This window comes from Dictyobacter sp. Z7_2 (assembly GCF_057551105.1).
On record NZ_BAAJPE010000002.1, the window covers coordinates 1903158 to 2364530 of the forward strand.

The following is a 461373-nucleotide window of genomic DNA, read 5'->3' on the forward strand; positions in this document are numbered from 1 at the left end:
TAATACCAGTTAAAACTGAGTGGTCTGGTCAAAGTGATGGTTGGAGTTGGAGCGGGATTACTACTCCTGACATATGGATCATACACACTCGTATCGGGCTCATCAGCGGGCGGGATATAGCGTGCAAAGGTTGAAATAAGAGTTTGATTAGCTACCAACAACTTATATTCCCATGGGCCGCTAGCGGCTCCCTGCGGATTCAGGTTGATTGGAGTCAGGTTATTGCTATGCCAGAAAGGATCACTATCCTCAAGGTAAGGATGCACCTGATTTTGCACAATCCCTACCACCTTTAAAGGGATGGATATATATTGAGACGTTGTCAGGCTATGAGTGGTGAGAGCGATCTGCGTATAGAGGACTGAACCAAGCTCCACCTTCAGTCCAGCAGCGCTATCCTGTGTCAAAGCAACCTCGATCGGGCTCACTGGATCATTATGCTGCTTCACCCGCACCTGTGGTAAACGTCCTCGCAGCAAAGATACATGCTTTCCTTGCGCTATCTGCGCAATATCATTTCCTTGAAGATCAATCTGATTAAAGGACGCTCGCGCTTTCGCTGGAGGCGGAGTCTGATAATAAGATAGTACGCCAGTCTCAACCGTCATATGTTCTTTGCTACTATCCAGATAGGGCTGGAGTGCCTGCATTGAGTAGTTATCAAAGGCTCTAGTCAACTGAGATATACTCTCAAGAGAGGGGGTTGAGTCCTGTCCAATGATAACAAGACTGGAGGTATCTGTCGTAGAGTTGACAGCCTCCTGCAAACCAGCAGTCATAGCAATACTGGTGTAGAGAGGAATCATACAAACAAATAGCACAGCCACCAACACAGCCAGAGTAATCAGCCCTAGCAGTCCAGTTGAGCGTCTTGCTTGCCAGACGGCCAGCGAAAACAAAGATGCAAACGAGAAATCCTTAGACACGAACGCTCCTCTTTGAGTAGAGCGAGGCATACAGGTATCCTTTCCTGCAAAATAGTCACAGTCCTTGCGATAATGACATGAGTAGACATTCATCAGACATGAGCTTGATCCTACGTCCAAAAAAATATAATTCGTGTGAAACCAAGACATGCTCGATAAAATCCTATATAATATATACCGCATAAGTGGGTCAATATGCACGCCTTCATAGGGAATTAGCTTCAGCAGGCAGAAAGTTGTGTCAACTTAGACTTGACGGAACAATCGTAATTCCATACAATCAGGGTGATTATGCCAGGTGGATCACACCTATGACAAAATTTTTTGAAGAGCAATGTTTGAAGCACCTATTTGTCGTCATTCTCATCCTTACATGCTTTAGGAGGTACCGTGGTGACATCACAAACAGGCGAGGAGTGGCTAAGCTTGCGCGAAGCGGCCGAAATGCTCGGTATGCATCCAGCGACAGTGCGTCTATGGGCGGACCGCAATGAGATACCATCACGTCGAACCAGTGGTGGACATCGCCGCTTCCGACGCGCTGATATTGAGACGCGCCTGCGCCAGGATGCTGAACCACGACCAGATCCAGCATCCGTCTTGCTCGTCCAGAGCGTGCTGGGACGCGTTCGCTTCGCTTTTACCGATGGGACGCTCGATGCTTTCCCCTGGTATCAACATTTTGATACGACAGCACGGGATGCCTATCGCCGTTTAGGTCGACGCTTGCTTGATCTGATGCTGCGAGCGTTAAATGGTGGCGCACAGCTCGATGAGTTGAAAAATGAAGCTGTCGAGCTGGGACAGGAATACGGCTCGATTACCTGGACATCGCATGTTCCGCTGGCAGATGCGGTACGCGCATTTCTCTACTTCCGTACATTGATCGATGAAGGGGTGCTGCAACTGGCAGAGGTACGTGGTGGTCGGGATCATGATCTTCTCTGGATTGAAAGTTTTCATCAAATCCAGGCCATCACCAACGAAATCCTACCCGCCATGATAGAGGCTGCACAGGTCAAATAAGCAGCATACGTTGGTTCAACATATCCCCGGATGTTCATGGCTAAGTTCAAGGCTAAGGATATTCACTCATCTCGTCGAAAAGCATAACATGACCGCTTTTTTACGAGTGTGAGCTGTTTTATTATGGCTAGATAAGAGCAAAAGCTGAGGGCCAAGTGGATGGAATATCAACAACCGGACGATCCTACCGATCATCATGAGGAGCAGCCCCTTTCCGAGCACCCGACGTCCATCGTGCCCGACACAGAACCTGATGAAGAGACACAACTCACTTCATTAACCGACACATTAGCCATGTTAGATACATCGGTACTCTCGCGGACAGCGAGCGCTCAGCCAGGTACAGATAAAAAACACCGTTATCAACATAAACTTTTTTTACGTCATATCGCTCGCAGGCATATGCGTACCCATCGTGCTCGAACTCATCGTGCATCTAAAGCTGTCTGGCTCACAGGTTTTAAACTCTTCCTGGTATTAGCAGTTATCCTCCTCTCCGTCGCAAGCGCAGGCGCATATGGGGTCTATCACTTTTACCAGGAAAGCACGACGACGTATCATAAAAAGATTATCTCATTACGCGAGCTCACGATCCATGACAATCTCAAAATCTATGATGCTCATGGCGTGATGCTCTCCCAGCTCACGGATCAAGGTTTTCATACGACGGTCGCGCTAAAGTCTATCGCCCCCCAACTCGTCAACGCCACGGTCGCAACAGAGGACAAGAATTTCTGGAAGAACAGCGGCATCGACATTTTTCGCATCTTGCAAGCGGCCATCGAAGATCTCGAACGTGGGCGAGTAATCGAAGGTGGAAGTACCATCACGCAACAGCTGATCAAAAACCTTGTCGTAGGCAACGAGACCAGCCTGATACGCAAGCTGCAAGAGGTAGTCCTCACACCTGAAATCAACGCGTTGTACGACAAAAAAGATATCATGGAAATGTATCTCAACACAATTTATTATGGACGACAAGCCTATGGCATCAACGCCGCAGCCATGCTGTACTTTAATCTGACAGATCATCCCAATAAGCCAGCGGCGGCCCAACTAGATCTGGCTCAAGCAGCTATGCTCGCCGGTATTCCTAGCTCGCCAGCTATGTATAATCCAACCCTGCACCCGCAGGCAAACTTTGCGCGCTTTGCGACGGTCCTTGGCCTAATGAGTCAGGAGGGATACATCACACAGGCACAGGCACAACAAGCCATGAAAGAAGCACAACAACCCCACTTCTTCAAAAACGCGTCCGATGCGGGCTCCGTGAGCATAAATCGAGCTCCACACTTCTCACAGTATGTACTCAATCAATTGGAGCAACAACTGCATTTGACCCGCTCACAGCTTTCACTATCGGGTCTCAAAGTATATACGACACTCGATATCAGCCTCCAGGACAAGATCCAAAAAATCATGCAGCAACACGTGGCAGAACTTCAGGGCCACCATGTCAGTAACGCCGCCGAGGTGCTCATGGATAATCGCACCGGAGCGATTCGCTCACTCCTCGGCAGTATCGACTATCATAATGAGGCGATCGACGGTCAATTTGATGTCGCGACGATGGGCTATCGACAGCCTGGCTCCTCATTTAAACCGTACGTGTATGCCACCGCGCTGAAGCAGGGATACTCGCCAGCTCAGGCAATCGATGACTCTCCACTAACCATTATGATGCCCAAAGGATATCATCCCGCAACCTACGCGCCGCTCAACTACGACCGCAAGTTTCATGGACAATTGACATTACGCTGTGCCTTACAGAATTCGCTGAATATACCCGCCGTGAAAGCGCTTCAGCACGTCGGCATCAATAATTCTTTACAGACGGCAAAAGCGATGGGGGTCGTACACACAAAAGGCGAGGCCGGCTTTTCAATGGTCCTGGGAGGCCTGGATGTGACGCTGCTAGAACATACAACTGGCTTTGGTACCTTTGCCAACGGCGGTAAAAGGATTGAGCCCTATGTGATCGAAAAGATTGTGTCAACGATTACGCATAAAGTATCCACGCACAAAAGCGTCGCTGGCCCACAAATCATCAGCCCCCAGGTGGATTATATGATGACCGATATTCTGAGCGATAATGATTCGCGCCTCCCTGAATTCTATGATTGTAATCCATTGCAGCTCTATTCAAATTCACAGGCATCTTGCTATGCAGGCGATCGTGGCAGTGTCCGTCCAGCGGCGGCAAAAACTGGCACGACCGATGACTTCCGCGATAATTGGACGATGGGCTATACGACCGATTTCGTAATGGGCGTCTGGGTTGGCAATGACGATAATTCCCCTATGACTAACGTAAATGGAGTTCAGGGGGCCGCTCCGATCTGGCATGACTCAATGCTTGAGGCCGAAATGAAGCATCCCATTCGCAATTTCACCAATCCCGGCGGCCTCCAACGTGGAGAGATCACCTATCCGAACGGTCTACGCACCACCGACTGGTATCTAGCCAATCATCATCCCACGTTCAAAACACTTTCTCCGGCACAGCTCACTTCCTCATCACAGGTCTATAACAGCCATCCTTATTGCAACAATTTCAGCTTCGCCTTTCCCACTCCGCATAGCAATGATCCACATCGTGGCTGGTGGTAGTAGTTTTCACCAGCTTGAAGCATGATTGAGATCCTTTTAAACCCATCAACTCCGTCTACACTCATACGAAGAAGACGCCTGAGCACTATAGCTTCGGCGTCTTCTTCGCATCAACCAAACATCCCGGCATAACCACCACCAGACAGGCAACTTGACATAACTATTTATAGAGCATGATTACCTCAAGCAGCTCTGCCAAATTTCTTTCTTGCTCACATCTTCGAGTTACCATCCCTTCATATACAGCGTTACTATGTACAGATAACTCTTTAGCAAAAGCTCATCTTGTAAGTCTCATCTCTAGTAAAGTGGATATATATCTCACCAGCTCATATTGCACATGGGCTTTGAGATACTATGTGATAGCTGATGCTCAAATAAATACTATATATTTAGCTTGAAAGCAGTTACCTTTCTATTTATAGAAAATATAGATAGTGCTTCATTGCTTTATATATACATAGCGATCAAAGAGTCGCAGATTTATTTACAAGAGTTTTCTCTATTACAGATGTATCTGATTGCATCACAACCATTGCCAGGATACGTAGCGGCTGCTCTGTCAAAGGTCATCGCGCCGATGTGGCATCGGAAATGTATCTCCCAATGGGGTGAGAGGCTCACCGACGTAGCGGCGCGGCTCCGCCGTGCTGTCACTGCACGCACGACACGGTCCCATGTGCTGATGGAAGCAACGCCGACGAGGCAATCCAACGTGGGAAGATATCGCAATGGAACCTCATGTGGAGCGTGGCCGTACGAGTCACAGACAGCACGGCGGAGCCGCGCCGCTACGTCGGCTGGCCTGTCACTCTACGGCTTCACGGATCTGTTTGGGAGACACATCTCCTCTGCGACAGAGGCGTGATGACCTTTGGCGGTGTACTCCTCTGGTCATGAGGGAGGTTGCATTGAGAAGTAGCTTCTTTTTGAGATAGACAGACGCTATGGAGAAGATAAGATTTTCAGAGAGTATATGCTGGTAGAATAGTATATACAGGAATATTCGTACGCAGATGACTAACGTAGCAGGTAAGAGACAAGAAGCATTAAGAAGGTAGAAAGAGGTCCAGGCCATGCAAACCGATCAGAATATCGAGGAGCCCCCTCCATTCTCCGAAGAGACTCCAGCATCCGAGAGCGCGGAAGAAAAAATGCCAGTAAGTACAGCCTCCAGAACGCCGGCCAGATTACCATCACACAGTCCAGCCAACGCGTCTCAAAGGCTCAACGATATTCCTGAACGATCATTTACAGGAGTTAATTACGCTATCCCGCATCAGCTCACACGTGAACCTGGTTGGCGCATCAAGCGTCATATCAAACGTAAAAATTTTCGCCAGACCCTGGGCAGAATCGCAGAGGTTGAGCGTATCGGGACCCATACACTGATTCCCCTTTCAATGACGATACTCTCCATTTTTCTGATCGTTGCAATTATCTTTACCACCATCGCAGGCTTTGTCTCAGCCACCAATCAAAAATTTGGTACCAAAGTCGTCACGCTGGCAGACGTGCTGCCTCAGGACAATACAAAAGTATACGACATGCATGGAGGGCTCATCTATCAAGCCCTGAGCCAGGGCATGCAGACCAGTGTGCCCCTCAGTGACATCTCGCCGCATCTCATCCACGCCGAGATCGCCATCGAAGATCAGAACTTTTACGCCAATCCCGGCTATGACATCACAGGCATCGTGCGGGCAGCTCTCTCCAACCTGAGCAATAAAAAAGTCGTCTCGGGTGGCAGCACCATTACGCAGCAGTTGATTAAGAACGCCATCGTTGGCAATCAAGAAACCATTATCAGAAAACTACAAGAAATCATTCTCGCCCCTGAAATATCGCGTCATTACAGCAAAGATCAGATACTCCAGATGTATCTTAACACCACCTATTATGGTGAACAAGCTTACGGCGCTGAAGCCGCAGCCTTCATCTACTATGGCTTAAAAGCCACGCCCCACCACACCGCAGCCTCGCAATTAGATCTCGCGCAGGCAGCCATGCTGGCAGGAATCCCAAGCTCTCCAATCGCGCGTGATCCCTTATTGCATCCCAAAGCCGCCTCGATACGCATGCAAGAGGTACTTCAACAGATGTACACTCAGGGATATATCACGGCCCAGCAGCGGGCTGTAGCGATCGATGAAGCACAAAGAATAGACTTTTTCAATCCTGGCGTTGTCAATAATCGGCTCGCGCCACATTTTGTCAGCTACACATTGCGCGAGGTCGCCAGAGATCTGCACGTCAAAGTCGCCGACCTCCCTCGCGCCGGACTGCTAATCAATACCACCTTGGATCTTGGACTCCAAAACAGAGTCCTGAAAGCGGCTCAGAAGCACATCGCCGAAATGGCAAAGAGCCATCACATGTCAAACGCCGCCGTCGTGGTACTCGATCACCAAAGCGGAGCGATTCGTACTCTGGTCGGCAATATTGACCCCAACAACCCCAGTAGCGGCGACTTTGACGTCGCCACGCAGGGCTATCGCCAGCCTGGTTCATCGTTTAAACCATACATCTATGCCACCGCCTTCCAGAAAGGGATGAGCCCCGGCCAGACGGTTATGGATGGACCATTGACTATTCATATGTGTTGTGGCTTGCCCAGTTATTCACCCAGCAACTATGATTTGAAATATCATGGTCTAATCACCTATCGCTATGCACTCCAGAATTCATTTAACATTCCAGCGGTGAAGCTGTTGCTGAATACAGGTGTCGATAAAGCATTGAAGACCGCTCAGAATATGGGGATTACTGACTTCCAGGGCGTCCCAAACTATACGATGGTATTGGGATCGCTTAGCATCCACCTGATCGATAACACTGCTGGCTACTCAACCTTTGCCAATGGTGGTATCTATATCGCTCCCCATGCAGTCGATACGATCAAAAATCAAAACGGGGCGCTGATTGTTAAGACCGAGACACACGGCATACGCGCACTGAGTAAGGAGGCAGCATTTATGATCACTGACGTTTTAAGTGATAATAATTCGCGTATCTTCGAATTTGGGAAATGCAGTTCGCTCGTGCTTTACACCAATACCATGAACCAATGTTACGCCGGCAATCCCGGCCCAACGCGTGTCTCGGCAGCCAAGACAGGAACGTCAAACGATTTCCGCGATAACTGGACGATGGGCTATACGACCGATTATACGGTCGGCGTCTGGGCTGGCAATAACGACAATTCTCCGATGATAAATGTGACCGGTGTCGATGGCGCTGGACCTATCTGGCATGACACGATGATGATGGCAGAACAAGGCCATCCCCTCCAAATTTTTCCAGCCGCCCCGGATACGCTGATTAAGAAAACAATCGCTGATACGGGTAAAGTGAGTAACGATTGGACCTACAAAAAATAGCCTCTTCAAAGAGTATAGCTAGCATGAGCGCCACACGATAATTCTATTGTGCGGCGCTTTTTTTACACGCTTGCGGAAGAGCTTGTCACAATTTCGCATACAGATGTCGCCTGGTAAGATTGTAGAAAGATAGCAGAGCAGAGTAAAATGATGATAGACGTTTCAATCGTAGTCGCAATTTCAGAGAAGCTTCGCATAAATTTGTGCTCGACGCAGCTCATATAAGAGGCTTTTTCAAAGGAGAAAATGATGATTCGTATTGCGATATTGAGCTTCTGGCATGTTCACACCCGTGACTACATTCGCCAGACCCTTGAGCATCCAGAGACAGAGCTGGTGGCCGCCTGGGATGATGAACCCGAGCGTGGCCGCGGGCAAGCAGATACTCTCGGGGTACCTTTTTATGAAAATCTAGATGAATTACTGGCCCGGACCGATATTGATGCGGTGATTGTTGAAACTCCCACAAACCTACATCATCAGGTCTTAATTGCCGCTGCCAGAGCCGGAAAACATATCTTTACAGAAAAGGTCATCGCACCCACGTTACACGAGTGCAATGAAATCATGACGGCCGTCGAGCAGGCTGGTGTCAAGCTTATCGTCTCATTACCTCGGCTCTACGCGGGCTACACACTCGCCATCAAAGACATTCTAGCACAGAAACAATTGGGTAAGACAACACAGGTACGTGTCCGCCTTTCGCATAACGGGGCGATCCCGACAGCCGAGAATCCTCATGGCTGGCTACCAGAACGCTTCTTCAATCGGGAACAGTGTGGTGGTGGTGCCATGATCGACCTTGGTTGCCATCCCATGTATCTGACCAAACTCTTTCTGGGTTGGCCGGAAAGCGTCAACGCGAGCTATGGCTATGTCACGGGACATGAAGTCGAAGATAATGCCGTTGTCACGCTCAACTATCCTGATGGAGCCATCGGCATCGTCGAAGCTGGTTTTGTCAATCGCTTCTCGCCTTTCACAATTGAAGCTCATGGCACCGAAGGCAGCCTGCTCTTCGGTACACCCGATAATAAATTACTCCTCTGCAGTGCGCAGACAGGAACACCCGGCGGTGATACGTGGCATGAGATCGCTGAACTCCCCGCCGATCAGCCAATTGCCTTCAAGCAATGGGTAGACCACATCAATCATGGCACCACGGCAACTGAAAATATTCAGATTGCACGGGACCTTACCTCATTAATGGAGGCGGCAAACATTTCTGCCCGCACGCACCAGGTGGTCCGTCTGGATTCGTTACAGAGCTAAAAATTGCGATGCGTACACCGCCAGAGGAGGCACGGTGATGACGGTACCAACCAGTCTGAGCCAATTACATCATCAGACAACGCGCAGGTTTACGGGGCCTTCGCAATTCCAATTGATGCAGGCAGATCCACAGGCGCTTGATCGCCTGGATATTCGTTTCCGCTGGGGAAAGTATGGGATTCAAGTGCTACGTTGTCATCTCACAACATTAGAAGCAGGGAATGTCATCCAATCGCACAAGCACCGCGATTATGAATTTCATTTTATACCCAGTGGAACCGGCTCAGTGATGCTGGAAGATGGCACATATCCGGTGCAAGCTGGAATGTTTTATCTGACGGGTCCCTACGTGCTCCATCAGCAGGAGGCAAGCGCCTGGGAAGCACTCGACGAACTTTGTTTGCACATTGATATCGTGAAGCTTCAGCCGACTGCGGATGATATCTCCTGGGGAGAAACCTGGGAGGTGGCCGAAGCCGATGAGTGTATCCGCCAACTCAACGCCATGCCAGCCTATCCCGCGCTGGACCAGTACGATGCCATGAACTGGTTTCTCACTGCGTACCGGGCCTGGCATGATCGTGAACTTGGTGCCTTTACCACGATCAGGCAAGCTATCATCCAAATTCTCCTGCGGGCTTCACGTGCTCATCATGTCACAGAGATCCAGACAGCGTTGCCATCACGCGACATGAACACCTATCGCTATGGGCTTGCAACTCAATATATTCGCGACAACTACGCTCGCCCCTTAACTCTGGAGGAGGTAGCCACCGAGATTCATATCAGTGGACGCCAACTCCAAAGGATCTTCGACGAGCAGACGACCGAAACGTTTAGTAGCTATCTGGAACATTATCGCTTAGCGCAGGTTTGTATGGCGTTGACATACACCGATCAGACTATCGAGCAGCTTGCCGTGCTGCATGGTTTCTCCAGTGGTAGTTATCTCCACTACGTCTTTAAAAAACGCATCGAGATGACACCACAGCAGTATCGAGAGCAACAGCGCGTCAACCAGTTCGCCACCAACGATCACACAAGTGGACAAAGTACCTCTATCAACGAACGATAGAGCTCTTATCCCAGAGAACCAACATCCAGGAAGGAAAGACAATTATGACTATTTCGATTGGACTCATCGGCTGTGGGGGTATTACTTCTACCCATATTAAAGGCTATTTGAACATTCCAGATCAGGTCAAAGTGACCGCAGTGAGCGATGTCGTGGCAGAAAACGCCCAAAAGCGAGCCGGTGAGGTTGGTGGCGCTGAGATCTATAGCGATTATCACGAGATGATTGCCAATGCCAATATCGATGCCGTCGATATCTGTTTACCCCATCACCTGCATAAGGATGCGATTGTGGCGGCAGCCAGAGCCGGAAAGCATATCCTTTGTGAGAAGCCACTCTGCCTGACAGTCGCAGAAGCCAACGAGGTACAGCAAGCCATCACAGATAGCGGCGTAACATTGATGTGCGCGCATAATCAGCTTACGTTACCACCCGTGGCTAAAGTCAAGCAGATGATCAACGAGGGCATGTTTGGCAAAGTCTACGAAATACGCACCACTGATAGTTTCTATCACACCTTTGATCCCAACAGCATCGGCTGGCGCGGCCATCGGGCCATGATCGGGGGAGGAGAGCTGATCGACACAGGATATCATCCTACCTACCTGCTTCTCTATCTGGCAAGTAGTGAGCCGACTGAGGTCACTGCAATGCTGAGTAAACATCGTCTGGAATTCATGGATGGTGAGGATTCAGCTCAGGTACTGGTACGCTTCAAGGATGGTGCAGTAGGCAATATCGTGACCAGTTGGGCCTATGAACCAGCGGCCATCACAGAAAAGTTCTCCATCGTGGCCGAGAAAGGCTCCGCGTATAGCGATGGCAAAGATCTGCACTATAAGCTACGTGGCAATGAGCCCCAGACGATTGAGCTGCCCGGTGTGGATACTTTTGTTGAGGAGATCAAAGACTTTGTCACCTGCTTGCGGGAAAAAACCCGTCCTGTAAACACAGAGGCAGAGGGCATCAACGTGTTGAAAGTTATCCTTGGTGCTTATACGTCTGTTGATGAAAAGCGGACCGTAACACTGGCAGACCTCTAAGAATCACAGTGTCATCTAGTCTGGATGCGTAGTGATAGGACCACTTATGCTACGCATTCAGTGATGGATATGATGAACAGCTTGCCATTCGTTCTCCAGCATGGCATAAAAACGTGTACTCCACCAGCGTCCCTTCATCCATTCGCTCTCCATCTGAGAACCCTCAAAGCGCATTCCAATCTTTTCGAGCACATGCGCCGAGGCCGTATTTTCTGAGATACAATAGGCCCAGATACGATGAAGATGGAGCTGTTCAAAGCCAAAGGCTAAAAGCGCATGAGAGGCTTCGGTAGCATATCCCTGTCCCCAATAGCGCTGATCTAATTCATAACCAAGATCAGCAATCCCCGACTCCGCATGCGACATACGCAAGCCACAGTTACCAATCAGGCGATTATCCTCTCGCAACACGATTGCTAACTGAAAGCGCTTACGTGGACGCTCATGACTCCAGTTGATAAACATACGAATTAAAGAGCGAGCATCCAACTCAGTACGCCGCGTCCAGGGATTAAAGCGCAAGAACTCAGGATCAGATTGATAGGCTAAAGTAGGCTTCCAATCTTTCTCCTCAAAATCACGCAGCACCAAACGTCGAGTTGTTAATATCATAGACGCATTTCAATTCTACTTATTCGACACCTAAGTCCCAGGCTTGTTGCAAATCCGCACGTGAAAAACATTTGAAGCCCATCAAGGTATGCGTTTGGGTAATCGATGTGAGCTTCAACATATGATCGGTGACAACGGCGGCCAGATCATCATACTGCTGAAAACGGAGCATCGCCACGAGATCGTACTCGCCTGTCACAGAATAGACTTCGGAGACGCCATCTAACTCCAGCAACCGTTCAGCAGTCTCATTGACGGTTCCACGCTGCACATTAATTAAAACAAGTGCGGTCACCATAAGATTTTCCCTTTCATCAAAGCAATCGACACCAAAACCAGGCTTCCTTATTATATCCCATCTAGCTTAGCAACAGGACGCGTCAGGAGACAGGAGAAATCGCTTGAGGATGAGCAAGGAAGGTCTGTATAGTCTGTGTCGCTTGCTCCAGGAGTTCAGCCTCCCCTCTATCGCCAGGGAGCCAGATGATGCGCTGGTCTCGTCGAAACCAGCTTAGCTGGCGGCGTGCAAAGTCGTGAGAGGCATATTTGAGACGTTGTACCATCTCGGCTTCCGAAGGAAACTCTCCACGTAACCAGCGGCTCACAAAGCGATATTCTAATCCCAGAGCGTCCAGACGTTCATGACTGAGTCCATGAGCCAATTGAGTCTGTACTTCCGGGATCAAGCCTTGATGCAACCGTTCATCGATACGGCTATCGATGCGCTGATACAGGATCTCACGCGGCCAGTGAATGCCTAAGAGTAAGTTATGATAAAGTGGCTGGGAAATTCTACGCTGCTGCGAAAACGGCTTTCCGGTCACCAAACAGACCTCCAGAGCACGAATGACGCGACGCGGATTCTTACGGTCGATAGTCTCAATACACTGAGGATCTAAGGCCGCCAATTGCTCCAGGAGCGCACTGAGAGGTTGTGCTTCTAAGCGGGCACGCAGTTCCAGCTGCGGCGGAACGGTAGGGATATCAAAGTGATCAACGACAGTCTGGATGTAGTGAGGCGATCCACCAACCAATAATGGGAGATGGTCACGCTGAAGAATATCACTAATCGCAATTGACGCCGCCTGTTGGAATTGTGAAACACTATAGATCTCAGTTGGCTCCACAATATCCAACAAATGATGTCGCACAAGCGCCTGCTCGGCAGGAGTAACCTTCGCGGTGCCGATATCCAGTCCTCGATAGACCTGACGTGAATCGGCTGAAACTATCTCGCCCTGAAAGCGCTGTGCCAATGCAATTCCTAAGGCGCTTTTCCCCGATGCGGTTGGACCAAGGATCACTAACAGATCCGGTAACATGCGTACAGCATTCACCACAGCAAACCTTTATACATTCTACAGGCGTTTGTACTTCACCAAATAATCCACACGTTCCACCAGGCCCACCATAATGCCTATCGCTAACAGCATACCAGACACTGTAAAGAGGCCAAAGCTGAAACCAAAAGTCAGAAAAACGCCCACGAGACCACCCAACAGGATAGCCAGCACGACCATCATCCAGCGTGACTGCCTGGTTGTCGCCTGGATACTTTTGATGCAGTTTAAAATAGCTTGACTGGGCTGACGATACACTCCTAGCATAGCGCCCACTGCCGCAGCCGCAAGCATGACCACTAATTGAATCCAGGATGGACGAACGTGCTGAGCAGTAAGTTGCCAGATAAACTCCGACAGTCCTAATACCATCACCGAGCTTGTCATACCTGTCAGGGTACGATTCATCATATTAACGCGTCTCAGACCATTACCACGTTGCACGACGAGAGCGCCAAGGGTAGCTGCAGGCACAGCGATAAAGAGCACTAACAAGAATAAAGGATATGGCGTCAAAGGCGGTGGCTGCACATGCTCCAGCCAGATATATCCGAGGCTGGCCGCCATGAATGAACCAAACAGTGTCAGACCCAGCTGTTGCCATCTGCGCAATAGGAGGCTCATCGGATTGAGTTGCCAATCATTCATATAAGGAGTGCCGAACTTGTCGAGATCGTTCCCATGCTTCTGAACCAGAAGTGGTGGTGTCATGGTTAGAGAGCGGCCAAGCATACTCGAATCCACAGCAGGCATCTCTCCCTGACTATCCAGGTCATCATCATCATAATAATCCAGATCCGCGCCGTTTGTACGACCCGGATGGCGCTTGTTACGTACAATGTAGCCCTGGACTTCCGCCTCTACTTTCACAACGATCTCACCACGTGTATTGTCCTCGAGATCGATAATGATCGTTCCACTATAGTGACTATTGCGCGAGAGTTGCAGGCTATTGACACGAACACTGATCTCCGTCTGAGCAGCATCAAACGACGTCTGGCTCAACTGAATCCAGGTATCCGGCGTATGCAGCATGCCGGAGATAGGATAGCCAGAGACATCTCCAATGGTAATCTTCAATGGTGCTGAGATACCAGGATAGACGGTCCCAAAATCGAGGATACGCGGACTGACTGGCACGGGTCCACCACGCTTCGGCGTGAGGCGCAAACGGCTACTAATGCTTGTCAAAGGAGGTGGCGTCTGATGGCGCGTGGTTGGATTACGTACCTGGACATTGCTTACATTGGCGGTACTTGTAGCATTGATGGTGGAGGTATTATTGATATAGCGCGAGACGCTACTCTTATTGGTCAAGATCGCTTCCACAAATTGTTCAACCGCATCAACGGGATCAGCCACCGTCTGCGCCAGATGGCTGGCGATCTCGGAGAACTCATCCTCACCAAGATCAAGCAGCCAGGACTCGATCTCGCCATCCACCAGATACTCGCCCGCCTCCTCTGGATAATGCGCACACAGAGCCGCCAGCTCTTCAGGAGTCGAAGCCACTTCACCAGTCGCAAAGCCAAAGGTTCCCACGCCTAACAACGCGTGACGGAACATCTCCACGCTCTCATAGCGATCGCTGGGCTTAATGCTGGTCGCCTTTTCTAGCGCCCGCGCCACCATAGGAGAGATGCGAGGATTAATCTTGCGCACATTCTCCAGCCCAAAGCCCTCATCGGACAACGTATTCGTCAACAAATGAAAGAGCGTCATAGCCAACGCGTAGATATCGGAGCGCTCATCCGTCTGAGCTTTTCCATACTGTTCGGGAGGCGCATAGCCCGGAGTACCTAATACCTGCGTATCCTGCGCATTTGAGGGTCGGAAGAAACGCGCAATGCCAAAATCGATCAGCTTAATGAGTCCATTGTTGCGCGTCAACATAATATTGCCTGGCTTCATATCACGGAAAATGATGGGAGGGCTATGGCTATGGAGGTATGCCAGGACATCACAAAGTTGCCGCGCCCAATCGAGAACACGCCTCTCAGGGAACGGACCACCATTACGCTCAAGTAACTCTTCGAGCGTAAACCCATCAATATATTCCATCACCAGGAAGTAGCGCTCATCTTGCGCAAAGACGCCTCGCATAGATGGTAAATTGGGATGATGCAACGACCATAACATCTTCGCCTCGGACTTAAAGTTATTGATCGTCTTCTGCTGCTCATGCTGCGGGATCAGGGACACGCTGATTTCTTTAATCGCGTACAGTTGTCCCTGCTCTTTCATATCCTTTGCCAGATATACCGCACCCATACCACCTTGTCCAATAACCCTTTGGACCTGATAGCGCTTATGAAGAAAGGTGCCTCGGTCCAGGTGACCGCTTTGATTTTTCGATCGGCCGCTGATTGTGAGCCCCCCATCTTTTCTCTATTTTTGTTCGGGATACGATATGTGCCCTTCAGTATAACATACCCCTGTCTGGACCTACTACTCACCAGCAAATTCGATTATGCCTCAATGACTCATAGCATGATACAGATCTAACAAGTACACGACTGAGACCCCTCAGAATCGTACACCTATTCTAACGTAATTTATTGTCTACTATATAAAACGCACATACGAGTGTATATAGGTAGTACAAGAGGGGTCCAATGGTACAAATGTTATATGCATCATCGCTCGCCCCAGAAAACCAGTCAAAGGAAAACGATCATTAGCATAAAGGTCCATACCACCTGGAGATTTTTTGTCCCTACCTTAATAGACTGTTTTGACGAGGAAAATTCACTATGTTTGACAAAAAAAGTATCTTTGTGAAAATATTTCCATAGCTCTGATACTATCATCACGAGCAAACGTTTCGTACAAGTTTCAGACGAATAACTCCGGGAGAAAATCAAAAATCACATCATTCATAGCTCCACTACGCGATTTGCAGCGGGGACAGAAATTCATCAAAAAACTAGTTGACAAGATGGGCCTCAGCGGTGTATGATACGTCGCGTAGTCCAAGAGGATATGCCCTCGTGGCGGAATGGTATACGCAGCAGCTTGAGGGGCTGTGCCGAGAGGCGTGGTGGTTCGAGTCCACTCGAGGGCACCTTTATCAGGCATCCGCAAAGAGCAATCGGATCGGGTGCCTTTTCACTGGCTTATAACTTCTGGATATACATCATTTGAGGGCGATTAGCTCAGCTGGTTAGAGCGGTTGCTTTACACGCAATAGGTCTGGGGTTCGAATCCCTAATCGCCCACCTCAATTGACTTCTCAAGACCGTTTATAGCAAGCGTACGTAAAGCTATGAACGGTTTTTTTGTGTCGAAAAATAGGTGCAAGCCTACTGTTTTCTTTAAAGTGGTGCGTCGCTTGTGTGTGATTCATTTTTTGCAACAAGATTAGCTCGTCCGTCTACCCACGACATGAAATACAGGCACATCGGGAGAGCGCCTCACTGCCATCTGAAACGTCTTCTGACTGAAGCATTCACTTCTTATTTAAGTGAACGCACAGACTTACGTTTAATGAGTTCAACCGTCAAATAACTTGTCACGCCAATTGGATTGGGATCAGTAATTCTACTGATCAAGCTTTTCACAGCGATAGCCCCCATGGCTTCTTTGCTTACATTGACCGTTGTCAGTGGAGGAGTGAGATGTTCTGCAATATCAGCGTTATCGAAGCCAATCACGGAGACATCCTCGGGGACGCGAAGACCAAGTTCACGCAGAGCATTGATGGCCTTATCGGCAGTAGGATCGTTGACGCAGAAAAGAGCACTAAAAGGCAATTTGGAATCCACAAGTCGTTGACAGGCAGCGTTGACCTCCTCGGTGCTTAGAATGTAACAATCCTCAATCATGAGTTCCTTATGCAGTGGCAACCCGGCCTCATACAATGCCGCAAGATAGCCGTCCCTACGGCGTTCAAAAGTATAGATCATCTTCTTAGCAGCACGCAGGCTAGAGGTAGTTGATCCACCCAGAAAGGCAATATTTTGATGACCTTCACTAATGAGATAATTGATGGCTTCCTTGGCTCCCACGTAGTTATCAGAAAGTACAGCATCGATAGTCTGGCCTGGAATGTGTACAAAATTATCTACCAATACGAGCGGAAAGTTGGCCCCCTGTATGGCCTGGACAAGTTCCAGACTGGCTGATCCTACTAATAGAAGTCCATCCACATGCATCTCATGAAGTTTACTCAGCAACATATACGGTGGCTGGTTCAGGCCCATCCCATAATAAGTAACGTAAATATTGGACTTCCGAGCTTCAAGTTCTGCTCCATAGAGAATGTGAGACCAAAATGTATCGAGTGGCGCATCCTCAAGATCACTGGATGCCAGAATAAATCCAATAACTTTGATGGCTCGTTTATCATTACGCATGGCAGGCGATTGTTCGGCAGTCTTAAAATATCCTAGCGTGGCCGCTACTTGCAAAACATGCTGGCGCACTTCTTCTTTAATGCTATTTTGATTGTTTAAAGCCCGCGAAACGGTAGCAATAGAAACGTTCGCCTGTTGAGCAATCTCCTTGATGGTGACTGAGTTACCCATTCGTGATTACCTCATAACTGCCTCTTTGAATATATTTAGTGTTGACCTAATTCTATCATGTTTATTGAATCTTTCTGCAATCCTCTAGCAACTTTGGCTACCAAGAAAACGTTCTTTAGGCAAATGAAAATGTCTGATTCTGACAATTTGTTCGGCATACTATGCACATAGATAATTCATCACATCCGCGATAACTATCTACCAGCTTAAGCGCCTCCCACAGACGAGTTAGCATGTCACGTGATGAATACTACTTGCTCCATTGACGACCATTTCATTACTTATTTTAGACAATATTTGTAAATAAGTCAAATATTTTCCGTAAAATTTGTTTGACTTTTACGAAAACATTGGTTATTATTTTCTCAGAGATCAAGAGATCTCATGTTGTTCTGAATTGAGTAGTGGGAAAGGAACACCAAATGAAGTCCAAGGTGGACATGGGCAATGTAGCATTTAGCGGCACAAATATACTGCATTCTCGCACGACGCGACGCGAAGCTTTACGTATGATTACGGCCGCAGCCGGAGTATTGACTGCTGGATCAGTTCTAGACGCTTGTGGAAGCATCGGTACTTCTTCTTCTGGAGGCCCCGTTACTTTACAGTTCTGGGATACATTCACTACGGCGGAAATCAACTTGTTACATCAGATGGGTGCAGAATACACAAAACTCCATCCCAATGTAAAGATTAACTTCTACGAAATTCCATATGATCAACGTCCCACAAAGATCCCTTCGGCAGTCCAAACGAACTCGCTTCCAGACATCATCAGAGCCGACTATCCTTATCAGTGGTATTTGAGCACACAAAATAAACTTGCTTTTCTTGAAGACCATATTAAAACCTGGGATATGCGCACAAACATTTACGATGCTGTTTGGAAACAGGCCACGTATCAGAATCATATCGTGGGTATCCCGCAGGATAAATTCACAGATGTCTTCTGTTATAATGCCGATAAGTTTGCCCGCGATGGCATAAAACAATTTCCAACAACCTGGGAAGAACTACTCGCAGTCAGTCAGCAAATGACTCATGGCGATGAGTATGGCATAGGATTCTATCCCGATACTGGACAGCTATTTAGCGATTATCTCTTAAGTGCTGGCGGAAAACTTGTTGATGAAAAGATGAACCCCACATTTAATCAGGAGCCCGGAGTAGAGGCACTCCAGTATCTGGTGGATCTGGTAAACAAATACAAGGTTACCCCTCCCGGAGTAACTGGTTGGCAATATGCCAACGCGGATGATGCCTTGAGAAGTGGGAAGCTCGGCATGGTTGAATTTGGGTCCTGGATTATTGGAAATTACCAGCAAGCCAAAGTGCCATGGAAATTGGGAATTGGCGCTATGCCAAAGGGTTCTGCGGGCCAGGGACTGGTTTCATCGACGACCTTATATATGGTCCCGAATACATCACCCAACCAGCAAGAAGTAATTAATCTTCTCACATGGCTGGTGAGTCAGGAGAACGCTTTGCGCTGGGCCAAGGCATTGGATCATGAGCCTATCGATAAGAAAACCGCAGCGAATTCCTACTTTACTACTCCACTCTTTCAACCATTTACAGAGTCATTGCCGTTTGCATCTGCCCTTCCAGAGACACCTGCATACAACGCGCTTAATCAGACGATCACGCAAGCTATCCAAAAAGCACTGCTGAAGCAGAAGACGCCAAAGCAGGCCTTAGACGATGCCGCAGCGACCGCGAAGAGCGCGTTACAAGATTAAGGGTAGACTTAGCATGAAAGCTTTAAAAATGAGTTCCCGAGGAGGAGTTTCAAAGCTTAACCGTTCTGGCAGGAACATGACACCATACGTGTTCCTGCTTCCGGCCACCATAGCAATGCTACTCATCTTTTTCTATCCAATGCTCAATGGGCTATACACCAGTCTGACACATTACAATCAGTACACAAACATCACAAGTTTCGTAGGACTACGCAACTATGTCTCAGTATTGCAGAGTAGCGATTTCTGGAACAGCATGCTGCGCTCTTTCTACTGGGTATTTTTTAGCGTTTTGGGTCAATTCGTGCTTGGATTTGGTTTCGCCCTATTACTCAATCAAAAATGGCCAGGCAATCGTATCGTGCGCGGCCTCATCATGATCCCCTGGGTGATGCCAGGAGTCTCGGTAGCACTAACATGGAGCTTGATCTTCAACGGGCAATTGGGATTAATCAATGATGTCTTGCAAAGAATAGGCTTACCACCCCAGCAATGGCTAGCCAGTCCCAATCTGGCCCTGGTAGCCGTTATCCTGGCAAATACCTGGAAGGCGTTTCCTTTTGTGGCAGTAACAATGCTGGCGGCCCTGGCAGTTGTTCCAGACGAACTCTATGAGGCAGCAAAGGTAGATGGTGCCTCTATACTGAGGCGCTTCATCCATGTCACGTTGCCTCACCTGCGTAGTGTGATGTTGATCGTTATCCTTTTACAGGTGGTGTGGACCTTCAACTATTTCGATCTGGTGTATGTCATGACTCAGGGTGGACCAGCGCAAGGGACAGAGATTGCTCCTGTATTGGTAGCACGTTTTGCTTTCCAGCAACTTGATTATGGGTTAGCCGCCTCGGTAGCCATTGTGATGACCATTTTCAACATTCTCTTTGCTGTGCTTTACCTCAGTGTGTTGCGCCGATCGAATGTGTAAAGGATAAAAAGAGATGAAAACAAGCAAATACAGAATATGGAGATGGATCGGCCTATATACATTGGTGGTCATTGGCGTAGCTATCATCCTGATTCCGCTGTTATGGATGCTTACCATTGCACTGCGCCCGGCAAACGAGCTGTATATCACGCCGTTTCCACTCCTGCCACCGACACCTACGCTCAATAACTTTATTAATGTACTGACAAATCGTACGACGATCCCTGCTCATTTAGAACAAGGTGTCGTACGTAGCCTGATCGTTTCTGTGAGCACCACCATTCTTTCAGTCGCGATTGCATCGATTGCCGCTTACGCTCTGGCACGTTTTAATTTTCGCGGCCGGGAAAGTTATAGCGTTTTTATGCTGGTCACCCAGATGATGCCTGCAATTCTTTTTCTAGTCCCGCTTTTTGTGATCTTGCGCAATCTTGGACTGGTTAATACGCTCCCCGGGCTTATTCTGAGCTATCTGACATTTTCATTGCCTTTTTGTATCTGGCTCCTGCGTGGCTATTTCGAAGGAATCTCACCAGATCTTGAAGAAGCAGCCATGACAGATGGATGTACACGACTGCAAGCATTTATTCGCATTACACTACCACTGGCTGCACCCGCGCTCGTAGCTACCGGGTCATTCGCGTTTATCAATGCCTGGAATGAGTTCCTGTTCGCATTCATCCTGGATGGGCAGCAGCCGCTCCTGACTGTGCAGTTGTATGCATTTATAGGTCAATACGGTCCTGACTATGGAGATTTAATGTCCGCCGCGATCTTGATCGCCTTACCACCAGTACTCCTGTTTGTGTTCATGCAACGGTACCTTGTGCGCGGGCTGACAGCGGGGGCCATTAAAGGATAAGGTAGTAAGTACAAGAGCATATCGTCGTGATTCAATGTTTAGTCCGTAGTAAGGAGTTACAGTGAAGCAAGCTGCAATTATTGGAAAAAGAGAAGCTGTCCTCATCGAGCAAGATGAGCCAGCACTACAAGATGGCTGGGCGCTGGTCAAGGCAATGGCCGCCCCGATGTGTGCCGAATATAAGGGTTTTGTGCAAGGAGATGTAAGTTTTTCTCTGGGACACGAGGCAGCGGGGATCGTGGTCAAAACGACCCCTGGAAGTCGCGTTCAAGTAGGCGATCGAGTCGTGGTCATGCCACTTTATTCTTGTGGTGAATGCGAGTTTTGCCGTACGGGTAATTATATCCACTGCGAATGGAGCCTGAAAGTAACCTTACCATCGATGGCTCAGTATATAGCCAAACCATCCTGGTTATTAGCAAAAATTCCTGACAATATCCCTTATGAAAAAGCAGCTCTGGCCTGCTGCGGTTTAGGTCCTTCATTCAGTGCATTGGAGAAAATGAATGTCAATGCATTTAGCACATTGCTGGTGACAGGGCTTGGTCCAGTAGGAATTGGGGCGGTAATCAACGCCAGATTCAGAGGTGCTCGCGTGATTGCTGTGGAGATGAATGAGTACCGACAAAAACTGGCGCGTGAACTGGGCGTTGAGCAGATCATCGATCCGCGAGACGAACAGGCGGTGCAAAAAATCAAAGAGCTTACAACAAATGGACAAGGCCCCGATTATGGTATCGATTGTTCCGGTGTCGTCGCAGCCCATCGGCTGCAGATTGATGCGGTCAAACGTTTAGGAAAGATTGCCTTTGTCGGAGAATGTAATGATGCCACACCGATCTATGTGAGTCCAGATCTTATTCGGAAAGGCATTTCTCTGATTGGTGCCTGGCATTACAATCTCAATGATTTTTCCAAGGTCATACAGGTGGTGGCAGAATCACCACTGGTTGATAAATTGATTACACATACATTCCCATTTAGCCAGATCCAACAAGCTTTTGAAGTCTCAGCAGGCCAGAATTGTGCCAAAGTCATCTTGAATCCATGGGAGGATGATAAAGAGGCGGAATAGCATACCTCGGAAAAGCATACTATATACTTATAACAATGTTAGAGTAATACCCATCTGGAAGGAGATTGCCTGCTCATGTTCACAAGTTTGAATCCTGGAGCAATTGGTTTTTCGGTACCGTTCGCTGAAGCTCTGACGCTAGCCAGTTCCAACGGTTTCGAGGGATTAGATCTGCCGGTACAAGAGCTACATGAATTGACTCAACAGAGCTCGCTACAAGCGATCAAGGATCGCTTTGAGGCTACAAATTTACGTCCCGGAGGCTGGAATCTCCCTGTCGACTTTCATCAAGATGAAGAGACCTATCAGGACGGCCTTGCCAGACTGGTCCCTTACGCCAAAATAGCGCAGGAATTGGGGAGTCCGTGGTGCGCAACCTGGATACTTCCTTTTTCAGATCAATTGGACTATCAGGCTAATATGCGTCTGCATGTCAGTCGATTACGTCCAGTGGCACAAATTCTTGCCGATCATGGATGTCAATTGGGGCTTGAATTTGTAGGACCGCGTACAATGCGTCAGGGCCACCGCTACGAGTTCATCTCTACTATGGCTGAAGCATTAGAACTGGGCAACCAGCTTGGGAGTGGTAATACCGGTCTGCTTCTGGATTGCTGGCACTGGTATACGGCACATGGAACACTGGACGATCTGAAACGCTTAACAGCCGAACAGGTCACCTACGTCCATGTGAATGATGCTCCCCCAGAGCGCTCGATTGATGAACAGATCGATAATCAACGTCTGCTGCCCGGCACGAGTGGGGTAATTGATATAGCGGCATTCTTACAGGCACTTGAGCAAATCAAATATACAGGTCCTGTCGTCGTCGAACCTTTTAACGCCGAGCTGAATACTTTACCATATTCACAACGTGTAAAAGAGACGCGGGCCAGTCTCTCTCACATCTGGTCACTGGCTGGACTATCTAAGTAAATAATTAATCAGGTAACTACTCCACCGCAATGCAATACATTGCGAAAGCATTGTAATGGAGTAGTTATCAAAGGAAACATCATGAAATCAGCATTGCTTGTATGGGGAGGTTGGGACGGACACGAACCAGAAAAAGGGGCGAAGCTCTTTGCACAGTATTTAGAAAGCCAGGGATATCAGACCACTGTTTCTAATACCCTGGATAGCTATCTCGATGAAGCTATGATGAGGCGTATGGATCTCATTGTGCCGATCTGGACGATGAGCACGATCACAGATGAGCAAGAAAAAGGACTGCTGGACGCGGTGCAGGCAGGCACCGGGCTGGCCGGATGGCATGGTTGTATGGCTGATTCATTCCGGCAGAATGTCAATTATCAATTCATGGTTGGCGGTCAATGGGTGGCTCATCCAGGCAATGTTATCGACTATACCGTGAATATTAATAAAACAGATGATCCAATCACAGCTGGACTGTCCGATTTTCACATGCACTCTGAACAGTACTATATGCATGTTGATCCATCAAATGAAGTCCTGGCCACAACCACGTTCTCTGGCGAACATGCCCCATGGACCGCTGGATGCGTCATGCCAGTGGCCTGGAAGAAACGCTGGGGGCAGGGACGTGTCTTCTATTCGTCCCTTGGTCATGTCAGAAGCGACTTTGACGTCCCCGAGGCACTGACAATTATGCAACGTGGCATGCTCTGGGCCAGTCGCTAACCTCAATATTACCAATGTAAGCACTAAATGTTTCAAAAAGCGCTCTCGTACGATTTATTCTAATGTACGAGAGCGCTTTTACAATGCCAAAAATCCCCCGCTCAGGGGATGATGAGCCTCCAATATTTTGCTACACTCCATTCAATAAGATGCCATTGATTTTAGAGCATCATGCCAGATACTCTGCGGGCTGGATACGCCAGTATCTTGTTCAATGTATCAAGCACAAGAGGGGTTTCTTACCAGAGATAAAGGTTGAAATCAGGAGATATCTTTGGAATATATATCGAAAGATGCAAATAAAAGGGATGCCATTGCCTCACTGGATGGCGTGCGCGCTTTTGCCTGCCTGAGTGTTGTCGCTTATCAGATTAATAATTTGACACAACATAATCATGTCTGGAGCACGCAAAGCGTGGGACCATTGATCGCAGCGTTCGCGCTAGCAGGTTCATCTGGTGTGACGCTTTTTTTTGTGCTGTCGGGATTTCTCTTATTTATGCCTTACGCAAAGTCACTGCTTTTCGATATGCCGTGGCCGGAGGCTAAAAGATATTATTTGCGGCGTATTTTTCGTATCTGGCCTGGATACTATATTTCTTTGCTGATACTCATCCTTGTGGAACACCAGGAATATTTGAACCCAGATCACAGGCATCAACTTCTGCTGTTTCTTACTTTCTTGATGGATGCCAGCCCAAAGACATATCAGGCAATTAACGGTCCCCTCTGGACACTGGCCATCGAATGGCAGTTCTATATGCTTCTCCCGATCCTGGCAATTGGATTACGTAGGATTGTCCAGCGTGGCTCATTACAGAGGCGTCTTGGGGCACTGTCGCTTAGTTTATTGGGATTGATTATCTGGGGATTGGCAACGCGCTACTGGGGTCGTTCCTGGCAAATGTATCCGGCACAACCGGGCATCCTTCCCGCACAGCTCCATCACATTGCGATTTTCTTCCTCTATGGTCAAGATGGTAAGTTTTTGGAAGACTTCGCCATCGGGATGCTCACCTGCATGGTCTATATGCTAGCGCAACAACAACCTCAGCATCTTCTCAGCCAGCTATGTGAGAGATATAGTCGATGGATCTGGGCAAGCGGAGTGCTCTGGCTCTTTTTTGCCATCATCTGGCCCTATACATCCTTACAACATCCACTCGCACCCTATCTTGGCGCACATAACTTTCTCTCGGAGATTAGCTATGCGCTTGGTTTTGGATTGTGTATCCTGGCGTTGTTGCTGGCCCCAGCAAATCTCAGAAGAGGGTTTGAATGGGGACCAGTGCGCTGGGTCGGTCAACATTCATATGAAATGTATATCTGGCATCTTCCATTCATCCTCTTTTTTAGCTCATATGTGAGGCCACTATTCTATCCCTGGAATCCTTATCTTCTCTACGGAACATTCTGGCTCTGGGTTCTCTGTACTGCGCTTCCCTTCTGCTATAACTTCTACAACTTAATCGAGAAACCCGGTATCAATCTCGGCAACAAGATCATCAGTTATAGAAGACAAGAGGTCCTTTACACAAATAAGTCTGGCAGGTCAGCCACACTTTGAATGATACGCGTGTGGCGAGATTTCCCCAGCGCCACAGCTGTATGGGCGCCGCTCAAGACGCCAACGACCTCACCACAGCCAGCATTGGAGCCTTCATCCATATCAGATGGAGAATCACCGACCTTCATGACCTGATGCACATCCTGGATATCCAAGCGCTCCATAGCGCGAAAAATCATGTAGGGTGCGGGACGACCTCGCAGCACATCGCTGGAAAAGATAGCCGCGTCGACCAGGTATCCGAGCCAGTTAAGGCGCTCCAGGATAATGCCTCCAACTTCAGCCTCAAAACCTGTATCGAGAGCTACTCTAATACCACGCTCTTTTAAAAAGATAAATGTCTCCTCCGTGCCGGGGATCGAGCTCACATTTTGTGCATACGCAGCTTTCATCAGACGAATAAATGTAGCCAGAGCCTTCTGGGCCAAAGGCTGCGTCTCAGATGAGGTATGAGCAAAACGTCGCGCAACTAACAGTTCAAAGACTTCACGTTTATTCATACCCATCAAAGCGTTGAGCTCCTCAGGTGTTCCTGGCAAATCATGCACGCGGGCAGCCTCGATCAAACAAGCCAACACACGATTGCCAGTATCATCGATCGTCGTCCCAGCCATATCAAAAACAACCAGCTTGATTGGTCCCATCGATACACCTTCCTTATTTCACACTTATATAAGTCATCGGTCAGCCAACCATGCCCGCCAATGCACCGATGAGAATAAACAATTACCTATCAGCTAGACAGCTTCTTGAGCTATTTGTTGCACGAAGGCTGCTTCTTCGGTATCGAGGAGCAGAACCTTGCCAGCTTGTGGATCAAAAGAGACACCAACTGTCTGCCCAACACTGTAGAGTTGAGCATCCTGATGCGTCAGATCGGCAGTCAGCAGCAATTGATCATTAATGCGTATGTGCAGACGAATATAAGCTCCCAGAAAAGTGCGCAACTCAACTGTGCCCGTAAGAGTATTCTGTTGTTGCTCACCTGAGCTGACGCTCTGCACGCGCAGGTTCTCCGGACGAATGATAAGTAAGATGTTATCTCCATCACGACGCTGTGGCTGTGGAGCGACATGAAAGGTATCACTGCCTATCTGACAAATCCCCTGTTTTGCTGAGACGAGTTGTCCACGAAATTGATTGCTGATACCTACAAAAGTAGCCGCAAAGGCGGTCTGTGGAGCTCCATAAATATTTTCTGGCTGATCAAGTTGCTCGATCTTCCCTCTGGCCATCACAGCAATACGATCCGAGATCGAAAGCGCCTCTTCCTGATCATGGGTAACATAGACAGCTGTAATCTGGAGTTGCTGCTGAATACGGCGCAGTTCGGTACGCAATGAGAGTCGAACTTTCGCGTCCAGAGCGGAGAGAGGCTCGTCAAGGAGTAGGACTTTGGGCTGGACCGCTAACGCTCGCGCAATGGCGATACGTTGTTGCTGGCCTCCAGATAATTGATGCGGATAACGATTACCCATCTCGCTCAAACCGACCAGATCCAGAAGTTCAGCACAGCGCTTCTGAATGGCGGACTTAGATTGGCGTCGAATATTCATCCCAAAAGCAATATTTTGCTGCGCAGTCAGATGAGGAAAGAGCGCATACGATTGAAACACCATCCCCATCGAACGTTTACTGGCTGCACGATAAGTAATATCCTCGCCCTCCAACCAGATAGTGCCGGTCGATGGCGTCTCAAATCCAGCAATCATGCGCAGGATAGTTGTCTTGCCACAACCGCTTGGCCCCAACAGAGTCAGAAACTCGCCCGCCTGAATCTTGAGATTCAATGGATTCACAGCATTAAAGCGTCCAAACGACTTCGATATATCGGTCAACTCTAGAAAAGACATCTCGTTCTCCTTAGCACAAAACACGAGGATACTACACGGCACCAGCATCAATCGTGGTCGAAATGTTTGTACGCTTGCCGCTTTTATCACGTACCAGCACAATAATTGCCAGAGTACAGACTATGATGATAAAGAAGCTTACAATAGTCAGCCAGGCAGCTTTGTGTGGATCATTCTGTCCAGTCTGGTTCAAATAAACCGGAAAAGTATAGATACCAGAAAGAGATGCAATGGTAAACTCGCCCATCGCTGTCGTAAAAGTCAGCAGTGCGGCATTGGTAATGCCGGGCAGAATGTTAGGAAGAATGACAGTAAAAAACGTTCTCCACCAATTTGAGCCCAGGCTCGACGCTGCCTCTGAGAGCACGTTGGTATTGATGGCACGCAAGCTATTGTCGATCGGACGATAGGTAAAGGGTAAAGCAATAATGACATAGGCACAGATCAATAGTCCCTCAGTATTCGCAATGGTAAAAGGTGGATTGCTCAGCAGCGGTACCAATCCCAGCGACAGGATATTGATCCAGTTGGGAGCGCTGCCAAATAATTCCAGATAGCCGAGCGAAAGGACAATCGGTGGGACAGCGAACGGCAGAAGCGAGAGGATGTCGAGCAGTGGACGCGCTTGAGGGAGTCGCAATTGGACCCAGTAGGCCGTCGGAGCCACCAGTACCAACGCCAGCAGCGTCGAAGCCACAGCCAGACCCAAAGAAAGCAAAAGCGTGCTCAGAAAATCGCTATCGCTAAAGACATCGGTAATCACACTCAGGCTGATAGAGTTACCAGTAAAAAAAGCAAATACGAAGGTCGCAACTAAGGGAACAAAAAGATAAATCACAACAAGGATCAGGATGAATGTATCCACTCCCCACGATGTCCGCTTAGCTACAGTATTATGTTGTTTCATAGCCATACACCCCTTCTATCTCTTTTGCCAGATGCTGGCACGACGCAACATGAATAAATAGAGGGAGATCGCGATGCAGAGGACCAGTATCATACCAACGGCCAGAGCGTTGCCCAATCCGACATCGATCGTCACATTGCCAGCCACCACAAAGCTGATCAGGATAGTAATCAGATTGATATTTCCCTGTGCTAAAGCATAGGCAGTCGCGTAAGCTCCGAAGGCATTTGCAAAGAGCAGCATGATCGCCGCAATTAAGGATGGTAAGAGAATCGGAAACGCCACCTTGCGCCAATACTGAAATTGCGATGCTCCCAGGCTCGTTGCAGCCTCTTGCCACTCCGGTCGGAGAGCAACCAGGGCCGGAACCGTGATGAGAATCATCAGAGGAAGCTCAAAGTAGACATAAATCAGCACCAGCCCCCAGAAGCTGTAGAGGTTAAAACCCAGATCATAGATCGACAGATGAAAGACATTGTGTAGTAGCACCGTGACAAATCCGGTCACACCAAGTGTCGAGATAAAGGCGTAGGCGAGCGGTACACCGGTGAAGTTGGCCACGACGCTGGAAAAACTGGTCAGAAAATTGCGTATCCAGGGAACGCGCAATCGACTCAGGCCGTATGCAGCAAAGGGACCGATCAAACCGCTGATCACGGCCGTGATCAGCGACAACTCAATACTTGTCTCAAAGGCGTGGATAGTGCTGGATTGTGTCAGTAGGCGTTGGTAATTGTTCAGAGTGAGGGCTTGCTGATCATCAACCAGGCTTCCTTGCAAAATAATTAAGGTTGGCAGAATCTCAAAGAGAAAACAGAAAAGCAAAAACGGGACTAAGCCCAACCAACTGATAGCGGTATATCCCCGTCGCACTCTGCTTTTACGTGGCTCGGCTCGTGTTGGCACCAGATCTGAAGATGATGACTCTAGCGGCTGCGGAACTTGAATATCCATTATCTCTCTTTCTAAAAGATACAAGTGCGTGGATACGAGATCTACCGACAATAGCTCTCGCTCCACACATATAGCCTGTACACAGAAAAATCTAGAGCAATAACGGTAACATCTACTGTCCCAGCACCTGTGATTGCCAGTTATTGGTCAAGGCAGTAGAGGCACTATCCAATTTTTTCAGATCGGTCACAAACTTGACATTGTCATACTCGGTAGCCGCTGGCAACTTGGCAGCCAGATCTGCAGGGACTTTGCCTGTGCTAACCAATTTCTTGTAACGCGCCGGATGAGCATAGCCTTTAAGGAAATTGAGCTGCCCTTCATCAGAGAAGAGATATTCCATCCAGAGGCGAGCAGCGTAAGGATCAGGAGCCGTCTTGTTAATAAGAGAGACATAGGGACCAGCAATCGAGCCATCTGAAGGGATAAGAATCTTCAGGTTCGGCTTACTTCCCAGCTGATCGCGGAAGCCCAGTCCCAGATAATCCCACATAACCGCAATAGCCACTTCGCCCTTTGCAATATTAGCCACATTCGCACGAGCGGCCGTGAAATTGCCCTTTTTCTTCAATTGAGCAAAGAATTCAATTCCCGGCTGGATGCTATCCAGGCTACCAGAGGTAGCCAGAGCAGCTGAATAGACGGCCATAAAAGCATCATTCGCTTCGCGTGGATCGCCATCAATGCCAACCATATTTTTGTAATTGTTACTCAGCAGATCCTTGAAGGAGGTGGGCACCTGCTTTACCAGATCTGTATTGACGACAATGGCTTGAGCTCCCCAATATTCAGTGCACCAATTGCCATCGGGATCTTTTAAATCATCCTCAATATCAGCCCAATTCGCATGCTTGTAGGGCGTAACCAATTTCTGCGCGACAGCCTGAGGACCAAATTTGAAACCGACATCACCAATATCGCCGTGGGCATGGATCTTTGATTTGGTGAATACCTCCAGCTCTTGTGCCGACGAATATTCAGCTTCAGCTTTGTACTGTACTGTTACATACTTGGAGGAGTAATCTGCCAGGATATCTTTATAGTCGGCCCACTCGGGAGGAATACCGATCGCCTCAAGCTTTCCTTCCTTTTTAGCATTGCTAATCAGGGTTTTCATGTCAATAGGCCCGGTCATATTGGTAGCAGGCGTGGTCGAGGCAGCGGTGTTCGATCCACAGGCGGCCAGAAAGGCGGAAAAAGATGCAGCGGTGAGGCCAAGCGCACCTGCGTTTTTCAGAAAGGCGCGACGTCCCAAAGATTCACTAAACTGTGATAAAAATTCCAGATCGCTCATGATGATAAATACCCTCCGATTGCTTTCAAACGAAAACAGATAGCGGACATCATCAGATACGGTAGAACGAAGCGTGGATAAAGATCCATGCGACGCACAACGTGCATCCTTAATGCCTGTTAAAGGAGGAAAAAAAGAGCGCTCGTAGTTAAAGCAGAAGGTACAGAGAAGAGGTCTATTTATGGATATCTAATCGTATCCAAGCCAAGTATAGGGTAGCTGTGAGGAACTCAACAATATATATTTTAACTATACTAGAGATATTTCCTATGGTCGTTTAGGCCACTTTTTAAGCGTACAATGCTACTTTATCATGTTAAGCCAGGAATCATCTAAATTTAACATAGGAGCACAAATCACTTAAAGTGAGCTTAATCTTAATCCTCTATAGTTCTGAGAGCAGAGAGAAAAAGAGAAATATGTAAAGCAGAAGTTAACGCTCAGAAGCAGATCTATTTTAAACGACCATCTATACCTCGTCATGATAACAGTGCCGTTGTCATACGAATGGTTCTCACTTACACCAGGGTGAATCGAACAAATAAAAAGGCAAGGCTGTGAGCGCCTTGCCATGAGAGTTCTTCATTATTTATTTGAGTGATCTATCTGGTTCTATATGCAATTACTTTGCGATCGCCAGGATATCAAGATTTGTCCAGGATGATGTTGGCTCGCCATAGGATATTGGAAGTTGCGCAACTGTATTCATAATGCGAGCAACCATATCAGCAGGTGGCGTAAATTGTTCTAATTGTTCAAACATGGCATCAACATCACTGTCATCAGTAAAATCAATATCGATCAAATCTAAAGCTATGTTATTCATAAGAACTCCCTCTACGTTATTCATCTTCGTTATCTGTTTTTAACACGAATAACCTTAGAAAGAAGTTTCATTTTTTCCAAGCTTTCTCAGAATTCATTAAGAAAGCATCAGATATGCTAAGCATGGGATTCGTTGAGCTCGGGTTTCCAGTGACTTGCCATGGCGGTACGCAGCAACGGACGCGCTCGCTGAAAGTAGGTCTTGGCTGTGGCTTCAGGCATACTCAATGTTTTGCCAATTTCGGAGAAGCTGAGTTGACCGGCATAACGTAACAAGACCACAGAACGAAATTTGGGTGGTAAAGCATCAATCGCGCCACGCAGCGCCTGTTGGAGATCGCTACGCTCAGCCATCTCATCGGGCAAGGGCTGATTATCCGGCATGATGTCGAGTGGGGAGAGATCATCGTCATCGTGATTAGCGTCTAGCTCAGAAAAATGAATCGAGCGTTTGCGGCGCAGCTCATCCAGACAGCGATTGCGTGCAACCTGAAATAACCAGGCTTTCAATGGCTCACCTGTACGTAACGTGGGCATAGAAATGTAGAGCTGTAAGAAAACTTGCTGCGAAACGTCGCAAGCTTGATCATAGTCGCCCAATAGATGACAAATAAAATTAAATAGTGGCGTATTATAGCGTTGCACTAATAATTCAAACGCGCTCTGATCTCCTGACAACGTTCGTGTGACTAACATGCCATCAGTGATTTCACCAGGCTGGGTCTTCTGAACCCGTGTGCGCTCTTTAGTTTGCATAATGAACAACCTCACTTTCTTTTGACTTCTGTAGTATAGATTTTCCTATGCGAAACTGCAAGCATTTTTGAGCTTATAAATCCTATAATTGAACACTCTAAGCATAATTTTAGGAGATTAAAGCTACCTTGGTATTACCTTAAAAATTTCTAAGCTTCGACAATTAGTCTTTTTCTTATCGATTTCTTATCTAATTCTAAGGTTATTGAGGATGTTAGTTGAGGTTTGATAAGAACAAACTTGCTCTTTCTTAGAATACGTATCAAGTCTATGAATCTGATACACCCGACTGATCCACTCCTGCTGCGCTTTAGCCACATGTGGATAACTATGTGGACAAACGTTCTAGAATGTGGATAACTTCCAAAAAGTGAGAGAGGGCAGTTCGCTCATAGGATCAGACAAGCTAACCCCTCTCACCTTCCACGGCAAGGCTTTAATCCATTGGCGTATCCGCATAGAACTGCTGCTGGCCAGTTTTATCTGGCTTATCAGCTCCCGATGGCGGCGTAGCTTTTTTCTTGGCTGGGTCATCTGGATGAAGGTTCTTATTTTGAGCCTGTGGACCATGAGGATCGGGCTTCCCTTCACTATCATATTGCCCCTGTCCATATTGACCTTCGTTTCCCTGTGCGCCATAGATCTCCTCTGGCGAGGGCTGGCGAGGCTTCTCTTGCTGCGTATCTGTCATCTCCAATGACCTCCTTCATAGCTAAACGCATCTATGCTTAACAAGAAGAAATATATCTTCTCTCCATATAAGGCACGCAGCAGTGGACATAAAAGATACAGTGAGAAACGCAATCAGTCTTCGTCAAGGACAAATGAGTGGGGATTTAAGATATTTTGAGGGTCCCATCGTTGTTTCAAACGTCTCATGATATCCAGGCTGGCGGGTCGATAATCCCAACGCTTGAACTGATTCCGGCTCGCCTCAGGTTGCGCCGCGATCACCGCATATCCTCCCAAAGAGCATGCTCCCTGACGCAGTGTCTCTAGCCACATACGCGCTTCTCCGGGACTTACAGATTGACGCATCGCATAAATCAGACCGCTAGCACAATCAATCACATATGAACCAGCACACAGCCATGCCGCATACTGTTCCAGATAAAGAGCAACATCTTTAGCCGGCAGCCCAATACGGACGATAAAAGCATCGGAGTCAATGCTCTCACGGATAGTTTTCAACCATAGCTCAGTACCCGTAAGCTCATCGTTTACCAAAGGAACAGGAGCAGAATAACCTTGCAGCGCCTTCTGAACTTGAGATAGCTCAGCCTCAACATCCTCGCGTATCCCCTCCGCCGTATACGCCAAGAGATAAGGACTGGCATCTAACTCCTCAATCCCGGCAGGTCGGTTAGCCAGTACCACAGCCGATGCGTTCAAAGCCAGGCCCATCATCTCCTGAGCCCAACGCAAGCCGCTATGTAGATCGGTCACGGGAAAGAGTAAGCTCCTCCGTAGGCGAGGTTGAGTAAATACCTTCAGCGAAAGATCGACCATCACTCCCAGTGTCCCATGCGAACCAACAAAGACTTTAGTGAGATCGAAGCCAGCCACATTTTTGACAAGAGGTCTGCCAGTCCGAATGACGCGCCCATCGGCCAGAGCGACGGTGGCACAAAGCACAATATCTCGTACCGATCCATAATGCATCCGCAAAGGAGCATTGATATTTGTAGCGACCAGGCCTCCAATCGAAGTCCCGGGCCACGGCGTGGCTAACGGAAGATACTGGCCGTGCTCGGATAAGAATTGCTGGATCTCTACCAGAGGAGTACCTGCACCAACTGTGATATAAAGATCCTCAGGAGCATACACCTTGATGCCACGCAGTGCGGATGTACTCAGTTGAGAGGAGACCAGCGTAGTTTGTCCAGTTAACGCAGAGCTGGTAATCGTGAGCGACTGACGCGCTTGGGAGAGAGCCTGAAGCTGTTGGGCCGTTTGCTCAGCCGATACTGGTGTATAACCCTCGCTTGTAATCTCGGGCCGGGGAGCAACAAGTTGATTAAGGGGAACATAGCCGCGATACGGAAGTGCTTGATCCTGGTCAGAGGGTGGAAAAATCTTACCGGGATTTAAGATGCCTTGAGGATCAAAGACCTGCTTGATATCCCACATGGCCAGCATTTCGGCTGGATTATGCATCAAGAGCATGAAATCGCGCTTCTCGATACCAACTCCATGCTCACCAGTGATACTGCCTCCCATGGCCACACAACATTTAGCCATCTCGCGAGCACTCGTATGTATGCGTCCCATTAACTCTTGATCATCGGGATCGGGCACCATCAGGTTCGGATGCAAATTTCCATCTCCCGCATGGAAGACATGTCCCATACGGAGGTGATACTCCTGGCCGATACGATTGGCCTCTCCAAGCATCTCAGCAAGACGGCTACGAGGCACGGTGATATCTATCGTATATTGAGCGGGAAATTCACGTGCGATTGCTCCGGCTGCGCTCTTACGTGCGAACCAGATACGAGCCCGCTCATCATCATCACGAGCCACGCGCATCTGCTTGCCACCAAACGCCTGTAAGATATCAATGATCTCATTGACCTGTCCATCCAGGCTCTCCATATAGCCATCGAATTCGACGATCAGGATAGCACCTGCATCCAGAGGCAGGCCAACCTGCGCAAATGGTTCGATCACACGTACGATCTGCTGATCCATCATCTCCATCGTAGCAGGAGTCAATCCGGCCGCAATAGTAGCAGAGACAGCGATCCCAGCTTGCTCAACCGAATCAAATACGGCTAAGAGAGTTCTCAGGGCTGGTGGTCGGCGCAATAAGCGCAAGGAGATAGAGGTGATCAGGCCCAACATCCCCTCGCTGCCGGTCATCAGGCCACAGAAATCGTATTCGGGATAATCAAAGGCCCGACCACCAAGCTTGATACTCTGACCGTTGGCAAACACGACGTCCATCCCGGTCACATAATTCGTAGTGACACCGTATTTGAAGCAGTGCGGGCCACCGGAATTCTCGGCGACATTGCCCCCCATCGTCGACGCACGCTGACTTGAGGGATCAGGAGGAAAATAAAGATTCATCGTCTGTGCACGCTCGTCCAGGCGCAGATTGATCAAAGCGGGTTCGACAACCGCGCTTCGTCCCAGAGCATCGAACTCGCACAGACGATTCATATGCACAAATTCAACGATGATGCCACCACGATCCGCAACTGCACCGCCTGAAAGTCCAGTACCAGAGCCGCGAGCAATCAAGGGCACATCATAGGTTGAAGCCCACTGTATGATGCGCATCACCTCTGCTGCTGTCCGAGGAAAAACCACGCCGACAGGGACACCTCTATCCAGACCAGCATCGACCTCATAAGCGATCAAAGCAGCCCTGTTCGTCAGCACTTGTCCGGGAGACAGAACATTCCTGAGAGCATGTAAAACGTTCTCTTTCAACATGACAGCACCTGAGCCTTTCTATTCTTATGGCTTGAGCAGTTAAAAATACGCGTTGTCTCCGCGAGCCAGAGCCATGAGCATGCGTGGAAAATAAGCGGTAGTTCTGTGGATTGTCTGTTGGCTACGCTCAAAGTATAGCATGGAAAGATTCTCTTCAGCAAAAGAGAGCAGGAGAGGAAAAAGAGAGGAGATACTCTTATTCAATAAATAGGGGAGAACTAAACTTAATGAAATCATTATGAGTCGTACGAATTTGCACATAAGGGTGGATGACACATGGAACAGTGAAACAAAAACAACTGCCTTCTCCTGGAATTCCTTCACTCTCTACCCATATCCGACCACCCATCGCCTCTACAAATTGTTTACTCAGAAAGAGACCCAGACCCGAACCTGGAACCCGACTAGCTTGTTCACGGGGCAGGCGCACAAACTGCTTGAACAGCAATGGAATCTCATCAGCGGAGATACCAGCGCCAAAGTCCTTCACTTTGACGCAGATTTCTGGCGAGGCGTGGAGAGGATGTACGACCATACCAAACAAGGCTGCACTGATAATAATGGGTGTGCTCACAGGGACATATTTAAAAGCGTTGGATAACAGGTTGCGCAAGATCTGACGTAAATATTGAGCATTGGCCTTGACGACCACATAATCCGGGATATCGACATGGATAGGATGCTCTTGCAATGTCTTGGGATCGAAGCGCTCAAGGACTTCAAAGAGGATATCACGTATGGGTATCTGCTCAACAAACAAAGACTCGCGTTCTTTCTCTTTGCTCATCGTATCCAGGACATTATTGACCAGAAGTTGAAGTTCGTCACAACCTTGCATCGCATGCTGCAAAAAAGCGGTACGCATCTCACTCTCCAGCTGGTTGCCATATTCAAGTAACAGTTCAAGATAGCCATAAATAGCAGTCAGGGGAGTACGCAATTCATGATTCACTTTTTGCAGAAACTGATCTTTGATATTACCCGCATTCACCTGCTCCTCATGCGCTTCGGCCAGCTCAACATAGAGCCGATCAGAGAGCACAATGTCAGCCCGCAGCGAATTGACAAACCAACCAACAAATAAGAGCAAACAACCGTTGACACCGACACTGACAAGGGATGGTACTGAGGGTAAAACGCTCTGAAAGAGCGCATAGTAGTTGATCCACGCCACCAGCAGAAAAACACAGATACAGATAAAGAAGCCAAACCAGGAGAACATCCAGGCCGCCAATACGACTGGCACTACTAATAGGATTGGATTATGATTGAACCAGGGTACGTAGAAGACCAAGCACAAGGATATAAGCACCGACACTACTGTCAGGCTTATTTGAACTAAGTACGATGTATTCAGTAGAAAGCGGAATACAGCATTTGGATAGCGCACGCTCTCCTCCACTTCGTTGCGGTAGAGCCAGCCAAAAGCCCACTATATTAAATATATCTATAAATGTTTATGCACGAGATTAAAAAAGTATGTTTTGTTTTACCATCCATAGACTATATTACCATGCCCATATTTAAATTGATACGAATCAATCTTTTTAGGCTATAGATAAATGATCCATAAAGAAAGCCACGATGAATAGGCTTATCCTGGCTTTCTTTATCAATGATCACCCAGGGGCTCCACAATCGATCTGATTAAAAAACCTACTTCTACGCCGCTCTCCCTGATAAGTTACTCGGCACGACGATACGGCACGGTAGCAGTAAAAGTTCCAGCGACTTTAACATCATCACTTTGATCTTTGGCTTGCACTTTTCCTTTAATGTAGCCCTGTCCATCAGCTTCATATTTCTCAGTGATGGTACCAGTACATGTAATAACATCGTCGAGATGAGTCATCCCCTTGAAGCGCACGCCAAATTTGCGTAGCGCTTGTGGGCCAACATAGTCGCTCAACATCTGTCCCACAAAGCCCATGATCAGCATACCATGCGCGATAATGCCGCCAGTGCCAATCTCCTCCCCCACCTTGGGATCTGTATGCAGCGGATTAAAATCACCTGAAGCTCCCGAATAACGCACGAGTTGCTGATGTGTCACGGGGGCTTTCACCAATTGAGGAATCTCTTCACCTACCTGAATATCCTCGAAATAACGCCTGGCTGGGATATGCGCTGATGTTGTCATTTCTTTTCTCCTTTTCTAAGCGTACACTGTTTTCAAATAGAGCGCCAAAGAACAATAGACAGACAACTATTCACGTACCACAAACATCGTCTTCACCCGCAGCACCAGTTGATCATGCTGATTCGTATAACGCGTTTCGGTTGTCACGATATCCATTGAGGGACGGCTCTTGCCATCGATGATAGTCGTCACCCCGGTCAAACGATCATTGGCCGCGATCGGTGCCAGATATTCGTATTCCTCTTCGCCATGCAGAAGACGCTTGACATTAATACCGACACTCACCAGCTCTTCCCACAACTGCGTATTGCCCCAAAATGTAAACATCGTCGGTGCGGTTGGAGGCAGAGGAACATCATCATAACCGGCCTCCCGAGCGGCTGCAAGATCATAATAGATTGGATTCTCATCGCCGATTGCCCGAGCCAACTCGGCGATCTTACAACGCTCAACAGTGATCGCAAAGGCTGGAAAACTGTGTCCCAACTTACTTTTATCAAACATACAACAACTCCTTCATCGGTCTCAAGCAAGACACCAGAAAGGCGACTCGCGCATTTAGTATCAAACCTATCGTCCTGGTTGTCAAGCTAAAAATGTCAGGATCTGATCGCTTACTGCTTGCTTCGAGGAAATTGGGTGTTCCTCAATGTTAAGCGCTTGTGATATAATTTGCATACTGTCCCCCTGACAAGGGCTATAAGTGGGAGGAGCAAGATAAGGCACTCACAAACAGTCGCTTTATCTATACGTATATGTTTCGTAAGATTTTAATTGCTAATCGTGGTGAAATTGCATTACGTATCATTCGCGCATGTCGCGAAATGGGTATACGTAGTGTCATTGCCCACTCTGAAGCTGATCGCGATTCGCTCCCTGTACAAATGGCAGATGAGCGGATCTGTATCGGACCAGGTGCGAGTGGGAAAAGTTATCTTAATATTCCAAACATTATTAGCGCGGCCATTATTTCGAATGCAGAAGCCATTCATCCGGGCTATGGTTTTCTATCAGAGAACACCAGCTTTGCTCAGATCTGCAACGATGTAAATATCACCTTTATCGGTCCATCGGCGGAAGTGATGTCGATCATGGGCGATAAGGTATCAGCACGTCAAGCGATGGTTGAGGCAGGGTTGCCAACCCTTCCCGGCACACCTGTCTTGCGTACACTGGCTGAGGCAAAAGATGCAACCCATGACATTGGGTATCCTCTGATGCTCAAAGCGGTGGCAGGCGGCGGTGGACGAGGCATTCGCTTGATCAATCACCCGGACGAGTTCGATCACACCTTTACGGTAGCTCAGAACGAGGTCCGTGAAGCTTTTCGTGATGACGGCATTTATCTTGAACGTTATCTGCCTAAGGCTCGTCACGTAGAGATTCAAGTCCTCGTGGACAACTTCGGCAACGGGGTCCATCTCGGAGAACGTAACTGTTCTTGTCAGCGCCGTAACCAGAAAGTCATTGAAGAATCACCGACCCCTATTCTGCCACGCTCTTTGTGCGACGAAATGGGTATGCGAGCGATTAAGGCGGTTCAAGCAGTTGGCTATCGCAACGCGGGTACGCTTGAGTTCCTGGTCGATGAGCAAAATCGCTATTATTTCATGGAAATGAATACTCGTTTGCAGGTCGAACATCCTGTGACCGAGATGGTGACAAGCCTGGACCTGGTCAAAGAGCAGCTGCATATCGCTTCGGGCGAACCGATGCGCCTACGCCAGAAGGATATTCAACTTCGAGGACATTCTATCGAGTGTCGCATTACCGCTGAGGATGCCGACAAGGATTTCCGACCTCAGACTGGCGTGGTGGAACGATATCTGCCACCTGGTGGACCGGGTGTGCGCGTCGATAGTCATCTGTACACGGGTTATGAAATACCACCGCACTATGATTCTTTGCTCGCCAAGCTCGTCGTGTGGGCTGAGGATCGTGATCAGGCGATCGCACGTATGCAGCGTGCGCTTGAAGAGTTTGTGATCGAGGGGATTACTACCACGATACCATTCCATCAACGCCTGCTCGCCCACAAACGTTTCATCAGCGGTGATACCTATACGCGCTTTATTCAGGAAGAAGCAGAGTCGCTAGGCATCAAGTAGCAGACATGTCGCACGCCAAGCATAATTACATCGGGCATTTGCGTTAGATGCCTTGTTAGTCAAACGGGAGGTGACTTTATGTCTCGCGTAGTAGTAACCGGATTGGGACTGGTTACCTCGTTGGGCAATGATCTGGTCTCTACATGGGAGGCACTTGTTCAAGGAAAATCGGGGATTGCAGAAATTACGACTTACGACACCAGTAAGCATCGTGTGCACTTTGGCGCTGAGGTCAAGAACTTTGATCCCACTCTCTACATGGATCGTAAAGAAGCGCGTCGCAACGATCCCTACGAACAACTGGCTATTGCAACAACCAGGCAGGCTCTGGCACACGCCAAATTAGACATCACGGACGATATTGCCGACGAGGTCGGTGTCTATATCGGTAGTGGTATCGGCGGATTGACCACGATGCATGAGCAGTTCAAAATCCTGCTTGAAAAGGGACCCGATCGCATCAGCCCGTTCTTTATTAACATGATGATTATCGATGGCGCACCAGGCATTGTCTCGATCTTAACGGGAGCCAAGGGACCTAATTGGGCCGCCGTCTCAGCATGCGCCACCAGCGGCAACACGGTTGGTGAGGCCTGGGAGACCATTCGGCGCGGCGATGCCAAAGTAATGATCGCCGGTGGATCGGAAAAAGGTATCACACCTATCGCGATGGCCGCATTTGACAACATGCATGCACTCGCACGCTATGATGGAGATTGCCGCGAGGCCAGTCGTCCCTTTGACGCTGAGCGCTCAGGTTTCGTCATGGGCGAAGGTTCAGCCATGCTTATCCTGGAAGATCTCGAATTTGCGCAAGCGCGTGGAGCGACGATCCTGGCAGAAATGGTTGGCTACGCCAGCACAGGTGACGCCAGTCATGTCACAGCACCAGCTCCCGGTGGTGAAGGTCTGGTACGTGCGATGCGTCGCGCCTTACAAAAAGCCGGATTACGTCCCGATCAAGTTGATTATATCAACGCTCATGGTACAGGCACTCCATTCAACGACAGCACAGAGACGCAAGCGATCAAAACAACCTTTGGGGAGCATGCCTACCACATGCCTGTCAGCTCCACAAAATCCATGACGGGTCATACATTAGGAGCAGCGGGAGCCGTCGAGGCAGTCATTTCCATTCAGACCATTCTTAACGGGATTATCCCCCCGACGATTAACTTGCGTCATCCAGATCCCGAGTGCGATCTGGACTATGTACCGAATGAAGCTCGTCACGCGACTGTGAATGTGGTGATGTCGAACTCAATGGGCTTTGGTGGTCATAATACAAGCTTGATCTTCAAACGATACGAAAAGTAAGATGAACAATGGATAGAGAAAAACAATTATCGTGGTTGGAACGCATCGAAGAACTCGCCGCCGCACTCGAGGGGAGTACGGTCGGTGAGTTGACTCTGACCGAGGGTGCTACCGAAATCACAATTCGCCGCAGTCCAGGGATGGTAATGACCAGCGTCCCAACACAGGTCACATTTACCGCCGGTCAGCCACCGGTCGCGGGAAGTCGAGCGCCCAAAGCAGCTGATAAATCGCTGGCGATCGTCGCGCCTCTGACAGGTCTCTATTACTCGACGGCATCGCCCAGCACACCAGCCTTTGTGAATATCGGTGACGTTATCCATGTGGGACAGGTAGTGGCGCTGATCGAAGCGATGAAGGTTTTTAACGAGATCACTGCGGAGGTTTCAGGACGCGTGGTCTCTATCGCTCCCACCAATGGAGCCGTCGTCCAAAAAGGCGATGTGCTACTCCGCGTCGAACCCCTCTAGTAGCGTCGTGCCCTTGGGCACGATGTCCCACTCGACGTACGAAACAACTCGATCCCGGCGAGCAACACTGGCGCGCTTGATCGTACGTCGAGTGGGACATCGCTTGATCTCGGCGAGCAACGCTGGCGTGCTTGATCGTACGTCGGGTGGGACATCGTACCCAAGGGTACGACGCTACGTTACTCGAAAGCCTGGGCCTCTTCGACCATATATCCCTCGGCACGCAAGCGACTCAATACGCTCTCGCACTGAGCTCGATTACTGGTTTCCAACGTAATCGTCTCTTCACGTTGCATGATTGGCAAGCGACTGGAGATACGCTGGTGACGCACGTCGATAATGTTGATGCGCATCTCGGAGATGATTGCCAGCATGCGCATCAGCTCACCGGGACGGTCAGTCAGGCGTGTATGAATCACAAAGTAGCGGCCAGCCGTAGCCAGACCATGCTCGATAAAGCGTCCAACCAGGTTGATATCAATATTGCCGCCAGTCAGAGGGACAAGCACTTTTTTGCCGCGCAGATCAACTTTTTCGCTCAGAAGCGCGGCCAGGCCAATCGCGCCAGCGCCTTCAACCATCATTTTGCAGCGCTCCATGAGGAGAAGCACAGCGTTGATAGTAGACTCATCATCCACCAGAACAATGTCATCAACAAGCTTTTGAATGATAGAAAAAGTCAGATCACCTGGGCGCTTGACAGCGATACCATCAGCAATCGTGGTGGCGGCTGGTAAGGTAACAGGCGTGCCCGCATCCAGAGAGGCTCGGCAGCTACCAGCACCCGAGGCCTGGACGCCAATGATAGTAATGTCCGGCTTCAAAGCGCGAGCGGCGATAGCGATCCCGGAGATCAGGCCACCTCCACCAATCGGAACCACAATCGCATCCGCATCAGGCAGATCGGTCAGCATCTCCAGTCCGAGAGTGCCCTGGCCCGCCACAATATAGGGATCATTGAAAGCATGAATAAAGGTGGCTCCGCTCTGCGCTTGCAGCTCCAGGCAGTGCTGATAGGCATCATCGTAGGTAGTCCCATACAACACAACTTTTGCACCGTAGCCCTCGGTTGCAGTTACCTTCGCCAGAGGAGCACTTTCAGGCATCACAATCGTACAGGCCGTGCCATAGAAAGCGGCCGCAATCGCAACTCCCTGAGCGTGATTACCAGCCGAGGCCGCAATCACGCCCGACTGATGCTGCTCAGGCGTCAGGGTTGAGAGCTTATAACTGGCTCCACGGACTTTAAAGGCGCCCGACTTTTGCATATGTTCGCATTTTAAATAGACCTCAGCGCCAGTCATCTCGCTCATCGTGCGCGAGTACGACAGCGGCGTATGATGAATCGTCGGCTTGAGGAATTTATATGCACGCCAGACATCAGCGATCGTGACAGAGTTTACACCCTCAGGGGTAGAATCAGCAGATACATCACTATCTAAAAGATGCATTATGGTAACGACTCCTTCTTGTCCCACAGAGGACACTCCAGCCATCGTGGTTAAGAAATATAAGGCCGCAGCGCCTAAATGTTATGGGAAGGATTATAGCTCAAATCATACCTCGATGACAACCTGCCTTCCGCAAAAAGCATTCCAGGTAAAAAAACAGAACACCAGAATGCTTTAGTACTATATTGTTGTACTATAATATCATCTTTGCTACTATGCTATACAATTGATCAAATCCAAAGGATTTAATAGAGAACTGTATAAGTGTAATGACTATTCCCTAAAGGGATTTATATTTAGGGATTTACCCAAAAAGGAGAGAAAAATGGGTAATAAAGAGAGTAGAGAGAGTGGAGAGAGTAGGAACCCGTTCAGTCGTCGAAATCGAAATCGAAATCGGGATCGAGGCCGAGAAGACAGAGAAGACAGAGGGGGAAGACCAAGAGAACAACGCTCGTTGAATGTACTGCAGGAAGAAAGCTTAGTTATCCGACCAGAGAGCCCATTGACAAGAGCCCAAAGGCGATTAGGAGAATTACATACAAGCGAATTAACAAGCATGAGCGAGCGTCACGCACTGGAACTTGAAAGGGTACAAGATACAACAGCAAGTGAAGTGTTAGCGCGTAACAACTATGAAACGTTAAGGGCTGAACATAGACGCGAAAGAGCGTTCCTAACTAATATACATCGAGAAGAGCGTAGAGATCCACTAACCTATGAGAATCGACAACCAATAATCGCTGAGGAGCGACGAGGATCTAATGCGCCAACCTATGTCACAGGACCTTATCGACGCAGTGAAGATGATCGACCAACTGAACGGCCTTATGATGGAGTAAATCGACAACGAGACTCTAATGCAACAATTGCTCATTCAGATGGTAGACTTTCTATTCTACCGCCCTATGAACAATATCCACGACGACCATCTCTTGCACCAACCTATGCGTCAGATGGTTATCAATTCAGTCAAGACAATCCACGACCAACAACTTCTACTTCAGATGGTTCACACCCGAGTACAGACAATCCACGACGACCATCTCTTGCACCAAGCTCTCCTCTCGTAGAGCGACCATCCAGTCAAGACTACCCACCCCAACGACGACCATCTCTTGCGGTGCCTTATGACACACCACGACGACCATCTCTTGCGACGACTTATGAGGCACCACGATCACCATCTGAAAGATCAGCCCCTTCAGAAAGTACTCAGCCCCGTCGAGGTAGTAGATATAGTGATAATCGGAATAGTGCCCATGAAAGGGGATTTAATGGTGATCGGGGGGGATACTCTTAATTAATTTTTTAGGGTAGACATCCGGCGAGATATATTACTAATCCCTTTCCAAATTGTCACTAGCAAGGCTGCTTACTCTGATTACGTTCGTCAGAAGCAGAGACTATCCTACATGAAAAACGCGCTTCCGAAGCAAATCAAACTTCATCCTGCCATATTCCTGCCTTTTCATCAGCTTAAGGCATGTAATCTGGTCCTCGGTCTGCCACTGATACCAAGGAAGGTCCAAACCGACATGCACAGTAGCATGCCTAAATCCTCTGATAAAACTTCAAAGCTCCAACTTTTAGCAGTCTGTGTCCCCTCTATCCATGACGAAAGCAGAGAGGGACAGTGTTCATTGATCATGTGGTAAAGAAGCTACGATAAAAAGCGGGATGCAGAAATACTGCATCCCCTTTTATAATCAGGCAAGTAGTGGTTGGCTACTTATTAGTCGCGAGCACGAAAGATCTTGACACGGCGTTGCGGCTCCTTACCACGGCTACGGGAGATAAGGTTGTAGCGCGTGGCCATTTGATGCTGCATGCGACGAATGTAGGCATTCGCCGGAGCCAGTTCGGCGGTAGTAAGACCTTTGTTGAGCACTTGATGAATTGCATCTTCCGTCTCAAGCATGGCCTGCTTGGTTGGATCATCAAACTCGCTCTCGCTCTCATTTATTTGACTATGCGGATTTTCTTCTGAATTTTCACTCTCCTCAGATGTCGTCTCAGGAATGTCGAAGATGCGTGCCAGCGCATGCTGCATCTGCGCGATAGTGTTGTTCTTCAGAATGATGATTAATTTGCGTTCTTGCTCGGCCTGCTGTAAACGCTCGGGTTGACGGCGGTAGTAGTTCTTCAGCGTAATCACGGCATCGGCTTCGCGCTCGTTATTGGTGATCAGCACTGGCACACGCAGCTGCCGGGCGGACTCGGAGAGTCGATCCCGGTTGACGCCAAACGGATATACCTTCAACGTTTTCGGCAGTTGAAACTCGTTGGCAGGTTCACGCTCGCTGGCATTGTAGATCCCTTCAGTGATTTCGGACACTGGTCGGGTCTGTGTCAGGACAGCGGCATGCGACTCTCCGTCGTGTGGCGAAGTTCCTGTCGGTGCTAATGCTTGCACGGGCGAGGCGATACGTGCGGTCGTCTGGTTGCGACTGCGCAGGCGCTCTCCTCCTCCGCGTGGATCGATGGCGGGCACGGATGGATTGGTGTTTCCGCGCAACGGGCTCAGGTGATTACGATCTTGCGTATGATTGCGATCGGAGCGCTCAAACATACTGGTCGTGAAACCTGGACCCTGGCGTGGACCAGGACCTCCATAGCTATTGCCCCAACCGGGAACATCAAGTCCACCCGTCGTCACGCGACGAACGGTGACATCACCAGTCTCTTCATCACGCGTGCGCTCTTCTGCTGCAATCGGCTGACCGCGCAGCATACTATCGACCGTTTCGGCTACATCGCGATGAACGACCGCTTCTTCCCAGCTCTGTTGCTCGACGACTACCTCAAAAGTGGGTAGGGATTTACGCTCCTGGATACTTTTCTGCGTGTGACGCCGACGCGCCTCTTCGTCTCCCAGCGTGACAGTCTGGATACCGCCAACAAGATCTGAGAGGGTTGGGTTTACCAGCAAGTTCCCCAGCGAATTACCATGAGCCGTTGCGACCAGCTGCACACCACGTTCCGCAATCGTCCGTGCCGCAGCCGCTTCCAACTCGGTACCAATTTCATCAATCACGATGACCTGTGGCATATGATTTTCCACAGCTTCGATCATCACGGCGTGTTGCTCCGCAGTGCGTGCGACTTGCATACGTCGAGCGCGACCGATGCCAGGATGAGGAATATCCCCATCGCCCGCAATCTCGTTCGACGTATCAACAACCACCACGCGCTTATTGGCCTCATCGGCCAGCACGCGGGCAATCTCGCGCAACAGCGTCGTTTTTCCCACACCGGGACGACCCAGGATCAGGATGGATTGGCCCTGTTCGACAATATCACGGATCAGGGCAATACTGCCAAGCACAGCTCGACCGATACGGCAGGTTAAGCCGACAATTCTCCCTTTACGATTACGCAATGCGCTGATTCGATGGAGTGTCCGCTCAATACCAGCCCGGTTATCGTCGCCGAATTCCCCGATACGTTCAACCACAAACTCCAGATCGGCATGGGTTACCGGTGTCGTACTAAGGATCACTTCCCCCTCTGGGAACCGGCCCTCGGCAACTCGTCCGAGGTCCATTACGATCTCCAGCAGTTCGCTTCGGTTCTCTAGCCGATTGACCGCGTCGTGGATGCCTGGCGGAAGAGTCGCCAGCAGAGCCTCCAGATCGTCAGTGATCACATGTTGCATAGGCAGGTTATCACCTCGTTATTTTTTGGTTTGAATTGACCGTCCCCAGACCCTTCAAACCATAAGCCGCTCGTTGCTCCAGCAGGGGGACTGTGCTCTGCCTCGTGGCGAGTAACGCCACGTGTCGCACAAGCAGTGCCTTTGTCAGGACCTGCTCAAATCCACTATTACGTAGAGCGGTATGAACAAAAGAATCGTACTCACGCACCAGGCAATAGATGCGACGTACGTCAGTCTCCAGAAGACGCTGCATGCCGAACTGAATTAACGGCTCGGCCAGGTCAGTGTGCTCTGGATGCACCATCAAAGAGATGCTGTGCGGTGTCGAGCCGTGACCTCGACTAATCCGCATCCAAGCCCCAATACGCACACCCACGTCACATACATAATTCTCTTTACCCCTGGCAAAAAGGGAAGGAACAGGTTGTAGTGACCCGGCATGGAGTCTGGCATATTCCTCGCTATCCTCGTAGAGCTCGGCCGTCAGCACGCGTTGCGGCGTCGTCGAGCGATACAACTGGTAGAGTCCCCACACATGGTGGCGACGCCAGCGTCGGAGCGAGGGAATGGCAGATACATCTGAAACGTATGTTGACCTGGATTTTTGCTGAGATGGGTCATAGACATACGTCAGTTCACGCGCATAACGCTGAAATCCTGAGCGCTGGAACATATCCACTTCAGGAACATCGTCTTCAATTTTCGCAAAAACACGGAGGATGCCATGAGTTGCAGCCATCTCCACCGCGTATTCAAGGAGCGCAGACAGAATATCGTTGTCCGCGAGATTGATAGCATCGCTGTTGGCCATCGATGCGAGATAAGAGAGATCCCAGGCCATGTGGGATGGTCGTTCACGTACCTGGGCAAAGCCAAGTAAGCGCCAGTGATCTTCACAGATCCAGGTGCGAATCACTGGAGATAAAGGAAGAAGATTCCGCAAAGCTGGAGGCGTAGGATTGACATTCTCTACGGCCTCTAGCCAGCAGACAAAGTTAGCAAAATCGCGCTGATTGCCACGAGCACGGTGGTCAATGGCGTAGATGATTCCCGGTAAATCCACATATAACACCGGCCTTATCATCCACAACTCCCGCGTTGGATAGAAGGCTCATCTCACGACCGCTTCTACCGCTGCACGCTCTGCACTATGCGAAGAAAGTATTGATGAAAACGTGTGTCTCCTGATATCTCAGGATGAAATGCAGTGCCTAATAGGGTTCCTTCTCGGACAGCAACGATGCTTCCATCGTCGAGCGTCGCCAGCACTTCCACCTCCGGACCAACCTGTTCTACCAGAGGTCCACGAATGAAAAATGTATGGAACGGCGCTTCACCTAAAGCGGGCACAGACAGATCAGTCTCAAAGCTTTCCCGCTGACTACCAAACGCATTACGGCGGACGCGAATGTCCATGCTCGCCAGCAGAGGCTGGCCCGCGAGGGCATTGTCCGTCTCCTTCGCTAATAAAATCAGACCTGCGCACGTCCCCCAGGTAGGGACGCCGGCACGAATCTTCTCTTGCAGGATCTCGTGGAGTTCATAGACAACCATAAGCTTACCGATTGTCGTACTCTCGCCACCTGGTATTATTATACCATCTAAATTCTCAAGATGCTTGGGTAGGCGGACAGCAATTGCATCCACACCAAGCTCATGAAGCATCCTGATATGGGCCTCAAAATCACCCTGTAATGCTAATACGCCGATACGTGGGGTAAAGTTGTATTTTTCCATGTTTCATTTTTAACCATTGTGACTACCAACCACGGCGGGCCATTAACTCTTGCTCAGGGATTTTATCCACATTCAGGCCAACCATGGGCTCGCCCAGATTACGTGAGATCTCGGCCAGCATCTCAGCATCCTGGAAATGCGTGGTCGCCTTCACGATCGCCTTGGCGCGAGCCATTGGATCTCCAGATTTGAAGATACCAGAACCAACGAAGACACCTTCCGCACCTAAACGCATCATCAATGCTGCATCGGCAGGAGTCGCTATACCGCCAGCGGAGAAATTCACCACAGGCAACTTGCCAGTGCGCGCAATTTCAACCACGAGATCGTAAGGAGCTCCTAAATTTTTTGCCTCAGCCATCAACTCTTCTTCAGGCAGACTCTGTAGATGACGAATACCATCCATCACAGTACGCATGTGACGTACCGCTTCAATAATATTGCCCGTACCAGCCTCACCTTTGGTACGCAGCATCGCTGCACCTTCGCCGATACGACGCAACGCCTCACCCAGATCGCGTGCTCCACAGACAAAAGGCACCGAGAATTGATGCTTGTTGACATGGAAACGCTCATCGGCTGGCGTCAAAACCTCGGACTCATCAACGCAGTCAACGCCGAGCGCCTGGAGAATCTCAGCCTCGACAAAATGACCGATACGACACTTCGCCATCACCGGAATCGTCACAGCCTCTTTGATCTTGATGATCAGCTCGGGATCGCTCATACGAGAGACACCACCCTGTGCACGAATATCGGCGGGCACGCGCTCCAAAGCCATCACAGCTGACGCGCCAGCCTCCTCTGCGATCCTCGCCTGCTCGGCGTTTACCACATCGCAGATGACTCCGCCCTTCAACATCTCCGGAAAACTACGCTTGACCTGTATGGTCCCTACCTGTTTCTGCATACGTCTTTATCTCTCCTGCTATGTTTGTATCTGCCCAAGCTAAAAATAGCAGCCCAGCAGTGTATTTTAAATAAAGTTTAGCATACAGCGGAGAGCCACCGATACAGCCAATCAGCCAAAAAGAGACCAGCCATCTTGGCAGACACCCCAAATCAAGCTATCTTTTAGAAGAAATAAGTAGTGTATCTAATACCTGCTTGATAACGCATTCAATCTCGTATATCGGACCAAGAATATGTAGCGAGACCAAACTGTACACCAACGAGATTTGTGAATACTGGAGCATATTGGGCTAATATGATTAATAATTCTGACACTGTCTTAGAGGGATTACGAAGATCGCCAGCTTGCTCAATCAAATTCCTCGCCACGATTTCGCTATCAAAAGAGTGAAGACGCATCAGAAAATCGTCAGGCGACTGGGCTTCAATATCAAAGGGCTCAAGACTTTTGGTAGGGAAATCTTTCAGATTCTTAGTGACAATCACTTGAGCACCTACCTTTACAGCCGCAGCCAACACATGTCGATCCTTCTCATGGTTCGTCATAGAGGGAATCAAAGAGCCATAACCATCTACGCATGCTGATGGGAAAGCCCTTTTAATAGCATCTCTCAAAGAAGCGGCTTTAGGTTCATTCATCTTTCCCTTATTAACTAAATTTCTACATACCTCTTCTAAAATCTCATCTGTGAAATGAGCCCTATACAGATTGTTACTTGCTGTTCTCAGAAGAATATCACGCAATGAGCTTGGAAAAAGTACATTAGCGTCTAGGACCGCATTAAAAGAAGACATCACCCAATCCCCTCACATTCTCATCTACAAGAATTAATATTGCTAATCGTATATGCCTTCATCTTCAGCTAGATGAGTAATATTGACAAGCTCTTGACGTCTAATTTTATCTTGATGGTTTTGATACTTTAGAATATCGCTAAAACGAATACGCCTGTGTGAGCCAACTTTTATGTATGGAATTTGATTTTGATCCAGTAATTTAATTAAAAACGGCCGTGAAACATTCAAAAAATCCGCTGCTTCCTGCGAGGTTAACTCTCTATTTACCGGAATAATACTTACAGTTCGTCCTTTTGACAGATGATAAGTAATTTGGCATAATGCTCTAAAGACCGACTCTGGTAACTCTATTTCAAAGCCATCAGGTCCAATGAGTTTCGGAATCCCCTTTTCCTGAGCACTATTAATAACTCCATTTAAGATTTGCAATCTTGGTCTCTCATTATCTTGTGGTGTAACTGGATCAAGCACATCCATCATTTTTCCCTCACCTTATTACTAAGTTTCTATGGCATACACAATTCAGTATACTCCGTATTCAAAATAAACGCAATATCTGCAATATCTGCAATATCTATAATAGTATATCGTATTTTATATTTTTTATAAAATCAAGCAAAAATACAGATAAAATATAATTTTACCTGTATCAAAATAGATGATGTTAATAATAAACTAAAGGTTGAATTACTCAACTCTCATGCAGGTAACAACTGTGTAGGACTAATCTCCTCAATCTCTATAATGACATCGAAAAACTGTGAGAGCGAGAGATCATGATAGCCTCCCCCATCGACATGTTCGGACCCAAAGTTACGAAAGGGATGGTGTTCATTAAGCCACGTACGTGCCTTTCCGTCAGGAGCTGAGCGCAGATCCAAGAGATAAAGCTTTCCAGCCTGCTTTAACGTGTGGTGATAGCTTTCCTGACTGGCTGGCGCGAGTGTATATGCATGACGACCAGCAACAAGCACATTTCCTTCATGATCCCTCAGGATGGCAGTATGTGCACCTTCAAAAAAGCTAAAGCCGATCGTCAGGTAGCGCTCGCGATACCATTGACGCAAATCTAGCCCCATCCAGTTAAAAGGGATAATCTCACCGGATCGACTCGTGTCCCACTCTCCCACCGTTCCAATGTGCCAGTTATGAGCCCAGAGCACTATTTTTGTCCCTGGATCAGCATGTTCAAGAAGCCAGCGCGTATTTTCCGCCATAAAGGTATCGCGTTGCTGGGCCATGTTTTTAATATCTTCTGAGAACGTACCGGCGTCACCATGCCGAATCCGTATCATGGCTTGTTTGGCAACCAGGGCCTCTTGCAAGATATATGTGTAAGCGGATTGTGAGTTGCGGGCGACATACTCAATTTCATGCTCCTTCAAAAGCTCATAAACCTGTGTAGTGGCATCAAGAAAGTGCTGACGAACTGCTGGTTCGGGCAACGCCATAAACGATATTTCAGCCATACCTCGATAGAGATCAGCTACCTGGACACTACGTTGCGGATCGACAGTCTGAATATATTGCACAATCTTGTCCAGGCCAGCAGCGTTGGGTAGTACGCTATCAAAACCGGCAAACTGGACCTTTTGAACATGTTGGGGATCAGCATTGTAAGCACGTATCCACTCGATCAGATCAAGCACTTCCCGGGTATACCAGATTCCATAGGCGTTCTTCCGCAGGAGGTTTTTAGCATCACCCTCTCCTGTAAGAACGTAATCGTTGATCGCTTCGGCCTGCATCCAGCTCATTTCCATGGCAAACATGGTAAAGCTCATCTTTTCCACGAGAAATCTTAGCAAGCGATGTTTCATCACGAAGAACTCGTGCCCTCCGTGGCTGGCTTCTCCCAATCCAACTATAGAAGCATTACCTACAATCTGCTCCAAAGGGGCTAAATCATCTAGAGGGGCCTGAGGATCGAGGGTTGTAAGAGGAAGAGCTTTTTCTTTGATCCAGGATATGACTTCATCGTTCTCCTGCGGCATATCAATACATTCCTTTCCATTCATTTGCATAGTATATTGATAACACAAAATGAGCAAGAAAGGCAATGTATAATTTAAAGAGTAGGTAAAAAAAGAAAGGGTGTATTTAGTCGCGCAGTAGATGGAGGCTGATGCGGATGGCTTGGTCAACGCGCTGCATCTCTTCCGGAGTAATCACGCCGCGTCGCCTGATCAGACGTGACTTCTCAACAGTCATAATCTGTTCGCATTTGACGTCGGTGAAATCGGTTAATCCATTGAGTTGATTGGGGGTGATGCGTATATGGAGCGGCAATTCTCGTTCGGTGCGGCTCATGGAGGCAACGATAGTAAGGGGGTATGATGACGATGCATTCCCTCGATCATTTTGTATAATAAGTGCCGGTCGGGTACCCTGTTGTTCTGCGCCTCGACCCGGTGACCAATTCACGTCCCAAATCTCTCCACGGCGGGGATTCGGAGCATTTGTGCTCAGATCCGGTTGGTGTTTCAGGCTGGGCAAAGATTGCCTCGCCTCATTACTCATGCAAACATACCTTCACAGCACGCACTAAAACAAAATTGGATTTCTTCAAGTGTTTCTGGGAGGGAACCTAGATAGGAGTAGGCTTCGTCGAGAGAGTGGTTGAGAGTGGAGAGTTCGCGTTCACGTTTTTCAATAATGGCCGATTTGACTTGTTGATAATCATCCTGCCGCACTAGATCCATAATAGCTTCTAACACGTCGCCAAGAGAGGAATCAAGTTCCATAGCCAGAGCGTTAAGCTCGGTATGTTGCGTTGAAGGTATCTGAACCGATTTTCTAACGAGGTTCTCGTGACGGTACAGGTCTGTATGCATCACAGCCATAACGGTGCCTCCTGCTAATAATACAATCTCACCTCCTCTTATTGTACAGAGAGGTCTCTCAATTGTCAATGAAGGTATGACTGTTTTATTAGAAAGCTTAGAGATTAGCTCAGAAAAAGCTTAAAAATTCAAGCGAAAGCAAGGTTTCAGGCCACTATTTTTTCGCGTTGTAATACTGGCCTAGCCGCAAGGCAAACAGGATGCCAAATGAAACCGCCAGCAGGACAATTGAAAGCGCAATCGACTGGTCTAGATCCGCTTCAGAGGCCACATACACTGCAATCGGCATCGTCTCCGTCACGCCAGGAAAGTTACCTGCAAAGGTGATCGTGGCCCCAAATTCTCCCAGAGCACGCGCCCACGTCAGTCCAATCCCCGTCAGCAAAGCCGGTCGGATTAAGGGGAGGACAATCCGCCGAAAGGCATAGAGCGGCGAAGCGCGTAAGGTATAGGCCGCTGCTTCATAGCGTCGATCGAGCTGCTCAAGTCCCGCTTTGGTACTATTGATAAAAAAAGGTGCCGCTACAAATACCTGCGCCATCACCACCGCAGCGGTTGTAAAAGGAATTGTGACACCAATAAAATTTAGATATTGTCCCAGCAGACCCAGCCGTCCAAAAGTCAGTAAGAGAGCAACACCCGCGACCACTGGGGGCAGGACGGTAGGAAGAGTTACCAGTGTCTCTAATAATTTACTGCCTGGAAATGGTACACGTACCAGAACATAGGCTACCGGCAGACCAAACACGACGGCAATACCTGTGCTGATACATGTTGTCACCAGACTCAGTTGCAACGCTTGAAAAATACCAGGTTGCTGAAATTCGCTCCAGATCACGCCTGGCGGCTCGCGAAACAAGAGCGCTACCAATGGAACTCCCAAAAAAAGGAAAAAAAGACTGGTGAGGATCGCTACAACGACCCTCACTAACCATGCGGATATGACTACGTGCTCATGGCTTTGAGCTCTCATATTCATAATCTTCACATTAATCCTGTCAGTATCCACGAACGAGAGGCGACAAACCGGTCACCCATCTGATTTATTGGTTAGCACCGATAAATTGATATTTTTCCAGAATACTTTGTCCATCTGTGGAGAGAATGTAGCTCACGAATGCCTGAGCCGCTTGCTGCTGGGTACTCCCGGTCAGGACTGCGACAGGATACGTAGCAACAACGTTATATTGATCATCGATGGGAATAACCGTCACTTTTGAGGATTCGGCAGACGTTACATCGGTACGATACACAATGCCAGCATCAGCATCACCCAATTGTACTTTGGTCACGACAGCTTTGTCATTTTCTTCTTGAGAGACAATATTGGCTTTGACACTCTTTTCATAAGCCGATCCATATTGGGCGGATTTCCCAAGATTGTCGAGCACCTGCAAACCGTACTTTCCCACAGGCACCGCAGGAACTCCGACCACAAGCTTTGTTCCCGCTTTTGAAAGGTCCTTCAATGTCGTAATATGACCTGGATTACTGGCTGGAACGATAACAACCAATTTGTTTTTCGCAAAGATCTGGCTGGTCGTAACGAGCTTGGCAGTCTTAGCCAGTGTCATATGCGAGACGTCAGCGGAAGCAAAAATATCAGCGGGGGCACCATTCGCTAGCTGTTGCTCCAAAGCTTGTGAGCCATTGAAATTGTACGTGATGCTCACATTCGGATGGGCTGCATGATACGCTGTTTTAAGCGCATTGAATGATTCAGTCAAGGACGAGGCAGCATAAATTTTTAAGCTCACTGGAGCTGCCGCTGCGGTTGGGGAGGATGTGGTTGTGTTACTACCTGATGTTGTTCCTCCACAGGCCGCAATGATAACGAGAAGAACAGCCAGCGCGATAGGAAGCATAAAACGCGAAAGTTTCACAGACAAATCTCCTCTAAATGCTACATATTTATTTTAAATACGAGTACTCATAGATTGAGTATATCACACATTCGTAAAGACTTATCTGCATTTATCGTAAAGAATCCAAGGCATATGCAGGAGAATAAAATAAGGACTCATATCCAGGAACGTGAAAAGGGAGGAAACACATTGATGCCAATTTACCACTTTCCAGCGAGATCAAGCTACCATTTGGGCGCGGTCAGAAGCATAGTACGCCAGCAAACTTTATTGCATTCAGAAAAAAAAAAGGGTATACTTGCTTATAATTGAAAAGGCTAAATAAATAAGAGAATTCCTCTATGTAAGTTAGCATAAACTTGAATCATGAGCAAGGTGTGATGTTAAAACAGATCGTCAAAACAGGACAATCTCACCCAAGAAAAATCATGCATATCCTCCCCATCCTTCACGGAAGTATTCTCCGCAGAAAGTATTTCGAGATGAATTACCTCGAAACTACAGATAGTGTCACCACCCAGATTACCCCAAGAAGACTTAGGATCGCTATACCGCAGCAGAACCATTCTTGTTACAACCCATCGAGCAACCAACAAACAAGAGTCAGCAGAAATAAAATGCTACTAACCTTTAAGGTAGAAAGGAAATAATTTTCATGGCTACATCTGAAAAATTCTATCGATCAGACAACTCAAACCGAGGTTCTCAAGTAGAAAAGTATGGCAGCCAAACCGATCTACTAAAAGAGAGTAAAACAAGAGGCGATGCAACTAAAGAAAGTGATACAAGAGGCGATGCAACTAAAGAGAGCACATACCAAAAGATACTCACAAAGATAGAGAAGGGTTACAATAGGATAAAAAACGCCTTTGAAAAATCCATAAACTATCTTAAAGGTAATGGTTATGAAGATAGAGCTACATTGTTACAAAATCGTTTAGATGAAATAACTAAAAAATATCATAGGAGCAGAGATGCTCTGGCTGAGAAGTATGGGCAAACAATAATTCCACATGGAGAAGGCTACAACCCAAATAGGCAAGCTCCACAGCCAGAGATGCGTGGATTGGAAACAGTAGACAGAACGCCTCCTTCTCCAAGATCTTTCGATTCTAATGTACTAAATTGGGCGGATAGAAGAATAGACTACAACAAAACAAACAATAGCAACCCCCGAGATCTAGAGTCAGCAATAACGAGCAAACTTGCTGAGTTTGGTATGGCACGCAGAATAGACAAGGAAGCATATAGAGATGACAAGCATATTTCAGACAGATTAGCTGAAGATAAAGTATTAGTAAAAGATTTAAAAAGGTTAATTAATCAAGAGAAAAAGTGGAAATCAACATCTCTGGAAACAGAAATAATTAAAGCGCAAAGATCAGATCCTGAGATAAACGGATTGGAAAAAGCATACCAGGACTTCGAAGCCGTGGCCAGAGCACAGCAACTAAAGCATGAGGTTAATGGCGATAAAGATGGCGAGATTGGGAAGATAGAAGATCGTTTAAAGACTAGAGAGCAAGGCAAAAACGCAGCAGTGGCTGCTCGAAAGCAGGAGATAGAAACTAGCGTAACAAATAAACACGAAACAGAGGGGAAAATCATACAAAGTCAGCAGGAAGAAACAATAGGTAAGATCAAAGACAATAGAGATATAAACAACAGACCACCAAGTCACGAAGACGGGAAGGACGCAATGATGAACAGTATGTATAGGAGTGAGACTACCCCTAAAAGCGAAGTAAAGAATTGAAAAATTGGTGCATCTTAGCATGATGTGTGTATGTAAACAAGTACAAAAAAGCAAATGGGTATGTCACATTAATTTTGCCTCAATTTCATGTGTTCAGCCGTAAGACAAAGTAGGAAAAGGAACCTAATACATCTTACTATCATCAGCTAAAGTAAAATTTGAGGACATGAAGAGACAAGATGGGATATAATAGTAAGGAGTTCATCGTTAATGAAACCATTCCGTTAGAATGGTAGAATCGGAGAAATCATGAGCGACCAGTTTGAAAAAAAACCACCCATAACAACAACCGACGCTGGTATTCCCGCCACCAGTGATGAATATTCACTTTCGGCAGGTCCAAATGGTCCTTTGTTGCTTCAGGATCACTATGTGATTCAGAAGATGGCTCAATTCAACCGTGAGCGTGTCCCGGAGCGTGTGGTGCATGCAAAAGGTAGCGGAGCGTTTGGATATTTCGAGGTGACAGCGGATGTCTCACAATGGACCAGTGCTGCTTTCCTGAATACAATTGGAAAAAAGACCGAAGTACTGGCACGCTTTTCGACGGTGGCTGGTGAGCTAGGATCAGCAGATACCGCCCGCGACCCTCGTGGCTTTGCACTCAAGTTTTACACAGAGGAAGGGAACTACGACCTGGTTGGCAACAACACTCCCATCTTCTTCATCCGCGACCCTTCAAAATTCTCGGATTTCATCCATTCGCAGAAACGCATGCCAGATACCGATATGCGCAGCAATAATGCACAATGGGATTTCTGGACTCTGTCGCCTGAAGCTCTCCATCAGGTAGCCTTTCTGATGTCCGATCGTGGCACGCCAAAGACCTATCGGCATATGAATGGCTACGGTAGCCATACATTCATGTGGATCAACGCGGAAGGCAAGAAATCCTGGGTCAAATATCATTTCAAGACAGAGCAGGGCGTTGAGAACTTTACCGATGCTGAAGCGACAGCAATGGCCGCCACAGATCCTGATTACCATCGCCGCGATCTGCGAGCCGCGATCGATGAGAAGAACTTCCCCGCCTGGCGCCTTGAGATGCAGATTATGCCCTTCGAGGATGCAGCCAACTATCGCTTCAATCCATTTGATCTGACAAAGGTCTGGCCGCATAGCGATTATCCACCCATTACGGTTGGACGCCTGGTACTTGATCGCAATCCGGAGAACTTCTTCGCTCAGATTGAACAAGCATCCTTCGAGCCCGCCAACATGGTTCCTGGCATCGGACCCAGCCCGGATAAAATGCTGATTGGACGCATGTTCAGCTATCCCGATACCCATCGCTATCGCATTGGACCTAACTACTTGCAGTTGCCGGTCAACCAGCCGAAGAACGAGGTACATAGCTACAATAAAGACGGTGCTATGCGTTACAAGTACGATAGCGGCCATCCTGTCTATGCTCCCAACAGCTACGGCGGTCCAGCAGCGGATACGACCAGAGTCGATCCAAGCTGGGAAACGAGCGGGGAGATTCAGCGTAGCGCGTATGTGCCACATGCAGAAGATAACGACTTTGTGCAGCCTGGTAACTTCTATCGCCACACGCTCTCGCAGACCGATCGTGATCATCTGGTAGCGACGCTGACCGCACATCTTAGCAATCATGTCGAGCGCTTCATCCAGGAGCGGGCCGTCAATCTCTGGTATAAGGTTGATAGCGATCTCGGCACCCGTCTGGCAGAGGGGCTGGGAATACCTGCGACTCTTCTCACTCCTGAGCAAAAGTTAGAGGGTGCTCAAGCTGATTAAATAAAGCTTCAAGGTACTTGTTCTGCCTACAAACGGAACAAAAAAAGGAGTTGGGATTTGATCTCAATTCCTTTTTTTGCGTCTGGATTGTGCTTATTCTCAATGCTATGCTGGATCACGCGACAATAATTGGCGTAAACGATCGATGTCGTGCAACGTATGCTGAATATTGATAGACATATTCAGGCGCTGAAAGACCTCTAAAGCCTTTTCATAACACGCCAGGGCTTTGTGGATGTTCTGCTGGCGATCACCGAGCGTCAGATCTGCATACGCCTGTCCCAAATAGTGCTGATTGACCGCCCATTCAAGCGGTGTCGCCTCACTGTTTTGAATCTGCAACGCCTCCTCAAAACACGCAATCGCTCGTTCCAGATAATCTTGCTCCTGACTGGTAGCAATACTCCAATAAGCATGGCCCAGACTACCCTGAGTCTGAGCCCATTCATCTTGCATATGTTCACGCGCATAGACGAGCAGCGCAGCACGATAACAGGAGATTGCCTGGTGCATGTGAAAGTATCTGTCTCCAGCTTGCAGTTCCTGGTAAGCGTTGCCCAGATTACTCTGCGTTTTCGCCCATTCATAGGGAGTATCTCTGCGACTATAAATCTGTAGCGCCGACTCAAACGAGGCGATCGCTTTTTGAAGGTTATCCTGATGGATAGCTTCATATTCAGCGCGTATCATCATATATGCATGGCCCAGATTATAGTGTACGTTGGCCCAGGCAAGTGGATGTTGCACAAAGGTATAGATCTCTAAGACGGCCTCAAAACAGATAATCGCCTGACGCAATTGCTCTTGTTCATCTCCCGCAGGCATGTCCAGATAGGTCAAGCCAAGCATATTATTGGTCTTGGCCCAGTCAGATGGATAAACATCTCGCACATAGACTTGTAAGGCCATACGGAAGCAGTATACTGCTTGCTCCAGACGCGTTTGTTCATCGCCTATCGACATCAAATTGTAGGTGATACCGAGATTGTTATAGATAGTCGCCCAATCCAGGGGAGCATTTTCACGCGAATACACATGAAGAGCGGCCTGATAGCAATCTACAGCAGCCTGGAGACTGCTATCACTTTCGTCACCAGGCATGTTGCGATAGGCATTGCCCATACTCTGCATCGTACCCGCCCAGAGTTCCGGATGTTCCTCAAAGGTGTTCACCTGCAATGCCGCCCGATAGTGCACAATGGCTCTCTCTAGATTTGTCTGACGTTCTCCACCAGGCAAAAAAGCATAGATGTTCGCCAGACAGTAGTGCGCCTTCGCCCATTCCTCGGCATCATCTTCATAGGTATAGACGCGCAAAGTCGCCTCGTAACAATCAAGCGCTTTACGTAAAGTCGCATAGCGATCGTCGGTAGGCAATAAGCAATAAAGATTGCCCAAAGCATGCAAGGCACATGCCCATGGAAGCGGATAGAGCTCATAAGTGTAGATCTCCAGGCAGGATTGTAAACAGGAGAGCGCCTTGAATAAAGATGAACGCCGACTACTTCCTCCAACTTGAAAGTAGATCAAGGCAAGCTCATATTGGGTCAGAGCCCATTCAGCCTGCGACGTCTCGCGCGTAAATACTTCAAGTGAGATTTGCAGTGAAGTGATTGCTTTACTGATATAGTGTGCATCATTACTTACCAACATCAAACGACGATAGAGTATCCCTAGCTGCTGCTGCGTCCTGGCCCATTCGATTGGCGCTGTACTTAAAGAATAGACATCTAACGCCGCTTGAAAGCACGCCTCCGCCTGTTCCAGATGGGCTAGCTGATCTCCAACCGCAGAGGCTTCAGACTCACGATGAGCTAATCCTAGATTATATTGAGCATCAGCGACTACACGCCGCTCTTTATCTTCATTCATGCAGAAATAATACCCTGTATGTCACCAACCAAAGGAAGGTTTCTTCCCAAGCGCTTTCTATGCATAAAAACTAAAATCTTCTCACATGGATTGTAAGATGTGCTTTGCTGCTTGTCAACCGCATCAATAAGACGTTTCAGTCGCTCCTTTATTAGCAAAATGTGGATACATTCTTAATACTCATAGACAATCAGAAACATGACTCCCGCCGTGAGAAAAGTTCTGCCGTCTCTTTGCCATCAGAATAGTGAGAAATAGAAGAGCTTCATTTTTTAGATGAAAAAAACATGAATTCCCATCCCAAATTATGAACAGATATACATTAAAGAGTATAAAAATATCTATTGTTATGTTTCAATGCAACGCACGTTTTACTATATTGAGAGAGACAAACATGAAGGATGGTTTATCTCTTTCAATCACAGCCATTGCAAGTAATGCTAAGAGAAAAGCTCAAGAGAAAGAAGGCGCATGTGGCGCACGTTGCAAGGGAGGAGGAAGACAGAGATGCTATCAGGACCACATTCCACCGGCGATACTACACAATCCAAAATCACCAGCAGAAGGTCTTTTAGCCAGGAAGGACAGAGCGAATCCATGCCGAAAAATGCCATCTTACGCCATTACGCCTTGGTCATACGAGATCGTCGCATACTGATTCTATGTTTTTTCGTCATCTGTACCAGTGTTACTTATATGCTCAGCCTCTATCTACCTCCTGTTTACCAGGCAACAGCAATGATTAAAATCGGTACAGTCACAGGTAACGATGCTGATCAAACCCAGGCTCTGATAAATAACGGACCGATGCTGGTAACCAGTCCAGAAGTATTGCAAATTGCCGCTCAAAATCTGGCCCCCTTTACTTTCCAACAACTACAACAGGTTGTCAGTAGCTCGATCATTCCCCATACGCAACTCCTGCTAATTCAAAGTCGAGCGATCTCGGCACAACAGGCGATACAGATCGCCAACGCCGTAGCAAAAAGTTACATACAAACCCAACAAACCAGAGAGATAGCAGATTTTCAGACAATCCTGCAGGCGCTAACGGTGCAAATCAAAAGCACCAAGCAAAGTCTGGATAACGCACAACAGAACCTGAACGCGTCGCTGCCGGCATCCAGCCCACCACAGCAGATCTCACAGAAAAAAAGCCTGCTTGATACGTATCAGAAGAGTTACAATCAGCTCCTGACCCAATATAGTCAGGTACAGATCCAAAAAGTACAGGCAGCAGATCTGCTGCATATCGTCCAGCCAGCGACAGCCACAGAGCAACCAATCAGTCCGCAGATCTGGCTCAACACGCTACTCGCAGCCGGAGCCAGTCTGGTCACGATATGCCTGATGGCACTCCTTGTCGATTGGCTGAGTAGCTCTCTTAAAACTGCCGATGACGTAACGGCGCTGCGCGGATTACGATCATTGGGTCAGCTCCCCCTCCAACGTTCACTTCATGATAATAACCAGTTACTTGATTTCTCTGAGCAGAAGTTGGATGCTCTACACGACGCGATTGCAGTGATGGGTATAAACTTTCAAATACTCTATAAGGGTCAGCGTGCCTTGCTTTGTACCAGTCTTCACAGGCAGGCCGGAACAACATTAACGGCATCACAACTGGCGATCATCCTGGCTCGTTCAGGCATGCGTGTCTTGCTCATTGATGCACACCTCGCAGATCCAGCACTGCATGCAACCTTCAATCTACCCAATACCTATGGCCTCACCAACAGTATCAACGATTTTATGGATCAACCTGCCTCTTACACATCCAGCTGGCTAGCCCAATGGAAAACCTACGTGCCAAATTTATGGCTCCTACCAGCTGGACCCATGCACGATCATTATCAGATACAGATTGCCACACCCCACCTGATACAGTTAAAAGAACGGTTACTGGCTCAACCATCACTCAATGTGCACGCGACCTCACCTCAGCTGATCGATATCATCATTTTTGATGCGCCTCCTTTAGAAGAAGGAAGTCTGACACAAAGGCTTACAGCCGTCGCCGATGCAAGCATTCTGGTCATAAAATCCCGGCAAGAGCAGCCCGAAAACCTGATCAAAGCTCATCGCCTATTGCAGCATCTAGAAACTCCAATACTGGGAGTGGTAATAAATAAACACAAAGCTCACTATCGATCGTACTTTTATCGCGCTCAGCAACAATTCATAGAAACAAATAAAGAAAAAGAGCCTGCAATTGCCGCCGTCACGCTCCAGCAGAGCAGCAGCAAGGAGGTAGATACAGCACTCCTGGAGGTTGTAGCAACCACACAAACACCTCAATCGCCAGCACAGCGAGAATTACCTGAGACGCCCCAACCGTGGAGCAAAAATGATCTGTGGGCACAGACAGCTCAGCCCAAATTTTCATTGCCCGTGGCAGCCTCAGAGCAGACACAACGCTTCCGTGCGCTCCTACACCCATCAATCACGGCACCTCACCATACGAATCATGCAGGCCAGCCAGAAAAATTAACACGCCCACTACCGATCGTAAAAACGGAGCACCATGAGGGAGCAGAAGAAGCGTCTAACAATGATCCAATTACATCATTAGAAATACCAAATGTAGGAAATCCATCTACGCAGCAGGGATTGACGCTTCAGAGCAAAAAAGATACATATCAATTCAAGGGACGACACGAACAAGAAAGGTATCGCGAGATCCGTGAACAATTAACATAATATCGCAAAAAGTTATAGCGCCGATGTGGCATTGGCGATGTGTATCCCAATGGGGTGATATGCTCACCGACGTAGCGCCGTGGTCTTGTGCCCGGCGGCCAGTTCACGCACGGAAATGTCCCCATCGACGATGTTTCGTCTCATCTTGCCGCATTGGGTGGCAAAAACGAGCGGATCATACGTCACGTGGCCGCCGGGCGCAAGACCACAATACTTCTCAGTTAAACATGTTTCTTTTCTTCTGTTGTTCACCATTGTGATGGTCAGAAAACGGATCTCATGCGATGACCTCCTGGGGTGGGGAGGGCTTTTTGCTCTTCCACTCCTGTTCACGTGGATCCACCCCCTCTGGTCGCTCCCAGATCTTCACAAAATCGAGGAAGCTTTCTCCTGGAGCAAAGGTCGCATAGGGAGGGACGTCCCGCTTTTTTCGATGCCATTTCTGGTAATACAGCTTGAGCTCCCGTCGGTTCATGCGGACACGCTGTGCGGGCAAGAGCGTGAGCATGGACACGTGTCGGATGAGGCGGTCCAGCAGCCAGCTTTGACACGAGGGATCAGCCAGAAGACTCTCTCTGATTGCTTCTTTGAGTGCATGCTTGGTCTGCGTAAAGCTGATCTGATCCGCATCGACCTGTCGCTGAGCGGCTGCCTCCCATTTCACCGCGCTCACCGCATAGTGAGCCAGGAAAAGGGCGTACACCTCTTGCTTTACCCCCTCAGGCGTTCGTGAGCGCAGCACGTTGATCTGCTCTCGCAAGGACGATTTGATTTCTTTCAACATCGTCTCCACTTCCCAGCGTTCACGGTAGATCTCGATGAGTTCACTGGCAGGGTAAACCTGTTCATCCAGCAGCGTCGTTGCCAGTCGATAGCATCGTCCGGGCGTGCCAAATCTGGCATCTGTCATCACATACTCGATCACACGGATCGTAACGGGGCGTGTCCCCTGATGGTTGCTCGCACGACGATTGGGGGTGACGGTGGTCAGATAACTTCCATCGCTGAGACGTTTCTCGACGCGACGTCCCACGGTGCTGCTCAGTGCACATATCACCTGGGCGTTGAGCGTATCCTGCACGTGTTCAAAAAACCAACTGCTGAAAAAGCCACAATCCCCCAGAATGAGCATGTCGGATCTCACGTGGGGAAAGAGCTTGGGCAAGGCATGGATCTCGGCCTGCGCGTGCGTTCCCAGAACCACATCAAGCACGCAACGACTTCCACATTCTATGAGTGCCACCGCTTGAATTTGGGGATAGGGACCCTCACCATGCTGGTTGGAGGAACGCCCAAACGCTTCGACGTTGGCCGCCGTATCAGGCACATTGAACTTGGTCCCATCAAGAGCTACCAGACGATGCCCTCGATAAAAGGAGGCGGGGTGACGGCTGCAATGGGCTCGCGGGCGACAGCACGCGATCATGACGCGATGGAGGATGTCCGCATCAAAGCGTTCCCGTTGATAGCTGATCGTTCCCGTCGAGAGGGATGGGAAGATCTCTGATGGATGCAGCAAGGCAAAGGGATGGGCCAGTGCATGCCACACCCGGTGCTGAGACTCGTCGGGGCAGAGCCCGTTCATGAGCAGTTGAAGGAAGAACAGGGTTCGAGTAAAGACGCGTGTGCGGCGTTGCTTGGCTGGGAGCAAAGATGCAAAGCACGTATCGAGGATCTCTTGCGGGAAGAAGGACAGCAACAGATGTCCGTTGAGCTGGTCACTCAATTTGTCTTGAGCCTCAATATGGCGTAAACTATACATGAAGAAGTTCCTTTCTGGCGACTGGAATATCGGTATAAAAAGAGTGTGCCAGAAAAGAACTTCTTTTTCTATCTCTCTAGGATATTTTTCTTTGCCTAACTGAGAAGTATTGGGCGCAAGACCACGGCGCTACGTCGGCTGGCCTGTCACCTCACAGCTTCACGGACCTATTTCGGATGTACATCTCCGATACGATATTGGTGTGATGACCTTTGACATAATACTACTTTTGGCGACGATACTCCAACGTCTCAATTCTGAAAAAGCGTGGCCAGACCTTTCACTCTTGTTTCCTGGCCCCAGATGGCCAGCATATCTTCATACAGCGTATAGATCTCGCTACAAGCCAGCTCACTATTAATCGCCTGCGCAGCACGTGTCGCGGCTTCCAGATATACACAGCTCTGAGTCATATTTCCCAGCACCAGCGAGGTATAGGCACGATATCTCAAAAACTCCGCACGCATACGTTCAGGGGGAGCAGGACGCATCTCATCCACCTGGGAAAAAGCCTCCCAGGCGAGGCGAGGCTGTCCCAACCTTAGAAAGACTAATCCCTGATAGAGATAAAGCAATGAGCGATCGCATTGCGCATACGCGATACATGCATCTTCTTCTGGCTTCAGCGGAAAAACGGCCATCGCCAACTTCAACAGTTGCAAAGCCTCCGCCTCGCGTCCCATCGTAGCCTGAATCTCGGCCAGGCCGGCAAAGATCCAGCTATGGAGCGTGGGAGAGATCAGGTCCGTGTTCGTATTGATGCAGTATAATGCATCGTTATAGGCATTCAAGGCTGAGCCAATACGTTTACGTGCGGAAAAGATGCTCGCCATCCGAATCTGAGCTGCGACATACACATTCCAATCCTTAGATAGCTGGCTATAGACGAGCGCCTGCGTGCCATTCGTCTGTGCGGAGACAAAATCGCCTCGTTGCAGATCAAGCAAAGCAATCAGTTGATAAACCTGAGACATCAAGCTGGCGGCCATCTTCTGCTCAGGACCAGGAGTAAGTGTAGGACGAGTCAGGCTCGTAATATATGCAGGCACCAGACGCTCCAGCTCGCGCTGTCCTCCGGACATATACGCCTGCCAGCATGAAGCCAATTCCTTTGACCAAGTGGCAAATGAGGAGATTAGATCTTGTTCCTCAATCTCGGAGAGATCCTCCTCCTCTATCTGCGACTCAGCCTCTGCCGGTTGCGCCATATGGGCGGGATTATGCTGTCCGGCGGTAAAACGCCTCCCGGACACGGCAGCTTCGACCTGAAGCGCAAATCCTAATTCAGGAGCCGACATGCCAAAAGCTTTGCACAGCGCATCAAGAGAGGAGGGGCGCGGTACCTGAGTTCCAGCTTCCCAGCGCATATAGGTATGATAACTGACTCCTATAAGCTCACTCACAAATTGAGCAGTCCAGCTTTTCTCGATGCGAGCAGATTTTAGCATCTCATTTTGTTTTTCCATATTTCCTCGCCCAGCACATATTCCTGCCGTTGTTGCTAGACGTCAACCGATGAGAGAGCAAGCAGAAACTGAGCGCAACTTGCATCCCATCAGATAATTGACCATCTATTATTTACTATAAAAACACACGAAAATACTGCCTTATTTCTCAAGACATCGCGTGACAAGAGAGCTCCAAAAAAGCTCCTATGTATGTGACGGCAAAAACGTCTGATTACAAAATTTTATCCAAATTCTTTACTTTTCTGCATCTGATCTCCTATCGGGAATGGCACGTTTTAGCTCTACATAAAGAGAGTCAGGATTGAAGCATTATCCGCTAACGGGAAGGAGCGGCAAAGATAAGAAATAACGGTGAGTTAAAAGGATTAGAGAGTAAATTATCTTGACATCCAGTGAGCTACTGATGTATTATCCACAAGTGAGGACTAGTGCCTCCTATTTGTAAGGATTAAGGGCGGTTGCTGAAATTGGTAGACAGGGCAGACTTAGGATCTGTTGGTGATGAACCGTAAGAGTTCGAGTCTCTTACCGCCCACTTACCAGATGTATTATAATAAGGTACGAATAAGATACGCAGTTATGCGGGAGTGGCTCAGTGGTAGAGCACTTCCTTGCCAAGGAAGATGTCGCGGGTTCGAATCCCGTCTCCCGCTCCAACTTATCTAGACGCAGAGCACTCGTAAGAGGGTTCTCTAAGGTAAGCGCAATCAGCAACCTGCATCAGACGTAGCTCGCAACGCGTTTGTAATGTATACAGATATGTTGGTCATTGTGGTATATGCAAACTTCTGCTGTGGGGTGGTCTATGGATAGTGGTTGCCTCCCGCGCTTCCCGCAGTCTTATTTCTCAATCCTGCAATTTCTTTGGTTCAGATAGATGAGAGAATGCTTCCGACAACGAAGAGTTCTGGATAAAAGAGAAATGCAGCTTCGCAAAAGATGTCTGTAATGTCGTTAACGGTATTACACATACAATAAAAAAACAACCTGTTGGAGGAAACGTGAAGGTCTCTGTAGAAAAGTTGCCAACGAGTGAAGCCATCCTGAGTGTAGATGTCACCTGGGATGAAATGCAAAAAGCTTCCGATAAGGCATACCGTAAATTAGTCAAAGAAGTAGATATACAGGGCTTCCGCCGTGGGAAGGCACCTCGCGCTATCCTGGAACGCCGCGTGGGAAAAGAATATATCTATCAAGAGGGCCTGGATGAACTGATCTCAGAGGCTTATCGGAATGCTCTGCAAGAAAATGATCTCACCCCCATCTCACAGCCTAAATTGGATGCCCCTGTCTTTGAGATGAATCAAGATTATCATTTCAGTCTCACTGTCCCGGTGGTGACACCTGTGACGTTACCTGATTACAAGTCTCTCCATTTCGACCGTGAAGAGGCAACCGTCTCTTCGGAAGAGGTTGAAGAGGAGCTGGAGAAAGTCCAGAAACAGATCGCTGAATGGGTAACAGTTGAGCGCCCGATCGAGTACGGAGATCGCATTAAAGCCGATCTCAAATTGACTTCGGGTGAGCAGCAGATCTCTGATCTGAAGGACAATACGTTCGAGATTACAGACGATCGCAAGGGCTTGTTTACCGGTCTGGATGAGCAGGTTCTCGGCTTAACAGCTGGCGAAAGCAAATCATTCACCACCACTATTCCTGAAGATTATAGCAACGAGAAGCTCGCCGGTAAAGAAGCGAACTACGAGGTTAAAGTCCTATCAGTAGAAGCCAGACCACTTCCCGCTTTAGATGATGATTTCGCGAAAAAAGTGAGTGATGATCAGTTTGATACGATCGAAGAGGTACGCAAAGCCATCGGTGATAATATCCTGGCGGAGAAGAAGCGCAAGATCGTCGAAGAGCTACGCGATACAGCCCTCAAAGCGGTGATCGAGCAGACCGAGTTCACCATTCATCCGCTCCTGATTGAGGAAGAAGTTCATGAGATGGAACATCAAATGGGCCATATGCTTGAACAGCAGCACCTCAACTTAGAGCAGTATCTGAAGATGACCAATAAAACTCATGAGCAGTATCATGAGGAGCTTCATCCAGAGGCCGAAGAGCGTGTCAAACGCCAGCTGGTGCTAACGCAACTCGCACAGGCCGAGCAGATAGCTGTTGGACCTGAAGAGATTGAAGCGCTCTTTAACGCGTACGAGCAGATGGGACAGGCACTTCCTCAAACAGAAGAGCAGATTCGTGCTCTGATGGCCAGCTATCAACGCGAGAAAACCCTCGCCCGCCTGGTTGAGTTAACGACTGATCCCGATCCCGATGCAGAAGATGATACAATTGATGAGGTAGTCGACGAAGAAGTAGCCATCGCAAATGCCGAGGCTGCTGTCCTTGCCGCTGAAACCGAGTTAGTTGAAAATGAGGCCGAGGTATCTGCAACCGCAACACCTCTACCTGACGACCAAACAGCCGAGACAGTAGAGTAGAAGTGCAACCATTGGGTGCAGTGTTGTACATGCAGGAAAGGTGACCGACGTGGCAAACTCTAAGAATATGCGTACGACATACCGATGCTCTTTTTGTGGCAAAAGCCAGGATCAAGTCCAGCGTTTAATCGCTGGCCCTGGCGGCGTCTACATCTGCGATGAGTGTATCGACCTCTGTCGAGAAATCATCGAAGAAGAGCAGGCCACAGTTGCCAAACCACGCCTTCAGACCGGCAAGCTCCCCACTCCGAAAAAGATATACGAACAACTCAGTCAGTATGTCATCGGACAGGAACGCGCGAAGAAGTCATTAGCTGTAGCGGTCTACAACCACTATAAGCGCGTGGGCGTGGGAATGCAGGTCGATGATGTCGAGCTGGGTAAAAGCAATATTTTGATGATTGGCCCTACGGGTAGTGGTAAGACACTCCTGGCCCAGACACTGGCCAAGGTGCTGGATGTTCCCTTCTGTATCGCTGACGCCACAGCCCTGACTGAGGCTGGCTATGTCGGTGAAGATGTAGAAAACATTCTGCTCCGTTTGATCCAGATGGCCGATTTCGATGTGGCTCGGGCAGAACGTGGCATTGTCTATATCGACGAGATTGACAAAATCTCACGTAAGTCGGATAATCCTTCGATTACACGCGATGTATCCGGCGAAGGTGTACAGCAGGCGCTCTTGAAGATCATTGAGGGCACTGTGGCAAATGTTCCCCCACAAGGTGGACGTAAACATCCTCATCAGGACTTCATCCAGATCAACACCGCAAATATCCTCTTTATCTGTGGCGGCGCCTTTGAGGGTCTGGAAAAGATCGTCGAGCAACGTTTGGGCAGCAACAAATCGATGGGCTTCCGCACAGCAGCCAAAGACGAAAAAGAGAAGAAGGATAGCAAAGAGAAGAAAGAGAAAGTGGAGAAAGTTGATGAGAAGGCCAGCACTGAGACTGTCCTGACACAACTTATCCCTGATGATCTGCTCAAATATGGCCTGATTCCTGAATTCGTTGGACGCTTACCCGTTGAGGTCGCTCTGGATAGTCTGGATAAAGAAGCTCTGATTCGTATCTTGACGGAACCCAAAAACGCTATCGTCAAACAGTATCAGAAGTTCCTGCAACTCGATCGTGTCGAGCTGGTTTTTAGTACCGATGCTTTAGAGGCCGCCGCCGAGAGAGCACTCAAGCAGAAAACTGGAGCTCGCGGCCTGCGCACAATCATTGAAGAAGTCTTGCTGGATATTATGTATGAGATACCTTCTCGTGCCGATGTCAAAAAAGTTGTTATTAATGGAGATGTAATCAGCTCGCATCACAAGCCGCTTCTGGTAACCCGCGGCGAAAGAAATACGGCCTATTCTGAAGATGAGTCTGCTTAATGCAGACTCATCTGCGCTTGTAGAGTAAAATCATCTCTGTGGTTGATCAGTTAGAAGATAGGTGGAAACCAATGAGTGAGCAAGAACGCCCTGATGTGGTACAAGATTTAAACGACGAGTATCCTCTTGTGGCGTTAAAAAGCATCGTTGCGTTTCCTCACAACCGTCAAGCTCTTCCCATCGCTCGTGAGAAAACCATCCGTGCTATCGAAGAAGCCATGATGTCTCCCAAGCACATCCTGGTCGCTGTCACGCAACGCAGCATCGAAATCGATGATCCGCAGCCGAAAGATCTCTATGAGGCGGCCACACTGATCGAGATTGTGACCACGCATCGCCAGCAAGATGGCAGCATGCAGGTACTCATCCGAGGCATCCAGCGCGTCACAATTGATGAGTTCGTGGACTTTGATCCATTTATTCGTGTTCACGTGACTGGCCTGATAGAATCCCAAACCACCGGACCACAAGCCGACGCGCTCGTACGACATACAACAAGCTTGTTTGAGCGTTTCGCACAACTCAACCGACGCTTCTCGGTTGAAGATATCAACTCCATCATCGCCCTCAAAACGCCTCCACTGCTATCGGATACGCTGGCTGCCCATGTCGTTACGGATATGGCGCAACAGCAAGATCTATTAGAAACCCTCGACCCGATGGCGCGTCTGGAAAAGATCTGCGTGATTATGGGCAATGAGATTGAAATCCTGGAGCTAGAATCGACCATCCGCAGTCGTGTGCGCTCACAGGTTGATCGCTCGCAAAAAGAATTTTATCTGCGCGAACAGCTGCGTGCCATCCAGGAAGAACTGGGGATGGAGACTTCCTCAGAGGCGGATGATTTACGCTCCAAGTTAGCTGAAAAGCAGCTCCCTCCGGATATCGCGCTCAGGATACGCAAAGAGATCGATCGCCTGGAACGCACACCAGCACAATCAGCAGAACTAACAGTGATGCGCTCCTATATCGATTGGGTACTGGCTCTCCCCTGGAATGAGCACAGTGAGGATGCCTTTGATATTGAAAGGGCACGTCAGATCCTGGATGAGGATCACTATGGGCTTGAAGGTATCAAAGAGCGTATTCTGGAGTTCCTGGCAGTACGCCAGTTACGCATTCAGGCAGCCAAACGGACAGGAAATCATAAGAACATCAACCAGGGTCAGATTCTTTGCTTGATTGGACCTCCCGGCGTCGGAAAAACTTCTCTGGGGCAATCAATTGCCAAAGCGTTGAACCGCAAATTTGCACGCATCTCGCTGGGAGGCGTCCACGATGAGGCTGAAATCCGTGGTCATCGCCGTACTTACGTCGGTGCGCTGCCAGGACGCATTATCCAGAGCATGAAGACGGTCGGTGTGCGTAATCCGGTCTTCTTATTAGATGAGATCGACAAGCTCTCATCCGAATATCGTGGCGATCCTGCGGCAGCCCTGCTTGAAGTACTTGATCCTGAACAAAATAGTTCTTTTACCGATCACTATCTCGAAATGCCTTTTGATCTTTCAGAAGTGTTTTTCATCTGCACGGGCAACATTAAATATCAGATCCCGCGTCCGCTGGCCGATCGCATGGACATCATCGAGCTCCCAGGCTACATGCAGGAAGAAAAGGTCAATATCGGACTGAGACATTTGATGCCCAAGGTGTTACATGAACACGGGCTCACTCAGGAACAGTTACGTATCCCACCCGGCGTGATGCAGCATATTGTCACCGAGTACACACGCGAAGCCGGTGTACGTAATCTCGAACGCCAGATAGCTAACATTTGCCGCAAAGCAGCACGACGTGTGCTTGAAAAACCTAATACGCACATACGCATCACCGCCCATAATCTAGAGCAGTATTTGGGCGCACCACGCTACAGTAATTCACCTCCTTTGATGCGCACTCAGATCGGGGCTGCGATGGGATTGGCCTGGACCGAAATGGGCGGCATTCTCTTGCCCGTTGAGGTCGTGACAATGGTGGGAAAAGGTGAGTTGATGGTGACTGGTCAATTAGGTGATGTAATGCGCGAATCGGCAATGGCGGCTCTCTCCTACATTCGTACACGTGCTGATGAATTACAGATAGATTCCAGCTTTCAGGACAATGTAGATCTACACATCCACCTACCAGAAAATGCCATTCCTAAAGATGGTCCATCGGCGGGCATTACAATCGCGACCGCGATTGTCTCGGCTCTTACCCATCGACCTGTTCGCAACGATCTGGCCATGACAGGTGAAGTCACTCTCCTGGGTAGTGTGCTGGCTATCGGTGGACTTAAAGAGAAGGTATTAGCCGCGCAACAAGCCAATATTCGCACGATTATCATTCCAGCCGCCAATCAAAAAGATTTACAGGAGATTCCAGCCAAGATTCGTCAACAGATCAATTTTATTCAGGTCGATAATATGGATCAGGTAATTGAGACGGCTCTGCTCGAAACTCCCAACGAGAATGAAAACCCGCGCCAGAACACGCATGGCACCCGACAAGAGGAGCGTGCAGCGGCTCTACCAGACCATCTTTCAGGAACAAAACCGCCTGCCAGCGACGAAAAAAATCCAGAAGATTCAGATACAATAGAACCATCAACATTCATCGTACCGTCACAGGAAAAATCACTGCACAACTTCTATTCCTCCGCGCATAGCAAGCGCGACGATAAAAGCATTGGATAAATGGCTTTCTGCTTCGTTACTATTACTGAAAGCATTTATTTTGAAGAGGTTGGGAAATTATTCCCCCTCTTCATATGCGACAGAAATGATCTTTCAAGTAAAAACACTTGCGCAGTGGCTTGATATTATCCATATTCATCTATTGTTCAGAATGGAGCCTTCGAAAGAAGTAGCAACCAGGCACCTATAGATAAACGTGTATAGAGCAGAGCTATGCGCTTATCAGTGCCAGATTAATAAGCAAAAGATACTACTGGCAAGCGTTTAACAAGAGAGAAGATCAAACAAGTAGTATTCATAACGTAAGAATCATATCTCAATTGAGAGAGGGTGGTATTATGAGCAATCAAGATCCAAATCAATATCCAGGTTCGGGACAATATGGTGGATACAATCCAAACCAGCAGCCTCAGCCAACTGATCCTTATGCTGGTCAACAATATGGTCAAGGCCAGGAAGGCGGCTATCAGCCAACGGAACGCGCAAATCCTGGTGCCAATCCCGGGGGTTATCAGCAACCAGGTGGCTACCAACAGCCAGGAGGTTATCAGCAACCAGGTTACGGTCAGCCTCCGTACGGACAGCAGAATCCCTATAACAACCAATTCAATGTTGGTGGTGGAACTCCTGGTTCAACCATGAACCTCGATCCTAAACTTGCCAGCGGACTAAGCTACCTATTTGGATGGATCTCAGGGCTGATCATCTTCTTGATGGAGAAACAGAACCGCCTGGTACGCTTCAATGCGATGCAATCTATCCTTTATACAGGCGCTTACACAGTAGTAAACATCGTTTTCCAAGTAGCAGAAGCGACGGTTCCTAACGCGTATGGAGCGATCGCTTGCGTATCAGGATTGGTAGGATTGGCCTTTTTTGTTGGCTGGGTCATTTGCCTCGTTAACGGATTTCAGGGTAAATACTTTAAGTTGCCTTACATCGGAGACCTGGCAGAGAAATATGCCAATCAAGGCACAACGACCACAACCACTCCCTACTAGGCTTCAAAATACATCTCTATGGATGCAGCTTACAGCCCACATGATAAGCCTGCATCCATAGAGATAGCTTTATGCATGCAGCGTCCCCATGACCAGTGTCGAGCGAAGCGAGGACACCGTAGCGTTGCGCCCTTGGGCACAATGTTCCACTCGACGCACGAAACTGCAGAATTTAGCCACACCACACCACACTAGCTTGCCGGATCGTACGAGTCACTGGGACATCGCACGCGAGCGTGCGACGCTACACGGTCTTCGCTGCGCTCGACCTCTTATGGGTGATGCTCATGAGTGTGAGAAGGCAATCCATATGTTTCTCCCAGACAGGCACGCAGGCAGTTCGGCCAGATGAGCCGCTTCTGTCCAAAGCCATACCCCACACGTTCGATAGCAATGGCCGGCGTCTCAAAACGAGCCAGCGTGGCAAGAATAGCGGCTCCTGTCGGCGTGACCAGTTCTCCCTCAACGGGAGCTGGTACCCAGGGGGCTTTAACTGAGCTGAGAATCTCCAGAGTTGCAGGCGCTGGCACTGGCATCAATCCATGGGCCATACGCAGATGTCCACGCGTCAAGGGCAGGGGAGAGGCATATAGGTGGGTAATACCCAGAGCTTCAATAGCGATCACATTGCCAACAATGTCTACAATAGCATCGATAGCTCCCACTTCGTGGAAATGAATTTCATCCAGAGTTACGCCATGGACAGCGGCCTCAGCCTCGCCCAGTGTATGAAAAATAGCACTGGCTCTCTCCTTTACAGAGGAGGAGAGTTGGGAAGAGGCAATCAAGATAGTGATATCCGTCAAACTGCGTGCAGGCTGATCCTGCTCGGTCAAGATGACCTCGAAACGAGATCCGGTAATACCCTGATCCTGATAAGCCGAAAGTTTGAGCTCGTATCCTTCAACAGGCAAAGCTCGCAGATCTGCTTGTAGACGTTCAAAGGAGAATCCCGCGTCGAGAAAAGCTCCAAGCAACATATCACCACTTACGCCAGAATGACAATCCAGATACGCTATTTTGTCCGACATGCTACGCCCACTTTTCTCTTTTCTCCTGCGCCATCTACAGAGGCACAAACATGATAAAAGGCTATCTATGAATAAAAAAAGACCTGATACTCAGAACTGAGTAACAGGTCACCACGCTATTGGAATGGAATAATGTTGCTCCGCTTAAAGCTCGCCACCACTTTTTGCTCGTGTATAACGACCATTTAGTTCTGTTTTCGTGCGAGAATAGAGCTCTCGGCCCTGAACCAGAGCCTCTTGTGCACGAGCCCGAATATCATCATTGAAGGAGCCTGTCGGAAGCTGAATACCCTGCTCGCTCAGTTGAGCACGTGTCGCTTCACCCGACTGGGGAGCCAATAGTAAACCCGCTCCAATTCCCAGCGCGAAACCCAGGAATAAGCCTACAAAGAACTTCATAACGCGATACCTCTCTCTTTTTTATAGTATACCGAATAAAAAAACAACTAACAATAATTGCCCCTCTCAAGATACACGTATCAATGCTTTGATATGGCAGATAGTGCATTGAGAAGGATTAAAAATAGCTCTCTTAAAACATACGTATCATATAGAAGATCAGTTTTATGCATGACCCGAATGTGCCAACAATTCCTCTACTTTATCCAGCAGGGCTGTGAGCTCAAAAGGTTTACGTAATAAGTGGACATCGTTATAAAAATCTGGACGGCTCTCGATAGAGCGAGACACTTCTTCAGCCTCAAGAACCGCAGCAGTATATACAATCACAGGAATATCAGCAGTGGTAGAGTCATCTTTTATCAGCTTGAGCACATCTAGCCCCGACATATCCCCTAGTTTCAGATCAAGAATCAGCAAGTCAGGGACCATACTCTTCACGGTCATGAAAGCATCTTTTCCCTCTTGCAAAATCGAAACCTGATACTGCTCATCTTCCAGTACACGACGCATCAGATGAAGCAGCTCATTTCTATCATCGACAACAAGTATGCGTTTTGTCACATGCAATCGGTACCACATATCCGCGCAACTGCCCGGTGGCACCGCCTCCTGTTATTACTGCCACATTATGTTACGTAGCCCCGCCCATGTCGCCTGGATTACGCAACAGCATCTCATTATTAAACCTTACGAATAAGTGTATCACGCTACAGGTTGTCAAAACAAGAACAATAGCATATTTTACCTAGATCGCACAAAGACTGTAGCAGTAGAAAAACTAGCACCTAAATTCCACCGCGAACCCTACATAAAGAACGTCGACAGTGCCTATTCTGATGCAAATAATAGATGGGTACCCACCTGCAAAGATGCAGGATTTCCTCCTGAGGTATAAAAAAAGCTACATCTGAACTTCATAGCACTTGTGACGAAGGCACAAGTACCGACCTGCACTTGAAGTGACACGATAACAGGTCGAAAGCCAGTGTAGCAATCAAGGTGAGCGTGGTGGGGCTCGAACCCACGGCAACCCGATTAAAAGTCGGATACTCTACCACTGAGTTACACGCTCGTATGTGTTTAACGTTGCCTATTATACATGGTTCGTAGAGTGAACGCAAGGGGGTTAGGGCTGAATTTTGGCTTTCCTGGCCCGTTCCCACAAAATGTATCATAACGGACATCTCTTTTTACTTTTTTTATCGAATATTTTGTATCTAAATAAATTCCGCTAAAAATCATATTGACAAGTTTATTCGAGAGTGCTATGATAAGCCACGTTAAAGCAAAGCGCCTGTATGTGCAGGCGAACCGGTGATTCTAGCGTTGAGGCCACACCCGTTCCCATCCCGAACACGGTAGTTAAGCTCTTCAGCCCTGATGATACTACGTGGGCAACTGCGTGGGAAAATAAGACATCGCCGTTTCGCCTGCCCACATAGGCAACGCTTCTGCGGGAGTGGCTCAGTGGTAGAGCACTTCCTTGCCAAGGAAGATGTCGCGGGTTCGAATCCCGTCTCCCGCTCCAGACGCTGTCTATCAGAACAGCGTCTTTTTTTATGCGTTAACGCAGCATAGTAGATATACGTGCTCCTCAGTCTGGCCCACCTCTCAATAACAGGACTTGTGGGTATAGGTCCTGATTACCTGTTTCGCCATTCTGGCTTATACGTCAAGATGTGTCATACCTCCTTATAATTCACCTGGATAATTCATTCTGTGTGAGAAGGCAACTGATATTTCTATATATCAGCTTGTAATATACTTTTATCTATATTATACTTGATCCAGATTTATAGACTATCTACGGCCATAGTTCTTGTCCATTTCTCTGGAACCAAGAACGTGTATAGATCGTGCTACATATATCCAAACATGCAAGGAACCAGGCCGCTGTCCAGATCCACTTCCATAGATTCTGCGTCTACAGCACCACAGAAATCTACTCATGACGATGTGTAAATTATGAAAAAAGATTATAAATCCTATGACAATCTCAATGAGATAAAGGTGGATAGTACCATGAAGACTGGGAGCGAGCAGCTCTGGTATACCTGGTCGACCTGGGGCACCGGGAATCCGGGTTTTCAGGTTCGTGCTGCTTCCCCCGGCCTGCTAGAGGATCAGAATGCGGTCAACAGACAAAGTGATCGCATGCAAGAGCTCCTCCAACATGTCACATACATGCTTCCACAGAACATCAAAGACTCATCGACCCTTCCCTCCCAGAAGGCACCGGTCTCTCTCGCGTATGTGAAAGCCGGGCAGGAATATATTCTCGTCCATAAAAACTATGTCGAACCTGCTGGTGAGAGCAGGCCGGGCGCCTTCTTCACTCACCTCATCGCTGATCTACCAGCCATTTCCACCCTGGGAGGCTCACAACCATTTACGGCTCGTGAGGCGATTACTTTCTGGGAGGCTGGCTACTGGAAAACCTCAGATGAGCTTGAACCTCAGCAGCAACAGCTACCATATGTCCTCTTCCCCTCGCTGCAAGAACCTGACACGCTCAGCAATGATTGCGATAGGATGCGCAATGGATCTCTCAGCCGCGATGATCTCATGCAATTGCCACGAGAGCAGCTAGAGTTTATATTGCGGGCTTTCCTCATGCGCCAGCCTGAACAGCGTATCTATATTGCCGCCGATCCAGAGATTGTTGCCCGACTCATCTGGGGGCTGGCACATAGCCTGCCGCGGACGCTTGATATCTTCAAGGAGATGACGTTCAGTACGTACGAGCGCATTGCAGGAGAGCGTACCGTTCCTCTCTATGGTTATAAAAGGGACGGCAGATACTATCCAACCATCACCGGTACATGCTGGCCCGCCGATCAATCCAGCGAGCTCCCAATTTCTTATTATCAGGATCAAGGAGTGCATGGCTACGCGCTCAATTGTTATACAGGCCGCTCCACGCCACTGATGCCGGAAAACGTCATCTCTCGTTTTGTCCTCTTCGCCACCGATTGCCTGCTCGACGAGAACGATCATAGCTATAGAGAGCTCGCAGAGCTGCTCAGGCAGGCTGAGGCAGAGCAGTGTCGTGATCTGGATCACTTCATGCGCATCTACATATCGCATCAGGAGACGCTCTCGCAGAACGATGTCCAGGAGCTGATACAGATAGTTAAGCTGCGCCTGGATAATATCGTAGACGAAGAGAAGATGCTATTAGCTGATCTCAACAGGCTCAGACGTAATAATGTCCAGCGTTCCATCATGCATTGGATTGCGAAAAATCGGAGCTGGTGGGAATATACCTGTCGGCATGAACTGGCAGCCTTTTTTGCGTGCCTTGAAAAGTATGATAATTATCCACTGCCATTAAATATCCAGCAAGTGATCGATACGCTACAGGAAGTGGTGACAAACCTGGGAACACTGGTCGCTCTGCAAGTCAATGAAGCGATCAGCACCAACCATACAGACTCGATGTATTTCTGGATGGATATGCTCGACCTGACAGCGCCGCTGCGTCAATGTGCTCCTGTCTGGCTCGCTCTGATCAGAGGCTTCAGCGCCGAAGATCTGAACCAGCCTGTATTTCAGCGCTGGTGGCAGGTTAAGGGAGAAAACATCTTCTCCATTATCCATCAAACGCTGCAACTACAAACAAACCACAATCCCACCACGGCTCTTACCCCTTTTGGCAAAAATATCGCCGACAAAATCCACGAAGCCATCCAGAACAACGATCGTTGGGCCATCGACGATTGGCAGGATAAACTCACAAAAGTTGCCTCTCCCAGAGAAGAGCCCAATGCCTGGCTTTATCTATTTCAAAAAATGGTGACCACAACCTATAATCCTCTTTACTGGGAATGGTGGAATGCCTACGGGAAGCCAAAAGCAGAAGAACTCAACATGCTGGGGAAGCAAAACGAGATTATCGCGGAGAGTCTCTATCAAATAGGAGACTTGCTGGTTAAAAATATTGTCACGCTGATCCAGCAAGAAGATACACAAAGAGGCATGCAATCGTCTCCTAACTGGCCAGTCTGGTCGATCTGGAACGAGATGCTCTCGACATTGGTAGCGCTCACAGCAACGCAGATCGGAGCCTGCAAAGTCTGGCTCAATCTGTGGGGACACCTCTGGCCTTATATTTTTACTCTTACCTATGAACAGTGGTGGCAGCGTCAGGGATCAGAAAATTCGCTGATTATCCGCCAGTGTGCTGAGACCTATCCCGATAGCGAGGTAGCTCAGAACGTTGCAGACTTTATTTTTGAATCCATTCTGCCTCTCACATACAGCCAGATCAATGCAATGCTCGATCTGACCGAGGATCAGAATCCACAAGATGCCAGAAATAACCTCTTTCTTTTATTGCGTGTCCTTGTTCACACCGTTCCACAGCCCTATCAAGAGATCGTGTGGATCGATACAAACGGTGGCTTGCTTGAATACCTAACTCAGACGATCCATATCACCACGGTTGATGAGATTTATTCGTGGGAGATCCATCGGACATTGTTGGAAGCATGGGCACAAGTAGAAGCTATCCATACACATAGCTCCATCTATCCCTGGCTCGCCGTCTCCTGGGGCACCATTGGACGCTTGATCACGAACGAGAATCTCCCAGCATTCTGGCATACAATCGCAGTCGAGAATATCTTAATCACGCCAGTAACGATGGAAGCATCACAACTCAAGCAATTGCTGGCGAGTAGTCAGGCATGGAATATATTTGAGGCAGTCCTTCAGAGCTATGTCGAGAACGCTGATACAGCGCAGATCGCGGTACAATTCTTTCACTATTTGATAGAGATCGCCGATCCCCATAAATCTCAGCTCCTGGGTAGCCTATTGCTGGCAGGTCGCCAGCAACCCGAAATTGTACAGGAGCTCTTGCAGCTGGCGCAATTATCATCGGAAGAGATCGCAGCATTCCTTGAAAATGACTGCCTGGAGATGATCCAGCAGCCAGATTGGCCCGAAGCATTCACGCCGTTAATCGAGGTGTATCTCTCCGATTTTGATGCCAGACGCTTGAGCAAGCCAATTACGCAGACCTTCTTACGTCACCTACAAACAAGAAATCAGAATGTCGAGCTCGCGTTGACGGATAATCTGGCTCGCTATGTGGATGCCTGGCTATATGTCGGAGAGCTTGTCCTGGAGCCTCTCACAGGTAAACAGTGGACACGACAAGCCTATACCCATCTACAACATCTGATCGCACTTCAGAGTGAGACACGCATCCGCTTAACCGAACTCATCGTTCCCATACTGCTACCGCACGTCTCCAGCGAGATGGACCTGACACGCTTGCTTGATAATTTAGGTCAGATTTTAACGGGCATCACACAGGATAAGGCCGAAGAGGATATCAACACTGGCTTTTTGCTCAATATCGTCCCTTATATCAATAAATATTATCAGCAACAGCGCCAATTGACCTACCTGATGCCCTATATAAAAATCGCGCTCGAACAGGCTCAAGAGTTGCTACCACCTCATAATGAAGCCTTTTTGGATCGCTTTTTGCAGCAGTTGGTCGCAGATACAGATCAGGATGCGTATAATATAATCTCCAGGCAGACAGAGCTATGGTATCCCATGCTACGCGAACAGTGGGATAGCTTCGTACAGAGGCAACAGGCACTCAATACGACCACGATTTTGAAGCGGTTCAAGCAGGCGCTTAAATCCGGCGATGTCGTTATGATTACGCAAACGTATCAAAATGTGCTCAAAGAAGTGCAATATCCAGGCACACATATCAATCAGCAGGAAAGAGAGATTGCTCTGCTGGCAGGAGATGTCGTAAGTAGCCACGCTCTACAGGACCATGCCGCGTTAAGGCAAGCCCATCAAGAGATCCAGCAATCGGTTTATAAAAATCTGATCAAATATCCAACGGAGATTAAGCAAAGCCTGCTTAATCAACCAAGGATCACTAGACCTGAACAAAATGCGAAGGCCACCCGTCCACTACGTCCTTCACGGGACTCAATCATCCTCTCGAATCGAGCGACCCCTCTCAACGGAGAAGCCAGCAGAGGATTTGAGCAAGCAGTGACAGAAACTAATCCACGCACAAGTATCGGAACGGTACAGGCAAAATCCATCATGCTTGAGCAGCTGAACAAAGTCAACGCATTGAAGAAGCTCTATATTGACTTTCAACTGAGTACCATCGACACAAAAATCAAGAATGCTCCCTGGAACAGCAAAGATAAGATTTACTATAAGAAAAGCAAAAAAGATTGGCAGGATTGGCAGCACCAAACTGATCAATTCTTGCGCCAAAAATCACTTGACGACCTCGTCGATAACGTCTTCATTAATTCCGGCATCGAAGTAAGGATCAAGCAAGGCCAGTGCAGTATCGAGGAGTTTTCGCTGGAACCACGAATACTGGAACAATTTAGCCAGTATCAACCAGAGAAATATCAGGAGATCGTCGAAAAACACGGATTTTCAGAGACCGATATTAAGCAGGCCCTCAGGATCTTTCGACGCCGCGAACGCTTCGCTGAACGTCTGCTCAAGGAGCACCAGGATCTGGATAGCTGGTTAGAAGAGCGCAAAAAGCTGCATAAAGACCAGATAAAAATTGAATTTGGTTGGTAAGCAATGCTTGATTGCTTACCAACCGCTCTCCTCAGCCAGGAAGCGTATCGTGAGCAAGCTACCAGGTGCGCATGACATTACTGCTCAGGATTTCTTTTGGCCAGAGGCAGTTTAAGGACCACGGTCGTTGATTGTTGCGGAACACTGGTGACAGTAAGTGATCCCCCATGAGAGATAGCGATCCCACGCGCAATCGAGAGCCCTAATCCTGTTCCTCCCGCCTCGCGTGACCGAGCCTTATCCACACGATAGAAACGTTCTCCCAGATACGGCAGGTGCTCAGAAGCGATACCGATACCGGTGTCACGCACCTCCAGGATAGCTTGTCCTGCTTCTATCGCCGTACGCACCATGACAGAACCATCAGGCCGATTATATTTGATCGCGTTGTCGAGCAAGACTAAGACCGCCTGATCCAGTAGCTTGGGATCGCCAATGATCGATGCGTCATGCTCGATATTCATCTGTATAGAGACCGACGCCTCATCGGCCAGAGCCTGTACTCTGCGAACACCAGCACGAGCGACCTCTGCCAGGTTGATAACTTCGTGCTCCTGATGAGTATCCATTGTGCTATCCAGGCGAGCAAGCGTCAACAAGTTGCTCGCGATGGTCGTCATATGATTCGCTTCGGCAACGATGTCCTCCAGGAGAAAAGCATCTTCAACATCCATATGTGCACGACCACGCAACAGCACCTCCGCATCGGCACGCAGCAGCGTCAACGGAGTGCGAAGCTCATGAGAGGCATCACCAATAAAGCGCTGCTGGTTGACCCAGGCCAGACGCGCTGGCGCCAGAGCACGATTGGCCAGAAATAAGCCTCCCAAAGCAGAAATAAGCAAGGTGGCTCCGCCCACCGAGAGCAAAAGGGTCAATAACAGAGATATCTCATCCTGTTGGCTCTGAACATTCTCACCAACCAACACGACACCCTTAATCCCGTGTCCCTGGGGATTTTGTACGACTAAGGCGTAGAGATATAGCGTCCCCACAGTGCTTCCCTCGTTGACACAATCGGTAGCCATACCCTGTTGAAGAGCCTTCTGCACCAGATCAGATTTAAGAAAGACTTCTGGAATAGATGCATCCAATCCCTGACGCATGACAGCGCCATATGGATCAAAGCACGCCATCATCATATTATTTTTCATTGTGTAGCCACCACCATTAGCCTCCGGAGGACCCTGGGGATTGCCTTCATCCTGATAACAGCTGGTATACGAGGAGGATTGCCATTGTTTGGCCTGCTCATGCGCACGCATGGATACCTCGTTCTGTGCAGGTATAAGAATATAATGTTGCGCAAAAAAATAGAGAGTCACACCGAAAAACAGCAAAGCGGCTCCCAGGACTCCACAGTACCAGAGGGTTAAGCGGATACGCAATCCCTGGAACAATGCCGCCCCTGGCTCACGAGCGAGAAGGCTCTTCCGACGCTGAAAAGGCCACCAGATAGCTCGCATTTTGTTCATACAGCTCTTCCTCTGTGCCTAGATTTCATATAGTTATGCTTCAATCTTGTAGCCGACACTGCGTACCGTTTTGATCAAGCGCGGCGAGAAACCTTGATCGATCTTGTCGCGCAGATAGTGGATATAGATATCCACGACATTCGAAAGCGCATCAATGTCATAGCGCCAGACAGCATCCACAATCTGCGTACGCGTAAGCACGCGCCCCGGATGACGCATCAGATATTCGAGCAGGGCAAATTCTTTTGCGGTTAACTCGATAAGCTTTCCGGCACGAGAGGCCTCATGCCGATCCAGGTCAAGCGATAAATCGCCAACAATGAGTTGACGCCGTTCGTCAAAGCGGCGGTCACGACGACGGAGCAGAGCTTCAATACGTGCCAGCAGTTCCTCCATCGCAAAGGGCTTGATCAGATAATCATCCGCTCCAACTTTGAGACCTGTCACACGATCCTCGACGGCGCTGCGAGCGGTGAGCATCAGCACGGGCGACACCACACTCGCTTGACGCATCTGCCGACATACCTCAATGCCATCGAGCAACGGAAGCATCACATCAAGAATCACTGTATCGTAGGTATCACTGAGCGCAAGATCCAGACCGGCTTTGCCATCATACGCCAGGTCAACCATGTGACGCTCCTCCAGTAAAACTCGCCGCAACAAAAATGCCAGGCGTTGCTCATCCTCAACTACCAGGATATGCATACTCGCTTCCTTTTATCGTACTAACAAACATTCTGCTCCTACTATGATAGCTCAAATCAGCACAAAAATGATCATCCGCTATTTTGTATACGACTGACAAAGTTCCTATGGGAGAGATTTATCCTCTCCCTTGCTTCAAGACAGGTGCTGGCTGAAGCACACGATTACGCGCACGCACTGCTGTAATGATTCTTACCAGCAGTAAGATGGCTACAATCGCTGTGCCACCCACGTACAGTGCAACAACCCAGGCTGTATGAGCATCAGTTCCAGTGAGTATCACATGGATCAGAATAAAGGCATAGACGAGCAAGGTAAAGTAGTGAATACGACGCCATCCAAGATAGCCAATTTTGGGACGCAGCCAGACACTGGCACTAATAGCCAGCCCCAGATACAATCCAACAATGCCCAACGCCATACCCAGCGGACGATAGCTCGAGGCAAAGGGGATGAAGATCGCAGCCCAGCCAAAGCGCGTAAAAGGATCTATCCAGACGCTCAGGACGTGGATGACGACGAAGATGATCGAGAGCAGACTGAGGAAGTTATGCATTTCGTTATTGATCAAGCGTGGCCACCATCTGGGGGATTGCCACTTGAGGCTGAGCGTCAAACCCACAATTACCCCTAGCGTACCAAGCAGATAAGCTGTCAGACCGCTCGCTCGTGCAGTATCCCAGACAATCGAATACCATACATTCATTATTATCACACTCTCTCTATTAAGAACTTTGAGTGCTCGTGACAGGTGACTGCGAGGAGTTACCTGATCCAAAGCCATAGCCGCTCAACGGTGTACTGGTAGCCGTCGGTGTCGGAGTTGGAGTGCTTGTCGCCGCTGCGGTCGGTGTTGATCCGCTGGTCACTGTCGGAGTCGCAATACTCGTCGCTACCGGTATCGTTACTTTATTTGTAGATTGAGCCGTCGTTGTGGGAGCATGCCTCATGATGACAATACCCATGGTGCCAAAAGAGAGAAATGAAGCTGCCACAACACCTTTCTTCAGACGCGCAATCAGCGTTAACGCTTTTGCTTTAGGCATACGCGGCGGTGCCTTTTGGGCTGGCCGTTTGTCTGGGACATTTTGTGCGGGCAATCCCGGTATTCTAGAGGCCGAGGATGGCTGCCGTTGCACAGATGCAGATGGTACAGGACGCTGCTTATATGGTTCATTGGGCAAGACTATTGGTCTCAGTTTTTGTGGGGGGCGAGATTTTTTATATTGATCAGCTGGATCAGAGTAACTCATATAACATGCTCCTCTTATTTATGGATCATAAGGCTTTTTTTCTCATATATCGGTTTCGCGTAGAGGTTTACCCCCGACATCAATAAAGATAGCACCACTTCATTGCAGAAACATTGGAAGTTTATGAGAAATTCCAATGATCGGAGCAGCAAGAAAAAGGCCGATATGACCTTTCTTCAGTTTTTGTTCAGAGAGATGGATTCCATTGATCATTGGGAACGTTCCCATGTATGATGTAGGTGCAAATAGTGCTATGAAGCTCGAAACAAGTGAACATCCAGAGAAGAGTGTGTTGCTTGTCTGAGGCGTCCGTTTCATGCAAAGACTCAATGAAATCTATGTCTATAAAAGGAGAGCTTTCCTATGATAGAAAAGTTACCTCATCCCAATCGGCGACAAAGATGGTTACTCTTCGCGGTATCACTCGCGATTATAGTCATGACGACCGCACCTGTATTCATCCACCCATCCTACGTAGCAAACGCAGCGGCAGCCGCAACCCAGCCTTATAGCTGGCAGAACGTTGTCACTGGCGGAGGCGGAGGCTTTGTTGACGATATTATCTTCAACCAGAAGCAGAAGGATTTAATCTACGCCAAAACCGATATCGGTGGCGCCTATCGCTGGAATCCCACAACCAGCACCTGGACACAGCTACTCAACTGGGTCAGTCCCGATCAATGGAACATGACAGGCGTGGAGAGCATCGCCACCGACCCGGTTGATCCCAATCGCCTGTACATCGCAGCAGGAACCTACACAAACGCGTGGACAAGTATGAATGGCGTGATCCTACGCTCGACCGATCAAGGTAAAACCTTCCAACAGACGGCTCTTCCCTTTAAGCTTGGCGGCAATATGCCTGGACGTGGCATGGGCGAGCGTCTGGCCATTGATCCCAATAACGATGCCATCATCTATTTTGGCGCACGCAGCGGCAATGGTCTGTGGAAAAGCACCGACTATGGTGTCACCTGGAACAAGGTCACAAACTTCCCCGATACAGGTCCATTCGTCGAAAAAGCTGGTGATGCCTATCAAGGCGATCCGCTGGGAGTCGTCTGGGAGACCTTTGATCCCTCCACTGGCTCAGCCGGAAAAACAACACAGACTATTTATGTTGGCGTCGGCGATAACGCAAGCGGGGCAAACAATATTTATCGCAGCACGAATGGTGGGGCAACCTGGTCCGCAATCCCCGGCGAACCGACATGTAGCGTGAGCGGGACAACGGTGACATGCGCTGGTGGTGCTACCTGGGATACAGGGAGTAATGCCACAACTGGTTATCTGCCACATCAAGGGAAACTGGACTCCAATGGCACCTTATATGTGACCTACAGCGACTGGGATGGCCCATATAACGGCGGACATGGTGATGTCTGGAAATTTGTTCCGAGCACATCAACCTGGACAAAGATCAGTCCTGTGCCTGGTTCCGACGCTTCCAACGACTATTTTGGATATGGAGGGCTTGGAGTTGATACACTCCATCCAGGAACGCTCGTCGTCGCCACGGTGAACTCGTGGTGGCCCGATGCACAACTGTATCGCAGTACTGACGGCGGCGCAACCTGGAAAACGATCTGGGAATTTTCCAGCTATCCCAGCCGTACCCTGCACTACACCATTGACGTCTCAAATGCCCCGTGGCTCAACTTCGGCAACACAAATCCAGTTGATCCCGTCCCGGCCGTCAAGCTCGGCTGGATGATCGAGGGGATGAACATCGATCCGTTCAATTCGGATCGCATGATGTATGGAACAGGCGCGACACTCTATGGGACAAATAATCTGACGGCCTGGGATACAGGTGGGCAAGTCGCGATCAAGAGTACAGCCATGGGCATCGAAGAAGAAGCCGTGAGCGACCTGGTCAGTCCACCAGCCAATGCCCATCTGTACAGCACCGTCGGCGACGTGAGCGGTTGGCGTCACAACGACCTCACCAAGTCACCAGCCGCTATGTACTCGATCCCTTACGCAGGCTCGTACGCATCAATCGATTATGCTGAACTGAATCCAAACTTTATGGTTCGCGCCGGATATGGTGATCCCAGTGCCAGTCCTGCGACCACCAGCACCGCCTTCAGCTATGATGGAGGTGCAACCTGGTTCGCAGGAAATAAAGATATCTCTGGCGTATCCAGCAACGGAGGCACCATTGCAGCAGCAGCGGACGCCAGTAGTGTCCTATGGGCACCAAAAAACGCTCAAATATCCTACTCAACCGACAATGGCAATACCTGGACGACCTCAGCCAGCATCCCGCAAAATTCCGTCGTCGCCTCTGATAGAGTGAATCCAAAGAAGTTCTACGGCTATGGACAAGGTAAGTTCTGGTCCAGCGCCGACGGAGGCAAGACCTTTACCGCATCTACTGCCACAGGACTTCCTCAAGCCGGCGATCCAGTCGATGTGAAAGCGGTCCCCGGACACGAAGGCGATATCTGGATCGCTGGCGGTAGCACTGGCAACGCCTACGGCATCTGGCACTCAACCGATAGTGGCAAAACCTTCACAAAGCTGTCAAGCGTGACGTCCGCCGACTCGATCGGCTTCGGTATGGCTGCTCCCGGACAGAGCTATCATGCGCTCTATGTCATCGGCATCATCGGTGGAGTCCATGGCATATTCCGCTCCGACGACGCCGGTAGCACCTGGGTACAGATCAACGATAGCCAGCACCAGTACGGCAGTACCTGCTGTATCACAGGTGATCCGCGCATCTATGGACGTGTCTACTTTGGTACTAACGGCCTGGGCATCATCTATGGCGACATAGCAGGCACGCAAGCAACGCCGACCGTCACCACCACAGGCACGCCAACGGTAGGAGTCACAGCCACACCGACATCCAGGCCTGCCACGCCAACACCTACGCCTGTGACGACTCCTACGCCTACTCCCACACAAATATCGGCGACTCCCACAGCCACAAGCGGCAACGGAGTTACAAGCACAGGTGTAGTGGTAAGCTCAAGTCAATGGTTCAATGAGGAGCAGGTCAAGTTTAGTAATACATCCTCAATTACAGCCATGACCATCACGATTACCGTCCAAAAGACAGCTGGCATCACCTATAGCAGTATGTTTACCACGTTCGGTGGCATCACCTCAACCCATGTGGATAATGGCAGCACCATTGTCTACACCTTTACCTTAAATTCCGGTCAAACCCTACCACCAGGCTCAAACCTGATCGCCGACGCCCAGTTCGGCGGCAGCGGAACTGTACATGCGACTATCGGCGACTTGTGGTCGATCACTACTACCAGTGGAGGCAAGACTAACACGTCAAGCGGCCACTTTTAAACGTCATTCTCAATTGATACAAGCAATGCAGAGGAGCGGAGTCGCTGGCCAGCGACTCCGCTCCTCTGCATTGCTTGTTCATTAATTCATATCTTCTTTGACCGCAGGTTTTCAACGATCTCTCTGATATCAGAAACGGCTTCCGCTAATTGTTTTTCGCGCATGGGCTCGGAGTATTCAGAGAGGGCTTTTTCTGATCCAGTCAAAGGACTCAGTTTACCAAAATCAGTCTGTTTCCAGCCAGCAGTGGGACGTCCGATGATGGGAATCACCACAGTTCCCTGTGTTTCATGACGTTGCATAGCACGGACAGCTTCGTCATACGTACTTTCTAATGAGACAAAATAAGGGCTAATAAACAGAAGGATCATATCAGCATTATCTAAATGTTTGCGCGACTCAATCTCGGCATCTTCTCCAGGTTGGACCATGTCTCTATACCACACGCTAATCAGGCCATTACGTCTAAGTAGAGACAATTGTTTCTGAAACTGCGTCAGTAGTCCAAGATCTTCATTGGCATAGGCATAGTAGAGGGCCACGGTTTTACTATTCTCAACGGGAGGAGGTACAATTTTCTCAGAGGTAATTACTTTGACAGGTTCGGCTGCTGGTTGGGTTGTTCGGTGTACGTCGAGCTTCGCCAGAACTTCAAAGGCAAATGCGCAAGCGTGACAAGCTGCCAGCCTTCGCATCCCTGCCGTAGAAGAAGCCGGATCTTCTCCAATAATCTCAGAGATGCCCCGAATAACGAGTGCCTCGACTTGCTGGTTCGCATGTGCCGCCTGGAGAAATCCATAGCCTTCGGTATCCATAGCGCACGCATCACTATAGACTGTGTTGATCATGCTCCAAAGATCTGAGGCAGCCGAAATCGACTTCTTTTCGCCCGCCACCATCGGGGCAACAATCACATGAGGAGCCTGGCCATTACCTGATCCATCGATGCGACGCAACCAATCATGTTTGCGCGCCTCCGCTCGTGCGCGTTGCTCCATACGATAAGTCGAACTCCAGAGGATCGGAATGGGCTCAAATTGAGCACGCACCCGTCCAGACTCATAGTTGTAGACTTTGGTAGCGGCAACGACATCGCCAGGTTTTACATCATTGAAACCCTGCGCAATACCAATGAAGAGGATCAGCTCAGGCATAAAATGTCCAATGGCCCTCTCTACCTCAAAGGCAGCGCCAGGATTGCCGGCGGCAATCTCAACAATGACAATATCCCAGGGACCAGTAGGCGTGGCGAATACTCCTAACGTATAGATGGTTCCACGAGGATGAACCTCTTCCTGGATCTGCGTAATATAAGCCTGGACCGCTTCATGCTCTGTCTGAGTGGTCGTGAATATGACCGCCATAGGCGCTCTGCGCTGTGTTGCCAAGATCAACCTCTTTAAATCATAAAAAGTAATCTGCTATACTGTCAGAACCATATCAGCTTTTCTCTATCTCATAGCAAATAAGCCTCATGAAAAACGTTCGCTTCTTATTCTACATGAATTAATGCAAATTTGTAAATACAATAATACTCCTTGCCAAACAGTATCAGATATTTATGGAGAAGTAAAAAATAATCATTTTCGTCTAATTTTCCAGAATAAACCTTACAAAAAAGAATGCCTGAAGAAGGAATAACATTATTTTGCGGACTGACCTCTGGATTTTTACTTTTCATTTTTCCTAAAAGAGGATTTGTCTTAGAGAGAAAATACAGTTCACAAAGGAAACGAAGTACTACAGCCGATGGGATACATGACTGATTTTACTGGAAATTTGACCTTTGCAAGGCCACTTGCAACTCATCATCTCGCTTACCTGCAAGCATATGCCAGCATATCACGCGTTCGTTGGAATGCTGATATGATGAAAAATGAGCCCGATCCTCTCCGTGAGGCAGTAGGATTACCATTTGGAGAGAACGGTTGTTATTTTACTGGACACGGTTTCAAGGACTACTATAGCTATCCACCCTGGATCAATCTGGCAGGGACAGCGAGAGCAAATATCGATCCAGCTTATCTTGGCGGGATATGTCCTGGAGTACCAAATCGCATCTGCCCCTGGGTACCAAGCGATGATGGCACAGAGCTAACAATTTCTAATGATAAGCCATACTCATGGTACAAGTGGCTCCAGTATCTACTCGACCATTTTCTTGTCCCTTGGGACTATGTTCTCAACGGGAAGATGATCTGGCAAGGAGAAGATGAAAGAGATAGAGGAGTTCTCATGGTAGAAAAAAATAGAGCAACAGCTCATCCCTATGAGCCGTTAGGCGCATCACTGCCATGACCTTCAGGGGTAAGAGGCAACAAGACTCCTTACCCCTTCACTGTTGATTCTTCTGAGCTTGTCCACCATTTAATCAGACTGTTCCTCAAAGAAGCTACTTTTTCAGCCGTCTCCCAGCCAATCAAACGAGATTATCAATGGTAGCAGCTATGGGTATTTTTGCATGCTTCAAGTACGCTAGTTAAACTAATTTATTTAAAGCGTATAATTTGTAGTCAAAATACGGGTAGCAACAGATGATTAATACAGAGTGATCAATACAAGTAATTGTGTTATTTATCGCTGCTTCTTCAATTATATGAGTAAAGCTCACCACTTAATGTTGGTACACCTCTCAGCCAGCCACTATATCTCACTACGTCAGGGTAGATATCTGTCAATGTTACCTTTTTCTCTGTCTTGACGACCATATAACGAGATCTCAAAAACATGTGAGGATTGTAATGCAACTACACAGTGATACTACATTTGATGATCTGCGTATGGCAAATATGGCTACGCTATACCACCAATATGCACCGCCGCTCTTTGCCTATTTATATCAACATCTGCCAACAGGAGAAGATGCCGAAGATATTCTAGTTGAGGTTTTTTTGGCGGCTTTAGAGAGTGAATTGTTTCCCTCATTGTCTGAGAAAGCGCAACTGGCGTGGTTATGGCGTGTCGCACGAAACAAAACGGTTGATGCTTATCGGCGTTTGTCACGTCGTAGTAGCGTCACATTGGAATCCATCGCAGAGGGTTTTATTGATAACGACGACATTGGGCCGGAGACCTTCGTTTTGATGCAAGAAGAATATGACAACTTAATGGTCCACATCAAAAGCTTATCTCCCTTGCAGCAGGAAGTGTTACGGCTCCATTTTGGTTTGGATATGCGCTGTTCCGAAATTGCTGTTCATCTGGGCAAGCGTGAGGGCGCAGTAAAAGTTATGATGTCACGGGCTCTCAATCTTCTGAAAAAAATCTACAAGGCATGAAGGGAAGAATATATCGATGAAAGAAAATGATGATTTTTTCAAAGCAGAAGAAGTAGAAGAGCAGGTTAAATTCCTTTCACAGTGGTCGATCAATAGCGAAGAAGAAAACTTGCAAGCAGCACGTGTTATTTATCATTTACGGCAATTTTATGCAAAAAATTCGACGCAATATACCTCTCATTTAGAAAGAGCATGGCAACGTATCGTGGTGGAGCATCCAGTAGCGAAAGAAAATCTTAAAAAGAAAGAAGATGTTATTATGCAAAAAGCCAAAAAAGGACGAATAAATCAGCAATATGTGCCTCAACGTCCATCCATGCGATGGCTTGGTACGTTTATTGCCGTTGCGATAATTGGATTCGTCGCCGTTAGCACTTTTCTAATCCTATCTACTGCATATCACATGCAGAGTACTACGACTACACCAAAGATCTCTTCACACACGGGTAGTGGTAGTGTGCCTTTGCCAAAACCACCCAATCCGATCACAGGTGGAAAATGTACGATTGATACGACCGTCACGTACCCGCAGCAAAGTACACATAATCTGCCAGGGTTATATATCTCTACATCTAGTAGCCAGGGAGATAATATCTTCTATCGCTATGATCCATCAACGAAGAAAGTTGTGTGGAGCAAAAAGTTGTGTGGTACCTTTGAATCAGTTGGTACAGTGGAGCAGAATGGTATTATCTATCTGGCGGGCGTTGATACAACAAATGAGTCAACCAGTGGTATGGTATCTTACCTTTATGCACTGAACGAGACAGATGGTTCAGTGGTCTGGGGTGTAAAGTTTCCGGCAAAAGTGATACCGTTTACCCAAAGTTCTCCGAACAATGGATCTTCCCCACTGGATCTTGGTTGGATAGAATCTCCAACTGTTTCACATGGTATCGTTTATATTATGCAGCGCACCGGCATCGTCTATGCAATAAGTACGGCTAATGGCGGTCAGTTATGGACATTTGACGCCGGAAGAAATGCCTGGGCAACTACCCATGAGGGAAATGGTTCGATTGTTGATCCTTCCAATATCCAGGTTATCGATGGTGTTGCTTATGGTTCAATTGTGGATCGCTTCTTTGCGCTCAATGCAAGTAGTGGCAAACAACTCTGGATGCATAGTTTCAACAACACAGTAAATATTAATCAGTCTCTAACGTTTGCCAATGGCACAATCTATCTCACAGCTTTTGTTCCGGGCTATGGAAGCGTTTCAAATCCCGATACGTATATCTATGCATTTAATGCTCAAACGGGCTCACAGAAATGGATCACGGCAAAGTTACGCGGATATCTCAATGGACCAACCGTGTTAGACAATCAAGTACACGTGATGTCTTATGATGGAATATGGTATACCTTGAATGCGCTCAATGGTTCACTTGAGTCACAGGTAGCGCTGACAGGTTTCGGTCCAAACGCTCCATCTCTTATTCATGGTGTTTTGTATGCCATCACAGATACAAACCTATCAACACTTAATCCCGATGGTTCGATACGGTGGTCAGTAACCATCGCGGCTCAATATCCGTTCATTGACGATGTACAAAACGGAATCATTTATGTCACTGGACGTGGTTCTGGCATTTATGCCTATAGCGCGACGGATGGTTCGCTCCTATGGCATTATGCTGGCTATCTGCCTCAGCCTGATGGGATAGCGTCAGCATCCATTGTATCTTGATTGCGACATTGTAGTAGAAAATGAAGGTTTAAAAGTCAGCATTGAAGCTATGTTAAGTGATGTCTCTCTGTGAGAGGCTGTCTCAAATCGTTGGTTTCTTGCGACAACAAAGAGGTCTTCCAGCCACATCAGGACCTCTTTGTGCCCTTTACACCAAAGAGGAGAAGCGCCACAATCTGCTCAGGGAGGTGATCATCAAGCGGTTGAGCGGTAGCAATCGTTCGAACCAGAATTGGTCCAATCGCAGCTTCCATCAAAAAACGCGAATCAATCTCCTCGGGAAGTTCGCCGCGATCTTTTGCTCGCTGGATAAGCACTTCGGCACTGTTGAAGCTATCTCTCCAATAGACTCGGCGCACCTCTGCTAGCTCCGGTTGCGGATAATGGCCCACCACAATCTGGTCAACGACTTTTCCCATAGGAGTCTGGATGCGTGTGATAACCCCACGAAGCAACTCTAGCAGATCGGTTTGGAAGCTTCCGGTATCTGGAGTGGGCGTCTCGGTAGCGTTGTAGTCTAGCAGTGCCTCAGCCACAATCGCCGCTTTAGTTCCCCATCGGCGAAACAAGGTGGCTTCGTTGACCCCAGCCACCAGGGCGATCTCCTTCGTTGTCATCGCCTCATAGCTGCGCTGACTCAACAGATCAAGCGTGGCCGCAAGTACTGCCACTCGCACGCCATCACCTCGTTTCACGGGTGCCTCGGAACGAGGTGATGGGAGCTTTTCTCCGGCTGATGGTTCATCTCTTCTTTTTTTCATTCCCAGAGTATACCAGGGTTGCCTTAAGAGAGCAAGTGACACTTGCATTCTTAAGGCAACCCTGGTATACTCTGAATGCAAGTGTCACTTGCATTCATCAATGGCATCGCTACTTCGTCTTGCCTCTCTTTCCAAGAGAGCTGAGTTACTTACTACTGGCCTTGATGAGGGCCGCTATATTGAAAGGAAAGCGTCATGAAACAGCAGCAACATCCGATGGAAACGATCGACACTTCGCAGGTCGAGCGTGCTCTCGTTCTTAGCGGCGGTGGTCCGGTTGGATATGCCTGGATGGCAGGTCTGGTCGGGGGTCTGGTAGCTCAGGATATTGACCTTGGTCACGCGGAGCTCATCGTTGGAACTTCCGCAGGTTCCATTGTCGGAGCCCAACTTGCTCTCGGCATGGATGTCGCGGCACTCGTGGCCGAAACGAACCGGCACTCTGAGCTAAACATCTACTCGTCCGCTGGCCCTGGACTCGGAAACCAGCTCGTCGAATGGATCAACGCCGCCCACGCGGCAAACCCCAACGAGGCGCGAGCAGCAATCGGTCGCAAAGCGTTGATGGCAGCGACCATCGATGAAGACACCTTCGTGGCAATGTCAGGCTTCTCCGCACTCGCAGGACGGGAATGGCCGCCAACGTTTCGCGCCACAGCGGTCAGCACGACCACCGGTCAACTGGTCACGTTATCTAAGGACTCTCACGTTGACCTCGCAAGGGCGCTCGCAGCGAGTTCCTCTATCCCAAGACTCACTCCGCCAGTGACACTGAACGGAGACCGCTACATGGACGGAGGAGTGCGCAGTTCGCTAAATGCAGACCTGGCCGCCGGAGCTCGTTCCGTGCTTGTGGTGGCGTGCTTCTCCCTCACGCCACCCGATGGCGTCGACGCGAACCTACGGCAGCGGTATGAAGATTTCTCTCAAGAGCTTAATACCATTAGAGTTGCTGGTGGATCGCTGGAAATCATTGAGCCAGGACCGGAATTCTTACGTCTCAGCGGCAACAGTAGCCGTCTTCTGGACGTCGACTTGATGTCCGAGGCGGTTCAGGTCGGACGACGACAGGCGATAATTGAATCCGCTCGACTCGGATCCTGGACATAAATGGGAGAAGCTAGCAGAGAAAGCCTAGATGCGAGTTTTGATCTGTCAGGTCCATATCATATAGCTGGCAGATCAAGCTTTATAATTTTTCCTATTGCTGCATTTTCTGCTTCAATCGATAAAACAGGTAAATTATTCTACTACATTTTTCCACTGCTATGCGTTTTTTCATCCTGCGGTCCCTTACGTATTTTTTAGCCCTCCTCTTCTATCGCTCCAGACTTAACTCAAATGACCCGAGAGTTAATCCCTCTCGGTTCGCGATCTCTGTTCCCAATATACATAGTGGCTTGCAAGCCTCGGCGATGGCCATTCCACTTTCGGTGAGCGAGTAGACCACCTTCGGGGGGACTTCTTTGAAATCCTGCCGTATCGCGATGTTGTCCGCCACCATCTCTTTCAACTCCTGGATGAGCATCTTCTCGCTGACTCCCCCAACGAGCCTGCGCAACTCGCCGAACCGCTTGGGTCCGCTGGCGAGGTTCCACAGGACGAGAAACTTCCATTTGCCCTCGATCAGTTCGAGGACGACATCCAGACCACAGGTATAGTGCATCTTCTTCATACCAGGTAACTCCTTCTCCCCTCTCAAATAGTGAGAACCTCCACAGAGAACAGCCAGGGGCATCATTCCTTCCTTGGAAGCAACCGCAAAGAGCGGTCCTCACGTACACCTCTCCTTGTCCTCTTTCGAGCAACTCAAGCCTACATGATACTTACCAAAAGGTCAGTACTTGTCATAAGGTAATCCCTCTTCTATACTCTATCATAGTGGTTGAGGAAACACAAAACGCATACCTCTTCACCAAGAGAACACAAAGGACACACTCTAACGGGTGCGGATTTAATGAACGACGGTGGCATCGGCCAGGTTTATGGCACAGATTTCACTGTCAACTGCTTGTCGGAACAGCTACTTGTCGGTACATGGTAAGAGCTGGCATTCGCCCAAGTGATATCCCTGTTACCGACGACTATCAAAGGAGCATTCAATGAGTTATGCAATCATCGGGCTTGGTAATATCGGGACGGCCATCGCCCAGGCGTTCGCCCGCCAGGGGATCGAAGTCGCTGTTACAGGCAGACGGCCCGTGGACGCGCTCGCGGCGCAGATTGGCCCGTCAATCATCCCACAGCGGATAGAGGACGCAGTCAAGGCCGACGTCGTCATCCTGGCCATACCCTTCGCCGCCCACCGAGAGATCGCGCAGGCTGCCGAAAGCTGGCAAGGGAAGGTCGTCATCGATACCACCAATGCCTTTGGCGTTCCACTCGAGGAACTGGGCGGACTGCCCTCAGCCGCCGCCATTGCCAAAGTGCTTTCCGGCGCGAAGGTGGTGAAGGCCTTCAACCATTTGCCAGCAGGCGTCCTGGCCCAAGGATCGACGACCCCTCAGGGAGGCCGGCGAGTCGTGTTTCTCTCCAGCGACGACGACGCGGCAAGCGCCTCGGTGGCAACCCTCGTCAACAGGCTCGGCTTCGCGCCAATCGAGCTGGGGAAGCTCGGCGAGGGTGGGCTGCTCATCCAGGCACGAGGGAACACATGGGGCCAACTCATTTTCCAAGATCTGGCTAAGTTCGACTAATCGAAGTGTCAATCACAAGGAGATTCCTTATGCGTGTAGGATTACATGTACCTGACTTCACCTGGTCAGATGATCAGGGACAACTCGGCGATACGTTCGCGACTATCGCACGGCGTGCTGAGCGAGCTGGTTTCTATAGTCTCTGGGTGATGGATCACTTCTTCCAAATCTCACTCAACGGCCCCGCAGAGCATGAGATGCTGGAAAGTTGGAGCGCACTGGCTTTTGTCGCAGGGGTTACCAATCACATAAAGCTGGGTACGATGGTTACCGGCGTGTCCTATCGTCAACCAGCTGTGCTTGTGAAGACGGCGACTACGCTCGATGTGCTCTCGCATGGGCGGGTCTACTTTGGCATCGGTGCTGGCTGGACTGAAGAGGAGCATCGCGGTCTGGGCCTTCCATTCCCACCCACGGCTGAACGTTTCGAGCGTCTGGAAGAAACGCTACAAATTGCGCGCCAGATGTGGGCAGGTGACGAGAAACCCTATCAGGGGAAATACTATCAACTTGAGCGACCGCTTAACTCACCACAGCCTGTGCAAAAGCCACATCCACCTATCTTGATCGGTGGTACAGGTGAACGCAAGACGCTGCGTTTTGTGGCCCAGTACGGCGATGCCTGCAATATCGTTCGCCCAGGCAAAGACGAATTGCAGCATAAGCTCAATGTGCTGCGCGACCATTGCCAGTCAATCGGTCGCCCTTATACAGAGATTGAGAAAACCACAATGGATCCTCTCTATGTCACCAGAGACGGTCGCAACAACAGCTATACACCAGAGGCTGCCATCGAGTATTTCAGAGGGCTGGCTGCGCTGGGCATTGACCAGGCTATCGTGTATATGCCGAATGTTGCCGATCTGGAGCCGATGGATCTCATGGCAACCAGGATCATTCCAGAGGTGGAAAAAATGGAGGTTGCTGGCCGCTAAACGCGTTACATCATCGCTTTTTTGTCTACTCAAATTTTAACTTTGACTATTTATGTCTACGTATTGAATACTTCCCTCTATCCAGCCGTCAATGTATTTTTCTATCTCCCGCACAGTGTCGGTTTGCGTGAACCCATCGAGGTATGCGGTGAGATAGAAAAAGAAAAAATGATAGCAGTAATACGCCAGCCGTTCCAAACGCAGGGTGTGTCTAATGCCGTTCTGACACAGAGCATTATTAAAAGCGTCTCTTGCCCACTCCCGGCCGCACATGACCCATGCGTCACGTTCCGGAGGCGCGAGGATGGGATTGTCCCAATCCACAATGAAATACCTGTCACCGTTCACAATCAGATTTCCTCCGGCATCGCCGTGAGTGATGAAGAAGTCCGCCGTGTCACCTCGGCACAGCTCGGCAAAGTATTTCAACCTCCTGGCTCTATGCTCCAGCCTGGCACGATTTTTCTCAAGCAGTGAGTGAATCTGTCTGTTATCCAGCACATTCCATTGCTCGAAGAACGTATCGGCGCTTTGGCCCGAAAAATCTTCACGGAGAATGGGAACGCTACAAGACGGAACTGTGTATACCTTCGCCAGCATTTGATATTCCGGGATTTTTGTCGCATCTGTTTCTCTGTTTTCACCGTCAATCCAGTCGAAAACACCGAGTATTGCGCCGTCAAATCGTGTGGACAGGTCGTCGTCTTTTGTCTTTACAATGCGGCTGATGAAGTCAATACCGTGGTCACATAGGTGCTGGATTATAGAAAAGCTACGTTCATAGGCGGCTTTATGCGCGGCAGGGTAAACCAGTTTGAGAAAATAGCTGCTATTCGCAGCGTCCAGCCGCCACGTTTCACCGTAATAGCCACGTTTTGCGGGAGCCAGGACGGCGGCGCTTATTCCATATTCCTGCCTGATGAACTCAAGCAGACAATGTCGATATTCCTCGGAACGGGGGATGTCGCTGTACAATTATTCCTCACTCCTCTCATTTGACATAAAGCTTCCATCATGAAACATATTAAAAATATCCTTTTGCTCTTCAGTATCCATATCTCTCCATTCAAGACAACAAACTCAACACGGATGCATTTGAGCGTTGATGACAAATATAGTACATGTTCCTACATCATAGCTTGGAAGCTAGCCCAAAAGTATGATCTATTTAGGAAGAGTGCTATGCTAGTGTATGACAGATCAATGCTTAATCATAGACGTTCACAGACGGATACGAGGCGATGACGAAATGCTGTGACACTGGATATCTATTCAAACATGCTTCCATTCATGCAAGAGGAAACCATGAATCGTCTGGATACATTGTTGTCGAGGACTATCTAAGTACGTTGCAGTCACGGTTGCTGTCAAGGCAGCCAAATCACAGACATTATTCGCACAGACCAACAAAGAAACCCGCCTGAGCAGCGGGTCGACGATATGGGGCTGGGCGGACTCGAACCGCCGACGCACGGTTTAGGAATTCGAGCCTGCTTGCTTATTCCAGTCTACCAATGTCTATTTCGAGCGTAAAATCGAGTCGGTATATCTGCTGATGTGTATGAAAATCGATGAGTGTAGAGGGCTGTAGCTGTCACATTGCTGTCAAAACAAGGTGGTGGCAGCGACCTATTTCTGGCGCTGACCTTCACATGGAACTATGCCTTACCAACAAATTCATAATTATATAATGTACAGATATACACCTGCATTATTTTTGAATCTTACAAGATTTATCTGTAAATATATATGTATTCAATTTCAAATTTAATAAATTGCTTTCAGGCATATAGAGTATTTCGCTGCAATAAATCGCGTAAGTTACCTCAAACTGAAATGAGATCTCATTACTTTGCTCTGCAATAGCGAATAAGAAGACCAGATTCCTTCGCACATTAAAGCTCGTTGTTAGGTGATTGTTTTTGATCCTCATGTCACTCTACAAGAGGAGTAGATTTTAAATCAAATTCTTTTCCTAGGCTAGGTCTAAAATATGGAAACGAAGATTTTCATCCATCTCACAATTTGTAGTAGACTCCAGAAGTTGGAGAGTTTCCATTTCAATACATGAAATGGTAGACTATCTGGCAAAAGAGGTTTCATATGGGAAAACACAAGCAGTATGATGGGGAATTGAAGAAGAAAATCGTTTTGGAAGCCCTCAAAGATCGGCAGAGCCTGGAGCAGATTTGTCGAGAATACGAGGTAAGTACCGATCTAGTATGCCATTAGCTAGACGTGTCCTTAGAACGAGATCCTCAAATGTTCTCAGATCCGCATACGACAGGGAAGGACTAGGAACAAGTATCCACTCCCACAACCTAGGCTTTCCAGAAGCTATATTTTACAACTTAAAGGAATTTCCCAACAGCATCAAAAACTGGGAAGAGTAGATTTTCCGTGAGCGAAATACCTTATGAGAAATCCTACTCCTCCATGCAAAGAGAATCCGCCAAGAGGTCATTCCCAACCGAAGCCCGAAGTAGATGGAGACCTTCCTAACAAGCTAAAAGTTTTCAAGAAAAAAACGAGCAAGAACCTTTCTACCGGCTAAGATTTCCCATGGGGCATGTGGCCAAGAACAATTAATAAATAGGTAAACTTCCACTGTCTTGGATAGCTTGACTTAAGATACCATAAAAGTCTTCCACAAATTGCTTAATATCGTCAAAAACCTGTTTGACATAGTTGCTCAGACTCTCATTATCAAGTATATCTCGATTGAGCATAAACGTTGTGACAGATTTCCGCTCACCATCATGAAGTAGCTCAAAGACATCATTGCGCTGAACAGTTTGTGCATCACAAATATCTGTCACAGTTCTATGTGTGGTCCTATTTCGAATTTCCTTCATGGACTTTACCCATGTAATCACTCTACTCGCTTTCTCCTCGTATTTAGGATCTTTTTCAGGGTATGAGTTGTAACTATATAGCAATCGAATAGCATCATCAGAAGGATCGACTGCGCTGTCTGATCTGAAAACTTGTTTTAAAACATTCTCAAGACTTACATTTTTCTCCATCATTTCAAGTCCGTAAACCTTATTTAAAACACCAGCGCTGACATCAAAAAGCGAAAAGGTTGTTGCAGCAAACGTCTCAATGAATAAGGCTAATATTAATATATATTCTTCTATATTTGTCATTGTAAATCTACAAAGTTTGTAATATGCCTCAGTTGATTTAACATCTCGAGTTGAGATATCGCGATAGTTTAAAAACAAGGTAAAATGTTCAGCGTTTAACTGCTCAACAAGTCCGGATTGATACCTAGCAACGTTCAATTTGTGTTGGATAGAGTCAACACTTTTTTGTATCTCTACCACTAGTGATCGAGCCTGCCTAGGGTTTGCAACTGCTCTGACACTTTCGAGAAAAGCTTCTTGATTATAAGGAATAAGTATGTTCTCAGGAGGATCGATACCTCGTACTGTAGCCGACACCATTAGTTATCTGTCCTCCTTTTTATATTCTTTTGCAAGTAGCTTGATATCTTTACTAGAGGCAAAATAACCCTGAAGTCTTTGCGTTCCCTCATTGTTGAGAGAAGCAAGCATATCCCCTTGCCCAAATAGATGTTCTGCACCAGATGATTCCAAAATGGTCCGTGAATCGCTTGCCGAGGGCAGGCTAAAGGATATACGACCGGTAATATTTGCTTTAATATTGCCTGTAATAATATCTGTTGTTGGTCTCTGTGTTGCAATGATAAGATGAATACCTACAGAACGACCTTCGGAGGCGAGCTGATGGATTTGATGTTCAAAAACTTCCCGTTCATTTCTTTTTAGTGAGAGAATTATTTGCGCAAACTCATCAACAACGACAACGATTCTAGCCAGTTGTTTTTCTAAGTGATCACTGTTATAATCAATGATGTCCCGATAATCCGTCTCCCGCAAGAGTTGTGTTCTCCGTTCTTTTTCAGGGCCGATTAGCTTATTCAGTACATCAAGGGCTTCATCCAAACCGTAATACACTTTATCTCCCCACAAGTGTGGCAAGAAACGGAATATTCCGAAGTCAGTTTGTTTTGGATCTATAAGGACCAATTCTAAAGAGCTAGCAAGATGATGGAATGCCAAACTGACAATAAGGGTGGATAAAAACGTTGTTTTACCACTATTTGTCGAACCAGCAACTAGAAGATGAGGAATCTGTGCAAGATCGCGTGTGATATCTTCCCCTGCAGGATTCACTCCTAACGGAATTAGTAATTGATTACCTTGCTTGCTAGAAAGTTTTCTAAGTGCTGGTTCAAATGGTACGTTTTGGGGATGAGCACGAGCTAAATCAATGCCAATATAGGGCTCTCCAGGAATGTTATCTATTAATGGAACATGCCTGCTATGCAATTCTCTTGCTAAGTCTACTGCATATTTTTGCACCTCACTTAGGCGCCCTGCAGGTGGCTTGAGTCGAACCCAATAGCGAATGATTTTGGGTCCAATTTGGGTTTTCTCAATGTTAACCTCAGTAATGGCAATATTATAACTCATGAGCTTTTGTCGTAATTCAGCTGCTTGATGCTTGATATCTTCTTGCTCGAATGTACTATCCCCATCGTTGTCGATAGATGAATAAGGATTATTTTCTATAATTGTAGGAACTAATGTTGGTTGTGCTCGACCATGGGAGAGGGGTATTCCGTCAAATGATTCATCAGCGACTATCGAAGTATCCGATAGTGTTTCTGGGACAGACGCCAGCGCTGTTTGTAGAAGCGAACTAGGAAGAATGATAACATCACCTGGATAAGCATCTAGATTCAGCCGTTCTATACTTTGCACTTCAGAAGATCGAAGAGCAACTTTTATACTCCTAACTCGAATTTTTGGCCGATATTGTGAAAAAAGACTATTGATCACTTTTGTCCACTCCGCTTTGTTGTTCGTTCTTTGTATTCTTTGTTCAGAAGTAATGGAAAATGATGATGGCCCAAAGATGACCCTACTCAATACTTCTCGTATTTTTTCGCGTCGCATTGGTCCTGTCAACGACGTGTCTTCATTAGGATCGAATAATCTTTCAAATGTTTTAGCAAATTGTTCTAACCATGCAAGATGTGGCTCATCCTCATACAAGGAAGGGAGTACCGCAGATGCAGATGAGATTGCAAGCATATCAACGTGTATTATCTCTTGCTCAAAGTAACATGCTGCGAAATAATCAATGGTATTTGTCTGAGGCGATTTTTTATCACCAAACCAATCAGCAAAATGATTAAGATCAAGATTAAAAAACACAATTGCTGGATGTTGTTGACGATACCAGTGGAGAGTAGTAACAAGACTAAGTAACTTTTCAACGCTCTGTGGAAGGAGTGCTTGGTGACCTACCTCTCCTTCATCGTCAGGGGGACTGGCAACTGTTGAGAGAAGTCCGTTGGGAAAAATAGCTAGAATATCAATAAGATGTTGTTGTATCACATCAAAGTCTATGGAGACTGAAAGGGACGCAAGATGATCATTAAGATGAAGCTGCCAACGTGTTATATCGCGCGAATAGACAGAAAGAGTTCTTGAGCCTGCAGAAAACCATGCCAATCGTTGGCCAATATTTGATAATTGCAATGTTCCATGAGACCTATCAATGACGATGAGCCATTGACTATGTTCCACCAGTGCTTTGAGATCCTCATCTTTAATAATTTGTTTGCTACCTAAGCCGAATGTTCGCTGCATTAACTCCCCTGTCAACGCAGTTCGCACATTCATATACGCTTCAAATATCCCGCTTGTCGGTGTATGAACAAAACGTACAGCATCACTGATTGGATCATAGGACACTTGCATCGGGATGACGAAAGGGTTTGGTTTCTCCTGAGACATTCGCAATGCTGGCTGGGCAATAGCATTCGAAGGATCACAAAGTATTGTGAGGTGACAATGGTTCTTTTGGATATCTGCACTGATACTTGAGTAATTCGTGTGCAAGAGATCAATTTCAAAAGTCCATCGCGGATTTTGCCGGAACAAGGTCAATGCCTCGTTATCCTCCAGAGTCCAGAGATCATAAGCAATCGCTTGTTCATCTGTTCTATAAACATGAATACGCACACCATGGACTTTGGGTATTTGTTCGTTGAGATATAACGACGAGAGCGACTTAAAAATCGGAAGTAATACAGGAGGATCAATCAGTGTAACAACGAGTCCCAATCGAGAGGCTGGATAGAGTGCCAAAAATTGCTGGATGAGATCTGGTATATATTCCAACCCATCCGTACTGCTTCCTTGTTGCACGATGGGTTCGTAATAAGGAATGCCGATGGCAGATTCATTGCGACTGTTGCTTATTTCTCCAGCAAGCACAAGTCGACTCTGACTTTCTGTAAGATTCCGTTCGGGATAAAACATCTTAGAATTTAAAAGGAATGTATTGAGAATGGTAGGAAGCCGTGCTGATGCTTGAATAATCGCTGTTTGCTCAGTTTGACTCAGTTCTTCCCTGTCTCTTTGTAAAAGATGAGTAAGCTCAGCCCATTTCCAGAGGTGTAAGGGGTGAAGAGATGTTACAATGACAGCTTCTTTGCCAAGCCGATCAATGATAACCGTATCAAGAGCAAGAAAAAGTGCTGTAGCCCGCTCGATTGTATCATGGAAACTTTCTGAAGCCTTCGCATAAATGGCTTGTAATTTATGAGCAAGGTTATCATATGTTTGTAAGTAGCGTTCTACGGATGCAAACAGTTCATCACTTTTATTTGCTAGCATTGGTTCATACAGGAAGAGAATGCGATTACATGCAAGCTCAGAACGTATATGATGTAATTTTTGAAATAGATATTCCAGTTTTTCTTCAGGCGTCTCTGCTATATTAAGAAATGCATCAAGCTTACTGAAAAGACTTGACAGACTTTCGTGTTTATCGAGATTATCTTTATCTTCAAAGGGTGTATTCGGAGTAAATTGCAGCACTTGCGCTTTTGCATCATCGAATATTTGTTGGATACTTGCTTCTGACTCAATAAATGGATCCTTTCCAAGTATCCCTCCCCAATGATTAGTTTGTACCCATTGACGCATGAGATCTTCAAGAGGATGCTTCATTTCTTTTTGCAACGGAAGAGGAAAATCAAAATTTTGTTCCTGATATAAAAGTGGAGTTGATGAAATTTCAGAATCCAATCTATCAGAAAACGCTTCTGTGGAGGAAGGGTCCTCTCGAAATTGAACAATTCGCTGTTGCACAAAATCCTGCAACGCATCTATATCACCTGTATCAAGATCTTGCTCATCAGTAAGAAATTGTTCTACAAGAAATTCATTAATAGTCACCGATGATGTGACACTTGGCCCCGCTTTCCCCTTCTTGACTCCTGGTCTTGTTGGAACCTTGGGTGCTTGAAAGAGAGCTTTTACCTCATCAAGTGTGAGTTTTTCAAGGTTTTCTCTATTGGGATTCTGAGAAAATGCTTGAATGTGAATAAATGTCTGTTGATGCTGAGCTGCTTTATCACTTTCAAATGCGCGTGCGAGTGATCGATACTCTTTTTTCTCAAGCGAAAGAAGATCTTGCACTTGCTTGCGATTTTCTTTCAAGCGTTCTATCAAGCGCTCTGGTGCATCGCTAATATACTCGCTAATACTAGAGTCACGCAACAACCCAAGATGAGGAAGAGCATCCCCTATATTTGTGCTACTAGTTATTGCCTCGTAATACGCGATAACTTGACTAGCAACCAGTGGAATCTGTTTTGTTATTTGAGAGAGCGCGAGCACTTTCCATAGTATTTTTTGATGTACAGTGCCATATTGTTGTCCCAATGAGTAGACATAAAATTTTAAGTCAGCATCCTCAAATGTATGAAACAATTCAAGTGAATGGACCTTTTCTTGTTGATTCTGAGGATTTAAAATAACAATAATAGGAGAGGTAATGTCGGGATCATTTCTCCATGCAATCGCATCTTCAATTCGTGTAACAAGATGTGTGGTGTTCTCTATGGTAAAGTGTGGAAAACCAACCAGAGCTAATCGCAAGTTGTCTTGTATAAGAAATGGTTCAAATTCTCTATACAATATCTGTGGTTCAAATAAGGGAAGGTTGTGAGCAACCACTCCGAAATTTACTGCATGCTCTGTAATGTATATATGTAAAGCTGCTACGATGAGATGTGCTGTAATGTTTTCTCTTTGCATATTATTTATTACTCCCGTACAGAAACAAGTACTATTCCATCAGCATACCGACGTGCATATCCACTCATTTCTAACATATCTTCTAATGCATGTGTATTTGCAAAAAACTCTGAACCATCAACTGCACTAATGCCCCATTCACTCAATTGCTCATTCTCATCCCCAAGTGCTCCAAAAAGGATACCGTAGTTTTTTGCCCAATAGCGAGCAAGGTCGGTAATAGTCCATTGTGTCTGTTTTGGGATAGTTGCTCGTAGAAGCACATCCAGAAGATCAGGTATTGGTTTATAAAGGGTTCTTTGCTTGTACTTGGATAGTAAGCCAATTTTTCGGCCAAGCCCATAAGCGAAACCCCGTGGTGTTGATGATAGGATCTGATCGATCATATCAGCCGCCGCATTAGCAAAAGCTTCTAAGTGTGATTGGTGGGCTGTATCATTAAGATAGCTATGAAAGTATTGAAGACAGTTTGGCCCATAACGCATGCGTCGATCTTCATTTTGGCCGCCCTGACCCCCTTTCTTCCACTCCATCTTTTGAATCAGATATTCAATATCTTGCTGTGTGTCCCATGAACCGTAACGCTTTGTCTTAGCGAGATCATCCACTGTCTTATGAATATGATAGCGAAGAAAATTATCAATAGAACGACCCATCCATTGATGCGATTGGACACTTGCTTCTTGCAAAGTTGAAATGGACGACTCTAGCATGGAAAAAAGGATAGGTAAACGTTTAGTTCGTTCTGTATTTCCACTATTAGTTAGATGAAGATAGATTGCAAAACATCCCCAGATAGCCAAGCGCCGCAAAGTATCAAGTTTTCCTCCAAATTTTCCGTTTGTAGCGTCGTGCAGAGCTAACAAATCGAAACCTTTACGAATAGAATAGAGAAAAGGATCACGAAAATGACCATTTTCATCAACATCAAGACTATTAGGGGATGCCTCATCTATACGGGGTATAAATTCTTTATAAGTGATTTTTCCAGGTTTTGTTAATGGAAGGCTCAGCACAGAAATCTCATCACTGCACTGACGAGTATCTTGAAGTAAGAGTTCGCGTAGTAAATGCAGAGCTGGGCTTGGACCTTCGCCTTCATCATGTGAGAGCACAGCTAAAAGCCATTCACCAGTTTTTCTATCATGATTATCAGTTGTAATATGGCTAGCATGACTTAAAGTGTAGCTTGATGTGTTTGCTGTTTTATAGACAGAACTATCTACTGAGACAAGTGTGTGTAAGACCTCACGGATCTGCTCATCAACATCGTTGACCACTTGATCACCTTTTATATAGATAGTTTGATGCTGATAGGGGGCTTGTGCATACTTACCACATACGGCACGAAACAATCCGTTGGCTAGATGGACAGGCTTAATTTCAATTTTGGGGCTATAGAAAAGCGTTCGATCTATGATTTCATCGAAAAAAACCTTTTCAAAAATCATCGTTTCAGGATTGCTCATTACCGTTTCTCCTGTCCATAACTTAACTGTGCTCTATTCACTCGAACTGTAACCGTTGATCGTGATCGATGATCACTCCATTCAATATTTTCTACATGACGAGGTCCTCCTGCGTCAGGTCCAAGGCTACGGAGGAAAAGATCGAGGCGACGTAAAAAATGAAATGGTTGAACATCAATTGGCGTCCCATTACTGGCCGCAGCGAGTGCTTGATACATTGGCCAATCTATCTTTAATGCTGGGTCTCCTAATTTCCAATCGCGAACTCCTAACAAGACATGATCTTTTTGAATTGGGAGGGCCTTCGCAATAAGAGGATTAGCTTTAGGATAGTACAACATCAATTTATCTGAAGGGATGGACCGCATAGCAAAAAAACCCGGAGTACTTCCAGCTGAATACCGATGACTGTTCCATAAACGGAGCCGGTATGACTGATCGGTGTGCTGGCTCGGACGTACAGGGGCATACAGAAGATTGATCATCTCCACCAATTTTTCCACTTCGCCGGGATCGTCTATTTCACTTTCCAGCAAGGCATTAAAGCCTCGTTCCGTCGATGGAAGCATGCGCTTTAATAGCTCTGACGTAGAATGGTCATGTTCGAAAAAGTAGCGTCTTTTGAGTAGTCTCAGCGTTATCAAATTGTCAGGAGGTACAATAGGAGGATCGAAAATTCTCCAGCTATCTTGGATGGTGCCCATCCACAGAGCCTGATCACTTTCCGGGTCAGAATAATCAGCAGGATCAAAAGTAAGCCGAATAGCATCGAAAAGTCTATTCCTTCCTCGAAACAATAAATTATAATAGGTAAAATCATCAAAAGATGGGGGGATATTCTCAGGCGTCTGTTGCCAACGTACTGCGCAGGATTGATTTCCAGTCAAAATGTAGGAGAAAAGACCGAGGAGATCGCGCATGGTTGCATGAAAACCTCTCCTAGAAACTAAGGTAAAAATTTCTTTGAGATTTTTGAGAATCCCGGATGTGGAAAGCGCTTTAGCATTATATTCAACAGGACAATGTCCCGATGGACAGTCAGTACATGGATTTGCAAGAATCTGTTCACAGAAATTTTGTACAACAGCATCAACAATTGTTTCATTTAGAGTTTCGCGCTGATTCAGATCAACGACAATTGTTTTTTGCAATGCATTGGGTGGTTTTTCATTGTAGTATATAGTTCTATCTATTTCATTATGCATATCAGTCAGATACTCTATTTCAGGGTAATTATGTGCAAGAGTCGCTAAGCTTCTGAGAGGAGCATGGTTAATCGCAATAAGAAAAGGAGAACCTTCTTTTTTTGCCGATTGCCACTGTTCCAAGATTATCTCGACGCTTTTTTGACTTGCATCTTTCTGAATAACGATTTCTGACTGAATTGTCTCTTTTACCATCTGAATGAGATGCGTTTTTCCATCACCTGGATTTCCAGTCAAGATAATATCACGTTTGTCTTGAAGCCATTGTTCAATTTCGCCGTCAAGTGGTGTGGGTATATGCATTTCGCGAAGCGTGATGCTATCCATACGTTCAGCTACTGATTGATAACCATTATAAAAATTAGTGATTCTTGTCAATGAAGATGTACTCATGTCTTTTCCCTCTTATACATTGAAACTAGTTATTTCTTACCCGTAAGGTGCAAGCTATATTAACTGGTTTCGAATCTATACCATGTAGTTGTATGAGAAACCCAATAAATTGCTTCGTCTTAGTATTATGAAATACGGTCGCGCCACAAAAATGCTCTGTTCAACTTTACAATTTCGGTATACATAATTAATAATAAATGCCTATGAGTACTGTGCACATATGTGTAACATGATTCGAAAGAAAAGTAAAGTGCATATGGGAACATCTATTGAAAGATAATGAAAACGACAAATTATCCCCTCTCTCTGATTCACATATCCAATTATATAAGATAGTAGTATCTTCTTTCCAAGTTATTACTTACCCAAGATATTTTTTCTTCTTATCCGTTATACATATCTAAAATACTGATATACATGTCAACATACACGAGGAAAGTAATTTATTCTATAGATGAAAAACTATGGATCGCCATATGTATTCAACAGATTGTAATCCTTCATTAAGGGGATTAACTTACAAACTTTTAAGTTTTTCTCGGTATAGTGCCCTAGAAGATAAATCTATTTCTATAAATTGTCCATCGTGTAATTAAATAATAATGTTGAATTCGACAACATGATCAAGGAGGGTTTTTTATTTACATAATCCTATATAACAAACTTATTTCTCTTCTTTATATATTAACACATCTAAAATTTAAATGTTATAAAAAAGGTAAAATAGACATTTAGCTTCGTGTAACCATTGTTCTCAAGAATGTACTACTTTTTCTGCATTCTGAATAGCAATTTTTCTGCAAAACAGCGTTGCATTTCTTCCATAATTTGCTCTACTATATTCGTCGATATATGATTTGGATAAACAGAAGTAGATAATCTCAAGTATGATTGGCCCTACGGGCAGTAGTAGACTCCCTATAAAGGCCACAGTTTTTCCAAGTCAATCAACCATAGTACCACAACGTTATTATTCATGGCATCACCAGGTTGTTCAGAACCCAAAACGGACGATGTTCAAGATCAAATAATGTATGTACTGCACTGTATATACCACTTTGTGCAAAAATAGCTCGCTTTTCTTCTGGCGTTGGCCGAGATTGGAGAGGATGGATAACCCACAATCCAACGCGTATCCCTGTTTTTTTCTCTTCGAGCATGCAAGAAAAGTGAACTGAGCCGACAGTTTCCCCAGGTGCAATATTCCAGTGAGAGCGGGCAAATTCAGCAAACGACACAACACATTGCTCAACATGGAGGGCATTGAGTTGTGGAATGATACCATGTAGAATGTAGCGCAAGATAACAGCGCCGAGTTCGCGATCCAGTAAAGGATGCAGCATTTGATTGCGATAATCAAACATGCAATGATAACATGCTCCTCCACAGGAGAGGTTTTCGCAGGAATCTCCAAGGGCTAATGCTTTCTGCAAAATTTCCTGCAGATTATGTTCAATAGCATGAGCATATCCCGCACCTCCAGGTACATCGTCATATAAAAAGATCTCTGCATGGACAGTATGTATATCACGTCGTACGGCACGCACTCCAACCTTAAGTTCGCCAGGATCAATTTGGAGAACAAGTGCTGCAGCATTCGCAACCAACGTGCCAAAGGAGTACCAGATAGCTTTGCCTGATGGTTCACGAAAAGGAGCATCCATCATGTGAGGCAAATCAACGCCAAGGAGTATAACCTCTGAAAAAAATTTATAACCCAAGATGACCTGATTGTGAAAGGATGTCGTATTCGGGCAGCGATCGCCTGCACGTGGTCCTCTGCTTTTCCCAGCATGAGGAGGAATGTTTGCTGGATATGTATGTGGTCCTGGTTCTTCCATCTCATCGAGCCATCGTCCACATGTTGGACAAATAAGAAATCCAGGAAAATCAGTATGCGGTCCTTTGTTACAGCTAAATAATTCGCCTGAGCGTACATGCACAAACAACCTAGGGGCAAATGATTCCTGGGAGATACCGGTGCTGAAAGATGTTTGGCCAATGAGTAATTTAGCAGGAAGGGTTGTTCCTGCTCGTTCCCTTCCTCCGCCCTCATAAAGTACTCGGCCAAAATCGGGAAGAGACGCATCAACAGTAAATCCTGCAGGATGTAGGTATGGTAAAGGAGACACACTCCAACTTCCACATTCCTCGCATTGATCTGGAACCAGATCATTCGCATCTAGAAGAGAAACGGATTGACAATCCATACATTCTATGAGCAATCCTGTTGGTGCATAGCTAGGAGATCGATCAAACGGGCTATACACGCCAGCGCTACGGTAAATGTATGTGTTTGGGAACTCACCTCGAATGATCTCTGCTCCCGGCGCGTATTCAGAAAGCGCGATTTTTAAATCACGTTGCATCGCTTCGGAGTCAGAGGACTCCCCTACCCACGGATTTGATTGAAGAGAGGGAATTGAGAGTCCTACAACATCAACTGGAAATGCATACTTGGGAAGGTAGCCACCTTGAATAAGTTGCTCAAGCATATCATCCTTCGGATCTGACCGCTCCACAATAGCATCGATTTCACCAGCTAACGCATTTATCCATTCTGGTAACTTACCCGCAACCTCACTTTGCACAATGGTCGCGCTACGCACGAGCAAGGGAGATCGATGAGTAGCGAGATAGCGTCGAAATGCATCTTGGCCATGAAATCTAATAAAATCGGTAATAGTGCCCCAGGATCCAAAGAGTCCGGAAAGCTGTTTCCCTCTATAGAAATTATGAAAAAATTCTTGAAGCACAAGCGACCGAACATGTCGTCTTGCAATAACACTATTATTGAGATAAAGGGCAGGAACACGAGGTGCCTGACTTACGATTTCTGGTGGTCGATCGAAATAATATTGATCATGGCTACGAAATTGTGCAAAAGTCAATACGGTTGCAATGGCACTTCCTCGACGTCCAGCCCTACCTGCTCTCTGTTGGTAGTTAGCAACTGTCGGAGGCACATTACGTAACCCAACACTGAGTAAACTACCGATATCGATGCCCATTTCCATCGTTGTTGTGACTGATAAAACGTCGATACGAAAATCTGCAGCATTTTGGTTATTGTGAAACAAATCTTGAAACCAGCGTTCTTCATTACGGGCATCATCGCTGGAAATTTGTGCAGTATGCTCTATAGCACGAAGCGGATAAGGATCATCATTTGATGATCCTGGAAGCGCATACAACGCCGATCGCCGATAAAAATTTTTTAACGTGTGCGGAGACCGAGCTCTTGTAGATTGCCCACAACGTAAACAAACATGAAATAGATTATCGCTCATAATATAAGCACATGAAATACATTGTTGTACAATATCACCAACTGGATAAAGTGCAAATGCATCAATTCGAATGCCATACGGTACTTGTGCTCCGATTTTTGCTCCTGCCCATTCGAGAATTTTGAACTTGGTCAGAGCGGTCCATAAGGGCCAGTACAGATCATCCACCCATTTATCAGCTTCGGCTTGATATTTAAAACGCCCTTCTCTTAGAATAGCCCTAGACACAGATCGTACATATCTGCCCAACTTCCTTCTGTTTGTAAGATTATAAGGGATCGCACGACCTTGACGTCTGTGCCCAGGAATAATAACATTCCTCTCATAATCTTTCACAAGTTTCGCCGGCCATTCCCAGGGTTGGAAAGGCTTGGGAGGCAACAAAATCTGTTCAGTAGCCAGAATACGAGCAACACATTGGAGAAAGATCTGTGTTTCCTCCTCAGTAAGTAATGGGAAAGCACCAGTTGTTTCAGGCAATGTCACGCGCCAACTTGCCAATCCTAGTGGTTCTAGGGCAAACTCACTTTGCGATAGTTCGCGCCTGAGACCAAGGTGAAATGCATACTCAGCCTCATCATAGCAAGATTGAATTCCCATCTGCAGTTTATCAAAAAAATCAGTAATCCCTCCATTCGTTGGATTGATGTCTCGTTCAAGCTGTGTATCTATAACACGAGAACGAAGTTCTTGAAAGGTGTATGGTGTTAGCTGCGTACTTCTACCTGACGAATGGCAATCTGGGCATGATACAAGCTCACTACTTATTTCTTCTTGACCAATAACATACATAGCTTTCTGCTTGACTTTTCCAGTGCCATGACATTTTGAGCAAGAACACAGAACTCGATATAACAATTGCCGAAAAATATCATTATGGTGATCGTTACGCAAATCAGCGGCAAGTTGTGCCGCTTCCAATCGAGAGTCGGTGAAAAGAAGCGCTTTTCGACCGTGATTTGGTGGCTCACCATGCGTCATACGAGACTGAACACGAAAACCATCCTCCGCAATAATAGAAAACGCTTTTGTTCCTTTTGTACGTAATGGTTCAATGATTTCACGCCCATTATGCTCGGGAGCACGATAGTTCTGGCATCGTGGACATTGGGTAGGATAAGGACTAATTACCTTATCCTTTTCTTTTGCCGGTTCAATTTCATAAACGGGTCGAGCATATATGTCTTGCGGATGAATCGGCAATGTGGTACGTATAGATCTATGATCCACAGGATATTCTGGATGTGGATGCTCAACACCAAATATGCGGAATTGCGAAAGATCCTGTCGTTCTCCACGCAGGTCGTCACTCCAAGGCCAGAGGCTTCCTTGAATAGTATCTGGTATGCCTCCTAAAAATAAAAGACCACAGTGACGACATGTGAATACCTCTAAAACACATGCTCCACATTCGCACCAAGGACGTGGATCTGTATAGAGTTTGCCAATTGGGCGAGGAAGGATATCCTCACCTCGGAAACGAGGGTCAACTACGCTACATTCAGGATCCATGCATGCCCAAAAGCCTGGAATCCCCCGGAAAAAGCCATGTACCCGCATTGAAAGAAGAGGAGGAGTATCAGGTGATGCCGAAGGGCGTGCAAAGCTTCCCGCAGCAAGCAATCCAGCAGTCGCCCGCTCTCGTTGCCCCGGCGTACCTATCTCTCCCCAACACTCTTGCGATAAGGCGTCCAAAAGGGTTGCATGGCGAGCTGTTCTATGCCGTACCCATAAGATATTTGGGTTGTGTTTGAGCAAAGAATGTAATACGACTAGAGGTTCTTCTGTGTGGTCAACAGTGCCCAAGTCTAAATCCTGAGCGAGTTGGTCAATAGCAGGGAATGGCTGTTGAATGTTAAAGGTATTGTGAAAACATTCAAATGCTTGGAGGGCTGTACGTGTCGGTTGATAATTTGGTATTATGCGTGATTTTGCATCAACACCTATCAATGAAAAGCTGCGTACATCTTCTCCAAAGAGATCCGAAGTAAAGGTAAGAAGTTGGTCTTTTGCTTCAATCGGAACCGATGCAGTGGTGGCAATAGCACGAAATTTCGTTGAGCCGGGGGAGATCCCAAGGCGTTCTTTGAGTCGACGAACAAGGTGTGCAACTTCCGTTCCTTTTGCTCCAGTATAGGTATGCGCTTCATCGAGAACTAGCGTCAATCGTGCCCCTGGCGTAGTTTCAAGCCATTCTCGCGTCCGTTCAAAAATAGGGTGCTCTATCGGACGAATAAGCATATATTCGAGCATAGAATAATTGGTAACGACAATATCTGGAGGAGATGCTTGCATATCCCAGCGGCAGAGCATTTCGGGACTATCTGGCCTAGGCCAGTTTCCTGTATCTCGGAGATCTTCGCGCAATGTATGCCAATCATCCTCGATTTTCTGAAAATATTCACTATACTTTGTTCGTCTCCATTTATCAGTCCAATGTCCTGTTGGGGATGTAAGACCGGTGTACATACCAAAGTGGATAACATTTCCATTGAGATTGAGGCGTTGCCACCCAGGAGATGTTCCGCGTGCAAGAATTCGACGCAGGCGCGAGAGCTGATCATTAACAAGAGCATTCATCGGATATAAAATAATACCTCTGATAGCAGGGGGACGCGTTTCATGACGACGAGAATGCAGCCACATGTTATTTTGCGCATCGTAACGTCCTCGTTGTTGTGGTCCCTTTGTAGGTTGCCAAGTATATGCCTCATTCAATATATCTGCTAATATGGGGAGCAAAAAGCTCTCCGTCTTTCCTGAACCCGTCCCCGTAGCAACTAATAGATTGGGCTGATTACCAAAAGTAGCCAGCAGTGATTGTTCTTGATGAGTATAGAGAGCAAATCGATCAACCGGAACGCCGTGTTGTACCAATTCTGAAAGACCGGAGGGAATAATCTGAGAATAGTGCCGTTCTAGATCAATCAACTTATGGCCTGTCGGAAATGCAGGTGTAGCTTCAATAAAAGGAGCCTGAGCAATGGTTCCCCTTTGACGTAACATTTCCCCACGCTCTTCAAACACAGATTGGTGGGAGATCTTATAGGCCGTTTCGAAGTACTCAGTCACAGATTCTTTGATATGATCAAACGCCTGGCTGGGAGTCAATTGCATATGGTGCTCCAAAATTAGCGCCGATATGGTGCATCAATAGCCATTAGAATAATACAAGTTCTAAAAGTACAAAATGATATCGATGATATTAAATATTTTTTGACTTTCCATTTAAGCAATGAAATTCATTCCATTGTAAAGTATAAAAAAACGGATGTCAATAACAATGATATGAAGGTTCAGAAAAGCTTTTTTCAGGCTTATTAGCCTTGCATTCCTTTTTCACGCTGCATGATAGGATTTCTACAGAAAAGAGGGAAACCTTGCAGCCGACGGAGGCCAGGTTTTCCATTCCACCGGACAAATAGATCACCGTCGCCAAGGAGATGTTCCGCTCCTCTATAGCCGAGAAGTCTATATGACTCTGTAGTTGAAGACAGTTTCCCCACAAGTAGCGACGATAGAGGATGCTGTGCTAAGGCAAGAAAAAGAGGGGCAGTTGGAGTAAGGGTTGCACAAAATAAATGAATACCTACGGCTTGGCCATATGAGTGAATACTTTTAAGTTGTTGGGTTACCTTTAGGAAATGCTCGGAGGAAAGATGTAAGGAGAGGTCAGCCAAATCATAGATAATAAGTAATAAATGGGGCAAGATATTTGTTGGATATCGGCGATTCCACTCAATGTTGTTTGGGCACTGCGAATTACCTAATATATGCCTGCGGTGTTCAAGTTCTTGTTGAATAGTAGAGAAGAGACCCCGTATCTGTTCTTCTATAATTGATGGATCTGTAAGATAAGTAGTATTAGAAAATGAAGCAAAGGGGAATCCCATCATACCTCTTGTGTCTAGAATATAAGGTTTTAGTATACCTGATGTATATTCGCTGGCCGCGCTGCCCACTATATTGCTTAGAATAGTGTATATTTCTTCTTCGAATATGCTTGCGAAGCCAATATGAGGATGTTTGAAAAGATTGAGAGAGACAGGTATGCCTGTACTTTCTTGCCCAATGGGGATCAAAACTTGGTAAGGCTGTTGTACATTATCATGTTCGTTAGTTGGCGGATACAGAAAAGAATCCGATTGGCTTCTCGGAATATCTATACTAACATTTTGCTCTTCACTGTATTGTTGAACGATGGGGATTGCAGGAAGTTGTAATGAGCGTGCAATATCGTAAACGAGCGATTGGATGGTAGAGACCTGCGTTGGTGGAACGGTTGTGGTATGGAACCTTATAAAACGAGGCGTGATGTTGACTTGTGTGAGATCGATTTGTTGAATTTGTACTCCATAATCCAACAAAGTTTGATATAACTGATTAGCTTGTGTTTCTAGCATGAGTTTCGGCACATTACCATCATTTTGAGAAGTAGAGAGGGCGGATTGGTTTTGGATAGAAGAGTACGTTCTGCGAGGCGAATTAGTCTCTATTGCTTCGTTATCCTCCTGGCTTTGTCGGTACTGTATACGCTTACTCGATTGTAGAAAGCGCATTTCTTCATATGAGTAATATTTACCTCCCAAGGGATGTATAACAACTGATTTAAATGGCTCTTGACCCTCCACCCATGCACTTCGCAATCGAATCAGTGGTGTATATGATGAGAAGAGCTCATTAATAACTGTGACCCACTGCATTTTTCCTTCCCAATCTTTATGCACCTCTTGATCGTTTTGCAACCCATCTTGAAGATAAATGGTATTTGTAAGTGCCTTTTTGAAGATATCTTTTTTTATCGTCAGAAGAACCGATTCATTATCATCTGGTTGAAAGAGTTCACTTATTGCCGAGGCAAAAGTTTCTCCTTGGGTGAGGTCATACTGAATCTCTTCCCTGGATGGGCTTGATGTTGTTGAATACATGACGATAATGTCACAATGAAATGTCGTGTGTTGATGCCATAGAACCAACATGCACATAGTTGAAGGCGGGAAAATAGTATGAGAGAGTGGAAACCATTTTTCAAAGAGGGAATTATTCAAAGGTAAAAAAATTGCCTGTGAATGCTTTCGCCTATACCACCTGGCAATTTGTTGGAAACGATGAAAAAGCTGCATCATGTCTTTTTGCTGTATGTCATGGGTTGCATCACATTCTTTGGTAGGGAGATAATCAATGAGACTGAGAATGCCTTGAGGGAAGAACGAACATACATCACTCAGGACCTCTTGTAGGTGCTCTTTACTTTCTTCGAGGAAATGTATATATGATAAAAGGTTACGAGATGTATAGATGGATAATACATGGTGTGTTGTAAGTTGCCTCATAAGGCATACACTTTCAGGTACAATAGGAGGAGTGTACATAGGAGGATCAACAAACACAAGCCATTGTGTATATTGAGTTAGTATTTTTATAGCTTTATCTGGCTGATTTCTTTGATATTCTACCCCTTTTATATTTAGTTCCTGCTCTCGACATAGGGCATTACGCAATAATGTATAGTGACGATCATTTTCATCAAAAGAATAGAATATACATCTTTTAACGTTTTTCACAGGATCGTAAAGTAGACGAAAAGACATTCTCTTAATGGGAGACGCCCCCTCGTTCGGGGAAAGCGTAATCGTCTGTGGCTTTTGCTGAATCGATTGATAAAGTATAGTGAGATGTACGTGTCCTTGTTCCTGAATACATGCACAAATATTTGCATAGGTCATTACAGAATATTCTATATGAAGAGTCCACAAATGATTTGTGCGAAACAGATCTTGTAATTCTCCTTTTTCAAAAAACCACATCTCATTTTTTTCATGAGGCTCTTCTGTATAGTAAATATGAAGATGAAGCCCTTGAAGAGTCATCTGAACGTCACGATTAGGAAAACAGAGTATGGCAAGAGAACGCATAAGTATAGTAATAGACGGAGGATTAATAACAACAAGGATGAGCCCTAAACGGGCAGGTGGAAAGAACGCCAAAAACTTTTGGAAAATAAACACAAGCTGTTCGTTTCCCCCAACAGATCCTCGTTTTCGTGGAGATGAACTGTAGACTTGGATATAACCTCTTAATGAAAGATCGGTGTATTCTTCTGATGCATAGGTACAATCCAGCCATTCACTGTGACTAGAGTTCTGAAACATATATGAATGAAACAGTATAGGATTGACTAAACTAGTCATCAGCTCCAAGTATTCTCGTAATGCATACTGTTTCTTATCATCCATTGTTTCTTCCAAGGATAGTGCTTGTGTTATAGCAAGACGCTGCGTAAGCACACGTGGGTGAAGAGGAGTAAATACGACAGTCTTACATTCAGAATCATCTAGGATAATTGTATCTAAAGCCAGAAAGGAAGCAATCAAATGATCGATGATATCCTCTTGGTTTTGATTTCCAACAATAAAAAATGTGCGATAAAGGTACCGCGAAAATGCCTCGTACGCTTGTAAGTAGTGTTTTATGCGTAATTCAAGCGATAGTGTTAGCTGATGTGAATTCGAAGTAACACTAAATATATCTGGCTCTTGCAGTAGGGAAGCACGAATATTCCATAAAGAGAAAAACGCTTGTATTAATGAGTATTGTTTATATTCCACTGGATAGACAATTTGTTCGACCATTCCAATGAGCGCATCGAAAGAGGGATATTTGGCTGATGAAAAGTTTTGTGGGCATCCTTGCTGACCAAATGCGTAGAATGCAGAAAATTGGTCTGTATTAGGTTCATAACCAGCTATATTATGATGACATTCTTGTCCTTGTATATGTATTATTCCGCCCCATAGATATGGCTGTAACCAAGTCTTCATAATTGTTTCAAATATAACTATTTCTTGCGGTTCTTGATTGTAAATAAATTGTTCTCTGTCTTCTTTTAATACATCTCTAGGGAGGAGATCCGCAACCAAGTTCTGGTAAGCATCTTGAGACGTTTTAGGTACATTGTGAGAATATTGAAAATTTTGAGAGATTTTTAGGCGAGGGACTGGAGATTGGCTCCCAAGTTGAGGGTCTAGGTTTTCTTTATCAGAAGGAGATAACTGGTTAACCTTGCGCGAAGAAACGACAGCCTCGGAAGATAAAAGATACTCAAACAAGCGACAAATATCTTGAAAGGTGAGATTAAAAAAGGTATGTTGCTGAGAGTGATGCAGATATCTCTGTAAGAGATGTAGTGTTTGAATATCCTTATCATATTTTTGTGAGGCTCGAATAAGTGAGTGGCGCTCTTTTTTATCAAGTGAATGTATTTTTTGAACCACATCATAGTTCTCTTTAAGGCGTTTGAATAACATATTATGATCATAAAGTACTGATAACAAGTCGATATCTCTTAAAAGTCCTAGATGTGGTAGAGCTTCTCCATAGGAAGTCCCTTGCTTTATCTTTTCTTGAAAAGATAACAACTGCAGCGCAATAAGGGGGATTGTTTTATTTGTAACATATTTTTTAAGCGTTTCCCAAAATAATCTCGTTGGTAGGTCTGTGCTTTTCATTCCTTGTATACACAAAGCGACACAAAGATGAAAATCCTCAAAAACCTCGAAGAACTCCAAGGAATGCACTTTTTCTTGCGTATTGTATTCTTGTAAGAAGACTATCAACGGTTGCGTTCTAGTTATATCGTTCCGCCAAGATATTGCTTGCTCAATAGTCGTTGCGACTTCCTCATTTGAATCAAAATGAGGAAAACCGACAATAGCCACACTAATTCTTTTTTGAGCAATCATTTTGTGCAAGGCAATAGCAAGAGTGGAAGCGTCAAATGGAGGAACGTTACAAACAATGAGCCCAAATCTGATGCTGCCCTTTTCGATACGTTGGAGAAGCGCAGTCGCAATAGCTTGAGCAGTGAAGACTTCTAATGGCATTAGCAATTTCCTTTCGTAGAAACCATTATGACTCCATCTGAATAATGGCGAATATGGCCGCTCGCAGTGAGTATTTCAATGAGAGATTGGGTATTGTAATGTAAACTTACGCCATCGATCGGGCGAATTCCCCATTGATCTAGCATAGCATTATCTGTCTCAAGAACTCCAAATACCAGTCCATAATGTTCAGCCCAACATGTTGCTAATTGATCAAGCGTCCATTCTGTATCTGGTGGAATTGTGGCAAGAAGGAGAAGTTCTAAGAGTTCTGGCTCTGGTTCATAGGCTTTTTTCATATGTTGCCGTGAAGTTGTCAACAAGCCAATACGAACTCCTAATGCACGAGCAACATCTGCTGGACTCGAGCTAAAGACTAAATCAATCATATCTGTAATGGCTTGAGCAAACGCACTATGTGGGGATGAATAAGAGGGGTCCTTACGATAACACGAATAGAGATACATACACTGTGGCACATAGTAGGCAAGTCGTTCGATATCCTGCTGCATACTATTGTGCTGAGATTTCCAGATCATAGTGTTGATGAATTGTTCCACATTTTCGTCAGTTTCCCATTGATCAGGTTTTTCTCTCGCCAACAGGGTAACTTGTACAGAAAATCTTTTTCGAAAGAAATTATCGATAGAACGAGCAACCCACTGATATGACTGAATACTCGCTTCTTGCAATGGTGCTGAGGAATCTCGGCCAAAAGTACACAATAACGGAAGGCGTTGATCCCCATAAATTCTGCCGCTATTAGCAAGATGAAGATAGATAGAGAAACATCCCCATAAAACGAATCTTCTCAACGTTTCGAGTTTGTTGATATATGTTTGTTTCTTTGCATGCGCAGCAAGTGAATCAAAACCCTTACGCAGCGCCATAACTAAGGGATCATTAAAAGTTCCATACTCATCCATTCCCAAGCTCTCAGGGGAGGTATCAACAATGCGCGAATGAAATAGATGTTGAGAATAATACTTCGGTTGCATCAGAGGGAGTGACAATAAAGATAACTCATCATCCTCTTGTGATAAAAGTGTTCTTAACACATCTCTCGCTAAACCGGGAACACTTCGTTGGTCATGTGTAATAATGGCTGCAAGCCACTCGCCTGTCCTTCGATCATGATTATCGCTTGTGAGATGAGTGATATGACTCGAAGTATAACAAGAATATGATGGTGATCCATAGACTGTATGGTCTATGGCGAAGAGTGAATAAAGCAACCCTGCAATGTCATCGTTTTTCTTTGAAGGGTCATTGTATACCGATCGGAGTGTAGTATGAAAACGTGGTGCGTGAGTATATTGTCTACAGAGCGCTCGAAAAAAACCATTAGCAACATGAACAGGTTTTATTTCTATTTTGGGACTGTAAAAGAGTGTTCTATCGATGAGAGAATCAAAAAAATCACGTTCGAAATTCATCGCCACTTTCTTTTCTTTTCATATTGTTTAGTGACTCTATTTACACGTACAATAGTGGGCGTATGGCGTTGATAGTCATACCACTCAATCGTTTCGATGGGTTGTTGATGCTGTGTATATATTGTAAGATTCATCAGAAAAGTCGCAAGTTTATGCCGAATAGAAAATGGTTGTAGAGGAAAAGGAAGACCATGACATCCAGCTAATAATGCCTGATAGAGAGGCCAATCAACTCGAAGTTGAACCCGAGAGTGATTATCGTGGAATAGACCAAACAAAATATGATCTTGATGTATTTGGAACGCCCCATCAAGATAAGGTACAATATGAGGACGTATAATCTTAAACGCATTTGCAGGAAGTGAATGCATTGCCATTGTACCTAAATGATGTCCAATGGAATATCGATGTGTATGCCATAATCGTAGAGAAGTATGGAGATCCGGAACAAAGTCAAGATGTGGTGAAACATAAAAACAATTTATAAGAAAAATGAGTTCTTCAATAGTACTACCATCGTCTACGGTCCCTTGGATGAACGCATCAAAAAAAAGTGCGCTTGTTGGCAAAAGTTGTTTCAACATGCCTTCGGTAGGGTGGTCATGCTCAAAAAAGTAACGGCGCTTCAAGGCGCGAAATGATTGGAGGTCTGGAGGAGTTACCAATGGGTATGCGGAAATGAGCCAATGAGTTCTGATTTCACCTTCCCATAGGAGAGCATCACTACGCGGATCTGGATAGAGTGCCGGATCAAAAGTTGTGCGAATAGCGTCAAAGAGTTGACCTTCTCCAGTAAATATGAGGTTGTAATAAATATATTCATCAAACTTTGGTTGAGAATTACTTTCCTCTGTATTGTCTTGCCACCGGTGTGTACATGTTATTCCTCCTGTAAGGATATAGGCAACAAAACTCAAAAGATCTCTCATTGTCGCATGAAACCCACGATGAGTAACAAGACTTAACAGCGAGAGCAAATTGTTAACAACTTGCGGATGGGATAGTGCAAGAGCATTATATTCTACAGGACACAATCCTGCCGGGCAAACCGTGCAAGAATTTTTTGTAATAGTAATATTCATTTTTTTAAGCACTTCTGTGAGAAAGGCAGAAGTCAAAATATCACGTTGGCCAAGATCAATTACAACTATGGATGGCTGTAAACTCATTGGTTTATCATATGAGTAAAAAGTATGAACAATATCATCTGCGATATCTGTTAGATAGCACAGTGTTGAATACGCAGGAGCAAGCATGATGGCACGCTGAAGCGGCGCGTGATTGATGGCAATAACACTTACATGTTTTTTTTGTCTTTCCTCATGCCACTTCTGTAGTAGTTGTTCCGTAGAAACCTGACTTGCGTCCTTCTCAACATAGCATCCTTCAAGTTTTCCTTGCTGTTCTAATGTAGAAAGAAGGTGTGTTTTTCCGTCTCCAGAATTTCCCGTGAGAATAATATCAAGACCGTTTCTAATCCATTCACAGAGATATTCCTCAAGAGAAGTTGATATATGAAGAACACTATGTTCGACTATACCCCTTCTTTCCGAGATAGCCAGAGGCCCACGATAAAAGTCCACAATATGATCAAAAGAATTGGAAGGTTTCCTCAGTTTAGGCTTCGAATAAGGCATATTGCTGGATCTCCCTGTCAATGTCTCGGTGCTCACCATAATTTTGTTGTCCAGTAGCTAGTTCATCCATCTCATCAAGCGTAACAATTTCTTGCGATAAGAGGACTGACTCCTTTTTGAAAGAAGCAACTGCATCGAGCATCTGCTCATTATGTATCCTCATCATGAACCATCGTTGCTTCCAAAAGTTGATAATGTAGAAGGTCCCATTGATAACCTGTTCATTAGATGTTGGATCAAAAAAATAGGAAGGATCATTCGTCTCGCTGCGCAAAAACTCGTATGCAGTTGCCCCCAAGGGAATACCATAAATGATGCGTTTGGAGCGATTGTTTAAGAACTCAGAACCATTAGGAATACAGATATCTGAAAGTCCTGACCGAACACGTCTCATTTTTGGATTAACCCCTTCTCCGAAGCGATTATTAATAAATGTTGCTTGGTCCATCGTTGTTTGTAGGTTCGTCAGTGCTTTCATCGTCTGACTCGAAAAATGAATAGATCCATATCCCAGCGTTCTTCCATAATTAATATAGCGAAGATGAGTGGACTTTTGAGGAATGGGAATAGAAATACGGTTATATTGACTACTACCGCTATTATACAGGCTTGTAGTACCTAAAAATACAAGATTTTGATCTCTATAGACTTTACTTCCTTTCATAAGAGAAGCAATATGGCTTTCTTGTTCCGAATACTTATGCTTATAATCCCTGATCACTTGTGGACTTGCTATTAACATGGCAACAAGCTTCCCCCCTAAAAGATAAGTGTATGGAGGAACAGCTCCGCAAATAATAATATCCATCATGTTAATGCCAACTTTTCGCTTCTTATTTTCGCGAACTACATTTTGAATAACTTGTCGACCATCAGCTTTTTGAATGAAAGCGCGCAGACCTTCAACTGATCCCAGATGACTTTTTTCGCGTGCAAGAATTCGACGTGTGCTAAGCAGCGTATATAAAACAGCAGCTCGCTTGGAACGAAAAAGAGATCCTTCTGCATCCAAATCAAATTGCTCGCTACTTTTCTCTTCAATAGTTTCGTCCAATTGAGTAAAAGCCTGCTCATTGCCAAACAACCCTGGCTGGCCGTCTTGCGCATATGATTTCTTCTTCTGCGGCTGAGTCTGGGCTTTTTCTTGGGGTTGCGTGCCCATCTGCTTCTGCTTTTTTTGTAATATAGTTTGTCTTTCCTTGCGAGCATCCTGTATCATGTTTTTTAATTTTGCAAGGGTTTCCTCAGTCGGAAAACGGATTTCATTCTCATCAACTAAATCATCGATGAACACATCACCAATACCTTCTTGAATGGTCGTTTGAATCATATGAACAATAGCTTGAGCCTCTTCTTCCGTGAACGTCTTGGCTTCAATACGTTTGAACATCGCATTCGCCGTCCATCCAATCTCCTCATCTCGCTTCGTCAATTGAACCATGCTACTGCCAAGGCCTGCAATTCCTATTACTGGATGATACGGCCGTGCAGCATCACGCACCAGATAAAACATGTTGCGGCCAGGTGTAGAGTTATATGGAATCGACCACGTATATCGAAAATATCGCCATATCTCATTCAGAAGAAAACCAGTATGATCGCATCTATCGTTTGGGTTCACCAATTGTAGGTATGGTTTTATAACATCTTGGATTGCTTGCATCTGCGCTTGCTTTTCATCAATAGTGAGAATTCTTTTTAGATCCGTTGCAAGAGACTCGCCATCGGCGTAGAGACAACGTATAGATATAGGCTGTTTGTGAAACTCATGAGTTTTTTCCATATATGCAATAAATTGTCGTAATGAGTCTTTATTAAATTGAGCATTACGTTCAATACTTAAAGATTGACGTATAGTTTCTTTTTGTTCTTTGATTTTTGCATCACCATGAACTATTTCTTCCCAATCTGGCGGTGAAAGATATATTTTGTCGAATTCACAATAGCAAGCCCATCCTTGCCGCAAGAGATCCCGGAGGACATGTAAATATGCTTTGATACGCAACACAAATTGAAGATGCTCGGTTTTCTCGCGACCTTCTGGATATCTATGTTCAAAATCAACAATATGATTTTCAATCACTGATTGTGACTCTTTTACGTTAATAACTGTTTTAAGGTTATCATAGAGATTTTTAAGCTCGCTTACAAATGGACCAACTTCATTAGTCCAAAACTCATGTCGTTCAACTGATACCATGGAGAGTCGTATCCTCTTCGCAATTTTTATCGTTTTGCTAAGTAGTAATGTATTAGCGTTAGCTTCTTGACAATGAGTAGGTCATTACCTTCTATACATTGTTATAAAGGCAACTTTAGTAGGTACTATATTTCTTTTGCCATGATTAAATTCCTTAACTTGCCTCCCAATTTATTCACTCCAATAGAAGATGTGATACCTCTTATCTCAATCAAGGGTCTAGCTCTGTGCGTTTCTTATCAAGAACAAACAATATAACAAAGCGTGTTGAGAGTCAAGAGAAATACTAGACACAACGTGTACTGACCCACATGTCCTTGATTTTTAATAGCCAATTCTCTTTCTTGATGGATACACAGGTATCATCTAAAACAACTGTCGGTAAAACCAGAATCGCGACCGTAGAAAAACGAACAAGGAAAGTCAATAAACGTGCCAGCCTTGTTCATCAGAACAGTTACATATGGGTAACATTGTCCTAGCCTAGATAAAAAAGAATGTCTACTTGCACTTAATTAAATAGATTGACCAATAGCAGTTTCTGATCAGAAATAATCGCAGAGGCATTTATGGTGAGGTACCACAATAGAAGACGTCAATCGTTGCGTTCATTGAGTATACAAATGAGCAAGATAAGAAAGAATAAGCTGCTCATTTTTAGCACGCCAATAGATGGCCAGATACATCCACTCTCATTGAAGAATTAAACTAACGTGGCGTAGATACAACTTGTTTTAATATTATCAATTTCCCAAAATATGTCATTTCATCATAAAACCTGGATGTCAGGGTCGGCTAAATAAGAGGTTGAAAATAACGTAGCAAAACTATTTAGAGATATCCTTTGGTGTATCCTCAATCTCTTCAATTAATGAATGTACAGATACACCTAACGCTTTTGCAACTCGCTCAAGAGTTTCAGTACTAACTGGTTTAGTTGGATTTCGCCATAAAGATCGTACAGTATTAAATGCAAGGAAAGTCATATGCGTCAACTGAGTCATACTTACGCCTTTTTCTTCAGCGACTTCTTTTACTCTCAACCGGATCATATATATTCCTCTGTTTTCCTCCGATTGTACCAATAGTACTGAGTACTGAACACGGTTCATCTACAGAAGTTCAATAATCACAGTTACTCTATTGACTGCAACAAAAAGTAATGTTACTATCAATATGTCGGATTAAAAAAAAGATACCTGAGGATAGAAACTAAAAATAGTGAGTATAACATTAAAAAATGGTCCATTTTCCTCATCAAGTAGTTTATCTTGTCTAGATCAGAAATCTAATGTCCCATAGTTAAGAGGACCAATAAAAAAGGGGGTTAATATGATAAAAACATAAACTCTTTAAACTTTTTCATACAACTACCGCATTAATCAAGAATCAAAATGCAACAGAAATAACCCAAAGCCTTTAAGAATAACTACATGATTCATAAGGACAACATGTAGATAGAACGACATTATGTCTTTTACAGTATGTAAGGATGAAAACCATATCACACCAAGAGGGAAACATCATGAAACAACATACCAGTAATGTCGCCCGGTTACTTGATCTTATCAACACTGAATATGACGCAGCCAGACTTGGTCTCTCAGGGACAGCCAGCGGCGTCTCACAACATCAGTTTATTACAGCAAAAATGGAGCGTATGGAGCTACTTCATCAAGAGTTGCGCACTCATGTCGGCGATCAAGCCATGCCACTCATAGTCCAAGCCCTCGACGCTTCGCAAAACAAAGTCCCGAATAGCTCTGGCAATGACGATGACAAGATGCATAAGCAATTGTGATCAATACCATTTCACACAAGAATTTTCCATCATCATCAAACGAATAAGAGTCTTTTTAGAAAGTTGTTTATGAGTCATTTTGATTAACAAGTGAGGATAAGAATAATGCATATCTTTGCATTCTTAACCAGGAAGAAACAGAAATCACTATCCAACAATCATTCACCTCAACGTGAGATCTCATTTATCGAAGGCCGTCGTCACCGAGTCGATGTTCCTTATGCGTTGCCCAAGGATGCACTTGAGGAGGAACGCATCAATTTTCAACACTATGTTCTCTCCAAATTGCTGGGAGGACATTATCACGCTCCAATCGATCACTCAGTGAGTCGGATTCTTGATGTAGGAACGGGGACAGCACAATGGGCTTACGACGTTGCACGCCAATTTCCACATGCTCAGGTGTGCGGATTTGACCTGGAACAACCACAAGGAACCGGCTTTCTGCCACCAGAAAACTATCATTTCGTCGCAGGAAATATCATGGAACCACTGCCTTTTCCCAATGATCATTTTGATTTCGTGCATCAGCGACTGCTCGTTAGTGCCATCCCAGCTACCCAATGGCCTGTAGTGCTACAAGAACTCGTCCGTGTGACGCGGCCAAGAGGATATATCGAACTGGCAGAAGCGGGAAACTGCTATCGACATGTAGGAGCACATACCTATACGTTTCTGCAATGGGGACAGTCAGCCAGTAGAAAGAAAGGAATCGATCTCACATTGGTGAAACATATTGGAAACATGCTAAGCAGCGTCGGATTGGGAGAGATCCATGCTCAAACATTTCGGCTTCCAGTAGGTGCATGGGGCGGGAAAGAAGGAAATTTATACGCGACAGATATGTATGCAGCCTTCCAGGGACTCAAAAACTTTTTCTGTTCAATGGGCGGTGTTGCCCCAGACAACTTTGATACTACCCTTTCGGAACTACCCAATGAATGGGAATCCTACCATACCACGCATGAATTCTATGTTGCGTACGGGCAAAAATAGAAGAAGCCAAAATACGCAATTGTAACGCGACAACCCAGGATACACACCTACGGTGCAGGAGGAATACTGATGATGCAAGAGAATACGCACAAGCAAACACTGGTACAGATCCGACTTCGTAATCCATTTGATCTCCCTATCCTGGCACAACAGGCAGGCCTGGAGACGCAGATCATCTACTATGCCCTCCTGCAAAAGCCGATTTCTCTCTTGGATGCAAAAAAACTGCTAACTGCCCTCTCGCACCATACCAGCCTCCAGCTTTCTTTTGATTCCGTCGATCTGATAACCTAGGATGATCATCTGTGCTTATGGATTATCCGAACAAATAGCACGGATGAAGAGGGGCATGTCATGGATAGCTACCACTTAGTATATGCACGAAACCAGAAACATACAGCCGTCATAGCTTATCCCTGGTGCAGTCACTACCCCCAGGCCACACAATTTCATTTCACTCCCTATCTCGATAGGGTCACACATCGACGGTATTGAGCTTCCTGGCTACCCACTAAGCAAACAGGAAAAGAAGGATTCTGATGAGGAGAAACAGGAGCAGCAGCAGCACTAACCAATAGCCTCGTTACAGATTCGATGCGCCGAAGATCATGGCCAGATAAAAACCTTGAAGAATTTTATTAACAATAGCATATTCAAACGAAGATGAGACAAATCCATCACACATCATAAAGGAGGCTCGCCTTGAATGATAAATTGGCAAACATGCGACATAGGCATGGTCTTACGCAGAAGCACCTTAGTAAAAAGTTGGGTATCAGCCCATTATCCATTGTTCTCTGGGAATATGGTGACCGCAATCCTACAGCCCAACACATCAAACGCCTCTGCCAAGTGTACGGCTGTCAGCCCAAAGAGATTGGGTACAACCAATTGACCTCACCAGAATGCATCGATGATACTCCAATGAAGGAAACGCAACCATCATTCTCACATTCACCCAATTCCTCCCTCATTGAAACGAGACAACGAGCTGGCTATACCCAATGGGAAGTAGCTCAACAGGTTGACGTGCCAGTCATAATGGTCAGTAGCTGGGAAAGTGAAAACGTGAACCCATCCCTCACTCATCTCCGCCTGCTCTGCCAAGTATTCAGATGTCCACCAGAAGAAATTGGATATCCCATCTATTCGCGATATACTGTGCGTTTAGATGATGTGTATCTACAATATACAACCAGCACCAACACTCCACGCCAGATTATCGATCTATCGGATAAGGTGCTATAACGTTTTACCTTCATATATATCATGGCCGCTGTAACATACTGTGCTAGACAACGGCCATATATTATTCAACACCTTATATCTCCTTTGATCGATAAGCCACCCTATTGAAGGCATCTGGCCAGACATTATAAAGCGAGTCACTCACATCCCATGTTTTATCAATCGTGCGCCGATGATTCACATATTCGCGACAAATCTCACGAGCTATTCCCACATTTTTTAGTTGTCGACAAATCTTAAGGCACATTATGAGATCTTGTTGACCATACGGAGGCTGAGGAACAGCCCCAGTCTCAGCAAAGGCTCTTTGACCATGAAATCTTGCTAGAGTACGAGCCACCTCTTTTTTCTTTTTACCAGATTCTAGCCCATCTAGATACTCTCGTTCTCGTTCAATCGCATAAGTTAAAACACTCAACCAACGGTCACGATGAACACAATATTGTTGCTGCACCCAATAAGGCATAGAATCCGCCTGAAGATATTTTGAGAGGAAACCAGCTCCATATATGCGCAAATTCTGCTCACAAGCAATCTGAAGATCCTCAATACTTAAAAAAGAAACGCCCTCCTGTTGAATGTGTACATCACAGATACTTCGATATAATCGGTCAAGCTCTGCAAAAATAGCTATATCACAGGCTAAATTCAGACGCCAAAACGATTTATTTCCCCGGAGTTCAAACTCGATAAGCTCGATTTTCGCTGGAGAAAGATTTTCGTCATTATCCATTGTGTCGAACAAATTTGCGTTCTTTATATAATCACGTACTGACACGTTGATACGACTCCGAAGTACATTAATATTGGAATCATGCTCTACTCCATACAGTGAGGAAATAATCTCTTCTTTCGGCACCCAAACATCTTTTTCACGCGTTGCAAGAAAACTCACAAGAGAAGCTTGAGCTTTGGAAAATTGTAAAGGCTCCTTAACAGAACCAATAATTGAGAGGGTAACACGATCTGTTAACGAAATCAAAAATCTTTGTTCGGATGGACTCTCTCCCACGTCGGGTTCGAGCGTAGCAATTGTCTTAGCCACCCATTCATCATCCAATCCTTCTCTCTCTTTTAGCACATCTAAAAGGAGCTTGGGAGAGGGAGACTCAACTACATTGCTATGAAACCAGAGAGGATACGTGATATGCAGATACTTTCCAATCGCGAATTCACGAAGTTGCGAAGAATCTAATCGTGAAAATGTTCGCAACAATTTCAGCTCTTTAAAAAAGCGTATAGAATGAATTGCAAGCCAGATAGCTATAGAAAGAAACAGCACATAAAACCAAGTTAGTAGAACATAAAAACTCTGCGTTATATTAAGATGCTGGGGATCAAAAAGCGATGTTAATACACGCTCAGTGCTACCGCCCAAATCTTGCCAGAGCTTGATTGGAATATCCTCAAAATCAAAAGAGAAAAACATCAACAACGAAAAAAAAGCATAGCTACTAATAATAAGACACAAAAACACACTATGTAACAAAGGATTTCGTCCATGCTGAGGATTCATACGAACTAACACAGTAAGTGTCGTCGTCTCCTTTGAAATATTTAATGGAATACCTCGTTTTATACGCGTAAAAATTTTCCTTACCAAAGTGACATTCCATTTCCCAAGGTGCATATAACCAGTCTTACCCTCCTGTATTATTAGCATCACAATATTGAGGAATTCTCAGCGACCAAAAACGGAACAAACAACCTGTATATAGGACGAATGAGCTATAACAAAGGTTATAACAAACAGCAAACTTTAAAAAACTCGTGTTTGTCTATGGTCATGTTCACGCTTCATCTGGCAAAATTCCTACAGTGACGCTCACCTGATAGTGATCAACACTAATAACCAGCCAGCAAAAAGAAAAAAGGATTTAGCATTGCCTGATCTTTTCCATTGGAGCAAGATCAAACATTCATAAAAAAATCGCTAATGTATAAGGAGGAAACATATGGAAGATTTGCTCATGAGCAAACTCAACCAGGAAGTAGTCATGATTGACCGCAACTTGAAGGAGCTCGAAGCATACATAGGTCCCATTACGGGTTATGAGGACATTAAGAGTTGGAATATTGTGAAAATAAAAATTTCCCAACGATGGGCCAAACTTCATTCTTTTGCGTTGGAGATGGAAATATTCGAGAAGGTAGCTCCAACACTCTATGCGCTGCAACAACGTTTACTGCAACTGCCCTATGTCCCTAGCATTCGTGATGTGACTCGCGCACAAAGCTTGCTAGCACTTTCTCCACATATTGTTGTTACTGAGAATGTGCAATCTGATGGGAAGGGGTTACCTGAACTTAAACGACTAACTATCATGGAGAACGATGGAACAGTCCTCTTTGATCAAGATTTTCTACCACAATATGCCCAGCAAGGGTCGCTACCAGATTGGAGTACTCCGACAAAATACACGTCACAAGCAACAACGTTGATACCACTCACGAAGGTCTGGAATAATCTTACAAAAGCGCTTTCTGGACACTACATTCTTGCTTATGATCTTGCACAAGTGCAAATGCAGCTAGAGGTAACAGCTGCGCTTTTCCAACTTTCTATTCCAGTTCCGGCTCTGATTGGAGAGTCCATCTTAGATTTGTACCTTGCATACCTTGGGATTAACATCCCCACTTTTGAGAAGTTGGAAGAGGATCCTGAGATCTTGACGACCATCTATGATCAAATCGCAACTCAACTTTTATGGAAAGCTTCTTGCACGACAGTTGAACGTGCACAACGCATTACCCATATCCTTCAGGAAATTGCAAACTGTACGCTTACAGCATCGTCACAGTTCGACTAGTCATGAGGACAAAGGAGAAAAAGAAACCCATGCAAGAGCCATTAGACGCAGCATCCACATCGATGCTTTTAACCATCCCCCAGGTGGCGACATATCTCGGCATCTGCCGAGCTCATGTCTACAAACTCATACATAGCGGCTTGCCCACTATTAATTTGGGACGTTTAGTGCGTATCCACAAAGAAACATTAGATTCCTGGTTAAAAGATCAAGAGAAAGACATTCGCCTCTCATAATATGCATATGTTTGCATTAGGATAAACGCACATCCTGTCATACAGACATGCTACTGTAATACTATTCAAATCGAAAGGATTAATGCAGTGGAAACGAGCATAAATGAAAACTGTATCCCTCTTCTAAAAGAGATTCTTTCCAAACTGAAAAAAGTTCACAAATCATTGCACGGTTGGACTGCTTGCTGTCCTGCACACGATGATCATCATCCCAGTTTGAGTATCTCCATTGGCAAAGAGAATCAAGTGCTACTCTATTGTCATGCGGGCTGCTCAGTTCACGATATTGTCAATGCGCTTGGGATCACCATATCAGATCTAACTTCAAAGCCTTCATCGTCCACCTCTAGACGACAATCACGCCCAGGCATCACGCTACGAGACTTTGCTCAAGATAAAATGCTCTCCTGGCGCTTCCTTATTAACCAGGGAATTACCGAGGAGCCAAATGGAGGTTTGCGCATCCCTTACTACAAAGAAGATGGTACATTTGCCCCACGCCATCGTATCCGTAATGCATTAGTGGCCAAAGAAGGATCATGGTGGACAAAGGGCCCTGGGGAGATCATTCCATATGGATTGGAACAACTAGAGAAGGCGAGGGAAGATGGGTATCTCATTCTTGTCGAGGGCGAGACAGATCATCTCACCTTACTGTTTCAAGGTTACCACTCCTTGGGACTGCCTGGTGCAGAGATGGCCAAGACCACGCTCACATCTTCATACTTCAAAGGGATTACGCAACTCTACATTATCCAAGAACCAGATAAAGCCGGTCAACAGTTTGTTGATGCCATTGTCGAATTGTTACAGTTATGGAACTGGAATGGCTCTGCCGCTGTTGTCTCGCTACCAGATGCCAAAGATCCCAATGAGTTACATAAACATAATTGGAAAGCATTTAAAACGATTTTTCAACAGGCACTTGATCACTCACAAACCGTATACCAAAGACCGGTACCTGATACGATACCAGTCCCTTTATCAGAACAAGACCTCACAGTTCCATTTTCGCTTCAACGATTGCTGGAAATTCCATTTTATCCGATTCATTGGATCATCCCCAATTTGATCCCAGAGGGACTACTTTTACTGGTTGGCAAACCCAAACAAGGCAAAAGTTGGCTCTCCCTTCAGTTAGCGCTTGCAGTTGCCTCAGGAGGGCCTTTATTCCAGTCCTATACAGCAAATCAGAGCGATGTCTTGTACCTGGCTCTGGAAGATACGCCACAACGCTTGCAAGCACGCACCAAACTGTTGCTAGCAACGCTGACAGCAATGCCTACCAGTCTTGAATTTGCAGTACAGCATGCACGCTTAGATTCAGCAGGGCTAGCCGATCTTGAAGCCTACATACAGGCACATCCTAAACTAGGCCTCGTCATCATAGACACATGGTCCAAGTTATCCCCACTCACACCGCCACGTGCACGCACACAATATGAGATGGACTATGCGTCCCTGTCTCCACTTAAACAGCTCGCGGATACCCATCATCTCGCGATTCTGGTGATTCATCACTTACGGAAATCATCAGGGCAGGACATTCTCGACCAGATTACTGGATCAACAGGATTAGCTGGAGTGATGGATGAAATCCTCTTGCTCAAACGTGAGCGAGAACGAGACGAGGCAACTTTGTTCATCACAGGACGAGACATTCAGGAACAAACACTTTCGCTTACCTTTCATTCAACAACCGCACAATGGACAGTTGTAGAACCTAAAAGTGAAGAAGACGAAAGGAAAGAGGTATGACACAACACAACCATTCACGCCTCGATGCGTTTGTCTCATTAGTTTGGTATGACACATTTTTACGTTTTATTACCAATTTTATTGCTAAGACCTCAGAGCTCCTATTGGCGGCTGGACTAGTTGTCAGTAGCGCTAACTTTCTGACCGATGGAACCATTCTCGGAACCACAACACCAGCATCGCAAGCATGGGCATGGGCTCAGGCACTTGCGATAGATTCCAGTCTGGCAATCTCTTTTTATCATGTATTGTTCTGCATCAAGCAGAGAGATTGGATCAAATGTGTACTATATTGTCTGCTCACCAGTCTTCTAGCATTGGTTGCTGGCACGATCACCAATATTGACATCTTTAGCCACGCTATTCATGTACCGATCAATCATGCGATGTCATTAATGGGACTCAATGTCGAACTGCTGAGCAGTTTGCGCTCAATTGCCGTCGTTGGCTTTGTGCTCATGAGTCGTTTGCGCGATGTATCCTTGAAAAATCTCACAACTCCAGAATCGAATGAACACCTTCTACAAGAAGGGTCATCACAGACTAGCCAGCCAGAACAGAACGTACCACAAAAAGAGCAGATGCAGAACACTGGATCGCCTCACTTTACAATTGAAGATGTGACTTTGCTATTGCAGGTCCTAACACATCAGAATAGTACAGCACAGACGCATATCACGATGGAGCTAGATCCCACACAGGCTCATCATACATCTATTAGTGAAGAACCACCTCAACAACTGGATCTCGCACATACACGGAATGGAACAACAGAATTAGCGCCGATGGATCCACTCCAAAACCAGACAGGCTCATCAATACCAGATCCATCCCGCTTGGAGCCAGTGGTACCGCAGAAGCCACCACAGCGCTACGCAACAGTAGCACCAGATCCATTAGAACCACAAGGAGAGAGCCTAGATCCACAGCGCCATCATGCGATAGAGCCACATTCAATGGATCAAAATACAATACCTATGAGCCGAGAAGAACGCCTGGAACTTGCCTATCAGGAACTTGTAGCAGAAGGACAGAAGATTTCAGGGCGAACACTTGCCAGACGTGCACATATGCACCGTTCATACTGCAACAAATGGCTGAGCATACGCCCGCGAGCCCAACCTACTGGTGAAGCAAAAACGCCTACACCGAAAGAACCAGACTATACAAGTTCAAAGCAGGAAAATCAAGAAGAATAAAATTCAGATACGCGCAGTAGAACATCATCTATGCATAAAAAGGTCTGTATCCCCCCGTTTTCTTCCCGATATGCGAAACGGGAGGATACACCTTCCATCGAAGGGCAGCGCCAGCCCCATAACACCTGGAGAAAAGTGCGTCGAGAACCTAGACCAACAGGATAGTACCAGACCCATTCATTTTCTTATCATTAAATGATTTTTCAACTTTTTATGAGATACACATATTATTCACTCTCATTTCAACTGCGTAGGTAGCATACAGAGAAGGAAAGGAACCTAACCTATGAAAAAACAAACAAAACTCAACGATGCATCTGCACGTAAGATGCGTTCAGACAAAGGGCATCCACAGATCACTCAGCGTGATGAAGACACGCTTCGGCTAATAGGTGAGCAGACAGCCTACCGTTTTGATCAATTACAGGGTTTGCTTGCACATCATCCTGAGTCTCAGTCACAAAATCCAGATTGTCTCTCAGAGACACGCACTCGCGACGTCATCGAACGCTGGAAAAAACTAGGTTTAGCAGCATATCAGAAAATCTATTATGACACGCCTGGTTGGATCTATCTGACACGAAAAGGCCTTTATCATTGCAATCTTTCTTTACGTTTTATTGATCCATGCCACTCAGACCTGGATCATATTCTCTGGATCAATGAAACACGAAGCGTCATTGAGGAAATGTATGGATCTCGTCCTGGTTTTCAGTGGGAAAGTGAGCGCCAGTACCATGTTACTCGAGAGCGCTTCAAAGTCCAACAGAAACAAGATCCAAATCTGTGGATTCCACGTGAATATCGAGGGAACCATTTGCCTGATGCAGTACTCAGATACCGTCTGAAAGATGATTTAGAGGCACCAATCGTAACCAGTGCTATTGAAGTGGAGCTCTCTGAAAAATCCTATCACACCTGGGAAAAGATCTTTCTAGAGCTGATCAATTTCTTCACAAGTGCTCATTACTATGTGGATCCGAGCGTCAAATCAACGTTCACAAAGGCCTTGAAAAAATTCCAGAACGAAGATCTCGCCTTTAACGAACTCGAAAAAGAACGAAAACAACACATTTATATCCACGATCTTGAGCAACGCTTATAGCTTGCTCTCATTATCATCAAGACAACATGAGATCTTGTCAACAGATAAAGGAGAAAACACTATGCAACCACGTGTACCTCTGCTTACGAATTGCGCTGCTGCACTAGCATACATAGACCAGGATCATATCCTAAGCAAGCTCACTGATTGGCAAGGAGATTACGAATTCTCCTACCTTGAGCAGATTGAGTACCTCGGTGGCACCGAAGATGAACAAAAATATCGCATTCGTCTTGCTCCTGTACATATTCATATTGGAACCGTGATGCGCATACTGGACCTGACACCACAACAAAGTGAGTCTATGATCCATGTTAAATATGAGCTTTACGAAAATTTTCTTGCTTCACGCAGTATGCTTTTTCCTCATCCGCCTGCTTCGATGAAAAATATGGATGTTATGTATGTTGAACCACTTTGGCAACCTTCAGATAAAAACCTTGTAGCACGTGTTGCTCCAGTTACCTTACATATTGATGGAGCCTTCTCAGAGGCCATTATCCGAGAAGACCAGAGACAATGGGGATACCCAATTCCAGGATTACCCTTGCAGCATAAACCACAGGCAATGCATACCTGTCGGCAAAGAAACCTTCTTGGAGTACTCGAGCCCTTTGATAGAGATGGAAAAAAACGCCTATAAACAATTGTAAATAAGATGAGGAGGAGGAAGGAAGTCAACGAATAATCACCTCAATGATAGTTTTCCTCATCTCCTCCCCACCACGCTTACCAAGCGAGAGGGCAACGTGATACATATGAGTCGAAGAGCAAATGGCGAAGGGACCATCTACCAGCGCAAGGATGGGCGCTGGGTTGCATCTATCTTCTTGGACAACGGAAAACGCAAATCCATCTATTGCAAAACGCAGAAGGACGCCATTCAAGCGGCAAGAAAGGCAAACCAGAATAAAAATCAAGGCGTACTTTTATTAAACGAAAACCAAACGCTTCGTGATTTCCTGCTATCATGGCTACGCGATACTGTCAAGAATGGTGTGAGAGAACGCACTTATAGACGCTATCGAGAGATTGTCATCCTACATATCCTCCCGACACTAGGAAAAGTGAAACTACAGAAACTGAATCCTCAGCAACTACAAATGCTTTACAACCAAAAATTGGAGGAAGGCTATGCCCCACAAACCGTGACGCATATTCATCGCGTTCTCCACAAAGCACTTGGTGATGCTTTAAAATGGCAATTAGTGATGCGCAACATCTGCGATGCAGTCAGAACCCCACGCATTCCCAGAAAAGAGATGCGGATCCTTTCAGGAGAGCAAGCTCAACAATTTTTGGAAGCTGCCAGAGATGATCCATTAGAAGCTCTCTACGTGCTTGCTCTTACTACCGGGATGCGACAAGGTGAGCTCTTAGCACTCAAATGGGAAGATATCGATCTAACAACAGCAACACTCCAGGTGAAACGAACCATAGCACGCCTGGTTGGAAAAGGTTTTACCATATCAGAACCCAAAACAGCAAAGAGCCGCAGGCGCATTCACCTGACCAGGAGAGCCACCGAAGTCTTGAAACAACACCAAATACGCCAACAGGAAACACGACAAGCGGCCGGTCCAATATGGAATGAACAAGAGTGGATCTTTTGCAACACGATTGGAAATCCGATTGATGCCAGCAATATGATTCACCGGTCATTTCGACCAATCCTTATCAAAGCAAACCTACCCATGATTCGCTTTCACGATCTGCGACATAGTACAGCCAGTTTATTGTTGCTCTTGGGTGTTCACGTGAAAGTAGTACAAGAATTGCTTGGACATAGCCAGGTGAGTACAACGCTAGATATCTACTCACACGTGCTTCCATCGCTCCAAAAAGATGCGGTAAGCAGCCTGGATACGCTCCTGTCCGGGTCACGAGAAAGGAGCAGTGCAATTAAAGAGTAGCCATAGCCATTCTTAACATATTCATTGCGATGTAGAGGTGTGTAGTACACCTTCTTTTTCCTATAATACCAATATGGAGACCAGAAAGGCACTATTTCTGCCAGCCTCAAAGAATAAATTTTTATACAGACGCTTCCCGTGACATATTGTTAGGACCATTGTTCTCATATTCTTTGGAAAAGTCCTGTTCTTATCACATTCTAAGCACTGTCGTTTATACTATGGAAGAGGAATAGACAGGAGTTTCTACAATGTTTTATCGAAGAAAAATTTTACTTGCTCTTATCGAGATATTTGGTGGTTCGCTTGCACAAGAAGACTGTACGGCACTCTTACTCCTTTTTTGTCTCCGAAGAGAAAAGAATTTTTATGACTTTTTTCCTGTGAACCATGGAGTATATAGCGTCATCCTCCAATCAGATAAACACCGTTTAACGACGCTTGGATTCCTTGCAGATCTGCCTGGTTTTCACATTAATGAAAATCAAGTGTATATAAATCAGTTGCAAAAAAAAGATCAAATAATGTTGCGGGCATTTCAATCAGAAATCGGCGATGTGCGCAATGAAACATTTCTCCAGTTGATGAACAAAAACATTCCATCACTCGCATCAGGAAGTCTACATTCCTCTGACAACATTCTTTCTGAAGATATTCAGAGGACATGCTCATGGAATGAGAACAACAGTTCCTGCGTATTTACTCTTGGATATGAAGGATTGTCCATTGATGCGTATCTGGACATTCTCTTGAGCCATGACGTGAAGGCAATTATCGACGTCAGAAAAAATCCGATTTCTATGAAACCAGGGTACTCGAAAAAACAATTGGCAGCGGCGGCACAAACGGCTGGACTCACATATATTCATATTCCCGATCTCGGCGTTCCCTCGCGCTTACGAAAAGATTTGACAAATGATGAGGCGTATAACAATTTATTTACCTATTATGCTGCTGAAATTTTACCTGAACATCGTGATGCTCTTGAACATGTAAAGACCCTTTCTCATGATTTTGAGCGTGTAGCTTTGACCTGCTTTGAGGCCAATCCGGCATGTTGTCACCGTCATAAAATTGGAGAATATCTCCAGAATGATCCTCAGTTTAAGTTGCCAATAAAACATCTTGGCGCTCATAGCTCCTCACGACTCTCTTTTCAATCGTTGCCAAGTACACAGGTTTCTCATGGATTTTTTGCGAAAAATGCAGTATATTCATTAGTATAAGATACTGCGTTATGTTTTTCGAGATGATTCATGAGAAGGTGTCCATTGTCATCCTCATCCGAATACGTACCATTGTCTGACGATATGACACGCTTTTTTCTTGCTCAGCGCTGAAGCCATCGTGTCTTCACTCATTCAGACAACGTATCAATCAGGAAGCAGTGGTAACCATCCTCCGCATTACGAGAGGCAATATGCTTTTGACTGATCGTCTCATGATGCAAGTCGAGCATAATGTAACCGCTCATAAAATGACAGTGGTCACAAAAGAGGTCATCGAAGCAAATCGCAAGAATCTCACCATGGAGCTGTGTTAAGAGATGTCTTTCTGTGATAGGCTGTCTCAAAATCGTTCGTTTCTTGAGACTTCTCCGAAAAAAAAGACCAGTGGGTATTTCTTTCCTCTCCTTAATAGATAGATATCGTTCTCTGTATTGAAATGAAGCATCGTAGAAGGTTTATGATGACAACAGATAGCAATCAGGTCAGTGTTTTTCTTTCCTACGCCCATAAAGATGAGGTATGGTTGAAAAAGTTGGTGACCCACCTAAGCTTGCTCCGGCGGCAAGGGGTAATCTCGACATGGTTTGATCGGCAGATTGTTCCTGGCACCAACTGGGCCGGGGTCATTGACCAGCGTCTGGAGCAGGCATCCATCATCCTTCTGCTCGTGAGTGCTGACTTTCTCGCTTCGGATTATTGTTATGAAGTGGAAATGAAACGAGCACTGGAACGGCATGAGGCGGGGCAAGCACGGGTGATTCCGATTGCGGTCCGGCCCGTTGACTGGAAAGGTGCTCCCTTTGCTCATCTGCACGCATTGCCAACCGACGCGAGAGCGATTACGAGCTGGAATGACAGGGACGAGGCGTTGATGGATGTGGTGGCTGGTCTGCGTCGGGCGATTGAAGATCTGTCGTTCACGCCTGCCAGTGTGGTTCGTGCTGGATTGCCCGCCATCTGGAATATTCCGTACTCGCGCAATGTCTTCTTTCTAGGACGGGATGAACTTCTGGTGAAGCTGCATACCCAATTGCTCACGGGACAGACCACAGCACTTTCTCAATCTCCTTATGCCATCAGTGGGCTGGGCGGGATCGGCAAGACGCAGATGGCCACGGAATATGCCTATCGCTACTTCCAAGACTATGAGGCAGTCTTCTGGGCACGCGCGGAGAATCAAGATGAACTTCTTTCCTCCTACCTCACCATTGCCACGCTCCTCAAGTTGCCAGAACGGGAAGCCAAAGAGCAGGAGATCACGATTGAGGCGGTCAAAGTATGGCTGCAAACCCGGCACAAGTGGTTACTCATTCTTGATAATGCCGACGATCTGAATTTGTTGCCTCCGTTTCTGCCACCTGCTCCTGGTGGTCATGTACTGATCACCACCAGAGCCTGGGATATGCAACGGCTCGCAACACGACTGGAGGTGGAAAATCTTTCTGATGAGCAAGGGGCAACGTTGCTCTTACGGCGAGCCGGACTCCTGACTCCTGAAACGGAACGGTCCCCTCTCTCCCCAGAAGATCGCCATTGGGCAAGGCTGTTGACACACGAGTTGGGAGGTCTCCCCCTGGCGTTGGATCAAGCAGGAGCCTATCTGGAAGCGACAGGGATAAGCGTCGAAGAGTATCATAAACTCTATCAGACGCATCGACAGACATTGTTGGAAGAGCGCCGTTCGCTTATTCCCGATCATCCTGAGGCCGTCGCAACCACTTGGTCACTCTCTTTCGAGCGGGTTCAGGAGAAAGATCCTGTGGCGGCGGACCTGCTACGGCTGTGTGCCTATTTTGCCCCGGATGCTATTGCGGAAGAGATCTTGACAGCGGACCCATCGGTATTGGGATCAGTACTTGCTCCTCTGGCCTCAGATGTCTTTCGACGCAATCAAGCCATCGAAGTCTTACGGGCCTATTCGCTGATTCGACGTGATCCTAGAGAGAAGACACTCTTTGTTCATCGGCTCGTCCAAGCGGTGCTCCAGGATGCAATGGAGAAAAAGGAACAGCAGATCTGGGCCGAACGAGCCATGTTGGCGATCAATGCGGCGTTTCCAGATGCGGAACATAGCACCTGGTCACAATGTGAACGGCTCCTGATCCAGGCGCTCAGAGGAACACAGATGATCCAAGAGTACCAGATCACCACATCGGAAGCGGGACGTTTGCTCTCTGCGTCAGCATCCTACCTTCAGGATCGTGCGCGCTATGCCGAAGCCGAACCCTTGTACCGCCGCGCCCTCCACATCTATGAGTTGGCGCTGGGACCCGAGCATCCCTCCACTGGAAGCACCTTGCATCAGCTTGCTGTCCTGGCACAGGCTCAGGGCAAGTATGCCGAGGCCGAACCCTTGTACCGCCGCGCCCTCCACATCAAAGAGTTGGCGCTGGGACCCGAGCATCCCAACACCGGAACCACCTTGCATGCTCTTGCCACGCTGGCACAGGATCAGGGCAAGTATGCCGAGGCCGAACCCTTGTACCGCCGCGCCCTCCACATCAAAGAGTTGGCGCTGGGACCTGAGCATCCCAACACAAAGCAGGCACGAAAAAGCTATGCTCAGCTTTTACGAAGGATGAAGCGTGATGCGGAAGCATTGAAACTGGAAGATGCGTCTGACTCCGTTTAAGCATACACTGTTCCCTCGTTACGGCTCTGCTATATTATCTCAAAAATGGCCGTTTAATGAGACAACTTGGCCTGTTTTTTCAAGCGGCTGCGCACCACTTCCACATATGCAGAATGTTCCTTGACAAATCTCATAACTCATCTCATAATCAGCATCTCAAAAGGCCAGGCCGTTAACGGGAAACCTGAGACATATGGACGAGCTTATAAAGATTGGATGTGTACGCATTTCCAAACAGTAGCAACAAGAGACACTTCAGATAGATGTACGGAAAGAAGCAAGCGATAATAAATGGTTTATAGGCAAAATGACAGGATCAAAAGCTGTGCGAAAAGGACTGGATAAAGTGCTAGTGTATGTGCGGACAAGCGATATGCTCATCGTATGAAAACCAGGCCGCTCGTTGCCCCAGATGATTGATACTTAAAGAGCACAACATTGAGTTCGTGAGCTTGAGTGAGCAAATTGATATGTCAATACCAGACGGCAAACAAATATCTCCCATGATGGGAGCGCTGAGCAGGATCTCATTTGAGAGCGTACCAATGCAGGGTTAGCAGCACCACAAGTCCACGGGCATAGAGGCGAACAGCCAAGAAAACTCAGGACCAATGGAAAAATCGCATTGGCTCGGCAGATATTTGCAAATAGAAGACATTCCTTTCTAGACATGTGTGCAGTTCTTGATATCTACCCGGCGGCCTTGTATCGACAAGTAAAAGAGGTCGAACTGCTCACCTAATCGTCAAAATTCTCATCCAGAATTCCCAAATTTACACGTATCTCTATACTCTTCTCAATTATTGGTAAGCCCACAGGTTTCTCATGGATTTTTGACGAAAAATGTAGTATATTCATAAGTGCAAGATACCGTGTAATATATTTCTCCATGATTCATGAGGAGGTGTCTATTGTCATCCTCGTATGAATACTTGCCTTACGAAATCCCCAATGCTGAAGTATTAATCACTGTCAAAACCTATCCATTGCCATCAAATAAATATGGAGAACTCGTGTGTACAGCCGGCTTTCTCCATGATAGCAAATGGATCCGGATTTATCCCGTTCCTTTTCTGGATCTCCCATATGATAAACAATACAGTAAATATCAATGGATAACGCTCGATCTGGTAAAGAATACCGATGATTTTCGACCTGAGAGTTATCGTCCCCGCCATGGTGCTGAATATATTCAGATAGGGAAACAGATCAGCACTGATAACTATTGGGAGGAACGCAAAAAGTATGTCTTCAAAGAAACGTTCTCCTCAATGAAGGATTTAATCGTGCTCTCAAGAGATAAGCCTCATAAGTCACTTGCTACATTGAAACCACTAAATATTGTAGATTTTGTGATTGAAGAACAACCAGACCGCGAGTGGCCTCCACAATGGCGTAATCATATGCTCCAGGCAAAACTTTTCCAAATAGATGCCCATGATGGGAAGAGCCGTCAGCCTCCAAAGAAACTTCCGTACAAATACTATTATAAGTTTCGCACACAGGGCGACAAAGAGCCTCGACAGCTCATGATAGAAGACTGGGAGATCGGTCGGTTATATTGGAAAATGCTTGAGAAGTATCAGGGAGATGAGCGAGCAGCCAATCAAAAAGTGCAACAAAAGTATTTTTACGAGTTTTGTTCTCCCAAATATGATCTTTATTTTTTCCTGGGGACGACCCAGGAATATCAACGTCGTCGTGCCAACAATCCGTTTATTATTGTTGGTCTTTTTTATCCGCTCAATCCAGATGAACATCAAAAGAATAAAAATCAGAAAAAACGTAATGTCGATTCCGTACATGCATCGCAACTTAAGCTCTTTTAACGAGCAAGTAGTACCATCTAGAAAGGCCACAAAAGAAGGCGAAAACGAGGTATCTCCCTGATTAAAGGAATCAGTATCAATGCGAAACTCTTGGCTCGTGAGCTTGGGATCGTGCATAATGCTTGCGAGATATATCAAATTAAGAAATAGAAACAACCAAATCACTAATCTGATCCTGGCACAATCACAAACAATATCAGGCAAAAGATCAACGAGATTCTGAGGAAAAAAAGGTATAATTCTTGTAGTGCAATTGCGCTATATTTATAATGATCTAAGTACAAATACTACGTAGATTTGATTCACATTCCGGATGATTAATACAGCATGATCATATACCTTCAGCCTATCCAGCTTTACCTCCGCAAGCTACAACATGCACAACCATTTAGTGATATTAGCAATACGATTCGTCAGTTATACCAACCAATCATCATCAAAAGGAAGCTCCTAATTATTCGTTATCACGACCCGCAACACAGTACAGCAAGCATTTTATTACTATTAGGAACCCATGTAAAAATGCACAGAACTGCCCGGAACATCGTCAGATTAGTATCAACATTAGATACCTATTCCCATGTCCTCCCATCCCTAGATCAACTTCCAGGATACACGTCTGTATGGACCGTTCTAGCCAACAATCAGATGCAACCTCCTTCCTTGTATTGGATAAAATGTCCCATTCCATTTCGCACAAATAATTTCAAGCAAGCTACTGCATTTTTAATACATCAAAAAATTACCACAACGACAAACGCAAATATACTAGCGACGATAAACGTTAATGCAGTACCAATGGCCACCATATCAACCACCACTGTTTCCCATACCACACACTGATTGCGTACCGCCAACGATATGAAACCTTGTAGAAAGCCGCAATGATCATAAGAGCTGCGATGAAAAGAACATAACCGGTCGTGTCGAAAGTTGGTAGTGGAGATACAACGTTAGTGGCCTGTGATGGTGGTGATAGTTCAGGAAAATGAATACCCTGGCTAAGAGTCCTGATAAAGAACGTTTTATCGTGGTCGTAAATAGCCTTGGTACATCGATAGTGACCGTTTCCAGCTGGTTCGATAAACCACTTGAGCCACTTCATACGGAGATATCGTTCAACAACTGATGCTCTGTATCCTGTAGATTGAGAGATATCTGCTAGAGTGAATAGTGTATTCGACGCTTCCATGCGTGTAAAGAAATTGTAAGCATTCTCTGCTTTGCGAAGATAAAATGGAACGGGTTGTTGCATTGCTCATCCTCAATTCATTACATGATCTACGCTGCAATTGAAATAGAAGCTTTAGCTCATACAAATCTGAATCAAGAATGCAATGAATTCCAACCGGTGTCAAGGAACATGAGTTCAAATAACACTATTGAAAGCGCAGAAGTTGTAACCGATACTCTTGATCTATCACCATAACTAGCAAGGAATCTTGAGATGCGACAATAGCACCAGGTTTGTATTCTAGTTGCGTCTGAGCGCGTTGATTTGGCAATCGCACATGTTTGACGTGCTGCTGGCGTTTGCACTGCCAGTCAGGGCCAACCCACAATTCCACCTGGATACCGATCTCATTCTCAGCAATCAACCAAAAGGATGAAGTCACAGACTGATCATCGCTCGCGACAGGAATCAGTGTCACACGCTTTGCATGATATTTCAGATCCATCTGTACGCCGAAAGTGTTTGTCACAAGAGGCGACCAGGACCAGAGGCGCCACGTTTCGTCCATGAGATCTACACCGATCACACGCTCACCACATACACACATGCAGAGAGACTCACCAAGGATACATTCTTGCTGCGCCACGATCTGCCCCATGGGATCGAGACAAAAAAGTCCTCCCTGTACTTCTGGCAATGGTTCCTTCGCATACCGAATCTCTCCTCGGGGGTAGCCACGTTCTTTTTCAGGCTGATCACGCAGTTGCAGCGCTGCAATGCAGGTTTTTCCCTGTGTTGGTCCACAGGACGGACCACCAATTACTGACATGGTAGGCCAGAGCCAATCGCCAAGATCATCGGCGACCCAAAGCTTCTCCCAACGTGCTGGATAGGGAACAGGAATGATCTCCTTGAATGTTATCTGTTTGCCATGCACATCAAAGGCAGAGAGAGAAATAGTCCAGGTAGAGGTCTCTTCAGGGCATTCACAAAAAAATAAGACAATGGAGGCATCAAACACAAAGGAGATGCTACGATGTCCACGCCGCAACTCATATGTCGTAAAAGTTTCTGGTGTGCGGGCATGAACTAATTGCACATTGTGTTCCGCTAATCCATCATCATTTACATGACCTTTTACCAACGTGGTGAACATGGGTTTCTGTCCTATATATGTAGCAAACCAGGGTTCCCAATCAACAAAAATACCTTCTACACTGTCATCCTTATCAATACGTCTGTCCAACGTTTGCCTGATCCTTCTCACCAACTCCCATGTTTGGGAAGTGGATACATCGGCGGCGTAAAAATCGAGCAGTTTTTGAAGGATGGGGCCGTCTTTTCTGGCAGCATCGACAACCAGCAGCCAGGTAGATTGTTTTGCATCGTAAACCAAATTGATCGTGTAGAAAGCTTTATACGCGAGTGAGAAATGATGTTCTTCCACGTGAGCATGTTCCACATCGATGACGAGCATCACAAAGGAAAAGTTCGTCATCGATGCCGAAAAATCCCCATAATCTGGCGGCATATGACAGATCACAAAGCCAAGATGACCATCTGGCCCGGAACAAATTGAGCTCGAGGGAATATTTTCAACCCGTGGAAATTTGGGTAAGACAAAGGAAGAAGTATACATGGAGTCAATAGGCATGCAAAACGCTCCTGAGTTCCCGCACATCGACAGGTACTCGTTTAAAATAATGTATTGATGTTTGACGGTAGAGAAAAGGAAAACAACATGTACTTCTCTACACCAACGCTCCAATGGACGACTGTTCTAGAGAGACGCAGGCAATCCCGATCCATCAGTGGCAGTGTCTGACAGAAGGATTTCAATTGCATGGCGTGCTGCCTCGCGAACGCTGGCTGATTCTGGATCATCCAGAAGTCGTTGTAGCTTTTCAATTGTTGGATCAAGGACGTGCGGCGACATCTTGCTCAATCCATAAATAGCCCACAGACGCACTTCCCAATTGGAAGCGTCCAGGGCCTGGTCAAACCATGCAAGAAGAGCTGGATGAAAACCGCTCAGTGCGGCCAGGGCTTCAGCAACCAGGGTTTCTTGCAGTGGCTCCAGCGAGGCCCTACCTGCCCAGAGACAAGCGTTTCTACTAACTCTGTGACCAACGGTGGAAGGAGTTCTGGATGGGTCTCATAGAGGACTGCTGCGACGCTCTGACGTGCTGACCCATCACTCGTGTGCAATGCTGCAAGCAACGGCTTTGCTGGGGCGTGCTTGCCTAATTCGCCGAGGGCCGCCGCTGCAGCCCACACTCGATCGCTTATGCACAGGTTCGCAACGAGGACATCAACCCCTTCCTGGCGTCCTTGTTTGGCGATCAGGCATGCAATCTCGATGTTTTGATCTTCAACGAATGGCAAGAGTCTGTCTACTGGCACACTTGACCCAAAATAGCTCAATACTTCCGCGGCACCTCGGCGTGTCTCCACATCCTCAGCTTCTAGAACAGCCAACACCGGTTCGAGAGGAATGCACTGGCTCAAAGAAATAGACTCTCCAAGCACCGCAAATGCGTGCAACGCTGCCCGGCGCGCCTCAGGCAAGGGATCAGACAGGAAAGCTAGCAGTTCCGCAAATGGTGCCTGCTCACCTAACCGTGCAATCATCCGAGCTGCCATAATTCCTACCGGCCACCACTCATCTTTGAGGAGAGGCAGTAATTCATCAAGAGGAAGATGTCTGGCGAGTCCATCTTCCTCCACATCAATCGATGTCTGTAGCCAGACCAACGTATTCTCACGTGCCCACTCATGATCGGCATGCAGCAAATCCACAATGATAGCAAGAGCTGCAGGGTCACCGACGCTGGCCAGCGCTTTCGTCGCCTCCTGACGAATCGATTGATCAGCGTCATCAAGCAATGCACGTAGCTCGGCTCGTGGCATCCGTTCTCCCAAGCAGACAAGTGCTCTGATGGCGTTCAGACGGACCTTGGTCTCTGTATCATGGAGCGCTTCGATCAATGGCTCAATTGGGATACGCTCACCTCGATTCCCTAAAGAGCGTACTGCTGCGGCACGAATAGAAGTATCCCCCATCTTCAGCATGTTGAGGAGTGGCTCAACAGGAATGTGCTCCCCCATGAGACTGATCAGATACGTTGCGGCTTCGCGCAGATCTTCCTCTAGGGCACCGATCGCTTCCAGCACCAGGGGAATCGGTGCACGCGTTCCAAGCGCATAAAGGATACCTTCACGCATGGCTGGGTCCCGATCAGCAAGATGTGAGAGGATGCTCTCCTGCGAGGCGTATTCCCCAACAGCTGCCAATGTCCATCGGGCTGCAGATCGGACCTGTGCATGTGTATCCTGCATCGTTAGAAGCAATGGCTCGATGGGGACATATTCACGCCATTCACGCAAGATTTGTGCTGCGGCATGACGTAGCGGAAGGGTATCATTCAACATCATGTGGATGAGCACTTCTATCGAGAGTTGCCCTCCTGGTTCTCCAAGCTGGCGAAGCTCCTCTACCGCCTTTCGTCGCCCACTCCGAGAGGAGTAAAGTTGTTGGACAATCTGTTCAATGTGGTTATGTGGCAAAAAATCCTCCATTCAATCGTGTAGTATCAAATTCCACTCAATTGATCTGTAACGTAAGTACCTTTTTTGAAATTTTATGATAGAATTACACAAACTACATAAGTGTAGTTTGTAGATATTATCGCAAACTAATCCTTCAAAAAGATTGGAGATAGACAAACAAATGCCAATCAAAGGCGATTACACAAATTTGCTCACAGGTTTTCATTCTGAAAAGTTTCGGCAACTCTGGCCTGCCCAAGACTATATATTACATCAGTATGCAGACACATTCTTACCTGATCAACAAAACACAACAAATATTGCTACCGATGTTGCCATTGAGCTACCAACTGGAGCAGGGAAAACACTTATTGCATTATTGATAGCAGAGTCTTGGAGACAAGCAGGGAAAAAAGTTGCGATAGTATCGGCAAATAAAACTCTAGCGCGCCAGATGGAAGCAGAAGCTAAACAACTTAATATTCCAGTAGCCCTTATGGAAGGGAAAAGTATAGACATTCCTGCATCTGCCAAACGGGGATATCATCGAGCAACAAAAGTTGCTATTATGAACTACTGGGTTTATTTTAATCAGCATCCTGTTGTCGATCCTGCCGATCTTATTATTATGGATGATGCTCATTTAGCTGAGCTTTGTCTTCATTCACTTTATTCTGTCGAGATAAGTAAATATCAACACCCTATGCTATTCACCGAGATAATTACATTGCTTAACAACCGCTTCCCTGATTACCCCATTTTTGCAGACGCATTAGCCGAAGAAGTAAATATATCTAGCAGACCTTCTACACAGTTACTCTCCTTTATCGATCAGATTGATATAGCACAACGTCTCCAAGAGATAATAGATACATCTCCAACACTTTCTGTCGATACAGATTTATCATATCGCTGGGGTCGTATGAGAGAAAATTTACGTGAGGCGAATATTTATATAAGCACAACATCTATTTGGATACGCCCATATATTTATCCCCTTCTTACAAAGAATCATTATAAAGCAACTCAGCAGCGCCTATATTTTAGTGCCACAATTGGAGATCCACATGACCTAAGTCGTCGACTAGGAACTAAAAAAATACAAAAAATCCCGGTTCCAGCAGAATTTATGGAAAGAACATCAGGCCGCCGATTGGTTCTCATAAGCAAGGAGGGTAGAGAAGAATCCCAAGAACATTTGTTAAACACACTAAACAGTGCATTAGCAATTAAAAATAAAAGTGTCTGGTTATGTTCTTCAAGCGCTGAGGCAACTAAGTATAAAGATACCATTACACTAGAGATGAATAAGACAGACAAAGAATACTCAACGTGGCTTTTAACCCCCCAAGGAAACGAGATAGAGATATTCAAAAAAGCCTCTGAAGGAGGATTATTTGTGGCTGGGCGTTTTGATGGTATGGATTTTAATGGAGATGAGTGCAGAATTGTGGTTATTCCCACAATTCCTCGGGCAATCAATATCCAAGAAGAATTTATCAATCAGAATTTGAGAGATGCAAGTTTCATGCAGATGAGGTTAAATCAGCGCATTATCCAAGCACTTGGTCGATGCAACCGCTCTGCTGAAGACTTCGGTATGTATATACTACTTGATAATCGCTTTGCAAGCTATTTTGGTGTTGATTCAAACAGAGTTGGAATCTCTAGGAACATTATGGCCGAAATTGATATGGCGCAGGATTTAGCAGAAGAAAGAGACGAGATAGTAACCTCGGAAGTCAACTCCTTTTTGCATGGTGACTTTGAGAAATATGACGTACAGTTTGGTGCATATCTAGCAAACGTTCCTCAGAATTCCCTAACATCTGGTGAAGAAACAATAGACATATCAGAAGATGAAATCATTGGTTGGAGTGCACTTTTTGAAAATCATAATTATGAAGTAGCAGCGTCAAAATTTAAAATCTGTTGGGAGAAAGCTCTCTCTACTAATCTACTAGAGATCTGCGCATTTTATGGATATCAATGGGCAAAAGCGTTGTATCTCCAGTCCTTACAAGGTGAACCAGCAGCACGTGAAAAATCATTACAAGTATTAGAGGAGGCCATTAAACGTGGTGGCCAAAGTATGTGGTTCAATCGCCTACGAGCATCATTAAACCGAGCCAGACAATCCTCTATTAGCTTTAATACAAACTCCGATGATTATACTAGCACTGTTATTCACAGTTTTAATGAGCAGTTAGAAGATTTAGGGATCAAAGAACGCAGTTTTAATAAATTATGTGAAAGAATTACTAATAATCTTCAATCGAACAATCATAAACAATTCCAAACGGGACTTGAAGAGTTGGGGAAATTACTCGGTTATAGTGCCTCCGTTCCTAACTACCAAGGAGCAACAGATTGTAAATGGCGTGGTAATTTTGGAAATTCCAGAGAAATAATTACCTTTGAAGCTAAGATTGAACATGAATCATCTAACCTTATTTCACATCATAACATTGGCCAAGTACATAACCAAGTTACCCGAGCAGAACAAGAGTATCCAGGTTATACCATTCGTGGAGTAATTGTTACACATCTGCAAGAAATAGCACCAGAAGCGGAAGCTTCTGCCGGAAGCATAAAAATCATAGAACAAGCGGCTATAATAGAGTTATGGAATCGGGTAAAACAACTTTTAAGTCTCTATAGAGAAGGCTGGTCCCTTTATGATATACCAGCAAGGCACATATCTGCACAAAGAATACAATCACATTTACCAAAAGACAAATGGCTTATCCGCGTACTAGATGAAACCAATAGTCGTATTGTGACAGGAAAAGATCTCTGCAAAGAATGGTCCAGAGACTCTATGGCTTAGAACAGAAAATTTGACATTATCAATATAGTTATTAGCCAAAGTGAAAACACAAATTAAAGATTTTGGTAAATGGTCCTGCCAGCAAAAACGGTAGAACTCAGCGTTCCTTTCCTACTAACGAAACGGATTATACACATGCACGTTTCTCGGCTCATTTACAAGAAGATAATTATCATAATCCAGCATCCTGAAGAGATTTTTCGAGTACATTCTTTACACCAAGTACATCAGCCCAATGCATAAGGTAGAGAAGATTCAGTTTCGTGCCCTGCTGTCTTAATATTCCTACAATATCGTTCCATTGACGAGTAGAAGAACAATTTCCCATATGGAACCATTCTAACCTGGTAAGCACAGCATCTTCTGCGGAAGCAATTCTCAAGGTGCGTGCACCAGTCTCTAAAACTTGAGGTTGAGCATGCTTTTCTTCTTCCTGGTAAAGCACGCTTTTTCAAAGGTATGAGATCAATTTTCATCATTGTATTGAGAAAAATTACGTTATAGGGCAAACTACGTCGCACAGCATCTTGTAGCGCTTGTTACATCGACATAATACTTATGTTGCATCATATGTGTAAGTCGATGAACATGGTGAGACTGAATATCTGCAATCAGATCAATATCTTGAGTTCGCCGAGCAATACCATGGAAAGAGCTAGATACTGAACCACCAATATAATACACAATACCAAGCTGATCCAAAGCATTCACCAGTGGATTCAGCGCTTCAACAATATCATGATATATTGACATGAAGGTATGCTCCATTTTCTAAGAACGTCTCATTTGAACAAAAAAAACAAAGAACACTCAATCTGTTCACGATGAAGCCAATTTTCATCTTCATCCACCTCAAATCATTTTCCCCCAAATCCTTGCCAATAGTTTCGAAAAATTGTTCTCAGATCATCACTGCTCATTGCTTGATCTGCCTCATCAAAAAACTATGATAGCATCACAGACAACAAAAATCTCACCACCAAGAAGTCTCCCATAGCGATTATGAGAAAGCCTTCTATATCGATGGCAGTAAATAGAAACACCATTAGGATGGCTCGCAGCACTGGCTATTTCCAGCTCATCTACCAGTGCATTTATCCTATCTCTATCTTCGATGATCGCTTCATCATCCCAGAATGTCAGCGCGAGTCGTCGACAATTTTTGAGAATCCCTTTGAAACGATGATAAGTAGGATGAAGCATCTGTGCCAGATATTCAATCTCAACCTCAAAGTGAAGATCATTGTCTACTTGATGAAAAGGGGTAAAGCTTCCATCGTGAAACAGATTAAACATGTCTTTTTGCTCTTCAGTGTCCATATTTCTCCATTCGAATACCGATCCCAATACCATTCATTTGAGCATCGAGATCAAATAGCTCATATTCTTGCACAATAAGCCTGGCAACTAGCCTAAAAGGGGTATTCCATCCAATAGATGTGTTATTTATTGTATGCTGGAATCAGCGCTTAACAATAGACATTCGTAGGCGGATATGAGGCGATGAAGAAGTGATGTGAGCAGCTCAAACACGGCATTTCGCCTCATGAACAGGCCCCATAGTTTGTCACTTGTATATATGAAAGGAATACGTGACAATCTTGGGAAAACGAGCCAATCAAGAAGGATCAGTCTACAAACGGAAAGATGGACGATGGGTCGCCTCCATCATCCTAGAAAACAACAAACGCAAGTCTATCTATTGTAAAACACAACAGGAAGCAATCAAAGCCGCTCGTGAGGTGAACCAGCAGAAAGATCAAGGCATACTTCTGCCTGGCGAGGACCAGACATTAAATGACTTCCTGACAACATGGTTACACGATATCGCGAAAAATAACGTCCGGGAACGCACGTATGAACGATATCGAGAGATCATCACACTGCATATCTTGCCTGTGCTGGGAAAGACCAAATTGCAAAAACTGGTTCCACAACACCTGCAATCGCTCTACAACAAAAAACTGGAGGAAGGATATGCTCCACAAACGGTAAAACATATCCATCGTGTCCTGCATAAGGCACTCAACGATGCATTGAAATGGCAACTGGTTATTCGCAACGTGAGTAATGCGGTCAATCCGCCACGTGTCCCAAAGAAAGAGATGCGTATTCTCTCTGGTGAGCAAGCACAACAGTTTCTGGAAGCGTCACAGGGAGATCCCTTTGAAGCACTCTATGTACTTGCTCTCACAACGGGGATGAGACAGGGCGAATTACTTGGTCTCAAGTGGGAAGACATCGACCTGGCTATCGGAATTCTCCAGGTCAAGCGAACCATTACGCGTCTCGTCGGAAAAGGGTTCACCGTTTCCGAACCCAAAACGACAAAAAGCCGTCGCCGCATTCATCTAACGAAGCTGGCAATCGAAGCATTAAAACAGCATCGGATACGCCAGCGAGAAGCCAGATTGGCCGCCGGTCCAGAATGGCAGGATCAGGGATGGGTCTTTTGCAATACGATCGGAGGTCCCGTTGAGGTCGGAAATATGATTCGCCGATCTTTTCGGCCGATCCTGGTGAAGGCAGAGCTTCCGATCATTCGCTTCCACGATTTACGGCATAGCGCGGCAAGTTTACTCTTGATGCTGGGAGTTCACGCAAAAGTCGTGCAAGAATTGCTCGGCCATAGTCAGATCAGTGTGACACTGGATACCTATTCACACGTGCTTCCATCCATGCAAGAGGAAGCCATGAATCGTCTGGATACACTGCTATACAGGACTGTCTAAGGGCGTTGCTGTCACGGTTGCTGTCACGGCAGCCAAATCACAACTATTATCCGCACAGACCAACAAAGAAACCCGCCTGAGCAGCGGGTCGACGATATGGGGCTGGGCGGACTCGAACCGCCGACGCACGGTTTAGGAAACCGACGCTCTATCCACTGAGCTACAGCCCCGTCAGGGCACATGATACCACATCCACTACGCTTATTCAATCCTGTCCCGACACACTCGACGTCGCCGGCTTACTGGATCTGGACTGCTTCTACGTGGATTTCGATCCGCACTTCGTTTCCGATCAGGGCGATGCCTTGTTCGATGCGATTAAATTGCATGCCGAAGTCGCGGCGATCAATGATTGCGAGGGCAAATAATCCGACGCGCCAGGCGTCGGTGAGTGGATCTCGACATTGTCCGGCATAGGCGGATTTGAAGGTGATGGCTTTAGTTACGCCGCGAATTGAGAGTAATCCATCGAGGTCGCTACGCGTCTGGTCGAGGAGGTTGACGTGTGTGCTCTCAAAGGTCATGATGGGATATTGAGTGGCGTTAAAAAAGTCGGCGGAGCGCAGATGGGCATCGCGTCGGCTGGCACCGGTATAGATGCTCTCGGTTCGGACCTGTGCTTTGATCCAGGACTCCGTTGGATACTGTGTATCAAGCTTGATAGTGCCATGTACTTCAGAAAAGCGTCCTCTCACAATGCTTATCATTAAATGTCTGGCTGAAAATTCTATCAGGCTATGTAAAGGATCGAGTTCAAAAATCATGGAGGAGGACTCCTGTCATGGCAAGCATAGAGGTCATCGCTAAAGGATAGCATAATGATGACTTTTCTTCGTTAAGGCTCTTGTTCCTCTAACGAAATCAAATGTGGAAATGCTTCAATATACATGACAGAATCTGATGAATGGCACAAAAAAAGAGGAGCTATTTTTGTAGCTCCTCGCGATTACCTATAAACTATAACATTTTTTGGCTGAAAAATCAAGCCTTTTTCGATGCTATTTCCATTTTGCTGCCAGAATATGAGATTTTGATCAGTCTTTCCAGGCACGCTCTTTTAATGTCTCTTCGGTTACGACTCTCCAGCCATGGGCGACACCTCCACTTTTAAGATGAAGCTCATCGGCTATCTGCTGATCGGTGATACGAGAGTCCTTTTTGAGCAGAGCTATGATTTTCTCGGTGATTGGATGCAATGTATTTGGGGCTCTGGTCTCAGTTATTTCTACAGCGTCTTCGCTCGGTATGTTTAACATATGGCTTGTATTCTCCTATTGACTACGACTATTTCTTACCAGTATCCGCGAGAGATGGTCTGGTTCGCATACCGATTAGCATCGATACACTCATTTAAAGATTCTTTTTAATCACATACAATACAGCAATCTACAGGACTTGTTTACTCTTAGCATCCAGCCAATCCGCGGAGGAAGGACTGATCGCAAACGTTGGCTATGTCAGGCTATTGTTGTTATACAAAGATTTTATGAATAGTCATTCGTTAATTTACAAGATGCTTCAAAAAAAGTCAAGAGACAAAGAGATGCTTCAAGCATATATTATATGTGAATAATGAAGTTGCTCGTTGAAGTGGCCTCATCACCTACGAGGGCAGGCTCAGATAGGTGATAAGGTATCTCACTGAGATGGTTGAGGAATGTAAAAGCAAATGATAATCCAGCCAGACCGATCTCACCTCGCTATCCATTATAGGCTCGCGGAGATGGTGCTTCTGATGCGCTTGATTGGGAATTCTGTTCGTCGTCCATACGCTCAAGCACACTACTTATTTCAAGTACACGCTGCTCGATGACGCGCGTTTTGTGCTGCATAAGATGAAGTTGTCCAGCCAGCTCGTACAGTTGCCGCTTTAGCACTGTGACGTCTCTCTCCGAATACTGGGATGGCTCAAGGGTCCACCGTTCTGACAGGGATGATCCCGGGTGAGTGTCGATGTCAGATACAGTTGTGCCTCTATTGATGTTAATATAGGTAGGAGAAGCGTTGTCCGGGAAATCCAATTGCTCCAGAGACTCCTCCGGCTGGCTACGCTCTGTTGGTTGCTGGCGCTGGAATGATGAGATGGCTGGTCGTTTTTCAGTCTCTGCCAGAAGATGAGCGCTCGGCACCTCAACCTCTGACGCCGATGCAGATGTGCTCGTCTCGATTTTTAGCTGCTCTGGCTCTGGCTCTATCTGTACTTCGGGAGCAGGCTGCACCTTCTGACGACCTCCACGGGCCACAAAAAAAGCGGCCACCAGGGCAAGAATAGCAACTCCAATCAGTACTCCGATGATCAGCAGCATATTGTGCTCCTTCCACACCCTGACTAGATGGAGTCCTCTGAGCCCCTATGCGCAGTGGACGGGACTCCATCTGGTTGGTGATCAAACTAATGCAGGTGAACTTTGACCTCTGCACTCAAGCCCGGGACCAGAGTGGTTCCACTATTGCCTTCCAGGGTGATAACAATGGGGATGCGCTGCGTCACCTTGCTGAAGTTGCCGCTGGTAACATCGTTGGTAGGTAGGAGTGAGAAGGTGCCCGCCGTAGCCGATACAATTGTCTGGATGTGACCTTTGTAAGAAGTTCCTTTATAAGCATCGACAGTGATATCAACATCCTGGCCGACCTTCACATTACTGATCTCGCCCTCATCGATGTATGCAGTGACACTGACATTATCGAGATTCGTTACTTCAGCCAACGTACTACCAACCCCAACTGTCTGACCAGAGACAGTGGCATCCTGTACGATTGTCCCGGCGATCGGACTCGTCACTTTGATGGTCTCAGTCTTACCTGTAAGCGCCGATACGGAAGTTACCGTGCCAACTTGTTGTCCGGCAGTGACTTTGCTACCCAGAGCCACGCTCCAGGTATTCACCTGACCAGCTGCAGGACTGCTCACGTTCAAGACGGTTCCAGTCACTTGAGCATCATCGGTCGAATAATAGAGGTAATTATTGTAAAAGTACAAACCGCCACCAATGAGAATGGCAAACAGGGCCACTACTACCAGGACCGTTACTAAAATGATACGACGCATTGCCTATGATCTCCTTTTTATGCAAGAGAATGAATTTTCAGATAAAATGTTTCTTTTTTATGTGGAAAATCTATCTTATTTTCCTATGTCTCTGAAGCGATAATGTTATACGCTATCTATACAGCCATAGCGGCTTCATCACGTGCTTTCTTCTCTTCGTCGGTTAAACTTTCTTCGGGGATGGGCTGTTTTTTCTTAAAACCACCCACAAAGATAGTGGCAATGACCGCGACACCAGAGAGGATCAATGTAAGCCAGAAGACGTCACTAATGGCTTCCACCGCCGCCTGTCTCTGGACGAGCAGAGAGACTTCATGTACGGCTGCGCCCAATGCCGCCTGTACTGGATATCCTTTTGAGATGAAGGCAGCTTCCAGCAGCGTGACCAGATGTCCCAACGGCGATGTGGGGTTTGCAGTCTCAGCAATGTGGGAATAGTGTAGAGTCGTCTGAGCGCTTACATAGGTCGAAACAACGGAGATAGCGAGCGAGCTAACGACAAAACGTAGCGTTGTGTTCACAGATGATGCCTGCGATAGCAAGCGAGGTTTGATCTCCGAGAGCGCAGAAACGATTAATGGCTGCAAACAAAGACCAATTCCAAAACCGCGAATGCATAGACCTATCTGCATCTGGCCATATGGTTCGTAAGGACTGACGGCAGTCAGCAGGTAGAGCGCCAGGCCCAGAATAAACAGACCTGGAATAACCACAGCGCGTACGCCCAACTTATCAACCAGACGACCACCTAACACGACAGCGATCATCGAACACAGAGATCCAGGCAGGAGTAGCAAGCCTGACTGAAACGCAGACTCACCACGTAAGTTTTGGAGATAAACTGGCACCACAAACAGACCTCCATACAATGCAAAGGTCACGAGTGAAGTAGCAATCTGGCTGGTGGTGAATGTCAGATTCGAGAAGACACGTAAGTCGAGCAGGACAGATTTCTCCTGCTTCACACGCGTCATTTCCAGTATCACAAAAACGATCAATAAGAGCGTCCCGCCTGCGATACAGCCCACCACGGTAGAGGAGCCCCAGCCATCTCCCTCAGCAGACGAAATACCATAGAGCAAAGCCGCCAGGCCAATACTGACAAAGACAAATCCCCAGAAGTCGAACTTGACTGGCTGCGCAGGGCTGTCATGCAGATAGACCATCGCCAGAATCAATCCGACGATACCCACCGGTACATTGACATAAAAAATGAGCGGCCAACCAGTATAGGTGACAAGATATCCACCCAGGGTCGGACCAAGCGCAGGACCAAGTAGAAGCGGGACACCCAGGAAACCAATCGCTGTACCACGCTCTTCGGGAGGAAATTCATTGTAGAGGAGGGTAATAGCAAGTGGTGAGATGAAGGCTCCAAACACGGCTTGTAGGATACGGAAGAGAATCAGCGTTGGCAGACTCCAGGCGAGTCCACATAACGCAGATCCAAGCGTAAAGCCAATCAGCGAAAAAAGATATAAACGTTTGTTGCCGATACGACTGGCCAGGTAGGCAGTCAATGGAGTAGCAACACCTTGCGCCAACGTATATGCAGTAAGAACCCACTGTACGCTGGTAAGATTCACTCCAAAGCTGGTCTCCAATTTCGGAATAGCCGTATTCACGATAGTGCTATCCAGGATAGTCATGAATAGTCCGATAACAATAACAATGGCAACGATCCACTTATACGCAAGTCCCCCCGACTTTTCTTCTGGAGGTGCGACAGCAACTTGCATAATGTGTTACTCCTTAAACGGCATAGAATTTGATTACTTTTAGCGTGTGAAAAAGAAACATGTGGCATATACAATCAGAAACAGAACTTTCTGACTATGTTCCTTTTTTCTGACCATAAAATCTATTTTCTGACCAGTACAGATTCTTTATGACTCACTAGTCATCAATTTACCAAAAAGTCAGCCATGTGTCAAGGGTCGCTGAAGTTCATCGGAGGGGTAATGCGTCTCGATTACCATAAATTGAGGGAGATAGATACGGAAGAAAGCGCTTTTTGCTACTTGAAGCTTAAAAAATCAGCGCGCCGACAAGATCTCGGAGAATTTTTTCCTTATAATCTCGTCGGCGCGCTGACTTCTGTTTGATTTATTATCGCCACCAACTGAGCGTCTTTACCCACGGATACATAAACGCGATCTGCTGCCTGAAGGTCTCCCCATCACATCCATGCGCCATCTGTAGCCAGTCTGGAAGCTGAGTAGACTGCTCCCACAGCAAGTATTCCTCAAAGAGTTGCTTATTGAGAAATATCAATATGATGCTTTTAACCTGTTCATCGGTAAGACGGTTCTCGTAGAGTAGGGACACGTAGTCAACAACTGGATCGTTTTGGAAGGATTGAAAAATCTCTGGTAACAACATTTCTGGTAATAAAGGGACCGTGTTAGCTGCATGATTAGCCAGCCGGATACCTTCATTGATCATAGGTGCGTTGATCAGATCATCGAGAGTCGTTTGCTCTAGCTCATCAGTTGAGATCTTCTGATACACCCAATGGAGAAGATAAATACGTTTCACGTGACATACTTTCTTGAACCATTCTGCGCTGATATCAGGAAAGTTAAATACGCTGGGTGGGGCCGGCGCGGGCGTGGCAACGGCAACCAGCTGCTGTTGCGGCAACTGAAGCTGATATTGTGGTCCAGATTGATGGTGCTGATACGCATGCGATAAGCGTGCAAAATGCTTTTGCTGATACATTTGCTCGATATAACTCATTTCTTGCTCTGTAAAAAGTAAGAAATCACGATGAGGAGAGTTCAGGATGGTCTCAACAACATCTAAGAGCGCATTATTATCTTGAGCCTGCCAGGCATCCATGAAACCACAGGATAATTCAACAATCTCCTGCTCATCCTGCGTTAAACATACAATATCGCGTGCCACCAGATCAGCCGAGGTCACAATTTGTTCCACACGTCGACTAGCGAGAGCCTCACGCAAGAGATGACGTTCACTATCCCGCTGCAAAATCAGTTGGACGCTCTCCACATCGGGTAACGAATCCATGATCTCTACGGCATAAGGTGACATCAAAATCACATTATAGAGATCGATAACGGCCTCGTCATTATTGACACTTACCGCCTGGACCATAGCCTGTTCCAGGCGTATCTGTTCCTGACTCTTTATAACCAATTACATCTCCCGTTCATACGTCGTAACGACTGGATTGACTCATAACTATCCAAACGAACAGTGACCTACCACGCCTCAATCTACCTGATGGCCCTCTAGATGTCAAGTACCTTCCGGATAAAGTAGCGGCGCGGCAATTCGCTTGATCGCGACGTACCGCCGTGCTGTCTGTGACTCGTACGAAACAGCTCGAGCGCAGCTCTCAATGGAGCCCCATGAGGAGCGTTTTCGTGCGTCGAGTGACAGCACGGCGGTACGTCGCGATCAAGCGAATTGCCGCGCCGCTACTACTCTGTCAAAAGTCATCGCGCCGATGCGGTATCGGTGATGTGTGTCCAAAACAGCTCCAGAAGGCGATGGGGTGAGAGGCTCACCGACGTAGCGGCGCGGCTCCGCCGTGCTGTCTGTGACTCGTACGACCACGCTCCCCATAGGGTTCCATTGCGTGATCTTCCCACCGTGGATCGTCTCGTCTGCGTTGCTTTCAGATGCACATGGGACGTGTTCGTGCGGGAAGTGACAGCACGGCGGAGCCGCGCCGCTACGTCGGCGAGCCTGAGTGCCTGGTTCAAGGGGCCATCCTCCATTGCCACGCAACGTCCTTCTGTGTTTTGACAGAGCAGTAAGTACATTCAGAGATCAATCGCGGAATGTACTTACGTCGGTGGGCGTTGACGCCGTGGGCGAAAGGGGTTTTACCCCTCACTTCAGAGTATTGGACACTGAGCGCGTCCCGCGATGATCCTTGCAAAGTAATACAAGACGATGAAAATGCGGAAACCAGATACCGTTGCCGATATCTGGTTATAGATGTTATGCATGGGGTCTTTAAACGTAATTCACTAGCCAGGCCTGTCACTGCTCCTGGCACACTGCCTTCTAAGCAGTATAAGTAGCATTCACTACAGATCAATGAAAGAAACGCCATATCCCAGATGGAACAGCGAATTTGTGACTGAGTGGGGATGCTTTCCCCAATTCAGCGAACTGGCAATCACTGTACCATTGCTCAGGATTTGTTCAACGATCGCCACATGTCCTATTGAGCCCGCTCCTTGCACATTCTGACGCAAAACCAGAATTGAGCCCACCCTCGGAACACTGGATACATGCCACCCAAATTGCAGGGCACGACCGACCCATTCTCCAGCATTCGAATTCATGGTCCAGGGCACAAATACATTGTGCAGTTGATAGTAGCGCTGTGCAGCCCACCATGTACATTGTCCCAATGGATATTCATTGCGCCTGTTCGCTAATTGTCCTATCGGGGCCAGCATGGCCAGGCCCGATCGCCCTGTATACGGGGCTCCAACGAGCGGCGGAGACGCTTTAACAGCTTGAAACGCAGGCGCAGCCGGCCTGACACGTTTCGCTTTCTCCATGAGATCAGTGTGCTTTACGACGACCAGCGGGGCAGCCTCTTTTTCGGGTACCCGGAGCGCCAGCGTCGCGCTATTTATCGTCTCGGACGACATGCTCGGAATACAAATACTCTGATTGATATATGTAGGAGCTGAAACACTCAAACGATTATAAGCCATCAGACGCTGGGTAGTCAGGTCATGACGTGCAGCAATACTCGCAAGGGTTTCCTCTCCAACAACGATGTGGATACGATCAGTATGTGAACAAACAATCAAAGGTTGACCACGTGCGCCCTCCACTTTTGCGCGCGACACGACTCCAAATAAACCAAGTCCACAGGCAAGAATAAAACAAGTACTCACTACAAAACTCACTACGTTGTACCGCTGAATTTTTTTCCAGCTTCGTGGTTGTGTTTGCAATGTATCCTCTCTCGAATATACAACTTGCAGACCCCCGCACACGCCTCATCTCTATCTCTATAGGTCAGCGCTTAAAGCAGCGCATTTGCTCCTGCATTGAAGATCACAGACGTATAGTTTTACTATACATTATCCATAGCTATAACATATCAACATATATAGTATTATATCGTCTACGTTCATCAGTTTCTCTGAAGAAATCCAATGCTTCTTGTACGCACAATTAACTCATAAATGCTAGCGCTTTTTGTCGATGAGATCCTGTAAGAGAGCAGCATAGTTTGATCGGGAGAGCGGAATTTCGACCGGCTGATTGGTATAGCTGGCATAGATAAAAGCGTTGGCCAGTTCAAGCGACATACGCCCCTCTTCAGCGGCCGAGGTGAATGGAGTTCCATGAACAACCGCCATATTAAAAGCACGATAGACGGCACTATGGCTGCCGCTCACGCTGGTATCGATCTCGACGGGAACATCAGAGATAGCAGGAGAGGCCATCGCCTTAGGATGCGTCTCCACAAAATGAGTAATATCGGTATCCAGAACGCGATGGGTCAAGCTATCCCCATTCAACTCAAGCTGTCCACGCGTGCCCACAATTTTGAGATGCTCGGCCTGATCCGCCTCCGCGGTACTGATGTGGAGCGAACCAAGGGCACCATCGGACCATTCCAGAGCGGCCTGAACAGTATCTTCAGTCTCGATAGCATGTAGGATACGCCGCGTCCACGCGAAGACGCGTACCGGCTCACCCATTAAATGACATAATAAATCTAGATGATGGCAAGCCTGATTCATTAAGACGCCACCACCTTCGCCTTTCCAGGTGCCTCGCCAGCCAGCCGACTGATAATAACGTGCGGTACGCGTCCAGACAGCGGTCATCGACACATGTTGTACACGGCCTATCTGCCCGCTCTGAATGAGTTGATGAGCTGCCCTGATCTCTGGCCGAAAGCGATGCTGAAAAACCACGCCAATCATACGCCGGGCACGTTCGGCCGCCTCAATCATCGCATCAGCTTCGCTCACCTGTACAGCCATAGGCTTCTCCACCAGCACGTGGCTACCAGCCTGCAAACTATCGATAGCAATCTGAGCATGGTAAGGGTGAGGAGTCATGACCACGACAACGTCAGGCTTCATTTCGTCTAACAATTGCTTGTGATCGTCATAAAACGGACAGTGGAATTCGTCACCACGTTGGCGCGCTCCCTCTCGATTCACATCTGCGACGGCTACCACATCTATCTCAGATAACTGAAGGGCCGCTCGATGCATCCCGAATACGCCGGCACCGGCACCAATCACAGCATAACGTAGCTGATTTTTCTGCACAAAATCCATGATCAAAACTCCTCCGCGCTCTCTCACGGTCGGTAAGTACCCTGTCAAAGGTCATCGCACTGTGGTGGCATTGGAAATGTGTCTCCCAATGGGTGAGACGCTCACCGACGTAGCGGCGCGGCTCTGCCGTGCTGTCTGTGACTCGTACGACCACGCTCCTCATGAGGTTCCATTGCACGATCTTCCCACCGTGGATCGTCTCGTCTGCGTTGCTTTCAGATGCAGGTGGGACGTTTTCGTGCGGGAAGTGACAGCACGGCAGAGCCGCGCCGCTACGTCGGTGAACATTTCACCCCATTGGGATGTATGTTTCCAATGCTACATCGGCGCGATGACCGTTGACAGAGCGGTAAGAGCGACCTGGTAGAGGAAGCTGTCTCCTCTTTCAGTGTATGCCTCTTATAATTAAGGATACACTGAGACGGAAACCTGGATGCGGTCTGTCTGTGCTACAAACGTTTCTTACGTCTGGTCAAAGTGCTGCGATCAGATGTCATCTGATCAGCACTAACTTGATCTTTCATCGATGCATCGGGCATTGAGCGCAGCGCACTATCTGAACCGGGTTCGCCAGTCTCTTGATTGTAGCCAACTTCGCTCACCTGTTCCGGTCGGAAAGCATTAAATGGATGCATGGCAGGAGGCGGTGGTGTCGAGCGTGGACCAGGTTTGGAGGTCGGCCAGACAGGCCAGGTGGGGCCTGGCACAGCCAGTATACTATCCTGTTCCTGGGAAGCGGCTGGCACTTGCGGCTGGGGTGCCTCAATAGTTCCCTGGGCTGAAGTTTGAGCTGTCTTATTTTTGCTTTTTTGGTCGCGAACCATAATCACTCCTTTATATATTGACATATCGTTATTTACGCTCCTGGAACGAAGCAGAAAGAAATTATGGTCTATCGATGAGAAGATATGTAACTCTATTTATGAATGCTTTAGCATAAAATGCATACGTTGAAGTACATATTTTAGCTTATTTCTCTCAGCTCGGTCATAATTTCAATCGCTTCACCCTATTAATTATTGTACATCTTTACTGCCATATATGCGATGGATGAGCAATGTGGATATGCCATCCAGATAAAGTGATTAATGAAAAAAGGAGAGAGCATATTGCGTATAAAAATTTATATGATCCTGCTTCAGCCAATGTAGAGGAGATAATAAGATGGGAGGAATACGTAATGCAATCGCTCGCTCAAGATCCACAAGAGCCTCTTCATCGTGATCCATGCTGGCATGAATCATACCTTTCCAGAAATAGGCATCCCACTTCTCGGCATCTATGAGGAGCGCCGTATGCAATTCCTGCAATGCCTGCTGCGCTTGCCCGCGCAGGAAAAAAGTGAGAGCTCGACACATATAAGCAGCATAATCGGCGGGCGCTTGCGTAGCGATGTCATCTAAGCGGGCAAGCCAGAGAGCATCTGGCTCCTGCAAACAAGCCTCAATCCATTGCGTCATCCAGCCATGAGCGGCATGCGATGTATCCATCTGCCAGCTATGACGGCAATCATTGCTCGCTTGTTCGAGGTTTCGCAGGTATAAGTAGGCCTCACCGCGATTATGATAGGCACAGGCAAAATCTGGACGCTGCAAAATCACAGCATCGAAATCGTCGATGGCCTGCTGCGGTTGTCCCAGATATAAGTATATGGTGCCACGACAGTACAAAGCCATCGTATCAGAGGGATCATAATCAAGAATTTTATGATAATCAGCCAGCGCTTCTGGATAACGTTTAAGACGACTATAGAGACTGGCACGGTCGTGATAGACATCGATCAATGTAGGATCAAGGTCAAGCACATGGATATAATCTTGTAATGCCTGCTCGCTGAGATTGAGCGCTTCATAGGCCAGACCTCGATTATAGTAGACAATCGCTAATGTCTTATCAATCATCAGAGCACGATCAAAATCAACAATCGCCTCGGCATAGCGATCGAGCAATCTATAGGCCTCACCACGATTATTATAGGTAAAAGCGGCTTCTGGCTGCAAGATCAAAGCCGTATAATAATGCTCGAGTGCAGCCTCGGGCCGACCACTATCCGTATATGCTGCGCCCAAACGGTTCAGCAAGATCACATCATCAGGTTTAAAACATAGTGCTTGATAATAATCCGCAATGGCTTCATCAAAGCGCTGAAGAGCCGCATACGCCTGACCTCTGCTCCCATAAGCTCCCAGGCTACCAGCTAACGATGCATCGTGCGAGATGGCGCGATCCAGATTAATCAGAGCCTGCTCATATTCTTCCATCACAATGTAGACGACGGCCCGCCCAACAAACGATTGCACATCGTGAGGCTGAAGCAGCAGCGCAGTGCTGAAATCATGGATGGCTTGCCGATTGTCACGCAGGAGATAATATGTGATCCCGCGTTGATAATATGCCAGAGCATAGGCAGGTTGAAGCCTCAACACATGATGCAGGTCCATCAGCGCACTGCGATGGTCATGCAAGCTCCGATAGACCAGTGCTCGATTATAGTAGCAGGAGGCTTCTTGTGGTTGAATGAGGATCGCTTGACTGAATTCAGCCAGCGCCTGGTAAAAATCTCCTGACAGAGCGTAGTCAGTGCCACGCTGATTGTATTTAGAAATGTGATCAGAGTTCCTCAAAACTGTCTCCTTTAAAATGCAAAGAGATCTGATTTGCCACTTTTACTCTTTCATAAGCATCGAAGAAGCGCGATATATAGCTACTAATAATGACGTATCGCGAATGCATTTCTATCATTAGATACCCAGGAAATAGTACAGTAGGGTAAAGGTGTGGAGGAACCCTGTTTTCTTTGCTTTCTCCATCTGATCAAATGTACTTTAATACATAGGTACAAAATCAGCCTTTAATAAAGAAATACAATGTCATGGCAAAGCCAACGATAATGACAAACAGGCGCACCCATTTTTGATCGACCTTACGGGCGTAGTATGCTCCACCATAGCCACCAATCGTAGCACCAACAATCATCAAAATAGCTTCGGGCCAGTGGATGATACCCGCCAGAATAAAAGTGATTACGGCGATACCATTGATACAGGAGGCCAGGACCGATTTGAGGCCATTCATCACGTGAATGTTTTCTAAGCCCATGAGAGCCAAAGCTGCCAGCATCAGAATGCCGATCCCTCCACCAAAATAGCCTCCATAGATTGCAATGATAAACTGGGCAATGGAGATCGAGATGAGCTGCCTGGTTCCAATGACAGACTTCTCAATGCGGCGCATGCGCAATTTCTTTGTCACAGCAGGGCTAAATGTAAACAGTAATGTGGCAACCAACAAGAGATACGGGAGCAGCGTCTCAAAAATCGAGGGAGGAGTGATCAAGAGCAAGCGAGCACCAAGGTAGCCACCAATTAAGCTGGTGACGGCCATGACAATCAGAAGACGACGGTCCAACTCAACCAGTTCGCGGCGATAGGCTCCAATACCGGCAACTGAGCCCGGCCAGAGAGAGACTGTGCTGGTGGCGTTCGCCGGAATAGAGGGTATTCCGGTGAAGATCAGCGCAGGAAAAGTGAAAAAGCTTCCGCCACCAGCCACTGAATTTAGCGTCCCTCCCAGAAAAGCGACCAGGAAGAGAAGAACAATATTAAAAAATGACATGAATATACCTCGGAATCACAAAACGGTTAGAAGGTGCGACAATTCGCTTGATCGCGACGTACCAATTATCCTGCAACCAGGCCAAAGATACGCTAAAGACTACCATATACCACTTTACCACCCAGGATCGTGGCATGAACACCATTTTCAGGCATGTGTGCTTGCTCGATGCGCAGCATATCCTCGCGTAAGACGACAGCATCGCCCAGTTTGCCAACGGCCAGGGATCCTTTACGGCTCTCCTCGGCACCCGCATAAGCTGCTCCCAGCGTATAACCTAACAGGGCGCTGCTGATAGAAAGTGCCTGCTCAGGAAGCCACGATGGACGCCGGGTCGCTGGATCACTTCTCATGGTCGCAGCGTAGAGAATATTTAAAGGATCAAAGGTTTCAACAGGAGCATCAGAGCCCAGCGCCAATGGGATACCCAGATCATACATCGTACGATACGCATATGCTCGACGATGACGCTTCCCCCAGTAACGTTCAGCGATATCGCGATCGGCAACGGCATGAAAAGGTTGAATAGAGGCGATAACGCCCAGACGACGCATGCGTCCCAGATCCTCGGGAGTAATCAACTGCACATGCTCCAGACGATAGCGCACATGCTTTGATGGCTGGGACGAAGTAGTCTGGGCCGCCTTGAGAGCACGTTGCGCATATTCAATTGAGTTGAGTGCCACATGCGCTGCGCGATCGCCGATGGCATGGATAGCAATCATCAGATCCTGCTCAGCTGCGGCACGTACCGTCTCCATCATTTCTTGCTCAGGCAGGGCCAGGATACCGCGATTATGCGGATCCCCTTCAAAGCCATCCACCATGGCCGCAGTCTGTGAGCCAAGCGTGCCATCAGCGAAAATCTTAATGCCTCCAATACGCAATAGATCGTTCTCGGCATTATTCACACCCAACGCAGGCAATTGGGGAAGCATCTGCCGAGGCATAATCATCTGCACACGCACTCCAAGTTTCTGCTCATCACGTAGTTGTCGAAAAACATTCAAGGAAAGCTCGCCCTCAATGTCATGAATCGTCGTAATGCCGCTACTCTGCAATTTTGCCAGCTGCTGCTCAAGTAATGTTTTACTGACATGCGGATCAGGAGGGGTAATGACAGCAAAGATCAGACTGGTAGCAGCGGCTTCTTGCAATATCCCGGTTGGCTCTCCACTCCCATCGCGCAGAATAGCGCCGGTGGCAGGCTCAGGAGTGAGGGCGGAAATATGTGCCAGTTCTAAGGCACGCGAGTTGACCCATAAGAGATGTCCATCTTTACTTGACAGGGCAACGGGATGATCGGGAGCAACGGCGTCAAGCGAAGCTTTGGTCGGAAAACGACTGTCCGACCAGAGATTACGATCCCAATGGCTTCCCTGTATCCAGGAGCCGGCGGGAGTATGAGCCACGCGAGCACGCACAAGTTCGGCCACCTCATCCTCATTGGTACACGCAGCCGCATCAATACGCTGAGAGCGATAGGCCGTCTCCAGCAGGTGAATATGCGCATCAATGAAACCAGGCACAACCGTGCGTCCATGTAGATCGATCAGCTCTGCGTGGACTCCTCCGCTACGACGCACCTCGTCGTTGGAACCCAGCGTAAGAATACGTCCGCTCTGTGTATCGATGGCCATAGCTTGCGCGTGAGGCTGATAGGCATCCAGAGTATAGATATTCCCATTGAGATAAAGCACCGTACTCATTAAAGAGCTCACTTTCCATAACCGTTCAATAAAGTGGCTTACTCCTGTAAAAAATGCGTGATCGCTTCCGCCAGGACACGTGGACGCTGCAACTGGATATCATGAGTGGTATCAGGCATCCAGAGCACTTCGCAACGCTGAATCGCACGCGCAACCTGTGCTACAAGCTGACCTTTAGCCGCATAAAAATCATCAGCAACCTCCAGTTTCTCCGGCAGCTTTGTACCGGACAGAGGTTGATCAGCGGCAGGCATCAGCAGTACAGGGCAGCTTACTTTCCCATAATAAGATAATACACGATCTTCCCACAAAGATGCATAGATCTGCGATTGCTGCTCCGGCAGTAAACGCTCCTGGACGCGACCATCTGGCAGCGGCTCAACATAGGTCAGCACAATATTTTCGACTTCTGGCGACCAGAAAGAAAACATGTCGTGCCGCAAAAGCTGTAAATAACTCTCACATGAGTTGTATACACCAGGAGACATTCTTTCACGGATGAAACGATCACGCGTCATGCCAGGCCAGTGACGAGGCTCCAGATGTGGGCAATCCACCAGAATCAGATGGCTGACAAGGGCTGGATGCCGCGCAGCCAGAGCTAAGGCGACGCGAGCCCCCCAACCATGAGCCACAAGCGCCACCTGTCCCAGACCAAGCCTGGCCATAGCATGAATAATATCCTCGGACAGAGCCGCTATCTCATATCCATTCTCTGGCTGCTCGCTCAAGCCATGTCCAGGCATATCAAAGGCGAGCAAATAATGATGGCTAAAGAGATGCTCAGCAGTCAAACGCCAGGTATCAGCAGTCGCACCCAGGCCATGCAGCAAGACAATGGGAATATTATCGCTAGCCTCTCCATTCTCCACCAGAGGCGATTCTCCAGCCAACGGCTTCTGGAGATACTCTACATCCCATTCCAGGTAGTGAAGCCGTAAATCATCCAACTCCACAAAAGAGCTGCGCGGTTCAAGCATACATCATACCTCTCTCAATATATCTTCTCATGACTGTTCATACATCAAGTAGACGCTGGCGATAAGATTGATACCGCCAATACTGGTATAAGGAGAAAGCACTTCATGTTGACAATACCACCATTCAATGACAAGAAGGGCTGAGGTAAGAGCACAATGTAAACAAACATAGTGTAACGTATATAATTGTATCGCATAGAAAAGGCTGCGTGTGTGACAATGTAGAGACAATGCGCCACTATGTATTTTTGTTCGGATGATGGGCGCGTAACACTTTATAACGTGTGTCGCCCGCAATTTCCTGGACATCCCTGAAACACGCGTGCAGCGTCGGCTCATATTTCAGGAAACGATTGGCTACCAGATAGAAACGTCCGGCTGGCTGCAAGATCTGCGCAGATTCACGAATAAAGCGTTCCGCGATAGCCAGCGTCTGAATGCCTCCTTGATGAAAGGGCGGATTGGTGGCGATGACATCAAATTGCTGTGTAAGAACCGCCTGGGCAGCATCGCTGGCCAACACTTGAACGTTTGTCAGATGTTCTCTCTCTACCGCCATACGACTGGCATCGACGGCAGCCAGGCTGGCATCCAGCATTGTCACGTGTCCCTGGGACGCCTGACGTGCCATATATATGCCGATAAAACCAGCGCCACAGCCAATATCCAAGGCGGTATCAGTTTTCTGTATCTCCAGAGCATCCAGCAACATACTGGTACCCGCATCTAATTTATTGTCAGCGAATATACGCAACGACGAGACTGGCAGATCCTCAAGCGCGAAATCAGTGCGCCTGGTCGAGCAGAGGACACGCTGGCCTTTGCTGATAGCTATCGTCTCAACGTTGCCAAACAGCTCCCGCATACGCTTCGCAATGGTCAGGATACCCCTATCCTTGGCGCCCGCCACATAGAGTCGTCCGCCACGCTTTAAGGCAAAAGCCGCCACACTTAAAGCATAAAACATCCAGGCATTGCTTGGCTGATAAAGCAAATTCATAGCAGCAACATCCATAGTGCCAGCGGAATGATGTAATATATAAGTATGAAATGGCAGATAGTGCTGATGAGAAAAATGAGCAGGATCAGATCCAGTCATGGCTGCAACGTTATCTTCGGCAAGATATAAGTTACCATCGACCAGACGTTGTCTGGCAAGTGTCACCAAGGGGTCCATTGCCGAATTCAGTAGCAAAAGATTATCGGTAGCTTGAAACTGTACATACTCACAGAGCAGACGAGATTGGAACATCATAATGGTCCTCAAAAGTAGGCAGATGTATAGAACAATCAGATTGGAGCAGCTTCATGGCCTTCTATGTTGATAGCGCTTACCTTGATGACATTAGAACAGTCATCCATACGGTCCCGGTGGCAGGAGTCACAACGAATCCCACCTTACTTCTAGAGGCTCGCCAACGCGGTCAACGCCTGGAAACACTAGAATTACTCAAGCAAATCCTGCAACATGTCAATGGCACTATTTTTATGCAGCCATCGCTGGCTGACGAAGCGCAGGCCTACCGTGAAATGCTTGACTGTATTAACATAAATCCTGAACGCATCGTTCCTAAAATTCCCATGTCACAGGTGGGTATGCGCCTGGCCAGGCATCTGCACGCTGAAGGATATCATATTGCCTTCACTGCTGTCACCACTGTCGCACAGGCCTACGCTGCGAACGCAGCAGGCGCAACCTACATCATTCCCTACTATAATCGTCTCCGCCGCAACGGCATAGATCCCGGCGAACGTATCTCACAGATGGCTCAGGTACTTGCCAGGCAGACTCATCCAACCCGTATCCTGGCTGCCAGTATCAAATCATCCCTGGAAGCAACTGAAGCATTACTCAGTGGAGTACACGATCTGACACTTCCTCCTACATGCCTGCTTGATATGCTAAAAGATCCTCAAAGTGACGAAGCAATTGCACGTTTTGAACAAGATTTGCAAAAGATGAATAATTTGTAATATAATTGCCAACAATCTTTTCCTGTTTTATGAAATAATGTTCAGCATAAACGTTTATCAATTCATGGCATCGTCATGAGAGCATGGTATAGTACGTAATGTAAACAGAAGAGAAACGGACTCTGGTGGTAGATGGGGTGGCGCTGGTTGGATAGTTGGATAGGGCTACATCGCTCTTGCAATGGTAGATGGGGAACGTAGTGAGGGCAAGCTAGGGTTGGATGATGGGGAGGATACAATACAAAATGTCCTTGCAGTGCAGTTGATCGGAGGGGGAGGAGGGCAAGGACGGAAAGTATCAAAGGCGGATACGGCCAACATTCTTGCATGTTTACTGGTGGATGCAGTCGAGGGGAAAAGGATGATATGGTCATTGGGAGGATCTTTAACCGTTCTCAATGGCGGATAGGTGGATGAAGATGAGGAACGAGAACGCTTTATGGCACCAGAGTAGATTACCTTCTCATCTGGTTATTAAGCTTGACATTCATACACGAGAGTGGTTATGTGGCAAGGGTTTTTAGGTGTCTCGTGTGTATGTTTCTGCGGAGGGAGAACGTGGTGACACGTTGTGGGGGGTAAGCCTGAAGGTATGTATAATACCTATCAGGCTTTTGTGTTTCTCCCTTTTCGCACATTGGAGAGCAATTTTAACCACTACTTGCTCTCCAAAAGTTTTTTTAAATCTCAGCGCCAGCGCTATCTTCAATTTTGCGCGGCATGTACAATCAAAGGCTCAATCGTCTGTTGGGTAGTAGAAGTCCAGGCACCATTACACGTAATCAGATTGAGATAAACTCCACTCATATCCCTGAAAATACGCTCCAGCGGAACGCTATTGGGCAGATAGGTATGCAAGGAAACAACGTAAAAATGCTGTTCACTGCCATCCGGGTTGACTATCAGGATCAAGTCGCCACTATGAAGGTCTCCCAAACGGCTAAAGATAGCGGCCGAACTATCCGGACGGCTCACGTACCCATCAATGGCAGCGCTGCCTCTCTGCCCGGGCCAGGGACCATTTTGATACCAGCCCACACCATCCAATGCATGCAATAATGGCACGTCCATATCGCCATCCTCCTGCGTGCTGACCGTCTCGATCGGCGCATCTATACCAAGCACCGGAATCTGCAAGCGCGATCCTGTATCCAGATGAGTGGTGCGCAGAGCAGGATCAATCGTCGGTGTGGCCGTCAGGGTTAAGGCTTGTTCGGTCACATGTTTTGGGGCCGCCGACGATATAATGAAGCGACTCGATGATGGATCAAAATTCGTGGAGATCTGATCAGCGGTATTATGAACGCCTGGATGTATCACAGGATGCTCCGCAACCGGAGTAAAACTCACGTTTGCATGGAGGAGATAATTCCTGAAAAGAGCAGTACCAGTTATATTTTTCCCTGCCCAGCCAATCATTGTGCCGCCAATCATGAGCAATACAACCAGCGCAAATACCAAACGTTGTCCGGCGGATTGCATAGTAGGAAAGCGCAGTGACTTAAAACATCGCATGGGGTCGTCCTTCTTGTCAGGCGACTAATTTGGTATAGACGACCAGGCGTTGCGAGGTCTGATTTTCAGACGGCACCCAGACGCCAGCACAGGTCACCAGATTAAGAAAAGTGCCATTTTTTTGGCCAAATATTTCTGCGACAGGAGCAGTTTTCGGTGCGTAATTGGCGACTTTCAGCACCTTGAAGTGCAATGTATGCTTCGTCTTATCCTGAACTGACACAATATCACCGGGATGCAATTTACGTAAGTCCCAGAACACTGCTGGCGCGCCCCCCGTACGATCAAGATGACCATCAATGACAGCACTACCGATCTGGCCTGGCTTTGGTCCATTACGATACCAGGCCACCCCCGTCCATTGATTGTGGGTTGGAACATCCATTAAACCTTCAGATGTCTTTCCGACAGTTTCAATCGGAGCATTGACCTTAATCGCAGGAATAAGCAGGCGAGCGCCTGAAGACACATCGAGTCCTTTAGGGACGTTTGGCGTTATGTGTATCCTGGGAGCCTGTTGCACAGATCGCTGCGTTGAATGTTGCATGGAAAGGTTCTCGCTCCATACCCAACCACCAACACCAATACTCAGCAGTACAAACAGAATAGCAGCAATGATCCAATAGCGCTGTTTTATATGCATCGTATACACCCTTTCCATGAGTCTCAATGAAATAAATACTGTAGCCAGATTCTCAAAGAGTCTCGTATCAAACAAAGAAGAACTCGTCATCATCCTGGTCTACCAGAATGATGACGAATTAAAAACTTAATGGTAATCTTCCTTAGTAGACGTTTTAAACGTTACTTGATGGAAGCAAAAGGATCACCACCAGTCAAAGGCAGGCCAGGCATCGCGCCAGAGCCACTTCCATGGCTACTGCTGCTACTGCTGCTGCTACTACTATGGTTGTTGTCGTTGTTGTTGTCATTGTTGTTGTCGTTGTTGTTGTGCTGCTGATGATGATGTGCTTTCTTTACATAGACTGTATACGACGCCGTATTATTATCTGTGTAAATTTCGTTCGGCACACTCACCGTCGCTGTCGATGTCAATGATGGCACAGCATCATGGGTCAAGGTACCAGTGATCGTGATGACTGGCAGAGTTCCACCAGCTAAGAGAGGATCAAAGCCCTCATATTGAGCATCGATAACGGTTGGACTATCGTGATCGCTTGTAGAAACATGCCAGTTCTCACCATGGACATGAATATCATCCAAACCAACAGGGATAACATCCTCAAGTGAGATGGTCGTTGGATCATACACTGGATCAGCAGTTGAAAGGTTCGCCACTGCGACAAAGAAGGTAACCTTGTCACCTACATGATAAGTATCACCGTGGACAGCACTATTAATGACTTGCAGATCAGGCACACAGACGCCTGCAACGGCTGTTCCAACAGGTGTCAGCGCCGTCGCCGTTACCGTTGGAGTAACGCCATCATCCATACCTGGTGTACCAATAGGTGTAGCAACACTGGCCACACATGGGAGTCCAGAAGTTGCAGTTCCTGTACCACCATTATAATAAGTAGGCAGCACTGTGATTGTATCAAAGTTTGTATTCAACGCAGGCGTTGGATCATCCGCTGAATCAATCGTGGCTGTATTGGTAAACGATGGAACAGCATCAAGTGTGAGATTACCTGTGAGAGTGATAGGAGGCAAGCTTGTACCAGCCTCAACAGGATATGTTCCATTGTAGGTCAATGTCACTGTAACCGGGCTTGTAGTGCCAGTCTGAACCACACTCCAGTTCAAACCCGATGCTGTAACATTGGTCAACCCGATCGGAACAGTGTCTACAAGAGTAATCGGCTGACTCTCTGAAGCTGAACCTGGGACATTACTTGACGACAAGATGTAAGTAATTGGCTGACCAATCTGGTAAACGTTTGAGTTGCCTAAATGAGTTTTCGTCAGGTACAGTTGTGGCGCAGTACCAGGAGTAGAAGTCGCTGTTACTGTCGCTGTCGCTGTCGCTGTCGCTGTATCTGTGGCCGTCGCGGTTGCTGTATCCGTCACCGTGGCAGTACCCACTGCGTTTACAGTGAAAGTGAAGACAGAGGTGTCGTTATTGGCATTTGTATCGCCAGGAACAGCAATACTAGCAGTGCTGGTATACGATGTTCCCGCAGACACATCAACCACTCCGGTGACTGTTACTGCCGGCAAGGCAGTGCCAGCGGCAATAGGATATGCCCCAATGTACGAAGCGGTAATTAAGGATGGACTTGAGACTGCCGATGAGTTCACAGTCCAGGTTGTACCACCATCAACGGTCACACCTGTAAGGCCAAGTGGCAGTAAATCGGTGATATCGATTGATGTGCCAGTCGTAATCGGATCGGAGGCTCCCGTCGTCGATACAACAATACTGTATGTCACGGTATCACCAACCGAATACGTTGTATTTGGAGCAGTAATACTCACAGCAGCATCAATGTTCGCTACTGCCGGAGTGATCACAGCTTGCAGTGTCGCTGTATTATCAGCAGGGTTTGCATCAGCTACATCTGTAACTGTTGCGGTCACGGTCGACAAATTGACTGCTGTGTTATCAGGAGTCGTCGTCACAACGATATCAGGCAATGTCGTTGCTGGCGCAATCGGCAATGTGCCGACGTACGTAGCAGTCACGACCTGACCTGTCACAACAAACGTCCAACCACCAACAGGATTAGAAGCCGCTGAAATGGTCCCAAAGCCTGCGGGCAAAGTAACCGTGGCTGTTGGCGCATCAGCTTCACTGGTGGCTGTGGCAGCACTTACAATCGAGGCTGTAAATGTCCCAGGAGTACCAATGGTAAACGAGGCCGGAGCCTGAGCAAGACTGATGCTCAAATCGTCCGCAAAATTCTTTCTTACTCCCTGAGGCTTGGTTGCTCCAACATGCTGGTTGACTTTCCCAGCCTGCTGAGGTGCTTTCCCAATCTGAGGGTGCACTTTCCCGATCTTCAACTGCGCTTTTCCAGGCAGCGAATTCATTGTCGAGATTTTGCCGTGCGCGTCTCGAACCGATATTCCAGTTCCAACATGCGAATGTGTTACCGACCCACCGGCACTTGAATTCGCAGTTGAATGGATAATACCATTTCCATGAGAATAACCAGTGGCTTTAACGCTAGCCATAAAGCCAGCAAACACTGAAAGCTGACTACCGACGAGTAGAAAGCAAAGAAGGAATGCTCGAATATACGAGGATGGTTGTGCTAGAATACCCCTAACACGTTTAGTTTGATGCATCACTAAAAAACCCTTCTTCCACTATATTGATTTCCAAAGAAAGTGATGACTGGCACGATTTCTGCTTTATGCAATTACACTACCTATATATCTGTAAAGCAGATATGCATCATGCCAGGTTCAAATCAAGTATACAGACAACCACCAAAGATTCTTTTTTTAAGACGAATAACATGAAAACATGCATATAAATATGTCACTTTGATCAGGGTACTCTCGTTCGCCCATCTACACAGAGGCGATATTTCATTTGCCCACGCCCCTTGACATCAAGCAGGCCAGGTGCTATATTTGCAGAGGCAGAAAAATGAGAATGATTATCATTATTAGCATAACCTGGTGTGAGGAAAGTGAATATCATGCATGACAAGCTGAATAGAAATGCCAGGGCAGTACTCGATACGGTACGTGCAGCTCACAATCATCCGACAGCCTCGGAGATATATGACATGGTGAAGCAAGTACAGCCGCAGATTGGTCTGGCTAGTGTGTATCGCATTTTACATAGTCTGGTTGAACAGAATTATATTAAAGAGCTCAGGCATGGAGATGATTCGTGTCGTTACGATGGGCATGTGTCTCGCCATGATCACGCGATCTGCACAGAATGCGGGAAGCTGCTCGATATACCCATCAATATTCCACTCACACAGGAGATGCTGGAGACGGCAGCCAGAGCTACAGGTATCGAATTGAGTTCTCACGAACTGCGTTTATACGGACTCTGCCCTGAGTGTAAAGAACAACAAATCCAACCAAGCGTTGTCAATACTCAGGCCAGTATGCAACATTCACTGCGTTCCTCATAGAGAGATGATTACCAGGCGCGCCTGACTAGCGACACAAGGAGACTGTGGCATGGCCCAGGATACAAATAATGTGGATCGACCGGAAATTAAAATAGAGCAAGCAGAGAAAGTAACTGTGCGTGAAGAAGTGACAGCGATCATCAGTGCGCTACGCAATAATGATGATACGTCACATGACTTCTTGCTCCGCGTGGTACAACCAGGACTGGCTGGACTGATGGATGGCTCTGTCTCGACGCTGGCTCCCATTTTCGCGACGGCCTTTGTGACGCATGCGGCCTGGCCTGCTTTTCTGGTTGGGATGGCATCGGCCACGGGCGCAGGGATTAGCATGGCCTTCTCAGAAGGGCTGTCAGACGATGGGACACTGACCGGTCGTGGTAGTCCTATCGTACGTGGAACTATCACAGGTCTCATGACCTTTCTGGGCGGTTCGTTACATACACTGCCGTTCCTGGCACCAGACATCCATATCGCCCTCATATTGGCTTATGTGGTGGTGGCAGTAGAACTTGTTCTGATCGCCGCGATCCGCCATCGCTACTTCAAAACGCAATGGCTCAAATCCATGATCCAGGTAGTCGGCAGCGGCATTCTGGTATTCATTGCGGCCATGATCTTTGGTAATGCTTAAGCACTCACGATCGTAATTGCCTACTTCTGCTAACCTTTGGTAATATCTGATCGCCATCTGGAACACAAATATGATAGCATATGTATAGGGATGTATTTAGCATCCCTATTTTTATTATTCATTTCTCTTCCGCACACAGAACCATTTCGAAACCATTTATAGGGCAAGTTACGTGTTACACTTACATGAGCAGATTGTCATGCCAGCCTTATCGATCAAAGGAGAGCTCTATGGCACAAGGATTTATGAGAGCACGCGTCTCTCTCATCCCCTCCATAATTGGAGCAGTAGCCGGTGGGATTGCCACTATTCCCATGACGCTTTTTATGCTGATAGCTCATAAAGCACTTCCAGGTTGGCAACAAGATGCACTTCCACCAGAGAAAATTACGCACGAGATAGCCGAACGAGCAGATATACATCTGCAAAAGCAGCAGTTACTGGGCGCCAGTCTCGTATCTCATCTTGGCTATGGAGCCAGTATGGGATCACTCTACATGACCTTCGCCAGCAAACTGAAAATCCCATCTCTGCTCAAGGGAAGCCTGTTTGGCATGATTGTCTGGGGAGGCAGCTATCTGGGATGGCTTCCAGTGGCGCGCTTCACGGCTTCAGGTCCAAATGAAACGCCACAACGCAATACGTTGATGATTATCGCTCATCTCATCTGGGGAAGTGTCACTGCGATGATAGCGGCGCAGCTTAGTCATGCGTACTCAGCATCGGCATAAAACGTAGCACTTAACATGTATGTACTGGAAGATAACAATCCAGTCAACCTCTTTTGTCTCGATGGCCTGAGCATCAAAGGAGGAGCGTAGCATCTCGCAGCCTGAAAAGCCAGCAATAATCAAGAAAGAGTGCAAGCAGTTATGACTTTAGACGTGGCAAACAACGCGTTATATCTGACGATCCAATTGCCATACCTCATCGTCATCATCGTCATCATTGTGGTTTTATCGTTACTGAAACGCAAATAAGACGAGATGGGGAGGCAGATCGCTCATCCCGCGTAGCAAAACACAGGCGTCATAAGGACGCTCAGAGTAAAAGATATCCATGTCATCATCAGTGTTGAGGGACAATACATTTATGCTGATGATGAGGTGGTTTTTTTGTGGGTGTTTTCCAGGGCGATGAGCGATACAAGAATTATTTGCTCTGCCAAAACGATATACTATCAGAGGGAAACCAAAAATTGCGTCGCATGCTGGCGTGCGATGTTCCAGTTTCTCGTACGTGACAGCCACGCTGGGGTGCCTGATCGTACGTCGAGTGGGACATCGCACGCCAGCGTGCGACGCAACGGTGTCCTTGCTGCGCTCGACACAGGCTGTGTTGACCATAAGAGAGTGAACCACATACAATACACAGTGATAAGCAACGAATAACATCTGGCCCATCTCTGTGATGGTCCGTGTTTTATAAAAGGAGGATCGATGCGAATTCGGAAAGCAGTATTACCCGTAGCGGGCTTAGGTACACGTGTCCTACCCGCAACCAAAGTTGTCCCCAAAGAACTTTTACCAATTGTTGACAAACCAACCCTACAATATGTGGTAGAAGAAGCGGTGGCCGCAGGCATTGAAGAGATTATTTTTGTGACAAGCCGCAGTAAACGAGCCATCGAAGATCACTTTGATACATTTCCAGAGTTGGAGCTGACACTGGAACAGAAAGGAAAGCACAAGGAACTGGAAGCAGTCCGTGCGATCCAGAAGTTAGCTACTTTCGTCAGTGTACGTCAGGCAGAGCCATTAGGGCTGGGACATGCGATCCTGTGCGCCAGAGATGCTGTGGGCGATGAGCCATTCGTCGTACTGCTCGGCGATGAGATTTATGAGCCTGAGACGCCGTGCCTGACTAAATTAATCGAGATCTATGAAACCTATCAGACATCTGTTCTCTCCCTCTTCTCGACCCCTCAGGAACTCATTCCATCATATGGCATTGCCTCGGTCAAAGAGAAAGAGCCCTATATTTATCAGGTTCAGGATCTTGTCGAGAAGCCCTCGATCGAAGACGCTCCCTCAGATCTGGCAGTAGCCGGTCGCTATGTGATCACACCCGACATTTTCTCGATTCTTGAGCGTACCGCGCCCGGCCGTGGAGGCGAGATCCAGCTGACCGATGCCCTCCTCGAACAGGCGAAAAACGGTCGTTGCCATGGATTGCACTATACTGGTAATCGTTATGACATGGGCACACCGTTGGGACTCTTGACCACCTCAATTGCCTGGGCCTTACGTAATCCGAATATCGCGCCGGCTTTGCGTGACTATATGCAGCAGGTATTACAAAAATAATCAGCGCTGTATCGGATATCAAAGAGAGCCTGGGGGTCCTATACGTTTATCTATAGCAACTCCCAGGCTCTCTTTAGCATTTATTTACGAGAGTACTACACTGTCAATGATCATCGCGCCGATGCGGTATCGGTGATGTGCGTCCACCCCATCTCCGGAAGGCGATGGGGTGTGACGCCCACCGACGTAGCGGCGCGGCTCCGCCGTGCTGTCTGTGACTCGTACGACCACGCTCCCCATGAGGTTCCATTGCGTGATCTTCCCGCGGCAGGTGGGACGTGTTCATGCGTCCAGTGACAGCACGGCGGAGCCGCGCCGCTACGTCGGCTGGCCTGAGCGCCTGTGCAAGGGGCCATCCTTCTTTGCCTGGCAACGTCCTTCTGTATCTTGACAGAGCAGTACATTGGCTTATTGAAAAAATTCCAGTGTGGAACGTACAAGTACTTCAACGGCCACTGGCAAAGCATCCTCGTCCACGTTAAAGCGAGGATGATGGTGCGGATAGCGAGCATCCTTGTCGGGATTATTAGCTCCGACAATAAAGTAGCATCCAGGCACCGCATTGAGAAAATATGCCATATCGTCCGCGCCCGTGGTCAAGATCTGCTCCGCGCCAGTATCGACTCTCTCAAGACCCACCGAGGCCACAGCCGCACGCTGGACAACTTCAGTCATCGCGGGATCGTTGACACATGGTGGACAACTATCATAGATATTGACCTTGCATGAGCCTCCCAGAGCCACAGCGACGCCGTTAGCAACCTCTTCGATACGTCGCACCAGGTATGCGCGATGCTCAGCCGAAAAGGAGCGAATCGTCCCACTCAGTTCCGCCTGCTCAGGGATGATATTCATGGCGGTTCCGGCATGAATCATAGCGATCGTGACGACCGCAGGACTGAAGGGTGAGGTTTCACGGCTGATCAGAGCCTGTAAGGCGGTGATGACGTGTGCAGAGATAAGAATCGGATCGACCGTGGTCTGAGGCATGCCTCCATGGCCGCCCTTGCCATAGATAGTTATATCCAGCTTGTCGGCGGCGGCAAAGACGCCTCCAGCACGCACGCCGACACGTCCCACTGGATAATTGCTGATCAAATGCAAGCCAATGATATTATCAACATCCTGCATCACGCCTGCCGCCACCATCGGCTCAGCACCGCCAACCGTCTCTTCCGCCGGTTGGAATACAAACTTGACGTTCCCTTTGAGCTCTGACTTCTTCCGACTCAAAATATCCGCAACCGTGAGGGCGATCGACGTATGGCCATCGTGGCCGCAGGCATGCATCTTGCCATCCACCTGCGAACGATACTCAATATCATTTAGCTCATAAATGGGGAGAGCATCCATGTCGGCACGGATCGCCAACGTTTTCGCCGCTGGTCCAGCCGCCTCACCGCACAAAAGACCCGTCACGCCTGTCTTAGCAATACCAGTCTGGACCTCAAAGCCGAGCGCTTTTAAACGCTGCGCCACAATACCAGCAGTGCGAACCTCTTCAAATGCGGTCTCTGGATGCTCGTGCAGATCGCGGCGCATCGCAATGAGATCGGGAACACGCTCATCAATCTCTACTTTAAGGGCATCAAATTCAGACACAGACATACAAACCTTCTTTCTGCTGCACGTATTACTCTGTCAACGGTTATAGCACCGTAGTCCGACCGGCCAGGATAACCCGTTGCATCTGGCATCAAGGCCAGCCAACGTAGCGGCGCGGCTCCGCCGTGCTGTCTGTGACTCGTACGACCACGCTCCCCATGAGGTTCCATTGCGTGATCTTCCCGCGGCACGTGGGACGTTGTCGTGCGTCGAGTGACAGCACGGCGGAGCCGCGCCGCTACGTCGGTGGGCGTCTCACCCCATTGGGATGTGAGTCTCCAATGCCGCATCGGTAACGGTAACTGTTGGCGGAGCAGGATGAAAAGTATACTTGAACGAAACATAAGCTCGCTTGTATTTGTCACTATCATCGTACCATAAAGAAAAGATGAAGGGTGAAGCAAAAAGAAGTTGGAGCAAGCAAGAAGGTAACAAGTGAGGAAAGAATGAGAAGGTCATTCAAGGAAACGGGGCTGCGGATGGGTATCAAAGATATCCTGGCGCGAACACCGTCTCCTCTGACAGAAGATTTTCAATTCCGATCATTCCATATAATATAGACATATATGTATATAGGAACTAACGTGGGGTGAAGGTTTTCCCGTCATTGACAAAGAGGAAATCCTGGTTACCAACATGGACAATCAAATTGAGCTTACCCTGTTGGTTTACCACGCTCCCTGTAACGGGGGTGAGGTCCTGGCCTGGGGCAGTGAGGGTTGGGCCATTGAAGATACGCGTTTTCGAGGCATCACCACCGGGGAGTTCGAAAACTTCGATGCGTCCGTGCAGATTGATGAAAAGAAAATGTGTCGGATGAGCGGCGCTGTCGTTATGACCAACCACTGCGTCCATCTGATAAGTGCGCGGATTACCATATGTCATATCTTGCTGAAAGCCCTGCCACCATGAGACCAATGAAGTTAAACCTACTAAAAGCACAACTGCGACAATCACACCAATGATCACATTCGGAATAAACCGCTTGCGAGCATTTTTTCTCGGTCGATTGGCAGCATAGCGTACATCTACCGTTTTAGATGGTCTCACAGCACTGGTAGCAGCACCGCTGGTTTGTCGAGACGGGTAAACGCTCTGAGTTCTGGTGGTAGTTGTTCTACCAACAGTTCCCGTGGCAGTGGCGTTCCCACTCGAACGACGACGTTGTATAGAAGATGTGCTCTGATATGCATTCTGATACTGTAGTATCAGTGGATCATCTATTGTCTCGTATGGCTTATAACGACGGGCGCTACTGGGCATGCGAGTTTGATAGAAGTCATCACGATCCTCAACATCGTAATAGGCAGGCTGCTGGCGGGTATAAGTTGTTCCCATTACGATTCCTCCTTCTAGATAGATTTTTTAGAACATTTATTCTTGTTCTTAGTATAACAGAATAGATAAGCTCGTCAAGTGGTGGGATGTAACTCTGCTGAGAATTCAGTAGAGCAGATATATGTGGTAGATAAACATATATTGACCCAAATGAGGACTATCCTGCCTGCGTAAGCAGGTCTCTATAATAACGCATATTGATAAAATATGCAAATATATCTCCAGAAGTCAAAAACTAATAGTAATGGGTAGGTGCTCCGGAAACAGTCCGCAATGGATGAGGTCGCAGAATACAGGAAAGTGTTCTAAAAGAAGAGGAGAGAGATGTTCCTTAATGGATCCACTATCTTTATTATCCTCGCAAAGCCGTTTTCCCTACTAGAAGAGAAGCAAGAAACATCTCTGTATCCAGTGTAGCATGACATAAAATCGAATAAGCTAAATTCATACGTCATGGCAAAAAACGGGCCAGAGCCATAAAAATGGTCCATGCAGGTGGGCGCTGCACCGCATGGACCATGGATCAACCATTAAAACAATGGTTATCTCTCTCTATCGAACATTCTTAGGCCAGGATAAAGGATACTCCCGGACCTGGATAAAAGTGGAATGTTGTCACGTCCGCATAGTCAGGACCCCAATTCTGACTACTGGCGATCACGGAACCATCCCCCAACACGCTCTCAACCACGCCCACATGGCCTAATCCCCCGGCCCCCTGGACAAACGGTTGAAGATCCATAATCGCTCCCACCGTCGGCTGAGATGAAATGTTCCAATGAAATTCTGCTGCGCGTGCCCCCCATTCCCAGGCATCCGAATTGATCGTCCAGGGAACAAACACGCCGTGCAATTGAAAGTAGCGCTGACTCGCATACCAGGTACATTGCCCGTAAGGAAATGGATTACTCGCGCCACGAATAAAGGCGAGCGTGTTACTCACAGGATTTGATACAGGTTGTGTTTTACTCACGCTCCCATGTTGCAAGATACAAATATGCTGACCTATGAAGATCAGATTGGGATTAGCGAGATGATTGTAATCACTCAAGCCCTGCCACGTTGTCCCGTGATTAGCCGCAATCGAGCCTAAGGTGTCACCGGCGTTCACAACGTAAGTCAGATCACCACTCGCGCATGGAGTTTGAGCCATAGCCCCCAGAAGACTAGGTCCAAGCCAGATCAAGGCTAAGATTGTCATAACGACAACATGACCAGCAATGATGCTCGCAAAACGGTGTTGTTGAAAGTATTTCCAGATAGACTGGCGTTTCTGCGTTATAGTAGAAATCAAGTGAACTACTCCTCCAATACTCATAACACGACAGACACTTTTGCCTGCTACTTAATAAATGGATGTCACTGGAGATATTAGTGTATGAATAGCCAATTCATCAGAAATAACCTGACACATAGGACAAAAGGGATACAGGCGGTTAAGATTGTAAGAATGAGGTTAAAAAATGCCCAAAAAAAGAGGCCAGGCAAATTGCCTGACCTGCATTCTCTTCCTCACATCTCATAGAGGACTAGCTGATCGTGATAAAATAAACGCCCGGTGCGGCAGTAAATGTCGCGTACGAAACTACGCCAACACCACCACCCCAGTTCATCTGGCTCACCTGGACACGTCCATTGCCCAGCAGCTTCTCAACCACGGCCACATGACCAACACCAAAGGCGCCCTCGACACCCGGACTCAACATCATGATCGAGCCCGTCTGCGGCTGGCTGGAAACTTTCCAACGATACTGCAAGGCTCGTTCGCGCCATTGATTGGCGTTCGAATTAGTTATCCAGGGAACATAAACACCGGTCAACTGGTGATAACGTTGATCGGCCCACCATGTGCATTGACCATACGGAAAATTATTGTATGTCCCTTTGATCCCAGTAGAACGACTGGGGGCGACAGGCGTCTTCTTCCCACTTACAGGTTTTTTCTCGACAGTGGCGCCTTTACCAGGTATGCAGATATGCTGATCTACAAAAATAAGATTGGAATTTGCAATTTTGTTATAGGAGACAAGCGCCTGCGCAGTCGTCTGATGACTCGTCGCAATGCGAGAAAGGGTATCCCCGGCATGCACAACGTATGTCGTATCGCTTCCCATACAAGAAGCGGCGAAAACGTTACTCGCATTCGTGAAAAAACCGTTGCCAAGAAGCATTAGTGCAAGTGCAGTAAGCACAACTAATTGTCCCGCGACAATGCTAACAATTCGATGTTGACCCGCAAGCTGCCAGATGCTGTTTCTTTTCGGCATAAACAATGAACCTCCATTCAATTACACACAATCCACAACTCATAACCAATCCCACCACATCGCCTCATCTCCAACGGATCACAAAGCAACGTATTGATCGGCTCAACCCAATCTTAACTCGTACATTCATGAAACTCCATGAAACACAATGAAACATAGCAATAAAGGGCTATACAAATTGAATCAATAGTGTCCTTGACTGCAAAAATAGTTCAACAAATTACATAAAAATATCGATTTATGACAAATAATTATTTATCGAGCACATCAGGTAACACACAACTCATCCAGACGAGCAGGCTCACCCAAAGGCGATCCTGAGAAGTGATCCGGGCGGAACGCTCTCCACTCCCCAAAAAAGCCTCCGAAAAGGGTTGACGAGATATCCTTAACATGCTATATTATCTCCACACGCCAAGATAGCTCAGTCGGTAGAGCATAGCACTGAAAATGCTAGTGTCGTCGGTTCGATTCCGTCTCTTGGCACCTTCTCATTTTTGGAGTCTAAATGAGCCTATGTGACGCAAGGCAAGAAGCGCGTTCACATAGGCTCATTTATTTATATTGACCCTGGCACTGTAGCAACCATGTAGCAACGGGGAAAAATGTACCCAAAAGGCACTCCTCCATAAACCATGTATGCATCATTTCAAAGATGTATATAACGATCACAATTTTATTTCATGTTTGAAAGATTCAATGTAGCAACTAGCCACTGCTTGGGAAAACGCTTTTCTGCGAAATTCTCAGATCTGTCGAGAAGTCCAAACGCAGGCAAAGAGCATAGAAAAACGCCGAGGAGGAAGCGAGAATTGCGAAAACGCACCTCTTTATCGAGAGACGCGTATGTTGTAGGAGATAAGAAAAGGGGTCAGGTAACCTCCTTATAATAAAATATCGTAATATAAATTACGACATATATTAAATATACTATAATATGCTCAAGGTTAAATTTAGTGTTAATTGTTTTGTGTATAAGTTAAAAGAGAGAATGAGTAGCCTTATGAGCTTCCTAACCAATCCACAACATATTGGACCCGACGCTGAAACAACATTACCCGGTCCACTATCCTCCCAAGCCTGGAAGCAAGAGCAGGAAGTAATCGGTCCTGGTCTTCAGTCAGTAGTCCAATGGTCTCAACTAGCATTCCGCACTGGCAGCGGCTCATTTATCACGGATGTTGATAACAATGTTTATGTGGACCTTATGGGGGCAAGTGGAGTTAATAGCATTGGTCACTCTCATCCAAAATTTATTGAAGCATTATCAAAGCAGCTCTCGTCTCTAGTTACCAGCAGTTTCGTATCCCAAGCTCGCCTTGACATGCTGGAAACCTTAAAAAAAATTCTCCCTTTAAGTTTAGATCGAATACAATTGTATTCCAGTGGTACGGAAGCAGTCGAAGCGGCTCTTCGTTTAGCTAAGTCATACACCCAAAAATTCGAGTTCTTAGGATTTTGGAATGCATTCCATGGGAAGACAATGGGAAGTTTAGCTCTTACAGACGGAGCAAGGCAAGGGCTGGGTCCATCCGTACCAGGTTTTTATACCGTTCCTTTTGCATATTGTTACCGTTGCCCATTTCGACTAAAATTTCCCTCTTGTGGTTTTGCCTGTGTTGAGCACGTGCGTGAGACTATTCGGCATCAGACAGCAGGAGCATTGGCAGGGATCGTCGTAGAACCGATCCAAGGACGGGCTGGAAATATTCTTCCTCCACCCGGATATCTTCAAGCAATCTCTTCCGTCGCTCGAGAATTCGACGCACTACTGATTGCAGATGAGAGCATAACAGGCTTTGGGCGAACTGGAGAAATGTTTGCCTCTCAGCAAGATGGCATTATCCCAGATATAATGATCGTTGGTAAGGGAATGGGTTCAGGATTCCCTGTTACAGGAATTATTTCGAAGTCCAATATAATGAAAGCTGCTCCTTACTCTGATCCCAGCGCTAGCTCCTCTAGCTTTGGAGGTTTTCCCATGGCATGTTGTGCTGTTGCTACTACAACACAAGTAATTATCGAAGAGAACTTGGCACAACGGTCAAAGAAGCTCGGCATTGAACTCCTTAAAATGCTGAAGACTACAGAGCGAGAAGTGCAAATCGTAGGAGAAGTGAGAGGCAAAGGTTTAATGATCGGAATAGAGTTGGTCGAGAATAAAAAAAGCAAGCGTCCTATTTCCAAAGATGCGCTGCGGCAAGTGTACTTAGCCTTGTTAAAACGAGGCTTATTGGTGATGGTAGGTGGTAACAGTATTCGGCTCTATCCTCCTCTGTCTATTGAACCTGAAGTAGCCAAACACTCTATCGATATCATTGATAATGTTCTTCGCATGCAGAGCCAAAGTCTTGGTCAGAACTAACTTCTTCTAGTAGAATTGACCTTCAGGTTTATGAGTCCATTACGCTACGTATTGGTAGCCAGATTCCTTCCTGGGCATTCGATTGATATGCCTGTTTAATCACATCTGTAACCATACTTGCTTCACGTAATGGAAGAGGCCTAACTTTCGGCTCTTTTAAATGTCGCTCAAAATCATGAAATAAGTCATGAAACCATACTGAGTGAAAACTATCCTCGAACGCTGAAGGTAACTTGTAATATCTCGCCGGCTTATTAAATTCGGTCAATATTATCACGTCGTCTTCAACTTGAAGTTCCCCGTGGGTTCCGTGAAATAAAAGTGACGACCTTCTAGTAGAAGCAACCCAGGTCAAACTTGCGTGCACAATGGCTTCTCCGAAATCTAGAGAAAAGAAAGCAGTATCTTCCACAAGTTCCTTCTCATGCCGCAAGTTACTTATATGTGCCGATACCCGTTTAGGTGAGCCCCTGAAAAAATGTTGAGCCATATAAATCATGTGGTACCCATGATCAACTATTATACCTCCTCCTGCAATATTACGATTTTTGCGCCAATCAGGTTCCCACTCTGTTACGCCTGTAGCGCAACCCACTCGGAATATCTGAAAGGAACCAAGTAATGGTGTGCCGATACAACCTGTATGTATAAGTTGAGCAGCAAATCTTAGTGATGGTGCAAACGTATAATTATGGCAGGGGTACAAAATTAGTTGGCGCACTAAAGCCAACTGCACCAACGCATCCAGATCATCATTTTGTAATACCAGTGGCTTTTCACACAGAACATGCTTATCTGCAAGAAGTGCTTGCTTAATCTCAACAGCATGAAATACAGGGGGAGAACAAATATCTACAATGTCGATATCCTGTGAAGAATCTTGGAGCAAATCATCTAGCTGTTCATATACTTTAACATTTGGAATGAGGGCAAGAGCGGCATTTCTTCTAGAGGGATGTGGATCAACTACAGCAGCAACTTGAATGTCCGACCGATCACTATAAGTTGGCAAGTGACCATAAGTAGCAACGCCACCAAATCCAACCAGACATACCTTTAGCTCGTGTAATTTATTACTATTAATAATCTTCTTATGCATTTCTACCTTTCTGGAAATTCTTCAACCAACATCGTGAGACAAACTCATGGGGCACTCTGTTAACGGCGTAAGCTAATTGACAAGTGCCCCACGAGTAAAGTTTTTCATGCGTGATATTCAATTTTGCTCGAACTACGACCCTACATCGACCAGAACTAAATAATATGAATTTACGAGAGCAGGTCAACTCTTGTTGCCTACAATCATAGCGACAGGTTCAGAAGTTCGTGGTAATGCAAAGCTCTGCACATCAGAGAATCCTGCCTTAAGCAACCAATCTTTATAAGTAGAAAATGGATAGATTCCCCCTGCCCGAGTCCGCAAGAAAAGGTCTAAGGCATACAATGCTACTTCAAGCGCTTCTTGACCAGATTCGTGAGGTAAGACATCGATTATAGCTATCTGCCCTAAACTGCGCAATGCATTATAGGCTTTGCTTAATAGACGCTGATTATCTTGGGGACCCATAAGATGAGATACATTGCCAAGGATAACCAAATCGAAACATTCAGTTCCCCAATCCAGCTCAAGCATATTACCATAAAGATATGTAAAGCTCTTCTGTAGATTGTAGCGCTCAACTATTTCCTGTGTCGACGTCAACACATCAGCCCAATCAAGTGCCGTTACTGGGCTATTTGGAGCGTTTATTGCCATGGCAATGCTCCAAACAGCAGAACCTGTACCCACATCCAAGATATCAAACACTTGCTTTGTTTGTTCCAAGCATAACTTTTCTGCTACTGCCATGGCAGATTCCAAACTTACCTCAAAAAGAGCCGCCATCCCTTTGCGGTACTTCTCAGCACCTACAGATCTTGTGTCCATTGATAAAACTGGCTCTCCAGTGCGCATCACATTTAAAATTTGGCCCCAATACCACCACATTTGTTTAAAATTATTATAAGGTAATTGTATCTGTCCGCCGTACATCATATCTAAGAGCGAAGACATAATTACTTTATCACCCTGCTTATGAAGCAATCCCAAAGCGCTCAAAGCATCTAGTAATAATGAGGTTTTCTGTTCAGTAATATTACACTGCTCACTAATTTCCCCAACTGTAGATCGCCCACTGGTGATACATTCGTACAAATTCAGTTCCTCAAACGCCAATAACAAGCTAACACTGGCCATAGAAATTTGGATAGCCTTCTCGAACTTAGAGGTTTCGTTTGCAGTTGGTTGATTATAATCCATAGCTCATTTAACCAAATAAATGTTGCTTGAACCAATTCAATGTCAAAATGATAACCCTTTCTTGTTCATGATTTTTACGCAAGCCATGATCACCACCCTCTATGACTTCTAATTGCTTCGGGGCTTCTATCAGTTTTATAGCTCTAATTGATTGTTCAAATGGAACGTCCCTATCTTGATCACCATGAATTATGAGCACAGGGGTCTTAATATTTTTCAGCGAATCATCTAAGCTCATTTGCTGAATGTCATCAATAAAAGGTTTACCTATTCTCGCTGATCCCTCAGTGAGATAGCCTTTTTCAGCTAACTCAGCAAGCTTTTTCTCAGTCAAAAACTCACTAAAAGAGGTTTGCATAAGGTCTGTGGCTGGGAACCACAAAACTAAAGCTTTGTAAATGCTATCATATGCACGAATCGCAACGGCTCCACCGAGGCTCTCTCCGACCAAACCAATTTTCTGATATCCCTGGGCAAGTACAAATTTCAATGCTGCTTGCAAGTCATTTACTTCACCTTGAATTGTGGTATCAACGAAGTCTCCATCACTTTCCCCAGAACCCCTAAAGTCGAATCTAAAACTTGCAATACCTTCTTTAGCCAGCCTTTCTGCCAAAAGAACAAATATATCACTTGGACCTCTTTTGTTACCACCTGGTCCACCATGTGCAAATATAATCATCAATTGAGTAGGTTCAAAAGGTGTAGTGAGAACACCTGAAATTTTTTGAGTTTGATTATGAAAGGTAACGGGGGTTACGTTCATCTTGTGATCTCCTTTAAAATATGCAACTTGTCCAGTAATGACCGAAAAATTCAACTGATAACACTGTAGAGTTTTCTCATAAGAAACTCACTTATTCATTCTACAAAAGAGTTCCAAATATATGCAACCCTAAAAATGAAATATTTCATGCCAATCCTAAAATCTATCAAGAAGATCTAAAAATATCTTTTCTCAATAAGTAATTTCCTAGAACAAGGCAGTCTAGTCCTGTTGAGTAAAAACAGTTAATAGCTTCTTCTGGTGTGTTTACAATTGGTTCACCGCGCACGTTAAAAGAAGTATTGAGTATAAGAGGTGCACCGGTCATTTTTTCAAATTCTTTTAGTAAATGCCAAAATAATTCATTATTTTCTTTTTCAATGGTTTGGACACGAGCAGTACCATCAACATGTACAACTGCTGGAATATACTTATGCATTTCTAATTGTGCTAGAAATGCTAATGTCATAAATGGCGATGGTACGCTGCATTCGAAGTACTGATTTACTGCTTCAAGTAGAACTACAGGAGCATATGGTCTAAACATCTCCCGGAACTTAACCTCAGAATTTAACTTATCTTTCATATTTGGATCCCGTGGATCAGCTAAGATACTCCTATTCCCCAGGGCTCGAGGACCGAATTCTGCTCGTCCCTGGAACCATCCTACAAGATTCCCATCACTTAGCAATTTAGCACCAACCTGAGCTATATTGTCATAAAATTCATATTTCAGTTTTCGTACTTTCAATACTTGAGCAATGTACTCATTACTAAATTCGGGACCTAAATATGTATTTGTCATTACATAAGTTGATCGCTTTCGGCTTTGTGAACGATAATATAAGTAAGTGGCACAACCCAAGGCAGTCCCAGCATCACCAGCAGCTGGCTGAACGAATACTTTTTTGAAAGATGTTTGACTCATTATTTTTCCATTTAATAAGCAATTAAGTGCAACGCCACCAGCCATACATAAATTTTCAAGATTTGTTACTTTATGAAGATATTGAGCTAATCGAATACCTACTTCTTCAACTACCAATTGCAAGCTAGCAGCCAAGTCAGCATGTCTTTCCGATAGTTCTGCACCAGGGAGCCTGGATGGACCCATTATTTTCTTGAACTTTTCGGATACACGCTGAGCCGAGTGATCTAGTAATTGTAAATTCGATTCAAAACGCCATTCGTCGGTAGTCTTTAGCATTTCACGAAACAACTCTGCATAAAGTGGTTTTCCATAAGATGCTAGTCCCATCACCTTACCCTCATCACAATCTACTTTAAAACCGAGATAATCAGTGATGGCATTATAAACTAAGCCAATAGATGAAGGAAATTTAATCCGTCCGATCTCGTGTATTCGCGTCTGGTTACCTACGGCCAACAGAGTAGATGTATCTTCCCCATATCCATCAATAGTCAGAATTGCAGCTCTTTCAAATGGAGACACAAAGAAACAACTGGCCGCATGCGCGTCGTGATGAACAATAAAGTGGATCCTTGGTATTTTCGATGTGCTAAAACCACTTAATCTAGAACGTGCTTTTAGAACCTGGGAAAGTATTTGAAGTTCCCCCAAAAAGAACTTGAACCTAGCTTGAGGGCTATAATAAGGGAACTTGAGCGAGAATGTATGATGCAATGTACTTTTCAATAGTAATAATGGATGATAAGCAATACCTATGGCTTCAATATCTGAAAGTACTATTCCTGCTGTATTCAGGCAATATATGATAGCATTATGTGGAAAGGCGCCTGTATGTTTCTCTCGGTTGAATCTTTCTTCCTCAACAGCAGCAACAATAAAACCATCCTTCAGCAAACATGCTGCCGAATCATGTACGGTACAGCTTATCCCTAAAAAGTACTTTGACAAAGATCTATGACTCCTCTATACTATAAGAGCGACAAGCCTTGCGAAACGAATTTAAAAGGCATGAGTTGAAGACCAAGTGAAAGCAGCCTTCTTTGTACATTTTGCCTTCGGTTAGGATCACTGTAGAAGAGTAGGCACCCTCCCCCTCCGGCACCAATAATTTTCCCCCCGATGGCTCCAGATAATAGTGCTTGTTCGAGTATGTAATTAATTTTGTCGGGGCTAACCAACGGGTGTAAAGACTTCTGATAATGCCAGGCTTCCAAAAGGAGTTCTCCAAAATTATGTAGAGCCCCATTTACTAAAATATCCTCTAAAATAAATGATAATTGTCGCAATCTACGAAGAGCTCTAGTTGTCTTTTGATCTCCTTCTTCATATGAAGTCATGATATGTTTGATAATCTCCCCGGAGATTCTGGATTGTCCCGTGTAACACAAAATAAGTCGTTGCTCTAAAACCTGAAGAATTTCCTGAGAAGGTTCTAATTTTCTGCGAGTGACTTTATGTCCATTAAATGTCATCAAGTGAAATCCTCCGAACGCTGCAGCATATTGGTCCTGTCCTCCTTCATAAATTCCAAAATATTCCGTTTCGAGACAACGGGCTGCTTCTGCTACTCTTTCGGTATCAAGTTCTAGTCCCTGGAAGCTTTGCATTGCAGCCATTAATGATACTGTTATTGCTGCTGAAGATCCTAATCCACAGCCAAAAGGAACATTACAATTAGTGCAAACATTTATTCCTCCATCAGGAAACTCTTTTAGAACTGCATACTTAATCAAATCTAATTTGTCATCATTTCGTAGATGTGATATATTATTGAATTCAATGCCAAGCTCATTTGCTTTTAGTCCAATTTTACCATCTTCTCTTGCTTGTACCTGCGCTTCCGCAAAGTACGAAATAGTACAGTTAATTATGGCTCCCCCTTCCAATAAAGAAAAGGGTCGCACATCTGTAGGACCTCCAGTAAAATCTAAACGCACAGGAGCACGGCATATAACTGACATACTGGCCTCATCTTTTCCACAAAAAATTTAGTCACTCAGAATAACATACTATTAATGAGTTGTTGATCGTTTTCTCCGAACCCGATTCAAAACTAATTTTATGCGTGAAGGAATGCTCTCTCCTTTATTAATAATTTCTTGAGCCTTTCTCATATCATTATCCATTCCCAGCCGCTCGAAAATACTTAGAGCATCCTGAGCACAAATTTTCATGTCTGATACTCTGCCTAAATCCGCATTAAGTCTTGCTTTTGAAAGGCGAAGAGTGGCGACTTGCCTTCTATCACCAAAGTCTAATGCTATTATTAATCCTCGTTCATAATAATCTCTAGCCCTTGCATACTTACCCTCATAGTGAGCTATATTGCCCAGATAACCTAGACCATAGGCTATTGCACGTTGCCAATGAATCTCTTCAGAAGTTGATATTACCTTCTCAAACAACGCCCCTGCTTGCAGATAATCCTTATGTTCAAAAGCAACCATTCCACGCGTTAATAGAGTATCAACATAATTATGCATGTCAGCTGCATGCAGAGCAAGTTCCTCAACCCCTTCCAGTAAATGCATTGCACTTTCATTATCATTTTGACGATAGGCACTTAATGCCAACGTTCTTAGGGCTCGCGAAATTTGTGATTCATCTGAAATTTCACGAGCAACTTGTAAAGCTTCATTTAGTAACTTTTCACCATTACCATATTGTCCTTTTAATACAAGAGTTCCTCCAATAACAGTTAGAAAGTGCGCTTTTCTTTTCATATCACCTGTTTCATCACAAGCTAAAACAGCATCTCTCAAATAGCCAATTCTTTCTTCCCAAAAACCTCGAATCAGTAAATATTCCTCTATATTATATGAAAGCTCAATAAGCAAATGCATCTTCTTTTTATTAAAGCACCAATTCATCAAATATGTGATATTACTAATCTCGATGTCTAATTCTTTTAACTTATCTCCTGGAACATCAGTAGATTTTCTTTGTTTCACATAATCTATATAAAACTCTGCGGATCTAACATGCACTTCATCCAAAAAATTTGGTATTTTGTTGGCTTGTGCAGTTGCGAAAACAAGAGTAAGAGGATGAATACTGTAACGTACGTGTTGCTCCTCGATTTCGTTAACTATATCCACTAATGACATTTCTATCAATTGGCTAAATCCTTTCTCTAAATTAGTGGAGGAAAGGTTGCTAGCTTTTTGAATAGCCATATTTAATACAGAGGAGCGAAAGACGGTGAGAGCCATTAAAATTTGTTTCGCCTGTAGGCTAAGGACGTTCCAGGATCTTTCAAATAATTCTTGAAATATATCTCCTCCAGCAGATTGAATGCTAGTAATTACTTGATCCAATGCCAGACCTCGCTGCTTTATTTGACCTATAGCCCATTCCATTGCCAGCGGTACGCCACCAGTAACACTATAAAGTCTTAATAGGACTTCATCCGAAGCATGTTCCAAAAAGGGCAAATCTCGCCTTTGAGCTTCTAGACGGATAAAAGCTATGCCTTCATTTGGTTGCAAGCCCCTTAGCATTATAACTCTTCCTTTATGAATTTGTTGATAACGAGTGGTGATAATTACTCTACTAGGCGATGGTATGTCAAAAAGAAATCTTAGAAGGCTTTCTGCTTCTTGACCTACGGTTTCAAAATTGTCAATCAAAATGAGAGATTTATATTTCCGCAAAAGCCGTTTGATCTCATATTCCTTTTCATTCAACGCTTTTCTAACAATAAAGGGGAAATCAAGAACAACAGCCAAATTATTTAAAAGATCACTAAGACTAATTTTATTATATTTAGCACTTATCCATATAAAAACCTCAAAATTATCATCTGTGGGCGTATGTAATTGATTACGATCAATCGCTTGTTGGCTCATTCCAAAGTACTCATATGCGACATCTAACATGAGAGATGTTTTGCCCACACCAGCATTTCCAATTATAACAATAACCGAATGACCCGAGTTCAGTTCTCTTCTAAGTTGCAATTTCTCTGCTTCCCGACCGATAAAATCCACTTTAGGAGGCAGATTATTGGCGAGAGATAAAAATCTTCGCGCTTTACTTTTTTTTTCAAGTTTTACAACAGTTCTATTGTTTATATGCTCATTCCACCATTCAATAATTCCTTTCTGCCCGACAACAACTAGGTATATTGAAGCAATAATACCGATAATTGAAGCAATAAGAGGGAATATTTCCATATTTTTCCTCTCAAATCCAGCTTAAAAAATTGCCATGGACCATATAATGGGATAGGCAACTCTTTTAGTGCAAATGCTTCCAGAATTGTTCAGGATTTATTATCGTAAATGGTCTTACAATAAGAGCTTCAACTCAAAATGTAATTACGACTAGTTGCTTATGCTATAGAATAAGAGTAAAGATCCTTTGTTTCACGACAGCTAAGTATAGTATAAGTGAATTAACAAGCTAATTCAAGCCTATTAACTGATCAGAATATTATTCATTTTTTCCAGCACGCCAGAGGTGATAAAATACAAGATACGACGCGATCCTGGAGAGAAGCCACGCTCGGTCCATTGATTAATGTAGTTATCACAAAAAATAGCGCAGGAGAATGATTTTTCCTGCGCAAGTAACATTACGAATCGCTGTACGACAAATTTCACCCGAATACTGGAGCTACTTCGGAATAGGTGGATTTTTCAGAGAAAAGGTAGCGCCATGCGCTGCATACATAGCATCTCCAAAGTAGAAGATCTTGATACTGGCTCCGGTAAGAGAACGCGGAGCATTTCCGCGTACAGTCACTTTGCCGCCGTGGCCCAGAGTAATCAGGCCGGTATAAGAATTCCCTATAGTTATGTTAATCGTTCCGGTGGGAGCCGGCGAACCTGACACGCCTGATACTACCACATACCAGGTAGTCATCTTTCCAGCTTTCAGAGTCGTCGGATTGGTATAGAGCTTGATGCTTGATTGACGATTGCGGCTCACCAGCACACTCAGGCTGAATCCGGCTGAATTGAATGTGCTTGTTCCATTGAAGGTGCAGCGAAGTTGATAGCTACCCGTCACCGATGGCGCTAACGCGGTTACTTGATCGAATTTATTCGGCTTGAGATTTGCCCTGGTAACGCTATGCACTCCCACAAAGGTAATCGTATAGGTCGCATGCTGCCAGTCAACAGGAAAATTCGTGCCATTGAAAGACATAGCGATGGTAAGAGGAGTATTTGGAGCATAGGTATAAGCAAGATTATTGATGGAGCAGGTCAGATTGGGCGTCGTCTTGAGGACTGTGAGCGTTATAGGTGCGCTCTCAGTCGTCTTCATCTGATAGAGATCGTTATACACCGCAACCACAGAATGTCGTCCAACAGACAGAGGAGTCGTCACACCCACTCCTGCCACATAGAGTGAATAAGTAGGTGCGTTGCCGGAGACATATCCATCATAACGAGTGGAATCAATCAGGATGTAGAAGTTGGCATTGTTCGAGATGGGTTCATCGGCAGGTACGGTCAGCTGCGCTTTAATGGATAGAGCAGAGTCACCGTATGTCATAGTTGACATACTTTCCGTTACAGTGAGCTGTGAGTTACTCTCTGCCGCAACCGGAGCCGCCAGAACTGTACTGGGATTAACACTCCCTGCGACCACCCCAAAGAGAAATATGCAGAAGAGCATACATCCCAAACGAAACAAGCGTTTGTTTGTAATCATTACAAGAATCCTCAAAGATAATAGAATCCAATGTTAAATAGTAATATAATATTTTTGCTATAAAATAACCTTGGACAGTATAACAATTGGATTGCTTGTACACAAGTAGTCAGGACTTAAGATGTTACTTCTCTTTACCTGCAGGTGACAATTCGAGTTCATAGAAGCGTGTCTGACTTGCATCAAAGCCCACGCGAACGGTGCCAACGGGACCATTACGATGTTTTGCGATGACAATATCGGCGCTATGCTTCGCCTCAATATTTTCCTGATCGTACATGTCTTCGCGATAGATGAAGAGCACCACATCGGCGTCATTTTCGATAGCGCCAGACTCTCTCAGGTCGGAGAGTTGTGGTACTTTCGATTGACGATTTTCGACGGCACGCGAGAGTTGAGCAAGCGCTAAAACTGGCACATCCAGTTCCTTGGCCAGGCCTTTGAGACCGCGACTGATCTCAGCGATCTCTTGTTCTCGATTTGCGTAGCGTTTCCCTTGCACGGTGGCATGCATCAATTGGAGATAGTCAACGACGACCAGATCGATCTTCTGTTGTGCCTGAAGCCGTCGAGCTTTGCTGCGCAGGGTTGAGAGAGACAGACCACCGCTATCATCGATCCAGATGCATCCTTCGGAGAGAGTTCCCATGGCCGAGACAATCTGTTCCCACTCATGATCATGGACCCATCCCATGCGTAGACGTTGTTGATCGACATGAGATTGCATGGAGATGAGGCGCATTCCGAGCTGCTTTCGGCTCATCTCCAGAGAGAAAAAGGCGACGCGACTCTGATGCTTGTAGACGGCATTGGAGGCAATATTCAAGGCAAGGGCCGTTTTACCAGTGCCTGGCCGGGCTGCCAGTATAATCAGATCCGCCCGTTGCAATCCTCCCAATGCGACATCCAGATGACGAATCCCCGTGGGAACGCCAACAACTTCACCAGAGTGTCTTTGGACAGCACTTAAGTCATCCATGCACTCAGAGAGGATGGTTGACAGGGGAACGGCTTCTGATGACTCTCCACGTTGGGCAAGAGCAAAGATGGCTTGTTCGGCTTGCTCTAACGCATCAGTCTCTTCTGCATAGGCGGCGGCAGCCATCTGGCCAGCAGCCTGGATAAGATGTCGATAGAGCGCTTTTTGCGCCACGAGCCGTCCATAGGCAACGACATTGCCACTGGTAGGAACTCCATTGACCAGCGACATGATGGCAGACGTCCCACCGACATCATCGAGTATTCCTCGCTGCTCTAACTCATCGCAGAGCGTGATAAAATCGGCGGGAAGGTGTCGTTCCTGCAATGCAAGCATGACTTCATAAATTGTGCGATGTGCATCGCGATAAAAATCCTGAGGCGACAACACATCTGCCACCAGGGTCGCCGCATCGGGATCAATCAGCAAGCTACCCAAAACGCCTTCTTCCGCCTCGATGCTTTGGGGAAGTTGAGCAACTGATGTAACTTTTTCCATGCTGCTATCTACCTCCTTGTGCTCGCTGGAGCTGGTAGCGTGCTTCCAGATCCATCAAACTGTTACTCGATATGGGATGGGGGATAGGAGAGCCACGCGAGCCTTGATGATCTCCCGTGCCTGTCGCCTGGACATTCTGGAACTGACGGCGTTGCAGGACGCTCTCCTGTTCACGTTTCAGCCAGCGACGAAAAAAGGCAGGTGTCATACATTGCTTTTCCTTGTTCCGGCGGGGATCATCGATCCACTCTCTGGCGGCATCGGCTTCGCCAACAATTGAGAGCGTCGGATCTGGAAGATATTCAGCAATCAGCCGTGCCAGGGCAGCATTTTGAGGAATTTTGAGGATGTCTGCAACCTGCCGGATAGTATCCGTCATCTTTTGTTGTGAAACAACCGAGACGACGCCGTCGATGGCGGAGAGAAACGTTATTCCGGCCGGAATAATGTTTTCCGGTTCACCTTCGCCTTCTTCTTCTTCTTCTATTTCTATTTCTTCTTCTTCTTCTAGAATCGTTTCCCGAACTTCCCCCAAATTCCCCCAAATTCCCCCAGATTCCCCAGGATTTTCTGGGGGATTTTTTGGCAATGATTTCTGAGGGGGTGCCGGGTACTTTGAGTGAGCTGGTTTGCTTAACGTCTCCCACTCCAGCCAGCGCGTTAACGCATAATAGCGTTGCCGCTCGTCGTGATAGCACTGAAGGAGCTCGCACTGTTCTAAGAGCATTAAACACGCTTCTATCAGATCGACCGGCTTATTAAGCTTACGGGACAGCAAACCAGCATGGGCTAAACCACGTCCATGGTCGTCTGCATTGAGCACCAATCCCATCAGGACAACCTGAGTATCACTACTGAGATCAAAAAAATCAGGATCATCGAAAAGATTTGTGGGTAAACTACGACTTCGTGCCATCGGACACCGACCTCCATCTAATAATAACTAAAAATGTGTAGATATTTTTCTCATTGAGGGGATATATGAGAAGTAGCGGGGATTATCTCAATTTTGTGGAGTCTACAGTGGTTAGGGTTGAGGAGAATGTACTACGTTTTTAACGTAACGTAATTATGTTTATATTATACTCCATAATGTGTATTACGTCGAATTTTTATAACATATGCTTATCATCTCTATTTATTCGTACTAAATTGGAAACATGTATCCTGACGTAGAATGCCCACCTACCCGCTTGCCATTGACTCCAACGCATGCGGGGGATGAGAGATCTTCCGAAATGCCTGTCAGGCATCGGTGGGTTGAGTATGCGCTAAAAAACGTTCTTGTTACCACGGGTGCGCTTCATTTTTGTGCAGCCAAAGGTCAGACAGTGTAGCGTCCTCGCTTCGCTCGACACGGATTCTGGGAACCCTGTTGCTACATGCTCCCTTGACACCAACAAAATATCATGCTAATATAATATCAAATTAAAATTATATGGCGAGTAAGAAGCTCTTGACTGCATGCTTGCATCTACAGGTAAACGGAAAGAGAAGGAGACCCTGATGGAGAATGATCTTGAGTCATCTCAGGCGCGTGCTGTGCTTGACTTTATGCTCTTTTTGAATGATACCTTGAGTCGCATGTCACAGCATTTTGAGCAGGAAACCTTATGTTCTCCTGAAGAAGCAAACATCATTTCTCTTCTCTCAAAGCGTGGGCCACTTATGGTCAAGGAGATCGCTCAGGCGATGGTTGGCATCGACCCGAGTAAACTGACGCGCATCCTTGATAGCCTGGAAAAACAGGGCTATGCGACGCGTACTCTCAATCGTGAAGATCGTCGCAGCTTTCTTATCGCGCCAACGGAGCAAGGAATGAGGCTTCTCGAAGCGTTTACCGGGCAACTTCAGAACCTCGCGCAGGGTATGCTCAGCTCGCTTACTCCGACCGAACGGTTGATCCTTATCGAATTATTCACCAAGATTCAGACCAACGGCATCCAATCTCAGGACGCGTAGCATCCGTGTCGTGACGCTTCCGACAAAAGTGCACGACCACTATCGTTACTTACAAGGTGCTAACATTCTCTTTTTTTGCCTTAATTTATTATCATTTTGGTAATACATCAAAGTGAAATTTGTTTCGTGAAAGGAACATGAACATGAAGCTTGCTATCTTTGGCGCGACCGGTGGCACTGGTCAGCAACTCGTTACTCAGGCTTTAGATGAGGGTCATATCGTGACCGTACTTGTCCGCAACCCCGCCACATTTTCTTTACAGCATCAACATCTCTCTATCGTACAAGGGGATGTACTTGACCAGGCCAGTGTCGAGGCGGTTATAACCGGGCAAGAGGCGGTCTTGAGTGCTTTAGGAACCAATCAACCCGGGACGACGCTCTGCGCTGATGGCATAGAGCACATTCTCACAGCCATGACACACGCTCAGGTGCGTCGTCTCCTCGTCGTCAGTGCCTACGGTGCGGCGGAGAGTCATCATCGCAATCTTTATAATCTTATGCTCTGGGCCAGCCTATCCGAAAAAATGTGGGACAAGGAGCGGATGGAGGATCTCATCAAGCACAGCGATGTGGATTGGACGCTTGTCCGGCCATCTTTTCTGACCAATGGACCACGCACGCAAAAGTATCAGAGTCGTTCTGATCTTCATATGCATATCACTTCGCGCATCTCGCGAGCAGATGTTGCTGCTTTCATGCTACAACATCTGCTTGATACAAACACTTTCCACCAAGCTCTCGCTCTTACCGCCTGAACAAAAAAATTTATCTGCCATGCTTTAACAATAAAACAATAAAAAAGGAAAAAGACTATGATCCACGACAAAATCGCCCTCGTCACTGGTACAAACGCTGGCATCGGAAAAGTCATTGCCACTGAACTTGCCAGGCAGGGCGCTACCGTTGTGATGGTCTCACGGGACCGTCAGAGAGGTGAGGAAGCTATGCGCGAGATCGCGTCCACGACTGGCAGTGCTTCACTCGATCTGCTGGTAGCGGATCTCTCCTCTCAACAGGCCGTTCGTCGACTCGCTGAAGAGTTTCAGCAGCGCTATTCCCACCTGCATATCTTAGTGAACAATGCAGGCGCACATGTTCAACAGCGTCAGCTAAGCGTTGATGGGATAGAAATGAACCTGGCGATCAATCATCTCTCCGCTTTTTTACTCACCAATTTGCTCCTGGATACCATGCGTGCCAGCGCACCTGCACGCATCATCAACCTGGCATCTAACGCAATGACGCCTACTATCAATCTGGATGATCTACAGAGCGAGAAGACCTTTGTTCCCTTTGAAGTCTATGGTCAGGCCAAGCTTGCCATGGTGATGTGTGGTTACTCCTTAGCACGAAGACTCACTGGAACAGGTATTACTATCAATGCCTTGCATCCAGGCATTACAGCCACAAACATCATTGGCAACGTGACCCCGCCAATCATGCGTCCCTTCACCGGTATCATCAAGCTCTTCCTGCAATCGCCCGAACAGGGAGCGCAGACAGCACTTTATCTGGCAACTTCACCAGAGGTGGAAAGCGTCACGGGGAAGTATTTTTTGCGCGGCAAGCCAGGGCAGTCCGTCCCCATTTCCTATGATGAGGCACTGCAGGAGCGTGTCTGGGATGTCAGTACGAAACTGGTGGACCTGGAGCATTGAATGCTCCAACAATCCTGATTCTGATGCCTGCACAAACGTGATCAAAATAAGTCATACCGAGCGTATCAAAAAAGGTCAGGCAGTTTGCAGGTTAGATGCTTCCCGGTAGGAACATGCCAGGAAGCATCTCAAACACGTATCTACAGACATCTATCCGAAAAATAATCAACGTGTTCTCTTTTTGCCATAGATAAGTGTCATCGTGCCATGAGTAATACTCATCAAGCAAACAATAATAGTAACCACAATCATGAGTGCGGATACTTTTCCCTGCGGCATAAATACAAGCAGAACGACTAACATGGCAATCGCAGTTGAGAAAAATACTCCAGCGTATTCTTTCGGATACTTTACATAGTGCCGATTGATGTATGCATGTAACAAATTCTGAGGCGGTTCGTTATCCATTTTACGTCCTTTTTCTTTTTACGATTCGTATATTCTAACATACGATAGTTAGCAATAGAAGGGAAAATGGTTGCATATCATCGATATCTATCAGGCAGCTTTTGTTGAGGATGATAGGGAACAATCTCTGCCAGAGATGTTAGCAAAAGATCATCAGTCTGGTTATCCCGAAAGGTTATATAATTGAGCCACATTATACATCCTCTGGTAACCTTCTGGACCATCATATATAGCCAGAAAACAAGCTATCTGGTTACCGTTTTATGGCGTAAAAAACCTGGCATTGAGGACTATCTGGCAAGCGATAAAGGATACACATTTAGGTTGATGATAGCCACAGATAATGGCGCAAATCGTGCTTAAATCGTGCTCAAAATTGCCCTCAATTGACAACATTCAGACAAGGCGATGTTACCTGTTTCTTCAAGAATGTTGGCAGGATGATAACTCTATTTCCGCCACGATTCTGCCCCAGTGTATTACCACAAAACATGTTAGCTGTGACGAGTATAATAAATAGAAGATGAGCAATATCTGGACTGTTTTTTTGATCCATCATAGGATACTGCAAAATGCATAATTGCAACGAGATCAAGCTGATACATTCATGTAACTCATGCTGAGACGTTTGTTATGAGGAGTCCGTATAATGATGGAGGTAAGGATTTTTTGTAGCCAGGGATGACACCAATTAACTAACGATCTATGTACGACATATTTCGTAGAGAAAAGGTGACAATCATGAACATTAATGCCGAACAAGTGAATCAGGTCCTCAACATGCTTCCCTATCCTCTCAGCAAGGATACCCTTGTCGAACATGCTCGTAAGCATAACCTGCCTGATCAGGCAATCAGTATGCTGGATAAGCTACCAAATAAGACGTTTAATTCCGCAGATGATGTCAAGAGTGCTATGAGTGGTCTCAGCAATGCCGGCGGCATTGGCGGTAAGATCGGCGGACTTTTCAAATAACATTTGCTTTCCGCGTAAGCAAGATAACAATGCTCAGCCAGCCTCTTTCATCCTTTGAAACGGTTGACCGAGCATTGTTATATTACACAGTCAAAGGTCATCGCGCCGATATGACATTGGAGACATACATCCCAATGGGATGAGATGCTCACAGACGTAGTACTCTGTCAAAAGTTATCGCGCCGATGCGGTATTGGTGATGTGTGTCCAAAACAGCTCCAGAAGGCGATGGGGTGAGAGGCTCACCGACGTAGCGGCGCGGCAATTCGCTTGATCGCGACGTACCGCCGTGCTGCCTGTGACTCGTACGACCACGCTCCCCATGGGGTTCCATGCGTGATCTTCCCACCGTGGATCGTCTCGTCTGCGTTGCTTTCAGATGCACATGGGACGTGTTCGTGCGGGAAGTGACAGCACGGGGTACGTCGCGATCAAGCGAATTGCCGCGCCGCTACGTCGGCGAGCCTGAGCGCCTGGTTCAAGGGGCCATCCTCCTTTGCCACGCAACGTCCTTCTGTGTTTTGACAGAGCAGTAGCGTCGCACGCTACGATTCCGTGGCTAGGAGTTCAAAGATGGCAATCTCAGGACGACAATTCAGCCGCACCTGGGGATTGATCATGCCCAGTCCGCGATTGGTATAGTGCTGGAGATTCTGGATCTGATACATACCTGCCTGATATTTACGCGCTAGCTCGGGGAGGTAGACGGAGCCATAAAAGGGGATGCGAATCTGCCCGCCGTGCGAATGGCCGGAGAACTGTAGATCAACACGTCCGGAGGCGGCAGAGACATCAGCAAAATCGGGTTCGTGAACCATCAAAAGAGTTGCCCCTTCTTTTGGCATCCGATGGAGCAATCTATGCAAGCGATCTTCGTGCGCCCAGGCAGATTGAGTTGGCTCATCGGTCCAGAGATCGTCCATGCCAATCAGATGCAACGCAGCTTTTCCTCCCCCACGATCAAAGGTATGTAGCTCATCTTTGAGAACCTGTATCCCGCTCTCCTGTAGCATCGTTGTCACCTGTTGAGGGCCAGCCCAATGGTCATGATTCCCCAGGGTTGCAAAGACGCCATCAGGGGCATGTAGGTGGCGCAATTGGGATAAAGTGGCGGCAGAACTTGCAATCAAGTGTGTGACAAAATCTCCAGTAATCAGGACAAGTTGTGCCCGCACATTATTCACCATCTTCACAACCTGAGCCAGGCGTTCAGCAGTCATAAACGTATCATCGGTATGCAGATCGGTAATGTGCGCCACCCGATAATGATCGAACGCCGGATCTAACCGTGCAAGATGCACCGGAATCTCATGAATATCCAGCCAGGTCGGCTCTACATCGCGTACATAGAGGCTTGATCCTTCGGCAGCCACCAGCGTACCTGCTGTAGTTGCCAACGTCCCCCGCAGAAAATTTCTCCTTCGCACCTAATCCACCCCCAAATATATTCTTCTAGCAGTATGCGTATATTCCTCTTAAACTTATTATACACATCAGGCATAAATGCGTACCGCATTCAAGAATAGTAGGAGCCCAAAAAGCCTAAAAAAGGATCTAAAAAGTTGAGAAAAAATAACCGTTGCAGATTTGATGTAGAAGAGTCTGAGGCGGTCATGAGACACAAGTTGGCAAGGAGGCCGTGAAGTATGTATGAGGATATTGAGGGGGCCATGATCAACTGACGCTTGCTGCAACAAGGCAACGAAAACTATGCTCTTAAGGTCCCCTCTGCTTTGAAGGAGTATGGCTTTTTTCAAGCACATGAAAAGTAGGTAGGTAGTCCATGTGTCAGTACACCATTAAGATAGTGCTTCTTGCGCACCATCCAACGAGAGAATCTCATCAACTTGTTTGAGCAAGCTCTGAGCATTCGTAAAACCATAATTGACGGCATACGTTTTACCACGGGCATCCAGCAAGACGGTCGTGGGCACGGTCAGAACATGATAACGTTGAGTCAACTCAGGCGAGTTCGATGCATCGATATTAATCACCGAAACCACGTCCCCTTTGGCTTCAACCACACGGCGCAAGACAGGAGCTTGCAAGATACGACATTGACGATCATCCTCGTTGCCAAATGCCAGGATGCGTACGCGTGCAGCCGCATGTACACGTTCTGCATCTTCATTTGTAGATACATCAATCCGCATAAAAGGTTCAGCATCTACAATGGAATGCGGGACATGGACATGTGGTCGTCGATATTCACCATAAAAACGGCGAGCGGCGAGCAGAAAAACGAACACAAAGACGGCAATTAACACGAGAATAGCCAGATGCAACACGAGATCAGACATAATAATCACACTCCCCGCCAGAAGAATCCGCCCTCATAGGGTATAAGAAACAATCATCATAAGAGAGATATGTAAATATTGAGCTACAGCCAGCAAGTTGCAACTACCACTCAAGAACAGAAGACTTGAAGGAAACAACGTCAGGCAGACCCAAAACAACGTACAAACACGATCACAAGTCATGGAACAAGCATGCGTGGGGCCTACACCCACACAAACATGAAATCAACTCTCATTTATTCCATCTATTACCATAACGAACACCGCTAGCGCTGGCAACTTACACAGGCGGAAATAGCTGTGCCCGCCTTTCGCGGAGGAATTGGGCAATCTGCTCGGGATTCTCCTTATGAAGCGCAGATGACTTCAATTCGCTCAGGACAGCACTCCATTCTTCTTTATGGGATAGATAACGGCTATCCATGCCGACCAGCTCCTCAAAAATACGTCGTTCTAACTCGTGCCACAGAGAACGATCACGGCCATCGATATCGCCATCGTCCGGCGTATAATCCTGGTCGCTGGTATTATTATCGATACGTACATGCAACGGATCAAAGAAATGACGTACAATCTCATCCATACGCAGCTGATCGAGCGAGCCAGCATCGAAAGCCAGAGTCCCAATCAGATGAACCTGCACCACTGGCTGCATGCCTTGATAAGCAGGACCTTCACGACGACAATAATCTTCAAGGCGTTTATATAAAGCCTCAGGTTCAAGCAGATTATCTACTCGTAAATCATAACGTACAAACGAACGCCTTCGACTCACAAGATGTTGCGCGTGATGAAAACGTTCCTTGCGCTCAACATCAATAATCCGTTCAGGCTCATCGGTATCAATCTCAACATAATAGTAGCCTCGATCCTCCCATTGAGCCTCCTCCGCGCCGCAGGTCTCGGTTGAGCCAGGATTATACATCCAGCCCCCGAACTCGTATGGCTTATGTACATGGCCCAGAGCCAGATAATCTATGTACTGATGCAACGGCTCAAATTGAGCCATCGTGGGCAAGCCCTGGACACGTGGCACAATGCCATCCAGACCGGTATGCATCATCAGCAAGCGATAATCTACTCCCTGTTCGTTCTCCTGCGCGTGAGCAGCCTGGAGAGCCTGAGACATCCCTTCCAGAGTCCGTGCGGTCGCTGCACCTTGCCATGGCAATCCATAGACGCGTAAACGACCATCAAGCAGGTCAACGTAACTCCCCAACATCGTCTGCGCATTCCAGGGAGTCAGCTGCGGAACACCGTTTTGCATAATAGGAGCAAGCAGCCTGATATAATCCTGATAACACAAAAATTGTAACCAGGAGACACCATCCCGATAATAGCTGCGATCGTGATTTCCCTCAATCGCGATCACCGGAATATGCCGATCATGTAGCTTCTTTAATCCCTCAATAGCGTGGATGAGCGTCAAAGCATCGATGGCACGCTTATTAAACAGATCACCGGCGATCACCACAAAGTCAACCTCACGTGCGAGAGCGTCATCGACAATCTCCCAGAACGCCTTGCTGAAATCATTGAAACGCTCACGCACACCATATTGTTCGTAACCCAGATGAGTATCCGCCACGTGAATAAAAGAAGCTCGCATACCAACCCTTATGTTTTCTTACTATATATTGAAGGCAGAAGATGAAGCCGACCCTGCTCATCCCAGAGGATGAGCAGGACCTGTCATCCAGGCACGCACGGCAACGACAGCAATCACCAGAGCACCGATGCTATAAGCCAGCACATCCAGACGTTTATTTTTGCCATTCGTCGTAAAGCTCATCCAGATGAGCGGCAATCCGAGTGCCACGATACCGCCATAGACATAATGCAAATAGTAGTCACCAACGCCACCACCGGGCTTTAAGCCCACAGCAACCATTAAAATGCCTAACAGGCCCTGCAAGAGACCAAAGCCCAGAGAGACAAATAAAGAAATATGCCACGCTTTGCTTGCAGCTAGCTTTCTAAAATATAAGATAAAGCCCCAGATAGCTGCGACAAGTGCACTCAGAAAGACAAGATACACATTAAACGTGTGCAAGGTCAGGATAACATCAATCACAACGATGCCCTTTCAGGTCATTCGATCAGGCCGGACGCCTTATCAGAAACATTCTTTCGACAACCACTCGTATACATTCAAAGACGCTACTTTGTGGCCAGAAATATATAGGAATTTCCTTAGCCCTACTATAGCGTGTATCCAAAAGGATGACAAGGCAAAAGAGCGGCATACCCCGATGCCTGAACGCAGAGATGAGCGCGTCGTCAGTCACGTTTATGACATGTATGTCTGGATGATCTTCATTACATCATCCATCTGAAAGGGCTTGGGCATCGCCTGATCCGCATGCAAAGATTTAGCCTGGAGCAACTGGTCTAAGGCCGACATGATGACTATCACATGCCGGCCTCTAGCAACGGGATTCTCACTCAGCAGGCGGCAGAACTCGTGTCCATCCATCACAGGCATCATCAGATCGAGAAAGATCAGATAGCCAGTCTGCGTGGACGCGGCCTGGACCTTTTTCAGCGCTTCACGTCCATTGCGTGCAACCTCAACTGGATAGCCTTCTAAATCAAGGATATCTACCATCATATCGCGAATAACAGCCTCGTCATCCACAACCAGAATCTTCTTGGGCGATGAACGCTGTACAGGCGATATGTCATTGTCTCGTGCCGGCATAATTAGTCCTATCTCATTCAATGGGGTCAACGGGCGAATCTACATAGGGCAAATAGAAACTAAATGTTGATCCTTCGTTCGCAATACTCTGCTCTAACCAGATCTTACCTCCCATCGCCTCAACGAAGCGGCGACAGATATATAAGCCTAAGCCTGACCCTCGTACAGGAGTCGTCAACGAACGTGGAGCACGCACAAACTTATCAAAGATGCGTTGTTGATCCTGTGGCAAAATGCCTTCACCTTGATCAACCACACGTATCAGGACAACAGGAATGTCTCCCTTATCTATTACTAACGTTGGATCGGCCTGATCATTTGTCAAAAGCGCCACAACGTCTGAAAGTACTTTTTTTGTAGCCCGCACCTGTATCTGCGTCCCTGGAGAGGCGTATTTTGATGCATTCTCCAATAAGTTTGTCAATACCTGCCGCACACTTGGCGCATCACCAAGCATCCAGAGATCGGGTGGCACATCTAGCGCAATCGTATGTTCTGAATTGCGCGTTAACATATTGACTGCGAACTCGATCGCGGCTAACACCTGGATTGGCTCAATATGGAGATCCATCTTACTCTCAGCGGGACCAATCTGTGCCGCCTCCGTAATATTGGCCACCAGATCGCTCAACTGTTGCGCCGCCACGGAAATCTTCGTAGCAAAGCGCAGCACCGTCTGCGGCGTGGCGCGTGCGCTTTGACGCTTCAGCTGGCTTGAATAGCCACTGATCGCCGTCAATGGCGTACGTAGCTCATGAGACGCGGTCACCAGGAACTCATCTTTCAGCTTATCGACGCGTTCCAGCTCGGCATACGCCTCTCCCCGCTGTTCGAAGACGTGCGCGTTCCAGATAGCATTGGCGGCCTGAGCACAGATGGCCAGCACCGTACTGATATCCTTGGGTAAGCGACTCCCGCTGGGTAGATGACTACCGGCGGTCGGCACACGACTCCCAAGCGGAGTAGGCATCGCCAGAAAACCAATAAACTCCGTTTGATAGGTCATCGGCACCATCAACAGATGTTCAATGCCCATCTCGCGCAAGAAAATCATGCCACCCTCATTAGATTTACGCGCCAGATCCTCAATTTTGGGGGGATCAAGAAAGAAGAAACCTTCGTCAACCATATGCTCCAGAAAAGTTCCTTTGAAGGGCAGCTCAATCAGATTGATCAGTTCATCTGGTTCGCCGCGATTACGAGGCGTGATCATCGGCATGCCGCTTCCATCATCGACCATCTGGACACTCGACGGCGCGTAGAGCGCGTGGGCCTTAAGGACATCACGTGCTTCCGTGGGCTCAAAAAAGACGCAGAGGTCAACTTTGGTGATCAAGGCGACCGATTCGACAAGATTGTTCAGCAGCTCGGTGGTATTCAAAACCGAGCTGATCGCTTGCAAGGCGCTATTAATCGCTGCGAGTTGTCCCTCGCGTTGGCGAGCCTCGTGTAAGATCGCACGGTCCCGCTCGTAGAGCTTCGTATTTTCAATACTCACCGTCACGATCTGCGTCATAGCCTCTAAGACCTGGATCTCTTCTGGCTGATAAGCATGAGGCCGTAAGCTACTGATACAGATAGTCCCAATGACTCGATTAAACATTTTCATCGGTAACAAGAGGAACGATTCAGCCCGACGTTGATCTCCCCATACTCCAGTCAGAAGTTCCTGATACTTCTGTGCCTTATCGCTGTCCTGAGCCGGTGAGAAGAGCAGCGTCTGCTTCTCTTGCTGCGTCACTTTCCACCAGACAGGTCGCTCGGTCTTTGTACGTACAGTCGGCTTCTCGCCCAATCCATCAATCCGCATCCCATCGACGATGGCAAAGATATCATATAAGCGATCAAGGTCGCGATCGTAGATCGTCAAGAGCATGCCGGAGACGTCCACCACCCGGGACACAAAGCGATAAATCTGCTCGACGAGATCGGATAGCTTGACAGAGGTGGGAAAGACGGAGCTAATCGTCTGGAGAAGTTGGAGGTATTCACTTGTCCGCCGTTGCTTACGGCGCAAGGTATCGTTCTGAAGATAGATGGCGATCCGCTCGGTATATTGAAGCGAATCGACGCGTTGCTGCTGGAGGTGCTGCTGAAACAGGGGAGATGTAATGCCAACATAATAGAGGACAACCACACCCAGGACGGTCGCGGAGCGTTTATGCCCGCGCATCTCATCCACAAGCGTCGATTCGCGTACAGGTACAACAAGATAATGCGATGGAATGACATCGGCATGGATAGCCAGCGGCTGGGCAGCATGCACCAGCGTCGTATAATCCTCGTGACGCATAGCATACGGCTCATTTTTTTGCCAGGCATAGCCGATCAGATCCTGCCCAAGAGGATATGCCATCCCGACTGAAAAGAGCTCACTCTGATCAGCGGTCACATATTCAATATCATCCGTAGACGCAACAAGAGGACGTGTACGGTTCTTACCTACCAAAGCAGAGATACGCCGCGTTTCATCATCGAGATCCAGCTGCGCGGTGACACGCCGCGTGCTAGATCCACCAGTATCGGCAACCACTAAAGGATCGGGAGCGACAGGCAACGGATTCGCGTTTTTTAAGCGGATATGCACCTGAACTCTCATTTGACCAATGGTCTCATCGTGCAAGGCGATGCACGCTCCTTGAGCACCAAAGCGTAACATCATCTGTTTTAAAAGCGCGGTCAATAAAGTTACAGGATAGGTCTCTTCGGCGAATGAATCAGATTCCTCCCAGGTAGAGACAGGCATCCACAACTCCTCTTCTAGCCAAAGCGCTGCGAAGCGCCGGGAAAAGCTGTCTAGCGGCAGTGGGCATAGGCGTTACGATTTTTTCTAAAGCGTAGCATATCACACACTTCAGCCGTATTCAACATGACAGGTAGAACGGCTGTATGACTAGAAAGTTAATGAGCAATATCAGAACATACCAATACATGCCAGCACTATAATTTTTTCATAACACCACAAAGATGATGCACCCTGACGTAAGCTGAGCTTCCTTGTTCCGGAACAATAGCCTCTATGACACTATATCACGTAGCAGCATAGCAATTTTGTCAGGCACTAGTAATGAAGTACTCCAAAGACTAGACGTTGTGGAACGGGAAATTTTAATTTGACAAATTATCTGTAGTGGGGCTATGATGCTATTACGAAAAAAACGATGCCTGATACCCGCCCGACAGTTTTATGATGCCTGCCATTGAGCACGCATAGCAGGTTGATCACACCTTGCAACCGGAGGATCAAAGATGACAGAAACGACAGCGAACGGAACTGTGTTTCATACTCACACGCTCAGCAATGGCCTACAGATTGTGGGTCAGCCGATGCCTGATTTCGAGTCAGTAGCTGTTTCCTATTATGTACGTACAGGTTCTCGCGACGAATTTGATCCCAGCATTGCAGGTGTCTCGCATTTCCTGGAACACATGGTCTTTAAGGGCACCAAAACGCTGGATTGGCAAGAAATTACGCTGGCCTTTAATAAGATCGGCGCCGAACTAAACGCCTATACATCCCATGAAGCCACCGTCTTCTACGCACGTATCCTGGGAGAATACCTGGACCGCGCCTTTGAGCTGCTGAGCGATATGATGTATCCTCGTCTGGACGAAACAGATTTCACGATGGAAAAAGAGGTCATCATTAATGAGATCGCTCGCTCAGAGGATCAACCTTATAATCTGACCTATCGTCGCATGATGCAAGACTACTTCGTCGACCATCCGCTAGGTCATGATGTCCTGGGATCACGCGAGAGTATTCGCAATCTAAGTATTGATCAGATGCGCGATTACTGGAAGCGTCGCTATGCCGCTAACAATCTGGTCCTCTCCGTTGCCGGCAAGTTTGACTGGGATCATATCGTTGAGCTGGCCGAGCAGCATTGTACCAACTGGCGCGTGGGCGATAGTGGACGCGATGTCTCTCACTACGAACCCAAACAATCCAGCCATCACGTCATGGTGGACAAGAATCTCAAGCAGCAGATTATGATCATCGCCATGCCCGCCGTCGACGTCAAAGATCCCGACTTCTATGCCGCCAACCTCGCCGCCAGCATCCTGGGCGATAGCGATGGCTCGCGCCTGTACTGGAACATCTATCAGCGCGGACTGGCAGAATCGGCCAGCGCTGGCATCTGGGCCATGGAAGGCACGGGCATTTTCATGCTGGAGGCCAACTCGACACCCGAAAACGCACCGCGAGTCCTCAAGATGCTCAATGAGGAGTTGGATAGCTTCCTCAACGATGGTGTCTTCGAGGATGAGCTACAGCGAGCCAAGGATAAGTGGATTAGCAGCATCGTGCTGAGTAGCGAATCGACCTTCTCGCGCATGCGCTCTCTGGCCGCCGACTGGGTTACCGAAGGCCGTCTGATCAGCGTCGAGGAGGAGATCGAGCGCGTCGAGCAGCTGACATCTGAGGACGTGATGCGTGCTCTCAAACGCTTTCCCGTGCGCGAGAAGCAGATCATTACCACGCTTGGCCCTCTCAACGAAGATGAACTGTTCGCCCAGGCCAAGTAGCGTCGCACGCTCGCGTGCGATGTTCCACTCGACGTACGATCAGGCCCCCGGCGTTGTGTGGCAAGATCGGGTTGTCTCGTACGAGTTACTGGAACATCGCACGCGAGCGTGCGACGCTACTGTATAAAGTGGAGTTGAAATTAGATGACGTATCCTGCTGAGCCGATTGTGCTCTCGTATGTGCAAGCGAATCTGTTGCTACAGGCGAGAAAGCAAGCTCAGACAACGCTCGACGTTTCACCAGATCTGGGCCTCACCACAGTGCCAGTCATCCTGACGGAGACTGGCATCTCTTTTGCGCACGGCGATCAGCTCACCTGGGAGCAGGTTGAGAAGATTAAACGATCGGATGTGACATGTTTTCGCCTCGAGGGGGACACGATCTATCCGATTCAATACTTCTCGGAAGCCACAAACCGTATGTGCAGCCTATTGCCAACCCAACGCACTCCAAGTATGCTCATTGCGGGCTTCACCATGCATCGCATTGTCGCTATCGATCCAATGCAGGACACGCTTAAAAAGATCGCCGCGCTTAAACCCATCACCGGACGCGTCCTGGATACTGCAACGGGATTGGGCTATACCGCCATCGAGGCTGCCAGGACAGCAACCGAAGTGGTAACGATCGAACTGGACCCAGGAGCACAGGAGATCGCCCATCAGAATCCCTGGTCACGCGAACTCTTCAGCAATCCCAGGATCAAACAGCTCCTTGGCGACTCCTATGAACTGGTATCAACCTTCGAGGATGAAAGCTTTTCCAGTATCATCCACGATCCGCCGGTCTTCAAGCTGGCCGGCAACCTCTACTCGGGCATCTTCTACCAGGAACTCTACCGCATCCTCAGGCGCGGCGGACGCCTCTTTCACTACATCGGCGACCTCAACAGCAAATCATCTGGCACCGTCACACGAGGAGCCCTCAAACGCTTGCAAGAGGCTGGCTTTAAGCGCGTCGTCAAGCGACCAGAAGCTTTTGGGGTTGTCGCCTACAAATAATATATTTTCATACACCTGTGCTCGCAGCCCTCTGTTCAGATGCGCACATTTTCCTCATAAGCAATTTCTTTATTTGTGAACCAACTCACACACTATTTGCGAACTAGCTCACATACTATTTGTGAAATAGCTCACATACTTTAGCCTACTTACATGATATCTTTTGTTTAAGCCATAAACGCATTAAAGCTTATGTGCTCAATGAAATATTTATCAAAAACGTCTATGAATCTGGGAGAAAAAACACCATGCGTTTGAAAAACTTTGTTCGTGGCCTGAGCCTCACCCTCCTGATCGCTGGAATCCTGGCGGCCTTCGTTTCCACCTATTCGTCAGCGAGTGCTCACGCGCTCAATACATCGACAACTACCAATATAGCACAAAAAAGCTCATCTTCCCCTGTAGTGTCCTTAGGCACAGTTGCTTCCCATCAAGCCGTAGGGAGCACATTTACCGTTCTGACAACCACTGGAGGCTTCACGTTATATATCCATGAGTGGAAAGGGACAAGCGGCTTTACCTGTGATGGCGTATGTGCCCAGACCTGGAAACCCTTGATCTACACGGGAAAGGGCACGCCTACCTCTACCACTAAACTGCCCGGTAAGCTGAGCGTTGGAACCGATGCTCAGGGTAACAAAGTTGTCTTCTACCAGGGCTATCCTCTCTATACCTACGTTGGTGACGTGAATCCTGGCGATTACAATTCGTATGAAGCTGATAACTCTCCCTGGCAGCCGGCCACCCCTAATGTCCCCACTGGCCTGTAAACAGCCAGCCCTTTTCAACAAAAATCAACGAGGCTCCCGGTGGGATATCCCGCCGGGAGCCTCGTTGTTGGATGGCAAAGGACCTCTCATGCTTTGTAGGCCTATCAGGGGCATGGCAAGGATTCCTTCCTGAGACAACCCATCATTGGGAGTGGTCATATCTCTAGCAGGTTTTTTAAGTGCTTCGACCTGGGTTACAAGCGTATCGTATCGCGCCTTCTCGACCACAAGTTGCGTCTTTGCATTTTGAAATGCTGCAATTCCCTACATTTCTCCTCCTGGCTCCCATTGTTAGGAACATCATTATTCCATGTGTCCTGAAGAAAATCTATAGTCTGCTTCTTGCCCTGGACAGTTGCGGCGGCAGTTGCCGGATCGCTATCGGTGGGTAAGAGATTGAGCGTAGAAGCAAGGACCGCAATCTGCCAACATATTCTCTTTTATTTTCTCTTTTCCATTACAACCAACATGTATGAAACATCAATTGAGCATTCAATGATGCTATTTAGCTCTCGGGCAAACCAATTGTTCGGATAATCTCAGAAATCTGTCACATTTATAGGCAAATTCTCGATTACGAAAGTGTGCTCTCCAGACCGATAAAGGTAAGTACGCTCTACTAATCAACCCATATCTATCTAGAAAAGGATTTTTATGATGGGAAATCTAAAGATGGCCTTAAAAGAGGCTGGCTGGACAATCTTGATAAGCCGTATGGTCATCCTGATGTTGACTTATCTGACAGTATCAATCATACCTGTAAATGGATCTCTCTCGGTCTCCAATTGCTTCACAGATCGACGAACTTGTATCCTATCGTGGATGCATTTTGATGTCTTCTCGTATATAGATATTGCGATGAATGGATATGAGACAGAAAAAGCTACTGCCTTTTTCCCTCTCTGGCCTCTGTTTCTCCATCTAGTGGGCGCGCCACTCAATGCATCCGAGCATCTCTACTATCTCATCGGCATCCTGCTAGCAAATATATTATTCTATCTGGCGCTGGTACTACTTTATCTGATAAGTATTGATCTTTTTGATCACAAGGTAGCAAAAAAAGCGCTACTCTATCTAGCATTTGCGCCATTTGCGCTGTTTTTCTTTATTGGTTATACCGAAGCACTTTTCTTAGTACTTTGTCTGGCGACATTTTTCTGTTTGCAACGAGGATTGAAATACGAAGGTGCATTAAACTGGTGGCTCGCCGGCTTGAGCGGTTTTCTGGCAGCATTAACCCGTTCACAGGGATTTCTACTAACCTTACCATTCGCGATTGTGTTCATCCAACGCTATATATTGGCAAAAGAATTTTATCTAAGTGCCTGGCGTAAAAAGATTGCAGCGTTACTTCCCATCGTAATGATTCCCCTGGGAATCATTGTCTATATGGGGTATCTCTGGTACACAAAAGGCGATCCATTGCTCTTCAGCAAGGCCGAAGCTGTCAACTGGACACGCAGTTTTAAACTTCCCTGGATAGGAATAACTGATACACTGAAAGCTCTCTTCGTTCCGGGAACGCTTCAGATTTTAAATGCAATCAACTTGGCCAGTCTTATTGTCTCTTCAATTGTCCTTTGGAGCGGCTGGAAAAGGCTACCGATACACTATAGCCTCTTTGCGCTACTACTGCTCATCTTTCCACTCTGCTATCCACTCGGTACCCACGATCCGCTAACAGCCCTCCCTCGCTACATGTTAATTATCTTTCCGGTCACAATCATCAGCGCCAGCTGGAAACAGCAGAGACTAAGCACACTGTGTCTCGCCTTTACACTGACACTCTTTACGTTCAACTGCATGCTTTTTATGAATCATTACTGGGTAGCGTAATTGGAAGGACATAAACATCCAGCGCAACATTAGATAGCTTGTTGTTCCTCATGATGTTCCACATAGAGAGCGTGATCCTCGATGATCAATTGGAGGATCTGCTCAACTGGACCATAGCGGGCATCAATCGGCCATTGCTCTTTCGCCTCGGTATCACCTTTACGCACAATCTCCAGCCAGACTTGAGCGTGACTGGAATCATCGTTGGCACGCAGATGCAATGTCATAGTAACGATCTGCTCAAAATCGAGCACCTCGACGCGTTTGCTGCTCGGCGATTTATAGTGATGGCATTGAACGACTCCCTCGGGAGTCACAATCAGCAGCGCATGGCGGAAAGCCTGTCGACGTTTATAGGAGATAATCATACAAATAATTGCGCACACGACCGGGAGAATCCAGAAGTAAAGGCTCAGATTCTCTACCAGCGGGAGTAATTGATGATAATCAACTGCCTGAGGCGTGTAGTGAGACTGGTTGGCCACTGGTGAGTTGGCTGTAATTAACCAGCTCAGCACGCTCAGCGGCCCCAGGCAGAGCAATAAGGCGAGCAAAATAATGCAGACAGCCACAAAAGCGGCGATGCCAACAAAAAAAGTCATCCAGAGTGGTTTCCCCACTCCGCGGAAGATACGCCAATTTTCTGGTATAGCTCCATCCAAAGCTCGAGTGATAATTTCGTCAGGATTAATCATTCGGGGCATCCTTTCTTCAGCACGATATATCTACTATCTCTTTCTTCTTTATACTCATGAGATGGATACTCTGGATGCACTTTTTCCCTGTGGCGACTGATATTGCCGTTAACGATCCGCTAGCTGGCAGATTGCCTGCACTCCTCGCAGCAGATCTTCGTCTGAGGCCGCTAAAGAGATCCGCACATACTCGTCAGTGATCGATCCAAAGCCCTGTCCTGGCGTAACAGTGACGTTGTAAGCGCTAATCAGATCCAAAGCGAATTGACGTCCGCCACGCGGCTCTCCATGCCGACTCGCAACGTCGATCAAGAGGAAAAATGCGCCATGGGGCGTATAGGTGTAGCGATCAAACAGCTTGAGCTGCTCAATCACAAGGTCTCGCCTGTGGCGATAGCTCTCACGCATAATGGCAATGCATTCCTGCGGACCCGTGAGTGCCGCCGCCGCAGCTCGCTGAGTCAACAGGTTGATGTTCGTCATGTTTGCATTGATCACATTCACAATCGTTTTGATCATCGGGATACTCGATACCAGATAGCCAATCCGCCAGCCAGTCATCGCATACGATTTAGAGAAAGAATAGATGCCGATAAAGCGTCCCTCAGCCAGCTCCGCGCTGGAAAGCAGAGAGGCCGGGCTGACGTGTTCCCCTTCAAAAACGATCTGGTCGTAGCACTCGTCGGAGAGTAGATACAGGTCATGACGACGTGCAAAGTCCAGAAGATCGCTGATGACCTGACGTGGCATCACAGCGCCCGTCGGATTGCCTGGCGTGTTGATGAGCAACATACGTGTACGTGGAGTCACACGCGTTTCTAATTGAGCGATATCAGGCAACCAGTCGTGGCCTGGATCTAGTGGATAAGCGACTGCATGCGCTCCGGCAACCTGCAACTGAGGCATATAGATGGGCCAGCAAGGATCGGGTAGCAATATTTCATCCCCAGGGCTGATAGTTGCCAGTAAGGATGCTAAGAGGCCGCCCGTGCCACCCATGGTGATCGCGATGTTCTCAGGCTCTACCCTGTAGCCATTCACGCGCTCGATTTTCTCGACCAGGAGTTCACGTAGCCAGGGCCAGCCATGCGAGGGTCCATAAACCTGCTTTTCACGTGTGATGCTTTCAATCGCAGCCTGACGAATATGATCAGGGGTACGAAAATCAGGCTCACCAATCTGTAAACGGACAGGAGGAGGCAATTGTATCCCTTTGGCCTCAGCAGCTCGTTGTAGTTGATCGGCATACTCACCCAGAAATGTAATATCAGGGATAGGAAGCTCAGAAAGTTGTGTTTTACCTGATTTCATAATCGTCGCCCACTTTGATAATAATCACAGATACGCAGTATAACTTCACAGATAAGTGCTATACGGACAGGAATATGCTCTACTTCAATATACTCATCAGGATTATGTGCCAGGCCACCTGTAGCTCCCAGACCATCAACCGTAGGAACACCCATACCCGCAGTATTATTGCCATCAGAGGCTCCACCACTGGAAACATCCTCGATATCCAATCCCAGAGTTAGACCTGCCTCCTTTACGAGCTCAACCAGACGAGCATTCGCTTCTGTACGCTCAAATGGCAGGCTGCGCACTCCTCCCGACAGGATGATGCGCGTGCCTTCCAGCCTGTTTCTGGTAACAACCTGCTGTAAGGCTGTCTCAATCGCAGCTAGCCCCTCTCGATCGCTGACACGTACATCGATATCACAATACGCATAATCTGGCACGACATTTGTACGATCACCGCCGCGAATAACTCCCACGTTCAGCGTGACTCCTGGGATAGTGCCATTGAGTTTCTGTAACGCGATAACTTGATAGGCTAATTCTAAAATCGCGTTGCGTCCCTTCTCAGGTTCAACGCCCGCATGTGCGGAGAGTCCATGCACTTCCACGCGATAGTGAGCGATACCTCGACGCGATGAGACGATCCGATTGAGGACACGTCCAGGCTCAAAAACGAGCACCGCATCGACATCCCTGGCCAGACGCTCGATCGCAATACGACTCACGGGAGAGCCAACCTCCTCATCGCTATTGCACACAAAAGTTACACTTTGATAATGCGCACTTTGTGCCTCGATCAGAAGATGCAGCGCATACATACCCATCAAAACGCCGGATTTCATATCCAGAACGCCGGGACCTTTCATGATAGGTGCACCATCGCGCTCGGACAGCGTATAAGGACGCCGCACAGCCTCGTCAGCCGGGAAAACCGTATCCATATGCCCGATCAAGAGCAGGCGCGGTCCCTGAGGATTGTCTCCAGTATGTACAGCGATAAGATTGTTCCCATACTGCTCCTGGACATCAAAAGATGTTGTAAAGTGAAACTCCTCAAAACGGTGCTGCAAATAGAGTCCAACACTATCAACACCCTCTTTCAAGAACGTTCCTGAATCGATATTCACAATCGCGGCCAGGTCCGTCTCAAAGCGTTCCCTAATCCCCTGTACCCGCTCCACAAACGTATTTTCCGGCATGGAAATAATCCCCTTCGTCTCTCAAGCAACTTTTGTATTATCACCACTGCCAACTATGGCAGATAGATTCCAAGTTATAGCTGTAGAGTAGCAGCCTGATCAAAGCCTTGTCAATGGAGAAAGCGAACACTCCAAAGCCTTCCAATGAGACTAAAAGTAACTATCTTAAACAAAGGCGTAAGATGTAATCATGCTCTGCCAATGATGATTGCCCCTCGCCGAGAAGGAAACAAGTCGGAAACGTGCATCCAAAACAGGTCCGCTACGCCGTCGGGTGAGACGTCCACCGACGTAATGCTCTGTCAAAGGTCATCGCGTCGATGCTGCATAGGAAACATGTCTCCAAATGTGCCCAGGGGCGATGGGGTGTGATGCCGCGCCGCTACTGGTGCCATCATTATCCGTGATACAATCTCCATACGTACTTAAGCATAAACGACCGGCAACATCGAGATGGATGCAGGCATAATGGATGGTTCAACCCTACAAGTTGGTGCCATCGCTGGCCTCGAATTGATTAAAAACCCGATCTCGCTGGCTCGTCTTGTGCTGGAAAGCGAGCATGCCTTCTTGATTGGTAGCGGCGCACAATATTTTGCTCAGGAGGCTGGTATTCCACTATGTAGCCACGAAGATCTGCTGACCGAGCGCCAGTATAACGCCTGGAGAAACAATGAAAGCAGCTCTCTCACATTCTCCGCCAAAGCACTGAGGCAATCGCGCACTTATCGCCTCTTCAGCTAATGAATAAGGAGGGTAGACACGTAATAACCAATTCCAAAGAAGATGGCGAAAAAAACCAATCCGATGAGGATAAGCATTGGCAAGTTGACATGTTTGACCTCTGAACTATTACCGTATGCAGCCTGACGTGCAGATGCCAGATGTCCATTAAGCACCGAATCAAAGGTTGTCGCAGCGCTATTATTCTCGACTGCAACCATGGGGCTATTTACATCGGCCTGCTGCGCATAGTCAGCGTCAGAGCGAGCAAGTACCAAAGGCTGGCTGAGTAAGCCAGAGCGTACGGGCGCAAATTGAGAGAGGCGTGTCTGCGCTTGTGGCTGCGGCTCTGCCTGTGCTTGATAGGCTGGAGCAGGTGTCTGAGCAGGTGCGATAGCAACGGGATAAGGTTGTGCGGGCTCAAGCATATCCGCCAGAGTCTTTAACTCGGAGTGTAAAGCCTCGATAGTGCCAATATATTCAGGGTGCTGAGGAATAAGCGTGCGTGCCACCAACTCACAGACTTCCGGCGGCGTATTGCGGCTGAAGCGCAGGCGTCCATCGGTGGGAGGATCTACCTGACGTGCGTTGGGAGTACGGCCTGATGTCAATAATTGATACATCAACAAGCCAAGCGCACGTGTATCATCGGCGTAGCGTCCTTCGCTCCCCTGTCCCGCCGGTAGCTCTGGATTGGCTAATGATGTACTTTTTCCACCAATCACATTCCAGCTCGCAAAATAATGAGTATCGGAGGGTAGCGCGAAGTTATTGATGTGCACTAATCCTCGCTGGTCACGAATGATGGCCGCTGGCGTGAGATCACCGTGGCAGATCTTACGCGCAGGTGAACTTGCATACATAAGTGCCTGACAAATCTGGACACCGAAATCTACCACGTAGTAGGGCGCAAGCTGTGATTGCAATAAGGTGCCAAAATCATCACCATCTACAAATTCCTGGACAATATATAATGCTTCTGCATCGATAATCAGGTCGTAGATACCGATAATGTTGGGGTGTGTAAATTGCCCGGTCGCACGTATCGCAGCACGGTAGGCGGGCATATGCTCAGCCATCGCAGACTTAAGCGCGATGGTCCGTTGCAATACCTGGTCAAACCCCTGGTAGACAGCACAGGTTGCTCCCTGCTGTACCAAACGCTGTAACAGGTAGCGTCTTTGAATGACCTGGCCTGTTTCCACTGTAAGCCTCTCAAGATTATGCACTTAGACTTCCTTGCATCCAGATAGGTGCCCAAACACCAACCACGAAGATGGCATGCCCTCCCTTCAATTCCTCATCAAACATAGCACAATCATGTCTAAGTTTGTCATCATCCAACAGACGAGATTTATACCGCTCCAGCCCATTAAGCAAGCATCTTGCCATGAGTTAAAGTGGTAAGTCTATCAAGCCTGGATAAGCGGAATTTAGATGGTCCAATACTAAGGATTGAGCATTACTTGGACAACGGGTTTAGTATATCATACAGAATTAGTAACGCAAAGTTCGTTAGGATGCCTGTACCAGTCGGTCACCCGACAAACTTCTTCTAGCGAAATCAAGTATCTACGTTCTTTCATCTATACAATAGATTTGTCTTTAAGTAGCGCAAAAAATAGCCATAGCATTTATATTCTCCAATATAACCCAGAACTGCTATTGATCAGGCTCAATACTATGTCTAGACATGATACAGCCTCGATCAAGATATATCAATGCATTTCAGACATCCTTATCACGCCTGTATGAGCGCCTCAGAAAGGCTACAGCGATTTTGGGAGAGCAAAAACATGATGAGTAGAAACTGGCAAAAGTACTGATTTCCTAGTGCTTCTTCACTTCGAACAGCAGACAAACGAAATCAATGGTTGTAGCAAGAGTAGCTAAAGTAAGCATCTGGGCACGGGTCTCTTCTGAGAGATGCCAATAGTTTGGCGTCATCATCACCAGTTGTGTAATCTCTTCGCGTGACAACTGGAGATCGTAGGTCAAAGCACGCCTGGTCAGAAGCTCGAAATAGGGCATGGACTGCTCAATCACATGCTGCTCTTTATTTTCCTCAATGCCGAGTAGATGAAGTGTCTGACGCAGTTGCCAGATATGAGCGGGACCCGGGATAAGGATCAGGAACAAGCCCGCAGGAGCTAATAGGCGGGCATACTCGGCAAGGTTGCGTGGAGCAAATATATTGAGGATGACATCAAGCACACTGGCGCGTAGAGGCAGCGGGGATTTAAGATCTCCAACCAGAAAAAAGGAGTTTGGATAACGCTTAGAGGCCATTCGTACTGCGTCTTTAGAACTATCGATGCCCAGGCTGACAACGCTCTCACCTTGAGATTGTAGCCGCTCATGGAAGCGTCCACCATAATAACCTTCTCCACATCCAGCATCAAGTACGCATAGTGGTTGCGTGCGTGGCAAGCGAAGCCTCTCAATCAGCAGTTGGTTCAAAAGATCGGAAACAGGCTGATAATAACCTTTGTCAAAGAAGGCTCGTCGAGCCAGCACCATCTCTCTGGTATCACCCAAAACCTTTTTGCGCAGCACATTGACGTAGCCTTCTTTCGCCAGATCAAAGGAGTGAGCATGGCTACAACGCAACATTGAGTGATCCAATAAGAGAGGCTCGCCACACAGCGGACAAATTAACACTTCACCAACAGCAGTAGAATACATGAAACGCTCTCCACATCCATTTTACAATTATAGCGGTCTATCGGGGCTTCATTTTATCATATTGCTGATCCCCGCCACGTACAACACAACGGTGTGCGACAAAGTGAACCATACAAATAGTTATATCTCTATAGCGTGCTTTAGTGGATATGGTAAAATAAGTATAGAATACGATTGTTGAGGAAAATAATCATGGAATACGCGGTGCTCGGCGGTGGAGCTCTGGGATTGATGGCAGCATATCGGCTGACACAGGCTGGTCATTCAGTGATGGTCTTCGAGCGCGAGGGAATGGCTGGTGGCTTAGCATCAGGCTTCCAGATCGATGATGTTTGGCTCGAAAAGTTTTATCATCATATTTTTCGCTCCGACAAAACGGTGATCAACGTAATTGAGGAACTGGATCTCGGTGATCGCCTCGAATGGCAACATCCACGCACAGTCAGCCTGGTCGGCGGCAAGAATTATCAGCTAGATGATCCTATCTCGCTGCTCAAATTTACTCCTTTAAAGATGTATAATCGCTTACGCGTTGGAGCCGTGCTGGCTTTTCTAAAAATTGCCAATCCGAACTGGCTCGAAGGCAAAACCGCCGATCCCTGGCTGGAACGCTGGATGGGCTCATATGCCTATAAGATGATCTTTCAGCAGCTGTTTGTCGGCAAATTTGGCAAGCTCTATGATCAGATCGCACTCCCCTGGTTCTGGGCTCGTATCCACGATCGCACTTCACAGCTCGGCTACTTACGCGGAGGCTTTCAGCTGGTCTATGACCGTCTCCTTGAGCGGATCACACAAAAAGATGGTAAGGTGCTTCTGAATACCAGCGTCGAGAAAGTGTTCCAGAATGAGCAAGGTGGCTGGTCCGTACATACTGATCAGGGACAATGGGACTTTGATCGTGTGATTTCAACTTTACCTACGCGGCTCTCGATGAAGCTGATTCCAGAGCTACCGGAAGAGTATCGCCAGAAGTATGACTGGGGACAGGCGTACGGAGCACATTGTTTGATCCTCGCGCTTGACCGTCAGCTCACCGACAGCTATTGGATCAACCTCTGTGATCCTGGCTATCCTTTCACCGGCATCTTTGAACATACCAACTTCCGCACACCCGCCGAATATGGCGGCCGACATCTCGTCTATTTAGGGAACTATCGCCCCATGGATGATCCACTCTTCAAGAAGAGCAAAGAAGAATTGATTCAAGACTGCATACCCGCCCTGCAAAAGATCGCACCGCAGTTTGAAGCCAGCTGGATTACAGAGAGTTGGAGCTTTTCCGCTCCTTATGCTCAGCCAATCGTCACAACAGACTATCGGCAACACATCCCCTCTCTGCACCCACCGCTGCCCAATCTCTGGATTGCCAATATGTTTCAAATTTATCCACACGACCGCGGACAAACCTATTCTTTAGAGCTGGCGGAAACACTCGTCAAACAGATCAACTAGTAGCGTCGCACGCTCGCGTGCGATGTCCCACTCGACGTACGATCAGGCACGCCAGCGTTGCTCGCCAAAATCTCGCTGTCTCGTACGAGAAACTGGGACATCGCACGCGAGCGTGCGACGCTACGGTGTCTGCGCTTCTCAAAATGAAGAGCATCCACATACGCTGCAAGCCTTGTCAAACGCTTGCAGCATGTGTTATACTGGTCTTGAGCAGAGTAGAATACCTGTATCTATTATCGGGTAAAGATAATATATTCTGTTCATCGGTCAGTCAAGCGTAGACTCAGTCCATGGGTAAGTTCGGCGAGTTTATTGCAGGAATGTCATCGGGGTGTAGCGCAGTCGGTAGCGCGCGGCGTTCGGGACGCCGAGGTCGGAGGTTCGAGTCCTCTCACCCCGACCAGGATGGCACATACTTCCCCTCACAAAAGGGGTCAGGAGCATCACAATCCAATCAGGATCGTTAGTGCGTACAGACAAGAAGTATGTGCCATAATTTTTTTCTCAGGCGGCAAGGAGACTATAGAATGCAGGGATATCAGATCTATGCTACAGCTAGCATCAATAACTGTACGCTGATATCTTTTCATGCCAGCGCATACACCCGGGCGCTGGTCCATCAGAGTAGTCATCTCGTGCCTGTCAGTTCTCCTGGACATGCAATGCTCAGTCCTCAACCTTATCCGCAAAGTCGTCACAGGCGGCGCTAGATCCTGCCGGATGAGACGCAGCGTACACATCGTATGCACCGACTTTCATCCAATTGAGCAGCGATCATCCTTGCTGTCTGTGCGTGTTGTTCACCGGCTTAGACAGAGAGGAAGGAATGCTATTCATGCCTGTTCTTGTATTGAATTCCTCGTTACAGCCTCTCTCGGTCATTCCAGAACGCCGTCTCATCGTGTTACTGTCAAAAAACAAAGTGACATTTGTAGATGAGAATGTGCGTGAATTGATCGAAGAGAGCATTCAACTTCGCCGTCTGGAACTTGAGCGCCCTGTCATTGTACAGCTCCTGGCAAATGTACGGGTTCCTCGAGTTGCTCTACAGCCAACGCGGACAAATATTCTGTTGCGCGATGATGAAACTTGTCAGTATTGTGGCAAACGTAGCCGCGACCTGACGCTCGACCACATTATTCCTCGCTCGCGCGGCGGACAAAGCACGTGGGAAAATCTCGTTGCTTGCTGCAAACATTGCAATGGGAAAAAAGGGAATCGCCTCCTCAAAGAGGTGAATATGCATCTCTCGCGCCAGCCACGGGCGTTGACGCAGGAATATGCCGGCTTTTTCTTACTGCGTTATCCCAAGCTCCGCGAAGCTTATGAGCAATTCATTCTCAGCGCGATAGGTATGCCCAAGACAAGTACTCATCAGGGCATGAGCGCGTAAGATAACTTTTATCGGTTTGTATCTATAATTCTGTACTCATTTTTTCTTAGCTGACTCGATTCAGGGCGTGACCATTTATGGTCGCACAGCTATCATGTTTACGATGGCTCACATGATCAAAGTAGATCAGCACCATAGATACCCATCACGCCCATCCTCATAGCACCGACTCCGCTCCAGGTCACCACATTTTTTATCCAGGACAAAAAACGCTGACGAATGTGAAAAAAGCGTTTACAATAGTATATGTCCAATGCATTGGGCGCATACTATTGTGAACGCTAAGTTATACAAAAGGAGTTTGTGCTATGTTCATAGCCGTTAATAAATTGGCCGGTCCAGGTACACCACACGGAGAGGCAATATTAGAAGGGTTCAAGAAAGCTATTCCCGGGATGAAACAGTTCAAAGGCTTTCGCGGTATGGAGATCTGGACCGCTACCGATGGCTCGGTTAGCGCCATTTCACGCTGGGATTCAGAAGAGGCTCTGGAAGAGTATACATCGAGCCCTTTATTTGGTCAGCATCATGGTGCACCAAGCCAACATGGCCATTCAGGAAGCCAGCATGGTAGCGCAGAGGCAGAAAAGCCCCAGGAGCAGCGCGCACCTGGAGTGCTCTACTACAACGCTGAAGTGCTCGACTAAAAGTCCGGCCAAGTTTCTTATAAGCGAGGCGCTACTGTTCTGTAGCTCGTACGAGACAGCTAGATCTCGGCGGGCTACTCTGTCAAAGATCATCGCATCGATGTCGCATTGGAGACACGCACCCCAATGGGGTGAAACGCTCACCGACGTAGCGGCGCGGCTCCGCCGTGCTGTCTGTAACTCGTACGACCACGCTCCTGATGAGGTTCCATTGCGTGATCTTTCCACGGCGAATCATCTCATTTGCGTTGCTTTCAGATGCAGGTGGGAACGTTTTCGTGCGTCCAGTGACAGCACGGCGGAGCCGCGCCGCTACGTCTGCTGGCCTAGACGCCGTGAGCGAAAGGGGTTTAACCCTATCTTCACAGCATGTCCGTTGGCGTACAACGCTACTAGATATTATTTGTGCTTCCACTGGAGCTCCCACCGTTAGAGTTACCACTTCCAGCTGTGATGGTACCAGTTACATTGCCGTTATTGCTATCGATAGTCAGCTTCATCTGTACTTGAAGCGTGCTGGCATCGGTGCCCGTTAGCTGAGCAGTCACACTCCACTGCTTTGCAGTATCGAGTTGGCTGATGGCACCTTCATAGACTGGCTGTCCAGTGCTCGATAGGAGGGCTACTGTAGAGCTACTGATGGCAACTGTGTCTCCTTCACCTATGGATGTCCCCTGAAGTTCGACCTCCACATTGCCTGTGGGTCCATTGGAGATGTTCATATCTAACTGGATCGTCACAAGGCCGCTTCTACGCGACTCTCGTTGCGTCATCTGGCCCGCCAGGTTGCCCGTAAATGACTGAGGAAATGTCGTTTGCGGAGCTGTGGTCTGGGGCGTGGCCGATGTGCCCGGAGAGAATGGTGAAAAGGGGATCACGTTTCCTCCAGTTGAGCTTGATGAGGTGGAGGTTACACTCTGGCTGCTCGTTGTAGCCGCCCATCCGGCTTGCAATGGACCAAGCACAGCCCAGGCGGTCCCGCCCAGGACTACGCATACGGTGACAAGGGCCAGTAAAGGATGCGCACGACGTCGCTGTGTGCTCACGATCGTACTCCCCACGGCTACAACACCAACTCCTGGCGCTCTGACTACTTCTGAGGCGTCTGCTGGCCGCGAGATGACTTTATTGACGGGTTGTAGCAGTCTCATGACGAGCAAGGTACCGATCAAGAAGATGCTGATCAGATAAATTGCCGTCCCCCACCACGTGCGCGAGTCGCTACCCGAAGCGATGCCATGAACGGCGATCATGATATATATGAAGAGGGTAAGGATATGCAAACGTCTCCACCATTTATAACCAATCAAAGGTCGTACCCATGCGCTGAGTCCGATCGCCAATCCCAGGTAGAGAGAGATGATTCCAAAAGCGGTCCAGATAGGACGATAATGGCTCATAAAGGGGATGAACACCTCGCTCCAACTGAAGCTGGTGAAGGGATCAAGCCAGATCGCCAGAATATGGATGCTCGCAAAGATGAGAGCAAGCAGGGAGAGAAAATTGTGGAGCTCATTGTTAATGATACGTGGCCAACGCGACGATGATTGCCAGTGCGATGATAAGGCTAATCCCATAGCCACAGCGAAAGTTAGCAAGGCAAAAGCGGTAAAACCGCCCGCACGTGCAATATTCCAGGTGATTGTTTCTAATAAACTCATCACTCAACCTCTTTCTGATCCTCAACAGACATTGAGTCTTTAGGCCAGGAACCCACTGTGACATAGGATCCATCCTCTAAAATCAATAGACCCGCCAGGCCATGCAGACGCAAGAAAGCGCTACCCTCTTCAGCTCCCAGCAGAAAGGCTACCTTGGCCGCGATATCAGCCTGTCGACATTGAGCAGCCGCCACGGTCACAGACCAGAGATGAGTATCAGCCGATAATCCTGTACGCGGGTCCAGCAAATGATGTCGGATGTGCGTTCCCTGTTGCCAGTGGCGACGCGCAATACCCGATGTCGCCAGCGCTCCATGATGAAATGGGATCACCCAGGAGGTGGTTTTCCCTTGTATTTTAATCGGCCACTGCTGCTCAATCTGGGGCACCCCCTGCACAACCAGATCGCCACCGGCATTCACGAGCGAGGTCGTGATGCCTGCTTGACGTAGACTTTCCATCGCCGCATCAACGGCCATCCCCTTGGCAATACCGCCAAAATCCAGCTGCACGTCCTCTGGTAGGATCACCAGACGTGCACCAGCAGTCGTTTGGATATCACGCCACTGCCCGCCTGGAGTAATGGGCTGTGCGACCTCTGGTAAGGTCTCCGGAATAGCATCGAAGGTACGATCATAGCCCGCCTGGACAAGCTGCTTGAGTAAAGTAGGATCGTAGAGACCATCCGTCGAGTGAGCAGCCTCCAGTGCACTACTCAGCACCGAAAAAAGCAGACGACTTACCATCACAGGCTTGCCCGCCAGGCGATTGAGTTGTGAAAGTTCGCTTTCAGGTAAGAAACGACTCAACGTCTGCTCCCAATACTCAAAGAGTGCATGGATAATCTCTGCTCCCTGCTCAAACTGTTCCTCGGGGAGGAGAAAAGAGATGGTGGTTCCCATCGCGCGAAAATCTGAATATGTCAATCCTGCTGGAACATACATAACTTCACGACGCCTGTGAGCCAGATACGGATGACGATCCTCCAAAACCTGATCTGTTGTGCTGATTGTTTCCAAAACCATATCCTCCTCCCTGCTGTTGCTGAAAGTAATTGCCACCAGTGGGTGGAGTAGTCGAGTTTGAACCGGAATTCGTGCCCCCATCAGTGCCTGATGGGGATGCTGAAGTTGTCTGGCCGCTGGCAGAGACGCTATGACTCGCGACCAAAGCGCTCAGCAAGCCAAAGGCCACCAGAGATCCAGCAATGACCCATCCTTTTAGCTTCCGAACAACAGTTAAAGCCTCAGCTTTAGGCATTCTGCCCTGTGCAGGTGAGCCCAATTTTTCTGATAAAGACATTCTGAAACGAGAAGAACGCTTTTCGGCTAAAAAAGCCTCAGTTTCAGCATCATCGTCATACTCATACTCATACTCACTGTCTGGCGACTGAGCAAGCGTAGTATCAGCATGCTCCTCAGAGTATGATTGATAAGGCATAGGCCTGTATTCATGATTTTCATCAAAATGGGACATCTCTTCTCTCTCCAGACCATATAGAACATACATCTATAGTAGCAAACCCTAGTAGACATTCTTAAGTATAGTTTGATGCAATGAAATATCTGTCAGATTGTTGTAAATTTTTTTTAAAAAGCTTGTATCTTCGCAATTAGAGAAGTTATAGAGGTAAAATCAACGTGCTATCAGGCCTAAAAATAGAAGTTTTGATAATCGTACAAAATCAACTCAAAAAAGTGTTGACAAAACCGCAAGCATGATGTACTATGTCAATATCAAGAACGCCTGTATGTGCAGGTGAGCTGGTGACGTTAGCGAAGAGGGCACACCCGTTCCCATCCCGAACACGGTAGTTAAGCTCTTCCTCCCCGATGATACTATATGGGCAACTGTATGGGAAAATAGGAAGTCGCCGTCTCACCCGCCCACATGGGCGTTTTTTGATGCCCACTTTCAAGCACTGCACTGCTTCCTTACTTGCAAATAAACCACCTCTGAATTTTTCGCTCATAGAAGGATCAATTATACAAATCTGGCTTGACCCGCTCCCGAAAATCATGTAAGCTTTCTATGCGAGAGCCCTCTTTAGTGATCTATATGCAATCGTAATCAAAAGCAGCGACAGACCCAACAAGGGTTTCTCGCAGATCCATTTCTGCTCATATACTGAACCTATCAACAAGCGATCTGGCAACATCAGCTCTCGCTCTCCTGGAGACAGCGTTATACCAGAAAGGATGCTAAGATGACAGCTACCACAGATACATGGATCGTACAGATATTTGAGACAATCGATGCAATGCAGGCTGATAAGTTCGCTACCTATTTCGCTGAGGAAAGCATCTTCCGCTTTGGAAATTCTGAACCTGCTCATGGACGGCAGGCTATTAAGGATGCGAATACAGCTTTCTTCAACACAATCGCGAAGCTAGAACATCATAGAACAGGCGTATGGTATGGTGAGTGGGAGCATGGCCAGGTATTTTCTGTCGAAGCTGAGGTCATCTACACACGCAAAGACGGAACAAAAACAGAACCGCTTCCTGTGACCAGTACTATTCGAACACAAGCCGGCGAGATCAAAGACTATCGAATTTTCATGGATATCTCGCCCCTTTTTGCATAGAACATATAAATAAGCATAAAAAAAGACCTTACTCGTGCATGAGTAGGGTCTCTCTTCTTAGAAGAATACAACTCGCATAGGATCTGTCCTCAATTTTGCCGAGCCCCGCGTGCGATCAACCGTCGCTGAAGCAGAGAACCCGCATTCAAAGTCCATGATGAAGATACATTGTGAAACAAGCCGCTCGATCATTAGGGCGACTTCGCTGCGTCCGTTACCGGATGTCCACGTGTCGTCTATCTACCAAGTAGTCTGCTTGGGATCTTAAGCATCCGAAAATGCTGGGAGAACTCATCTTGGGTGCGGCTTCGCGCTTAGATGCCTTCAGCGCTTATCCCTTCTTGACATAGCTATCCAGCTGTGGCCTGGGCAGGCCAACTGGCACACCAGCGGTCAAGCCATCTCGGTCCTCTCGTACTGGAGATGACGCCCCTCAATTCTCCTACGCCCACGACGGATAGAGACCGAACTGTCTCGCGACGTTCTGAACCCAGCTCGCGTGCCGCTTTCATGGGCGAACAGCCCAACCCTTGGGACCTACTCCAGCCCCAGGATGCGACGAGCCGACATCGAGGTGCCAAACCTTGCCGTCGATGTGAACTCTTGGGCAAGATAAGCCTGTTATCCCCGGGGTAGCTTTTATCCGTTGAGCCACACTCCTTCCACTCGGGAATGTGGGATCACTAAGCCCGACTTTCGTCCCTGCTCGACCTGTCCGTCTTGCAGTCAAGCTCCCTTCTGCCTTTACACTCTTATGGGTGATGTCCATCCACCCTGAGGGAACCTTTGGGCGCCTCCGTTACCCTTTGGGAGGCGACCGCCCCAGTCAAACTACCCGCCTGACCTTGTCTGCGTCCCGGATCACGGTGACGCATGAGACACAAACTGTATCGAGAGTGGTATTTCACTGCTGTCTCCCCTACCCCCACAAGGATAGGTTCTCCGACTCCCACCTATGCTACGCACGATCCACCTCGTATCCAGATCAAGGTGTAGTAAAGCTCCACGGGGTCTTTTTGTCCTGTCGTGGGTAACCCGTATCTTCACGGGTACTTCAATTTCGCCGAGTCCTCTGTCGAGACAGTGCTCAACTCGTTACTCCTTTCGTGCGGGTCGGAACTTACCCGACAAGGAATTTCGCTACCTTAGGACCGTTATAGTTACGGCCGCCGTTCACCGGGGCTTAGATTCGCAGCTACGATCACCGCTCCTCGTAACCTTCCGGCACTGGGCAGGAGTCAGCCCCTATACTTCCGCTTTCGCGTTCGCAGAGACCTGTGTTTTTGGTAAACAGTCGGTTGAGCCAATTTCTTGCAACCCCCTCACGCCATCTCCGAAAAGACATCGCTACTAGGGCACCCCTTCTTCCGAAGGTACGGGGTCAATTTGCCGAGTTCCTTAACAGAGGGTCGCTCGATCACCTGGGGAGATTTCCCCCTGCCTACCAGTGTCGGTTTGCGGTACGGGCGGAGTAGGCTTCTGGCGAGAGGCTTTTCTTGGCGGCGTAGGGCGCAATGACTTCCGCAGTCTTGCGACCGCTCGCTGCACTGGTCACGCACAGGACTCCGGGATTTTCCTCGGCGTCGCGCTTCCATATACAGACCCATCCTGTCCATTCGATGGGCTCACCTTCCTTACCGCGTCCCCCCATTGCTCGTAACGAAGTACTCCGGTGCAGGAATGTCCAACCTGCTTTCCATCGCCTACGACTATGACGTCCTCGGCTTAGGACCCGACTCACCCTGGGACGATTGACGGTGCCCAGGAACCCTCAGGCATTCGGTGTGTCTGGTTTTCACAGACATGACGCTACTCATTCCGGCATTCTCACTTCTGGACGCTCCACCAGTTCTTTCGATCTGGCTTCTCTGCCTCCAGAACGCTCCCCTACCAACCCTCTTTGACGTAAACGTCAAAGAAAATTCCATAGCTTCGGTAACGCGCTTGAGCCTCGATACGTTGTCGGTGCCACTCCACTCGACCAGTGAGCTATTACGCACTCTTTCAATGATGGCTGCTTCTAAGCCAACATCCTGGCTGTTTGGGCGAAATGACTCCCTTTGACACTAAGCGCATATTTAGAGACCTTAGCTGATGGTCTGGGCTGTTTCCCTTTCGACAATGAAGCTTAGCCCCCACTGTCTCACTTGCATGCAATCTGTCCTGGCATTCGGAGTTTGGTTGGGTTTGGTAACCCGCAAAAGGCCCCTAGCCCATTCAGTGCTCTACCTCCAGGATAGTTCTCAATCATGCAGCTGTACCTCAATACATTTCGGGGAGAACCAGCTATCTCCGTGTTCGATTGGAATTTCTCCCCTATCCACAAGTCATCCCCCAGTTTTGCAACACTGGTGGGTTCGAGCCTCGACGGACTGTCACATCCGCTTCACTCTGCTCATGGATAGCTCACACGGTTTCGGGTCGCATCGCCGCAACGGTCGCCTTGTTCAGACTCGATTGCTCTGTGGCTCCCCAACTTTACCGTTGGTTAACCAGGCTACGACGATGCACTCGCCGGATCATTCTACAAAAGGCACGCCATTAGCCCTTGGTCTCGCAAGAGACAGTGGCCTCTGACTGCTGGTGAGTACGTGGTTTCAGGGTCTCTTTCATCCCCCTCTCGGGGTGCTTTTCACCTTTCCCTCACGGTACTTGTTCGCTATCGGTCGCTGAAGATGTTTAGCCTTGGAGGGTGGTCCCCCCAGCTTCCCACAAGGTTTCACGTGCCTCGTGGTACTCAGGATACCGATCCACGTTGACAAACCGTCCTCTACGGGACTCTCACCCGCTCTGGTGGCGCTTTCCAACGCCTTCGAGTAGTTCATCATTGCTTGATATCGGTCCTACAACCCCGGTTGTTCCGAAGAACCTCCGGTTTGGGCTGTTCCCGGTTCGCTCGCCACTACTACGGGAATCTCGGTTGATTTCTTTTCGTCGGGTTACTGAGATGTTTCAGTTCACCCACTGCCCCCCGTCACTGCCTATGTGTTCAGCAGGCGGTTTCCAGACATCACTCTGGAAGAGTTGCCTCATTCGGAATCTTGGGGCTCATCGCTTGCATGCAGCTCCCCCCAAACGTTTCGCCGGTCTCCGCGTCCTTCTTCGGTCTTCAGCGCCAAGGCATCCACCTCGTACTCTGTGTAGCTTGTTCTCTACATCTTTGTCATGTCTTGAATGCTTGACATTTTATCTGTTGGTGATAAAAACTTTCGATCCTCTGCTTCAGTTTCGGCTGACCACACATTGCGCTCAGCAAAATTGAAGAGATATCCTATGCAGTTGTAAACGTGCAAGATTGGCGCACACCACGAGCCGTAGCTCGTGGGGCGAAACCCCAACCTCTGGAGAGTGGAAACCAGCGCAGATATGCTGGACAGATGTACCATGTCCCTGTGTCGACCTGGAAGTGAGTAAAGGTTAGATCGTCTGTCCCTGTGGGACAAACCCTTTACTGTAGCTCCCTAGAAAGGAGGTGATCCAGCCGCACCTTCCGGTACGGCTACCTTGTTACGACTTCACCCCAATCACTGACCCCACCCTCGACGCTTGCCTCTCCGAAGAGTTAGCCCAGCGGCTTCAAGTGTTGCCAACTTTCGTGGTGTGACGGGCGGTGTGTACAAGACCCGGGAACGTATTCACCGTAGTGTGCTGACCTACGGTTACTAGCAACTCCACCTTCACGGAGGCGAGTTTCAGCCTCCGATCTGAACTGAGGCCAGGTTTGACGAGATTAGCTCCCCCTCGCGGGTTGGCAACTCTTTGTCCTGACCATTGTAGCGTGTGTGTCGCCCAAGGCGTAAGGGCCGTGCTGACTTGACGTCATCCCCGCCTTCCTCCATTTTGAAATGGCAGTTTCGTTAGATCGATTCAACTAACGACAGGGGTTGCGCTCGTTGCGGGACTTAACCCAACATCTCACGACACGAGCTGACGACAGCCATGCAGCACCTGTGGATCCGCTCCGAAGAGACAGCGCATTACCGCTGGTGCAAATCCATGTCAAGCCTTGGTAAGGTTCTTCGCGTTGCATCGAATTAAACCACACGCTCCGCTGCTTGTGCGGGTCCCCGTCAATTCCTTTGAGTTTTAATCTTGCGACCGTACTCCCCAGGCGGACCACTTATCGTGTTAACTGCGACACTGAAGGGGTCGATACCCCCAACGTCTAGTGGTCATCGTTTACGGCTAGGACTACCAGGGTATCTAATCCTGTTCGCTCCCCTAGCTTTCGCACCTGAGCGTCAGGTACTTCCCAGGACACTGCCTTCGCCATTGGTGTTCCTCCGGATATCTACGCATTTCACCACTCCACCCGGAATTCCGTGTCCCTCTGAAGCCCTCAAGTCAGACAGTTTCCAGAACACTTCGTCGGTTAAGCCGACGACTGTCACTCCAGACTGATCTGACCGCCTGCGTGCGCTTTACGCCCAGTAACTCCGGACAACGCTCGCCTCCTACGTATTACCGCGGCTGCTGGCACGTAGTTAGCCGAGGCTGATTCCTCTGGTACCGTCCGTTCTCGTCCCAGAGAAAAGCAGTTTACGATCCGAAAACCTTCTTCCTGCACGCGGCGTTGCTCGTTCAGGGTTGCCCCCATTGACGAAAATTCCTCACTGCTGCCCCCCGTAGGAGTCTGGGCCGTTCTCAATCCCAGTGTGGCTGATCGTCCTCTCAGACCAGCTATCGATCGACGTCTTGGTGAGCCATTACCCCACCAACAAACTAATCGAGCGCAGGCTCATCCCAGGGCGTCTTTGCAGACTTTGCTCTTTGCAGAGCGTATGCGGTATTGTCGGCGATTTCTCGCCGGTATTCCTCACCTCGGGGTAGATTGCCCACGTGTTACTCACCCGTCCGCCACTCTCTGATTACTCAGAGCGTTCGACTTGCATGTGTTAGGCACGCCGCCAGCGTTTATCCTGAGCCAGGATCAAACTCGCCATCAAATGTTTTTATAAAACACCTCATCACAGCGGACGAGATGCGAAAAAGCATATGCGTTAAGTTGCGATCATGACCAAGTTACATTAACATTGGCTATAAATTCGCAGAGATTATGGTCACCGCACATGACATGCGGGACCGAATTGACAGGAACGTGAAACACCTGTGTGTTCCAGTTACTGTTCTGCTTTCCACTCTTCAGTTGTCAAGGTACAATCTACGAAAACGTCTGTTTTCGTGTGGGTCGAGCGTTTCGTTGTTTTGTGTCTCGCTCGTTCCGTAGCTGTAGTATCGCATATCCCTTGTGCTTTGTCAAGCGTTTTCCGAGCAATTTTTGCGCGGTTCCGAAAACTCGTGATTCGTGTCGTTCGGCCTGTCAAGACAGGCCAGAGGACCAGAAAAAAGAGCCGACACACCCTACGGGAGAGTCTCAACCAATGTTGGGAAAGTCCAGCGAGATGAATCTCGGAGAGCCACTTTAGCGTGGCACAACTGATGCGTAAGGACAGGAGCACGTTCTCTTGCAGAAGATTCGGTGATTGTCGCTTTTTGACAGCTTTGTGATTATGCCACAGGTATCCCACTCCTGTCAAGCCCTATGACTATCAGTTTCAAAATCCGGGTAAGGAGATTTGAGGAGAAAAGAAAAAAAGAGATACCGTACCTATCTAAGTCTTGAAGCCCGAAGTAGGTACGGTATCTCTTTAAGAATGCTTAATTATTTCAGTAATTTTTGTACAAATGTTTTTGGTGTTAAACCAAAGACAGTCTCCAGGCTATTCGTAGGGGTAGCATTGCTTGGTACGACAATAGCGTGAGACAAAGGTTGGTTAAAACCACTGAAATTAACGATAGCTACACCCGTCGTCATGCCGGCCAGCGGAATAATGTTCGTAGCACCGGATGTGTTAGCAACAATATTTGCATTAAATTCAGTCTTACGGATATAGAAAGTACTCTCATCAATCCAAACATCAACAATCACAGTAGCCGATCGTGCACTGGTAACCATCTGACTCAGTGTCTGCTGACCAAAAGAATGCTGCAACTTCGAACTCTGCTGAAGCAACTGCGTCAAGGCACTCTTATTAAATGTAACCGTTAAGTGACGCACCGTCGCTCCACTCAGAGTCTCATCGTGATGATCGGTTAATTTCATATCCGCAATACCACTGCGCAAAAGAACTTTATCAATAGTAGCGCCTGTGAGCAGCTGAGAGTATTGGAGTACGGACTGATTTGAGCTCAAATCATACCATTTGCCGTGTTGATTCTGGATATAAAGTTTATTCCCCTGGACAACTTCAGCAACATTCATTCCATGTCCATTGACGTGACTGTTCAAATTGTAATGCTGATTCTGGCCTTCTTGATCGCCAGTACCGGTTGTCGTTACCCCCACAGTCACAGGATCAGAGCCGGATGCGGTTTTGCTCGCCTGGATACTCGCAGTAGAGGTAATAGTCATATGCTGGGTTCTCAAACCTTGCATGGCGCTCAAGCTTTTTGTCAAAACCTGTGATGGGGTAAGGCCATTAGCACCTGCATTTAATGTACATGCACTCATAAGTAGAGCGAGTACTCCCATCAAAAGCATCAAAGATGGGTAATGTTGACGCACTCTCAAAATCAAAGCTCCTTCTTTTGCATATGGATTTACATATTTCACAGCCGTTCCATAGCGCCTATATTTAGTACGCATTTCTATAGTAGCATGTATAAAATCACATTCAGTGGTATAATAGGGACAAAAATAGAGCATAGTAAAATTACTTTACTATAAATACTTCATCTGGTATATTTAAAAGGATTCAAGGTAGCTAAAAATGAAGCGACATTGCTGTGTTCCAGACAATGTCGCTTTAGAATAATGCTTATATCAAGCTGAAATGTATGCCGCTACTCCTATTGACTTACGCCAAAGATGGTGGCAGGATCTGTAGTAGGAGTTGCATTAGCAGGAGCTGTGATTGTCACAGGATCATTAAATTTGCTCAGATTAATTTTTGAGTCAACCGAGGTCATCGCTACTGAAGGCGCCGTCTTGGAGACCTTCGAAGGATCTGCCACAATTTTCAGTTTAAATTCACTCTGATGAACATAATAATCGCTCTCACCAATCCAGACGTCAACTACTGCGGAGAATTCTTTGGCGCTACTGATAATTGAGTCTATCGTTTGTTGGCCCAAAGAGCTCTTTAATTGAGGATCCTGCTGGAGCAATTGCGTTAGAGCGTTTTTATCCAGTGAAGCTGTCAGATGGCGTACAGTGATGCCATTCAGTTTCTCGTCATTATGATCAACCAGCTTGATATCCTGTAAGACACCCAGCAGTGATGTTTGATCAATAGAGACACCTGAGAACAAATTGGAATACTGACCACTTACCTGGCTGGCACTGAGAACATACCATTTGCCTTGCTGATTCTGAATATATACTTTGTCGCCCTTCACTATTTCAGCGAGCTGAACCGATTGCTGTCCGGACTTGGTCGTCAGTTTGAGGCTCTGATCCTTACCCTGCTGATCGCCCGAACCTGTTACTGTTGCAGTTGTGCTCACCGCTGTCGGCGTGGATGATGTATTGCTCGCCTGCGAACTTGTAGTTGCAGCGGCGGCGCTTGTCGTCGATGTAATCTCAAGATGTGATGATTTCAAGTTTTTCATAGCAGTGGCACTCTTCTGGATAATCTGTGCCGGAGTCAGCGTGCTCTTGGTTCCAGTAGTAGTCGTCGTCGATGTACATGCGCTTACAAACAACGCCAATACGATGAGCGAAAAGAACAAAAATGAATATTTTTGATGTGCTCTCACAGTAAGCTCCCTCATTTTATGTATATATACCATTAGATTGTTGCAATGATACTCCATTACTCCTATTTAGATACGTTGGAAGAGTAGCAAATAGTTTCGGCAAAACCAAGGTATCGGGATTTATCCAGCAGGCTTATAAAAAATTGTAGATACTGCGATGACACGTGATACCATATGGAAAGTCGTCTCCTTAAAGTCATATCCTTAGAGAGAGAATAGTATAGTTAGTGAAAGAAATACTTTATCAGAGGATTTTCAGTTATGGCAAAGCAACCTTTTTATCGCAGAATTGATGCTGACCTTGAATTGAAGTTGGTAACCGAACAAGATGCTCCAACTCTTTTTCATTTGATAGATACAAACCGTGTATATCTCAGCCAATGGCTACCCTGGATTGAAGCAACACAGACAGTACAGGACGAGCTCGCCTATATCCGTAGTGCTCAAGCACAATATCAAAGTAATGAAACGATCTCCTGCTCAATCTGGTATCAAGGCCAGATAGTGGGAACGATTGGCTACCATCCTTTTAATTGGATCAGTCGAAGCGTAGAAATCGGCTATTGGCTGGCCGCCCAGTTTCAAGGCAAGGGTATCATGACCAGAGCTTGCCAGACACTGATCTCCTATGCCTTTGATGATCTCCAATTTGATAAAGTAGAAATTCGCTGCGCTCTGGATAACATACGCAGCTGTGCTATCCCACAACGGCTGGGGTTTCACGAGGAAGGTATCATCCATGAAGGCGAATGGCATCATGACCACTACGTTGATTTGCGGCTCTACAGCTTGCAGGTAAGCGCGTGGAAACATCGCAACGCTTCTTAAATGTACGCCTTGCAACCATAGTACCTACAAAACGTATTTTTGCTGTAGAGAGATAGAGTTAATTTAACCATTTTCTATCTCTACAGATAGGAATGGAATAATACATATGCAGCAGATTTATAGCAAAATGATTCGCCACAAACTTTATTATTTATTAGTCGCCACCGGTATACTTTGTGCTTGCCTCGTAGGTAGCCCCACAGCACTGGCCGAAAGTATCCCTGGAGGCAACATCAGCAATGCGACGGTACGTCAGGTCGATATTGCTCAGCCAGCGGTTGTGCGCATTATTACTTCAATCAATGCTCAGCTGGCGGTACACTTCGCCGACAAAAATACCGATGTCACCTTTCCGCAAACGTCCAATGGTAGCTATCAAATCAACCTGTCTGGCACAGGAACATTTGTCACCTCCCAGGGCGATATACTTACCGCTGATCACGTCGTCAGTCCTCCCAAGAGCGATCTCGATAGTATTCTTTATACGCAGGCAGCACAAGATGTCGCCGATTATATGAACAAGAACTCATCCACACAAGTTACCAGCGATCAGGTTGTTCAGCAACTGACCAAAGGACAATTGAAAAACACGCCCACGTATCAGAAACCCAGCAGCACTATCTTCTTAAGCACCGCTTACACCAGCCAGACCAATGCCAGCAACTTCAATACCTTGCCGGCAGGTATTGGTACCAATGTCGATAAGATAAAGATGGAGAGTTCTCCTGATAAGGAGGATACAGCCATCATCCACGTGCCACTGACTGATACTTTAAGCGTCCCGCTGGGTAACTCAAGCCAGGTGAATCCTCAGGATCAGCTCACGATCATCGGCTTTCCGGGCAACGCCGATGTCAGCCAGGAACCTGATGGCCTGCTCACACCATCGTTAAATCAGATCTATGTCAGCTCATTGAAGACAAGTAGCAGTGGTGCTCCTCTGATTCAAGTCGGCGGTAATGTCGAGCACGGAGATAGCGGCGGACCAGCGCTAGATGATCAAGGAAATATCGTCGGCGTGGTCAGCTTTGGCACGACAAATAGTGCTGGTGGACTGAATGGGACCAGCTTTCTCCAGGCCAGCAGTAGCGCTCAGAGTATGTTGCAGAGTTTGAAATTGAACACGACACCCGGGAATCAACAGAAACTTTGGGCGCAAGCCTTCAATGACTATGCATCGACTACAACGGGACATTGGAGCAAAGCCCAGCAAGAATTTGGACAACTGATAAAAAGCTATCCTCTCTTTAAAGCGGCCCAACAATATCAAACATACGCACAGACACAAAGTGGCACTCCTGTAGCAGCCAGTACACCAACCTCTTCAGGAGAAAAGCAACCTACCTCGCCAAAGTCAGCCAGCGCCGTCACCTGGCAAGCGATCACGCTCACAATCGGAGCGATTGCAGTTCTGATCGTACTGGTTGGATTACTTTTTGGAGCAGCGCTACGACAAAAACCCAAGAACAAGGTCATCATCGCAAGGAAAGCAGCATCTATAGGCAAGCCAGCCGAGAGTAGAGCAACTTCAGCACCAGATCAGCAAGCCAGCTCAATATCACAAGCATCGACCCCACCATCCACGAGCCCGGCTCCTGACGCATCCTCGGTCGGACAAAGTACTCTGGCTCTTAAAGTATGGCCTTGTGGACATATGAATCGCTCAAATGCTCGCTTCTGTAGTATCTGTGGGGAACCCGCACCAACATCTGTCTAGCCATAGGCCACACAAACAAAGCGGACACATCAAGAGGAATTTTCTTGATGTATCCGCTCTGCTCTTCAGAAAGTTTTTTATAACAGCGAAATTCTAATGAAGCTTCACAAGTTGCTTGCTTACATTCTCGCCCTTCAGTTCATTATCTGCCTCTAAGAAAACCACGCCTTCATAAAGTCCATACCAGGATATTTATTTCATGCTAGCAAGCAAAGTGAAAAATAATGTTTCACGTGAAACATTATAGCTTGGCGTAAGGAAGAAAAAAAGTGGACACCCATAGTATGGGTGTCCACCAAAAATGTAAGCTTGCTATGCACCCATGATGTTGTAGCCAGCGTCAACAAACATGATCTCGCCCGTAATAGCGCGAGCCAGATTACTACTCAAGAAGAGAGCCGTATCGCCAACCTCGCTCTGCTCGATATTGCGGCGCAGAGGTGAAACGGTAGCAACTTGCTCGCGGAAACCAGTCAGACCAGAGACTCCGCGTGCGGCCAGAGTATTTAAGGGGCCGGCAGAGATAGCGTTCACACGAATATTATGCTCGCCCAACTCGAAGGCCAGATAGCGGACACTGCACTCCAATGCAGCTTTAGCAACAGCCATGACGTTATATTTTGGCATCACGCGCTCGCTGGCCATATAGGTCAGAGCCAGAATGCTACCGCCATGTTCCTTCATCAGAGGCTCAGCACGCTTTGACATAGCGACCAGTGAATAGGCGCTAATATCCAGAGCGGTATGAAATCCCTCACGCGTAGTTTGCAGGAAAGGATTTTCCAGTTCGCTAGCGGGTGCGAAGGCAACACAATGAATCAAAATATCCAGGCGGCCATTAAGCAATTCACCAGCCTTAGCGAAGGCCGCATCGAGTTGAGCGTCATCCTGGACATCACAGGGAATGAGTTCCGTACCTGGAATCTTTGCAGCCAGATCACGAACATATTTTTCCATGCGATCCTGGTATGCCAGAACGATCTGGGCTCCTTCTCGTGCCAACGCTTGAGCAATAGCCCAGGCAATCGAACGATGATTCGCAACACCAAAAATAAAGGCTTTTTTGCCTTCTAATAAGGGCATATTCTATCTCTCCTTAAAAAACAATATGCTAGCGCTCAATGGGATAACCACGATTGGTCCATCCGCTCATGCCGCGGGCAAGATTATACACCTTTGTAAAGCCCAGAAGCGAAGCGATTTCCGAAGCCATCGAGCTACGCTGGCCGGCAGCGCAGACAAAAATCACATCCTCATCGAGAGGAATATTCTCCTGCTGGAGTGCTTTGCCAAAGGTATAGATACCTTCAATAGTCACCAGGGTGGCTTCAGGAATATGTCCATAATTCCACTCGTCGGGTCTGCGCACATCCACAATGCGTGTACCGGCCTCGACCATACGTTTCGCTTCATCCGTCCCAATAGTCGTGTAAGGTAACACCTCATCATCAAAATTAGATGCCATTAGTAGCTTCTCCCGTTTCGTATTGCTCTAGCCAGAGACGGCCTAATAAGGTGGGAGTGATCATATACTCATCACCAACAAAAGCCATTGTAAGATATCCCTGATCTTCCATCTCACGGAAATCATCAGTTATGAGGAAATAGTCGTGCAGGATACGAGAGACATCGCTCTCCGGTAACTGTTTCCAGCTCAGCAAGACGCGTAACACAGCAGCATATTTGGGACTGCCATCGTCGACGGCTCGCATAGACACCTACCTCTTTTCGTCCTACTTATGCTGATCGATTTTAATTCTCACCACAGTGTAACAAATTCGAGGTGAGACAGCAAGGGGAAACAGAACATCCTCGGTACAGGTAAACCTCAGTGACTCGTCGATACTTTATCTTATTTTAGTGCCACGTAAAAAAATGTTTCACGTGAAACATTACGGCGTCTGACTTGATGCCACTGTTTTGATAACAATGTTTCACGTGAAACATCATTAATCTAAAGTGGCAGGTGGATCGTTTCATAAACAGAACATTTAAGGACATAAATCTGTTATGCTTTAGTAAATACAGTATATCCACACGATACTAGAAAAAGACAGTGGAACGTCTATTGTATTCAGTAACAATATCCAAAGGGGGAATATTGAATGACGCGAGTTGCGATTATCGGGAATGCGGGAGGAGGCAAATCAATGCTCTGCTCCCAGCTTGGAAAGTTCTTCAGTCTGCCCGTTTACCCCATCGACAAGATCCAATGGAAACCTGGCTGGATACCGGCCTCGGCGGAAGAGTTTCATCAAAAGCATGAAGAATTGCTGGCTCTGGATCGCTGGATTATCGATGGCTGGGGATCATGGCCAGATATTGAGGCTCGTTTCCAGGCGGCCGACACCATCATCATCATAGATCATCCTCTCATTATTCACTACTGGTGGGCGATCAAACGCCAGATAAAATGTATTTTTCGACCTCGTCCCGATGGTCCAGAAGGTTGTCCGATGCTACCCATGACAGGCAAGCTCATGCGCATGATCTGGGATATTCATCATGAAGGACGTCCACAACTCTTGCAACTTGTAGAAACATTCCGTGGTACCAGACAGATTATTCATATTACTTCACCTCGCCAGCTACAGAATTTTCTTCAAACCTACTCCCCTCAATCAGCAGTCTGAATTTCTGGTCACTGATACAAATATGATAGGAATGTTTCACGTGAAACATTCCTATCATATATTCTCGTCCTCTTCTGATCTCTCATTCAGGGCTTCGCTGCCTCCAGGACAATCTGTCTCTCTCGTCGTGTGTTCACAATAATGACTCCGACGAGAACAAGGATGCCTCCCAGGAGATCTAATAATAATGGCACTTCGCCCAGCCAGAGCCAGGCGATCCCCATAGCAATCAGTGGCACAAGATAAAGAAAGCTAGCGGCAGTTGATCCAGTCAGACGCGAAAGAGCATACGCCCAACTCACATATCCCAGCGCTCCTGGAAAAATGCCTAAATAGATAGCAGCACCGGTCGCGGCAAAGGATGTCTTATGAATTTCGGCCAGCACACCAGGAGAGAAAGGTAACAGAAAAATGGTCCCGATCCAGATAGCATACGCGGTACACTCAAAGGCAGAATAGCGATCCAAAAGAGACTTCTGTCCGATGGAATAGAGGCTTTGAGCCAGAGCTGCACTCAACACAAGTAGAGCCCATCCATCAGCTTGAAAGCCCGTTGTTCGGCTAAGCGTAATGACAGCAATCCCCGTGCAACTCACAGCGATGCCGATCCATCCCCAGAGACGTACACGCTCTCCAAGAAAGAGCATGGCCTCGATAATCATAAAGATAGGAGCAGATGCCACGAGAAAACTCGCCTCTGCCGAAGACACACGAATCTCTCCTCCATTGAGTGCCACATTATAGAAAGCAATCCCAACCAAACCCAATAGCGCAAAGCGCGGGATATCTCGTCGACGCGGAAGGCGCATATGCGTAAACAGCGCATAGATGCCCAGGATGATAGAGGCAATTCCATAACGAAGAAGTACCACGTGAAACATTCCTGATCAATTTCTTTTTAAATGGTAAGAAACGTTATCGGGAATAACTTCTCAGCTAGCCATCATAGCAGAAGTACACTCTATGCTATACTTCTAATCAGAACATTGCCATTAGCACATTGACCGGAGCGCTAGAAAGGTACATCTACCTATGATGAAATCATCCCCACCTACTAAGACAAAGAAGCGTGAAGTGCTCTCGCGCGATGCACGCATACAGGTTATTCTCGAAGCCAGTCAGCGTGTATTTTCGAGTCGTCCCTATGATGAAATTTCAATTGATGACATTGCAATTGAGGCTTCTATGTCAAAGGGCTTACTCTATCACTATTTCTCCAGTAAGCGCGATCTTTATCTGGAGACGTTACGCAGTGTGTTTACGACGCTGAGCCAGATCCCTGAAAATTCTCAGAACCTCCATGATTGCTTAAATGCATTCTTATCTCTCTTCGAGCAATCTCCTGCACTGGCAAGAATGGTTTTTCGTGGAGGCATCGGTTCAGATGCAGAAGCTGAAGCATTGCTGGCAGCCTATCGCCAACATCAATTCACCTTATTTTTCCAGCAAGTAAAAAATAGCGCCACTGATCCTCTGCTACGACTTGGCTTACGTGGTTGGATCAGTTTTTTTCAGGAGATCTGCCTCCAATGGCTGGAGCAACCAGACATCCCAAGAGAGCAAGTTCTTATACTTCTGGAACAAAGTTTACAAGCTATTCTCTCCAACACAGGACAGCACATATAACAGACAACAAAAAATCTGGATACAAATTAAGCGGGAAAAAAAAGTCAGCATCCAATCTTTTTCATCCCTATCGATAGCGCGGCACACAGAAACTATGTTTCACGTGAAACATTAAAAATTTCCTTTGTAAAAAAGAGCACAATAGAGTATTACAAATTGCCGCCCTTGATGCATGTCAGATGCCCCATGTGATTGTTCTCATCTTCATATACATTTACCCATAGGAAGTATGGAAATTTCCTGATAAAAAAGGGTAGAGTTATGAACAAAGAAAATCTGGTTAACACTAATAATGCGAACATAAATAAACCTCATCGTATCGCAGGCATCACACAGATCATCCCTCTGATAGGTCTGCTGCTATTGTCTTTTAACCTATTGCTTTCCGCTTGTGGTAACAGTACTCAGACATCGAGTCCTCCTCAATCCAGGCATACGTATATATACACAATTGCCCGGGATGAGAAGTTCAACAAAATAACCATCTCCAAGTTGGATCAACAGACAAAAAAACTTCTCTGGCAGACGCAGCCACATGTAACAGGTTCAGATAGTGTGATGTCGGATAACACTCTCTCTATCGTCGGAGATCATATCTACATCGAAGTATTCTCACTACCCACAACCGGGCATGGCAAGAACTTCGTCTACGCCTTCAGTACCCAGACGGGGAAAGAGCTCTGGCATACCGAATTTGAGACCTATAACCAACCACCATCAGAGACTGATAGTATAGGAGAAAGCTTTGGGAGGTTAACCGCACCAGTAGCAGATAGCAATAGCGTCTATGTCTCCTCGCAGCTGGGCAAAGTCTATGCTATCAATGCCAACACAGGCTCAATCCGTTGGAACTACGACACAAAAACAAGCGGGATCTTTTGTCCAACCAAAGATGGAAAAGGAAAACAAATCTGCTCTTCATGGTCTCAAACCTATCTACCTATCAATCTCACACTGAAGGATAATATCCTCTATGGTGGCATCAAAAATCGTATCTATGCCCTGGATGCTACAAAAGGCTTGCAGATCTGGTCACACAACCTGCCAAGTAATCAAAAACTTAGCCAATCCATCGCCCTTGCTAAACAGCAAGCTTACGCCGTCATCTGTGACCCACTTGACCAATGCTCTATCAGTGACTATACTGCCACCAAAGGCATTGAGCTCTGGCATGGAGCCAAAACATATCACAGCCTCGGAGACCTCACAATCCAAAACGACAAAATTTACGCCATCTCTCAATCGAGTATGAGTACATATATCGCCGGCGCAGGAGTCTATGCCTGGAACACAACAAATGGGAAACAGATATGGTACAACCAGCCGCCCAAAGATATGCTTAGCTATAGCAGCAAACCTTTGCCTGTCAAGGATAATCAAATTTATGTCGGGCTGGTAGGTGCAGATAGTAACGCACAACATTTTATGTACGAACGGCTGGCACTGAACGCCACTACCGGTAGCATACGCTGGCAGCAACCCAAATCCTATGAAATAGCCGAGGCAAATACCGTCATCGACCAGACTATCTATGCAAGTGCAAATGGAACCTTAATCGCCTACAAGACAACCGATGGGCACAAACTCTGGCAGTATACATTTGAACCTACTTCAAAAACCGATGCAACCTACCTTACAAATATCATCGTGATCACACAACCTTCGTAAATTTTTCTGAGATAGCTACAATGTTTCACGTGAAACATTGATCCTCAAATGACTGCCACCAAATTTTAGTCGCTGAAGATAAGATTGAGAGAATGTTTCACGTGAAACATTCTCTCAATCTTTATAACATCACACTATCTTTTCTCTTGACCTCATTATAGCAAAAAGCATACAATCTGTCTGTAATCTACCATCCTGCTTTTTCAGAACCCACAAACTATACTTACCACACGTCTTCCTTCCCCCAAATACTTCCCATTTTACAGAATCGCGAAAGGATACCACAATGCTAAATTTTTATCAACTGGAGCAAGACATTGATAAAATCATGCGTGATGCATGTATCCCTGGGCTAGCGCTGGCAATTGTCAAAGAGCACAATTTGATCTATGCTAAAGGTTTTGGAGTTACGAGCGTGGAGGATGGAGGCCTATCGGTAACGCCAGAAACGCTGTTTCGCATTGGCTCTGTGACAAAACCTTTGACAGGCACGGCTATCATGCGCCTGGTCGAAGCAGGAAAACTTGATCTGGATACACCAGTCAAAACATATGTTGAGTGGCTACGCTTGCATGATACGAAAGCAACAGAGCATGTCACGTTACGTATGCTTCTCAATCACACATCGGGCCTGCCAACCGATGGACAACATTTTGGGAAGCGCGACCCACAAGCCCTGGAAGCATTTATACGAGAAGAGATACCCGCGTATGGACTGATTGCTCCCTATAACAGCGTCATGTCTTACAGCAATCCAGGTATTATTCTAGCGGGATACATCGCCGAAGTTGTCAGTGGCAAACCATACAAGGAGCTTATGCAGGAGCTGGTCTTTGAGCCTTTACAGATGCGCCGCACCACATTCGATCCGACCGTAGCAATGACTTATCCACTGGCTCACTCGCATGATCTCGACGAAGATGGGACACTCCATGTACAGCACCAATACGCAGACAATGCGGCCCATTATCCCGCCGGCTTTGCTATATCCACAGTCACAGACCTGGCCAACTTTGCTATTATGCATATGCAGCAGGGCAACTTTCAAGACCAACACATTTTGACTCCCGCGTCGCTGCAAGAAATGCATACATCGCAGGCTCCCCTCTACACATTCGAAGAGACAGCCTATGGACTTACTTTCTTTTTAAAGACCTATAGAGGGATGGAATACCTCTGGCACGATGGAGGGATCAGCACCTTCGGCAGCCGCCTGACTCTCCTTCCAGAACACGGGATGGCTGTCATTCTGACTTTTAATCGCTGGTTTGATAAAGGCGAGATGATAACCAACAAGATCTTTGATCAATTACTTCATCTGCCAGAGCAAAAAGCGGAGCTAAAGATTATTGATCCTGATCGTTCACGCTGGCCAGGCTATTGTGGATCGTATCTGGGCTTCTGGCATGGTCTGGCTCAAATTGAGATCGTAGATGATCAGCTCATTTTAAAGAAGAACAATGAGATCATCCCTTTACAACCAATCCGTCAAGACCTCTACATTGGATATCCCGCAAATAAAGAAGTTCCTATCTCGATAGGATTTCCATCCTCCACAAAACCAGCACCGTATATCTATGTAAATTGCTTTATCCACAAACGTACAGAAATCATCACGACACCTGATCCGCAAAGATGGAAAAGCTTCGAAGGGATCTATACACGCAAGGACCATGACACATATACTGTTCGTATCGTTGAGGACGAACTTCGAATTCACTCGCAAGAGGACAAGCTTGAAATTGTCATGGAGCCGATAGATGCCACACGTTTTAGTTCTCGTTGGAGTATCTTCGAATTTGTGACAAATGATAATGATGAAGTATCTGCGGTCTTACAAGGTCCCGATTGGATCTATCAAAAAATCTAAGCTCATCCTGACACAATAAAATGTTTCACGTGAAACATTGATCTTCAGATAGCTGCCACAAATCTTTAATAGTAACTAACAAAAATGGAGAGAATGTTTCACGTGAAACATAAGTACAGAGAAACTCCCCAGTACTATAACGTGTCCTGGGGAGTCAGATCATTTGTTATAAAGCTAGAGCTTACTACATATCAGTGCATCCACCTTCAGGTGCACCCGAAACCATAGTAATTTGATTAGGAGCAGTTACTGTTACAAAACCGCTTGGTGGTTGAAATCCACTTTGATTTATAGTCCCAGACCACGTAAATGTGTAGGTAGCGGTTGTCTGTCCTGCCGCCACATTTACTGAGCCAGTTGTGCCCTCAGCATGAGAGCTGAGCGAGTATTGGAAGCTAATGGTGCCACCTGGACCTCCTGGTGCAACATTGAAAGTTACAGTGTAGGTAGTCTCTATATGGCTACCGCAGCGATGAGCGGTAACTTCTGGAGTCACTACTACCGAGGCACTAGTTACAGTAAAAGGAGCGGAAGGGGCCGGAGTAGGAGTAGGACTAGGTGGAGCGATACACGTACCTGTTGGTGCCAACAATTTGGATATATAAGCATTAGGTGCCGTCACCACAACACCACCAGGACCTGGAACGGTACTGGAGGGATTAAGTGAACCAGACCAGCTGAATTGATACGCCTTCGTCGTTTGTCCAGGATCAACGGTCAGGGTAGCATTTTTGCTAGCGCGGCCATTATTCATAGTATATTCGAATTTCACGGTTCCGCCAGCGTTATGAGTTGGAAAATGAAATGTTGCCGTATACGTCTCTGTTATATTTGTACCACAGGTATATGAACTTGCGGATGGAATACTAAGGCTCATATCTACACTTACTACTTTCAGCGGAACCGTCGATGTCTTGCTAGATGTCGTGCTAGATGTAATGCTAGATGTCGTACTGGTAGAAGCTGAAGCATTAGCCGCGTTTCCACAGCCAGCCAGAAAAAGCAACGATGCCAGTGCAATAAAAGCACTCAAAAATGTGAATGATTGATGTTTTCTCAAAGAGTTTCTCCTATACATATACATTTATGTTTTTGTATGCATATTGTAGAGTAGAAAATAATCTATTCCTATGGGATTTTGCACATTCTAAGAGTAAGTCATTTCACACTCTAAAAGTAATTCATTACACATTTACAACATCCATCAATGCTTTTTGACTATCACTATAAAAAAGCAGATAGCCCGGGACTAATCTTTAAAGAAAACTCTTTTCACGCCAGAAACGTTCTGCTGCCGGATGAAATGGAACGTCTAGAGGAGTCTCTTTCGTATCTTTGCACATCTGCTCCAGTGGTAAAGGTGGCTGATCTAAAGGGCCAATATTCCATTGAATACGTTGCTGGCGGGCTTCGAGCGCGGCACAGAAATTTTTAATGAGTAAGTCAGATGCCTCAATGTGGGTGAAGATAGGCCAGCCACTAAAGTCTACTGTGGGTATGTCCATAGGCAGAGTGGGATAGCGCGATGCCTCGATAGTAGCACGTCTGAATCCTTGTGCTTCTAGCTGTACAAGATGCTCTTCATTAATAGGTAAAAAACGCATCCCAGATTCACTGATAAGGTTGCCCCATACCATGATGCCTTCTTCAAAGATTGCATCCAGTTCGCCGCTACGCACTCGGCCCAGACGTGAAGATGCGTTTGGCATGGGTTGATCATAAGAGATACTTCCTCCCCACGCGATGATATCCTCGAAGCTAAATCCATGAGCCTTCAAAACGACGTTCACAAGCAAGCTGGTCGAGGCATCGAGTGATCCTCGTACCGAGAGGCGTAACGGATAACGTTGCTCACGAATCTGCTCAAGAGAAGTAATGCCAGACGCTTCAGTCACAGCAAAACCAAGTTGGTCATAATGTGGCAGGACCGCAATCGTCGCCACCGATACAGGCTTCTCGAATGCTCCGACGCCGCGGTATGCCATTGTCAATAACGCCGCTGGATTCAGAATAGCGATGTCAAGTTTCCGTTCAGCTATCTTCTGAATCGCATCTGGATGGTTGGCACCATACAAACGGAAAACTCCAGGCTCACCGCCCTGGCTACTCAACTCCACATGCGCCTCACGGTACGGCCAATCGTGAGCCCCCATCATCTCAGAGGCAATTTCGAATATCAACCTGGGTCGTATGGTATCAGGAGTTACTACGGGCATTTTATCAGGATTTGTAGTCATCGATCAAACCTCCAGTGCAACATAGTATCTGCACCATCTACTCAATACTAATTTTGCCTTATCTTTAGCGGGCAATTTCACCACCATTAATCAATAGCACCTATCCAGTTGTAAATGAAGCGATGGGAGAAGCTGGAAACAAGACCGTATTTAGAATATCGTCAGGAATGCCCCAAAGTTTGAGAGAAATATCCTCGACAGCTTGCCGTTTTGTTTTTTCAGATAAGGTCTGAGACCATTCATTATACTTTACCGGCGAGGATAATGTTTCACGTGAAACATTCTCTACTGCCATGATCATTTCCCCAACCTGATCATGGCGTCACGATCAACGAGGAACCAAATCCTGGCTGGACCATTAACTGACTCTGCGCTGGATCTAGAGCCGGATCGATATGCCAGAGGGTCGAACCATTTTCGGCGTCAAAAGCGTAGAGATCATCACGCTGCTCCACATATACATAGAAAACCCCATGTTTCACGTGAAACATTGTTGGACGCAAAGCGATATTTCGCCACCAACGCACCGATCCATCGACGATCGAAAGTGCCAGCAAAGCTCCCTGGTTCCGATCATGAGGCTCGCCATCTGCCAATATCTGTTGATAACTGCTCTGCAAACACAGATAGAGCGTTTCGCCTTCGACGCATGGTTTGAGATAGTTCGTAGTTCCGACAATATGAGTCCAGAGTCGTTTACCATTTACAGCATCCAGAGCATGTACGCCAGTCACACCAACGCAGAAGATACGCTTATCCACAAGTACGGGATGATCAAAGACAGGATCAGGTATCAGATCGGAGCACCAGAGCTGCACTCCAGTTGTAGCCAGAAATGCATAGAGATAGCAGCCTTCAGGGTCTGCGTCGGCGATAGCATACAGGATATTCTCGTAAAGGATATGAGTCAGAAAAAACTGCTGCTGTTGTAGTGCAATCGACCAGCGAGGTTCAGCAATCTGAAGATCCAGGGCTGAGAGCAGATTGGCTTGCGTATAATATACAATGCGCTGAGCGATGGTTAGAGAGAGATTGCCAAGTTGCAGTTCATCAACTAAAGATGTTTCCCAGCTTCTGAGCAACGTCCCTCGCGCCGCATCCAAGGCATAGATGGTTCCCTGGCGCGCAAGAACAAACACTACATCGTCTGAGATAGTAATTGCCATCAGTTCGTTCTTCTGAATATTATTATGGACAAGATAGGGCGCCACACGAGTCGACCAGATCCGAGCCCCTGTGTTTGTTTGAAACGCATAGACATAGCTTTCAAATTGCGACGAATATGCGTAGACAATCTTCCTCTCAACTATCAAAGACGCGCCCAGGCCAGCCACTTCTTTTTTCCACAGTATGCCTTTGCCATTAATATGGATCTTATAAATCAGCGAGCGCCTGGCGATATAGATACCGCTATTTGTCTGCCTGGCACGTTTCTCCAAAAGGCTCGTCATTGGACATCTCTCTGTGCTATAGATCCTCTATATCCCTGCTAGTAAAACGTACGCACATCTTTAAGATAGACAAGCAAACACCTAGGCAAAAAACAGGCATGTAAGCGATAGTCTTTTCACACTAGCGGATAACTTCACCACCGTTGACCAATAACACCTGTCCAGTCATGAACGAGGCAGATGGAGAAGCAAGGAACAGAGCAGTATTCAAGATATCCTCGGGGGTACCCCAACGTTTTAAAGGGATCTCCTGTGCAGCCTGTTGCTTTGTTTGCTCCGGCAGAGTCTGGGACCATTCATTCTCGATTCGTCCGGGCGCGATACAATTGACACGTACTCTAGGAGCAAACTCCATTGCCAGGCAACGCGTCAGTGACATAATTGCCCCCTTGCTCATGGCGTACATCTGATTTGGCAAACCGGGGGCACCATCGAGAGCGCGATCCCAGCCAGTCGTCAAGATACATCCGCCATCGCGCATATAACGCTCTACTTCACGACAGCAACGCCAGGTCCCCATAACATCGGTCCCCATGATGCGCTCAAAGACTTCAATCTCACTCATCCCCCGGGTCTCAGCCGAATTTGCACTGGCGCCAGCATTATTAATCCAGACATCAATTGGTCCAAGCTGCGTATGAGCTTCATGCACCAGACGAGCGACTTCGGACGGCTGACGCAGATCAGCTTGAGCCAGCAAGGCTTTGCCTCCCTGAGACTCGATCTGCTGGACCACCTCCTCGGCTCCTCGGCGCGAATGAGAGTAATGGACCAACACCGTAGCTCCCTGAGCTGCAAAACCCAGGGCTAACGTCTTCCCAATACTGCGACCAGCTCCAGTGACGACAACCGTTTTATTCTGAAATATCAATGTCATCTCCTTACCGACAAGACCAATAACGATAGCGAAAGTATATCCAATTGACACCATTATACTTTGCCGGTGAGAAGAATGTTTCACGTGAAACATTCTCTTTTCCCAGAGAAAGCAAGATCGCACGTTCATGGATTTCTACATTGGTGCAAAAAGCGTTTCATCAACAAGAATCAAGTTATGCCAGGATGTTTCCTAAAATTGTCTCATCATGGGCTTCGGCGAGGAAAAGCATTATATATTTGAAGTATAACATCTTCTTTTATTATTCTACAGGCAAAGCCTCAGAGCGCATTACACCCGTATAGATAGTTTATCCATAACAGCAGAATCACAACTATTTGTCTTGCCTACTAAACTCTCCACATAGACATATTGCTAGTTTCGCCAGCAAGTGTTAATCTTGTAGTACTGAAATAGAGGGTAAGGAAGTGTTTGGGCAGACCTTCTGGGGAAGAGCAATACGTACTGGCCTACTCTCACAAAGTATTTCAAGGTTGAAATGCATCAGTAACATGTCTCGACACACTCTCAAAGCACAAGCAATATACGAAATATAGACGCTAGAGCAGAATATGTGAAGAGGTTATGCGTGATAGAACACAACGGGGTGAGGTATGTATTATGAGACAGGGCAAATAACCTGATCTCTATGGGCACATTGTACACAGGGTTACGACAACATAATAAGGAGAAAAAGCATGGCAACCCGCGTAGGTATCAACGGCTTCGGACGTATCGGACGTCAATCCCTCAAAGCAATTCTCGAAAATCATGCTGGTGAAATCGAGGTTGTCGCCATCAACGACCTCACTGACACAAAAACCAATGCCCATCTATTGAAATACGACTCCACCTATGGACACTTCCCCGGCACAATTGAGACCACAGAAGATACATTGATTGTCAATGGTCACTCCATCAAAGTCATTGCTCAGCGTGACCCTGCCCAGATCCCCTGGAGTGATCTTGGTGTAGATATCGTCATCGAATCCACTGGCTTCTTCACTGACGCATCCAAAGCTGCCGCTCACTTGAAAGGCGGAGCCAAAAAAGTCATCATCTCCGCGCCTGCCAAAGGCGAAGATCTGACGATTGTCCTTGGTGTCAACGAGAATGTCTATGACCCCGCCAAGCATAACATTATTTCGAACGCATCCTGTACAACCAACTGTCTGGCCCCAACCGCCAAAGTCCTCAACGACACCTTTGGTATCGAGCGTGGCATGATGAATACCATTCACTCGTACACCAACGACCAGCGTATTCTCGACCAAGTCCACACCGACCTGCGCCGTGCTCGTGCCGCTGGCAACAGTATCATCCCAACCACGACCGGAGCGGCTCGTGCCCTCTCCCTCGTCATCCCTGAGTTGAAGGGTATCGTCGATGGCATGTCATTGCGCGTCCCGACAATCACCGTCTCAGTGGTAGACTTTGTTATCACAACTAAGAAAGAAGCTTCAGTTGAGGCCGTCAACGACGCTTTCAAAGAGGCGGTCGCAGGCTCTCTCAAAGGCATTATGGATTACACCGACGAGCCTCTGGTCTCCGTTGACTTCCGTGGAGATGCACACTCTTCAATCATTGATGGCCTCTCGACCATGCTCATCGGCAAGAACATGGTCAAAGTATTGGCCTGGTATGACAACGAATGGGGCTATTCCAACCGTGTTGCAGATCTGGCCGCCTTTGTTGGCTCAAAAGGCTTCTAAAATTTTACGGCAAGAAATGATGGCGTACGCTATACAGTAACTGTATAGCTACGCCATTTTATGTCTCAGGAGCTAATCTTGATTGGCTGCTGGGATAGCTACAGGACAAAGCGATGAATAAAAAAACGATACGTGATATCGATGTCGCCGGCAAGCGTGTTCTGGTGCGCGTCGATTTTAATGTTCCCCTGGATGCCAACCTACACATTACGGATGACACTCGCATTGTTGCCGCACTCCCAACCATTGAGTATCTGCTCAACAACGGAGCATCGGCCATTCTCATGTCGCACCTGGGACGCCCCAAGGGAAAAGTCGTCGAGGAGATGCGTCTGGCACCCATAGCGAAACGTTTAAGCGAGCTCTTAAAGCGTCCCGTTGAAACCACTGATGATGCCATTGGTCCGGACGCGACCGCCAAAGCGCAAGCCCTCCAGCCTGGACAAGTCTTACTTTTGGAAAACTTGCGCTTTCATGCCGAAGAAGAAAAGAACGATCCAGAATTCGCGCGACAGCTGGCCTCCTTAGGCGATCTCTATGTCAATGATGCCTTTGGTACAGCCCATCGAGCCCACGCCTCGACAGAGGGCGTCACCCACACTTTGCCAGGAGTCTCAGGCTTTCTGGTTGAGAAAGAACTTAACTTTTTAGGGAGCACCTTAGAGCATCCCGCCCGTGCCTTCGCGGCCGTAGTTGGAGGGGCAAAAGTCTCCGATAAGATAGCTGTCCTTGAGCGTCTGATCACTATCGCCGATATTATTCTGATCGGTGGCGGAATGGCAAATACTTTTTTCAAAGCCCAGGGATTAGAGATCGGCGACTCACTCTATGAGGAATCCAAAGTTGATGTGGCCAAAGTCCTGATTGATCTGGCTCAACGTAAAGGAAAAATGTTTGTTTTGCCCTCTGACGTAGTGATTGCGGACCGCTTTGCAGCTGATGCCAATCATCAGGTTGTAGACGTCCATAACGTGCCTCAGGGCTGGCGCATTCTGGATATTGGACCAGATACCATCAAGAAGTTCAAGCAGGTGCTAGGCAGCGCTCAGACCATTATCTGGAATGGCACCCTGGGCGTCGCTGAAATGCCTGCCTTTGCCAAAGGCACCAATGCAGTGATTGATATCTTGATTGAACGCACCCGCCAGGGAGCAACAACTATTATCGGTGGTGGTGACTCAGCGGCTGCCGTCGAACAAGCGGGAGCAGCGAAAAAGATGACTCACGTCTCTACCGGTGGTGGAGCTTCACTTGAGTTCCTGGAAGGTCGTACGCTTCCTGGCGTTGCCGCTCTACAAGACGCATAAAACGAAAATGATATAATGAGATGCCATTTTCATTTTTGAACAAAAATCAAAGGATGGCCAGGTTTGGCCATCCTTCGTAGTATAGCGCAGCTCAACTCATCAATATCTGTAAAGGAGCACCATATGACCAAATCGCGCACAGCCATTGTTGCGGGCAACTGGAAAATGAACCTAGGACCCAAACAGGCCTCCAGTTTCGCTGTCTCAATCCTGCCTCAGTTAGGACAAATCACACGCCATAACAGTAACATACTGAGCATCCTTTGTCCTCCAGCGATCTCCCTGGCCACAGTTCGTGAAGCATTAGACGCTATGCCTGCCCCAGGTATCGAGTTGGGAGCTCAGAATATGTATTTTGAGGAGCAGGGAGCCTTCACTGGCGAAATCTCGCCCAGCATGGTTAAAGAATTCTGTACGACTGTTATCCTGGGCCATTCTGAGCGCCGCGGATATTTCAACGAAAGTGACGAACTTATCAATAAGAAGACCCTGGCTGCTCTCAAGCACAAGTTACGTCCTATCGTCTGTGTCGGCGAAAATTTAGCGCAATATGAGGCAGGGGAAACCAACGCCTTTATCAAAGCTCAGATCCTGACAAGCCTGGCCTCCCTGAATGAACAACAGGCCAGAGAGATCGTCATTGCCTACGAGCCCATTTGGGCCATCGGGACCGGCAAAGCTGCGACTGCACAAAATGCGAATCAAGTCATCCAATTCATTCGCTCTACCTACGCTGATATCTACGGAGCAGATGCATCTCATAGCATTCGCATTCTTTATGGGGGCAGTGTCACATCAGATAATGTTGGTGAATTTTTTGCGTATCCAGATATTGATGGTGGTCTTATCGGTGGAGCAAGCATTAAATCTGATTTTATCAAGATAGTAGAAACAATCGCTAAAGTAGCCTGACATATTTTTTAAAGCGACATACAATAGAAAAATGGTACATCTCTTATCATCTTTCTATTGTATGACAGAAAAATTTCTAAATCATAGTATGAATAGAGAAAAATCATTATTAGCGGTGAAAAGTTATGGAAATTGTTGCTCGAGTAAAAAAATATCTTGTGTTATTTCAGCTACATTTAACTCAACATTACATCGCCCTGAGAATAGCGAGAAAAGGCTTCTCCATCTCTCCACCCCTTACGATACTCATAGAGAAGATAAAGCCCCCTCCTAACGCGCTCAGAGCTTTCTGAAGCCTTCACATTATTCCAGATCCTCCAAACGATGATGAGGGCACGTAGCAGTGATTTGGATATAGCTGTTCTATTTCAAAGCTGATAGGCGCTAAACAAGTTGCGCCTATCAGCTTTGCACTTACCCTGCCCCTGACCACTATCCTTTTGAGTGCTTTGGGAATGTGTACTTATTACGCAGGCTCTTGACGCACCAGCCCATTGACGTAGAGGATATAGCGGGCCAGATTCACTGTTTGCTTATAAGCCGCTTGTCCCAACTGGTTGGGATGAAAAGAGCCATTGATATCGTTGGGCGTGACTTCATTGATCCACTCGCTGCTCTGATTGCTGGTGCAAGCTTCGTGCCCCTCGAAGGATGGATAGGTAGCATCGTAGGTTAAACCGGCATTCTGTGCGGTCGTTTGCATCACCGTATTAAGCTGCGTTGCCAATGTACGGATCATAGTCATCTCAGCAGCACTGAAGTTAGCTTGTGTCGTTGCATCATGGCAGATAGCCTGAGATGGGTCGGCGAGCAGCAAAGGATAGCCAACAATGATAATATCGGCGGCGGGAGCATAGTTACGCAGCTCCTGATAGACCTGAGCCAGACGGCTCTGCAATGAGGTGATTTTTTGGCTCAGTGCAACCTGGTCCACCGTGCAGTCGGAAACAATGCACTTTGTGAGTTCAGGAGCAAAGCCGAGATCGTTGCCTCCAATGGTCAGGGTAATCAGTGCATTAGTCACACTTTTGCCGCTGGTCATCAACTGCCAGAATTGGTGGCCGGCTAATCCCTGAGAGACTTTGTCCATATTATCTAAGTTCGCTCCTGCGCAGGCGATCATGGTAGGTGATGGAGCTCCAACGCCAAGCTGATAGGCAAAACCGGACTTTGAGATGCCACAGGATGTATCAGAATAGGGAGGATTCCCCTCACCAGAGGAGTACGAGTCGCCCATGGCAAAATAAGAGTCATAGGAGCCGTTAAATCCTTTGGTACGTACATCAAGGTAGGTAGAAGCAGGACCAGCAGTACTTCCGTTCAATGGAATGACGCGGAAACGATACCAATGTCCGACGGCAAGCGATCCTGCGGTAAACGTGTGGGCTGTTTGCGGTGCTGACACGCTGACGGCGTTTGTCGCGAGATCAGTGATCTGAACCTCATAGGCTGTGGCGTCTGATGCGGCATTCCAGCTTAAACAGACCGACTGACTACTTGAAGATGCCGGCTCATTGCCAGGTGTTGCCTGAAAGCCTGTCGGTCGCGCTGGCGTGATGCCAGCGGCAAAGCTATGTAAAATAGGAGACGTTCCAAAACCAATGATGCTTGCGAGAATGGCCACCATGAAGAGGATGGCTTTCTGTAGTAGAGATCGATGAGCCTGCTTTTTTGTCCCACTCATATTCTTTTGAAGAGGTAATACAGGTTGTTCCTGATCTTTGATAGACAAAGTAATGTGCTCCTTTTATTATTGTTATTATTGTGGCTCTCTGTCATTTGACATTCTCGATGTCCAAAATTATTATCGTAACGGTCAATAGCAGTACCGGACAGGATTATGTGTTAACATGAACAACAAATTGCTTGTCAAATCACATGTTAAATATATATAGGCGTGTTTCTCTCTTCAAGCAGTAAAGGGGGACAAAATATTTAAGGCATCCTTGCCATACTCCGATTCCACTCCCCAAAGTTGTCCACAGTGTGGATAACTTCTCCACATTTTTTAAGCGCGTCTATTCATAGCCCTCCTATCCCACACATGCAAGATTTCATGCCTGAATCGGTTATATGCACGCTCTTTAAAGCGCGAAAAGGAGGCGCATAAAAAAAGTGAGCCGCATTTAAACGGCTCACTTAAGACCAATCATACGTGACTGCAATTGAAAGTTATCCACATTCAGCAGAAGTTATGCACATTGTGGAAAATGGATTAATCCAGGTAATCTTTTAACTTACGGCTTCGGCTGGGATGACGTAATTTACGTAACGCCTTCGCCTCAATCTGTCGAATACGCTCGCGTGTCACGTGAAACTCCTTGCCAACCTCTTCCAGTGTGCGACTACGACCATCATCAAGGCCAAAGCGCAACTGCAATACTTTGCGTTCGCGCTCGGTCAGGCTATCCAGGACATCCTCGACCTGCTCTTTGAGCAACTGATGGCTGGCAGCTTCGGCTGGAGCCAGAGCCGTCTGATCCTCGAGGAAGTCACCCAGATGGCTATCATCTTCTTCGCCGATCGGTGTTTCCAGGCTAACGGGCTCCTGGCTCACCTTAATGATCTCGCGTACTTTTTCGGCGCTGATCTCCATCTGCTCGGCAATCTCTTCCGACGTTGGTTCGCGTCCGAGATCCTGTAGCAAACGACGACTGATCCGAATCAGGCGATTAATCGTCTCGACCATATGCACGGGGATGCGGATGGTGCGAGCCTGATCAGCGATAGCACGTGTGATGGCCTGACGAATCCACCAGGTAGCATACGTACTAAACTTGTAGCCTTTGGTATAGTCGAACTTCTCGACGGCACGTATCAAGCCGATATTGCCTTCCTGAATGAGATCAAGCAGGTTCATACCACGGCCGATATATTTTTTTGCGACACTCACAACCAGTCGAAGATTTGCCTCAGTCAAACGACGCTGTGCCTCTTCACCATCTGCAATATACTTGCGCTGTGGTGCCACTTTCAAGTGCTCGGCGCGGATGCGTTCTTGCTTGCCACGCTCCATCAATTGGGCCAGACGTACTTCTTCTTCAGCATTCAGCAGAGGAACACGACCTATCTCGCGCAAGTACATGCGGACAGGATCATCCAGGCTGCTCTCAAGGTCAGCGACGACGATTCCCAGGCCTTCCCCAAGCTCATCCCATTTATGACCGGTCAGGATCTCAGTATCCACTTCTGCAACTTCTTCTGGACCAGGCTCCCAGTCTGCTGGGGGCTCTTTGGTTGGATCCAGGGCATCCATAGGCTCTTCGTCCTGCAACTTAAACGGGTCAAATATCTCGCTTTTATCAACAGGTAGGTCTAGATCCTCTGCTGGTATGTGAGTGTGATGACCGACGGCGTCAATATCAAAGACATCTACCGTGTCACTCAATATGTCATTATTTACATTAAATTGTTCAAGATTAAACGCAGTAGGCAATGGCCCTGTATTTATGGTACTTACATTACCACGGTCGTTCTGTACGCGATCCATCACTTCTTGATCCCGATTCACCATTCTGGCATCCCCCTTCAGAAAACAGGCCTAATATGATAAACGATAAAAGATGATGATAATTCCTGCTCTCTGGTCCGATTTGGTAAAAATGATTTGTTGATTGCCGGTATTGATCTATACGATCACGGCACTTTTTTGTTGTTTCTTAGTATTTCACTACAGTGCGCAGCTTGATTTACCCCTGTAAATGGCTGGCGGTATCCAGCGTACGCAACTGTCTTTGTATCTCCGCCGTCTGTTGCCAAAACTGCCTGCGGGCTATTTTATCACCAGTTGCTTCTGCTTCTTGTAAAAGAAATTTTAGTTCGGTATTTAGTTGTCGCAAGCGTGTTTTTTTGAGACGTGTGGCACATTGAACTGCTTCTTTTACCAATGCGTCTGCATCTCGTGGAGACATCGCTTTTACGCTCTCAAACACTCTTGCGACTGCGGACTTCAGAGCCGAAGGCACAGACTGTTCTAAGGATTGATATGAAGGGGAAGATTCACGTTGATACACAGAGTTGAGTATGTGGTACAACTCCCGCGTGTCTGTCCCAGCGAAGTCACCTTCGTTGATTATAACACAAACATGTGGGTATAAGGCCGGATTTTGTAAGAGTAGCCCAATAAGGTAGTCCTCCCATTTTAACGCACTCTGCTCTGTTCTGTCAAGCCCGACTCTGCGCGAGGCTTTTTTATCGTTATTCTCCTCTTCAACCGCTTTTGTCTGTTGATCCTTGTGCGCCTCTCTCCCTTCACTCGCTTGTTCCCGCTCTCGGGCGAGAATTCTTTCTGCTTCGACAGTCTTACCACTGAAATCTGCCGTTGCGGCCACTGTCCGATGGCCGCGCAGAACCTGTTGCAGTTCGCTATACAAACTGCGCTCATCGATACTGATCATACTTGCCAGCTTGCGTATGTAGGCATCGCGCTTAATACGGTCGCTGATCATTGCGATAACCGGCAATAGCCTCTTAGCAGCTTCGGCTTTGCCTACCGGCTCTCGCAAATTCAAATCTACGGTTTTGACAACAAAGTAGTAGTCGACCAGCGGAAGAGGATGATTGACGGCATAAAACCAGGTTGAAAAGTCGCGACGGATTACTTCATCCGGGTCCTCGCCTGGAGGCAATTGCAGGACGTTAATGTCTGCGTCTACTTGCTCTTCAAGGCGAATGATCCCACGTACCTGCGGCTCTTTCTTCTGGTCTGATTGACCTTTTTTTCCTGCCTGGCGAAAGCTATGCACATTTCCTCCGGCGAGAGGCACCGGAACCATTGTACGATCAAAACCTTTTAAGGCCTCTTTGATACCTTGCTCAGTCGCAGCGCTACCAGCTGCGTCGGGATCTAATGCCAACGTCACCTGACGTGTCAACTTCTTCAATTTCTGAATATGCTTCTCCGTGATGGCACTACCGATGCATGCCACGGTCTGTTTCGTTCCATACTGATGGGCAATCACAGCATCCACATATCCTTCCACGATGATAACCTGACCGGCTTGCTTTATCGCATCTCGTGCCATGTCGAGCGCATAGAGAACAGTATTTTTTTCGAATAGCATGGTTTGAGGTGAGTTTAGATATTTTGGCTTGGTATCTCCTAGAGCTCGTCCGCCAAAGCCAATCACACGTCCACGCTCATCTCGAATTGGGAAAATCAGACGATTGCGGAAATAGTCATAGATGCCGTTACGCTCTCCACCGAGAGTATCACTCTCGCGCCAGCGTGCCAGACCACCCGTCACTATTTCTTCTTCAGTATAGCCCCGACTCAACAAAAATTTTGATAAACCATCCCAACGTTCGCTTGCATAGCCCAGACTAAAAGCCAGGACCGTATCTGAAGACATACCACGGCTCTGAACATATTCCCTGGCACCTTCCGCTTCACGCGAGCGCAAGAGCATTTGATGAAACCAGAGCAATGCATCTTCATTCAGTTTACGCAGACCCTCTCTGGCAGCGCTGGCTTCACGTGCTTCCTCTGGATCCCCTCCCCCTGGCTCTTCTAACGCTACGCCAGCCTTTTCGGCCAGGTACAGTAAAGCTTCATGAAACTCAAAGCTCTGCTGCTTCTGTACAAAGCTAAAGACATCTCCACCTTCGTTGCAACCAAAGCAATGCCATGTTTGTGTTTCACCGAACACGTAAAACGATGGGCTACGCTCATTATGAAAGGGACATAGCCCTTTGAGCGACTTACCCGATTTTTGTAGAGTAACAACGTTGCTGATTTCATCAACGATATCCACTCTGGCCTTGATTGTTTCGATTACTGATGCCATATTTAAATCCTCAGACACAAAGACACGGAGATCCTACGCATTTTGTTATCTATTTAACATAGACGTGGAGAGAAGCTATATGTTAGATATCAAGTATAACCACAAATACCTGAACCAAATCAAAGGGTTATACCTATTGTACTACTTACAACGCTACAGCTAAGTTGACCCTATTGATGATAGGACATCTGGGCATGTCTATACTCTTCTTGCGTTTTTTTTTCGCTCCCCTGGATTGTGCTTTTGCCATCCTCAAAGAAAGTCTATCTCTATTATCCAGCTGTTTTCTCTCCACTTTCATTCCGAACACTATGGGATCTTTGTCTGCTTGTTTGATCAGTTGCGTCTTCCTTTTTTTGAGGCTCAGCAAAAAGTTATCCACAGCTACTACTACGATTACGTAATTACGTATATATAAATATTTTTAAAAAAATATATAAGATAGTAGTAGTAGGGGATGTGGATAAGTGGATAACTTTTTGCCGACCTCGTATATTGCCACACATAAATGTATATAAACTAGCCTCTGGAGCAGCCTGAAGGCCTCTGGACACTTTGGTCCCGACTACTATATACGCACATATCTATGTGGATAAGTGGCCTAAACGGTGGATAACTTGGGGATAACTTTTTCAAGTGATGAAGAATTGTTCATAACTTATCCACATAAAAGCTGTAGTTATCCACATAAAAATCAAAGTTATCCACCGTTTATCCACATCGAAAGTCTCCCTTTTTTGGGTTGTGGATAAGTTTTCCACAATGATTGTGGAAAACTTATCCCACTGTGGAAAAATCCTCACTTTCTGACCATCTATTAAGAAATCTCAGCCAGGATAGATGCTGATCAATGGGTTTTTTACTAAAATATCGCAATTTTCAAACTTTATACAGTTTGCTTGGTACCAAAATGTTCCGAAACACCGTCTACTTGGTACCAAAATGTTCCGAAACGCTGTCTGCTCGGTACCAAAATGTTCCAAAACGCCGTTTGCCTGGTACCAAAATGTTCCGAAACGCCGTCTGCTTGGTACCAAAATGTTCCGAAACGCCGTCTGCTCGGTACCAAAAATGTTCTTAGTAAGCGTACAGGTGGAACCAGTATGTCATGCAAATTTATCTATCCATAAAATGAGCTCATTATTACTGCCTGCTTGAAACATTTTCGGTACCGAGCAGATGGCGTTTCTGTGGAGGGCGTTTGTGTATAAGTGTGGATAATGTGGATAAGTTTTCCACATTATCTGTGGATAAGTCTCGTAATGTGGATAATGTGGATGAATTGATATAGCCAGTGATATAGCTAGCTATGAAAAATGTGGATAATGTGGATAAGTTTTCCACATTATCTGTGGATAAGTCCTAAAACAGAAGGATTTCTACACAGATAAATGCATTTCGCTCTGTTTTGCTATAGCCAGCGATATAGCCAGCTATAGCAATGTGGATAATGTGGAAAACTTATCCACAGATAATGTGGATAACATTTTATTATGTCTAGTTGATAGCAATGCGCTCATAGTTAGTTATATTTTAGTTATATTGAATGATACATTTACTATCAACTAGACATAACGCTTTTTGGGCAATGTGGATAATGTGGAAAACTTATCCACAGGTAAATGTGGAAAACTTGTCTTTTTGCGGAAATCATAGCTGGCTATATCACTGGCTATATTGCCGCAATATTGCTAGCTATATATTTTTTAGCTGGTTATCCACAGATTTTGTTGATAAGTCCGATTTATAGGAAATATCGGTAAAAAAGACCATGAAATCGCTGCAAAATGAATCATTTGTCATTAAATGTATAGTTATATGAGTTTTTATTCATCATATGGCGGTGAAATATGTTTTTATCAACTGCTCTATATTTATGTTGAATTTAACAAAAGTTATCCACAGTAATTGTGGATAACTTTTGAAAAGTGTGCAGAACTTTTTTTGTGCGTGTGTTGTTAGTGTGAGAGTAAACTTTCTGGCTGCTTGATACTCATGCGTCGTAATTGGTCATAGCTACGCAATAATTCCGCTGTGGCCAACAGCGATGAACATTGTGGTCCAACATGCTGAGGACTATCTCCATCAAAGATACCTTCACACATGTTGAGTAGATCGACGTAGAAACGTTTGCCTGGAGCTGCCAGTAACTGCATGCCCAGGCGCCAGAGATGTTCTCGATGCTGATCAGTGTTTTGTTCGATGATTGATCCTTGCTGTTGTGTGAGTAGAGCATCGATATAGGGTCCTATGAGCCAGATCCAGCAACTCCCCTGGTGCAGCGCCTGCTGATAAGCGTCAGGATGCTTGAGGTCAATTTCAATGTGACTATGATAGCCCGCTTCCTGCGCTGCCAGCGTCCTGAGACCATATGTCGTCACCAGTTGATCTGTGATGGTTTTTAAGACACGCTGCTGATACTTTGGCTCTAAGAGCGCGTGCGGCAATGAGAGGGCAAACAGTTGATTTACACGCAGGCTTGGATCATTGCCTGCCGATCCATCGATGACATCGTAGAGACAACCTCGGGTCGCATTCCAGAAGCGCCTCTGGAAGTTATGCTTGCATTGGCTGGCGTGCTGCTGATAGTAGTTACTGCTATATCCTATATAACTGTGCCCCATATAGCTCAGACGTTCTGACCAACCTTGCATCAGACAAAGAGCATGATACCAGAGGGCATTTACTTCTACAGCCTTGCCCGCACGTGGTGTGACTGGTTTGCCATTGTCGTAGATATTCATCCACGTCAGTGCCTTGTTATCTTTCTGAGCCGCAAGTAGACCATCGTTGGGATCACAGTAGATGCCGTTCTGTGTGCCGTGGATGTAATGGTTCATATTTTTGGCCAGCCGTGGAAAAAGCTCTTCCAAAAATTCGTAGTGCCGGGTTGCCTTGAGATAGCAATTGAGTGCGTAGAAGTACCACAGTGTGATGTCCACATTGCTATAGTCATGATCGGTAAGCCTGTTACCTTCTCCAGGTAGACGATCTGGTAATACTCCACCTATAAAATAGTCGGCCAATGTGCTGAGATAGAGTCGTGCATCGTCATACTTTCCTGTTACCAGCAGGAGACCAGGTAGAGCAATCAAGCCATCCCGTGTCCTGTTTTCCATCGTATAATAATCCGCTCGCAATACTAATGCTTGTTGGGATATATGCTCAATGCTATGGTTGAGTGTGTCAATATACGTTTGTGGTTTGACCTCTTTCCATTGCGATGGATTTTGGATGGGGTGTACTAAAAAGTGTTCGCTTGCGTAGAGCAGGTGCTGTAAATAATCGTCGCTATCGATATCTGAAACCATAGAAGGTATTGAAATGCTGACCTCGGTTTCTGAGGTCGTCTCCTCGTCTCCTTTTCCTTTTAGCACTGTCTCTGGATACGACCACTGGGAATGCCGGGGATAGTGTATCCTTTCAATCAAATTTCTCTGATGTTTTCTATTCTCCTCATAAAGTTGGGCGATGCTTTCGGGCTGATAGAGCTGTGGATGTAATCTCTCTGCACTGATAATAATACTCAAGCTTGCATGACTGTCGGAATTTAGCTGCGCACGTATCACTCCTGGTAGATAGAGATCATCGATATGTTCGCGTCCGGCGGCGGCATCACGACGTCTCAAAAAGTTCCAATACCACACACCTGTAGGAATAAAGATAGTTTTACTCTCGGCCTGTCCAACCGCCAGAATGTGATAGGGTCTTTTTGCCGCCGCGGGATAGATGCTCGCTCCCGAAGTCCCTTTGGGAAATTCGGGAAGGGAGTCCAGACTGGCTTTATCGGTATTCTTATCGGCCTCCTCAGTTCCGTAGACTCGTACATAGAAATGTTGGTCGGGATGATATCTTTGTGGGGTATTATATGAACGATAATTGGTCAACGGTAGAAGGGTGAGGGTGAGCGAACGTTTTTCTTGCATCGATGGGATTGGTGTTAAAAGCCCCTGGCTGGCCAGGGTTGGCGGTCTGGATGTGTCGCGCTGATTGCCAGGTTTTTCGCTGATGACTGGAGGTAAAACGCGATATTGAATGTACGTGGTGTTGAAGCCCTGTGCCATCCAGATACGCTTCTCTAATACCAGGCCGTCTATGCCGCCAAGACGATACGTGAAGACTGGAAATCCATCTTCTAGAGCAAAAGATTCTAAGTGTACAAAGCCGGCTGGATTGAATGTCCCATCCCGGTATTCATTGGTGCCTAAATAGTAGGTTCGTTGATCAAATGTGATTTCTTCGTCCATTTTCGCGATCAGAAGCTGCGGGGTATCTGTCTCTGGCAACGTTGCCACAAGTACTCCATGTTGTATCCTTGTAAGCACTCCTGCAACTGTCCCTGCTGCATATCCACCCTGACCATTGGTTATGAGCCATTCGCGAGAGATCGTTTCGTTCAGCTCGCAACAAAGCGTGCGATCAAATCTGATAGTCATAATTGAACCCTCCAAGCCTCTCAATAGGAGTTTGGCGCCTCTACGTGGACTATCGTCTGCTGGCTGATGCCGATGCTGCATCTATCCTGTCTGCTAGTGTATCATATCATATGTTAATCAGCCGCTACTGATACAGTCTCTTATGTATAATTTCTTTCATCAAGCTATGTGAAATACTCGCGCTTTCTCTTTTTGACGCTCTATTCGCTGTCTCTAATACGTTGCGCTGATCGTTTGAGTAAGATGAAAAATGTGCTGTTCGCATTTTGTAAAAGTCAGCGCTGTGATGCGACGCCTTCTTTTAACGTAATTACTGGTAGATATTAATAATGTACGGCGTGTAGAGCAGGTGGTGCACTCGAAATTTGCTACAAGGGAGAGGAGTTTTCGTTTTTGATGGTTTTTCCTTTTTGGAGGGGTAGGCGGCGCTGTGTGTGTCTAAAAGGCTTCCTCACTCTTGGCTTTATCTACTGTTTCCTGACGCTTTCGGCTTGTAATGGTGTTCCGCTTTCAACACAGACGTCAATTTCGGCGTCATCAACTTTCGAGGCCAAAAATTTACCTTTACTGCAGTCACATGTGCTCACAATTGGTAGCTATACCAATTATATGCCTCAAGAATATCTCGATGCTCAGGGAGAACCCGCTGGCTTTGATATTGATCTGATTGATGCTATCTCACACAATCTGTCTTTGCGTCCTGAGGTGGTCTCTGATGACTTCCAATCTTTGATTACCGATCTGGTGGCGAAGCGTTTTGATGTGGTGATTTCTGCTGTGAGTATCACTTCTGAGTTACAACAAGAGGTAGACTTTATTCCTTATTTTCGCGGTGGTGAGTCTCTGCTGGTGGCTTTTGGAAACCCTCTTCATATTCATGCGTTGAGCGATCTATGCGGGAAAGCTGTGGCTGTCAAACAGGATTCTTCAGAGCAGCGTGCTCTGGCGCATGCCAGTGATCTTTGTCGTCAACACAAGCAATCTGCTATTAAGGTAATGGTTATCACGCATTATCTGGACGCTGTTCAGCTGTTCCAGTCAAAGCAGATTGTGGCGGCCTATGAAGATTCTTCTGAAGTGGATTATTACATCCATCTCTATCCAGATCTTTTGGCGCTGGGGGGGGCTGTGATTGCGACAACAGTCGAGGGGATTGTGATACGTAAGAATGATTCTGCCCTGCTGGCTGCAATCAATCTTGCTTTACAGGCTCTGCAAGAGAATGGTACCTATCATACTCTGATTACCAGGTGGGGACTCTATCATGGTGATATTATGTTCCCTGCGAACTACGATACCAGTGCGAATGAGAATCGGCAGTCAGATATGAGGATGTTCTGGCGACAGAGGTAATCTGGGATTTCATACATCCAGCTGGTGATCATCGCTGTCTTGATGCATCAATCATCGGCGGTAAACATACTATAAAATGTTGCCGCATGGAGAGGTTTCGGGTTAAGTGTACATACGTGCTGCGATAAGGTGAAGTCTGGTGTCATATCCAGAATCTGTACAAACGCCTGCAAGATCGTGGGGTCAAAATTTGTTCCAGATCCGGCAAGGAGCCGTTCACGAGCTTCGTCAATGGTGAGTGGCTCTTTGTAGGGGCGTTGTGAAGTCAATACGTCGTACACATCTGCTATGGTGAGTATGCGTGCGCTGAGTGGTATATCTTCTCCCTTTGACTTGGCGGGATATCCCTGACCGTTCCAGGATTCATGATGATGTAACACCGTCTTTACGTAAAAAGGGTGCACTTCGTAACCGACCAGGATATGCGCTCCGATGACTGGATGGCGCTCCATTTTACGTCTCTCTTCGAGCGAGAGCGCGGCGGACTTATTTAAGATATCGTTGCCAATCCAGGTTTTTCCCAGGTCGTGTACCAGGGCCGCTAAGGCCAGATCATGGGCTTCATGCCGGGTCCATCCCAGATAGCGAGCCAATCTTTGGGCATAAAGTGCCACTCGACGCGAATGCTCGTAGGTGACGATATCACGTTCTTGGATGCTTTGAGCTAATGAGAGAAGAACTTTTCTCGTTTCTTTATCTCTCTCTATTTGTGTTAAGTATTTTACTACCACCACTCTGCTCTCCCACGTATTGGATAAAAACACGATAGCTTCTACTAGCTATCAACAATGTATACAAACAATTTATTCTCAGACAAAATTATACTTGCTAACATCTTATTCTTTCGCTTTTGCTAATGTCCATGACCACGAAAGAATAAGTACTTTTGTATTACTTTGGGCACCTCCTTTTATCCCCCAAATAGTCCCTCTTACCATCCTGATTCGTTTTTAATCGTGCACTTTTGTGATAGACTCACCTTTGAGGACGAGCGCCAGCGTCTATGCAATCCTCTGCAGTGATTTATTCTCAAGATTCGTTATAATAGGTACGATAGATGTTGTAATTCTGGCTTGCTCAATACGTATTTCTAGTTGACTACATTTTTTTCTGGCCTTGTCTGCACTCTTTTATTTGTGGTGAAGTAGCTGATTATGGCTGCTAGTTAGCAAGGATGTGGTCCCAATGGGAGATGATCTAGTGAAACATGATCTGGAATCAGATACAGCCCAGGATGAGAATTCGCCACGCGATGGCGTGATTACTGTGGTGCTAACCTCGGATAATCATCTTGGTTATACGGGCTTTGGTCAGCATCCTCGCAAGCGTGAGGAGCGCCAGGAGCGTCTGCGCCATGCTTTTCAGCAAGCTACTGATTTCGCGATTGTGCAGGGAGTTGATTTATTTATTCAGGCCGGCGACCTTTTTGATACGACAACACCAGATGAGCGCGATCGGAGTTTTATTGCTGAACGTCTGGCTCAGTTGAAGCAGGCTGGCGTCCAGACGTTCGCTCTCGGTGGCGTGCATGATACTCCTGCCGCTGGACAATCCCTGCTCGGGAATTCTGCTCCTGCGCCGCAAATGAGTTATGCCCGCCTGGGGGCTTTACAATATCTTTCTCCAACTCATCGTGATGAGGCGCATAAGCTAGAGCCGCGCTTTGCTACTGTGGATGGTACTACAGTCGGTATTTGCGGTCTTGGAGTTTTGCCTGGTCAGGTGGGTGATCCGTTGGCCGATCTGGAGGTCTCGCTAGATATTGAACGGGCAACCATTCCGATCTTGATCTTGCACGCACCTATCGAAGGCTTGACCGTTGGTTCCTCGCTCCTTGATACACGTGCCATGGTGAGCAGGAACAGCATTCGTAAGCAGACAGCCTTCCGCTATATCTTTGCTGGTTATCATCATAACTATAGCCAGACGCGCATTGGTCAGACCGACGTGGTTGTTGCGGGAGCGACTCAATATATTGATTTTAGTACTCCTGATCAGGCACCCGGCTTCGTCTTTTTAGGGCTGGCCGCTGATGGTATCCGCTGGTGCAATCATATCAGCGTTGATTCTCTGGCGATGCGTCGTTTGACGATCCAGACCGCTGATTTGTGGCCCGAGGACTCGGCTGCTTCGCCGACCGAGATAATGCTGGAACGTTTGCGTCCTCTGTGTGATGATAATGCCATGATTCTTTTGTCGTTACAGGGGGAGCTCGCACGTAGTGCGTATCATCTACTGGATTTAAATCAGATCCGTCGCTATGGGGAAGAGCACTGTTTTGCTCTCGCTATCGATGATAGTGCTCTCTCTCTCTTGCATGAATCCCAGGATGAGCAGGTCTCTCCCGAGTTGGATGAGCGGCTCTCTTTACGTGAGGAGCTCTCTCTCATGGCCGATGAGCGGATCGCCTCTGCAACCGATGAAAATGAAAAAACTGCATTGCATTTTACAAAGGAAGAGTTACTGTTAGCAATAGATGAGATAAAAAATAGCTAGTTTTTGTAATATTCTCTGCTAATACCCACTTGATCTCATCCATCTGGCGCTGGCGAACGGAGTAGTCCCATGATAATTTTAAAGCATCTCACAATTGAACGGTTCAGGCTCTTACGCTCAATGAACCTGCACTTCCCCCAGCGAGGTAGTATCTTAATTCAGGGTCCAAATGAAGCGGGGAAGTCTGCACTTATTGAAAGTATTTATTTTGTCTTATATGGTGAAACTCTGGCTGCTCGCCGTGGAAATCGCTCTCTCGACGATTTAATCCTCTATGGTGCCACCAGCGCAGTTGTTTCTCTCACCCTTTCCGCTGGCACGAGTGAATTAACTATCACCCGTACTATCGAGCGTGGTAATGGCCAGACAGCTTCTCTCCTGATTCAGCAGCTTGGCTCACCTGATGAACCTCTGATCACTGATCTGGCCGCTGTTAATCAGCGCATTATTCGTAGCCTGGGCAAGCTCGATGGCACCACTTTGCGCAATTCTGGCCTCATCGAGCAAAAGGGCTTGACTCGCCTGGAAACTATTCCTGAAACCGAGCGCGAGACGACGATTCGTAATCTTCAAGGATTGGATATTGTTAATGAGCTCCTGGAGCGTTTCCAGATCAGTTCTGAAGATGATCAGAAACTGAGCGTGAGCTCTGAACGTCTCATGCTGGCTGAGGTGCAGGCGCATATCCCTCAGGTGCGTACGCAATTGGCTCAGCTTGAGGAGGCTCTCGATGCCGTGCAGGTGCACGATTATCTGATCGGTATTGAGCAGCAAGAGAGTGAGATCAGCGAGTTAGAGCAGGCTCTTGAAGATATTCATTCGAAACGCCTTGAGCTGAAGAGCAGTCAGGGACGTGTCCAGCAATTGAAGAAGGCTGATGCAACGCTCTCCGAGATTATCTCTTCGTACGATGATATTGCTGAAGCTCATCGTGAGCTGCCGATCCTTGAGCAGCAGATTGCCGATCTGGAGCGTCGCGAACGTGAAGAGCTGCCGAAAATTGAAAAACGTGTTAGCGATCTGGCTGAGCTGACGCGCTCGTTTGGGACGCTGCAACGCATGTCCAATGATCTGCTCACAGCTGTTGACTCGATCAAGGAGCTAGAGCAGGATCTGCATGAGCACAACGAGATTAAACAAAACCTGCGCGCGTTAAACGAGCAGATCGCGCAATCTCATAGCCGCCTGCGTAGCACACAAAAATCCTGGCAAGATCTTGATGACCAACGTCGTATCCAACGTCCGCGCCTGGAAGATCGTTTGCAGCGTTTATTATACCTCTCCGAGCGACTGAGCCATCTGGCGCAACTTGAAAAGAATTATACGCACCGTGTCTCCAGTCAGCCGCTGGCCGAAGAAAACGAGCATCAACTGCGCAAGATCATGCGCGATCTGGATGATACTGAGAATGAGCGCGATCTGGTGGAGCTTGAGGCTAAACAGGTGCAGCAGCAAGCCGATGAACTGGAGAAGATCTGGCGGCAGCTGAGCATTCGCCGACAGGTTGAAGAGTGGTCCCGCTTGAAAGGCCTCTCGCAGGGCCTGGCTCAAGCGGAACAGCATTTGTCCCAGGCGCGCCAGCATCAAAGTGTTCTGACGGATCAGGCTGTCCAGGCGCGTCGTATTGCGACACGCTCGATGCTCATTCTCAGTGTCTGTGGTGTTGTGATCTTCTTTGCCTTAATTGGAGCCTGGATTTTTAGTACCGTTGCTATTGGCCTGACTATTGCTTGTTTTATCCTATGTCTTGTGCTTATTATCCCCATCGTTCTTTTATGGAGGGCTTATAGTAAAGCACGCACACAAGAGCTGGCTTTTAAGCAACAGGAGCAAGAGGCACTTAGCCGTGTTGGAATGATGGTTGCCGCCCGCGAAGCTGCAATGCGTATGGCTGGTAGCGAAGATGTGATCAAGCAGGTTGAAAATGAGATTCGCTCTCTGGGTGGAGCAATTCCGCGCTCGCTAGAAGATGCACAGGCTTTCCTCGATCGCACACGTAATCAGGGCGATCTCGGTGATGCCCAGCAGAATATGAAGAGCAAGCTGGACGAAGCGAATGCGGCTCACAACCAGGTCAACGTCACGATGGAAGCCGTGGCAGCTTTACGGAAAGAGCGTACGCGCCTGGAAGAACTGCGTAAGCAGGAGCAATGGGATAACCTTGAGGAGAACCTCCAGAACGATCAGGCTGCGGTAGAGCTGATGCACCAGGAGATTACCCTCCTCGCTGGTCAGGAGAATCTTCCTTTACCCAGTATTAATGCGCGTATTCAGGCCAGTCCTGTACCATCGACGCAAGCCTTTGGCTCTGGCGCGTTGCCTATGATTAATCTGGATGGCGAAGATATGGTCGGGATGCCTGAGCTAGAGGATCTGGTTGAAAGCACAATCAAAGCCACCGAGCATGAAATCTCTTCGCTTGACGGTAAAATGGATATGGCACGGTCTCTGGCAAATCAGGCGCAAGAGCAGCAGGCGCTTTTGGATACGTTGCTGGTACGTCAGAATGCGCTTGAAGACCGCGAGGCTCATTTCCAGATGAATAGCCCTGAGCAGCAAATAGAGCATGCTCGTGAGCAACAGATGGCTCTTCGTGGCGCTCTACAATCGTTGCAGGACTCTCTCCGCCAACGCGTGAAGCCTCTGGGTGTTGCTTTTGGACAGACTGCTGTGGGAACGGCTGAGAATGTCGCTCGTAAGCAGCTTGAGGAACTCCACATCACCCTCGGCAGGAAAGTGATGTTCCAGGAGAGCTACGCACATTATACTGAGCTCCTTAATAATCGACAGGAATCCTTGTCTGAGCATTACAAGCAGCTTGCAAAATTTAGCAATACTTTGGGTAGCTGGATCGTGCCATTGAATCCTTTTGCAGAGGCGTTGACCGCTCTACGCACGCGCTGCCAGAAAGAGTTGCTGGAAGCGAATGAAGAGGGGATTCTACACGAGTTGGAGTTGCTACAAAGTCATGAAGGAGCTTCTCTGGCGAAAATACAACTCTGTCAGCAAGAGATTGTAGGAAGTCAGGAATCGATTTCTGCCATCCTTACTTTACATGGCTGCCCTGAAGTTACCAGTTATGCTCCTGACAGTCTGGTGCAACTCTGGCCCTTGCTTGGAAACTATACGCTTGAAGATCGTGATCACCTGGAAGATGAGTATACAACCTGCCAGCAAAATCTGTATGAGCAAGAGCAGCGCGAGCAATCGCTGAGCCAGAAACTTGGGATTACTGATGAAGTGTTAGATCTTGAACAGACCCGGATGGAGAAAGAACAGGAAGAGCGCTCCTATCAGACCAAGAAACATGGCCGTCTGTTAGTCCAGGAGGCTGAGCAGCGCCTCTTAAGCAAGGTATTGCCACGGACAGAATACTACATGCAACAGATTTTGCCTTTGTTAACTGGAGGTCGTTACAACGATGTTCATTTGACAACTGAGAATGCGGATAATACGAGCAGTAATGGAGCATTTCAAATTCAGGTTTGGGATACGGCCGCCGGTGAATATATACCTACATCGGTCCTTTCGGGAGGAGCGTCAGATCTACTCTCGCTTGCTCTGCGTCTGGCCTTTGCCATTGCTACACTGCCGCGAGATTTACATACCGCCCCTGGCTTTGTGCTGCTTGATGAGCCTCTGAGCTCCTTCGATCGTGGTCGTGCACAGGCGCTGGTCGATGTGGTTACGGGCGATATACTCAGCCAGCATTTTGAGCAGATTATTCTTCTCTCGCACAGCGATGCCTTTGATCCAGCGATGTTCCCCTATCATCTCTATATGGATAACGGTTTGATGGTGGAGAGCAATTTGCCGATTGTCGCAGCGGCGCTCGCTCCGAGTGCTGGAGCTTCGTCTGGCACCGATCAAGCTGCTTTACTTCCTGATGATGATGATTTTGCTGATCTGGATGATTTTGCCGATTTTGATGATGCTCCGGCGGGTGATCACGATCATACTGTCGCCGTGGCTGCGCTTAAATTGCCGTCGAACAATAACTAGAGACAATCAATATTCTAGACGACTGAACGATCATACTAAAAATCCTTCCATGCAGGCGTGGAAGGATTTTTATGTGAGTCATAATATGTTGGTAGCATGCAAAATAGAAATTGATCATGGCTCTCAATCAACGATCGGTCCACTCAAGTGAATAATTTGAAGATAAAAATTTTTGTGCCATATTAGAAGAGTGAATGCATTGAGCGCCATGGTCCCGGTGTTCCTGCCTGGACAGCTGGTACCCAGCCTGGTTCGCCGAATAACAATGTATCTTTCCAATTTGCGTTTTTGCTGTAAAAGCAATAGCGTATCTGCCAGTGTTGCCCCACCCTCTTTCTTTCATAGCAGGCTGTCTCTATTCCCAGGTGAAATGTGATCAATTGGGCATAATAAGGTTGTAGATTATATTCCATTGTATCTGTATCGAGTTCATGTTCCCGGAACGACATTTCTGCATCAAAAGAATACGCATAATCCTTAACTTCAGGATCTCTATCCTCTTCAGGAACCTGACGTATGAGTACAAGCATGCCAAGCATATCGAACTGGCAGTAAGGCTCTTCAGCAAATGCGTCAAGTACGAATGGGGGCAGCGATAAGAGGTCGCGTATCTCCGTAGCGAGTTGCTGCAACGATTTGTCTGTCTTCATGCAGATCTGAAATGACATAGGAGCCTCTCCTTGCAGGTACGGGAGGTTTGTGTAAAAATCTAATCTTCATCTTACCCCTGTTAAGTAGAGGTGTCAAGCCATATAATTGCAATGGAAATGAAATTTCAAGTTTATTTATATAATCTCCTGACTTGCATTTACATTTTCTGCTGGATATACTGTTAGTACGACATCGCTCATCGTCTTTACTGATGCAAGTGAGCTTGAAATCTTATTTTTACTTTGCTCTTAAGCCATCAGAGAAATTTATGTCGATTGGATTTATTATGTCATATAGATTAGGAGTTGTGATGCTTCTTTCCCATCTCTGAGATCAGGGGTACTCGCATCATGAATTGAAAAGATGGCTACTACGGATAGACTCAGGCGTGTCAAATCGACCATGCCTATGCCTCCACCACTTCAAGGTGAGGCTATCATTCACGGAGATCGTCCGCTGCTTGAACGCTGGCTTGAACATTATGGACAGAAGCTCCAACTTCCAGGGCTTGAGCTTAGCCTGTTGGCATTGACTCAGGATCGTCAGGAATATATGCGTTGGACTGGCAAGCGCCTCAATCTAATGGCTTTAGGTTGTTACTGCTACCTCCCTGCTCCCACTGCCAAATCAACTGGAAGGACCTCAAAAGAAGAGGTTTCACGCCATCGTCATCTTATTTTTATTGAACCTGCTATGCAAGCCAGATCGATAGAGGTCACTGTAGCTCATGAACTGATCCATCTTGCGGACCGTGTTCAGGGCAACCCTCGTCGCCATCATCATCATGGTTATGACGCTATTGCGATCGATGAGGCTGCGATCACTGGTTATACCGTAGAGGACTTACGGGCTTTGTTGCATGAGGAGAGTGTTAAGCGGGAGCGCCTCCGACGGGAACGCCGTCCCATCCGTTACATGTATCAATGTGCGAATTGTGGCAAGCTCTATCCGCGTACGCGTAGATACTCCCTGCCCATCTCCTGTAGCAGTTGTGACAAACAGTATAATCCACAATTTCTCCTGCAATTGATGTCATCGTTGCCTGTCGAAGGAGAATCTTCCTCGTGAGGATTTCTTAATCTGCGTCTGTTTCTGGAAGGATCGCTTTGATTTTTTTATCTGAAGGAATGATCTCTGTTTTCAACTCGTGCAACCATTCCAGCAGAGCGCGTGTCTGATAGAGACGGCTGCTGAGCACGACTTGATCAAAAAAGGCGGCATCATCCGTTTGCAATGTCATTGGGCCTTTTTTTGTTTGGAGATGTGTGAGAAACTGTTGACAGGCCTGAATTTGCCCTTCAAGGAGCGATGACATTTGTTCCGCGCTTAGATGTTGAGCAAAATAAAGCTTGATCAGAAAGAGGATGCGGATATCACGTGGTTTTTCAACAGGCTGAGCGATCCATTCGATAAATACGTTGTGTCCTGTCGGCGTCAAATGAAAAATTTTGCGTGGAGGTCGTGGACCTCGAGTCGAAATTTCGGCTTCGATATACTGTAAGCGTTCAAGTTTCTTAAAAAAAGCATACATCTGACTCATTTCCAGATGAATAATTTGTCCTAATGTACCGTTTTCGACGAGTTGAAACATTTCGTAGCCATGCATTGGGTGTGTATCGAGTAATCCCAAAATCATATATTCGGCTGGTTCACTGATTTGCATATTTCTTTCCCCAATCTTCGATCTCTAACAGAACCCATTATAGTAGAATACCTATACTGAAGCAATCCTTGCCAGCGGTAGTGACGTCAAGGGGGAAATTATAGTAAGTAGCGAGGTTCCCATATGAGTACGTATTCGCATGAACGATTATTACCTATCTTGAGCGCATTATTAATCGAGCTTCATGCTCTGCAATCAGCGATCCAGCCAGCAGAGCAGCATCCAACGATCGATGCTGAGGTCATCAACGCGGGATTGTCAGATCTGCAAACGCTGGCCTGTGAGGCTCTTGCGCTTGTACGTTCCTCTATGGAGGATGCATTTATTCCAGCTCTGGAGGGAGTGCCTTTAGCTGAGGCTCTTTCGCGTCTGGTGGAGGATACTGCCGAGACATTGGGATTGGCCAGTCGTATCTCGCTTACCGGCGGCGATGAACACGACCAGTCTTTGAAAGGGACGCTTGCGCCGGAGGCAGAGCGTCTGCTCTATCTGGTGACGCGTGAGGCGCTCTATCAAGTGGCGCAGCATCGAGACGCCCACAGAGTGCGCTTTGCCTTTCATTACCGACAAGATGGCGTGCAGATAAATCTGGAGGATGATGGTAATCCTGGAGAGCCTGATCCCGATCCTTTTCCGGCCCAGGCGGATAGCCAACGCGATGCCTCACCTATTCAATCTGCCCTCAAGGATGCTTTATTGACGCCCGTGATGTACGATCTGCGCTATCGACTGGAGCAGTTCGGGGGCAACCTGGATATTGAAGTCGTAGAGCCACGTGGAGTCCGTCTACGTGCCAGCCTTCCCTATCGTCAGCAGACAGGTGAGCCAGAGCCTTCTATCGCCTCAGGTGCGCCTCCGGTTGTTACAGCCGTAGTGCCTCAGTCTGGCGGCGTACCGGTAGTTGACCATGTGACAATCTTGATTGTGGATAGTATGGCTGTCACGCGTGCTGGTCTGCATCGTTTATTGGAGACCTATCCAGCTCTTTCTGTGATTGGCGAGGCAGTTGATGGACTCCAGGCGGTCAGTGAGTCGCTTGAACTGGGTCCGCAGGTCGTCTTGATGGATGCGCAGCTGCCAAATGGTCAGAGTTTAGAGGCTTTAAAGCAGATCAAGCAACTGAACATGAATATCAAAGTCTTATTACTGGCCACCCATGATCGCGAGGAATATCTCTATGAAACCTTGCGGGCAGGAGCGGACGGCTATGTGCTCAAAGATATTGCTCCGGACGAGTTAGCGCAAGCCGTGCAGGCGGTGGCACGTGGAGAAATATTAGTCCAGCCGCAGCTAGCCAATCGCCTGCTCTCGCGCTTTGGACGCCAGGGACGTGGTAACGGTCGTTTTGACACGTTGACTGCTCGCGAACTGGAGGTTTTGCATCTGCTGGCGCGTGGCCTGCGCAATAAGGAGATTGCTGCCCGCCTCTATGTCAGCGAGCGCACCGTAAACTTTCACCTGGCGAACATCTATCAGAAGCTCAACGTATCCGGCCGCACAGAAGCCCTGAGTAAAGCCCTCGAACAGGGCTTGATCACCCCCTAAGCCCCTATGGAATGTGTCCCCCGAACCAGCCAACGTAGCGTCGGACGCTTGCGTACGATGTCCCACTCGACGTACGATCAGGCCGGCCAGCGTTGCTCGCCGAGATCTTCCTGTCTCGTACGAGTTACAGGGACATCGTACGCAAGCGTCCGACGCTACATTTATTAAACTTCGCCGGCGTGCCAACCATCGATCTCTTGTTTGAGTGACGCGATATAGGCGTTCTCGTCATTATGATCGGCAGTCGGGGCATAAACAGGGATGATTAGATCAACTGTTGTTAAACCTCGCACATTGACATAATAGTTACGAATCAGCGAATACCAGGCGGTGAAGCCATCTTCCCAGCTTGCGTACTTGGCGTAGCCGCCGCGATCCTGATCAACACAGGTGGCACCGTTATAGCAGCGCAAATTTCCCAATGATAGGGTTGTCGTTGCCTCACCTGCTGTACCAAAGCCGCTTTCATGTTGGAAGAAGGCCAATGCAAAGACGGGATCGATACCATACTGCTTGCCCAGATCATATAGGGCCTGACCTTTGCCAGCCGCTGGCGAGCCATGAGCCTGGAGTACTTGATTGATGAAGGCAGCACTGATGGTAGGATTTCCCAGCACTGCATAGGGACCTGTGGCTTTGGGGATAGTCTTTTTGATTGGTTCTGGCTTGGTCTCCTGCCAATCCTTGGATTGCGTCCCGCCTACCTGGATACTATATGACTGTCCGCCATTATAGAAGTTGATGGTGTCGTTACGCTGAAGTATACCGGCACTGATCAATACAAACATAGAGACGGTCGCAAAGATAAAACAGATCAGCCAGGGTCTTAACCAGGGCTTACGATGTTCTATCTGTTGCAATGGTGATGGGACGTCATGCGCGAGGGCTCGATCTATGTTGACTGCCCGAATGGTCTGCGTAACGGGGAGGACACGTGTGGGATTTCCTCCACCTCGGGTCTCGGGAAGTATCGTTGTCGCATAGGTTTGTGCGTCTTCATTCAGCGCTCGCGTTGCATTTTCGGTAAGTGCTCGCGTTGCGTTTTCGCTTAACACGCGGGTTGGCCTGGATATTTTTGTTTCAGGCAGCATCAGCGTATTATTTTCTGCTTGCCTCTGCTTCAGAATACGCGTAGCTGTCTCTGTGGTGTTACTGTTTTTCGTACTATTAGAACTCTTGGACGTTTTGGTGGTAGCAGAAGTTTTGGTGGTAGTGGTACTTTTTTGACGAGTGCCTGTAGTGGTCGTAGATGTTTTGGGAGTCCTTGGGGTCTTGGGACTGGCCGGTGCATTTTCTGTATCCTCAGGACTCGGCATCTGTGTCACATTATTTGTTTTAGGAGCGCGAGGTTTTCTTGTCGTCGTGGAAGTCGTCGTATTTCTGGTACGATTCCTCGGAACATCTACCTTCTCCGTCGTCAAGGGGCGTACAGAGGCGCTATCACGACTGAAGGTGATATTCTCTGCATCGGTGTCATCGGTGTCATCTGTCATATATAGCAGATGCCTGGTAGCACGGGCAGGAATCAATGTGCGATCATCTTTAGGCGTTGATGGCACTGGCTTTTTGGCGTAGTTTCCACTCGCCATGTAGACAACCTCCTTGAATAAAAACGAACCTTTGTTCTAAGTATAACACATTCTCCCCAAATCCCCAACCAATCCGCTCTAAATGTTCCTTGAAGCGTAGAAACACAGCTAGCTACAACCTATCATATCACTCTAAAAGCGGCTAAAGAATAAGAAATTAGTCCTGTATTGAAGAACTAGATTAGAATTTTCCTCGATTCTTCTCCTATTTTGGTTGCTGTTGATGATACAATGCGACGATATATTTTCTTATTAGGAGAGTTTATTCCAGGATGTTGTAAAATTGTGGTAGGACCATTGTTTGAGTAATCGGGTATACTAGGAAAAACATGACAAATATCCCTAAAGGGTTGCATGATTGTGTGCATGTATGGCAAACTTGCCTGGAATATGTTTGCATGTCTGTAACACATAGTCCTAGCCTGTCATCCAGCTACCCTGTGAATCGTTGTACATAACAGTGTAAGTAATTGAAATACAAATACGGGTGCAATACCTTGTGCTTAAAAAATGAGAAAGTAATTTCATCTTCTATTCTGAAAGGGGCATTTGTCCTGTGAACGGGAATTTTATCGTGTTTTCAGCAACCAACCTGAGTCTTACGGCCTCTGCGGACCCGCTGGCTACGCTCCAGAGCCTCTATGGCCCCATTGTTGGTTGTCTTGTGATGTTTTTGGTCATCTTTTCTCTCAGCTTGATTATCTGGACGTTTCGCGACATCCGTTCTCGGACGCAAGATTTTGTGTCACAGATTCTCGCTACGGTGTTGGTCACTCTTTTTAACGTGGGTGGTTTGTTTATCTACCTTATTTTGCGACCTCGCCAGACCTTAGCCGAAATTTATGAGCGTCAGTTAGAGGAAGAGTCTCTGCTGGCTGAGATGACCGAGCGTCAAACGTGTACTAACTGCCATGCCCGTGTGGAGTCTGATTTCCAGGTCTGCCCATCTTGTGGTCAAAAGTTAAAACGTTCCTGCCCCAAGTGCGAGCGCTTGCTTGAGCTGCGCTGGACCTACTGTCCCTATTGTGCCAGCAGTGTCGGCAATGCTCCTATGCCAGGGAACATGCCTGGTAATATGCCTGGGATTTCGATGCAGGGCATGCCCCCCAATGCATCCATGCCAGGTAATCCCAGTATGCCTGTTAGCGGCAATCGTTACTAAGTATGTGACTAAATATGTGACTGCATATGCTTATCATGTGGCTTCAGGATGGTTGAGGTTCTCTTTCTCCTCTTCTTGCATTTTTATGACATGAGTGAGAGCCGCCATCCTGAATTTTTCTTTTTTTCTACATATTTATCTCTTCCTTAAATCTTCTCAATCACATCCAGGCCTATATCAATATAAAACGGCCTGGATAGCTCTTTCAAGAGGCTTGTCCGTTCATCCTACCTGCTTTGTTTGTTGGCTGAAATGTGATATAATAAGGAAACAAAATAAGGCATCCAGTACCACATTTTTGGTATGCTGTGAGAATGTTTTCTATATGAAGGTAAGGATCCACAAAAGAGCTTCGTTGCATGTCTGTATATGTTGATGCATATCATGGATACTGTCGTGTCACCCCATCTGAAGCCAAATTTGTGCTTGATTGCCTGTGTCCCTGTAAAAAAACTTTTCCAGTGCCCGATGATCTGTCGACCCGCTGGTTCAGGCAGGTTGTCCTTTTTCCTAAAAATTCTTTATTGAATAAAAGGCAGACTATGCCATTTCTATTCCATGGCATGCAGATGAAAAGTGCTACCGTGCGCTTCTGAATCTTCATGCGTATGAGTCAGATGAGCTTCGCGCGTATGGGGCTTCTGTCTATCTGTGTATGGCAAGGATGTCTCTGTAATAGTCCCGTTTGTGAAATAGCTTGCGTATCCCGAGGATGCTTTCCTTGATGTCGTGTGGGTTCGGCGTTTCTGACTGACGGGTTTCCATATTGGAGTGTTTTTGATGGCTAAGACGAGAGAATCTATTATGTCAGAGCAACTCCCTGAAGATTATGATGATGCTCTACTCACTGAACAGATAAATTCGAGTGGGAATGGTGATGGCGATGGGAATGGGATCGTGAACGACAATGGCGGCAATGGTGATAATTATAGCGGACAGAATATTCAGATTCTCGAAGGCTTAGAAGCGGTCCGTGTACGTCCTGGGATGTACATTGGCTCGACCGATCAGCGTGGACTGCATCATCTTGTTTATGAGGCTGTCGATAATAGCGTTGACGAGGTGATGGCGGGTTACGCTGATCTTGTCACCGTTGTGATCCATGCGGATGAGTCTGTCACCATCGAAGATAATGGACGTGGTATCCCTGTCGACGAGCATCATCAACGTCCGGGGATGTCGACACTTGAGGTCGTGATGACTGTGCTGCACGCAGGCGGCAAATTTGGTGGTGGTGGTTATCAGATCAGTAGTGGCCTGCATGGCGTCGGTGTTTCTGTCGTCAACGCCCTCTCTGAATGGTGCCAGGTAGATGTCAAACATCATGGTAAAATCTATCGCCAGCGCTACGAGAAAGGCTTCCCGGTGACGCCCCTCGAGATCGTCGGCGAGGCTGAAGGCAGCGGCACGAAAACAACGTTCCTGGCCGACCTCTCGGTCATGGCGACTCGCGACTATAGCTTCGATACGCTGGCGCAGCGCTTCCGTGAAATGGCCTACTTGAACCGTGGCCTGACCATCAGCCTGTCTGACGAGCGCACCGATCGTGAAGCTACCTTCTACTTCGAAGGTGGTCTGATGTCCTTTGTCCGTTATCTCAACAAGAACCGCACCACCTTACAGGCGCGTCCAGTCAGCATCTCGCGTGATATTGATAACGTCAAAGTCGAAGTGGCCCTTCAATACAACGACAGCTGGACACCGACCGAGTACTCCTTTGCGAACGGTATCAATACAGTTGATGGTGGTATGCATATCACCGGCTTCCGTAGTGCTCTTACGCGTACCCTGAACGACTACGCCCGCAAAGCCAACATCCTCAAGGAGAAGGACGCCAACCTGACCGGCGACGATGTACGTCAAGGCTTGACGGCCGTCATCAGCGTCAAAGTGCAGAATCCGCAATTTGAAGCGCAGACGAAATCCAAGCTCAACAACGCCGAAGTGCGCCCAGCTGTAGAGACAGTCACCGCCGAGATCCTCAACCAGTATCTGGAGATGACACCCAGCGAAGCCAAAGCGATCATCGACAAATGTCTGATGTCCGCCAGAGCGCGTGAGGCGGCCCGTGCGGCCCGTGATCTCATCCAACGCAAGAATGCACTGGATAACTCTCTACCGGGCAAACTCGCTGATTGTAGTGAACGTGTGGCGGATCGTTGTGAACTCTATCTCGTCGAGGGTGACTCGGCTGGCGGATCGGCCAAACAGGGACGTGATCGACACTTCCAGGCGATCCTCCCTCTGCGAGGTAAGATCCTCAACGTTGAGCGTGTCGGCCTGGACACCGTCCTGAAGAACGAAGAAGTCAAGAACATCATCACCGCCATCGGAGTTGGCATCGACGAGCACTTCAACATGACGCGCCTGCGTTACGGCCGGGTGGTGATCATGTGCGACGCCGACGTTGACGGTGCTCACATCCGCACCCTGCTCCTGACCTTCTTCTACCGACACATGCAGCAACTGATCGCCGACGGACACCTTTATATTGCCCAGCCACCGCTCTTCCACGTCAAGATCGGCAAGCAGGTGCATTATGTCTACACCGACGAAGAGCGCGACGGCTTGATCAGCGAATACAAATTGTCGCACAACGGCAAAGAGCCCGAAGTTGGTCGCTACAAAGGTCTTGGAGAAATGAATCCCGAGACCCTCTGGGAGACCACCATGGACCCAGCTCGTCGCACGATCCTCAAGGTCAACATCGACGAAGCCGTAGAAGCCGACAACGTCTTTAGTATGCTCATGGGGAGCGAAGTCATGCCGCGCAAACGCTTCATCGAGAGCCACGCCAAGAGTGCCAATCTCGACGTCTAAGCGTTTAGTACCTATCAAACGTAATAAAGGGATGAGGTAGCCAGAGGCCGCCTCATCCCTTTAAATATAATGTTGTACAATTTACTGTTCAAATAAAGAATCATATTCCCTCTCGGACTATATTGTTAGGAGGAGAAACATGGCCAGGAAAGCAAAGCTATCCAAGCAAAAAAAACACCCAAATAACAATCCATCACCAGCTGATCGAATGTACAATGACATCGGCATACAATTACTGGCTGGTGACTATGCTGGTGTCGTTACCAGTTGCGAGCGTTTACTGGATTTTCTCCCATCGACCTCTTCGATGCGCGTCGATGTCCTGGCACACCTTGGAACTGCGTATGGACTGCAACGCAACTTCCCCATGGCCTATGACGCCTTGAGCAAAGCCCTGGAGTTGGCCCCCAATGATGCTGACCTCTGGTTCAATCGCAGCATGTCCAGTCGTTTCACCATGCGTCTGGGCCAATCGTTTCAGGACCTGACGCGTGCGGCCGAACTGAACAAAGATCCTCAGCTCACGCGGAAGATCAACAAAGAACTGAGATTCAGCCAGAGAGTAGCCAATCGAGAGCTGCGGTTACGTGGCCGTGCCTTTACCCTGGAGCAGTTGATCGAACAAGAGGAACACTTCCAGCGAGGTGTGGCACTGATGGGTGCACGCCAGTGGGAGGAAGCGGCACAAGCTTTTCAGGCTTCCATCGACATGGGAGACTGCTTGCCACAGCCCTGGGGTAATATGGGCATCTGCCTGCTGATGCAGGAACGCTACGACGAATCTGAGGCAGCCTTGAAGCACGCGCTCAAAATTAATCGCAGATATAGAATTGCCAGACACAACCTGAAACTACTTGCCGAATGTCGCAAAAATGGACCTCCGGCCATCCTTGGATCTGAAGATCCATTTGCCAAGAAAAAGATTAAGCAACATATTACCTATGTTAAAGAGTTGTGATTAGCTACCACAGATACTCAAGCCGACCAGCTTTAAATCCTCGCGCTTGATAGGAGCTGTCTTTGGTACTTCATTGCTATGCGTATCGGCCTGCTCGCTGATCTCGACGATGCTGGCCGGTAGCTCCTGGACCCCTGCCGCCAACTGTTTATCCAACTCATCCCGCCACTCCTCATCTTCCTGAGCCACTATATATACTAGAAAAGCTGGAACAGAAGAAGAATTCTTGTTATCCATAACCTGCAGCATCTCCATTTCAATCTGTATTACCTCTATTATAAATATTTTTAACCTATAATATAAATCGGAGCGATAAAATAAAATATGCTATTAAAGTAGTTATATGCATTTACAAAAGTACTATCTTATTTTGGATTGATTAGTTTATATGTATAAATATTATGGTGGCTTATTCCACGATGATATTTAGTATTGTCGTGGAAAATGTTTTTTTATCTCTGAAATATTGCAAGGTGTATGTTGAAAAGAAAAGACTCATGGAAAGTGGCGGCGCAAATTTTTGTGCTGAGCCGTATCGCGCTTATACTGATTACCTACATGAGTATCAGTGGCCTGATAAAAAATCCCCCTCATGACTGCTTCCATGAATTGAGATATTGCCTTAATTCATGGAATGTCTTTGACACCACTCATTTTATTGCCATTGCATCGCAAGGATACTCCCATTTAGCATCTTACGAAACGGCTTTCTTTCCCTTATATCCCTGGCTTATTCGCATCTTTGGTTTCGCATTGGGAGGTTCTACCACTGCTTATTATCTTTCCAGCCTATTGATCTCAAATTGCTGTTTTTATTTTGCATCGGTATTCTTCTATGCAATGATCTCAGAGGATTTTGGGGATGAGATTGCTAAAAATAGCCTGTTTCTGCTAGCACTTAATCCTTTTGGCTTTTTCTTTTTTGCGGGCTATACAGAATCGCTGTTTTTGTTGCTATGTCTTGCTGTGTTCTACTTTTTAAAGCGGGGTTCTATTTTAGATTGGTATGTGGCAGGCATCTGTGGTTTTTTGGCCGCTCTAACAAGAGGACCCGGACTGAGTACTGCTTTACTTTTTTTTGTATTTTTCCTTCGTCGTTTCTGGCCCTTGCACCGTATGTTGCGAGAGCATTGGAAGGAGATGATCCTCAGGCTTATTCCGATCTTTTTTATCGCTGGCGGAGTGCTCACCTATATGCTCTATTTGTGGATCTCCAAAGGTGATCCGATAGCCTTCAGCCATGCTGAGGAGCACTGGGGGCGGAGCATGATCTTTCCTGGCCAGGGGATTCTTGTGCTTGTGTACGAGTTCATCTTTGTGCCAAAGGATCGTATTCAACGCAATCTGATCGATTTGATTTTCACTGTGCTTCCCTTACTTGTCTTAATCTATAGTTGGAAGCGGCTTCCACTTGAATATCTCTGCTTTTGTGTTGCGATTATCCTGTTCTCTTTGACCTATAATTATCTGGGACCATCTCCCTTAACCTCCCAGCCACGTTTTCTGGCGCTGATGTTTCCTGTTTACGTAGCGATCGCCATTTCGTGTAAAAATACCTTTGTGCGACAGGTCTGGTCAACTCTTTTTATCGCTTTTTTTGTGATGGGAGCTGCTATGTTTGTGCGACACATCTGGATTGCTTAGCAGCGTGTGAGAAAAAACCTCCACATGCATGTAGATAGGGTTAAGCTACAAAGTTATCTAAGATAGTTTTAACCCTATCTTTATCTTTTTAGAATATCCACCCAATGTTTCACGTGAAACATTATCGACCCACCAATCACCTTCAACGTTATGGCGCTTTTCTATCGCCTTTACCTGGATTTGCTCTTTTTGTTGCTGGAGCTATACACGAAGGTATCGGTAGCATATGGATTATCCTCCTCATCCTCGAGATCATCCTCATCCCAGCCGCCGTCGTAGTAAGGATAGCTATGGCTGCCGCGCTCAGTCTTGCGTTCCAATTTGTGGGGACATGTATTTCTTATATCCACGCCGAGAATTTGTAGCATCTCTTCGATGGGATAGCTTTCGCTTTCTGCGACCGTGATGGGACGTCCATATGTGGAGGCATATTCGTGTCGTTCCTGACTGGTGTGTCCTCGCAGATACTGGAGCAGCTCTTCGGATAGAAATTGTTCGGCTGTGCGATATGGGAGATGGAAATGATAGCTGGCGTTGTCGCTGCTGTAGTGGAAGCCGATCAGGCTGAGCCCTTCTGGATCAAGTTTGCGCCGCTCGCCAGGATTCAATGTGTCCCAGTTGCCGACGTAGCGGCTCCAGGGGATCTCGATCAGATCGGTTGGATACACAAAGAGGTCCATCAAGTCCTGATACGGGATCGGCTGGCGTGATTGGAGTGCTTGATTAATCAATGTTAATAGGCTGTCATGGATGCTTGTCTCTATCAATTCTGTGAGCTGTTGCGTGGCATTTCCCTGCTCGGGCTGAAAGGATTTTCCTGTGATCTGTTGAAAGAGTGCTCGTGCGATGTCATGATCGTCGTTTTCAATCTGAGGGAGATGATTGAGTTCTTCGAAGAGCAACTCGGTTGCTGTGCTGGCGGCGAGATCTGTCGTGAAATTGTGCCTGAAGGCTGGACTCCCGTCCACATAGCTGATCGGTGTAATTGTGCCGTTACCGACTGCTTGCTCGATGATGGCGGCTTTGACGCTGTAGAGCCCCTGCCGATCGTCATAATAAAGCAGATCGGCGGCTTTGGCCCAATGATTAATATGACTGAGATGATGGAGCGTTTTTTCTATCTCCGTTGCCTGACAGAGCCATTTGAGGCGTCCTGGCATGATGCCTCCCGGATCGTTAGGCTGGACTTGATACCTGGGATAGCAACTCATATTCCAGTGCTGAATCGAGTCGTCTGTCGCTTTCCTGCCTGCCTGCTCATGTTGCGTGACAGCATAGAGTTGTTGGATCAGTTGTAATAGCTCGACGCGGAAGCGGATATTATCTCCGGTAGAGCGCAAAACCAGATTGGAGGTGAAGCAGCATGGGATGCGTTCCGTCGTGATGCTCGGAAAGGCGTGCAGCGAGGCGATAATACTGTCGTGGACGAAGTAGCTGAGGGTGTTGAACGTGATATAGGCATATTCTTTATGTGGCGTGTCTGGAAGCAAGACATATGGATGTATCTCCACTTTGCCATCGATGCCCTGACAGTAGTCTCGGCTGACAATGGCCGGCATGCGTTGAATCAGCTCTATAATGGGTCGCATCGCTGTTTCTTTATCGCGATGGTTAATCTGTCTGGCGCTGATTGGTTCGCTGAGGCATTGATATTCGGGATGCGCCAGTACTTCTTTGTAGTGTAGATCCAGCCAGCGGAAGAGCTCACGGGCCTGACGTATATAACTGTTGTCGCTTGCCAGTAGCGCTTTTTCTCCTACCACTGATAGTAGGTTGTCAGTGAAGAGCCTATTTCTCAGTATCCAGGGAGCCTTTTTGTCTGCAATCTCCTCGCGATAGGCTGGATTAGTCGCAAATTCATAACAAAAGGTGCGGATGGTCCCATAATTGACCTCCTCAAAGAAGAAGTCACGGAGATAGTGACTCTCTCCATAGACTTCGCACTCCTTTTCAATACTGGCCAGATCGAAGCAATAGCGTTCAAGTGGTAATATATGTTGTTGCATGAATGTCGTATCAATATTTTTGAGTGTGTTATGTAGCTGTGCACGTAGCTGTTTGATCTGCTTTTTTGTGCTAGCAGGCATCTTCCTATCCTGGAAGGGGCGTTGAAGTTCCAGAATATCCTGCTCGCTGCCTTCTCTTGCTGCCTTTTTAAGCTGCTCCAGAGCAGGCATAAGTTGAACTTTATACGGCTCTTTGAGGGCCTTGAGTAGTAAGTGCATATTGAGTTGCTTTAACGGAAGCGTGTCCAGAGCGACTTTTTCGCTACACCAGAGGATTATTTGATGCTCTCCCACTTCAGCCCCTGTATCCATTTCGGCCATAAATTTGTAGCTCTCGTAGACAATCTTGTACATTTCTATCCGCATGCTATCCTACCCCATTTCCACCTTTCTAACCTGAAGCGTCTCTCTGTGTCTGTGACTCAATCGATTATGAAAATTATGCTACTAAGATAATTACTGATGACAGAGTATTTTCTACTGTTCTGTACCCCACCTGTGATTCACGAATCACGAGCCCCTGATGCATACGCCTGGCTAAATCCTGGGTATAAAGTGCCAGTTCGCGGTCCATCTCATGGATGACGGAACCTTGTTGTATCCGTCGACCTAGATCCTGTGTGTACTCTGTTAGCTCGCGCTTGCAGCTGTGGATAATACTGGTTGAATACTGGCAGATGTTGAGCGCTTCCTGGCGTCTCCCCTGTCCTGCCAACAAGATCAGCAAGCGACAGAGTACATCTTCGTCTTCGGGCGAGACTTGCAGGAAGGCAAACAGTATCTCTTCCGCCTCGCGTAGTCTCTGGCCCTGGATATATAAATCAACGAGGTGATAGAGGACACGATGCCGGGCTCCATCGATCGTTTGTCGGCGACTATGGGTCCAGGGAAATTGTTGCTCATCCTCCAGAAAATCGCCCTTATCCAGCGCATGGGCCGCTTCGAGATAGGGCAGTGGACTGATGCCCTTTTTCTCCTGACGGATCGCCGTGTTTGCCAGTTTGAGCAAGGCATCGGCGTCCACCCAGAGCCACGACTGTGGTGGTAAGAGGAAGAGCGTCTCTTTGTTGATGCGTTGTGTTTGCAGTAAGCTCTGCTCGACATCGGTTTCCGTTGGCACAAACAAAATGTGACGTCGTAGCACCGAGGCGGTTGTATCGAGGGCGTGGCTGGCGTTGATCGCTTTCCGCGTTGGCCAGAGATTCTCGATCAACGTTGTTTTAGTCATCCGACGACGCGGACTGCACAATAAGAGCTTCAGCATCGTTACCGCTGTGCCCCGACTACCAATATCGTCGCAGGGGATCAGGCAGTAGCGTGGACGTCCAGACTGGACCGGGAGGGCACGCATCACTGTAAATTCGCCTAATGTTGTTATCCGGATTAAGGGATATGGTGGCTTTCTCTGTTGCTCAAATGGATCTATTGTCGGCATTGTTCATCCTCTCCTCAACACCACATTTCTATTTGATACTATGGTCGGTATATAGCCCTGGGCAAATAAGATTTTTATGTTTCAAGCATACCATACATGGGATTTTTCCCTGTGAGGATTTCGTGAGGTTTTTGAGCTTGCTATAATCATCCCTATGAATCTTAGGGCCTTAAATTTTTTATCGTTCTGTCAATCTTTTTCAAACCTGACGTTTTCATGACAGCTCTTAGTGTCGAGCGAAGCGAAGACTTGTAGCGTCGGACGCTTGCGTACGATGTCCCAGTAGCTCGTACGATCAGGCCGGCCAGCAGGATTTCGACGAACCCCGCTGACCGGCCTGATCGTACGTGGAGTGGGACATCTCGACCTCTTTCTACTTGCCTCTCTGTATGACGATCTTGATTGGCTTACATCAATTGCTCAGCGATAACGTGACACTTCCTACCTGTGGCATCCACATCTGGGTTTCGGTGCCCAGATTGACCCGCATGTATTGTGTTCCTGCTGGCAATGTACTCACAGCGGAATACGTCGTGGCATAGATATTTGCGATATCGGTTGTGCCAGTCGTATCGGTGCTCTGATCGAATACCTGTGGAACGGGATACGTGTATTGGAGTGCTAATGAGGTCCAATGTTTCCCATCGGAAGATACATCGACATAAAAGCAGTTCACGTCATCGGGATCATCCAGATAGACCCGTGCCTGGAAATTGATGAGATTTTGCTGCTTATAGACAAAATTTTGTGCTTGATTGCTGTAACGTTTGACGCGTGATGTATCGTTCTCAAACCAGGAGTCATGCTTGGTATCGAAAACTATATTTTGAGTGTGACTGATGGTCTTTGACCAATCATTGAGATTATCAACTATGGTGCTTTGTGGCACTGCACCTGTGGTGGATGGTGTTGGTGTCGGAGTGGGCGTATTCGTTGGCGTGAGCGTCACTGTTGGCGTTAATGTCGCTGTATCAGTATCGGTAGCCGTCGGAGTTGATGTCGTTGCCGGAGTTGGTGTAACCTGTGAATGTTGTGTATCTATCGACTCAGGCGTATTGGTAACTGTGGTATCGGCTGTTATCGACGAGTCTCTGGAGGTGATTGTGCTCAGTGATCCGCGAGCTGGAAGGGTTGTCAACAGCATCATGCTATCGGCTGGAATCGTCACATTTGTATCAGAACCCATGGTCATGGAAACTGTTGTTGTTGGTGTGGGAAAGCCATTACTATCTACCGAACGTTGCCCATCCACATAGTTATACTGATCAAATTGTGCGCTCCCGCTTCCAGGCAGATTTAGCGTCACTGTCTCAGAAGAACTATTCTGATTTACGATGGCTACAGTCCACTCAGGGGTAGTGGTAATATTCAATTGTGCTGCGACCATACGTACATTTGGAGTACTTACTGTTGGAGCATAGATCTGAGAGCCGACTCTAAAATAACGTGCGAGCAGGCTCCAGGAATAGAACCAGGGATGCAAGGTACCAGTGACAACATTTCCCAGTCCACACTGCTTGGTTCCAGAATCCACGACAAACAGATTATCGTCAAAGCACCATGCGCTGGCGCCACTTAAGCCTGCCCGAGCGAGCTGTATCCCATAATCTCCCATATCCAGGCCATATTGATAGCTACTTGCCGTCGAGCCACCATCTACGCCATTTTCGCCCATCTCGCCGAGGAAAACGGGCGTTGCTGTTGTCTGCTGCTGATTAATCTTTTTTAGCTGGCTGCTGAGATATTGTTCTACTTGCCCACTACTGATATCTGCATGTGATGCGTAGTGATGCCATTCGTATGCGCTGAGATGAGCCTGCTCAGCTGCCGGAGCGGAGTTATTCCAGTTATCACCACAGGCATCAGGTCCGGCTATATAGACTTCACCTAGCAGATTAGCGCTGATGAGTGCATCATATAAATTATTGGTTGCCGTTTCCCACTGGCCGAGCGTATAATCTGTCCAGGTTTGACCGGCATAATTGCAATCAGCTTCGTTAGGCGTATGATATAACTTGATATTAGTATAGCCTTTGACATTGATCATTTCGTTCAAAAAATCGGCTTCAATCTTAGCAAATTGCGTTGAAGCAAAGGCTACGCCATCCGGAGGGCGCCAGGCACCGATGGCCACTGCCGTGTTGGATGCTTTGAGGCTATCCAGCATGCGATACCATGATTGCATCGCAGGTGCATTCCAATCGTAACTGGGACAGCCGGATGACGTACACATGCCAAAGTTATCCGTTGTCCGTACGAGTCCAGGCTGCATATAATCCTCTTCAGCAGTCAGCTTATTCCACTGGCTATCCGTCAGAGACGTTTCGATATTTCCATATTGTGCTCCAAGCCCTATCCAGGGAGTGCTTAGTACGTTTTGATCGGAGAACGTTGGTTCTGCTGCATGTGCATTCATATTGGTCCGGACAACAAGTAGTACAGATAAGCAGAGGAGCACTACAAGTATCCAGATGACAGATAACTTGATAGGAATTCTTTTCAGCATCTATCGCCCTTCCAGATTGCGTAAATAATTGTATAGATACTGAAAGAATAGCAGGGAATGTTGTATGGTTTCTAGTCGCTGAGAGGGTCAATTCATGCTTGATACTACATGTATTGCTGGAACAGGGCATAATCGACTAATTGCTTGAGCCGTGCCGCATCAGAGATGGTCCAGATGGGCAGCGTGTACCACTGATGGGCAATCCCGATCTTTTTGATGATCACCTCACGCTCACCGACTCCAAAGCTGGCGATCTCTTCCCAGGGGAGATACGTGGTATCGTTATGGATGCTCACGCCGTCCAGGCTGATTGATAATGGTCCAAATGAGATTACCTGACCGGCATCGTAAGCTCTTAGTTGGGATGGCTTATCCTCGCCTGGTACTTGTAGAGCAGGTGCTATTGGTGCTATTGGTGCTACCTGCTGTACTGTGGAGAGCGGTCGAGGAGAGGGGATACGTGCATGCTTGGTGGCATATTCCAGTAGCCCCTTGAAAATCCATACATTTGGGAAATCAGATATATTCAGGGTTACCCATGCCCAGACATCGCCCAGACGATAGATGCTGATCGTTGTCTCGTCGATGCTGACGCGTTCAAATTCGTACCAGGATAGGCGCTGCTGCTCGCGCCGGGCTATGATACCTTGTGCGGTGACGATAAAATTGCCGAACGTGAGCGTTTCTCCGGCGTCGTACGCTGTGATCATTTGTGGGAGGAGATGCCGTGTGATCTCGCGTTCCATAAAGCCGCCCAGACGATCCAGATGTGGCAGATCATTTTCCAGCACAAATGTTTTGCCATCGTCGCGTAAAATAGTGTAGCGACAGAGCAAAGTTGCCCTGGTTCCCAGCGCGATCTCTTTGGATAGCTGAAGAATGCCATCCCAGCGAATCACCTCGTAGCTATGTTTAATGTAGATAAGTCCCTTTGGGCACAGAAAAATACGTATTTGAGATGAGACTACCGGCTCCATCAGCATCCACAGACCGATCCCGAACCAGGCCACCCCGATCCCAACCACCATCCAGCACTGCCAGAGTGGCCAGCTGCTGAAGATCTGCTCATACAGAAATGCGTAGGCTCCAATAATTGTGGCGCTGATGATAAATGCGAATGATGAGAGCACGAGGTACATATGGGAGATATGCTTTGGTTCATAGATGATTCGTGGTACGCCAAGCCGATGGGCATGTGCGCACGCATAGACTTTCTGTGGTATTTGTTTTTCAGATGTCACACGCATGGTTGAGCTCCATCAGCTTTATATTCTGGTATCTCTATAAGTATTATAGCTTAGAAAAGGATATTTCTCTTGTCTGACGTCAAAGAATATTGGGACTTGGACGGAAGTATGAAAAGTCGCTTAATTATGCCTTTATTGTTTATATCGTTCAACGGGTCATTCGTCAATAGGTATCCTGGTCAAAAATGTGTTTCTCATGTATATAGGAAAATTTTATGGCGGAGCCAGCTTGGCGCGGTCAGCTTGATATTATATTAATACACGACGACGCTGGTGTTCCATCCCGTGGCATTATAGAGCCACGCCGCCTGATCGGGCGGCAAATTGACACATCCGTGACTGCCGTTGCCAGAGTCTTGCTGATCTCCTGTCGCGTCATGGTGAGGAAATTCGGTCCCTGGTCCATAGCTTTTGCGCCACCAGCTATCGTGGATGAAATAGCCACCATCGTGAAAGAGCAGGGCATGCTGGATGACGGTATTTGGATACCAGTAGGGCGAGTTGGGGGCGTCGCTCGATTTGAATGTGGTGGGTGAGAGCCGATTGAGGATATTCCAGACTCCGGGTGGCGTTGGTCGTTCGGGGCGTCCGGTTGTGACTAAAAATGCGTGGACTAAATTTCCATCCTGATAGAGCCGTAGTTCCTGTTGACTTAGCGAGATCACAATCACCTGCCCTTGCTCTAAATGATAGTGCTGTAACGCCATGAGATCTGTCTGATGAACTTGATCATATGGTGTGGTATCCTCATAATCTTCCTCCATCAGTTGGTGATTAAATTGGAGCGTTTTGGCGTCGTCGATGGCGTTCTGAAGCCCACTGAGCGTCGTTGCCTGCTGAAGCTGCTTATCTGCATCCGCGCCGAAGTTGTTATCCAGATAGCTGGTATCGATGGCGTAACTATTGCCATCGAATTGATCATCGTAGACGTGGTCATTGCTCCACGCCTTTACATCCTGATGAAACTGATCGATGATTGGCTGTGCTTCGTTCCGTAGTACAATTGCTTGAGCGTCAAAGATATCTGTATCGACCTGCTGCAAAAAATGCTGATCATCGGCCATACTCATGGTCTGAGTTACCAGACTCTGATCGGCTGCCAGTCTGGACTGATAGGGGGTCGCATCAATATTATGGCTGGCAAGCTCCTTGATATGCTTATCCAGCTCATTGAGACGGGCGGAGGCAATGGATGGCATCGCCTGCGCGATATCATTGCTTGCCAGCTGATAATGATGCTTGATTTCTCTATCGAGCTTCTGTAGATCACTGCTACTTGAGAAACCTTGAAAAGCTTGCTGATCGCTCTGGTAGGAGGCCTGAAGCGTCTGCGCTGTTGCCTCTAAATGAGCCTCCCGGGCCAGTGTTAACATGGTTTTCAATCTACTGAGTGAGGCGGCCGTCGTTGCTGATTTGTGTAGCGTGGTTTGCACCTCTTTGAGGCTGGATTGATTCTGAGCATATTCCTCGAAACTTTGCGCTGTCTGAAGCTTGCTGTGTATCTGCTTGAGCAGTGCCGTGATTTGATGCGTGGGGATACCTTTGCTTGTCGCTTGCTTGAGCAACATTTGCGTCTGTTGAAATTGCTGTTCGGCCTGGCTCAAAGCAAGTTTTTTGTCTGTAAACATGACATTTTGTAATTGCGAAGTCAGGAGCACATATTTTTTATCCAGGGAATGATAATACTCATCGATCGGCTGATCGCTGAAGAGGCTGGTTGGTGGTTGCTGCTTGCTCAGTAGAGCCGCTTGCTGTAGGATTGTTTGCAAGGCATGCTCTGAAAATCCAAACTGCTGCGCACTCTGGAGTGTCTGCTGGAAATGTTGCTGACTGGTTACTGCGTGTTGTCGTACCTGTGAGGCACCCGCGCAAGCGCTCGTCGTGAGTGCCGCCGCCATTATCATCACCATCCCCATCGACTTCGCCAGACGTGCGTACCTGAGCACAGGATACGACAAACCCATTGAGCTTACCTTTTTCCGCCGCGTGATTTCTGCTTGCGCTTATCTTTACGAGCGGCCTTTCCAGTTTTCTTGCCGCCGATGGCTTTTGGTGCACTTGGCATCCCTGGGATACCAGTGCCTCCGCCATATTGACGAGCCATCTGCGCGAAGGGACCTTTGCCAGAGCTCATCTGACGGATCATCGTGCGCATCTCGCCAAATTGGTCCAGCAGCTGATTGACTTCCTGTACGGTCGTGCCACTACCGCGAGCGATACGCTTGCGCCGGCTGCCGTTCATGATATCTGGATTGCGTCGCTCTTCCTTGGTCATCGAGAGGATCATTGCCTCAACGTATTTGAGCTGATCGCCTTCCAGTGCCTCTTCCATCTCTGGAGTCGCGGCCAGCTTGTTGAAGCCTGGCAACATCTCCATCACATTGCGCAACGGACCCATACGCTTCAGCTGACGCATCGCGTTCAAGAAATCCTCGAGATCAAACTTGCCTTGCTGAAGTTTCTGCTGTGCTTTGAGTGCCTCTTCTTCATCGATGCTCTCTTGAGCTCGCTCGATCAAGGAGAGTACATCTCCCATTCCTAGTATACGCGAGGCCAGGCGATCTGGATAGAAAGGCTCTAATGCATCTGTCTTTTCGCCCGTACCCATGAATTTGACTGGCACCCCGGTCACTGTGCGGATCGAGAGCGCTGCGCCACCACGAGCATCGCCATCCATTTTTGTCAGGATCATACCCGTAAGCGAGACCGCCTTATTAAAGTCGGTTGCCACATGGACTGCTTCCTGACCGGTCATAGCGTCGGCGACCAGTAATACTTCGCGTGGATGGGTACGCTCACGAATATTGATAACCTCATTCATCATGAGCTCGTCGATATTCAAGCGACCAGCAGTGTCGAGGATCACGACCGTATTGGCCTGCTCGCGAGCAAAGTCCAGCGATCGTACGCAGATCTCGACCGGATTCGCTCCCGTCGGCTCCGAGTAGACTGGAATGGAGAGCTGGCGTCCCAGTGCCTTTAACTGGTTGACGGCGGCTGGACGATACATGTCAGCGGCGACCAGCAGGGGACGCTGTCCTTGCTTGCGCAGATAATTTGCCAGTTTCGCCGCCGATGTTGTTTTACCTGAGCCTTGCAGGCCGACCAGCATGATCACTTGTGGAGGGGTTCCACCCAGATCTAATTTATTATTGCCGTTTGCGCCACCGAGGACCTCTACCAGCTCTTCATTGACAATCGAGAGCACCTGCTGTGCTGGGGAGAGGCTGCCCAGGACATCAGCTCCAATGGCTTTCTCTTTTATCCGATCGGCGAACTGTCGCGCTACCTTTAGATTGACATCAGCTTCAATCAAGGCTAAGCGGACTTCACGTAACGCTGTATTTACATCATCCTCAGTCAGCTTGCCTTGCCCACCGAGATTATTGAATATTCCCTCAAGACGTTTTGATAAGTTCTCAAACATTGCCATAACAGTGCTTCTAATCCTCTCTCCGCCAGGCGAAAAACATGCCAATTTGGCGACTATTATACCACGTTCCGTGCCAGAAATAACGCCGCTTCGAGGTGTAGTATACCATCCTTATCCACATTAGGATAGTATGATAATAGCTTTGCGCATTTTACCCAACAAAGCGGGTGGACATCTCTAAAAGATGCCCACCCGCCTGGAGTTTTAGTCGCTTTGTTTGCTTCGCCCGTTACCTCAGCTTATACTCCTGATTGATCTGTTCAGTGCCTCAACTGGGATATTAGAAGCCAAAGCCACCGGCCCAACCTGTGCCGTTTGATACTGAGATACCCAGTCCAGCACCATAGGCGGAACCACTCTGCGAAGCGTTAAAGGCTCCGCCAGCACCTGCATGGCTACCATAACCACCACCGGTTGAGCTTACTCCACCCCAGCTACCGGTGCTGTAAGGATTAGCGTAAGAACCATTGCTGGATGAGACGGTTCCAAAGCCACCGCCATATCCACCTACAATTGTTTCCAGATCGCTGGCTGTGAGTTCGATAGCGTCTTCTGAGATGTTTGAGATTTGCATGTTCATATTAGTGTTTCCTTTCTAATGTGAGAGAAATCGTGCCTATAAAAATTTTCACGATTGTTATCGTGCACATGTAAGGTGGATACAAACAGAAACAGCAATATAAAAATCCTTTTACAGTGCCTCACCTGACCGTGTTATATTTTCATAACATATATCACATTTCCCCTTACGCTATGTGCATAATTACATTATACTGAAGCGTCAAAACGAGTAGATAGGCTATTTGACAATAAATTAGTGCGGGACATTCCCTGCATGCTTGAAGAGGTTTTTGGCGTTGCTGTCATCGGGATGGTTCTGTGAAATACTCCATGCATAAATGACTCTGTTGGGGAATTTTGTCTGGACAAGAGGACCTCTCTGGGATCATGTTCAACCTTCCAGGGAGCTTGGTCATGTGGCGAAGGAACTGGCGCCGAGAACGTGGCCCCTACCTGTCAAGGAGCCATAAATAACGCATGCTCCGCTGGAGCACCACCATCCATGAAAATTTATTTTCAGGAGAATGGCTTCTACCGTATCAGTGGACAGGTATAAAAGCTACCTTTTATCTTTGAAACGTCTCAAGAAGATTACGTCTCTTCGTCAGAAGAGGCCATTTATGGCCTGTACCCAGGTAGGGGCCACCGTTTACGACGCCCGTTCCCTCCCCATACGGCTCTACCGATTTCGCCAACAGAGTCATGAATGCAGGGTTTTTACGCCTCTCTTTGATAAGTTATAGATGACGTTTGTGGAGGGCTGTGAGGTGAGCTTGACTGGCTCTACCCTTCAGATAGAGCCAGTCAAATATTTGTGGTAATACACTAGGCCTCATTGGTTACAACGGGTACTTCATCTGAGAGCATGAGTTGCTCATGAGGGGGCATATTTGGTTCTGCGACCGGACGAAAAACGAATCTGTTGGTGACGAAAAATTGAAAGAGAAAGCCACAGGCAATTCCCAGGCTGTTCGCAATATATGGATCACTGAAGTGCAAGCCATATTTGATTCCTAACGTGAGCAGTTGGGATGAGAGGCTTGTGACCTGTGCTTTTGCTGCTCGCTTGATCCATTCGGAGCGGCTTGAGAGTTTTTGATCGTGATAGGTAAATGTTTGATTTAACACAAAGTTAATTGTTGTACTGACCTCAAATGCGAACACCACCGAGAGCCATCCCGCCAGTCCCTGGTCGCCAAAAATATGGATAAAGATAGCTAGCGCGATCAGATTGATAGGGATGCCAGCGCCTCCCACTATTCCATAGCGTATAATGCGCACTGAAAAAAACTTTTTAATATATTTCATGCTTCACCTCGGCTCGTTTTATATAATCATTGATTATTCATTATTTCTTTCTTTGGAGAATATGTCAACTCGCCGTGACTTTTTGTTAAGGCTTATGGTCAGCGTATCACAAAGATTGATACATTGGCACTAAAACTTGTTGATAATCATCGCCTCTATGTGGTATAGTGATCGAAAGAGCTAGAAATGCTTAGATAGAGAGTTTGGGAGGCGATGCTATGGATATCGAACGTTTTACTGATAAGGCCCGTGAAGCTATTCATGAGGCTTCAAAAAATGCGCAGGCCTACAACAATAGTCTGGTTGAGCCTGAACATGTGCTGGATGCTTTACTTTCTCAGGATGGTGGGGTGGTTCAGCAGATTATCCTCAAGGCGGGCGGCAACATTGTGCTGGCCAAAAGTGCGATTGAAAATGAAATTGCGCGCCTGCCGCGTGTCCATGTGAGCGCTGAGCCGGGAGTCTCGCCGCGTCTGGCCAAGCTTTTGGAGCAGGCCTGGCAGGAGATGAATAACTTTAAGGATGAGTATTTGAGCGTGGAGCATCTGCTGCTGGCGCTCTTGCAGACCGATGGAGCGGCTCAACGGACCCTGAAGGCTGCTGGTATCGATCGAGAACTTGCCCTGAAGGCCCTGACCGCTATTCGAGGGACGCAGCGCGTGACCGATGCGCATCCCGAAGGCAAGTATCAGGCGCTTGAGAAGTATGGACGCAATCTGACCGAGTTTGCCCGCCGGGGTACATTAGATCCAGTCATTGGACGTGATGAAGAGATCCGTCGTGTGATCCAGGTACTCAGTCGTCGCACCAAGAATAATCCTGTTCTGATCGGTGAGCCGGGCGTCGGCAAGACCGCTATCGTTGAGGGACTTGCTCAGCGTATTGTGCGCGGCGATGTTCCCAAATCCCTGGCGAACAAGCAAGTCATCACGCTCGACCTGGGTGCTCTGGTCGCGGGTGCCAAATTCCGTGGCGAATTTGAGGAGCGCCTCAAGGCTGTCCTCAAGGAGGTCACGGGCTCATCGGGAGGGATTGTTCTTTTCATCGACGAGTTGCATACCCTGGTGGGAGCAGGGGCTGGTGAGGGGGCGATGGATGCCTCCAATATGCTCAAGCCGATGCTGGCGCGTGGCGAATTGCATTGTATTGGAGCCACCACGCTCAACGAATATCGCAAATACATCGAGAAAGACGCGGCCCTGGAACGGCGTTTTCAGCCCGTGATTGTTGAACAACCGACCGTTGAAGATACCATCAGCATCTTGCGCGGCTTGAAATCTCGTTACGAAGTCCATCATGGTGTGCGCATCCAGGATAGTGCTCTGGTGGCGGCGGCTGTACTCTCCAATCGCTACATCACGGACCGCTTCCTGCCGGATAAGGCTATCGATCTGATCGATGAGGCCGCCAGCCTGCGTCGCGTCGAACTGGATAGCACTCCGAGCGAGATGGATGCCCTTGATCGTCGTATCCGTCAGTTGCAGGTGGAGCAGGAGGCGTTGAAGAAAGAAACGGATGTGGCGAGCAAAGAGCGTCGTGCGCGTGTTGAGCGCGAACTGGCTAATCTCAACGAGCAACTTCGTTCTATGCGTCTGACTCTGGAGAGCGAACGTGAGCCGGTTGAGGAGATGCGTAGTCTGAAGCAGCAGCTTGATGAGGCGCAGGTCCAGTACGAGCAGGCCGATCGCGAATATAATTATGGCGAGATGGCGCGTCTTCAGCACAGCGTGATTAAGGATTTAACGCAGCGCATCCAGGATCAAGAGATCAAACTTTCCAATCTTCAGAGTGGTCGGATGCTCAAGGAGGAGGTGGATGCTGAGGAGATCGCTGAGATCGTCTCCAAGTGGACGCACATTCCCGTCTCCAGGATGCTTGAGGCCGAAGTGCAGAAGTTGCTCCAGATGGAGGATCGCCTGCGCGAGCGCGTCGTTGGCCAGGATGCTGCTCTGGCGACCGTCGCGGATGCCATGCGTCGTTCGAGGGCAGGTCTACAAGATCCCAATCGGCCGCTTGCCAGCTTCCTCTTTTTAGGACCCACAGGCGTCGGCAAAACCGAGCTAGCTCGAGCTCTGGCGGAATTTCTCTTTGACAATGAGCAGGCAATGGTACGTATCGATATGTCAGAGTACATGGAGAAGCATAGCGTCTCGCGCCTGATCGGAGCGCCTCCCGGCTACATCGGCTACGACGAAGGTGGACAGCTGACTGAGGCGGTTCGCAGACATCCCTATAGCGTGATACTGCTTGATGAGATTGAAAAAGCCGCCCCCGAAGTATTCAATCTGCTGCTGCAACTGCTCGACGATGGCCGTCTAACCGATGGGCAGGGACGTACAGTCGATTTCCGCAACACCGTTATTATCATGACGAGTAATCTCGGCGATCTCTGGCTGCCCGAATATGCTGGCAGAGATGAGGATGAGGTTCAACGTGTGATCCGTGAGCGTTTACGCTCCGAGGGATTACGTCCAGAATTCATCAATCGCATCGACGAGATCATCATCTTCCACGCGATCGCTCGCGAACAGGTTAAAAATATCGTCGAGATTCAGTTAAATCGGATTCGTCCACGCCTTGAAGAGCGTCATATGCGCCTGACCTTGAGTGAAGCGGCGAAAGATTATCTGGCGGCAGAAGGCTACGATCCACAATTTGGAGCCCGACCATTGAAACGTGTCATTCAACATGAAGTAGAGAATCGCATTGCACGCGCTATCCTGGATGGGTCCATCCACGAAGGATCGGTCATCAATATTGATAGTAAAGATGGAAAATTGGTTTTGCAGGCTACTGCATCCGACGAACAAGATTATCCCGCTGCGTCTGCTCTGCAAGGGGCCTGAGAGGAATAGAGGAGGCTGGATTTTTATATCAATGCGGGATACAAATTTATACACCTATCTACATAATGGTGTATATTGATATAATAGAGAGCGACGGCACATATCCCGGCCTCAATTTTTGTGAAAGTGCTAGTTCACGGACCGCGATAGACTATGGCGTCGATTGGAGAACAGATAGTGAAACTCTACGTAGGAAAGCTGCCCTATCGGACATCTGACCAGGAACTTGGTGATCTTTTTGGTCAATTTGGTGAAGTGATCTCAGCCACAATCATCATTGACCGTGAGACCGGACGCAGTAAAGGGTTTGGCTTTGTGGAGATGAGTAACGATGAAGAGGCTCAAAATGCCATGAGCCAGCTCAACAACTCAACTCTTGATGGCCGCACAATTATCGTCAACGAAGCCCAGGAGAAGCGCGATAATCGTGGTGGTGGTGGCGGCTTTCAACGACGTGATTCACGTGGCGGCGGCGGATATGGCGGCAACAGCGGCGGTGGATATGGTGGCAATGGTGGTGGTGGCGGATATCGTGACCGTCGCTATTAATTAGGAATGTCATTCATTTTTGTCTTGGGAGGCAAGTCGAGCGAAGCAAGGACACCTTAGATACCGTCTACACGGTCTTCGCTTCGCTCGACGTAACCTTTATATGTAATTACGCCGGCTTTTATTGTACGAAACGGCCCCTTACGTCCTCTCTGGAGTATTGCCACCATGAAATCGTCCGAAGTGGCGTGCTGAGAAGAGCCCCATCAGAAGAACGCCCAATCCCAATGCAATAACGTCGCCCAGGGAACGTATATTAAAGTTTCCAACCTGACCGAGTAGAAGATAACCAATCACCAGATTGATAAATCCCCACACTATATTGATGGTCGAAGAAGAAAGTCCCTCACCGGGCGGTTTCGCAAATGGACTTTGAAAAGGGCGTCCCATCATGCCACTCACAAAATGCGGAATTGCATTGGCAAGAAATGCCCCGCCAAGAAAGTAGGATACATAGTAAAGCAAATCTATCATCAGCCATCCTTTTTGCTGTTATTGACCATTTCCCTTAGCGGGAGACCCTCAAATATCGTGACATATATCCATCTGTTGTGTATTTTCTCTATTCAATAGAATATTTCAATATATATATATTGTCAATATGTTGATATTGTCATCAATGTTTCTTCTGCTATGTGAGTCTTATCAATGGGGACATGCATGTCGAGCGAAGCGAGGACATCGTAGCGTCACACGCGAGCGTGTGACGCTACTAGCTGCGATCAAAGAATTCGTCGCGGCTGGAGGGATCGGGCATCTGCTCAAGCTGCATGGCAGATAGATACGGGTCTGAGGCTGCAAGCAGTTGATTGGCCTGATAGGCGAGTGCACGATAGTTGATATGCCCACCCGGGCGGACGCGTTGTGTGGTCAAATACAAAGCTTGCTTGGGATCTCCATGCATCCAGATATCGACCTGATGAGCCAGTGGCAAAAGATTGAGCATAAATGAGTAGTCGAATGTCTCTCCAAGCAGGGCGGATGCATGTTCAAAGAACGCCTGTAGCTGTTGATAATAGTCCAGCAGATCATGTTCGAAGGCTTCCTTATAGGCCGCGAATTCTGGGACTTCCGTGAGATACAATGGCAGACCAAAGCCTCGGGCGAGTATCTGCTTGATGGCATCCTGACCAACCTGACTGCCGAAGACGAGGGGAAGTGGGACAAAGCGTCCCCAGGCACGGTGTCGATTAAAGTCGCGCAACTCGCCCAGATTGCTCTCGATTGCCAGAGTCATCGTTGTTGTACGACTAAAGGCTGGCAGCTCGCTATAATTTGTATGCTGTGCGAATAAGATACTACTGATAGCTTTCTTGACCTCATCGCTCTGTTGATGGACCCAATCCAGGAGCGGCACACGAGCCATGCCTGGCCAGAGTAATAAGATATATTCGGCCACCAGACGCTCGCTGGGACTATATTTGGCGTCGAGCAGGTGTACCTGCTGTGTGACGCGTGCCGGAGCTCCTCGCTTGATTTCCACGGACCGCAGTAGATCAGACTGCTCCACCAGATAGTCTCGCAGGGCGTGCAGATTTGTATTGACGGTGGTGAGTGCTTTTGTATGGCTTATCAGACTGGGAGCCTCTGCCAGATAGCCAAGCATCTTCTCTTCTTCGGGTGTGGGAGCCAGCAACTTCTCAATCTGTGCCGCAACCCTGTGATAATAGCCGATGGGCGCTCCCTTCAGCTCTGAGATGATGCGGGACCAATCGCGGGCCGACGTCTCAAAGGACATCCCGCTCCACTGCCCAAAGAGCAAAAAGTAGCGAACGCAATCGAGCACGCGAGAAGTCAGAGCACTTTTCTGCGCTGTCTGAGTTGTATCCGCCTGGTAATACATCGTAAAAGCTCGCAGTAAACTTTCTCGATGCTGCGTAAATAGTCTCAACGACAGCGTCCCCAGAGCCTGATACTCGGTCTCCAGGGTCTCCAGCGTATTGTCATCGATTGTTGTCGGCAGATAGTTCTTGAGCTGATGCAGGATCGCTTTTCCAAAGCGTGGTTGATAGCGTGTGGATTTCTCCTGCCCCGAATTGAGCGATCCCTCATTGAAAAGGGCCAGACACAGATGCATCGGCACCTTCCCCATATCGACCGCCAGGCGAGCCATATCGCCGACCGAAGCGTGACCGTAGCCGCGAAACATCTCCTCAATCTTCTGATCCGGATCAACGCCCTTCTGACCCATCTCGCTCAGAATCTCCCACGGCATCCCCGCCGCCCGCGACTGACGTGCACCCGCCCACGCCTTATGTGCCGCCGTGCGCAGCTCAGGGTTTGCCACCGTCGTCGTCACCACCGTCCCCGTCTCAAGATCCTCCAGACAGATCAAGCGTAGCCCGGTCACATCGGCCGCGTAAGTAAACCAGCGATACGATCCCGAAACGAATTCCTTCTCTATCTTCAATGCCGATTGTGCATTTAAATCAGTCTGTACCATCGAACCGTCACCTCCCAATGCTCAAAAGAGATCACCATCCATCTCTTCATAAAATATTGTGTTATTGTGTTTCCCCTGGGTGAAGGGGTGAAATCTTCCACCTTATATAGCATTATCACACGTATGTGCAACTACTTACTACTATTCACGCATCTGTTATCACTCATGAAATGATGACAGATCACAAGGTCTTTGCTCTCTTGTCGGCCCCCGTGGGAGGCTGTTTTTATTTGACTTTGTCACCTCCTCTATGCTACGATACGAGATGAGGTAGTGTACATTGGACACCTCTTATCGTGTTCAGATACGTGTATTTTTTATTTGCAATGAAGGGGTTGCGACTATGGGAACAGCACTCCCCGTTTTTTTGTATGTGGCGATTGCTCTCGTTTTCGGCGTGCTTGTGATGGGAGTCACAGCGATTCTCGGGCCTAAAAAGCCTTCGCCGGAGAAGCTAGCGCCTTATGAATGTGGTATTCAAGAGATCACTGCGCCGAAGCGACGCTTCCCTGTCAAGTATCTGTTGACAGGCATGCTATTCATCGCCTTCGACATTGAGATCGTTTCGTTTTATCCTCTCGCCATCCTGATGCGCCAGCTGAAATTATTCGGATTAATCGAGCTTCTGGTCTTCCTGGCAGTTCTGATGGTGGGATACGTTTATGTTTGGCGGAAGGGGGCGTTTACATGGGAATAAAAAATCCATGGGAGCCTGTCCAGACCTATTCAAACACGCAGACTCCTCGTATGCGTCGCGATCTGCCTGTCCACGAGAAGGACGGCGGTTTCGGTGTTTTGACGACACAGGTCAGCAAGGTGCTTGAGTGGGGACGCAGCTCATCTCTCTGGCCTGTTACCTTTGGACTGGCCTGCTGTGCCATCGAGATGATGTCCGCACAGGGTAGCCGCTTTGATATGTCTCGGTTCGGTGCTGAGGTCTTTCGCGCTTCGCCGCGTCAGGCTGATCTGATGATTGTGGCTGGACGCTGCTCTACCAAGATGGCTCCCGTGCTGCGGCAGATCTATGATCAGATGCCGGAGCCCAAGTGGGTGATCTCGATGGGAGCCTGTGCTTCTTGCGGCGGTGTTTTTAATAACTACGCTATCGTACAGGGAGTCGATAAGATCGTTCCAGTCGATGTGTTTGTACCTGGCTGCCCTCCTACTCCTGATATGCTGCTCTTTGGCTTCAATGAGTTACAGCGCAAGATTCGCGATGGGATACCCAATCCACCCGATCCACTTAAGGATAGCGGCTTGAAGCTTTTCGGTCCTGTGCAAGACGAAGCATAGGTTTTTTTCTTTTCTCTCTAACCTACAACTTTGATGTTCGCTTATCCTGGACTCATTACGACTATGTTGTCGGCATACTGGTGTTTTATCACACATTGAAGGAATGCTTAATTAGTTATGGTCATCACAGCAACATCGACGGTCGAGGCGGTGCAACGAACGTTCCCGCAGGCTATCGTAGAAACCATAGAGGTCCGTCAAGAGCAGACGCTGATCCTGAAGCCAGAGCATCTGGTTGAGGTCTGCGCCTATCTCAAGAAGGAGCTCGATTATGCGTTTCTGGAAACAATTACCGCGATCGATTGGCCTGAGCGCGTTCCTCGTTTCGACGTCGTTTATCATCTTCTCTCCTTAACGCATCGATGTTTTATACGCCTCAAGATTCGGGTTGGACAGCGTCGTGAAGAGCATCCAGCGGTGCCATCGCTGACTGGACTCTGGCCGGCTGCCAACTGGTACGAGCGTGAGGTTTTTGATCTCTTCGGGTTGACGTTTACTGATCATCCCGACCTGCGTCGTATCATGATGCCTCCCGAATGGACAACTCATCCCTTGCGTAAAGATTATCCCCTCTCTGGTTTTGACCTGCCTGAACCCCATTGGGGTGGCCAGGTCCCTTATGATATCGATCCGGGAGTGGGCGCTTATTATCAGCAGACGCTGCGCACACCTGAAGGACGTGGCTTGAACGAGGGCCGTGTGCATATTAGCACCGCTCAGGAGCCCGGCACCTTTGCTCCTGAAGAGGACGCGCCCGACTCTGCTTCACGATCCCCACAGGATGGAACGCGTAAAGGATAACTTATGCAGCAGCAAGAGATTGAACATACGTATACCCTTGATGGTGGTCAGCCGCTCGGTGGTGGTCAACACTCCGACACGATGACAATCAATATGGGACCTCAGCATCCGAGCACTCATGGCGTGCTACGCTTGCTGCTCACTATTGAGGGTGAAATAGTCATCAAAGCCGTGCCAGACATCGGCTTCTTACATACTGGCATCGAAAAGACCGCAGAATCCAAGAGCTATCATCAGGCTCTGGTTCTGACCGATCGCATGGATTATGTTGCGCCATTGAGCAACAATCTTGCCTATTCGTTATCGGTTGAAAACCTGCTTGGCATCGAGGACGAGATCAGCGAGAAGGTCAAGTATGCTCGCGTGATCCTGGTGGAGTTGCAGCGTATTGCCAGTCATCTGGTCTGGCTTGGAACGCACGCGCTCGACCTGGGAGCGATGAGCACATTTCTCTACTGTTTCCGTGAGCGCGAACTGATCCTGGATGTCTTTGAGTACGTCTCCGGCGTGCGCATGATGACAAGCTATATCTGTCCCGGAGGACTCCAGGCCGATCTCCCTCCGAAATTTGACGAGAAAGTACGCCTGTTTACCGCCGAATTCCCGGCACGCTTGCAAGAGTATCATGACCTGCTGACCAACAATCAGCTCTGGCTTGAGCGCACCAAAAACATCAGCGTCTTGAGCAAAGAGGATGCGATTGCTTACGGAACAAGTGGTCCTGTGCTACGCGGTAGTGGCGTGCTCTGGGATGTTCGTAAAGCTTTCCCGTATTCGGGCTATGAGCAGTTCGATTTTGATATCCCTGTCGGCTCGAATGGCGATGTCTATGATCGCTATCTCGTGCGTATGTTGGAGATGGAGCAGAGCCTGAAGATCGTTGAGCAAGCACTGGCAGGCTTGCCCACAGGTCCATATCGTGTCAGCAATCCCAAGATTACACCGCCGCCCAAATGGCAGATCACCGGTAGCATGGAAGCCTTGATCCATCACTTCAAACTCTTCACCGAAGGCTATCGACCGCCCAAAGGTGAATCCTTTGTCCGCACGGAATCGCCCAAAGGTGAACTGGGAGTCTATCTGGTCAGTGATGGCAGTGCGCATCCATATCGTATGCACGTCCGCGCCCCATCGTTTGCCAACTTGCAGGCGCTTCCATCCATGATCGAGGGTGGCTATCTGGCCGATGTTGTAGCCGGAATTGGTAGTATTGATATCATTTTAGGGGAGGTGGACCGATGATTTCTGAACAGGCAAAGCAGCGTATGCGGGATCTGGCTTCACGCTATCCCGCAGCGCGCTCTGCGGTGATGCCTTCTCTCCACATTGCACAGCAGGAAGAGGGCTACATCACCAGCGAGGGCTTGCAGGCTGTGGCTGAGGCGATTAATTTGACGGTCGATGATGTTCAGAGTATCGCGACCTTCTATACTATGTATTATCAGCGACCGCAGGGCAAGAAAATTATCCATGTGTGCACAAGTATTTCGTGTTACCTGCGCAACTGCGATGAGCTCGTTGAGCATCTGGAGCAGCGCCTCGGCGTTAAGCGCGGCGAGACGACCGCAGATGGCATGTATTCGTTGAAGACGGCTGAATGCATTGCAGCCTGCAGCTCGGCTCCAGCCTTACAGGTCAACGGAGAGTTCTTCGAAAATATGACCCTGGAAAAGGCCGATGCCCTGATCGATGAGCTTGATCGCGAACTTGGGATTAAGGATCGCGTGTGATCGCAATTATCGTAGCGTCGCACGCTTGCGTGCGATGTCCCACTCGACGTACGAAACGGTCCACCAACGCACATCCCACATAAAGGACTTATATTAATTATGCCAGAACTTGTGATTACCAAAAATCTCTCTGTACCGGGTATCGATAGCTTGGATGTCTATCGCCAGAATGGTGGCTATGAGGCTTTGGGGAAGGCGCTGCGCGATTATGAACCAGATGCTTTGATCGATCTGATTAAGGCTTCTGGTCTGCGTGGTCGCGGTGGTGCTGGCTTTCCAACTGGTCTGAAATGGAGCTTCCTGGCGAAGAACTCTATGCCGCGCTATCTGTGCTGTAACGCCGACGAGAGTGAGCCGGGGACGTGTAAGGATCGCGTGTTAATGGAACGCATCCCACATCGCCTGGTTGAAGGCGTGATCATTACCAGCTACGCTTGTCGTGTCCAGACCGCATTTATCTACATCCGAGGCGAACTGACCCTGGCCGCCAGCAAGGTCGAAGCGGCGGTTGAAGAGGCCTATGCGGCTGGCCTGCTTGGCAAAAACATCCTGGGCAGTGACTTCAGCCTGGATGTGATTGTCCATCGTGGCGCAGGTGCCTACATCTGCGGCGAAGAGAGCGCCTTGATGGAGTCTCTTGAGGGCCGTCGAGGATATCCACGCCTGAAGCCGCCGTTTCCGGCCGTTGTCGGACTCTATGGTGGCCCGACCGTGATCAATAATTGTGAGACCCTGGCGACGATTCCTGAGATTGTAGCTCAGGGCGCCGACTGGTATGCCTCCTTTGGCACCGAGAAGAGTAAGGGGACGCGTATTTTCTGTCTCAGCGGACAGGTCAAGCAACCGGGCAACTATGAGTTGCCGCTTGGTGTTCCGATGCGTACCCTGATCTATGACGAGCAATATGGTGGAGGCATTCTGGGTGATCATGAACTGAAAGCGGTCATCCCGGGCGGCTCCTCGACTTTTATCCTGGCTGCCGATAAGGTTGATACGCTACTTGACTACGAGTCGGTGGCGGCGGTTGGCTCGATGCTTGGCTCAGGCGGAGTGATCGTCATCTCTGACCAGACCTGCATCGTGGGAGCGATTCTGCGCATGAGCGAATTTTATCGCGACGAATCATGCGGCAAATGCACTCCTTGTCGTGAGGGTACTTTCTGGATAGTTGAGATCCTTGAGCGTCTGGAGCATGGTCATGGCCAGATGAAGGATGTTGATCTGCTCATGGATATCTGCGACAATCTGGCAGGAAAATCCTTCTGCCCCCTGGGAGACGCGGCTACAAGCTGTATTACCAGCGGTATTCGTCTATTCCGCGAAGAATTTGAATATCACGTCACACATGGCTGTTGTATGGCTGGTCCTGGAAGCAAGCATTCCACCCACGAGACCGTACAGGCCGCTGGATCACGCTAGAATAGAGGAAATTCTGCTATGCCAGAAGAGAATAAACAAGAATTGGTGCATCTTACCATTGATGATATTCCGGTCGAAGTTCCTCCAGGAACGCTTGTGTGGGCAGCAGCCAAACAGGCCGGGATTGAGATCCCGATCTATTGTTATCATCCCAAGATGCCGCCTCTGGGAGCCTGTCGCATGTGCTTTGTCGAGATCGAGAAAGTACCCAAGCCGCCACAGACATCCTGCACTACTCCGGTTGCCGAGGGTATGGTTGTGCACACCAAGACCGAGAAAGTGCTCAAGGCTCGCCGTGGAACGCTGGAGTTCTTACTGCTCAACCATCCGCTGGACTGTCCCATCTGCGACAAGGCCGGCGAATGTGATCTGCAAGATTTCACCTTACGCCATGGTCCGGGTGCGACACGTTTTGATCTGCACAAACGCCATTATCAGAAGCCGATCCCTGTCAGCTCAGATGTGATGCTGGATCGTGAGCGCTGCATTCTTTGCCAGCGTTGCACGCGCTTCAGCTCTGAGATCTCAATGGATAACGGTCTGGTGATGATCTCACGTGGATTTCGGATGGAGGTCGGAACGGCTCCTGGTCAGGCCTTTGACTCGGTCTTCTCCGGCAATACCACCGAGATCTGTCCCGTCGGAGCGCTGACCGCATTGACCTATCGCTTCAAAGCGCGTCCATGGGAACTCAAGCACACGCCCAGCGTCTGCAATAACTGTAGCGTTGGATGTAATGCGCGTGTCGATAGCCGTGTCGATCGCGTAATGCGCCTGATGTCGCGCACAAATGATGATATCGATGATGGCTGGCTGTGCAATCGTGGACGTTGGGAGTTTGATTATGTCAACAGCCCCAAGCGCCTGCGCACGCCATTGATTCGCCGTGAGGGCACGCTGGTGCCTGCCAGCTGGGATGAAGCTTTATCCTATATCGCTTCTCGCCTGCATGATATTACCATGCGCCACGGTCCTGAGTCGGTTGCCGGTATCGGTTCGACGCGTACCACGAACGAAGAGGCTTATCTCTTCCAGAAGTTGTTGCGCCAGGTGATCGGAACGGCGAACATAGATCATCATCACGGCTATTTCTCAGGTCCGCGTGATCAGCTGACCGGCAAGCCCTGGATGATGACCAATAGCATTGCTGATATCGAAAAGGCTTCCCATATTATCCTGATCGCCTCTGACCCTTACGAGCGCCAACCGATTCTCAACCTGCGCATCAAGAAGGCCCTGGGGAAAGGCGCGAAGATCACCATCATCAACGCGGCCGAGACCGAACTGGATCGTCTGGCTGCCCTGAAATTGACCATTCCTGCGGGAACGACAGGCGTCGCAGCCAAAGTTATGTTGAAGCATCTGGTCTCCAAATCCGATCTGGATCTGGCGGGTCATGAAGATATCCGTTCCGTGATCCAGCGCGAAGATCAGGTGATCCGTGCTGGCGAGGATACCTTTGGTGCCAAAATGACGACTCAATTGCAGAGTCTGGCCGAAGAGCTCCTTAATGAGCGAGCGGCCGTGATCCTTTATGACGAGATGGCGACGCTTGAAGCTGGCAGTGAAGATCTGGCCGCAGACCTGCAAGCCCTGGCTGTCCTGACGAAACAGATCGATCGTCCAGGAGCTGGAGTTGGTCCACTCTTTGAGGATGCTAACTCGTTGGGAGCTCGTGATATGGGACTCCTGCCTGATGCCCTGCCTGGCTATCAGGTGATCGATGAGCCTGGCTTATCCTATAACGAGATTCTGAGTAGCCCACAGATCAAAGCCTTGCTCGTGATGGGAGCTAATCCTGTTCGCCATCTGGAGAATCCACAACTATCGCCCGAGCTTGAATTTGTGGTTGTCCAGGATCTCCTGCTGACCGAGACCGCGCAACAGGCCGATGTTGTTCTCCCGGCTGTCTCCTTTGCGGAGAAAGATGGGAGTATGACCAATGTGGATCATCATGTTCAGGCTATCCGCCAGGCGCTTCGACCGTTACCGGGAGCCAAAGCTGACTGGGAGATCCTGATCGCTCTGGCGCACTACCTGGGAGAAACATGGACCTATGCCAATCCTCGCGATATCCTGCTTGAGATCGCCGATCAGAATCCTTTCTATGCCGGACTCAGCTGGGAAGATCTAGGCCCTCAGGGTGTACGTTCCCTGGAGCAACAGGAGGCGGCTCATGTTTGATTTTATGAATGATCCGACCATCGCCCTCATCGTCGCCACGATCATCAAAGGCGCGATTCTCATCGTCATTCTGCTGACGGCCTTCGCCTATATGACGCTGATTGAGCGCCGTGTGGTTGCCAAGATCCAGGGGCGTCTGGGACCCAATCGTGCCGGCCCCTTTGGTCTGCTTCAGCCGGTCGCCGACGCATTGAAGATGGCTTTTAAAGAGCAACTGGTACCGTCGCAAGCCAAGAAAGGCATCTACATTGTCGCCCCGGTCATCTCGGTAGTTGTCGCGCTCTGTGCCTTCGCGGTTGTCCCGATTGGTAACAATTGGAGCGGCAACAGCCAGGTGCACAGTGTCTGGGATCCTATGATTGGTGATATCAACGTGGGCATCCTGTGGATACTCTCTATCTCATCGCTCGCCGTTTACGGCATCGTGCTGGGAGGCTGGTCATCGGGCAATCGCTATTCGCTACTGGGAGCCCTGCGCAGTGCCGCTCAGATGGTCTCTTATGAGACAAGTCTGGGACTGGCTTTGAGTGGTGCCCTGATGTGGGCGGGCTCTCTCAGTCTGGTGACCATTGTGCAGCAGCAAGTCAACATGGGGATCTGGTTTATCTTCGCGCAGCCGCTGGGTTTTGTGATTTATGTTATCGCCGGCGTTGCCGAAGTGAACCGTGCTCCCTTTGATCTGCCGGAAGCAGAGCAGGAACTGACCGCAGGCTATCTCACCGAATATAGCGGCCTGCGCTGGAGCCTGTATCAGATGGCTGAGTATATCAATATGATCACCGTGAGCGCTGTCGCCTCGACGCTCTTCCTGGGTGGTTGGAGCCTCTTTGGCCTGACTGATCGTATCCCGCTGCTCTCCATCGTTGTCTTTGCGATCAAAGTGGCCTTCTTCCTTTTCTTATTCATCTGGTTGCGAGCGACCTTGCCTCGTATTCGTTATGACCGTTTGATGCGTTTCGGCTGGCAGGTTTTATTGCCATTGGCTGTGTTGAACATTGTGATTACTGCCTGCTCCGTCGCCTTAAATCTCGGCTGGTGGGTTAGTGGTCTGGCTGGACTGATTGTAATTGTGGTGATGCTGCTCATTCTGCGTCGCCAGGGCTTTATCAACGAGACACGCTTTGAGGGATCAGAGAGAATGTCTCATGGTTTGCCATCATCGGTGCATCTGGCTACCTTTGAAGATACGGCGGCTCCTGCCCCTCTTGAGGATGTCCAGGAAGCGTCGGACCCTAAAGCTGTACAGGTATAAGGAGTATAAGATATGTCTTTTGATATCGTAAAAGGTATGGCGACGACCTTAAAAAACATTGGTCGTAAGCCAACGACCATCTCATATCCCGAAGAAGAGCGAGCCTTGCCACCGCGCTTCCGTGGACGCCACGTTCTGCATCGTTACGACAACGATCTGGAGCGCTGTGTTGGTTGCTATCTCTGTGCTGGAGCCTGTCCTGCCGACGCCATCTACATTGAGGCCGACGAGAATACTGAAGAGAACAGGGTCTCGCCAGGTGAGCGCTACGCCAAAGTCTTCGACGTTAACATGCTGCGCTGTATCTTCTGTGGATACTGTCAGGCGGCCTGCCCGACCGGAGCCATCACGCTGGAGGATAACTACAAACTGGCCTCCTATTATCCGGAGGATCTGGTCTATCACAAAGAGAACCTGCTGGAGCCGCATGGACAATCTACTGTCGGCTCAAACGAAGTATGGGCCGATCCTGCGCCTGCCGATGCCGTCCAACCTGTGCCGCAGCAATCTCGTCTCTTCGATGGCTCGCAGGCGAGTGCTGCCGCTGTCGGACTTGGCAATAGCGAGACCGAGCGTCCTAATCTCCTGCAAGATGAAGATCAGGATGCCGATCGGCGTCAACTGTGAAGAGGAAAATAACATGACTTTCGCAATCGTATCATTTGTTGTACTAGCTGTGGCCACGATAGCCACAGCTATCGGTGTGATTGCCTTTAAAAATGCCGTCCATAGCGCATTGAGCTTAATTCTCACGCTCTTGTTTCTGGCATTATTCTATTTGCAGCTCCAGGCGATGTTCATCGCAGTTGTCCAGATACTCATCTACGCGGGTGCTATCATGGTGTTATTCCTCTTTGTTGTCACCATGCTTGCCCCTGATCAGGACGATACGGCATTAGTTAATCATATGCCCTGGCAGCGCATCGTGGGAGGACTCCTTGGATTGGTCCTGGTTGCCGCGCTCAGCTATCTGCTCTTTACGGGAGCGCAGACCACTGGAGCGGTGGCCACACATGCCGAGAGTTTAAAGCAAGCAGTCATAACCTATCAGGGTGACACCCAGGCCTTTGGCATGGCCCTTTTTCACGGCTATCTCTTCCCATTTGAAGTGACCAGCCTCTTGATTATCGTCGCTCTTCTTGGGGCTCTAGTCTTCGGACGGCGTGCCAACTAAAGGAGAAAAACTATGCCATTATCGGCCTATTTGATCGTGAGCGCTGTGCTCTTCACGATTGGCGTCCTGGGAGTCATGCTCCGACGCAATCCATTAATCATTTTTATGTCTATTGAACTGATGTTAAATGCTGTCAATTTATCGTTTGTGGCCTTATCTCATTTTCTCGACTCTGCCGATGGGCAGATGTTCGTTTTTGTGATACTGACGGTTGCCGCCGCTGAGGTGGTGGTTGGTTTAGCGTTAATCGTCTCTATCTTCCGCACGCGCCACAACATCGATGTTGACGAGATGAACGTACTGCGAGGCTAGGTTATGACGAATCTAAGTCTATGGGTGCTTCTGCTACCTCTGCTCGGATTTATCATCCTGGGCCTTGGAGGTAAGTTCATGAAGCGACCTGCGGTCCTGACCATTGGCTGGGGAGCCTGTGGCCTGGCGTTTTTGCTGGCCGCTATCAACTTTTTCATCATGCTGAGGACGACGGGACCGCGTACGAATGATCTGGTGCTCTATCCCTGGATCAGCGCTGGATCGTTCTCGCTCAGCTTTGGAGCTCTGTTAGATCCTCTCTCCATGACGATGTTACTGGTAATTACAGGTGTAGGTCTGTTGATCCACATCTACTCTGCTGGCTACATGGAGGATGATCCAGGCTTCTGGCGCTTCTTTGCTTATCTTAACTTTTTCATCTTCGCCATGGTGCTGTTAGTCATCGCGGACTCATTCCTCTTCCTGCTCGTTGGCTGGGGATTGGTTGGATTGGCTTCCTATCTGCTGATCGGTTTCTGGTATCAGCGACCATCGGCGATTGCGGCTGCGCAGAAAGCCTTCGTCATCAACGTGATCGGTGACTTTGGTCTGATGTTAGCGATCTTCCTGATCGTGCAGGCCTCTGGACGCCTGGATTATACGAGCGTTCTGGCTCATGTCTTCAACGGCAATACGGCGACCGCTATCTGTCTGCTCTTGTTTGTAGCTTGTGCCGCGAAATCGGCTCAACTGCCACTTTACATGTGGTTGCCCGACGCGATGGAAGGCCCGACGCCAGTCAGTGCCCTGATCCATGCCGCCACGATGGTAACCGCTGGTGTCTATCTGGTCGCCAGAGCCTATCCGCTCTTTGAACAGTCCCAGGTCGCGCTGAACGTCATCGCCGGGATTGGTGGCGTGACTGCCCTCTATGCAGCCACCATCGCGCTCGTCCAACTGGATATCAAGCGTGTGCTGGCCTATTCGACGATCAGTCAGCTCGGTTATATGTTCATGGCTGAAGGCGTCCATAACTATGCTGGTGGTATCTTCCATCTTGTTACGCATGCCTTCTTCAAAGCTTTGCTCTTTCTGGGAGCTGGAGCAGTCATCCACGCGCTGGCTGGCGAGCAGGATATGCGTAAAATGGGTGGACTCTGGCCTCGTTTGCGCACCACCGGGATCACCTTTTTGATTGCAGCTCTGGCGATTAGCGGTATTATTCCATTCGCTGGCTTCTGGAGTAAAGATGAGATTCTTGGTTCGGTGTTAGCGCAAGCGACCGCCTCGGGAAACATCTGGTACTACATTCTCTGGGGAATCGGCATCCTGACCGCTGGGCTGACCGCCTTTTACATGTTCCGCCTCTTCTTCGGCATCTTTGCTGGCGATTATCGTGGAGGAACGGCCGTGGTTGAGCCTGATGAGGAACTGGGACATATCGCTCCAGTGACCGGACATCATCACAGTGGAGTTGCAAACTATCATGCCATCCACGAAGTGCCAGGGATTATGTCTACGCCACTCATCATCCTCGCCATCTTATCGGTCATCGGAGGCTTTATTGGCTCACTGGCCCTGATCGGCCTGCCCAACTGGTCTCCCTTGCTTAATTTCCTGCCTGCTGGCCTGCATACCCACGCTGCCGAGGCTTCTCTCGGTCTGGAGTGGACTTCCACAGGCTTGAGCTTGCTGGCTGGCGTGATCGGTATTGGTTTCGCCTGGATGCGTTATGGCAAGGGCTTTAGTTATCGTGAGAGCACCAATCCATTTTATCGTCTGGCCTTCCATAAATATTATGTTGATGAGGCTCTGACTGTCATCTTGATCAGGCCCGTACAGGCGCTTGGACGCGGTTTGTCTCGCTACCTCGAAGGTGATGTGCTCGATGCTGGCAGTCGTGGTATCTCGATTGTCTTCCGTGGCACGAGTACAGCGCTCAGACGTGTCCAGACAGGGTATATGCGTAACTATGCGCTGGGTATTCTCTTTGGTGTCGTTGCGATTATTATCTATTATGCGGTGAGGGGGTAGCGGCTATGTTTTTGCTCTCGGCTGTGATTATCTTCCCATTATTGGGAGGATTGGCGCTACTCTTTTTCCCACGGACGCAAGTCAAAGCGCTCCGTTGGACAGCGTTAGCGCTGGCCTTTGTTGAATTTTTCTTAGTGCTGGCATTGGTGCTGGCGTATCTCCAGAATTTATCCAGCGCGTCGCTCTACGCCAGTTGGTCCTGGATACCCTCGTTAGGGATCAATTATAGTTTGCATCTTGACGGCATCAGCCTTGTGCTCGTAGTGCTGACGGCGCTACTGACAACTGTTTGTGTGGCCGCCTCGTTCCGCATTGATCGTAAGGTCAAGAGCTACATGGCCTTCATGCTCTTGTTTGAGAGCGGTATGCTTGGAGTATTTCTGTCAGCCAACCTCTTCCTCTTTTACATCTTCTGGGAAGTGATGCTGATCCCGGCCTACCTGCTGCTGGGGAGCTGGGGAGGCGAGCGACGCATTTATGCCGCCTTTAAATTTGTCATTTACACCTCGGTCGGTAGCTTCTTGATGCTGATCGGGATTATCGCTTTGGGATATTATCATCAGCAAGCGGCCGGTGGTTCCTGCGGTTACACGCTGGAATTGTCTCAATTGCTGAATACGGCGACAACTTGTCGGGGGATATTGAGCGGCGACACGCAGATGTGGCTCTTGTTAGCCTTTGCGGCGGCCTTTGCGGTCAAAGTTCCGTTAATCCCCTTCCACAGTTGGTTACCGGATGCCTATAGTGAAGCGCCGGCTCCTGTGACTGCTATGCTGGCTGGAGCTATGTCCAAGACTGGTATCTACGGCTTCTTGCGCCTGTGTATTCCATTATTCCCACAGGCAGTACATACACTGGCGCCGTTATTCAACACGCTGGCCGTAGTTGGTATCCTCTATTGTGCAGTACTGGCCCTGACACAGACCGATATCAAGCGCCTGCTGGCCTATTCCAGTATCAGCCATCTGGGAGTTATCATGTTGGGACTCTTCTCGTTCACCGATCAGGGCATTACGGGATCAGTCTTGCAGATGGTCAATCATGGTATTACGACGGCAGCGCTGTTCCTGATCGCTGGCTTCTTGGAGGCTCGGACAGGTACGCGTCGCCTGAGCGACTACGGTGGTCTGGCCAGCCGGATACCGATCCTGGCGGTCGTAATGTTTATCGCGGCGCTCTCATCGCTCGGCTTGCCGGGACTGAATAGCTTCACGGGAGAGTTTCTAGCATTATTGGGAACCTTCCGAGCGAACGTCACGTTAGGCGTGTTGGGTACGCTGGTAGTTGTTCCGGCGGCATGGTATCTCTTGCGCTTCTTTATCAGCACCATGTGGGGGACACAAAATCCCGACAGTGCGGTTGGTATCAGCCTGCGCAAGGGAACATTACGTGATATCAGCCTGGGAGAGTTCTGGTTACTGGCTCCCCTACTTATCTTAATCTTTTACATTGGCATTCAGCCTGTATTCATTACCAGGATCATTGATCCTTCGGTTGCGAACACGATGCAGGTACTGACCAACACCTTTATCAAATAGAGGGGACTTGCTATGACATTTACGTATTCTGTCAGTCCTCAGGATTGGTTGGGGATCGCGCCTCTTGTGGTGCTCGTTGTCATGGCTCTCATCGTTATGCTGGTAGACCTGCTTCTACCACATGACGGTGAACGGTCGAAGCATAGCGGTCCCGCCAACTTTACCGTCCTGCCGCTGGTTGGACTGCTCGGAGTTTTAGGAGCGATCGCCGCTGCCATCGTCCTATTCTTCGTCGAGCATCCAACGCCCGTCTTCAACGGCATGATCGCCGCCGATAGTGGCACACTTTATGCTGATCTAATCATCCTGGTCGCCGGAGGATTCGGAATTCTGCTCTCGCCGGCGTATCTCAAGCGTCTGAGACTTGTCCATCAAGGAGAATATTACGCACTCTTCTTGCTGGCGATGACCGGTATGATGCTGATGGCTGGAGCCGCCAGCTTCTTAATCGTCTTTGTGGGATTGGAAATGTTCTCACTGGCCCTCTACATCCTCTGCGGATTTGTGGACCTGCGTCAGACCTCTCAGGAGGCCGGCATGAAATACTTCCTGCTGAGCTCATTTGCCTCAGCCTTCTTGCTCTATGGTATCGCCTTGATCTATGCCGCCACAGGTCATACCACCTTTGCCGACATCCAGAACTACATTGTAGCCAACAGTCACGGACACGCTCCCGTACTCTTACTGGTCGGCATGGGCTTATTGACCGTTGGCTTTGCCTTCAAGGTCTCGGCGATCCCTTTCCAGACCTGGACACCCGATGTCTATCAGGGAGCGCCTGCGCCAGTCACAGCCTTCATGTCGATCGGAACCAAAGTCGCCGCCTTATTGGCCTTTGTGCGTGTCTTTGGCTTCGTCCTCTCATCGGTCCAGAACGACTGGATGCCGGTCGTCTGGGCGATAGCCGTCCTGACCATCGTCGGAGGTAACGTCATGGCCCTGAGTCAGAGCAACCTCAAGCGCATGCTTGCTTATTCAAGTATCGCGCATGGAGGCTATCTACTCATCGGAGTCGTTGTCAGTGGACAGGCACAGCAGAATCATATTGGAGCATCGGCCATCCTGCTCTACCTATCCTGCTACCTCTTCATGAACATCGGAGCCTTTGGAGTCATCTCACTGCTTGAGCGTCGGGATAACTCCGGTTATGAACTGGCTGATCTGCGTGGATTATGGTATCGCCGTCCCTGGTTATCAGGCTTTCTGGCCTTCTTCCTGATCTCGCTCGCAGGCTTTCCCCCCATGGTCGGCTTCGTAGGTAAATACTACCTGTTCTATGCTGCCCTTGTTGGAGGACATCCAGAGCTGCTAATCATTGGTATCGTAGCCAGCGTCCTGGGCATCTACTACTACCTGCGCTTCATCGCAGTCATGTTCATGGAAGGACGCGAAACCATCCATGGGAGAAGCACCAACGCCGTCACCACGCCAAAGACGCCCTCACGCCGTGTGAGCGCACCTCTCCCGAAAGCACCAACCAGTACCTCGAGAGGTGGTACCGCTGTCGCCGAGAAGCCTGTCAGCACCCGAACCGCAACGCCAGTGACCTCTATCGCATCTTTGGGGCTCGAACCCGAGCCTACCCATGATCTCGAATGGATCTCCTGGCTAGCGCTCAGCCTCGCCGCCATCGGCACACTCGTCGTCGGAGTCATCCTCCCCTTCTGGCTGCCCAACATCCAGCAGGCCGCCCAGCTACTGATGAAGTAAACCTCTCTCGATCGGAGGGACACATTCGTACCCTCCGATCGGGCTGGGACTAGCCAGAATGACCCCTTGCACCAGGCGTCAACGCCAGCCAACGTAGCGGCGCGGCTCCGCCGTGCTGTCACTGGACGTACGAAAACGTCCCACCTGTATCTGGAAGCAACGCCAACGAGACCATCCACAGTGGAAAGATGACGCAATGGAACCTCATGAGGAGCGTGGTCGTACGAGTCACAGACAGCACGGCGGAGCCGCGCCGCTACGTCGGTGGGCGTCTCCTCTCGTAGATGTTTGATGGGCCTTCCCTCTTGCATTGGGTGGGGATGATATAATGTGTACAAGCGTTTTAGACCACAGGGTGCCATAATCAGCTCTTAGCGCGAAGCCTTCATATCTCATGCTACCCAATTACATATTCTGGTTATTATCTGATAGTCTTACAGGATATGTTTTATGGTGCTGTGTGTCTATTTTTACGTCTATCTTATCAAACAATAAGTTTTCATCTGTCGTGTATTGATAGATAATACGTCACTAAATTGTTATGAGAGGCAGGCTATGACTGATAAACAGATCGCACCATATGGTTCCTGGAAGTCTCCTGTGACGACGAATTCGATTGTTGCTGAGACCATTCGCCCTGGCCTGATGGCTCTGGATGGCGATGATATCTATTGGATTGAGGGGCGTCCTGCCGAAGGCGGTCGGAATGTGATTGTGCGTCGTTCTCCTGATGGGGTTTTGACGGATCGAACTCCTGCATCCTTCAATGCACGTACGCGTGTCCACGAATACGGCGGTGGTGATTATGCTGTGCACGCCGGGACTATCTACTTCAGCAATTATGCTGACCAGAGACTCTACTGTCAGCTGCCTGATGGCGAGCCAGTTGAGTTGACTCCTGCGCTTGAGCGGCGCTACGCGGATATGATCGTGGATCAGTCACGCAATCGCCTGCTCTGTATCTGCGAGGATCATACTGATACCGAGCGTGAGGCTGTCAATTCGCTGGTCAGCATCTCTCTTGATAGAGCGGCCAACGTTGGCGAGATACAGATCTTACAGGGCGGCAATGACTTTTATGCCAGTCCTCGCCTCAGTCCTGATGGTACACAGCTTGCCTGGTTGACCTGGAATCATCCGAATATGCCCTGGGATGGTTGCGAGCTCTGGCTGGCTGATCTTGATGAACATGGCTTGATCTGGAATGCTCAATGCATCGCGGGAGGACTCAAAGAATCGATTTTCCAGCCCGCATGGTCGCCGGATGGTGTGCTGTACTTTGTCTCTGATCGCACGAACTGGTGGAACATTTATCGCTATCGAGAACAGAAGATTGAAGCCGTCTGCCTGAAAGAGGCCGAATTTGGCACGCCACAATGGGTATTCAACATGTCCACCTATGCCTTCGTCTCGGCAGATCGTATCCTCTGCACCTATGGTGGACCTAAAGAATCTGGCCTGGCCTTTCTGGACATCTCGACTGGTAAATTGACTCCAGTGGAAAGCCCTTATACCTCCTTTGCCAATATTCGTGCCAATGAGCGACAGTCTGTCTTTCTTGGAGCATCTCCCACCTTAAGTGCGGAGATTGTGCGTCTGGATCTGGCTACCAACAAGCTAGAGGTTCTGCGTCGTTCGCAAAGTATCGATGTCGATCCTGGCTACATTGCGGAGGCCCAGTTGATCGAGTTTCCTACCGAGGGTGGTCTCACAGCCTACGCGTATTACTATCCACCCACGAATGCCGACTTTCAGGCTCCCGAGGGAGAATTGCCGCCTCTGCTGGTGAGTAGCCATGGTGGACCAACCAGCGCGTCGTCCAGTACTTTGAGCCTGAATATCCAGTATTGGACCAGTCGGGGTTTTGCCTACGCCGATGTGAATTACGGTGGCAGTAGTGGCTATGGACGCGAGTATCGAGATCGTTTATTGGGCCTGTGGGGAGTGGTTGATGTTGATGACTGTGTCAATGCCGCCAAATATCTGGTGGAGCGTGGCCTGGCCGATCCCAATCGTTTGACGATCCAGGGAGGCAGTGCTGGTGGATACACGACTCTGTGTGCTCTGACGTTCCGCGATACATTTAAGGCTGGTGCCAGTCACTTTGGCGTGAGTGACCTGAATGTTTTTGTCTATGACACGCATAAGTTTGAGTCGCGCTATCTCTTTGGACTGATTGGACCATATCCAGAGCGTAAAGATCTTTATTATGAGCGCTCGGCGATCAATTTCACGGATCAGCTCTCCTGTCCGGTCATCTTTTTCCAGGGTTTGGAGGATAAGGTTGTTCCGCCCAGTCAGGCCGAGTTGATGGTGAATGCGTTGCGAGCCAAGAAGTTACCAGTGGCTTATCTGGCCTTTGAGGGTGAGCAGCATGGCTTCCGCCGTGCTAAGAATATACAACGTTCGCTGGATGGAGAGCTTTACTTCTACTCCAAAGTGTTTCACTTCGATCTGGCTGAGCTGATTGAACCAGTAGAGATTGAAAATCTCTAATGATGGCTGATCTGCGCTTCTCATGAAATTTCGTTCGTCAGAGTCATCTCTGGCGAACGAAATTCTTTTAGCGCATGGCGCTCCAGATTGTCCAGCGATCTTGTTCTACAATCGTCTGTCCTTCGCCATCGAGACGGCGACGAATATAGAGTATCAAATCGCTCAACTCTTCATCCGTTAATTCATGGAGGATCGAGCGACCCGTTCGGGCTTTCAGTTCGTGAGCCAGAGCGGTAAAGTTGTCATAAAACTGTCTGGTCTCCCAGAGTTGACGCTTCTCTGTCAGGCGAAATCCGGCTTGATGGAGCGCATCCAATACCATCGAGTTGGTAAAGCGGCGCTCGGTCTCCAGTTGCGCTAATCTTGGATAGCGCTCAAAAAAGTAGCCTCGGATATTTGTCTGGCTGCCTGCGAGAAGACAATCTTCAGGTGTGCGGTCCTGAACAATCAGCTTGCCGCCCGGCTTGAGGATACGCAATGCTTCTGCGAAGCAGGCTACTAACTCTTCCTGTTTTACGTGGTGGATTAAGGCACGTTCCAGGACAACATCGAACTGCTGATCTGCTACCGTTGTGTTTAGCGCATCGGCCTGAATATAGGTGATGTTGTGATGCGCTTTGAGCTTACTTTGCGCGTCGCTGAGCATGATTTCAGATGAGTCAATACAGGTAATCTGTGTGGCTCCCATATCTGCCAGTGCTTTGGTATAGATGCCACCACCGCAACCAATATCTGCTGCGGTATGTCCCTGGATGTCGATGATTTTATTGATGAGTGACTTCCAGGTCCCTGTAGCCTGACGTGTTGCGTACGTCTGACGAATCCCTTCAGCATGAAAATTAATTGGCGTAACAATTCTCCTTTTGTATCGCATCGTCCAGATGGATACACGTTCAAATTTTCTTACCTTGATTGTTCAATGTTTGTTTCTATCTGTTTGAGGATTGGAATACTGATGTGTCTCCTCAAAGCGCTATTCTATCACATCTCAAAACGATGAAAGCTATCTATCCAGAGGCATTTTGGACGCATGTTCCGGGAATTTTTTGGCTTCCCACCTTCATTCAGCGCTCATAGATCTTCTGATTACATGACGCTATGTGCGAACACATTGGGGAATAATGGGCTACTCTGTGGTAAAGAAATTATGTGGGGATGGATCTAAAAAGGTCAGGAAACCACGTTTGGGTGATTTCCTGACCGGTTGGGAATTTTGAAGGATTGGGAATTGGACTACATCATGCCCATGCCTGGCATACCGCCGCCCATACCACCCATACCGCCGGCGCCGGCTGGTGCTGGATTCTCTTCTGGGATGTCGCTGATCAGGGTATCGGTTGAGAGTACCATGCTGGCGATGCTGACTGCGTTCTGTAACGCTGAGCGTGTGACTTTCACTGGATCGATGATACCAGCTTTGACCATGTCCACATACTCGTTTGTCAGGGCGTTGAAGCCGAAGCCATGTGGGCTGCTGAGTACGCCTGCCACCACGACTGCTCCATCTTTGCCTGCATTGAATGCGATCTGGCGCAATGGCTCTTCGAGGGCGCGGCGCAGGATGAACACTCCGGTTGCTTCGTCGCCCGCTGTCGCCTGGACGCTGTCGAGGGCTTTGATGGCGTGTACAAGTGCGGAACCACCACCTGGGACGATTCCCTCTTCGATGGCTGCTCGTGTAGCTGAAAGAGCATCTTCAACGCGATGCTTCTTCTCTTTCATCTCGACCTCGGTGGCTGCACCGACGCGGATGACACCTACACCACCGGCCAATTTAGCCAGTCGCTCCTGAAGCTTTTCGCGGTCGTAGTCGCTGGTGGTCTCGTTGATCAACATGCGGATCTGGGATACGCGGGCCTGAATGTTCTGATGCTCTCCGGCGCCGTCGACGATGGTCGTGACGTCTTTGTTGGAGGTGACTGTGCGGGCGCTACCGAGGTCTTCGAGGGTGGCGCTCTCAAGCTTGAGACCTGTCTTCTCGGTGATGACGGTGGCACCTGTCAGGATGGCAATGTCTTCGAGCATGGCGTCGCGGCGATCACCGAATCCAGGAGCTTTGACGCCCAGGACGTTGAATGCTCCGCGCATTTTGTTGACGACCAATGTTGCCAATGCTTCGCCGTCGATGTCCTCTGAGATGATGACCAGGTCTTTGCGGCCCGTCTGGAGTACTGCTTCCAGGATTGGCAGGATGTCGGCGATGGCGCTGATCTTCTTGTCTGTCACAAGGATGTAGGGATCGCTGAGCTCGGCGACTGTGTGCTCCTGGTTGGTTGACATGTAGGGGGAGATGAAACCACGATCGAACTGCATACCTTCGGTATATTCTTTCTCGGTCGTGATGCCGCGGCCCTCTTCAACGGTGATGACTCCGTCTTTGCCGACTTTTTCCATGACTTCGGCGATCAAGGTACCGATCTCGGCGTCTCCGGCTGAGATTGAGGCGACCTGAGCGATCTCTTCCTGCGTCTCGACTGGCTTGGCTTGCGATTTGATCTCGGCGATAACTGCTTCAACGCCTTTTTCCAGGCCACGGCGTAGGATCATTGGATTGGCTCCTGCGGCCAGGTTCTTCAGTCCTTCGTTGACGACTGCGTGTGCCAGCACGGTAGCTGTGGTTGTGCCATCGCCTGCAACGTCGTTTGTCTTTGTGGCTGCTTCTTTCAGCAGTTGGGCACCCATGTTTTCAAATGCATCAGGTAACTCAATTTCGCGAGCGATGCTGACTCCATCGTTCGTGATTGTGGGAGCGCCAAACTTTTTATCTAGCACTACGTTGCGCCCCTTGGGTCCAATGGTCACTCGGACCGCATTCGCCACTGTATCCATTCCCTTTTTCAGAGAGTGGCGGGCCTGTTCATCAAACTGTACTCGTTTTGCCACGAAATTTACTCCTCTGATACAATCTTGTTACTTATCTATTCCACAATACCCATGATGTCGCTCTCGCGCAGGATCAAATACTCCTGGCCGTCGATCTTTACTTCGGTACCGGCATATTTAGCAAATAACACATGTTGTCCGACGGCAACTTCTACTGCGCTACGTTTGCCGTTATCCAGTACTTTTCCAGATCCAACTGCCAGAATCTCACCCTCCTGGGGCTTTTCTTTTGCTGTATCTGGCAGTACAATACCACTACGTGTAACTGCTTCACGGGCAAGGCCCTTGACCACCACGCGGTCGCCCAGGGGCTGAAGTTTGATTGCCATACTCCCATTCCTCCTTGTTCAGTTCTGATTTATGTTCAAGAAGGCAAGGTTTCCTTACCCTCCAGGATCTTTAGCACTCTCTTACTTAGAGTGCGAACCGGCTATATAATACAACATAAGGACCCAATTCGCAAGGGGATAGGCACACAAATTCTCAATTTTCCTGCCCATTTCCTACCTCTTCACTTCTGACTGACTAGATGCTATACTGCTCTTAGTATGTACGTTATGTCAAACCTTTCCTGCTTAATCGGTATAGCCATTTTCTCTCTTTTCTACGTTTAATGCGTCCCTCAATGATAGAATAATCCATAGTAAGAATATGTTACTGTGGGGTCCTTATAGTAAGGCGTTAAGCTGAAGCAGGCGTATGAACGAACAACATGGTTTCATTTCAGAGCGCAAGCGTCCACAAAAAGAAGAGGGGCTTGATCTGCAAAAATTTGGTAATTACGATTTAATCCGGCGCATCGATGTGGGGGGCATGGGCGAGGTCTACCTGGCGCATCAGCGTAGCGCATTTGGACGGGAAGTCGCAGTCAAAATCATCCGGTCCGATCTCGTCAATGACGCACTGGCCCGGCAGCGCTTTTTGCGCGAGGCCGAAGTCGCCTCCTACCTCAAGCACGACCACATCCTGCCCCTGCTCGAATTTGGCGAGGAGCAGGGACGCTTGTTTATTGTGACTCCTTATATTCAAGGAGGCACACTTACCCAGCGTCTCATTCGTGGCGCGCTCCCGATCACCGAGGTACACGAACTTTTTAGTGCTTTATGTCGAGCCGTCTCTTATCTGCACAAGAGAGGTATCGTCCATCGCGATCTCAAGCCCGCCAATATCTTGCTGGACACCGAGGATGATGGAGGTCGTACGTATGTACGCTTGATCGACTTCGGCATCGCTTCGTCGCAGGGTGTGTTGACAAGCGGCCCTTTGAGCGATAATGGACGCGCTCTCGGTACTGCTGATTATATGGCTCCTGAACGCCTCAAAGGCATTGCGGCCGCCAGTAATGACATTTATTCGCTTGGTGTGATCCTCCATGTCATGCTGACAGGCGTCCCACCACGTGCTGAGACTATGCAAAATTTGCCCATCCCGTTGATGAGCGTGATTGATCGCTGTCTGGAGCCGGACCCCGAGGATCGCTTTGGAAGCGTTGATGATTTGTTACTCTCTTTTGAGCATGCTTACAAATCTCTCACTACTTCGCAAAAAACGCGTACTGTTAGTGCCGAACCACCTGTTGCATCGCATCCGTCGCGTCCATTCCTGGATGATGATGCTGAGCCAACGCAGAGCGATCTTGCTCCACCATCGTCAAATCGGGTGACTGGCGCTCATTTTGCGCTGGAGAACCGTGGCACCGAGCCCATGTCCCGCCCATCCCTGCCTGAGAACGGAGCGTCATCGACATCGCGTCCACCGCTTAGAGTGGGTGGATCATCGACGTCGCGTCCACCGGTGAGAAGATCATCCGCTGAGCCTCCTGTTATCGCGCCCGGGACGATGTCCACGCGCCGACAGACGACTTCGGAACAGAAAGCTTTGCAGTCTACGGGATCGGCTGGATCTCTGCAACCAGCACGCAATTCTGCCTCGCCGTCCATGAACCAGGGGACCATCTTGCCAGCGATGGCGCAAAAAGGGGATGGATTCAAGAAGACTGATTATGATGCTCCAACGACCGAGCTCAGTCAATCTTTGATGCCCAAACCCAAACGCAAATCTCTCGTCGCGAATGTCTTGAGCCGTCCGCCAGAGCAGCATCCAGCCCCGGCGCCTGGCATGACCAGGCAGCCAAAAAAGCGTTCAAAGCGTCGCCCACGTGCATTTATCGTTTTTTTAATCATGATTCTTGTGGTGTTGATCGCGATTGGTGGCGTTGGTTATATGATCGTCCAACTATCGACGACGGCAACCGTTACGCTCTCACCGCGTGTCCAGACAGTCAGCAGCGTCTTTACATTTGAGGCCCGGCCCGGCGTGAAGTCCGTCGACGCCAACAAAGGAATTATCCCCGCAAACGTTTATACGAACTCACAACAAGGAAGTACGTCAGGGTTGCCAACCGGGAAGAGTGGTTGTGTCTTACAAATCTTCGAATGTAAGCAAACAGTTTCTCAAAACGATGTCGTGATTCTTTCCGCCAAAATACGACCATCGCTACAAACGCAGATCTCACAGAATCTGCATAAGCAAGCCAGCACTAACGGGACCACATTGGTGGGGGATATCGTCTACTCTGATGGTCAGGTGACACCCACTCCGGCCGTTGGTACTGTCAGTACTTCTATGACTTTGAGCATGACCGAGCAGGGGAGCGTGGAGTACTTCAATCCAAGTGATGTACGTACACTTGCGTTGCAGGTGTTGAAGAAGAAGCTGGCTACGAACTATGTGCTTATCGATTCTATGACCAGGGTGGGCAATCCTGTGGTACGTAACCGTGACACAAATGGCAACGTCACGATCGCTATTGCCGCAGCCGGAGTATCCCGTTATCAGATACCCGACAGCGAATTGCAGGATATCAAAAATCACATCAAGGGAGACAATCTCAAGGCGGCCCGAGCCGTTATCGCGACCCACAAAGATTTAGATCCAACCGTTACCTCTGTACGTTTGTCTTATGGGGATAGCGTACCTACCAATCTTGGACAGATCCATATTAATGTAGTGGACCCGACCAATGTGCCGACAGTTCCGTTGCCGACTGTGAAATGAGCTTAGAAGTCATCATCAGGGTTTTCGTCTTTAAACTCTTGCCAGAGCTGCTGGACGACATGTTTGGTGACTTCGTAGCTAAAACCACGGCGTTGTAAAAATGGCCCAAGCCGCGCACGAAAGGCATTGAAATCAATATCTGGCTGACGTACCAGCGTCACAGCCTTTTTTCGTCCCGCCGTAAGGGCCAGCTCCTCATCCTGCTCACCCGTAACAATCTCATCGATCACCTCGCGCTTCACCCCCTTCATCTTCAACTCGCTGCGCAGAGCCTGAGCACCCTTGGGACGAAAGTGTCCTCGCGACTCCACCCAGAACTCTGCGAACGTCTCATCATTGATCAGATTGAGCTCATTCAGACGCTCCAAGACCGTATCAATCAGCTCGGGAGGCGTCTCCTTCTGCTTCAGATAGCGCTGCACCTCCTGCCGGCTATGTGGACGCGAGGCGAGATAATTCATCGCACGATCCGTCGCCTTCTGTAGCGTCTCTTCCTGCTCCAACTGCTCAATCTGGACCTTTGTCAGCTCCTGCTGCAAGCGCAGCCCCATCTTAAGCACAATCAGCGCGTTCACGCCCATCAGAAAATGATTATCCACAAAGATACTGATGCGATTGGGATCGCTGGCCTGCGTCTGTAACGATGTAATCTTACCCATCTTTTTCTACTTTCTTTTTACGCCCTGACTATATCATTCTTATTATCCTCGGCCAGATAGGAAATTGACAAGTGTCGTACTCTTGTGTGCAATACTCTTCAAAGAGATCAAGCCAGCAGACGTAGCGGCGCGGCTCCGCCGTGCTGTCTGTGACTCGTATGATTCGGCCTGGAAGCGTCTCTCAATGGAACGCCATAGGCAACGTTGCCGTACGAGTCACAGACAGCACGGCGGAGCCGCGCCGCTACGTCGGGGAGCATTGATAGTGCCAGCGAAAGGATTTTTATCCCTTTCTTAACATGAATAAAAAGGCACAAAATATCTTATTTTGTAGAATTTGTTTTATGTGATGATTGGTGAGGAGGGATTGTATACTAACTAACGTTTGTTAGGTTGGGGGTAAGTAGCAATTCATCCATGCCTTGAGGCTGAATGAAGTTGACTACTCGAAGCTTCTAGAAGAGCAATGCTTCAGCTTCGGAGACGATCTGATCTTCGAGTGTGGGCAACATTTCGATCAAAGGAACATCTTTTTTCTCGGTCAAGCGATTTTCATCATCGACGAAAACGATCTGTGGGACAAGGTTACGGATCTCTTCTTCGGTATATTGTGCATAACTGATAATAATAACTATGTCGCCCTCAGCAGTCAGACGCGCTGCGGCACCATTCAAGCAGATTACTCCAGAACCGCGGGCTCCTGCGATGGCATATGTCTCCAGACGTGAACCGTTGTTGATGTTGACAACCTGGACTTTTTCATATGGATAAATGTTTGAAGCATCCAACAGATCCTGGTCGATTGTGATGCTGCCGATGTAATTCAGATTCGCCTGAGTAACGGTGGCACGATGGATCTTCCCTTTACACATGGTACGTTGCATAAGTTTGACGGTTCCTTTCCCGTGATAAAATGATGAATATTTATTGGTGAGATACTTAAAAATGTTTATCCCTTTTGCTCACCTCTTAATAATAAACGATAACAATGCCAAAAAGAAACAACATAGGAACAAGGTAACGGTATTTGTGAAATAGTACCATTTCTGATACCAATGATTAAAACTTCTCAAGTGGAAGACTTTGTATCATCACCACTCTGAATCAGCGCCAGAATACCCCTTGCATAAGCCTCAGAGACGTTTTGGGCGTCGTACATCCCATCCTTGAGCATTAAGCGGTAGTGGCATTTCCAACGCCGTGCTGGCCATACTGCAAGCTTAATTAGCGTATACGTCGTTGTATGCTGTTCAAGCGCCTCACGTAATGCTACCTCATCATACTCGACTATCCCGGAGGAGGCCAATTGTTGCTGCATCTCCTCTGATAATTCAATCGTCATACAGATTCCCTTTTCCAAATTGTTGCTGTTATCTGTATAACGCATGAGAGAACATAAGAGATTAATCTAAGCTTTTGTCACAGTTGAAATGCCTGTGCTGATACCAATCAGACATCCCACAACAGCACCTATAGCGGAGATTGCTGGATTAGAAAAAGAGAAGACGTTGCCAAGATTCGCGATCGCTTCTTTGAATATGCTTGAAGCGTCCTCAGCACTTTGAGCGTCAGAGAACAACTGCATGTAATGCAGGTGCTCTTGAAAGACAAAGAAAAAATTAATGACAAAAATGATAATAATAGTTGAAAAAACCGCTGCCAAACTGCCTCGAATCACGCCATTGATGATTTTTGCGAGTAGACCATAACCATTCCACTGTGATTCAAGAGAGACACGAATATTTATTGGGACTGAGGGATCTTCTAAATTGTGCCGTACAGACTTTCTCTTCGAGAACGCGCTGGCAACTGTTGTTATGATGGTGATACAACCAGTGATGAACCCAATTACCACATTTGCATTGTTCAATAAGTCCATAATCATATGCAGTAATCCTCTCTGATAGAATTCACTATGATCATTCTATTTAGAATAACGCACTGCTATAGAAAAAATGTGGCACGTATTTTTTTGTAGAAAGTTGTACGTATCAAATATAAAATATAGAATCAGAATAATTTATGTGGCTTATTATTATAGTAAGGAGTAGATGAGACAGGCGGATAGAAGGGGTACTGCTATGCTAAAACTTCTAATTTTCAATTGCATCCCGAAGCAGGTATCTTTTGGATACGATCTGCTTCAGGATGCTTTCCTCGTGACATCTTTGCCAGTCAGCAGTTGTATGACGATAGCTTCCTTGCTATCTCAACGGTTGCTGTCTATACACCTGATGTTAGTAGAGTTCGATGCCGCTGATGAAGGGATTGTCAGCGGTACCCTGAGTGAAAGCAATTATGATTTGTCCACTGCCATTGGCTGTGACCGTAAACTGCTTTTGTACTGCCGTCTTATATCCTCCGGTGGCTTCGACATCAAAGTTGCTCAGGACTTGACTGCCGTTAATGGCTACGTTGAATGCGCGTTGGCCAGCTCCATGGAAGGTTAGTTCCGCCCAGTCGAGCTTGAGTGTATAAGATTTTCCAGCAGTGAGTCCGGTAAGGGTGTAGGTAAAAGAGCTATTCCAGCGACAGGTTTGCCAGACTGCCTGTGGAGCGGGATTGCTGATTGTACCGGTGTTGATCGAGGTCGAGGTATCCGAAGCTGTATTGCCCTGGTTATACCCTGTGTCGGCCACGAAGTTGCCCGATGCGCTACCGCCAGCATCGATGGCTTTTACCGGCGTTGCGGGGACTGGAGGGGCTCCAGCTGTCGCTGTCCAGAGTTCGATGCCGTTGATGAAGGGATTATCGGCGCTTCCCTGGGTGAAAGCGATCACGATCTGCCCGCTGCTATTGGCGGTAACGACGAATTGCTTTTGTACCGCTGTCTTATATCCCCCGCTGGCTTCGACATCGAAGTTGCTTAGGACCTGACTGCCGTTGATCGCCACGTTGAACGCCCGCTGTCCTGCTCCCTGGAAGGTCAGTTCTGCCCAGTCCAGCGCTACTGTATAGTTTCCACCCGCCGTCAGGCCTGGAATGGTGTAGGTGAAAGAGCTATTCCAGCGACAGGTCTGCCAGACTCCCTGCGGGACAGAAGTGCTTACTCCACTGGTATTGATCGCAGTCGAGGTATCCGAAGCCGTGTTGCCCTGATTGAAATCTATATCCCCGACAAAGTCGCCCGACGTACTACCACCGGCATCAATCGCCAGTACGCGTGTCCCGGCTGGAGTCGAGACTGGTGTGGAGGTTGGAGTCGGTGTCGGAATAGAGGTTGGAGTTGGAGTTGGAGCCGAGGTTGGCGTTGGGGTGGGATTGGTGGTTGTAGAGCCACAGTGCACATCGCTCCAGCCAGTGTTACCAGTTCCCTGCGTGACAGTAAAGGCGGTTGAGCAATTATATTGTCCGCCCAGCGCTAATCCGGTTGCGGCAACTCCGCTAAATGAGGCTGAACCAGGTGCCTCTTCCTGGATGGCGTAAGCGCCAGCGGTATTGATGGTGTCATTGCTCACGGTTGTATTTGTGATACTGTTTCCACTTGCTCCCAGAAATTGGATTGCTGAGAAGGTACTATCATCAATCTCATTGCCTGTCACATTAATCGGTGCCGGTATACTACTGTCATTAGCAAAGAGCCAGATGGCTCCATCCTCTTTCAATCCCAGCTGTGTATTGCGATCCACAGAGCCAGTGCGTTGCAATGTGTTACGTGCCACGGTTGTCGTACCACTGAGTGCGACTGCTCCATACATATTGCCAATCACTACGCCAGCTCCTGTACTGATCGTATCGGCCCCAACGTTATCGGTGACGCTGTTATTCGATCCACCATAGACGCCAAAGGTATTGGCCAGCATCGGGAGTTGCACGGTGTTAAACGCGAATGTGTTATTTTGATCCGCATTCGATAGCGAGTACATCGCCATGCCATCGTCGCCTGTATTGCGTACCTGCGTTTGTTCGACCGTGGTATGACTCGTACCCGTGTACAGATTAATACCATCGGCAAAGGTGTCACGAATGGTGTCTCCAACAATCAGCAGATCGCTGGCTGGACCATCGGTCCATATTCCTGCCTTGGAGTGCTCCATCCAGAGGTTCTGGACGACCGACCCAATGCCCAGCGTACCTCCGACGCCACTATCTACCGAGCTCTCGTTGCGTACGGTCGTTTGACCTATCACCGATAGATCGTATAGCTGGACGTTCGTCGCTCCCGATGTGCCGTACAGGCCAACGCCGTTGCCCTGCAATGTTGTATACCATGGACCCGCTCCACGCATGGTTACATTGTTCAGTGTGAGATGGCTGGTCACTGTATACGTCCCGGCAGGAATCCACACGCCTTCGCCTGCGGCTTCTGCTGCGTTAATTGCATTCTGGATTGCCTGTGTGGCATCTGCCGTGCCGGTGGGATCGGCATTATATGGTGAGGAGGTCACTGAGATATAGCCTGATGCTGGCTGTGTGTAAGCCGCAGGTACTGCGTAGAAATCAGCCAGATCAATGACATAATATGCCGCCGTATCGGCTGCGTCTATCTGCACGCGCACTTTTGTACCTGCTGCCAGGGTTGAGCCAAGCAGTACATGCGTCTCATCAAAGAAATGATGTGCGCTGCCATCACCAGGTGTGTTGTCGTAAGGATAGCCACCATATACCCAGCTATATTTGGAGGTTAATGAGAGTGCTTTACTGTATGTGCCATTGACATAGAGACTCAAAGCGGCGGTTGAACCTGTCCCGTCAGATGAATCTGGGATGCTATAACGCAGATCGATAGCATTGGCGGCCTGCGTCAGTGTAAATTCAACATATTGTCCCTGTGCGCTTAGCTTGACTGCTTTACGTCCCGATGACTCGGAGGCCGTAGTTAAATAAGTTCGATCGGCTCCGATCGTGGTCCCGTTCGTGGTAGCGTTCTCGGCTTCATATTCGACATAGGGAAGCGTGGCACCACGCGTGACCGGAGCGGTGTCGTTGGGGATACTGACATAATCCAGGCTGATGTTGCCACTATCGCCGCTGCTGTAAATGTATGAGAGCGTATTGATACCTGCGCGCAGCGTCAAATTGACTGTGCTGGCTGCCCACGTATTTCCGTTAGCTGTGGCCGGGAATGAGGCTTGCTGTTGGACGATGCCATTGACCACAATATGCAATGTTTTTGCTGCTCCAGCACTATTTGCATACTGGGTTGCCACAGCGTAGGTTCCATCGGAAGGGATATTAACCGCAAAAATAGCCTTGGCCCCGACTGCGCTATATCCATCCACATAACCGCTACCACTATATCCAGTTGCACCTGTATCTATCTTTGTTCCACTGGTGAGGTAGGCGTTCTCAGCCTCATAGCGTACGGTTGTCAGCACTGCTGTCGTTGTGGTATTGGCGGCCGACGCATTATGAGGAAGCGTTGCCAGGAGTCCCAGGGTACTCATGATCAGAATAAGCACAACAAAAATGATTGGAGTTTTTGTATGCCTGATCTTCTTTGCATCTTGCATAGCATTTAGTCCTTCCATGTATTCATACTGATCCGGTTGGAAATTTGCAATCCAACCAATGAGAAGTAAGTTTAATCACGCACAGAGGGGTAGTTGCTTAAAAACGGCGGTGCTATGATGACATCATGTCTTAGGCATGTTGTGACAACATTGCAAGCTGATGCATGCCCTGACCGTCTCTGCATGATCAGGGGTAGGACAGCAAGAGATGCAATTAAGGGTAACGTTTACCTTTTTTAGAGTAGCATAGAAATACTTGCCTGTCAATGAAGATATATTGGTGATCATGCAGAGCTGTAAAGGGACAAAGATTAGGATTCTACAAGCTGCGTTCTATGAGTATCTATGCATGAGAAGCAGTGGCAATGTATGGGGGAGTGCCGGAGAAATGAGTTATCGTTTACTTGAAATTTGTAAGGAATCTTTATTTATGCTTCCAACATGCAAAGCTCATTTGCATGTTGGAAGACCGCTGTCATGTTAACGTGTGGCGACTGCGAAGATGTGTAAGTGGTTATTGTTCGGTAGTGTGATGCTGGCTATCGGCTCGTTGTACGCTGATAGCGTAAACTCTGTATAGAAGATGTAATTTTTGATTGTTTGTTTGCTCCCTCCATGATTCCAATAGGTCGCTGTGGCGGCTATCTGATTACCATAGGCTGGCTGGAGACTACCACCGCCCAGGGCGCAATCGCTCAGACCTAATTGGATTGTTTGCGTTGTGCCATCGGCGTAGTTGATTGTCGCTGTGCCGCTGGCGTTTCCACTTACTGAACTGCCCAGGAAGGCTAGTGTTGTTGCCCCATAGGCAGAGTTCACTGGGATGGATTGTCCAACCGCATTGTAGTTATTTTGCTGGGCTCCTGTGCCACTAGGCCAAACAAAGTTGATTCCATTGAGGCTAAACATGCTACCGGATGTTAATCCTGCATTTTGGAGTGCTTGCTTTGAATAGCTATACGTACCCGATAAACTTGCTCCCGCTGTATTGCTGTCATCGCTAATGGCCGCATTGTTAAATGAGGTTGTATTGACTGGATCAGCTTTGGTGGCGACTGCGAAGACGTGCATCTGACCACCTGTGGTTGTGCTTGGAAGTTTGACGCTAGCTATTGTCTTGCCTGCTTGCAATCCCACTTCGGTCTCGAATACGAAGGTATTCATAACTTGCTTGCCACCTGGAGTATTACGATAGGGCATTGAGAAAGCTATCCGATCGCTCGCATATGGTGCCAGTGCTGCCGTGCTCAAGGTCCAATCACTGAAACTTAATTGAAATGGCTGCGTTGTACCATCACTGTAAGTGATCGTTGCCGTCCCTTGCGAGAGTCCATTGGTGGCTGAGCCCAGAAGCGCCAATGTCTGTGTATTGCTTACCGGGTTGACGGGAATTGTTTGTCCCTGGACAATATAATTATTGGCTTGACCAGGATCTGCCGCTGGCCAGATGAAGGTAGCATCATAGGCGTTGACCGATGCTCCTGGAATCAGTCCAGCTAGCTGGGCTGCCTGTGCTGAGTAGCTGTTCTTGCCATCGAATTTTCCCGCCGCCATGTTGGTATCATCGCTACTCCCGATATTGTTGTAGGGAGTGGTCGGAGTGGGATTGGTGGTGATTGCTCCCTGCTTGGTCGAGATGGCGAAGATGTGCATGGTGCCACCGGTTGTCGTTTTAGGTAGTGTCACGCTTTTGACCGTTTTACCTGCCTGCATGGCAACATCAGCATAGAACACATAGTTGGTGACAAGTTGGTAGCTTGTTGACGTGTTGCGGTAGAGGAGAGTGGCCAGTTTGCCATTGCCAAAGGAGACCGGAACCTTACCTGCGTTTAGTGTCCAGTCGCTAAATCCCAATGTGAACGTTTGTGTTGAGCCATCGGTATAATTGATGGTTCCTTTCCCATAGGAGAGCCCGCCGGTAGCGGCTCCCAGGAAGCCAAGTATGTTGGCACCTCCCAATGGGGTCACTGCGACGGTTTGTCCCGTTGGCACATAGTTATCTGGAGTTCCCGAGGGGGTATCTGGCCATGTGAAGACCATACCATTATAGAAGGTATTATCTCCCGCATTGATGCCTGCATATGTACGGATCGCGTCGGCTGAGTAGCTATCGTGATAGTTATCCAGATTCCCCAGACCTGGTTGCGTATCATCGGTGATACCGATGTTGTTGTAGCTGGCGGTGGCTGGTGGCGTTGCAGTTGCGGTTGGCGTTACTGATGCAGTTGGCGTCACCGAGGCTGTCGATGTTGCTACAGGCGTTGGTGTTGGCTGCGTTGATCCATTGTTAAGTAGGCCATAGATGCTCAGGCTTAGTGCCGTAGGAACAAATACTTCACCGTTAGCAACGATCGGAGCGGCGAATTTGACATAACTGTCTAAGGCATCGCGCCCTGGAGTCATATTGCTGTTGTAAAGCTCTTTAGAGAGGTCCGTTGCATCATAGGCATGCAGCACGCCTGGTTGTCCGGTTCCCTGCGTATTGTTGGTCCAGACAATGCCTGTACCAGCCTGGGTACCATTGGCGGAAACGATCGCTCCACCACCAGAGAATGCTGAGCTTACCGCTGATTGAGACGTTGGGGTCGTTGATAATTTTCCATTGGTGAATGAGAAGGCTTTGGTGTGATCGTTGGCACCTGTGAAGTAGACATTTCCGTTCCAGTAGGCGGGCGTGGTATAGACACCACCGACGGTGCTGGGTGGAAGTTCCTGTACGACCTGATCGATGTCGGTACGTTTTCTCTCTGTTGAGGTGGCCGCACAACTTAAGTTTGCGTCCTGAGTATATTTACCCAGGTTTGCAGTGCTGAGCACATAGATGCGGCCCTCTTTGCCTGATTGAATAAATTCGTTCGTGCCTGGCACGACTAAGATACCCCCCGAGCCCAGGTCGGCATCCGCTTGCTCCAGACAGAGCTGATTAAATGGTGAGAAGTAGTCGAGCACCTGCAACTGAGGACTGATCTTGACGATGGCATCCGCCGCATTGACTCCGCCTGCGGTGTTCAGGTTGAAGTCACCGTTGCCACTGATAAAGTAGATGTTGCCATCACTATCGGTTACCAGTGGACCACCGGCTGCCCAGATACCACCCTCGAGACCATTTGCAGTGTCATTATAAATGTATGTTTGCTTGAGCGTGCTTGTGCTGTAGCTCATGATCCAGCCGTGATACGGACCGTTATCGCAGAAGGATGCAAACGCAATATACAGGTTGCCATTTTCCATCAAGAGTGCGGCGCGTTGTCGCTCGTATTTGGGATCAAAGACAATCTTGCCATTGGCCGTGCCCGCGCCGGTGCCCGTAACTGAACCACTGAGAACAGTTGGACTACCTGGTCTCTCTTGTCCCGTTGCGATGTCCATGGCGTGAAGACGATAGATCAAGTTGCCGTTTTCTTTGGTGTAGGCGACCAGATACATGGTGTTGGTCGTGTTATCGATGACTGGTGTCCCTGTGATCCCGATACTCGGAACCATATCGTTGCAGTTGACGTCTATGTTGGTGGGAGGCGTGGCTCCGTTTGTCAGAAATGATACCTTCCAGAGTGCCTGTGTTGAGTTTGTCTGGTCGGCGTCAAAGGCGTAGACGCTGTCATTCTCTGTTGCCACAATCACAACATTATGGGTTGCTCCATTGACAGTCAAGTTGGGTATATAGAGAGGCTGCGCATAGATTTGCCCATCAACTGGATAAGATATTTTTTTTCCAAAAGTTGATTTATTGACGTTACTGGTATTTAGAATAGTTTCGTTGGCATCCAGGCCAGTATGTCCATTATTATATTTATAGTTTTCGACGGCTGTATTATCAGGTGCCGCCGCATGGGCAGATTCTGACTGTACAAAGTTGAAGGTGAGAAAGGTTCCTCCAGCTACGCTTAGTAGCGCAATCATACTCACTGCCAGAAAGAGTAAAGGATGCCTGGCGTGGGAATTGCCAGCTGATCTTTGTAGGCGAGAAATAAAGGAATAGTTTTCTCCCGGTGAACTTGAGGGCATCATCCATAATCTCCTTGATAAAAAAATCATTCTTAAGTACGTTTAGTTAGATGCCTGATTCTTTCTATCTAGTTATACTGTTCACAATGGTCCATATTGTGTGGTTGTAGATTTCTAGATATGCCTTGATAGAGAAAATAGTGAATGATTGGAATGGGGTAACATTATTATAATGTAATATATAAATTATATAAAGCATAAATGACAACATTCTGACTGTAAATAGCCACAAAGTACTTTATTTGTCACTTTGTCCGTATATTTTAGTAGGATTTGTTTATGATAGTTGCCATAATTAACAAGGTGATTGCTGATTGTCTAAGCTATTCACATGATATTTACTTTGTTAGCGTTTCTTCGTGCTTTAATGGAGATTATTGGTGAAAAGGGTTAACGCGTGAAGGAAAATAGGAAGAAATTATGAAGAGATCTCTGTTTATAAGCCTTTTTGTTGTTTTGGTAGCTCTGTTTTGTATGTCATGCAGCGATGCCCCTGGACAATCAGCAGCTACTATCCCATCAGCCGTACCATCCACACCGACACCGACACCCACGCCCGTTGTGAGGCCCCAGGCGGCGGTCAAAAGTATTCCCACGGTGGCTGAATATTATCAGGCCGTCAAGGAAAAAAATTATGCTCTGGCGTATTCATTTGTTGCTGCCAATGCCAAAGGTAGCAGTGGACAGGCTTTGACTGAGGCTACTTTTATGCAGATGGCTCAGGCTTCTGATAGTGAAAGCGGGGCGATTGTGAATGTGACGATCGATCCTGCTTCAAATGATTCTACACAGATCTTGTTGACGATCGATCGGAGTTCAAGCCTGCACTATCACGCTCATCTTACGATGAAACTGGAGGGCAAAACCTGGAAGATCATCGCTCTGGATCGTGTCTAGTGAGATAGTTGCAGTGGAATTATTTTTACGAGTAATTCCACTTTGTATGCTTATCAGTACTCTCTTATCAGGCGATGTTTTTTAAGATGCTTCCAGCATCCAGGGGGCTGAGCGTTTCGAAGTCGGTGCGCGTCAGTTTCCGTGGAATAATTGCGAAAGGTCCTGCCCATTGTCTGGCCTGTTCTTCAAGCCAATCAAGCGCTGCAAAGGATTGCTGGCGTGACTCCTCCACCAGAGGGAATTTTTGTGCCGCTCTCTCAAAGACCTCTTGATCCTTTGTATAGACACTATAATCCTCGCGCACCACAACATCTATATAGAGGTCCGTATAAATTAACTCGCGCGTGCTATTCGTATAATCTGAGCGTGGTAAAACCACATCGCAGTAGCCGCTGATACAATTTCCCTCTTCATCGTATCCGGCATGAATCGTAAACCAGGCGTCCGGCCAAAAGTAGCTCAGTTGATGCTTCGTTGCGATCCATGTACCTGGCTTCCAATGCATCTGCGTACCGATTGGGGTCCAAATGACAAAATAGTCTTCGCTGGCTGGTATGTGATAGCCCTGCCAGCTGGCCCACTGATCACCATCTACAAGCATCTTGCGAATCGTTGCCTCAAGTAACATGTTTTTATCCTCTCGGTAAACAACCAGACGAGTTTATCTCTACGAATTATAAACGAAGATCATAGCGCCATACAAGTCAATGGGATGTGGCCCTTCTCCCCGCAGAGGATGGAGCGCGCACGAGCTATGGATGATATAATACCCACAGGTTATGTCATGCTCGAAGAGGAGGTTTTATGTCGAATATGACTCAAGATACACGCGTGGAACGCGACTCTATGGGTGAGATGCAGGTTCCCGTTGAAGCATATTATGGAGCCAGTACGCAACGTGCTGTTTTAAATTTTCCCATCAGCGATCTACGTTTTCCGCGTGAATTTATTCGCGCTTTAGGACAGATTAAGCAGGCGGCCGCACAGGTGAATGCGGAGCTGGGTCACGTTGATACACAGATTGCCGAGGCGATTGTTCAGGCGGCCCAGGAGGTCATCGATGGTGCCCTGGACGAGCATTTTGTGCTCGATATTTTTCAGACCGGTTCAGGCACATCCACCAACATGAATGCCAACGAGGTTATCGCCAACCGTGCCAGCGAACTGCTGGGAGGCTCACGTGGCTCGCGCAAGGTGCATCCCAATGATCACGTTAACTTTGGGCAGTCTTCCAATGATGTGATTCCTAGCGCGATTCATCTCTCGGCATCGATTAGCATTGAGCAGCATTTGATGCCGGCTTTGTTGGGACTCCAACAGGCACTGTCCGCTAAAGCTGAAGAGTTTATGCCAGTCGTGAAGACCGGGCGCACGCATTTACAGGATGCAACTCCCATTCGCCTGGGACAGGAATTTACCGGCTATGCCGGTCAGATTGAACGGGCGATTATTCGTCTGAACCATGCGCAAAGCGAGCTCTCAGAGCTGGCTCTGGGTGGCACCGCCGTCGGTACTGGTGTCAACACTGATCCCGTTTTTGCTGCGCGTGTCTGTGAGCGGCTGACAAATCTGAATGGCATCGAAGTCAAAGAGACAAGTAATCATTTTCAGGCTCAAAGTACGCTGGATAACATTGTGGAAGCCAGTGGTGTTTTGAATACGATTGCCGTTAGCTTGATGAAGATTGCCAACGATATTCGCTGGTTAGGCTCTGGACCACGCGCCGGCATTGGCGAGATCGAGCTTCCTGAGGTACAACCTGGTAGCTCAATTATGCCTGGTAAAGTGAATCCTGTGATTGCCGAGTCCGTCTGTATGGCCTGTGCTCAGGTGATTGGAAATCATGCGACGGTGACTGTAGCCGGTCAGGCTGGTAACTTCGAGATCAATGTCATGATGCCCGTTGCGACCTATAATCTCTTACAATCGATTCGCTTGCTGGCGTCGGTGGCACAGAACTTTACCCAGCAATGCATCAAAGGCCTCAAAGCTACCACGCGTGGACCTGAGATGGTTGAGCGCGGCCTGGCCATCTGTACCTCGCTGGCCCCTGTGATTGGCTATGATGCAGCCGCAGCTATCTCCAAACATGCCCACAAGACCGGTCAATCGGTGCGCGAAGTTGCCCGTGAAAAAACAAGCCTTTCGGAAGAAGAGTTGGATCGTATTCTCGATCCCGAAAGCATGACCCGTCCTGGCCTGGAAGGTGGTCCCAGCGGCGGCTAATACTTGCGGTTAAAAATGCTTGAAAATCTTGTAGAGATAGTGTATAATTATACCTTGTGAGAGCAATCTCACAGGTATGGGCTTGTAGCGCAGTTGGTAGAGCGCCTCCATGGCATGGAGGAGGTCAGGAGTTCGAGTCTCCTCAGGTCCACCCAGTAAAAGAAAGCCGTTCCATCATCTGACGGAACGGCTTTCTCTTTGGTTCTGCCTGGCTATTCGATCGATCAGCTACAGGCGATGCCGTTCAGCATGACCGCGCTCGGGGGCGGGCTGGCGGAGCCGTTAGCATTATAGTTGACGATGACTGAGGCACCTGAGGGTAGTGTACGATTCCAACTTGGAGCGTCTGCCATCCCCATCGTCCCATCCTGCGTAATCGTTGCGTTCCATCCGCTGGTGATCGTTACTCCGGCTGGTAGTGTCCACATAATTGTCCATGGATCGAGTCCCTGGAGGCTGGTGTTTTTCACTGTGATGGCTGCCTGATAGCCGCTTCCCCAGTTGGAGCCGATGGTGACTGTCGCGGTACATGATGCTGGAGGTGTCGGTGTCGGTGTCGGTGTGGGAGTTGGGGTCCCTGTTCCTCCGCCACTTGTGAAGATCACATCGGAACATCCATAGAATGTCTCGGTACTATCCGAGCGCGTCCAGACTGAATAGATGATTTGTCGTCCTGTCAGGCCAGCGGGTATCTGTCCGCTCATGTGATAGGAGCCATTGACTACGGGAGGCTGGACCGCTGTCAGGAAGGGTGTCGCCTGTAAGTTGTCCCATGTCAGCGGTTTGGTGGGATCGTAGGTGCTATTCGTGACGAAAAATGTGAAGGTGCCTGGATGAGGTGCCCAGGCGGCATATGTAAAGTTGTATTGTGCACCAGATTGTAAGGTTGTCGCAGGCCAATCGTTGCGAGCAGCATCATAGGCTGCGTATTTTGTATTGCCGCCACTACAAAGCTGACCATCGGGGATAAAGCCACGCGTCCGGCCTGCGCCATCTGAGCGTAGCACCGCGAACCAGTCATAGAGTGGTTGCGTGCCTCCCAACGCTACTGCCGCTTTGCACGCGGCGGATTGGGGATTTTCTGGCCCTTCTTCGTAGCATTCATATGTTCTGCTGGCGGGCGAAGTCATTGCGCCGTGTGCCAGAGCAGTGCGTACTGGACCAGCAACCGCTGTGATTAGTGTGACAGCTATCACTGTCAGGATCATCACACCCAGCATCCATTTTCGTCGCCTGTGATGAGATATCTTCTCTGCCATAGTAAAGCTCTCCTTGCTATCAATCTGAACTCGTTTTCGGATAAAGCAGACAAGCGATACAAGCCAACACCTCTGTGTATATCGTGTCACAATAAATAAGAGATGGAGAGAGTACAGCGGAGTACTCCTCATTTAAACATAGATGAATACTCCATTCATTGTCAACAAAATATCTCTCATGAAGAAAAACTGGAGAAATACATATATGCACGACTCGGTACCGGTACTTTCCCGAACCGTGCATACTATCCAAGAAACGTGGAGAAGAGCTTATTATCATCTAATCTGTCAGGGCACCAGCCGATGCATATCACGCGGGAATGTCGCCACCAGCTTCACATTTTGCATCCCCAGAAGTTGCATCAGCAGGCGCTCGGAGCCGATGGCGAAGCCACCATGAGGAGGCATCCCATACTTGAAAGCCTCCAGGTAGTAATCAAACGGCTCCGTGGGCAGATGAGCTTTATCCAGCGCTGCGAGATAGTCCTCATAGCGATGCAGCCGTTGTCCGCCAGTTACCAACTCGGTGCCCCTGAAGAGCAGGTCGAACGAGTTTGAGTACTCGGGTCGCAAGGGATCTGGATGCGTATAAAATGGTCGTTTCCGCATTGGATAACCTGTCACAAACAGAAAATCACTGCCAAACTCTTTGAGTGCCCAATCTCCCAGCCAGCGCTCGTCCTGCGGCGACAGATCTGGCTCGCCCCGGACATCCACCTGATGGAGCTTCAGAATAAGTTCCTGCGCGTCGGCAAAGTGTATCGCCGGGATTTCGCTCGGGACAATGGGCATATTCACCTGTAAAAGCTCTAGCTCCGTGCGATAGTCCTGATCAAACTTCTCAAGGATGTGTGCCAGTACATCTCGCAGCAGCGCCATGACCGTAAAATGATCTTTGATGAAACCGAATTCTGCATCCAGACTGACATATTCGTTCAGATGCCGTGTCGTATCGTGAGGCTCTGCTCGAAACACCGGACCAACTTCAAAGACGCGCTCAAAGACACCTACCATGATCTGTTTATAAAACTGTGGACTTTGGGCGAGATAGGCTGGACGACCAAAGTAGTCGATCTGGAAAACGTTAGCTCCGCTTTCGGTGGCGGCGGCCACAATTTTTGGCGTTTGAATCTCCGTAAATGATCTGGATGTCAAGATGTCCCGAAAACTTGCCATGATGCCTGCATGGAGTCGGAAAATTGCGCGTCGCGTCAGATGTCTATTAGTGACAGGGGCATGATCAAGCAATGTAGCTGGTTGCGCATTGAGTTTGCGCTTATTGAGCAAAACTGGCGGCGTTTCTGAGACAGCATTCATGACCTCTATGGAGAGTTCATGGAGTTCTATCCCGCCGGGAGCCTGCTCCGAGCTTTCGACCTCTCCCTCGATCGTCACAATACTCTCGACTCCAACGCCGTCAGCCTGCAATGGGAGCATTTCAGCATCGGTCTCGGCCACAGCCTGGACGATCCCCCAACCATCGCGGATTACCAGGAAATTGATGCCTCCCATGCGTCGCATCGATTGTAGCCAGCCGGATACGCGTATCCGTGTGCCGATATGAGCTGCCATCTCATTTGTGCGTAGACGTTCCATTTGCAGACTCTCCTTTCTGTAAGAGCAAGATACGTAAAAAAAATGCAACAAAAAACCCTCATCCTGCCAGGAGGACGAGGGCGCATTTTTTCGCCTATCGTGGTACCACCACCATTCATTCCACTTTATCACGCTGTCAGTCTGACATCGTATCTGCTCGTAGAGCAGCCAGAGCGACAACATCATGGAACCTTAATCGTCTCGGTCTTATCGGCAGTATATCTCTCAGCTATCCAGATAAAGACGAAGACGTTGCGCGCTAACGGGCGCATCTCCCGAAGACCAGCTACTACTTTATGGTTCACTGGTTGGCTCATAGGGGTCATTAGATGTAGGCAGATCGCCATGTTTTCAGCCGGGACATCGCTCTCTAAAAATCTGCTGGATACTCTAACCTATCCTATTCATAGCCTGTTTAGTATTTTGTTTCTATTCTGCAACTATAACATATAATCCTCTCATCGTCAAATTAATGAGTTTGGGGGCGTCCCATCAAAAAGCTTGACTTTTGAGCCAGAATATGTTATTATGTATAGGTAATCGCGAGGAGCCAGATTCTGGCTCCTCTTTTTTTATCTCTTCTTATACCTCCAGAGTATCTTGCTGTAGCGGAACCTTTTTGCTGAGCCCCAACGCTCGTGCAAAGAAAATGAGACTTGGTGTCAGGATTGCGCTGGTTGTCAGCAAAGCTGCCTGTAGCGAGACAAGTGTCCCGATATATCCCACGGCTGGCCCGCCTGCGATCTGTCCCATGGCGTCGACCTGACCAAACATAGAGATAATTGTGGCTCGCCTGCGTGGATCGCTATGCTGAGTGATCCAGATCATCTGCAAGGGGGCGACCGCACGCCGTCCGATACTGGCGCACCAGAAGGCGATCAAAGCCAGCGAGAAGCTGTTGGAGAGCGCAAAGACGATGATGCTTCCAACTAAGAGTATCTGAGCCGCGAACATTACCCGCACCATCATAGATTGATTATCTGTTTTTACGCTACGTCGCACAATCTCTGTGGCTCCAAGGCAGAGAACAAATGAGCCCGCATTGATGACCCCAAACCAGACCAGCTGGTTAAGATGGATCAACGCTGGGAATGTGAAATCCTGGATGAAGTGATCGGTTCCCAGGCGGTCAAAGCCCTCGCTGGCCATGGCTGAGAAGACTGTGATCCAGAGGATAATCTGGAGCATGCGACTTTGCCTGACAGCTTTTCCTCCATCTATCAGAGTCGTCACCAGAGAGCGCCAGGAGCCACGTTCAGCGCGAGGTGCTGGCTGAAAATGCTGCTCTGGCATATATCTACATAAAAGCAGCGCCAGCAGCACAAACAGTGAGCCTCCCAGCACGATTGGAATATTCAGTCGATAGCTGACAGCCAGCCAGATACTCAATGGGATACTGAGCAGAGAAGCTATCTGCCCAACCTGATTTCCTCGGATAAAAGCCTGCCCGACCTGTTCTTCGCCCATTTCGTCGGCGCACCAGGCCTCTTCTGCGCCATTGACGAAGGTTATGCCGCAACCCCAGAGTATCTGAGCCAACAGGATAGCTAGAAAATGGGGAAAGAAGCCTTCTACCAGGAAGCCGATACCCATCAATAGATAGCCAATCACAACAGAGTTGCGCCGACTATAGGTATCTGCGAGCACGCCAGTAGGTATCTGACTGATAAAGCAGACGGACTCCAGCGTCGTACCGACGAGGACAAGTTGTAGTGGATTAAGCTTGACGGTCTCGATCTGATATAACAAGTTGATCGTCGTAATCAGACTGAAGGCAAAAGAGTTCAGTCCTGAGATCAACATATAGCTTGCAAACGGATGAAGTTTACCCGATCTGAAAGACATAAAGAAGCACTCCTCAAAGTTGTCATAGGGATCGCGTGACAACGAAAACATGAAGGGAAGAGTGCCTACCTGCTAGAAGTCCTTATGGAAGCCGCCATCTGGATTGAAGAAGGATCTATACTCTAAGAAAATAGCTTCTCTGGTTTATCTGAAGGAGCACTCAACCCACATATAAATGCTGGAGATATGGGTAGAAAAAATGATCAGTGCTCTTTGCATCGAAAATACTCCTCAAATAAATCACTATTAATCTCAACTTCTCAAGCGTAACATACAAAGTATTGCTCAGTCAAGCCGAAAGAGGTCGAGCGAAGCGAAGACCATGTAGCGTCGGACGCTTGCGTACGATGTCCCACTCGACGTATGATCAGGCCCGCCAGCGTGGTGTGCCAGGATGCTGCTGTCTCGTACGTCGAGTGGGACATCGTACGCAAGCGTCCGACGCTACTAACGTGTGGGTAAAGGATTTGTTAAGGGACGCTGTGCTGCTTCGTCTGTTTGTCTTGTCTCGATCTGGCCCCTGGCCTGCCTTGGACGCCAGAAGGTTCTCTTCCCGCTGAGTTTCCCTGTCACAAAGAGGAAGAAAATGATCATCAGAATGGTCTCTACGGCGGAAATGATTAAGATCGATGGCAGTGGATAGCCACCAATGTTGATGACTCCTTCGTTGAGATAGGGACCAATCGGGGCTGGTAGTAGCTGGAAGAGGAATGTTCCGTTCCAGATGGCGTGTTGCAGGATTGCATAGAGGCAGCAGCCTATTCCAATCAGAATGCGCCTGTGAGCGACCGATTTGCGATGGGTGATAATGTACCATCCTAATGCGGTCATGCCAGCGCCAAAGCTATGGAGCAATCCCGCCGAGCTGCGTTCAATGGCGATATCTACCCAATCCTTATAGCCCATGCCGATATAGCCCGATGTTTCAATCAAATCAAAGCCGATACCGCACGCCATGCCTAAAATGAAGGCTTCGCCTGCGCTACCGATACGTCCAAGCATTGTGAGGACGGGCAGCGGCTTGACACCTTCTTCGACAAGCGGTGCTAAGATCGATACGACTAAAAAGAGATAGATGATCTCACCTGGCGTGCCTGGCAGGTTTGAGCTTGTCAGCGAGTAGTTATTAATTTGTAGGATTTCTTGTATTGCTGTTCCCAGGAGACCTTCCAGGATCATGGCAAAGAGAATCGCCGCCGTTGCTCCTGATACCAGAGCTACAGAGAGCCTGCGCCAGGTTGTTGACCAATGGATATCGCCAGTTTTGTGTACGCGCCAGATGCCCAGGGCCAGGACAACCAGGGCGGGCAACAATCCTGCCAGTTCAATCATCAGCACCGCCAGCCAGGTCATATTCACGATCTGCACATCGCCGCGGAATAGTAAGCCGATGGCTATGATCCCCACGTAAAGTACCAGGAAGATGACAAACCAGGGAAGATACAATTTTCCTAGCCGCAGCGAGGGAAGCTTGAATTCGAACGATTTCTTTTGTAGTAGCGCCATAATGCTGTGATAAGTGCCGATGATGCCACCACCCAGACCCGCGATCGTGAGTGCTGTAAACAGAGTAATCGAACTAAAGCTGTCTTCAGGTGAGAGTGATTGGCTCGATGCAAACAGGACAAACAACAGAGCAATTGCACAGACCAGGCCGACAATTCCTGAAATGATTGAGCATATAAGCGTAATAATGGCAATTGTTAGCTGATACGCATCGCGCTTGGGGCGTGCAGGCCACCCATAGCCTCCGTAATAGCCGTACGGGGGATAACCGTAGGGGGGAGAGCTATATGGATACGGTGCATAGCCGTTATGACCGGGTGCGTAGCCGTTGTAATAAGGGCCATACGTATTCCCTGGATAAGGTTGTCCTTGATATTGGGGTGCATATCCATTATATGGGCCATGCGATTGAGTTGTGCCATATCCGTAGGGTTGTCCCGAAGGCTGCCCATATGAAGGGTAGTATTGTCCGTTAGGCTGTCCTGGTTGAGCATACGGCTGCCCGGCAGGAGGCCTGGCTTGAGCATATTGAGAACCCTGGGGCTGATAATATGCTGACGCGGGCGGTTGCATCGTTCCCTGTTGCGGCAGCTGAGGCGGATATCCTGGTTGCGGCTGTTGTGGTTGATATGCTGGTCTGGCTGCCGCTACAGGCGGAACTCTCAGATGTCCAGAGACATGCTCTCGATACTTCGGTTCTAGCTCTTCAGCAGGCAGGTTCGCTGTCAGCCGTGACTGATACGGATCATTCTTTTGTTCAGATGAGATTTGCGTTGTGTCAGATTCTGTCTGTTTATCAGAATCTGAGGCTGAGCCCTTATAGTCGAAGCCCACGATTTTATAACCTTTTCTGCTTTTTATAGATCTATCAATCAAATATTATCTATTAACAAGTATACGTGTCAGGAAATACTAAGGTTTCCCTTAGTATAACGACTGGAGAGGGAACCTGTCAAAAACTGTTGAGCATACAAGTAGCGTTGTGCCCTCGGGCACAATGTCCCAGTAGCTCGTACGAGACTGCACGATCTTGGCGAGCCACGCTGGTCTGCCTGATCGTACGTCGCGTGGGACATCGTGCCCGAGGGCGCGACGCTACTTGAGTTGTTATGCGAGCACTTTTGCCTCGACCATCCCTGTTCCTAATTCCTCCTCTAGCCGCTCGACAAGCTCGCTGGAATAGAACATGGTATTATCCTGAGGGGTGAGACGGATCTCCCATTCGCCGTTGGCAACCAGGATTTCGTAGTGATCGCGTCCAGGGCGTTCGCTCAAGTAGCGCTTGATATTCTGAACTTTCATGATATCGTTTGAAACTGAGCGATCGTCGTTGCCGGTCAGTTGTACTTTGAGCCAGACCATATACTGTTTCCGGTTCATCTCTTGCTCGACTGCCTTGAACTCGGTGACGCTATTGCAGAGGATGCCTGGTTCATCGCGTCGTACCTGTACCTCGCCGCGCACTATCACAACTGTATCTTCTACCCACAGCTGTGATGTCTCTTCATAGGCTTTGGGGAAGACGGTGACCGTGATCATCCCGAACATGTCCTCTAACTGTACGATACACATGGTATCGCCTTTTTTGGTCGGGATACGCCGTGCCTCTTTGACCGTGCCACAGATGACGACTTTCTGCTTATCCAGAGCTTCCGTAATATCGGCAGTCGTGTGGGTTGTGCGATCTTTAATGAGATCTGCAATATATGAGAGTGGATGCTTGGAAATATAAATACCAACCAGTTCCTTCTCCCAGGCCAGGAGCTGCTTGCGTGGTACCTCATCTGCGTTTTGATTCAGGGCAAAGCTTAATGAGCTACTGATCTCTTCCATCTCGCCAAACAGACTGATCATACCACGATCCTTCGCGGCGCGTTCGCCTTTGCCGAATTGCATCGCTCGCTCGACGGAAGCCAGCATCTGATGGCGTTTGTTGGCACCCTCAATCGTGTCCAGCGCACCGGATTTGATCAGAGTTTCAATCGCTCCTTTTCCCACCGCTTTAGGATCAACACGCGTGCAGAAGTCTGCCAATGACTTAAAGGGACCTCCCGCATTGCGTGCGCGTACGATCTCATTGATCGGTCCATCGCCAATACCCTTGATTGCCAGCAGGCCAAAGCGTACACAATCCTTTTCGACGGCAAAGCCTCGCTCGGATGCGTTGACGTCGGGACCAAAGACCTCCACCTTCATGCGTTTGCACTCAGCCACTGCGTTGGAGATCTTCGTGGCATCCGCAGCTTCAGCCGTCATCGTAGCGGCCATAAATTCAGCCGTATAATTGGCTTTGAGATAGGCTGTATAGAAGGAGACGACCGCGTAACTGGCTGCGTGAGCTTTATTGAACCCATAGCCACCGAACGGCATGATGAGTGTGAAGAGCTGGTTGGCGACCTCTGCCGAGACATTATTTTTGACGCAACCTTTGACAAAGTCGCTTTTATAGCTCTCGACTTCGTGCATGATTTTTTTACTGAGCGCTTTACGGAACTTGTTGACCTTACCCCATGAGAAACCTGCCAGGTGAACGGCAATCAGTAGCACCTGGTCCTGATAGACGATGACTCCGTAAGACTCGGCCAGCCATTCTTCCAGACGCGGATCAAGATAGGTAATCTTTTTGCGTCCATGTTTTGCATCAACGAAATCGGGAATACTATCCATCGGGCCTGGACGATAGAGTGCGACCATCGCCGTGACATCTTCGATGCAGGTTGGTCCCAGCTGCTTGATGTATTCGCGCATCTTGGCACCTTCTAACTGGAAGATACCGGTCGTCTCTCCAGCGGCCAGAAGCTCAAACGCTTTCGCTCGTTTCTTATTTTGCTCCTCATCATCGGGGACCTCATCGAGCGGTAGCTTCTCGAGGTTAATCTCTTCACCGCGTGATTGCTTGATGAATTTGAGCGCATTATCGATAATCGTCAGGTTGGAGAGGCCCAGGATATCATATTTGATTAATCCTAGCTCTTCCAGATGGGAGTGCTCGTATTGCGTGGAGTAGCGACCTTCACGCGTTTGTAAGGGCACAAATTTATCGAGGGCTTCGTTCGCAACCAGGACACCGGCAGCGTGCACACCTGTGCCGCGCACCGATCCTTCTAACTGCAAAGCCATATCCAATAGCTCTTTGACTTCGCTATCGTTATCGCGCAGATCGCTCAACTCCTTCACGGAATCCAGCGATCCCTGCAGCGTCACTTTTGGACCAGTCGGCAACAGGCGAGCGATGCGATCGCCGAGAGATTGTTTCTCCAGCACGCGAGCTACGTCGCGGATCGCCCCTTTGGCTGCCATCGTCATAAATGTCGCCATTTGTGCCACGCACTCGTGGCCGTACTTGTTTGACAGATAGCTGATCACTTCTTCACGCCGATCGTCTGGGAAGTCCATATCGATATCGGGCATATCGTCGCGCTCAGGATTTAAGAAGCGTTCAAATAGGAGGTGATAACGTAACGGGTCGACGTTGGTGATGCCCAGTGAATACGCCACGACACTTCCGGCGGCTGAACCTCTGGCGAGACAGCGAATACCATTGTCGCGTGCCCATCCGACATAATCAGCTACTACGAGGAAGTAGGGCACAAAGCCCTTTTGGATGATGATACTTAGCTCATAATCGAGCTGGCGTTTGATATTATCGGTCATCTCCCCGTAGCGATAGCGGATGCCAGCTTCGCAGAGCGCGTACAGATATTCTTCAGCATCCCGATACTGTTCCGGAACGTCAACGGCGGGGAGCTGTGCTTTATAGGCGAAGGGATCAACTTCACAGCGCTCGGCCAGGCGTACGGTATTGAGAAGAGCATCCTCTAATTCGGGGAAGAGCTGCTGCATCTGCTCTGGACTGCGCAGAAAAAACTCGTCGCTCTCAAATTTGAAGCGCTTGGGATTATTAATGTTTCCTTGTGTCTGCACGCAGAGCAAAATCTCATGCGCTCGCGAATCTTCGTGATTTACGTAGTGCAGATCATTGGTTGCGAGCAATGGCATCTGGAGCTCTTTGGCCATCTTATAGAGGTACTGGTTCACATTTGCCTGATCTGGATAGCCTCGATGATCCTGGATTTCTAAATAAAAGTTATTTGGTCCTAGCGCATCGCGAAACCAGCGTGCTGTCTTGTAAGCCTCATCTATCTTACCTTCGATCAACAGCTGTGGTATCTCACCACCCAGACAAGAGGAGGTCGCGATAATGCCTTCGCCATATTGTTGTAGCAATGCTTTGTCGATACGAGCGCGGTTCGCATGCATACCTTCGGTGTTGGCGAGAGTCATCAATTTCATCAAATTGCGATAGCCAGTATTGTTTTCCGCTAACAATAGGAGGTGATAATAGCGTTTATCGCCTTGTTTGAATTTTGGCTTGTCTTTGTGCTCAGGGACACAATAGCTTTCGACGCCCAGAACAGGATGCACACCGCCTTTCTGACATGCTTTATAAAATTCGAGAGCGCCATACATCGCACCATGATCGGTAATCGCCAGATGGTTCATGCCGAGATCTTTTGATTGTTTGACTAACTTCTTGATACGACTAAAGCCGTCGAGCAATGAGTATTCTGTATGAACGTGTAAATGTGCAAAATCTGCCCCCATATTAAGATATCCTCCAGCTAAAAGAAATGCATAAGTAGAAAAATTTAGAATATGATCCTTTTAGTATGCAAGGATTTTTGGCAGAGGGCAAGATTTTAGACGAATATCTGTTTTTAGTACCGGTCATAGGAAATGGGTCATGGTGTATCACATGGATGAGCAATTTTATGCTATCTCTGGTAAGATATCTTATAAGTATAAGGACAGTGAGCCGCATTATATCCATCGCGATCCAGGGCTCACGTGCTTCAAGGCCATCTATTGGATAGTTGTACGTGGTGGCGGGGATGGTGACGATCGTGGGGACTTGTCTCTCTTCAAACGTGTGGCGGAGGCTTCTACCTGTTTTGTCTGCTTTATCCGCTTAGCCGTGGTTTGACGATGAATTCTGGGGACGTACATGGCTGATCAGATTTCGTTTTTGATTGTTGGTAATGGCATTGCAGGGATTACTGCCGCTGAGACGTTGCGTAGTGAGGCTCCTGAAGCAACTATTGGCTTGATTTCTGATGATGGACATCCTGTCTACTTTCGGCCCGCCTTGAAAGATTATCTGGCGGGGCGCGTGACTGAGGAGAAGTTACTGGCTCGTCCAGTAAAACATTATCGGAAACAACAGTTTCATCGACTGCCCGAACGTGTGGTTCGCGTCCATGCCGCTGAACATATGGTCTCTCTCAAGGGCGGTGGACAGGTGAAGTATCAGAAGATGCTGCTGGCAAGCGGTGGGCGTCCGATATCTTTGCGTTGTCCCGGTACCGATCTGCGTGGCGTTATGACGTTACGTACAATTGAGGACTATCAGGCGGTGCTTGAGCGCTTACCGAAAGTGCGGCGTGTCGTTGTCTGTGGAAGTGGCACTCTGGCCCTGGAGACGACCGAGACGTTGCGCCATCGCGGTTTAGAGGTGTCGCATCTGATTCGGAAACGTATCCTCTGGTCTGAGGTGTTGGATGCGACCGCTTCCGATCTGGTCTTGCAGGAGGAGCGTCGCTCGGGCGTGGATGTACGCCTGGAGACTGAGATTCAAGAAATCATTGGCTCAAAAGGCACTGTCTCTGCGGTGGTCACAAATGCTGGTGAGCGCATCGCCTGTGAAATGGTCTTGATTGCGATTGGTATCGAGCCAGCGATCGAGTATCTACGCGATAGCACAATTGCTTACCAACGTGGTATCTTAGTCGATGCATATATGCGTACCAATGTTCCGGACATCTATGCTGCCGGTGATGTCGTCGAAACTATTGATGCACAAACCAAACGAGCACGCGTGATTGGACAATGGTATCCAGCGATTCAGCAGGCACGGGCAGCTGCGTATAGCATGCTAGGGATTCTGGATACGACTCAACCTTTTCACGCCGAAACGTTTTATAATGCTACCTTTCTCTACGGTCTGCCTTTTGCTTCAGTGGGGGTTACGAATGCTAAAGGGTACCGTGAGTTGCTTGCTGCTCCTAAGCCGCGTACGTATCGGAAGGTGTTGCTCTGTGATGGGGTGATGGTAGGGATGATGGCTCTGGGTGATCGTAAACATACACTGGCTTTCAAGCGAGCGATTGATCAGAAGGTAAATCTTGACGGAGTAGTCTCTTCCCTCATGAATGAGAGTTTTGATTTGGCTGCGTGCCTGGATAACTGGAATGTGCCCCCTTTAGTCCTGGGTGTTAGGAGGGCAGAAGATGCAGTTACTAACCAGGTTATTGCTGCTCCCATGAAACAGGATCTGGAGCAAGCTGGAGAAGATTCTATGTTGAGTGAACTGGCTTCATCTGAGCATACGGAAGCTTTTCTTGTCCACATTGTTGACAAGCAACTACCGCTACGCGTGGCTGAGAATCTTTTGAGCCGGGATATTGTCCTGACCGTGGGACGTCAACCCGGCGTTAATCTGTTTGTGAACGAGGGATCGGTATCACGTCATCATGCTCAGCTTGACTATCATGATGGACAGTACTTTCTGCTTGATTTGAAAAGCCTCAATGGGACCTTTATTAATGGGAATCGTCTTGAAGCTGAACGCCCTTATCCGTTACAGGTTAATGATATCATTCGCTTTGGTAATATCGTCTCTTTCCGCTTCTTGCTACGTACTCTTGACCTGGGTAAATCTTCTGCCAGGAGTCCCCAGAAGCCTGCGACACCTGTGGTTACGCCGTCTAAAGTCAGTAACCCGATGCTACCTCTAGAGATTGCTCAACCTTTACCTCCTGCTGTCCTGGCTGCTTTGAAGCAAACACCTGCATTAGTTATTCTACCCGTCAATGCCAAAGCCCAGAAACAGCCGCCGCAGGTCTATCTTTTGCAGTCAGAAAAGCCTGTCACGATCGGTCGCGACGTCGGTAATGAGGTCGTTGTGCTGGATATGATTGTTTCACGCCGCCATGCCGAGGTCTTTTCTGCCTCGGAACGCTTTTATATTCGCGATGTGGGTAGTAGTAACGGGGTTGTGGTGAATCGTAGTCCTATTGATCAGCCTTATCTGCTCTCTCATGGAGATAATATTATTGTCGGCAATACGATGATTTTCTTTGTGGATCTACAATCCGGGCAGGAAAATACTACGCGCCATACCAGTGTGCCAAAACCTGTGATACCTCCACCTCAGGCGGCGGCGACCCGTCCATTGTCGCAGATGTCGACAACAGCTACAAGAAGCCTGGAGACGCAAGTCAGAGTTCCGGTCGCGGCGCCTCCCCCGCCTGATGTCGCACCTCCCAGGGAGACGCCCAGGCCCTCGAACCCCACACAGGTGATTGTGTGCTCGCGCTGTGGCGTCGTCAACATGCCGGTCGCACGTTTCTGTGCAGGTTGTAGTGCCTTGTTACACATCTCGTAGATGCATATGTTTCCATGTATTGTTTTTGTAATGCGGCTACCTGGTCCTTGATCGAAAGTGTTATGCAGATAGAAAATCTTCCCAGTACATTTAACGTTGGCATGACGCATCGTACAGACGTGCAGCCTTTGAGTAGCGATGAAGTAAATTTTGAAATCGATATGTGTATTGGTTGTGATCGCTGTATGCGTGCCTGTCCCGTTCCATTATCAGCCCAGATTACTATTGGTGATCTCAATCGAGCGACTATCTCGACTCAGGTCTCAACCAAAGTGGCACGTTTTACCGACGAGTGTGTGATGTGTGGCTCTTGTGTCCCGGTCTGTCCGGTAGATAATCATCGCGACCTTTTGATGCTCTCGCTCAAGCGGCGTCTGGGTGTTCCCTGGGATGGTCAAGTTGATCTCTCGAAGGGCTGGGGAAACCTGCCTGCGGGCTGGAATGTCTCCTTGTTGGTAAAAAGTCTGCGTGCTCAAGCCCTCTTTAAAAACGAGCAACTGGTCCCGGATAACTATCTGCTCCATTTTATTGCGGCCTCTCAACTGCACGTCCTGCCCCCCGGTGCGGAATTGATGCATGAGGGGGAGTTTGGACGGGATATCTACTTTCTGCTCAAAGGTCGTTGTGACGTTTTTTCCTCCGGCACCGATGCAGCCAATCTACCTCAAGCGATCTTGCAGCAGGGAGAGTACGTTGGCGAACAGGGTATGCTCACTGGACAGCCTCGCAATATGACGGTGCGCGCACAAACCGAAGTGATGCTGTTGAAGGTTCCTGAGCAGGTGATGCAACGCTTGATTGAGATTGTTCCTTCTGTTCAAGATTTCTTTGAACAGTTGGGCAATGTACGGGCTGTTGAAAATATTCTGCTGAAGATGGATCTGTTCCAGGGTATCTCCGCTGAGGATATGCATCAACTGGCTAAGGATGCCGCGATCAGACGCTATGATCGCGATGAGAAGCTCTTTGATGAGGATAAAAAAGGGCAACCAAGCCGTGAGACTTTCCATTTGTTGCTCGATGGCTTTGTGAAGGTTGCTCGTAAGACTGGTCGCGAGGAGCCACCAGAGCGTATTGTGGCCTATCGGCAGAGCGGCGATTATTTTGTGGGTGGCCTGGATATGCTTGGCGATCAGCGCGCCGTGACGGTCTCTGCGATTACGCGTGTCTCCGTTGCTGAGATTACACGAACTCAACTCAAAAACCTGCTTATGCGTTATCCAGCCTTCAAGCAACGCATGCAAGATCGCTTACAATTGTATCAAAATACGACCGTGGCAGCATATAGCGCTGTCTTTGAGCCCTTTGATCGAGCTCAATTGCAGCAGGTGGTGGAGAGTACCTACTCAAATGCCGAGGCCCGAGCTGGCTTGCATGCGCTCGTTGGTGATGGAGTAGTTGAGGGGACCGAAGTGCTGGTGATCGATCTGAATAAGTGTATCCATTGCAACGAATGTGAGGATGCGTGCGAACGACGGCATGGACAATCGCGTATGAATCGTGAGGGTATGGTCGTTGGCAATATCAGCGTCGTGAATGCCTGCCGTCAATGTCAGGACCCCGTCTGTATGTTGTGCAGTCGGGCGGGCATCGCACGGAAACCCAGTGGCGAGGTCTATATTACGGAGAGCTGTATCGGTTGTGGTATCTGTGCCGAGCGTTGTCCTTACGATAACATCTCCATTGTCTCGCTGGAAGATGAGACAGAGCCTGTGTCGGCCCAAAGCTGGCAGCGTTTCAGCAATCTCTTCCGCAAGGGAGCAAGCAAACCTTCTGGGAGACGCCCATTACCGATGGCTCAGGCTATTGCGGAACCTGGACCTCTCCAGCCTCCGGTCTACAATCCGCTTGAAACCATGCGCAAAAAGATTGCGATTAAATGTGATCTCTGTGCAGGCTATGGGAACCAGGCCTGTGTGCAGGCTTGTCCCACTGGCGCTGCCATTCGTATTAATCCTGTGAGTTTCTTCGGCTCGACCGAGGATATTCTCGGGCAGCGCTCGCGTTAGGAGTATTGCTATGTCAGTCACTACAAAATCTTCACGTTCTAGTCGACGACGTCTCTGGAACGCGCCCACCTCGCCTGCCCGCTGGATCTGGTTACTGTTAAGTATTGCGCTCTATGGGGGGCTACTTTTCTGGTATTATGCGGCCCTGCGCACACAGATGTATCCCGGGCCATTGAACGATCCTTTGCGTCTCTTTGGCATCATTGCCTTTGTCCTGGTTTTTGTCACAGCCGCCTATTCTCTGCGTCGCCGCTTTATTCGTGCTCTGCCTGGTAAGGTGCAGAATTGGTTGTGGATGCATACATGGTTGGGGATTGCGACGGTTCTGATCGTTTTCTTGCATGAAAATTACGATCATATTACCTATGATTATTGTCAGAATCTGGACTGCCTGACGGATACGTATTGGGCTACCGGAGCCATGTTGGCTTTGATTTTGTTGGTTGTGAGTGGGATTAGCGGTCGCTTGCTGGATTTCTGGCAGACAAAGGTGATTGCGCGTGAGGCCAGTTCCAATGGCTTTGGGATCGAGCGTTCCCTGGAGGAGCGTTTGCAAGCTCTGGAATACATCGTTGAGCGCTATTATGCTGGCAAATCTGATGAGTTCAAGCTGGCTTGCACCAGAGCATTAGAGGCAAAAGGACGTTCCTCCTTCAAAGCTGCTAAATTCCTTCCGCTTGAGCGTTCCGATTGGCAACGCGTTCAGCCAGAGTTGCAGGAACATGCTCGCCTGACACGTTCGCTACGGCGGCAGCAACGCGCACGTGGGATTATTCGTACCTGGCGTACTATTCATGTGGTGCTGGCCTCTCTGGCCATGATCGTGATCTCCTATCATGGTGTCATGGAATTGCTCACCAATGTACTCCATATCATTAAGGTATCAGAGTAGCTATGCTACCACTGCTTTGTCTGTGGCAAGCGTTTTGTATAGCTATCTATTGAGCCCCTGGAGCGATTGAGTCCTGACTGCTCTTGTGGGCAGTACTAATATGGCACAATACTAGCAGAATCGTTTTTGTTTGATGTATGCTATACTATGCTTTGGTGATAGTTGATGAGAAATTTCTCCATGTGAAAAGTAGGATTGTTTTAGAGGAAAGATAAATGATGCTTTGTCCAGAATGTCAGGCTCCTATGGATAGCGGTGCTGTTTTTTGTGGCCATTGTGGTGCTCAACTCTCATCTGGGCAGTTGGGGAAGCTAAATGCTGCCAGTGAAAATTCACAGTTGTCACAGGGAGAGCAGCGGCGTTATGACATGACGGATGATGTTTTATCACAAGATATACATAACTTATCGCCTGTCTCTACAACAGCGTATCCATTCACGCCCATACCTCTTAATGTTGCGCCCATCGCTTCATCCGACCAAAATATGAACCTTGGTTCATCATTAGCACCTCTCCATACCGCTTATCCGCTCAAAGCGCCCCCGCGCTCTGCATCTTCGACCAGTCGCAATCTCGCCTCTGTGGCCATCATTCTTGCCTTATTGGGCGTTGGTATTGTGGCATGTGTCTTTACCTTCTGGCAGAATAAAAGCCTGGCCTACAAGGCGACACCAGCGAAAAGCGTGGTCGTTCCTCAAGTGCAGGGGAAGGTAACTTTTCGTGATGGTGCCAATGGCATGACTAATACGTTGGATATGAGCGTTCAGGGACTCAAACCTCTCTCCGGTAGTGCTCATTATGCGGGTTGGATGATTGATGAGGACGAAGTCCATATTCATTCTCTGGGTACATTGGCTAAGACGGGAACAACCTATGCTCTGACCTTTGTGAATGGCGATACCACTGTGCTCAGTCTGGGAAATAAGGTCCAGGTGACGCTTGAGACTGCTGATACTTCGTTGCCTACGGGACGCGTTGTATTGAGTGCGCAGATTCCCTCTGGCGTCATGGCACATGTCGATTCATTGCTTGTAAGCTATCCCGGTACTCCCCATCAAGTTGCGTTGCTGCCGGGTTTAAAAAGTCAGACACAACTGCTCTACCAGCAATCTCAGCAGTTAGGCATGACCAGAAACCAATCAGCCACCCAGTGTATCGCGCAGAATATCCTGACAGTGCTTGAAGGTCAGCGTCCTACGCATGCAGCCGTCACTTCTCAAACATGTACAGCCTTGCATATTGCGCCCGTTGCTCAGGATCTGGGTTTATTGGGGAGCAATCATGATGGTTATGCCGATATCGTTGGCGTGCGTGCTTCTCTAGCCTCCTCGCAACCTGATGCGACTAACAACCTGCGCTTGTATGCCCAACATATGGTGATTGCCAGTGATAACCTTCAGCAATGGTTCACCACAATTGATCAGGATGCCACAAAATTGCTGAAAAATCCAACCGATGCTGGCATGATACGGGCTATCTCTCAGCTTTCGGCCAACGCTTTAAACGGTGCTGATAGCAATCATGATGGCACCATCAGTCCCACTTCAGGCGAGGCGGGTGTCACGCAAGCTTATCTCTACGGACAATCAATGGTTACTCTCACGCTTACTTCTATCATCCCTAAATAGCATGCATGCCAGCGTTGCCCCAAATTCGCTACCCGTAACGTATAAGAAATAGATATAATATTGAAAATGTTGCATGAAGCATCTTCTTCAGGAAGAAAATCAGGGGGCATTACTAGGGGGAAATGTCAGGCATGGGGACACCCAACATTTTAGTAATACCTCCTAACAATAGTGTACGCTAAAAAATATGATTTTGGTGCCATAATCGGTGATAAATGAGAAGAATGTAGGGAAAACCAGGGCTAAAAGCCTCTTATATGCTTGGCCCTTAGTCGGAGAGTGGCATTGTGGAGAATGATGATATTTCGATTCGCAACACTCTGAATGAGTTGACAGGTGCTGAATGGCTCTATTTTACCAAGAGTATTATCACAACTGCCTACCCATCCGAATACGGGCATTCTTTGCGCAAAGCTCATGGAGCCAACAAGCCGCCGCAGTTGATGAGTCAGCTGATTGAGTTTTTTACCAAGCCTGGCGGTCGTGTGCTTGATCCTTTTGCTGGGGTTGGTGGCACCTTGATTGGAGCCTCGATCTGCAAGAAGCCGCGTCAGGCGCTGGGCATCGAGATTAATCAGAAGTGGGTCGATATTTATCAGCAGATTGTGCTTGAGAGCGAGGGAAAAGTAGCCCCACAGACGTTGATCCAGGGTGACTGCTTGCAGGTCCTGGCGACCCTTGAAACATCCTCCTTTGATTTCGTTCTGACCGATCCTCCTTACAACATCCACCTGACTCAGACCATGGTCAACGAGCGTTATGCCCATACCTATACGAATCGGCGCACCGATTACGACATGCATTCTCCTGATCCTGCTGATGTCGCTAATCTGCCCAGTTATGATGTCTATCTGGATACTATGGAGCGCGTCTTCGCTGCCTGCTTTACTTTATTGAGGCCTCAGAAGTATATGGCCGTGATCATTAGAAACGCCTATCAGCATGGCGAGTATATTTTTACGCATGTCGATCTGGCCAAGCGAGCAAAGTTGCATGGTTTTATACCCAAAGGAGAGATTATCTGGTATCAGGCCGGGACACGCTTACGCCCATATGGATATCCCTTTGCTTACATTCCGAACATCGCGCATCAATATATTGTTATTTTTCAAAAACCAAAGGTTGTGGAAAAGTTGTGAAATTATGCAAAAAGTGAGAGAATAACTCTAACCTTTCCATTGGTAGAGCTAGTGGCGAGCATTCTCGGATGAGAGATACGTGCATTCTCTCATCGTATTGGCGGGCGCGTTATAATAGATGAAAATAAAGATGATGAATGAATGCCTGCCCCGGAGAAGAGGGTTAAATTTATGACACACAAACAGAAGCCTGATGATACATCTCATGATGGAATACAACCATTCAAACATGTTACTCACGATGGATCATCCCCGATTTCGCCCGCAGATGATGAGATACTCACAGATCATAACCAATCTCATACAGCCCTGGCCCCAAATTTTGAACATGGCGAAAAGTATCATGAAGCGGGAAAACGTGATGTTGAGCTTTATATCCGTACGTACAATACCTTATTGCGCAGCTCTGGCGAGGTTAGTCTGAAGGCGCTTGTGCAGGCGCATTACAATATCGACTCCAGTTTGCATCCCGATGCGCGTCAACCATATCCTGATATGTCCGCCTTCATCTACAGTGTCCTGCGTCTCCCCGACGTGATTAATCACTGCGAGCTTGTCCTGCTCGGACAATCGGAACAGGTCTTTCTGCAACAAGGTTTTCATGTCAATAAGTGGCAGGCAGTTACCGCATCGGCTCGTCGTCGCAAGTGGTTCTATAATGGTCACAAGACTCTGGCCGTCTATGTCGCCAGCGTCAGCGATACCGATGATATCGTGCCTATCCTGGTGGCATTCCAGATCGAATGGAACAAGATCAATTATCTCCTGAATCTCGATCCAACCACCATGCAATTATTAGAGACGCAGGTAGAACTGAGCTCGCCTGTCTTTGCCGAAATCAGTAAGGTATTACGGCATCGCTTGCAGATTGCCGCCGACGATTGGCAGCGCCTGGAAGTGATCTGGGGTGACCATCTCTGGGAGAAATTGCACGAAATTGGGACTCAGCGCAAGAGTTTTAATCTGCGCATGCTTGGCGGTTCGCACGTAGGGTACGTGAAAGCCACGCGCAAGTGGTGGGCACCCGTGAGCACTCTGCTGGATACGTTAGGGATGCCTGATCGACCGGTCTACTTTGTGTCCAGTAATGCGCATAGCATGTTGAATGTATTATCCGGCTTTTCGCTACGTCACGAGAAAGAACTGATCGATTTTGCGCTCAATGGAGGTGATCCTTATCTCGCCGAAGAATGCCGCAAGCTGCGGGATGGTATCGTGCCAGGAAACTGGCAGAATTTCCTCTATTATACGAACCGCGAGTGGATTCGTACGCCTGCTGGTAAGGAGGCCGAACGTACACGCATCAAGGAGTCTCAGGAGCGGGGTATCTGGCATGTTGATGCTCGTCATGGATTGGAGATAGATGCACAGCTCTTTGAGTTAAGAAAGTTACGTCCCGGCGATATTGATCCGCGTAGTCGCATGTCTCATCTGGATGCACTGGTTAAAAGTGATGCCATCATCTTGAATATCGACTATCCGCTGGGCATGGCCGCCTACCGGATGATGCGTGAGATTATGGAGAACCTTTCACGTATCTGTGGCATCTATGTCCTGGGCAAGGCAGCCACCTTGAACGGCAGCATTGGCGACGTGATGATCTCGAATGTTGTGATGGACGAGCATAGTCAGAACACCTACTGGTTTGACAATGTATTCCATGCCAACGAAGTCCAGCCCTATCTGACCTACGGCTCCGTGCTGGACAATCAGAAGGCGGTCTCCAGCAAAGGCACCTACTTACAGAATCGTCAATATCTGGATCTCTATTACAATTCCAACTATACCGTCGTCGAAATGGAAAGCGGACCCTATCTCAACGCGATCTATGAAGATCAATATCTGACGCGTTATCCAACCGATGAAAACATCAACCTGCTGAGCTTACCTTATGAGTTAGGTATCCTCCACTACGCATCAGACACACCCTATACGCGTGGCAAAAATCTGGGAGCTGGAAGCCTCTCCTACTTTGGCATGGACTCAACGTACGCCAGCACCATCGCTATCATCAGGCGCATCTTCTCCCGCGAGATCGCCTCAATCCGTAGCCGTCCCCATCCCCATATCGCGCCTGCCGAGCCTGAAAAGACCCCCCAAAAGTAGCATCGCACGCGAGCGTGCGACGCTACTATAGCCAGACGAGGATATCTCCATTGTCTGGGATGCGCTCCACAAGCTCCCTTGGTGCTTGTCGCCACGTACAGCGTACATGCTGTTGAGCTATCAATTGCTGGAGGCATTGATCATATTCTTGCTGCGTGAAATGTCCGAAGTCGCTGAGGATAATCTGCTGGCGTAGCTCTGGCCAGCGTCTGGCTCGCAGTGCTCTGCCCTGCTCTAGTATGGATTGTTGCAGCTTTTGTAGATCTGCTGCTTGATGATGTTGCTCCTGTTGTGCAAACCATTCTTCGCTGAGCACTCCCTGGTAGCTTTGTTGATAGGTTCGACGTCGATAACTACAGAGGGCATCATTCATAATCAGCAGACTTTCCTGCCGTCGTGTCGCGTAAATGAGCGTGTAGGGGATAGTGGTGGTGCTGGCCGCTCCGTTTTGGACTGGCAGGTTGATACGCTGGGGTGGCCATTGAAAATGGCGCTGCATGGAGGCTATAAACAGATCTAAGAAGCCGTTGATGGCCTCATCTCCACTGGAAGGTAGAGTTTTCCAGCGATTACTGCGTAAGAATGCGGTCAACCTGCTCGCTTTTTCTGGCGAGCTATGGGCTGCTTGCAAGCGTGTCTCGATCAGCTTATGTGCCATTACAAAGCAAAGCTCGGTGGGAATGGTTCGCTGGTAGAGTGGAGCCAGATCTTCGTTGCTGAATGGTTGGGGGCTGAGTGGATCTAAAATGAAGAGGGCAGGAGAATGTTCGATCTCTTTGAGCAGCGTCGGTGCGCTCTCCGACCAATGTGTTGGCACGATGCCGCTTTCTTTGGGGATGGTTATGGTTGTGCTTGTAGCTTTCTTGCTCTTATTTTGACGCTTACCGGTGCTCCCGGCGACCAGGAGTAATCCATGAAACGTGATTGGCTGATTCTCCTGGGCGAGTGTCTGAGTAAGCGCTAGCAGTGGTTGGAGCGCTGCCGGTTGTGTGGGAGGACTTTTCTTTGGGCGTTGCTTGCCACTCGCAGCCTGTTTGGGTACAGGGGGGATTTGCAAACTTTTAGCATCGTAGCCGCCAAGATTATCGATCCAGTAGCAGCGTCGAAAGATCCGCGTTGAGCTCAATGTATGGCAATAAGGAATGACATAATCTTGTAACAGCCAGGTACGCAGCAACGACAATAGGGCGCGATCGGTAAGTCGTCGCGTACTGCGTCGTAGGGAGATTGCACCTGGATCGCGTCCGACTTCTGTTGCGCCTGTCAGTGATTGGTCATCGTGCTCTGAATTCGTCCATAGGTTCATCTTGTGCGTATTTTACCACAAAAGGGATTCTTCCTCATGGGGCTTCGCAGTTGACAGTTTTGATTACAGATGGTATCAAAAGTATTTATCAACCAGTGCTTCATTGCAAAGAATGTATAAGGAAAAATAGGGATGACCAACGACCAGCCTGATCCATCAACTATCGATTTTGTTCATCAGTTCATCCCTGCTGAAGTGCAGCAGGCTGGACCGACATTACTGCTGCTGCATGGAACTGGCGGCACAGAAAAAACCTTACTCAAGTTAGGACGCTTGCTCATGCCTGAGGCTGCTCGCTTGAGTCCGCGGGGAAAAGTTTCTGAAGATGGATTGCTGCGCTTTTTTCGTCGCTTCGCCGTGGGAGTCTTTGATCTTGAGGACCTGAGGATACGTACCGATGAGCTGGCAGATTTTGTACTGGCAGCCAGCCACACCTATCAATTTGATGCCTCACAGATTATCGCGGTTGGCTACTCAAATGGAGCCAATATCGCCGCCAGTATGCTACTCCTGCGTCCAGGGATTTTTAAAGCGGCTATCTTGCTACGTCCAATGGTAACTATCATCCCAGAGTCGTTACCTGACCTTCGTGGCACCTCTATTTTTATCAGCGCGGGTCGGACTGATGAGCTAGTCCCTGTAACTCAGACTGAGCGCCTGGCACAGATCTTGCGACTGGCTGGCGCTCAGGTGAGTGAGCATTGGATGAATGGTGGACATAACATAAATCATGAGGATGTGCGTGAAGCTCGGAATTGGCTACAGAGTACATTGCATCCTCTTTAAAGTTTCCACACTTTGGCATTGCTGAAGATCGCAGTGGTGGTCGTATTGGCAGCTGTATCCACCCCCAGATTGTTGCCGGCGGTGGCCATTACGCCAATAGAGCCGGATGTGTAGGGCGCACTGACCTGATCTGTTACCTCGGATATTTTTTGTTTATTGACGAAGAGATCAATAGTATCCTCATTGGCGACTACGGCTAATGTATTTGTGACATTGATGCCTTTCTTAAAAGAAGATATAAGCGGTTTACCTGACCTATAGCCATCCATATAGTTGAGACAATTGAGTTCAGTGCACTTTTGCAGAGTATAGTAGCCACTTCCATAGACTTCAAAATAATAATACTGTTTCAGATCACTGTTGCTACGGAAGATAATCCCGCCGCCGCTATAGCTTTGTCCGATCGCGCTAAACGTGAGGTCTATCTGATAGGTGAAGTTTGTAAAGGTTTGCGTAGTTTGAAAACAGGGCGTGTGTGCTACCGATGGAGCATCAACTTGATATCCCTGATCGGTGACGGCACACTTGCCTGCCGTAAAGCCCGTCGCATCTGGTCCCACCTGCCAGGAGTTTTTGTTGTTTGTCAGTGGATCATCAAACACCAGAGTTCCGCCGTTGCTGGTTAAATAAGGATTCTCCTGGGCAATCGCTGTCTGGGAAGCCTGTAGCGCCAGGGCTGTCTGGCTGGCTTTGGCTGTGCTTGCCTTTGCTGCGCTGGTGGCAGCGATCTTTTGTTGGAGCATAGCCTTCTGGTTATTCGAGAACGCGAAAATTCCAATCCCGCTGGCCACAATGATAAACATGACTAGCAGAATAACGATCATATTGGCAGCCCGAAAATGATTATCCTTATAGATCGGCGTGGCCACCGCCTTTAAGTGGCTCAGCGTTGTCCTTTTGAATTTCTGGCTATTGCTGAGATAAGTATTCTCTGGTGGAGTAAATATCCTGGCTTCCAACGGTGGCATGCTTGTCCATGCTCTCTCCTGCGCATCGGGCATCTGCACTGGTGAAAGTGGTGGGAAATCCAGAAACGGCGTTTTTCCCGTTGCGATGGGATCTGGTGTGATCCTCGCTGGCGATGGTGAGAGCGGTTGAGGGATAAACACTGGTGGCGTAGATTCTGTGGGGAAGGCTGGAACTTTCTTTTGTGAAGGCAGATCCTGGGAAGTGGTTACATACGGCGGCTGTCCCGCCGAGAAGGAGTTGAGCGAGAATGGGGCATTATTGTTGAACGAAAGTTGTTCTGGTTCCCCATCTGGATGCTGCGATTCTTGATTAGTAAATAGAGCATACTTGTCCATAGAATTACGCGATGCTGGTTGCTTTGTGATCGGGAACGGCGGAGTTGCGGGTGGTGGTGTCGTTGGTGCCGCTTTGTTTGCTTGCCACAAAGCCAGGGATGAAGCTTCTGTATTCAATACTGGTTTGGCCGGGTTTTGTTGCGCTGTTGCTGGCTGTAAGTTTTGATTGAGCGATAGATTGAGACTCAGGTTAGAATTTGCTGATGTATTAATATTTTTGTTCGTGGATGAATTTTGTTTCAGTGGTAAATCCAGGGAATATTGTTCTGTGGGCAAGCAGGCCTCTTCCAGGGCTAACGCAAATTCACGCACATTGGGGAAACGTTGTTGAGGATCTTTCTCCAGGGCTCGCATGACCACTTTTTCGACTTCCGCCGATATTCCGGGAGCCTTCTCCTGAAGCGAAGCTGGCTGCGCCAATACCTGTTGACTGGCTATCTCAAAGAATGAGCCTTGAAACGGACAATTTCCGGTGAGCCATTCATAAGCGATTATACCCAGAGCATATTGATCGCTGGCAGGTCGAGGTTTTCCCTGCAATTGCTCAGGAGCCATATAGGCAGCGGTTCCGGCCGTCTCCGTCAGCGAGCGCGAGATAGAATTATATGAAATGAGGGCCAGACCAAAATCGCCGAGGAGAACATCGTCGTTGAGACCCAGCAACATGTTTTCGGGCTTCACATCGCGATGGATAAGTTTTTTATCATGGCCGTATTGTAGTGCGGCGGCTGTCTGTTTTATATATGGAACGAGCGGCGTTTCTGGGAGTGGTGTGCCTTGTAAGAAACGCTGTCGAAAGGTGCCATTAGGAGCGTAATCCATCACGAGAAAGGGAACATTTTCTTGTACGCCAAAGTCTAATACGCGTACAATATATGGATGGACCAGATGTGCGATCGTGCGTGCCTCGTTGAGAAAACTTTGTATATTGCTATCCCCAAGCCGAACCTGGAGTACTTTAATGGCTGCTTGCGTGCGAAGATGGATATGCTCACCGAGATACACATCAGCAAAGCCTCCCTGGCCTACAAGATGTAATAATTTGTAGTTCCCTAGCTGTTGACCTTGACGGTCTTCCATACTCTTCTCCTTCAGCACGTTGGCACGTAGTTGTCATCTCATCCTAGAGTAAAACGATATATGCGTCAAGTAAGGAATGCTCACAGTACGTAAAGGCTATCATTGCGCTGACCGTCTCTTTTTTTTTATCGTTAATAGGTGATATGCAATTTTTGGACAGCCATAGCGTTATGATAATAAAGCTTTGATTTATCTAGAAAAAGATAGTTGACAGTATTCATCTTCTTCCGTACACTTCATGTATTGGGTATCCGCCTTTAACGTGATGTAGGGGGGCAAGCGATCTTTGAACAGAACCTATTGTCCACAATGTTATAGACAGTTACAAGTTTCATCTTCACCTGCTGAGACCTCTCAAGCCTGTGCTTTTTGTGGTGAGCCTTTTGAGGGTCCGCAGAGTCAACTGACCTGGCAAAAAGTTGTGGAGACGCCGAGTCGTCCCATTGCGACCTATCCGCCGCGTCCGCGTCAGCCATTGCAATCATTTCCGGTATTGCGTCACATCCCCTACGGCTGGTTTTCGCTTTCGCGTCTCACCTCTCACCCCAAAGCCATCTTCTGGGCATTTATCGTTGTACTTTTTATCTTCAGTGGCCGTGGAGCCTTTGGTATGGTGGAATCATTGCAGCAGACGCATGCAGCGCTGGCTCCATCGCTCTCGATCCAGCCAGCGGGCGACGTTAACGTAGGACGACAATTGACACTTACGGGCAACGGTTTCACTCCCAATGGTGAGATTGGCCTCTTCCTTGATAGCACGATCCCTATTGTTGACATCAGGGGACATACATCAATAGATGCAGATGATAAAGGCAACCTGAAAGATATGGTGGTGGTACGTGCCGATTGGGGTGGTGGTCATCATATGATTACTGCCGAGGATGCACATACACACCTTTCTCTCTCTGCCACGATTAGTATTATTGGCAACTCTGGCCCTTTGCCGCCGGCTCACTTACAACTGTCGGTGACCTCGCTTGATCTAGGCTCTGGCGATCAGGCGACCAATACGATGCAAAAGGTCACCTTGTCCAATATTGGTGCTGGCCAGATTTCGTGGCAGGTCTCCTCGTCGGCTCCCTGGCTTGTTTTTAGCCCGACGGGGGGCACTCTGACCAGCGATATTCCGGTCGTGGTGATGGTCGCTGTCGACCGTGCCAATATGGTACCAGATGATTATGATGCCACGATCAAGTTCTCGTCAAATGCAGGTAATAGTCAATTGCCTGTACACATGCAGGTGGTGTCCTTACAAGCTGTACACGAAGCCGTGTTACAACTGACACCACCCGTATTGGCGTTTACTGGTGTGGATAATGTCAAGCATGCTGATCCGCAGGTGATCACTGTCAGTAATCCTGGTGGTGGTCCTCTGCATTGGCAGGCCACATCGAGTGCATCCTGGCTGACGCTCTCAGCTACTCAAGGCATGATTAATGCCTCCGGGAGCGATGAGATAAAGGTAGCAATTGATAATACCAGCTTATTGCCAGGAACTTATTATGCCACGATCAGCTTTAGTGGAACGGGCTCTGAAGCCGTCTTACACACACCTCAGCAGATCTTTGTCAGTGTGACGATCACGGCGGGATGTGGATTGCTTATCTCTCCTGGCGAATTGGATTTTACCAGTGCTTATCAACAAATCGTTCCGGCTGCTAAGATTGCGACGATTGGTCAAACGGCGGGATGTTCGGCTCCTATTAGCTGGAGTGCCCGTAGCAATGATTCCTGGTTGACGATTGATCAGAAGGTTGGTTCTACGCCATCATCACCTCTGGTTAGCGTGGATACCACTGGTATGGCACCAGGAGCTTCTAAAAAAGGTTCCATAACTTTTACATACAGCCATGGCACGCAAGTTATCTTAGTCAACGTGACACGCGGCACGCAATTTGATCCAGGATTGAGTATCGATAAGTCTGTTATCTCTTATACCTCTACCGCTAATAGCGGAGTTGCGCTCTCTCAAACTGTAAAGATCACCAATACAGGGGCCAGTACACTGATCTGGAAGATGGCGGCCTCAACTTTTTCAACCGCGCACTGGCTCGCAAGCGAGAAAACCAGCGGCCAGCTTGCTGCACATCAATCGGTTGCCTTAAACGTGATCGCTAATTCGCTATCCACGCTTGCGGCTGGCCAATATACGGGATTACTCACCATTACTGGCACAGATACCGCCGGACATGTAGTTCCTGGCAGCCCACAAAATATACCAGTCAATTTTGTCTTAAATCCGGCGTGTTCTCTTCAGATCTTGCCGAATACTTTGAATTTCTATGGCACCAACGCGACTGCGATCTCTAGTACGCTTCAAAATATTACGCTGACCGCTGGTCCAACCTGTAGTCATAACTTGAATTGGAGTGTCAGCACGGTTACAAAGAGCGCAGGGTCCTGGCTGCAAGCCGTATCGACATCGGGAGTGGTTGCCCCTCATCAATCGGCGACGGCACCTATCGGTGTGAATCTGGCCGGGCTAGTGGCAGGTAGCTATCAAGGAACCGTCACCATTAGCGCTCGGGATAGCAGTACCAATCAAGTTGTCAGCTCGAAAACCATTGCAGTCTCTTTGACTGTCCAGCCTCCCTGTGCCTTGCAGACGGTCTCAAAGTCACTGTTGACCTTTCCGGCATCGTCAACTAGCTCACAGACCTTTACCGTCGGGGCTGTGGGAACGTGTAGTGGTGCTATTACAATCAACGCCACCCCCGTGTTTGGGGCGGGCAAATGGTTTACAGTGCTCCCGGTATCGGCAGTCGTTGCCAGTGGACATGCTGCCACATTTACCGTCACAGCGAATACTACCAGCCTGCCAGCTGGCAACCAGTACAGCGATGCTGTCTCATTATCCGCTTTTGACGCTGGTATGGCGATTATCGGTAGCCCGCAAACCGTTGCCGTCGATGCCAGCATCCCGGGAGTGCCCCAATTGAGTGCCAGCGTGGCGGCGCAAAATACGAATGTCGTAGGGATAATTTCGCAAGCCATACTGATCAGCAACACGGGAAATGCTCCCCTGAATTGGACTGCTAGTGTAGAAGAAGATTTAGGTCCTGGCTTTTCGCTCTCCCAGGCATCAGGAACGCTTTTGCAGGGAGGATCAAGTATGACTATCGCGCTCAATGCCGATAGTAACAGTATCGATGCTGGACTGTATGCGGCGACAGTTCTGATTAAGGCTACCGATTCAACGACGGGAGCCGCAGTAGGCAGTGTTTCTGTCGTGGTAACTTTTAGTGTGAATGCTACACCGACGCCGGCCACTCCAGATGTTCTGCCTACAGCTACCGATTCAGTACTAAGTCCAGTGCCGTCAACTTCGCCCGCTACATCCGAAGTAAATGTGGTGTCGTCTCCTACCGGCACCACATTTCCATGACATACAGGGAATATATGGGTGTGATTCATCTTTTGCAGAAAGACCTCGTAGCGTCGCACGCTTGCGTGCGATGTCCCACTCGACGTACGATCAAGCACCCCAGCGTTGCACGCCGAGAGCCAGCTGTCTCATACGAGTCACAGGGACATCGCACGCGAGCGTGCGACGCTACGGTGTCCTCGCTTCGCTTGACACTCATGTAAGAGTACTCCCGGGGATGATCAGACGGCCTGCCAATTCTTTCGCCTTTGCTATCTGCTGGCTATCGTTATCCCAATCCTCTTTTTCCGACTCATCGAGCTTGATAGGAGTCTCCATTAACACATTTGCGTGATCCAGGCGAGGGTCTTGCAGAAATGTTTGTAATCCTTCTGGACTAATCAGCCCCTCGCCGAGCCGAGCATGGACGTCGCGATGGCTACCCAGGGCCTTCTCTGTATCGTTCAGATGAATAACCTTGACATTTTCTAGTCCCAAAGCCTGGTCTGCTTGCTCTAACACGTGGCGTGTTGTCGGTGCGCTTGAGATATCATATCCTGCTCCCCAGAGGTGTGCCGTGTCCAGGCAGAAACCCACGCGCTGCTGATAGTGTGGAAGCTGTGCACGGATGGAGGCAAGATGGTCGAAGCTATGTCCGAGCGAATTTCCGGCACCGACGTCATTTTCCAGGAGTAGCATTACCGCTTCGGGCGTCTGGGGCAGAATACGTTCGATTCCCTGGACGATGTGTGTGATACCAGCTTCGATGCCTGCTCCTCGATGACTTCCGGTATGGAAAACGACATAACGAGCCCCCAGGAGTGCTCCGCGCTGCAAGGTCCAGGTGAGCAGGGCGATCGATTTTTCCCGATTGGCCTGGTCATCGGATGCCAGATTGATCAGATAGGGGGCGTGTAAGACGACTGGATCAAGCTGGCAGAGAATAGCCGCCGCGGCGAACTCGGCGCATGCTTGAGGATCGTCTGCTGGTGGCCGCCACGCTGTGGGATTGCTGGCAAATATCTGAATTGCCTCACAACCGATCTCCTGTGCTTTGAGGGCGGCTTTGATTGGTTTTGAGTTGGTGGGCATGTGGCGACCGATGCGCATAATGATGTCTTCCTTATTCTTTTGTGTTGAGAGCTACTCCGGGAAGCTCTGCCAGGGTGGTGAGACCAAATTGTTGTAGAAAGTCTGCGGTTGTGGCAAAAAGTGCGGGTCGTCCAATTGTCTGGGCACGACCGATCTCTGTGACCAGACCGTGTTGCAGGAGGCTGGCCAGCGCTCGATCACTATTGACTCCACGGATGGCTTCGATCTGACTACGCGTCATCGGTTGTCGATAGGCAAGCACTGAGAGCGTCTCTAGAGCGGCTGTAGTCAGCTTAGCGGTCATCGGTAGCCCTAGAAACGCTGCGACATACTTAGCGCTCTCTGGGGCCGTTACAAGCTGTATGGAATCCCCCTGACACTGGAGGCGTATGCCTCGCTTCTGCTGTCTGAGATCATTCTCCAGCAACTGGAGCGCTACATCGACCTGCTCTGCGCTGCTGGAAAGCAATTTGCGCAGTTCGTCGCGTTCCAGAGCACGACCCGCCACATATAGTAAGCTCTCAATGGCCATTGCCATGTCCTGCTCTAGCTGCGACGTGTTTGATTGCGGATTCAAACGAGTATCAAGCAACATAGCAATCCCCAATTTTTCTCTATCTTAAACCTGGCCCGTTAAATTGTCAAAGAAATCTGTAACCAATAGACGGTCAACATCTTCAATCGTTATAATACAAAACATTCGAGTGTGTCTATCATAGTTTAGGAGTAATGGCATGGAAGCAAGCGCAGTAGCAGCGCAAAAAGATGACGTGCACGCAACGGCGGATATGACTTTATCTGCACGCCAACTCTATCGACACGACCCATTATTGTTTTTGCTCAAGGAAAGGTTACATCTGAGTAACCTTTGGATTAGTGTGGGCGCGATATTTCCTCCCGGAATTGTTTATCTGCTATGGTGGTTGCTCTGGGGAAATCAATACCCATCGGGTCATAATCCGGGCAATATTTCTAGCATGCTGCTTCAGACGTTTATTCTTTTTCCTCTCCTTTTTTTTGCCTACAATTTGATTCCCGATGCCATTGCAAAAACCTTTAACACACTTTATACCGATGGTGTAATCGGTGAATATCGGCAGAATCCTGCTGATAAAGATGCATATGCACATTTTAAGGAACGCCTGGTCTCCTGGATGGATAGTTATCGGTGGATGGTAGCAATACTAACTGTCATCATTATTTACATCTTCTACAGAGTATTTTTGCGCGAATTACCTGCCGGGCATAATCTGCTCTCATTGGAAGTAAGAGCTGTTGTAGTGATTCTCTATATCCCCTTGATGTTTGCAACGGGTATGAGTGTGATACGGTTGGTCTTAACCTTAATTTTTGTGAACCGTCTCTTCTATCTCTTCAAACTTCAGATTAAGCCCGCCTCTTCCGGCAGCTCTGGTGCACTTGGCAGCCTTGAACGTCTACTCTGGTTATGTGTGAGCCTGATGCTCCTGATGGCACTCCTGTTTGCGGCTCTGATACTTGCGCGTACTGTGGGCGGACTTACGTTCTCAGAAGTATTTTTACTGGCTGCTATTTATATCTTGCTGGTCCCGGCACTCTTCATCGGCTGGCTGATCTTTCCTCATCGTATGATGGTAAGAGCTCGCGGTGAGATGTTGCAACCTTTGGAGCTTGAATATCAGCAGGCACTGATGCTGGCTTTGTCCGCAAAAACGCAAGATGTCGCGGCTGAAACTCTCTACTTGGAGACACTCAAGAAGCGTTATGATCTGGTCTACAATTCATTTACTGTCTGGCCTTTGGAATCGAGCACATTAAGCAGTGCTGCTGTAACTGTGCTTCTACCGATCATTTTGCCACTTATTTTGCCTTACGTTATCTCATTTATTATCGCCGCACTCCAGAGGCTCGGGCTGTAAGATTGGCTCAGGTCAGATCCTGTGGAGTTTCTATGGTATCTACTTTCTAAATTGATTACACTATGAGTACATGAGCATATCTGGCTTTGAGCTTTCGTAGTCCTGTAGTATCACCATAAGGAATAAAGGCAATGGCTTCATTTCGATCTTCGCAGGCTGACATTTTTTCTCATTATGGTTGGTATGAGCAGAGTAATTTGCTCAACCGTATCACGGCTGATCGCTGTGACTATATTGAGTCACGTGTCGATGCCGTCTTTGGCAAGCATGCATTTGGCCAGCAGGAGTTTCTTGAAATTGGATGTGGTGGCGGCTTGATCTGCCACGAATTGGCTCGCCGTGGAGCGGTTGTGATCGGGATCGATCCTGCTGAGAAAGCGCTGCACTCCGCTCGTAACTATATCCAGAAGGCGGCGCTGGGACAGTCTGCCACCTTTGACTGTGGCTATTCCGAGTCTTTGCCGTACGCTACGGGCAGCTTCTCTGTTATTGTGTGCCTGGATGTCCTGGAACATGTGAGCGATCTTGAGGCCACTATGCGCGAGATCGCACGCGTCCTCGCGCCTGGCGGTATCTTTATTTTTGACACCATCAATCGTACACTCCTATCCCATCTGGTTTTGATCTGGATCGGCGAACGCTTCTTTCAAAAGCAAGGCCTTGTGCCAGGACTTCACGACTATCATCGATTTATCAAGCCAGCCGAGATCCGCACATCTCTCGCACAGAACAAGCTTCAGCTTCGGGAACTGACTGGCTTTATGCCCAGGTTTGTTGATGGACGACTAACTCTTGCACCGGGTTGGTTCAAAGGTGTTTCTTATGTTGGTTACGCTACTCGCTCTGCACCGTGAGACGAGCGTGACCTATGGATAACATCGATAAAGTATCTCTATACCATGAAAGGGTGTGCGGTTGCTAGTAACTTTTACTCAGCCCAGAATTCCTTCTCTTCTTTAGTCATCGTGCTACGAGCAATGGCTTCGGCTAAACTTTGTTTTTGTGGACCATGCTGAGCTTTTTGTGTTCCCGGACCTGTCTGGCGGCGATTAAAATTTACGGCGGGCTGGCTGTTGTTGAGCAGGTTGCTAAATTGTTCTATGCTGACCTGAAAGAATTGTGAGAGTCTTTCTAGCTGCTGCTGGCTCAGGCTCACGAACTCAATGGCTCCATTTTCGAACTTATCCCAGACATCCACGCTGAGGCGTAGCCCCTGAGCAGCTTTGAGCTTGCTCAGGCTACGGCTTTTGCGTAATTCTGTCAGTGTAGAGAAGGCGCTTCGGGACTCAAAGGCGCGTTCCAGGACATTTTGAATGGCACGTTGTGTCACTGGAAGGAGACCTTCTTCCTGCTCGACCTCTTCACTACCGCCTGTGGCATGATATCCAGCGATGAACTCAATGAGTTCATCTTGTTGGACTGGATTCTCACGCAGCAGACGTAGTTGAGCCTCTTTGTCGCCGGCCTCTTTTGCGGCGACCCATGCCATCTTCAATGCGCGTAATTCGGGAGTGTTCATTGCAGAACTCCTTCCTTTCCGTTCCCCTTGTGGTTGGTTGGTTGATTACTGCTGGAATGCTGCCGTATGTTGTTCATTGATGACACATTCACGCAGGTAAGCGCGTGCTCGTTCATAGCGTAGCCGCACTGTACGTTCAGTTTTCTTACACACATCCGCGATATCATCCCATTTGTGCCCCTCTATGGCGCGTAAGACCATGATCTTACGGTCAAGAGGATCACGCAAATAGGTCAGAATACGCTGACTTTCATCCTCGGCGTGCAGTTCCTCGTATTGATCTTGCGGATCTGCTACATCTGAGACTGCCTGGCCCTCTTCGTCTACAGCTGTTGTGCGCAGCGGATCAACGAGAGCGCTTGGTACATGCTGCGGGCGTCCCATGGGACGCCCTTCGGCATCGCGTCGATAGCCTAATCCCTCTTGACGAAGGACGCGGTTAAATTCATCGGCGCACAGGCAGCGCAAATAATGGATGAAATTCTGTGTAATAAATATCTCACTGGGATCCTGGGCCTCGCGCAACAGATGCAGACCCATATTCGCGATCGCTTCTTCTCTTAAATCTGGTCGATGGCGTAATCCTTGTGAATGGCGCTGAAACATAGGCCCACAACGCGCAATTAATATCTCACAAAGATAACGTACTCCCGTATGATTACCGGCACTTTGCTGTGTACGGATATTGAGAACAAGCTCACTTTCATTTATTTCGTAGCGTCCCTCAGCTGTCCGACGGTGCAAACGCTCATGAAGCGTGGGATCACTTAAGTCGATCATTCAGTCCCCCAAAAGTAAGTAGTACTACTGTGGTTTGCTTTCGTGGTTCCTACAAACAACATTCTTTTGCCTGATTCAAAAACGGAAGTTTTTTGCCTGCATCTTTTTTTCTTCATTTTCTCGCCACCGTAGCGTCGTGCCCAAGGGCACGATGTCCCACTCGACGTACGGTCAGGCACCCCGGCGTAGCTCGCCGAGATCCTGCTGTTTCGTACGAGCCACTGGGACGTCGTGCCCTTGGGCACGACGCTACGTTTTAGACGTTATCGAAGAGGCTGCTGACCGATTCTCCGTTGTGGTTGCGGCGGATGGTTTCGGCTATCAATGGAGCAAGTGAAAGGACGGTCAGATTGGGTAGAGATTTATCGGGTGGCATTGGGACGGTGTTTGTCGTCACAATCTCCTCGATATCGGTCTGTTGTCGTAGCCGCTCGATGGCTTTGCCGGTAAATAATCCATGGGTACAGGCTACGAAGATGCGTCCGACTCCGCGTGTGCGTACGTGTTGCAAGATCTCGACAACCGTACCGCCGTTGGCGATTTCGTCGTCGAGAATGATCACGTCTTTTCCTGAGACGTCTCCTACAATGCTGTCAATGATGACTTTATCATCGCTGATACGCTTTTTACTGCCGGCTGCCACTGGCAGGTTGAGCAGACGCGAAAAAGCGGTGGCAGATTTGGCGTTGCCCAGGTCGGGAGAGACGACGATGCCGTTTGTCAGATTATAGCGACGGAAATGTTGTGCCAGCACGTTTAGAGCGTTAAGATGGTCGGTTGGGACGCTGAAAAATCCATGTACCTGCGGAGCGTGTAGCGCTACAGTGATGACACGATTCGCTCCGGCCGTCTGTAAAAGATCGGCGACCAGTCGGCCCGCGATCGAAATACGTGGAGCATCCTTTTTATCTGAGCGAGCGTAGGCATAGTAGGGGATGACCGCCGTCAGGCGAGCCGCCGATGCTCCTCGTGCTGCGTCCAACATTAGCAGCAGTTCCATCAAATTTTCCTGGACAGGTGTCACAAGTGGCTGTACTAAGTAGACATCACTCTCCCGGCAGTTCTCATTCATCTGAACATACAGACAATCGTTACTGAAATGCTGGATATGGGTCGGTGAAAGTTGTAAGCCCAGTGAGGCGCTTATTTCCTTGGCTAACTCTATATGAGCGCTGCCACTGAAGATAGTAATGTCACGCATAGATTTATCCTCATACTCCTACTTTTGATTGTGTCGGGTAAGCTTCGCTGGCCGCATGAGCGGCTGATAGCACTGCATAATTATCGTATGTCTGGAAGACCACGAGCCACAAAGATATGAAAGAAAAATAATTTGGAGGTGTTTCTCTTTCTGGATTGTGGTTAAAATATACAGTTTCTATTGTGACACTTGAGTTATTCGAGCGTCAAGAATAGTTGTTATGGAGCCAAAGCTTCCTCGTCTTTATTTTTGCTTAAAGCAGCAACATGGCATCTCCGAAACTGAAGAAACGATAGCGTTCGCGTATCGCTTCCTGATAGGCCTGTTGCATGAGCTCTTTCCCCATAAATGCACTGACAAGTAAGAGCAGGGTCGAGCGCGGTAAGTGGAAATTTGTGATCATGGCGTCAACGACCTGATAGCGGGTACCGGGAGTGATAAAGAGGCTGGTGTCACCTTTATACGCCTGTATCTGTCCATCATAGATACTGGCGACACTCTCAAGCACGCGTACGGAGGTGGTGCCTACGGCGATGATGCGTCCTCCTGCCTGTCTGGTCGCATTGATCAAGTCAGCGGTGGGGCTATCCAGCTCAATCTCCTCGCTGTGCATTTTGTGCTCGTGGACATTTTCATGCTCCACCGGACGAAAGGTGTCCAGCCCCACATGAAGAGTCACGAAGCCAGTCTGGACGCCTTGCTGCCTCAGGCTCTCAAGCAGCTCGGGCGTGAAGTGCAGGCCAGCAGTGGGCGCGGCGGCCGATCCCTGGATGCGTGCATAGACAGTCTGATAGCGCTCTTGATCTTCCAGTGTCTCATGGATATAAGGAGGTAAGGGCATGCGGCCGATCTCATCGATGCGCTGCCGTACTGTCAGTACCTGGTAGGGATCGTTCGTGGCTGGCTGCTCCGGCACCGAGAAAGAGACGATGCGACCACCTGCATCTGTATGCTGTTGGATCTCCGCCAGCAGGCGCGGAGGCTCTCCTGTTGGACCAAAGCTCAATCTGGCTCCGGCGCGTAGACGGCGACCGGGCCGGACCAGCGTTTCCCAGTGGTCTGGTCCCAGATCGGGACGCTCCCTCAAGAGCAATACTTCTGCTGCGCCGCCACTTTCAACGCGTTGTCCAAGCAATCGAGCCGGGATGACACGGCTTTGATTGGCGATCAGTAGGTCTCCCGGACGCAAATAGTCGCCGAGGTCGCGAAAATGTCGGTGTTCAAAAGCGCGTGCCTCACGCTGGACAATCAGAAGTCGTGAGGCATCGCGTGGCTCGATCGGAGTTTGAGCAATCAACTCTAATGGTAGCTCATAATCAAAATCGCTTATTTTAAGGGTGTTATCCACAGGTTCTGTGTACCTTCTCCCGGTAGTGTCATGCCTAGATGTTCATAGGCGGCACGCATGGCGATACGCCCACGTGGCGTGCGTGCAATAAAGCCTAATTGCAACAGATAAGGCTCATAGACATCTTCAATCGTTTCTGAATCTTCGCTGGTGCTGGCCGCCAATGTGTCCAGACCGACCGGACCACCATTGAATTTCTGAATAATCGTCAGCAGCATATTGCGATCAGTCTGATCCAGGCCAATCTCATCGACCTCCATCGCATCCAGTGCCGCTTTAGCCACCTCGCGCGTGATCACTCCATCGGCTCTTACCTGAGCGTAGTCGCGAACACGCTTGAGCAGCCGATTCACAATACGAGGTGTGCCACGAGCGCGGCCAGCAATCTCTTCGATGCCATCCAGGTCTGCCGCCACTTTTAAGATACGGGCTGAGCGAGCCACAATCGATTTTAGTGCGGGTAGATCGTAGTATTCCATGCGGTAGATGGCTCCGAAGCGATCGCGTAGCGGCGCGGTTAGCGAACCGACGCGTGTTGTTGCTCCCACGACAGTGAAGGGTGGGAGGTTGAGGCGTAGCGATCTGGCGCTTGGACCTTTCCCGATCATCACATCGAGAGCGAAGTCCTCCATCGCGGAATAGAGTCGCTCTTCTACCGGACGTGCCAGACGATGGATTTCGTCGATGAAGAGGATCTCTCCCGATTGCAGGGATGTGAGTATGGAGGCGAGATCTCCGGCATGCTCGATCGCAGGTCCAGACGTGGTTCGCAGGTTAACACCCATTTCGGCGGCGATGATATTACACAGCGTCGTTTTTCCCAATCCAGGCGGGCCATAGAGCAGCACGTGATCCACCGATTCGCTGCGGCGGCGTGCTGCTTCCAGTAAAATACTCAGATTATCTTTGATTTTATCTTGACCAACATATTCAGACAGGCGGCGAGGACGTAAACTTCCTTCGATCAACTGTTCCTCTTCGCTGACATTGGGCGAAACGAGGCGGTCCTCCATATCTCTCTCCGGTTTGAAACTATTGTTCTACACTGTATTTTCCCCATTATATCAAAGTTTCCCCCGCACGTCGAGGATCAAACGAGGGGAGATAGCTCTACATGGGCGGACGAGTTCCCTTTAAGTATTCTTTTTGGTATAGCCACCGAGTGTATTTTCTAAGTTCTGATTTTGTTTGGCGACCCGGTTTTTGCGCTTCTCGGCATATGTGCGTAGACGCTCTTTAATCTCAGGCTGCCCAATGGCTAGCTCTTTGGCTGCATGGATGGCTGCGTTGACGGCTCCGGCATCGCCAATCGCCATCACAGCCACGGGAGCCCCCTCAGGCATCTGTACCATCGAGAGCAGTGCATCAACCCCTTTGAGCGGTCCGAGGTCCCGTGGTACGCCTATGACAGGCAGGTCGGCACGCAGATCGGCGATGTTGCCGGGCAGATGTGCGGCTCCTCCGGCGCAGGCAATAATCACTTGTATCGAGGCTGGCAGATTGTCGATGTGCTGCACGACTGTGCGTAGATCGCGATGCACCGAGTTGATCTGTACGAGACAGGGGATGTTGAACTCATAGCGTAGCGTATCTACCGCTTTCATCATCAAAGGCAGATCGGAATCGCTTCCCATTGTGACTAAGACCAGCGGCTCTCCGCTGGCGTCCGAGCCGATGCCTTCCGACGAGACCAGAATTCCATGTTCCTGATTGGCTCCCTGTTGGATGGGTTGTTGTTTGTCTGACATGGTGCTGCTTTATATCGAGAGCGAGGCCCTCGCCTCCTTTGCTTGTTTATAGACGCTGTCCAGATCATCTCCGACCACCGTGATATGTCCCATTTTGCGATCGATCTTTGTCTCGCGTTTCCCATATAGATGTGGAAAGACATATGTATGATCATAGTCGTGAGACCAGTGAATCTCTGTGGGGCCGTTGCGCTCGCCAAGAATATTTTCCATGACCGCCACGGGATAAAGCATTCTGGTTGAGGTCAGGGTGAGATTGGTTACGGCGCGTAACTGCTGCTCAAATTGCGATGTCTGACAGGCTTCAATCGTGTAATGTCCGGAATTGTGTGGACGTGGAGCGATTTCGTTCAACCAGATTTTTCCCTGCTTATCCAGAAACATCTCGACGCCGAAAATGCCGATCCCTTTGAGCGTATCGATCGTATGCAGGGCGATCTCCTGTACTTCCTGTTGCAGGGCTTCAGAGATCGGAGCCGGTGCCAGCACGGTCAAACAGATGTCGCGTGCATGGATCATCTCGACGACCGGAAAGGTTGATGTCTCGCCGCGCTCATTGCGAGCGATCATAATACCCAGTTCTTTATCCAGATCCAGACATTTTTCGATGTACAGCTCGCGCTCACCGAGCCTATCGAGTGCCGCTTTGATGTCCTCTGGACCGTTAATGCGTGCGTTCCCACGTCCGTCGTAGGCATCTTTCTTGGCTTTTAGCACCAATGGATAGCCCCAGGCTTGCACTGCTTGCTCTATGTCTGCCGTTGAAGCAATCGACATATACGGGGCGACCGGGATGTTGTGTCTGCTCAGAAATTCCTTCTGCTCAAATTTATTTTGAATGACGGCGAGTAGCTCTGGCGCTGGATAGATTTTGACGCCCTCATTTTGTAAAACTTGTAAAGCCTCAGTATTAATATGCTCAATTTCGTAGGTTAAAACGTCTGAGCGATCGGCCAGCTGGCGCAAGGCCAGAGGATCTTTTAAGCTTCCTACTATCTGTTCCGCCACGCTGGCCGCCGGACATTGTGGAGTGGGATCAAGGACTGTTACGGCGGCAAATCCTGCTTTGATCGCCGCCTCACTAATCATCAAACCTAACTGGCCTCCACCGATAATCCCAATACGGGTCGTGGCAATAATCTCTGCTTCCTGAATCTCGCGTGCTCTGTTCACAGGTTAAATCTCCTTTGTATTGCTCATTCATTGTAAACGTGAGCTATGAAAAGTGTCAAACAGCAACCTGCTGAGTGTCAGGAAAAATCACCCTACAAAAAGCTTAGAAAAATTTGATTTAAATTTGAGAAATCTCTGTTATCTGTTGGCTATAGTGTAGAGGAAACCTCACCGAGGAAGTTCTAATCAAAGCAGCATAATCATCGATGTTAGATAGATGAATCGATGCCAAATAAAAACAAATGAATGAATTTGTAAGAGGATGATGTCTATGTATAAAACAGCTAATCCTCTTGTAAGGAGAAGTTGAGAAGTTTATGAGGAGCCAAAATATTATTAACGATCTAGATCTACAACTTGTGAAGACTGAGCCGCCTGTAGTGAACCTTCCTGCGAGTGAAGCTATTGTAATTGATCCAACTCTATCCCCTATGATTACCCCATCTTTAAGTGGCTCTATGCAAAAAATTTGGAAACAGTTTGTCTTTCAAGTGTTGCGCTTTTGTCTGGTTGGAGGATTGAATACAGTCTTAGATCTTCTGCTGTTTAACTGCTTGCTGTGGCTATTTCCGACCGACAATTCAGTCAATCTGGTCATGTACAACTCGCTGGCCTATGCCTTTGGTGGTATCAATAGTTTTATCCTGAACAAGTACTGGACATTTAGCCAGCGACAGAAGATCGCTCCCGGAGAAGTGGCACGTTTTATCATCACAACACTGGTTGGGATCTGTGTCAACGATCTACTCATCTGGCTGTGTAGCAATATGATTCACTTACAAAATATTAATCCTACATTGTGGGCCAATGCCTCAAAGATCATTGCCATCTTTGGTACCTTTCTTATTTCTTATACTGGCATGCGCTTATGGGTTTTCTCCAAGCGTTCATAACATATCGTCATCGGGATATTCGTCTGATAGTGATCTCTTGCGACCTCTTGCTATCTCTCATAGAATAGATAGAAGAGATGCTATCGCTATTATTTACAAGAAATAGAAATTGCTTCAGGAGTACATCCCATGGCGACAAAAGAAGAGAAATATGATGCTTTATTGAATGACCTGAATGAACTTGGTGTTTATCTGCATGGTCGTGGGGATAAGACTCGTGCCTTATCCCAACAATTTGCTGAAAATGCCAGGAAAGATGCGGGTAATCGTGACTTCGATCTGAACCAATCGCGCATGCTGGATTATCAGCACCACTTATGGCACGAGATTGGTGGATTGGTTGATAAGATCATCAAGCAATACACATAATCATCGTACTGGTATCGGACGTTGCCTACTTGCCGACATTGAAGCGGAAGTGGGCAATATCGCCATCCTTCACCACATACTCTTTGCCCTCCAGGCGCAGGACACCTTTTTTGGTGGCGGCAGCAAATGATCCGCTTTCTATGAAGTCGTTGAAGTGGACGACTTCAGCGCGAATAAAGCCACGCTCGATGTCAGAGTGGATCTTGCCGGCCGCTTCTGGTGCTTTGGCACCTTGCGTCACAGTCCAGGCGCGCACCTCATCTTCGCCAGCGGTCAGGAAGGTAATCAGATTGAGCAGGCGATAGCCAACCTGGATCACCCGATCGGCTCCCAGCTTAGGCAGTCCCAGCGACTCTAAATACTCCTGGGCATCTTCTTCGGGGAGCTCTGAGAGCTCCGCCTCAAGACTGGCCGAGACGGCTGCTACTTCAGAACCTTCGCTTTTGGCTCGCTGGGCCACTCTGAGAATGCCTTCCAGTTCAGTGCTCAGCTTCGTCTCATCGATCTTCTCATTCGCGTTCACCTTATCCAGCAGATCGTTGGCATCGCCCAGCGTGCTCTCGCTCACGTTCAGCACATACATGCGTGGCTTCATGGTTAACAGGAAGAGCTCTTTGAGCAGGGCCTGTTCTGGTTGCCCCAGTTCAAGATCCTTTACCAGCTTGAACTCCTCAAGCGTCGTCTGGAAGCGGCGCAGGATATCGGTCTCTTGCTGATACTTTTTATCACCAGATTTTCCCGCCCTGATACTCCGCTCCAGACGCTTCTCGACCGAGGCCAGATCGGTAATAATCAGCTCGGCATTCAAGCTTTCCAGGTCACTGAAGGGATCAATCTTATTGTTGATATGTGGTACATTATCGTTGGCGAAGCTACGTAGGACGATCGCTAACGCATCCGCATTGCGGATATGTCCCAGAAACTCAGCGTTCAAGCCCTCTTTTTTCTCTTTAGCTGCCTGCGATGCCTGTCCCATACCAGCCACATCCACGAATTCGACGGTGGTGGGCGTTACTTTTTTTGGCTGGAAGATATCTGCGAGCGGTTGCAGTCGGGCGTCTGGTACCTGGACGACGCCGATGTTTGCCTGGACTGTGCTGGCTGCGTATCCACTGATGGGTGCACCAGCCTTGGTTAAAGCGTTAAACAAGCTGGTCTTACCGCTTTGTGGCAAACCGATAATTCCTATTGTCAGGGCCATCTTTTTTTCATCCTTTATCGTAATAATTCCTTGCGTTCAGATCAGAAATGTGCGGTCGCATATTTCTAGTCAAGAAATTGTGTTTCTGAACGTCTATGGTTTGACTTGACGCAGTCAAAGTCACACACTACAATATCTGTTGATATAACGTGTTCCCCATAGTCAGGTTGGAGGTACTTTTTTATGCCATTGTACGAGTATTATTGCTCCGATTGCAATTCCAAGTTTGAGCTGCTTGTCAGTCACAAGCATTCCAATGATGTCGTGTGTATGAAATGTCATAGCGAGAAAGTGCGTCGCTTGCTGTCCGTGTTTGCGTCTCCCCGTGGCGGCGCTGATGCTTCTTTCGAGGGCTCGTCAGATGATGCCGGGAGCTGCGGTTGTGGCGGTGGCGGCTGTGGTTGCCATTAATCTACTCTCTGTGTCATACCAATATGTTTTCTGCTATTCAATTTTCATAAGGCGAAATCAGGTTTGTCTTTATGCTATTTAATAAAGTGAGTTATCGTCGAGGTATCATCGAAGGCATGATCATTTATGCCTTTGGTCGGCTTGGGGCTTTGATTACTCCTACTTTCTTTCCCGATTGGACTTTTGTGGCCATACCTCTGCTGTTCCTGACCTGTATGTATATTTTACCACCTGTGTGGGCGGCTCGTCGTATGACTTCGACGAAACGGGAGCGTCTCAGTAAGCGTTTCTGGCTGTTAGCGCTGCGCCTGGCGGCGCTCTGCCTGGCTCTGGATATACTGATTAGCCTGATCGGCGGCCTGCCTGTGAGCATGTTTGACGTGCAACATGGACCGGCGATTGCGCGCCTGCTGGCGAGTGGATCTAATCATTTAAGCCTGCTCAGCTTTGTGCTCGACGAACTACGGACAGCAGCCTTCTTATTCGTATTCTACACCATCGCCGTCGTCTGCACGCGCCTGGCGAACGGTGGCTTCCTACGCTTTACCATGCCCGCTGGCGGCAACCGCATCACATTGTAGCGGATTACGGTGTTGTAAAAAACGGCTTGCTACGTGAGGAGACGCCAGCCAACGTAGCGCCGTGGTCTTGTGCCCGGCGGACTCTTGAAGTACGTAACTTTCGATTTTGTCATGCAATATCGAAAGAAGAGAGATATCGCACGAAGAATATCTTCACAACTATCATACTTGATCAAAAAGATAGGCAATTGTGTGTAAGGAATCCCATAATGGGATTTTACGTGCGTGAACTGGCCGCCGGGCACAAGACCACGGCGCTACGTCGGTGAGCGTCTCATCCCATTGGGATACACATCTCCAATGTCACGTCGGTTGGCTTGATCTCTTTAGGGGACACGATTTTCCGGACGTTACTTTTACAGGGTTGTGTCTGGGTGGCAAGTTTGCGGGGTGGGAAAAGTTGCTTCTCTCGGTTACATTTGCTACAATGTCGTTGAAAGCGGAGCTTTATGGTCTTCGTCATGGAAGAGGAAAGGTACGGTAGCAACCTTTGTCAAAAGTGTATGCAATAACGAACCAGAAGGGTGGCGTCGGTGTGCGTCCGTAAGGTGCATTTTGTATCGTTCCTGAGGGAACTGTGGGTAGAGAGAACCCGCATGGTCAACTAGCTTACCGGAGATGGAAACGTCGCAAGGGAACATAGCATGCTAGTAAAGCGGCATATTTGGAGGTCAGCTTACAGATAGTGCTGCAAGGCCACGAGATGGCATGGCTAAAGCTAAACTGCCTTAAACCTAGTTTCTTGGCCCTAACCCACCGGGGTGTACGCAGGCTGAATAATCAAGTACACCGGGGAAGTTTACAGAAGTATTTTCCTACGACTCCTGTACTCTCTAGCATCCCCGCGGCGCACCAGACAGTGCGTGAAAGAAACGAACGGGAGCCTAAACCATCTGCCCTGTACAAAATGAAAGCTAAACGGAGATAACCTAAATCAGGATGCCCATATATAAGGGCTATGAGTCCAGACTCTGAATACCTGACACGGTTACGGAGTCCCCATAGTAGTCTGAGGTAGGTAACGCCTGCTACTTGGCGAAGGGGGACAGATCATTCAATTGAGAGAATGCAGAGGTATGCGTAATGCAGAATGCTGAAGTGATTCTATCAATGCTCAGTCAAAAGTCGACCAAAAGTAGCGCATATGTTTTCGATAGACTGTACAGAAATCTATTTAACCTGGATATGTACATGCTGGCCTATAGCAACATCTACGTAAAAGAAGGAAATCAGGTCCAGGATACAGACGAAGGAACTATGGACGGCTTTAAGCTCAAAGTGCTGCAAGATACGATTGCAGCGCTACGACAAGAAACCTACAATCCTCAATCTGTCCGCCAAAGTTCCCTGCACAAGTCGCATGGAACCTTCAAGACCTCTGATACCCCTCCTTTGCGTGACGAGCTTGTACAAGAAGTGGTGCGGATGCTGTTACAGGCAATTTATGAGCCAATCTTTAAAGATACCTCCCATGGGTTTCGGCCCGGCCGGAGTTGTCATACTGCATTGGTTCAGGTGAAGACAACATGCAAGGGAACGAACTGGGTGATTGAGGGCGCTATCAAAGATTTTTTTGAGCATATTCAATCAGGAAAGCTCCGTGAATTGCTCGCCAGAAGGATCAGCGATGGTCGTTTTCTCAACCTGATCGACAAGTTTCTCGATGCGGGATACATGGAACGAGATCTGCCAGCAACATCGCTCACAGCAATTTCTCAAAGAGGCACTGTGAGTTCTCTGCTGGTAAATATCTATCTTCATGAACTGGACGCGTATATGGAGCAGATCTGCGCCCAATTTGATCAGGATACAATCAAGATCAAATACACGCGGTACGCAGATGATTTTATCGTCATGATCATTGGTAACAAGCATCTGGCGGAACAGATCCGACAAAATATCAAGGATTTTCTTGCGCGAGAGCTCCAGCTTGAGCTCGATATGGAGAAAACTGTGATTACGCATCTGTTAAGTCAGCGGATCAGATTTCTGGGTTATGAGATTACCAGAGCCAGAGCGCATAAACAGCCACTGGCACCTACCCTGGAGATTAAAGATCGTGTAGCTAATGAGACGATTCAGCTCCTCGTGCCGGCAGACGTGATACGCGAGAAACTCAAACCATTTGTCGAGAACGGAAAAGCGATCCATCATAAAGCCCGGATCAATTTACCCTTGCTTGATCTCATCCAGCAATACAACGCTGAGATCAGTAGCCTTTACCATTACTATTGCCTGGCCACAGATGTCAGTACCAAAATCGGGAAGTTCAAGTACTATCACTATACCAGTCTTGTGAAAACAGTTGCTCGCAAGGAAAAAAGTTCGGTTGCCAAAGTCATTCGCAAATATGGCGTGGATGTGAAACGGAAACAAGCTACTGGCACACGGAAAATAGTCGGGATTGCGTATCAAACTCAGACCGGTCCGATGATCCTGACCTATTTTAACGAACCCATTCGGAAGCAAGATCATCCTCAGGATGGGTTATCTGCCTGACATGTTCTGTTTCTATCCGTTCATTTAAGACTGAACAGACCGATCGAGTATGTGCACTTTTGGGAAGACAATGACGATTGAGGAGTGATTGGAGAGCCGGATACGCAGAAATGTGTAAGTCCGGTTCGGCGGGGGGTCCAGTGAAACCTGTTCTGGTGACAGAGCAAGGCGCATCGTTCCTACCCAACAAAACGACCACCGCTATCAATCTTGCTACGTATCTGGCCGCCACCGGGCGCAAGGTACTGCTTGTTGATATGGACCCACAGGCTAACACTTCAAGTGGGATCGGCGTCCTGAAACAGAAGCGGGCGCATACGGTTTACGATCTGCTTGTGCAAGAAAACGATGAAATCTCTATCTTTGATGTTATTGTGCCAACCACCAGACGTGAGTTGGTCGTAGCCCCTTGTACGGTCGATCTGGCGGCAGCCGAGGTCGAATTGGTAGGGGCGCTGGCTCGTGAATATCGCCTGCGTCAGGTGCTCGAGCCTATTCGTGAACGTTGTGATTACGTCATCATTGATTGTCCGCCGTCGCTGGGTCTCCTGACCATCAACGCGCTGGTGGCGGCCGATGGGATTATCATCCCTATTCAGTGCGAATATCTGGCGCTGGAGGGTTTGAGCCAGTTACTCAATACCGTCAATATTGTAAAATCAAAGCTTAATTCGGCTCTCTTTATCGTTGGTGTGGTAATGACGATGTTTGATTCACGTACGCGCCTGGCCGCTGATATTGTCCGTGAAGTCCGAAGCCACTTCCCGAAAGAGATTTTTCAGACCATTATCAACCGCAATGTACGTTTGAGTGAGGCTCCCAGTTTTGGACAATCGATCATTGATTATGATCCTACATCTCCGGGGGGTCTGGCCTATCGTGCTCTGGCTGAGGAGGTGATTGCTCGTGGCTAAACCAAAATCTTTGGGTCGTGGATTGGATTCATTGATATCTGGGGCTTCAGGTATCATGGCGGCCCAACAATCCACAGCAACGGACCCGGCCGCGCTGCCGCTGGTCCTGATTGATAGTATCATTCCCAATCCGCGCCAGCCGCGCCGTATCTTCCGTGAGGATGATCCTTTGCTGTTGGAGCTACGCGATTCGATTCTTGAACATGGCTTGATCCAACCGATCGTGGTGACACGCCTGGATTCTCTGGAGAACGATGAGAAATCCGGGAGCGATTGGTTCGGTGATGGTTTTGCGGGCGCGCCCGTGGCTGGATCTGATGCTCAATCCCCGGTCGTGAAATATCAGATTATTGCGGGTGAGCGCCGCTGGCGTGCCTCCAAGCTTGCCAGGTTGGAGAAGGTTCCCGTCGTTATTAAAGATGTTACTCCCCAGGAGATGTTGGAATTAGCCTTGATCGAAAATATTCAGCGCTCTGATCTCAATGCGATCGAGGAAGCTCTGGCCTATCAGATGCTGATACAGGAGTATGGCCTGACACACGATGGCGTAGCGAAGCAGGTCGGTAAGAGCCGTACCACCATCACAAATACTGTACGCCTGCTCCAACTGCCGCCACAGATCCGCGATATGCTGGTCAATCGGGCGGAGAACTTTTCCGAAGGTCATGCGCGTGCGGTTGCTGGTATCGAGCGTGAAGAAGATCAAATTAAGGCCATGAAGCAGATAGTCGCTTTACGCCTGACAGTACGACAGGCGGAGGAACTGGCTGATCGCATCAAAGGGGCCGAGAATACGGAGAGCGTTGAGACTGCGCTTGAGCATGTGGCTCTGGTGCCCACTCATTCGCCTGAGCGAACTGATCTCGAAGCGCAGTTTCGCGAAGCACTGACCGTCAAAGTTGATCTCAAATATAATGCACGTGGCAAAGGCACACTTGTCCTGCACTTCAATAATCAGGATGAGCTGGATGGACTCTACAAACAATTGGTGAAGCCTCAAGAGGAGCCATAGAAGTATGGCTAGTGGGGAGAGGATGTATGTCGGGGAATGAGGCTCCTTTTGCTATCTTGCGGCGTAAAATGGTCGTGGCTCGCATTGACTTTATGAGTCAGCTAGCTACTTTTCGTCATGAAGATTTGGCGCGTCCACTCACTGAAGATGGTATCTCTCCCCTCCTGGTGACCCATCATCTGCTGGTTACGGACACCGTGGCGCTTCAACACATGCAGCGTATCCAATCGGAAGATAATCCCCAATTTGAGACTTTTATCCAGCAACTCCCCATCGATAAAACTGCGGCGGAGCAGCCTCTCTTGCTAGAGGAGATCCTGACGCAGATGGCTGCACAGCGCGCTGCGCTTTTCAGCTATCTGGCTCACATCCCTTCCAATGGCTGGGAGCGCCCCTTTAGCTCCCCCCTCTGGGGATCACGCAAGTTTTATCAGCTGGTTAACGTGTTACCTCTGCATGACCGCCAGCACTCGCGCCAACTCCTCACCATGCTTCATGATCTGTGACGTTGCACGTTGCTTTTGGCTGCCATAGGTACTGACTCCCTTATTTGTTCAATGGCTATACTGAAAATATGGATACGTATGAAGAAGGTTGATCTGACTTCATGCGATTCTTCATTGAGGCTTGCTGTTATGTATCCGTTGAAGGAGTCTTTCTATGCACTATTCTGATAGAGGTAAGCATCAAATCCACACCAACGTTGTGGCGGAGTCTATGGTTCTGCCTGTTCAAGCGTCGCTGCCCAACGATCCTCTGCATGCGACGACTGGCGCTGCTGATGGCAGAAGTGATATGGCTGTGCTGTCTACTACTGAGATTCGTGTCCTGATCGTTGACGATCATGCTTTGATTCGTGAGGGGTTGAGTCAGCTCTTTTCTCTGGAGGAGGATATCCTGGTGGTGGGGGATGCAACCGATGGTTTTAGTGCTCTGGAACAGATACGTCAACTGCATCCAGATGTGGTGCTGATGGATATCAATCTGCCTGTTGTGGATGGCATTGCGATTACACGCCAGGTGGCGCAGCAGTTTCCGGCAGTTGCTGTGATTATGTTGACCATGCATCGTCAGAACCAGCAGATCGTTGAAGCTATGCGCAGCGGTGCGCGTGGATACCTGCTCAAAAACGTCTCAGCTCGTGATGTTGCTCAAGCTATCCGCACCGTCCATGCCGGAGGCATCGCCATCTCGCCATCCCTGACCGGGGTGCTGGTCAACGAGCTGCGCAGGCAGCCTGAGTCTTCTACTCAGGCGGGCCAGCATGCGGCTCAACTGTCGGAGAAAGAAGTGGAGATCATTCGCTATCTGGCGACCGGCATGAGTAATAAAGAGATTGCGGAGCGCTTAGCGTATTCTGAGAAGACCGTCAAGAATTATCTCTCGATCGTTTTCCAGAAATTGCACCTGCGCGATCGCACTCAGGTCGCTATTTTCGCTCTGCGTCAGGGATTATTGCCTGATGAAGAAGAGTCGTAACTTCTTTATATCCACCCCTGCTTTGTCGCTATGATCGCTGCTTGATCTCGATCTTTTACCTGAAGCTTTTGCATAATATGGCGAATGTGTGTTTTGACACTGTCGTTACTGATTGTTAATTGACGCGCAATCGTGCGATTCGACAGGCCAGCGCTGATAAGACGGAGTATTTCTCTCTCCTGATCGCTGAGTTCAACGGTCAGGTTATCCAGCGGGAAACTGGCTGTGATGCTTGTTCCCTGGCCGGGTTGACTCTGAAACTGCCAACTTCCCCCCGCTTCTTGTACACGCTCCCTCATGGTGCGTAAGCCCATGTGCGGAGCGCCTGTCTCTGAGAGTACAGCATCTTCGTTCGGTGATGGGTAGCTGCAGCGTATTGGTATTCCGCTGCCGTTATCGCTGATTGTAAGTTGTAAGTGACTCATATTGGTGCTTACGTGGATCTGTATTGCTGTCGCCTGAGCATGTTTATAAATATTGGTCAGAGCTTCCTGAAATAAACGAAAGATAGTGATCTCAAGTTGTTCTGGCACATTTTCCAGGGTTTCAATGTTCTGTTCTATACTCATAGACGGATTATTGGCCTGGTACTGCTGGAGCAGATTTGTCAGGGCCTCGCTCAGTGTGTGCTGATCCAGTGGTGTTGGACGGAGGGCATTGATGCTCGTTCGTAGCTCTTGCAGGCTCTCTGCTAAAATAGTAGCGGCGTGCTGCGTCTCCAGAATAGCTTTTTGAGCTTGATCTTGCTCTAGAAGTCGTTGTACATATTCTAGTTTATAGAGAATAAAGGCGATCTGTTGTGCAACGCTATCGTGCAGATCGCGGGCGATGCGGTTGCGCTCCTGCTCGATGATCTGGTTACGTTCGATGTTTTGTTGCCGATGATAATAAAGCAAGCCACCTGCAACATTTCCCATATATGAGAGCAGGAGTCCTCTGGCCTCCAATAACGCGCTATTTTCTGCGATTGTTAGAGCAACCAATCCAAGTAATGTTTTTTGACAATTGAGTGTGACGAGTAAGATGTTTTGTCGCTGGATATGTTTGACGTCCAGGGTAGCTCCCGGCCCCTGGATAGCCAATAGCGCTATCTCTTTCTCATGTATTGAATTAGCCAGGAGCCCGCAGGGTAGCTCTTTTCCCTGATGTGCGATTGGAATAAAGTGTTGTTGCACGTTGTGATAAAGTAGGAGACAGGCACCGGGAGCCTGTATGATCCTGCGCATATGGGTCAGGATGTGTTGATATAATTCTTGCGGGTCGATCTCTTTTCCCATCTGCGCTCCCAATTCGTAGAGCTCTGCCAGGCTGGATAGATTATACATGAACTCAGGCAGTGTACTATCTGGATGCGCTATCGATGAGAATGAGTTATCAGATCTATCTTTGGTCTCCATTATTTGTTTCTCCAGTGAACTGGAATAGCTATAAGCGTTTCTATTTTCATCATACTCTGTCAACAAAGAAACACATCTGTCACCTTACACGGTTTCTGTACGTACATAGATAAAGAGGTATGTAGAGTCGAGAGGCAGGTCCAGCCGCCGGGCGACGTATTCATATTGAGGCAGGATAGCTGAGCAATAATATGAGACAAATAGAAGATTTGAACGCTCTGGGCCGAAAATATTTGACACTGCCCATTGTATGATAGTATGATAGCTTTCGATATCAGTTTTCACAATAAACTGTAATATCTTCCTGTATTAGTGGCAAGAATGCTATGCAGCGAGAGAAAGGATTACTCATGGCGCGCGAAGGTGAACAGCCGGCGTTGAGACGACGATCAAGAGAGGTGACTGGTGGTAGTCGCGATCCTTATTCCTCAAATTACGGCCGACCTACGAACCGGGCCGACACATCGCCCCATACCGATGGGTATCGTTTTGATGAAGGAATGATTGATCCTCCTCGTTCAAGTTCGAGTTCTATTCGTCTCACTAACACACAAACTCAACCACCACGCTATCCCGGTTCGCAACAGACTTCTTCCCGCGTGCCATCACGACGCAATGTGGATATGACGAAAGATTTACCTCCCCAAATGCGTCAATCCGGGCATACGGGACGGCAGCCACGCCTCCCTACGATGCAGCCGCAACCCCCGGCCAACTATGCTCCCAGATCGGCCAGGACGACTACCAGGACGGTCCCTCGCTCGGCTCCCGTGATTAAAGAACAGAAGCCTCGCCATGGTGTGCATTGGCTCTTACCCGCTGGCGTTGGTATGGTTGCTATGCTAGCCTTATGGGTTTTGGGTACCTGGGCTTTAGCCTGGGGGAATCTGCAATATAATAATATTACTTATGGGACGCCACGTACGTATCAGACCGATGCGGTCGTTGGCCACGGTGGAGATAGTACCGTACATCCCAGTCATTTCATTGCGATCAATTATCAGCATCAAGCCGTGATCTATGAGATGATGGCCTCTGATCCCAGCAAATCTATCACGTATGTATTCGACATTGGTGCCAGCAATGATCCGGAGGATCTCGCTCCCGTAACTTTGAGCTTTAAAGATCTCAATGCCGACAAAAAATTGGATATGATTGTCGAGGTCCATGGTGTAGTGAAAACTGAATTTATTAATACAGGCACAAAGTTCCGCCCTGCGACTGCCAATGATAAACTAGCTCTGCCTTGAATCATTCTCATTCATCAAAAAGATCCCCCGACCAATCGCTCATCAGTTTTTCTGATCGAGATGGCGGGGGATTCCTTTTTGGCTCAATAAGCTGCTCTTAAAAAAATTGTAAATGTAATGCACGTTTATTTCTCAAAAATCCTCCCATAGTGTTCTGAAAGTATCTCTTTGGGGAAGAAACGTAGGAGACTTACTCCGACGAGCGCGAACGCAATCCAATCCAATCCCGCATCGACAGGTACTCCCAGGATGGTTCCTACAAATGGTAACACGGTACTCAAAATGATTTCAGGAATAGCATCTGGAAAGAGGAGCACAATGAAAAAGGCCGCAATTGATCCTACGAAGAGTCCTTTGCGGGCAAACGGTATACGTGCATCAGTAATGAGCGCTTTAACCAGCTTCGCCGTCTTAAAGCCATGAAAAAAGATCTCCAAACGTTTTGGATGCGCTAGTTTCTTGGTGAGCTGCTGATTCACGTACGATTGGTTCGCTGAATGTTGTACCATGGTTTCCCTCCTGATAATGGTTCTGTAGGTAATACGAGTAGGAGCGACCTCTGGTTGTGGATCTCCAAAAGTAGTGTCGCACGCTCGCGTGCGATGTCCCACTCGACGTACGATCAGTCGCCGCCGAGAGCCTGTGTTACGTACGAGCTACTGGGACATCGCACGCGAGCGTGCGACGCTACTTTAGTGATGGAGCAGCACTGGTATTAGCAGCTGACCGGCATAGACGAGATGCCAGATGGTCAGCCCGATGGTTGTAAGGACCAGGAGGACGTGAAAGATACGCCAGTAGCGGATCAGTGCTCGATAGAACCCTTCCCGCTGGAATGCTTTCTGGACAACCTGGAGCTCTGCCATTTGATCACTGTAACCAGGCATCAGTGCTTCTGGAGAAGATAAATTACTTCTGCGGTCAGGTACAAAGCGATACTGCTGGTTGTTTCGGCTGATTTCCTGTGGGGTCTCTTCTAAAGAAATATAAGCGATATCCCATGAACTGGGGAGTGATGAGCCGCCTCCCATGCTGAGTGGATTCGAGGCAACCAGGTTGTTTGGCTGTGGTCCTCTTTGTGCCGAGACTACATTTGTTTTAATACCGTGTAGATCCTGGGCATTATATTTGACAATCTCCTGGACGTTACGCGAGATCGTTTCGATCCGATCCTCGCCATATTCTGTGAGTGCCTTACGTGCTTGCCTGGTTATCTGACGAGGCGCGATCCGATCGATCATACGCCCGATGAAGCCGCTGATGATCAGTGCAATAAAGCCATAGAGAGCGTAGGTGCCTGTACGTGGATTCAGGTTGCCAAAAGAGTGCAGGCAGAGCGTGACAATGGCGATTACTCCAAAACAGATATGCCAGTTCAAGGCTCCATTGAGCTGGCCAATTTTACGCTGACGCGAGCGTCGGGTGCGCGTGTAACTAAACGTGGCCAGGAGCATAAAGAAGGTGCCTACAATGGCATATGTATAACCGGCTGGACTATCTGGTGAAATATCTGGGCTGAGACGCCCGTAAACGATAAAAATGATTATACTGATGACAACTATGAGTAACCCTATTAGCCATGTCTTTATCCAGGGACGACCGACCTCCCAAAACATCCAGGGATATCCCTTCTCATCACTCATCTTTCGCATGCATCTCTCCCGCCATTGTGTTTTTTGTTAATCTATCTGCTTACATCTCGTCATTCGCACTTAAAAGTCGGACTTTTAGCCAGAGCATCATTGCATCCCGATGCAGTCCAACGGGGCAGGGAGCGACGCAGGCTCCACATTGATAGCAGGCACGTGCGAAGCGGGCAATCGGTGGAGAGACAGGACCATCGACGGTTTCTCGATTGAGCATATCGATGGTGATCGGTTCCGCCACAGCAGGGCAAGCCAGGATACATTCGTTGCATCCAATGCAGGCCTGAATTTCTTGACCAACTTGCGGTCTGGTTTTATGCAAAATAATTGCATTTGGTTTGAGCATTCTCAGCATTTAGCGTCTTTCCTCTCCACTGATATCTAACACAATCGCTTGTGCTTCGACTGGCTGATTGGCAAACGTCCATAAATTAGAGGTCTGCTGTGGTTGTGGTCTGGGTTCAAAGCGTCTATCTTTTGGCGGCATGGGCGCTTGCATTTGATCCTCGTAAATATATGACGATGCTTGTAATGGTTCTGACATTCTTCTGCTCGGCTCGGGTTGAGCCGGTGTTGGCGCTGGCAAATTGCCTGTGAATGGGTTGATCTCGTCATCATAATAGACGGGTATCTCTGCCATTCCAATCGGTTGCTGATCCAAATATTTCTCTATCGGGACCTGCTGTGAAGCGGCTGGCTGCTGAGGCTGGTTCATCGGCAGCTGACCCGTGCTCGGTAGCCCGTTGCGTGCATAGTTATATGCTGCGGCCGCTGGTGCCTGCTGCGCAGCCGCTCCCGGATTGAGCATCGGCTTCATTTGTTGAGGTACTCCCGAATTGAGCATCGGTAGCTGGTTGGTGAGTAAGTTCTTGGTTGCTCGTGAGCGTTGACTTGAGACATAAGAACGGGCGTCAAATTGACCTTTGAGCAGCGCTTTTACTCCTCGAGTAATCGAGGTTCCTTCGTCGATGATACGTTTGATTGCCAGACTATCTGCCTGCTTGGGGCCAAGTGCCATATAACCTACGAGGCGATCGTCGATCATGGCGAGGCGTCGATAGCCACCCTGACTCGTATCTGTAAGTACGTTGATGTTTGGATCGGTGCTCAGTGGCTCACCAACCGTTAACATTGATAGTTCTCCCAGATGAGTTGCGTGCCAGAAGACTCCAAACGGTTGCTGCGCGAGCTCTTTGTTTCCGACCATGACCGATCCAGCAATCCGTCCCTGTGAGACTGCTGCGTACCATTGAGCGCGCGGCTCATAGTTTCCGGTGAGTGGATTTTTCAAGGCTGCTACATCGCCCGCTGCATAGATATCGCGTACGCTGGTGCGGAGTTTATCGTCAACGACGATGCCATTTTTATGCATCATTGGCACACTGCATTTTTTTGCCAGGGTTGTCGCAGGCTTTGTGCCTGTACAGGTCAGCACAAGCTGGCAGGGGATCATTTCCTGATGATTCGTAATCACTCCGGCGACTGATCCTACCCGTCCTACCACGCCTGCTACCTCTGTCTCCAGATGAACGATCGCTCCTGCATGGCGGATGTTGTTCAAGACGATCTCTGAAGCGATATCATCTAACATGCCACGCATAAATGTTTTGCCACGAATCAACCAGTGTACTTGAATACCCCAATAGAGTAGTCCCATCACGGTTTCAATGGCATGTACACCTCCCCCGATTACAATGGCCTCGCTCACCTCTCCCAGGCGTCGGCGCAGGTCAAGATAATCTTGTAAGCGATGGAGGGTCAGGACACCATCGAAGTTGCGCCCGGGTGTTTGTTCTGGCAGCCCTTGTGGCGAACTTCCGGTCGCAATCAGCAGTGAATCGTAGCCGAAGCCGCGATTGCCACTCAGTGTCACATATTTGCTCTGGGCGTGAATCTCTGCCACCCGTGAATGGACGATATGGAGGCGTTCTGAGCGCTCTGTTCCCGCTGGATAGGCCAGCAATTGTTCACGCGTGAGCTTGGCAACAGCGAACTGCTTGAGCGCGGGCGTGTTAATCGTGGGATGCATCTGGTCTGTTATTATGACGATACGTTTTTCTGGAGCGAGCCTTCGGGCCTCTACTGCGGCAGTAAGACCTGCAATGCCATTGCCGATAATAACTATATCCGCCCGATCAAGAACGGGGCTCCCTGGCGCTTGAAACGGTATCATTTTTTTATTCGGCTCGTTCATCACACTCACATCCTGACAACATATGAAAACGCTTGCTTGCTTACTTTACTCTTCCTTGGATTCATCAAGTAGCGTAAAAGAGTGCCAGCGATACTCCACGTTTTATTTTTAATCTACGTCTACAGCGATCAAAGTGCCGTTGGCGGCACGTATATAATACACATCAGTATGAGCACGCTCATTGATATGCCGTTGTATATGTGGCTCCGAGCTGATACATCGTTCAGTACATTGAAATGATGTAAGCTTCCCATCGGCTGTTTTTAAAACAAAAACCTGTCCGGGTCCCATACTGATGACAGTTCCCGCCAGATGCTCTGTATTTGGCCCACGCGTGATTGAGTAGCCTACAGCATCAGTAATACCAATGATCACGAGGGTGATAAGGCCAATTAATACCACAACCACCACAAGGGCCGAGAAGCGATTAAAGTACATGTGTAACTGTCCCTATCTGCCTTTCAGGAATAGAATATTTGATTGGTGAATACGAATAATCCATTAATGAAAGACAAAGAAGATTCTTTAGCTAAAAGCTCATTTCTTTGTGGTATTGTATATCATGCTGTTCCGGTCCTCGCGCTTTCTGGGGGAAATTAGCCTAAATTTCTTATGGTCAGGTTAATGTTTCTCAATGTGGATGTGGAGATGTGGTTGTGAAGGGCTGCAAAAGAGCTTCTACCATCTGGTACTTGTGCCTGAGTATAGCTTGATCGCGAGGTTCTCAGGCACAACTGTGAAGTCTTGCTACGTTTAGAGGTTACAGTTTGATGAGACCACGTTGTGCGGCCATGACGACCGCCTCGGTTCGGTTTGTGGCGCCGAGCTTGCCCATGATCGAGTTCACATGGAACTTGGCTGTACGCTCGCTAATGATCAATTGAGCCGCGATCTCTTTATTTGGCATGCCCCTGGCCAGTAGACGAAGCACTTCTAATTCCCGGTCGGTGAGTTCCTCAACCTGCGTGATTGTATCTGCAACCGAGGTATTGACAATTTTCTGTTGCCTTCCTACGTGCTGAAGGAGTTTTGAGGCTACCAGCGGCTGGAGCATCGATCCGCCGTCCATCGTGATGCGTATCGCCTTAAAGATCTCGTCGCGTGGAACTTCTTTGAGTAGATAGCCGTCAGCGCCGGCCTGCAAGGCATGAATGATGCGTTCATCGTCATCGAAGGCAGTAAAGATGATCACGCGTGGACGATGCGGTAGCAGATAGAGTTGACGTGTCGTCTCAACTCCATCCATAATCGGCATCTCCAGATCGAGCAACAAAATATCGGGCTGAAGCTGTGACGCCGTACGTAACGCTTCTTCACCATTGGCACATTCCGCGATCACTTCAAAATCTGCCTGCGTTTCTAATAAGGTATGGAGCCCTTCACGTACAATGGGATGGTCATCTGCCAGGACAATACGAATCATTGCTGACGCCTTTCTGTTGTGAAGATCAAGGGAGGATTGCTCGTGTTGCTTGTCTGATGCTATTTAATATGGAACCGATATTTCGATACATGTTCCGATGCCGGTTTCGCTGAGGATGCACATACTCCCTTCTAAAATACGTACCCGTTCGCGCATGCCCGTCAATCCAAAGTGACCTGCATTAGGACCGGCATGCTGCGCTACCGTATCTACCTCAAAGCCAATGCCATCATCCTGAATGATCAGACTGATCCAATGTTCCTCAGCCAGCAACTTTAGCTCGATACGTTGTGCATGAGCATGTTTGCAGGCATTTGTTAGCGCCTCCTGAGCGATACGATACAGGCTTGCCTCTATACGCGCAGGTAAGGCCGGAAAGAGCTGTCCAGGTGAGCACCTGTACTCAATAGCTGTCGAGAATGTTCCAGAGGCTACCAGCGCCGCCAGAGCCTCTGGGAGTGTATGCTCCTGTAAAGGAGCCGAACGCAGATCCATGACGGAGCGGCGGGCCTCTTCAAGATTATTGCGTGTCAGTTGGAGTGCTCGCCGTACCGCTTCATGAGCTCGCTCCGGTCTGGTCTCGACCAGAGCATCAGCTGCCTCCAGTTGAAGCGCTACGGCCGCCAGACCCTGCGCCATCGTATCATGGATCTCTCGTGCCAGGCGATTGCGCTCTTCCGTGGTCGCCAGACGTGCCGCCGCCTGCGTGTGCTCGGCTGAAAGGCGTGCTCGCTGTAAAGCCAGTCCAATCTGATCGCTGATAATATGCAGCAATTGGAGCTCATCGACCCTTAACTCGCGCCAATCTTCGCTGGCCACATTCATAACTCCCAGCAGTGTCGTGCCCGCATAGATGGGGACGCTGGAGTGAAAACGCAGCCCGAGCGCACTGGGATCGCTATCGCGCTCCGCATTTTTGAGGCGGCTGCAACGAAGGACATTGATATTTGATGCTGTCTCCATCGCACCCTCCACGAAGGTATCGAGGCAGACACACGTCCCGCACATACGCTCATGATGGTCGGCCAGATAGGGCGGCAGATGACGCGAAGCGGCCACAACCGGCTCGCCTAGCTCATCGAAGATCCAGACCCAGCCCGTGCGCATCCCGAGCAGATCGGTCACATGAGTTAGCACCTCCTGCAAGGCATCATGGACATCCACCTGCCGATTCAGATAACCCGCGATGGAATAGAGCACCGCTAGCTCACGATTGCCATGCAGAAGTGCCGATGGTTCAGATTTTTCTGGTAGTTGTTGCATGTTTTTATCAATAAAACTTATCTGGTGGTTGATTTTCTACGAGGCGTGTCTATCGATGTTTGACTTTGTCTACCGAGTATACCATATGTTGCGCTACGTCTTTCCATCGAAGGTGTAGGGGGTGCTTCACTTTTTGCAGCAAGGATAATCTTTCTCCGCCTTATCTTGGGAGGCAAGCCGAAAGAGGTCGAGCGAAGCGAGGACCTAGTAGCGTCACACGCTGGCGTGCGATGTTCTGTGACTCGTATGAGACGGCTGGATCTCGGAGCGGATGATTTGGGGGCTAGACTACTCAGCTTCTCTTGAAGAGACGAAAAAAAACTGGTAGAGTTCAGTGTATGAGTTTAACAATCTCAAGCAAGCATGAGGACAATAGAAAAATTGGAACAAGCAACACCACCGGCGAGTGTAACACAAATGCAAATACAGAATGATTCAAAAAAAGTAGGTCTACCTGCTGTTGTATCCCAATCTAGTGAACCACTATCAGCAATTGCCGGCTTCACTGAAGCAGATGTGCGAACATACATTCAGTCACATCCTTTTCCAGGCGTTCCTGTTGTGAATGGTGGATCTCAAACCGTTCAAAAAATTCAATTTATAACGATGCAGGAAGCCAAGGCTATTACAGGTGATCAATCTATATCATCAAACCCTGATGCTGCTGTATGCCTTGTTACAATTTATGGTCCATTTTCACTATCAAATAGTTTGTTACCACCTGGACTACAGAGAAAGGGTTGGACTATTCCATCCTCGGTAGATATTGTGTATGAAATACTGGATGCAAAAACTGGAAATCTTTTGTTGACAAGCATACCAGCTAAATCGATAGCTCCGGATACTAAAAAATAGAAGTTGCAATAGTCGAGGTATAGCTAGCACGAGCGATACCTCGACTATTGCAGCTTACATACTATAGATCTATCTCTTTTTATGGGATGTACATTATAATTTTTCGAGGCGGGCAAAATCCATACTCAGGCGCTTTTTGCCGTGCTTGCCAGGAAATTGGACTTCGACGAATTCTGTTCCCGATTCCATTTCGCTTTTGAGAATGATGCCATCTCCAAAGACGTTGTGACGGACACGGTCACCGGATTTGAAGCGCTGCTCTTTTGATTGAGCTGGCTCCTGTTTTCTGAATCCTCCTGACGATGAGGTGTTGCGCGTGGAGGATTGTGACGCCTGGGTTGAGCCACGACCAAAGACGCGACCTTCACTTTCTCCATAAGGATCTTGATTGAAGTCGTCTTCCCAGCTATGTTGACGCGTGGGACCGCTGGTGCGCGTGCGATTGTTGAAGGTATTGGCACTGTTTTGTTTGTTTTGCGCGGTAAGATTGCCTCCTTTGGGCGCGATGAGTTGCAAAGGGATATCATCCAGGAAGCGTGATGGTTCGGTGTATTGCGTTTCTCCAAAGACGGAGCGGCGGCGGGCGCGGACCAGATAGAGGCGTTGCATGGCTCGGGTGAAGCCAACGTAGGCCAGACGACGTTCCTCTTCGACCTCTTCGGGCTTGCTGACGGAGCGCGAGTGTGGCAGTGATCCCTCATCCATGCCGACGATGAAGACGACTGGATACTCCAATCCTTTGGCGGCGTGCAGGGTGATTAAGGTGACGGCGTCGACGGTCTCTTCTTGCATGATTGTGCCGTCTTCGCTGGATTGTACAGTATCTGCTCCGCCGACGAGGGCGACGTTTTCCAGAAAGAGTTCCAGGGCGGCGCGGGTCTCGATCTCCGAATAGTCTTCAGCCACACGACGCAGTTCCAGTACGTTCCCCCAGCGATCCATACCCTCGTTCTCGGAGGCGGCGCGTAACTCCGGTCCATAGCCGCTGCGTTCCGCAATGCGATCCAATAGTTCTGGCAGATGAAGTTCGTCGATCGCTCCTGTGAGATCGTTGATGAGTTTGTAGAAAGTTTCCAGAGCACTTTTGGCTCCCTTGCCCAGCGTTGGATGACTGGCAATGGTTCCCAGTGCCGTATAGAGTGAGCTACCTCGCTTGATTGCCCATTGTTGCAGTTCTCCTACGGTCTTGGCGCCAATCTTGCGATTAGGGACGTTAATGACGCGTTGCAGGCTCAGATCGTCGTTAGGATTGAATAGGAGGCGCATATAGGCCAGCATATCCTTGATCTCCTTGCGATCGTAGAACTTGCGACTGCCAATAACTTTATAGGGAATATTCATGCGCAGAAATTGCTCTTCGAGAGCTCGCGATTGCGCGTTGGTGCGATACATCACAGCGACGTCGCTACGCTTTTCGAGATCGCCTCGTGCCATCAGACGTACAATCTCTTGTGCCGTGTAGAGACCTTCTTGCTCCTCATTGTAGGCTTCATGAATGATGACTTTCTCGCCTGATCCCTGATCCGTCCAGAGCTTCTTATTTTTGCGCAGCGTATTTCTTTTGACAATGCCTTGAGCCGCATCCAGGATCGTTTGTGTCGAGCGATAGTTCTGTTCCAGCAGGATGATCCTGGTCTCTGGAAAGTCACGTTCGAAGCGCAAAACGGTCTCCGCGCTTGCACCGCGCCAGGTATAGATCATCTGATCATCATCGCCGACAACGCAGACATTTCCGAGTCCTTCGTGACGATCATCTGTGCCGTAGCCGAGCAACCTGATCAGCTTGTATTGCGGCAGGTTACAATCCTGGAATTCATCGACGTGCAGATAGTGCCAGCGGTGCTGATAATGTTGAAGCACATCGGGCTCACGCCGCCAGAGTTGCTCGGTCAGCATGATCAGATCGTCGAAGTCGACGCTATTATTTTTGCGCATCTTTTTTTGATACAATTTGTAGACGCGTGCGGCAACTTCTTCTACATATTTCGTTGCCAATTCGGCCATCTGATCTGGACCATGCATCTCGTTTTTTGCTCGTGAGATCAGGGCCTGAATCGTGTGGGGACGATACTGTTTTTCGTCGAGTTCGAGCTCTTTGATCGCCTGTTTGAGCAACGTATTTTGATCATCAGTATCCAGGATCACAAATGAACGCGTTAAGCCGAGAGGTGCCAGATGATCAGCTTCGGTGCGCAGGACGCGCGCACAAATAGAGTGAAATGTCCCGATCATCATCTCTTTGGATTCATTAATTCCTACCAACTTTTCGAGTCGTTCCCGCATCTCGCGGGCGGCCTTGTTGGTGAAGGTTACGGCCATGATGCGCCATGGAGAAATATGTTCGTGCTGCACCAGGTACGCAATACGATGGGTGATGACACGTGTCTTACCGCTGCCTGGGCCTGCCAGTATTAATAGTGGACCTTTAGTTGTTGTGACTGCCTCTTTTTGTGGTTGATTGAGGCCAGTTAATAAATTATTTTGTTCCAACATCATCATCCTCCCGGCGCAAAATAACAAGTATATCAAAAGCATAGAACAATATATTTGGCAAGAGAAAATCTTTTCTGTTTGTCTATTGTCGCTGTAAACCGAGGCTATTGTACCACAGAATATTCCCAGGAGGCACCCAAAAAGGACCCGTATCTCCTCGTTAATGACGATATATTAATGACAATTTAAGTTGCTTTCTGTGTGCGTCGACATTGCTCTATATGCTATAGTTTTCCTGATAATTTCGCGCTTTTTGTGATGCTCTTTGATTGGGATTGGCTGTGGCTTTTTGTTATATCTTACTGTTATCTTGCTGAGGAACTTTGTATGATTGGAACATTGATTAATTTCACAACTGTCATGATTGGTGGTGTGATTGGTTTGTTGATCGGGACGCGTTTGCCCGAGAGGATTAAAGCGATCGTTATCGCCTCCATTGGTCTGATTACGATTACAATCGGTATCTCTTCCGGTATCTCGACAGAAAACACCTTAATTCCCTTACTCGCGCTGGTAATTGGCTCGGTAATTGGTGAGTTGATCGATATAGATAAAAGAATCAATCAGTTGGGCGATTGGTTGAAGTTACGCTTTAATCGTGGGAATGATACGCAGAACTTTACAACCGCATATGTGATTGCTAGTCTGCAATTTTGTGTCGGCCCTTTAACCATCCTGGGCGCGATCAACGATGGCCTTACTGGAGACTATCGCTTGCTGGCCATCAAGGCTGTTCTGGATGGCATTTCGGCGATTATTTTTGCCAGCACCTTTGGTGTTGGGACCTTATTTGCGGGCGTAACGATCTTAATTGTGCAGGGAGGAATCTCATTGTTAGCCAGCTTATTAAAGCCTCTATTAGTATCCGATCCTCATCTAAGTATGGCGCAGCAGCCACGCGTGATCGAGTTAGCCGCCGTCGGTGGAGTTATCCTGATTGGCCTGGCATTAAATATCCTCGATATCAAACGCATCAAAGTTGCGAATATGCTGCCAGCCCTGATTATTGCCCCTCTGATTGTGGCACTGCTGGACACGTTTAGTATCCCTCTTAACTTCGGATTAGGTGGACATTGAACCTGGGATCTATTTGCTAATCTGGGCGGCCGCTGCTACTTTTGGGTAAAGCGAGCTTGTGATACGATTAAAGAGAAAGAACGCAATCTTTCTCTTAACCTCATCATTTTTCGAGAAGGAGTTTACCTTGGCCCGCCTGCTTATGAATGTCACATTACAGCCAGATTCAGCGATCGATCTGCATATGCATACGACCTACAGCGATGGACGCTGGCCTGCTCAGCAAGTGATAGATTTTCTTGTCAAAGAGGGTTTTGATCTGGTCGCGATCACCGATCATGATCGTGTCGATAAAGTTGCCGAGATCCAGGCATTGGGAGCCGCCCAGCAGTTACCGATCTTATCGGGTGTTGAAATGAGCACCTCATGGAATGGTCCCGTTGGCAATGGACGCATGGGAGATATGCTCTGTTATGGTTTTGATCCAGAGCAGAACGAACTGGCTGCATTGACCGCTAAAACCGTCCGGCTTCAGCTTGAAAATACGCTTCAGGTCAACGAAACGCTGCTACGCAATGGATACCTCTTTCCGCGCCAGGAAGAGCTGCTGGCCGAGAATGGAGGCCAGTTGCGTTTCCCCGCCGATAACGCCAGGTTGTTGCGCGAACATGGATATGTCCAGAGTATGCAGGATGGCATCAGGCAGATGCGCGATGCTGGTTATTATTCCGTGCGCTCCGATATGGCTGAAACTGTCGATGCTGTCCATCGCAGCGGCGGAGTCTGTCTGATTGCGCATCCCGGACGTCGCGAGGGTAGCTTCACCTTCTACGAAACATCATTGTTGGATCAGCTCCGCGCAGAGATTCCCATCGATGGCATTGAAGTGTATCATCCATATCACACCTCCCAACTCGTGGAAGAGTATCTGGCCTATGCGCAACAGCACGACTTGCTCCAGACCACAGGATCAGACTCACATTATATCCCCGGTCGTATGCCAATCAAGCATCGAGCAGAGATCAGCAAGCGCTTTCTAGAACGCCTGGACATCCCCATCAAGTAGCATTTTGCCTTGCTGTCAAGACAGAATGCTACTTGACAGCAAGACAAAATGCTCATTTTGGCTTGACAGGTCCTTTTTTTTGCCTTATTATTCAGTTATACTTAGTAATTGATACTGTATAGATGTGTTGATTTACAAAAGCGGGAGTGATTTTTTATGCCGAAACATTTACCTGAACTCGGGCGCTTCTCCGATCCTTCATTACTGATTCTTTCCAGTCTGGCAGGAGGATCCAAACATGGTTACGCGATGATTGAAGATATCCACCAATTTAGTGGGACACTTTTAGAACCAGGGACACTCTATGGAGCTATTGGACGTCTGGAACAGCGGGGCTGGATCGAGGCATTAGAGAGCGAGGAGCGTCGCCGTCCTTATCGCATTACTGCTAATGGGATCGTGGTGCTGCAAGAGCAGCTTGCTACGATGAGCCGTATTGTTTCAGTTGGCCAGGGTCGTCTTCAGCTGATCTGATGAGAGCTGGACGATATATTGATGAGTACATTAATAACAAAACATGCAAAGGATTGTAGTTATGAGAATTATTATCTGGATACTCTCTCTTTATCCCCATCAATGGCGTGAACGCTACCAGGATGAAATGCTCGCGCTACTCGATCAGCATACCATCACGTGGAAGACGAGCTGTGATTTATTGTTGGGTGCGTTGGATGCTCGCCTCGATCCTGTCTATCGTGGCAAACAGGGATTTTTCTTGCAGCGTTGGCACGACAGACAATTTTTATTGTATTTATATATCAGCGCATTCGCGATATTTTTGATCGCACTAAACTGTTGGATAGTAACAACTATTCTGCTTAATTCTACCTATGGTAATGTCTATACTGTACCAATTAATTTAACAGCTATAATGGGACCAAGACTTGTTGTTTATCTCCTCTTTATTCCTCTCTTGATAAATACGATCTCAAGCTTAAAAAATGGTGTAAGAAAACGTAGTACAAGCATCATACTTTACGCTTTGATATGTCTGGGTTGCTCAATTATGTTTGTGTATCCCGCTACGGCCTTTGGCCAAAATTTTTCAACTATGTTAATAGTAAATACGCTCTTAGGAATGAGTGGATGCATGGCACTCTTTACTATCGGGGTCAAGGGGGTGAAACAGCTAAGGGCTCATCGATACATGCCAGTTTTTTGTGCCTTTGTGATCAATTTTATGATACTGATTGCCTCAACCCTCTACCTGGGTATGTTCGCACAAGATAAATTTCATGCGACCCTAAAGCTGCTTTTGTTGGCACCCGTTGAGTCAGTCCCTTATCTCTCAATTGGTGCCCTTGTACTCATCCTGGCCGATATGAGATTGCATAAACAAGGCTGGCGTGTCGTGCAGGGAATGGGAATTTTGATCGCACTTTACACAGTGATTGTATCTGTGGTGATCGCGATCTGGGGGTATAACTTTTTGATGGCGAGCAGTATGCTAAGTGGTATATTCCAGCACGGCTTAACATTCTCTACTGGCAGCTTGATCATAAATACCCTCGTTCTTATCAGCATGTTAGGACTCATCCTCCTTGTGCTTATACGTACCTTCATCGTAGCACCTCAGCCAGAACGTGAAGCAATGGTCATGGAGCAGATGGTGAAGTACTAGCACAGGTAGCAGCCAGAGAGCCTGGCCGGAAAGGAGTATATGATGCCGAAACAATGTGTGCATCTGGGTCGCTTTAGTGATCCTGCTTTGCTTATCCTCTCTAGTGTTGCCATAGAGCCAAAGCATGGCTACGCATTGATAGAAGATATCCAACAATTTAGTTGGGTATCTCTAGAGCCGGGTACCCTCTACGCAACACTACGACGCCTTGAGCAGTATGGCTGGATTGAGGTGTTGCAATGTGATGGCCCTCGTCGTTTTTATCGTATCACTATGACTGGAATGACGTTTTTACAAGCGCAGTTTGGCACGATGCGCCGTATTGTTTCCATTTTGCGAAGATCATAAGAAGTAATACAAGTAAAAATACTTTGGTTGTTCCTTATTGGTTTTATCTTTGCTGCAATACTTATCGTGTTTATTGCGTCAGAGCAAAGTGGCGTGCAGGCAAAAAATGCAAATACTCAGCTTGTACCAAATTCTCCTCTAAGTCGTCAGCAGATAGCTAAACATAATTCTTCTAACAATGTTGGTCAGCCAGCTATCAACTTAAATCAGCCATCTGTAAATGCGAATGCATCAAATAATATAACATCTCCGCATATTAAAATTACTGATGTGCAGTCATATGTATTAAAACATTCTTTTCCTGGTGGATCAGTTATTTCTGTAGCATCCTTAAAAATACTTTCTATTGACTTAGTTACTAGTAAAGTAGTTTCTGATCGCTTGCATGGTGAAGAAACTGGATTACCAGATACTTCACTTATTTATTATGTTAAATTACAGGGACCTTTCTCTACTGCGATGGTACCAACTGCTCCAAACTCTAAGGTTTTACCACCTTCAAAGTTTGGTGTAGAGGTATTTGATGCTCAAACAGGTAATTTGCTGCTTTGGGTTATATCGATTCCGGATTCGAAGATTAGTTTTTAACATGTAACATATTAATTTCAGATTTATATTTAATAAATCTTTTGAAAATCCTCTGTAGAAATTTATTTCCTAATTTTTATGTAAGTATTTATTATCTCCTATATTCTTTAATGCTTTAGATGTAGCTGTGGCATGTAATATAGGAAGCGGTACTGGTATACTACAGCTTTTACAAGGGTTGGTTTTTTCCTCTTGTCCTGCCAAGTTATTATATTCAGTTTGAGTGATCACTTTGACCGGATTGTCCAAACGTAAAAAGATGTGAGAAGTACTCGGTTTTGATTGTCCTGATGTTGTAATTTGAAAAAAAGCGACTCCAACATATTCACCCACAGGACCATTCCAAGTAATGGCAGGCAAATTATCTTGATTAATGTAAAAGTCTCCACTTAGACTGGATGCTGGATAGAGTTGTTCTAAAGGGCTGAGATGCCAAGAGGGCGTCTTATTTGCGGATATCCCTTGAATAATGATATGTTGACCAACTCGATTTAAGTACGGAATTTGTATAACACCAACTGTAAAATTACCTAACTTTCCTAAATACTGAATCTTCGTAGTTAGCTTTATTGTCTTATTTGGCTGAGAGGGAAGTGTCGAGATGACTTCGATCGATGATATTTCCTCTTGGTTTGAGGAATTGTCAACATAGAAAAAACGAAATCCTTGGGATGAGATATCAATGTTTTTGATTGCAAAAATATCTGCTCCGTTATGCTCAATAGTCTGTGCCTCGTCTAATTTCCACGGTACAGGTGCTGGCCTTGTTATGTTTGTGCTATTCTGGCTGATTCTATGTGGTGATAGCTGTGGTATTAGTATAATAGCAAGTATAGCAATGCAGAACACGGCGGCAAAAAGGCCGATGTACCACACAAGCTGTCTTTTAGGCTTTTTTTTCCGCTCTTGTATCGGTGATAGTTCTTGTATTTTTACAAACTGATCTTGATATCTTTCCTCTTTTACCTCTTCTCTTTGTTTGCTGGCAATTATTGTGAGCGCGGTTTCGGCTAGAGCTGATGAATGGCGAATACGATTTGTATTTGTAACATAATCTCTCGTTTCACCTAAATTTGCCGTAATTTCTTGCATCTTTAACAGAGTGTGTAGTTGAGATATGCTTACAAGCCATTGTTGGCACCCTGTGCAATGAGAAAGATGAAGTTCTACTTGTGCCTTTTCATCCTTTTCAAGCTCATCAGTTGTATAAGCGTCGAGTAAAGATATCAACTCTGTGTGTTCGTTAGCCAACATCTCATCCTTTTTTTTCATTATAAATCTCACCTTTTTCTATATGTGCATAGAAAGAACGTAAATTAATTAATCCTCGTGTAATTCGCTTACGTACGGCTTCTTTGCTTAAATGTAATTTCTCTGCAATTTCTGAGTATTGCTCATCTAGGACAAAGCGGAGAACAATACATATAGCGTCTTCTTCTGAAAGATATCCTAATGCCTGTTGGAGTAGTTCCCGGGTAACATAGCGATCTTCCAGTGTTGCATCACCTGTATATGACATGAAAGTTGTATATTGATGCAAGAGATCTTGATCGTTAGATTCTATCGAAATAGTTCTGTTTTGATTGGAACTTTTCTTAAGAAATGTTAAGGCTTTATTCGTTGCAATTCGATAAAGCCAAGGAGCCAGTGGATGATTCATCACGTCGTTAATATGATATAAGTGGTTAGGCTTTTTCTTTGTGGAGGGAACTGTGGTTTCTGGCGTTTCCCATCGAGGTAGGGCATAATAGGCTGCAACAAAAACCTCTTGAGCAATGTCATGAGCGTTTTCCCAATTATTAACTAAAGCGTACAAATAGTTTAATAGTGATTTTTCATACAAAATGACTAACGAGCAAAATGCATTATGATCACCATGAATAGTTCGTTGTATCAAATCAAGTTCTTCTATTTCTAATGATGCATCCATTTCCAATCTCACTTATGTGATTTGTCGATCAAAAGGCCTTTCAATCTACAAATAGATTTACTTTCACCAATTAATTTCAATGTATTCCATTATCCTTGTGTATTTATCATGCAGAAGATAGTGAAAAGTTATCTCAGTGCTTGCTTTTGATTTGTACCGGAATTCCCCCTCTAAATAGAAGAACTAAAAAAATCATCCAAAGCGGACAAAAGAGAGGTATTTAGCAGATATGGAAGATTACTTATTGCTTGTTTAAATCTGTGTGAGTCTCAAGTACTGCTAAGTATGAATGTGGAAGAGTCATAGAATGTACATATCAAGTCAGCGATTTTGGTGGAGGGTATGAGATAGCTCACAGCATCGTAATACAGATGAATGTAAAGTTTTTGACTTGAAAAACATGATTTAGCATATAAGTATATGCCTTAAGTTTTAAAAATAAGGTAAAAGGAGATAGATAATAAATAACGCAGATATAGCAAAATGGACTTATACTGCTTTGTTATACCTGCGCATATCCCCCTTTATCTGGCGCTACTGATCATGCGTTGCTGTTCGGCGTGACTACGGATGGCTTCTACGACGAGCAGATGCTCTTGTATCTTGAGCTTTTCGTGCAAGGTGTCGGCGGTATCCCCTGGCTCGATGGGTATCTCGGCCCGCCCGATGACAGGGCCGGCATCGACGGCCGGTATGACGTAGTGGACGGTGCTCCCTGTGACTTTGTGGCCTGCTGCAAGAGCTTGTTCGACGACGTTGAGTCCGCGCAGCGCTGGTATGACGGTACCATCGCTGGTGGTGTAGGTCTCTGCTCCGTCGTCGGGTAGGAGGGCGGGATGAAGGTTAATGATGCGCTGTGGAAATTGCGCTGTAAAGCTGGCGCTAAAGATACGCATCCAGCCGGCCAATACGATCAGATCGGCCTGAAAGAGCCGTAGGAGGGCGCTGATCCGCTCTTCCGACTCTTCACGTTGCTTCTTCCATGGGATGTAGATGGCTGGCAGCTTGTGCTTCAGTGCACGCTGTAGTCCCTGCGCGTTCGCTTTGTTACTGATGACCAGCACGATCTCAACGTCTGGTAACTGCTGGCTCTCCACTGCATCGATGATTGCTTGTAAGTTGCTTCCACTGCCTGAAACGAGTACTGCGATGCGCAGTGGTGTTCTCTGCTCTCGTTCTGGCTGGTTGCTGGACTGCCTGGGTTCGATACCACTCATCCCGATTATCCTCTTCATTTGCTGCTTCTGTCGGCTGGATTTATTGACTTTCCAGACCGCGATGGGCTATGTCTTTGCGGTAATGCATACCTTCAAAAGAAATATATTTAACGGCTTCGTAGGCGCGATCCACGGCTTCGCGCAGACTATTCCCACGGGCCACGACGCTCAGAACGCGTCCACCGGCTGTGACGAGCTGATCGTTCTTCAGCGCTGTACCGGCGTGGAATACATGGACCTGATCCAGCTTGTTGGCCTCTTCGATCCCGCTGATGGGTATCCCTGAACGATATTCTCCAGGATAGCCGCCGGAAGCCACGGTCAGGCTGATAGCTGATCCTGGATGCCAGAGCGTATTGGGATCAAGTTGTTTCCCATGTCCAAATTCGAGCACATCCAGGATATCCTCTTTCATGAGCAGCATAAAGGCCTGTGTCTCTGGATCACCGAAGCGTGTGTTGTGCTCGATGACCATCGGACCTTGCTTTGTGAGCATGATATTTGAGTAGAGGATACCAGAGAAATCAATCTCAGCCTCTTTAAGCGCATAGAGCGTCTTGTCGATAATTTGCTTATAGACATGCTCATAGCCTGCCGCGTCGACAAAGGGGAGTGGTGTGAAGACTCCCATGCCTCCGGTGTTGAGTCCCTGATCGTTGTCGAAGGCACGTTTGTGATCCTGCGATAAATAGAGTGGGAGGTAATTGGTCCCGTTACAGATCGCGGTCGCTCCGATCTCGTCTCCCTCAAGATAATCTTCGAGCACCACGACGTCGCCTGCCGGCCCAAAGACACGATCGACCATCATTTGCTTGATTGCATCCTGAGCGGTCTCCATATCGAGCGCTATGATCGCGCCTTTGCCTGCGGCATTGCCATCCGCTTTGATCGCGATCGGAGCTCCGTGCCGCTCCAGATAGGTTTTGGCGAGATTATAGTCACTAAACGTGCGATGTTGCGCCGTAGGAATTCCGGCGCTTGTCATCAACTCTTTGGCGAAAGCCTTACTGCCCTCAAGCATCGCGCCCGCTTTGACTGGACCGAAGACGTTCAGTCCTCGCTCACGGAACAGATCGACGATGCCATCGATCAATGGTGCTTCGGGGCCAATGATAGTCAGATCGATCTGGTTCTGTTCGGCGTAGGAGGCCAACTCGTTGAGCTGGCCTACACCTAAGGGAACTCGTTCGGCGTACGGGGACATCCCTGGATTTCCTGGAGCCGCGAAGATCTTGGTGATACGTGAACTCTGCGCTAGTTTCCAGACGAGCGCATGTTCACGTCCACCTGATCCTATGACCAATACGCGCATAATAGGTGAACCTCCAATTAACTACTTGCCGGGATTACTGTCCCTTTATCGCTGCATGGCGTGGGAAGAATGTGGCATGTTGTGCCGAGTGCTTGGCTTCCGCGATGGGATCAAATGGCCAACCTTGTTTTTCCATACAACCATAGCAAAATTCTTTGTTCAGAAACTCCAGTGCCGTCTCGTCATTGGTACGATGCTGGGGAGTCTCTGCCGTCTGGATTGCGCGTCCCAGGCCTGCCATACTTACATAGCCCAGGCTATCGACGCCAATATAATCAGCGATCTCCTGTACGGTACGTCCGGCGGCGATCAGCTCGTCTTCCTGTGGGATATCGATGCCGAAGTAGCAGGGATGACGCAGCGGCGGAGCGCTTGAGCGCAGGTGGATCTCTTTGACGCCGCGATTGCGTAGCGCTGAGACCAGTCGCTTCATCGTATTGCCACGCACGATCGAGTCATCGACGATCACCAGCCGTGCTCCTTCAACCTTGGGCTGCACGAAATTGAATTTCAGGTCAACTTCCAGTTGTCGCAGGCGTTGGTCCGGTTTGATAAAGGTGCGATCGCTGTAGCGATTCTTGATGATCGCCTGGCTGTAGGGAATGCCCGCTTCGGTTGCATAGCCAAGTGCGGCCGGAATCGATGAGTCGGGTACGGGCACAATCAGATCTGCCTCGACGGGATGCTCTCGGGCGAGCTCGCGTCCCAATGCTTCGCGGACATCATAGATGTAGGCGTCGTTGAGACGGCTGGTGGCATCCGAGAAGTAGATGTGCTCGAAGACGCAGAGAGAGGTCTTCTGAGCTTTGACCAGCAGCTCGGAATGCATCCCATTCTCGTCGAATGTGATAAATTCTCCGGGCTCGACTTCGCGCACATAGGTGGCACCCATGCGATCCAGGGCACAGGATTCAGAGGCGGCGATCCAGCTCTTGCCAATGCGACCGATACAGAGTGGGCGCATGCCCCATGGATCACGCATGGCGTAGAGTTTGCCCTCGGCCAGCATCACCAGACTGTAAGAGCCACGCAATGCTGGGAAGACTTCGATCATACGCTCGCGCAAGGTCTTTCCCTGTGCGTAAAGCAACATGAAGGCGATGATCTCGCTCTCAGTGGTTGAGGTTAAGACTTCGTCGGGAAAGAGGTTACGTAACATATCGCCGTTGACGATATTGCCATTGTGGGCCAGGGCGATCGTCTCATATTGACCGCTGCGCTCACCAACCACAAAGGGTCCTGCATTTTCCACACAGCTGGATCCTGTGGTCGAATAGCGGACATGTCCAATTCCGCAATGTGTTTCGGGCAGGCTGGTCCCTGAATCTTGAAAAACTTCGCGTACTTTTCCCATAGCCGCTCGATGGACGATCTGATTGTTGGCATCATAGACTGCCATGCCCGCGCTCTCTTGCCCTCGATGCTGTAAGGCCGTTAATGCCAGGGTGATGTAACGCCGTACGTCGAGACTATCGTCGTCCTGTGGCATATAGATCCCTACTATTCCGCAAGCGTCGTGTAGTCGCTCCATGCTTAGTTCCTCGTTATTCTGCTCTTAAATAAGATGCTATAACCTGAAAAATTATACCGGTTCGATGTTTTAATTGCTTTCCGCTGGGTGTAGCTTCCCTGTCAGATCGGCCACCAGTGCATAGCGATCGGCAATGCCTTGCAGCGCTTCTGGTGTGACCTCCTGAAGGTTGCGATAGACCTGCTTATCCAGCATACGAGATTTGTCGCCATCGGGCCACAGTCGCCAGCTATCATTGTCGATGACATCGGCCACCAACAGCTGTCCCTGTGGATCGCGTCCAAACTCGATCTTGAGATCTACCAGCGTCACATTGACGCTCGCCCAGGCTCTTTCGAGCACATCGAAGACACGACGCCCTTCTTGAGCCATCCATGCAATCTCGTCCTCTGTGGCCAGACCAAGCTTGATGATATCCTCTGACCAGATCTGTGGATCATGGCGTGCATCATCTTTGAGAAATGTCTCGATCAGCACAGGATCAAAGCGTGTTCCCTCTGCCACTTCGGGATGGCGTTTGAGGTACGATCCGGTGGCGATGCGACGTTGTACTTGCTCGATCGGGAGCATGACGCAGCGCTTCACCAGTAAGGTCGTGTCATCAATTTTTTTTACAAAATGGGTGGCGACGTTGCCTTCATTGAGCAGTCGAAAGACATTCGCTGTCGTGATCGTGCTCAAGCGTGATTTGCCTGCGATTTCATTCCGACGAGCACCATCGCCCGCAGTAATCTGATCTTTGCCTAGCATATAGACCAGGGAATCATCGTCAGGATAGAGATAGATCTGTTTGGTTTTGCCCTCAACCATTAAGGGGCCAAAGAGAACATTACTATTGGTCATAAACGGGAGATCCTTTCTTGAAACCCTGACCTGTTACGATGAAAACATGCATAGATGAAAGAGTCTTATCTTTGGCAGAGAAGCTCTTTCTTGTTAAATAATTCCATGAATGAGAGACGAGTGCGGATGATATAAATGTCACTCGAGTAAGACACCTTCGCCTTTGGTGATCTTGCCGATCGTCTGTAACTCTGGTAGCCGGCTGCGAGCCTCCAGGGCCGCTTTGGGCGCCAGAACGATGATCATGCCGATCCCCATATTAAAGGTGCGATAGAGCTCTTCTTTTTCAATTTTGCCCAAGCGGGCGATTAATTGAAAGAGTGGAGGGACTGTCCAGGATTGTGTGTCGATCAGGGCTTGTGTGCCTGCTGGTAGGATGCGTGAGATGTTTCCTTTGAAGCCTCCACCAGTAATGTGCGCGATCCCTTTGATATAGCGTCCGCGATCCTCAAGGTATTCGTGCAGCAAGCTGACCTCGTACAAGTAACTGCGATGCGGTCGGAGGAGCGCATCGACCAGAGGTTCGCCCAATTCGGGAAAGACTGTATCCAGGGGATAGTCTGCGAAGATGCGTCGTGCCAGCGAATAGCCGTTTGTATGCAGTCCACTGGATGGGATGCCCAGAATGGTATCACCTTCACCGATGGTTGTGCCGTTGAGTGCGTCGTCTTCTTCGACGGCACCGACGATGGTGCCAGCGAGATCAAAGGCTCCCTGTGTGTAGACATCGGGCATTTCAGCCGTCTCGCCACCGAGGAGAGCACAATCGGCCTCTTTACAGGCGTTGGCGACTCCCTGGACAATTGTGGCTGCCTGGACTGGATCTAGCTTGTTGACGGCCAGATAGTCCATAAAGAAGAGTGGTCGAGCTCCCTGGGCCAGCAGATCGTTGATTGAATGGTTGACGATATCGTAGCCGATGGTGTCATAGCGCTTCGCCTGCGAGGCCAGGAGTGTCTTTGTGCCCACTCCATCAGTTGAAGCCACCAGCGCAGGTTTTTTCATCTTCTGGAGCGCTTTGGCCCGAAAGACGCCCGCGAAGGCTCCAATGCCGGCTAGCACGTTTGGACCTTGCGCTGCGCGGACAGCCTCTTTCATCAGACGCACTGCCTTCTCGCCAGCCTCGACGTCGACACCGCTCGCGGCGTACGTGTTCTTCTGGCTCGATGGCTCAGATGCTGATTGATCAAGAGATGCCTGTACATAAGCGTAAGCATTCTGGAAGATCAACAGGCCATCGCCCTGATCGCCGACCAATCCGCGCCGCAGTGGATGCTGCATGGCGTTGAGATAGCGTTCGGGATGAGGCATCAGGCCGAAGACGTTGCCTCGTGCGTTACAGACGCCCGCGACGTTTCCGACCGATCCGTTGGGATTGTCTGGATAGCTGATCGGCTCTTGTGCTTCGGCTGTGTTGCTGGCGTAGACCAGAGGCAATTGACCGCTGGCCTTCAGGTTGGCGATATCTCCGGTAAAGACAAATTGTCCCTCTCCATGAGCCACTGGTATCTCGATCGGTCTGTCGATGCCTTTTGTGAATAGACAGGCACTCTTTTGCGTTGTCAGGGTCGTCCAGCGACATTCAAATTGTGCCGACTCATTCTCGGTCAGAGTAGCGCGTAAAGAATCATCTGACACATTCCCCGGCAGCAATCCGAGACGTACCAGAACCTGAAAACCGTTACATATTCCCAGCACTGGACGCCCCTCGTCGATGAATTGTCTCAGCTGAGAACCCAGATGGAGCTGTATTTTCCTGGCTAAAATGGTGCCAGCTCCCAGATCATCTCCATACGAGAAGCCGCCTGGCAGCACGAGAAAATGATAATCCAGTAGCTCTTCGGGGGCTTTGACAAGCTGATTGATATGGATCAGATCGGTCTCAAAGCCGGCCAGACGACAGGCTTGAGCCGCTTCACGATCACAGTTAATACCTGGCGCACGTAAGACTAAAGCGCGTAATGCAGCCATCAGGCCTGTCCTCCTTTCCATGAGTTTTGCAACTCGTCGACATCCACCTGGAACAATTCTGTTTCACCGTTCTGGATGATGAGTTGCGACGCGTTCGTAACTGTACCAATCCGATAATATTCTTCAAGGGCGTTGGCTTGCAGGTATTTCTCGAAGCTTCCCAACTGCTCGGGAGTTACCTCGACGAGAAAGCGTGTGGCCGATTCGCTGAAGAGTTTGGCGAGGATAATGGCTCCGGTGCTGAGCGTTTCCGCTCCCTGGATGCCAAAGCGACCAATATTAATCGTAGCACCTCGGAGACCTGCCAGAGCCATCTCCGCGCTGGCCACAGCCAGACCACCTTCAGAGAGGTCGTGACAGGAGCGTACCAGACCCCGTTGGATGGCTTCGCCCAATGTCTTCATCGTCTGGAAGGCGTGAGAGACGCGAACCTGAGGCACCGAAGTCTGTGGAAAGAGCTGCTCAAAGGAGACGGTATCGACGACTTCTGCATAGTGCGATCCTGCCAGCTCGTTGCGTGTGGCACCGATCAGATAGAGCAGGTTGCCGGGCGTCTTCAGTGACATATCGATCGTGGGTGTCGTATCCTGGATCACGCTGACCGCCGAGATGATCAGGGTCGGCAGGACAGGTAAGCGACGTCCCTCGGTGCGATATTCATTATTCAAGCTATCTTTGCCGGAGATAAACGGAGTGCCGAAGCCGACCGCTGCATCATGACAACCTTTGACTGCGCGGACCAGCATTCCCAGTTGTTCTGGATCAGTGGGATTTCCCCAGCAGAAGTTATCTAGAATCGCCGTGTGCGTGACATCTCCTCCAACGGCGGTCAGATTGCGCAGAGCCTCGTCGACGGCGTTGACTGCCATGTGATATGGATCAATCTTGCCGTAGAGCGGATTCCCCCCATTTGAGAGGACGACGCCAGCTTTTGAGTCTGGATCATCTTCTATGATCGGTTGTAGGACCGCTGCATCGCCTGGCCCATTGCCAGCCAACCCGACCAGAGGCTTGCGCACGGTCGCGCCCTGTACCTCATGATCGTAGCGGCGTACAACCTCCTCTTTGGAGGCGATCGATGGATGTTTTAAGAGTGCGAGCAAGGTTGGTAACAGTGAGCGCTGCACTGTAGCGGGAATATGAGCATCTGTTTTGGTTGTTTTTTTCACCGCCGGACTGGTTGCTACCTTTGTCCAGACTGCTTCTAACGTTCTGGAGGGGATACCGTTATGGAGAAACTTCATATCCATATCGGCGACGACCTGACCTTCGTATGTCAGCGTGAGCCGACCATTGCCAGTAAACGTCCCAAGGATACTTGCCTCTACCTCTTCGATCTCGCAGATACTGAAAAGCTCGTCGATATGCTGGGGCGGGACGGCCAGAATCATGCGCTCCTGCGCTTCCGAGAGCCAGATCTCCCAGGGAGCCAGTCCCTGATATTTCAGCGGAGCCTTGGTCAGCTCAACGCGAGCGCCAACTTTTTCGCCCATCTCGCCAATCGCCGACGAAAAACCACCGGCTCCACAGTCGGTGATGGCATGATAGAGACGGCGGTCGCGAGCTTGAATGATCACATCGGTCACCTTTTTCTCAGTGATCGGTGCACCAATCTGGACCGCTGTGCCAGCCTGCGTATTAATCTCCAGGCTCATCTCGCCCGAGGAGAAGGTAGCTCCGTGGACGCCATCGCGTCCGGTGCGTCCGCCGAGTGAGACGATCAGATCTCCCGCCTCGACCTCGCGTGGATGACTGCCATGAGGAAGAATCCCCAGACAGCCGCAGAAGACCAGCGGATTGTATGTGTAGCCTGGATGATAGATGATTGCTCCGTTGACGGTTGGAATCCCCATCTTATTGCCGTAGTCACGGATACCGTTGATAACTCCGCTGGCGATTCGTCGCGGTGGCAACACGCCAACGGGAAGCTCGTCGGCCGGTGTATCGAGTGGGCCAAAGCAGAGGATATCTGTATTGGCAATCGGCTGCGCGGAGACGCCAACGACGTCACGAATCACGCCACCGACGCCTGTATTTGCACCACCAAACGGCTCGATTGCCGAGGGATGATTATGTGTCTCGACTTTGAAGGCCACATCCTGTGTCTCGGTGAGGCGGATGATACCGGCATTATCGCTGAACGCCGAGACCAGCCAATCCTGCTTGACCGCGTCTGTAGCGCTGACAATATACTGCTTGAGTAGACCAGAGATGGTTTCGTCTTCAATAGTCGCGCCATTGCTATCTACTTCGCGATACTTCACCGTCGCCTTAAAAGTCTTATGCGAACAATGTTCGGACCACGTCTGAGCGAGCGTCTCTAATTCCACATCGGTAGGTTCGCGCTGCTCTTCTTGATAGTGCTGTTGGATGGCACGCATCTCTTCCAGATTGAGCGAGAGAAGTCCGGAGCGGCTGACCGCGAGCAATTGCTCATCGGTCATCGCTGAAATAAAGATCGTATGTGCCGCATGGACAGCCGAGTCGCAACTGTCATTGTCGACCTGCTTGCCGCTCTCTGGGATACTGATAGGTGGCAACTCATGAGCCGAAGTTGCGCGTTCCCGGGCTGATGTTAACGTATACTGCTGAATAACTGCATTAAATAATAGCGCCCTGGCGATATAATGTGCCTCGGCCTCACTGAAACGACCATCCAAAACGGTACGTCGTCCGGTTTCAACATGCTCCAGCCCGGTGATCCCCACCATCTGCGCACTCTCGATCACGCTCTCCGCCAGCGTATCGGTCACGCCAGCATGAAAAAACACATCGACAATATGTTCTGTCGCTGTGTTTTCCTGGTTGTGCCGATCAGTTATCACCTTTGCCTCCTGCACCACTGGATCAACTAAAAGTTGCTGAATGAGTTGATCAATGTGCTCGGTACTCAGGTTTCCGGTGATGTGGTAGAGCTGTGATGTATGAATGCCTGGCTGTGAGGGTGCGGCGGATATCTCCGCCAGGGATGGAAGATGTTGGCTCGGTAACTGCTGTATTTCATGAACAAGCTTGCGTGCGTGGACATCATAACGCTCCGCAAGTGCTCGCACTTCTATTTGATATAGTGTCACGGTCCTCTGATCCTGGCTGGTTGCCCGGATGTTTGAATGACATACATCCAGGTGACTGCTCGTTATAGAATATCTGGTACGGGTCTCATCCGCTGGGACAAGCCCATTGTAGCACCTTTTTTTCAAATATGGCAAGCCATGCCGCTCAACCCTGCTGAGGTTTACCTTCCCCCAACGCTACTTCAGTTATATTTATGTACGCACATTATGACAATGTGACGAGCATTGGATGATATAAGTGATATTCTCTTATTCATAGGGATACAAATAAAAAAGAATCAGCTACTCTTTTATGAGTAATTGAAAAGATATGATAATCAACTACTCTTTTGTGAGTAATTTGAAAAGGAAGGAAATATAACCTTGACAAATAAATAGGTCAAAAATATACTTTTCTTGATATCGATACTTTTCTATCCTGACATATTTGGAGATGAACAAGCGTTCTTTTCTTGAATCTATCTATGTCTCTTTGTTTTATATGGATATATGCCAGGAGAATGTGCTGGATGGAATGGGGATGGATGGGAAGGATAGTCAAGCAGCGATACCATATTTTGAATAGTTGGAGTTCGCATGCATCATCGTATTTTTCGCATCCTGCCGACGCGAGATGGATCTCGTGGGCGGGGCAAACATTCGTTGCCTTTTTGGATGTCGTTCTTTCTCGTTTTCGTCGTGCTTACCTTATTCGTGAATACTTTTGGAACTGTGATACTCTGATCTGCTGGCATGTCGCACTGCCCAATGGCATCATGGAAGAGTTTGGCTGTACCAATGAATCACGCCAATCCGCCACCGACGCCAATGGGGTCTTTTATCCCTATCGTTGGGATCTCAATCTGATGGTGGATCGCTTCGGCAATTAGATTCGCGTGCATTATCAACAGAATCGCCCCGGCAACGATGTGCGCGATTCGACCATGTCCTTTATTGAATATGATGATCCCACATGTCACAATACCTCGTACGCCAGCAACGCGGTCACCGCTGGCTGTAGCACCTGGAATCCCCAGGTCACGATCGCGCTCAATGCCAAGACCGCGGCCGATCATATTCTGGCGGGTGGGACCGTCTGTGATACCTGGAGTGCCTCAGAGGCCAATCGCTGCAACGTGCCGGAGGATCTCTCGGGATCAGGTGGGTTACCGGCTCCCAAAGCGTTCAATACCTTTGTGCTCAACAATATTATTATCCAGTCGCAGGGTCAGGTTGAGCATCGCTATGAGTTTACCTACAATCAAAAGCCTGCTTATACTGTTCGGGATGCATTGAGTGGCCTCAATGAGAGTGTGGCGGGCTATCTGCTGTTACGCCGCATCGAGGAGTGGGGTACCGATGCAAAGCCATTGAATGCGCCTATCACCAACATGTCCTATATTGCAGAGACCGAGCATTATGAAGCATCCGATTCGGCGCACCCGGCACAACCGGCGACGAATTGTGGTCCGGCCTGGACGCCACACCTGTATGATGGAGGTCCCTGTTGGCTCTGGCAACAAACCTATAACAAATATTTCATCCAAAATCTGGATAATGGTCGAGGATGGAATGAGACGGTGAACTGGGCGGAAGCCCACGGCAATACCCATAATACTGGTAGTGAAGGCGCAGGCAATAATGCGCTCACCTGTAATAATTATCGGACAACAGATATATTGTGTGCCAAGGCTGATGACCGGAGTTGGAGTCGCATGGTGGTCTATAATCGGACTGCCGTCACCAATGGTGTCTCGTCGACCTGGCAATATCAATATTACGTCAGTACATTGACGGCCAAATGGTGTGATGCATGTATCTATGGCTACACCTGGGGCGATGTCAATGATGAAGATTATGCCGATTATTACAACGGACAATTTACCAGCTTTGCCCATGTCCAGGTGACCCTGCCTGATAACTCATCTCAGCAGCACACGTTTTACTCGACCAAGGGATGGGGGCTTGCGAGCAGTAACATTGAGTGTGACTACCAATACGAAACAGAGCCGAAGAATTGTGGCGTTGATCCCTACTGGGACCCAGATCCAGGTTTAGCCGGACGAGAAAAAGAGGTTCTGAACTATGGTATCGATGGGAAACTGCTCTCGGCCCAGACCTCGAATTATCTTACCATGTGTCCCCCACCTGGGGTGGGTCACAGTAGTGGCGCTGGCGGAGCTCCCAATGATGTTGGAACGCAGTATCTGACCAGCCAACTGGATCGCAATAATCCCGTGGTGGTCTGTGATCCTCGCGTCACGCAGACCGATACCTATCAGGTGGATGGCGTGACCGACGAAAATGGCTATCAAAGTAACGCCAATGTGGTGCATAAGACGACGACCTATAGCTATGATGGCGATGATCAGGGAACGAGCCATATCTCGGGCTATCAGTACTTAATGTTGCTAGTGATTTTACTACTATTGGTTTGGCTCCTTTTAGCTTAAGTACAGTGATACGTACAGTACTCGGAGCGGGTGCTATGGGTGTCGTTGGTGGTGCTATATCCCAGGTATTCACCAATATATTCAATCCAACTTCGCCAGATCCAAATCCTAAAATAATTAGTGCTCAGGCAACAAAGATAGCTCAACAGCAAAAGATTATAAATGCCCAGTCAACAACGATAGCAGAAAAACCTGCTACTACACCGGTAAAGGGTTCATCGTTCGAAACAGAAACGATTGCACCAATCAATTATAATCCTGCTTACACTGTCACTACTTTTTCTTACGCATCTAACCCCTCTTTCAATTATAATGTGTATTCTGATGTTGTTAACGATTATTATGTGAGGGTTAATTCTCATAGAATGATTTTGAGTTAGCTACTTAAGAAGGAAAGAGGAGGTAGAAATCCAAGTAAAAAAGTGACATGTTGAGTGTGGTTGGCAGACTCTACGGGCCTTTTTTGACCCGTAGAGTCAAGATTGTTTAGCTTTACCCTACAAGCTAAGTTCTATTGCAAGGATGCTCTTTATTTCAGCATTCTAGAGGTAGTCTGAGAAGCCAAACTAAAAATGTGAATCATAAAGAAGGAAGTTTTAATTTGGGTAATACGATGAAAAAAAAACAACTACATGTGTATAAATGCTTGACCTTTTGTGGGCCAGAGATCAGAGAGCTCATTCAATTATTTCAAACTCACCTTCAGAATGTTGAGATCATCATTGATGGACTCCCCATTACTGATAATGCGCAGCTTGAACGTTTTGAGCAATTTGATCCACCATATCAAGCCACATCTTTAGTGGCACAGGGATATACTTTTGGTACGGTGGAGAATACTTCAGAGCAGAACGATCACGACCTTATCCGATTAGAGATGAATCCTATTTTAGCAACTTTGCTCGTGAATGATCGGGTGAGAGAAGAGAATACTGATTTTTTGACGCAAGTAAAGTCTTTTATAATCAAAAATACGAATTATAATATTCAGTCTTTGACGATATATAAATCTTTATTAACTCTAACTCCATCAGTAACGCTGGTTATAGTATTGGGAGAGCAACTAATAAAAGTTGTTTCCATTCCACAATTTCTTCTTGCAGTAGGCGCAAGTATCTTGTTGTTACCGTTGACGTGGTTTCTTAATATTGTTATCGTCTCCTTTTTGAAAATGGAGACGACCGTTTTTCTGTTTCCTGGGATAATAAAGACCACACGCGTCTATGGTTGGAGAGAAGCGATCGGCAGGGTACTTGTGGCTTTGGTGCTTTGCATTGCTTTCTGTGCCTGCAATTTTTTTGTGATTCGCATGCTCTGGGGATAATACGATGAGTACTTTTCCTTTCACTATGACGAATGGGAAACGGAAGAACGTATGAATGATGCTCTTGATCAACATACGATCGAGAGCATTCTTTATAAAAGGGCGTGATCGAACGATCCAGCGATCTAGTTTACATAACATGCTTGGATGTTATAGACATAGTGGGTACGGATATCACCACAATTATAAAACGCACAAATCTTAGTGATTTGTTTATATAGACGAGGTAGAATAGAGCCGAAAACTCAAGGTGAGTCAATTCACGCCTGCTCAGGAGAAATGACGCTATGACGCAAAAACATGCCATCAATCTCTCAGTTGAGGATGCTCACATCGTTGCCAGCAGCCAACTTGGTGCCCCTTTATCAATCTACAGGTTGAGATCGGGTGTGCTTCGACTCTATCATCGAATGAGCATCTTTTTGTTTTGCGTAAGTATAGCAACCTTGATATTTATCATGCTTGTCAACCTGAAGTTATGGCATGATCGCCTGAATGGATCTCCAGGTTCACTACTGGAGTATGTGCAATTTGTCTTTTCGTGGGATTTTTTTACTTTTGCCACTATCGATGCCTTCTTTGGATGCTTGGAGACTCAGGTAATGGTTTGGATTGTCCGGTTGATTATAATTCCCCGGGTGAGATCTGAGCACATCGTTGTCTGCGAAGGAGGTTTGCTCTATTTCACAAGGAAGATACGAAGGAACTCGGTGCAAATAATCCGCTGGACAGATATTTGGAAAATCGAGAAAAATTGGATTTTTCCTGGCTATGAACTTTTTTATGCTCAGGGGGTGGTTCCAAAAACACTTTCACTTGGTTGGGGGTATAAAGATTTCAATACTCTGGTTATCCAGATCAAGCAAAAAATGGGTGAAAACCCCAAAAAATCCTCAGTTGAGTAGGTGAAGTAAATGAATATATTCATTTTTGAGGAAAGATTTTTCAATTAGCTATTCATCGAGTACTGATTCCTTTCATTTCCCGGTTGGACAGGCTACGTATCCATGTATTATCCCTCTGTTTGCAAATAGATGCATATTTGAGAAGTGGAAAAAGATGCAAAAAACACAGTATTCATATACATGTCTGGAGTTTTTCAAGGAAGACATTCAGAAATTGGTTATACTCTTTCAAACGCATCTCCAGGATGCTGATTGTGTCATTGATGATCAACGCATTCTTAACGATATCCAATTTGAACAATATGTCGTGCAGCTGAAAAGCATCAACCCGAGTTACCAGATAAAATTTCTGGAAGCACAAGGCACTGTTGAGGTGATCCAGGAGGGTACTGACGTGCAACAAAGGGAACATCCACGTCTCAGTTTGAATATAAACAAGACACAGGCAACCTTAATTGTTTGGAAGGATGTTGATGATCTCGAGCCTGGCGTAATTTCTGAACTGAGAGAATTGTTCGCCAGTCGTGTCAATCGGGTTTATCAAACATCAGTTATGTGCTCTTTTATCTTCACTTTTGTAGCCCCGTCTATTTCCATCCTATCCTTTGCGCAACAACATCATCTCAGTTTTTTTAGAGAAATTTTATTAGCTGTGGTAGGAGGTTTTTTATTAGGAATTACAACTTTCACGCTTTTCATTTTCATCTTGCGTTTTTTACGATTGGACACACGTAATTTTCTTCTGCCTACCATTGTAAAACCTGGACAAAGATATTATAGGTGGCGGGAAACAATAAGTACCATCGTTATAGCACTTATTCTCATGGTGCTGATTACTATTATCATCTCTTCTACACTCCGTATCTTGTGGAGATAACCAGCCAGGCAGTACATAAATCAGGCGAAGCACAAAATACTCATTTAAACATCTATAATGAGCAAGCAAGCGATGAGAACAGCCTAATGGGCGAGAGAATGGTGAGAGGGAGTGTCATTCAGTTGAGACGGCCACTTGCAGAAAGATCCCTTGTTGTAGATGGCCTTCTCGCTGCATCTGAGTTATGGTGAAGGAGCAATGATGATGTCCAACTAGAGCATTGGCAGCCTCTTAGGAGCAAACATCATGGTTGCGCACTATTTTCAGCTTATCCATCAAGCTAAATGTAATCGCAACATAATTGTAGAGAGGATATGTTCTAGCAAGTGCTGCGTTCATATCTTCTCCTCTGAAAGAAAGAGTTGGAACGTATGACTGATCAATCAATACTAAAAGGTTGGAAGGTACTGGGAAGAAATACTTCCCTACCTGAACAAATTCCATGGTGGGATAATCCTGTACCTCATCCTTATTTACGGGGGCATTTTGCTTACTCTGATATTGCGTCGGTTTCTCCTACTGAAATGGCAAGTGAGCGTATTCAGGCACTTCTCAAAACAAATGTTGTCAATCCAAGCGCCTTCCAAGCAGAGAAGTTCCCTCTTATTGAAGATTTTGAAGTCATGCTTGCTGATTATATGTATGAAACTCGTACAATTGGATTAGAATACAGGGTTCTCTTTTTTAGTCCTTCTCATGGAATGCTGACATCACTAGATTCTGTTTACAGCGCAGAGGCCTTATGTGAAGAACATTTCCAGATACCCTGTGGAGATTTCACGGTACCTTATTATGATTTTGATCAATCATTTGCCTTGATGATTGTGCAAGAAGGAAACTTTGTCTATATTCTACGAGGAAACGATTCTGAGACGGCTACCATAGGTTATAGAAAATGGTTTAAGGTCAAGCGTGAGCGCTACTTTAGCCAATGGGAACAAGCGATTCAATTGTGTCGCGATTATTGTGCTTCTCGTGGGATGTGACGTTGAGATACATAGGACCCTGCTCGACTTTGAGCTTTTTGAAGGTGGTGTGGTCTTTTATAGGCCTGTTTTTTAAATATAGACCCTATCAGAATGATTAACTATAAAAGTGGATATAGCTTACATTTTTATCACTCTTCAAAGGAATATACACTTATATTATCCATATGTGTATTCTTATTTGATGCGTGATAGTTTCGTTTATAGAGTCGCAGCACTTTTGCTCTGTGATTGTTTTTGAGGAAAGAAAGAAGATGTATGGAAGCAAAGAAACTTATGGCGGCAAAGATCTACTACATTAGCCGACTGACATGGATTTTTACTGGTGGAATGATGTGTCTCGCGCTATTTTGTTTTATCGATTTTATCCTCCTTATACCACAAGTGTTAGCTTTTGAGAATAAATGGTATATGCTTTTTATGCTTTCTGGTTTGTTATTTTTAGGATCATTTATTGCTTATGCAGCTGCATCGTATATAGATGTACCTGCGATTCGACTTGAGCTTTCTGAAGATGGAGTAATTTTTTATGGCAGTGGATATCGCATCTATACTCCGTGGACGAATATCGCCACGATCGGGTGGACGCGTTTTTCACCATCATTTCCTGGATGGATCATGCTCAAAGAGCCTGCGATCATGAACGAGATCTCCTTTGAGGAAGGCAAAAGACGCCGTCAGGCAGTGATTGAGAAACGTCATTGGTGGATGCTTATAGGGCAATTTTTGTCAGGGACGTATGCACAGACGATTCGTATTCCCACTGCCTTGTTTCCAAGGAAAGCTAAAAGAGAAGGAAGCATACAGTATTTTCGCTATTATGTTCCGTATCTGTTTTGTGATCAGGCAGAGATCGATTGAAGCTTCTATCAATCAAAGTATGTGTTTGGTGCCTGATGACGTCGATGGAAGCCATGATAATTTAGCGTGATCTGATCTCCGCTAATCCTCAAAGGCCAGGAGCCGCTCAATTTTGTCGGCAGTTCCAGAGTTGGCAAGTGGAGTGTGAATCAGAAGTCGAAGATCGTAGGTATCAACCGTCTGGAACAAGAGAAACTCGAAGGCCAGTTCTCCTACGAGCGGATGACGTATCGATTTTCGCCCTTCTGGAACGTTGAGCACGTCGTGACGTGCCCATAATTCTCGAAACTCCGGGCTGAAATGGTTCAATTCAGTGATGTGTTTTGCCCACCAGGGATCTTCGATGAAACGGTCATAGCCAGCGCGAAAGTGAGCCAGATACAATCGCGCATGTTCCTCCCACTCTTCGTTGAGAGAAGGTGACGTGAATAATCTCCAGATCAAGTTTCGCTCTTGATCGGACTTTATTTCATAGTCGCCAAAAACGGCGCAAAAGGCTTTATTCCACGCCACGACCGTCAAGCGAGCATCAACGACGCACGCAGGGGTTGTTCCAAGCTGATTGAGAAACTGTTGGAACGTTGGGCTGATCGTCGTTGGTAAAAATATCTCTACTGGAGGAGGTTGTCTGAGTGCCAGCAAAAATAAATGGGTACGTTCGTTTGCGTCCAGTTGTAGCGTTCGCACCAGGCTGTCCAGCAATTGCACTGAGACATTGATATCCCGTCCCTGCTCAAGCCAGGTATACCACTCAAGGCTTATCCCGGCGAGCATAGCCACTTCTCCACGCCGTAAGCCTGGTGTACGCCTTCGGCTCCCTCTGGGTAATCCGACGCCTTCTGGCGATAAGCGAGCGCGCCGACTCCGTAAGAATACTGCTAATTCGTGATGACGATCCAACTCCAGATGGTTCATAGGCATGTCACTTTCTTCGCTCCGTTATGTCACCGCAAACTAGGAGTGCTAGTTCCAGGATAAACACCTTTCTTGTTAAAGCATGTCCCTCATTATACACTCTGGACAAGCGAGGTGAGTAACTCATCAAAGGAGCAAAAGTCACAAAAAGAATCACCATTGATGATAATGAAAAAGTAACGAAGGAACAGGAGAGAATATATGTCAACCATTACTGGAAAAGTTATAGGTATCACAGGTGCAAGCAGCGGTATTGGTGAGGCTACTGCGCTTCTGCTCGCCGAACGCGGTGCACACGTCGTGCTTGGAGCGCGCCGGTTGGATCGCCTTGAGGCTCTGGCGGCTCGCATCAAGCATATGGGCGGTGAAGTTGCCTATGCGCGCACAGACGTGAGACGACGCAACGACTTATCCAATCTCGTCAGTCTGGCATGCGAGCGATACGGTAAGCTTGATGTACTCATCAACAATGCCGGTGTTATGCCGATTTCTCCCCTCGACGATCTGCGTGTCGAGGATTGGGATGAGATGATCGACGTCAACATAAGAGGCGTGCTGTATGGCATCGCGGCAGCGCTGCCTGTCTTCCGCCAGCAAGGTTCCGGACATTTCGTTAACCTCGCTTCGACTGCAGGGCACAAAACGACACCGAACATGGCGATCTATTCCGGCACGAAGTTTGCTGTGCGTGCTATCTCCGAGGGTTTGCGCCAGGAGGCCGGAGACAACCTGCGCGTGACGATCATTTCGCCTGGCTTCACGCGCACGAACGCCACGGACACTATGACAAATCTGGAGGTGAAAGCTCAGATCGCCGCGTCCCTGGACACGTTTGCGATGCCCCCCGCTGCGATTGCCAGTGCTATTGCGTTTGCGATCGGGCAGCCAGCCGATATTGATGTGAACGAGATTATTATCCGCCCCACTGCGCAGGGCTAACGATCAGTGGCTCATTTTATGACTGCGTTAAGACAATATGCGTGTTGCAATGATCGCGCAAATGGTTCTTCGTGTGCACAATTGAAAGTATCACTCGTGTACATTTGGGGATGTTTCTCCAAATTTCCAGGCTTCATAGAGGCGCAGGTTGGCTTCTCCCGTCACCGAGATATTCCCTTGCTGCTCCTGTAAGAACTTCCTGAGATTATCCTCTGTGACAGATAAAGACTGGAGGTTTTTAATTTCATTATCCTCAGGTGTGCGACGTTGGACTTCTGCCAATGTAATGTGCAGGCGTGTGAGGAAGCATAGTTCGCTGTGTGGGGTGGCGAGATCGTAGACGAGTCCGAGACAATATTGCTCGCTGACATCGGATGCTTGAATGCCTGTCTCTTCGCGGATCTCGCGTTGCATGGCCTGGAAAGGATCGGGTAGCTGCTGATCGTTCGTATCGGTGCCACGCTCGAAGAAGCCGGCGATGACGTGATAGCGTCCGTTGTAGACATCCACGCCCTGGCGCTGGTCGAGCAGAATGATGTTGTCGCTGGTCTCGACGACAGAACATACGGCCAGTGGATTGCTTGATGCTGCGCTGTCGCGTGTTAAGACATATTCTTTGTAGCTTGTGTCTCCTAATGTGAGTTGGAGATTTTGAGGGTCGCTCTGTTGGAATTCGAGCAGACGATAGAGGGGAGCATCAAAGAGCAAGCGCTTTTGCTGCCTGGCTTGAAGCAGCTTTGCTTGCCAGACATGATCCATTGCGGCCTGCTGTTCGACGCTGAACGGCAGGATCTGAGCGGGCTGATAGCGAATCTGTAACTGCTCGGGCCGGTAGAGACCCCGAGCCAGTATTTTAAATTCGGGCATGGATGATGACTATTCCCATTCTATGGTGGCCGGTGGCTTTGAGGTGATGTCATAGACGACGCGATTGATTTCGGCGATCTCGTTGACCAGACGGTTCGAGATGCGTCCGAGCAGATCGTTCGGCAACTTGGCCCAGTCGGCGGTCATAAAATCGCCAGATGTTACGGCACGAATGGCAACCAGATTGGCATAAGTGCGCAGGTCTCCCATCACGCCGACGCTCTGGATCGGTGTGAGAACGGCGAAGGCTTGTCCCAACTGGCGATAGATGCCAGCTTTTTGGATCTCTTCGATTACGATCTTGTCGGCGGCGCGTAGGATCTCCAACTGTGGCTCGTCGACGGGTCCGATGATGCGGATCGCCAGTCCTGGTCCGGGAAAGGGATGACGCCAGACCCATTCTTCTGGGAGTCCCAGTGTGGCTCCGAGCTCGCGGACCTCGTCTTTAAAGAGCATGCGTAGCGGCTCGACCAGCTTGAATTTCATCTCGCTTGGTAGCCCGCCGACGTTGTGGTGCGATTTGATGCTTTTGGCTGTCGACGCTGTATCATGACTGGTGCTCTCAATTACGTCTGGATAGAGGGTTCCCTGCGCCAGAAACGAGATGTTGCCCTGGGCTTCGGCCAGACGGAGAGCCTCGTCCTCGAAGACGCGGATAAATTCTTCTCCGATGATCTTGCGTTTCTTTTCGGGATCGATGACATTTGCCAATCGATCTAAGAAGCGCTTACGAGCATCCACCACGACCAGAGGGATATGCATGTGATTGCTAAAGGTCTCCTCGACCTGTTCGCGCTCCCCAGCTCGCAGCAGACCGGTATCGACGAAGATGCAGGTGAGCTGATCCCCGATCGCTTTGTGGATCAAGAGTGCCGCGACCGCCGAATCGACTCCGCCGGAGAGTCCACAGATAACGTGTTCTTTCCCCACCTGCTGTTGTAGCAGCTCAACTGTTTCATCGATCACATGTCCAGGTGTCCAGCTCGGCTCGCAATGACAGACTCTAAATAAGAAGTTGCGAATGATCGCTGTCCCCTGAGGGGTATGCGTGACTTCAGGATGAAATTGGAGTCCGATGTATCCTTTGAGATTGCTGATCGCTGCAACTGGATTGCTCTCGGTGCAGGCCAGCACGCGAAATCCTTCGGGCAGCTGATCAACGCTATCTCCATGACTCATCCATACTGGTAAGCGTAGCTCATTATCGTTGGGAGACTCCAGATTTTCGGTCTGCTGCGGTGATGCCACGATACCCTCAAAAATGCTGAAGTATGCCTGGGTTTCAGCGGTCGCTGGCAACACTTCGATGGTTGCAGGACCATATTCGCGTAGTCCATGTGCCAGGGCGACATGTCCACCCAGCTGTTGTGCCATCAACTGCATCCCGTAGCAGATGCCCAGTACAGGCACGCCACTGTTGAGAATAGCCGGATCGCATGAGGGAGCATCGGTATCATAAACGCTGGAGGGACCACCCGATAGGATAAATCCTTTAATATCCAGATGGGTATTTTTCTTGAGTTGCTCTAAGGTAGTATTGGCCGGCACCAGTTCGCTATAGACATGGCATTCGCGAATGCGTCGGGTAATTAAACGGCTATATTGCGAGCCAAAATCTAGCACAATAATCGCCTCGCGGCGTTCTAATGCGTGCATGAGTTCCTTTCCTAAGGCAGAGCACGAAGCCAGAAAGCGTGCTCTGCATCTCTCGATGTTCGTCTTAAATTATCACAGGCAATGGAAGCCGTCATGCACAGGGGAGAAGTACAAAGGATACCTGTCTGTATTTTTAACAACGTCTCATGCAGCCCGTTACTCACCGTGAACGAGTTCTCATTGCTCTTGCTCTTGCTTTCGATGTTAATTTTAGAGTATATCACATTTCCCCGGCAATTCTGGCTCGCATCCGCATGAGAATAAGTTCGACGCTTGCTCTGCACAGCTGAGCAAGATGTTAGTATCTTGCCGCCTCCATACAACTCACCCCTTGCGGACCCACCTGGGCACTATGACAGATTCCAGCTGGAAGTATCATGCGGTCGCCGGGCAGCAGATCGACATACGTGGACAGTCCGGCCGCATCGAGCTGCGTGGGAAGCGTAAAACGGATCGAGCCTCGCAAGCAATACAGCACCTTTTCATAGCTGTGCGTGTGTGGAGCATAGCTGTCGCCAGGCCCATTCGACCATATGTACGGTCGTAGTCCCTGCTGCTGCATCTGCTTGAGCAGTACCTGTTCTTGTGGTGGATTTGGTTCGGACCAGCGTACTATTTCCATCATCGCTCCTTTTGATGTGGCATACTTAGAATTATCCAGCATTATCTTTTCCTTTTACGGCGTGGGATCTACCTTCAACTCATCATTGTACGTGATGAAGTGAACGTAATCGTGACAACCTATAGTTTATGCTAAATGTAGCATTTGTGAAAAAATGGATGAAAGTTGGCTTAAGTATAGCGGACCTCTGTGAACATTGTGTGAAATGATCGCAAAGAATATGTTAATAAAACGATATTTATGTATAGGTTAACTATTGAAGCCAGGCCGGAAAAACGGTACAATGGAAGACAGACCTTTTTCATTGTATGTTTCATCGTATGCTTTGATAAGGAGGGCTTTAGAATTCATGAATACGACACAGGTTCCTGCTGTTTTGTATCGGTTGCAATTGGTTGATCTGGAGTTGGATCGTGTGGCCGCTGAAAAGCAAACAATCGCTACCTCCTTGCAAGGTAGTTCCAAGCTGCGCAAGCTCCGCGCAGAATATGAGACGGCAAAGCAACAATTGCTCTCAGGCCAGCAAGCTCAAAAAGAGGCTGAGTGGTCGCTCGATGACGTCAATCAGCGCCTGGCTTTGAATGAACGCCGACTCTATAGCGGTCTGATCCAGAATGGAAAGGAATTACAAGTTCTGCAACACGAGCTCCAGAACCTGCGTGCGCAGGTGAATCGCCTGGAGGAACGTTTGCTTGAAGTGATGGATGCCACGGAGGCGTTAGCTGAGACGGAAAAACAGAAATTAGCCGCATTGCAGCAGGCGGAAGAAGAGTGGAAGCAAGAAACGCTTGCTTTTCATGCTCGTCAGGATCAGGCTGAAGTACGCGGATTGGAATTACAAGATAAGCGGCAGCAACTTTCGACCACTCTGGGAGAACCTTTGCTGAAGCGTTATGAGACCATGAGACGCTCCAAACAGGGGCGCGCAGTCTCCAAAGTTGATCAAAACTCGTGTCAATGGTGTCGTGTCATTCTGACTCCCAGCGAACTCCAACTGGTTCGCATCAGTCCTGAATTGCAGACTTGCACAAATTGTGGACGTATCCTCTATTATGAGCGTTAGCTCCCTTCAATCATTGCTCTTCTGAGCGCTTACTACCCATCAGTGTAGAGCGATGTTGCTCTTGTATCTGCGTCAGCGGAGACGTGCTTCTTATCCTTTGGCTGTGCTATGATACTATTTCAGAGAAGATTCTAGACAGCGTATTTTGTGCCGCAGCATGTGTGATGCCTATGGTATCCGCATCCCTCAGCGTAGGCGTCCAATATCAAGAGGGATCTATGTGAACGCAGATTTGTGCCGGCTATGTAACCTGAGGGTATTTTGAAACGTAATTATTGCGTATCATTCAAATTATCGTCCTCCTATAGCGGATAACGGATATGCTATACTGCTTTGTCAAAGAGAGTAGCAACCAGGACAGCTTTGGGAAGCCCTGACTCTGGCTCAGAGGAGTAGACGAAAGATCGTTATGCGTGTAATATGGAGTTAATATAACGTGTTCAATATCCAGACTCTATTAGGAGCGTCCTCTTTGGATGCCTCGACAGACGAAGAAAGCAGGTCTGAACCGATGGATGCTCAGGCTACATATATGTTCCAGAATCCTAATGATCAGGGTTCTCGGGGTTCAAAAAGGCCAGATGGCGGCGGTAACGGTCAGAATTCGGGTGGCCCACGCGAGGGTGGCAATGGCTCCTCAATTTTCTTTCGCGTGATTATTATCGTTGTCGTGATGATTGTTGGGTTTTATCTCTTCCAGATGTTCACCCAGAATAACAGTACCAATAGCGCTGACACCATTGAAGTGCCATATAGCACTATCTACCAGCAGATCAAAGATGGTAATGTGCAGTCGATGACGTTCAAGGGTGATGATGTTACTGGTACCTTCAAAAATTCTATTACGGTGGCTGGCAAACAAGGTGATCATTTTCACTTTGTGAACTTACCCAATGGTGATCCTACGCTAACACAGTTGATTCAGCAGTACAACGTATCGTATTCGGCAGTGCCCGTTCCTGATAACAGTTTTGAGTACTTATTGATCAATTTGTTGCCCTGGATCTTTGTAGTTGGTATCTTTTTGTGGATCATGCGCCGTGCTACTCAAAGCCAGCAAAACATTTTCAGCTTTGGGAAGAGCAAGGCCAAGATGCTCCTCGAAGATCGCCCTTCAACCACTTTTGCCGATGTGGCTGGAGTCGATGAGGCCAAAAGTGATCTCGTGGAAATCGTTGAGTATTTGAAGACTCCATCGAAATTCCAACGTCTGGGTGGCTTGATCCCCCGTGGTGTCTTGCTTGTAGGCCCTCCTGGGACTGGTAAGACTCTACTGGCACGTGCGGTCGCTGGCGAAGCAAGCGTCCCCTTCTTCTCTATGAGCGGCTCTGAATTTGTCGAAGTACTGGTCGGTGTGGGTGCCAGCCGTGTGCGCGACCTCTTCGAGCAAGCAAAAAAAGCCTCACCAAGCATTATCTTTATCGACGAAATTGACGCCGTGGGTCGACAGCGTGGATCAAGCATCAACAGCAATGATGAGCGCGAGCAGACGTTGAATCAGTTGCTGGTTGAGATGGATGGTTTTGATGCTCGTCAAGCCGTCGTTGTCATCGCCGCCACCAACCGTCCCGATGGTCTGGATAAAGCGCTCTTGCGTCCCGGACGTTTCGATCGCCGTGTTACCGTCGATCGTCCTGACTGGAACGGCCGTCTCTCGATCCTCAAAATCCATACGCGTGAAGTGCCTCTGGGCAGCGATGTCGATCTCCTGGCGATCGCTCGCACGACTCCTGGCATGGTAGGTGCCGACCTGGCGAATCTCGTCAACGAAGCCGCCTTGCTGGCCGCACGTCGTAATCTGGATTATGTCACTCAGTCCTGTTTCTTAGATTCATTGGATAAGATTCAGATCGGTGCTGAGCGTCCGTTGATCTTGAGCGATGAGGATCTCAACGTAATCGCGTATCACGAGGGTGGACATGCTCTTACTGGTATTCTGACCGACTGTGTTGATCCAGTCACCAAAGTAACCATCGTGCCACGTGGACAGGCTCTTGGCGTGACGCAGTATACTCCTCTGGATGATCGTTATAACTACGGTCAGGATTTCCTGGAGGCGCAATTAGTCACAGCCCTGGGTGGTCGAGCCAGCGAACAGGTTGCCATCGGTCATATCACCACTGGAGCTGAAAACGACCTCCAGCGTGTCACCGCTATTGCTCGCCAGATGGTGACAAAGTGGGGCATGAGCGATCGTCTGGGTGCGATCTCGTTCAGCGAACGCGAAGATCCATTTGCCGGCACCTCTCTCGCCAGCAATTCACGTGAATATAGCGAAAAGACTGCCGCAGTGATCGATGCAGAGGTCAATCGCATCGTCGGTCGTGCCTATCAGAGAGCGGTAACTATCCTGTCTGAGAACAGAGTCACACTGGATCGTATCGCCCACGCCCTGCGCACGCACGAGATCATCGACGCCAAGATGTTGCGCGAGATCATGATCGAAACGGGAGCCATCGAATCCGCCCCCGCCTCGTATCGCTAGTAGATAATCTCCTATACTCGTACTGGTTAGAAAAATCTGGTTGTTTCACGTGAAACAACCAGATTTTTCTGCCGTGTAAGGGTGAAATGCCCTTTGTTCTCGGTGCAAACGCTCACCGACGTAGCGGCGCGGCAATTCGCTTGATCGCGACGTACCGCCGTGCTGTCTGTGACTCGTACGACTACGCTCCCCATGGGGTTCCATTGCGTGATCTTCCCACCGTGAATCGTCTCGTCTGCGTTGCTTTCAGATGCACATAGGACGTTTTCGTGCGGGAAGTGACAGCACGGCGGTACGTCGCGATCAAGCGAATTGCCGCGCCGCTACGTCGGCTAGCCTGAGCGCTTGGTTCAAAGGGCCATCCTCCTTTGCCACGCAACGTCCTTCTGTGTCTTGACAGAGTACTATATTGTGGCCAGGAGCTCGCTGATGGTTTTAAGGAGTATCTCCTGGGGACAGGGTTTGTGCAGATAGGCTTGTGCTCCCAGCTCATGGGCTCTTTGCCTGTGCTTTTCTGATGTGCGTGAGGTGAGCATGATCGTTTTGACGCGTGCCAGCTCGGGATATTCGCGGATCACTGTGAGGACATCGTAGCCATTAAGATTGGGCATCTCGATATCCAGCAAGAAAATGTCGGGAGTATTTTCTAAGAGCTGCTCGATCGCCTCCATACCATCCTTGGCTTCCATGACCTCATAATGTTCGCGCTGTAACGTCTGCAATACTCTCTGTCTCAGATAGGCTGAGTCATCTGCTAATAGGATCTTTGGCGCTGTCTGAGTCGGCTGCGCCTGAGCTGGTTCTGCCGGGGATTCTTTGCCGCCGGGGATATGGATGTGATGAGCGACTAATTCGGTGATATCGACGAGTAACAAAACGTTGCCCTGACCATCAACTGCTGCCTCGGTAACTCCTGGACGCTGCATGAAGGTTGGCAATGGCTTTAATATCAGCTCTTGCTCGCTGATGATTTCGTCGACGATGACACCGATACTTTGGCGCGTTGTTGGCGCTTGGATCACAAGTAGTGGTCTGGTTGCGCTATCTCTGGTTGTGGTTACGGCCGACGCTGCGAGATCAAGGAGCTCTCGCAACTCATAGCTATGCATAATTTTTTCTTGCGCTTGCTGGTTCACGCGTTGTATCTGACTCATCGGAACGATATATTGTTGCTCTCCCACACGTACCAGCAAGCAAGGAATCATCCCTTGTGAGCGCGGAATCGAGAGGTAAAAACTGACCCAGCCTGATGGGTTACGGCGTGATGTGAGCGATCCATTGAGCTTTTGCAGCGGCTTCTGTAATATTTCGAAGGCCCCTCCCAGCACTGGCATCGAAAAACTTATTTCTATTGTAATGTCGTTGCCGTTCCTGTGCGCATGGAAACCGACCTGACAGGGCTTTGGTTGCTCCAGACCTTCTCTGATGACTGATGTATCTGAGGTACAACTGTCTAACATCGTGAGGAGTGGAGGAGTCAGGGCTTCCAGTGTCTCCTGATCGATCTCTAGATTTTCTCCGCTGACCTCTAGAAGCACTGTATATTGTTGTGCGAGCGCACTGCCATCAATGACTTTTTGTATTTTTGGGATCAGTGTGCTGAGCGGTATCAGGCGCATCAACTGGGTATCGTTGCGCACCAGAATGACGCGTGCCATGTATTCCTGTTGCAACTGCTGTAGCGCTACTGAGGTTGTGTTGACACGCGCGGTGCAGATGGACTGCTGCACAATGGCCTCTCGCAGTGCTCGTAAGAGCAAATCTTTTTCTGAATAGCTTTCCATATTCAGCACATCATCCAATCCCTGCTTTGGTGGCTCTGGCGGCTGCTTGGGACGATTTTTGCTTTTGCGTGCACGTGCTGGTGGTTGCTCGACATTGCTGAGGATACGGGCAATGAGCGACGATGCAGGCTGTTCTGGCTGCGTCTGGGATGGATTTTTCTCAAGCAGTAGATCGGAAAGGGCCTGTTCGAGTTGTTGCAGCCGCGTCTGAGCTGTCTGTTGTTCCTGTAACGCGAGCTTGACGTTTTTTTGTGCGTTTTCTAGTGCGGCATGTAACTCTACGAGATGCTCTGTATGACGTAACAGATTCTCGAAACGTTGCGTTTCTATATGTATAAATGAAGCGACACTACTGGCTTCAGGTTGCGTTTCTGGTATACTCGTTCCTGGATTACTCATTCCCAATGCCGCAGGCGCTTCAGTTTCCTGGACGCGCTCCACGATGGGGAGTGGTCTCGTTGATAAGTCTAGAGGGTTGGTGGTTTTCTCTGGTGCTTTGTTCTCTTCAGGTACATGGGTAGAGGCCGCGGCTGGACTATTTTGATGGATGATCTGAATCCCCAGCTTGCTATAATGAGCCTCTAATTCGGCGAGTAAGTTTGGACTGCTGGGTTCTTGCCCTTCCTCCGATAGCTGTTGATGGCAATATTCTAGCACCGTTACAGCGCTCTCAATCGCCAGAAAGCCGGTTTGAGGAGCTACTTTCGCGGCGAGAATCTGCTCTGCTATGGCCTCGATGTGCTCGGCGGCCAGCGACATGATAGGATAACCAACTGCTGCTGCTGTCCCACGTAACTTATGTCCCGCACGTTGGAAAATGCCAAAACGCGTCGGTGCCAGTTGGGTACTTTGAGCAATCTGGTTACATGCTTGTCGCATTTTACTTATATCTTCTCCGGCCTCTTCGAGAAAGATCATCAGCATCTCAATGACTTCATCTTGCTCTCTTTCGGCTTCTGTCCGATAATAGCGACTACCCGCCGTTGAGTTGGTCGCGAGAGCTGACGTCGTGCTGTCCGCTGGCCAGCTTTCGATGGCTTCGAAAGCTTTGAGAATATCTAAATCTTCGGTTGTCAGTTCGTTTTCATCAAAGGATGAATCGTTTTCATTCATAAGACTTTACTTGCAGTTGCTGCACCAGTGTGGTGAGTAAATTTGGGATATTCAGGATGAGTGCACCTGCGTAGATGCCCTGAATAACTTCAACAAGGGTATGTGTCTTTGTCATCGTGGTGGGATGAAACGGTTGAATGTGCTCTTCTGGAATATTGCTATGCGTTCCTCGTATGGTTACGGCGAGACCAAGGGTGATATTGGCTGTTTGAGCAACGAGAAGTACCCGATCTCGATGTGTCTGGATGCGCTCTTGCGAAAAATATGCGAGCAGATCGATGACGGCCAGAGCTTGTCCACGCCACGCTGTGACTCCCAGCATCCAGAAGGGAGACCTGGGCAGCTGCGCTAGATGCGGTGCCATGGGGATCACTTCCTCCAGGGCTGCTAACGGAATAATAGCACGCTCCGGTGTCAATTCGCATTCCAGATATTCTTCAGTCTTTATCGCTGCAACAAAAGGTGTTTGGGCCAGTCTCTTTGCATGTTCCCAGAATTCTTGATCACTTATCTGCTCAAGAAAGTGTGCCTGGGTACTATTTAAAATCGTAGTGGGTAAAAGACCTGACTTCTGGCTCATGCTACCTGTTTCTCTTCTAATTAAGATGGGATTCGATGACAGCTATAATGTCCTGTGTTTTGAAGGGTTTCGTTAAATAATCTTTTGCTCCTGCCAGGCGACCCTTTAATTTATCAATCATACCATCGCGACGAGAGAGCATAATAATTACTGTATTACTAAATTGTGGTTTGGTCTTGAGACGTCGGGCAACTTCATAACCATCCATCTTAGGTAGCCCAATGTCAAGAATAACCAGATTGGGAATCCGTGCTCCTGGCTCAGTCAGCCAGCGCATAGCTTCGACCCCGTCCGGAAAGCTCTTCACATCGAAGCCCTCGCGCTTCAGACAAGTCTCTACTATTTTGCGCACCGTCGCGGAATCATCAATAACCATAACCAGCTTGCTCATAAATGTGTCCTCTTTCTCTCGTCCCACTACCATCCCATTGTACCTGACATTCTGCTAATACACAAGAGTAAGTACCAGATAATCGACTACAATTCACTGTATCCTTCTACTCAAGAATAAACTCTTAGAAACGTTGCATTTTATATATGGTTGAGAAGTTTGTTTCATATACCATTAAAATATAAAACCCTAATTGTCTAGTATTTATCGTCTTACAGGGGGATGTTCAGCTGTATGAATCGAAATATCGAGTAAACCCATCAATCTCTTTCATTTCATCTCAGAAATATGCCAATTTATGCTCAGGCAAACTGGTACAAGCTTCATAAGAGAGTTGCGTATTGTCTGGCAATGGTACCATAGAGTCGCAGCGTGTCGCAACGTGTTTGCGTAAAAATTATCTTAAGATTCTAATGCACCCTTAGCTTATATATATATTTGTGAAATTCCATATTCACTCGCCTGATTAGGAGTTTAGTACCGGATCCTGGGTCTCCGTAATCGTGGCGACCGGTAGGGTAAAGATAAAGGTGCTCCCCTCTCCAGGGATGCTTTGCGCTGTGATATGCCCTCCGTGAGTCTCTACCACATGGCGAGCGATGGCCAATCCCAGGCCGGTACCTCCGCCGCCTGGTCCGATAAAGCCGGCTTTTGATCTGGCACGGTCGGTTTTGTAGAAGCGCTCAAAGATGCGTGGTAGCTCCTCTGCCTTGATGCCTACTCCTGTATCCTTGACATAGAAGCGTTGGGCCTGCCGATCTGGTTGCAGGTCGCTCCCGATGATAATTTTACCTCCCGATGGAGTAAATTTGATGGCGTTGTGGATGAGGTTGACAAGTACTCTGGTGATCTGTTTACTATCTGCGGCGACTAATGTTTTGCCTTGCTGGATATTGGTGACGAGTTGAACACGATGTCTTTGCGCTAATGGTAACATGCGGGCCATGACCTCACGTATCAACCGCTCAGCCCCGATCGGCTCAATGGCCATAAGCGTCTGTCCCGATTCGAGACGTGAGAGCTCTAGCAGCTCGGAGACCAGTTCGCTGAGATACTGTACCTCGTTTTCAATTTTTTCTACAAACTCCTGCGCTTTATCTGAATCGGTATCTATCGTATCTTCCAATGTCTCAGCCAGCAAGCGTACTGAGGTCAACGGTGTACGCAACTCATGTGATATATTCGCAATGAAGTCGCGTTGGATACGTTCGATATGGCGCATCTCGGTCTGGTCTTCGATGATGACAGCAAAAAAGCGATAGGGAAGTTGTCGCGTTCCTGCTTGATGGGTCAGGGGCGAGATCGAAACTTTCCAGGCCATATCTGAATTTCCCTGCTCATAGTGACCATCCTGGGACGTGTTGGCCGCGATACTGCTCTGGACAAGTTGAATTATCGCTGGATTATGAATAAACGTTGTCAAAGGGAGCCCTGGTGTCCATGGTGTGCCTGGCGAGAGTTGAAGGGCGTGCTGGTTGCTATATAAGACAATGCTGTCGCGATCAACGATGAACGTAGGTAATGGAGTTGCTTCCAGCAAACTTTTAAAAAGCTCATGAATTTCGATTTCTGTTGCTTCGTCGCTCAACGTCTGATCTCCTTCCGCTTGTTCTGATCGTTTGATGTCCGTTCTGTGACCTTTTTTGATCATTCAGCCTTTGCCTGCGAGAGGGCTGGAGCAGATGACCACTGGCATCATATGTTGCCATCTTTGTTGTGGTGAATAATTCATAAAAAATAGGCCACCTGGATAGGTGGCCCATGTGTGGCTCCTTGAATAGGACTCGAACCTATAACCGATCGGTTAACAGCCGATTGCTCTACCATTGAGCTATCAAGGAAGGTCGTTCACTTGGAACACTGATACTATATACTATTGGTCGTGTTTCGTCAAGACTTTTTTTAGAGAAAAATGCCTTTATCCCAGAAATCCGTTGATGAGCGCCAGACTGGTGGTGACAAAGATACTTAAACTGGCGATGGCGATGACCGGATTGAGCAATGGCGCTGCGATCAAGCTCCCCCTCAGACGCAGACGTTGCAAGATGTTTGGCAATGCCAATCCGCAAAGCGACGCAATCAGGAGTGTCACTCCGAATGCTATCCCGACTGCCAGACTAAGAGGCAGCGAGTGATAGAGAAACCAGGATAGTATGCCCACTAAGACGGTGGTTAAGATTCCTCCAATGGTGCCATGGAGGATTTCTCTCCAGAGTGTGCGAAAGAAGTCCGTTCCTCGCGTCCCACGAAGCTTCCAGCCTGCGATGCCGAGCGCCTGCGAACCTGCTGCCATGGCTGTGAGCAAGAGCATGGGGATCAGACAAAGTACCGCGTTGAATGAGAGACGGTCCGGTTGATCTGGCAGCAGGCTACCGGTGGAGGCGAATACAGTCGCTGTCCCCAGAATCGGGCTAAATGTATGTGAAACGATGAGGGCCATAAAGAAACCAATCACTACGTTGAGCACCAGCCAGGATGAGCGGCTGACTATGCTGCGTTGCCATGAATCTTCTTCAGACTCGCCTTCCTCAACGTTGGTGCCTGTGATCTCTGAGACGTCTTCAGCCTGCTCCTCGTGGATCACATCGATAATATCATCGACTGTAATCATGCCCATCAGATGCATCTCATCATCCACGACAGGCACGCCGAGCAGATCATATTTGGCGATCACATAGGCGACTTTTTCCTGATCGTCGTTGATGCGTACATGGATCACATCCTTGTCCATCAGCTCAACCATTTTTGTGCCTGGATCTGCCGTCACGAGTTGACGCAAGGAGACTACTCCAAGTAGATGTCTCTCTTCATCGATGATATAGAGGTAATACACCATATCAAGATGTTCTGAGTGCTGACGTAGATAGACCAACACATCTGCTACTGTGGCATCTTCTGGCTGAGCTAGAATCTCGGTTGTCATCAAGCCGCCAGCCGTCTCTGAGCCATAGCGTAGCAGATCACGGATCGGTTGTGACTCCTCATCCGTCATCAGGCTGAGTAAATGTTCGGCCTCCATGCTTGGAATCTCGGACAGAATATCGGCTGCATCGTCGGGTTGCAAGCGCTCAAGTAGATCCGAAGCCCTTTCTGGCCCCAGCTCGCTTAAGAGCTCAGACTGTAATGGATATTCGACCTCGTTCAAGGCGTCGGCAGCGGTTTCATCATCCAGACGCTCAAGCATCGCTCCGGCATTTTCGAGATCAAGCTGCTCCAGGATATCGGCGATATCGGCTGGATGGAGCTCGGCCAGTTTGTTATGACTGACGTTGAGTTGTACCTGAGGTACGACACCAACGGTCCCTACACTTGCACCGCCGGCTCCTACTGCTGCCATCTGGCTGGTATTCGCTCCGACAACCTGGATTGGCTCGACATAATTCCAGGTCACGGTGCGCTCTGAGAGCTGAAGTGGAGTGACGCGTCCAAGCATATCGAACGCTCGCTGCCAGCCCAGACGGCGCAGCAGTCCGCTGAGGCTGATATCGACGCCGACCAGCCGGGCCGTTTTTTTGATCTGCGCCAGCTTCAGATCATTGACCTTCACAACGCGAAAGCCCTGCGTATCGACAATCTGCTTGTCGAGAATATCCCGTTTGAGCAAGAGCTCCTCGGAACGTGGCTCGTAGTGTGTAATCTGTGTGAGTGTAACCGAGAGCCTGATGGGTGTCTCTTCAATACTTTGGACCTGGGACCAGGGAATAATCAGTCTATTATTGCCAGCTGTTGCGCTTAAAATTAATGCAGTCACCACGGGAAACGTCTCGTGTAGTTCCACGCAGATGTCCCGTAGAGAGCCGACGCGGCGATGGTTGGCGTCGTATACGCTTTTATGGAGTAATGCGCTTAAAAAAATCATAGGTATCACCACCTTCTTGCAAGTAAACAAGGCTACTTTATTCATGCTCCATGCACGTACTACATGGGCATAATTCGTTAACACATGGAACGTGTAGCTTACAGTGCGCATAGCGTAGCGGCGCATGTATTGGTTTTGGTTCCATGGCACAAGATTCGTCCCTCTATGTCACATAGAGTTCCATAGGGCATAAGCGCATGCTCGAAACGCACGGTGATATACGAGTGCGTGTACGATAATACGAGCTTCGAAACATGTTCGCTTGTATGCAGGGGACGCTGCAAAAAGCAGAGAAAGGACTTACTGGCAGGGAAGGATTGTTCTTACTCGACATCTTTCGCATCAATGGGGGCGATGTTGGTTCATCGAGTAAGGGGGGTGATAGATACCCTTAGAGATCAAGCTTGTGGATCAAGATGAAGGGGATGCGTCACTCTACTCGATGAGGTGAAGAACAGTCCGAAAAGCAGGCATGCGAATGTCATCTTTGTGGCACACCTACTATGACTAGGGCCAGCGTCCATGTCCCTCACCTCCTTTGACCGTACAAGTTGCCCGTTACTCCAACATAGCAGCCTTTCGGGTGTCATGCGCAAATTGCTTACTGAAGCACACAGCAGTTGTAGGTATAAACAAACTTTTTCTTCTGACAGTATAACACCTTTATTCGTCATCCGGCAATAGACAGCCTATACATTGCACCTATAAATCCTATAGCTCATGATTGTTTTTATCCTTTCCTGCGTGTAACTATACAGATAGAGCATGATAGCTCCCTGTCTGACGACCCGTTGCCAAAAGGACTCGGAAGCGTTACGATAACAGGGCTGGTGATAGATTTATGGGTAAATAATGGGAGGCTTCTTATGGCAGTGTCGACTGGTACTCTGATCGGGATTATTTTTGTGGCTATTTGTGCCATTGCCTTGATCTGTATTGGTATTGCAACTATTCGGTCTGGTCGTGCGTCTTTAACGCGTGCGCGTATGGCTAATCAAGGGATTGCCTGGCATCGGCAGATTGTATATCTGTTTGGACTCTGCAATCTGGCGTTTGCCAGCCTGCTTATCTTGATCATTCTCTTGATGCTGGTAATTGTACAGATTATCAAAATAATTGTGCTTGTACTGTTAGGTATCGTATTCGTTATAAGTATTATATTGATTGTGCGCTGTGTTCTTGTCGGCCTTCGTCCGGCTCAGCACGTAGCGTCCCCTCCCCAGGATCAAGAAGCGTAGTACGCACGTGCCTGGATGATTGTCGGGCACATCGAAGCAAGTACCATAATGGGTGAGATAGTCGTCTCCATTTGTGGAATGTGATAGGATGCAACTATATATCTGGTGCGATCAAAAGGGAATTGCAAGCTTTTTAGGACAGGAAAAGAAATGGTAACAAATCAAGTATTGCATGTGAATGTACCTACTTCTATTGGACATCTAGAGGGGATTCTGAAACCTGAGGTAGAGGGAGTCGCACCGAAGTTTGTGGGTGTTATCTGTCATCCTCATCCACTTGGTGGTGGAACGATGCATAATAAGGTCGTCTTCAAAGTAGCTCAGGCCCTCCAGATGCAGAATATTCCGTCGCTGCGCTTTAACTTTCGCGGGGTTGGTCACAGCTCTGGCTCCTACGATGATGGGCGCGGCGAGATGGATGATGTCTATTATGCCTTAGAATTTATGAGTCGGCGTTATCCAGGGATACCAGCTATCTTAGCTGGATTCTCCTTTGGCTCCTACGTTGGCCTGCGCGTGGCCTGTGCCGATGATCGCGTGAAAGCAATGATCGGCCTTGGCGTGCCCGTACGCATGTTTGAGGATGGCGAGATCCTCAAAGATTGCTTTAAGCCGAAATTGTTTATTCATGGCACTGCCGATGAAATAGCTCCCTATGATCTGATGGCGCAATGGTTTGAGCTTGTGGCAGCTCCGAAGCGCCTCATTGCCCTGGAGGGGGCCGATCACTTTTTCAAAGATCGCTTGCCTGAAGTTCAGACGCTGGTGACTGATTTCGTGCTTTCACTTGATGATGTGCCAACTCCTGGTGTATAGTGCTAGCTTGATGATGACTGTGTGACGCTCATATGATGCTGCATATAGATTGTTCGATTGCTTTGGATTTTCGCAAAGGAGTAGACAGTTGCAATTACCTATCACGCGCCGAGATGATCTTGTGGAAGATTATCATGGCACACCAGTGGCAGACCCATATCGTTGGCTTGAGGATGCTGCCTCTCCTGAGACGCAGAACTGGGTTGATGCTCAACAGGCGCTTACACGAGCGTATCTGGATAAGATTCCTGCCCTTGAGAGCATCAAAGCGCGTTATATTGAATTGTATGATTATGCCAGATTTTCGGCTCCCCATAAGCATGGAGGACGCTACTTTTTTTCGAAAAATACTGGTTTGCAGAATCAAGCAATTCTCTATATGCAGCCTACTTTGGATGCCGAAGCGACACCTATACTTGATCCTAATACTTTGAGCACTGATGGGACGATCTCTTTGACCAATCAGGCTTTTAGCCATGATGGAACACTGTTAGCCTATGGAACCTCTGCCAGTGGTAGCGATTGGCAGGAGATTCATATCCGTCGCGTTGATACTGGCGAGGATTTTTCTGAGATTATTCATTGGTGTAAATTTAGTGGCATTGCCTGGAAGCATGATAACTCGGGTTTCTTCTATGATCGTTTGCCGGAACCAGGCACTGTGCCTGAAGAGGATCAGAGTAAATATAGTAAGGTTTATTGGCATGCACTGAATACGTCGCAGGCTGATGATGTGCTGATCTTTGAACGACCAGAGGCGAAAGAGCTCAGCTTTAGCCCTGTAATTAGCGATGATGGTCGATATCTGTTTCTCTATGTCTCTGAGGGGACTGATCCACGGAATCGTTTGTATTACCGTGAGGTTGAGAGTACAGGACCTTTTATTCGCCTTCTCGATGAGGCTGATGCCAGTTATAGTTTTGTGGGCAACGATGGAGCGATCTTCTATCTTCAAACGAACTTACTGGCACCGAAGGGACGTCTGATCGCGATCGATAGTGCTCGTCCCGAGCGGGAGTTCTGGCGTGAGCTCATCGCTGAGCAGGATGATGTGATGGCATTTACTGCCATTGTGAAGCAGCAATTTGTGCTGGGATATATGCATGACGCTCATCACCAGATCAAACTGTATCGTAAAGATGGCACCTTTTTACGGTCAGTTGCATTGCCTACGCTTGGCTCGATTATTGATCTCGCGGGTGAACCTGAGGATGATGAATTCTTCATCACATTTACCTCCTTCCTCTATCCATCAACCCCATTCCGCTACGATTTTGAGCAGCATACATTGACACCCGTGCATCAGTTGCAGATGAAGTTTGATCCAACCGACTATGAAACCACCCAGGTCTTTTATCCATCCAAAGACGGTACGCAGATTCCTATGTTCCTGACTCATAAGAAAGGATTGGTTCGTGATGGCAACAATCCAGTTATAATCTATGGTTATGGTGGCTTTGACATCAGCGTTACGCCAGCTTTTGGTATCACTCCGCTTCTGTGGATCGAACATGGGGGCATCTATGCTGTGGCTAATTTGCGTGGCGGCGATGAGTATGGGGAAGAATGGCATCAAGCTGGCATGCTTGAGAAAAAACAAAATGTCTTCGATGATTTCATTGCGGCCGCTGAATGGTTGGTTGAGCAAAAATATACGCGACCAGCTCGTATTGCGACCCTGGGAGGAAGCAATGGTGGTTTACTTGTCGCTGCCACGCTTGTCCAGCGTCCCGACCTCTATGGAGCTGTCATCTGTCGCGTTCCTGTGATCGACATGTTGCGCTATCATCGCTTTACCATCGGTCGCTACTGGATATCTGAATATGGCGACGCTGAGCATAATATTGATCAATTCAAATTCATGTATGCTTATTCGCCTTTACATAATGTGAAACCAGGAGTGTCCTATCCTCCAACTTTGATCATGACCGCTGATACAGATGATCGTGTCGTGCCAGCCCATGCGCGTAAGTTTGCGGCAACGTTACAGGCAGCTCAACAGGGTGACGCACCTATTTTGCTTCGGGTGGCTCTCAAGGCCGGGCACGGCCTGGGAAAACCTACCAATAAGGTGATCGAGGAGGAGGCTGATCTTCTGGCATTTCTTTTTCAGGTTTTTGATGTGCATTAGCATAGTAAGCTGATATACAATCACATGAGGGCAATCGTGTAATCATGATTGCCCTCTTTTTATTTTACTTTGAGTCATAACAGGATCTCTATTAGCCGATGTTTCCCCTCTTCTTGCTCCTCTATTAGCCGATGTGCCATCTGTTCCTCATCGCAAATGTCGTCCTGTGAAAAAATGTCGTATCCAGCAAAGAATATATATAGATTTAAATATGACTATTTGACTATTGCTGTCGCGTTTTTGCTATATTTGGCTTGTCCAAGCGATGCTATATATAGAGTTAGGAAAACTCTGTTATGAAAGTTCATTGATGGGATCAACGTTTCTTTTTTAGTGTTAAAGCTAGTCTATAGCGCTAATGATTGCTTTATTGAAGGAGTCTCTCTTTGAAAAGGATTTTACGTCAAATTTCTGCACGACGATTGCGCGGTCCAGCGGTAATTGTCTTTTTTATGAGCCTGGTGTTGATTTTGGCTTCGGTACTACTTTTTTCTCCTGCGCGCAGGAGCTTTGCACAATCCACAGTCCCTGCAGGGGGGCATATTGATGAGCATACTCAGTCATTGCTCCTAGCTGGGTCGGTTCCGCCAAGCGATGCGCTTTGCCGTTCCCAATATAACATCGATTGTTATAGTCCTCAAGATATGCGCAAGATCTATAATATAGATCCATTGACCAACGCTGGTTATACCGGCAAAGGTCAGACCATCGTGATTATCGACTCCTATGGTAGCCCGACCCTGACACAGGATTTAAAGACCTTTGATGCTGGCTTTGGTATTCCTGATCCTCCGAGCCTGAAGATCCTGGCTCCTCTGGGCACGCATACCTTCGATGACACGGACACGGTGAATCATGACGATGCCTGGGCCGTTGAAACAACGCTGGATGTTGAATGGGCACACGCCATTGCTCCAGATGCTAACATTGTCTTGTTAACCAGTCCTGTTGACGAGACACAGGGTATCCAGGGCCTGCCTGAATTCCTTCAGCTGGAGCAATATGCGCTCAAAAATCATCTCGGGCAGATTTTCTCTCAAAGCTGGGGTACTGCTGAAAATACCTTGTTCACGCCAGCAGACGAGCATATTCTTACCGACTACAACAATTTTTATAAACAAGCGGCTGCTCAACACGTCACCATTTTAGGTACTTCGGGTGACTACGGGACAGCGAACGACGATGTCACTCAGGAGAACGTGTATCCCTATCCCACCGTCTTGTTCCCTGGCTCTTCTCCCTACGTCACAACCGTGGGTGGAACACAAGTGCAGACCGATGCGAATATGAATTATCTCGGAGAGACCGCCTGGGATGTGCCACCCTATGTGGCGACTGGCGGCGGTATTAGCCAATACTATGCCGAGCCTGCGTATCAGACTGCTCATCTGCCTGCCTCAATGCAGACGCAACTGAACGGTAAACGTGGGACTCCCGATATTGCCTATGATGCCTACGCTGGATCATCGGTCTTGCTCTACTTTAGTTTTCGAGGAGCTGATAAGGCTGGCTATTACAATATTGGTGGAACAAGCGCAGGAGCACCTCAATGGGCTGGTATTACCGCCATTGCTAACCAGTATGGTCACTGCTCGCTTGGTTTCTTGAATCCAGCGTTGTATGCACTGGCTGATAGCCCTGCTTATGCTAAAGACTTCCATGATATTACCACTGGAAACAATGCACTTTATGGTGTACCAGGCTATAACGCCGGTCCCGGCTGGGACATGCTGACTGGTTGGGGCTCACCAAACGTGACAAATCTTGTGAAAGATCTGACAAAAAAGCCATAAAGTAACGTTGTAAGCTCGCGTGCGATGTTCCATTGACTCGTATAAGATAGCTCCCCAGCACTTTGTACTGGGATTGAGCGTTGTGTACGTCGAGTGGAACATCGTATGCAAGCTCACCGAGGGTATTTTTCATTTCAAGCGCATATTACCCGTTAAATAACCAAATGTAGCACAGGGGTTTTACGCCCCTGTGAGCTCCCATAGCGTCAAAGCCCCCATTGATCATGTTGCCAGGGAGGCGCTGAGACCGAAAATGTCGTATGGGAGCTCACAGGGGCGTAAAACCCCTGTGCTACATTTGAGGTATATCAAGACATAAGTGCAATTCATGCACGAGAGAAAATGTTGTGATTGCTTATATTCGCACCTATGGGCTTTTATTCCTCTCTTCACAGCATTTAGGGAAAAGGTACTCATCTTGCATTGTCTCGGCGTCTTAACAAAGAAAGCGTTGATATGAAATATTGCAAGGAGTATTTATATGTCCAGATGGCGTTGGTATCATGGGATCGCCTTTTATGTTGTTATCCAGGCACTTACCTTTGGCCTATCGGGATTGGTAAGTATTGCGACTGGTTACAAAGGCAAAAATACACGTGATCTTTTCTTTGGAGATGTCTCCTATTTCCGACGCTTAAAGCAAGCGAAGATTACACCTCCATCCTGGGCCTTTGGTCCCGCCTGGACGATCAATAACTTCTCTGTGATCTATGGAAATTTACGCGTTCTGAATATGCCTGCTGATACTCCCGGACGGACGTCATATCTGGCTTTGCAGGCCGCTACCTGGCTTGATTTCATTGCTTTTAATGCCGCATATTTTATTCTACGCTCTCCTATCAATGCGCTGATCTTAACGTTGCTCTACCTCATTTTGACCATTGCCAGCGTCTTCGTCTCCATTTTTCGGCTCAAGGATACAAAAGTGGCTCTATCATTTGCCACTCTCATGTTATGGCTTCTCATTGCCAGCACTGCGGCTGTCGCGCAGGCTCTCTGGAATAAAGATGACCTCTATCAGGCTGGACCTTTTGTGGAGCCCATCCCTGAGCTGGTCAAAGAGCGTGTGCTTTAGCGCTTTTGAAGATTCATCAGTACGCCATGACGCGGACGCAAGGTCATCAACGGTTGCGGCTCGATTGGATGTCCTGGCACGAGGGAGAGCCGATAGTGCTGTGCGACGGTAGCCAGTATCAAATGAGCTTCGGTCATGGCAAAGACGTTGCCGATACAGATGCGTGGCCCATGGCTGAAGGGCAGATAGGCGTGATGTGGACGTCGAGCCACATTTTCGGCGCTAAAATGCTCTGGATAGAATTCCTCTGGCCGCTCCCAGAAGTCTGGATGGCGATGCAGTGTATAAGTGCTCCAGGCCACGAATGTATTCGCTGGCAGTTGATACTCTCCCAGTGTGTCATCCTGGATGGATTTGCGCATGATGATCCATACCGGTGGATAGAGTCGCATGGATTCTTCAAAGACCATGCGCGTATAGGGAAGCTTTGTCAGATCATCCAGCGTAGGAGTACGTCCAGCCAGGACCTGATCCAGTTCGTTGTGCAGGCGTTGCTCCACGTCGGGATGCTGTGAGATCAGATACCAGGCCCAGGCCAGGGCGTTGGCGACTGTCTCATGGCCTGCTATGAGCAACGTCATGACCTCATCGCGTAGCTGCTGATCGCTCATCCCCTGACCAGTCTCCTCATCGGTCGCCTGCATGAGCATCGAGAGCAGATCACCATTGTCGGCATCACTAGCGCGCCGTTGGCGCAAAATATCATAGACGACGTTGTCGAGCGTCTTGAGATCGCGCTTGAAGCGGCGATTACCAGGTGTCGGGACACTCAAGGGTGGAAATGGGCGGTTGAAATATTGGAGCAAAAACGCGTTGGCATCCTCAAAGGCCGCGCCAAAGGTATTCGCATCCGCATTGATATCCATACTAAAGAGCGTGCGCCCCACGATATCGAGCGTTACATGCATCATCTCCTGCGCCACATCGAGCGGCCTGTGGGATTGAGCGTGATCATCCCAACGTGCGAGCATGGTCTGAGTTGAGTGGGTGATCATCTCTCCCATCGCGGCGGTACGTTGGCGGTGAAACGCGGGCTGCATCAGGCGGCGCTGCTGAAGCCAACTTTCGCCGCCATAGTTGGTGACCAGGCCGTTGCCCAGGATTGGACGGAAGAGGTTAAAGATAGGGACGTTTTTGTTGTAGTTGCGATGGTTTTCTTGCAGGACGTGCTTGATGTAATCTGGATGGTTGATGATGATTACGGGCCAGAAGAAGAGTTTGACCTGAACAATATCTCCAAATTCTTGTGTTAAGGTGGAAAAAAATTGCAGGCGATCGCTCTGAAGTTCGCGTAGACGACTCATCGAATCAAGGGTAGGTATGCGCTTAGAACTGCTGGTATGTGTGGTGCGGGTGGCATTGGACAATGTACATGGTCTCCTTTACCTCAATGAGATGGTTGGGCGGCGACGTGTGATGAATCACCAGCCGTAAAGACGGCTCTCTATGGATGACGCTGAATAACCAGCTGATTGGGTACCTTTTTCGTATAAGTGAAAAGTGGTAATATTTGGAGCGATGAACCTTGGGCGAAAACTAGTCATCTGGCGTATAATAGGGCCAGTGATTATTTCGCATCATCCATATTTTAGAATCTGATTTTTGAGGAGCAATCAATGGTGAGTAATCAGACCACGGTTAAGTGGTCAAGCTTATATAATCTCGATGTGATCGTTCCTAGCGATGGGAAGTCGCTGGGTAAAGTTGAGGATTTCTTTTTCAAGGAAGGCACAAATGCTGTCTATGCATTGTGTGTGCGTACACGTCTGCATGGTAACTTATCCCTGCCTGTAACGGGTATCGTGGCGGTTGAGAAGGATCGGGTGACCATTAAGAATCCCCAGATGTTGGCGAAGGCTCTTCCTCCCCTGGGACGTGGACAGCAATTAGTGTCGCGCAAGGTGATTGGTTCCAAAGGGAGCGAGTTGGGCACGATCAAGGATGTCGTGATCAGCGTTGATCCTCCTGCCGCCATGCACGTGGCTGGTTTTGAAATGCTCCAGGGATCATCCTCTCGTAACTTCAACGCCGCCATTGTGTCCCACTACAACAATGAGGATAACAGCATTGTTATCTACGATCAATCCACAAAGAAAATGCGCTAAGCACGATTTTTTTGCTCTCACAATCATCAACGTCGTCATGCTTCTTTGAGGTATCGAAGTCATTCACGCCATGAGGAACTGCTAACCTGGCTATTCATGTCTGCTGTTCGCAAAATGGATCAAGCTCACTTTCTATCCAAAGTGCGGGAGATCCATTGGAACCCAAAGGTGTCGGCTTCTCAGATAGCTTTGCTCATACGATTGAATAATATGTTATAGAAAGATAAATTACAGTGTTGAGGGAACAATATTGTAAGGACGGGTATTGGTTGTATGTAGGATTGCTCGTTGCTTGTGCTGGTATACTGCGTATCTTTCTCGCCTATAACAACTGGCCTCAATTCAATGCTGATGAGGGAGTTATGGGCATTATGGCCCTCCATATTCAAGCGGGGCAGCGTCCTATATTTTTTTACGGACAAAATTATATGGGAGCATTGGAAGCTTATATCGGTGCTTTTCTCTTTCCTATCTTTGGGCAATCCTCTTTTTCGCTTTGTCTGGGTTTGATTCTGTTATTTCTTTTGTTTCTACTCTCATTTTATGCTCTAACCGCGCTTTTGTATACAAAACGTTTTGCGCTCTGCATGCTTTTGCTTTTCTGTTCTGGTTCAAACGCGGTACTTTCTCGTCAGCTAAATGCTCTTGGGGGATATGATGAGATTCTGCTCTGTGGAACACTCTCTTTTCTGTTGACGTTGTTACTCTCACTCTCGGTAGCCTCTCCGCAGTCTCGTCCCGTATGGAGAAGCGTTGGATACGTTAGTTGGGGGATCGTGGTGGGAGTTGGATTATGGAGCGATTTGCTAATTTTGCCCACCATAATCTGCTCTGCATTGATACTTTTCTTCTTTTGTTGGCAAGATTTGAAGCAAGGACCATTTCTTTTTATTCTCCTGGGACTTGTAGTGGGAGCATTTCCTCTTCTTCTCTACAATATCCATGCTGCTCCTGGTCAAGATTCCCTGTCGGTTCTGATCGGTATGCAAGGATCGCCTGCCTGGTCGATGCATACCGTTGCCCAACAAATTGCTAGAACGATCATCTATAGTATCCCTTCTATCACTGGTAGTCCTCTCTGCCATACAGATGACTTATCCAGCTTAAAAATGTTGGGCTTTGAGCCTGTGCAGCCTATGAACGCAGCCTGTATGACTTTCAATATTGGCTGGTCGTGTACCTATCTTTTGTTGCTTTTTTCTGCACTGACGTTATTGGGGATACAAGTATGGAAGCTTTTTTTGGCCTGGTATAGACGCTCCCTGGATGAAAAAATCTCTGCACCGTTCATTCGATCTTGTGCCGCTTTTGCTATCGTGCTACAAGCGGTTCTTACCCTGCTCTCGTTTACACGTAGCCATGCCTCTCTGGATGGAGCCTCTCTGTATGCTCGCTATCTTATATGCCTCTGGATCGCCACTCCGGTTCTGCTTTGGCCTGTATGGAGGAGAATACCGAATCCATTTGTTTTCGGCTGGTTCAAAAGCCTTTGCTCTTGCCTCGCCATTGCCTTTATGCTTACTATGATGCTATGTCTGATTTATGGCACCTATGAGACGCTGAGCGAGGTACCTCAAGCTCAAGCTGCTTATGCGCAAGAAGAGGGTCTCATCACATCTTTATCGCACCACGGCATCACCCATGTCTATACTGATTACTGGACATGTTATCGCCTGGCCTTCCAGAGCGCTGAGCGTATAACCTGTGGTGTTACCGCAGGAAACTGTTTGCTTCTGCCTGACAAGCATAATAAATACCCACCTTATTATGCTATGACCAGACGTGATTCGCATGCTGCCTACCTGTTACATGGTGACAAAGCCTGTGCACGTGTACTCAAGCAACAAGATGGCTATCAGAGCTTTTCTGTGGCTGGCTATGAAGTTTTATATCTGCATTGACAACCTCAAGCTTCACCACGCAGGCGTGCCACTTCTGCTTCCGCAGCGCGTGCCTCGCGGCGACGATGGAGTTTCTTCAATGCTTCAGCTTTACGCAGCCAGTTGTCGGGATCAACCGGTGCCAACCTGATAGCTTCTTGCGCTGCATCCAGGGCTTCATCATAGCGCTGTAACTGCTTGAGCACCAGCGATTTGTTATGCTGGGCGGTTGCCATGCGTGGATTGATCCGTAACGCGTGCTCATAGGCATCAAGAGCCATACTGAAGTTCTCAAGATGATAATAGGCGTTCCCTTTGCCGTTCCAGGATTGTGGCACGTTCGGATTGATCAGCAGGGCACGATTATACGAATCCAGGGCCTGCTGATAGCGTCCCAGCTGGCAGAGTGCGCTGGCTTTGCCATTCCAGGCGGGTGCATAGCGTTGATCGAGATTGAGGGCCTCATCGTAGGATTCCAGGGCCTTATTGAAATTGCCGAGATCGGACAGTACGATGGCACGCCTCTCCCACGCCTTAACGAAACGCGGATCGGTCTTGAGCGCTTGGTCATAATGATCCAGTGCGCCACGCAGTTTATGTTGGGCGTAGAGGATATCCCCGATGCCACATTTGGTCGGAGCGTAGTGTGCATCCCGGTTCAGAACCTCTCGATACGCCTGCATCGCCTCCGTATAGCGTCCCATCTCGCTCAGCACTAACCCCTTGCCGTTCCAGTAGATGACAGAATTGTTGTCGATAGCCAGCGCCTCGTCGAAGGCGCGCAGTGCCTCTGGATAGCGCTTCAATTGACGCAGGACAAGCCCTTTATTTCCCCAGGCCTGTGCCATATGTGCATCGAAATGTAGAGCGACATCAAAGGCTGTCAGAGCCTGCTCTGGTTGTCCCAGAGCGCTCAAGACTGCTCCTTTGCCGTTCCATGCGATGATATTGTCTTTTTCCAGCAGGATGGCACGATCAAAGATGTCCAGCGCTTCCTGATTGCGGTGGAGCATGTTGAGTGCGGTCCCTTTGCCATTGAGGGCGGTGACCAGATTGGGATCAATCTTGATGGCACGCTCAAACGAAGCCAGCGCATCGCGATGTTGTCCACGCATCGCCTGTGTTAATCCGCGTCCCTGCCAGGCCGTGGCGTTCTGATTATCGACCTGCAATGCGAGATCGTATTGATCCATGGCCTCGCCTAATCTGCGCTGCGTGTAGAGCCGATAGGCCTCTTTAAGATGCTGATTGTTGTTGCGCTGACTGGATGGCGTTGGCGGTACGATGCTGTATGGACGTGTGGTGCTGAGTGTCCCGCTGATGCGTTGCTGATCCACGAAGCGGAGCACGTTAACAACCTCCTGGGCCGATTCAGGACGATTGGCTGCGGTCATGTCAAGCATACGCTGGAGCAGATCTTCGAGCTCCTGTGGCACATTACTATTGAGTTGTCCTGCTGGTCGGAAAAAAAATGGCTGGTCACTAGGATCGACTCCCGTGAGTAAGAAGTGCAGAAGCGCTCCCAGGCTATAGATATCTGAGCGAGGAGTGCTCTGTGCTTTTCCGTACTGTTCAGGAGCGGCGTAGCCTGGCGAACCCAGCGCGACCGTGTCATGAGACTGGCCGGGTTTAAAGACGCGAGCGATGCCGAAGTCGATCAGATAGATATGCCCGTTCTCGCTCATCATGACATTTGATGGCTTGAGGTCGCGGAAAATAATTGGTGGCTGGTGATTGTGCAGATAGCTTAAGACGTCACAGATCTGCTCGCCCCAATTGAGTACTTGTTCCAGGGGAAGTGGACCATTGCCCTCTTTTTCCAGGTATTCTTCGATGGTCTGGCCTTCGATGAAGTCCATCACGAGATACGATCGCTCCTCTTCCGTGAAGTGATCGTAAATGCGGGGCAGGTTCGGATGCAGCAGATCAGCCAGCAGATGCGATTCGCGCTCAAACGCGGCCTCCGCTTCCTGGATGGCTGCCGGCGAGAGCCCTGCTCGGCTCATCTCTTTAATCGCGATAGGTCGATTATTAAAGCGTGTATCCACAGCTTTATAGACCGCTCCCATGCCGCCCTGACCTATGCGTGCCTCTAGTTGATAGCGACTATCGAGCAATGTTTGCTCGGGTAGTTCTCCGGTTGTATGTTGAAATGGGAGCTGTGTGGCGCAGTATTGACAAAAGCGTGCCGTAACGGGATTGGCAGCACCACAGGTCTCACAGAACTGTTCCTGCATTGCCATAGAACTCATATTTTCCTATGTGAAATTCATGCTATGTGTATACATCACAATATTTATTCGTATATATGTGGGTAAAGCATGTACCTTCTTTACTTCTATCTCGATAGCATGCCGAGCATGGATATCGACCTCGCTGCTCTATAATGCCTTGCTGTGTTTCTTATGTGTACTATCATAGCACATGTTGGCTTCCCACGTGCCTGTTGACGAATTTGACTGGATCATTCGTGCTGCTCAGCCGCCGGTGGCTCCTCAATCGCTCGCCATAGGTTGATCCATTCCTCTATACTCAACGTCTCAGCGCGCCTGCTTGCCTCAATCTGCGCTGTTTGCAGCCAGAGGCGGATCTGCTCGTTCTTGTAGTGTAGCCCATGCGTGAGCGAATTATGCAACTGCTTACGTTTCTCTGAGAAGCCAGCTTTCACCACTTTGAAGAAGCGATCGCGTTCGGCCAGTGTCAAAGGAACATGCTCAAAAACATTGACGCGCAAAATAGCGGAATCAACCTTTGGCGCTGGATAAAATGCCCTGGCTGGTACTCTGGCGATGATTTCTGGCTTGCCGTAAAACTGGATACTAATGCCTAAAAGACTGAGATCACCCGGCTCTGCGATGATGCGTTGAGCCACTTCCCACTGCACCATAACGACGAGTAACTGTGGTCGATTGGCACTCTCTAAAAAATGTCTGAAGGTGGGTGCTGTGATATAGTACGGCAGGTTGGCGACCAGCTTATAAGGCGTCTCTCCAAAAAATTCTGTGGGATTAAAAAAGAGCAGGTCACGGGCTACTAGTTCGACATTTTTATACTGGCGGGTCGTGTCGGCTAAAAGCGTAAGCATATCGCGCTCTAACTCGACTGCGACGACGCGTTTCGCTTGTTGAGCCAATTCACGTGTCAGTACGCCCGTACCAGCCCCCACCTCTAGCAGCGTATCTTCAGAGGTAATCTCGGCCGCTTGCACGATACGATTGAGCATCGTGCGATCGATCAAGAAGTTTTGTCCAAAGGCTTTATTGGGACGCATACCATGTGCTACCAGCAGATGGCGTAGCTCGTGTACATTTGTCAGATCTACTGTTAACTCATCCAGCGTCGTAGGCGTATTTTGTATGTTATTATCTGTCAATGTTTGGCTCTCTTGTGATACTTTTTCTCTGTCGTTCCCTGTAACTCTAACAAACCACTTGTCTCTTGTCAAACAAGATGGGCCAGATGCTGGAGATTACCAGCGCCACCAGCGGCTACGCTGCCAGCGCCTCCTAAAGTAGAATAGATAGATGAGCATGAGGCTTGCCACGAGCATCAGCACAAATGCCCCCATTATGAACAAAACAATGAATAGCGCGAATAAGAGCTTGAGCAATACTGGCAACACAAACATTACGATCCCAAGAATCACTAAAATTGCTACCCAGTTTGGGCCTGCACCGCTTCGTGACCGCGTCCCCATGGAGTAGGGTCCATAGGATTGTCTGTTCCCGCCCTGATTTTGAAAGGCGCGCTGTCTTTGTTTCGTGAATGAGTCTTTCATCTGCTGCGCTGTCGAGGAAAACGTTCCTTGCCCGGCGCCTGCTTGTTGCTGCTTTCCATACTGAGGACGTTGTGTCGTTTTGCCCGTTTGATCTGATTGGGCTTGTTGTTGTGATCCAGCAGAATCTTGTGCTCGATAACTATAAGCGGGAATAGAGCCACTATAGTCCGAGGGATGGTCCCGTTTGGGCATATCGCTCGTTCTATACTGGCTGTACGATTGTGTTTGTGGTTCTTCGTTGTCCTGAGATTCAGGAATAAATTCTTGCTGACTCATGCTGATGCCTACCTTACGGGTCTACAAAACCCTCCTGATAAATATACGTCGTCTCCAATTGAGAGTTGCAAAGGAATAGAAGGGTGGGACTCATATGCTCTCTTTTTCTCCGAGCGCAAGATGAAAATCAGAATAGACAAGAT

360 protein-coding genes, 11 tRNA genes and 4 rRNA genes (1 of these 375 cut by a window edge) are annotated in these 461373 nt (G+C 48.0%); 165 read left to right on the plus strand and 210 right to left on the minus strand.

What is annotated here, in order from left to right; genetic code table 11:
• Positions 1 to 926, minus strand: partial view of an ABC transporter permease gene (locus tag AC27N8_RS21495; RefSeq protein WP_487069454.1) — the 5' portion only. 2134 nt of this gene lie to the left of the window's left edge; only the first 926 of its 3060 coding nucleotides appear in the window; the start codon lies at positions 924 to 926; its stop codon lies off the left edge, out of view.
• 393 nt (positions 927 to 1319) lie between these two features.
• Here AC27N8_RS21495 and AC27N8_RS21500 point away from each other — a divergent pair, with 393 nt between their 5' ends.
• From AC27N8_RS21500 to AC27N8_RS21530, 7 genes are all read left to right on the plus strand, one after another.
• Positions 1320 to 1952: a helix-turn-helix domain-containing protein gene (locus tag AC27N8_RS21500; RefSeq protein WP_487069455.1), complete on the plus strand. Its 633-nt coding sequence runs from the start codon at positions 1320 to 1322 to the stop codon at positions 1950 to 1952.
• A 159-nt stretch (positions 1953 to 2111) separates the two neighbouring features.
• Positions 2112 to 4562, plus strand: coding sequence for a transglycosylase domain-containing protein (locus AC27N8_RS21505; RefSeq protein ID WP_487069456.1), 2451 nt, complete (start codon positions 2112 to 2114; stop codon positions 4560 to 4562).
• A gap of 445 nt (positions 4563 to 5007) precedes the next feature.
• Positions 5008 to 5430 (plus strand): hypothetical protein, encoded by a 423-nt coding sequence (locus tag AC27N8_RS21510; RefSeq protein ID WP_487069457.1) that lies wholly within the window; start codon positions 5008 to 5010, stop codon positions 5428 to 5430.
• A 208-nt stretch (positions 5431 to 5638) separates the two neighbouring features.
• Entirely contained in the window at positions 5639 to 7942 is a 2304-nt protein-coding gene (locus tag AC27N8_RS21515; protein ID WP_487069458.1) for a transglycosylase domain-containing protein, read from the plus strand.
• Between the two features lie 249 nt (positions 7943 to 8191).
• Positions 8192 to 9214 carry a Gfo/Idh/MocA family protein gene (locus tag AC27N8_RS21520; protein WP_487074725.1) on the plus strand — a complete coding sequence of 341 codons (1023 nt, stop codon included), beginning with the start codon at positions 8192 to 8194 and terminating at the stop codon, positions 9212 to 9214.
• 37 nt (positions 9215 to 9251) lie between these two features.
• On the plus strand, positions 9252 to 10289 hold the full coding sequence (locus AC27N8_RS21525) for an AraC family transcriptional regulator (protein ID WP_487069459.1): 1038 nt from the start codon (positions 9252 to 9254) through the stop codon (positions 10287 to 10289).
• Between the two features lie 44 nt (positions 10290 to 10333).
• On the plus strand, positions 10334 to 11332 hold the full coding sequence (locus AC27N8_RS21530; protein WP_487069460.1) for a Gfo/Idh/MocA family protein: 999 nt from the start codon (positions 10334 to 10336) through the stop codon (positions 11330 to 11332).
• 57 nt (positions 11333 to 11389) lie between these two features.
• Here the strand turns inward: AC27N8_RS21530 and AC27N8_RS21535 are convergent, their stop codons facing one another.
• From AC27N8_RS21535 to AC27N8_RS21550, 4 genes are all read right to left on the minus strand, one after another.
• On the minus strand, positions 11390 to 11944 hold the full coding sequence (locus AC27N8_RS21535; protein ID WP_487069461.1) for a GNAT family N-acetyltransferase: 555 nt from the start codon (positions 11942 to 11944) through the stop codon (positions 11390 to 11392).
• 19 nt (positions 11945 to 11963) lie between these two features.
• A complete protein-coding gene (locus tag AC27N8_RS21540) occupies positions 11964 to 12242 on the minus strand; it encodes an Lrp/AsnC family transcriptional regulator (RefSeq protein ID WP_487069462.1) in 279 nt (92 codons plus the stop codon).
• An 82-nt stretch (positions 12243 to 12324) separates the two neighbouring features.
• Positions 12325 to 13281, minus strand: a complete 957-nt coding sequence (gene miaA, locus AC27N8_RS21545; protein ID WP_487069463.1) for a tRNA (adenosine(37)-N6)-dimethylallyltransferase MiaA — start codon at positions 13279 to 13281, stop codon at positions 12325 to 12327.
• Between the two features lie 21 nt (positions 13282 to 13302).
• A complete protein-coding gene (locus tag AC27N8_RS21550; protein ID WP_487074727.1) occupies positions 13303 to 15651 on the minus strand; it encodes a serine/threonine protein kinase in 2349 nt (782 codons plus the stop codon).
• A 617-nt stretch (positions 15652 to 16268) separates the two neighbouring features.
• Here AC27N8_RS21550 and AC27N8_RS21555 point away from each other — a divergent pair.
• Both AC27N8_RS21555 and AC27N8_RS21560 read left to right on the plus strand, forming a co-directional pair.
• A tRNA-Leu gene (locus AC27N8_RS21555) sits at positions 16269 to 16348 on the plus strand.
• 80 nt (positions 16349 to 16428) lie between these two features.
• Positions 16429 to 16502, plus strand: a tRNA-Val gene (locus tag AC27N8_RS21560).
• 237 nt (positions 16503 to 16739) lie between these two features.
• Here the strand turns inward: AC27N8_RS21560 and AC27N8_RS21565 are convergent.
• Positions 16740 to 17810, minus strand: a complete 1071-nt coding sequence (locus AC27N8_RS21565; protein ID WP_487069464.1) for a LacI family DNA-binding transcriptional regulator — start codon at positions 17808 to 17810, stop codon at positions 16740 to 16742.
• A 422-nt stretch (positions 17811 to 18232) separates the two neighbouring features.
• Here AC27N8_RS21565 and AC27N8_RS21570 point away from each other — a divergent pair, with 422 nt between their 5' ends.
• The 7 genes from AC27N8_RS21570 (at position 18233) to AC27N8_RS21600 (ending at position 25640) form a co-directional block, all read left to right on the plus strand.
• Entirely contained in the window at positions 18233 to 19549 is a 1317-nt protein-coding gene (locus AC27N8_RS21570; protein ID WP_487069465.1) for an ABC transporter substrate-binding protein, read from the plus strand.
• A gap of 76 nt (positions 19550 to 19625) precedes the next feature.
• Positions 19626 to 20474 (plus strand): carbohydrate ABC transporter permease, encoded by an 849-nt coding sequence (locus tag AC27N8_RS21575; RefSeq protein WP_487069466.1) that lies wholly within the window; start codon positions 19626 to 19628, stop codon positions 20472 to 20474.
• A 13-nt stretch (positions 20475 to 20487) separates the two neighbouring features.
• Positions 20488 to 21336, plus strand: a complete 849-nt coding sequence (locus AC27N8_RS21580; RefSeq protein WP_487069467.1) for a carbohydrate ABC transporter permease — start codon at positions 20488 to 20490, stop codon at positions 21334 to 21336.
• Between the two features lie 61 nt (positions 21337 to 21397).
• Complete coding sequence (locus tag AC27N8_RS21585) at positions 21398 to 22411, plus strand: zinc-dependent alcohol dehydrogenase (protein ID WP_487069468.1); 1014 nt, start codon at positions 21398 to 21400, stop codon at positions 22409 to 22411.
• 75 nt (positions 22412 to 22486) lie between these two features.
• The gene (locus AC27N8_RS21590; protein WP_487069469.1) at positions 22487 to 23347 is read left to right on the plus strand and encodes a sugar phosphate isomerase/epimerase family protein; all 861 of its coding nucleotides are present in this window, start codon (positions 22487 to 22489) and stop codon (positions 23345 to 23347) included.
• A gap of 81 nt (positions 23348 to 23428) precedes the next feature.
• Positions 23429 to 24073, plus strand: a complete 645-nt coding sequence (locus AC27N8_RS21595) for a ThuA domain-containing protein (RefSeq protein WP_487069470.1) — start codon at positions 23429 to 23431, stop codon at positions 24071 to 24073.
• Positions 24074 to 24347: 274 nt separating this feature from the next.
• Positions 24348 to 25640 carry an acyltransferase family protein gene (locus AC27N8_RS21600; RefSeq protein WP_487069471.1) on the plus strand — a complete coding sequence of 431 codons (1293 nt, stop codon included), beginning with the start codon at positions 24348 to 24350 and terminating at the stop codon, positions 25638 to 25640.
• On the opposite strand, the gene AC27N8_RS21605 is transcribed toward AC27N8_RS21600, so the two are convergent.
• The 12 genes from AC27N8_RS21605 to AC27N8_RS21660 all read right to left on the minus strand — a co-directional run bounded on the left by AC27N8_RS21605 (position 25604) and on the right by AC27N8_RS21660 (position 38314).
• Entirely contained in the window at positions 25604 to 26284 is a 681-nt protein-coding gene (locus tag AC27N8_RS21605) for an HAD family hydrolase (RefSeq protein WP_487069472.1), read from the minus strand. The two genes, AC27N8_RS21600 and AC27N8_RS21605, sit on opposite strands and share 37 nt — an antisense overlap.
• Positions 26285 to 26377: 93 nt before the next feature.
• The gene (locus tag AC27N8_RS21610) at positions 26378 to 27493 is read right to left on the minus strand and encodes an ABC transporter ATP-binding protein (protein WP_487069473.1); all 1116 of its coding nucleotides are present in this window, start codon (positions 27491 to 27493) and stop codon (positions 26378 to 26380) included.
• A 31-nt stretch (positions 27494 to 27524) separates the two neighbouring features.
• Positions 27525 to 28400 carry an ABC transporter permease gene (locus tag AC27N8_RS21615; RefSeq protein WP_487069474.1) on the minus strand — a complete coding sequence of 292 codons (876 nt, stop codon included), beginning with the start codon at positions 28398 to 28400 and terminating at the stop codon, positions 27525 to 27527.
• A 15-nt stretch (positions 28401 to 28415) separates the two neighbouring features.
• Complete coding sequence (locus AC27N8_RS21620; protein WP_487069475.1) at positions 28416 to 29354, minus strand: ABC transporter permease; 939 nt, start codon at positions 29352 to 29354, stop codon at positions 28416 to 28418.
• A gap of 112 nt (positions 29355 to 29466) precedes the next feature.
• Positions 29467 to 30648 carry an ABC transporter substrate-binding protein gene (locus AC27N8_RS21625; protein ID WP_487069476.1) on the minus strand — a complete coding sequence of 394 codons (1182 nt, stop codon included), beginning with the start codon at positions 30646 to 30648 and terminating at the stop codon, positions 29467 to 29469.
• A gap of 622 nt (positions 30649 to 31270) precedes the next feature.
• Positions 31271 to 31474, minus strand: coding sequence for a hypothetical protein (locus tag AC27N8_RS21630; protein ID WP_487069477.1), 204 nt, complete (start codon positions 31472 to 31474; stop codon positions 31271 to 31273).
• A gap of 116 nt (positions 31475 to 31590) precedes the next feature.
• On the minus strand, positions 31591 to 32229 hold the full coding sequence (locus tag AC27N8_RS21635; protein ID WP_487069478.1) for an RNA polymerase sigma factor: 639 nt from the start codon (positions 32227 to 32229) through the stop codon (positions 31591 to 31593).
• Positions 32230 to 32665: 436 nt separating this feature from the next.
• Positions 32666 to 32920, minus strand: coding sequence for a hypothetical protein (locus AC27N8_RS21640; protein WP_487069479.1), 255 nt, complete (start codon positions 32918 to 32920; stop codon positions 32666 to 32668).
• Between the two features lie 113 nt (positions 32921 to 33033).
• A complete protein-coding gene (locus tag AC27N8_RS21645) occupies positions 33034 to 35670 on the minus strand; it encodes an FAD-binding oxidoreductase (protein WP_487069480.1) in 2637 nt (878 codons plus the stop codon).
• A gap of 196 nt (positions 35671 to 35866) precedes the next feature.
• Positions 35867 to 37060, minus strand: a complete 1194-nt coding sequence (locus AC27N8_RS21650; protein ID WP_487069481.1) for a sensor histidine kinase — start codon at positions 37058 to 37060, stop codon at positions 35867 to 35869.
• A 294-nt stretch (positions 37061 to 37354) separates the two neighbouring features.
• Complete coding sequence (locus AC27N8_RS21655) at positions 37355 to 37810, minus strand: MaoC/PaaZ C-terminal domain-containing protein (protein ID WP_487069482.1); 456 nt, start codon at positions 37808 to 37810, stop codon at positions 37355 to 37357.
• 66 nt (positions 37811 to 37876) lie between these two features.
• A complete protein-coding gene (locus AC27N8_RS21660; RefSeq protein ID WP_487069483.1) occupies positions 37877 to 38314 on the minus strand; it encodes an FAS1-like dehydratase domain-containing protein in 438 nt (145 codons plus the stop codon).
• A gap of 251 nt (positions 38315 to 38565) precedes the next feature.
• Between AC27N8_RS21660 and accC the strand changes: the two genes are divergently transcribed.
• The 3 genes from accC to AC27N8_RS21675 all read left to right on the plus strand — a co-directional run bounded on the left by accC (position 38566) and on the right by AC27N8_RS21675 (position 41705).
• Complete coding sequence (gene accC / locus AC27N8_RS21665; RefSeq protein WP_487069484.1) at positions 38566 to 39918, plus strand: acetyl-CoA carboxylase biotin carboxylase subunit; 1353 nt, start codon at positions 38566 to 38568, stop codon at positions 39916 to 39918.
• A 78-nt stretch (positions 39919 to 39996) separates the two neighbouring features.
• Positions 39997 to 41235 (plus strand): beta-ketoacyl-ACP synthase II, encoded by a 1239-nt coding sequence (gene fabF / locus AC27N8_RS21670; RefSeq protein WP_487069485.1) that lies wholly within the window; start codon positions 39997 to 39999, stop codon positions 41233 to 41235.
• Positions 41236 to 41243: 8 nt separating this feature from the next.
• Entirely contained in the window at positions 41244 to 41705 is a 462-nt protein-coding gene (locus AC27N8_RS21675) for an acetyl-CoA carboxylase biotin carboxyl carrier protein (RefSeq protein ID WP_487069486.1), read from the plus strand.
• A gap of 179 nt (positions 41706 to 41884) precedes the next feature.
• On the opposite strand, the gene ilvA is transcribed toward AC27N8_RS21675, so the two are convergent.
• The 13 genes from ilvA to modA all read right to left on the minus strand — a co-directional run bounded on the left by ilvA (position 41885) and on the right by modA (position 54987).
• Positions 41885 to 43156, minus strand: a complete 1272-nt coding sequence (gene ilvA, locus AC27N8_RS21680; protein ID WP_487069487.1) for a threonine ammonia-lyase — start codon at positions 43154 to 43156, stop codon at positions 41885 to 41887.
• Between the two features lie 998 nt (positions 43157 to 44154).
• Complete coding sequence (locus AC27N8_RS21685) at positions 44155 to 44343, minus strand: hypothetical protein (protein ID WP_487069488.1); 189 nt, start codon at positions 44341 to 44343, stop codon at positions 44155 to 44157.
• A 548-nt stretch (positions 44344 to 44891) separates the two neighbouring features.
• Complete coding sequence (locus AC27N8_RS21690; protein ID WP_487069489.1) at positions 44892 to 46814, minus strand: R3H domain-containing nucleic acid-binding protein; 1923 nt, start codon at positions 46812 to 46814, stop codon at positions 44892 to 44894.
• A 10-nt stretch (positions 46815 to 46824) separates the two neighbouring features.
• On the minus strand, positions 46825 to 47886 hold the full coding sequence (locus AC27N8_RS21695; RefSeq protein WP_487069490.1) for a hypothetical protein: 1062 nt from the start codon (positions 47884 to 47886) through the stop codon (positions 46825 to 46827).
• A gap of 56 nt (positions 47887 to 47942) precedes the next feature.
• The gene (pdxT, locus tag AC27N8_RS21700; protein WP_487069491.1) at positions 47943 to 48551 is read right to left on the minus strand and encodes a pyridoxal 5'-phosphate synthase glutaminase subunit PdxT; all 609 of its coding nucleotides are present in this window, start codon (positions 48549 to 48551) and stop codon (positions 47943 to 47945) included.
• Positions 48552 to 48573: 22 nt separating this feature from the next.
• A complete protein-coding gene (pdxS, locus tag AC27N8_RS21705) occupies positions 48574 to 49461 on the minus strand; it encodes a pyridoxal 5'-phosphate synthase lyase subunit PdxS (RefSeq protein WP_487069492.1) in 888 nt (295 codons plus the stop codon).
• Positions 49462 to 49670: 209 nt separating this feature from the next.
• On the minus strand, positions 49671 to 50258 hold the full coding sequence (locus AC27N8_RS21710; RefSeq protein ID WP_487069493.1) for a VapC50 family PIN domain-containing toxin: 588 nt from the start codon (positions 50256 to 50258) through the stop codon (positions 49671 to 49673).
• A gap of 42 nt (positions 50259 to 50300) precedes the next feature.
• Positions 50301 to 50741, minus strand: a complete 441-nt coding sequence (locus tag AC27N8_RS21715) for a helix-turn-helix domain-containing protein (protein ID WP_487069494.1) — start codon at positions 50739 to 50741, stop codon at positions 50301 to 50303.
• 218 nt (positions 50742 to 50959) lie between these two features.
• Positions 50960 to 52255: an erythromycin esterase family protein gene (locus AC27N8_RS21720; protein ID WP_487069495.1), complete on the minus strand. Its 1296-nt coding sequence runs from the start codon at positions 52253 to 52255 to the stop codon at positions 50960 to 50962.
• Positions 52256 to 52361: 106 nt separating this feature from the next.
• Entirely contained in the window at positions 52362 to 52781 is a 420-nt protein-coding gene (locus tag AC27N8_RS21725) for a type II toxin-antitoxin system PemK/MazF family toxin (protein WP_487069496.1), read from the minus strand.
• The gene (locus AC27N8_RS21730; protein WP_487069497.1) at positions 52778 to 53104 is read right to left on the minus strand and encodes a hypothetical protein; all 327 of its coding nucleotides are present in this window, start codon (positions 53102 to 53104) and stop codon (positions 52778 to 52780) included. The genes AC27N8_RS21725 and AC27N8_RS21730 overlap by 4 nt, the downstream gene beginning before the upstream one ends.
• A gap of 154 nt (positions 53105 to 53258) precedes the next feature.
• Positions 53259 to 54077, minus strand: a complete 819-nt coding sequence (locus AC27N8_RS21735; RefSeq protein ID WP_487069498.1) for an ABC transporter permease — start codon at positions 54075 to 54077, stop codon at positions 53259 to 53261.
• Between the two features lie 70 nt (positions 54078 to 54147).
• A complete protein-coding gene (gene modA, locus AC27N8_RS21740) occupies positions 54148 to 54987 on the minus strand; it encodes a molybdate ABC transporter substrate-binding protein (protein ID WP_487069499.1) in 840 nt (279 codons plus the stop codon).
• Between the two features lie 637 nt (positions 54988 to 55624).
• Between modA and AC27N8_RS21745 the strand changes: the two genes are divergently transcribed.
• Complete coding sequence (locus AC27N8_RS21745; protein ID WP_487069500.1) at positions 55625 to 56725, plus strand: hypothetical protein; 1101 nt, start codon at positions 55625 to 55627, stop codon at positions 56723 to 56725.
• A 249-nt stretch (positions 56726 to 56974) separates the two neighbouring features.
• Positions 56975 to 58486 carry a catalase gene (locus AC27N8_RS21750; protein WP_487069501.1) on the plus strand — a complete coding sequence of 504 codons (1512 nt, stop codon included), beginning with the start codon at positions 56975 to 56977 and terminating at the stop codon, positions 58484 to 58486.
• 105 nt (positions 58487 to 58591) lie between these two features.
• On the opposite strand, the gene AC27N8_RS21755 is transcribed toward AC27N8_RS21750, so the two are convergent.
• Positions 58592 to 60358 (minus strand): tetratricopeptide repeat protein, encoded by a 1767-nt coding sequence (locus tag AC27N8_RS21755; RefSeq protein ID WP_487069502.1) that lies wholly within the window; start codon positions 60356 to 60358, stop codon positions 58592 to 58594.
• A 507-nt stretch (positions 60359 to 60865) separates the two neighbouring features.
• Between AC27N8_RS21755 and AC27N8_RS21760 the strand changes: the two genes are divergently transcribed.
• The gene (locus AC27N8_RS21760) at positions 60866 to 63058 is read left to right on the plus strand and encodes a tyrosine-protein kinase domain-containing protein (protein WP_487069503.1); all 2193 of its coding nucleotides are present in this window, start codon (positions 60866 to 60868) and stop codon (positions 63056 to 63058) included.
• Between the two features lie 63 nt (positions 63059 to 63121).
• Here the strand turns inward: AC27N8_RS21760 and AC27N8_RS21765 are convergent, their stop codons facing one another.
• The 3 genes from AC27N8_RS21765 to AC27N8_RS21775 all read right to left on the minus strand — a co-directional run bounded on the left by AC27N8_RS21765 (position 63122) and on the right by AC27N8_RS21775 (position 66286).
• Complete coding sequence (locus tag AC27N8_RS21765) at positions 63122 to 63391, minus strand: hypothetical protein (protein ID WP_487074839.1); 270 nt, start codon at positions 63389 to 63391, stop codon at positions 63122 to 63124.
• On the minus strand, positions 63336 to 64820 hold the full coding sequence (locus AC27N8_RS21770) for an IS4 family transposase (protein WP_487064900.1): 1485 nt from the start codon (positions 64818 to 64820) through the stop codon (positions 63336 to 63338). The genes AC27N8_RS21765 and AC27N8_RS21770 overlap by 56 nt, the downstream gene beginning before the upstream one ends.
• A gap of 251 nt (positions 64821 to 65071) precedes the next feature.
• The gene (locus AC27N8_RS21775; protein WP_487069504.1) at positions 65072 to 66286 is read right to left on the minus strand and encodes a helix-turn-helix domain-containing protein; all 1215 of its coding nucleotides are present in this window, start codon (positions 66284 to 66286) and stop codon (positions 65072 to 65074) included.
• Positions 66287 to 66741: 455 nt separating this feature from the next.
• Between AC27N8_RS21775 and AC27N8_RS21780 the strand changes: the two genes are divergently transcribed.
• The 6 genes from AC27N8_RS21780 (at position 66742) to AC27N8_RS21805 (ending at position 73790) form a co-directional block, all read left to right on the plus strand.
• Positions 66742 to 66824: transfer RNA gene (locus AC27N8_RS21780), tRNA-Leu, on the plus strand.
• 46 nt (positions 66825 to 66870) lie between these two features.
• A tRNA-Gly gene (locus AC27N8_RS21785) sits at positions 66871 to 66945 on the plus strand.
• Positions 66946 to 67290: 345 nt separating this feature from the next.
• Positions 67291 to 68733: a trigger factor gene (gene tig / locus AC27N8_RS21790; RefSeq protein WP_487069505.1), complete on the plus strand. Its 1443-nt coding sequence runs from the start codon at positions 67291 to 67293 to the stop codon at positions 68731 to 68733.
• Between the two features lie 49 nt (positions 68734 to 68782).
• The gene (gene clpX / locus AC27N8_RS21795) at positions 68783 to 70114 is read left to right on the plus strand and encodes an ATP-dependent Clp protease ATP-binding subunit ClpX (RefSeq protein WP_487069506.1); all 1332 of its coding nucleotides are present in this window, start codon (positions 68783 to 68785) and stop codon (positions 70112 to 70114) included.
• Between the two features lie 71 nt (positions 70115 to 70185).
• Positions 70186 to 72789: an endopeptidase La gene (lon, locus tag AC27N8_RS21800; protein ID WP_487069507.1), complete on the plus strand. Its 2604-nt coding sequence runs from the start codon at positions 70186 to 70188 to the stop codon at positions 72787 to 72789.
• Between the two features lie 338 nt (positions 72790 to 73127).
• Positions 73128 to 73790 carry a DUF4870 domain-containing protein gene (locus AC27N8_RS21805; protein WP_487069508.1) on the plus strand — a complete coding sequence of 221 codons (663 nt, stop codon included), beginning with the start codon at positions 73128 to 73130 and terminating at the stop codon, positions 73788 to 73790.
• A 272-nt stretch (positions 73791 to 74062) separates the two neighbouring features.
• Here AC27N8_RS21805 and larC read toward each other — a convergent pair whose 3' ends face one another.
• The 4 genes from larC to AC27N8_RS21825 all read right to left on the minus strand — a co-directional run bounded on the left by larC (position 74063) and on the right by AC27N8_RS21825 (position 76295).
• Entirely contained in the window at positions 74063 to 74821 is a 759-nt protein-coding gene (gene larC / locus AC27N8_RS21810) for a nickel pincer cofactor biosynthesis protein LarC (RefSeq protein ID WP_487069509.1), read from the minus strand.
• A gap of 144 nt (positions 74822 to 74965) precedes the next feature.
• On the minus strand, positions 74966 to 75220 hold the full coding sequence (locus tag AC27N8_RS21815; RefSeq protein WP_487069510.1) for a YtxH domain-containing protein: 255 nt from the start codon (positions 75218 to 75220) through the stop codon (positions 74966 to 74968).
• Positions 75221 to 75385: 165 nt separating this feature from the next.
• Positions 75386 to 75784, minus strand: a complete 399-nt coding sequence (locus AC27N8_RS21820; protein WP_487069511.1) for a response regulator — start codon at positions 75782 to 75784, stop codon at positions 75386 to 75388.
• A 439-nt stretch (positions 75785 to 76223) separates the two neighbouring features.
• A tRNA-Lys gene (locus AC27N8_RS21825) sits at positions 76224 to 76295 on the minus strand.
• A gap of 238 nt (positions 76296 to 76533) precedes the next feature.
• Between AC27N8_RS21825 and rrf (AC27N8_RS21830) the strand changes: the two genes are divergently transcribed.
• The 3 genes from rrf (AC27N8_RS21830) (at position 76534) to AC27N8_RS21840 (ending at position 81811) form a co-directional block, all read left to right on the plus strand.
• Positions 76534 to 76650: ribosomal RNA gene (rrf, locus tag AC27N8_RS21830) — 5S ribosomal RNA — on the plus strand.
• 26 nt (positions 76651 to 76676) lie between these two features.
• A tRNA-Gly gene (locus AC27N8_RS21835) sits at positions 76677 to 76751 on the plus strand.
• Between the two features lie 494 nt (positions 76752 to 77245).
• Positions 77246 to 81811: a GAP1-N2 domain-containing protein gene (locus tag AC27N8_RS21840; protein ID WP_487069512.1), complete on the plus strand. Its 4566-nt coding sequence runs from the start codon at positions 77246 to 77248 to the stop codon at positions 81809 to 81811.
• A 77-nt stretch (positions 81812 to 81888) separates the two neighbouring features.
• Here the strand turns inward: AC27N8_RS21840 and AC27N8_RS21845 are convergent, their stop codons facing one another.
• The 4 genes from AC27N8_RS21845 to AC27N8_RS21860 form a co-directional block, all read right to left on the minus strand.
• Entirely contained in the window at positions 81889 to 83286 is a 1398-nt protein-coding gene (locus tag AC27N8_RS21845) for a sensor histidine kinase (RefSeq protein WP_487069513.1), read from the minus strand.
• 33 nt (positions 83287 to 83319) lie between these two features.
• Positions 83320 to 83994, minus strand: coding sequence for a response regulator transcription factor (locus tag AC27N8_RS21850; protein WP_487069514.1), 675 nt, complete (start codon positions 83992 to 83994; stop codon positions 83320 to 83322).
• Positions 83995 to 84112: 118 nt separating this feature from the next.
• Positions 84113 to 84700 (minus strand): iron reductase, encoded by a 588-nt coding sequence (locus AC27N8_RS21855; protein WP_487069515.1) that lies wholly within the window; start codon positions 84698 to 84700, stop codon positions 84113 to 84115.
• A gap of 19 nt (positions 84701 to 84719) precedes the next feature.
• Positions 84720 to 85247 carry a hypothetical protein gene (locus AC27N8_RS21860; RefSeq protein ID WP_487069516.1) on the minus strand — a complete coding sequence of 176 codons (528 nt, stop codon included), beginning with the start codon at positions 85245 to 85247 and terminating at the stop codon, positions 84720 to 84722.
• 363 nt (positions 85248 to 85610) lie between these two features.
• On the opposite strand from AC27N8_RS21860, the gene AC27N8_RS21865 reads away from it, so the two are divergent.
• Positions 85611 to 88562, plus strand: a complete 2952-nt coding sequence (locus AC27N8_RS21865) for a xyloglucanase (RefSeq protein WP_487069517.1) — start codon at positions 85611 to 85613, stop codon at positions 88560 to 88562.
• Positions 88563 to 88648: 86 nt separating this feature from the next.
• On the opposite strand, the gene AC27N8_RS21870 is transcribed toward AC27N8_RS21865, so the two are convergent.
• Positions 88649 to 89950, minus strand: a complete 1302-nt coding sequence (locus AC27N8_RS21870; protein WP_487069518.1) for a phosphorylase family protein — start codon at positions 89948 to 89950, stop codon at positions 88649 to 88651.
• A gap of 478 nt (positions 89951 to 90428) precedes the next feature.
• On the opposite strand from AC27N8_RS21870, the gene AC27N8_RS21875 reads away from it, so the two are divergent.
• From AC27N8_RS21875 to AC27N8_RS21885, 3 genes are all read left to right on the plus strand, one after another.
• The gene (locus tag AC27N8_RS21875; protein WP_487069519.1) at positions 90429 to 90860 is read left to right on the plus strand and encodes a hypothetical protein; all 432 of its coding nucleotides are present in this window, start codon (positions 90429 to 90431) and stop codon (positions 90858 to 90860) included.
• 443 nt (positions 90861 to 91303) lie between these two features.
• Complete coding sequence (locus tag AC27N8_RS21880; protein ID WP_487069520.1) at positions 91304 to 91840, plus strand: RNA polymerase sigma factor; 537 nt, start codon at positions 91304 to 91306, stop codon at positions 91838 to 91840.
• Positions 91841 to 91856: 16 nt separating this feature from the next.
• Positions 91857 to 93530, plus strand: coding sequence for an outer membrane protein assembly factor BamB family protein (locus AC27N8_RS21885; protein WP_487069521.1), 1674 nt, complete (start codon positions 91857 to 91859; stop codon positions 93528 to 93530).
• 128 nt (positions 93531 to 93658) lie between these two features.
• On the opposite strand, the gene AC27N8_RS21890 is transcribed toward AC27N8_RS21885, so the two are convergent.
• A complete protein-coding gene (locus tag AC27N8_RS21890) occupies positions 93659 to 94291 on the minus strand; it encodes a TetR/AcrR family transcriptional regulator (RefSeq protein ID WP_487069522.1) in 633 nt (210 codons plus the stop codon).
• A 195-nt stretch (positions 94292 to 94486) separates the two neighbouring features.
• On the opposite strand from AC27N8_RS21890, the gene AC27N8_RS21895 reads away from it, so the two are divergent.
• A complete protein-coding gene (locus tag AC27N8_RS21895; protein WP_487069523.1) occupies positions 94487 to 95401 on the plus strand; it encodes a patatin-like phospholipase family protein in 915 nt (304 codons plus the stop codon).
• Between the two features lie 208 nt (positions 95402 to 95609).
• Here the strand turns inward: AC27N8_RS21895 and AC27N8_RS21900 are convergent, their stop codons facing one another.
• Complete coding sequence (locus AC27N8_RS21900) at positions 95610 to 95966, minus strand: winged helix-turn-helix transcriptional regulator (RefSeq protein ID WP_487069524.1); 357 nt, start codon at positions 95964 to 95966, stop codon at positions 95610 to 95612.
• Positions 95967 to 96393: 427 nt separating this feature from the next.
• On the opposite strand from AC27N8_RS21900, the gene AC27N8_RS21905 reads away from it, so the two are divergent.
• Positions 96394 to 96987: an NADPH-dependent F420 reductase gene (locus AC27N8_RS21905; protein WP_487069525.1), complete on the plus strand. Its 594-nt coding sequence runs from the start codon at positions 96394 to 96396 to the stop codon at positions 96985 to 96987.
• A 29-nt stretch (positions 96988 to 97016) separates the two neighbouring features.
• Complete coding sequence (locus AC27N8_RS21910; protein WP_487069526.1) at positions 97017 to 97922, plus strand: LLM class F420-dependent oxidoreductase; 906 nt, start codon at positions 97017 to 97019, stop codon at positions 97920 to 97922.
• A gap of 36 nt (positions 97923 to 97958) precedes the next feature.
• Here AC27N8_RS21910 and AC27N8_RS21915 read toward each other — a convergent pair whose 3' ends face one another.
• The gene (locus AC27N8_RS21915) at positions 97959 to 98897 is read right to left on the minus strand and encodes an aminoglycoside phosphotransferase family protein (protein WP_487069527.1); all 939 of its coding nucleotides are present in this window, start codon (positions 98895 to 98897) and stop codon (positions 97959 to 97961) included.
• A 1128-nt stretch (positions 98898 to 100025) separates the two neighbouring features.
• Here AC27N8_RS21915 and AC27N8_RS21920 point away from each other — a divergent pair.
• On the plus strand, positions 100026 to 100154 hold the full coding sequence (locus AC27N8_RS21920) for a transposase (protein ID WP_487069528.1): 129 nt from the start codon (positions 100026 to 100028) through the stop codon (positions 100152 to 100154).
• Positions 100155 to 100507: 353 nt separating this feature from the next.
• On the opposite strand, the gene AC27N8_RS21925 is transcribed toward AC27N8_RS21920, so the two are convergent.
• The 10 genes from AC27N8_RS21925 to AC27N8_RS21970 all read right to left on the minus strand — a co-directional run bounded on the left by AC27N8_RS21925 (position 100508) and on the right by AC27N8_RS21970 (position 126634).
• Positions 100508 to 101371, minus strand: a complete 864-nt coding sequence (locus tag AC27N8_RS21925) for a hypothetical protein (protein ID WP_487069529.1) — start codon at positions 101369 to 101371, stop codon at positions 100508 to 100510.
• Positions 101372 to 101374: 3 nt separating this feature from the next.
• Positions 101375 to 106069, minus strand: a complete 4695-nt coding sequence (locus AC27N8_RS21930) for a DNA translocase FtsK (protein WP_487069530.1) — start codon at positions 106067 to 106069, stop codon at positions 101375 to 101377.
• A gap of 8 nt (positions 106070 to 106077) precedes the next feature.
• A complete protein-coding gene (locus AC27N8_RS21935) occupies positions 106078 to 107538 on the minus strand; it encodes a hypothetical protein (protein WP_487069531.1) in 1461 nt (486 codons plus the stop codon).
• A complete protein-coding gene (locus AC27N8_RS21940) occupies positions 107538 to 109136 on the minus strand; it encodes a hypothetical protein (RefSeq protein WP_487069532.1) in 1599 nt (532 codons plus the stop codon). The genes AC27N8_RS21935 and AC27N8_RS21940 overlap by 1 nt, the downstream gene beginning before the upstream one ends.
• Positions 109137 to 110110: 974 nt before the next feature.
• Positions 110111 to 115543, minus strand: coding sequence for a Zn-binding domain-containing protein (locus tag AC27N8_RS21945; protein ID WP_487069533.1), 5433 nt, complete (start codon positions 115541 to 115543; stop codon positions 110111 to 110113).
• A 203-nt stretch (positions 115544 to 115746) separates the two neighbouring features.
• Positions 115747 to 120309 carry a DNA translocase FtsK gene (locus AC27N8_RS21950; RefSeq protein WP_487069534.1) on the minus strand — a complete coding sequence of 1521 codons (4563 nt, stop codon included), beginning with the start codon at positions 120307 to 120309 and terminating at the stop codon, positions 115747 to 115749.
• Complete coding sequence (locus tag AC27N8_RS21955) at positions 120309 to 121745, minus strand: hypothetical protein (RefSeq protein ID WP_487069535.1); 1437 nt, start codon at positions 121743 to 121745, stop codon at positions 120309 to 120311. The genes AC27N8_RS21950 and AC27N8_RS21955 overlap by 1 nt, the downstream gene beginning before the upstream one ends.
• A complete protein-coding gene (locus AC27N8_RS21960) occupies positions 121742 to 123382 on the minus strand; it encodes a hypothetical protein (RefSeq protein ID WP_487069536.1) in 1641 nt (546 codons plus the stop codon). Before AC27N8_RS21960 ends, AC27N8_RS21955 begins: the two co-directional genes overlap by 4 nt.
• On the minus strand, positions 123363 to 125582 hold the full coding sequence (locus tag AC27N8_RS21965) for a Druantia anti-phage system protein DruA (protein ID WP_487069537.1): 2220 nt from the start codon (positions 125580 to 125582) through the stop codon (positions 123363 to 123365). The genes AC27N8_RS21960 and AC27N8_RS21965 overlap by 20 nt, the downstream gene beginning before the upstream one ends.
• An 827-nt stretch (positions 125583 to 126409) precedes the next feature.
• Positions 126410 to 126634: a helix-turn-helix domain-containing protein gene (locus tag AC27N8_RS21970; protein WP_487069538.1), complete on the minus strand. Its 225-nt coding sequence runs from the start codon at positions 126632 to 126634 to the stop codon at positions 126410 to 126412.
• Between the two features lie 473 nt (positions 126635 to 127107).
• Between AC27N8_RS21970 and AC27N8_RS21975 the strand changes: the two genes are divergently transcribed.
• The 4 genes from AC27N8_RS21975 (at position 127108) to AC27N8_RS21990 (ending at position 129627) form a co-directional block, all read left to right on the plus strand.
• Positions 127108 to 127383, plus strand: coding sequence for a hypothetical protein (locus AC27N8_RS21975; RefSeq protein WP_487069539.1), 276 nt, complete (start codon positions 127108 to 127110; stop codon positions 127381 to 127383).
• Positions 127384 to 127488: 105 nt separating this feature from the next.
• Positions 127489 to 128379, plus strand: coding sequence for a class I SAM-dependent methyltransferase (locus AC27N8_RS21980; protein ID WP_487069540.1), 891 nt, complete (start codon positions 127489 to 127491; stop codon positions 128377 to 128379).
• A 69-nt stretch (positions 128380 to 128448) separates the two neighbouring features.
• Positions 128449 to 128673 carry a hypothetical protein gene (locus AC27N8_RS21985; RefSeq protein WP_487069541.1) on the plus strand — a complete coding sequence of 75 codons (225 nt, stop codon included), beginning with the start codon at positions 128449 to 128451 and terminating at the stop codon, positions 128671 to 128673.
• 408 nt (positions 128674 to 129081) lie between these two features.
• Complete coding sequence (locus tag AC27N8_RS21990; RefSeq protein ID WP_487069542.1) at positions 129082 to 129627, plus strand: helix-turn-helix transcriptional regulator; 546 nt, start codon at positions 129082 to 129084, stop codon at positions 129625 to 129627.
• Positions 129628 to 129700: 73 nt separating this feature from the next.
• Here AC27N8_RS21990 and AC27N8_RS21995 read toward each other — a convergent pair whose 3' ends face one another.
• A complete protein-coding gene (locus AC27N8_RS21995; RefSeq protein WP_487069543.1) occupies positions 129701 to 131257 on the minus strand; it encodes a hypothetical protein in 1557 nt (518 codons plus the stop codon).
• 325 nt (positions 131258 to 131582) lie between these two features.
• On the opposite strand from AC27N8_RS21995, the gene AC27N8_RS22000 reads away from it, so the two are divergent.
• From AC27N8_RS22000 to AC27N8_RS22045, 10 genes are all read left to right on the plus strand, one after another.
• Positions 131583 to 132437, plus strand: coding sequence for a hypothetical protein (locus AC27N8_RS22000; protein WP_487069544.1), 855 nt, complete (start codon positions 131583 to 131585; stop codon positions 132435 to 132437).
• Positions 132438 to 132466: 29 nt separating this feature from the next.
• Positions 132467 to 132673, plus strand: a complete 207-nt coding sequence (locus AC27N8_RS22005) for a helix-turn-helix domain-containing protein (RefSeq protein WP_487069545.1) — start codon at positions 132467 to 132469, stop codon at positions 132671 to 132673.
• Between the two features lie 87 nt (positions 132674 to 132760).
• A complete protein-coding gene (locus AC27N8_RS22010) occupies positions 132761 to 134431 on the plus strand; it encodes an AAA family ATPase (RefSeq protein ID WP_487069546.1) in 1671 nt (556 codons plus the stop codon).
• Complete coding sequence (locus tag AC27N8_RS22015) at positions 134428 to 135630, plus strand: hypothetical protein (protein ID WP_487069547.1); 1203 nt, start codon at positions 134428 to 134430, stop codon at positions 135628 to 135630. Before AC27N8_RS22010 ends, AC27N8_RS22015 begins: the two co-directional genes overlap by 4 nt.
• A gap of 286 nt (positions 135631 to 135916) precedes the next feature.
• Positions 135917 to 136735 (plus strand): hypothetical protein, encoded by an 819-nt coding sequence (locus AC27N8_RS22020; protein ID WP_487069548.1) that lies wholly within the window; start codon positions 135917 to 135919, stop codon positions 136733 to 136735.
• Between the two features lie 34 nt (positions 136736 to 136769).
• Positions 136770 to 137378 carry a hypothetical protein gene (locus tag AC27N8_RS22025; protein WP_487069549.1) on the plus strand — a complete coding sequence of 203 codons (609 nt, stop codon included), beginning with the start codon at positions 136770 to 136772 and terminating at the stop codon, positions 137376 to 137378.
• Between the two features lie 115 nt (positions 137379 to 137493).
• Positions 137494 to 138648: a tyrosine-type recombinase/integrase gene (locus AC27N8_RS22030; protein WP_487069550.1), complete on the plus strand. Its 1155-nt coding sequence runs from the start codon at positions 137494 to 137496 to the stop codon at positions 138646 to 138648.
• Positions 138649 to 138899: 251 nt separating this feature from the next.
• A complete protein-coding gene (locus AC27N8_RS22035; RefSeq protein ID WP_487069551.1) occupies positions 138900 to 139874 on the plus strand; it encodes a DUF488 domain-containing protein in 975 nt (324 codons plus the stop codon).
• Positions 139875 to 140334: 460 nt separating this feature from the next.
• Positions 140335 to 142509 (plus strand): tetratricopeptide repeat protein, encoded by a 2175-nt coding sequence (locus AC27N8_RS22040; RefSeq protein WP_487069552.1) that lies wholly within the window; start codon positions 140335 to 140337, stop codon positions 142507 to 142509.
• Between the two features lie 911 nt (positions 142510 to 143420).
• A complete protein-coding gene (locus AC27N8_RS22045) occupies positions 143421 to 144338 on the plus strand; it encodes a hypothetical protein (RefSeq protein ID WP_487069553.1) in 918 nt (305 codons plus the stop codon).
• Between the two features lie 784 nt (positions 144339 to 145122).
• Here AC27N8_RS22045 and AC27N8_RS22050 read toward each other — a convergent pair.
• The 4 genes from AC27N8_RS22050 to AC27N8_RS22065 form a co-directional block, all read right to left on the minus strand.
• Positions 145123 to 145593, minus strand: coding sequence for a hypothetical protein (locus AC27N8_RS22050; protein WP_487069554.1), 471 nt, complete (start codon positions 145591 to 145593; stop codon positions 145123 to 145125).
• A gap of 124 nt (positions 145594 to 145717) precedes the next feature.
• Positions 145718 to 147166 carry a hypothetical protein gene (locus AC27N8_RS22055; RefSeq protein ID WP_487069555.1) on the minus strand — a complete coding sequence of 483 codons (1449 nt, stop codon included), beginning with the start codon at positions 147164 to 147166 and terminating at the stop codon, positions 145718 to 145720.
• Positions 147167 to 147292: 126 nt separating this feature from the next.
• Positions 147293 to 147592, minus strand: coding sequence for a HEAT repeat domain-containing protein (locus AC27N8_RS22060; protein ID WP_487074729.1), 300 nt, complete (start codon positions 147590 to 147592; stop codon positions 147293 to 147295).
• Positions 147544 to 149079 carry a HEAT repeat domain-containing protein gene (locus AC27N8_RS22065; protein ID WP_487069556.1) on the minus strand — a complete coding sequence of 512 codons (1536 nt, stop codon included), beginning with the start codon at positions 149077 to 149079 and terminating at the stop codon, positions 147544 to 147546. Before AC27N8_RS22065 ends, AC27N8_RS22060 begins: the two co-directional genes overlap by 49 nt.
• Before the next feature lie 163 nt (positions 149080 to 149242).
• Here AC27N8_RS22065 and AC27N8_RS22070 point away from each other — a divergent pair, with 163 nt between their 5' ends.
• Positions 149243 to 151891, plus strand: coding sequence for a helicase C-terminal domain-containing protein (locus AC27N8_RS22070; RefSeq protein WP_487069557.1), 2649 nt, complete (start codon positions 149243 to 149245; stop codon positions 151889 to 151891).
• A 510-nt stretch (positions 151892 to 152401) separates the two neighbouring features.
• Here the strand turns inward: AC27N8_RS22070 and AC27N8_RS22075 are convergent.
• Together AC27N8_RS22075 and AC27N8_RS22080 are read right to left on the minus strand one after the other, a co-directional pair.
• Complete coding sequence (locus tag AC27N8_RS22075; protein ID WP_487069558.1) at positions 152402 to 152644, minus strand: hypothetical protein; 243 nt, start codon at positions 152642 to 152644, stop codon at positions 152402 to 152404.
• 183 nt (positions 152645 to 152827) lie between these two features.
• Positions 152828 to 153211, minus strand: coding sequence for a hypothetical protein (locus AC27N8_RS22080; protein ID WP_487069559.1), 384 nt, complete (start codon positions 153209 to 153211; stop codon positions 152828 to 152830).
• Positions 153212 to 153483: 272 nt separating this feature from the next.
• Here AC27N8_RS22080 and AC27N8_RS22085 point away from each other — a divergent pair, with 272 nt between their 5' ends.
• The gene (locus tag AC27N8_RS22085; RefSeq protein ID WP_487069560.1) at positions 153484 to 154623 is read left to right on the plus strand and encodes a tyrosine-type recombinase/integrase; all 1140 of its coding nucleotides are present in this window, start codon (positions 153484 to 153486) and stop codon (positions 154621 to 154623) included.
• Between the two features lie 97 nt (positions 154624 to 154720).
• On the opposite strand, the gene AC27N8_RS22090 is transcribed toward AC27N8_RS22085, so the two are convergent.
• The 10 genes from AC27N8_RS22090 to AC27N8_RS22135 all read right to left on the minus strand — a co-directional run bounded on the left by AC27N8_RS22090 (position 154721) and on the right by AC27N8_RS22135 (position 163968).
• Positions 154721 to 154793 (minus strand) — tRNA-Arg (locus tag AC27N8_RS22090).
• Positions 154794 to 154862: 69 nt separating this feature from the next.
• The gene (locus tag AC27N8_RS22095) at positions 154863 to 155387 is read right to left on the minus strand and encodes a YceI family protein (RefSeq protein ID WP_487069561.1); all 525 of its coding nucleotides are present in this window, start codon (positions 155385 to 155387) and stop codon (positions 154863 to 154865) included.
• A gap of 270 nt (positions 155388 to 155657) precedes the next feature.
• A complete protein-coding gene (locus AC27N8_RS22100) occupies positions 155658 to 155879 on the minus strand; it encodes a winged helix-turn-helix domain-containing protein (protein WP_487069562.1) in 222 nt (73 codons plus the stop codon).
• 444 nt (positions 155880 to 156323) lie between these two features.
• The gene (locus AC27N8_RS22105; RefSeq protein ID WP_487069563.1) at positions 156324 to 156929 is read right to left on the minus strand and encodes a hypothetical protein; all 606 of its coding nucleotides are present in this window, start codon (positions 156927 to 156929) and stop codon (positions 156324 to 156326) included.
• A gap of 86 nt (positions 156930 to 157015) precedes the next feature.
• Positions 157016 to 157672 (minus strand): HlyD family secretion protein, encoded by a 657-nt coding sequence (locus tag AC27N8_RS22110; RefSeq protein WP_487069564.1) that lies wholly within the window; start codon positions 157670 to 157672, stop codon positions 157016 to 157018.
• A gap of 116 nt (positions 157673 to 157788) precedes the next feature.
• Positions 157789 to 159411, minus strand: coding sequence for a DHA2 family efflux MFS transporter permease subunit (locus AC27N8_RS22115; RefSeq protein ID WP_487069565.1), 1623 nt, complete (start codon positions 159409 to 159411; stop codon positions 157789 to 157791).
• Positions 159412 to 159781: 370 nt separating this feature from the next.
• On the minus strand, positions 159782 to 160831 hold the full coding sequence (locus AC27N8_RS22120; RefSeq protein ID WP_487069566.1) for a hypothetical protein: 1050 nt from the start codon (positions 160829 to 160831) through the stop codon (positions 159782 to 159784).
• Positions 160832 to 161133: 302 nt separating this feature from the next.
• Positions 161134 to 161424, minus strand: coding sequence for a hypothetical protein (locus AC27N8_RS22125; RefSeq protein WP_487069567.1), 291 nt, complete (start codon positions 161422 to 161424; stop codon positions 161134 to 161136).
• A gap of 309 nt (positions 161425 to 161733) precedes the next feature.
• Complete coding sequence (locus AC27N8_RS22130) at positions 161734 to 162561, minus strand: CHAP domain-containing protein (RefSeq protein WP_487069568.1); 828 nt, start codon at positions 162559 to 162561, stop codon at positions 161734 to 161736.
• A gap of 297 nt (positions 162562 to 162858) precedes the next feature.
• A complete protein-coding gene (locus tag AC27N8_RS22135) occupies positions 162859 to 163968 on the minus strand; it encodes a Gfo/Idh/MocA family protein (RefSeq protein WP_487069569.1) in 1110 nt (369 codons plus the stop codon).
• An 88-nt stretch (positions 163969 to 164056) separates the two neighbouring features.
• On the opposite strand from AC27N8_RS22135, the gene AC27N8_RS22140 reads away from it, so the two are divergent.
• Positions 164057 to 164335 carry a hypothetical protein gene (locus AC27N8_RS22140; protein WP_487069570.1) on the plus strand — a complete coding sequence of 93 codons (279 nt, stop codon included), beginning with the start codon at positions 164057 to 164059 and terminating at the stop codon, positions 164333 to 164335.
• A gap of 82 nt (positions 164336 to 164417) precedes the next feature.
• On the opposite strand, the gene AC27N8_RS22145 is transcribed toward AC27N8_RS22140, so the two are convergent.
• From AC27N8_RS22145 to AC27N8_RS22170, 6 genes are all read right to left on the minus strand, one after another.
• Positions 164418 to 164792 (minus strand): hypothetical protein, encoded by a 375-nt coding sequence (locus AC27N8_RS22145; RefSeq protein ID WP_487069571.1) that lies wholly within the window; start codon positions 164790 to 164792, stop codon positions 164418 to 164420.
• A gap of 261 nt (positions 164793 to 165053) precedes the next feature.
• Positions 165054 to 166592, minus strand: coding sequence for a tetratricopeptide repeat protein (locus AC27N8_RS22150; protein ID WP_487069572.1), 1539 nt, complete (start codon positions 166590 to 166592; stop codon positions 165054 to 165056).
• Between the two features lie 220 nt (positions 166593 to 166812).
• Positions 166813 to 167583, minus strand: coding sequence for a sulfite exporter TauE/SafE family protein (locus tag AC27N8_RS22155; protein WP_487069573.1), 771 nt, complete (start codon positions 167581 to 167583; stop codon positions 166813 to 166815).
• A gap of 92 nt (positions 167584 to 167675) precedes the next feature.
• The gene (locus tag AC27N8_RS22160; protein ID WP_487069574.1) at positions 167676 to 169292 is read right to left on the minus strand and encodes an amidohydrolase; all 1617 of its coding nucleotides are present in this window, start codon (positions 169290 to 169292) and stop codon (positions 167676 to 167678) included.
• Between the two features lie 38 nt (positions 169293 to 169330).
• On the minus strand, positions 169331 to 170272 hold the full coding sequence (locus AC27N8_RS22165; protein WP_487069575.1) for an alpha/beta fold hydrolase: 942 nt from the start codon (positions 170270 to 170272) through the stop codon (positions 169331 to 169333).
• Positions 170273 to 170510: 238 nt separating this feature from the next.
• A complete protein-coding gene (locus AC27N8_RS22170; RefSeq protein WP_487069576.1) occupies positions 170511 to 171527 on the minus strand; it encodes a methyltransferase in 1017 nt (338 codons plus the stop codon).
• A 53-nt stretch (positions 171528 to 171580) separates the two neighbouring features.
• On the opposite strand from AC27N8_RS22170, the gene AC27N8_RS22175 reads away from it, so the two are divergent.
• The gene (locus AC27N8_RS22175) at positions 171581 to 172246 is read left to right on the plus strand and encodes a transaldolase family protein (protein WP_487069577.1); all 666 of its coding nucleotides are present in this window, start codon (positions 171581 to 171583) and stop codon (positions 172244 to 172246) included.
• A gap of 705 nt (positions 172247 to 172951) precedes the next feature.
• Here AC27N8_RS22175 and AC27N8_RS22180 read toward each other — a convergent pair.
• The 3 genes from AC27N8_RS22180 to AC27N8_RS22190 form a co-directional block, all read right to left on the minus strand.
• Positions 172952 to 173761 carry a class F sortase gene (locus AC27N8_RS22180; protein ID WP_487069578.1) on the minus strand — a complete coding sequence of 270 codons (810 nt, stop codon included), beginning with the start codon at positions 173759 to 173761 and terminating at the stop codon, positions 172952 to 172954.
• A gap of 16 nt (positions 173762 to 173777) precedes the next feature.
• Entirely contained in the window at positions 173778 to 174404 is a 627-nt protein-coding gene (locus AC27N8_RS22185; protein WP_487069579.1) for a class F sortase, read from the minus strand.
• Positions 174405 to 174565: 161 nt separating this feature from the next.
• Complete coding sequence (locus tag AC27N8_RS22190) at positions 174566 to 177013, minus strand: beta strand repeat-containing protein (RefSeq protein WP_487069580.1); 2448 nt, start codon at positions 177011 to 177013, stop codon at positions 174566 to 174568.
• A 359-nt stretch (positions 177014 to 177372) separates the two neighbouring features.
• On the opposite strand from AC27N8_RS22190, the gene AC27N8_RS22195 reads away from it, so the two are divergent.
• The 4 genes from AC27N8_RS22195 (at position 177373) to galU (ending at position 180762) form a co-directional block, all read left to right on the plus strand.
• Complete coding sequence (locus tag AC27N8_RS22195) at positions 177373 to 177822, plus strand: Fur family transcriptional regulator (protein ID WP_487069581.1); 450 nt, start codon at positions 177373 to 177375, stop codon at positions 177820 to 177822.
• A gap of 49 nt (positions 177823 to 177871) precedes the next feature.
• On the plus strand, positions 177872 to 178456 hold the full coding sequence (locus tag AC27N8_RS22200) for a VIT1/CCC1 transporter family protein (protein ID WP_487069582.1): 585 nt from the start codon (positions 177872 to 177874) through the stop codon (positions 178454 to 178456).
• 230 nt (positions 178457 to 178686) lie between these two features.
• The gene (locus AC27N8_RS22205) at positions 178687 to 179187 is read left to right on the plus strand and encodes a DUF1440 domain-containing protein (RefSeq protein ID WP_487069583.1); all 501 of its coding nucleotides are present in this window, start codon (positions 178687 to 178689) and stop codon (positions 179185 to 179187) included.
• Between the two features lie 708 nt (positions 179188 to 179895).
• Positions 179896 to 180762 carry a UTP--glucose-1-phosphate uridylyltransferase GalU gene (gene galU / locus AC27N8_RS22210; RefSeq protein ID WP_487069584.1) on the plus strand — a complete coding sequence of 289 codons (867 nt, stop codon included), beginning with the start codon at positions 179896 to 179898 and terminating at the stop codon, positions 180760 to 180762.
• Positions 180763 to 180872: 110 nt separating this feature from the next.
• On the opposite strand, the gene AC27N8_RS22215 is transcribed toward galU, so the two are convergent.
• The 7 genes from AC27N8_RS22215 to AC27N8_RS22245 form a co-directional block, all read right to left on the minus strand.
• Entirely contained in the window at positions 180873 to 181118 is a 246-nt protein-coding gene (locus AC27N8_RS22215) for a hypothetical protein (protein ID WP_487069585.1), read from the minus strand.
• A 52-nt stretch (positions 181119 to 181170) separates the two neighbouring features.
• Positions 181171 to 182370, minus strand: coding sequence for a M20 metallopeptidase family protein (locus tag AC27N8_RS22220; RefSeq protein WP_487069586.1), 1200 nt, complete (start codon positions 182368 to 182370; stop codon positions 181171 to 181173).
• Positions 182337 to 182711, minus strand: coding sequence for a hypothetical protein (locus AC27N8_RS22225; RefSeq protein WP_487069587.1), 375 nt, complete (start codon positions 182709 to 182711; stop codon positions 182337 to 182339). The genes AC27N8_RS22220 and AC27N8_RS22225 overlap by 34 nt, the downstream gene beginning before the upstream one ends.
• Before the next feature lie 235 nt (positions 182712 to 182946).
• Positions 182947 to 183705, minus strand: coding sequence for a hypothetical protein (locus tag AC27N8_RS22230; RefSeq protein ID WP_487069588.1), 759 nt, complete (start codon positions 183703 to 183705; stop codon positions 182947 to 182949).
• Between the two features lie 565 nt (positions 183706 to 184270).
• Positions 184271 to 184999, minus strand: a complete 729-nt coding sequence (locus tag AC27N8_RS22235; RefSeq protein WP_487069589.1) for a COG3942 and LysM peptidoglycan-binding domain-containing protein — start codon at positions 184997 to 184999, stop codon at positions 184271 to 184273.
• Positions 185000 to 185234: 235 nt separating this feature from the next.
• A complete protein-coding gene (locus AC27N8_RS22240; protein ID WP_487069590.1) occupies positions 185235 to 185972 on the minus strand; it encodes a COG3942 and LysM peptidoglycan-binding domain-containing protein in 738 nt (245 codons plus the stop codon).
• A gap of 251 nt (positions 185973 to 186223) precedes the next feature.
• Positions 186224 to 186367, minus strand: a complete 144-nt coding sequence (locus AC27N8_RS22245; RefSeq protein WP_487069591.1) for a hypothetical protein — start codon at positions 186365 to 186367, stop codon at positions 186224 to 186226.
• 18 nt (positions 186368 to 186385) lie between these two features.
• Between AC27N8_RS22245 and AC27N8_RS22250 the strand changes: the two genes are divergently transcribed.
• Both AC27N8_RS22250 and AC27N8_RS22255 read left to right on the plus strand, forming a co-directional pair.
• A tRNA-Phe gene (locus AC27N8_RS22250) sits at positions 186386 to 186458 on the plus strand.
• Positions 186459 to 186975: 517 nt separating this feature from the next.
• Entirely contained in the window at positions 186976 to 188337 is a 1362-nt protein-coding gene (locus tag AC27N8_RS22255) for an aspartate aminotransferase family protein (RefSeq protein ID WP_487069592.1), read from the plus strand.
• Positions 188338 to 188365: 28 nt separating this feature from the next.
• Here AC27N8_RS22255 and AC27N8_RS22260 read toward each other — a convergent pair whose 3' ends face one another.
• The 9 genes from AC27N8_RS22260 to AC27N8_RS22300 all read right to left on the minus strand — a co-directional run bounded on the left by AC27N8_RS22260 (position 188366) and on the right by AC27N8_RS22300 (position 200387).
• Positions 188366 to 189436 (minus strand): Gfo/Idh/MocA family protein, encoded by a 1071-nt coding sequence (locus AC27N8_RS22260; protein WP_487069593.1) that lies wholly within the window; start codon positions 189434 to 189436, stop codon positions 188366 to 188368.
• Positions 189437 to 189619: 183 nt separating this feature from the next.
• Positions 189620 to 190636 (minus strand): class I SAM-dependent methyltransferase, encoded by a 1017-nt coding sequence (locus tag AC27N8_RS22265; RefSeq protein ID WP_487069594.1) that lies wholly within the window; start codon positions 190634 to 190636, stop codon positions 189620 to 189622.
• A 7-nt stretch (positions 190637 to 190643) separates the two neighbouring features.
• Positions 190644 to 191402, minus strand: coding sequence for an alpha/beta hydrolase family protein (locus AC27N8_RS22270; RefSeq protein ID WP_487069595.1), 759 nt, complete (start codon positions 191400 to 191402; stop codon positions 190644 to 190646).
• Between the two features lie 166 nt (positions 191403 to 191568).
• Complete coding sequence (locus AC27N8_RS22275) at positions 191569 to 193281, minus strand: carbamoyltransferase family protein (protein ID WP_487069596.1); 1713 nt, start codon at positions 193279 to 193281, stop codon at positions 191569 to 191571.
• 20 nt (positions 193282 to 193301) lie between these two features.
• Entirely contained in the window at positions 193302 to 194294 is a 993-nt protein-coding gene (locus AC27N8_RS22280; RefSeq protein ID WP_487069597.1) for a GHMP family kinase ATP-binding protein, read from the minus strand.
• A gap of 51 nt (positions 194295 to 194345) precedes the next feature.
• Positions 194346 to 196508 carry an NB-ARC domain-containing protein gene (locus AC27N8_RS22285; RefSeq protein WP_487069598.1) on the minus strand — a complete coding sequence of 721 codons (2163 nt, stop codon included), beginning with the start codon at positions 196506 to 196508 and terminating at the stop codon, positions 194346 to 194348.
• A gap of 442 nt (positions 196509 to 196950) precedes the next feature.
• Positions 196951 to 197994: a hypothetical protein gene (locus tag AC27N8_RS22290; protein WP_487069599.1), complete on the minus strand. Its 1044-nt coding sequence runs from the start codon at positions 197992 to 197994 to the stop codon at positions 196951 to 196953.
• 124 nt (positions 197995 to 198118) lie between these two features.
• The gene (gene dnaB / locus AC27N8_RS22295) at positions 198119 to 199471 is read right to left on the minus strand and encodes a replicative DNA helicase (RefSeq protein WP_487069600.1); all 1353 of its coding nucleotides are present in this window, start codon (positions 199469 to 199471) and stop codon (positions 198119 to 198121) included.
• 4 nt (positions 199472 to 199475) lie between these two features.
• The gene (locus AC27N8_RS22300; protein ID WP_487069601.1) at positions 199476 to 200387 is read right to left on the minus strand and encodes a hypothetical protein; all 912 of its coding nucleotides are present in this window, start codon (positions 200385 to 200387) and stop codon (positions 199476 to 199478) included.
• Positions 200388 to 200977: 590 nt separating this feature from the next.
• Here AC27N8_RS22300 and AC27N8_RS22305 point away from each other — a divergent pair.
• From AC27N8_RS22305 to AC27N8_RS22315, 3 genes are all read left to right on the plus strand, one after another.
• Positions 200978 to 201433, plus strand: a complete 456-nt coding sequence (locus tag AC27N8_RS22305) for a MarR family winged helix-turn-helix transcriptional regulator (RefSeq protein WP_487069602.1) — start codon at positions 200978 to 200980, stop codon at positions 201431 to 201433.
• Positions 201434 to 201576: 143 nt separating this feature from the next.
• Positions 201577 to 202191, plus strand: coding sequence for an NAD(P)-dependent oxidoreductase (locus AC27N8_RS22310; protein ID WP_487069603.1), 615 nt, complete (start codon positions 201577 to 201579; stop codon positions 202189 to 202191).
• Between the two features lie 57 nt (positions 202192 to 202248).
• Positions 202249 to 203094 carry an SDR family oxidoreductase gene (locus tag AC27N8_RS22315; RefSeq protein WP_487069604.1) on the plus strand — a complete coding sequence of 282 codons (846 nt, stop codon included), beginning with the start codon at positions 202249 to 202251 and terminating at the stop codon, positions 203092 to 203094.
• Between the two features lie 165 nt (positions 203095 to 203259).
• Here the strand turns inward: AC27N8_RS22315 and AC27N8_RS22320 are convergent, their stop codons facing one another.
• Entirely contained in the window at positions 203260 to 203502 is a 243-nt protein-coding gene (locus tag AC27N8_RS22320; RefSeq protein ID WP_487069605.1) for a hypothetical protein, read from the minus strand.
• Between the two features lie 741 nt (positions 203503 to 204243).
• Here AC27N8_RS22320 and AC27N8_RS22325 point away from each other — a divergent pair.
• Positions 204244 to 204477, plus strand: coding sequence for a DUF2795 domain-containing protein (locus AC27N8_RS22325; RefSeq protein WP_487069606.1), 234 nt, complete (start codon positions 204244 to 204246; stop codon positions 204475 to 204477).
• A 174-nt stretch (positions 204478 to 204651) separates the two neighbouring features.
• On the opposite strand, the gene AC27N8_RS22330 is transcribed toward AC27N8_RS22325, so the two are convergent.
• The 7 genes from AC27N8_RS22330 to AC27N8_RS22360 form a co-directional block, all read right to left on the minus strand.
• A complete protein-coding gene (locus AC27N8_RS22330) occupies positions 204652 to 204801 on the minus strand; it encodes a hypothetical protein (RefSeq protein WP_487069607.1) in 150 nt (49 codons plus the stop codon).
• A 221-nt stretch (positions 204802 to 205022) separates the two neighbouring features.
• On the minus strand, positions 205023 to 205904 hold the full coding sequence (locus tag AC27N8_RS22335; RefSeq protein WP_487069608.1) for a metallophosphoesterase: 882 nt from the start codon (positions 205902 to 205904) through the stop codon (positions 205023 to 205025).
• Positions 205905 to 206276: 372 nt separating this feature from the next.
• Positions 206277 to 206777, minus strand: a complete 501-nt coding sequence (locus AC27N8_RS22340) for a thioredoxin family protein (protein ID WP_487069609.1) — start codon at positions 206775 to 206777, stop codon at positions 206277 to 206279.
• A gap of 280 nt (positions 206778 to 207057) precedes the next feature.
• Complete coding sequence (locus tag AC27N8_RS22345) at positions 207058 to 208386, minus strand: metallophosphoesterase family protein (RefSeq protein WP_487069610.1); 1329 nt, start codon at positions 208384 to 208386, stop codon at positions 207058 to 207060.
• 57 nt (positions 208387 to 208443) lie between these two features.
• Positions 208444 to 208851, minus strand: coding sequence for a hypothetical protein (locus AC27N8_RS22350; RefSeq protein WP_487069611.1), 408 nt, complete (start codon positions 208849 to 208851; stop codon positions 208444 to 208446).
• Positions 208852 to 209067: 216 nt separating this feature from the next.
• Positions 209068 to 209478 carry a response regulator gene (locus tag AC27N8_RS22355; protein ID WP_487069612.1) on the minus strand — a complete coding sequence of 137 codons (411 nt, stop codon included), beginning with the start codon at positions 209476 to 209478 and terminating at the stop codon, positions 209068 to 209070.
• A gap of 13 nt (positions 209479 to 209491) precedes the next feature.
• Positions 209492 to 212224 carry a sensor histidine kinase gene (locus tag AC27N8_RS22360; protein ID WP_487069613.1) on the minus strand — a complete coding sequence of 911 codons (2733 nt, stop codon included), beginning with the start codon at positions 212222 to 212224 and terminating at the stop codon, positions 209492 to 209494.
• 503 nt (positions 212225 to 212727) lie between these two features.
• Here AC27N8_RS22360 and AC27N8_RS22365 point away from each other — a divergent pair.
• The 4 genes from AC27N8_RS22365 (at position 212728) to AC27N8_RS22380 (ending at position 217616) form a co-directional block, all read left to right on the plus strand.
• Positions 212728 to 214008 carry a M16 family metallopeptidase gene (locus AC27N8_RS22365; protein WP_487069614.1) on the plus strand — a complete coding sequence of 427 codons (1281 nt, stop codon included), beginning with the start codon at positions 212728 to 212730 and terminating at the stop codon, positions 214006 to 214008.
• Positions 214009 to 214152: 144 nt separating this feature from the next.
• The gene (locus AC27N8_RS22370; protein ID WP_487069615.1) at positions 214153 to 215010 is read left to right on the plus strand and encodes a class I SAM-dependent methyltransferase; all 858 of its coding nucleotides are present in this window, start codon (positions 214153 to 214155) and stop codon (positions 215008 to 215010) included.
• Positions 215011 to 215258: 248 nt separating this feature from the next.
• Positions 215259 to 215780 carry a COG4315 family predicted lipoprotein gene (locus tag AC27N8_RS22375; RefSeq protein WP_487069616.1) on the plus strand — a complete coding sequence of 174 codons (522 nt, stop codon included), beginning with the start codon at positions 215259 to 215261 and terminating at the stop codon, positions 215778 to 215780.
• Between the two features lie 654 nt (positions 215781 to 216434).
• Positions 216435 to 217616, plus strand: coding sequence for a mannosyltransferase family protein (locus AC27N8_RS22380; RefSeq protein ID WP_487069617.1), 1182 nt, complete (start codon positions 216435 to 216437; stop codon positions 217614 to 217616).
• Positions 217617 to 217645: 29 nt separating this feature from the next.
• Here the strand turns inward: AC27N8_RS22380 and AC27N8_RS22385 are convergent, their stop codons facing one another.
• The 3 genes from AC27N8_RS22385 to AC27N8_RS22395 form a co-directional block, all read right to left on the minus strand.
• Positions 217646 to 218311: a hypothetical protein gene (locus AC27N8_RS22385; RefSeq protein ID WP_487069618.1), complete on the minus strand. Its 666-nt coding sequence runs from the start codon at positions 218309 to 218311 to the stop codon at positions 217646 to 217648.
• A 108-nt stretch (positions 218312 to 218419) separates the two neighbouring features.
• Positions 218420 to 219622: a pyridoxal phosphate-dependent aminotransferase gene (locus AC27N8_RS22390; protein WP_487069619.1), complete on the minus strand. Its 1203-nt coding sequence runs from the start codon at positions 219620 to 219622 to the stop codon at positions 218420 to 218422.
• Positions 219619 to 220809, minus strand: coding sequence for a M20 family metallopeptidase (locus AC27N8_RS22395; RefSeq protein WP_487069620.1), 1191 nt, complete (start codon positions 220807 to 220809; stop codon positions 219619 to 219621). The genes AC27N8_RS22390 and AC27N8_RS22395 overlap by 4 nt, the downstream gene beginning before the upstream one ends.
• Before the next feature lie 468 nt (positions 220810 to 221277).
• Between AC27N8_RS22395 and AC27N8_RS22400 the strand changes: the two genes are divergently transcribed.
• Positions 221278 to 221553 (plus strand): isoaspartyl peptidase/L-asparaginase, encoded by a 276-nt coding sequence (locus tag AC27N8_RS22400; protein ID WP_487069621.1) that lies wholly within the window; start codon positions 221278 to 221280, stop codon positions 221551 to 221553.
• Here AC27N8_RS22400 and AC27N8_RS22405 read toward each other — a convergent pair.
• Complete coding sequence (locus tag AC27N8_RS22405; protein WP_487069622.1) at positions 221550 to 222761, minus strand: serine/threonine protein kinase; 1212 nt, start codon at positions 222759 to 222761, stop codon at positions 221550 to 221552. The two genes, AC27N8_RS22400 and AC27N8_RS22405, sit on opposite strands and share 4 nt — an antisense overlap.
• 601 nt (positions 222762 to 223362) lie before the next feature.
• Positions 223363 to 224217: a putative RNA methyltransferase gene (locus AC27N8_RS22410; protein WP_487069623.1), complete on the minus strand. Its 855-nt coding sequence runs from the start codon at positions 224215 to 224217 to the stop codon at positions 223363 to 223365.
• 192 nt (positions 224218 to 224409) lie between these two features.
• On the opposite strand from AC27N8_RS22410, the gene AC27N8_RS22415 reads away from it, so the two are divergent.
• On the plus strand, positions 224410 to 225672 hold the full coding sequence (locus AC27N8_RS22415) for an NAD(P)/FAD-dependent oxidoreductase (protein ID WP_487069624.1): 1263 nt from the start codon (positions 224410 to 224412) through the stop codon (positions 225670 to 225672).
• Here AC27N8_RS22415 and AC27N8_RS22420 read toward each other — a convergent pair.
• Positions 225669 to 225830, minus strand: a complete 162-nt coding sequence (locus tag AC27N8_RS22420) for a hypothetical protein (protein ID WP_487069625.1) — start codon at positions 225828 to 225830, stop codon at positions 225669 to 225671. The genes AC27N8_RS22415 and AC27N8_RS22420 overlap by 4 nt on opposite strands.
• A 169-nt stretch (positions 225831 to 225999) precedes the next feature.
• Here AC27N8_RS22420 and AC27N8_RS22425 point away from each other — a divergent pair.
• From AC27N8_RS22425 to AC27N8_RS22440, 4 genes are all read left to right on the plus strand, one after another.
• A tRNA-Pro gene (locus AC27N8_RS22425) sits at positions 226000 to 226075 on the plus strand.
• A gap of 124 nt (positions 226076 to 226199) precedes the next feature.
• The gene (locus AC27N8_RS22430; RefSeq protein ID WP_487069626.1) at positions 226200 to 226382 is read left to right on the plus strand and encodes a hypothetical protein; all 183 of its coding nucleotides are present in this window, start codon (positions 226200 to 226202) and stop codon (positions 226380 to 226382) included.
• Between the two features lie 125 nt (positions 226383 to 226507).
• Entirely contained in the window at positions 226508 to 227065 is a 558-nt protein-coding gene (locus AC27N8_RS22435) for an HNH endonuclease (RefSeq protein WP_487069627.1), read from the plus strand.
• Between the two features lie 308 nt (positions 227066 to 227373).
• Complete coding sequence (locus AC27N8_RS22440) at positions 227374 to 227712, plus strand: antibiotic biosynthesis monooxygenase family protein (RefSeq protein ID WP_487069628.1); 339 nt, start codon at positions 227374 to 227376, stop codon at positions 227710 to 227712.
• 82 nt (positions 227713 to 227794) lie between these two features.
• Here AC27N8_RS22440 and AC27N8_RS22445 read toward each other — a convergent pair whose 3' ends face one another.
• Genes AC27N8_RS22445 through AC27N8_RS22460 form a run of 4 tightly spaced genes read right to left on the minus strand, consistent with a single transcriptional unit; the run spans position 227795 to position 230813 of the window.
• Positions 227795 to 228127, minus strand: coding sequence for a hypothetical protein (locus tag AC27N8_RS22445; protein ID WP_487069629.1), 333 nt, complete (start codon positions 228125 to 228127; stop codon positions 227795 to 227797).
• Entirely contained in the window at positions 228105 to 229373 is a 1269-nt protein-coding gene (locus AC27N8_RS22450; RefSeq protein WP_487069630.1) for a ferric reductase-like transmembrane domain-containing protein, read from the minus strand. Before AC27N8_RS22450 ends, AC27N8_RS22445 begins: the two co-directional genes overlap by 23 nt.
• Positions 229373 to 230398: an FAD:protein FMN transferase gene (locus AC27N8_RS22455; protein WP_487069631.1), complete on the minus strand. Its 1026-nt coding sequence runs from the start codon at positions 230396 to 230398 to the stop codon at positions 229373 to 229375. The genes AC27N8_RS22450 and AC27N8_RS22455 overlap by 1 nt, the downstream gene beginning before the upstream one ends.
• Entirely contained in the window at positions 230322 to 230813 is a 492-nt protein-coding gene (locus AC27N8_RS22460) for a hypothetical protein (protein WP_487069632.1), read from the minus strand. The genes AC27N8_RS22455 and AC27N8_RS22460 overlap by 77 nt, the downstream gene beginning before the upstream one ends.
• Before the next feature lie 322 nt (positions 230814 to 231135).
• Here AC27N8_RS22460 and rrf (AC27N8_RS22465) point away from each other — a divergent pair.
• Both rrf (AC27N8_RS22465) and AC27N8_RS22470 read left to right on the plus strand, forming a co-directional pair.
• Positions 231136 to 231252, plus strand: a 5S ribosomal RNA gene (gene rrf, locus AC27N8_RS22465).
• 327 nt (positions 231253 to 231579) lie between these two features.
• Positions 231580 to 231960: a nuclear transport factor 2 family protein gene (locus tag AC27N8_RS22470; protein WP_487069633.1), complete on the plus strand. Its 381-nt coding sequence runs from the start codon at positions 231580 to 231582 to the stop codon at positions 231958 to 231960.
• A gap of 171 nt (positions 231961 to 232131) precedes the next feature.
• Here AC27N8_RS22470 and AC27N8_RS22475 read toward each other — a convergent pair.
• The 4 genes from AC27N8_RS22475 to AC27N8_RS22490 all read right to left on the minus strand — a co-directional run bounded on the left by AC27N8_RS22475 (position 232132) and on the right by AC27N8_RS22490 (position 239718).
• Positions 232132 to 235111 (minus strand): 23S ribosomal RNA (locus AC27N8_RS22475).
• 314 nt (positions 235112 to 235425) lie between these two features.
• Positions 235426 to 236906, minus strand: a 16S ribosomal RNA gene (locus AC27N8_RS22480).
• A gap of 716 nt (positions 236907 to 237622) precedes the next feature.
• Positions 237623 to 238525: a DUF6612 family protein gene (locus AC27N8_RS22485; RefSeq protein WP_487074731.1), complete on the minus strand. Its 903-nt coding sequence runs from the start codon at positions 238523 to 238525 to the stop codon at positions 237623 to 237625.
• Between the two features lie 284 nt (positions 238526 to 238809).
• Positions 238810 to 239718 carry a LolA-like protein gene (locus AC27N8_RS22490; RefSeq protein WP_487069634.1) on the minus strand — a complete coding sequence of 303 codons (909 nt, stop codon included), beginning with the start codon at positions 239716 to 239718 and terminating at the stop codon, positions 238810 to 238812.
• 261 nt (positions 239719 to 239979) lie between these two features.
• Here AC27N8_RS22490 and AC27N8_RS22495 point away from each other — a divergent pair, with 261 nt between their 5' ends.
• Together AC27N8_RS22495 and AC27N8_RS22500 are read left to right on the plus strand one after the other, a co-directional pair.
• Complete coding sequence (locus AC27N8_RS22495) at positions 239980 to 240546, plus strand: GNAT family N-acetyltransferase (protein ID WP_487069635.1); 567 nt, start codon at positions 239980 to 239982, stop codon at positions 240544 to 240546.
• Between the two features lie 106 nt (positions 240547 to 240652).
• Positions 240653 to 242263: a S1 family peptidase gene (locus AC27N8_RS22500; RefSeq protein ID WP_487069636.1), complete on the plus strand. Its 1611-nt coding sequence runs from the start codon at positions 240653 to 240655 to the stop codon at positions 242261 to 242263.
• Positions 242264 to 242575: 312 nt separating this feature from the next.
• On the opposite strand, the gene AC27N8_RS22505 is transcribed toward AC27N8_RS22500, so the two are convergent.
• The 3 genes from AC27N8_RS22505 to AC27N8_RS22515 are packed head-to-tail and all read right to left on the minus strand — an operon-like array spanning position 242576 to position 243975.
• Positions 242576 to 243346 carry an enoyl-ACP reductase FabI gene (locus AC27N8_RS22505; protein WP_487069637.1) on the minus strand — a complete coding sequence of 257 codons (771 nt, stop codon included), beginning with the start codon at positions 243344 to 243346 and terminating at the stop codon, positions 242576 to 242578.
• A gap of 28 nt (positions 243347 to 243374) precedes the next feature.
• Positions 243375 to 243728, minus strand: coding sequence for a rhodanese-like domain-containing protein (locus tag AC27N8_RS22510; protein WP_487069638.1), 354 nt, complete (start codon positions 243726 to 243728; stop codon positions 243375 to 243377).
• Positions 243718 to 243975: a hypothetical protein gene (locus AC27N8_RS22515; RefSeq protein WP_487069639.1), complete on the minus strand. Its 258-nt coding sequence runs from the start codon at positions 243973 to 243975 to the stop codon at positions 243718 to 243720. Before AC27N8_RS22515 ends, AC27N8_RS22510 begins: the two co-directional genes overlap by 11 nt.
• 393 nt (positions 243976 to 244368) lie before the next feature.
• On the opposite strand from AC27N8_RS22515, the gene AC27N8_RS22520 reads away from it, so the two are divergent.
• Complete coding sequence (locus tag AC27N8_RS22520) at positions 244369 to 244896, plus strand: P-loop NTPase family protein (RefSeq protein WP_487069640.1); 528 nt, start codon at positions 244369 to 244371, stop codon at positions 244894 to 244896.
• 86 nt (positions 244897 to 244982) lie between these two features.
• Here the strand turns inward: AC27N8_RS22520 and AC27N8_RS22525 are convergent, their stop codons facing one another.
• The gene (locus tag AC27N8_RS22525; RefSeq protein ID WP_487069641.1) at positions 244983 to 245768 is read right to left on the minus strand and encodes a DMT family transporter; all 786 of its coding nucleotides are present in this window, start codon (positions 245766 to 245768) and stop codon (positions 244983 to 244985) included.
• A gap of 160 nt (positions 245769 to 245928) precedes the next feature.
• Here AC27N8_RS22525 and AC27N8_RS22530 point away from each other — a divergent pair, with 160 nt between their 5' ends.
• The 3 genes from AC27N8_RS22530 to AC27N8_RS22540 all read left to right on the plus strand — a co-directional run bounded on the left by AC27N8_RS22530 (position 245929) and on the right by AC27N8_RS22540 (position 250060).
• Entirely contained in the window at positions 245929 to 246522 is a 594-nt protein-coding gene (locus tag AC27N8_RS22530) for a TetR/AcrR family transcriptional regulator (protein ID WP_487069642.1), read from the plus strand.
• Between the two features lie 261 nt (positions 246523 to 246783).
• Positions 246784 to 248190, plus strand: coding sequence for an outer membrane protein assembly factor BamB family protein (locus AC27N8_RS22535; protein WP_487069643.1), 1407 nt, complete (start codon positions 246784 to 246786; stop codon positions 248188 to 248190).
• Positions 248191 to 248476: 286 nt separating this feature from the next.
• Entirely contained in the window at positions 248477 to 250060 is a 1584-nt protein-coding gene (locus AC27N8_RS22540) for a serine hydrolase domain-containing protein (protein WP_487069644.1), read from the plus strand.
• 184 nt (positions 250061 to 250244) lie between these two features.
• Here the strand turns inward: AC27N8_RS22540 and AC27N8_RS22545 are convergent, their stop codons facing one another.
• The 5 genes from AC27N8_RS22545 to AC27N8_RS22565 all read right to left on the minus strand — a co-directional run bounded on the left by AC27N8_RS22545 (position 250245) and on the right by AC27N8_RS22565 (position 254619).
• Positions 250245 to 251120 carry a hypothetical protein gene (locus tag AC27N8_RS22545; RefSeq protein ID WP_487069645.1) on the minus strand — a complete coding sequence of 292 codons (876 nt, stop codon included), beginning with the start codon at positions 251118 to 251120 and terminating at the stop codon, positions 250245 to 250247.
• Between the two features lie 196 nt (positions 251121 to 251316).
• Positions 251317 to 252297 (minus strand): TAXI family TRAP transporter solute-binding subunit, encoded by a 981-nt coding sequence (locus tag AC27N8_RS22550; RefSeq protein WP_487069646.1) that lies wholly within the window; start codon positions 252295 to 252297, stop codon positions 251317 to 251319.
• Positions 252298 to 252397: 100 nt separating this feature from the next.
• Complete coding sequence (locus tag AC27N8_RS22555) at positions 252398 to 252592, minus strand: hypothetical protein (RefSeq protein WP_487069647.1); 195 nt, start codon at positions 252590 to 252592, stop codon at positions 252398 to 252400.
• A gap of 19 nt (positions 252593 to 252611) precedes the next feature.
• Positions 252612 to 253748, minus strand: coding sequence for an outer membrane protein assembly factor BamB family protein (locus AC27N8_RS22560; protein ID WP_487069648.1), 1137 nt, complete (start codon positions 253746 to 253748; stop codon positions 252612 to 252614).
• A gap of 121 nt (positions 253749 to 253869) precedes the next feature.
• Positions 253870 to 254619 carry an SDR family NAD(P)-dependent oxidoreductase gene (locus tag AC27N8_RS22565; RefSeq protein ID WP_487069649.1) on the minus strand — a complete coding sequence of 250 codons (750 nt, stop codon included), beginning with the start codon at positions 254617 to 254619 and terminating at the stop codon, positions 253870 to 253872.
• 704 nt (positions 254620 to 255323) lie between these two features.
• On the opposite strand from AC27N8_RS22565, the gene gap reads away from it, so the two are divergent.
• The 3 genes from gap to tpiA all read left to right on the plus strand — a co-directional run bounded on the left by gap (position 255324) and on the right by tpiA (position 258556).
• Positions 255324 to 256337, plus strand: coding sequence for a type I glyceraldehyde-3-phosphate dehydrogenase (gene gap, locus AC27N8_RS22570; protein WP_487069650.1), 1014 nt, complete (start codon positions 255324 to 255326; stop codon positions 256335 to 256337).
• A 113-nt stretch (positions 256338 to 256450) separates the two neighbouring features.
• Positions 256451 to 257644 (plus strand): phosphoglycerate kinase, encoded by a 1194-nt coding sequence (locus AC27N8_RS22575; protein WP_487069651.1) that lies wholly within the window; start codon positions 256451 to 256453, stop codon positions 257642 to 257644.
• A 123-nt stretch (positions 257645 to 257767) separates the two neighbouring features.
• Positions 257768 to 258556 (plus strand): triose-phosphate isomerase, encoded by a 789-nt coding sequence (gene tpiA, locus AC27N8_RS22580; protein WP_487069652.1) that lies wholly within the window; start codon positions 257768 to 257770, stop codon positions 258554 to 258556.
• Positions 258557 to 259022: 466 nt separating this feature from the next.
• Here the strand turns inward: tpiA and AC27N8_RS22585 are convergent, their stop codons facing one another.
• The 4 genes from AC27N8_RS22585 to AC27N8_RS22600 form a co-directional block, all read right to left on the minus strand.
• Positions 259023 to 260288: a GDSL-type esterase/lipase family protein gene (locus AC27N8_RS22585; protein WP_487069653.1), complete on the minus strand. Its 1266-nt coding sequence runs from the start codon at positions 260286 to 260288 to the stop codon at positions 259023 to 259025.
• Between the two features lie 483 nt (positions 260289 to 260771).
• On the minus strand, positions 260772 to 261812 hold the full coding sequence (rpoD, locus tag AC27N8_RS22590) for an RNA polymerase sigma factor RpoD (protein WP_487074733.1): 1041 nt from the start codon (positions 261810 to 261812) through the stop codon (positions 260772 to 260774).
• 433 nt (positions 261813 to 262245) lie between these two features.
• A complete protein-coding gene (gene dnaG, locus AC27N8_RS22595; protein ID WP_487069654.1) occupies positions 262246 to 264342 on the minus strand; it encodes a DNA primase in 2097 nt (698 codons plus the stop codon).
• 1958 nt (positions 264343 to 266300) lie between these two features.
• Positions 266301 to 268778 (minus strand): amylo-alpha-1,6-glucosidase, encoded by a 2478-nt coding sequence (locus tag AC27N8_RS22600; protein ID WP_487069655.1) that lies wholly within the window; start codon positions 268776 to 268778, stop codon positions 266301 to 266303.
• 579 nt (positions 268779 to 269357) lie between these two features.
• On the opposite strand from AC27N8_RS22600, the gene AC27N8_RS22605 reads away from it, so the two are divergent.
• On the plus strand, positions 269358 to 270131 hold the full coding sequence (locus AC27N8_RS22605) for a transporter substrate-binding domain-containing protein (RefSeq protein ID WP_487069656.1): 774 nt from the start codon (positions 269358 to 269360) through the stop codon (positions 270129 to 270131).
• A gap of 47 nt (positions 270132 to 270178) precedes the next feature.
• Here AC27N8_RS22605 and AC27N8_RS22610 read toward each other — a convergent pair whose 3' ends face one another.
• A complete protein-coding gene (locus tag AC27N8_RS22610; protein WP_487069657.1) occupies positions 270179 to 270862 on the minus strand; it encodes an HD-GYP domain-containing protein in 684 nt (227 codons plus the stop codon).
• 454 nt (positions 270863 to 271316) lie between these two features.
• Between AC27N8_RS22610 and AC27N8_RS22615 the strand changes: the two genes are divergently transcribed.
• Both AC27N8_RS22615 and AC27N8_RS22620 read left to right on the plus strand, forming a co-directional pair.
• Positions 271317 to 272627, plus strand: a complete 1311-nt coding sequence (locus tag AC27N8_RS22615) for a metallophosphoesterase family protein (RefSeq protein WP_487069658.1) — start codon at positions 271317 to 271319, stop codon at positions 272625 to 272627.
• 69 nt (positions 272628 to 272696) lie between these two features.
• On the plus strand, positions 272697 to 276629 hold the full coding sequence (locus AC27N8_RS22620; RefSeq protein ID WP_487069659.1) for an AAA family ATPase: 3933 nt from the start codon (positions 272697 to 272699) through the stop codon (positions 276627 to 276629).
• Positions 276630 to 276811: 182 nt separating this feature from the next.
• Here the strand turns inward: AC27N8_RS22620 and AC27N8_RS22625 are convergent, their stop codons facing one another.
• A complete protein-coding gene (locus AC27N8_RS22625) occupies positions 276812 to 277297 on the minus strand; it encodes a hypothetical protein (protein ID WP_487069660.1) in 486 nt (161 codons plus the stop codon).
• A gap of 346 nt (positions 277298 to 277643) precedes the next feature.
• On the opposite strand from AC27N8_RS22625, the gene AC27N8_RS22630 reads away from it, so the two are divergent.
• The gene (locus AC27N8_RS22630) at positions 277644 to 278348 is read left to right on the plus strand and encodes a SprT family zinc-dependent metalloprotease (protein WP_487069661.1); all 705 of its coding nucleotides are present in this window, start codon (positions 277644 to 277646) and stop codon (positions 278346 to 278348) included.
• Between the two features lie 7 nt (positions 278349 to 278355).
• On the opposite strand, the gene AC27N8_RS22635 is transcribed toward AC27N8_RS22630, so the two are convergent.
• Entirely contained in the window at positions 278356 to 278943 is a 588-nt protein-coding gene (locus AC27N8_RS22635; protein WP_487069662.1) for a PadR family transcriptional regulator, read from the minus strand.
• 123 nt (positions 278944 to 279066) lie between these two features.
• Here AC27N8_RS22635 and AC27N8_RS22640 point away from each other — a divergent pair, with 123 nt between their 5' ends.
• Positions 279067 to 280488, plus strand: a complete 1422-nt coding sequence (locus tag AC27N8_RS22640; RefSeq protein ID WP_487069663.1) for a LuxR C-terminal-related transcriptional regulator — start codon at positions 279067 to 279069, stop codon at positions 280486 to 280488.
• A 164-nt stretch (positions 280489 to 280652) separates the two neighbouring features.
• Here the strand turns inward: AC27N8_RS22640 and AC27N8_RS22645 are convergent, their stop codons facing one another.
• The gene (locus AC27N8_RS22645) at positions 280653 to 282077 is read right to left on the minus strand and encodes a glucosaminidase domain-containing protein (protein ID WP_487069664.1); all 1425 of its coding nucleotides are present in this window, start codon (positions 282075 to 282077) and stop codon (positions 280653 to 280655) included.
• 556 nt (positions 282078 to 282633) lie between these two features.
• Between AC27N8_RS22645 and AC27N8_RS22650 the strand changes: the two genes are divergently transcribed.
• From AC27N8_RS22650 to AC27N8_RS22660, 3 genes are all read left to right on the plus strand, one after another.
• A complete protein-coding gene (locus tag AC27N8_RS22650) occupies positions 282634 to 283239 on the plus strand; it encodes a zinc ribbon domain-containing protein (RefSeq protein ID WP_487069665.1) in 606 nt (201 codons plus the stop codon).
• Between the two features lie 804 nt (positions 283240 to 284043).
• The gene (gyrB, locus tag AC27N8_RS22655; protein ID WP_487069666.1) at positions 284044 to 286059 is read left to right on the plus strand and encodes a DNA topoisomerase (ATP-hydrolyzing) subunit B; all 2016 of its coding nucleotides are present in this window, start codon (positions 284044 to 284046) and stop codon (positions 286057 to 286059) included.
• A gap of 139 nt (positions 286060 to 286198) precedes the next feature.
• Positions 286199 to 287017: a tetratricopeptide repeat protein gene (locus tag AC27N8_RS22660; RefSeq protein ID WP_487069667.1), complete on the plus strand. Its 819-nt coding sequence runs from the start codon at positions 286199 to 286201 to the stop codon at positions 287015 to 287017.
• On the opposite strand, the gene AC27N8_RS22665 is transcribed toward AC27N8_RS22660, so the two are convergent.
• On the minus strand, positions 287018 to 287254 hold the full coding sequence (locus AC27N8_RS22665; RefSeq protein ID WP_487069668.1) for a hypothetical protein: 237 nt from the start codon (positions 287252 to 287254) through the stop codon (positions 287018 to 287020).
• A gap of 240 nt (positions 287255 to 287494) precedes the next feature.
• On the opposite strand from AC27N8_RS22665, the gene AC27N8_RS22670 reads away from it, so the two are divergent.
• Positions 287495 to 288661 carry a hypothetical protein gene (locus AC27N8_RS22670; protein WP_487069669.1) on the plus strand — a complete coding sequence of 389 codons (1167 nt, stop codon included), beginning with the start codon at positions 287495 to 287497 and terminating at the stop codon, positions 288659 to 288661.
• 170 nt (positions 288662 to 288831) lie between these two features.
• On the opposite strand, the gene AC27N8_RS22675 is transcribed toward AC27N8_RS22670, so the two are convergent.
• From AC27N8_RS22675 to AC27N8_RS22710, 8 genes are all read right to left on the minus strand, one after another.
• Positions 288832 to 291033 (minus strand): hypothetical protein, encoded by a 2202-nt coding sequence (locus AC27N8_RS22675; protein ID WP_487069670.1) that lies wholly within the window; start codon positions 291031 to 291033, stop codon positions 288832 to 288834.
• A 73-nt stretch (positions 291034 to 291106) separates the two neighbouring features.
• Positions 291107 to 292102, minus strand: coding sequence for an AfsR/SARP family transcriptional regulator (locus tag AC27N8_RS22680; RefSeq protein ID WP_487069671.1), 996 nt, complete (start codon positions 292100 to 292102; stop codon positions 291107 to 291109).
• A gap of 412 nt (positions 292103 to 292514) precedes the next feature.
• The gene (locus AC27N8_RS22685; protein WP_487069672.1) at positions 292515 to 294608 is read right to left on the minus strand and encodes a hypothetical protein; all 2094 of its coding nucleotides are present in this window, start codon (positions 294606 to 294608) and stop codon (positions 292515 to 292517) included.
• Positions 294609 to 294712: 104 nt separating this feature from the next.
• Entirely contained in the window at positions 294713 to 295855 is a 1143-nt protein-coding gene (locus tag AC27N8_RS22690) for a DUF6585 family protein (RefSeq protein WP_487069673.1), read from the minus strand.
• A gap of 254 nt (positions 295856 to 296109) precedes the next feature.
• A complete protein-coding gene (locus AC27N8_RS22695; RefSeq protein ID WP_487069674.1) occupies positions 296110 to 297819 on the minus strand; it encodes a L,D-transpeptidase in 1710 nt (569 codons plus the stop codon).
• A 5-nt stretch (positions 297820 to 297824) separates the two neighbouring features.
• Complete coding sequence (gene ffh, locus AC27N8_RS22700) at positions 297825 to 299282, minus strand: signal recognition particle protein (RefSeq protein WP_487074735.1); 1458 nt, start codon at positions 299280 to 299282, stop codon at positions 297825 to 297827.
• Positions 299283 to 299568: 286 nt separating this feature from the next.
• Positions 299569 to 299868: a hypothetical protein gene (locus AC27N8_RS22705; protein WP_487069675.1), complete on the minus strand. Its 300-nt coding sequence runs from the start codon at positions 299866 to 299868 to the stop codon at positions 299569 to 299571.
• Between the two features lie 806 nt (positions 299869 to 300674).
• Entirely contained in the window at positions 300675 to 301157 is a 483-nt protein-coding gene (locus AC27N8_RS22710) for a GtrA family protein (RefSeq protein ID WP_487069676.1), read from the minus strand.
• A gap of 218 nt (positions 301158 to 301375) precedes the next feature.
• On the opposite strand from AC27N8_RS22710, the gene clpB reads away from it, so the two are divergent.
• Together clpB and AC27N8_RS22720 are read left to right on the plus strand one after the other, a co-directional pair.
• The gene (gene clpB, locus AC27N8_RS22715; RefSeq protein ID WP_487069677.1) at positions 301376 to 304003 is read left to right on the plus strand and encodes an ATP-dependent chaperone ClpB; all 2628 of its coding nucleotides are present in this window, start codon (positions 301376 to 301378) and stop codon (positions 304001 to 304003) included.
• A 153-nt stretch (positions 304004 to 304156) separates the two neighbouring features.
• The gene (locus tag AC27N8_RS22720; protein ID WP_487069678.1) at positions 304157 to 304552 is read left to right on the plus strand and encodes an RNA recognition motif domain-containing protein; all 396 of its coding nucleotides are present in this window, start codon (positions 304157 to 304159) and stop codon (positions 304550 to 304552) included.
• A 141-nt stretch (positions 304553 to 304693) separates the two neighbouring features.
• Here AC27N8_RS22720 and AC27N8_RS22725 read toward each other — a convergent pair whose 3' ends face one another.
• Positions 304694 to 305026 (minus strand): hypothetical protein, encoded by a 333-nt coding sequence (locus tag AC27N8_RS22725; RefSeq protein ID WP_487069679.1) that lies wholly within the window; start codon positions 305024 to 305026, stop codon positions 304694 to 304696.
• Between the two features lie 238 nt (positions 305027 to 305264).
• Entirely contained in the window at positions 305265 to 306995 is a 1731-nt protein-coding gene (locus AC27N8_RS22730) for a hypothetical protein (protein WP_487069680.1), read from the minus strand.
• Positions 306996 to 307338: 343 nt separating this feature from the next.
• Here AC27N8_RS22730 and AC27N8_RS22735 point away from each other — a divergent pair, with 343 nt between their 5' ends.
• The 15 genes from AC27N8_RS22735 (at position 307339) to AC27N8_RS22805 (ending at position 324878) form a co-directional block, all read left to right on the plus strand.
• Positions 307339 to 307692 (plus strand): NADH-quinone oxidoreductase subunit A, encoded by a 354-nt coding sequence (locus AC27N8_RS22735; RefSeq protein WP_487069681.1) that lies wholly within the window; start codon positions 307339 to 307341, stop codon positions 307690 to 307692.
• Positions 307693 to 307742: 50 nt separating this feature from the next.
• On the plus strand, positions 307743 to 308288 hold the full coding sequence (locus AC27N8_RS22740) for an NADH-quinone oxidoreductase subunit B (RefSeq protein WP_487074737.1): 546 nt from the start codon (positions 307743 to 307745) through the stop codon (positions 308286 to 308288).
• A 117-nt stretch (positions 308289 to 308405) separates the two neighbouring features.
• Positions 308406 to 309089, plus strand: a complete 684-nt coding sequence (locus tag AC27N8_RS22745) for an NADH-quinone oxidoreductase subunit C (protein WP_487069682.1) — start codon at positions 308406 to 308408, stop codon at positions 309087 to 309089.
• 81 nt (positions 309090 to 309170) lie between these two features.
• The gene (gene nuoD / locus AC27N8_RS22750) at positions 309171 to 310331 is read left to right on the plus strand and encodes an NADH dehydrogenase (quinone) subunit D (RefSeq protein ID WP_487074739.1); all 1161 of its coding nucleotides are present in this window, start codon (positions 309171 to 309173) and stop codon (positions 310329 to 310331) included.
• Complete coding sequence (nuoE, locus tag AC27N8_RS22755) at positions 310328 to 310819, plus strand: NADH-quinone oxidoreductase subunit NuoE (protein ID WP_487069683.1); 492 nt, start codon at positions 310328 to 310330, stop codon at positions 310817 to 310819. The genes nuoD and nuoE overlap by 4 nt, the downstream gene beginning before the upstream one ends.
• Before the next feature lie 99 nt (positions 310820 to 310918).
• A complete protein-coding gene (gene nuoF / locus AC27N8_RS22760; RefSeq protein WP_487069684.1) occupies positions 310919 to 312238 on the plus strand; it encodes an NADH-quinone oxidoreductase subunit NuoF in 1320 nt (439 codons plus the stop codon).
• 18 nt (positions 312239 to 312256) lie between these two features.
• Positions 312257 to 314422, plus strand: a complete 2166-nt coding sequence (nuoG, locus tag AC27N8_RS22765; protein WP_487069685.1) for an NADH-quinone oxidoreductase subunit NuoG — start codon at positions 312257 to 312259, stop codon at positions 314420 to 314422.
• On the plus strand, positions 314415 to 315674 hold the full coding sequence (gene nuoH / locus AC27N8_RS22770) for an NADH-quinone oxidoreductase subunit NuoH (protein WP_487069686.1): 1260 nt from the start codon (positions 314415 to 314417) through the stop codon (positions 315672 to 315674). The genes nuoG and nuoH overlap by 8 nt, the downstream gene beginning before the upstream one ends.
• Positions 315675 to 315686: 12 nt before the next feature.
• On the plus strand, positions 315687 to 316301 hold the full coding sequence (gene nuoI, locus AC27N8_RS22775) for an NADH-quinone oxidoreductase subunit NuoI (protein ID WP_487069687.1): 615 nt from the start codon (positions 315687 to 315689) through the stop codon (positions 316299 to 316301).
• Between the two features lie 13 nt (positions 316302 to 316314).
• A complete protein-coding gene (locus AC27N8_RS22780; RefSeq protein WP_487069688.1) occupies positions 316315 to 316848 on the plus strand; it encodes an NADH-quinone oxidoreductase subunit J in 534 nt (177 codons plus the stop codon).
• Between the two features lie 12 nt (positions 316849 to 316860).
• The gene (gene nuoK / locus AC27N8_RS22785) at positions 316861 to 317160 is read left to right on the plus strand and encodes an NADH-quinone oxidoreductase subunit NuoK (protein ID WP_487069689.1); all 300 of its coding nucleotides are present in this window, start codon (positions 316861 to 316863) and stop codon (positions 317158 to 317160) included.
• Between the two features lie 3 nt (positions 317161 to 317163).
• Complete coding sequence (gene nuoL / locus AC27N8_RS22790; RefSeq protein ID WP_487069690.1) at positions 317164 to 319134, plus strand: NADH-quinone oxidoreductase subunit L; 1971 nt, start codon at positions 317164 to 317166, stop codon at positions 319132 to 319134.
• Positions 319135 to 319139: 5 nt separating this feature from the next.
• Complete coding sequence (locus AC27N8_RS22795) at positions 319140 to 320672, plus strand: complex I subunit 4 family protein (RefSeq protein WP_487069691.1); 1533 nt, start codon at positions 319140 to 319142, stop codon at positions 320670 to 320672.
• 12 nt (positions 320673 to 320684) lie between these two features.
• Positions 320685 to 322382, plus strand: coding sequence for an NADH-quinone oxidoreductase subunit N (locus AC27N8_RS22800; RefSeq protein WP_487069692.1), 1698 nt, complete (start codon positions 320685 to 320687; stop codon positions 322380 to 322382).
• 555 nt (positions 322383 to 322937) lie between these two features.
• Positions 322938 to 324878: a S9 family peptidase gene (locus tag AC27N8_RS22805; RefSeq protein ID WP_487069693.1), complete on the plus strand. Its 1941-nt coding sequence runs from the start codon at positions 322938 to 322940 to the stop codon at positions 324876 to 324878.
• Positions 324879 to 324945: 67 nt separating this feature from the next.
• On the opposite strand, the gene AC27N8_RS22810 is transcribed toward AC27N8_RS22805, so the two are convergent.
• The 3 genes from AC27N8_RS22810 to groES all read right to left on the minus strand — a co-directional run bounded on the left by AC27N8_RS22810 (position 324946) and on the right by groES (position 328090).
• A complete protein-coding gene (locus AC27N8_RS22810; protein ID WP_487069694.1) occupies positions 324946 to 325752 on the minus strand; it encodes a class I SAM-dependent methyltransferase in 807 nt (268 codons plus the stop codon).
• 359 nt (positions 325753 to 326111) lie between these two features.
• Positions 326112 to 327761, minus strand: a complete 1650-nt coding sequence (groL, locus tag AC27N8_RS22815; protein WP_487069695.1) for a chaperonin GroEL — start codon at positions 327759 to 327761, stop codon at positions 326112 to 326114.
• 35 nt (positions 327762 to 327796) lie between these two features.
• Positions 327797 to 328090: a co-chaperone GroES gene (groES, locus tag AC27N8_RS22820; RefSeq protein WP_487069696.1), complete on the minus strand. Its 294-nt coding sequence runs from the start codon at positions 328088 to 328090 to the stop codon at positions 327797 to 327799.
• Positions 328091 to 328460: 370 nt separating this feature from the next.
• Between groES and AC27N8_RS22825 the strand changes: the two genes are divergently transcribed.
• Positions 328461 to 330818 carry a serine/threonine protein kinase gene (locus AC27N8_RS22825; RefSeq protein WP_487069697.1) on the plus strand — a complete coding sequence of 786 codons (2358 nt, stop codon included), beginning with the start codon at positions 328461 to 328463 and terminating at the stop codon, positions 330816 to 330818.
• A 2-nt stretch (positions 330819 to 330820) separates the two neighbouring features.
• On the opposite strand, the gene AC27N8_RS22830 is transcribed toward AC27N8_RS22825, so the two are convergent.
• The 7 genes from AC27N8_RS22830 to AC27N8_RS22860 all read right to left on the minus strand — a co-directional run bounded on the left by AC27N8_RS22830 (position 330821) and on the right by AC27N8_RS22860 (position 340938).
• Complete coding sequence (locus tag AC27N8_RS22830; protein WP_487069698.1) at positions 330821 to 331477, minus strand: regulatory protein RecX; 657 nt, start codon at positions 331475 to 331477, stop codon at positions 330821 to 330823.
• A 107-nt stretch (positions 331478 to 331584) separates the two neighbouring features.
• Positions 331585 to 331737 (minus strand): hypothetical protein, encoded by a 153-nt coding sequence (locus AC27N8_RS22835; RefSeq protein WP_487069699.1) that lies wholly within the window; start codon positions 331735 to 331737, stop codon positions 331585 to 331587.
• Between the two features lie 195 nt (positions 331738 to 331932).
• Positions 331933 to 332361, minus strand: a complete 429-nt coding sequence (panD, locus tag AC27N8_RS22840) for an aspartate 1-decarboxylase (protein ID WP_487069700.1) — start codon at positions 332359 to 332361, stop codon at positions 331933 to 331935.
• A gap of 185 nt (positions 332362 to 332546) precedes the next feature.
• Complete coding sequence (locus tag AC27N8_RS22845; protein WP_487069701.1) at positions 332547 to 332819, minus strand: hypothetical protein; 273 nt, start codon at positions 332817 to 332819, stop codon at positions 332547 to 332549.
• A gap of 66 nt (positions 332820 to 332885) precedes the next feature.
• Positions 332886 to 333362: a hypothetical protein gene (locus AC27N8_RS22850; protein WP_487069702.1), complete on the minus strand. Its 477-nt coding sequence runs from the start codon at positions 333360 to 333362 to the stop codon at positions 332886 to 332888.
• A 352-nt stretch (positions 333363 to 333714) separates the two neighbouring features.
• Complete coding sequence (locus AC27N8_RS22855) at positions 333715 to 336930, minus strand: malectin domain-containing carbohydrate-binding protein (protein ID WP_487069703.1); 3216 nt, start codon at positions 336928 to 336930, stop codon at positions 333715 to 333717.
• Between the two features lie 480 nt (positions 336931 to 337410).
• The gene (locus AC27N8_RS22860) at positions 337411 to 340938 is read right to left on the minus strand and encodes a hypothetical protein (protein WP_487069704.1); all 3528 of its coding nucleotides are present in this window, start codon (positions 340936 to 340938) and stop codon (positions 337411 to 337413) included.
• A gap of 417 nt (positions 340939 to 341355) precedes the next feature.
• Here AC27N8_RS22860 and AC27N8_RS22865 point away from each other — a divergent pair, with 417 nt between their 5' ends.
• Positions 341356 to 341832 carry a hypothetical protein gene (locus AC27N8_RS22865; RefSeq protein WP_487069705.1) on the plus strand — a complete coding sequence of 159 codons (477 nt, stop codon included), beginning with the start codon at positions 341356 to 341358 and terminating at the stop codon, positions 341830 to 341832.
• 67 nt (positions 341833 to 341899) lie between these two features.
• On the opposite strand, the gene AC27N8_RS22870 is transcribed toward AC27N8_RS22865, so the two are convergent.
• Entirely contained in the window at positions 341900 to 342460 is a 561-nt protein-coding gene (locus tag AC27N8_RS22870) for a DUF402 domain-containing protein (protein ID WP_487069706.1), read from the minus strand.
• 185 nt (positions 342461 to 342645) lie between these two features.
• On the opposite strand from AC27N8_RS22870, the gene AC27N8_RS22875 reads away from it, so the two are divergent.
• Together AC27N8_RS22875 and AC27N8_RS22880 are read left to right on the plus strand one after the other, a co-directional pair.
• On the plus strand, positions 342646 to 344058 hold the full coding sequence (locus tag AC27N8_RS22875; RefSeq protein ID WP_487074741.1) for a class II fumarate hydratase: 1413 nt from the start codon (positions 342646 to 342648) through the stop codon (positions 344056 to 344058).
• A 78-nt stretch (positions 344059 to 344136) separates the two neighbouring features.
• A tRNA-Ala gene (locus AC27N8_RS22880) sits at positions 344137 to 344209 on the plus strand.
• Positions 344210 to 344282: 73 nt separating this feature from the next.
• On the opposite strand, the gene AC27N8_RS22885 is transcribed toward AC27N8_RS22880, so the two are convergent.
• Positions 344283 to 345317 carry a lytic polysaccharide monooxygenase gene (locus AC27N8_RS22885; RefSeq protein ID WP_487069707.1) on the minus strand — a complete coding sequence of 345 codons (1035 nt, stop codon included), beginning with the start codon at positions 345315 to 345317 and terminating at the stop codon, positions 344283 to 344285.
• A 288-nt stretch (positions 345318 to 345605) separates the two neighbouring features.
• Complete coding sequence (gene aspS / locus AC27N8_RS22890; RefSeq protein ID WP_487069708.1) at positions 345606 to 346913, minus strand: aspartate--tRNA(Asn) ligase; 1308 nt, start codon at positions 346911 to 346913, stop codon at positions 345606 to 345608.
• Positions 346914 to 346955: 42 nt separating this feature from the next.
• Here aspS and AC27N8_RS22895 point away from each other — a divergent pair, with 42 nt between their 5' ends.
• Positions 346956 to 347366, plus strand: coding sequence for a hypothetical protein (locus tag AC27N8_RS22895; RefSeq protein WP_487069709.1), 411 nt, complete (start codon positions 346956 to 346958; stop codon positions 347364 to 347366).
• Positions 347367 to 347495: 129 nt separating this feature from the next.
• Here the strand turns inward: AC27N8_RS22895 and AC27N8_RS22900 are convergent, their stop codons facing one another.
• The 3 genes from AC27N8_RS22900 to AC27N8_RS22910 form a co-directional block, all read right to left on the minus strand.
• Positions 347496 to 348758: an MFS transporter gene (locus tag AC27N8_RS22900; protein WP_487069710.1), complete on the minus strand. Its 1263-nt coding sequence runs from the start codon at positions 348756 to 348758 to the stop codon at positions 347496 to 347498.
• 447 nt (positions 348759 to 349205) lie between these two features.
• Positions 349206 to 351098, minus strand: a complete 1893-nt coding sequence (locus AC27N8_RS22905) for a PrsW family glutamic-type intramembrane protease (RefSeq protein ID WP_487069711.1) — start codon at positions 351096 to 351098, stop codon at positions 349206 to 349208.
• 273 nt (positions 351099 to 351371) lie between these two features.
• Positions 351372 to 354869: a DNA polymerase III subunit alpha gene (locus AC27N8_RS22910; RefSeq protein ID WP_487069712.1), complete on the minus strand. Its 3498-nt coding sequence runs from the start codon at positions 354867 to 354869 to the stop codon at positions 351372 to 351374.
• Between the two features lie 151 nt (positions 354870 to 355020).
• Here AC27N8_RS22910 and AC27N8_RS22915 point away from each other — a divergent pair, with 151 nt between their 5' ends.
• The 7 genes from AC27N8_RS22915 to AC27N8_RS22945 all read left to right on the plus strand — a co-directional run bounded on the left by AC27N8_RS22915 (position 355021) and on the right by AC27N8_RS22945 (position 365482).
• Complete coding sequence (locus tag AC27N8_RS22915) at positions 355021 to 355248, plus strand: hypothetical protein (RefSeq protein WP_487069713.1); 228 nt, start codon at positions 355021 to 355023, stop codon at positions 355246 to 355248.
• 21 nt (positions 355249 to 355269) lie between these two features.
• Positions 355270 to 357708: an FAD-dependent oxidoreductase gene (locus AC27N8_RS22920; protein WP_487069714.1), complete on the plus strand. Its 2439-nt coding sequence runs from the start codon at positions 355270 to 355272 to the stop codon at positions 357706 to 357708.
• A 62-nt stretch (positions 357709 to 357770) separates the two neighbouring features.
• Complete coding sequence (locus AC27N8_RS22925) at positions 357771 to 359717, plus strand: cyclic nucleotide-binding domain-containing protein (RefSeq protein ID WP_487069715.1); 1947 nt, start codon at positions 357771 to 357773, stop codon at positions 359715 to 359717.
• A gap of 10 nt (positions 359718 to 359727) precedes the next feature.
• The gene (locus AC27N8_RS22930; RefSeq protein ID WP_487069716.1) at positions 359728 to 360609 is read left to right on the plus strand and encodes a hypothetical protein; all 882 of its coding nucleotides are present in this window, start codon (positions 359728 to 359730) and stop codon (positions 360607 to 360609) included.
• Between the two features lie 215 nt (positions 360610 to 360824).
• Complete coding sequence (locus tag AC27N8_RS22935) at positions 360825 to 362237, plus strand: zinc-ribbon domain-containing protein (protein WP_487069717.1); 1413 nt, start codon at positions 360825 to 360827, stop codon at positions 362235 to 362237.
• A gap of 287 nt (positions 362238 to 362524) precedes the next feature.
• Positions 362525 to 363376, plus strand: coding sequence for a DNA methyltransferase (locus AC27N8_RS22940; protein ID WP_487069718.1), 852 nt, complete (start codon positions 362525 to 362527; stop codon positions 363374 to 363376).
• Positions 363377 to 363547: 171 nt separating this feature from the next.
• Positions 363548 to 365482, plus strand: a complete 1935-nt coding sequence (locus AC27N8_RS22945; protein ID WP_487069719.1) for a DUF6909 family protein — start codon at positions 363548 to 363550, stop codon at positions 365480 to 365482.
• A gap of 25 nt (positions 365483 to 365507) precedes the next feature.
• Here AC27N8_RS22945 and AC27N8_RS22950 read toward each other — a convergent pair whose 3' ends face one another.
• The gene (locus AC27N8_RS22950) at positions 365508 to 366788 is read right to left on the minus strand and encodes a hypothetical protein (RefSeq protein WP_487069720.1); all 1281 of its coding nucleotides are present in this window, start codon (positions 366786 to 366788) and stop codon (positions 365508 to 365510) included.
• A gap of 132 nt (positions 366789 to 366920) precedes the next feature.
• Between AC27N8_RS22950 and AC27N8_RS22955 the strand changes: the two genes are divergently transcribed.
• Positions 366921 to 367574 carry an alpha/beta hydrolase gene (locus AC27N8_RS22955; protein WP_487069721.1) on the plus strand — a complete coding sequence of 218 codons (654 nt, stop codon included), beginning with the start codon at positions 366921 to 366923 and terminating at the stop codon, positions 367572 to 367574.
• Here the strand turns inward: AC27N8_RS22955 and AC27N8_RS22960 are convergent.
• A complete protein-coding gene (locus tag AC27N8_RS22960; RefSeq protein WP_487069722.1) occupies positions 367571 to 369958 on the minus strand; it encodes a serine/threonine protein kinase in 2388 nt (795 codons plus the stop codon). The two genes, AC27N8_RS22955 and AC27N8_RS22960, sit on opposite strands and share 4 nt — an antisense overlap.
• 286 nt (positions 369959 to 370244) lie before the next feature.
• Between AC27N8_RS22960 and AC27N8_RS22965 the strand changes: the two genes are divergently transcribed.
• The gene (locus tag AC27N8_RS22965) at positions 370245 to 373343 is read left to right on the plus strand and encodes a BACON domain-containing protein (protein ID WP_487069723.1); all 3099 of its coding nucleotides are present in this window, start codon (positions 370245 to 370247) and stop codon (positions 373341 to 373343) included.
• 195 nt (positions 373344 to 373538) lie between these two features.
• Here the strand turns inward: AC27N8_RS22965 and AC27N8_RS22970 are convergent, their stop codons facing one another.
• Positions 373539 to 374432: a deoxyribonuclease IV gene (locus tag AC27N8_RS22970; protein ID WP_487069724.1), complete on the minus strand. Its 894-nt coding sequence runs from the start codon at positions 374430 to 374432 to the stop codon at positions 373539 to 373541.
• 13 nt (positions 374433 to 374445) lie between these two features.
• A complete protein-coding gene (gene scpB, locus AC27N8_RS22975; RefSeq protein WP_487069725.1) occupies positions 374446 to 375009 on the minus strand; it encodes an SMC-Scp complex subunit ScpB in 564 nt (187 codons plus the stop codon).
• Positions 375010 to 375148: 139 nt separating this feature from the next.
• Here scpB and AC27N8_RS22980 point away from each other — a divergent pair, with 139 nt between their 5' ends.
• A complete protein-coding gene (locus tag AC27N8_RS22980; protein ID WP_487069726.1) occupies positions 375149 to 376312 on the plus strand; it encodes a hypothetical protein in 1164 nt (387 codons plus the stop codon).
• A 131-nt stretch (positions 376313 to 376443) separates the two neighbouring features.
• On the plus strand, positions 376444 to 377166 hold the full coding sequence (ubiG, locus tag AC27N8_RS22985; RefSeq protein WP_487069727.1) for a bifunctional 2-polyprenyl-6-hydroxyphenol methylase/3-demethylubiquinol 3-O-methyltransferase UbiG: 723 nt from the start codon (positions 376444 to 376446) through the stop codon (positions 377164 to 377166).
• A 74-nt stretch (positions 377167 to 377240) separates the two neighbouring features.
• Here ubiG and AC27N8_RS22990 read toward each other — a convergent pair whose 3' ends face one another.
• The 7 genes from AC27N8_RS22990 to AC27N8_RS23020 form a co-directional block, all read right to left on the minus strand.
• Entirely contained in the window at positions 377241 to 377831 is a 591-nt protein-coding gene (locus tag AC27N8_RS22990) for a helix-turn-helix domain-containing protein (protein ID WP_487069728.1), read from the minus strand.
• 45 nt (positions 377832 to 377876) lie between these two features.
• On the minus strand, positions 377877 to 378611 hold the full coding sequence (locus AC27N8_RS22995) for an RNA polymerase sigma factor (protein ID WP_487069730.1): 735 nt from the start codon (positions 378609 to 378611) through the stop codon (positions 377877 to 377879).
• A 256-nt stretch (positions 378612 to 378867) separates the two neighbouring features.
• On the minus strand, positions 378868 to 379812 hold the full coding sequence (locus AC27N8_RS23000) for a ribose-phosphate diphosphokinase (RefSeq protein WP_487069732.1): 945 nt from the start codon (positions 379810 to 379812) through the stop codon (positions 378868 to 378870).
• A 253-nt stretch (positions 379813 to 380065) separates the two neighbouring features.
• The gene (gene queA / locus AC27N8_RS23005; RefSeq protein WP_487069734.1) at positions 380066 to 381160 is read right to left on the minus strand and encodes a tRNA preQ1(34) S-adenosylmethionine ribosyltransferase-isomerase QueA; all 1095 of its coding nucleotides are present in this window, start codon (positions 381158 to 381160) and stop codon (positions 380066 to 380068) included.
• Positions 381139 to 382173: a Holliday junction branch migration DNA helicase RuvB gene (ruvB, locus tag AC27N8_RS23010; protein WP_487069736.1), complete on the minus strand. Its 1035-nt coding sequence runs from the start codon at positions 382171 to 382173 to the stop codon at positions 381139 to 381141. Before ruvB ends, queA begins: the two co-directional genes overlap by 22 nt.
• A 120-nt stretch (positions 382174 to 382293) precedes the next feature.
• Complete coding sequence (locus AC27N8_RS23015) at positions 382294 to 382908, minus strand: 5-(carboxyamino)imidazole ribonucleotide mutase (protein WP_487069738.1); 615 nt, start codon at positions 382906 to 382908, stop codon at positions 382294 to 382296.
• A 9-nt stretch (positions 382909 to 382917) separates the two neighbouring features.
• The gene (locus AC27N8_RS23020) at positions 382918 to 384081 is read right to left on the minus strand and encodes a 5-(carboxyamino)imidazole ribonucleotide synthase (RefSeq protein WP_487069740.1); all 1164 of its coding nucleotides are present in this window, start codon (positions 384079 to 384081) and stop codon (positions 382918 to 382920) included.
• Positions 384082 to 384398: 317 nt separating this feature from the next.
• Between AC27N8_RS23020 and AC27N8_RS23025 the strand changes: the two genes are divergently transcribed.
• Positions 384399 to 384974: a GtrA family protein gene (locus AC27N8_RS23025; protein WP_487069742.1), complete on the plus strand. Its 576-nt coding sequence runs from the start codon at positions 384399 to 384401 to the stop codon at positions 384972 to 384974.
• A gap of 129 nt (positions 384975 to 385103) precedes the next feature.
• Positions 385104 to 385343 carry a hypothetical protein gene (locus AC27N8_RS23030; RefSeq protein WP_487069744.1) on the plus strand — a complete coding sequence of 80 codons (240 nt, stop codon included), beginning with the start codon at positions 385104 to 385106 and terminating at the stop codon, positions 385341 to 385343.
• Between the two features lie 25 nt (positions 385344 to 385368).
• Here AC27N8_RS23030 and ychF read toward each other — a convergent pair whose 3' ends face one another.
• Positions 385369 to 386544: a redox-regulated ATPase YchF gene (ychF, locus tag AC27N8_RS23035; RefSeq protein WP_487069746.1), complete on the minus strand. Its 1176-nt coding sequence runs from the start codon at positions 386542 to 386544 to the stop codon at positions 385369 to 385371.
• A gap of 183 nt (positions 386545 to 386727) precedes the next feature.
• Here ychF and AC27N8_RS23040 point away from each other — a divergent pair, with 183 nt between their 5' ends.
• The 7 genes from AC27N8_RS23040 (at position 386728) to AC27N8_RS23070 (ending at position 393440) form a co-directional block, all read left to right on the plus strand.
• The gene (locus AC27N8_RS23040) at positions 386728 to 386955 is read left to right on the plus strand and encodes an FmdB family zinc ribbon protein (protein ID WP_487069748.1); all 228 of its coding nucleotides are present in this window, start codon (positions 386728 to 386730) and stop codon (positions 386953 to 386955) included.
• 71 nt (positions 386956 to 387026) lie between these two features.
• Positions 387027 to 387536: a hypothetical protein gene (locus AC27N8_RS23045; RefSeq protein WP_487069750.1), complete on the plus strand. Its 510-nt coding sequence runs from the start codon at positions 387027 to 387029 to the stop codon at positions 387534 to 387536.
• 1083 nt (positions 387537 to 388619) lie between these two features.
• A complete protein-coding gene (locus tag AC27N8_RS23050; protein ID WP_487069752.1) occupies positions 388620 to 390035 on the plus strand; it encodes a reverse transcriptase domain-containing protein in 1416 nt (471 codons plus the stop codon).
• A gap of 110 nt (positions 390036 to 390145) precedes the next feature.
• Positions 390146 to 390949 carry a ParA family protein gene (locus AC27N8_RS23055; RefSeq protein ID WP_487069754.1) on the plus strand — a complete coding sequence of 268 codons (804 nt, stop codon included), beginning with the start codon at positions 390146 to 390148 and terminating at the stop codon, positions 390947 to 390949.
• Positions 390942 to 391961 (plus strand): ParB/RepB/Spo0J family partition protein, encoded by a 1020-nt coding sequence (locus tag AC27N8_RS23060; protein ID WP_487069756.1) that lies wholly within the window; start codon positions 390942 to 390944, stop codon positions 391959 to 391961. The genes AC27N8_RS23055 and AC27N8_RS23060 overlap by 8 nt, the downstream gene beginning before the upstream one ends.
• 26 nt (positions 391962 to 391987) lie before the next feature.
• Positions 391988 to 392467 carry a DinB family protein gene (locus AC27N8_RS23065; protein WP_487069758.1) on the plus strand — a complete coding sequence of 160 codons (480 nt, stop codon included), beginning with the start codon at positions 391988 to 391990 and terminating at the stop codon, positions 392465 to 392467.
• A 154-nt stretch (positions 392468 to 392621) separates the two neighbouring features.
• Positions 392622 to 393440, plus strand: a complete 819-nt coding sequence (locus AC27N8_RS23070; protein WP_487069760.1) for a response regulator — start codon at positions 392622 to 392624, stop codon at positions 393438 to 393440.
• A gap of 5 nt (positions 393441 to 393445) precedes the next feature.
• On the opposite strand, the gene AC27N8_RS23075 is transcribed toward AC27N8_RS23070, so the two are convergent.
• A complete protein-coding gene (locus tag AC27N8_RS23075) occupies positions 393446 to 394837 on the minus strand; it encodes a helix-turn-helix transcriptional regulator (protein ID WP_487069762.1) in 1392 nt (463 codons plus the stop codon).
• A gap of 350 nt (positions 394838 to 395187) precedes the next feature.
• Here AC27N8_RS23075 and AC27N8_RS23080 point away from each other — a divergent pair, with 350 nt between their 5' ends.
• Entirely contained in the window at positions 395188 to 396087 is a 900-nt protein-coding gene (locus AC27N8_RS23080; protein WP_487069764.1) for a hypothetical protein, read from the plus strand.
• A 125-nt stretch (positions 396088 to 396212) separates the two neighbouring features.
• Here AC27N8_RS23080 and AC27N8_RS23085 read toward each other — a convergent pair whose 3' ends face one another.
• The 7 genes from AC27N8_RS23085 to AC27N8_RS23115 form a co-directional block, all read right to left on the minus strand.
• Positions 396213 to 396596, minus strand: coding sequence for a hypothetical protein (locus tag AC27N8_RS23085; protein ID WP_487069766.1), 384 nt, complete (start codon positions 396594 to 396596; stop codon positions 396213 to 396215).
• Between the two features lie 183 nt (positions 396597 to 396779).
• Positions 396780 to 397739, minus strand: coding sequence for a hypothetical protein (locus AC27N8_RS23090; RefSeq protein ID WP_487069768.1), 960 nt, complete (start codon positions 397737 to 397739; stop codon positions 396780 to 396782).
• Between the two features lie 40 nt (positions 397740 to 397779).
• Positions 397780 to 398088, minus strand: a complete 309-nt coding sequence (locus AC27N8_RS23095; protein WP_487069770.1) for a 4Fe-4S dicluster domain-containing protein — start codon at positions 398086 to 398088, stop codon at positions 397780 to 397782.
• The gene (locus AC27N8_RS23100; RefSeq protein ID WP_487069772.1) at positions 398089 to 399927 is read right to left on the minus strand and encodes an NAD(P)/FAD-dependent oxidoreductase; all 1839 of its coding nucleotides are present in this window, start codon (positions 399925 to 399927) and stop codon (positions 398089 to 398091) included. It abuts the gene before it with no gap.
• 108 nt (positions 399928 to 400035) lie between these two features.
• Complete coding sequence (locus AC27N8_RS23105; protein WP_487069774.1) at positions 400036 to 400365, minus strand: hypothetical protein; 330 nt, start codon at positions 400363 to 400365, stop codon at positions 400036 to 400038.
• Positions 400366 to 400687: 322 nt separating this feature from the next.
• Positions 400688 to 401350: a response regulator gene (locus AC27N8_RS23110; RefSeq protein WP_487069776.1), complete on the minus strand. Its 663-nt coding sequence runs from the start codon at positions 401348 to 401350 to the stop codon at positions 400688 to 400690.
• A gap of 63 nt (positions 401351 to 401413) precedes the next feature.
• Positions 401414 to 402613: a GAF domain-containing sensor histidine kinase gene (locus AC27N8_RS23115; RefSeq protein ID WP_487069778.1), complete on the minus strand. Its 1200-nt coding sequence runs from the start codon at positions 402611 to 402613 to the stop codon at positions 401414 to 401416.
• A 381-nt stretch (positions 402614 to 402994) separates the two neighbouring features.
• On the opposite strand from AC27N8_RS23115, the gene AC27N8_RS23120 reads away from it, so the two are divergent.
• Complete coding sequence (locus tag AC27N8_RS23120) at positions 402995 to 403468, plus strand: hypothetical protein (RefSeq protein WP_487069780.1); 474 nt, start codon at positions 402995 to 402997, stop codon at positions 403466 to 403468.
• Positions 403469 to 403561: 93 nt separating this feature from the next.
• On the opposite strand, the gene AC27N8_RS23125 is transcribed toward AC27N8_RS23120, so the two are convergent.
• Positions 403562 to 405958 carry an ATP-dependent helicase gene (locus tag AC27N8_RS23125; protein WP_487069782.1) on the minus strand — a complete coding sequence of 799 codons (2397 nt, stop codon included), beginning with the start codon at positions 405956 to 405958 and terminating at the stop codon, positions 403562 to 403564.
• A gap of 330 nt (positions 405959 to 406288) precedes the next feature.
• Here AC27N8_RS23125 and AC27N8_RS23130 point away from each other — a divergent pair, with 330 nt between their 5' ends.
• The 6 genes from AC27N8_RS23130 (at position 406289) to AC27N8_RS23155 (ending at position 410601) form a co-directional block, all read left to right on the plus strand.
• A complete protein-coding gene (locus AC27N8_RS23130) occupies positions 406289 to 407038 on the plus strand; it encodes a DUF554 domain-containing protein (RefSeq protein WP_487069784.1) in 750 nt (249 codons plus the stop codon).
• A gap of 127 nt (positions 407039 to 407165) precedes the next feature.
• A complete protein-coding gene (locus AC27N8_RS23135) occupies positions 407166 to 408044 on the plus strand; it encodes a PHP domain-containing protein (protein ID WP_487069786.1) in 879 nt (292 codons plus the stop codon).
• A gap of 156 nt (positions 408045 to 408200) precedes the next feature.
• The gene (locus tag AC27N8_RS23140; RefSeq protein WP_487069788.1) at positions 408201 to 408518 is read left to right on the plus strand and encodes a PadR family transcriptional regulator; all 318 of its coding nucleotides are present in this window, start codon (positions 408201 to 408203) and stop codon (positions 408516 to 408518) included.
• Between the two features lie 61 nt (positions 408519 to 408579).
• A complete protein-coding gene (locus tag AC27N8_RS23145; RefSeq protein ID WP_487069790.1) occupies positions 408580 to 409665 on the plus strand; it encodes a hypothetical protein in 1086 nt (361 codons plus the stop codon).
• 39 nt (positions 409666 to 409704) lie between these two features.
• Complete coding sequence (locus AC27N8_RS23150) at positions 409705 to 410013, plus strand: PadR family transcriptional regulator (protein ID WP_487069792.1); 309 nt, start codon at positions 409705 to 409707, stop codon at positions 410011 to 410013.
• A 27-nt stretch (positions 410014 to 410040) separates the two neighbouring features.
• The gene (locus tag AC27N8_RS23155) at positions 410041 to 410601 is read left to right on the plus strand and encodes a hypothetical protein (protein ID WP_487069794.1); all 561 of its coding nucleotides are present in this window, start codon (positions 410041 to 410043) and stop codon (positions 410599 to 410601) included.
• 69 nt (positions 410602 to 410670) lie between these two features.
• Here the strand turns inward: AC27N8_RS23155 and AC27N8_RS23160 are convergent, their stop codons facing one another.
• From AC27N8_RS23160 to purL, 8 genes are all read right to left on the minus strand, one after another.
• A complete protein-coding gene (locus AC27N8_RS23160; protein WP_487069796.1) occupies positions 410671 to 411873 on the minus strand; it encodes an anti-sigma factor family protein in 1203 nt (400 codons plus the stop codon).
• Positions 411857 to 412531: an RNA polymerase sigma factor gene (locus tag AC27N8_RS23165; protein ID WP_487069798.1), complete on the minus strand. Its 675-nt coding sequence runs from the start codon at positions 412529 to 412531 to the stop codon at positions 411857 to 411859. Before AC27N8_RS23165 ends, AC27N8_RS23160 begins: the two co-directional genes overlap by 17 nt.
• A 524-nt stretch (positions 412532 to 413055) precedes the next feature.
• The gene (gene purN, locus AC27N8_RS23170; protein WP_487069800.1) at positions 413056 to 413748 is read right to left on the minus strand and encodes a phosphoribosylglycinamide formyltransferase; all 693 of its coding nucleotides are present in this window, start codon (positions 413746 to 413748) and stop codon (positions 413056 to 413058) included.
• A 40-nt stretch (positions 413749 to 413788) separates the two neighbouring features.
• A complete protein-coding gene (gene purD, locus AC27N8_RS23175; protein ID WP_487069802.1) occupies positions 413789 to 415060 on the minus strand; it encodes a phosphoribosylamine--glycine ligase in 1272 nt (423 codons plus the stop codon).
• Between the two features lie 34 nt (positions 415061 to 415094).
• Complete coding sequence (gene purF, locus AC27N8_RS23180; protein ID WP_487069804.1) at positions 415095 to 416591, minus strand: amidophosphoribosyltransferase; 1497 nt, start codon at positions 416589 to 416591, stop codon at positions 415095 to 415097.
• A 69-nt stretch (positions 416592 to 416660) separates the two neighbouring features.
• The gene (locus AC27N8_RS23185) at positions 416661 to 417434 is read right to left on the minus strand and encodes a phosphoribosylaminoimidazolesuccinocarboxamide synthase (RefSeq protein WP_487069806.1); all 774 of its coding nucleotides are present in this window, start codon (positions 417432 to 417434) and stop codon (positions 416661 to 416663) included.
• Between the two features lie 138 nt (positions 417435 to 417572).
• Entirely contained in the window at positions 417573 to 419405 is a 1833-nt protein-coding gene (gene purM / locus AC27N8_RS23190; protein WP_487069808.1) for a phosphoribosylformylglycinamidine cyclo-ligase, read from the minus strand.
• Complete coding sequence (gene purL / locus AC27N8_RS23195; RefSeq protein ID WP_487069810.1) at positions 419405 to 422479, minus strand: phosphoribosylformylglycinamidine synthase subunit PurL; 3075 nt, start codon at positions 422477 to 422479, stop codon at positions 419405 to 419407. The genes purM and purL overlap by 1 nt, the downstream gene beginning before the upstream one ends.
• 557 nt (positions 422480 to 423036) lie before the next feature.
• On the opposite strand from purL, the gene AC27N8_RS23200 reads away from it, so the two are divergent.
• The 8 genes from AC27N8_RS23200 (at position 423037) to AC27N8_RS23235 (ending at position 429864) form a co-directional block, all read left to right on the plus strand.
• Positions 423037 to 423348, plus strand: coding sequence for a hypothetical protein (locus AC27N8_RS23200; protein WP_487069812.1), 312 nt, complete (start codon positions 423037 to 423039; stop codon positions 423346 to 423348).
• Between the two features lie 6 nt (positions 423349 to 423354).
• A complete protein-coding gene (locus AC27N8_RS23205) occupies positions 423355 to 424911 on the plus strand; it encodes a hypothetical protein (RefSeq protein WP_487069814.1) in 1557 nt (518 codons plus the stop codon).
• A 35-nt stretch (positions 424912 to 424946) separates the two neighbouring features.
• Positions 424947 to 425291, plus strand: coding sequence for a hypothetical protein (locus tag AC27N8_RS23210; RefSeq protein ID WP_487069816.1), 345 nt, complete (start codon positions 424947 to 424949; stop codon positions 425289 to 425291).
• Between the two features lie 221 nt (positions 425292 to 425512).
• On the plus strand, positions 425513 to 426235 hold the full coding sequence (locus AC27N8_RS23215) for a hypothetical protein (protein ID WP_487069818.1): 723 nt from the start codon (positions 425513 to 425515) through the stop codon (positions 426233 to 426235).
• 287 nt (positions 426236 to 426522) lie between these two features.
• A complete protein-coding gene (locus AC27N8_RS23220) occupies positions 426523 to 427140 on the plus strand; it encodes a hypothetical protein (protein WP_487069820.1) in 618 nt (205 codons plus the stop codon).
• A gap of 154 nt (positions 427141 to 427294) precedes the next feature.
• A complete protein-coding gene (locus AC27N8_RS23225; protein WP_487069822.1) occupies positions 427295 to 428017 on the plus strand; it encodes a hypothetical protein in 723 nt (240 codons plus the stop codon).
• A gap of 371 nt (positions 428018 to 428388) precedes the next feature.
• The gene (locus tag AC27N8_RS23230; RefSeq protein ID WP_487069824.1) at positions 428389 to 429003 is read left to right on the plus strand and encodes a hypothetical protein; all 615 of its coding nucleotides are present in this window, start codon (positions 428389 to 428391) and stop codon (positions 429001 to 429003) included.
• A gap of 258 nt (positions 429004 to 429261) precedes the next feature.
• A complete protein-coding gene (locus tag AC27N8_RS23235; RefSeq protein WP_487069826.1) occupies positions 429262 to 429864 on the plus strand; it encodes a hypothetical protein in 603 nt (200 codons plus the stop codon).
• Between the two features lie 81 nt (positions 429865 to 429945).
• Here the strand turns inward: AC27N8_RS23235 and AC27N8_RS23240 are convergent, their stop codons facing one another.
• A complete protein-coding gene (locus tag AC27N8_RS23240) occupies positions 429946 to 430779 on the minus strand; it encodes a helix-turn-helix transcriptional regulator (RefSeq protein WP_487074743.1) in 834 nt (277 codons plus the stop codon).
• A gap of 201 nt (positions 430780 to 430980) precedes the next feature.
• Here AC27N8_RS23240 and AC27N8_RS23245 point away from each other — a divergent pair, with 201 nt between their 5' ends.
• The gene (locus tag AC27N8_RS23245; RefSeq protein WP_487069828.1) at positions 430981 to 431718 is read left to right on the plus strand and encodes an SDR family oxidoreductase; all 738 of its coding nucleotides are present in this window, start codon (positions 430981 to 430983) and stop codon (positions 431716 to 431718) included.
• Between the two features lie 90 nt (positions 431719 to 431808).
• Here the strand turns inward: AC27N8_RS23245 and AC27N8_RS23250 are convergent, their stop codons facing one another.
• The 3 genes from AC27N8_RS23250 to AC27N8_RS23260 all read right to left on the minus strand — a co-directional run bounded on the left by AC27N8_RS23250 (position 431809) and on the right by AC27N8_RS23260 (position 434866).
• Positions 431809 to 432585, minus strand: a complete 777-nt coding sequence (locus AC27N8_RS23250) for an NUDIX domain-containing protein (protein ID WP_487069830.1) — start codon at positions 432583 to 432585, stop codon at positions 431809 to 431811.
• A 9-nt stretch (positions 432586 to 432594) separates the two neighbouring features.
• Positions 432595 to 434241: a glutamine-hydrolyzing GMP synthase gene (gene guaA / locus AC27N8_RS23255; protein ID WP_487069832.1), complete on the minus strand. Its 1647-nt coding sequence runs from the start codon at positions 434239 to 434241 to the stop codon at positions 432595 to 432597.
• Between the two features lie 298 nt (positions 434242 to 434539).
• A complete protein-coding gene (locus AC27N8_RS23260; RefSeq protein ID WP_487069834.1) occupies positions 434540 to 434866 on the minus strand; it encodes a cupin domain-containing protein in 327 nt (108 codons plus the stop codon).
• A gap of 346 nt (positions 434867 to 435212) precedes the next feature.
• Here AC27N8_RS23260 and AC27N8_RS23265 point away from each other — a divergent pair, with 346 nt between their 5' ends.
• Positions 435213 to 435926, plus strand: coding sequence for a zinc ribbon domain-containing protein (locus AC27N8_RS23265; protein ID WP_487069836.1), 714 nt, complete (start codon positions 435213 to 435215; stop codon positions 435924 to 435926).
• A gap of 472 nt (positions 435927 to 436398) precedes the next feature.
• Positions 436399 to 438411 (plus strand): ATP-dependent zinc metalloprotease FtsH, encoded by a 2013-nt coding sequence (ftsH, locus tag AC27N8_RS23270; RefSeq protein ID WP_487069838.1) that lies wholly within the window; start codon positions 436399 to 436401, stop codon positions 438409 to 438411.
• Between the two features lie 26 nt (positions 438412 to 438437).
• Here ftsH and AC27N8_RS23275 read toward each other — a convergent pair whose 3' ends face one another.
• The 8 genes from AC27N8_RS23275 to mgtE all read right to left on the minus strand — a co-directional run bounded on the left by AC27N8_RS23275 (position 438438) and on the right by mgtE (position 446138).
• A complete protein-coding gene (locus AC27N8_RS23275) occupies positions 438438 to 438605 on the minus strand; it encodes a hypothetical protein (protein ID WP_487069840.1) in 168 nt (55 codons plus the stop codon).
• On the minus strand, positions 438593 to 438790 hold the full coding sequence (locus AC27N8_RS23280; RefSeq protein WP_487069842.1) for a hypothetical protein: 198 nt from the start codon (positions 438788 to 438790) through the stop codon (positions 438593 to 438595). The genes AC27N8_RS23275 and AC27N8_RS23280 overlap by 13 nt, the downstream gene beginning before the upstream one ends.
• A gap of 25 nt (positions 438791 to 438815) precedes the next feature.
• Positions 438816 to 441308, minus strand: a complete 2493-nt coding sequence (locus AC27N8_RS23285; RefSeq protein WP_487069844.1) for an ATP-binding response regulator — start codon at positions 441306 to 441308, stop codon at positions 438816 to 438818.
• Complete coding sequence (locus tag AC27N8_RS23290) at positions 441301 to 441888, minus strand: chemotaxis protein CheW (RefSeq protein ID WP_487069846.1); 588 nt, start codon at positions 441886 to 441888, stop codon at positions 441301 to 441303. The genes AC27N8_RS23285 and AC27N8_RS23290 overlap by 8 nt, the downstream gene beginning before the upstream one ends.
• A 16-nt stretch (positions 441889 to 441904) precedes the next feature.
• The gene (locus tag AC27N8_RS23295; protein ID WP_487069848.1) at positions 441905 to 442312 is read right to left on the minus strand and encodes a response regulator; all 408 of its coding nucleotides are present in this window, start codon (positions 442310 to 442312) and stop codon (positions 441905 to 441907) included.
• 433 nt (positions 442313 to 442745) lie between these two features.
• Positions 442746 to 443867, minus strand: coding sequence for a sensor histidine kinase (locus AC27N8_RS23300; protein ID WP_487069850.1), 1122 nt, complete (start codon positions 443865 to 443867; stop codon positions 442746 to 442748).
• A gap of 178 nt (positions 443868 to 444045) precedes the next feature.
• Positions 444046 to 444120 (minus strand) — tRNA-Asn (locus AC27N8_RS23305).
• Between the two features lie 77 nt (positions 444121 to 444197).
• On the minus strand, positions 444198 to 446138 hold the full coding sequence (mgtE, locus tag AC27N8_RS23310) for a magnesium transporter (protein ID WP_487069852.1): 1941 nt from the start codon (positions 446136 to 446138) through the stop codon (positions 444198 to 444200).
• 866 nt (positions 446139 to 447004) lie between these two features.
• On the opposite strand from mgtE, the gene AC27N8_RS23315 reads away from it, so the two are divergent.
• From AC27N8_RS23315 to AC27N8_RS23335, 5 genes are all read left to right on the plus strand, one after another.
• On the plus strand, positions 447005 to 447376 hold the full coding sequence (locus AC27N8_RS23315; RefSeq protein WP_487069854.1) for a hypothetical protein: 372 nt from the start codon (positions 447005 to 447007) through the stop codon (positions 447374 to 447376).
• A 150-nt stretch (positions 447377 to 447526) separates the two neighbouring features.
• Positions 447527 to 448192, plus strand: coding sequence for an alpha/beta hydrolase (locus AC27N8_RS23320; protein WP_487069856.1), 666 nt, complete (start codon positions 447527 to 447529; stop codon positions 448190 to 448192).
• Positions 448193 to 448280: 88 nt separating this feature from the next.
• The gene (locus AC27N8_RS23325) at positions 448281 to 450323 is read left to right on the plus strand and encodes a prolyl oligopeptidase family serine peptidase (RefSeq protein ID WP_487069858.1); all 2043 of its coding nucleotides are present in this window, start codon (positions 448281 to 448283) and stop codon (positions 450321 to 450323) included.
• 386 nt (positions 450324 to 450709) lie between these two features.
• A complete protein-coding gene (locus AC27N8_RS23330; RefSeq protein ID WP_487069860.1) occupies positions 450710 to 452116 on the plus strand; it encodes a S53 family peptidase in 1407 nt (468 codons plus the stop codon).
• A gap of 481 nt (positions 452117 to 452597) precedes the next feature.
• Entirely contained in the window at positions 452598 to 453191 is a 594-nt protein-coding gene (locus AC27N8_RS23335; protein ID WP_487069862.1) for a tryptophan-rich sensory protein, read from the plus strand.
• Here the strand turns inward: AC27N8_RS23335 and AC27N8_RS23340 are convergent.
• Positions 453188 to 454558, minus strand: a complete 1371-nt coding sequence (locus AC27N8_RS23340) for a cytochrome P450 (RefSeq protein WP_487069864.1) — start codon at positions 454556 to 454558, stop codon at positions 453188 to 453190. The genes AC27N8_RS23335 and AC27N8_RS23340 overlap by 4 nt on opposite strands.
• Before the next feature lie 249 nt (positions 454559 to 454807).
• Between AC27N8_RS23340 and AC27N8_RS23345 the strand changes: the two genes are divergently transcribed.
• On the plus strand, positions 454808 to 455296 hold the full coding sequence (locus AC27N8_RS23345; protein ID WP_487069866.1) for a PRC-barrel domain-containing protein: 489 nt from the start codon (positions 454808 to 454810) through the stop codon (positions 455294 to 455296).
• Positions 455297 to 455565: 269 nt separating this feature from the next.
• Positions 455566 to 457197: a hypothetical protein gene (locus AC27N8_RS23350; protein WP_487069868.1), complete on the plus strand. Its 1632-nt coding sequence runs from the start codon at positions 455566 to 455568 to the stop codon at positions 457195 to 457197.
• A gap of 5 nt (positions 457198 to 457202) precedes the next feature.
• On the opposite strand, the gene AC27N8_RS23355 is transcribed toward AC27N8_RS23350, so the two are convergent.
• The 3 genes from AC27N8_RS23355 to AC27N8_RS23365 form a co-directional block, all read right to left on the minus strand.
• Positions 457203 to 459419, minus strand: a complete 2217-nt coding sequence (locus AC27N8_RS23355) for a tetratricopeptide repeat protein (RefSeq protein WP_487069870.1) — start codon at positions 459417 to 459419, stop codon at positions 457203 to 457205.
• Positions 459420 to 459640: 221 nt separating this feature from the next.
• Positions 459641 to 460549: a 16S rRNA (adenine(1518)-N(6)/adenine(1519)-N(6))-dimethyltransferase RsmA gene (rsmA, locus tag AC27N8_RS23360; RefSeq protein ID WP_487069872.1), complete on the minus strand. Its 909-nt coding sequence runs from the start codon at positions 460547 to 460549 to the stop codon at positions 459641 to 459643.
• A gap of 96 nt (positions 460550 to 460645) precedes the next feature.
• A complete protein-coding gene (locus AC27N8_RS23365) occupies positions 460646 to 461230 on the minus strand; it encodes a hypothetical protein (protein WP_487069874.1) in 585 nt (194 codons plus the stop codon).
• Between the last annotated feature and the right edge of the window lie 143 nt (positions 461231 to 461373).

Coding starts and splice junctions, on each gene's coding strand:
- AC27N8_RS23145 (WP_487069790.1), top strand. CDS start 408,580: ATGAGAATTATTATCTGGATACTCTCTCTTTATCCCCATCAATGGCGT.
- AC27N8_RS23040 (WP_487069748.1), top strand. CDS start 386,728: ATGCCATTGTACGAGTATTATTGCTCCGATTGCAATTCCAAGTTTGAG.
- AC27N8_RS21885 (WP_487069521.1), top strand. CDS start 91,857: ATGAAAGAAAATGATGATTTTTTCAAAGCAGAAGAAGTAGAAGAGCAG.
- AC27N8_RS23185 (WP_487069806.1), bottom strand. CDS start 417,434: ATGACCAATAGTAATGTTCTCTTTGGCCCCTTAATGGTTGAGGGCAAA.
- AC27N8_RS21890 (WP_487069522.1), bottom strand. CDS start 94,291: ATGAAAAAAAGAAGAGATGAACCATCAGCCGGAGAAAAGCTCCCATCA.
- AC27N8_RS22535 (WP_487069643.1), top strand. CDS start 246,784: ATGAACAAAGAAAATCTGGTTAACACTAATAATGCGAACATAAATAAA.
- gap (WP_487069650.1), top strand. CDS start 255,324: ATGGCAACCCGCGTAGGTATCAACGGCTTCGGACGTATCGGACGTCAA.
- AC27N8_RS22015 (WP_487069547.1), top strand. CDS start 134,428: ATGACACAACACAACCATTCACGCCTCGATGCGTTTGTCTCATTAGTT.
- AC27N8_RS22450 (WP_487069630.1), bottom strand. CDS start 229,373: ATGAGTTTATTAGAAACAATCACCTGGAATATTGCACGTGCGGGCGGT.
- lon (WP_487069507.1), top strand. CDS start 70,186: ATGAGTGAGCAAGAACGCCCTGATGTGGTACAAGATTTAAACGACGAG.
- ilvA (WP_487069487.1), bottom strand. CDS start 43,156: ATGCATCTTTTAGATAGTGATGTATCTGCTGATTCTACCCCTGAGGGT.
- AC27N8_RS22375 (WP_487069616.1), top strand. CDS start 215,259: ATGCGTTTGAAAAACTTTGTTCGTGGCCTGAGCCTCACCCTCCTGATC.
- AC27N8_RS22355 (WP_487069612.1), bottom strand. CDS start 209,478: ATGCCGGCACGAGACAATGACATATCGCCTGTACAGCGTTCATCGCCC.
- AC27N8_RS22180 (WP_487069578.1), bottom strand. CDS start 173,761: ATGCGATGTTTTAAGTCACTGCGCTTTCCTACTATGCAATCCGCCGGA.
- AC27N8_RS22280 (WP_487069597.1), bottom strand. CDS start 194,294: ATGTCAGTTATATGCCGTGCTCCTGTGCGTTTAGATTTTACTGGAGGT.
- AC27N8_RS22165 (WP_487069575.1), bottom strand. CDS start 170,272: ATGCTTGAACCGCGCAGCTCTTTTGTGGAGTTGGATGATTTACGGCTT.
- AC27N8_RS21880 (WP_487069520.1), top strand. CDS start 91,304: ATGCAACTACACAGTGATACTACATTTGATGATCTGCGTATGGCAAAT.
- AC27N8_RS21720 (WP_487069495.1), bottom strand. CDS start 52,255: ATGCCGCAGGAGAACGATGAAGTCATATCCTGGATCAAAGAAAAAGCT.
- AC27N8_RS22675 (WP_487069670.1), bottom strand. CDS start 291,033: ATGCGGATAGAAATGTACAAGATTGTCTACGAGAGCTACAAATTTATG.
- AC27N8_RS21675 (WP_487069486.1), top strand. CDS start 41,244: ATGGATAGAGAAAAACAATTATCGTGGTTGGAACGCATCGAAGAACTC.
- AC27N8_RS21960 (WP_487069536.1), bottom strand. CDS start 123,382: ATGCCTTATTCGAAGCCTAAACTGAGGAAACCTTCCAATTCTTTTGAT.
- AC27N8_RS21950 (WP_487069534.1), bottom strand. CDS start 120,309: ATGCCATTAGAAGTCTTCACTGCTCAAGCTATTGCGACTGCGCTTCTC.
- AC27N8_RS21855 (WP_487069515.1), bottom strand. CDS start 84,700: ATGAATGTATGGTATTCGATTGTCTGGGATACTGCACGAGCGAGCGGT.
- AC27N8_RS22340 (WP_487069609.1), bottom strand. CDS start 206,777: ATGTCTGATCTCGTGTTGCATCTGGCTATTCTCGTGTTAATTGCCGTC.
- AC27N8_RS23075 (WP_487069762.1), bottom strand. CDS start 394,837: ATGGAGACCAAAGATAGATCTGATAACTCATTCTCATCGATAGCGCAT.
- AC27N8_RS22035 (WP_487069551.1), top strand. CDS start 138,900: ATGTTTTATCGAAGAAAAATTTTACTTGCTCTTATCGAGATATTTGGT.
- AC27N8_RS22200 (WP_487069582.1), top strand. CDS start 177,872: ATGGCCCAGGATACAAATAATGTGGATCGACCGGAAATTAAAATAGAG.
- AC27N8_RS23085 (WP_487069766.1), bottom strand. CDS start 396,596: ATGGTACAACATTCAGCGAACCAATCGTACGTGAATCAGCAGCTCACC.
- AC27N8_RS23055 (WP_487069754.1), top strand. CDS start 390,146: ATGTGTAAGTCCGGTTCGGCGGGGGGTCCAGTGAAACCTGTTCTGGTG.
- tpiA (WP_487069652.1), top strand. CDS start 257,768: ATGACCAAATCGCGCACAGCCATTGTTGCGGGCAACTGGAAAATGAAC.
- AC27N8_RS23230 (WP_487069824.1), top strand. CDS start 428,389: ATGACTGATCAATCAATACTAAAAGGTTGGAAGGTACTGGGAAGAAAT.
- AC27N8_RS22860 (WP_487069704.1), bottom strand. CDS start 340,938: ATGATGCCCTCAAGTTCACCGGGAGAAAACTATTCCTTTATTTCTCGC.
- AC27N8_RS22325 (WP_487069606.1), top strand. CDS start 204,244: ATGAACATTAATGCCGAACAAGTGAATCAGGTCCTCAACATGCTTCCC.
- AC27N8_RS22100 (WP_487069562.1), bottom strand. CDS start 155,879: ATGTTAAACATACCGAGCGAAGACGCTGTAGAAATAACTGAGACCAGA.
- AC27N8_RS22615 (WP_487069658.1), top strand. CDS start 271,317: ATGGGAGATGATCTAGTGAAACATGATCTGGAATCAGATACAGCCCAG.
- AC27N8_RS23355 (WP_487069870.1), bottom strand. CDS start 459,419: ATGGCAATGCAGGAACAGTTCTGTGAGACCTGTGGTGCTGCCAATCCC.
- AC27N8_RS23265 (WP_487069836.1), top strand. CDS start 435,213: ATGAATACGACACAGGTTCCTGCTGTTTTGTATCGGTTGCAATTGGTT.
- AC27N8_RS22825 (WP_487069697.1), top strand. CDS start 328,461: ATGAACGAACAACATGGTTTCATTTCAGAGCGCAAGCGTCCACAAAAA.
- AC27N8_RS22170 (WP_487069576.1), bottom strand. CDS start 171,527: ATGATGTTCCAATCTCGTCTGCTCTGTGAGTATGTACAGTTTCAAGCT.
- AC27N8_RS22380 (WP_487069617.1), top strand. CDS start 216,435: ATGATGGGAAATCTAAAGATGGCCTTAAAAGAGGCTGGCTGGACAATC.
- AC27N8_RS22345 (WP_487069610.1), bottom strand. CDS start 208,386: ATGCGAGCTTCTTTTATTCACGTGGCGGATACTCATCTGGGTTACGAA.
- AC27N8_RS21580 (WP_487069467.1), top strand. CDS start 20,488: ATGAAAACAAGCAAATACAGAATATGGAGATGGATCGGCCTATATACA.
- AC27N8_RS22290 (WP_487069599.1), bottom strand. CDS start 197,994: ATGATTACAAACAAACGCTTGTTTCGTTTGGGATGTATGCTCTTCTGC.
- AC27N8_RS22305 (WP_487069602.1), top strand. CDS start 200,978: ATGGAGAATGATCTTGAGTCATCTCAGGCGCGTGCTGTGCTTGACTTT.
- AC27N8_RS23225 (WP_487069822.1), top strand. CDS start 427,295: ATGCAAAAAACACAGTATTCATATACATGTCTGGAGTTTTTCAAGGAA.
- AC27N8_RS22385 (WP_487069618.1), bottom strand. CDS start 218,311: ATGATTAATCCTGACGAAATTATCACTCGAGCTTTGGATGGAGCTATA.
- AC27N8_RS23220 (WP_487069820.1), top strand. CDS start 426,523: ATGACGCAAAAACATGCCATCAATCTCTCAGTTGAGGATGCTCACATC.
- AC27N8_RS22515 (WP_487069639.1), bottom strand. CDS start 243,975: ATGCGAGCCGTCGACGATGGCAGTCCCAAATATGCTGCTGTGTTACGC.
- AC27N8_RS23000 (WP_487069732.1), bottom strand. CDS start 379,812: ATGCGTGACATTACTATCTTCAGTGGCAGCGCTCATATAGAGTTAGCC.
- AC27N8_RS21985 (WP_487069541.1), top strand. CDS start 128,449: ATGATGCAAGAGAATACGCACAAGCAAACACTGGTACAGATCCGACTT.
- AC27N8_RS22105 (WP_487069563.1), bottom strand. CDS start 156,929: ATGCTGCTGATCATCGGAGTACTGATTGGAGTTGCTATTCTTGCCCTG.
- AC27N8_RS22190 (WP_487069580.1), bottom strand. CDS start 177,013: ATGCATCAAACTAAACGTGTTAGGGGTATTCTAGCACAACCATCCTCG.
- AC27N8_RS22285 (WP_487069598.1), bottom strand. CDS start 196,508: ATGGAAATATTCCCTCTTATTGCTTCAATTATCGGTATTATTGCTTCA.
- AC27N8_RS22240 (WP_487069590.1), bottom strand. CDS start 185,972: ATGCCGAAAAGAAACAGCATCTGGCAGCTTGCGGGTCAACATCGAATT.
- galU (WP_487069584.1), top strand. CDS start 179,896: ATGCGAATTCGGAAAGCAGTATTACCCGTAGCGGGCTTAGGTACACGT.
- AC27N8_RS22505 (WP_487069637.1), bottom strand. CDS start 243,346: ATGCCCTTATTAGAAGGCAAAAAAGCCTTTATTTTTGGTGTTGCGAAT.
- AC27N8_RS22220 (WP_487069586.1), bottom strand. CDS start 182,370: ATGTCTGTGTCTGAATTTGATGCCCTTAAAGTAGAGATTGATGAGCGT.
- gyrB (WP_487069666.1), top strand. CDS start 284,044: ATGTCAGAGCAACTCCCTGAAGATTATGATGATGCTCTACTCACTGAA.
- AC27N8_RS21525 (WP_487069459.1), top strand. CDS start 9,252: ATGACGGTACCAACCAGTCTGAGCCAATTACATCATCAGACAACGCGC.
- AC27N8_RS22630 (WP_487069661.1), top strand. CDS start 277,644: ATGGCTACTACGGATAGACTCAGGCGTGTCAAATCGACCATGCCTATG.
- AC27N8_RS21710 (WP_487069493.1), bottom strand. CDS start 50,258: ATGTCTTCTTTTAATGCGGTCCTAGACGCTAATGTACTTTTTCCAAGC.
- AC27N8_RS22270 (WP_487069595.1), bottom strand. CDS start 191,402: ATGAACGTAACCCCCGTTACCTTTCATAATCAAACTCAAAAAATTTCA.
- AC27N8_RS22935 (WP_487069717.1), top strand. CDS start 360,825: ATGATGCTTTGTCCAGAATGTCAGGCTCCTATGGATAGCGGTGCTGTT.
- AC27N8_RS22560 (WP_487069648.1), bottom strand. CDS start 253,748: ATGACGAGCCTTTTGGAGAAACGTGCCAGGCAGACAAATAGCGGTATC.
- AC27N8_RS21735 (WP_487069498.1), bottom strand. CDS start 54,077: ATGAGAGCTCAAAGCCATGAGCACGTAGTCATATCCGCATGGTTAGTG.
- AC27N8_RS23095 (WP_487069770.1), bottom strand. CDS start 398,088: ATGCTGAGAATGCTCAAACCAAATGCAATTATTTTGCATAAAACCAGA.
- AC27N8_RS21630 (WP_487069477.1), bottom strand. CDS start 31,474: ATGAATAACATAGCTTTAGATTTGATCGATATTGATTTTACTGATGAC.
- AC27N8_RS22370 (WP_487069615.1), top strand. CDS start 214,153: ATGACGTATCCTGCTGAGCCGATTGTGCTCTCGTATGTGCAAGCGAAT.
- AC27N8_RS22995 (WP_487069730.1), bottom strand. CDS start 378,611: ATGATCGACTTAAGTGATCCCACGCTTCATGAGCGTTTGCACCGTCGG.
- AC27N8_RS21860 (WP_487069516.1), bottom strand. CDS start 85,247: ATGAGTTACTCTGATCCAGCTGATCAATATAAAAAATCTCGCCCCCCA.
- AC27N8_RS22455 (WP_487069631.1), bottom strand. CDS start 230,398: ATGGTTTTGGAAACAATCAGCACAACAGATCAGGTTTTGGAGGATCGT.
- panD (WP_487069700.1), bottom strand. CDS start 332,361: ATGCAACGTACCATGTGTAAAGGGAAGATCCATCGTGCCACCGTTACT.
- AC27N8_RS22115 (WP_487069565.1), bottom strand. CDS start 159,411: ATGCAAGTTGCTGTCGCACCTCCAGAAGAAAAGTCGGGGGGACTTGCG.
- AC27N8_RS21760 (WP_487069503.1), top strand. CDS start 60,866: ATGCTATCAGGACCACATTCCACCGGCGATACTACACAATCCAAAATC.
- AC27N8_RS22685 (WP_487069672.1), bottom strand. CDS start 294,608: ATGCTGAAAAGAATTCCTATCAAGTTATCTGTCATCTGGATACTTGTA.
- AC27N8_RS22625 (WP_487069660.1), bottom strand. CDS start 277,297: ATGTCATTTCAGATCTGCATGAAGACAGACAAATCGTTGCAGCAACTC.
- AC27N8_RS22520 (WP_487069640.1), top strand. CDS start 244,369: ATGACGCGAGTTGCGATTATCGGGAATGCGGGAGGAGGCAAATCAATG.
- AC27N8_RS21715 (WP_487069494.1), bottom strand. CDS start 50,741: ATGATGGATGTGCTTGATCCAGTTACACCACAAGATAATGAGAGACCA.
- AC27N8_RS21845 (WP_487069513.1), bottom strand. CDS start 83,286: ATGAACAAAATGCGAGCTATCTGGTGGCCTTTTCAGCGTCGGAAGAGC.
- AC27N8_RS22410 (WP_487069623.1), bottom strand. CDS start 224,217: ATGTATTCTACTGCTGTTGGTGAAGTGTTAATTTGTCCGCTGTGTGGC.
- pdxT (WP_487069491.1), bottom strand. CDS start 48,551: ATGGAAAAATACAACTTTACCCCACGTATCGGCGTATTAGCATTACAG.
- AC27N8_RS22555 (WP_487069647.1), bottom strand. CDS start 252,592: ATGGCAGTAGAGAATGTTTCACGTGAAACATTATCCTCGCCGGTAAAG.
- AC27N8_RS21635 (WP_487069478.1), bottom strand. CDS start 32,229: ATGCAAACTAAAGAGCGCACACGGGTTCAGAAGACCCAGCCTGGTGAA.
- AC27N8_RS22885 (WP_487069707.1), bottom strand. CDS start 345,317: ATGGCAGAGAAGATATCTCATCACAGGCGACGAAAATGGATGCTGGGT.
- AC27N8_RS21530 (WP_487069460.1), top strand. CDS start 10,334: ATGACTATTTCGATTGGACTCATCGGCTGTGGGGGTATTACTTCTACC.
- AC27N8_RS23160 (WP_487069796.1), bottom strand. CDS start 411,873: ATGAAAAAAAAGGATGAGATGTTGGCTAACGAACACACAGAGTTGATA.
- AC27N8_RS22600 (WP_487069655.1), bottom strand. CDS start 268,778: ATGACTATCAGATTTGATCGCACGCTTTGTTGCGAGCTGAACGAAACG.
- AC27N8_RS23285 (WP_487069844.1), bottom strand. CDS start 441,308: ATGAATGAAAACGATTCATCCTTTGATGAAAACGAACTGACAACCGAA.
- AC27N8_RS23320 (WP_487069856.1), top strand. CDS start 447,527: ATGGTAACAAATCAAGTATTGCATGTGAATGTACCTACTTCTATTGGA.
- AC27N8_RS21750 (WP_487069501.1), top strand. CDS start 56,975: ATGAGCGACCAGTTTGAAAAAAAACCACCCATAACAACAACCGACGCT.
- AC27N8_RS23100 (WP_487069772.1), bottom strand. CDS start 399,927: ATGAACGAGCCGAATAAAAAAATGATACCGTTTCAAGCGCCAGGGAGC.
- AC27N8_RS23050 (WP_487069752.1), top strand. CDS start 388,620: ATGCAGAATGCTGAAGTGATTCTATCAATGCTCAGTCAAAAGTCGACC.
- AC27N8_RS22810 (WP_487069694.1), bottom strand. CDS start 325,752: ATGCGATACAAAAGGAGAATTGTTACGCCAATTAATTTTCATGCTGAA.
- rpoD (WP_487074733.1), bottom strand. CDS start 261,812: ATGGATGCCCTGGATCCAACCAAAGAGCCCCCAGCAGACTGGGAGCCT.
- AC27N8_RS21565 (WP_487069464.1), bottom strand. CDS start 17,810: ATGGGTAACTCAGTCACCATCAAGGAGATTGCTCAACAGGCGAACGTT.
- larC (WP_487069509.1), bottom strand. CDS start 74,821: ATGTCGGACAAAATAGCGTATCTGGATTGTCATTCTGGCGTAAGTGGT.
- AC27N8_RS22095 (WP_487069561.1), bottom strand. CDS start 155,387: ATGATTTTTGAACTCGATCCTTTACATAGCCTGATAGAATTTTCAGCC.
- AC27N8_RS23250 (WP_487069830.1), bottom strand. CDS start 432,585: ATGCCCGAATTTAAAATACTGGCTCGGGGTCTCTACCGGCCCGAGCAG.
- AC27N8_RS22435 (WP_487069627.1), top strand. CDS start 226,508: ATGCCTGTTCTTGTATTGAATTCCTCGTTACAGCCTCTCTCGGTCATT.
- AC27N8_RS22800 (WP_487069692.1), top strand. CDS start 320,685: ATGACATTTACGTATTCTGTCAGTCCTCAGGATTGGTTGGGGATCGCG.
- AC27N8_RS21730 (WP_487069497.1), bottom strand. CDS start 53,104: ATGGCTGTGATGCATACAGACCTGTACCGTCACGAGAACCTCGTTAGA.
- AC27N8_RS21770 (WP_487064900.1), bottom strand. CDS start 64,820: ATGTATAGTTTACGCCATATTGAGGCTCAAGACAAATTGAGTGACCAG.
- AC27N8_RS23030 (WP_487069744.1), top strand. CDS start 385,104: ATGGCGACAAAAGAAGAGAAATATGATGCTTTATTGAATGACCTGAAT.
- AC27N8_RS21910 (WP_487069526.1), top strand. CDS start 97,017: ATGCGTGTAGGATTACATGTACCTGACTTCACCTGGTCAGATGATCAG.
- AC27N8_RS23080 (WP_487069764.1), top strand. CDS start 395,188: ATGGCGCGCGAAGGTGAACAGCCGGCGTTGAGACGACGATCAAGAGAG.
- AC27N8_RS23015 (WP_487069738.1), bottom strand. CDS start 382,908: ATGTCAGACAAACAACAACCCATCCAACAGGGAGCCAATCAGGAACAT.
- nuoF (WP_487069684.1), top strand. CDS start 310,919: ATGCCAGAACTTGTGATTACCAAAAATCTCTCTGTACCGGGTATCGAT.
- AC27N8_RS21690 (WP_487069489.1), bottom strand. CDS start 46,814: ATGCAACATGTGATCACTGACGATCTGGAGGCTCTGCTGGCGACTCTT.
- AC27N8_RS21875 (WP_487069519.1), top strand. CDS start 90,429: ATGATGAAAAATGAGCCCGATCCTCTCCGTGAGGCAGTAGGATTACCA.
- AC27N8_RS22360 (WP_487069613.1), bottom strand. CDS start 212,224: ATGCCTGTCTCTACCTGGGAGGAATCTGATTCATTCGCCGAAGAGACC.
- AC27N8_RS22040 (WP_487069552.1), top strand. CDS start 140,335: ATGATGACAACAGATAGCAATCAGGTCAGTGTTTTTCTTTCCTACGCC.
- AC27N8_RS22620 (WP_487069659.1), top strand. CDS start 272,697: ATGATAATTTTAAAGCATCTCACAATTGAACGGTTCAGGCTCTTACGC.
- AC27N8_RS22540 (WP_487069644.1), top strand. CDS start 248,477: ATGCTAAATTTTTATCAACTGGAGCAAGACATTGATAAAATCATGCGT.
- AC27N8_RS21900 (WP_487069524.1), bottom strand. CDS start 95,966: ATGAAGAAGATGCACTATACCTGTGGTCTGGATGTCGTCCTCGAACTG.
- AC27N8_RS22635 (WP_487069662.1), bottom strand. CDS start 278,943: ATGCAAATCAGTGAACCAGCCGAATATATGATTTTGGGATTACTCGAT.
- AC27N8_RS22830 (WP_487069698.1), bottom strand. CDS start 331,477: ATGGGTAAGATTACATCGTTACAGACGCAGGCCAGCGATCCCAATCGC.
- AC27N8_RS23290 (WP_487069846.1), bottom strand. CDS start 441,888: ATGAGCCAGAAGTCAGGTCTTTTACCCACTACGATTTTAAATAGTACC.
- AC27N8_RS21925 (WP_487069529.1), bottom strand. CDS start 101,371: ATGGTGTCGGCTACAGTACGAGGTATCGATCCTCCTGAGAACATACTT.
- AC27N8_RS22780 (WP_487069688.1), top strand. CDS start 316,315: ATGACTTTCGCAATCGTATCATTTGTTGTACTAGCTGTGGCCACGATA.
- AC27N8_RS22530 (WP_487069642.1), top strand. CDS start 245,929: ATGATGAAATCATCCCCACCTACTAAGACAAAGAAGCGTGAAGTGCTC.
- AC27N8_RS21575 (WP_487069466.1), top strand. CDS start 19,626: ATGACACCATACGTGTTCCTGCTTCCGGCCACCATAGCAATGCTACTC.
- AC27N8_RS22160 (WP_487069574.1), bottom strand. CDS start 169,292: ATGAGTACGGTGCTTTATCTCAATGGGAATATCTATACTCTGGATGCC.
- AC27N8_RS21775 (WP_487069504.1), bottom strand. CDS start 66,286: ATGGAAAAACAAAATGAGATGCTAAAATCTGCTCGCATCGAGAAAAGC.
- AC27N8_RS23140 (WP_487069788.1), top strand. CDS start 408,201: ATGCCGAAACATTTACCTGAACTCGGGCGCTTCTCCGATCCTTCATTA.
- AC27N8_RS22470 (WP_487069633.1), top strand. CDS start 231,580: ATGACAGCTACCACAGATACATGGATCGTACAGATATTTGAGACAATC.
- AC27N8_RS22640 (WP_487069663.1), top strand. CDS start 279,067: ATGAGTACGTATTCGCATGAACGATTATTACCTATCTTGAGCGCATTA.
- AC27N8_RS21755 (WP_487069502.1), bottom strand. CDS start 60,358: ATGAATGAAGATAAAGAGCGGCGTGTAGTCGCTGATGCTCAATATAAT.
- AC27N8_RS22365 (WP_487069614.1), top strand. CDS start 212,728: ATGACAGAAACGACAGCGAACGGAACTGTGTTTCATACTCACACGCTC.
- AC27N8_RS23130 (WP_487069784.1), top strand. CDS start 406,289: ATGATTGGAACATTGATTAATTTCACAACTGTCATGATTGGTGGTGTG.
- AC27N8_RS22795 (WP_487069691.1), top strand. CDS start 319,140: ATGTTTTTGCTCTCGGCTGTGATTATCTTCCCATTATTGGGAGGATTG.
- AC27N8_RS22255 (WP_487069592.1), top strand. CDS start 186,976: ATGAGCTTCCTAACCAATCCACAACATATTGGACCCGACGCTGAAACA.
- pdxS (WP_487069492.1), bottom strand. CDS start 49,461: ATGCAGAAACAGGTAGGGACCATACAGGTCAAGCGTAGTTTTCCGGAG.
- AC27N8_RS22740 (WP_487074737.1), top strand. CDS start 307,743: ATGCGTCGCGATCTGCCTGTCCACGAGAAGGACGGCGGTTTCGGTGTT.
- AC27N8_RS21815 (WP_487069510.1), bottom strand. CDS start 75,220: ATGAAGTTCTTTGTAGGCTTATTCCTGGGTTTCGCGCTGGGAATTGGA.
- AC27N8_RS22175 (WP_487069577.1), top strand. CDS start 171,581: ATGGCCTTCTATGTTGATAGCGCTTACCTTGATGACATTAGAACAGTC.
- AC27N8_RS22925 (WP_487069715.1), top strand. CDS start 357,771: ATGCAGATAGAAAATCTTCCCAGTACATTTAACGTTGGCATGACGCAT.
- purD (WP_487069802.1), bottom strand. CDS start 415,060: ATGCGCGTATTGGTCATAGGATCAGGTGGACGTGAACATGCGCTCGTC.
- AC27N8_RS23335 (WP_487069862.1), top strand. CDS start 452,598: ATGTCCAGATGGCGTTGGTATCATGGGATCGCCTTTTATGTTGTTATC.
- AC27N8_RS21595 (WP_487069470.1), top strand. CDS start 23,429: ATGAAATCAGCATTGCTTGTATGGGGAGGTTGGGACGGACACGAACCA.
- AC27N8_RS22970 (WP_487069724.1), bottom strand. CDS start 374,432: ATGCGCATCGGTCGCCACATGCCCACCAACTCAAAACCAATCAAAGCC.
- AC27N8_RS22735 (WP_487069681.1), top strand. CDS start 307,339: ATGGGAACAGCACTCCCCGTTTTTTTGTATGTGGCGATTGCTCTCGTT.
- nuoK (WP_487069689.1), top strand. CDS start 316,861: ATGCCATTATCGGCCTATTTGATCGTGAGCGCTGTGCTCTTCACGATT.
- AC27N8_RS22400 (WP_487069621.1), top strand. CDS start 221,278: ATGGATGGTTCAACCCTACAAGTTGGTGCCATCGCTGGCCTCGAATTG.
- ffh (WP_487074735.1), bottom strand. CDS start 299,282: ATGTTTGAGAACTTATCAAAACGTCTTGAGGGAATATTCAATAATCTC.
- AC27N8_RS21620 (WP_487069475.1), bottom strand. CDS start 29,354: ATGGATATTCAAGTTCCGCAGCCGCTAGAGTCATCATCTTCAGATCTG.
- AC27N8_RS22495 (WP_487069635.1), top strand. CDS start 239,980: ATGGCAAAGCAACCTTTTTATCGCAGAATTGATGCTGACCTTGAATTG.
- AC27N8_RS23065 (WP_487069758.1), top strand. CDS start 391,988: ATGTCGGGGAATGAGGCTCCTTTTGCTATCTTGCGGCGTAAAATGGTC.
- AC27N8_RS21655 (WP_487069482.1), bottom strand. CDS start 37,810: ATGACAACATCAGCGCATATCCCAGCCAGGCGTTATTTCGAGGATATT.
- AC27N8_RS21895 (WP_487069523.1), top strand. CDS start 94,487: ATGAAACAGCAGCAACATCCGATGGAAACGATCGACACTTCGCAGGTC.
- AC27N8_RS21590 (WP_487069469.1), top strand. CDS start 22,487: ATGTTCACAAGTTTGAATCCTGGAGCAATTGGTTTTTCGGTACCGTTC.
- AC27N8_RS23150 (WP_487069792.1), top strand. CDS start 409,705: ATGATGCCGAAACAATGTGTGCATCTGGGTCGCTTTAGTGATCCTGCT.
- fabF (WP_487069485.1), top strand. CDS start 39,997: ATGTCTCGCGTAGTAGTAACCGGATTGGGACTGGTTACCTCGTTGGGC.
- AC27N8_RS22185 (WP_487069579.1), bottom strand. CDS start 174,404: ATGCATATAAAACAGCGCTATTGGATCATTGCTGCTATTCTGTTTGTA.
- AC27N8_RS21935 (WP_487069531.1), bottom strand. CDS start 107,538: ATGAGCAATCCTGAAACGATGATTTTTGAAAAGGTTTTTTTCGATGAA.
- AC27N8_RS22510 (WP_487069638.1), bottom strand. CDS start 243,728: ATGGCATCTAATTTTGATGATGAGGTGTTACCTTACACGACTATTGGG.
- AC27N8_RS22850 (WP_487069702.1), bottom strand. CDS start 333,362: ATGATTATGGACTTATTGAACAATGCAAATGTGGTAATTGGGTTCATC.
- AC27N8_RS22440 (WP_487069628.1), top strand. CDS start 227,374: ATGTTCATAGCCGTTAATAAATTGGCCGGTCCAGGTACACCACACGGA.
- AC27N8_RS22990 (WP_487069728.1), bottom strand. CDS start 377,831: ATGAACACTCCCGAATTACGCGCATTGAAGATGGCATGGGTCGCCGCA.
- AC27N8_RS21540 (WP_487069462.1), bottom strand. CDS start 12,242: ATGGTGACCGCACTTGTTTTAATTAATGTGCAGCGTGGAACCGTCAAT.
- AC27N8_RS22460 (WP_487069632.1), bottom strand. CDS start 230,813: ATGCCTTATCAATCATACTCTGAGGAGCATGCTGATACTACGCTTGCT.
- mgtE (WP_487069852.1), bottom strand. CDS start 446,138: ATGATTTTTTTAAGCGCATTACTCCATAAAAGCGTATACGACGCCAAC.
- AC27N8_RS22695 (WP_487069674.1), bottom strand. CDS start 297,819: ATGGGTTTGTCGTATCCTGTGCTCAGGTACGCACGTCTGGCGAAGTCG.
- aspS (WP_487069708.1), bottom strand. CDS start 346,913: ATGGAACGTCTACGCACAAATGAGATGGCAGCTCATATCGGCACACGG.
- AC27N8_RS21975 (WP_487069539.1), top strand. CDS start 127,108: ATGAAACAACATACCAGTAATGTCGCCCGGTTACTTGATCTTATCAAC.
- AC27N8_RS22395 (WP_487069620.1), bottom strand. CDS start 220,809: ATGCCGGAAAATACGTTTGTGGAGCGGGTACAGGGGATTAGGGAACGC.
- AC27N8_RS22660 (WP_487069667.1), top strand. CDS start 286,199: ATGGCCAGGAAAGCAAAGCTATCCAAGCAAAAAAAACACCCAAATAAC.
- AC27N8_RS22915 (WP_487069713.1), top strand. CDS start 355,021: ATGGATGAGCAATTTTATGCTATCTCTGGTAAGATATCTTATAAGTAT.
- accC (WP_487069484.1), top strand. CDS start 38,566: ATGTTTCGTAAGATTTTAATTGCTAATCGTGGTGAAATTGCATTACGT.
- AC27N8_RS22575 (WP_487069651.1), top strand. CDS start 256,451: ATGAATAAAAAAACGATACGTGATATCGATGTCGCCGGCAAGCGTGTT.
- dnaG (WP_487069654.1), bottom strand. CDS start 264,342: ATGGCATCAGTAATCGAAACAATCAAGGCCAGAGTGGATATCGTTGAT.
- nuoE (WP_487069683.1), top strand. CDS start 310,328: ATGATTTCTGAACAGGCAAAGCAGCGTATGCGGGATCTGGCTTCACGC.
- AC27N8_RS21685 (WP_487069488.1), bottom strand. CDS start 44,343: ATGGTGATCGTGGTGCCTCATAAGTCGTCGCAAGAGATGGTCGTCGTG.
- AC27N8_RS22670 (WP_487069669.1), top strand. CDS start 287,495: ATGTTGAAAAGAAAAGACTCATGGAAAGTGGCGGCGCAAATTTTTGTG.
- clpB (WP_487069677.1), top strand. CDS start 301,376: ATGGATATCGAACGTTTTACTGATAAGGCCCGTGAAGCTATTCATGAG.
- AC27N8_RS22050 (WP_487069554.1), bottom strand. CDS start 145,593: ATGCAACAACCCGTTCCATTTTATCTTCGCAAAGCAGAGAATGCTTAC.
- AC27N8_RS23070 (WP_487069760.1), top strand. CDS start 392,622: ATGCACTATTCTGATAGAGGTAAGCATCAAATCCACACCAACGTTGTG.
- ychF (WP_487069746.1), bottom strand. CDS start 386,544: ATGGCCCTGACAATAGGAATTATCGGTTTGCCACAAAGCGGTAAGACC.
- AC27N8_RS22725 (WP_487069679.1), bottom strand. CDS start 305,026: ATGATAGATTTGCTTTACTATGTATCCTACTTTCTTGGCGGGGCATTT.
- AC27N8_RS21515 (WP_487069458.1), top strand. CDS start 5,639: ATGCAAACCGATCAGAATATCGAGGAGCCCCCTCCATTCTCCGAAGAG.
- AC27N8_RS22005 (WP_487069545.1), top strand. CDS start 132,467: ATGCAAGAGCCATTAGACGCAGCATCCACATCGATGCTTTTAACCATC.
- AC27N8_RS21615 (WP_487069474.1), bottom strand. CDS start 28,400: ATGAAACAACATAATACTGTAGCTAAGCGGACATCGTGGGGAGTGGAT.
- AC27N8_RS22230 (WP_487069588.1), bottom strand. CDS start 183,705: ATGGGAACAACTTATACCCGCCAGCAGCCTGCCTATTACGATGTTGAG.
- AC27N8_RS23315 (WP_487069854.1), top strand. CDS start 447,005: ATGGCAGTGTCGACTGGTACTCTGATCGGGATTATTTTTGTGGCTATT.
- ruvB (WP_487069736.1), bottom strand. CDS start 382,173: ATGGAGGACCGCCTCGTTTCGCCCAATGTCAGCGAAGAGGAACAGTTG.
- AC27N8_RS23345 (WP_487069866.1), top strand. CDS start 454,808: ATGGTGAGTAATCAGACCACGGTTAAGTGGTCAAGCTTATATAATCTC.
- AC27N8_RS23210 (WP_487069816.1), top strand. CDS start 424,947: ATGGGTGTCGTTGGTGGTGCTATATCCCAGGTATTCACCAATATATTC.
- AC27N8_RS22845 (WP_487069701.1), bottom strand. CDS start 332,819: ATGACGATTGAATTATCAGAGGAGATGCAGCAACAATTGGCCTCCTCC.
- AC27N8_RS22645 (WP_487069664.1), bottom strand. CDS start 282,077: ATGGCGAGTGGAAACTACGCCAAAAAGCCAGTGCCATCAACGCCTAAA.
- AC27N8_RS22155 (WP_487069573.1), bottom strand. CDS start 167,583: ATGTCATTTTTTAATATTGTTCTTCTCTTCCTGGTCGCTTTTCTGGGA.
- AC27N8_RS22330 (WP_487069607.1), bottom strand. CDS start 204,801: ATGGGGAGCGTGGTCGTACGAGTCACAGGCAGCACGGCGGTACGTCGC.
- AC27N8_RS23090 (WP_487069768.1), bottom strand. CDS start 397,739: ATGCGAAAGATGAGTGATGAGAAGGGATATCCCTGGATGTTTTGGGAG.
- AC27N8_RS21745 (WP_487069500.1), top strand. CDS start 55,625: ATGGCTACATCTGAAAAATTCTATCGATCAGACAACTCAAACCGAGGT.
- AC27N8_RS23260 (WP_487069834.1), bottom strand. CDS start 434,866: ATGATGGAAATAGTACGCTGGTCCGAACCAAATCCACCACAAGAACAG.
- AC27N8_RS22215 (WP_487069585.1), bottom strand. CDS start 181,118: ATGGCCCCTTGCACAGGCGCTCAGGCCAGCCGACGTAGCGGCGCGGCT.
- AC27N8_RS22055 (WP_487069555.1), bottom strand. CDS start 147,166: ATGCCTATTGACTCCATGTATACTTCTTCCTTTGTCTTACCCAAATTT.
- AC27N8_RS22320 (WP_487069605.1), bottom strand. CDS start 203,502: ATGGATAACGAACCGCCTCAGAATTTGTTACATGCATACATCAATCGG.
- AC27N8_RS21660 (WP_487069483.1), bottom strand. CDS start 38,314: ATGTTTGATAAAAGTAAGTTGGGACACAGTTTTCCAGCCTTTGCGATC.
- AC27N8_RS22870 (WP_487069706.1), bottom strand. CDS start 342,460: ATGTTACTTGAGGCAACGATTCGCAAGATGCTTGTAGATGGTGATCAG.
- AC27N8_RS22720 (WP_487069678.1), top strand. CDS start 304,157: ATGGCGTCGATTGGAGAACAGATAGTGAAACTCTACGTAGGAAAGCTG.
- AC27N8_RS21920 (WP_487069528.1), top strand. CDS start 100,026: ATGGGAAAACACAAGCAGTATGATGGGGAATTGAAGAAGAAAATCGTT.
- AC27N8_RS22705 (WP_487069675.1), bottom strand. CDS start 299,868: ATGAACATGCAAATCTCAAACATCTCAGAAGACGCTATCGAACTCACA.
- AC27N8_RS22910 (WP_487069712.1), bottom strand. CDS start 354,869: ATGGGGGCAGATTTTGCACATTTACACGTTCATACAGAATACTCATTG.
- AC27N8_RS21640 (WP_487069479.1), bottom strand. CDS start 32,920: ATGACAGATACGCAGCAAGAGAAGCCTCGCCAGCCCTCGCCAGAGGAG.
- AC27N8_RS22980 (WP_487069726.1), top strand. CDS start 375,149: ATGGAAGCAAGCGCAGTAGCAGCGCAAAAAGATGACGTGCACGCAACG.
- AC27N8_RS23165 (WP_487069798.1), bottom strand. CDS start 412,531: ATGGATGCATCATTAGAAATAGAAGAACTTGATTTGATACAACGAACT.
- AC27N8_RS21865 (WP_487069517.1), top strand. CDS start 85,611: ATGATAGAAAAGTTACCTCATCCCAATCGGCGACAAAGATGGTTACTC.
- AC27N8_RS22500 (WP_487069636.1), top strand. CDS start 240,653: ATGCAGCAGATTTATAGCAAAATGATTCGCCACAAACTTTATTATTTA.
- AC27N8_RS22300 (WP_487069601.1), bottom strand. CDS start 200,387: ATGGCACGAAGTCGTAGTTTACCCACAAATCTTTTCGATGATCCTGAT.
- AC27N8_RS22075 (WP_487069558.1), bottom strand. CDS start 152,644: ATGTCAATATATCATGATATTGTTGAAGCGCTGAATCCACTGGTGAAT.
- AC27N8_RS22955 (WP_487069721.1), top strand. CDS start 366,921: ATGACCAACGACCAGCCTGATCCATCAACTATCGATTTTGTTCATCAG.
- AC27N8_RS21520 (WP_487074725.1), top strand. CDS start 8,192: ATGATTCGTATTGCGATATTGAGCTTCTGGCATGTTCACACCCGTGAC.
- AC27N8_RS22745 (WP_487069682.1), top strand. CDS start 308,406: ATGGTCATCACAGCAACATCGACGGTCGAGGCGGTGCAACGAACGTTC.
- AC27N8_RS22310 (WP_487069603.1), top strand. CDS start 201,577: ATGAAGCTTGCTATCTTTGGCGCGACCGGTGGCACTGGTCAGCAACTC.
- nuoD (WP_487074739.1), top strand. CDS start 309,171: ATGACAATCAATATGGGACCTCAGCATCCGAGCACTCATGGCGTGCTA.
- AC27N8_RS21610 (WP_487069473.1), bottom strand. CDS start 27,493: ATGTCTTTTCTAGAGTTGACCGATATATCGAAGTCGTTTGGACGCTTT.
- AC27N8_RS22135 (WP_487069569.1), bottom strand. CDS start 163,968: ATGGATTTTGTGCAGAAAAATCAGCTACGTTATGCTGTGATTGGTGCC.
- AC27N8_RS22690 (WP_487069673.1), bottom strand. CDS start 295,855: ATGCGTGTGACATCTGAAAAACAAATACCACAGAAAGTCTATGCGTGC.
- AC27N8_RS21850 (WP_487069514.1), bottom strand. CDS start 83,994: ATGCATATCCTGGTAGTTGAGGATGAGCAACGCCTGGCATTTTTGTTG.
- ubiG (WP_487069727.1), top strand. CDS start 376,444: ATGGCTTCATTTCGATCTTCGCAGGCTGACATTTTTTCTCATTATGGT.
- AC27N8_RS22710 (WP_487069676.1), bottom strand. CDS start 301,157: ATGAAATATATTAAAAAGTTTTTTTCAGTGCGCATTATACGCTATGGA.
- AC27N8_RS23275 (WP_487069840.1), bottom strand. CDS start 438,605: ATGGGGAGCGTAGTCGTACGAGTCACAGACAGCACGGCGGTACGTCGC.
- AC27N8_RS22080 (WP_487069559.1), bottom strand. CDS start 153,211: ATGGACACTGAAGAGCAAAAAGACATGTTTAATCTGTTTCACGATGGA.
- AC27N8_RS23025 (WP_487069742.1), top strand. CDS start 384,399: ATGAGGAGCCAAAATATTATTAACGATCTAGATCTACAACTTGTGAAG.
- AC27N8_RS23245 (WP_487069828.1), top strand. CDS start 430,981: ATGTCAACCATTACTGGAAAAGTTATAGGTATCACAGGTGCAAGCAGC.
- AC27N8_RS21945 (WP_487069533.1), bottom strand. CDS start 115,543: ATGCAATTGACTCCCAGCCAGGCGTTTGATCATATCAAAGAATCTGTG.
- AC27N8_RS23365 (WP_487069874.1), bottom strand. CDS start 461,230: ATGAGTCAGCAAGAATTTATTCCTGAATCTCAGGACAACGAAGAACCA.
- AC27N8_RS22020 (WP_487069548.1), top strand. CDS start 135,917: ATGAAAAAACAAACAAAACTCAACGATGCATCTGCACGTAAGATGCGT.
- AC27N8_RS21605 (WP_487069472.1), bottom strand. CDS start 26,284: ATGGGACCAATCAAGCTGGTTGTTTTTGATATGGCTGGGACGACGATC.
- AC27N8_RS22865 (WP_487069705.1), top strand. CDS start 341,356: ATGAAGAGATCTCTGTTTATAAGCCTTTTTGTTGTTTTGGTAGCTCTG.
- AC27N8_RS21645 (WP_487069480.1), bottom strand. CDS start 35,670: ATGTTGAAAGAGAACGTTTTACATGCTCTCAGGAATGTTCTGTCTCCC.
- AC27N8_RS21805 (WP_487069508.1), top strand. CDS start 73,128: ATGAGCAATCAAGATCCAAATCAATATCCAGGTTCGGGACAATATGGT.
- AC27N8_RS22315 (WP_487069604.1), top strand. CDS start 202,249: ATGATCCACGACAAAATCGCCCTCGTCACTGGTACAAACGCTGGCATC.
- AC27N8_RS22415 (WP_487069624.1), top strand. CDS start 224,410: ATGGAATACGCGGTGCTCGGCGGTGGAGCTCTGGGATTGATGGCAGCA.
- AC27N8_RS22900 (WP_487069710.1), bottom strand. CDS start 348,758: ATGTCTTTCAGATCGGGTAAACTTCATCCGTTTGCAAGCTATATGTTG.
- AC27N8_RS22550 (WP_487069646.1), bottom strand. CDS start 252,297: ATGACTACAAATCCTGATAAAATGCCCGTAGTAACTCCTGATACCATA.
- AC27N8_RS22855 (WP_487069703.1), bottom strand. CDS start 336,930: ATGCAAGATGCAAAGAAGATCAGGCATACAAAAACTCCAATCATTTTT.
- AC27N8_RS23240 (WP_487074743.1), bottom strand. CDS start 430,779: ATGAACCATCTGGAGTTGGATCGTCATCACGAATTAGCAGTATTCTTA.
- AC27N8_RS21535 (WP_487069461.1), bottom strand. CDS start 11,944: ATGATATTAACAACTCGACGTTTGGTGCTGCGTGATTTTGAGGAGAAA.
- AC27N8_RS22680 (WP_487069671.1), bottom strand. CDS start 292,102: ATGCCGACAATAGATCCATTTGAGCAACAGAGAAAGCCACCATATCCC.
- AC27N8_RS23115 (WP_487069778.1), bottom strand. CDS start 402,613: ATGCAACAACTACCAGAAAAATCTGAACCATCGGCACTTCTGCATGGC.
- AC27N8_RS23110 (WP_487069776.1), bottom strand. CDS start 401,350: ATGATTCGTATTGTCCTGGCAGATGACCATCCCATTGTACGTGAAGGG.
- AC27N8_RS21980 (WP_487069540.1), top strand. CDS start 127,489: ATGCATATCTTTGCATTCTTAACCAGGAAGAAACAGAAATCACTATCC.
- nuoH (WP_487069686.1), top strand. CDS start 314,415: ATGTTTGATTTTATGAATGATCCGACCATCGCCCTCATCGTCGCCACG.
- AC27N8_RS22000 (WP_487069544.1), top strand. CDS start 131,583: ATGGAAGATTTGCTCATGAGCAAACTCAACCAGGAAGTAGTCATGATT.
- AC27N8_RS21970 (WP_487069538.1), bottom strand. CDS start 126,634: ATGATCCGGTTGAGAGTAAAAGAAGTCGCTGAAGAAAAAGGCGTAAGT.
- nuoG (WP_487069685.1), top strand. CDS start 312,257: ATGCCAGAAGAGAATAAACAAGAATTGGTGCATCTTACCATTGATGAT.
- AC27N8_RS21570 (WP_487069465.1), top strand. CDS start 18,233: ATGAAGTCCAAGGTGGACATGGGCAATGTAGCATTTAGCGGCACAAAT.
- AC27N8_RS21625 (WP_487069476.1), bottom strand. CDS start 30,648: ATGAGCGATCTGGAATTTTTATCACAGTTTAGTGAATCTTTGGGACGT.
- AC27N8_RS22895 (WP_487069709.1), top strand. CDS start 346,956: ATGCAACAAAAAACCCTCATCCTGCCAGGAGGACGAGGGCGCATTTTT.
- AC27N8_RS22145 (WP_487069571.1), bottom strand. CDS start 164,792: ATGGTTCGCGACCAAAAAAGCAAAAATAAGACAGCTCAAACTTCAGCC.
- AC27N8_RS22245 (WP_487069591.1), bottom strand. CDS start 186,367: ATGTTAAGGATATCTCGTCAACCCTTTTCGGAGGCTTTTTTGGGGAGT.
- AC27N8_RS21955 (WP_487069535.1), bottom strand. CDS start 121,745: ATGAATTTCGAACGTGATTTTTTTGATTCTCTCATCGATAGAACACTC.
- AC27N8_RS23235 (WP_487069826.1), top strand. CDS start 429,262: ATGGAAGCAAAGAAACTTATGGCGGCAAAGATCTACTACATTAGCCGA.
- AC27N8_RS21995 (WP_487069543.1), bottom strand. CDS start 131,257: ATGCACCTTGGGAAATGGAATGTCACTTTGGTAAGGAAAATTTTTACG.
- AC27N8_RS22260 (WP_487069593.1), bottom strand. CDS start 189,436: ATGCATAAGAAGATTATTAATAGTAATAAATTACACGAGCTAAAGGTA.
- AC27N8_RS22265 (WP_487069594.1), bottom strand. CDS start 190,636: ATGGATTATAATCAACCAACTGCAAACGAAACCTCTAAGTTCGAGAAG.
- AC27N8_RS22960 (WP_487069722.1), bottom strand. CDS start 369,958: ATGGAAGACCGTCAAGGTCAACAGCTAGGGAACTACAAATTATTACAT.
- dnaB (WP_487069600.1), bottom strand. CDS start 199,471: ATGGAAAAAGTTACATCAGTTGCTCAACTTCCCCAAAGCATCGAGGCG.
- AC27N8_RS21505 (WP_487069456.1), top strand. CDS start 2,112: ATGGAATATCAACAACCGGACGATCCTACCGATCATCATGAGGAGCAG.
- AC27N8_RS22950 (WP_487069720.1), bottom strand. CDS start 366,788: ATGAACCTATGGACGAATTCAGAGCACGATGACCAATCACTGACAGGC.
- AC27N8_RS21965 (WP_487069537.1), bottom strand. CDS start 125,582: ATGGTATCAGTTGAACGACATGAGTTTTGGACTAATGAAGTTGGTCCA.
- AC27N8_RS22945 (WP_487069719.1), top strand. CDS start 363,548: ATGACACACAAACAGAAGCCTGATGATACATCTCATGATGGAATACAA.
- AC27N8_RS22390 (WP_487069619.1), bottom strand. CDS start 219,622: ATGAAATCAGGTAAAACACAACTTTCTGAGCTTCCTATCCCTGATATT.
- AC27N8_RS22875 (WP_487074741.1), top strand. CDS start 342,646: ATGACTCAAGATACACGCGTGGAACGCGACTCTATGGGTGAGATGCAG.
- nuoL (WP_487069690.1), top strand. CDS start 317,164: ATGACGAATCTAAGTCTATGGGTGCTTCTGCTACCTCTGCTCGGATTT.
- AC27N8_RS22205 (WP_487069583.1), top strand. CDS start 178,687: ATGGCACAAGGATTTATGAGAGCACGCGTCTCTCTCATCCCCTCCATA.
- groES (WP_487069696.1), bottom strand. CDS start 328,090: ATGGCAATCAAACTTCAGCCCCTGGGCGACCGCGTGGTGGTCAAGGGC.
- AC27N8_RS22920 (WP_487069714.1), top strand. CDS start 355,270: ATGGCTGATCAGATTTCGTTTTTGATTGTTGGTAATGGCATTGCAGGG.
- AC27N8_RS22730 (WP_487069680.1), bottom strand. CDS start 306,995: ATGGTACAGACTGATTTAAATGCACAATCGGCATTGAAGATAGAGAAG.
- AC27N8_RS22665 (WP_487069668.1), bottom strand. CDS start 287,254: ATGGATAACAAGAATTCTTCTTCTGTTCCAGCTTTTCTAGTATATATA.
- purF (WP_487069804.1), bottom strand. CDS start 416,591: ATGGAGCGACTACACGACGCTTGCGGAATAGTAGGGATCTATATGCCA.
- AC27N8_RS23105 (WP_487069774.1), bottom strand. CDS start 400,365: ATGTACTTTAATCGCTTCTCGGCCCTTGTGGTGGTTGTGGTATTAATT.
- AC27N8_RS22835 (WP_487069699.1), bottom strand. CDS start 331,737: ATGCTCCCCGACGTAGCGGCGCGGCTCCGCCGTGCTGTCTGTGACTCG.
- AC27N8_RS22030 (WP_487069550.1), top strand. CDS start 137,494: ATGAGTCGAAGAGCAAATGGCGAAGGGACCATCTACCAGCGCAAGGAT.
- AC27N8_RS22430 (WP_487069626.1), top strand. CDS start 226,200: ATGCAGGGATATCAGATCTATGCTACAGCTAGCATCAATAACTGTACG.
- AC27N8_RS21840 (WP_487069512.1), top strand. CDS start 77,246: ATGAAGACTGGGAGCGAGCAGCTCTGGTATACCTGGTCGACCTGGGGC.
- AC27N8_RS22070 (WP_487069557.1), top strand. CDS start 149,243: ATGCCAATCAAAGGCGATTACACAAATTTGCTCACAGGTTTTCATTCT.
- guaA (WP_487069832.1), bottom strand. CDS start 434,241: ATGCACGCATTAGAACGCCGCGAGGCGATTATTGTGCTAGATTTTGGC.
- purM (WP_487069808.1), bottom strand. CDS start 419,405: ATGGCTGCATTACGCGCTTTAGTCTTACGTGCGCCAGGTATTAACTGT.
- AC27N8_RS23045 (WP_487069750.1), top strand. CDS start 387,027: ATGCTATTTAATAAAGTGAGTTATCGTCGAGGTATCATCGAAGGCATG.
- AC27N8_RS21940 (WP_487069532.1), bottom strand. CDS start 109,136: ATGAGTACATCTTCATTGACAAGAATCACTAATTTTTATAATGGTTAT.
- AC27N8_RS21725 (WP_487069496.1), bottom strand. CDS start 52,781: ATGAGTAATGAGGCGAGGCAATCTTTGCCCAGCCTGAAACACCAACCG.
- AC27N8_RS22195 (WP_487069581.1), top strand. CDS start 177,373: ATGCATGACAAGCTGAATAGAAATGCCAGGGCAGTACTCGATACGGTA.
- AC27N8_RS23295 (WP_487069848.1), bottom strand. CDS start 442,312: ATGGTAGTGGGACGAGAGAAAGAGGACACATTTATGAGCAAGCTGGTT.
- AC27N8_RS22110 (WP_487069564.1), bottom strand. CDS start 157,672: ATGCGTCGTATCATTTTAGTAACGGTCCTGGTAGTAGTGGCCCTGTTT.
- AC27N8_RS21905 (WP_487069525.1), top strand. CDS start 96,394: ATGAGTTATGCAATCATCGGGCTTGGTAATATCGGGACGGCCATCGCC.
- AC27N8_RS21930 (WP_487069530.1), bottom strand. CDS start 106,069: ATGCAAAGAGAAAACATTACAGCACATCTCATCGTAGCAGCTTTACAT.
- AC27N8_RS22140 (WP_487069570.1), top strand. CDS start 164,057: ATGGGTGAGACGCTCACCGACGTAGCGGCGCGGCTCTGCCGTGCTGTC.
- AC27N8_RS22930 (WP_487069716.1), top strand. CDS start 359,728: ATGTCAGTCACTACAAAATCTTCACGTTCTAGTCGACGACGTCTCTGG.
- AC27N8_RS22225 (WP_487069587.1), bottom strand. CDS start 182,711: ATGTTTCGTTCAAGTATACTTTTCATCCTGCTCCGCCAACAGTTACCG.
- AC27N8_RS22805 (WP_487069693.1), top strand. CDS start 322,938: ATGACTGATAAACAGATCGCACCATATGGTTCCTGGAAGTCTCCTGTG.
- purN (WP_487069800.1), bottom strand. CDS start 413,748: ATGAGTGGTATCGAACCCAGGCAGTCCAGCAACCAGCCAGAACGAGAG.
- nuoI (WP_487069687.1), top strand. CDS start 315,687: ATGTCTTTTGATATCGTAAAAGGTATGGCGACGACCTTAAAAAACATT.
- scpB (WP_487069725.1), bottom strand. CDS start 375,009: ATGTTGCTTGATACTCGTTTGAATCCGCAATCAAACACGTCGCAGCTA.